336 protein-coding genes, 5 tRNA genes, 1 rRNA gene, 1 other RNA gene, 6 pseudogenes and 2 riboswitches (1 of these 351 only partly in view) are annotated in these 361,697 nt (G+C 73.1%); of the genes and pseudogenes, 137 read left to right on the forward strand and 212 right to left on the reverse strand.

The window, feature by feature from the left end; translation table 11 throughout:
* On the reverse strand, positions 1–443 hold the 5' portion of the coding sequence (locus ACIBBA_RS01930; protein WP_396692826.1) for an SDR family oxidoreductase. 472 nt of this gene lie to the left of the window's left edge; 443 of the gene's 915 nt are visible here — the first part of the coding sequence; its start codon is at positions 441–443; its stop codon lies off the left edge, out of view.
* 77 nt (positions 444–520) lie between these two features.
* On the opposite strand from ACIBBA_RS01930, the gene ACIBBA_RS01935 reads away from it, so the two are divergent.
* A complete protein-coding gene (locus ACIBBA_RS01935) occupies positions 521–1,216 on the forward strand; it encodes a DNA polymerase beta superfamily protein (RefSeq protein WP_396693413.1) in 696 nt (231 codons plus the stop codon).
* A gap of 39 nt (positions 1,217–1,255) precedes the next feature.
* Here ACIBBA_RS01935 and ACIBBA_RS01940 read toward each other — a convergent pair whose 3' ends face one another.
* The 5 genes from ACIBBA_RS01940 to ACIBBA_RS01960 all read right to left on the reverse strand — a co-directional run bounded on the left by ACIBBA_RS01940 (position 1,256) and on the right by ACIBBA_RS01960 (position 4,502).
* Positions 1,256–1,993, reverse strand: a complete 738-nt coding sequence (locus ACIBBA_RS01940; RefSeq protein ID WP_396692828.1) for an alanyl-tRNA editing protein — start codon at positions 1,991–1,993, stop codon at positions 1,256–1,258.
* An 11-nt stretch (positions 1,994–2,004) separates the two neighbouring features.
* Entirely contained in the window at positions 2,005–2,892 is an 888-nt protein-coding gene (locus tag ACIBBA_RS01945) for an alpha/beta fold hydrolase (RefSeq protein ID WP_396692830.1), read from the reverse strand.
* Positions 2,889–3,203: a DUF2516 family protein gene (locus ACIBBA_RS01950; RefSeq protein WP_350875768.1), complete on the reverse strand. Its 315-nt coding sequence runs from the start codon at positions 3,201–3,203 to the stop codon at positions 2,889–2,891. Before ACIBBA_RS01950 ends, ACIBBA_RS01945 begins: the two co-directional genes overlap by 4 nt.
* A 70-nt stretch (positions 3,204–3,273) precedes the next feature.
* Entirely contained in the window at positions 3,274–3,948 is a 675-nt protein-coding gene (locus ACIBBA_RS01955; protein WP_396692832.1) for a hypothetical protein, read from the reverse strand.
* Positions 3,945–4,502 (reverse strand): helix-turn-helix domain-containing protein, encoded by a 558-nt coding sequence (locus ACIBBA_RS01960; RefSeq protein ID WP_396692834.1) that lies wholly within the window; start codon positions 4,500–4,502, stop codon positions 3,945–3,947. The genes ACIBBA_RS01955 and ACIBBA_RS01960 overlap by 4 nt, the downstream gene beginning before the upstream one ends.
* A gap of 111 nt (positions 4,503–4,613) precedes the next feature.
* Here ACIBBA_RS01960 and ACIBBA_RS01965 point away from each other — a divergent pair, with 111 nt between their 5' ends.
* Complete coding sequence (locus tag ACIBBA_RS01965; protein WP_396692836.1) at positions 4,614–5,411, forward strand: alpha/beta fold hydrolase; 798 nt, start codon at positions 4,614–4,616, stop codon at positions 5,409–5,411.
* Between the two features lie 121 nt (positions 5,412–5,532).
* On the opposite strand, the gene ACIBBA_RS01970 is transcribed toward ACIBBA_RS01965, so the two are convergent.
* The 4 genes from ACIBBA_RS01970 to ACIBBA_RS01985 form a co-directional block, all read right to left on the reverse strand.
* Positions 5,533–6,492: an asparaginase gene (locus ACIBBA_RS01970; protein WP_396692838.1), complete on the reverse strand. Its 960-nt coding sequence runs from the start codon at positions 6,490–6,492 to the stop codon at positions 5,533–5,535.
* Between the two features lie 93 nt (positions 6,493–6,585).
* Positions 6,586–7,413 (reverse strand): 3-keto-5-aminohexanoate cleavage protein, encoded by an 828-nt coding sequence (locus tag ACIBBA_RS01975; RefSeq protein ID WP_396692840.1) that lies wholly within the window; start codon positions 7,411–7,413, stop codon positions 6,586–6,588.
* Between the two features lie 22 nt (positions 7,414–7,435).
* On the reverse strand, positions 7,436–8,548 hold the full coding sequence (locus ACIBBA_RS01980) for a YgfZ/GcvT domain-containing protein (protein WP_396692842.1): 1,113 nt from the start codon (positions 8,546–8,548) through the stop codon (positions 7,436–7,438).
* Positions 8,545–8,973, reverse strand: coding sequence for a Fur family transcriptional regulator (locus ACIBBA_RS01985; RefSeq protein ID WP_350875782.1), 429 nt, complete (start codon positions 8,971–8,973; stop codon positions 8,545–8,547). Before ACIBBA_RS01985 ends, ACIBBA_RS01980 begins: the two co-directional genes overlap by 4 nt.
* Before the next feature lie 67 nt (positions 8,974–9,040).
* On the opposite strand from ACIBBA_RS01985, the gene ACIBBA_RS01990 reads away from it, so the two are divergent.
* Positions 9,041–9,904: an aminotransferase class IV gene (locus tag ACIBBA_RS01990; protein WP_396692844.1), complete on the forward strand. Its 864-nt coding sequence runs from the start codon at positions 9,041–9,043 to the stop codon at positions 9,902–9,904.
* A 93-nt stretch (positions 9,905–9,997) separates the two neighbouring features.
* Here the strand turns inward: ACIBBA_RS01990 and ACIBBA_RS01995 are convergent, their stop codons facing one another.
* Positions 9,998–10,603 carry an FABP family protein gene (locus tag ACIBBA_RS01995; protein ID WP_396692846.1) on the reverse strand — a complete coding sequence of 202 codons (606 nt, stop codon included), beginning with the start codon at positions 10,601–10,603 and terminating at the stop codon, positions 9,998–10,000.
* A gap of 55 nt (positions 10,604–10,658) precedes the next feature.
* Positions 10,659–10,763: a small membrane protein MtfM gene (gene mtfM, locus ACIBBA_RS02000; RefSeq protein WP_067315095.1), complete on the reverse strand. Its 105-nt coding sequence runs from the start codon at positions 10,761–10,763 to the stop codon at positions 10,659–10,661.
* A gap of 12 nt (positions 10,764–10,775) precedes the next feature.
* On the opposite strand from mtfM, the gene ACIBBA_RS02005 reads away from it, so the two are divergent.
* From ACIBBA_RS02005 to ACIBBA_RS02015, 3 genes are all read left to right on the forward strand, one after another.
* On the forward strand, positions 10,776–11,150 hold the full coding sequence (locus tag ACIBBA_RS02005) for a DsrE family protein (protein ID WP_396692848.1): 375 nt from the start codon (positions 10,776–10,778) through the stop codon (positions 11,148–11,150).
* 92 nt (positions 11,151–11,242) lie between these two features.
* A complete protein-coding gene (locus tag ACIBBA_RS02010; RefSeq protein WP_396692850.1) occupies positions 11,243–11,623 on the forward strand; it encodes an SCP2 sterol-binding domain-containing protein in 381 nt (126 codons plus the stop codon).
* A complete protein-coding gene (locus ACIBBA_RS02015; protein WP_396692852.1) occupies positions 11,620–13,671 on the forward strand; it encodes a glycogen debranching N-terminal domain-containing protein in 2,052 nt (683 codons plus the stop codon). Before ACIBBA_RS02010 ends, ACIBBA_RS02015 begins: the two co-directional genes overlap by 4 nt.
* Positions 13,672–13,880: 209 nt before the next feature.
* On the opposite strand, the gene ACIBBA_RS02020 is transcribed toward ACIBBA_RS02015, so the two are convergent.
* The 7 genes from ACIBBA_RS02020 to ACIBBA_RS02050 all read right to left on the reverse strand — a co-directional run bounded on the left by ACIBBA_RS02020 (position 13,881) and on the right by ACIBBA_RS02050 (position 19,081).
* On the reverse strand, positions 13,881–14,744 hold the full coding sequence (locus ACIBBA_RS02020; protein WP_396692854.1) for a hypothetical protein: 864 nt from the start codon (positions 14,742–14,744) through the stop codon (positions 13,881–13,883).
* Positions 14,745–14,823: 79 nt separating this feature from the next.
* Positions 14,824–15,378, reverse strand: coding sequence for a winged helix-turn-helix domain-containing protein (locus ACIBBA_RS02025; protein WP_396692855.1), 555 nt, complete (start codon positions 15,376–15,378; stop codon positions 14,824–14,826).
* Between the two features lie 204 nt (positions 15,379–15,582).
* The gene (locus ACIBBA_RS02030) at positions 15,583–15,915 is read right to left on the reverse strand and encodes a DUF1416 domain-containing protein (RefSeq protein WP_396692857.1); all 333 of its coding nucleotides are present in this window, start codon (positions 15,913–15,915) and stop codon (positions 15,583–15,585) included.
* A 3-nt stretch (positions 15,916–15,918) separates the two neighbouring features.
* Positions 15,919–16,767: a sulfurtransferase gene (locus ACIBBA_RS02035; protein WP_350875801.1), complete on the reverse strand. Its 849-nt coding sequence runs from the start codon at positions 16,765–16,767 to the stop codon at positions 15,919–15,921.
* Positions 16,768–16,972: 205 nt separating this feature from the next.
* A complete protein-coding gene (locus ACIBBA_RS02040) occupies positions 16,973–17,050 on the reverse strand; it encodes an Ms5788A family Cys-rich leader peptide (protein ID WP_311202345.1) in 78 nt (25 codons plus the stop codon).
* An 88-nt stretch (positions 17,051–17,138) separates the two neighbouring features.
* On the reverse strand, positions 17,139–17,927 hold the full coding sequence (locus ACIBBA_RS02045) for a DUF2993 domain-containing protein (RefSeq protein ID WP_396692859.1): 789 nt from the start codon (positions 17,925–17,927) through the stop codon (positions 17,139–17,141).
* A 104-nt stretch (positions 17,928–18,031) separates the two neighbouring features.
* Entirely contained in the window at positions 18,032–19,081 is a 1,050-nt protein-coding gene (locus ACIBBA_RS02050; RefSeq protein ID WP_396692861.1) for a hypothetical protein, read from the reverse strand.
* 245 nt (positions 19,082–19,326) lie between these two features.
* Between ACIBBA_RS02050 and ACIBBA_RS02055 the strand changes: the two genes are divergently transcribed.
* The 7 genes from ACIBBA_RS02055 (at position 19,327) to pstB (ending at position 26,501) form a co-directional block, all read left to right on the forward strand.
* On the forward strand, positions 19,327–20,046 hold the full coding sequence (locus ACIBBA_RS02055) for a response regulator transcription factor (protein WP_350875807.1): 720 nt from the start codon (positions 19,327–19,329) through the stop codon (positions 20,044–20,046).
* A 103-nt stretch (positions 20,047–20,149) separates the two neighbouring features.
* Positions 20,150–21,064, forward strand: coding sequence for a polysaccharide deacetylase family protein (locus ACIBBA_RS02060; RefSeq protein ID WP_396692863.1), 915 nt, complete (start codon positions 20,150–20,152; stop codon positions 21,062–21,064).
* A 67-nt stretch (positions 21,065–21,131) separates the two neighbouring features.
* The gene (gene mshD / locus ACIBBA_RS02065; protein ID WP_396692865.1) at positions 21,132–22,058 is read left to right on the forward strand and encodes a mycothiol synthase; all 927 of its coding nucleotides are present in this window, start codon (positions 21,132–21,134) and stop codon (positions 22,056–22,058) included.
* A 324-nt stretch (positions 22,059–22,382) separates the two neighbouring features.
* Complete coding sequence (gene pstS, locus ACIBBA_RS02070; protein ID WP_350873392.1) at positions 22,383–23,489, forward strand: phosphate ABC transporter substrate-binding protein PstS; 1,107 nt, start codon at positions 22,383–22,385, stop codon at positions 23,487–23,489.
* A gap of 38 nt (positions 23,490–23,527) precedes the next feature.
* The gene (gene pstC, locus ACIBBA_RS02075; RefSeq protein ID WP_350873393.1) at positions 23,528–24,619 is read left to right on the forward strand and encodes a phosphate ABC transporter permease subunit PstC; all 1,092 of its coding nucleotides are present in this window, start codon (positions 23,528–23,530) and stop codon (positions 24,617–24,619) included.
* Positions 24,616–25,704, forward strand: coding sequence for a phosphate ABC transporter permease PstA (gene pstA / locus ACIBBA_RS02080; RefSeq protein ID WP_396692868.1), 1,089 nt, complete (start codon positions 24,616–24,618; stop codon positions 25,702–25,704). The genes pstC and pstA overlap by 4 nt, the downstream gene beginning before the upstream one ends.
* A 20-nt stretch (positions 25,705–25,724) precedes the next feature.
* Positions 25,725–26,501 carry a phosphate ABC transporter ATP-binding protein PstB gene (pstB, locus tag ACIBBA_RS02085; protein ID WP_350873395.1) on the forward strand — a complete coding sequence of 259 codons (777 nt, stop codon included), beginning with the start codon at positions 25,725–25,727 and terminating at the stop codon, positions 26,499–26,501.
* Positions 26,502–26,616: 115 nt separating this feature from the next.
* Here pstB and ACIBBA_RS02090 read toward each other — a convergent pair whose 3' ends face one another.
* Entirely contained in the window at positions 26,617–27,450 is an 834-nt protein-coding gene (locus tag ACIBBA_RS02090) for an NUDIX hydrolase (protein WP_396692870.1), read from the reverse strand.
* A gap of 69 nt (positions 27,451–27,519) precedes the next feature.
* Here ACIBBA_RS02090 and ACIBBA_RS02095 point away from each other — a divergent pair, with 69 nt between their 5' ends.
* A complete protein-coding gene (locus tag ACIBBA_RS02095) occupies positions 27,520–28,488 on the forward strand; it encodes a Gfo/Idh/MocA family protein (RefSeq protein ID WP_396692872.1) in 969 nt (322 codons plus the stop codon).
* A 96-nt stretch (positions 28,489–28,584) separates the two neighbouring features.
* Here ACIBBA_RS02095 and ACIBBA_RS02100 read toward each other — a convergent pair whose 3' ends face one another.
* The 3 genes from ACIBBA_RS02100 to ACIBBA_RS02110 all read right to left on the reverse strand — a co-directional run bounded on the left by ACIBBA_RS02100 (position 28,585) and on the right by ACIBBA_RS02110 (position 31,312).
* Complete coding sequence (locus ACIBBA_RS02100; RefSeq protein ID WP_357056038.1) at positions 28,585–29,592, reverse strand: inorganic phosphate transporter; 1,008 nt, start codon at positions 29,590–29,592, stop codon at positions 28,585–28,587.
* Between the two features lie 4 nt (positions 29,593–29,596).
* Positions 29,597–30,223, reverse strand: coding sequence for a DUF47 family protein (locus ACIBBA_RS02105; protein WP_350873399.1), 627 nt, complete (start codon positions 30,221–30,223; stop codon positions 29,597–29,599).
* A gap of 129 nt (positions 30,224–30,352) precedes the next feature.
* Complete coding sequence (locus ACIBBA_RS02110) at positions 30,353–31,312, reverse strand: PPK2 family polyphosphate kinase (RefSeq protein ID WP_396692875.1); 960 nt, start codon at positions 31,310–31,312, stop codon at positions 30,353–30,355.
* Between the two features lie 173 nt (positions 31,313–31,485).
* Between ACIBBA_RS02110 and sigJ the strand changes: the two genes are divergently transcribed.
* Positions 31,486–32,457: an RNA polymerase sigma factor SigJ gene (sigJ, locus tag ACIBBA_RS02115; protein ID WP_396693416.1), complete on the forward strand. Its 972-nt coding sequence runs from the start codon at positions 31,486–31,488 to the stop codon at positions 32,455–32,457.
* A gap of 13 nt (positions 32,458–32,470) precedes the next feature.
* On the opposite strand, the gene ACIBBA_RS02120 is transcribed toward sigJ, so the two are convergent.
* Positions 32,471–32,977: a DUF402 domain-containing protein gene (locus ACIBBA_RS02120; protein ID WP_396692877.1), complete on the reverse strand. Its 507-nt coding sequence runs from the start codon at positions 32,975–32,977 to the stop codon at positions 32,471–32,473.
* A 138-nt stretch (positions 32,978–33,115) separates the two neighbouring features.
* Between ACIBBA_RS02120 and ACIBBA_RS02125 the strand changes: the two genes are divergently transcribed.
* Entirely contained in the window at positions 33,116–35,296 is a 2,181-nt protein-coding gene (locus ACIBBA_RS02125) for an ATP-dependent DNA helicase (protein WP_396692879.1), read from the forward strand.
* A 48-nt stretch (positions 35,297–35,344) separates the two neighbouring features.
* Here the strand turns inward: ACIBBA_RS02125 and ACIBBA_RS02130 are convergent, their stop codons facing one another.
* Positions 35,345–36,643 carry an AI-2E family transporter gene (locus tag ACIBBA_RS02130; RefSeq protein WP_396692881.1) on the reverse strand — a complete coding sequence of 433 codons (1,299 nt, stop codon included), beginning with the start codon at positions 36,641–36,643 and terminating at the stop codon, positions 35,345–35,347.
* A 202-nt stretch (positions 36,644–36,845) separates the two neighbouring features.
* On the opposite strand from ACIBBA_RS02130, the gene ACIBBA_RS02135 reads away from it, so the two are divergent.
* On the forward strand, positions 36,846–37,142 hold the full coding sequence (locus ACIBBA_RS02135) for a GroES family chaperonin (RefSeq protein ID WP_396693418.1): 297 nt from the start codon (positions 36,846–36,848) through the stop codon (positions 37,140–37,142).
* A gap of 120 nt (positions 37,143–37,262) precedes the next feature.
* A complete protein-coding gene (locus tag ACIBBA_RS02140; RefSeq protein ID WP_350873406.1) occupies positions 37,263–37,430 on the forward strand; it encodes a hypothetical protein in 168 nt (55 codons plus the stop codon).
* A 147-nt stretch (positions 37,431–37,577) separates the two neighbouring features.
* Here the strand turns inward: ACIBBA_RS02140 and ACIBBA_RS02145 are convergent, their stop codons facing one another.
* Complete coding sequence (locus ACIBBA_RS02145) at positions 37,578–39,056, reverse strand: PrsW family intramembrane metalloprotease (RefSeq protein WP_396692883.1); 1,479 nt, start codon at positions 39,054–39,056, stop codon at positions 37,578–37,580.
* Positions 39,057–39,079: 23 nt separating this feature from the next.
* Positions 39,080–39,201, forward strand: a riboswitch (SAM riboswitch).
* A 45-nt stretch (positions 39,202–39,246) separates the two neighbouring features.
* Between ACIBBA_RS02145 and ACIBBA_RS02150 the strand changes: the two genes are divergently transcribed.
* A complete protein-coding gene (locus ACIBBA_RS02150) occupies positions 39,247–40,512 on the forward strand; it encodes an aminotransferase class V-fold PLP-dependent enzyme (RefSeq protein ID WP_396692885.1) in 1,266 nt (421 codons plus the stop codon).
* 25 nt (positions 40,513–40,537) lie between these two features.
* Here the strand turns inward: ACIBBA_RS02150 and ACIBBA_RS02155 are convergent, their stop codons facing one another.
* Positions 40,538–41,806 (reverse strand): aromatic acid exporter family protein, encoded by a 1,269-nt coding sequence (locus tag ACIBBA_RS02155; RefSeq protein ID WP_396693420.1) that lies wholly within the window; start codon positions 41,804–41,806, stop codon positions 40,538–40,540.
* 80 nt (positions 41,807–41,886) lie between these two features.
* Between ACIBBA_RS02155 and ACIBBA_RS02160 the strand changes: the two genes are divergently transcribed.
* Complete coding sequence (locus ACIBBA_RS02160; protein WP_396692887.1) at positions 41,887–42,555, forward strand: metal-dependent phosphohydrolase; 669 nt, start codon at positions 41,887–41,889, stop codon at positions 42,553–42,555.
* Between the two features lie 61 nt (positions 42,556–42,616).
* Here ACIBBA_RS02160 and ACIBBA_RS02165 read toward each other — a convergent pair.
* Positions 42,617–42,832: pseudogene (locus ACIBBA_RS02165) on the reverse strand (DUF4031 domain-containing protein); the annotation flags it as partial.
* A gap of 71 nt (positions 42,833–42,903) precedes the next feature.
* On the opposite strand from ACIBBA_RS02165, the gene ACIBBA_RS02170 reads away from it, so the two are divergent.
* Complete coding sequence (locus ACIBBA_RS02170; protein ID WP_396692889.1) at positions 42,904–44,304, forward strand: FAD-binding oxidoreductase; 1,401 nt, start codon at positions 42,904–42,906, stop codon at positions 44,302–44,304.
* A gap of 54 nt (positions 44,305–44,358) precedes the next feature.
* On the opposite strand, the gene ACIBBA_RS02175 is transcribed toward ACIBBA_RS02170, so the two are convergent.
* Both ACIBBA_RS02175 and ACIBBA_RS02180 read right to left on the reverse strand, forming a co-directional pair.
* Positions 44,359–44,892 (reverse strand): hypothetical protein, encoded by a 534-nt coding sequence (locus ACIBBA_RS02175; protein WP_396692891.1) that lies wholly within the window; start codon positions 44,890–44,892, stop codon positions 44,359–44,361.
* Positions 44,893–45,013: 121 nt separating this feature from the next.
* Positions 45,014–46,825, reverse strand: a complete 1,812-nt coding sequence (locus tag ACIBBA_RS02180; RefSeq protein ID WP_396693422.1) for a glycerol-3-phosphate dehydrogenase/oxidase — start codon at positions 46,823–46,825, stop codon at positions 45,014–45,016.
* 135 nt (positions 46,826–46,960) lie between these two features.
* On the opposite strand from ACIBBA_RS02180, the gene ACIBBA_RS02185 reads away from it, so the two are divergent.
* The 3 genes from ACIBBA_RS02185 (at position 46,961) to ACIBBA_RS02195 (ending at position 50,744) form a co-directional block, all read left to right on the forward strand.
* Positions 46,961–49,423: a S8 family serine peptidase gene (locus tag ACIBBA_RS02185; protein WP_396692893.1), complete on the forward strand. Its 2,463-nt coding sequence runs from the start codon at positions 46,961–46,963 to the stop codon at positions 49,421–49,423.
* A 52-nt stretch (positions 49,424–49,475) separates the two neighbouring features.
* Positions 49,476–50,408, forward strand: coding sequence for a GNAT family N-acetyltransferase (locus ACIBBA_RS02190; protein WP_396692895.1), 933 nt, complete (start codon positions 49,476–49,478; stop codon positions 50,406–50,408).
* 90 nt (positions 50,409–50,498) lie between these two features.
* Positions 50,499–50,744, forward strand: a complete 246-nt coding sequence (locus ACIBBA_RS02195) for a hypothetical protein (protein ID WP_396692897.1) — start codon at positions 50,499–50,501, stop codon at positions 50,742–50,744.
* A 93-nt stretch (positions 50,745–50,837) separates the two neighbouring features.
* Here ACIBBA_RS02195 and groL read toward each other — a convergent pair whose 3' ends face one another.
* The 3 genes from groL to ACIBBA_RS02210 form a co-directional block, all read right to left on the reverse strand.
* On the reverse strand, positions 50,838–52,460 hold the full coding sequence (gene groL, locus ACIBBA_RS02200; RefSeq protein ID WP_396692899.1) for a chaperonin GroEL: 1,623 nt from the start codon (positions 52,458–52,460) through the stop codon (positions 50,838–50,840).
* A gap of 275 nt (positions 52,461–52,735) precedes the next feature.
* Positions 52,736–53,722 (reverse strand): hypothetical protein, encoded by a 987-nt coding sequence (locus ACIBBA_RS02205; protein ID WP_396692901.1) that lies wholly within the window; start codon positions 53,720–53,722, stop codon positions 52,736–52,738.
* A 574-nt stretch (positions 53,723–54,296) separates the two neighbouring features.
* Positions 54,297–54,500, reverse strand: coding sequence for a cold-shock protein (locus ACIBBA_RS02210; protein WP_007073263.1), 204 nt, complete (start codon positions 54,498–54,500; stop codon positions 54,297–54,299).
* Between the two features lie 225 nt (positions 54,501–54,725).
* Between ACIBBA_RS02210 and ACIBBA_RS02215 the strand changes: the two genes are divergently transcribed.
* Complete coding sequence (locus ACIBBA_RS02215) at positions 54,726–55,256, forward strand: GNAT family N-acetyltransferase (protein WP_396692903.1); 531 nt, start codon at positions 54,726–54,728, stop codon at positions 55,254–55,256.
* 114 nt (positions 55,257–55,370) lie between these two features.
* Here ACIBBA_RS02215 and paaN read toward each other — a convergent pair whose 3' ends face one another.
* Positions 55,371–57,044 (reverse strand): phenylacetic acid degradation protein PaaN, encoded by a 1,674-nt coding sequence (paaN, locus tag ACIBBA_RS02220; protein WP_396692905.1) that lies wholly within the window; start codon positions 57,042–57,044, stop codon positions 55,371–55,373.
* Between the two features lie 140 nt (positions 57,045–57,184).
* Here paaN and ACIBBA_RS02225 point away from each other — a divergent pair, with 140 nt between their 5' ends.
* Positions 57,185–59,404, forward strand: a complete 2,220-nt coding sequence (locus ACIBBA_RS02225; protein WP_396692907.1) for a hypothetical protein — start codon at positions 57,185–57,187, stop codon at positions 59,402–59,404.
* Here ACIBBA_RS02225 and ACIBBA_RS02230 read toward each other — a convergent pair.
* From ACIBBA_RS02230 to ACIBBA_RS02240, 3 genes are all read right to left on the reverse strand, one after another.
* Positions 59,394–60,413, reverse strand: a complete 1,020-nt coding sequence (locus ACIBBA_RS02230; protein ID WP_396692909.1) for a GNAT family N-acetyltransferase — start codon at positions 60,411–60,413, stop codon at positions 59,394–59,396. The two genes, ACIBBA_RS02225 and ACIBBA_RS02230, sit on opposite strands and share 11 nt — an antisense overlap.
* A 268-nt stretch (positions 60,414–60,681) precedes the next feature.
* Positions 60,682–61,968 carry a threonine synthase gene (gene thrC / locus ACIBBA_RS02235; RefSeq protein ID WP_396692911.1) on the reverse strand — a complete coding sequence of 429 codons (1,287 nt, stop codon included), beginning with the start codon at positions 61,966–61,968 and terminating at the stop codon, positions 60,682–60,684.
* 11 nt (positions 61,969–61,979) lie between these two features.
* Positions 61,980–62,115, reverse strand: a riboswitch (SAM riboswitch).
* Between the two features lie 132 nt (positions 62,116–62,247).
* The gene (locus ACIBBA_RS02240; protein ID WP_396692913.1) at positions 62,248–63,219 is read right to left on the reverse strand and encodes a DMT family transporter; all 972 of its coding nucleotides are present in this window, start codon (positions 63,217–63,219) and stop codon (positions 62,248–62,250) included.
* Positions 63,220–63,310: 91 nt separating this feature from the next.
* Between ACIBBA_RS02240 and ACIBBA_RS02245 the strand changes: the two genes are divergently transcribed.
* Together ACIBBA_RS02245 and ACIBBA_RS02250 are read left to right on the forward strand one after the other, a co-directional pair.
* Positions 63,311–63,628, forward strand: a complete 318-nt coding sequence (locus ACIBBA_RS02245; RefSeq protein ID WP_396692915.1) for an ArsR/SmtB family transcription factor — start codon at positions 63,311–63,313, stop codon at positions 63,626–63,628.
* A gap of 167 nt (positions 63,629–63,795) precedes the next feature.
* Complete coding sequence (locus ACIBBA_RS02250; RefSeq protein WP_396692917.1) at positions 63,796–64,452, forward strand: DUF4232 domain-containing protein; 657 nt, start codon at positions 63,796–63,798, stop codon at positions 64,450–64,452.
* On the opposite strand, the gene ACIBBA_RS02255 is transcribed toward ACIBBA_RS02250, so the two are convergent.
* Together ACIBBA_RS02255 and ACIBBA_RS02260 are read right to left on the reverse strand one after the other, a co-directional pair.
* A complete protein-coding gene (locus tag ACIBBA_RS02255) occupies positions 64,447–65,310 on the reverse strand; it encodes an ABC transporter permease subunit (RefSeq protein WP_350873427.1) in 864 nt (287 codons plus the stop codon). The genes ACIBBA_RS02250 and ACIBBA_RS02255 overlap by 6 nt on opposite strands.
* A complete protein-coding gene (locus ACIBBA_RS02260; RefSeq protein WP_396692919.1) occupies positions 65,310–68,177 on the reverse strand; it encodes an alpha/beta fold hydrolase in 2,868 nt (955 codons plus the stop codon). Before ACIBBA_RS02260 ends, ACIBBA_RS02255 begins: the two co-directional genes overlap by 1 nt.
* A 387-nt stretch (positions 68,178–68,564) precedes the next feature.
* Here ACIBBA_RS02260 and ACIBBA_RS02265 point away from each other — a divergent pair, with 387 nt between their 5' ends.
* The 7 genes from ACIBBA_RS02265 to ACIBBA_RS02295 are packed head-to-tail and all read left to right on the forward strand — an operon-like array spanning position 68,565 to position 76,906.
* Positions 68,565–69,752, forward strand: coding sequence for a hypothetical protein (locus tag ACIBBA_RS02265; RefSeq protein WP_396692921.1), 1,188 nt, complete (start codon positions 68,565–68,567; stop codon positions 69,750–69,752).
* Positions 69,739–72,393 (forward strand): nitrate- and nitrite sensing domain-containing protein, encoded by a 2,655-nt coding sequence (locus ACIBBA_RS02270; RefSeq protein ID WP_396692923.1) that lies wholly within the window; start codon positions 69,739–69,741, stop codon positions 72,391–72,393. Before ACIBBA_RS02265 ends, ACIBBA_RS02270 begins: the two co-directional genes overlap by 14 nt.
* A complete protein-coding gene (locus ACIBBA_RS02275) occupies positions 72,390–72,866 on the forward strand; it encodes a roadblock/LC7 domain-containing protein (RefSeq protein WP_350873431.1) in 477 nt (158 codons plus the stop codon). The genes ACIBBA_RS02270 and ACIBBA_RS02275 overlap by 4 nt, the downstream gene beginning before the upstream one ends.
* A complete protein-coding gene (locus tag ACIBBA_RS02280; protein WP_396692925.1) occupies positions 72,863–73,333 on the forward strand; it encodes a DUF742 domain-containing protein in 471 nt (156 codons plus the stop codon). Before ACIBBA_RS02275 ends, ACIBBA_RS02280 begins: the two co-directional genes overlap by 4 nt.
* Positions 73,311–74,099: a GTP-binding protein gene (locus tag ACIBBA_RS02285; protein WP_396692927.1), complete on the forward strand. Its 789-nt coding sequence runs from the start codon at positions 73,311–73,313 to the stop codon at positions 74,097–74,099. The genes ACIBBA_RS02280 and ACIBBA_RS02285 overlap by 23 nt, the downstream gene beginning before the upstream one ends.
* A gap of 43 nt (positions 74,100–74,142) precedes the next feature.
* Positions 74,143–74,586: a hypothetical protein gene (locus tag ACIBBA_RS02290; RefSeq protein WP_396692929.1), complete on the forward strand. Its 444-nt coding sequence runs from the start codon at positions 74,143–74,145 to the stop codon at positions 74,584–74,586.
* A 37-nt stretch (positions 74,587–74,623) separates the two neighbouring features.
* Entirely contained in the window at positions 74,624–76,906 is a 2,283-nt protein-coding gene (locus ACIBBA_RS02295) for an AAA family ATPase (RefSeq protein WP_396692931.1), read from the forward strand.
* Positions 76,907–77,028: 122 nt separating this feature from the next.
* Here the strand turns inward: ACIBBA_RS02295 and ACIBBA_RS02300 are convergent, their stop codons facing one another.
* The 20 genes and pseudogenes from ACIBBA_RS02300 to ACIBBA_RS02395 form a co-directional block, all read right to left on the reverse strand.
* A complete protein-coding gene (locus tag ACIBBA_RS02300) occupies positions 77,029–77,430 on the reverse strand; it encodes a gas vesicle protein K (RefSeq protein ID WP_396692933.1) in 402 nt (133 codons plus the stop codon).
* A complete protein-coding gene (locus ACIBBA_RS02305; protein ID WP_396692935.1) occupies positions 77,427–77,684 on the reverse strand; it encodes a gas vesicle protein in 258 nt (85 codons plus the stop codon). The genes ACIBBA_RS02300 and ACIBBA_RS02305 overlap by 4 nt, the downstream gene beginning before the upstream one ends.
* Before the next feature lie 25 nt (positions 77,685–77,709).
* A complete protein-coding gene (locus ACIBBA_RS02310; RefSeq protein WP_396692937.1) occupies positions 77,710–78,546 on the reverse strand; it encodes a GvpL/GvpF family gas vesicle protein in 837 nt (278 codons plus the stop codon).
* 166 nt (positions 78,547–78,712) lie between these two features.
* Positions 78,713–78,868, reverse strand: a pseudogene (gvpJ, locus tag ACIBBA_RS02315) (gas vesicle protein GvpJ); the annotation flags it as partial.
* A gap of 40 nt (positions 78,869–78,908) precedes the next feature.
* Positions 78,909–79,259, reverse strand: coding sequence for a gas vesicle protein (locus tag ACIBBA_RS02320; RefSeq protein WP_350873440.1), 351 nt, complete (start codon positions 79,257–79,259; stop codon positions 78,909–78,911).
* A complete protein-coding gene (locus ACIBBA_RS02325) occupies positions 79,231–79,722 on the reverse strand; it encodes a gas vesicle protein GvpG (RefSeq protein ID WP_396692939.1) in 492 nt (163 codons plus the stop codon). Before ACIBBA_RS02325 ends, ACIBBA_RS02320 begins: the two co-directional genes overlap by 29 nt.
* 5 nt (positions 79,723–79,727) lie before the next feature.
* Positions 79,728–80,483 (reverse strand): GvpL/GvpF family gas vesicle protein, encoded by a 756-nt coding sequence (locus tag ACIBBA_RS02330; protein ID WP_396692941.1) that lies wholly within the window; start codon positions 80,481–80,483, stop codon positions 79,728–79,730.
* 217 nt (positions 80,484–80,700) lie between these two features.
* Positions 80,701–80,916, reverse strand: a pseudogene (gvpJ, locus tag ACIBBA_RS02335) (gas vesicle protein GvpJ); the annotation flags it as partial.
* Complete coding sequence (locus ACIBBA_RS02340) at positions 80,913–82,136, reverse strand: SRPBCC family protein (RefSeq protein WP_396692943.1); 1,224 nt, start codon at positions 82,134–82,136, stop codon at positions 80,913–80,915. The gene ACIBBA_RS02340 and the pseudogene gvpJ (ACIBBA_RS02335), both read right to left, overlap by 4 nt.
* Before the next feature lie 2 nt (positions 82,137–82,138).
* Positions 82,139–82,555, reverse strand: a complete 417-nt coding sequence (locus tag ACIBBA_RS02345) for a hypothetical protein (RefSeq protein ID WP_396692945.1) — start codon at positions 82,553–82,555, stop codon at positions 82,139–82,141.
* A gap of 285 nt (positions 82,556–82,840) precedes the next feature.
* Positions 82,841–83,350: a GNAT family N-acetyltransferase gene (locus ACIBBA_RS02350; protein WP_396692947.1), complete on the reverse strand. Its 510-nt coding sequence runs from the start codon at positions 83,348–83,350 to the stop codon at positions 82,841–82,843.
* 103 nt (positions 83,351–83,453) lie between these two features.
* On the reverse strand, positions 83,454–84,347 hold the full coding sequence (locus ACIBBA_RS02355) for a hypothetical protein (RefSeq protein WP_396692949.1): 894 nt from the start codon (positions 84,345–84,347) through the stop codon (positions 83,454–83,456).
* A complete protein-coding gene (locus ACIBBA_RS02360; protein ID WP_396693424.1) occupies positions 84,328–84,927 on the reverse strand; it encodes a DUF3618 domain-containing protein in 600 nt (199 codons plus the stop codon). Before ACIBBA_RS02360 ends, ACIBBA_RS02355 begins: the two co-directional genes overlap by 20 nt.
* Before the next feature lie 33 nt (positions 84,928–84,960).
* Positions 84,961–85,089: pseudogene (locus ACIBBA_RS02365) on the reverse strand (DUF3618 domain-containing protein); the annotation flags it as partial.
* A gap of 23 nt (positions 85,090–85,112) precedes the next feature.
* A complete protein-coding gene (locus ACIBBA_RS02370; RefSeq protein ID WP_396692951.1) occupies positions 85,113–85,505 on the reverse strand; it encodes a phage holin family protein in 393 nt (130 codons plus the stop codon).
* Positions 85,502–86,155 carry a hypothetical protein gene (locus tag ACIBBA_RS02375; RefSeq protein ID WP_396692953.1) on the reverse strand — a complete coding sequence of 218 codons (654 nt, stop codon included), beginning with the start codon at positions 86,153–86,155 and terminating at the stop codon, positions 85,502–85,504. The genes ACIBBA_RS02370 and ACIBBA_RS02375 overlap by 4 nt, the downstream gene beginning before the upstream one ends.
* 390 nt (positions 86,156–86,545) lie before the next feature.
* Positions 86,546–86,986, reverse strand: a complete 441-nt coding sequence (locus tag ACIBBA_RS02380; protein ID WP_396692955.1) for a DUF3263 domain-containing protein — start codon at positions 86,984–86,986, stop codon at positions 86,546–86,548.
* 107 nt (positions 86,987–87,093) lie between these two features.
* Positions 87,094–88,110, reverse strand: coding sequence for an ABC transporter permease subunit (locus ACIBBA_RS02385; protein WP_396692957.1), 1,017 nt, complete (start codon positions 88,108–88,110; stop codon positions 87,094–87,096).
* Complete coding sequence (locus ACIBBA_RS02390; protein ID WP_396692959.1) at positions 88,107–89,117, reverse strand: ABC transporter ATP-binding protein; 1,011 nt, start codon at positions 89,115–89,117, stop codon at positions 88,107–88,109. Before ACIBBA_RS02390 ends, ACIBBA_RS02385 begins: the two co-directional genes overlap by 4 nt.
* A 175-nt stretch (positions 89,118–89,292) precedes the next feature.
* Complete coding sequence (locus tag ACIBBA_RS02395) at positions 89,293–90,078, reverse strand: DeoR/GlpR family DNA-binding transcription regulator (protein ID WP_357055887.1); 786 nt, start codon at positions 90,076–90,078, stop codon at positions 89,293–89,295.
* 199 nt (positions 90,079–90,277) lie between these two features.
* Here ACIBBA_RS02395 and ACIBBA_RS02400 point away from each other — a divergent pair, with 199 nt between their 5' ends.
* From ACIBBA_RS02400 to nagA, 3 genes are all read left to right on the forward strand, one after another.
* Positions 90,278–91,207: an SIS domain-containing protein gene (locus tag ACIBBA_RS02400; RefSeq protein WP_396692961.1), complete on the forward strand. Its 930-nt coding sequence runs from the start codon at positions 90,278–90,280 to the stop codon at positions 91,205–91,207.
* Between the two features lie 75 nt (positions 91,208–91,282).
* Positions 91,283–92,224 carry an ROK family protein gene (locus ACIBBA_RS02405; RefSeq protein WP_396692963.1) on the forward strand — a complete coding sequence of 314 codons (942 nt, stop codon included), beginning with the start codon at positions 91,283–91,285 and terminating at the stop codon, positions 92,222–92,224.
* The gene (gene nagA / locus ACIBBA_RS02410; RefSeq protein ID WP_396692965.1) at positions 92,221–93,330 is read left to right on the forward strand and encodes an N-acetylglucosamine-6-phosphate deacetylase; all 1,110 of its coding nucleotides are present in this window, start codon (positions 92,221–92,223) and stop codon (positions 93,328–93,330) included. The genes ACIBBA_RS02405 and nagA overlap by 4 nt, the downstream gene beginning before the upstream one ends.
* Before the next feature lie 57 nt (positions 93,331–93,387).
* Here the strand turns inward: nagA and ACIBBA_RS02415 are convergent, their stop codons facing one another.
* Positions 93,388–94,611, reverse strand: a complete 1,224-nt coding sequence (locus tag ACIBBA_RS02415) for a DUF4032 domain-containing protein (protein WP_396692967.1) — start codon at positions 94,609–94,611, stop codon at positions 93,388–93,390.
* Between the two features lie 66 nt (positions 94,612–94,677).
* Here ACIBBA_RS02415 and ACIBBA_RS02420 point away from each other — a divergent pair, with 66 nt between their 5' ends.
* The gene (locus ACIBBA_RS02420) at positions 94,678–95,451 is read left to right on the forward strand and encodes a phosphatase PAP2 family protein (RefSeq protein ID WP_396692969.1); all 774 of its coding nucleotides are present in this window, start codon (positions 94,678–94,680) and stop codon (positions 95,449–95,451) included.
* A gap of 10 nt (positions 95,452–95,461) precedes the next feature.
* Positions 95,462–96,700 carry an APC family permease gene (locus ACIBBA_RS02425; RefSeq protein WP_396692971.1) on the forward strand — a complete coding sequence of 413 codons (1,239 nt, stop codon included), beginning with the start codon at positions 95,462–95,464 and terminating at the stop codon, positions 96,698–96,700.
* Positions 96,701–96,718: 18 nt separating this feature from the next.
* Here ACIBBA_RS02425 and ACIBBA_RS02430 read toward each other — a convergent pair.
* Positions 96,719–98,521: pseudogene (locus tag ACIBBA_RS02430) on the reverse strand (potassium channel family protein); the annotation flags it as partial.
* 94 nt (positions 98,522–98,615) lie between these two features.
* Here ACIBBA_RS02430 and ACIBBA_RS02435 point away from each other — a divergent pair.
* From ACIBBA_RS02435 to ACIBBA_RS02445, 3 genes are all read left to right on the forward strand, one after another.
* Positions 98,616–99,104 carry an MSMEG_6728 family protein gene (locus ACIBBA_RS02435; protein WP_396692973.1) on the forward strand — a complete coding sequence of 163 codons (489 nt, stop codon included), beginning with the start codon at positions 98,616–98,618 and terminating at the stop codon, positions 99,102–99,104.
* Between the two features lie 73 nt (positions 99,105–99,177).
* Complete coding sequence (locus tag ACIBBA_RS02440) at positions 99,178–100,707, forward strand: FAD-dependent oxidoreductase (RefSeq protein WP_396692975.1); 1,530 nt, start codon at positions 99,178–99,180, stop codon at positions 100,705–100,707.
* Positions 100,708–101,032: 325 nt separating this feature from the next.
* A complete protein-coding gene (locus ACIBBA_RS02445; protein ID WP_350873462.1) occupies positions 101,033–101,476 on the forward strand; it encodes an HNH endonuclease in 444 nt (147 codons plus the stop codon).
* A gap of 68 nt (positions 101,477–101,544) precedes the next feature.
* Here the strand turns inward: ACIBBA_RS02445 and ACIBBA_RS02450 are convergent, their stop codons facing one another.
* Complete coding sequence (locus ACIBBA_RS02450) at positions 101,545–102,321, reverse strand: enoyl-CoA hydratase/isomerase family protein (protein WP_396692977.1); 777 nt, start codon at positions 102,319–102,321, stop codon at positions 101,545–101,547.
* A gap of 91 nt (positions 102,322–102,412) precedes the next feature.
* A complete protein-coding gene (locus ACIBBA_RS02455) occupies positions 102,413–104,812 on the reverse strand; it encodes a M4 family metallopeptidase (RefSeq protein WP_396692979.1) in 2,400 nt (799 codons plus the stop codon).
* Between the two features lie 151 nt (positions 104,813–104,963).
* On the opposite strand from ACIBBA_RS02455, the gene ACIBBA_RS02460 reads away from it, so the two are divergent.
* Complete coding sequence (locus ACIBBA_RS02460) at positions 104,964–105,515, forward strand: hypothetical protein (RefSeq protein WP_396692981.1); 552 nt, start codon at positions 104,964–104,966, stop codon at positions 105,513–105,515.
* 44 nt (positions 105,516–105,559) lie between these two features.
* On the opposite strand, the gene ACIBBA_RS02465 is transcribed toward ACIBBA_RS02460, so the two are convergent.
* The 5 genes from ACIBBA_RS02465 to ACIBBA_RS02485 all read right to left on the reverse strand — a co-directional run bounded on the left by ACIBBA_RS02465 (position 105,560) and on the right by ACIBBA_RS02485 (position 108,796).
* Positions 105,560–106,189 (reverse strand): histidine phosphatase family protein, encoded by a 630-nt coding sequence (locus ACIBBA_RS02465; protein ID WP_396692983.1) that lies wholly within the window; start codon positions 106,187–106,189, stop codon positions 105,560–105,562.
* Positions 106,190–106,302: 113 nt separating this feature from the next.
* Positions 106,303–106,971 (reverse strand): DUF998 domain-containing protein, encoded by a 669-nt coding sequence (locus tag ACIBBA_RS02470; protein WP_396692985.1) that lies wholly within the window; start codon positions 106,969–106,971, stop codon positions 106,303–106,305.
* 11 nt (positions 106,972–106,982) lie between these two features.
* Positions 106,983–107,402: a VOC family protein gene (locus ACIBBA_RS02475; RefSeq protein ID WP_350873468.1), complete on the reverse strand. Its 420-nt coding sequence runs from the start codon at positions 107,400–107,402 to the stop codon at positions 106,983–106,985.
* Positions 107,403–107,437: 35 nt separating this feature from the next.
* The gene (locus ACIBBA_RS02480; protein ID WP_396692988.1) at positions 107,438–107,836 is read right to left on the reverse strand and encodes a helix-turn-helix domain-containing protein; all 399 of its coding nucleotides are present in this window, start codon (positions 107,834–107,836) and stop codon (positions 107,438–107,440) included.
* Between the two features lie 51 nt (positions 107,837–107,887).
* Positions 107,888–108,796: a LysR family transcriptional regulator gene (locus ACIBBA_RS02485; protein ID WP_396692990.1), complete on the reverse strand. Its 909-nt coding sequence runs from the start codon at positions 108,794–108,796 to the stop codon at positions 107,888–107,890.
* Positions 108,797–108,914: 118 nt separating this feature from the next.
* On the opposite strand from ACIBBA_RS02485, the gene ACIBBA_RS02490 reads away from it, so the two are divergent.
* On the forward strand, positions 108,915–109,769 hold the full coding sequence (locus tag ACIBBA_RS02490) for an aldo/keto reductase (RefSeq protein ID WP_396692992.1): 855 nt from the start codon (positions 108,915–108,917) through the stop codon (positions 109,767–109,769).
* Positions 109,770–109,986: 217 nt separating this feature from the next.
* On the forward strand, positions 109,987–110,976 hold the full coding sequence (gene mgrA, locus ACIBBA_RS02495) for an L-glyceraldehyde 3-phosphate reductase (protein ID WP_396693426.1): 990 nt from the start codon (positions 109,987–109,989) through the stop codon (positions 110,974–110,976).
* 174 nt (positions 110,977–111,150) lie between these two features.
* Here mgrA and ACIBBA_RS02500 read toward each other — a convergent pair whose 3' ends face one another.
* Positions 111,151–111,876, reverse strand: a complete 726-nt coding sequence (locus ACIBBA_RS02500) for a PRC and DUF2382 domain-containing protein (RefSeq protein ID WP_396692994.1) — start codon at positions 111,874–111,876, stop codon at positions 111,151–111,153.
* 314 nt (positions 111,877–112,190) lie between these two features.
* Positions 112,191–112,267: transfer RNA gene (locus ACIBBA_RS02505), tRNA-Thr, on the reverse strand.
* A gap of 352 nt (positions 112,268–112,619) precedes the next feature.
* Here ACIBBA_RS02505 and ACIBBA_RS02510 point away from each other — a divergent pair.
* Positions 112,620–113,711: a sn-glycerol-3-phosphate ABC transporter ATP-binding protein UgpC gene (locus tag ACIBBA_RS02510; RefSeq protein WP_357055826.1), complete on the forward strand. Its 1,092-nt coding sequence runs from the start codon at positions 112,620–112,622 to the stop codon at positions 113,709–113,711.
* 129 nt (positions 113,712–113,840) lie between these two features.
* Here the strand turns inward: ACIBBA_RS02510 and rlmB are convergent, their stop codons facing one another.
* A complete protein-coding gene (rlmB, locus tag ACIBBA_RS02515; RefSeq protein WP_396692997.1) occupies positions 113,841–114,977 on the reverse strand; it encodes a 23S rRNA (guanosine(2251)-2'-O)-methyltransferase RlmB in 1,137 nt (378 codons plus the stop codon).
* Positions 114,977–116,392: a cysteine--tRNA ligase gene (gene cysS / locus ACIBBA_RS02520; RefSeq protein ID WP_396692999.1), complete on the reverse strand. Its 1,416-nt coding sequence runs from the start codon at positions 116,390–116,392 to the stop codon at positions 114,977–114,979. Before cysS ends, rlmB begins: the two co-directional genes overlap by 1 nt.
* Before the next feature lie 63 nt (positions 116,393–116,455).
* Here cysS and ACIBBA_RS02525 point away from each other — a divergent pair, with 63 nt between their 5' ends.
* A complete protein-coding gene (locus ACIBBA_RS02525; protein WP_396693001.1) occupies positions 116,456–117,184 on the forward strand; it encodes an IclR family transcriptional regulator in 729 nt (242 codons plus the stop codon).
* Positions 117,185–117,378: 194 nt separating this feature from the next.
* The gene (locus ACIBBA_RS02530) at positions 117,379–118,338 is read left to right on the forward strand and encodes a hypothetical protein (RefSeq protein ID WP_396693003.1); all 960 of its coding nucleotides are present in this window, start codon (positions 117,379–117,381) and stop codon (positions 118,336–118,338) included.
* Positions 118,339–118,493: 155 nt separating this feature from the next.
* Here the strand turns inward: ACIBBA_RS02530 and ACIBBA_RS02535 are convergent, their stop codons facing one another.
* The 3 genes from ACIBBA_RS02535 to ACIBBA_RS02545 all read right to left on the reverse strand — a co-directional run bounded on the left by ACIBBA_RS02535 (position 118,494) and on the right by ACIBBA_RS02545 (position 122,016).
* Positions 118,494–120,203, reverse strand: a complete 1,710-nt coding sequence (locus ACIBBA_RS02535) for a S8 family serine peptidase (RefSeq protein WP_396693005.1) — start codon at positions 120,201–120,203, stop codon at positions 118,494–118,496.
* Between the two features lie 135 nt (positions 120,204–120,338).
* Positions 120,339–121,037: an HAD family hydrolase gene (locus ACIBBA_RS02540; protein ID WP_396693007.1), complete on the reverse strand. Its 699-nt coding sequence runs from the start codon at positions 121,035–121,037 to the stop codon at positions 120,339–120,341.
* A 13-nt stretch (positions 121,038–121,050) separates the two neighbouring features.
* Positions 121,051–122,016 (reverse strand): EamA family transporter, encoded by a 966-nt coding sequence (locus ACIBBA_RS02545; protein WP_396693009.1) that lies wholly within the window; start codon positions 122,014–122,016, stop codon positions 121,051–121,053.
* 86 nt (positions 122,017–122,102) lie between these two features.
* Here ACIBBA_RS02545 and ACIBBA_RS02550 point away from each other — a divergent pair, with 86 nt between their 5' ends.
* Positions 122,103–122,648, forward strand: coding sequence for a CGNR zinc finger domain-containing protein (locus ACIBBA_RS02550; protein ID WP_396693011.1), 546 nt, complete (start codon positions 122,103–122,105; stop codon positions 122,646–122,648).
* 12 nt (positions 122,649–122,660) lie between these two features.
* Here the strand turns inward: ACIBBA_RS02550 and ACIBBA_RS02555 are convergent, their stop codons facing one another.
* The 6 genes from ACIBBA_RS02555 to ACIBBA_RS02580 form a co-directional block, all read right to left on the reverse strand.
* A complete protein-coding gene (locus ACIBBA_RS02555; protein WP_396693013.1) occupies positions 122,661–123,047 on the reverse strand; it encodes a pyridoxamine 5'-phosphate oxidase family protein in 387 nt (128 codons plus the stop codon).
* 430 nt (positions 123,048–123,477) lie between these two features.
* Entirely contained in the window at positions 123,478–124,887 is a 1,410-nt protein-coding gene (locus ACIBBA_RS02560) for a class II fumarate hydratase (RefSeq protein WP_357055801.1), read from the reverse strand.
* Between the two features lie 48 nt (positions 124,888–124,935).
* Positions 124,936–127,917 carry a BTAD domain-containing putative transcriptional regulator gene (locus ACIBBA_RS02565; RefSeq protein WP_396693015.1) on the reverse strand — a complete coding sequence of 994 codons (2,982 nt, stop codon included), beginning with the start codon at positions 127,915–127,917 and terminating at the stop codon, positions 124,936–124,938.
* A gap of 267 nt (positions 127,918–128,184) precedes the next feature.
* Positions 128,185–129,852 carry a fumarate hydratase gene (locus ACIBBA_RS02570; protein ID WP_396693017.1) on the reverse strand — a complete coding sequence of 556 codons (1,668 nt, stop codon included), beginning with the start codon at positions 129,850–129,852 and terminating at the stop codon, positions 128,185–128,187.
* A gap of 146 nt (positions 129,853–129,998) precedes the next feature.
* Positions 129,999–131,405, reverse strand: coding sequence for a PQQ-binding-like beta-propeller repeat protein (locus ACIBBA_RS02575; protein WP_396693428.1), 1,407 nt, complete (start codon positions 131,403–131,405; stop codon positions 129,999–130,001).
* Positions 131,406–131,537: 132 nt separating this feature from the next.
* Positions 131,538–132,026 carry an Lrp/AsnC family transcriptional regulator gene (locus tag ACIBBA_RS02580; protein WP_350873486.1) on the reverse strand — a complete coding sequence of 163 codons (489 nt, stop codon included), beginning with the start codon at positions 132,024–132,026 and terminating at the stop codon, positions 131,538–131,540.
* 137 nt (positions 132,027–132,163) lie between these two features.
* Here ACIBBA_RS02580 and hppD point away from each other — a divergent pair, with 137 nt between their 5' ends.
* The 4 genes from hppD to hisC are packed head-to-tail and all read left to right on the forward strand — an operon-like array spanning position 132,164 to position 136,264.
* A complete protein-coding gene (gene hppD, locus ACIBBA_RS02585; RefSeq protein ID WP_396693020.1) occupies positions 132,164–133,369 on the forward strand; it encodes a 4-hydroxyphenylpyruvate dioxygenase in 1,206 nt (401 codons plus the stop codon).
* 11 nt (positions 133,370–133,380) lie between these two features.
* Entirely contained in the window at positions 133,381–134,094 is a 714-nt protein-coding gene (locus tag ACIBBA_RS02590) for an RDD family protein (RefSeq protein WP_396693022.1), read from the forward strand.
* Positions 134,091–135,164, forward strand: coding sequence for an RDD family protein (locus ACIBBA_RS02595; RefSeq protein WP_396693024.1), 1,074 nt, complete (start codon positions 134,091–134,093; stop codon positions 135,162–135,164). Before ACIBBA_RS02590 ends, ACIBBA_RS02595 begins: the two co-directional genes overlap by 4 nt.
* The gene (gene hisC / locus ACIBBA_RS02600) at positions 135,161–136,264 is read left to right on the forward strand and encodes a histidinol-phosphate transaminase (protein WP_396693026.1); all 1,104 of its coding nucleotides are present in this window, start codon (positions 135,161–135,163) and stop codon (positions 136,262–136,264) included. Before ACIBBA_RS02595 ends, hisC begins: the two co-directional genes overlap by 4 nt.
* 52 nt (positions 136,265–136,316) lie before the next feature.
* Here hisC and ACIBBA_RS02605 read toward each other — a convergent pair whose 3' ends face one another.
* From ACIBBA_RS02605 to ACIBBA_RS02640, 8 genes are all read right to left on the reverse strand, one after another.
* Positions 136,317–137,342 carry a hypothetical protein gene (locus tag ACIBBA_RS02605; RefSeq protein WP_396693028.1) on the reverse strand — a complete coding sequence of 342 codons (1,026 nt, stop codon included), beginning with the start codon at positions 137,340–137,342 and terminating at the stop codon, positions 136,317–136,319.
* Positions 137,343–137,436: 94 nt separating this feature from the next.
* Positions 137,437–137,976 carry a hypothetical protein gene (locus tag ACIBBA_RS02610; protein ID WP_396693030.1) on the reverse strand — a complete coding sequence of 180 codons (540 nt, stop codon included), beginning with the start codon at positions 137,974–137,976 and terminating at the stop codon, positions 137,437–137,439.
* 59 nt (positions 137,977–138,035) lie between these two features.
* Positions 138,036–138,497 (reverse strand): hypothetical protein, encoded by a 462-nt coding sequence (locus ACIBBA_RS02615; protein ID WP_396693032.1) that lies wholly within the window; start codon positions 138,495–138,497, stop codon positions 138,036–138,038.
* A 133-nt stretch (positions 138,498–138,630) separates the two neighbouring features.
* Positions 138,631–139,884, reverse strand: a complete 1,254-nt coding sequence (locus ACIBBA_RS02620; RefSeq protein ID WP_396693033.1) for a PQQ-binding-like beta-propeller repeat protein — start codon at positions 139,882–139,884, stop codon at positions 138,631–138,633.
* A gap of 114 nt (positions 139,885–139,998) precedes the next feature.
* Positions 139,999–140,481, reverse strand: coding sequence for an SRPBCC domain-containing protein (locus ACIBBA_RS02625; RefSeq protein WP_396693035.1), 483 nt, complete (start codon positions 140,479–140,481; stop codon positions 139,999–140,001).
* 120 nt (positions 140,482–140,601) lie between these two features.
* Positions 140,602–140,811, reverse strand: a complete 210-nt coding sequence (locus ACIBBA_RS02630) for a DUF397 domain-containing protein (protein WP_396693037.1) — start codon at positions 140,809–140,811, stop codon at positions 140,602–140,604.
* A 247-nt stretch (positions 140,812–141,058) separates the two neighbouring features.
* Positions 141,059–142,258: a fumarylacetoacetase gene (gene fahA, locus ACIBBA_RS02635; protein ID WP_396693039.1), complete on the reverse strand. Its 1,200-nt coding sequence runs from the start codon at positions 142,256–142,258 to the stop codon at positions 141,059–141,061.
* Positions 142,255–143,124: a hypothetical protein gene (locus ACIBBA_RS02640; RefSeq protein WP_396693041.1), complete on the reverse strand. Its 870-nt coding sequence runs from the start codon at positions 143,122–143,124 to the stop codon at positions 142,255–142,257. Before ACIBBA_RS02640 ends, fahA begins: the two co-directional genes overlap by 4 nt.
* A 120-nt stretch (positions 143,125–143,244) precedes the next feature.
* Between ACIBBA_RS02640 and ACIBBA_RS02645 the strand changes: the two genes are divergently transcribed.
* A complete protein-coding gene (locus ACIBBA_RS02645) occupies positions 143,245–144,411 on the forward strand; it encodes a homogentisate 1,2-dioxygenase (protein WP_396693043.1) in 1,167 nt (388 codons plus the stop codon).
* Between the two features lie 49 nt (positions 144,412–144,460).
* On the opposite strand, the gene ACIBBA_RS02650 is transcribed toward ACIBBA_RS02645, so the two are convergent.
* Genes ACIBBA_RS02650 through ACIBBA_RS02665 form a run of 4 tightly spaced genes read right to left on the reverse strand, consistent with a single transcriptional unit; the run spans position 144,461 to position 147,234 of the window.
* Positions 144,461–145,486 (reverse strand): tetratricopeptide repeat protein, encoded by a 1,026-nt coding sequence (locus ACIBBA_RS02650; RefSeq protein ID WP_396693045.1) that lies wholly within the window; start codon positions 145,484–145,486, stop codon positions 144,461–144,463.
* Between the two features lie 10 nt (positions 145,487–145,496).
* Positions 145,497–145,982, reverse strand: coding sequence for a 2-C-methyl-D-erythritol 2,4-cyclodiphosphate synthase (ispF, locus tag ACIBBA_RS02655; protein ID WP_396693430.1), 486 nt, complete (start codon positions 145,980–145,982; stop codon positions 145,497–145,499).
* Positions 145,983–145,996: 14 nt separating this feature from the next.
* Entirely contained in the window at positions 145,997–146,692 is a 696-nt protein-coding gene (ispD, locus tag ACIBBA_RS02660) for a 2-C-methyl-D-erythritol 4-phosphate cytidylyltransferase (protein WP_396693047.1), read from the reverse strand.
* A gap of 56 nt (positions 146,693–146,748) precedes the next feature.
* Positions 146,749–147,234, reverse strand: coding sequence for a CarD family transcriptional regulator (locus tag ACIBBA_RS02665; RefSeq protein ID WP_007073334.1), 486 nt, complete (start codon positions 147,232–147,234; stop codon positions 146,749–146,751).
* Between the two features lie 329 nt (positions 147,235–147,563).
* Between ACIBBA_RS02665 and ACIBBA_RS02670 the strand changes: the two genes are divergently transcribed.
* Positions 147,564–148,259: a hypothetical protein gene (locus tag ACIBBA_RS02670; protein WP_396693049.1), complete on the forward strand. Its 696-nt coding sequence runs from the start codon at positions 147,564–147,566 to the stop codon at positions 148,257–148,259.
* A 43-nt stretch (positions 148,260–148,302) separates the two neighbouring features.
* On the opposite strand, the gene ACIBBA_RS02675 is transcribed toward ACIBBA_RS02670, so the two are convergent.
* From ACIBBA_RS02675 to ACIBBA_RS02690, 4 genes are all read right to left on the reverse strand, one after another.
* Positions 148,303–148,899, reverse strand: coding sequence for a hypothetical protein (locus tag ACIBBA_RS02675; protein WP_396693051.1), 597 nt, complete (start codon positions 148,897–148,899; stop codon positions 148,303–148,305).
* A gap of 23 nt (positions 148,900–148,922) precedes the next feature.
* Positions 148,923–149,981 (reverse strand): type III polyketide synthase, encoded by a 1,059-nt coding sequence (locus tag ACIBBA_RS02680; protein ID WP_396693053.1) that lies wholly within the window; start codon positions 149,979–149,981, stop codon positions 148,923–148,925.
* A gap of 67 nt (positions 149,982–150,048) precedes the next feature.
* A complete protein-coding gene (locus ACIBBA_RS02685; protein WP_396693055.1) occupies positions 150,049–151,221 on the reverse strand; it encodes an acyl-CoA dehydrogenase family protein in 1,173 nt (390 codons plus the stop codon).
* Between the two features lie 44 nt (positions 151,222–151,265).
* Positions 151,266–152,021: a methyltransferase domain-containing protein gene (locus ACIBBA_RS02690; protein ID WP_396693057.1), complete on the reverse strand. Its 756-nt coding sequence runs from the start codon at positions 152,019–152,021 to the stop codon at positions 151,266–151,268.
* 46 nt (positions 152,022–152,067) lie between these two features.
* Here ACIBBA_RS02690 and ACIBBA_RS02695 point away from each other — a divergent pair, with 46 nt between their 5' ends.
* From ACIBBA_RS02695 to disA, 4 genes are all read left to right on the forward strand, one after another.
* Positions 152,068–152,907, forward strand: a complete 840-nt coding sequence (locus ACIBBA_RS02695; RefSeq protein ID WP_396693059.1) for a UbiA family prenyltransferase — start codon at positions 152,068–152,070, stop codon at positions 152,905–152,907.
* Between the two features lie 140 nt (positions 152,908–153,047).
* Positions 153,048–153,818, forward strand: coding sequence for a hypothetical protein (locus ACIBBA_RS02700; RefSeq protein WP_396693061.1), 771 nt, complete (start codon positions 153,048–153,050; stop codon positions 153,816–153,818).
* A gap of 87 nt (positions 153,819–153,905) precedes the next feature.
* The gene (gene radA / locus ACIBBA_RS02705; RefSeq protein WP_357055731.1) at positions 153,906–155,360 is read left to right on the forward strand and encodes a DNA repair protein RadA; all 1,455 of its coding nucleotides are present in this window, start codon (positions 153,906–153,908) and stop codon (positions 155,358–155,360) included.
* Positions 155,361–155,490: 130 nt separating this feature from the next.
* Positions 155,491–156,675 carry a DNA integrity scanning diadenylate cyclase DisA gene (gene disA / locus ACIBBA_RS02710; RefSeq protein ID WP_357055728.1) on the forward strand — a complete coding sequence of 395 codons (1,185 nt, stop codon included), beginning with the start codon at positions 155,491–155,493 and terminating at the stop codon, positions 156,673–156,675.
* A gap of 6 nt (positions 156,676–156,681) precedes the next feature.
* Here the strand turns inward: disA and ACIBBA_RS02715 are convergent, their stop codons facing one another.
* From ACIBBA_RS02715 to ACIBBA_RS02725, 3 genes are all read right to left on the reverse strand, one after another.
* Positions 156,682–157,395 (reverse strand): hypothetical protein, encoded by a 714-nt coding sequence (locus tag ACIBBA_RS02715; RefSeq protein ID WP_396693063.1) that lies wholly within the window; start codon positions 157,393–157,395, stop codon positions 156,682–156,684.
* A 205-nt stretch (positions 157,396–157,600) separates the two neighbouring features.
* On the reverse strand, positions 157,601–158,197 hold the full coding sequence (locus ACIBBA_RS02720) for a peptide deformylase (RefSeq protein ID WP_396693065.1): 597 nt from the start codon (positions 158,195–158,197) through the stop codon (positions 157,601–157,603).
* Positions 158,194–158,706, reverse strand: a complete 513-nt coding sequence (locus ACIBBA_RS02725; RefSeq protein ID WP_396693067.1) for a glycine cleavage system protein R — start codon at positions 158,704–158,706, stop codon at positions 158,194–158,196. Before ACIBBA_RS02725 ends, ACIBBA_RS02720 begins: the two co-directional genes overlap by 4 nt.
* A gap of 96 nt (positions 158,707–158,802) precedes the next feature.
* On the opposite strand from ACIBBA_RS02725, the gene ACIBBA_RS02730 reads away from it, so the two are divergent.
* Positions 158,803–159,714, forward strand: a complete 912-nt coding sequence (locus ACIBBA_RS02730; RefSeq protein WP_396693069.1) for an A/G-specific adenine glycosylase — start codon at positions 158,803–158,805, stop codon at positions 159,712–159,714.
* A 566-nt stretch (positions 159,715–160,280) separates the two neighbouring features.
* On the opposite strand, the gene ACIBBA_RS02735 is transcribed toward ACIBBA_RS02730, so the two are convergent.
* The 3 genes from ACIBBA_RS02735 to lysS form a co-directional block, all read right to left on the reverse strand.
* Positions 160,281–162,821, reverse strand: a complete 2,541-nt coding sequence (locus tag ACIBBA_RS02735) for an ATP-dependent Clp protease ATP-binding subunit (protein WP_350873515.1) — start codon at positions 162,819–162,821, stop codon at positions 160,281–160,283.
* A gap of 608 nt (positions 162,822–163,429) precedes the next feature.
* Positions 163,430–163,774 carry an Lsr2 family protein gene (locus tag ACIBBA_RS02740; RefSeq protein ID WP_357055712.1) on the reverse strand — a complete coding sequence of 115 codons (345 nt, stop codon included), beginning with the start codon at positions 163,772–163,774 and terminating at the stop codon, positions 163,430–163,432.
* A gap of 112 nt (positions 163,775–163,886) precedes the next feature.
* On the reverse strand, positions 163,887–165,395 hold the full coding sequence (gene lysS, locus ACIBBA_RS02745) for a lysine--tRNA ligase (RefSeq protein WP_396693071.1): 1,509 nt from the start codon (positions 165,393–165,395) through the stop codon (positions 163,887–163,889).
* A gap of 87 nt (positions 165,396–165,482) precedes the next feature.
* Here lysS and ACIBBA_RS02750 point away from each other — a divergent pair, with 87 nt between their 5' ends.
* Positions 165,483–166,232 (forward strand): class I SAM-dependent methyltransferase, encoded by a 750-nt coding sequence (locus ACIBBA_RS02750; protein ID WP_396693073.1) that lies wholly within the window; start codon positions 165,483–165,485, stop codon positions 166,230–166,232.
* Between the two features lie 36 nt (positions 166,233–166,268).
* Here ACIBBA_RS02750 and ACIBBA_RS02755 read toward each other — a convergent pair whose 3' ends face one another.
* Positions 166,269–167,027: a type III pantothenate kinase gene (locus tag ACIBBA_RS02755; protein ID WP_350873519.1), complete on the reverse strand. Its 759-nt coding sequence runs from the start codon at positions 167,025–167,027 to the stop codon at positions 166,269–166,271.
* Positions 167,028–167,145: 118 nt separating this feature from the next.
* Here ACIBBA_RS02755 and ACIBBA_RS02760 point away from each other — a divergent pair, with 118 nt between their 5' ends.
* Entirely contained in the window at positions 167,146–168,237 is a 1,092-nt protein-coding gene (locus ACIBBA_RS02760) for a hypothetical protein (protein WP_396693076.1), read from the forward strand.
* 42 nt (positions 168,238–168,279) lie between these two features.
* Here the strand turns inward: ACIBBA_RS02760 and nadC are convergent, their stop codons facing one another.
* The 6 genes from nadC to ACIBBA_RS02790 form a co-directional block, all read right to left on the reverse strand.
* Positions 168,280–169,176: a carboxylating nicotinate-nucleotide diphosphorylase gene (gene nadC, locus ACIBBA_RS02765; RefSeq protein WP_396693078.1), complete on the reverse strand. Its 897-nt coding sequence runs from the start codon at positions 169,174–169,176 to the stop codon at positions 168,280–168,282.
* Entirely contained in the window at positions 169,173–170,867 is a 1,695-nt protein-coding gene (locus ACIBBA_RS02770; RefSeq protein WP_396693080.1) for an L-aspartate oxidase, read from the reverse strand. The genes nadC and ACIBBA_RS02770 overlap by 4 nt, the downstream gene beginning before the upstream one ends.
* 82 nt (positions 170,868–170,949) lie before the next feature.
* The gene (locus tag ACIBBA_RS02775) at positions 170,950–171,843 is read right to left on the reverse strand and encodes a septum formation family protein (protein WP_396693082.1); all 894 of its coding nucleotides are present in this window, start codon (positions 171,841–171,843) and stop codon (positions 170,950–170,952) included.
* Positions 171,844–172,001: 158 nt separating this feature from the next.
* On the reverse strand, positions 172,002–172,424 hold the full coding sequence (gene panD, locus ACIBBA_RS02780) for an aspartate 1-decarboxylase (RefSeq protein ID WP_396693084.1): 423 nt from the start codon (positions 172,422–172,424) through the stop codon (positions 172,002–172,004).
* A 32-nt stretch (positions 172,425–172,456) separates the two neighbouring features.
* Positions 172,457–173,305, reverse strand: coding sequence for a pantoate--beta-alanine ligase (gene panC, locus ACIBBA_RS02785; protein WP_396693086.1), 849 nt, complete (start codon positions 173,303–173,305; stop codon positions 172,457–172,459).
* Between the two features lie 58 nt (positions 173,306–173,363).
* Entirely contained in the window at positions 173,364–174,347 is a 984-nt protein-coding gene (locus ACIBBA_RS02790) for a Rossmann-like and DUF2520 domain-containing protein (RefSeq protein WP_396693088.1), read from the reverse strand.
* A 308-nt stretch (positions 174,348–174,655) separates the two neighbouring features.
* Here ACIBBA_RS02790 and ACIBBA_RS02795 point away from each other — a divergent pair, with 308 nt between their 5' ends.
* Both ACIBBA_RS02795 and ACIBBA_RS02800 read left to right on the forward strand, forming a co-directional pair.
* The gene (locus tag ACIBBA_RS02795; protein ID WP_396693090.1) at positions 174,656–175,657 is read left to right on the forward strand and encodes an SAM-dependent methyltransferase; all 1,002 of its coding nucleotides are present in this window, start codon (positions 174,656–174,658) and stop codon (positions 175,655–175,657) included.
* Complete coding sequence (locus ACIBBA_RS02800) at positions 175,654–176,841, forward strand: NADH-quinone oxidoreductase subunit D (protein ID WP_396693092.1); 1,188 nt, start codon at positions 175,654–175,656, stop codon at positions 176,839–176,841. The genes ACIBBA_RS02795 and ACIBBA_RS02800 overlap by 4 nt, the downstream gene beginning before the upstream one ends.
* Positions 176,842–176,871: 30 nt before the next feature.
* Here the strand turns inward: ACIBBA_RS02800 and ACIBBA_RS02805 are convergent, their stop codons facing one another.
* From ACIBBA_RS02805 to ACIBBA_RS02820, 4 genes and pseudogenes are all read right to left on the reverse strand, one after another.
* Positions 176,872–178,680, reverse strand: coding sequence for a hypothetical protein (locus ACIBBA_RS02805; protein WP_396693094.1), 1,809 nt, complete (start codon positions 178,678–178,680; stop codon positions 176,872–176,874).
* 215 nt (positions 178,681–178,895) lie between these two features.
* A pseudogene (locus ACIBBA_RS02810) lies at positions 178,896–180,019 on the reverse strand (glycine betaine ABC transporter substrate-binding protein).
* 139 nt (positions 180,020–180,158) lie between these two features.
* Positions 180,159–180,881: an ABC transporter permease gene (locus ACIBBA_RS02815; RefSeq protein ID WP_350873530.1), complete on the reverse strand. Its 723-nt coding sequence runs from the start codon at positions 180,879–180,881 to the stop codon at positions 180,159–180,161.
* Positions 180,878–181,564, reverse strand: coding sequence for an ABC transporter permease (locus tag ACIBBA_RS02820; protein WP_396693096.1), 687 nt, complete (start codon positions 181,562–181,564; stop codon positions 180,878–180,880). Before ACIBBA_RS02820 ends, ACIBBA_RS02815 begins: the two co-directional genes overlap by 4 nt.
* Before the next feature lie 2 nt (positions 181,565–181,566).
* Here ACIBBA_RS02820 and ACIBBA_RS02825 point away from each other — a divergent pair, with 2 nt between their 5' ends.
* Positions 181,567–182,583 (forward strand): ABC transporter ATP-binding protein, encoded by a 1,017-nt coding sequence (locus ACIBBA_RS02825; RefSeq protein WP_396693098.1) that lies wholly within the window; start codon positions 181,567–181,569, stop codon positions 182,581–182,583.
* 24 nt (positions 182,584–182,607) lie between these two features.
* Here ACIBBA_RS02825 and ACIBBA_RS02830 read toward each other — a convergent pair whose 3' ends face one another.
* The 7 genes from ACIBBA_RS02830 to folP form a co-directional block, all read right to left on the reverse strand.
* Complete coding sequence (locus ACIBBA_RS02830) at positions 182,608–183,108, reverse strand: hypothetical protein (RefSeq protein ID WP_396693100.1); 501 nt, start codon at positions 183,106–183,108, stop codon at positions 182,608–182,610.
* 54 nt (positions 183,109–183,162) lie between these two features.
* Positions 183,163–183,471 (reverse strand): hypothetical protein, encoded by a 309-nt coding sequence (locus ACIBBA_RS02835; RefSeq protein WP_396693102.1) that lies wholly within the window; start codon positions 183,469–183,471, stop codon positions 183,163–183,165.
* A 49-nt stretch (positions 183,472–183,520) separates the two neighbouring features.
* Positions 183,521–184,735, reverse strand: coding sequence for an ABC transporter permease (locus ACIBBA_RS02840; protein ID WP_396693104.1), 1,215 nt, complete (start codon positions 184,733–184,735; stop codon positions 183,521–183,523).
* A 141-nt stretch (positions 184,736–184,876) separates the two neighbouring features.
* Complete coding sequence (locus ACIBBA_RS02845) at positions 184,877–185,416, reverse strand: DUF3180 domain-containing protein (protein ID WP_396693106.1); 540 nt, start codon at positions 185,414–185,416, stop codon at positions 184,877–184,879.
* A 19-nt stretch (positions 185,417–185,435) separates the two neighbouring features.
* On the reverse strand, positions 185,436–185,963 hold the full coding sequence (gene folK / locus ACIBBA_RS02850; RefSeq protein WP_396693108.1) for a 2-amino-4-hydroxy-6-hydroxymethyldihydropteridine diphosphokinase: 528 nt from the start codon (positions 185,961–185,963) through the stop codon (positions 185,436–185,438).
* On the reverse strand, positions 185,960–186,325 hold the full coding sequence (gene folB, locus ACIBBA_RS02855) for a dihydroneopterin aldolase (protein ID WP_396693110.1): 366 nt from the start codon (positions 186,323–186,325) through the stop codon (positions 185,960–185,962). Before folB ends, folK begins: the two co-directional genes overlap by 4 nt.
* Entirely contained in the window at positions 186,322–187,215 is an 894-nt protein-coding gene (gene folP, locus ACIBBA_RS02860) for a dihydropteroate synthase (protein WP_396693112.1), read from the reverse strand. The genes folB and folP overlap by 4 nt, the downstream gene beginning before the upstream one ends.
* A 356-nt stretch (positions 187,216–187,571) precedes the next feature.
* On the opposite strand from folP, the gene ACIBBA_RS02865 reads away from it, so the two are divergent.
* The 7 genes from ACIBBA_RS02865 to ACIBBA_RS02895 are packed head-to-tail and all read left to right on the forward strand — an operon-like array spanning position 187,572 to position 195,900.
* Entirely contained in the window at positions 187,572–187,886 is a 315-nt protein-coding gene (locus ACIBBA_RS02865) for a hypothetical protein (RefSeq protein ID WP_120781215.1), read from the forward strand.
* 12 nt (positions 187,887–187,898) lie between these two features.
* A complete protein-coding gene (locus ACIBBA_RS02870; RefSeq protein ID WP_350873541.1) occupies positions 187,899–188,261 on the forward strand; it encodes a hypothetical protein in 363 nt (120 codons plus the stop codon).
* A 49-nt stretch (positions 188,262–188,310) separates the two neighbouring features.
* Positions 188,311–191,622 (forward strand): ATP-binding protein, encoded by a 3,312-nt coding sequence (locus ACIBBA_RS02875; RefSeq protein ID WP_396693115.1) that lies wholly within the window; start codon positions 188,311–188,313, stop codon positions 191,620–191,622.
* 1 nt (position 191,623) lies between these two features.
* Positions 191,624–193,567 carry an MFS transporter gene (locus ACIBBA_RS02880; protein WP_396693117.1) on the forward strand — a complete coding sequence of 648 codons (1,944 nt, stop codon included), beginning with the start codon at positions 191,624–191,626 and terminating at the stop codon, positions 193,565–193,567.
* Complete coding sequence (locus ACIBBA_RS02885) at positions 193,564–194,121, forward strand: hypothetical protein (RefSeq protein ID WP_396693119.1); 558 nt, start codon at positions 193,564–193,566, stop codon at positions 194,119–194,121. Before ACIBBA_RS02880 ends, ACIBBA_RS02885 begins: the two co-directional genes overlap by 4 nt.
* The gene (locus tag ACIBBA_RS02890) at positions 194,118–195,284 is read left to right on the forward strand and encodes a M23 family metallopeptidase (RefSeq protein ID WP_396693120.1); all 1,167 of its coding nucleotides are present in this window, start codon (positions 194,118–194,120) and stop codon (positions 195,282–195,284) included. Before ACIBBA_RS02885 ends, ACIBBA_RS02890 begins: the two co-directional genes overlap by 4 nt.
* Before the next feature lie 13 nt (positions 195,285–195,297).
* On the forward strand, positions 195,298–195,900 hold the full coding sequence (locus tag ACIBBA_RS02895; RefSeq protein WP_396693122.1) for a hypothetical protein: 603 nt from the start codon (positions 195,298–195,300) through the stop codon (positions 195,898–195,900).
* Between the two features lie 2 nt (positions 195,901–195,902).
* Here ACIBBA_RS02895 and ACIBBA_RS02900 read toward each other — a convergent pair whose 3' ends face one another.
* Positions 195,903–196,463 carry a hypothetical protein gene (locus ACIBBA_RS02900; protein ID WP_396693432.1) on the reverse strand — a complete coding sequence of 187 codons (561 nt, stop codon included), beginning with the start codon at positions 196,461–196,463 and terminating at the stop codon, positions 195,903–195,905.
* A gap of 193 nt (positions 196,464–196,656) precedes the next feature.
* On the opposite strand from ACIBBA_RS02900, the gene ACIBBA_RS02905 reads away from it, so the two are divergent.
* Together ACIBBA_RS02905 and ACIBBA_RS02910 are read left to right on the forward strand one after the other, a co-directional pair.
* Positions 196,657–199,224: an FtsK/SpoIIIE domain-containing protein gene (locus tag ACIBBA_RS02905; RefSeq protein ID WP_396693124.1), complete on the forward strand. Its 2,568-nt coding sequence runs from the start codon at positions 196,657–196,659 to the stop codon at positions 199,222–199,224.
* Positions 199,221–199,997, forward strand: a complete 777-nt coding sequence (locus tag ACIBBA_RS02910) for a hypothetical protein (RefSeq protein WP_396693126.1) — start codon at positions 199,221–199,223, stop codon at positions 199,995–199,997. The genes ACIBBA_RS02905 and ACIBBA_RS02910 overlap by 4 nt, the downstream gene beginning before the upstream one ends.
* A 92-nt stretch (positions 199,998–200,089) precedes the next feature.
* Here the strand turns inward: ACIBBA_RS02910 and folE are convergent, their stop codons facing one another.
* From folE to ACIBBA_RS02930, 4 genes are all read right to left on the reverse strand, one after another.
* The gene (gene folE / locus ACIBBA_RS02915; protein ID WP_396693434.1) at positions 200,090–200,755 is read right to left on the reverse strand and encodes a GTP cyclohydrolase I FolE; all 666 of its coding nucleotides are present in this window, start codon (positions 200,753–200,755) and stop codon (positions 200,090–200,092) included.
* A 35-nt stretch (positions 200,756–200,790) separates the two neighbouring features.
* Positions 200,791–202,809, reverse strand: a complete 2,019-nt coding sequence (gene ftsH / locus ACIBBA_RS02920; RefSeq protein WP_350873549.1) for an ATP-dependent zinc metalloprotease FtsH — start codon at positions 202,807–202,809, stop codon at positions 200,791–200,793.
* A gap of 436 nt (positions 202,810–203,245) precedes the next feature.
* Complete coding sequence (gene hpt, locus ACIBBA_RS02925; protein ID WP_350873550.1) at positions 203,246–203,821, reverse strand: hypoxanthine phosphoribosyltransferase; 576 nt, start codon at positions 203,819–203,821, stop codon at positions 203,246–203,248.
* Positions 203,822–203,922: 101 nt separating this feature from the next.
* Positions 203,923–204,072, reverse strand: a complete 150-nt coding sequence (locus tag ACIBBA_RS02930; RefSeq protein WP_396693446.1) for a hypothetical protein — start codon at positions 204,070–204,072, stop codon at positions 203,923–203,925.
* 140 nt (positions 204,073–204,212) lie between these two features.
* Here ACIBBA_RS02930 and ACIBBA_RS02935 point away from each other — a divergent pair, with 140 nt between their 5' ends.
* Positions 204,213–205,178 (forward strand): GlxA family transcriptional regulator, encoded by a 966-nt coding sequence (locus tag ACIBBA_RS02935; RefSeq protein WP_396693128.1) that lies wholly within the window; start codon positions 204,213–204,215, stop codon positions 205,176–205,178.
* A 55-nt stretch (positions 205,179–205,233) separates the two neighbouring features.
* Here the strand turns inward: ACIBBA_RS02935 and tilS are convergent, their stop codons facing one another.
* From tilS to dacB, 3 genes are all read right to left on the reverse strand, one after another.
* Positions 205,234–206,226 (reverse strand): tRNA lysidine(34) synthetase TilS, encoded by a 993-nt coding sequence (gene tilS / locus ACIBBA_RS02940; protein ID WP_396693130.1) that lies wholly within the window; start codon positions 206,224–206,226, stop codon positions 205,234–205,236.
* 10 nt (positions 206,227–206,236) lie between these two features.
* Positions 206,237–207,304, reverse strand: coding sequence for a zinc-dependent metalloprotease (locus ACIBBA_RS02945; RefSeq protein ID WP_396693132.1), 1,068 nt, complete (start codon positions 207,302–207,304; stop codon positions 206,237–206,239).
* Between the two features lie 76 nt (positions 207,305–207,380).
* Positions 207,381–209,075: a D-alanyl-D-alanine carboxypeptidase/D-alanyl-D-alanine-endopeptidase gene (dacB, locus tag ACIBBA_RS02950; protein WP_396693134.1), complete on the reverse strand. Its 1,695-nt coding sequence runs from the start codon at positions 209,073–209,075 to the stop codon at positions 207,381–207,383.
* A 381-nt stretch (positions 209,076–209,456) separates the two neighbouring features.
* On the opposite strand from dacB, the gene ACIBBA_RS02955 reads away from it, so the two are divergent.
* Positions 209,457–209,963 carry an inorganic diphosphatase gene (locus ACIBBA_RS02955; protein WP_396693136.1) on the forward strand — a complete coding sequence of 169 codons (507 nt, stop codon included), beginning with the start codon at positions 209,457–209,459 and terminating at the stop codon, positions 209,961–209,963.
* 34 nt (positions 209,964–209,997) lie between these two features.
* On the opposite strand, the gene eccD is transcribed toward ACIBBA_RS02955, so the two are convergent.
* Positions 209,998–211,395, reverse strand: a complete 1,398-nt coding sequence (eccD, locus tag ACIBBA_RS02960) for a type VII secretion integral membrane protein EccD (protein WP_396693138.1) — start codon at positions 211,393–211,395, stop codon at positions 209,998–210,000.
* Between the two features lie 100 nt (positions 211,396–211,495).
* Between eccD and eccCa the strand changes: the two genes are divergently transcribed.
* The 4 genes from eccCa (at position 211,496) to ACIBBA_RS02980 (ending at position 218,580) form a co-directional block, all read left to right on the forward strand.
* Entirely contained in the window at positions 211,496–215,506 is a 4,011-nt protein-coding gene (gene eccCa / locus ACIBBA_RS02965; protein ID WP_396693140.1) for a type VII secretion protein EccCa, read from the forward strand.
* A gap of 74 nt (positions 215,507–215,580) precedes the next feature.
* On the forward strand, positions 215,581–216,912 hold the full coding sequence (gene mycP / locus ACIBBA_RS02970) for a type VII secretion-associated serine protease mycosin (protein WP_396693142.1): 1,332 nt from the start codon (positions 215,581–215,583) through the stop codon (positions 216,910–216,912).
* Between the two features lie 49 nt (positions 216,913–216,961).
* A complete protein-coding gene (locus tag ACIBBA_RS02975) occupies positions 216,962–217,753 on the forward strand; it encodes a phosphatase PAP2 family protein (RefSeq protein WP_396693144.1) in 792 nt (263 codons plus the stop codon).
* An 89-nt stretch (positions 217,754–217,842) separates the two neighbouring features.
* Entirely contained in the window at positions 217,843–218,580 is a 738-nt protein-coding gene (locus tag ACIBBA_RS02980) for a phosphatase PAP2 family protein (protein ID WP_396693146.1), read from the forward strand.
* A 50-nt stretch (positions 218,581–218,630) separates the two neighbouring features.
* On the opposite strand, the gene ACIBBA_RS02985 is transcribed toward ACIBBA_RS02980, so the two are convergent.
* From ACIBBA_RS02985 to ACIBBA_RS03010, 6 genes are all read right to left on the reverse strand, one after another.
* Positions 218,631–219,809, reverse strand: coding sequence for a MarP family serine protease (locus tag ACIBBA_RS02985; protein WP_357055601.1), 1,179 nt, complete (start codon positions 219,807–219,809; stop codon positions 218,631–218,633).
* 64 nt (positions 219,810–219,873) lie between these two features.
* Positions 219,874–220,566, reverse strand: a complete 693-nt coding sequence (locus ACIBBA_RS02990) for an NUDIX hydrolase (RefSeq protein ID WP_396693148.1) — start codon at positions 220,564–220,566, stop codon at positions 219,874–219,876.
* Positions 220,563–221,171 carry a TlpA family protein disulfide reductase gene (locus tag ACIBBA_RS02995; protein ID WP_396693150.1) on the reverse strand — a complete coding sequence of 203 codons (609 nt, stop codon included), beginning with the start codon at positions 221,169–221,171 and terminating at the stop codon, positions 220,563–220,565. The genes ACIBBA_RS02990 and ACIBBA_RS02995 overlap by 4 nt, the downstream gene beginning before the upstream one ends.
* Positions 221,168–221,956 carry an endonuclease III gene (gene nth / locus ACIBBA_RS03000; protein WP_396693152.1) on the reverse strand — a complete coding sequence of 263 codons (789 nt, stop codon included), beginning with the start codon at positions 221,954–221,956 and terminating at the stop codon, positions 221,168–221,170. The genes ACIBBA_RS02995 and nth overlap by 4 nt, the downstream gene beginning before the upstream one ends.
* A gap of 100 nt (positions 221,957–222,056) precedes the next feature.
* A complete protein-coding gene (locus tag ACIBBA_RS03005; RefSeq protein ID WP_396693154.1) occupies positions 222,057–223,226 on the reverse strand; it encodes a CapA family protein in 1,170 nt (389 codons plus the stop codon).
* A gap of 56 nt (positions 223,227–223,282) precedes the next feature.
* Positions 223,283–223,945, reverse strand: coding sequence for an adenosylcobinamide amidohydrolase (locus tag ACIBBA_RS03010; RefSeq protein ID WP_396693156.1), 663 nt, complete (start codon positions 223,943–223,945; stop codon positions 223,283–223,285).
* 219 nt (positions 223,946–224,164) lie between these two features.
* On the opposite strand from ACIBBA_RS03010, the gene ACIBBA_RS03015 reads away from it, so the two are divergent.
* From ACIBBA_RS03015 to ACIBBA_RS03055, 9 genes are all read left to right on the forward strand, one after another.
* Entirely contained in the window at positions 224,165–224,842 is a 678-nt protein-coding gene (locus tag ACIBBA_RS03015; protein WP_007466162.1) for a Crp/Fnr family transcriptional regulator, read from the forward strand.
* 143 nt (positions 224,843–224,985) lie between these two features.
* Complete coding sequence (locus ACIBBA_RS03020; protein ID WP_396693158.1) at positions 224,986–225,729, forward strand: metallophosphoesterase family protein; 744 nt, start codon at positions 224,986–224,988, stop codon at positions 225,727–225,729.
* 485 nt (positions 225,730–226,214) lie between these two features.
* Positions 226,215–226,820, forward strand: coding sequence for a TetR/AcrR family transcriptional regulator (locus ACIBBA_RS03025; RefSeq protein WP_396693160.1), 606 nt, complete (start codon positions 226,215–226,217; stop codon positions 226,818–226,820).
* Between the two features lie 41 nt (positions 226,821–226,861).
* Positions 226,862–227,650 (forward strand): TIGR03084 family metal-binding protein, encoded by a 789-nt coding sequence (locus ACIBBA_RS03030; protein WP_396693162.1) that lies wholly within the window; start codon positions 226,862–226,864, stop codon positions 227,648–227,650.
* The gene (locus ACIBBA_RS03035) at positions 227,647–229,356 is read left to right on the forward strand and encodes an acyclic terpene utilization AtuA family protein (protein WP_396693164.1); all 1,710 of its coding nucleotides are present in this window, start codon (positions 227,647–227,649) and stop codon (positions 229,354–229,356) included. Before ACIBBA_RS03030 ends, ACIBBA_RS03035 begins: the two co-directional genes overlap by 4 nt.
* Positions 229,356–230,549, forward strand: coding sequence for an acyl-CoA dehydrogenase family protein (locus ACIBBA_RS03040; protein WP_396693166.1), 1,194 nt, complete (start codon positions 229,356–229,358; stop codon positions 230,547–230,549). The genes ACIBBA_RS03035 and ACIBBA_RS03040 overlap by 1 nt, the downstream gene beginning before the upstream one ends.
* Entirely contained in the window at positions 230,546–232,147 is a 1,602-nt protein-coding gene (locus ACIBBA_RS03045) for an acyl-CoA carboxylase subunit beta (protein ID WP_396693168.1), read from the forward strand. Before ACIBBA_RS03040 ends, ACIBBA_RS03045 begins: the two co-directional genes overlap by 4 nt.
* A gap of 12 nt (positions 232,148–232,159) precedes the next feature.
* Complete coding sequence (locus ACIBBA_RS03050; RefSeq protein WP_396693170.1) at positions 232,160–234,229, forward strand: biotin carboxylase N-terminal domain-containing protein; 2,070 nt, start codon at positions 232,160–232,162, stop codon at positions 234,227–234,229.
* On the forward strand, positions 234,226–235,404 hold the full coding sequence (locus ACIBBA_RS03055; protein WP_396693172.1) for an acyl-CoA dehydrogenase family protein: 1,179 nt from the start codon (positions 234,226–234,228) through the stop codon (positions 235,402–235,404). Before ACIBBA_RS03050 ends, ACIBBA_RS03055 begins: the two co-directional genes overlap by 4 nt.
* A gap of 8 nt (positions 235,405–235,412) precedes the next feature.
* Here the strand turns inward: ACIBBA_RS03055 and ACIBBA_RS03060 are convergent, their stop codons facing one another.
* Together ACIBBA_RS03060 and ACIBBA_RS03065 are read right to left on the reverse strand one after the other, a co-directional pair.
* The gene (locus ACIBBA_RS03060; RefSeq protein WP_396693174.1) at positions 235,413–236,624 is read right to left on the reverse strand and encodes a hypothetical protein; all 1,212 of its coding nucleotides are present in this window, start codon (positions 236,622–236,624) and stop codon (positions 235,413–235,415) included.
* Positions 236,621–237,559: a transporter substrate-binding domain-containing protein gene (locus tag ACIBBA_RS03065; protein WP_396693176.1), complete on the reverse strand. Its 939-nt coding sequence runs from the start codon at positions 237,557–237,559 to the stop codon at positions 236,621–236,623. Before ACIBBA_RS03065 ends, ACIBBA_RS03060 begins: the two co-directional genes overlap by 4 nt.
* A gap of 324 nt (positions 237,560–237,883) precedes the next feature.
* On the opposite strand from ACIBBA_RS03065, the gene ACIBBA_RS03070 reads away from it, so the two are divergent.
* The gene (locus ACIBBA_RS03070) at positions 237,884–238,234 is read left to right on the forward strand and encodes a hypothetical protein (RefSeq protein ID WP_396693178.1); all 351 of its coding nucleotides are present in this window, start codon (positions 237,884–237,886) and stop codon (positions 238,232–238,234) included.
* On the opposite strand, the gene ACIBBA_RS03075 is transcribed toward ACIBBA_RS03070, so the two are convergent.
* The 7 genes from ACIBBA_RS03075 to ACIBBA_RS03105 all read right to left on the reverse strand — a co-directional run bounded on the left by ACIBBA_RS03075 (position 238,221) and on the right by ACIBBA_RS03105 (position 246,235).
* On the reverse strand, positions 238,221–239,753 hold the full coding sequence (locus ACIBBA_RS03075) for a protein kinase (protein ID WP_396693180.1): 1,533 nt from the start codon (positions 239,751–239,753) through the stop codon (positions 238,221–238,223). The two genes, ACIBBA_RS03070 and ACIBBA_RS03075, sit on opposite strands and share 14 nt — an antisense overlap.
* A 31-nt stretch (positions 239,754–239,784) precedes the next feature.
* Positions 239,785–240,300 (reverse strand): hypothetical protein, encoded by a 516-nt coding sequence (locus ACIBBA_RS03080; RefSeq protein WP_396693182.1) that lies wholly within the window; start codon positions 240,298–240,300, stop codon positions 239,785–239,787.
* Between the two features lie 238 nt (positions 240,301–240,538).
* Positions 240,539–244,135 (reverse strand): adenylate/guanylate cyclase domain-containing protein, encoded by a 3,597-nt coding sequence (locus ACIBBA_RS03085; protein ID WP_396693184.1) that lies wholly within the window; start codon positions 244,133–244,135, stop codon positions 240,539–240,541.
* The gene (locus ACIBBA_RS03090) at positions 244,132–244,965 is read right to left on the reverse strand and encodes an MBL fold metallo-hydrolase (RefSeq protein ID WP_396693186.1); all 834 of its coding nucleotides are present in this window, start codon (positions 244,963–244,965) and stop codon (positions 244,132–244,134) included. The genes ACIBBA_RS03085 and ACIBBA_RS03090 overlap by 4 nt, the downstream gene beginning before the upstream one ends.
* A gap of 126 nt (positions 244,966–245,091) precedes the next feature.
* On the reverse strand, positions 245,092–245,553 hold the full coding sequence (locus ACIBBA_RS03095) for a RidA family protein (protein WP_350873581.1): 462 nt from the start codon (positions 245,551–245,553) through the stop codon (positions 245,092–245,094).
* A complete protein-coding gene (locus tag ACIBBA_RS03100; protein WP_174242689.1) occupies positions 245,550–245,705 on the reverse strand; it encodes a hypothetical protein in 156 nt (51 codons plus the stop codon). Before ACIBBA_RS03100 ends, ACIBBA_RS03095 begins: the two co-directional genes overlap by 4 nt.
* 44 nt (positions 245,706–245,749) lie before the next feature.
* Entirely contained in the window at positions 245,750–246,235 is a 486-nt protein-coding gene (locus ACIBBA_RS03105; RefSeq protein WP_396693188.1) for a hypothetical protein, read from the reverse strand.
* 428 nt (positions 246,236–246,663) lie between these two features.
* Between ACIBBA_RS03105 and ACIBBA_RS03110 the strand changes: the two genes are divergently transcribed.
* From ACIBBA_RS03110 to ACIBBA_RS03120, 3 genes are read left to right on the forward strand one after another with little or no spacing between them, the layout of a single operon-like run.
* The gene (locus ACIBBA_RS03110; RefSeq protein WP_396693436.1) at positions 246,664–247,356 is read left to right on the forward strand and encodes a hypothetical protein; all 693 of its coding nucleotides are present in this window, start codon (positions 246,664–246,666) and stop codon (positions 247,354–247,356) included.
* A gap of 26 nt (positions 247,357–247,382) precedes the next feature.
* Complete coding sequence (locus ACIBBA_RS03115) at positions 247,383–248,360, forward strand: ArsA-related P-loop ATPase (RefSeq protein ID WP_396693190.1); 978 nt, start codon at positions 247,383–247,385, stop codon at positions 248,358–248,360.
* Between the two features lie 54 nt (positions 248,361–248,414).
* A complete protein-coding gene (locus tag ACIBBA_RS03120) occupies positions 248,415–249,566 on the forward strand; it encodes an ArsA-related P-loop ATPase (RefSeq protein ID WP_357055529.1) in 1,152 nt (383 codons plus the stop codon).
* Here the strand turns inward: ACIBBA_RS03120 and ACIBBA_RS03125 are convergent.
* Positions 249,553–249,870 carry a WhiB family transcriptional regulator gene (locus ACIBBA_RS03125; protein WP_350873585.1) on the reverse strand — a complete coding sequence of 106 codons (318 nt, stop codon included), beginning with the start codon at positions 249,868–249,870 and terminating at the stop codon, positions 249,553–249,555. The two genes, ACIBBA_RS03120 and ACIBBA_RS03125, sit on opposite strands and share 14 nt — an antisense overlap.
* Positions 249,871–250,274: 404 nt before the next feature.
* Between ACIBBA_RS03125 and ACIBBA_RS03130 the strand changes: the two genes are divergently transcribed.
* Positions 250,275–252,713, forward strand: coding sequence for a penicillin-binding protein (locus ACIBBA_RS03130; protein ID WP_396693193.1), 2,439 nt, complete (start codon positions 250,275–250,277; stop codon positions 252,711–252,713).
* A 242-nt stretch (positions 252,714–252,955) separates the two neighbouring features.
* Here the strand turns inward: ACIBBA_RS03130 and ACIBBA_RS03135 are convergent, their stop codons facing one another.
* Positions 252,956–253,411 carry a GatB/YqeY domain-containing protein gene (locus tag ACIBBA_RS03135; RefSeq protein ID WP_396693195.1) on the reverse strand — a complete coding sequence of 152 codons (456 nt, stop codon included), beginning with the start codon at positions 253,409–253,411 and terminating at the stop codon, positions 252,956–252,958.
* A 25-nt stretch (positions 253,412–253,436) separates the two neighbouring features.
* Between ACIBBA_RS03135 and ACIBBA_RS03140 the strand changes: the two genes are divergently transcribed.
* Entirely contained in the window at positions 253,437–254,330 is an 894-nt protein-coding gene (locus ACIBBA_RS03140) for a metallophosphoesterase (protein ID WP_396693197.1), read from the forward strand.
* Positions 254,331–254,536: 206 nt separating this feature from the next.
* Positions 254,537–254,613 (forward strand) — tRNA-Pro (locus tag ACIBBA_RS03145).
* A 197-nt stretch (positions 254,614–254,810) separates the two neighbouring features.
* Here the strand turns inward: ACIBBA_RS03145 and ACIBBA_RS03150 are convergent.
* Both ACIBBA_RS03150 and ACIBBA_RS03155 read right to left on the reverse strand, forming a co-directional pair.
* Positions 254,811–255,134, reverse strand: coding sequence for a DUF6331 family protein (locus ACIBBA_RS03150; RefSeq protein WP_396693199.1), 324 nt, complete (start codon positions 255,132–255,134; stop codon positions 254,811–254,813).
* 438 nt (positions 255,135–255,572) lie between these two features.
* Positions 255,573–256,076 carry an HIT family protein gene (locus tag ACIBBA_RS03155; protein WP_396693201.1) on the reverse strand — a complete coding sequence of 168 codons (504 nt, stop codon included), beginning with the start codon at positions 256,074–256,076 and terminating at the stop codon, positions 255,573–255,575.
* A gap of 78 nt (positions 256,077–256,154) precedes the next feature.
* On the opposite strand from ACIBBA_RS03155, the gene ACIBBA_RS03160 reads away from it, so the two are divergent.
* Both ACIBBA_RS03160 and ACIBBA_RS03165 read left to right on the forward strand, forming a co-directional pair.
* Positions 256,155–258,764, forward strand: coding sequence for an ATP-binding protein (locus ACIBBA_RS03160; protein ID WP_396693203.1), 2,610 nt, complete (start codon positions 256,155–256,157; stop codon positions 258,762–258,764).
* 81 nt (positions 258,765–258,845) lie between these two features.
* Positions 258,846–259,667 (forward strand): class I SAM-dependent methyltransferase, encoded by an 822-nt coding sequence (locus ACIBBA_RS03165; protein ID WP_396693205.1) that lies wholly within the window; start codon positions 258,846–258,848, stop codon positions 259,665–259,667.
* 77 nt (positions 259,668–259,744) lie between these two features.
* On the opposite strand, the gene ACIBBA_RS03170 is transcribed toward ACIBBA_RS03165, so the two are convergent.
* Both ACIBBA_RS03170 and ACIBBA_RS03175 read right to left on the reverse strand, forming a co-directional pair.
* Positions 259,745–260,944, reverse strand: a complete 1,200-nt coding sequence (locus ACIBBA_RS03170) for a low temperature requirement protein A (RefSeq protein ID WP_396693207.1) — start codon at positions 260,942–260,944, stop codon at positions 259,745–259,747.
* Positions 260,945–261,070: 126 nt separating this feature from the next.
* Positions 261,071–261,544 (reverse strand): hypothetical protein, encoded by a 474-nt coding sequence (locus tag ACIBBA_RS03175; RefSeq protein WP_396693209.1) that lies wholly within the window; start codon positions 261,542–261,544, stop codon positions 261,071–261,073.
* 161 nt (positions 261,545–261,705) lie between these two features.
* On the opposite strand from ACIBBA_RS03175, the gene ACIBBA_RS03180 reads away from it, so the two are divergent.
* On the forward strand, positions 261,706–262,989 hold the full coding sequence (locus ACIBBA_RS03180; RefSeq protein WP_396693212.1) for an MFS transporter: 1,284 nt from the start codon (positions 261,706–261,708) through the stop codon (positions 262,987–262,989).
* Between the two features lie 292 nt (positions 262,990–263,281).
* On the opposite strand, the gene ACIBBA_RS03185 is transcribed toward ACIBBA_RS03180, so the two are convergent.
* The 3 genes from ACIBBA_RS03185 to ACIBBA_RS03195 all read right to left on the reverse strand — a co-directional run bounded on the left by ACIBBA_RS03185 (position 263,282) and on the right by ACIBBA_RS03195 (position 266,706).
* A complete protein-coding gene (locus ACIBBA_RS03185; protein ID WP_396693214.1) occupies positions 263,282–265,009 on the reverse strand; it encodes a bifunctional metallophosphatase/5'-nucleotidase in 1,728 nt (575 codons plus the stop codon).
* Positions 265,010–265,208: 199 nt separating this feature from the next.
* On the reverse strand, positions 265,209–265,922 hold the full coding sequence (locus ACIBBA_RS03190; RefSeq protein ID WP_396693216.1) for a histone deacetylase: 714 nt from the start codon (positions 265,920–265,922) through the stop codon (positions 265,209–265,211).
* A 4-nt stretch (positions 265,923–265,926) separates the two neighbouring features.
* On the reverse strand, positions 265,927–266,706 hold the full coding sequence (locus tag ACIBBA_RS03195) for a phosphodiesterase (protein WP_396693218.1): 780 nt from the start codon (positions 266,704–266,706) through the stop codon (positions 265,927–265,929).
* Positions 266,707–266,966: 260 nt separating this feature from the next.
* Between ACIBBA_RS03195 and ACIBBA_RS03200 the strand changes: the two genes are divergently transcribed.
* Positions 266,967–268,343, forward strand: a complete 1,377-nt coding sequence (locus ACIBBA_RS03200; protein ID WP_396693220.1) for a diguanylate cyclase — start codon at positions 266,967–266,969, stop codon at positions 268,341–268,343.
* Positions 268,344–268,366: 23 nt separating this feature from the next.
* On the opposite strand, the gene ACIBBA_RS03205 is transcribed toward ACIBBA_RS03200, so the two are convergent.
* Together ACIBBA_RS03205 and ACIBBA_RS03210 are read right to left on the reverse strand one after the other, a co-directional pair.
* Positions 268,367–269,428: an aspartate-semialdehyde dehydrogenase gene (locus ACIBBA_RS03205; protein ID WP_396693222.1), complete on the reverse strand. Its 1,062-nt coding sequence runs from the start codon at positions 269,426–269,428 to the stop codon at positions 268,367–268,369.
* Positions 269,429–269,433: 5 nt separating this feature from the next.
* The gene (locus tag ACIBBA_RS03210; protein WP_357055471.1) at positions 269,434–270,699 is read right to left on the reverse strand and encodes an aspartate kinase; all 1,266 of its coding nucleotides are present in this window, start codon (positions 270,697–270,699) and stop codon (positions 269,434–269,436) included.
* A 222-nt stretch (positions 270,700–270,921) separates the two neighbouring features.
* Between ACIBBA_RS03210 and ACIBBA_RS03215 the strand changes: the two genes are divergently transcribed.
* Together ACIBBA_RS03215 and ACIBBA_RS03220 are read left to right on the forward strand one after the other, a co-directional pair.
* Complete coding sequence (locus ACIBBA_RS03215; RefSeq protein WP_396693225.1) at positions 270,922–271,767, forward strand: hypothetical protein; 846 nt, start codon at positions 270,922–270,924, stop codon at positions 271,765–271,767.
* Between the two features lie 83 nt (positions 271,768–271,850).
* Positions 271,851–272,381, forward strand: coding sequence for a nitroreductase family protein (locus ACIBBA_RS03220; protein WP_396693227.1), 531 nt, complete (start codon positions 271,851–271,853; stop codon positions 272,379–272,381).
* Between the two features lie 12 nt (positions 272,382–272,393).
* On the opposite strand, the gene ACIBBA_RS03225 is transcribed toward ACIBBA_RS03220, so the two are convergent.
* Positions 272,394–272,576, reverse strand: coding sequence for a hypothetical protein (locus ACIBBA_RS03225; protein WP_396693229.1), 183 nt, complete (start codon positions 272,574–272,576; stop codon positions 272,394–272,396).
* A 77-nt stretch (positions 272,577–272,653) separates the two neighbouring features.
* On the opposite strand from ACIBBA_RS03225, the gene ACIBBA_RS03230 reads away from it, so the two are divergent.
* Both ACIBBA_RS03230 and leuA read left to right on the forward strand, forming a co-directional pair.
* Positions 272,654–273,943, forward strand: coding sequence for an MFS transporter (locus ACIBBA_RS03230; protein WP_396693231.1), 1,290 nt, complete (start codon positions 272,654–272,656; stop codon positions 273,941–273,943).
* A 237-nt stretch (positions 273,944–274,180) separates the two neighbouring features.
* A complete protein-coding gene (gene leuA, locus ACIBBA_RS03235) occupies positions 274,181–275,932 on the forward strand; it encodes a 2-isopropylmalate synthase (RefSeq protein WP_396693233.1) in 1,752 nt (583 codons plus the stop codon).
* 24 nt (positions 275,933–275,956) lie between these two features.
* Here the strand turns inward: leuA and ACIBBA_RS03240 are convergent, their stop codons facing one another.
* Complete coding sequence (locus tag ACIBBA_RS03240) at positions 275,957–277,474, reverse strand: MFS transporter (protein ID WP_396693235.1); 1,518 nt, start codon at positions 277,472–277,474, stop codon at positions 275,957–275,959.
* Positions 277,475–277,582: 108 nt separating this feature from the next.
* Between ACIBBA_RS03240 and ACIBBA_RS03245 the strand changes: the two genes are divergently transcribed.
* Together ACIBBA_RS03245 and ACIBBA_RS03250 are read left to right on the forward strand one after the other, a co-directional pair.
* Positions 277,583–278,242 carry an HNH endonuclease family protein gene (locus tag ACIBBA_RS03245; protein WP_350873605.1) on the forward strand — a complete coding sequence of 220 codons (660 nt, stop codon included), beginning with the start codon at positions 277,583–277,585 and terminating at the stop codon, positions 278,240–278,242.
* Positions 278,224–278,670, forward strand: a complete 447-nt coding sequence (locus tag ACIBBA_RS03250; protein WP_396693238.1) for a hypothetical protein — start codon at positions 278,224–278,226, stop codon at positions 278,668–278,670. The genes ACIBBA_RS03245 and ACIBBA_RS03250 overlap by 19 nt, the downstream gene beginning before the upstream one ends.
* Before the next feature lie 116 nt (positions 278,671–278,786).
* Here ACIBBA_RS03250 and ACIBBA_RS03255 read toward each other — a convergent pair whose 3' ends face one another.
* The 7 genes from ACIBBA_RS03255 to ACIBBA_RS03285 form a co-directional block, all read right to left on the reverse strand.
* A complete protein-coding gene (locus tag ACIBBA_RS03255) occupies positions 278,787–279,890 on the reverse strand; it encodes an oligopeptide/dipeptide ABC transporter ATP-binding protein (RefSeq protein ID WP_350873607.1) in 1,104 nt (367 codons plus the stop codon).
* A complete protein-coding gene (locus ACIBBA_RS03260; protein ID WP_396693240.1) occupies positions 279,887–281,005 on the reverse strand; it encodes an ABC transporter ATP-binding protein in 1,119 nt (372 codons plus the stop codon). The genes ACIBBA_RS03255 and ACIBBA_RS03260 overlap by 4 nt, the downstream gene beginning before the upstream one ends.
* 119 nt (positions 281,006–281,124) lie before the next feature.
* A complete protein-coding gene (locus tag ACIBBA_RS03265; RefSeq protein ID WP_350873609.1) occupies positions 281,125–282,084 on the reverse strand; it encodes an ABC transporter permease in 960 nt (319 codons plus the stop codon).
* On the reverse strand, positions 282,081–283,085 hold the full coding sequence (locus ACIBBA_RS03270) for an ABC transporter permease (protein ID WP_350873610.1): 1,005 nt from the start codon (positions 283,083–283,085) through the stop codon (positions 282,081–282,083). Before ACIBBA_RS03270 ends, ACIBBA_RS03265 begins: the two co-directional genes overlap by 4 nt.
* A gap of 78 nt (positions 283,086–283,163) precedes the next feature.
* Entirely contained in the window at positions 283,164–284,828 is a 1,665-nt protein-coding gene (locus ACIBBA_RS03275; RefSeq protein WP_396693243.1) for an ABC transporter substrate-binding protein, read from the reverse strand.
* 256 nt (positions 284,829–285,084) lie between these two features.
* Positions 285,085–285,678, reverse strand: a complete 594-nt coding sequence (gene recR, locus ACIBBA_RS03280; protein ID WP_396693245.1) for a recombination mediator RecR — start codon at positions 285,676–285,678, stop codon at positions 285,085–285,087.
* 7 nt (positions 285,679–285,685) lie between these two features.
* A complete protein-coding gene (locus ACIBBA_RS03285; protein WP_350873672.1) occupies positions 285,686–285,994 on the reverse strand; it encodes a YbaB/EbfC family nucleoid-associated protein in 309 nt (102 codons plus the stop codon).
* Between the two features lie 159 nt (positions 285,995–286,153).
* Between ACIBBA_RS03285 and ACIBBA_RS03290 the strand changes: the two genes are divergently transcribed.
* Positions 286,154–287,224: a DUF2332 domain-containing protein gene (locus ACIBBA_RS03290; RefSeq protein ID WP_396693247.1), complete on the forward strand. Its 1,071-nt coding sequence runs from the start codon at positions 286,154–286,156 to the stop codon at positions 287,222–287,224.
* A gap of 250 nt (positions 287,225–287,474) precedes the next feature.
* On the opposite strand, the gene ACIBBA_RS03295 is transcribed toward ACIBBA_RS03290, so the two are convergent.
* Both ACIBBA_RS03295 and ffs read right to left on the reverse strand, forming a co-directional pair.
* Positions 287,475–290,600 (reverse strand): DNA polymerase III subunit gamma and tau, encoded by a 3,126-nt coding sequence (locus ACIBBA_RS03295; protein WP_396693249.1) that lies wholly within the window; start codon positions 290,598–290,600, stop codon positions 287,475–287,477.
* Between the two features lie 193 nt (positions 290,601–290,793).
* Positions 290,794–290,883, reverse strand: an RNA gene (gene ffs / locus ACIBBA_RS03300) — signal recognition particle sRNA small type.
* 82 nt (positions 290,884–290,965) lie between these two features.
* Here ffs and ACIBBA_RS03305 point away from each other — a divergent pair.
* Positions 290,966–291,050, forward strand: a tRNA-Ser gene (locus ACIBBA_RS03305).
* Between the two features lie 1,251 nt (positions 291,051–292,301).
* Here ACIBBA_RS03305 and ACIBBA_RS03310 read toward each other — a convergent pair.
* The 3 genes from ACIBBA_RS03310 to ACIBBA_RS03320 form a co-directional block, all read right to left on the reverse strand.
* The gene (locus ACIBBA_RS03310; RefSeq protein WP_396693251.1) at positions 292,302–293,510 is read right to left on the reverse strand and encodes a tyrosine-type recombinase/integrase; all 1,209 of its coding nucleotides are present in this window, start codon (positions 293,508–293,510) and stop codon (positions 292,302–292,304) included.
* 17 nt (positions 293,511–293,527) lie between these two features.
* Positions 293,528–293,737: a helix-turn-helix domain-containing protein gene (locus ACIBBA_RS03315; protein WP_363843788.1), complete on the reverse strand. Its 210-nt coding sequence runs from the start codon at positions 293,735–293,737 to the stop codon at positions 293,528–293,530.
* Positions 293,738–294,480: 743 nt separating this feature from the next.
* Entirely contained in the window at positions 294,481–295,227 is a 747-nt protein-coding gene (locus ACIBBA_RS03320; RefSeq protein ID WP_396693254.1) for a DNA cytosine methyltransferase, read from the reverse strand.
* A gap of 128 nt (positions 295,228–295,355) precedes the next feature.
* Between ACIBBA_RS03320 and ACIBBA_RS03325 the strand changes: the two genes are divergently transcribed.
* A complete protein-coding gene (locus ACIBBA_RS03325; RefSeq protein WP_396693256.1) occupies positions 295,356–296,447 on the forward strand; it encodes an MrcB family domain-containing protein in 1,092 nt (363 codons plus the stop codon).
* A 2-nt stretch (positions 296,448–296,449) separates the two neighbouring features.
* Here the strand turns inward: ACIBBA_RS03325 and ACIBBA_RS03330 are convergent, their stop codons facing one another.
* The 10 genes from ACIBBA_RS03330 to ACIBBA_RS03375 all read right to left on the reverse strand — a co-directional run bounded on the left by ACIBBA_RS03330 (position 296,450) and on the right by ACIBBA_RS03375 (position 304,373).
* Positions 296,450–298,009: a hypothetical protein gene (locus ACIBBA_RS03330; RefSeq protein WP_396693258.1), complete on the reverse strand. Its 1,560-nt coding sequence runs from the start codon at positions 298,007–298,009 to the stop codon at positions 296,450–296,452.
* Positions 298,006–298,983: a bifunctional DNA primase/polymerase gene (locus ACIBBA_RS03335; protein ID WP_396693259.1), complete on the reverse strand. Its 978-nt coding sequence runs from the start codon at positions 298,981–298,983 to the stop codon at positions 298,006–298,008. Before ACIBBA_RS03335 ends, ACIBBA_RS03330 begins: the two co-directional genes overlap by 4 nt.
* A 31-nt stretch (positions 298,984–299,014) precedes the next feature.
* A complete protein-coding gene (locus tag ACIBBA_RS03340) occupies positions 299,015–299,314 on the reverse strand; it encodes a hypothetical protein (protein WP_396693261.1) in 300 nt (99 codons plus the stop codon).
* On the reverse strand, positions 299,314–299,607 hold the full coding sequence (locus ACIBBA_RS03345; protein WP_396693263.1) for a hypothetical protein: 294 nt from the start codon (positions 299,605–299,607) through the stop codon (positions 299,314–299,316). Before ACIBBA_RS03345 ends, ACIBBA_RS03340 begins: the two co-directional genes overlap by 1 nt.
* A complete protein-coding gene (locus tag ACIBBA_RS03350) occupies positions 299,604–299,855 on the reverse strand; it encodes a hypothetical protein (RefSeq protein ID WP_396693265.1) in 252 nt (83 codons plus the stop codon). The genes ACIBBA_RS03345 and ACIBBA_RS03350 overlap by 4 nt, the downstream gene beginning before the upstream one ends.
* Before the next feature lie 141 nt (positions 299,856–299,996).
* The gene (locus ACIBBA_RS03355) at positions 299,997–302,177 is read right to left on the reverse strand and encodes a cell division protein FtsK (protein ID WP_396693267.1); all 2,181 of its coding nucleotides are present in this window, start codon (positions 302,175–302,177) and stop codon (positions 299,997–299,999) included.
* Positions 302,178–302,274: 97 nt separating this feature from the next.
* The gene (locus ACIBBA_RS03360) at positions 302,275–303,084 is read right to left on the reverse strand and encodes an ABC transporter permease (RefSeq protein WP_396693269.1); all 810 of its coding nucleotides are present in this window, start codon (positions 303,082–303,084) and stop codon (positions 302,275–302,277) included.
* 16 nt (positions 303,085–303,100) lie between these two features.
* The gene (locus ACIBBA_RS03365) at positions 303,101–303,766 is read right to left on the reverse strand and encodes an NUDIX domain-containing protein (RefSeq protein ID WP_396693271.1); all 666 of its coding nucleotides are present in this window, start codon (positions 303,764–303,766) and stop codon (positions 303,101–303,103) included.
* Complete coding sequence (locus ACIBBA_RS03370) at positions 303,763–304,137, reverse strand: RRQRL motif-containing zinc-binding protein (RefSeq protein WP_396693273.1); 375 nt, start codon at positions 304,135–304,137, stop codon at positions 303,763–303,765. The genes ACIBBA_RS03365 and ACIBBA_RS03370 overlap by 4 nt, the downstream gene beginning before the upstream one ends.
* Entirely contained in the window at positions 304,137–304,373 is a 237-nt protein-coding gene (locus tag ACIBBA_RS03375) for a DUF6284 family protein (protein ID WP_396693275.1), read from the reverse strand. Before ACIBBA_RS03375 ends, ACIBBA_RS03370 begins: the two co-directional genes overlap by 1 nt.
* 401 nt (positions 304,374–304,774) lie before the next feature.
* Between ACIBBA_RS03375 and ACIBBA_RS03380 the strand changes: the two genes are divergently transcribed.
* Both ACIBBA_RS03380 and ACIBBA_RS03385 read left to right on the forward strand, forming a co-directional pair.
* Positions 304,775–305,641, forward strand: coding sequence for a GntR family transcriptional regulator (locus ACIBBA_RS03380; RefSeq protein WP_396693277.1), 867 nt, complete (start codon positions 304,775–304,777; stop codon positions 305,639–305,641).
* The gene (locus ACIBBA_RS03385; RefSeq protein WP_396693279.1) at positions 305,638–306,333 is read left to right on the forward strand and encodes an HAD family hydrolase; all 696 of its coding nucleotides are present in this window, start codon (positions 305,638–305,640) and stop codon (positions 306,331–306,333) included. Before ACIBBA_RS03380 ends, ACIBBA_RS03385 begins: the two co-directional genes overlap by 4 nt.
* A 67-nt stretch (positions 306,334–306,400) precedes the next feature.
* Here the strand turns inward: ACIBBA_RS03385 and ACIBBA_RS03390 are convergent, their stop codons facing one another.
* Both ACIBBA_RS03390 and ACIBBA_RS03395 read right to left on the reverse strand, forming a co-directional pair.
* On the reverse strand, positions 306,401–306,886 hold the full coding sequence (locus ACIBBA_RS03390; RefSeq protein WP_396693281.1) for a DUF4411 family protein: 486 nt from the start codon (positions 306,884–306,886) through the stop codon (positions 306,401–306,403).
* Entirely contained in the window at positions 306,886–308,082 is a 1,197-nt protein-coding gene (locus ACIBBA_RS03395) for a helix-turn-helix domain-containing protein (RefSeq protein WP_396693283.1), read from the reverse strand. Before ACIBBA_RS03395 ends, ACIBBA_RS03390 begins: the two co-directional genes overlap by 1 nt.
* 287 nt (positions 308,083–308,369) lie before the next feature.
* Between ACIBBA_RS03395 and ACIBBA_RS03400 the strand changes: the two genes are divergently transcribed.
* Positions 308,370–308,480: transfer RNA gene (locus tag ACIBBA_RS03400), tRNA-Phe, on the forward strand.
* 59 nt (positions 308,481–308,539) lie between these two features.
* Here ACIBBA_RS03400 and ACIBBA_RS03405 read toward each other — a convergent pair.
* From ACIBBA_RS03405 to ACIBBA_RS03450, 10 genes are all read right to left on the reverse strand, one after another.
* Entirely contained in the window at positions 308,540–309,424 is an 885-nt protein-coding gene (locus ACIBBA_RS03405) for a serine hydrolase (RefSeq protein WP_396693285.1), read from the reverse strand.
* 225 nt (positions 309,425–309,649) lie between these two features.
* A complete protein-coding gene (locus tag ACIBBA_RS03410) occupies positions 309,650–310,306 on the reverse strand; it encodes a hypothetical protein (protein ID WP_396693287.1) in 657 nt (218 codons plus the stop codon).
* Positions 310,307–310,316: 10 nt separating this feature from the next.
* Entirely contained in the window at positions 310,317–310,814 is a 498-nt protein-coding gene (locus ACIBBA_RS03415; protein ID WP_396693289.1) for a sigma-70 family RNA polymerase sigma factor, read from the reverse strand.
* A gap of 243 nt (positions 310,815–311,057) precedes the next feature.
* Positions 311,058–311,723 (reverse strand): pentapeptide repeat-containing protein, encoded by a 666-nt coding sequence (locus ACIBBA_RS03420; protein WP_396693291.1) that lies wholly within the window; start codon positions 311,721–311,723, stop codon positions 311,058–311,060.
* Positions 311,720–312,430 carry a hypothetical protein gene (locus ACIBBA_RS03425; RefSeq protein ID WP_396693293.1) on the reverse strand — a complete coding sequence of 237 codons (711 nt, stop codon included), beginning with the start codon at positions 312,428–312,430 and terminating at the stop codon, positions 311,720–311,722. The genes ACIBBA_RS03420 and ACIBBA_RS03425 overlap by 4 nt, the downstream gene beginning before the upstream one ends.
* A gap of 8 nt (positions 312,431–312,438) precedes the next feature.
* Positions 312,439–313,140 (reverse strand): WXG100 family type VII secretion target, encoded by a 702-nt coding sequence (locus tag ACIBBA_RS03430; protein WP_396693295.1) that lies wholly within the window; start codon positions 313,138–313,140, stop codon positions 312,439–312,441.
* Positions 313,137–313,478, reverse strand: a complete 342-nt coding sequence (locus tag ACIBBA_RS03435) for a hypothetical protein (RefSeq protein ID WP_350873620.1) — start codon at positions 313,476–313,478, stop codon at positions 313,137–313,139. Before ACIBBA_RS03435 ends, ACIBBA_RS03430 begins: the two co-directional genes overlap by 4 nt.
* A gap of 4 nt (positions 313,479–313,482) precedes the next feature.
* Positions 313,483–313,917, reverse strand: a complete 435-nt coding sequence (locus ACIBBA_RS03440) for a YbaB/EbfC family nucleoid-associated protein (RefSeq protein WP_396693297.1) — start codon at positions 313,915–313,917, stop codon at positions 313,483–313,485.
* A gap of 138 nt (positions 313,918–314,055) precedes the next feature.
* On the reverse strand, positions 314,056–314,304 hold the full coding sequence (locus ACIBBA_RS03445) for a flavin reductase (protein ID WP_396693299.1): 249 nt from the start codon (positions 314,302–314,304) through the stop codon (positions 314,056–314,058).
* Positions 314,301–314,537, reverse strand: a complete 237-nt coding sequence (locus tag ACIBBA_RS03450) for a hypothetical protein (RefSeq protein ID WP_396693301.1) — start codon at positions 314,535–314,537, stop codon at positions 314,301–314,303. Before ACIBBA_RS03450 ends, ACIBBA_RS03445 begins: the two co-directional genes overlap by 4 nt.
* An 86-nt stretch (positions 314,538–314,623) precedes the next feature.
* Here ACIBBA_RS03450 and ACIBBA_RS03455 point away from each other — a divergent pair, with 86 nt between their 5' ends.
* The 5 genes from ACIBBA_RS03455 to ACIBBA_RS03475 all read left to right on the forward strand — a co-directional run bounded on the left by ACIBBA_RS03455 (position 314,624) and on the right by ACIBBA_RS03475 (position 319,073).
* The gene (locus ACIBBA_RS03455; protein ID WP_396693303.1) at positions 314,624–315,391 is read left to right on the forward strand and encodes a Scr1 family TA system antitoxin-like transcriptional regulator; all 768 of its coding nucleotides are present in this window, start codon (positions 314,624–314,626) and stop codon (positions 315,389–315,391) included.
* Positions 315,382–315,573 carry a DUF397 domain-containing protein gene (locus tag ACIBBA_RS03460; protein ID WP_396693305.1) on the forward strand — a complete coding sequence of 64 codons (192 nt, stop codon included), beginning with the start codon at positions 315,382–315,384 and terminating at the stop codon, positions 315,571–315,573. Before ACIBBA_RS03455 ends, ACIBBA_RS03460 begins: the two co-directional genes overlap by 10 nt.
* Before the next feature lie 124 nt (positions 315,574–315,697).
* On the forward strand, positions 315,698–316,264 hold the full coding sequence (locus tag ACIBBA_RS03465; RefSeq protein WP_396693307.1) for a hypothetical protein: 567 nt from the start codon (positions 315,698–315,700) through the stop codon (positions 316,262–316,264).
* An 83-nt stretch (positions 316,265–316,347) separates the two neighbouring features.
* A complete protein-coding gene (locus ACIBBA_RS03470) occupies positions 316,348–316,845 on the forward strand; it encodes a hypothetical protein (RefSeq protein WP_396693438.1) in 498 nt (165 codons plus the stop codon).
* Positions 316,846–316,895: 50 nt separating this feature from the next.
* A complete protein-coding gene (locus tag ACIBBA_RS03475; protein ID WP_396693309.1) occupies positions 316,896–319,073 on the forward strand; it encodes an NACHT domain-containing protein in 2,178 nt (725 codons plus the stop codon).
* Here the strand turns inward: ACIBBA_RS03475 and ACIBBA_RS03480 are convergent.
* Positions 319,070–319,954, reverse strand: coding sequence for a hypothetical protein (locus tag ACIBBA_RS03480; protein WP_396693311.1), 885 nt, complete (start codon positions 319,952–319,954; stop codon positions 319,070–319,072). The genes ACIBBA_RS03475 and ACIBBA_RS03480 overlap by 4 nt on opposite strands.
* A gap of 99 nt (positions 319,955–320,053) precedes the next feature.
* On the opposite strand from ACIBBA_RS03480, the gene ACIBBA_RS03485 reads away from it, so the two are divergent.
* Complete coding sequence (locus ACIBBA_RS03485; RefSeq protein WP_396693313.1) at positions 320,054–321,349, forward strand: MFS transporter; 1,296 nt, start codon at positions 320,054–320,056, stop codon at positions 321,347–321,349.
* Here ACIBBA_RS03485 and ACIBBA_RS03490 read toward each other — a convergent pair.
* A complete protein-coding gene (locus tag ACIBBA_RS03490) occupies positions 321,324–322,229 on the reverse strand; it encodes an AraC family transcriptional regulator N-terminal domain-containing protein (RefSeq protein ID WP_396693315.1) in 906 nt (301 codons plus the stop codon). The two genes, ACIBBA_RS03485 and ACIBBA_RS03490, sit on opposite strands and share 26 nt — an antisense overlap.
* A gap of 160 nt (positions 322,230–322,389) precedes the next feature.
* Between ACIBBA_RS03490 and ACIBBA_RS03495 the strand changes: the two genes are divergently transcribed.
* The 5 genes from ACIBBA_RS03495 to ACIBBA_RS03515 all read left to right on the forward strand — a co-directional run bounded on the left by ACIBBA_RS03495 (position 322,390) and on the right by ACIBBA_RS03515 (position 327,619).
* A complete protein-coding gene (locus ACIBBA_RS03495; RefSeq protein ID WP_396693317.1) occupies positions 322,390–323,148 on the forward strand; it encodes an SDR family NAD(P)-dependent oxidoreductase in 759 nt (252 codons plus the stop codon).
* Between the two features lie 194 nt (positions 323,149–323,342).
* The gene (locus ACIBBA_RS03500) at positions 323,343–325,931 is read left to right on the forward strand and encodes a hypothetical protein (RefSeq protein WP_396693319.1); all 2,589 of its coding nucleotides are present in this window, start codon (positions 323,343–323,345) and stop codon (positions 325,929–325,931) included.
* 198 nt (positions 325,932–326,129) lie between these two features.
* Positions 326,130–326,738, forward strand: a complete 609-nt coding sequence (locus tag ACIBBA_RS03505; protein WP_396693321.1) for a permease-like cell division protein FtsX — start codon at positions 326,130–326,132, stop codon at positions 326,736–326,738.
* A 59-nt stretch (positions 326,739–326,797) separates the two neighbouring features.
* Positions 326,798–327,328, forward strand: a complete 531-nt coding sequence (locus tag ACIBBA_RS03510; RefSeq protein ID WP_396693323.1) for a SigE family RNA polymerase sigma factor — start codon at positions 326,798–326,800, stop codon at positions 327,326–327,328.
* 111 nt (positions 327,329–327,439) lie between these two features.
* Positions 327,440–327,619, forward strand: a complete 180-nt coding sequence (locus ACIBBA_RS03515; protein ID WP_396693325.1) for a hypothetical protein — start codon at positions 327,440–327,442, stop codon at positions 327,617–327,619.
* Positions 327,620–327,675: 56 nt separating this feature from the next.
* Here the strand turns inward: ACIBBA_RS03515 and ACIBBA_RS03520 are convergent.
* A tRNA-Ser gene (locus ACIBBA_RS03520) sits at positions 327,676–327,762 on the reverse strand.
* Positions 327,763–327,837: 75 nt separating this feature from the next.
* Between ACIBBA_RS03520 and deoD the strand changes: the two genes are divergently transcribed.
* The 3 genes from deoD (at position 327,838) to ACIBBA_RS03535 (ending at position 329,771) form a co-directional block, all read left to right on the forward strand.
* Positions 327,838–328,545, forward strand: a complete 708-nt coding sequence (deoD, locus tag ACIBBA_RS03525) for a purine-nucleoside phosphorylase (RefSeq protein WP_350873639.1) — start codon at positions 327,838–327,840, stop codon at positions 328,543–328,545.
* Positions 328,546–328,671: 126 nt separating this feature from the next.
* Positions 328,672–329,310 (forward strand): TetR family transcriptional regulator C-terminal domain-containing protein, encoded by a 639-nt coding sequence (locus tag ACIBBA_RS03530; RefSeq protein WP_396693327.1) that lies wholly within the window; start codon positions 328,672–328,674, stop codon positions 329,308–329,310.
* Positions 329,307–329,771, forward strand: coding sequence for an acyl-CoA thioesterase (locus tag ACIBBA_RS03535; protein ID WP_396693329.1), 465 nt, complete (start codon positions 329,307–329,309; stop codon positions 329,769–329,771). The genes ACIBBA_RS03530 and ACIBBA_RS03535 overlap by 4 nt, the downstream gene beginning before the upstream one ends.
* 69 nt (positions 329,772–329,840) lie before the next feature.
* Here the strand turns inward: ACIBBA_RS03535 and ACIBBA_RS03540 are convergent, their stop codons facing one another.
* The 4 genes from ACIBBA_RS03540 to ACIBBA_RS03555 are packed head-to-tail and all read right to left on the reverse strand — an operon-like array spanning position 329,841 to position 333,353.
* Positions 329,841–331,049, reverse strand: coding sequence for an ABC transporter permease (locus ACIBBA_RS03540; RefSeq protein WP_396693331.1), 1,209 nt, complete (start codon positions 331,047–331,049; stop codon positions 329,841–329,843).
* A complete protein-coding gene (locus tag ACIBBA_RS03545; RefSeq protein WP_396693333.1) occupies positions 331,049–331,747 on the reverse strand; it encodes an ABC transporter ATP-binding protein in 699 nt (232 codons plus the stop codon). The genes ACIBBA_RS03540 and ACIBBA_RS03545 overlap by 1 nt, the downstream gene beginning before the upstream one ends.
* Positions 331,744–332,826 (reverse strand): peptidoglycan-binding protein, encoded by a 1,083-nt coding sequence (locus tag ACIBBA_RS03550; protein ID WP_396693335.1) that lies wholly within the window; start codon positions 332,824–332,826, stop codon positions 331,744–331,746. The genes ACIBBA_RS03545 and ACIBBA_RS03550 overlap by 4 nt, the downstream gene beginning before the upstream one ends.
* Positions 332,823–333,353, reverse strand: a complete 531-nt coding sequence (locus tag ACIBBA_RS03555) for a hypothetical protein (protein ID WP_396693337.1) — start codon at positions 333,351–333,353, stop codon at positions 332,823–332,825. The genes ACIBBA_RS03550 and ACIBBA_RS03555 overlap by 4 nt, the downstream gene beginning before the upstream one ends.
* 183 nt (positions 333,354–333,536) lie before the next feature.
* Between ACIBBA_RS03555 and ACIBBA_RS03560 the strand changes: the two genes are divergently transcribed.
* Entirely contained in the window at positions 333,537–334,193 is a 657-nt protein-coding gene (locus tag ACIBBA_RS03560) for a response regulator transcription factor (protein WP_396693339.1), read from the forward strand.
* Complete coding sequence (locus ACIBBA_RS03565; protein WP_396693341.1) at positions 334,190–335,353, forward strand: sensor histidine kinase; 1,164 nt, start codon at positions 334,190–334,192, stop codon at positions 335,351–335,353. The genes ACIBBA_RS03560 and ACIBBA_RS03565 overlap by 4 nt, the downstream gene beginning before the upstream one ends.
* 31 nt (positions 335,354–335,384) lie before the next feature.
* On the opposite strand, the gene ACIBBA_RS03570 is transcribed toward ACIBBA_RS03565, so the two are convergent.
* The 4 genes from ACIBBA_RS03570 to ACIBBA_RS03585 form a co-directional block, all read right to left on the reverse strand.
* Complete coding sequence (locus tag ACIBBA_RS03570; protein WP_396693440.1) at positions 335,385–335,828, reverse strand: nucleoside deaminase; 444 nt, start codon at positions 335,826–335,828, stop codon at positions 335,385–335,387.
* Between the two features lie 184 nt (positions 335,829–336,012).
* Positions 336,013–336,540, reverse strand: coding sequence for a tRNA adenosine deaminase-associated protein (locus tag ACIBBA_RS03575; RefSeq protein ID WP_396693343.1), 528 nt, complete (start codon positions 336,538–336,540; stop codon positions 336,013–336,015).
* Positions 336,541–336,664: 124 nt separating this feature from the next.
* Complete coding sequence (locus ACIBBA_RS03580; protein WP_350873648.1) at positions 336,665–336,832, reverse strand: hypothetical protein; 168 nt, start codon at positions 336,830–336,832, stop codon at positions 336,665–336,667.
* A gap of 76 nt (positions 336,833–336,908) precedes the next feature.
* Positions 336,909–337,256 carry a hypothetical protein gene (locus tag ACIBBA_RS03585; RefSeq protein ID WP_396693442.1) on the reverse strand — a complete coding sequence of 116 codons (348 nt, stop codon included), beginning with the start codon at positions 337,254–337,256 and terminating at the stop codon, positions 336,909–336,911.
* Positions 337,257–337,362: 106 nt separating this feature from the next.
* Here ACIBBA_RS03585 and ACIBBA_RS03590 point away from each other — a divergent pair, with 106 nt between their 5' ends.
* The gene (locus ACIBBA_RS03590; protein WP_396693346.1) at positions 337,363–338,103 is read left to right on the forward strand and encodes a M23 family metallopeptidase; all 741 of its coding nucleotides are present in this window, start codon (positions 337,363–337,365) and stop codon (positions 338,101–338,103) included.
* A gap of 29 nt (positions 338,104–338,132) precedes the next feature.
* A complete protein-coding gene (locus tag ACIBBA_RS03595) occupies positions 338,133–339,203 on the forward strand; it encodes a PHP domain-containing protein (RefSeq protein ID WP_396693348.1) in 1,071 nt (356 codons plus the stop codon).
* A 3-nt stretch (positions 339,204–339,206) separates the two neighbouring features.
* Here the strand turns inward: ACIBBA_RS03595 and ACIBBA_RS03600 are convergent, their stop codons facing one another.
* Complete coding sequence (locus tag ACIBBA_RS03600) at positions 339,207–340,190, reverse strand: DMT family transporter (protein ID WP_396693350.1); 984 nt, start codon at positions 340,188–340,190, stop codon at positions 339,207–339,209.
* 140 nt (positions 340,191–340,330) lie between these two features.
* Here ACIBBA_RS03600 and ACIBBA_RS03605 point away from each other — a divergent pair, with 140 nt between their 5' ends.
* Positions 340,331–342,001 carry a DUF885 domain-containing protein gene (locus ACIBBA_RS03605; RefSeq protein WP_396693352.1) on the forward strand — a complete coding sequence of 557 codons (1,671 nt, stop codon included), beginning with the start codon at positions 340,331–340,333 and terminating at the stop codon, positions 341,999–342,001.
* Between the two features lie 177 nt (positions 342,002–342,178).
* Here ACIBBA_RS03605 and ACIBBA_RS03610 read toward each other — a convergent pair whose 3' ends face one another.
* The 3 genes from ACIBBA_RS03610 to ACIBBA_RS03620 form a co-directional block, all read right to left on the reverse strand.
* Complete coding sequence (locus tag ACIBBA_RS03610) at positions 342,179–343,585, reverse strand: DUF6114 domain-containing protein (protein WP_396693354.1); 1,407 nt, start codon at positions 343,583–343,585, stop codon at positions 342,179–342,181.
* Between the two features lie 77 nt (positions 343,586–343,662).
* Positions 343,663–344,286, reverse strand: coding sequence for a DUF6230 family protein (locus ACIBBA_RS03615; protein ID WP_396693356.1), 624 nt, complete (start codon positions 344,284–344,286; stop codon positions 343,663–343,665).
* A gap of 382 nt (positions 344,287–344,668) precedes the next feature.
* A complete protein-coding gene (locus ACIBBA_RS03620; RefSeq protein WP_396693358.1) occupies positions 344,669–345,883 on the reverse strand; it encodes a DUF3068 domain-containing protein in 1,215 nt (404 codons plus the stop codon).
* A 111-nt stretch (positions 345,884–345,994) separates the two neighbouring features.
* Here ACIBBA_RS03620 and ACIBBA_RS03625 point away from each other — a divergent pair, with 111 nt between their 5' ends.
* Both ACIBBA_RS03625 and ACIBBA_RS03630 read left to right on the forward strand, forming a co-directional pair.
* Entirely contained in the window at positions 345,995–347,272 is a 1,278-nt protein-coding gene (locus ACIBBA_RS03625; RefSeq protein WP_396693360.1) for an acyltransferase family protein, read from the forward strand.
* A gap of 87 nt (positions 347,273–347,359) precedes the next feature.
* Complete coding sequence (locus tag ACIBBA_RS03630) at positions 347,360–348,556, forward strand: glycosyltransferase family 4 protein (RefSeq protein WP_350873657.1); 1,197 nt, start codon at positions 347,360–347,362, stop codon at positions 348,554–348,556.
* Here ACIBBA_RS03630 and ACIBBA_RS03635 read toward each other — a convergent pair.
* The 3 genes from ACIBBA_RS03635 to ACIBBA_RS03645 are packed head-to-tail and all read right to left on the reverse strand — an operon-like array spanning position 348,541 to position 352,358.
* Positions 348,541–348,735 carry a hypothetical protein gene (locus ACIBBA_RS03635; RefSeq protein WP_350873658.1) on the reverse strand — a complete coding sequence of 65 codons (195 nt, stop codon included), beginning with the start codon at positions 348,733–348,735 and terminating at the stop codon, positions 348,541–348,543. The two genes, ACIBBA_RS03630 and ACIBBA_RS03635, sit on opposite strands and share 16 nt — an antisense overlap.
* A 35-nt stretch (positions 348,736–348,770) precedes the next feature.
* Positions 348,771–350,480, reverse strand: coding sequence for a hypothetical protein (locus ACIBBA_RS03640; RefSeq protein ID WP_396693362.1), 1,710 nt, complete (start codon positions 350,478–350,480; stop codon positions 348,771–348,773).
* A complete protein-coding gene (locus ACIBBA_RS03645; RefSeq protein ID WP_396693444.1) occupies positions 350,481–352,358 on the reverse strand; it encodes a hypothetical protein in 1,878 nt (625 codons plus the stop codon).
* Between the two features lie 167 nt (positions 352,359–352,525).
* On the opposite strand from ACIBBA_RS03645, the gene ACIBBA_RS03650 reads away from it, so the two are divergent.
* Together ACIBBA_RS03650 and ACIBBA_RS03655 are read left to right on the forward strand one after the other, a co-directional pair.
* Positions 352,526–356,935, forward strand: a complete 4,410-nt coding sequence (locus ACIBBA_RS03650; protein WP_396693364.1) for an alpha-(1->3)-arabinofuranosyltransferase family protein — start codon at positions 352,526–352,528, stop codon at positions 356,933–356,935.
* A complete protein-coding gene (locus ACIBBA_RS03655; protein ID WP_396693366.1) occupies positions 356,932–358,185 on the forward strand; it encodes a lipopolysaccharide biosynthesis protein in 1,254 nt (417 codons plus the stop codon). The genes ACIBBA_RS03650 and ACIBBA_RS03655 overlap by 4 nt, the downstream gene beginning before the upstream one ends.
* Before the next feature lie 6 nt (positions 358,186–358,191).
* Here the strand turns inward: ACIBBA_RS03655 and nudC are convergent, their stop codons facing one another.
* Positions 358,192–359,112, reverse strand: coding sequence for an NAD(+) diphosphatase (nudC, locus tag ACIBBA_RS03660; RefSeq protein ID WP_396693368.1), 921 nt, complete (start codon positions 359,110–359,112; stop codon positions 358,192–358,194).
* A gap of 183 nt (positions 359,113–359,295) precedes the next feature.
* Between nudC and ACIBBA_RS03665 the strand changes: the two genes are divergently transcribed.
* Positions 359,296–361,107: a VanW family protein gene (locus tag ACIBBA_RS03665; protein WP_396693370.1), complete on the forward strand. Its 1,812-nt coding sequence runs from the start codon at positions 359,296–359,298 to the stop codon at positions 361,105–361,107.
* A 499-nt stretch (positions 361,108–361,606) separates the two neighbouring features.
* Here ACIBBA_RS03665 and rrf read toward each other — a convergent pair.
* Positions 361,607–361,697 (reverse strand): 5S ribosomal RNA (gene rrf / locus ACIBBA_RS03670); the annotation flags it as partial.

Here is a 361,697-nt window from a genome sequence, read left to right on the forward strand (position 1 = left end):
CGGCGGATGAGCAGGGGCAGCGCGAAGTGGCTGGTGATGATGTGTGTGTCGATGGCCAGCCGCAGGGTCCGGAAGCCGGCGTCCAGCGGTTGCTCCCAGACCGGCTTCTCCCAGGTGATCAGCGGATCGCCGCCCCAGATGTCGTTCACCAGCACGTCGAGGCGACCCTGCTCGGCGTCGATCCGGGCGACCAGGTCCCGGACCTGCTCGGCGACCAGATGGTCCACCACGACGGCGATGCCCGTGCCGCCGGCCGCGGTGACCAGCTCGGCGGTCTCCTCGATGGTCTCCGGCCGGTCCATCTCCGAGCGGCCGGCCCGGCTGCTGCGGCCGGTGGCGTAGACGGTGGCCCCGGCCGCGCCGAGCTGGACGGCGATCTGCCGGCCCGCGCCCCGGGTCGCCCCGGCGACCAGCGCGACCTTTCCTGTCAGCGGTTTCGTCATGGGTCCGAGGCTGTCACCGATACCTGACAGCCGAAGTCCAGTTTTCGGATCGGGTGTCGTCCGTCATGCTCGCCGGCATGCACCTGCTGCTCTCCGGCGTCGTCGGCTCGGTCGCGTACGGGCTGGCCGGCCCGGGCTCGGACACCGACCGGATCGGCGTCTTCGCCGTGCCGACGGTCGCCCTGCACGGCCTGCGCCCGCCCCGCGAGTCGGTGGTCACCACCGACCCGGACGTGACGCTGCACGAGGCCGCCAAGTGGTGCCGCCTGGCGCTGAGCGGCAACCCGACCGCCACCGAGCTGGCCTGGCTGCCCGACGACTGCTACGAGACCCGCACCGAGTTCGGCGAACGCCTGATTGCCATCCGGTCGGCCTTCCTCAGCGCGCCCCGGGTCCGCGACGCCTACCTCGGGTACGCGGGACAGCAGTTCCGCAAGCTGGAGTCGCGCGCCGACGGGAGCTTCTCCGCCGACACCCGACGTCGTACCGCGAAACACGCCCGGCACCTCGCCCGACTGGTGCACCAGGGCCGGCTCCTCTACGCCACCGGCGTGCTGGAGATCCGGCTCGCCGACCCGGAGTGGTTCCGCGGGTTCGGCGACCGGGTGGCCGGCGGCGAGCTGGCCGAGGCGCGCGCCCTGCTGGCCGAGGCCGAGCAGGACTTCGACCGGATCCGCACTCCGCTGCCGGACCGACCGGACGAGGCGACGGTGGAGCGTTGGCTGCTTGACGTCCGGGCCGCTCATCTGCCCGCGGAGCTGACCCCCCGCTGACCTGCCCACCGGCGCCTTGCTCAGCTCCTCGCGGGTCGGTCAGTCCAGCAGTCGGACGCGGACCCGGCGGTTGGCCCGGCCCTTGCTCTCCACCTTGACCACCTGCACCTTGCCGATCTGCGCGGTGGAGGCGACGTGGGTGCCGCCGTCGGCCTGCACGTCCAGCCCCACGATGTCGACGATCCGCACCTCCTGCTCCGTCGGCGGGATCAGGTTGGACTGGGTACGGATGATGTCCGGCAGCGCCAGCGCCTCCGACCGGGGCAGCACCCGGACCGCGACCGCCCGGTCGGCGGCCACCTCGACGTTGACCAGCTCTTCGATCCGGGTCTTGAAATCGGGCGGCACCTCGGGGAGGTTGAAGTCCATCCGGGCCTCGCCCGGCTCCATGTTGCCGCCGGTGACCAGCGCGCCGAAGTCGCGGAACACCACGCCGCAGAGCACGTGCAGCCCGGAGTGGGTGCGCATCAACCAGGTGCGCCGCTCGTCCTCGACCGCGCCGGTCACCGCGGTGCCGGCCGGTGGCACCGGGTCACCCTCGGCGGGGATCAGCCAGAGGTCGTCGCCCTTGCGGGTACCGACGATGCGGGTCTGCACGCCCTGCCAGAGCAGCACCCCGTGGTCGGGTGGCTGCCCGCCACCGCCGGGGTAGAAGGCCGAGCGGTCCAGCACGATGCCCTGCTCCGGGTCGGCGTGCAGCACCGTGCACTCCCACTCGCGCAGGCTCGGATCGGCGAGGTCCAGCCGGTGCGTCCGGCCGTGGTGTGTGACGCCCATGTCAGGGCACGTTACTCGTTGAGGAAGCCGGAGATCCGCGCCCGCAGATCGGCGCGTTCCGACCAGAGCACGCCGGGCCGGTCGTACACGTGCAGGGTGGCCGCCGGCAACGCGGCGGCGAGCTGCTCGGCGACCTCGACCGGGTGCAGGTCGTCGCCGGCACAGCCGATCACCAGCGCCGGGGCGGTGACCGCGCCCAGCGCGCCGACGTCCGGCAGCGCGACCTGCTCCGGCAGGCCGGCGAGCCCGGGGGCGAGCCCGTCGCGGAGCAACTGGTCCAGGCGCTGCCGCAGGTAGGCCCAGCCGGCCGGGGTGTTACGCACGGCGGCCGGCAGCTCGACGGCGACGACCTCCGCGACCGCCGACGCGTCGCCGCTCTCCACCGCCTCCAGCAACGCGGTCAACCGCTGCCGGGCCACCTCGCCGCGCGGTCGGTCGAGCACCGCGGGCAGGAAGAAGACCATCCGCTCGAAGCGGTCCGGGCTCTCCACCAGCAGCCGGCAGAGCGCGCCGGCGCCGAGGCTGGCGCCGAACGCCCGGGTGGCACCGCCCAGGTCGGCGATCGCCCGCAGGTCGCGGGCCAGGTCGGGGTAGCTCCACGGCCCGGGTGGCGCGTCGGAGCGGCCGTGCCCGCGGAACTGGAAGAAGAGCTTTCGACCGGCCACTCCGCTGCCGAACGGCCGGGTCGTGGCGATGCCGTTGCCCAGCCCGTGCGCGAAGACGGTGACCGGGTCACCGGCGCCGGTGACCAGCCGCTCCAGGCGTACCCCGTGCGGCGTGGTGACCAGCTCGGTCTCCGGTTCGGGCAGTGCCGGCCGGCCGGTCCGCGGCCCGCCCGGGCCGGGGCCCCAGGTGCGCGGCCCGCCGTCCGGCGGAGGCGGCCAGCGAAAACTTCTCACCAGAAGCCTTTGCCGTCGCTCAGGTCGCGCAGCCCGACCCGGACGTCGAGCAGGTAGATGAGAGCGGCGGCGATACCGATCAGTCCGAAGAGGCTGATCGGGCCGAAGCCGAGCAGGGTCAGTACCAGGCAGACCGCCAGGATGGCGATCCAGCCGCCCTTGGGCAGGGTGCCGATGGCGGCGAAGGCGTCGGATCGCTGGGTGATGGCGTGCACCAGCGCGACGCCTTGGATGATCAGCGCGAAGACGAGCAGAACCAGCTCGATCACGTAGCGGACTTCGAAGGCGAAGATCGGCGCGGCGTTGGCCATGACGGCAAGCTTATGTCGGCGACCCCGGATACGTCCGACAGGACGCCTCCGGGGTCGCCAGTGGAACTGTTTACTCGGCGGCCGGGCGGGTCCGCTTGGTGGCCCGGGGCAGCTTCGCCGACGGGGTGGCGGCCGGCTTGGTGGCCTTGACGGTCCGGGTGGCCTTCTTCGCGGCGGCCGGCTTGGCCTGCACCACCTCGGCAACCTCGGCCGGGGTCGGCACCTCGGCCTTGGCGGTCGGGGCCGGCTTCGCGACCGGCTCGGCCTCGGTCGCCTCGATGTCGGCGTTCACGGTGTCGGCGGCCTCGAGGACACCGGCGCCGACGACTCGCTCCCCGCGGGCGACGAGCGCGCCGTACGCGGCCAGCGCCCGCTCCTGAGCGACCTGGGCGCCGGCGAACACCACGGCAGCGTTGCGGGTGGCCGCGGCGCGCAGCTTGTCAAGGTCGGCGGCCTCGCGGAGCTTGGCCAGGTCGGCCGCCTCACGGAGCTTGGTCAGGTCGGTCGGGACACCGCGCTCCCGCAGGCTGTCGGCCGTCTCGTTGGCGGTACGCAGCGTCGCGGTGGCCTTCTCGCGCAGCTCGACCCCGGTGACCACGGCCTTGCCGCCGAGCTCGGCGACGACCCTGGTGCCGAGGTCGCTGACCACGGTGGGCAGCTTGCGCAGCTGCTGGAACGCCAGTTCGCCGGCGCCGGCGGCGGCGTAGAGGGGGGCCGGGATGCGGTTGGTCTTCGGCTGGGTCATGACGTCTCCTCCTCGGCCGCGTCGGCGGCCTTCGGGGCCGCCGGACCGGCGGCCTTCTTCACGGGGGTGGTGGTGCTCGGCGGGGCGGGCGCCGGACCGGCCTCGGTGACGGCGACCGATTCGAGGACCGCCTCGGTCGGCGTGCCGTCCGGTGTGGTCGGTCCGGTGGCGGCCGGGTTCACCAGGCCCGCCGACTCGTCCGGGGTGTCGAGCCGGGCGTTCTCCCGGCGGAAGGTCTCGTAGATCTGGCTCAGGGACTGCTTCTGCGCCATGGTCAGGTCGGGGTCCACGGCGATCGCCGCGAGCACCCCCTGACCCTCCTTGTCGTCCAGCAGCCCGGCCCGCAGGTACATGGCCGGCGTGGAGACCCGCAGCGCGCTGGCGAGCTGCTGGAGCACCTCGGCGCTCGGCTTGCGCAGGCCGCGCTCGATCTGGCTGAGGTACGGGTTGCTGACCCCGGCCTGCTCGGCGAGCTGGCGCAGCGAAATCTTCGCGTTCCGCCGCAGGTCGCGAATGAACCCGCCGATGTCGGGAAGGTCCTTACCAGTGGCCATGCGACCGACGGTAGCCCGCCCTGCTAGCTGTTGCAAGCGTTTTGCTAGCCAGAGTTAGCGACGTCTCATCCACGCGCTTGCATGAGCATCGCCCGCTGGTACCTTCCTCCGATGACCAAGATCGAGGTGAACGGCGCGGTGCTGGCGTACGACGAGGTCGGCGCGGGTAGCCCCGTGGTGCTGCTGCACGCCGGCATCGCGGACCGGCGGATGTGGCGGGAACAGGTCGACGCGCTGGCCACCCGGCACCGCGTGATCGTTCCCGACCTGCGCGGCTACGGCGAATCGGAGCTGCCGCCGGCCCCGTTCACCCACCATGACGACGTGGTCGGGCTGCTGGACGCGCTCGACCTGCCCCGGGCCGCCCTGGTCGGCTGCTCCTTCGGTGGCCGGGTCGCGGTGGACACCGCGCTGGCCCACCCGGAGCGGGTCTCCGCGCTGGCCCTCATCGGCGCCGCGATCTCCGGCCACGAGTGGTCCGAGGAGACCGAGCAGCTCTGGGACGACCTGGTCGGCGAGGTCGATCCGGAGGACTTCGTGGCCAGCGCCGCCGGCGAGGTGCGGTTCTGGGTGGTGGGCCCGTCCCGGCAGCCGGCGGACGTCGACCCGGAGCTGATCCGCTTCGCCGAGGAGATGGACCAGCGCGCGCTCGCCGCCGAGTTGGCGCTCAGCGCCGTCGAGATCGGCGAGCTCGACCCGCCGGCGATCGAGCGGCTCGGCGAGCTGGGGATGCCGGTACTGGTCGGGGCCGGCGCCGACGACCTCGCGGACATCCGCCGTCTGGCCGACCGCATCGCGGCCGAGACCCCCCAGGCGGTGCGCCTCCCGGACGTACCCGACGCCGCCCACCTGGCGCCCCTGGAGCAGCCCCACCCGATCAACGCCGCCCTGCTCAACTTCCTCCCCTGACCCCGCCTGCCCCGCCCCCGCCCCCGACCCTGTTGATCAAGAGGTTCGCGTCAGTTTGGAGATCGAACCTGACGCGAACCTCTTGATCAACGCCGGTCAGGGGCCGGCGGGTGGGGAGGGGTTACCAGAGGGGGCGGATGGCGCCTACGGGGACGCCGCCGCCCAGGAGGGGAAGCTCGGCGTACTCGGTGAGGACCGGGGCCTCGACGCCGAGGCGGCGTAACGCGGAGACCAGCACCGGCATCCGGGCCCGGCCGGCGCCGTCGTCGATCTTCAGGGCCACCGCGCCCACCCCGGGCAGCGCCACGGCGATCACGCCCTCCGCGCCGACCTTGGCGAGCAGGCCGGGGATGCCGCGCATCAGGCGGGTGTCGTCGGCCTCGGTGCCGCCGACGATCTCGGGGTACGCCCGCATCGCGTCGGCCACCGTCCGGGGCAACGAGCCGACCTCGGCCGCGACCAGCTGGAGGAACGCCCCGGCCAGCCCGGTCAGCGAGACGGCGAGCACCGGAGCGCCGCAGCCGTCCACGCCCACGGCCGCCGCCTCCTCGCCGGTGAACTCCTCGATCGCCGCCCGCAGGCGCTGCTGCAGCGGGTGCTCCGGACGCCAGTAGCCGTCCAGCGGCCAGCCGGCCGCCAGGCAGGTGAGCAGCATGCCGCTGTGCTTGCCGGAGCAGTTCATCTGGGTCCGGGTCGGCCCGCCCCCGGCCCGCAGCACCGCGGCGCGGGCCGCCGCGCCCACCGGCAGGTCCGGCGGACAGTGCAGCGCCGACTCGTCCAGCCCGGCGCGGGCGAGCAGCGCACCGACCCGGGCGAGGTGGAACTCCTCACCGGCGTGGCTGGCGGAGACCAGGGCCAGGTCGGCCGGATCAGCCAGCGACAGGCCGGCGCGGAGCATCCCGATCGCCTGCATCGGCTTGCTCGCCGAGCGAGGGAAGATCGCGGATGTCACGTCACCGGTGGCGGCCACCGTCGCCCCGGACGCGTCGAGCACCACCACCGAGCCGCGGTGCATCCCCTCCACGAACCCGGACCGGACCACTTCGGCGAGCGGCGCGCCGCCCTCGTACGTCTTTCCCACGGTGTGGACGGTACCGACGGGTGCGCGGTGGGCGACGCCCGGGTGACCAGGTCTTCCCGGATTCAGTGACAGGAGTGCTGGACGGGGCTGCCCTTACAGCCCGAGCAGCTCGCGGGCCTGCGCGGTGGTCAGCGGCGGGCGCTGCGCGAGCTGGGCGAAGCCGACCGCGCGGGCGACCAGCTGCATGTTGGACTCCACCGGCCGCCCCTTGGCGTAGGTCACGGTGTCCTCCATGCCGACCCGCAGGTGCCCGCCGGCGGAGAGCGACGCTAGCAGCACCGAGATGCTGCTGCGACCGATGCCGGTGGCGGAGAAGGTCGTCCCCTCCGGCAGGTCGCGCAGCATCTGCCGGGCCGCCACCAGCGTCTCGGTGGTGCCCGGCATGCCGCCCGGCACGCCCATCACGAAGTCGACGTGCACGTGCCCGCCGTGCGGCAGGCCGTACTTGCCGAGCAGCCGCTGCAACGCGGTCAGGTGGCCGAGTTCGAAGATCTCGTACTCGGGCACGACGCCCCGCTCCTGCATCCGGGTGTGCAGGTCGACGATGAACTCCCAGCGGTTGAGGAAGACGTCGTCACCGAAGTTGACCGTGCCCATGGTGCAGGAGGCCATGTCCGGGCCGGCGTCGAGCACCGCGAGCCGGGCAGCCTCCGGGTCGGTGACCGCGCCACCGGAGGAGAGCTGGACGATCAGGTCGGTGCTCTCCCGCAGCGCCGCCACGGTCTCCCGCAGCCGGCCCTGGTCGAGGGTGGGCTTCGCCTCGTCGTCCCGGATGTGGACGTGGATCACGGCGGCGCCCAGCGCCTCGCACTCCTTCGCGGTGAGCAGCAGCTCGTCGAGGGTCACCGGCAGCGCCGGAACCTCCGCCTTGGCCGACTCCGCGCCGGTGGGGGCAACCGTGATCAACGTCCCTGTCGTCATGCCGGGATCCTAGACGCCGGGCTCAGACCGGGTCGATCGCCGCCACGGTCTCGTTGATCAGGAGGCGGGCGTCCTCCGGGACGTTCCGCTTGATCACCGCCAGCGCGATCTGGCCCAGCTCGTAGTGGTGCACCGCGGTGCCGACGAAGCCGACCGCCCGGCCGTCGAGGGTGACCGGGGTGCCGGCGACCGGCGGTTGGTCGGTGGTCACACCGTCCAGGTGCAGCAGGACGAGGCGGCGCGGCGGGCGGCCCATGTTGTGCACCCGGGCCACCGTCTCCTGGCCCCGGTAGCAGCCCTTCTCCAGGTGCACCGCCGGCTCGATCAGGTCCACCTCGGCGGGGATGGTCCGGTGGTCGGTGTCCACCCCGACCCGGGGCCGGCGGGCGGCCACCCGGATCGCCTCGTACGCCCAGAGCCCGGCGACGGGCACTCCGGCGCCGCGCAACTGCGCGACCACCTGCTCCATCGACTCCCGGGGCACCAGCAGGTCCACGCCGAGCGGAACCCGGCGGGCCCAGCCACCGACGGGCAGCGGCTTGACCGCGTACCGCACGGACGGTCGGGGCGGCACCGTGCCCTGGCGGAACTTCGGACCCGGCACCGCGACCGCGTCGGGTGCCGCCAGCCCGGTCACCCCGAGCGTCTCGAGCGCCGCGGTCGCCTCCGGCCCGACCAGCGAGAGCAGTGCGTGGTCGGCGGTCGCGTCGCGCGGCTCGACCTTGCTGAAGAACCGCATCTTCTCCAGGTAGGTCAGCAGGCCGCCGGTCGCTCCCGGCTCGGTGTCCAGCCAGGTGGTGAGGCCGTCCTCGGCCACCATGGCGTGCTGCTCGACGTGCCCGTGCGGAGAGAGGACCAGCAGCTCGGTGCCCTCACCGGCAGTCAGGTCGGCGAGGTGCTGCGAGGTGAGCGTGTGCAGCCAGCTGGCCCGCTCCTCGCCGGGCACCGCCACGACACCCCGGTGGGACCGGTCGACCAGGCCGACCGCGGTGTCGAGGACGCGCTGCTCGCGCATCGGATCGCCGTAGTGGGCGGCGACCCCGCGTACCCCGGCCGCCACGTGCGCCGGCTCGGGCTGGTCGCGGGTGGCCTCGTCGATGCTCTCGACGGCCACCGCGCCCGCGATGTCGATCATTCCGAGTCCCCGTTCTCACAGCGGCCACAGAGGCCGAAGAGCGACACGTGCCCGATGTCGACCCGGAACCCCCGCTGCTCAACCAGCTGGTCGGCGAGCGGCCGGAGCAGGTCGGGATCGATCTCGTCGATCGCCCCGCACTGCCGGCAGACCAGGTGGACGTGCTGGTGCTCCCCGGCGGCGTGGTACGTCGGCGAGCCGTGCGAGAGATGGGTGTGGGTCACCAGGCCGAGCCGTTCCAGCAGCTCCAGCGTCCGGTAGATGGTGGTGATGTTCACGCCCGCGGCCACCTCACGGACGGCCGTGTGCACCTGCTCGGGGGTGGCGTGACCGAGGTCCAGCACCGCCTGGAGGACGAGCTGTCGCTGCGCCGTCAGCCGCAGGCCACGGGAGCGGAGCATTTCCGCGAGGGAGGATTCGGACACCGTCCGATCATAGTTCGGCCGCCACGGCGCTCCCGGGCCGCCGCGTCCGCCGCTACGCTCGGCGGTCATGGTGACATCGAGGATCGCCGTGCTCGGCCGCGGCGCCGTGTCCGCCGGGGAGCCGGTGCTACGCGGGGACGACCTGGGTGTGCTGCGCGGCGACGGGCTCTTCGAGACCATGCACCTGCGCGACGGGCGGCCGTGGCTGCGCGACGCCCACCTGAGCCGGCTGGCCCGGGCCGCGGCAGCCGTGGAGCTCACCCTGCCGCCCCGGGCGGTGCTGGTCGGGCTGCTCGACGCGGTCCGCGCCGGATGGCCGGCCGAGGTGGAGGGCGCGCTGCGGCTGGTCTGCACCCGGGGGCCGGAGGGCGGTGGGCCACCGACCGTCTACGCCACCCTCGCCGAGGTCCCGGCGGCGTCCCGGCGCGCCCGGGCCACCGGGATCACCGTGGCGACCCTGCCGCTCGGCGTGCCGGCCGAGTCCCGGACCGCCCTGGACTGGCTGCCCGCCGGGATCAAGTCCACGTCGTACGCGGTGAGCACCGCGGCCCGCCGCTGGGCGCAGCGGGCCGGCGTCGACGACGTGCTCTGGGTCTCCTCCGACGGGTACGCGCTGGAGGGGCCGACCGCGAACCTGGTCTGGCTGACCGGCGGCACCCTCTGCACCGTGCCCGCGGCCAGCACCGGCATCCTGCCCGGCACCACCGCCGCCTGGCTGCTCGGGCACGCCGGCGAGCTGGGCTTCGACGCCGCCGAACGGATGGTCACCCCGACCGAGCTGCGCGCCGCCGACGGGGTCTGGTTCAGCTCGTCGGTACGCGGCCTCACCGAGGTCACCGCGCTCGACGGCGAACCGCTCCCCCGCTCCCCGCACACCCCACCGCTGCAGAAGCTCGTCGCCTTCCCCGTGCCGGACGTCGAACAGTCGTGACCATGAGGCTGACGGCGCTTTCCGCGCACGGCGGAGCCGTCAACCTCATGATCGACGCGATTGGCGGGCGGGACGGGTTGGGGACCGCGGAGGTCAGCCGGCCACGCGGGTGAGGCGGGCGGACAGGTGCGGGCTGAGGCCGTGGCCGACCGCGGCCATCTCCTGGGCGTAGAGCAGGGCGCCCTCGACAATGCCGAAGAGCCGGTGCCCCGCGGTGACCTCCTTGGCCGTCGCCGTACGCACCACGGCGTCGGTGACCAGCTCGACCTGGGTGCCGTTGCGCCGGCCGAGGTAGAGCTCCATCACCCCGGTCGGCGTGGTCAGCAACACCTCCAGCTCGTTGGTGGCCCGGTCACCGTCGAACACCGGCCGCCACCAGCCGACCTCGCGGCCGGCCGGGCGCACCGGGCGGCTCTGCTCGTCGAGGATCCAGGCCCGCGACTCGTAGGAGAGGAACGGCCTCCCGTCGTGGCTGATCCGGATCTCCTGAGCGAAGTCGAAGTCCTCGATCGTGGGGAATCCGCCCCGGCCACGGCCGCGCCACACGCCGATGTACGGCAGCAGGCCGTCCAGGGCGGGGTGCAGCTTCGGGCCGACCCGCAGGTCGTGGCTCTCCTCGTAGGGGTACGGCTCGACCGGCGGCGCGTTCAGCCACGGCGGCGGCTGGAGGGGGTTGTCGTCCGACGGATTCGCGCTCACCATTCACCTTTCGATCGCGACTGCGGGGCTCGCAAACCCGGCTCACTCCTCGCGCTCACCATTTACCTCTCGACAGGCGTACAGCCAGATAGACCAGGCCACCGGCGAGCGCGCCCAGGCCGGCGACCAGCAGGCTGACGAACCCGATCTCGGTGACCATCCCGACCATCCTATGCTGGGCCTCATGGCCCGCACTCTCGTCGTCAAGGCCACCGCCGGCGCGGACGCTCCGGAGCGGTGCGCCCAGGCGTTCACGGTGGCCGCGACGGCCGCCGCAGCCGGCGTGCACGTCTCCCTCTGGCTCACCGGGGAGTCCACCTGGTTCGCGCTGCCAGGGCGCGCCCAGCAGTTCGAGTTGCCGCACTCGGCCCCGCTGGCCGAGCTGCTGCACGTGGTGCTGACCAGCGGCACGGTAACCGCCTGCACCCAGTGCGCGGCCCGCCGGGAGATCGGCCCGGACGACGTGCTGCCCGGCGTACGGATCGCCGGCGCCGCGGTCTTCGTCGAAGAGGCGATGGCCGAGGGCGCGCAGGCGCTGGTCTACTGATTACCGGTCCACGAACCCGGGCCTGCTATGTCCGGTGAGGGCGGACTGCCGATACTGACCCGGTATGTCAGACCGCTGCCTACGATTCGGATGTGAGCGAGACGGCGGAGCGGTTCTTCGAATCGCTGCCGGCGCGCGCCCCCGACGTCCTGCGCGGCCTGGTCAGCGGAACCCTCCAGATCGACCTCTCCACCGGTGACGAGACCGACCACTGGCTGGTCGTGATGCGACCGGGAACGGTCGAGGTGAGCCGTCACCGCGGGCCGGCCGACGCCCTCTGGTACAGCAGCGCGGACCTCTTCGACCGGCTGGTGCGCGGCGAGGCGCAGGGAGTCGCCGCGGTGTTGCGCAACGAGAGCACGTTCAGCGGAAACGTGGTGCTCTTCCTGGCCTTCCGGAGGTTCTTCCCGGACCCACCGGGCACCCGTGATCCGCGCGAGGCGGCTCGGGAGCAGACCGGACGGCTGGCGTGAAGGACCTGGTCAGCATCCTGGACGGCAACACCTTCCTGGTTACCGACCGGCGCGGTGACATCGAGCCCTCGTTCGACTTCCCCACCGGGCTCTTCTCCTTCGACACCCGCTTCCTCTCCACCTGGCTGCTGACCCTGGACGGGGAACGGCTGCACCCGCTCTCCATCGACGACGCGGAGTCCTACCGCACCCGGTTCTTCCTGGCGCCCGGTGAGCCGACGCACTACCTGGACGCCCGGGTCTCGGTGATCCGCAGCCGGGCGATCGGCGGCAGCTTCGAGGAGGAGCTGACCGTGCTGAACCACTCGCGTGATCCGGTCGAGTTCACCCTGCGACTCGACGTCGGCGCCGACTTCGCCGACCTCTTCGAGATCAAGCACGCCCGGCAGAAGAAGGGCCGGACCACCGCCACGGTGAGCGGCAACGAACTGCGGCTGACCTACCGCCGGGAGGCCTTCCACCGGGAGGCGGTGGTCACCACCAGCGAGCCGGCGCAGATCGACGTGTCGGGCATGACGTTCCGGATCCGGATCGACGGGCACGGCGAGTGGACCACGCGGCTGCACGTGGCGACCGTGGTCTACGGCGCCCGCGGCGAGGACATCCGCGCCACCTTGCCGTACGGCGGCAGCCGGAACGTGACCGCCATCCAGGCCGAGCAGACCGAGCTGATCGAACGGGCGCCGAAGCTCGGCTGCGACTGCCAGCCGCTGGCCGGCGCGTACCGGAGCAGCCTGAACGACCTCGCGGCGCTGCGCTACGAGTCGATCGCCCTCGGGGTCCGGCTGCTCGCCGCCGGCCTGCCCTGGTTCATGACCCTCTTCGGCCGGGACAGCATCTTCACCTCGCTGCAGGTGCTGCCGTTCCTGCCGGAGCTGATCCCACCGACCATCCAGATCCTCGGCGGTCTCCAGGGGCACCGGGTGGACGACTTCCGGGACGAGGAACCGGGGAAGATCCTGCACGAGCTGCGGTACGGCGAGACGGCCGGCTTCGAGGAGCAGCCGCACTCGCCCTACTACGGCTCGGCGGACTCCACTCCGCTCTTCGTCATCCTGCTCGACGAGTACGAGCGGTGGACCGGGGACAGCCAGCTGGTGCTCCTGCTGGAGTCGCAGATCCGGGCCGCGCTGGACTGGATCGACAGCTACGGCGACCTGCTCGGCACCGGCTACATCTGGTACCAGACCCGCAATCACGAGACCGGGCTGCAGAACCAGTGCTGGAAGGACTCCTGGGACGCCATCTCCTTCGCCGACGGCCGGCTGCCCGGCTTTCCCCGGGCCACCTGCGAGCTGCAGGGGTACGCCTACGACGCGAAGATCCGCGGGGCCCGGCTGGCCCGGAAGTTCTGGAACGACCCGGCGTACGCCGACCGGCTGGAACGGGAGGCCGCCGAGCTGAAACAGCGGTTCAACCGGGACTTCTGGATCGCGGACCGGGAGTACTACGCGCTCGCCCTGGACGCCGACGGCCGGCAGGTGGACGCGCTCGCCTCGAACATCGGCCACCTGCTCTGGAGCGGCATCGTGGACGAGTCCCGGGCCGGCCGGATCGCCGAGCACCTGCTCGGGCCGCGGCTCTTCTCCGGTTGGGGCGTCCGGACCCTCGCCGACGACCAGGGTCGGTACAACCCGATCGGCTACCACGTCGGCACGGTCTGGCCGTTCGACAACTCGATCATCGCCTGGGGGCTCTGGCGGTACGGCTACCGGGAGGAGGCCGGCCGGATCTGCGATGCGATCCTGGCCGCGTCCCGGTTCTTCGACGGGCGGCTGCCGGAGGCGTTCGCGGGCTACGAGCGGAACCTCACCGACTACCCGGTGCGGTATCCGACCGCGTGCAGCCCGCAGGCCTGGTCGACCGGAACGCCGTTGCTGCTGCTCCGGGTCATGCTCGGCCTGGAGCCGCAGGGCGAGCATCTGATCATCGACCCGGCCGTGCCGGAGGGCATGGGCCGCATCGAACTGCTCGACATCCCCGGCCGCTGGGGCAAGGTCGACGCCCTCGGCCGCAGCCGCACCCCCACCGACCAGTCCCAACCCTGACCCGGCCGGGCCCCCGGCCCCCAACCCCCGGCCCCCGACCCGCAGCGCCCGGCGCCCGACCCCCGGCGCCCGACCCCCAGCGCCGGCCCGCCGGTGATCATGAAGTTGTTGTCATCCACCACGGCGCGTCACGGCAATAACTTCATGATCAACTGGCGGCCGGACAGGGCGTTCGCGGGGCCGGGGTGGGCGCGGGGGCCGGGGTGGGGTCAGGGGGTGGGGCAGGGGTGGGTGGCGGTCAGGCGGGGGTGCTCGGCTCGGGCGTCGGCCAGGACGGTCACCGGGCCGGTGCGATAGGCGTACGCGCCGGGGGTGTCCAGGACCGGGCCGCCGGTGGCGAGCGGGGCGAGGGCGGCGGCCGGGTCGGTCGAGCCGGCGGCAGCCTCGGCGGCGCGGGCGGTCCGGGCGACGCCGCCGCCGGGGCAGGGCGCGCTCACCAGTTCGGGCGTCGCCGGGCCCGGCTGGCCGAGGGCCCGCAGCGCGTCAGCCAGGGCGACCGTCTCCGCGCCGGCCGGGCCGGTCGTCGGGGCGTAGCCGGCACCCACGAGCCGGCAACCGGTACGGACGGTGAGCCGGACCCACCCGTCCTCGCCGGGTCGTCCGTCCAGGGCGACGAATTCGCCGACGTCGGCGCGCAGCCGCAGCCCGTCCGGCGTCGTCCGTACGCCGGCCCGCCAACCGGCCGGCAGCCGGTCCGCGATCCGCTCGAGCAGTTCCCGTTCACCGCCCTCGGGCACGGCCACGTCGACACCCCGGGTCAGGGTCGCCCCGTCGGCGAACGGGGTGATCCGGCAGCCCCGGTCGACCCGCGCCGGGGTCAGCTCCCACACCACCGTCCCGCCGGCCGCTGCGGCCAGCTCACCGACCGCCCGGTCCACCACCGGACCCGCCTCGCCGAGGCTGCGCTGTTCGCGCACGCTGGGCGGGTCGTCGCGGACGGAGATCCAGGCCAGCACCCCGAGCAGCAACGCCCAGGCGACGGTGGCGGCGAGCAGCCAGCGCCGACGCCGGGTGGGGGCCGGCGCGTCAGGCCCGGTCGGCGGGGCGTACCCCGCCTGCACAGCACCGCTCACCCGGTCATCGTGTCACGCGGCTGCAGCCCGGCCGGCGGCGCGTTCGGGGCCCGGGGCGGCCGGGCCGGCGCCGGCGCGGTCAGCCGCTGGTGGCCCGGGGCGCGGCGTCCAGCCGGTAGCCGACGCCGCGCACCGTGCGTACCCGGGGCCCACCGGGCAGCGGACGCAGCTTGCGACGGAGCCGTTTGACGGCCGAGTGCAGGATCGCCGCGTCGCCCAGGTAGGCACCGCCCCAGACGGCGCCGAAGAGCCGCTCGTAGCTCCAGACCGAGATCGGTGGGGTGACCAGCCGGGCGAGCAACTCCCGTTCGGTACGGGTCAGCGAGAGCGGTTCGCCGCGCCAGGTCACCAGGTGCCCGGCCCGGTCGACGAGCAGCTCGCCCCAGCCGACCGGACGCTCCGACGACTCGCCCGTAGCGTCGCCGGGCGCCTCGGGGGGCTCCGCCGGCTTCACCGGCCGCGGCGCGGGCGGGGGTGACGCCGTCGCTGTCGGCGCGAACAGCACCGCCCGCAACTCGGCGAGGTCGGCGCAGCTCACCACCGGCGCGACCCCGTCGAGGCGGCGTAACACCCGCTGGCGGACCGCGACGTCGGCGCTGACGCAGACGACGATAGGGACTTCTGCACCGGACACGCTGCCTCCTGGGCGGACGTGCTGACGTGAGAAGCTCCCACCCATCGGCAGTGACGACCACCGATGGGGCTCGGGCCAAGCCTAGCGGTAAGTCTCGGGCTCGTCACTGCCCGGAACCTGATCGAAGGCTCGGCGTCGTCGGTGTACACGACCGGGGCCGGCCACCCGCGAGGGTGACCGGCCCCGGTCGATCAGAGCAGTGGGTCAGGAGGCGACGGTGACGCCCACCTCGTTGATGCCCCGGCCGGCGGTCACGGCGGTGTCGCCGTTGCCGTGCCGGGAGAGCGCCCGCAGGGTCCAGGCGCCGGGCGCGGCGAAGAACCGGAACTGACCGGCTGCGGAGGTGACCACCTCGGCGGTGAACTCACCGGTCGAGTCGAGCAACCGGACGTAGGCGCCCGGCACGGCCTCGCCCTCGGCGGAGCGGACGACGCCGGTGATGACGGTCTCCTTCTCCAGATCCAGGCTGGCCGGCAACGGCGCGGCCTGGTCGGGAGCGGCGCAACCCGCAGCGGTGGGAGCAGCAGGAGCAGTCATGGCTCAGGCCTCCCCCGGCTCGTCGCCGAGCGCGACCGGCACGCCGACCAGCGAGCCGTACTCGGTCCAGGAACCGTCGTAGTTCTTCACGCTGCGGTGCCCGAGCAGCTCCTGCAGGACGAACCAGGTGTGCGAGGAGCGCTCGCCGATCCGGCAGTAGGCGATGGTCTCCTTGCCGTCGTCCAGCCCCGCGTCGGCGTAGATCCTGCGCAGCTCGTCGTCGGACTTGAAGGTGCCGTCCTCGTTGGCCGCCTTCGACCACGGCACGCTGATCGCGGTCGGGATGTGCCCGGCCCGCTGCGCCTGCTCCTGCGGCAGGTGCGCGGGGGCGAGCAACCGGCCGGCGAACTCGTCGGGGGAACGCACGTCGACCAGGTTCTTGGTGCCGATCGCGGCCACCACCTCGTCGCGGAAGGCCCGGATCGAGGTGTCCGGCTCCTGCGCGACGTACTGCGTCGCCGGACGGGTCACCGCGTCCTTGACCAGCGGCCGGGCGTCCAGCTCCCACTTCTTGCGACCGCCGTCGAGCAGCTTCACGTCGCGGTGGCCGTAGAGCTTGAAGTACCAGTAGGCGTACGCGGCGAACCAGTTGTTGTTGCCGCCGTACAGGACCACCGTGTCGTCGTTGCTGATCCCGCGCTCGGAGAGGAGCGCTTCGAACTGGGTCCTGTTCACGAAGTCCCGGCGCACCGGGTCCTGCAGGTCGGTCTTCCAGTCCAGCTTGATGGCCCCGGCGATGTGGCCAGTGTCGTAGGCCGAGGTGTCCTCGTCGACCTCGACGAAGACGACGCCCGGGGCGTCGAGGTTCTTCTCGGCCCAGTCGGCCGAGACGAGTGCGGTGTCGCGACTCATCAGATCACTCCCTGGTCAGGATGGATGGTGAGCCAGCGCGCGGAGATCGAAGTGTGTAAGTGTCGCACCACGCGCGGGACCCCTTGGGAAGGACGGATCACGGGTTCGTGCGACGGCGCCGCTGCCGGGCGATGAGGGGAAAGCACTGGGGTTTGCGAACCCTGCGTGCCGGTGGTCGCTCAGGCGACCGAGGACAGCCCCGCCGTCAGATGACGGGGCGACACAGGCAGGTGGCCACGCGGCACAGGTCGACCGCGCGCCGTTTGGTGAGGAGCGTCCCCATGGTCAGGGAGCCTACCAGCCACCACCGGAGGCGCCACCGGCCCGACCAGCATCCGGGACGCCGCCGCGACCCGGGGGCCGCCCTCGACTCAGCCGGCCGAGTTGATGGGTACGTCCTTCGCGTCCGCGGTGACCGTCAGCCCCTCGGGCGTCGGCCGGACCTCGCGGACGGCGAGCTGGAAGGGCAGGTCGGGCAGGGGCACGTCGACCGAGATGCCCTTGGCGTAGTTGTTCAGCAGCGTGCGGGCCAGCGGCAGGTTCGGCAGCCCCTCGGCGTCCAGGTTGTTGAAGCGCAGGCTGACCTGCCCCTGCTTGCTGACCGTCACGTCGGCCGTGCCGGTGACGGTCAGCTTCGCGCCGAGGATGTCCACCGGGGCGGTGACCGCGAGCTTGCCGCCCTGCTCGCCGAGGGTGAGGCCGGGCCGGTCGAGCAGGGCCGCCAGGCTCTGGTAGCTGATCGTGCCGGTGCCGTTGACGGTCTCGGCGACCACGTCACCCTGGCCGGAGCGGATGGTGTCGAGCGAGGCCCGGACGTTGCGGGCGTCCACGTCGAGCTCCGGAAGGCTGATCGCGTCGCCCTGCACCGAGCCGCGCACCTCCCGCAGCAGGATGGAGATGCGCTCGTAGCGGCCATCGAGCACCTGGTTGAGGAACGGGAAGCCGCCCACCTCGACCTCCGGCGGGGCGGACTGCGCGTTCTGCTTGGCCACCTCCTGGCGGACCTGGTCGGCGATGGCCCGCTCGGCCACGCCGACGGCCACCCGGTCGGCGATCACCAGGATCCCGCCCAGTACGAGCAGCAGGACGACGAGCACGACGAGCGCCTTGCGCCCGCGTCGCCGTGGACGTTCCTCGTACGCCGCTTGGGCCTGCGCCACACCGTCTCCTGTCTCCGCTCGCCGCGCCGCGGCGCATGGTCACTGCCGGTGCCGCCGGGCGGCGCACCGTTGGTACCCGGCCGGCGTCGCGCTCAACCGTACGTTCAGAGGAAGAGCATGCACATGGCGTACGCCGCCGGCGCGGCCAGGGCGAACCCGCCGAGCGGGCCCTGCATGTGCCGGGCGACCCACATGGTCGGCGGCTCGCCGGCCATCAGCCGGCCCGCCTCGGCGTAACCCACGGCGAGGTCGGCCAGCACGGCGGTGACCGCCGCGACCAGCCCGATGATGGCCGCCCGGGTCGGGGTGAACGGGGTGACCAGGTAGCTGCCCAGCGCCGCGCTGGCCAGGGTGCCGACCATCGCGCCGCCGACCACGCCGGCCGCACCTCGGGGCACCTGGGGAGCGAGCCGGGGCCACGGTGCGACCGCGTCGGTCAACCGGGCCACGGTGAGCGCGACGCCGCTGGCGGTCAGGCAGACGGTGATCGCCTGGGTGCCGGCCGGGATCCGGCTCAGCACGATCAGCGTGCCGAAGGCGACCACGCCGACCACGATCAGCAACGTGGTGCCGAGCGAGTCGGTCACCCGCACCCGGTCGACCCGGCGGACCAGCTGACCGAGCACGCCGAGGACGAAGCCGCCGGCGGCGACGTAGCCCAGCGGCGCCAGGCCGGCGATGTCCGACTGCACCGCCGCCGTGTCGGCCGCCACGGCCGCGCCCACGCTGACCAGTGCGACCAGCAGCACCGCGGGCGGGCGCATGGCCATCGTCCAGGCCAGCACGAAGAGCAGCTGGACGCCGAAGATGACGATCGCGAAGGGCAGCCGGTGCCCCGGCCCGGAGGTCTGCGCCCCGAGCACCAGGCCGACCCCGAGCAGGGCGGCGAACCCTGCGGTGGCCACCGAGAGCGGCCGGCGCACCTCGACGGGCGGCACGACCTCCTCGTCCGGCTCGACCGCCGCGTCGTCGTCCGTACGACGGGCCGGCTCACCACCGCGCCGGGCCCGGCGGGGTCCGCTGCGCTCCCGGCGATCATCGTCGTCGGGATTCGGGCCGCTGCGCGGCGCCGGCGGTTGGCCGTGGCCAGGGCCCGGACGGGGCCCGTCGGACCATGGGTCCCGGCCGGTCTCGGGCGAGGTGGAGGGAAACACGCCCCGATCGTGCCAGACCGACCCCCCGGCGCGGAGGTCACGGGTTTCGACAACGTTAAAAGGTGCGCCGCGATCAAGGGCAAAGCGAACAAAGTGGAAGTGCTCCCACGGCGCGGCCGGAGCGATCGGTTACGCTCAACCCGTTACCCCGCCCGTCAGCGACGCCGGGACCCACGCTAGTTCTCAGCGCACCCCGACACGGAGTGCAGCTGGTCGCGTGCGGCCGAGAGGCCGCCGGGACGGAGGTGATCGTGGAGATCCTGCTGCTGGTGAGCGCACGCGCAGGCGAACCGTCCGCAGTGCTGCCGGCACTCGACCTGCTGCCCCACTCGGTTCGCACAGCGCCGCGCGACGTCCGCACGCTGGTCGCCGGCCCGAGTCCCGACGCGGTCATGGTCGACGCCCGCTCCGAGCTCAGCGAGGCCCGGGCGACCTGCCGGATGCTGCACGCCACCGGGCTGGGCGTCCCGCTGGTCGCGGTGGTCACCGAGGCCGGGCTGATCGCCCTGAACGCCGACTGGGGCGTCGACGACGTCATCCTCGCCTCGGCCGGGCCGGCCGAGGTCGAGGCCCGGCTGCGACTCGCGGTGGGCCGGCTGACCAACGCGGTTGCCGGCGCCGGCGGCTCGATCCGGGCCGGCGAGCTGACCATCGACCCGGACACCTATGCCGCCAAGCTCAAGGGCCGGCCGCTCGATCTCACCTACAAGGAGTTCGAGCTGTTGAAGTTCCTCGCCCAGCACCCGGGTCGGGTCTTCACCCGCGACCAGCTCCTGCGCGAGGTCTGGGGCTACGACTACTTCGGCGGCACCCGGACGGTCGACGTGCACGTCCGACGGCTCCGGGCCAAGCTCGGCTCGGAGTACGAGTCGATGATCGGCACCGTCCGGCAGGTGGGCTACAAGTTCGTCGTGCCGCCGTCGCGGTCGCTGCCCGAGGCGGAGCACGCGCCGCTGCCGGTTTGACCCTCCCCCTCTCGGGGTCTATTTCCGATATGCCCTTTTTGCGCCGACAGTCGGACCTATTCTGACTGCCGGGTTGTCAGCGGAAGGGGCGATGGTGCGTGCGATGACCACGGGGAGCGGCGGGAGCCGGTGGACGGACCGGCTACGAGCGCTGCTGCGGCCGGGTTCCACCGGCCGCGCGGTCGCCACCGTCGCCGTGGTGGTGGCCGTGCTGCTCGGCTCGGCGTACGCCCTGGGCCGGAGCCTGGTCCCGGACCGGCCGCAACACAACGCCACCGGGGTCACCGGCGACCTGGACCCGGACTCCGCCGACCAGCCGGCCGAACCGGACACCTCGACCCCGCACCCGGACGGCGGCAGCGCCGGCCCGACCGAGGCGGGGCAGGACGGCTCCGCCCAGGACGCCACGGGTGACAACCTTTTCGGCGCGCACTCCACCACCGGCAACCAGAAGGTCGCGCTGACCTTCGACGACGGACCGGATCCGCAGTACACGCCGCAGGTCCTCACGGCGCTCCGCGAGTTCGGCGTGAAAGCGACCTTCTGCGTGGTCGGGGAGAACGCGCAGAACCATCCGGACCTGATCCGGGCGATCGTGGCCGACGGGCACACCCTCTGCAACCACTCCTGGAACCACGACGTCACCCTGGGCAAGCGTTCGCCGGCCGCGATCCGGACCGACCTGCTGCGGACGAACGAGGCGATCCGGGCGGCGGTGCCCGACGCGCCGATCGTCTGGTACCGCCAGCCCGGCGGCGCGTGGACCTATCCCGTCGTCTCGACGGCGCACTCCCTGGGCATGACGCCGGTGCACTGGACGGTCGATCCGTCGGACTGGGACACACCCGGCGCGGGCCGGATCACCGCGACGGTGCTCACCGCGGTCGAACCGGGATCGGTCGTGCTGCTGCACGACGCCGGCGGCAACCGGCAGGGCACGGTTGACTCGCTGTACCGCATCCTGCCGGACCTGACCTCGCGGTTCGAGCTGGAGGCGCTGCCGACCGACCCGACGTGACCCGGCGGACGGCCCGGGACGCCAGGACGCCGGCGGCAGCCCGGGGCCGTGCGGCTACGGTGACGGAATGAGCAGCGCCGAGCCCACGATCGACCAGGTGACCCGCAACGACCGACTCGCGCCCGCGGAGATCGCCGACGTGCTGGCCCTGGCCCGTTCGGCGGGCGACACGGACGGCTCGGATCCGCTCGACGAACACGTCCTGCTCCGGCTGCGCGACCCGGCCGCCGCGGCCGTGCACCTGACCGCGCGGGCCGACGACGGGACGCTGACCGGGTACGCCCACCTGGACACCACCGACCCGGCCGACGGGATCGGCGTGGAGCTTGTGGTGCACCCCGCGTACCGGCGGCGTGGCACCGGCCGAGCGCTGGCCCGCGGAGTGCTGGCCTCGGCCACCGGTCCGCTGCGGGCCTGGGCGCACGGCGACCACCCGTCGGCCGCCGCACTCGCGGTCGACCTGGGCTTCACCCGGGCCCGGGTGCTCTGGCAGCTGCGCCGGTCGCTGACCGCCCCGCTGGGCGAACCCCGGCTGCCCGACGGCGTGACGCTACGCGCGTTCCAGCCGGGTACGGACGATGCGGCCTGGCTCGCGGTGAACGCCCGGGCCTTCGCCGACCACCCCGAGCAGGGTCGGTGGACCGCCGACGACCTGCGGGTACGGCTGGCCGAGCCGTGGTTCGACCCGGCCGGCTTCCTGCTCGCGGTGGAGGACTCCACCGGGCGGCTGCTCGGCTTCCACTGGACCAAGGTGCACGAGCGCCCGGGCTCGGCCCGGATCGGCGAGGTCTACGTGCTGGGAGTGGATCCGACGGTGCACCGCGGCGGGCTGGGCCGCGCGCTGAGCACCGCGGGGCTGGCATACCTGCGGGACCGGCGCGGCCTGGACCGGGTGATGCTCTACGTCGACGAGACGAACGGCGGCGCGATGGCCCTCTACGAGCGGCTCGGCTTTCTGCGTTGGTCGGCGCACGTCAACTATCAGCTGGGCTGACCCCCGCCGCGAGCCGCGCACCCGCCCGGCGTGCGCGATGACGCCGGAGCACGACCGGTCACCGACAGATAACAGGGGCGCCTCGGCGCGGTAACACCGTACCGGAAATATACGGATACTTCCGACACGGGCACGCGAGTTCACTTAACGGACAACTCACCCTCAGCGAGCGGTCATCACCAGGGCCGCACGTGTTCACCTTCCGTTCATTTATGACCGGCGCTCCGGCTACCTGGCCCTCCTAACTTGTGGAATCAGCCGGTCACTGCCGGTCCCCGGGCCCCGATCGGGGCGCCAGGTCAGACGTGAAGGGAAACCCCTCAGGTGAAGCTCCAGCGGCTCGGCGCGATTGCCTCGCTCGCTCTTACCGCGACGCTCGCTCTCAGCGCATGCGGCTCGGACAACAACGAGCCCGCCACCGGTGCCAGCGCCTCCGGCTCGGCGTCCGCGGTCGACTGCGCCACCGGCACGCTGAACGCCCAGGGCTCGTCCGCCCAGAAGAACGCCATGGACGAGTGGATCAAGGCGTACCAGCAGAAGTGCTCCGGCGCCAAGATTAACTACGAGCCCTCCGGCTCCGGCGCCGGCATCCAGGCGTTCATCGCCGGCACCGCCGACTTCGCCGGCTCCGACTCGGCGCTGAAGCCCGAGGAGCAGCCGCAGGCTGACGCCAAGTGCCCCAGCGGCGCGGCCATCCACCTGCCGATGGTGATCGGCCCGGTGGCCATCGCCTACAACCTCGACGGCGTGGACAACCTCCAGCTCAAGCCGGCCACCCTGGCGAAGATCTTCGCCGGCAAGGTGACCAAGTGGGACGACGCGGCGATCAAGGCCGACAACCCCGACGCCAAGCTGCCGTCGACCGCGATCAACGCCGTGCACCGCTCGGACTCCTCCGGCACCACGGACAACTTCACCAACTACCTGACCAAGACCGCTGAGGCCGACTGGACCTTCGGCAAGGCCAAGGAATGGAAGGCCCCGGGTGGTACCGGTGCCGCCAAGTCCGACGGTGTGGCCAGCGCCATCAAGGGTCAGGCCGGCACCATCGGCTACGTCGAGTGGTCGTACGCCGAGAACGGTGGCCTGAAGATGGCCAAGGTCGGCAACGGTGCGGGTGAGTTCGCCGCGCTGACCGCCGAGTCCGCCGGTAAGACCATCGCCGGTGCCAAGGTCGAGGGCCAGGGCGACGACCTGAAGATGTCGATCGACTACAACACCAAGGAGGCCGGGGCCTACCCGATCGTCCTGGTGACCTACGAGATCGTCTGCGGCAAGGGTCTCGCCGCCGACAAGCTGCCGCTGGTGAAGGGCTTCCTGACCCACGCCGCCAGCACCGAGGGCCAGGCTGCCCTGACCGAGCTGGGCTACGCCCCGCTGCCGGAGACCGTCCGCACCAAGGTCGAGGCCGCGGTCAAGAACATCTCCTGACCCGAACACACCACTCCGCAATCGAATCGAGCGAGCAGATGGGTGAAAACCCCCACCGCTCGGCCGACGCCGGCACCGGCGGGACCCGCGTGACCCAGAGTCACGAGTGGCCCGCCGGTGCCTCGGCGCGTGTGGCCGAGGCACCAGTCAGCACCCGCACCCCGGGCGGCACCGGGCTGGGCGGCGGCGGCGCGCTGCCCCGATCCCGCAAGTTCGGCGCCGAGCGAGCCTTCCGCGGTCTCACCCTGGCCGCCGGCACCGCCGTCCTGGTCATCATCGCGGCGATCGCGGTCTTCCTGATCGCCAAGGCGACACCGGCCCTGCGCGCCAACACCGAGAACTTCTGGACCTTCGAGGGGTGGTTCCCCAACGACGCCGAGCCGAAGTTCGGCATCGGCGCGCTCGCCTTCGGCACCGTGCTCACCGCGGCCCTGGCGCTGGTGGTGGCGGTGCCGGTCGCCCTGGGCATCGCGCTCTACCTCTCCCACTACGCGCCGCGCCGGGTGGGCACCACGCTCGGCTTCCTGATCGACCTGCTCGCCGCGGTGCCCAGCGTGGTCTTCGGTCTGTGGGGCCGGGAGGTCTTCCTGAAGCCGGTACAGGACCTCTCCGTCTGGTTGAACAAGTACTTCAGCTGGATCCCGATCTTCGGGGGCGACGGGCCGTTCGGGAAGTCGATCCTGCTCGGCTCGCTGGTTCTGGCGATCATGGTGCTGCCGATCATCACCTCGCTCTCCCGCGAGGTGTTCCTGCAGACCCCGACCGCCAACGAGGAGGCCGCCCTCGCCCTCGGCGCCACCCGGTGGGAGACGATCCGCACCGCGGTGCTGCCCTACGGCCGGCCCGGCATCATCGCCGCGGTCATGCTCGGCCTGGGCCGGGCGCTCGGCGAGACCATCGCGCTGGCGATGACCCTCGGCATCACCTTCGGCATCTCGTTCAACCTGATCGAGAACGGCGGCAACAGCATCGCCGCGAACATCGCCAACACGTTCGGCGAGGCGAACGAGACCGGACGGGGCGCGCTGATCGCCTCCGGCCTGGTGCTCTTCGCGATCACGCTGATCGTCAACATCACCGCGCGCGTGATCATCTACCGCCGCCGGGAGTTCACGGAGTCGGCCGCATGAGCACCAGCCTCACCACCCACCGTCCCCGCCCGGCCGCCCAGCCCGCCACGCTGCGGGCGAAGCGGCTGCCCCGGTACGCCGCGCCGGTCATCGCACTGGCGGCCGTGCTGGTCGCCGCCGCCGTGGTGTACGGCGCCGGCATCGGCGGCCCGGCGCTCGTCGTGGTGCTCGGCGCGCTGTTCTACCTGGCCGGGCTCTTCGCCGCGGCGAACGCGGTCGAGGGGCGCCGCTCGGCCCGTAACCGCACCTGGAGCGCGCTGATCCACTCGGCGTTCGTGCTGGCCGTGCTGCCGCTCGCCTCGGTGGTGTGGACGCTGGTCAGCAACGGCGTCGAACGGCTGGACGGCAACTTCTTCCTCACCTCGATGAACAACATCGGGGCCCGCGACCCGAACGGCGGCGCCTACCACGCAATCGTGGGCACGCTGGAGCAGGTCGGCATCGCCGCCCTGATCACCGTCCCGCTGGGCATCCTCTGCGCCATCTACGTGGTCGAGTACGGCCGGGGCAAGTTCGCCTTCGCGATCCGGTTCTTCGTCGACGTGATGACCGGCATCCCGTCGATCGTCTCGGGTCTCTTCGTCCTGGCGTTCTGGGTGCTGATCGTGTCGCCGTGGTTCAACGACGGCCGGCCGAGCTTCTCCGGCTTCGCCGCGGCGCTCGCGCTCAGCGTGCTGATGCTGCCCACCGTGGTCCGCTCCACCGAGGAGATGCTGCGCCTCGTCCCGGCGCCGCTGCGCGAGGGCGCGTACGCCCTCGGCGTGCCGAAGTGGAAGACGATCGTGCGGATCGTGCTGCCGACCGCGCTGCCGGGCATCGTGACCGGCGTCATGCTCTCCATCGCCCGCGCCGCGGGCGAGACGGCGCCGGTGCTGCTCGTCGCCGGCGGCGGCGCCGGGATCAACTTCAACGCGTTCGAGAACAACCAGTCGTCGCTGGCGCTCTTCGTCTACCAGCAGGCCGGCGACGCCTCCCGGTACGCGCCCGCGCGGGCGTGGACCGCCGCCCTCACCCTGGTCGCCCTCGTGCTGATCCTGACGATCGCGGCGAAGCTGCTGGCCCGTCGCAACCGGCTCGGCCGATGAACCCCGGAGGTACCACCACCATGGCCAAGCGCATCGAAGCCTCGAACGTCACCGCCTACTACGGCGGCTTCAAGGCGATCGAGAACATCAGCCTGACCGTCGAGCCCAAGACGGTGACCGCCCTGATCGGCCCGTCCGGCTGCGGCAAGTCCACCTTCCTCCGCTCGATCAACCGGATGCACGAGGTGCTCCCCGGTGCCCGGGTCGAGGGCAGCCTCACCATCGACGACCAGGACATCTACGACCGCGACGTGGACGTCACCGCGGTCCGGCGCATGATCGGCATGGTCTTCCAGCGGCCGAACCCGTTCCCCACCATGAGCATCTACGAGAACGTGGTGGCCGGGCTGCGGCTCAACGGCGTACGGAAGAAGTCGATCCTGGACGAGGCCGCGGAGAAGGCGCTCCGCTCGGCGAACCTCTGGGACGAGGTCAAGGACCGGCTCGGCAAGCCCGGCGCCGGCCTCTCCGGCGGTCAGCAGCAGCGGCTCTGCATCGCCCGGACGATCGCGGTCGAGCCGCAGGTCGTGCTGATGGACGAGCCCTGCTCGGCGCTCGACCCGATCTCCACGCTGGCCATCGAGGACCTGATGTTCCAGCTCAAGGACAAGTTCACGATCATCATCGTCACGCACAACATGCAGCAGGCCGCCCGCGTCTCGGACCGCACGGCGTTCTTCTCGATCGAGAAGACCGGAGACCCGGGCCGGCTGATCGAGTACGACAACACCCAGCGGATCTTCAGCAACCCGAGCGTGAAGAAGACCGAGGACTACATCACCGGCCGCTTCGGCTGAGCCGTCCCCGGCACGCGTTCCACGGCAGAGTGGCCATTCAAAGGGGGATGGCCACTCTCTCCGTCTCCGGGCCGGTGTCGGCCGGCGGGTCCGGCCGGCGTCGGAGCGACGGGGGTCAGGGCAGCAGGAAGCGCGGCTCGCCGTCCGGGGAGAGCTCCAGGCGCGGGGTGACCGGGGTGGCCGCGTCCCGGGTCGCCGCCGCGCGCACCACGCCGGCCAGGTCACCGGCGGCCGCCACCTCGGCCAGGGTGACCAGGGTCGGTGGCAGCATCGTCAGCTCGCCCGCCTCGGCCCGGTCCCGGGCCTGCGCCGGGCGGATCCAGAGTGCGTGGTCGGCCTCGCCGGACACGTTGCGGGTCCGCTGCCCCTCGGGCAGCAGAGCGACGAAGAAGTACGTGTCGAACCGGCGCGGCTCGAACTCCGGGGTGATCCACCGGCTCCACGGCAGCAGCAGGTCGGAGCGGAGGGTGAGCCCGCGAGCGGCGAGCAGGTCGGCGAAGCCGCCCCGGTGCTGCTCCAGCGCGACCCGGGCGGCCTCCCAGTCGTCCCCGCTCACGTCGCCGACCACGCTCGCCGCGTCGGCGCCGGCGAGCAGCACCCCGGCCTCCTCGAAGACCTCCCGCCCGGCGGCGCAGACCACCGCCTGCGCGGCGTCCGGCGCGAGCCCGAGCCGGCCGCCCCAGTCCGCCGGGGTCGGGCCGGCCCAGCCGAGGTGCGCCTGGGAATCCGACCGATCCACCCCGCCGCCCGGAAAGGCGTACATTCCGCCGAAGGCCATCGCGGCGACCCGGCGGATCAGGTACACCTCGAAGTCGTCGCCGGCCGGGCGGAGCAGCAGCACCGTCGCCGCCACCCGGGGCACGGCCGGCACGCCGCCCTCGGCCCGGAACCGCCGGGCGTGCTCCACCAGGGCCGGCGGCGCGGCGAAGCCGTCGCGGTCGATCGTCATGTCGCGAGCCTAGTTCCCGATGGTGGATCATCCGATCGGCCGCCCGTCGCTCTTCGCTAGCGTTGCGGCATGACTCGTTGGGGAATCCTGGCCACCGGCCACATCGCCGGTCGGTTCGCCGAAGACCTCCGGCACGTACCGGGAGCCGAGCTGGTCGCGGTCGGTTCCCGGACCGCGGAGAGCGCGAAGCTCTTCGCCGACCGGCACGGCGCCCCACGGGCGTACGGCTCCTGGGCGGAGCTGGCCGCGGACCCGGAGCTGGACGCGGTGTACGTGGCGACGCCGCACGCCGCCCACCACGAGGCCGCCATGACGCTGCTGGCCGCCGGACGAGCGGTGCTGCTGGAGAAGCCGTTCACCCTCGACCTGGCGACCAGCGCCGAGCTGGTCGAGACCGCCCGTGCCGCCGGGGTCTTCCTCATGGAGGCCATGTGGATGCGATGTAACCCGATGATCCTGCGGGTGGTCGAGCTGATCGCAGACGGGGCGATCGGCACGGTGACCGCCGTGCAGGCCGACTTCGGGGTGGCCGGGCCGTTCCCACCCGAGCATCGGATGCGGGCCCGGGTGCTGGGCGGTGGCGCCCTGCTCGACCTGGGCGTCTATCCGCTGAGCCTGGCGCACCTGCTGCTCGGGGTGCCCCAGCACGTCCGGTCCTGGGCGAAGCTGAGCCCGGAGGGGGTGGACGAGAACACCGGCGTCGTCCTCGGCTACGACTCGGGTGCGGTCGCCACCCTGAGCTGCGGCATCGTGGGCGCCAGCCCGCTGGTCGCCTCGATCACCGGCACCGCCGGCCGGATCGAGCTGCCGTCGCCGTTCTTCCGGCCGGCCTCGCTGACCCTGCACCGCGCCGGCGCCGAGCCGGAGACGATCGCCGCCGACCTGACCGGGGGCGGCTACCAGTACGAGGCGATCGAGGTGCAGCGCTGTCTGGCGGCGGGGCTGACCGAGAGCCCGCTGGTGCCGCACGCCACCACCCTCGAGGTGATGGCCCTGCTCGACACCATCCGCGGCCAGATCGGCGTGGACTACGCGTGACAGCGGTCAGCCGCCGCCGATCCGGCGGCGGCTGGACGTGCCACGGGCCCCCGGCCGCCGTTCGAGCGGCGGCCAGGGGCCCGGTGTCGTTGGCGGTCAGCCGAAGAGCGGGCGGACCAGCAGGTAGGTGAGGCAGGCGATCAGCGCGGCCGCCGGGAACGTGATGATCCAGGCGAGCACGATGTTGCCGGCGACGTTCCAGCGCACGGCGGAGAGCCGCTTGGTCGCGCCCACACCCATGATCGCCGAGGTGATCGTGTGGGTGGTGGAGATCGGCGCCTTCAGCACCAGAGCGTTGAAGTAGAGCACCGCGCTGGCCACCGTCTCGGCGGCGAAGCCCTCCGGCGGGCCCAGGTCGATGATCTTCCGACCCAGGGTCCGGATGATCCGCCAGCCGCCGGCGTACGTGCCGAGCGCCAGCATGGTCGCCGAGGTCCAGAAGACCCAGCCCGGGATGTGCGTCTTGTCGTCCTGGAAGCCACCGGTGTAGAGGGCGAGGACCACGATGCCCATGGTCTTCGCCGCGTCCTGCATGCCGTGGCCGACCGACATGGCCGCCGCCGAGGCGGTCTGCGCCCAGCGGAAGCCCCGGTTGAGCCGGCCCGGCTGCCCCTTCCGGAACAGCCAGAGGATGGCCAGCATCACCACGTAGCCGAGAGTGAGGCCGACGATCGGCGAGAGCACCATCGGCAGGAGGACCTTCTCCCCGATGTTGACCCACTGCACGATGCCGCCGGTGGAGAGCAGGGTCGCGCCGACCAGGCCGCCGAAGAGCGCGTGCGAGGAGGACGACGGCAGGCCGAAGTACCAGGTGATCAGGTTCCAGGCGATCGCCCCGAGCACGCCGGCGAAGACCACCCCCAGGCTGGACACCCCGGTGGGCAGGGACACCAGGCCGTCGCCGACCGTCTTGGCCACCCCGGCGCCGAAGTGGGCGCCGACGAAGTTGCCGACCGCGGCCAGCAGCAGGGCGATCCTGGGCGTCAACGCGCGGGTCGAGACACTTGTCGCGATCGCGTTGGCGGCGTCGTGGAAGCCGTTGGTGTAGTCGAACGCCAGGGCCACCGCGATCACCGCCAGCACGGCGATGAGTTCGGGTGTCACAGGATCAGGACTCCTTGACCGCGATGGTCTCGACGGTGTTGGCCACGTGCTCGAAGGCGTCGCAGGCGGCCTCAAGCTCGTCGGCGACCTCCTTCATCTTGAGCACGGTCAACGCGTCGTACTCGCCGGAGAAGAGTCGGACCAGCAGCATCCGGTACGCCTGGTCGCCTTCGTTCTCCAGCCGGTTGCACTCGATCCAGTAGTCCTCGAGATCCTTCATCGACTTGAGCCGGGGCATCGCCTCGGCGGTCAGCTTCGCCTGCTGGTCGAGCACGTTGACCAGCTCGTGCATCTCCCGGGGCAGCGACGGCAGCTTGGTCAGGCCGTAGAGGTAGAGCAGGTTGCCGACCGCCTCCAGGTGATCCATCACGTCGTCGAGCAGCGAGCCGAGCCGGTAGATGTCCTCCCGGTCGAACGGCGTGATGAAGGTCGAGTTGATCTTCTTGTACAGCTCGTGGGTGATTTGGTCGCTGTCGTGCTCCACCTCGGTGAGCCGCTCGCTCACCGACTGCACCTCGACGCCCGGCAGGGACAGCTCGTTGAGCAGCTCGGTGCCCCGGACCAGGTTCTGTGCGGCCCTGGTGAAGAGCTCGTAGAAGGCGCCCTCGGTGGGGCGGAAGGAAAACTTCACTGCACGGACCTCGTCGTGTCGGTGGAAGGGTGGCGGAGCCCGCGCGAGCGCCCGCCCTGGGAATGCTAGGGAACGCTGATGGCGGGCATTCGGCGGCCCACCCCTGGTAGGGCCGCATTCACCGCTCGTTCACCTGCCGTTCACCTCGGTCGTCCCTTCCGCCTCCGCTCCCCCAGGCCGCAGCCGCTCGCGCTCCCGCTCCAGGTCGAAACCGGCTGGCGGATACCCCAGGTCGAGAGTGTCGAACGTCTCCCGGAGCAGGTGCGCCACCGCCCAGTCCCGGTACCACTTCCGGTCGGCCGGCACCACGAACCAGGGCGCGGAGTCCGGGCCGCAGCGGCTCAGCGCGTCGGCGTACGCGGCCTGGTAGTCGTCCCACCGGGCCCGCGCGTCGACGTCCGAGGGGTTGTACTTCCAGTGCTTGCGCGGGTCGTCGAGCCGTGCCAGCAGGCGCGCGCCCTGCTCGGCGTAGGAGATGTGCAGCATCACCTTGATCAGGGTCACCCCTGCGTCGGTCAGCTCCCGCTCGAAGGTGTTTATCTCGTCGTACCTGGCCCGCCAGACGGCCGCCGGCACCAGCGACCCGACCCGGGCCGCCAGCACGTCCTCGTAGTGCGAGCGGTTGAAGACGCCCACGTACCCGGGCGGCGGCAACGCCCGCCGGATCCGCCACAGAAAATCGTGCCGCAACTCCTCCGGCGTGGGCGGGCCGAAGGAGCGGATGTGCAGGCCGAGCGGGTTCATCGCGCCGGCGACCCGCTTGATCGTGCCGTCCTTGCCGCCGCTGTCCACCGCCTGGAGCACGAGCAGCACCCGGGGCGGCGCGGAGCCGGCCGGATCGGGCGCGGACTCCGCGGCCTTGGCGGTGGCGTAGAGCATCTCCTGCTGGCGGCCGAGCCCGGCACCGAGCAGCTCGACCTGCTCCCGGGCCCAGCCCTTGCGGTGCTCGCCGGTCACCGCCGCGTCGGGCAGCCCCGGCGTGGACCGCGGGTCGATCGAGCCGAGGTGGACCGGCGCGGTCACCCGCAGCAGCTCCCGCACCGGCCCGCCGACCGGCGGCACGACCACTCTCTCCCGAGGTGCGCTCATCCCCGGATCATCACCCACCCGCCCCGGATCCGCCCGTCGAGCGGCCTCTCCCAGCCCGGCCGTTCCGTCCGCCGAGCGGAGCTCTCGTGGCCCGGCTGTCACGTTCGGGGCGGCGGCGGTGTCCCATGGGCGGGAGGATGTGCGCCGGGGCGCGGCGGCGGGAGGGGCACGTGGTGCGGGATCTGGCGACGGAGTTCGAGGCCGAGCGTGGGCGGCTGCTGGCGGTGGCCCACCGGATGCTGGGCAGCCGCAGCGAGGCCGAGGACGCCGTGCAGGAGACCTGGCTGCGCTACGCCAACGCGCTCGCCGACCCGGCCGCCCGCGCCGAGATCCGCGAGCTGTCCGCCTGGCTGACCACCACCTGTGCCCGGATCTGCCTGGACGTGCTCCGCTCCGCCCGGGTACGCCGGGAGGCGTACGTCGGCCAGTGGCTGCCGGAGCCGGTGGTGACCCCGGTGGAGTCCGCCGGCCGGGGCGACGGTTTCGCCCCCGATCCGGCCGAACGGGCGGTCCGTACCGACCAGCTCGGCACCGCCCTGCTGGTGGTGCTGGAGCGGCTCGCGCCGGAGCAGCGGGTCGCCTTCGTCCTGCACGACGTGTTCGCGGTGCCGTTCGCCCGGATCGCCGAGGCGCTCGGCACCAGCGAGGTCGCCGCCCGGCAGCTCGCCTCCCGGGCCCGCCGCGCGGTCAGCGCGCCGGACCTGCCCCGGCACACCGCCGACCCGGCCGAGCAGCGGCGGGTGGTCGCCGCGTTCGTCGCCGCCGCCGAGTCCGGCGAGCTGGACCGGTTGCTGCACCTGCTCGCCCCGGACGTGGTCCTCATCGGCGACAGCGGTGGGCACTTCCCCACGGCCCGCCGCCCGGTCGTCGGCGCGGACGCGGTCGGCCGCTTCACCGTCGGACTCTTCGGCCGGGCCGGCCGCTACCACCAGCAGCTGCTGGCGCGGCCGGTGCTGATCGACGGCGTGTTCGGCCTCCAGCTCGAGACGGTGCACACCGACGGCCGGCCGATCCGGCTGGTCACCGCGTTCGCGGTGCACGACGGCCGGATCACCGCGATCTTCAACCAGCTCAACCCGGAGAAGCTCACCGACCTGCCGCCGCTCGACCCGGCCGAGGCGCAGGTGTGGCCGCCCCGCTGGTGAGCCGGAGGCCCGCTCAGACCACCAGGGCCAGCCACTTCCGGTAGGAGGTGGCGAACGGCTCGGTGCCGTCGCCGAGCGCGTCGAAGAGCCACCGGGCCGCCGCCTCCGCCTCGACCACCAGCTCCTCCGGGTAGCCGAACCGGACCCGGTGCTCGGCGAACTCGTCCTCGTCACGCAGCTCGACCGCGCCCGTGGCCCGGCGGCGGACCACGTCCAGGTCGAGGTCGAAGAGGTGGACGGTGTCGTCGGATTCCCACCGGGCCGGGCTGGCGATGTCGCAGTAGACCTCGCTGGTCCGCGGCGGCGGGTTGAACATGCCGGTCCACCAGGCGGAATGCGGGACCAGGAGGACGAACGGGATCTGCTCCACCGACGGTCGACCGTGGTAGACCGACTTGGTGCCGGCGGGTACGCCGAGCCAGACGCCGAGGTCGTCCTCGGCGAGCCGACGGGCCGGGTAGTCGCGGTGGGCGCTGCCGTCGTACTTGCGGTAGATCACGCGGACCACGTCGCTCGGCATGAGTCGCACCCTAACCGATCCCACCCACTCGTCGTAGCGCCGCCGTAACCGGACGGGCAGGCTGGAATTCCGCACCGGGCGCACGCCACGCGGCGGAGCGGCGCGGCCGGTGTCGGCGGCGACGGGTACCGTCGCACGGTGACTCCGCCCCGCGCCGCCACCGGATCCAGCACCCCGTCGGCCCGCTCCGGCCGGCGCCGGGGCGCCCGGTCGAGCGGCGCGGAACTGCTCGCGGCCGCCGTGGGCGCGGTGCCGGGCGGCGCCGCCCGCCCCGGCCAGCAGGAGATGGCGACGGCGATCGAGGAATGCGTGTCGTCCCGCGAGCACCTGCTGGTCCAGGCCGGCACGGGCACCGGCAAGTCGCTGGCCTACCTCGCCCCGGCGCTGACCGTCGACGGGCCGGTGGTGGTCTCCACCGCCACCCTGGCCCTGCAGTCCCAGCTGGTCGAGCACGATCTGCCCCGGCTCGCCGACGCGGTCGAGCCGCTGCTGGGCCGCCGGCCCACCTACGCCGTGCTCAAGGGTCGGCACCACTACCTGTGCCTGGCCCGGCTGGACAACTCGACCGAGGAGGAGCCGGAGGACACGCTCTTCGACGCGCCCGCGGCCCGCCCGGCCGCCGGCAAGTGGCTCGGTGAGGCGGGCCGGCTCGGCAAGCAGGTCGAGCGGTTGCGCGACTGGGCGTCCGAGACCGAGACCGGCGACCGGGACGAGCTGGACCCGGGCGTCGACGACCAGGCCTGGCGGCTGGTCTCGATGCCGGCCCGGGAGTGTGTCGGCGCGGGGCGCTGCCCGTTCGGCGCCGAGTGCTTCGCCGAGGCGTCCCGGGCCCGGGCCCGCGAGGCCGACATCGTGGTGACCAACCACAGCCTGCTCGCGGTCGACATGCTGGCCGGGCGGCAGATCGTCCCGCCGCACAAGCTGCTCATCGTCGACGAGGCGCACGAACTCGCCGACCGGGTCTCCTCGGCGGCCCAGGCCGAGCTGGTGCCGGAGCTGATCGACCGGTCCACCCGCCGGGCCCGGCCGCTGCTGCGACCGGAGACCGCCGACGCGCTCACCGCCGCCGGCGACGCCCTCGCCGTCGGCCTGGCGGAGGCGCCGGCCGGGCGGATCACCGCCGGGCTGCCCGCGCCGCTGCGCGAGGCGTGCACCCTGCTCGACGCGGCCACCCGCGCCGCGCTCGACGGGATCGGCGACATCAAGGCGGACGACCCCGATCCGGTACGCAAGCAGCAGGCCAAGGCGGTGCTCGACGAGCTCTCCACCACGGCGCAGCGGTTGCTCGAGGAGAGCGAGCACGACGTGGCATGGGTGGAGAAGCCCGACAACGGCTCCCGTCGGGCGCTGGTGGTGGCGCCACTCTCGGTCGCCGGGACCCTCGCCACCCACCTCTACGACGAGCGCACCGTGGTGGCCACCTCCGCCACCCTGACCCTGGGCGGCCGGTTCGACACGGTGGCCCGGGCGCTCGGGCTGGACGCCCCGACCCCGGCCCCGCCCTCGCCCGCCGCCGCCGCGCTGGCCGCCTCCACCGGCCGCCCCGGAGCGGGCACGCCGGGCGCGGGCGCGAACGGCGCGCCGACGGGCGCGAGCCGTGCCGAGCCGGGCGGACGACCGGGTGCGCTGATCCCCGCCAGCAGCGGGCCGGGCTGGCGCTCGCTCGACGTCGGCTCGCCGTTCGACTACGCCCGGCAGGGCATCCTCTACGTCGCCGCGCACCTGCCCCGCCCGAGTGTCTCCGGCCTGCCCGACGCGGCCGGCGAGGAGCTGCTCTCGCTGGTCGAAGCGCTCGGTGGGCGTACTCTCGGGCTCTTCTCCTCCCGGCGGGCCGCGCAGCAGGCGGCGGAGCTGGTCCGCGCGCGGACCGACCTGCCCGTGCTGCTCCAGGGCGAGGAGGCCCTGCCGCTGCTGGTCCGCCGGTTCCGCGAGGAGCGGTCCAGCTGCCTGTTCGGGGTGATGTCGCTCTGGCAGGGCGTCGACGTGCCGGGCGACGCCTGCCAGCTGGTGGTGATCGACCGGCTGCCCTTCCCCCGCCCCGACGAGCCGCTGGCGGCGGCCCGGTCCGCCGCGGTGGACGCCGGTGGCGGGTCGGGCTTCGCCGCGGTCAGCGTGCCGATCGCGGCGATCAGGCTCGCTCAGGGGGTGGGGCGGCTGATCCGGGCGACCGGCGACCGGGGTGTGGTCGCGGTGCTCGACTCGCGGCTGGAGACGGCCCGCGGCTACGGGCCGTTCCTGCGCCGCTCGCTGCCCCCGTTCTGGTACACCACCCGGCCCGACGTCGCCCGGGGCGCCCTGGAGCGCCTCGCCAAGGCCTGAGGCTGCCCGACGCCGGGCACGAGGCCCGGCGTCGGATCCGGGGTCGCGTCAGGGCGCCTGGGAGGCGACCACCACGGCGTCCGGCGGGGTGTCCGGCACCGTGCGGGCGGCGAGCCGGCGGACCGCCGTGTTGAGCACCGCGATCAGCGGTACGGAGACCAGCGCGCCGGTGATGCCCGCGAGCACCACGCCGGCGGCGATACCGATGATCACCGCGAGCGGGTGGATGGCCACCGCCCGACCCATGATCAGCGGCTGGAGCACGTGCCCCTCCAGCTGCTGCACACCGACCACCGCGCCGAGGATGATCAGCGCGGTCACCGGGCCGCTGTCGACCAGCGCGACCAGCACCGCCACGCCGCCGGAGAGCGCCGCGCCGACGATCGGGATGAACGCGCCGAGGAAGACCAGCGCGGCCAGCGGGAAGGCGAACGGGACGTCGAAGATGACCAGGAAGATGCCGATGCCGACCGCGTCGATGAAGGCCACCAGGACGGTCGCCCGGACGTACGCCCCGAGCGTCGCCCAGGAGGCCCGGCCGGCGTCGTCGACCTTCCACCGGGCGGCCACCGGCAGCAGCCGGACCAGGAAGCGCCAGATCCGGTTGCCGTCGCGGAGGAAGAAGAACGTCGCGAAGAGCACCAGGATGGTGCCGGTCAGCACCTCGGCCAGCGTGGCGGCCGTGCTGAGCGCCCCACTGGTGAACCGCTGGGTGTTGCCGTTGATCCAGTGCTGCGCCTCGTCGATGTAGCGGTCGAGCTGGGTGTCGGAGAGGTGCAGTGGGCCCGTCTTCAGCCAGTTCTGGATCTGCCGGACGCCCTCCGAGGACTTCTCGCTCAGCTCCGGCACCCCCTGGATGAACTCGTTCACCACCAGGGTCAACGTGCCGATCACCGCGGCCAGGCCGCCGACCAGCACCACCGCGGTCGCCAACGAGCGGGGGAAGCGGGCCCGCAGCAGCCAGCCGACCGCCGGCGCCAGCAGCGCCGAGAGCAGCAACGCGATGGCCAGCGGGATGATCACGATCTTGATGGTGCTGACGATCATCAGCAGCGCCCAGGCCACCGCGCCGACCACGATCAACCGCCAGGACCAGGCGGCGGCGATCCGCAGCGCGTGTGGCACGTCGGCGTCGTCCCGGCTGGCGGTGGAGGTGTGCATCGCCGCGGGGGCGGGGGCGCCGACCACCGTCGCCGTCGGCGGCGCCACCGGCCCCGGCGAGGTCGGTGAGGCCACTCCAGCCACCTCCGGCGGGTCTTCGGTCCGGTCCCGGCCGGACCGTACGGAGTCCCGTCCCGACTGGTACGCGCGGCCGAGCCGCTCGCGTATCCGCTCGAAGCGGCTCAAGCGCACCTCCTGGCAAGACGACCGGTCCGCCCACGGCGACAGGTCGGACAGCATACGCCGGACCGCACCACAGTAGGGCAGTTCCGCCATCCATTGCCCCCGTCACCACCTCGGTAACCACCGGCGGGCGTTGACCGGACCACACGGTAGCGTCTGCGGCGTGACCGCCCACGACAATCTCGACTCCGGCCTGCCGATCCGCATGCTGCACGACCGGGTGCTGGTCCGGATGGATGGCAGCGAGGGCGAGCGACGCTCGACCGCCGGCATCGTGATCCCGGCGACCGCGGCCGTGGGTAAGCGGTTGGCGTGGGCGACCGCCGTCGGAGTGGGTCCGAACGTCCGCTCCATCGTCTCCGGCGACCGGGTGCTCTTCGACCCGGACGACCGCTCGGAGGTCGAGCTGCACGGCCGGGGCTACGTCCTGCTCCGCGAGCGGGACGTGCACGCCGTCGCCGCCGAACGGGTCGAGAACGACTCCACCGGCCTGTACCTCTAGGTCCGCACCCCAGGCGTACCCGCCTCGCCTACGGCGAAGATTCCGCCGTTGCCGTCGCGGGCGTCGTTTGCACCGCCCCCGGCCGGGAAGCCAGCCGCACCACCGCCCTGGGGAGGGACGATGCCCGAGTGGATTAGGAAGCTGCTTTTCTGGGGCTTCATCGGATTCCTGATCTACTTCATGGCGTTCCGGCCGGACGGCGCGGCGGCGACGTTCAAGGCGATCGGCGCGGGCCTCATGGCGATGTTCCAGGGGCTCGGTGACTTCCTCACCGGCCTGATGGCCTGACCGGCCGGCCCGCACCGATCCCGCGACGCCGAGCGGCCGCGCCCGGCCGCCGCGCCGAACCGGCCGCGCACGCGGAACACCGGCGCGCCGCCCGGTCGGCGCGCCGGCTCCGCACGGCGGCGCCGCCCGGAAACCAGCGCCCTTCCTTCAGAAACGCCCCGGCCAGCCCGGGTGCGGGCCGTACCAGCCCGGCGGCGGATAACCGACCGGGTGCGCCGGCGGCGGCGCGGCGAGCACCACCGGGATCGGCACCACCGGCTCCTCCGGCGGGTCCACCGGCCGCTGCGAACCGTCCGGGAACCGCAGGTGGTAGCGGTTCCCGTCCCACACCCCGGCGGGGGCCTGCGGATCGCGACCGGCGAAGAACGACCGGTACGCGGTGATCGCGTCCAGCAACTCCCGTTCCTCCCGCGCGGTCCGCTCCCGGTCCACCGGCCGGCGGTCCAGGCCCCGCAGCGAGCCGTCGCGCAGCAGCGCCAGCCGGGTGGCGGCGAACTGGTAACCACGCATCGCCTTGACTCCGCCGTCGCCGGCCACCCGGCGCGCCCAGGCCCGCGCCGCGTGCCGGCGGCCCAGGCTGCTCAGCGCCGCCACCTCGGGCGGGCTCAGCCAGCCGGCACGGACGTAGTCCGGCAGGGTCCGCTCGGTGAGCCGCCCCTCCCAGGCGCGCAGCCAGACCGCCAGCCCGACCGTGCCGAAGAAGATCGGCACCATCACCCCGATGAAGCCGTACAGCATGATGAACGCCTGGCCGGTGGCCTGGGTCAGCGTCGGCAGCAGGTTCCAGGTGCCGTGCAGCATCATGGCCAGCAGCAGGCCGGCGATCGGGGCCAGCACCCGGACCCGGCGGTCGGCGGTACGCGCGGCGATGCCCAGCCCCACCCCGGTCATCGAGGTGAAGAGCGGATGGGCGAAGCCGAAGAGCAGGATCCGGACGATGAAGATGGCGATGACCTGCTGGGCGCCGGTCGCCGGCCCGAACTGCTCCACGCCGGTCCGGAACCCGTAGCCGCCGAGGTAGAGGATGTTCTCCACCATGGCGAAACCGACCGCGGAGAGCCCGCAGTAGACCAGGCCGTCGGTGATCCCCGACCACTCCCGGCGCCGGAAGATCAGCAGCAGGATCGGCCCGAGCGCCTTGGTCAACTCCTCGACGAACGGCGCGACGAGCACGCTGGTGAGGGCGGACGGCAGCCCCCAGTCGTCGAACCGGCGGGCGGCGAACTCGTTCACGGTGAGCGCGGCGGCGGTGGAGACGAACGCGCCCCAGGTGAAGCAGAAGACCAGGTACTTCAGCGGTTCCGGTTCGTACCGGTCGAGCCAGAGGAAGCACCCGACCAGCACCGGCACCGGCAGGATGGCGGCCACCAGGCCGATCAGCAGCGCCTGGGCGCCGAGGCTCTCGCCCAGGGTGAAGGCCATGAAGGTCGCGCAGGCGGCGATGAAGAGCACCACCGCGGCGAGCACCAGGAACCGTCGCCAGCCGAGCCGGCGCAGCGGCATCCGGGGCGCGGCACCGGGCGCGGGCGGGGCGGAAGGCGCGGTCGGCGACGGCAGGGCTCCGCCGGGCGGGGTGTCGGCCATGCGGTCAGCGTAGCCATCCCCGGCCGGCTGGTTCGGTCGCATCGGCGGCCGCTATGCTGCGGACAGGTCACGAGCGCCAGCGTCAAGCCCCGGCTTGCTGGCCGGCAACCCTCGTCGAGTTCGCGGTGGGGTGCCCCGGGTGATGACCGGGCCCGGCCCCGATTCGTGAGCCGGGCAAGCGCGGACCCCGTCCCGACGTGCACCCGGGGTCCCGGCCCCGGGAGGTTCTGCCATGTCCGTCACCCTCGTGCCCGCACTGCCCGCTCCGGCGACCGTTCCCGCCGCAGTCGGGCCGCTCGACGTGCTCGGCGTGCCCGGCGAGATCAACCTCGACTACGCGGCCACCGCGCCGTGCGCGCGTGTCGCGGCCGACGCGGTGGCCGAGCTGCTTCCCTGGTACGCCAGCGTGCACCGCGGCGCCGGCGCGCTCTCCCGTCGCTGCACGCTCGCCTACGAGCGGTCCCGGCAGACGGTGGGCGACTTCTTCGGCGCCCGCAGCGACGACCACGTGATCTTCACTCGGAACACCACCGACGCGCTCAACCTGCTCGGTCGCGCGTTGCCGCCCGGCACCACCGTGGTCACCTTCGCTGGCGAGCACCACGCGAACCTGCTGCCCTGGCCGCGCGGCTCGGTCCGGCTGCCCGTGCCGGCCGACAGTGGCGAGGCGGTCCGGGCCCTGGACGCGGCCCTCGCCGAGCTGCGGCGGGACGCCAACCCGGGGCTTCCGGTGCTGGTCGCGGTGACCGGGGCCAGCAACGTGACCGGAGAGCGCTGGCCGGTCGCCGAGCTGGCCCGGGTGGCGCGGCGGCACCGGGCCCGGATCGCGCTGGACGCCGCGCAGCTCGCCCCGCACGCCCCGGTCGACCTGCTCGAGTTGGACGTCGACTACCTGGCCGTCTCCGGCCACAAGCTCTACGCCCCGTTCGGCGCCGGTGTGCTGATCGGGCGGGCCGACTGGTTGGACGCGGCGCCGCCGTACCTCTCCGGTGGCGGCGCCACCAGCCGGGTCGGGGCGGCCACCCACGACGTGAGCTGGGCGCTCGGGCCGGCGCGGCACGAGGCGGGTACGCCCAACCTGCTCGGCGCGGTCGCCCTGGCCGCAGTCTGCGCCGCCCTCGCCGACGCCGATCGGGCCGCGCTGCACCGCCGGGAGCAGCGGCTGCTGACCCGGCTGCGGGACGGGCTCGCCGCGCTGCCGCACGTGGTGGAGCTGCGCACCTTCGGCCCGGACGCGCCACGGGTCGGCATCGTCTCGTTCGTGGTCGCCGGCCGGGATTCCGCCGAGGTCGCCGCCGAGCTGGCCCGGGGGCACGCGATCGGGGTGCGCGACGGGCTCTTCTGCGCCCACCCGCTTGCCCGGCGGCTGCTGACCGAGGCGGCGGCCCGTACCGGCCGCCGGGATCTGCCGCCGACCGCGCTGCGGGCCAGCATCGGCCTGGGCAGCACGACGGCGGACGTCGACCGGCTCCTGGCGGCGCTGGCAACTCTCGGTTGACCCCGGCGGACGCGCCCCGGGCCGGTCAGCCGACCGGGGGTGCGGTGGGCTGCTTCGGTCCGCTCTCGTCCGGCTCGGGCCCACCGCCCCGGGGTGCCTCCTGTTCGCCGAAGGACTTCCGGATCAAGCGGTTCGCCTCGTCCTGTTCGATGCCGGAGGCGACCAGGAGATCACTCGCCGTGGTACGCACCTGGGCGATCACCACGCTGCCGGAGAAGCCGACCCCCTCGGCGTACGCCCGGCCGGCCTCGCTGACCGCGCGCAGCGACCGTTCCCGGGACTGCTCCGGCTCGTCACCCACGGCGAACTCGTGCTTGAGCAGGCGGACCGACTCGGCCAGGTGCGAGATGGCGTCCGGCATGGGTCCGGGGACCGGTTCCTCGTCCTCGATCAGGGTGACCGAGCGGCGGATGAGCGTGCCGCTGTTGCGCATCGCCCGGTCGATCGGGTCGGCCGCCTCGGCGTAGTGGGTCAGCTCGTCGCGTCGGTGCCAGCGGGCCGGGGAGAGGGTGGCCGTCTCCTTCGCCCCCTCGATCGCCTCGGCGAGGTTGGCCAGCTCCTCCTTGTTGTTGCGCAGCCGGTCCAGGGCCCGCTGCACGCTGCCCCGGTCCAGGGTGCGCAGTCCCTCGGCGGTCGCGTCGAGCTGGGCGGAGAGCAGGTCCAGCGCCGGCCGGGCGGCGCGATTGATCACCCGGAGCGGGTTGAGCGGCAGCAGGATCGCCGTCACCAGCAGCGCGATCCCGCCGCCGACGAAGGCGTCGATGAACCGGGGGATCTCGAGATCCTGGGTGGAGGGGCTCAACGTCACGATCAGCACGGCGGTGGCGGCGGCCTGGATCACGATCGCGACGCTCGCCCCGGCGAAGATGGTCAGCAGGATGGCCGCCGTGACCACCGCCCCGAGCTGCCACGCGCCGGTGCCGAGCAGGTGGATGAGGAGATCGCCGATGCCCACCCCGATCGCCACGCCGACGATCAGTTCCACGGTCCGTCGGAAGCGCTGGCCGACCGAGGCGGCCAGGGTGCCGACGGCGGAGATCGGCGCGAAGACCGGCTGCGGGTTGCCCAGCAGCCGGTGCGAGACAAGGTAGGCCAGCGCGGCCGCCAGCCCGGCCTGCACCGCGAGCCCCGCGGCCATCCGGACCCGGTGCAGCCGATCGTGCAGCGTCGCCTTGCTCCGGTCCCGCACCTGGTCCATCGCCTCGGCGATGCGGGCGCTGTCGATGTCGGCCAGCCGGCCGTTCCGCAGGCCGGCACGGCGTAGAAAAGACGGACGTCTGCTCCCCCGGGCCACGGCCATGGCGGGTACTACCCGCGCCGGGCCGGGTGAATCCTCGGCGTTACGGCGGGAGCGCGGTGCGGCACACTCGACGGGTGGCTGACCTTCTCGACCGGTGGCGGGCGGCGGCGCGGGACGCCGGAGCAACCGATCCCGCCGGGCTGACCGACACCGGGCAGCAGCTGCTGCGCCGGTGGCGGGAGCCGCACCGGCATTACCACACCGTCGACCACCTGAGCGCCGTGCTCGACGTCGTCGACGCGTACGCCGGGCTGGCCGGGCGTCCGGACCTGGTCCGGCTGGCGGCCTGGTGCCACGACGCCATCTACGACCCGCGCGCTTCCGGCGACGCCAACGAGCGGGACAGCGCCGAGTTGGCCGACCGGTTGCTGGCCGGGCTCGGGCTGCCGGCCGCCGCGGTGACCGAGGTCCGCCGGCTGGTGCTGCTCACCGCCGGGCACGAGGTGGCCACCGACGACGCCGACGGCGCGCTGCTCTGCGACGCCGACCTGGCCGTGCTGGCCACCTCCCCGCCGGCGTACGACCGCTATGCCGCCGCGATCCGTCGGGAGTACGCCCACGTGCCCGATCCGGACTTCCGGGTCGGCCGCGCCCGGGTGCTCAGCGGGCTGCTCGCCCTGCCGGCGCTGTTCCGCCTGCCACCGCTGGCCGCGCGGTGGGAGCGGCCGGCTCGGGCGAACCTGCACCGGGAGCTGACCGCGCTGACCGGTCCGGCGTCCCGGCCGACGCCCGGTCCGGCGTAGCCGAGCGTGCCTCGGCGCGGACGAGGTGCTTGGGGCGGCGCAGCCCGGCCGCGCGGAGCAGCCGGACCAGCTCCCGGCTGGGCACCACCCGTGCCCCCAGCCAGACCGCCATCGCGAAGCGGTCGGCCGGAATGTCGTAGTGGTCCCGGTCGAAGCCGCGCCGGGGAGCGCCGAGCGCCTCGGCGAAGGCGTGCAACTCGGCGTAGGAGACGTCGCTGATCAGGTGCGACCAGAGCCGGCCGCGGGACGGCCAGCCGGGCCGGTCCAGGTAGAGCATGCCCACCAACCTAGCCCCCGCGCTTGTCGATCATGTTGATGATCGACGGTCGGCGACCTAGCCTCTCCAGCATGGCCGGAAACCCGCTCCTCGACGACCTGCGCGCCGCCCTCGGCGAGAGCGCCGTGCTGACCGACCCGGACCTGCTCCGCATGCACGAACGCGACGAGGCCGACCTCTGCTCGGCGGGCACCCCGCTGGTGGTCACCCGCCCGCGCAGCACCGAGGAGGTGGTCGCCGTGGTCCGGGCGGCCGCCCGACACGGCGTACCAGTGGTGCCGCAGGGCGCGCGGACCGGCCTGGCCGGCGCGGCGAACGCGGTGGACGGCGCCGTGGTGCTGAGCACCGTCGCGATGGACGCGATCCGCGAGATCGACCCGGTGAGCCGGATCGCGGTGGTGCAGCCGGGAGTGGTGAACGCGACGCTGGCCGCGGCGGTGGCGAAGCAGGGGCTCTGGTACCCGCCGGACCCCGGCTCCTGGGAGTCCTCCACCATCGGCGGCAACGTGGCCACCAACGCCGGCGGCATGTGCTGCGTCAAGTACGGCGTCACCACCGAGTACGTGCTCGGCCTGGAGGTCGTGCTCGCCTCCGGCGAGGTGCTGCGCACCGGCCGGCGGACCGCCAAGGGGGTGGCCGGCTACGACCTCACCCGGCTCTTCGTCGGCTCTGAGGGCACCCTCGGGGTGATCACCGAGGTGACCGTGGCGTTGCGTCCCGCCCCGGCGGAGTCGCTCACCCTGGTCGCGGTCTTCCCGTCCACCGCGGCGGCCGGCGCGGCGGTGGCCGAGATCGCCGCCCGCGGGCTCAGCCCGAGCCTGCTGGAGCTGCTCGACCAGACCCACCTGCGGGCCATCGAGGCGTACCAGCCGATGGGGCTGCGGACCGACGCCCAGGCCCTGCTGCTGGCCGCCGCCGACACCGGCACCCGGGCGGCCGACGACCTGGCCGGCCTGGCCGAGGTGTGCGAGTCCGCCGGCGCCGACGAGGTCTATGCGGCCACCGACGCCGTCGAGGCCGCGGCGCTGCTGCAGGCACGACGGCTGGCCCATCCGGCGATGGAGAGGTTCGCCGCGGAGGCCTACCCGGGCGGCAACGGCGGCCTGGTCATCGACGACGTGGCGGTGCCCCGGGCGGCGCTGGCCGCGCTGCTCGACGGGGTGTCCCGGATCGCGGCGGAGTGCGACGTGCCGATCGGCGTGGTGGGGCACGCCGGGGACGGCAACATGCACCCGAACATCGTGGTCGACCGGGCCGACCCGGCCAGCCTCGAGCGGGGCCGGCGCGCGTTCGACGAGATCATGCGGTTGGGCCTGGCGCTCGGCGGCACCTGCACCGGTGAGCACGGGGTGGGGTTGCTCAAGCGGGAGTGGCTGGCCCAGGAGATCGGGCCGGTCGGCGTACGGGTGCACCAGGCGATCAAGGCGGCGCTGGACCCGACGGGCCTGCTCAACCCCGGCAAGGTGCTCTGACCTGCGGAGATCGGAGTCAGCGCTGAGTGACCGGCCCGGGCAGGTCGACCCGGCTCAGCCGGTCAGCTCGGCCGGGGTGGCCTGGGTGAGCAGCAGGAGGATCTCGCCCGCGACGGAGGGCCGCTCCTCGCCCGGGCAGTCCTGGGAGGTGACCAGGCCCGCCGCGGTGAACAGGCTTGAGGTCAGCGAGTCGATGCAGGTGGCCCGGTAGCGCCGGGCCTCATCCGTCTCGCTGGCGAGCCCCGGGTCGGCGAGCATCTGCTGCAACCGGCTCGCCTGCTCCGGGTCGAGCGACCCGCTGGAGTTGACCCCGTCGCCGGCGCAGTCGATGCACTGCCAGGTGCCGTCCGGCTCGACCCGCAGGGTACGCAGCGGACCGTCGGCACCGAGCTTCTGCACGAGGCTGACCTGACCGTCGCCGACGGTGGTCGGCACCTCGGGGGCCGGCAGGCCGGCGGCAGCACCGCCGGGCGTGGGTTTGGGATCCTCGGCCGACTCCGCGCGGACCAGGGAACACCCGGTCAGCGCGGCGGCCAGCAGCACGCCGAGGAAAGGGACGAGTAGCCGTGTACGGGAAGGGCGCACCACTCGCCGCAACCTACAGGACCGTAGGTTGGCCTCGGTAGCCCTACACCTCGGTAGCTTATGGCGGGGAAGGCAGCGGCCGGAACCGGCCCCGGCGGGCCCTCGCCGGGATCTGCTGAGCCGGTCAACGGGACGGCAGCTCGACCGGGTCGCCGTCGCCGCCCCGGTCGGAGGCGTAGCCGCGGACGTCCGGCGCGCCCAGCCGGGCCGCGTCGGCCGCGACGTCGTCCGGCATCAGCTGCGACTGCCGCTCCGCCTCGACCCGGGCCCGGTAGTGCTCCACCTCGCGGCCCCGGCGGGCGGCGTCCCAGCCGAGCACCGCCCCCATCAGCTCGGCCGTGTGCTCCGCCGACTCCAGGCCGCGATGGCTGGTCTCGAAGGAGATCCGGGTACGCCGGGTGAGCACGTCCTCCAGGTGCAGCGCGCCCTCCGCGCGGGCCGCGTAGGCGACCTCGGCGGCCAGGTACTCCGGTGCCCCGGCCAGCGGCGAGGCGAGCAGCGGGTCGGCGTCGACCAGCGCGAGCACGTCCAGCGTGAGGGTGCCGTACCGCTCCAGCAGGTGCTCCACCACACCGACCGGCACGCCGTGCCGGCGGGCCAGGTCGGCCCGGTCGCGCCACATCGCGGGGTAGCCGTCCGCGCCGAGCAGCGGCAGGTCGGCGGTCCGCGACGGGCGTACGCCGCCCAGCCGGCGCGCCGCCCGGTCCACCACGTCGGTGGCCATCACCCGGTACGTCGTGTACTTGCCGCCGGCCACCAGCAGCAACCCGAGCATCGGCTCGAAGACCGCGTGCTCCCGGGAGAGCTTCGACGTGGAGTCGGCCTCGCCGGCCAGCAGCGGGCGCAGCCCGGCGTAGACCCCCTCGATGTCGGCCGTGGTGAGCGGCCGGTCCAGCACCTCGTTGACCTGCTTGAGCAGGTAGTCGATGTCGCGCGCCGAGGCGGCCGGATGGGAACGGTCGAGCCGCCAGTCGGTGTCGGTGGTGCCGATGATCCAGTGCCCGCCCCACGGGATGACGAAGAGCACCGAGGTGGCGGTACGCAGGATCAGGCCGGTCTCACCGGTGATCGCCGACCGGGGCACCACCAGGTGCACGCCCTTGGAGGCCCGGACCCGGATCCCGGGGCGCAGCCCCACGTCGTTGAGCATCCGGGACATGTCGTCGCTCCACACACCGGTGGCGGCGATGACCGTCCGGGCCCGCACCTCGAACTCGGCGTCCGGTGAGCCGGCCGGTGCCTCCAGGTCACGGACCCGGACACCGGTCACCTCACGGGCCTGCCGGATCAGCCCGACGGCCCGGGCGCTGCTCACCACCGTCGCGCCGAGGCTCGCCGCGGTGCGGGCCAGGGTGACCACCAGCCGGGCGTCGTCGACCTGCCCGTCGTAGTAGCGGATCGCCCCGGCCAGCGCGTCCGCCCGGAGGCTGGGGAAGATCCGGCGGGCGCCCTCCCGGGTCAGGTGGCGGTGCAGCGGCATGCCCCGGCCGGTGCCGAAGAGACCGGCGAAGACGTCGTACGCCGCCACACCGGCGCCGTAGTAGGAGCGCCGGAAGATCCGGGCAGGCAGGTCACGCACCCCTCGGCCGGCCGGGAGCGGCACCAGGAACGGGACCGGCCGGACCAGGTGCGGCGCCAGCCGGGTGGCCAGCAGCCCGCGCTCGGTGAGCGCCTCGTGGACCAGGTGGAACTCCAACTGCTCCAGGTAACGCAGCCCGCCGTGGATCAGCTTGCTGGACCGGCTGGAGGTGCCGGCGGCGAAATCGCGCGCCTCGACCAGGGCCACCTTTAGCCCTCGGGAGGCGGCGTCCAGCGCGGCACCCGCCCCGGTCACCCCACCCCCGATGACCAGCACGTCGAAGCGCTCCGCCCGGAGTCTGCGCAGGTCGGCGGCGCGGCGTTCGGGCGACAGCCGGCCGGCGGTGGATCGGGACACGTTGGGGTCGCGCACCCGTCCACGGTAACCGCCAAGACCATCCGGCGGCACGCGCGGCGCTCCACGCCGCCTCCGCGCACGCACCGGCCGGGCTGCCGGGCGGCTCGGGGGAACGGCGCGTCGTACTGTTTCTCAATGCAGGCCGAACCCCCCGTCTGGGCCGACGCCCGCCCGCCGACCGCTCCCCCGCCCGGACCGTGGCCGGTGGTGGCGGCCGTGCTGGCCGGTTGCTGGACCGTGGCGGTCACCGTGGCGATCCAGGCCGGTGGCTGGCTCACCGATCAGGTGCTGCTCGGCTTCGGGCGGGAGCGGGTCAGCTGGCTCTGGCCGGCGGCGGGCCTGCTGACGGTGCTGCTGGTCGGCACGCCCGCGCTGCTGCTGGCGCTGCTGCCCCGGTCGGCGGCGGTCCGGGCCACCGGGCGGGCCTGGCTGGCCGGCGCGTTGGCCCTCGGAGCGTTCGGGCTGCTCCGGGCCGTCCCGCCGGTGCACCACGAGGCGTACCTCGCCGGGCTGGCCGCGACGGCCGCGGCTGCCGCGGCGGTCCTGATCCGCCTCGCCCGCCGCCGGACGACCGACCCGGCGCCCACGCCGGTCGCCGGGGCGGAGGTCGAGGCGCCCGGTCGGCGCCGGCCGGGTGCGGTCACCCTGCTGGCGATCGCCGCCGGTCTGGCGCTGCTGCTGCCGTGGGCCTGGCTGGGCGCGCTCGGCGGGCTGTTGGAGACGCTCCTCGCGGCGCTGGCCGCCGCCGCGCTCGGCGCGCTGGCCGGCGCGCTGCTCGACGCGAGGTTCTGGTCCCGCTTCGCGCCCGGCGACCCGCCCCGACCGGCCCGGCTGGTGCTGGTCGGCGGCCTCGTCGCCGGGGTGGCCCTGCTGCTGCTCGCCGCCGGGGCCGGCCAGTCCGGCGCGCAGCTGCCCGCCCTGCTCACCCTCCCACCGACCGGCTTCGCGCTGGCCGCCCTGTACGCGGCCGCCCGCCGCCGGCACCCCGCCGTCGCGGTCCCGGCCGGTCCGACCCGGTGGGTGGTCGGGCTCGCCGCGTTCGGCCCGCTGGCGTTCGCCGACCCGGAGGAGATCACCCTGCTGCTGGCGACCACCCGGGACGTGCCGTTCTGGGTGGCGGCCGCCGCCGGCGCCGGGCTCGCGGTCGGGCTGCTGCTCGCCGCCGGGTACGGGCTGCTGCTCGCCCGGCCGGGCGGTCGTGTCCCGCGTCGGCGGACGGCGGCGGTCGCCGCCGCCGTGCTGCTGGTCGCGCTCGGCGCGGTGGACCTGGGCCCGGGCCAGCCGGGGTTGCACGGCGAGCGGCTCTTCGTGGTGCTGCGCGAGCAGGCCGACCTGTCCGGCCTGCCGGCCGCCTCGCCGGGCCGGACCGGCCGGGACGCCCGGGCCGTCGAGGTCTACCGCCGGCTTGTCGACACCGCCGAGCGGAGCCAGGCCGATCTTCTGCGGGAGCTGACCCGGCTGCGCCTGCGCCCCACGCCGTACTACCTGGTGAACGGGGTCGAGGTGGATGGCGGCCCGGCGGTGCGGGCCTGGCTGGCCCGCCGCCCGGAGGTCGCTCGGGTGCTGGTCAGCCAGCGGTTGCGCCCACTGCCCGCGCCGGCCGGCACCACGCGGGGCGCCGATCCCGCCCCGACCGGGTTGGAGTGGAACATCCGCCGGATCGGCGCCGACCGGGTCTGGAGCCAACTCGGGGTGACCGGCGCGGGCGTGGTGGTGGGCAGCTCGGACTCCGGGGTGGACGGCCGCCACCCCGCGTTGGCCGGCGGCTTCCGCGGCGGCGACGACTCCTGGTACGACCCGTGGGACGGCACCCGCTCCCCCACCGACGAGGGCGGGCACGGCACCCACACGACGGGCAGCGCGGTCGGCCGCGACGGCATCGGGGTGGCACCGGGAGCGCAGTGGGTGGGCTGCGTCAACCTGGACCGCAACCTCGGCAGCCCGGCGCACTACCTGGACTGCCTCCAGTTCATGCTGGCGCCGTTCCCGTCCGGCGGCGACGCGTTCACCGACGGGCGTCCGGAGCGCGCGCCGGACATCCTGACCAACTCCTGGGGCTGCCCCGGGATCGAGGGCTGCGACGCCGGGGTGCTCCGGCCGGCCACCGCCGCGCTGGACGCCGCCGGCATCTTCGTGGTCGCCGCGGCCGGGAACACCGGCCCCTGGTGCGCGTCGATCGACGACCCACCCGCGCCCTACCCGGACGTGCTGACCGTGGGAGCGGTGGACGACCGGGGCCGGGTGGCGCAGTTCTCTTCCCGAGGCCCGGTGCCGGGCGGGCCGGCCAAGCCGGACGTGCTGGCCCCCGGCGTCGGGGTCCGCTCCGCGATGCCCGGTGGCGGGTACGCCACGCTCGACGGCACCTCGATGGCGACCCCGCAGGTGGCCGGGGTGGTGGCGCTGATGTGGTCAGCCAGCCCGGAGCTGGTCGGCGACCTGCCCCGGACCCGCCAGCTGCTGCGGGAGACCGCGACGCCCGCCGAGCCGACCTATCGCTCCCGCAATCCGGCGGACGCCTGCGGTGGGCCCGCGAACATCACCGGGGCCGGCGTGGTCGACGCGTACGCGGCCGTACGGGCGGCCCGGGCCGCGGGCTGACGGTGGCCGGGCCTTGCGCGGACGGGTACCTCGTGATCTAGGGTCGGCGACCATGGACGCGGAGATCACCGTCAGCGAACTCACCCCCGATCTGGCGCCCGCCGTGGTGCGGCTGTGCGCCGGAGCGCTCGACCTGCCCGAGGACGCGACCGAGGCGGACGTCCTGGTGGACGCGCTCTGGACCCGGGCCGCCGCCGACCGGCCGGTGTTCGCGCTCGGCGCGTACCGGGGGGCGGAGCTGGTCGGGGTGCTGATCGGCTCGATGTCGGCGGCCGACCCCCGGCTCGGGCACGTCGACCTGGTCGCGGTCGCGCCGGAGCACCGCCGCCGGGGCGCCGGGCGGGCGCTGCTGGCCGGGGCGGAGCGGCAGCTCGCCGACCGGGGCGCGGCCGAGGTGCTGCTCGCCGGCAACCCGCCGTACTACGCCTGGCCGGGAATCGATGTCCGGTACACCCCCGCGGTCTGCGCCGCGCTGGCGCTGGGCTACCAGCAGGACCGGACCGCCTGGAACATGACCGCCGACCTGTCGTACGACGAGTCGCCGGCGCTGCGCTCGACGCAGGCCGCGGAGCGACGGTTGGCCGGCCAGGGGGTGACGGTGCGCCGCGCGGAGCCGGCGGACCTGCCGGCGCTGGCCGCGTTCGCCCGGTCCACCTTCGGCGGGGCCTGGGACGGCGAGTTGGCCGGGTCGGTGGGCCGGCCGGGGGCGGGCTGCCACCTGGCGGAACGCGACGGAGAGGTGATCGGCTTCGCGGCGTACGGGTCGTCCCGGCCGAGCTGGTTCGGGCCGATGGGCACCGCCCCGGCGGCTGAGGGCTCGGGGATCGGCGGGGTGCTGCTGCGGCGCTGCCTGCGGGACCAGCACGACATGGGGCTGGAATCGGCCCAGATCGGCTGGGTGGGGCCGGTGCCGTTCTACTCGGGCAGCTCGGGTGCGCGGATCGAGCGGGTCTTCTTCCTGTATCGGCGGACGATCGGGAACTGATCCGGGGCGAATAGGATATAGACCCGTATAGTGCCATTCGCCCTCATCCGTCGATCGACGCCCCCTACCGTTTCGGTAGAGGAGGCAGCAATGACCACGGACGACGAACACACCGAGGACGTCGCACCCGTCACCTGGACCCCGGTCGGCGATCTGCCCGGCCATCTGCCGATCGACCGGCTCGACTACGGGGACGCCGAACAACTGGCCGAGATGAGCGTCACCGGCGACCCCGCGACGGAGGAGCCGGTCGAGATGGTGGACGCGCCGATCCAGCTCCGCGCCCCGTACGACCGGACGCACAAGCGGCGCAACCAGCGCCCGCTGCCGACCTGACCGCGCCTGCCGGCGCCCGCCGACCTGGCGGCCTGACGACGAAACGGGGCGGACCGCTGACGCGGCCCGCCCCGTTTCCGGTTGGAACTGGACTCAGAAGTCCATGTCCCCGCCACCCGGACCAGCCGGGGCGGCCGGGGTCTTCTCCGGCTTGTCCGCCACGACGGCCTCGGTGGTGAGGAAGAGCGCCGCGATCGACGACGCGTTCTGCAGCGCCGAGCGGGTCACCTTGGCCGGGTCGATGATGCCCGCGGCCAGCAGGTCCACGTACTCACCGTTGGCGGCGTTGAGGCCGTGGCCCGCCTCCAGGTTGCGCACGCGCTCGACGACCACGCCGCCCTCGAGGCCGGCGTTGACGGCGATCTGCCGCAGCGGGGCGTCCAGCGCGATCTTGACGATCTGCGCGCCGGTCGCCTCGTCGCCGGTCAGGTCCAGCTTGTCGAAGGCGGTCTTGCCGGCCTGCACCAGCGCGACGCCACCACCCGGGACGATGCCCTCCTCGACGGCGGCCTTCGCGTTGCGAACGGCGTCCTCGATGCGGTGCTTGCGCTCCTTCAGCTCGACCTCGGTGGCCGCGCCGACCTTGATCACCGCAACACCGCCGGCCAGCTTGGCCAGACGCTCCTGCAGCTTCTCCCGGTCGTAGTCGGAGTCGCTCTTGTCGATCTCGGCCCGGATCTGGTTCACCCGGCCCTGGATCTGCTCGGCGTCACCGGCACCGTCGACGATGGTGGTCTCGTCCTTGGTCACCACGACCTTGCGGGCGCGGCCCAGCATGTCGACGTCGGCCGCGTCGAGCTTGAGGCCGACCTCCTCGCTGATGACCTGACCACCGGTGAGGATGGCGATGTCGGTGAGCATGGCCTTGCGGCGGTCACCGAAGCCGGGAGCCTTGACGGCGACCGACTTGAAGGTGCCACGGACCTTGTTGACCACCAGGGTGGCCAGGGCCTCGCCCTCCAGGTCCTCGGCGATGATCAGCAGCGGCTTGCCCGACTGCATGACCTTCTCCAGGATCGGGAGCAGGTCCTTCACCGACGAGATCTTGCTGTTGACGATCAGGATGTACGGGTCGTCGAAGACGGCCTCCATACGCTCCGGGTCGGTCATGAAGTACGCGGAGATGTAGCCCTTGTCGAAGCGCATACCCTCGGTGAGCTCAAGCTCCAGGCCGAAGGTGTTGCTCTCCTCGACGGTGATGACGCCTTCCTTGCCGACCTTGTCCATCGCCTCGGCGATGATCTCGCCGACGCTGGTGTCACCGGCCGAGATGGAGGCGGTGGAGGCGATCTGCTCCTTGGTCTCCACGTCCTTGGCGAGCTTGAGCAGCTCCTCCGAGACGCTGGCCACGGCGGCCTCGATGCCCCGCTTCAGGGCCATCGGGTTGGCGCCGGCGGCCACGTTGCGCAGGCCCTCACGAACCAGGGCCTGGGCCAGGACGGTCGCCGTCGTCGTGCCGTCACCGGCCACGTCGTCGGTCTTCTTGGCGACCTCCTTGACCAGCTCAGCGCCGATCTTCTCGTACGGGTCCTCGAGCTCGATCTCCTTGGCGATGCTCACACCATCGTTGGTGATGGTGGGGGCACCCCACTTCTTCTCGAGCACGACGTTGCGGCCCCGGGGGCCGAGGGTCACCTTTACGGCGTCGGCGAGCTGGTTCATGCCCCGCTCGAGGCCGCGGCGCGCCTCTTCGTCGAACGCGATCATCTTGGCCATACGGCGTTGTCCTCCTGGACACTCACGGGCCACCCGAGTGTGTGTCCCGGATGGGCCGCCTGGTGTACGCACCTTGGGGCGCCGTCGCCGTGGTGACGACGGCTCTCCTCGGCCGGGCCGGATAGCCCGCGACGACCGGCCACGTGCCCCACCGGCGGCTTGTCCCGCCGGCGTGGCCATGGCCCCACCGCCCCGACCTTTGGCACTCACAGTACGCGAGTGCCAATGACTTGTTTAGCACTCTCCCATGCCGAGTGCAAGCACGAACGCCGCGATCAGCCGAGCTCCGCGGCCAGTCCGGCGCTGTTCACCGGCCGCTCATGGACCCGCTGCTCGGCGTACGTCACCAACAGCCCCACCAGCTGCACGAGGTGGGCGGGGAGGGCCAGCACCGCGGTGACGGCGATCACCGCCACCACGCCGATCGCGGATCCCGGCGCGGCGAGCGGATCGGTGCCGAACGGGGCGGTGCCGACCCCCTCGATCACACTGGCGACCACGGTGCAGACGATCACCACGGCGACGACCAGGGCCACCCGCCCCAGCAGCAGCCCCAACCGGTCGTGGAACATCCGGAACGACCGGCCGATCGGGTTGTGCCGCTCGAAGAGGTAGACCGGCCCGGCCATGCTCAGCGCGAAGGCGAGGTAGATGCCGGGCAGGATGCAGAAGCAGACGCCCAGGCCGACGATCACGCTGATCAGCAGCGTCCAGCCCCAGAGCCCGAGCGCCCGGCGCAGGCCGTAGCGCAGCGCGGCGGCCAGGTCTACCGGCTCGCCGGCCGCCTGCCGGGTGATCACCCATGTCCCGGCGCCCCAGCCCAGGGCCTGCACCAACCCGATCACCAGGCTGCCGCCGACCAGCACCAGGAAGATGGTGGCCAGGTCGGTGAAGAAGGTGTCGGGCAGCGCGGCCGGGTCCTCGACGGTGGACGTCTCCCACTTCGCCGTCGGGTCCAGCCCGAGGGAGAGCACCGACAGCACCGCGGCCGGCAGCACCTGGGTGAGCAGCAGGATGGGCAGCAGCAGTCGCCAGCCGCGCCGCACCGCCCCCACGCACCGGTCGAACCAGCCGCTCAGCCCGACGCCGGGCGGGGTGACCAGCGGGTCCGCCGGATCAAAGCCGGGTGGGTACCACCCGGCCGGTGGACCCGGATACCAGGGCTGCCCGCCGTACGGCCCGGCGCCGGGCGGGTAGCCGCCGGTGGGCGGGAAGACCCAGCCCTGCGGCGCGCCCGGCGGCGCCTCCCAGGGAGGCGGCACGCGCGGATCCCAGCCGGCCGGCGCGGTCGGCGGAGGGCCGGCGGCCGGGGGCACGCGCGGGTCCCAGCCGGCCGTCGGCGGGCCACTGGTGGTGGGCACGGCCGGATCCCAGCCCGGCGGCGGGCCCCAGGCGGACGCCGCGGTCGGGTCCGAGCCGGGCTGGACGCCCGGAGCGTCGGTGGGCGGGGCTCCGGCGCCAGCGGGCATGGCCGGGTCGGCACCGGGCGCGGGCCTGGCCGGGTCAGCGCCCGGGGCGGGCGCGGGCCTGGCCGGGTCAGCGCCCGGGGCGGGCGCGGGCCTGGCCGGGTCAGCGCCCGGGGCGGGCCTGGCCGGGTCAGCGCCCGGGGCGGGCGTGGCCGGGTCGGGTTCGCCCGGGCTGGACCCGGACGGGTTGTCGCCGCCCGAGTGCGGACCGGACGGGTCGGGCTGGCCCGGGTGTGGGGCGGCCGGGGGCGGCTGGTCGGACATGAACCCTCCTCAGCGACGGCTGGAACGGTTCACGATCTTCCAGGGTCAGGCCCCGTGGCGCAGCCCCGGCCGGCACCGGCCGATGGTCCGGACAGGCGACGCCCGCTCAGGCGACGACGCGCACCCGCTCAGCCTGGGGGCCCTTCTGTCCCTGGGCGATCTCGAACTCCACCCGCTGGCCGTCGTCGAGCGCCTTGTAGCCGTCCATCTCGATCGCGGAGAAATGAACGAAGACGTCCTGCCCGCCGTCGACGGCGATGAAGCCGTAGCCCTTTTCGGCGTTGAACCACTTCACGGTGCCCTGTGCCACGGTGCACTTCCTCACTCTGCGCGGCGTTTCCTACCCGCGCGGCCGGGCACGGCCGGGCGCGCGGCGACCACCTTTTCCGCGATCGGCGACGGCCGCTGAAGAGGTGACCGAAATCGCACGCTACACGAGGAGTGACGGCGGCGCACGACCACAAATCGGGGCATATCGCACCCGATATCCAGCCGCGCGGCCATCGGCCGTCATCATTGTGGTAGGTATGCGGTCATGATGACCGCTCCGGCCCGACCCAGCCCGCGACAGGCGGAGATCCGCCGGGTCCGGCCGGCGGACGCCGCCCGGATGCGGGCCCTGCGGCTGGAGATGCTCGCCGACGCTCCGCTGGCCTTCCTGGAGACCGTGGCCGACGCGGCGGCCCGCCCGCACGCCGAGTACGCCGCCCGGATCGCGTACACCTCGGCCGGCTCGGAGACCGCGCAGTTCATCGCCGACCCGGGCGGCCGCCTGGTCGGGCACGCCGGTGGCACGGTCACCCCGACCGAACCCGGGCTGACTGTCATCTACGCGGTCTACGTGACCCCGACCTGGCGGGGTAACGGGCTGCTCGCCGAGCTGGTCGACGCGGTGGCTGCCTGGTCACGGGAGTGCGGCCGGCCGGAGCTGATGCTCGAGGTGGTGGTCGGCAACGACCGCGCCTACCGGGCGTACCAGCGGCTCGGATTCGTCGACACCGGCGTCCGGGTGCCGCACCCGACCATCCCGGCGCTGACCGAACTCCAGATGCGCCGCCCCGCCTGAGGGCGCCACACCCACCTTCCCCCAGCGCCGCCTGGACGTGGTGGCCTCGCGCCGCCTGGGAGGCCACCACGTCCGGCTTCGCAGCATGATCAAGACCGGGCGGGGCCGGGGACGCTAGGCGTGCCGGCGGCTCTGCACGATGCGGAACCGGTTCGCCACGTAGGCGCCGTCGGTGAGCGCGGCGTTGGCGGCCGGGTTGGCGCCACTGCCGTGGAAGTCGGAGAAGGCCGCCGACTGGTTCACGAAGACCCCGCCGGTCAGGTTGCAGGAGAGGTGCACGCCGATCTCGACCGCCACCTTCTCGGCCGCGTCCAGCACCGCCTCGTCGGTGGAGTAGACGCCTGCGGTGAGCGCGCCCTTCTCGCCCACGGTCCTGCGCATGATCTCCACGCTGTGCGCGGTGGAGTCGGTGGCGATGGCGAACGAGATCGGCCCGAACCACTCCCGGCCGTAGGTCGCGGTGTCGTCCGCAGCCAGCTTCACGATGGTCGGCGTCCGCACCACCGCGTCGGCGAAGGCCGGGTGCTCGACCGTACGCGACTCCAGCAGCGCCTCGCCGACCTTGGCGACCTCGTCGAGGCGCTCCAGCACCCCGTCGTTGACGACGGCCCCGGTCAGCTCGACGCCCCGGGCGGGGTCGGCGGTGAGCTTGCCGACCGCGGCGGCGATCCCGCCGGCCACCTCGTCGAAGCTCTTGTGCCCCTGGTCGGTCTCGATGCCGCCGGCGGGGATCAGGATGTTCTGCGAGGTGGTGCACATCTGGCCGCTGTAGAGCGTCAGCGTGAAGCCGAGGTTGCGGCACAGGCCGGCGAAGTCGTCGGTGGAGTCGATCACCACCGTGTTCAGGCCGGCCTTCTCGGTGTAGACGGCCGCCTGCCGGGCGTTCGCCTCCAGCCAGTCGCCGTACTCGGTGGAGCCGGTGAAGTCGACGATCTTGACGCTCGGGTGCAGGGCCAGCGTCGAGGCGAGCTTCTCGCCCGGCGCCTCGGCGGCCAGCAGGATCAGGTTGGGGTCGAAGCCCGCCTCGGCGAGCACCTCACGGGCGTACCTGACGGTGACGGCCAGCGGCAGCACGGCGCGCGGGTGCGGCTTGACGATCACGGGGTTGCCGGTGACCAGCGAGGCGAAGAGCCCCGGGTAGGAGTTCCAGGTCGGGAAGGTGTTGCACCCGATCACCAGGGCCACCCCGCGCGGCACCACGTGGAACGTCTTGGTCATCCGCAGCGGGTCACCCTTGCCGGCCGCCTTCTCCCAACCGGCCGTACCCGGGTGCCGGGTCATCTCGGCGTACGCGTAGGCGAGCGCCTCCAGCGCCCGGTCCAGCGCGTGCGCGCCGCCGGCCTGGAAGGCCATCACGAAGGCCTGGCCGCTGGTGAACTGCACCGCGTTGGCCAGCTCGAAGATGTGCTTGTGCAACCGGTCGAGGATCTCCAGGCAGACCCCGACCCGGGCCTGCGGGCCGGCGTCGCGCCAGGCCGGCAGGGCGGCGCTCGCGGCGGCCACCAGTTCGTCGGCCCCGGCATGCGGGTAGCGCACGGCCAGCTCCACCCCGAACGGGCTCACCTCGGTGGCGACCCGGTCACCGGCGCCCGGCTGGTCGAGCGGGAAGTCGCCGCGCAGGTACGCCTCAAAGGCGGCCTTGCCGTCGGCGGCGGCGGTCTCGCCGTACACCCGTGGGCTGGGCGACTCCGGGTAGGCGGACCAGTACCCACGCTCCGTGATCGCGGTCAGCGCACGGGTGAGGGTGTCGGCGTGCCTGTCGTACAGGGGGTGCGGGGTCTCCGTCATGCCCGCCATCATGCAACAGGACGCACCAAAATCAGTAGGGGCGTGTCACAACTCGGATCGTCTTCCTCCGCCTCTGCACCGGAATGACCGGACCGGGTCCGGGTAACCGCGCGGCCTGCGGAAGGAGGGAGCGGCCACGATTGGGAACCACCGAGATCCGGGTGCACGGGGTCGCCGACCGCGGTCCCGAGGCGACGCTGGACCGGCCGATCGTCAGCCGGGTCGCGGGCGACCGGAACGCCGGCTTCTACCGGGTGCATCCTGGCCTCGGCGATCCGCAGGATGCCGCCGGCGCCACGCTGGAGGCGTACCGCTGGAGCAGGCTGGCCGGTGGAACGGCGACCCGGACCTTCTCGCTGGTGCTGCTTCTGCCCTTCATGCTCGCCAACACCGCCATCTGGATGCTGCCGCCGGGCCGCCACAGGGAACCGGCCGGTAAGGCGATCTGCCGGCTGCTCGCCGCGACCCTCACCGCGATGTACGTGCTGTCGATCGTGGGGGTGGCCGTCGACCTGGTCGCCTGGCAGTGCGCGGCGTATCCGCGCTGCCTGGAGGGCCGTCGGGAGATCTCCTGGCTGGGGGGCCTGCCGCCCGGGCAACGCCTGGCGCTGCTCGCCCTGCTGCCGCTCCTCGCGATCGCGCTGGTCCGGTGGCTCGGCGGCCGCACCTGGCAGCTCCCCGAGAACGCCGGTGCGGGACCGGCGGCCCTGGGCGCCGAGCGGCTCGCCGACCCGGCCTTCTGGGACAACCGGGTGCTGCTGCTCCGGCTCCGCGCGCTGCACATCGCGATCGCGCTGGCCACGCTCGACCTGGCCCTGCTCCGGGCCCTCGTCCCGCACGACCGCGGATTCCCGGGCTACGCGCTGCTCGCCGCGTCCGCCGGCCTGCTCGCCGCCGCGCTGGTACTCCTCTGCCTGTCCCAGATCGAACGGCAGGGTGGCGCCCTGTGGGCGCCCCGCACCGTCCGGCTGGTGGTTCGGGGCGCGGTCGTGGTGACCGGGCTGACCCTGGGGTACGCCGCCCTGCCGCGGGCACCCTGGTCCGCCGTCGGCGGCCTGCCGGCGTACGACAGGCTGGTGGCCCTGCTGTTCGCCGTCCAGATGTTCCTGCTGCTGGCGCTGACGGCCGTCGTCCTGGTCCGGACGCCGGCGCGGGGGCGCTCGGCGCTGCTCGGTCTCGCCGCTCCTCTCGTGATCTCGGTCGCGATCGGGCTGGCCGTGTCGTACTCGTCGGGACTGAACTACGGCATCGCCGAGTACCTGGACCGGGGTTCCAGCCCCACCCCGGCGCGCCCCCTGCCGGAGGGCGCCCCGCCGCTCTCCCCGCCGGTCGCGTTCCGCTGGGCGGCCCTGGGCGTCTCTGCCGCGCTGCTGTCCGCCGCCACGGTGGCCCTGGTGGCAGTTCGCTACCAGCGGTCACGGCACCGACGGATGGCGGAGGAGATCGTCCGCCGGGAGTTCCCGGAGGCGCCACGAGCGGCTCCGGAGCGGGCGCGGGCGGTGCGCGACAAGCTCATCCGGGCCCGGATCGCGGACCGCCTCGGCCCGCTGCTCCTGGCGACGTACGCGTTGCTGTTCGTGCTGGGGCTGGGGGCCGCCGGGCTGTCGATGCGGCATGAGGGTCCGGAGGACGTGGCCCACCTGCTGGGCGGGCCGTCGCTGGCCCGCCCGGTGATCTTCGTAACCGACCTGGGCGGTCTGGTCATCGGGCTGTTCGCCCTGTTCCTGTTCGGGGCGGGGCTGCTCGCGTACCGGTCGCCCGCCATGCGGGTGGTCGGTGTGCTGTGGGAGCTGGCCACGTTCTGGCCGCGCGCGGCCCACCCGCTGGCCGCCCCCTGCTACGCCGAGCGCGTGGTGCCGGACCTCACCCGCCGGATCACCCACCTCACCACCGGCGGGGACCGCGTCGTGCTCTCCGGGCAGAGCCACGGCAGCGTGCTCGCCGCGGCGACCATTCTCCAGCTGCCGGCGTCCGCCCGTGCCCGCGTGGCGCTGTTGACCTACGGCACGCCGTTGGGGCGGCTCTACAGCCGGGTCTTTCCCGCCTACATCGGGACCGACGTGCTGCGGGAGGTGGGTGACCGGCTGGATTGGCGGTGGCTCAACCTGTGGCGGTGGACCGACCCGATCGGCGGGCCGGTCTTCGGCACGGACGCCGGGACTCCCGTCCGCGCCGCGCGCGTGGATCGCCGGGTGCGCGATCCGGCGGGGCTGCTGATCCCGCCCGGGGACACCGTCCCGCCGAAGATCAGTGGACACCGGTTCGTCCCGGACGACGACTTCCACCGGGCGGTCGGGGAACTGGTACGGCGGCTGGACCCGTCCGGCCCTGGCGACGGCGGAGCGGCGGTCAGACCGTGAGCTGCCAGTCGGTCCAGCCGTCCACCGGGCGGAAGCCGAGCTGCTCGTTGATGACGATCATGTGGCTGTTCTCCGCCGCGTTGAAGGTGTCGATGGCACGGACCGCCGGCTCGTGTGCGAGCAGATGGCGCAGGTTCTCGATCTTGGTGAGCAGACCGAGCCGGTGACCACGGTGCGCCGGGTCGACGATGGTGATCTGCTGGAACGCGTGCCAGTCGGTGGAGGCGCCGAGGTCGAGCAGGGTCCAGGCGACCAGTTTGCCGGACTCCTCGTGCTGCACCGCGACGTGGTACTGCCGCCGTCCGCGTGCCGCCAGCGCCCGCTCGGTGCCCCGGATCCGCTCGGCGTCGACCTGCTCGGCCTCCCACTCCAGGTCGCCGAGGGGCGCGTCGGTCGACAGCCGGCCGTCGAGGTAGGCGATGTCGGCGACGTACTCCTCGGGGACGAGGCCGTGCCAGCGGACCGTGCGGTAGCCGGCGGCGTGCGCCCGGGCGTCGGCGAGCAGCGCGTCCAGCGCGCCCTGGTCGACCCGGGTGGGGTCGAGCCGGCGGCGGACCTCGGCGAGCGCCGGCTGTGCTCCCAGCGCGGCGGCGAACGCGGCGCCGGCCGCCGAACGGGCCGGCCCGCCGGGCAGCTCCGTGACGGCCATCCCGATGACCCGCTTGCGGCCCTGCTCGCGCAGCAACCGCAGGCAGTGCTCGTGCAGCGCCCGGCCGACTCCCCGCCGCCGGTGCTCGGGATGGACCACCAGCTCGACGGTGGCGTTCTCGGTGTTGTCCAGCTGGGGCAGGTCCAGCGCCAGGTAGCCGGCGGGCACGCCGTCCAGCCGGGCCAGCGCCCAGAGCGTGACCGTGCCCGGCATCGGGTGGGTCAGCATGGCCTCGAAGCGCTGGCGACAGAACGGCGGGAAGTCGGGCAGGTCGGCGTCGTTCGCCGCCGCCCCGACCCGGTAGGCCTCGTCGATCACGGCCGGGTCGGCGGCGTCGAACGGCGCGATCGTGATGCTCATGCCGGAAGGGTGCGCCCTGGGAACGCGATCGGGCCAGCGAATTTTCGCTGGCCCGATCGGACGTTGGTCGGGAGGGACACTCGCACAACGCCTCCGGCGTTGGGTCGCAAGAACTTCAAAAGTCTTCGGCGAAATGCCCTCCCGCACGGAGCATCTTGCGCCGTCCGGTTCCTGCCGTCAAGTCCTTAGCGGTGGGTTTTCCGCACCCAGAGCGAAAAGCCGGTTACCCGGCGGATCGGCCTGATCCCCCGTCCGGGCGATCCGCGGGTCAGCCGAGCAGGCCGGCGTCGCGGGCGGCGCGCAGGGACGGGCGGATCCGATGGGTGGGGCCGACCTCGCCGGCGACCGCGTCGATGGTCTTCAGTCCCTCACCCGTGTTGAAGACCACGGTCTCCGCGGCCGGGTCGAGCTTGCCCGACTCGACCAGCTTGCGGAGCACCGCCACGGTGACCCCACCGGCGGTCTCCGCGAAGACGCCGGTGGTGCGAGCCAGCAGGCGGATGCCGGCGCGGATCTCGTCGTCGTCGACGTACTCCATCCAGCCCCCGGTACGGCGCACCGCCTCCAGCGCGTAGAGGCCGGCCGCCGGGTCGCCGATGTTCAGCGACTTGGCGATGCCGGTCGGCTTGACCGGAACGATCGTGTCGGTGTCGGCGTGCAGCGCGGTGGCGATCGGGTTGCAGCCGGCCGACTGGGCGCCGAAGACCTTCCAGCCACCGGCCGGCGCCTCGACCAGCCCGACCTCGACCAGCTCCGAGAACGCCTTGTCAATCTTGGTGAGCAGCTCGCCGCTGGCCATCGGGATGACCACCTGGCCGGGGATGCGCCAGCCGAGCTGCTCGGCCACCTCGTAGCCCAGGGTCTTGGAGCCCTCGGCGTAGTAGGGGCGCACGTTGACGTTGACGAACGCGGTGTCCTCGAACTCGTCGGTCTCCACCAGCTCGCCGCAGAGCCGGTTCACGTCGTCGTAGGAGCCGTCGATGGCGACCAGCTCGCCGCCGTAGACGGCGGTCGTGACCACCTTGCCCTGCTCGAGGTCGCTGGGGATGAAGACCACCGAGGGCACCCCGGCGCGGGCCGCGTGCGCGGCCACCGAGTTGGCCAGGTTGCCCGTGGAGGCACAGGCGTAGCGGGTGAAGCCGAGCGCCCGGGCGGCGGTGAGCGCCACCGAGACGACCCGGTCCTTGAACGAGTGGGTGGGGTTGGCGCTGTCGTCCTTCACCCAGAGCGGGGCGGTGATGCCCAGCTCGGCGGCGAGGTGCGAGGCGGCGACCAGCGGGGTGAGGCCGGGGTTCAGGGTGACCCGGGTGGCCGGATCCTGACCGGCGGGCAGCAGCGCCGCGTAGCGCCAGATGTTGTCCGGGCCGGCCTCGATCTGCTCGCGGGTGACGGTGGCCAGCGCGGTGGCGTCGTAGTCGACCTCCAGCGGCCCGAAACACTCGTAACAGGCGTGCTGGGCGGCGAGCGGGTAGCGGGCCTCACAGGCCCGACAGACCAGGGCGCGGGCGGGGCTGGCGGTGGTGTCGATACCGGGGGCGGCGAGCGTCGACGTCATGTCGAAGATTCCTCTCATCTTTCCCCGCATCGCACGGTGCGGCGGGGACGGAATTGGCACCTGCCCCGCGGGTCGCTCAGCGATGAGCGCGCGGGGTGGTTGCCGGGGCGTCTTCGGGCCGTATCCCTCAGCCCCTCTGGATGAGGTATGCAGTTGTGCGATCGAGTCTACGGCCGGGCCGCCGACCGTCCAGCCCGCCGTCCCACGGTGTGAGCCGCCGTCATCTTCACCCGCCCCGAACGACCGCCCCCGGATCCGGGGGGCGGCCGAGCGGGCGGTCTAGCGCGCGACCACCGCCACCGGGTCGACCACCGCGACGGGGTCCGAGACCGCCGCCGGCCGGTCGACGGGCGGGGTGGCCCGCACCCGCGCCCGGGTGACCAGGTTGGCCGCGACCAGGGACGCGATGGTCAGCGCCGCGCCGGCCAGCTCGACCGGGCCGGGTCGGTAGCCGCGGGCGATCTGCACCACGAAGGTGGTCACCGGGACGAGGTTCATGAACAGCGCGGCGTTCGCCGAGCCGAGCCGCTGCACCCCGGTGTTCCAGGCCAGCACCGCGATCACCGCCCCCACGATCACGGCGTACGCCAGCTGCGGCGCGACCGCGACGAGGTCGGCGCCGGCCGGCGCGTGCTGCCATCCGGCGAGGTCGGCGACGGCGCTCGCGGCGAGCATGAAGAGCGTGCCGGCGAGCGCGGTCAGCGTGGTGTAGCGCAGCGGCGACCACTCGCCGAACCGGCCGGCCCCGTGCGTGTAGATCCCCCAACCGACGACCGCGCCGATCATCATGAGGCCGCCGAGACCGAACTGACCGAGCCCGGCGAGGCTGCCGCGGGTGATCACCAGGCCGACACCGAGGAGCGCGACCAGGGAGAGGGCGAGCAGAGCGGGCCGCGGGCGTACGCCGTCCCGGGCCCACCGGACCAGCTGGGTGACCAGCGGCGTGGTGGCCACGAAGAGGGAGATCTGCTGCGGCGCGGCGTGCTCCAGCGCCAGGTTGGTGAGCAGGTTGAAGCCCGCGAAGCCGACCACGCCGAGCACCGCCACCTCGACACCCCGGCCGCCGGAGCGCAGCGCGGCCACGCCCTCGCGGAGCAACAGCAGGGCGAGCAGGATCACGGTGGCGAAGAGGTAGCGGGCGGTGGTCAGGTTGAGCGGGTCGACCCAGGTCAGCGCGCTGGCCAGGACGGGGAACATCACGCCCCAGCTCAGCGCGGCGAGCAGCGGGAAGGCGGCGGCGCGAGAGCGCATGCTCAGCTCCTATGTTCGAGTATCTTCGAACCAACGATCCCGACCCTAGGAGCTTGTTCGAATATTGTCGAACAAGGGTTACACTGCTCACATGGAGCTGCACGAACCCGAGTTGCGCGAGGTGCCGGTCACCGCGGTGCTGGGGGCGCTCGCCGACGACGTCCGCCTACAGATCGTGCGGGCGCTCGCCGAGGGCGGCGAGTACGCCTGCGGCAGCTTCGAGTTCGGCGTCTCCAAGGCCACCCGCAGCCACCACCTGAAAGTGCTGCGCGAGGCCGGCCTGACCCGCACCAGGGCCGCCGGCACCAGCCGCTACGTCCGCCTGCGCCGCGACGAACTGGACCGCCTCTACCCCGGCCTGCTCGACGCCGTCCTCACCCGCGGCGCCGCACCCGGCGAGCGGGTCTGAACCGGTCCCGCCGCGGACCGCGACCCGGCTGGCGGTTGGCCCGCGAGTCCTGTCGACCTGCTCCATATCTGGGCCGGTCCAGATCTGGGGCAGTTCGACAGTGGGCGACCGGACCACCGGCCGCACCCGGACGGATACCGGCCGGCTGATCTTGGGAGGATGCAGCGGTGAGACCCCGACCGGCACACCTCCGTCTCCTGCTCGCTGGCCTGCCGCTCGTCGGGGCCGCGCTGCTCGGCGCCTGCACGTCGGGGAGCGGGCCGGCCAGCCGGGCCGCGGAGACCTCGCCCGCGCCGACGCCCGATGCGGCCGGCCGGTGCCCCGACTCGGGCGTCCTGATCACCTTTACCGGGTCGGACGCCGCGATGGGCCTGCGGGCGCTCGGCCTCGATCTGACGAACTGCGGCAGCACGCCCTACCTGCTCAAGGGCTATCCGGTGCTGCGCGTGCTGGACGAGCAGCGAGCCGCGATCCCGCTCCGGACGGTCGCCGGCGCCCGGGAGATCACCACCGGCTTCGACGCGCCACCCGGGCAGCTGATCCTCAACCCGGGTGAGCGGGCCCACGCCACCGTGCTCTGGCGCAACACCGTCACCGACTCGACCGTCGAGGCCAGCGACGGCGAGTACCTGGAGGTCGCCCCCGCCGCCGGCCAGCCCGCCCAGTCCGTCGACCCGGACGGCCCGATCGACCTCGGCAACACCGGCCGGATCGGGGTCAGCGCCTGGAAGACCGCCGAGCCGACCACACCGGCGCAGCCACCGGCCCCGACCGCGCCGAGCGGAGCGCCCTCGACCGCCGCGACGCCGGACAGCCGGCTATGAGGTCACGTCCTTGCGGGTGAAGCGCCAGTAGGCCAACGCCCAGAACAGGGTCGCGTAACTCACCGCCGAGATGGTGCCGCGCACCACGTCGTCGGTCTGCACCGGCGTGGAGAGCAGGCCCAGCCAGGCGGTGCTGAAGTGGGTGGGCAGGAAGGCGCGCACCGCGCCGAGCGCGGTGATCTGGTCCAGGATGCTGGAGAGGATCCAGAGCAGCACCGCGCCGCCGACCGCGCCGAGCGCGGCGTCCGTGGTGACCGAGAGCAGGAACGCCAGGCCGGCCACGACCAGCAGGACGATCGCCAGATAGCCGAGCACCGCCAGCAGCCGCAGCAGACCCTCCCCCGCCGGAAGCTCGGCGGCGACCGTGCTGCGCAGCGGCGACCAGCCGTAGCGCAACGTCCCGGCGAGCAGCGCGGTGCCGGCGAGCAGCAGCAACGCCAGCCCCGAGTACGCGAGCGCGACCAGCAGCTTCACCGTGAGCAGCCGGGCCCGGGGCACTGGCACAGCGAGCAGATAGCGCAGGCTGCCCCAGCTCGCCTCGCTGGCCACCGTGTCGCCGAAGAAGAGCGCCACCACCACGACCAGCAGGAACGACGCCGAGACGAAGATGGTGAAGAGGGTGAAGTTCAGTCCGCCCGAGGTGGCGAGCTCGATCAGGCTGCCGAACTCGCCGCCGCCGTTGTCGTCGTCGTTCGAGTTGAACTGGAACGCGATCAGGATGATCAACGGCAGCAGCACCATGAACCCGAGCGCCAGCTGGGTACGCCGCCGGGCCGCCTGCCGACGGAACTCCGCGGCGAACGGCAGCGTCGCCGACGGCCGGTAGCCCGACGCCGCGCCCACCATGGAAGTCCCCATCACCGGTCCCCGCTTCCCCGAGAGGTCTCGCCCACCAGGGCGAGGAACGCGTCCTCCAGGCGGCGCCGCGGCACCACCCGGTCCACTCCGATCCCGGCCCGGACCAGCTCGGCCACCACCTCGCTGCGCGCGGTGCCGTTGGTGTCCACCACCAGTTGGCCATCGCCCTCCGGCAGCACCCGGACCCCGGCCAGCCGGCTCAGCACGTCCCGCGCCGCGGCCGGGTCGGTGACGTCGAAGAGGACGCTCGGCGACTCGCCGACGATCTCCTCGACCGGCCCCGACGCCACGATCCGGCCCTTGTTGACCACCACGGCGTGGGTGCAGGCCTGCTCCACCTCGGCCAGCAGGTGGCTGGAGACCAGCACCGCCCGGCCGTCGGTGGCGTACCGCTGGAGCACCCGGCGCATCTCGGCGATCTGCGGCGGGTCGAGACCGTCCGTCGGCTCGTCGAGCACCAGCAGCTCGGGCAGGCCGAGCATGGCCTGGGCGATGGCGAGCCGCTGCTTCATGCCGTGGCTATAGGTCTTGATCTTCCGGTGCACCGAGTCGCCCAGACCGGCGATCTCCAGCGCCTCGTCGAAGTGCGCGTCGGCCAGCGGCCGCCCGGTGGCCGACCAGTACGCCCGCAGGTTCTCCAGGCCGCTCAGGTGCGGCAGGAAGCCGGGCCCCTCGACCAGCGCGCCGATCCGGGAGAGCACCGGCGAGCCGGGCACCAGTCGGTGGCCGAAGACGTAGATCTCGCCCGCGGTGGGCTGGGTGAGTCCCATCAGCACCCGCAGCGTGGTGGTCTTGCCGGCGCCGTTCGGGCCGAGCAGCCCGACCACCTGGCCGGGGTGCACCTCGAAGTCCACGTTGGAGACCGCGACGAAGCCGTCCGCGTACTCCTTGCGGAGCTGCCGCACGGCGAGCGGGACGTCCGCGTACGCCGGATGCACGGAGCTGTCCTGACGGCGGTGCCGGCGGCGGACCACGGCGACGACCACGACGAGCCCGACCACGATCGCGGCGAGCAGCCCGACCAGCACCCAGCGCCAGACGGCCGCCGCGGTGGGGATCGGGTCGCCGGCCACGGTGGGCAGGGCGACCGGCGCGTCACCGGCGGCCACCGTGTAGACGGTCGGCTCGGCCGGTGAGGTGTACGACTGGTCCGACGTGGCCACCACCACCCGCAGCCGATGCCCGGCCTCGACCCGGCGGACGATCGCCGGCAGGGTCACCGTCACCGGCTGGGCGTCGGCGATCCGCGCCGGCAGCCCGGTGAGCCGCACCGGGGCGACCAGACCGTTCGGCAGGGTGGCCGCGCCGTTCGGGTCCACGTCGTAGAGCTTCACGAAGAGCACCGCCTCGCCGGTCGGCGACGCGGCACGGACCGACACGGTCGGCGCTCCGACCACGTCCACCGCCTCCGCCAGCGGCGCCGACTCGAACCGGGCGTGCTGGCCGGGCACGTCCCCGGCCACCCCGTCCAGCAGCGAGGAGAGCGCACCGGCGAAGGGCACCGAGGAGATGGCCGCCGGGTTGCCGTTCGGCGGGTTCGCGATCTGCTGCTCCGGACCGGTCACCGCCACCGTCCTGCGGTCGTCCCCGCCGGTGCCCGGGTAGTCGGTGGTCCGGTAGCCGGTGGCCACCAGGCCGCGGTCCAGCGCGTCGAAGCCGGCGATCCGCGACCAGGTGAAGTCGTCGCCGGGGGCCGACCCCTCGCCCTTGACGTAGTGGTCCAGCCACTGCACGGTCAGGAACCGCACCCGGTCGGAGTCGGTCTTCGGCCCCTCGCCGCCGTCGTGGCCGCCGGTGAACCAGGCGACCCGGACCGGGGTGCCGGTGGCCGCGATGCCCCGTGCGTTGGCGTCCGCCTCGGTGAGCGGGAAGAGGGTGTCCGCCTCCCCCTGCACCAGCAGGGTGGGCGCGGTGATCCGGTCGAGCACCCCGGCCGGGCTGGACCGGCTCAGCAGGTCGACGGCGGCCTGGTCGGCCCGCCCGGTGGTGGCGATCCGCAGGTACGCGGCGCAGACGTCGGCGGCGAACCGCCCGCAGGACGGATCCGCGGCGCCGGTCGGCGCGCGTCCCGGGCCGGTGCCCGGGCCCTCACCCGGGCCGGGGCTGGGCGGCCCGGCGGACGCCGGGGCCCCCTGCGGCTGGGCCGCGGTAACCCCGGAGAGCCCGGCCGGCCCCGAACCGACGTTGCCCCCGCCACCGAAGAACAGGCCGGCCCAGCCCTTCTTGAACACGCCCGCGGTGGCCGGGCCGCCGGTGCTCTCCGGCAGGAAGCTCCGGGCCAGGTCGTTCCACGTGATCATCGGGACGATCGCGTCGACCCGCTTGTCCTGCGCGGCGAGCAGCAGGGCCAGTCCGCCGCCGTACGAGCCGCCGACAACGCCGACCTGCGGATCCCCGGCGGCGTCGGCGCGGATCTCCGGGCGGGCGGCGAGCCAGTCCAGCAGCCGGGAAGCGTCGCGCACCTCGTAGTCGGGGTGGTCCAGGTGGATCTCGCCGCCGCTGCGGCCGAAGCCACGCGCGGTCCAGGTGAGCACGGCGTACCCGCGACCGGCGAACTCGTCGGCGTCGACGCGCACCGACTCCTTCGTACCGCCGAAGCCGTGCGCCAGCAGCACCGCGGGAACCTGGTGCCCGGCCGAGGCGTCCGCCGGCAGGTAGAGCGTGGTGTCCAGGTCGACCGGCTGCTGGCCGTCCGGTCCGGATCGCACGGTCAGCACGGCTGCCTCGGTACGGACCTCGGGCCCGCGCGGCCGTACCGCCCAGACCACGGCGGCGACCAGCAGCACGACGACGGCCGCCAGCGCGACGGCGCGACGGCCGGTGGGGAGGGCACGCCGCATCCGGGCGACCGACAACGGCGATCTCATGCGGCACACGCTACGGGCCGGATCCTGAGCGTTGGCTGAGATCCGCCGTACGTCTGTCCGGTTGCTCCGACCGGCGTCCGGAGCGGTGCGACCGCCCATGATCCAACGCATCTCAGCGGGACGAATTCGGATCCCGTGAATTCCGAACATCCACAGTAAATCGGCTTCGATCCATGCATGTCACTCCGTCGGGCCGCACCCAACGTGCCGACGAGACGGACGAACAGTGACATCGCTCGAAGTGACGCAAAGCTGACCGATCGTCGGCGGGATCGCGAGCAGGCCATTCGGTTACTTTTCCGGTCCGGTACATGGGACTGCTCCGGCCACCCCGGGCCCGACACCGCCACCACCACCCTCCCCGTTCCTCGCCGCAGGAGACAGACCATGACCGTCCCCGCGCCACGGGCCCGTCGCCGGTCCGCCGGCCGCGTGTTGCCGCTGCTGCTCGTCGTGGCGCTGCTGGCGCCGATGAGCGTGCTGTTCCAGCAGACCTGGCGGCTCACCGACGACGACCGGAGCCTGGCCGTCCGGGAACGACTCGGGATCGAGTACCTGCAGGCGCTCGCCCCGGTCACCGCCGCCCTGGTCGACGCCCAGTCCGCCGCGGTCGCCGGCCGGCCCGCGTCCGCCGCGGCGCTGACCGGCGCGGTCGAGCGGGCCGCCGCGGTGGACGCCCGGATCGGTCCCGAGCTGCGCAGCCAGGAGCGTTGGGCCGGGCTGCGGGCCAAGCTGGAGGCGCTGCGCGACCGGAGCCCCACCGACCCGGAGGCCGCCTTCGCGGCGTACGGCGAGGTCACCGACCTGCTGCTGGACCTGCACCGCAAGGTCCGGGAAAGCTCCGGGCTGGTCCGCGACCCGGAGTCCGACTCGTTCTTCCTCCAGGACGCCGCCGGTCAGGAACTGCCGGCCGCGATGGTCGCGGCGGGCCGGCTCGCCGACCTCGCCACGCTCGCCACCCGCCGGGACGCCGACGACCGGATCCGGACGCTGGCCGAACTGGCCGCGCTGCGGGTGGGCGCGCTCGCGCCCGCCGGCGAGCTGATCGACGACCTGCGCGCGGCGGTGGACAGCTCGGAGAGCACCGACCTGGGCGGCACCGTGCTGACCCCGCTGGACACCTACCAGCGGGCCGTCGAGGCGCTCGCCGCCGCCTCCGGCCCCACCAGCACCGGCGTGATCGACCCGGCGCCGGTCGCCGGCGCCCGGCTCAACGCGCACGCCGCCGCCGAGCAGCTCCAGCCGGTCATCCTGGAGGAACTCGACGCGCTGCTCGCCGACCGGGTCGACGGGATGGACCGGGACCGGTGGCTGCTGATCGGGGCAGCCGGGCTGGCCGTCCTCCTGCTGGTCGTACTCGCCGGGGTGCTGCTCGCCGCCGCCGGTCGGGCGCGGCGGCGGGCCGTCGAGGCACGCCGGGCCCGGCAGGCGGACGCGGAGCAGGCGGGACCGCCCTGGCCGCCCCGACCCGGACCGAACGGACCGCCGAGCGAGGAGCCGTGGCCGGCGCAGGTGACCGGAAAGGGCGGCGACCCGGAGGCCGCGCGGCGGGGACCGGTCGATGCTGCTCGCTAGGCTCCGGATCCGCGGCAAGCTCGCGCTGCTCGTGGTCATCCCGCTGATCAGCATGGTCGGCCTCGCCGTCCCGGTGGTCCTGGACCGGGTGGCCGTCGCGCAACGGGCCGGCGACATCGCCGACCGGGTCCGGCTCGCCAGCCGGATCGGCACGCTGGTGCAGGATCTCCAGCAGGAGCGGATCCTCTCGGTCGGACTGCTGCTCGGTCAGGTGAGCCGGGCCGAACTGGTGCGCAAGACGGCCACGGTGGACGACCGGGTGGCCGACCTGCGGGCCGGTGGGGACGAGCCGCTGCCGACGCGGGTCGCCGACGCGCTGACCGGCGTACGCGCATTGACCGATGTGCGCACCGCGGTGCTCGCCGGCACGGCCAACCCGGGCCAGGTGATGGACGCCTACGGGCCGGTCGACCTGGCGCTGATCGACTCGCTGCGGTTGGCGTTCAGCGTCGACACCGACACCGCCGCCGGTCGCCAGGTGCTGGCCCTGGACGCGCTGCTCCGCGCCGACGAGGGGCTGGGCAGCTGCGCCACCCTGATCGTGCTGGTGAAGGCGACCGACGACCGGACGGTCGACGCCGGCTTCGTCGCCTGCATGGCCGCCCTCCGGGTGGACAGCGTGCGGTTCCGCAGCCTCATCACCGCTGAGCAGCGCGAGCTCACCGAGCTGAACGACGCCGCGGTGGCCGCCCGGACCAGCGCGGACTTCCTCAGCACCGGCGCGGTCAACCCGACCGGCGCGATCCGCAACGTGCCGTTGGCGACCCTCTTCCCGTCGGCCCGCTCGATGATCACCCTCGGTCAGTTCATCGAGAAGAAGATCGTGGCGGACGTGCTCGCCGAGGTGACCGGCGAGCAGCGGCGGGCGCTCACCGCCGCGTACCTGGTGGCCGGCGTGCCCGCGCTGATCCTGGCGGTTGTGCTGCTGCTCAGCGCCGCGGTGGCCCGGACGGTCGCCCGCCCGCTGACCCGGCTCACCCGCTCGGCCGACCGGGTCGCCCGGGTCGCCGAGGCCGAGCTGGTCCGGGTCGCCGACGACGAGTCGGAGAGCGCGCCGCCGGTCCGGCTCGATCCGGTCGACGTCCGGGCCCGGGATGAGATCGGCGACCTGGCCCGGGCGTTCGAGCGGGTGCAGACCACCGCGGCCCGGCTGGTCGAACGGCAGGTGGCCGGGCGGCGCAACGTGGCGCAGATGTTCGGCCATGTGGGTCGGCGGACTCAGAACCTGGTCGGCCGGCAGATCGCCCTGATCGACCGGCTGGAACAGCGGGAGACCGACCCGGGCCGGCTGGAGGACCTGTACCGGCTCGACCACGTCTCCAGCCGGTTGCGGCGCAACGCCGGCAGCCTGGTGGTGCTCTCCGGCTCGCCCGGCGCGGACGCGTACGTGGCGCCGGTGCCGCTGGCCGACGTGGTCCGCCTGGCGCTCGGCGAGATCGAGGACTACACCCGGGTGGACGTGCGGGTGCCGGCGGAGTTCGCGGCGGCGCCGGCGACGGTCGGCGATCTGGTCCTGGCGCTGGCCGAGCTGATGGAGAACGCCACCGTCTTCTCACCGCCGCACACCCGCGTGGTGGTGAGCGCCGAGCGGACCGGCGCCGGCGCCCGGATCACGGTGACCGACCAGGGCATCGGCATGACGCAGGAACGGCTGGCCGAGGAGAACGCCCGGCTGACCCGGCGGGAACGGCTGGACCTCGCCCCGACCGAGGTGCTCGGGCTCTTCGTGGTGGGCCGACTGGCCCGGCGGCACGGGTGGGCGGTGAACCTCGCCCCGACCAGCGGCGGCGGGGTGACCGCCCGGCTGGAGGTCCCGCAGACGTCACTCGTGCTCCGGCGCACCGAGCGGTCCGGCGCGGCGGTGGCCCGGGCCACCGTCCCGGCCCGGGAACGCCGAGCCACGAGCCCGGTGGGCGCGCCTCCGGCCGCCGCACCGGCGGAGCAGCCGCCACCGTCCGGAGTCGACCCGGGCGTGCTGACCCGGGCCGCCCGGAGCATGGCGTCCGGCGAGTCGTGGGACGCCTTCGGCGCCGGCGCGGAGCCGGCGTCGACGCCAGCCGGCGCCATCGCGTACCTGGAGATAACCGCGCCGACCGACGCCGTGCCCCCGCCGACGAAGGGTCCGGTGCCGGCGGGTCCGGTGGCGACAGGCTCGGTGGCGACGGGTCCGGTGGCGACGCCGCCGGCCGGCACCACCCCGGCCGGCCTGCCGCGCCGGCCGGTCGGACCCGCCGCCGGTGGCCGGCCGACGGTGGCCGGGGCGGGCATCCGGCAGCGGGTGCCGGGGACGAACCTGGCGCCGAGCGGTCCGCCGGTCGCGCCGGCGCCCGGCGCCGAGGCCGATCCGGCCGAGGTCCGCGCCCTGGTCGAAGCGGTCGAGTCCGGGGTACGCCGGGCTGAGCTGAGCCAGCCGGGGCTGGCCCCCCGGCTCGACCCGGACGTCCTGCCGGAGCGGCCACGGCTGAACCGGCGGGTGCCCGGGGCGAACCTCGCCAACTCGCCGTCCCGGCAGCCGGTCAGCCCGCACCCGGGGGATCCGGCCGAGGTCCGCGACCTCATCACCGAGTTCGAGGCGGGCGTCGCCCGGGCGCTGCGCGAAGTCAGTCCAGACCGTCGGAACGAAGAGGGATCAACACGGTGACCAGTTCCTTCCTGCACGACAACGTCGACCAGCCGTCGAGCCCCGCTCCCACCGGGGACCTGAGCCCCGAGGCCCGCACGTTCAACTGGCTGCTGGACTCCTTCACCTCGAGCACCGCGGGCGTGCTGGAGGCGATCGCGGTCTCCTCGGACGGGCTGCTGATGGCCATGTCCGCGATCCGGGACCGGTCGAACGCCGAGCGGCTGGCCGCGGTGGTCTCCGGCATGACCAGCCTGGCCGGCGGCGCCGCCAGCTGGTACGCGCTGGGCGGGGTGAACCGGGTGATCGTCGACATGGCCGACGGGTACCTGCTCATCAGCGCGATCAGCAGCGGTTCCGTGCTCGGAGTGGTCGCCGACCGATCGGCCAACCTGGGCACGGTCGCGTACGAGATGACCCTCTTCGCCGGGCGTGCCGGCGCCGCGCTCACCCCGCGACTCATCGCCGAGCTGAAGAACGCCGCCCAGCAATGACCGCCGAGGCCGCCGGCGCGGAGCCGGACCCGGAACCAGGGGTCCGCATCCGCCCCTACCTGCACGGGCCGCCCGCACCGGGCTTGCGCACACCGGCGGCCGACCCGCAGCCCGGGGAGGACGGACCAGCCGGCCCCCGCCCGTTCGTGCTGACCGCCGGAAGGGTGGACAGCGCGGACCCGGCGATCAGCCTGGAAACCCAGGTGACCGCCGCCGCGGAGGTCTGGTCCGGTGCGCCGGTCGCCCTGCTGGCACCGGAGCTCCAGGCGATCATCGCCCTCTGCGACGAGCCGATCTCCGTGGCGGAGATCTCGGCCCGCACCCGGCTGCACTTCGGCGTCACCCGGGTTCTGGTCGGCGACCTGCGCGCCGCCGGCCACCTCGAGGTGCACCTCGGACACCACGACGGCGCCTCCGATCCCGATCTGATCCTGCGAGTGATTGATGGACTCCGTGCGATCTCCTGAATGGCCGGTTGCCCCGCTCGGCGGGCTGGCCGCGAACAGTGCCGCCACCCGGTACGGCATGGCGGGCGGCGCCGGGCCGGCGGCGGCGCGCCCCGTGCACCCGCCGACCCCACCACCGCCCTACCGCCCGACCGACACGTCGGACGCGTCAGCGGGGGCACGCCCCGAGGCCGCGCCGGGGGCACGCCGGACCGGGCGGGTCGACGCCCCACCGGTGCCGGTCAAGATCCTCATCGCCGGTGGGTTCGGGGTCGGCAAGACCACCACGGTCGGCGCGATCTCCGAGATCGCACCGCTCACCACCGAGGCGGAGATGACCAGCGCCGGGATCGGCATCGACGACCCCGGGGCGCGCTCGGCGAAGACCACCACCACGGTGGCGATGGACTTCGGCTGCGTCACCATCGACCGCAGCCTGAAGCTCTACCTCTTCGGCACGCCGGGGCAGTCGCGGTTCGGCTTCATGTGGGACGACCTGGCCCGGGGCGCGCTCGGCGCGCTGGTGGTGGTGGACAGCTCCCGGCTGGACGACTGTTATCCGGCGATCGACTACTTCGAGCAGGCGGGGTTGCCCTTCGTGGTCGGGGTCAACGCCTTCGACGGACGGCTGGCGCTGGATCTCGACTCGATCCGGTGGGCGCTGGCGATCGGCGACCACGTGCCGTTGGTGCAGTTCGACGCCCGGGACCGGCTCTCGGTGCGGGACGCCCTGCTGGTCGTCCTGGACCGGGCGCTGGCGCGGGCCACCCGGAACAGGGAGGCCTGAACTCCTCGGCGGTCAGACCCGTTTCCTCGAAGGGGTGGTCGTGATGAGAGATGGGTTGGACGAGACACTGGCCCGGATGGCCCGGCGCGAGGACGCGCTGCGCCGGCGAGCCGCCGAGCCCACCGGGTCCTCCGGCCGGGAGGCGGGCGCGCACCGGCTGGAGAGTGACGCAGCCGTGGACGACGACCCGGTCCAGGAGGTCGCCGAGGCGCTGCGCCGGGTGGTGGCCGGGCATCCCGGGCTGGCGGTGAGCGTCCAGGTGGAGCTGGGCGGGCGGACGTACCCACTGCGGGTCGCCTGGACCGGCGGCGAGGTGACCCTCGGCGCGGAGCCGGACGCGCCCCCGCCGGCCTGGCCGATGTCGGTCAAGACGGTGCCGGGGTGGGCGCCCGGCCAGCGCGACCCGGCCCCGGACCCGGCGGCCCGGCTGGCCGAGCTGATCCGCCGCGACCCCTCGCTGCTCAGCGACCGCGACCCGCAGCGCTGACCGGACGGCGCGGGCGGCCGGAGGCTAGGGTCGGGCGGTGGCGCACCCAGAGTTGACCCTGACCGCGAGCCTGCGGCCGGCGGCGCTGGACGCCCGCCGCGGCGTCGTCCGGCTGCATCCGGAGGTGCTCACCGCGCTGGGGCTGCGCCCCGGCGACCCGGTGCGGCTGGCCGGCCGGCGGGTGACCGCCGGCATCGCGGCGGCGGCCGAGCCGGGCGCGAGCACCGCGTTGCTCTACGCCGACGACCTGGTGCTGGGCAACCTCGGCCTCCGCGACGGCGGTCAGGTGACGGTGAGCCCACTCCCGGTGACCGCCGCCGGCCGGGTCACCCTGGCCGGGCCGGTGGAGATCGTCGCGGCGGTGAGTCCGGAGATGCTCCGGCTGGCGCTGCTCGGCAAGGTGGTCACCGCCGGCGACGACGTCTCCCTGCTGCCCCAGGACGTGCTGCCGGACGCCTCGGTCCGCAGCCTGGTCGAGGCGGCCCGGCGCAGCCTGGCGAACACCGTCGGCTACGCCTGGACCAGCACCCTGCTCACCGTGGTCGGTGCGGAGCCGGCCGGCGGTGCGCTCGTCACCATGGACACCCTGGTGGGCTGGGAGCACGGGCCGGTCACCCACGGCGCCGCGGCCGGGGTCGGCCCGACGGGCGCGGGCACCGGTGCCGGCGACACCCTCGCCCGGGCCGCCCGCCGCAACGGTCGCGTCGAGGCGACGGCCGCCGACGCCGGCGCGGTCGAGGCGACGGTGCCGGCGGACGCGCCTGCGGTCGACGAGCTGCCCGGGCTGCGGGCCCAGGCCGAGGAGCTGACCGAACTGCTCGACCTGGGCTTCCACCACCGGGAGGTGCTGGGCCGGCTCGGCACCAGGGTCTCGCTCGGCGTCCTGATCGCCGGGCCGGCCGGCTCCGGGAAGTCGGCCCTGGTCCGCGCGGTCTCCGCGCAGGTCGGTGCCCGGGTCTGCGCGCTCTGGGCGCCGGAGGTGGCGGCGCTGACCAACCAGGCCGCCGCGGAGCGGCTGCGCGCGGCCGGCGCCGCGGTCCGGGACAACGGCCCGGCGGTGCTGCTGGTCACCGACGTCGAGGCGCTCGCCCCGGCGGACGGACCGGGCCCGGTGGCCACCGTCTTCCGCCAGCTGCTGGCCGAGACGGTACGGGCCGGAGCGGCGGTGATCTGCACCACCGGCCGGCCGGAGGCGGTCGATCCGGCGCTGCGCGCCCCGGACCTGCTGTCCCTGCGGATCAGCATCCCGCTGCCCGACCCGGCGCTGCGCCGGGACCAGCTGACCGTGCTCACCCGCCAGGTGCCGCTCGCCGAGGACGTCCGGCTCGACGAGATCGCCGGCCGGACCCCGGGGTTCGTCGCCGCCGACCTGGCCGCGCTGGTCCGTGAGGCCGGGGTACGGGCGGCGCTGCGGCAGAAGTCGGCCGAGAATCCGACCGTGGCGATGGTCGACTTCACGGCCGCGCTGGAGGTGGTCCGGCCGACCACGATGGCGGCGTCCACGCTGGAGCTGGCCACGGTGACCCTCGACGACGTGGGCGACCTGACCGAGGTGAAGCAGACGCTGACCGAGTCGGTGCTCTGGCCGTTGACCTACCCGGACACCTTCGCCCGGCTCGGCGTGCAACCGCCGCGCGGGGTGCTGCTCTACGGACCGCCCGGGTGCGGAAAGACGTACCTCGTCACCGCGCTGGCCGGCTCGGGGCGGGCGAACGTGCTCTCGGTGAAGGGCGCCGAGCTGCTCTCCAAGTGGGTCGGCGAGAGCGAGCGCGCGGTCCGCGAGCTGTTCCGCCGGGCCCGCGAGGCCGCCCCCACCCTGATCTTCCTCGACGAGGTGGACGCCCTCGCGCCGGTACGCGGCCAGGCCTCCGACGGCGGTACGACCGACCGGGTGGTCGCCGCGCTGCTCACCGAGCTGGACGGGGTGGAGGCGCTGCGCAACGTGGTGGTGGTCGGCGCGACCAACCGGCCGGACCTGGTCGACCCGGCCCTGCTGCGGCCGGGACGGCTGGAGCGGTTGGTCTACGTGCCGCCGCCGGACGCGGCGGCCCGGGCCGAGATCCTGCGGGCCGCCGCCCGCAACGTGCCGCTGGCACCGGACGTGGACCTGCCCGGGCTCGGCGGCGAGCTGGTCGGCTTCTCGGCGGCGGACTGCGCGGCGCTGGTCCGGGAGGCGGCGTTGGCCGCGATGCGCGAGTCGCTGACCGCGTCCACGGTCACCGCCGCCCACGTCGCGGCGGCCCGACAGCGGGTCCGCCCCTCCCTCGACCCGGCCCAGGTAGCCTGGCTCGCCGCCTACGCCCAAGGCCACCACCCCTGAACCCCACCCCTACCCCCACCCACGACCGCCGGTTGATCATGAAGTTATTGCCCACCGGACGGCGTGTCCCGGGCAATAACTTCATGATCAACGCGATGAGGCCGGGACGCGCCCGGGCGGGGTCAGTCGGTGGGTAGGAGGGGGCCCAGGGGGCCGAGGTCGAGGTTCAGGTCCTCCGGGGCCAGGCCGAAGTGCTCGCGCAACCCGACCATCTGCTCCTCCAGGGCCATCAGCGTCACGCCGATCCGCTCGATCTGCTCCTCGGTGAGGTCGCCCAGCTCGACCCGGCGCAGCGCCTGACGCTCCATCAGCTGACGGAGCAGCTCGACCACGGTGAGCACCAGGCTGGCCAGTCCCCGCTCGACGGAGTCGCGGTCCACCGTGAGCCGCCGGTCCAGCGGGGTCACCCGGGGCGGACGCCACTGTGGCGCGTCCAGCGCGGCGGCCAGCTCGGCCGCCTCGTCCCGGCCGGACCCGGCTGCCCCGTCCCGGCCGGACCCCGTCACCTCGTCCGGGGCGGTCATCCGAGGTCCACGATCGGCTCGATCGGCGCGCCCGCCGACGGCAGGTCGCCCGGCTCGGGTGGCGCGAGCGCACCGACCGAGGCGATCAGGGCGCGCAGCGAGATACGCACCAGGTCCACGTCGGCGATGGCGAGGGTGATGTCGCCGCTGACCACCACGCCGGTGGCCAGCACCCGGTCGAGCAGGTCGACCAGGGCGACCGGCCGATAGGCCAGCGGGTCGTCCGCGCTGTTCGGGGCGAGTGAGGTGGTCAACGTGCCGACCGCCGCGCCCCGCCGGTCACGCCGGCTCCCGCACGGTCAGCGCCGGCTCCGCCGACCGTTCCGCCACGAAGGAGTACGGCGGCCACGGGCCGGTCAGCTCCAGCCGCAGCTCGGGATGACGTATGCCGAGCGCCTCCACCAACCCGGCGAAGCCGGCCAGCGCCCCCGCGTCCACCAGGTACGCGCCGTTGAGCGCCATGGCGGTGGGCGCCCCCGAGAGCCGGCGGTCCTGCGGCGCGTGTCGCCGGGCGGCGACCGCTTGCCGGGCCAGCGCCTCATGCACCGCCGCGGCGGCGGAGTCGGCGGCCCGCTGCCCGTCCTCGCGGGCGGTGAGCTGGGCCCGGCGTCGCCGCAGGTACGCCGCGCCGGCGCCACCCGGACCGGCGGTCTGCTCGGCCCGGGGCGCCGCGCCCGGCACGACGTACCCCTTGACGCCCCACTCGCCGCGACCGGTGAGCCGGTCGAGCAGGGTGACCAGCTCGGCGCGGCGCTCGGTGAGCGAGGCGGCGACCCGCGCGTCGTCGTGGTGCACGGTGGCCAGCCGGGCCGGCACCACGGCGCCGGCACGGGTCAGGGCGTCGACCACCCGGTGGTGTGCCCGGGCCGCGCGTTCCAGCCAGGCCAGGTCCTCCAGGTTGCGACGCAGCGCCTCCTCGCCGTACTCGGCCAGCGACACGTCGCTCACCACAGCCACCAGGCCCGCCGCCCGGACCGGACGGACCGGCTCGCCGGCCATCCCGGTGATCGCGCCCAGCAGTCCCAGATCGGCCTCCCGGACCACGCCGTGCAGCCAGCGGCCGGCGAGCCCGCCGGTACGCCCCGGCGGGCCGGCCGCGTCAACCGTCGAACTCATCCCACTCCTCCCGTCCCGCGTCCCGTCGCTGCGCCCGGGCGGCGACCCGGGGACGGCGTTCGGCCTCGACCTGCTCCGGATCGCGGGGGCCGGGCTCCACCGGTGGGCGGGCCCGGGAGCTGAGCCACGGATCGTGCTCCCACCAGTCGATGCCGATCTGCCGGGCGGTGTCGACCGAGGCGATGACCAGTCGCAGCTTCAGCGTCAGCAGCTCGATGTCGAGCAGGCTCACCCGGATGTCGCCGGCGATCACGATCCCCCGGTCGAGCACCCGTTCCAGGATGTCGCCGAGATTGGCCGGCTCGTGGCCGGCGGGCAGCACCTGGCCGGAGTTCTGCACCACCGACGGGACACTCGTCATCTCAGCCCACCTCGCCCTTCCCCCGCTGGTAGCGCCGCACCCGCCGGTAGCCGAGCAGCACACCGTCGAGGTCGAGTTCCACCTCGTAGAGCCCGAGCAGATCGGTCGACGCCGGAATCCGCCGGTCCTCGACCACCTCCACGCCGACCAGCCAGCCGTCCTGGACCGCCCGCAGCGAGGTGGTGCCGACCGGTTCCCGGCCGGTCAGCTCGACGACCTGCCGCAGCCCCTCACGGGCCGCCTCGGCCGCCGACAACGGCTCGACGTACTCCTCGTCGTCGGCCCAGTCGTCCTCCGGCTCGGGTTCACGCCGGCGCGTCCGGTCACCGTCGCCGCGGATCAGATCCGTCATCGCGTACACCTCCTCCTGCTACGCCGCGCCCTTGCCCACCGGACCGCCCGTTCCGCTCCGCGCCCGGCCGGGCGGTCCGGGACCGGTCCCGTGGCTCGTCGCCACGCCGCCGGACCACCGCGCCGCGCCGCGCCCCGGTGCGGCCGGACCCTCCCGCCGGAGAGTCGTACCGGGCCGGCCCGGCGTCTCCCGGGGCGGGCGCCGGTTCGGGTGAGCCGGCAGTGGCCGCCGGGCGGGCGGCTCCGCCGGTCAGCCGGGCCAGCACCTGCTGCTGCCGCTGGTCCCGCTCCTCGGCGGTCAGCTCGCCCGCGGCGGCCGCCGCGTCCAACGCCTCCAGCTCCCGGCGGATGTTGGCCGGGTTGTACAGCTGCGACTCCGCCTCCCGGGCGATCACCTTGACCACCGCGGTCAGGCCACGGACCGGGGCGTACGGCAGGGTCAGCAGCGTCCCGAGGATGTCCATCCGCCTCAGCCCGCCAGCTCGTGGGCGCTGACGAAGTCGTACGGGGCGAGCGGGCCGAGCAGCCGCATCCGGACCAGCCCGCGGCGTTGCTCGGCGAACTCCTCGACGGTGTCCACGAACTCGTCCTCCCGGTCGGCGTCGACCAGGAAGGCGGCGTTCACCGCGTCCAGTTCGTTGCTCGGCTGTCGGGGCAGGCTCGACACGGCGAACGGCTTCAGCCGGTCGAGCAGTTCCCGGTTCTCCGCCTCCCGGCGCAGCTCCACCGCCTGACTGATCATCTCGCCGAGCCGGATCCGCTGCTCCCGGCTCACCTCCTCCGGACGGCCGCGTACCTGGTCGGCCAGGTCGGCGGCGGCCGGGTTCTGCTCCAGCACCGCGGCGATCAGCGCCGGCTCGTCGTAGCGACCGTGCACGACGTACTGGACCAACCCCTCCAGCTCGTCGAGGGCGGAGGCGAAGCGGTCGTGGTGCGCGTCCAGCAGGTCGCCGACCGCGTCCTCCCCGGTGACCACGGTGCCGAAGCGCACCGGCAGCACCGGGGCCACCGGGGCGGTCCCGTCGAGCAGGGTCTGGTACGCGGTGAGGTCCGCCGGCCTGCCGAGCGCCGCCTCCAGCGGTACCTCGCTCACCAGGGCGGCCACGTCGCCGCGCCGGACGACGGTCACCTCGCCCGGCGGGTCGCCGACCCCGGCGGCATCCGGGGTCGGCTCCACGTCGGACGGCACGATGCCGTAGATGAACAATCCTGTCGTGTCGGCCATCTCAGCGCTCCTCGTCCCGACGGCGGCGCCGGGGTCGGTCCCGGTCCCGCTCGCGGTCCGCGCCGATGTCGCCGACCGCGTCGCGGACAGCGCCGCCGAGCGCCCCGACGGTCTTGCCGAGCCCGGACACCGCCTTTCCGGCGCCGAGCGCTCCAGAGGCCCCCTCGACGAGGTCGGGTAGCCCCTTCTGGTTCCGGGGGGTGATGTCGAGCCGGTCCACCGCCTCGGCGAACCGCAGGTACGTCTCGACGCTCGCCACCACCACCCGGGCGTTGATCTCCAGCAGCTGGATCCCGACCACCGCGACGGAGACCTGGGCGTCGATCACCACGCCCTTGTCGAGCACGGTCTCCACCACGTCGGCCAGGCCCGACGACGACCCGCTGCGCTCCAGCGCGCTGCCGGCCGAACCGCCGGTGGTTGCCACGGTCATTCGTCCCGCTCCTCTCGACGACGGCGCACCACCGGACGGCGCGGCGGTTCCGGCGCCCGCCGGGGCCGGGGCTCCGACTCCTCGGTGGCACGCGGGCGACGGGCCCGCTCCGCGACCCGTCGGCGCGCCGGGCGGGGCTCCTCCGGAGCTTCCGGCTCCTCGGGCTCCTCCTCGTACGCCTCGTCGTACTCGTCCTCGTACTCGTACTCCTCGTCGGCCGGGCGGCGGCGGGCCGGGCGGCGGCGGGCAACGGGTCGGGCCCGCTCCCGGCGCGGCTGCTCCTCGGCCTGCTCCTCCTCGGCGGGCTCCTCCTCGGCGGGTTGCCTACCACCGCCGGGCGCCCGTCGCTCCTGCTCCTCGGGTTCGCGCCGGGCGCGCTCCTGCTCCTTCCGGACGGCGGTGTCGTGGTCGCGGACCACCTGCGAGTCCTCGATCTCACCGCGCCAGCCCTGCACCGCATCCGGGTCGAGGACGGTCTGCGTCATCACGTGCCGGACGAAGTGCTTGAGCTCCAGCCGAACCCGTCGCCCCTGGGCCCGCCAGAGGTTTCCGGTGTGCTCGAAGAGGCCCTGCGGGTGGTACTCGAGCACGACCAGGATCCGGGTCAGGTCGCCGGTCACCTCATGGAAGCTGACCGTGCCGTCGACCGAGCCCTTCTCGCCCTTGGAACGCCAGTGGATGAGCCGGTCCGGGATCTGCCGGACGATGGTCGACTCCCAGCTCCGGTGCGACCAGAAGATCTGTGCCTTCCAGTTCAGCTTCTCGTCGGACTGGGTGTCGACGTTCTCGACCTTCTTCATGAAGCTCGGGAAGTCGCCGAACTGGGTCCACTGGTTGTAGGCGACCCGGATCGGCACGCCGACCTCGATCGTCTCGACGATGTTGGTCACCTTGAGCTTCCGGCCGCCGCCGGCGCCCCCCTTTCGCCTGCCGAGCGCCGACATCACCTTCTCCTTGCTGCCGGCCACCCCGGCATGGAACATCGCTTTCACCGGGGAGTCGCCCTCGGCCAGTCGCTGCGCGCCGGTGGCGGCGGCGATCAGTCCGGGGCCGCCGCCCTGCTTGGCGTACTCGCCGAGCCGGCCGGTCGCGCCGGTCACTCGTTCGGTCACCGCGGCGACAGCCCGCTCACCGAGCGCTCCGGCCAGGCTCTTCACGTCGTCGGCGAGCTGGCCACGAAGCTTGTCGACCAGTTCTCGTGAGCCCGCGTTGGAAGCCACGGTCACCGCCCCCGCCGCTGGCCGGCGGGTTCACCGGCGTCCGCCCGCGAGGACCGCTCGGCCTCGCCGTCGGAGTGCGGGCCGCCCGTCACCTGCTCCGTGATGTCGACGGTGCGGCGGCGCAACGAGTCCGCCGAGCCGCGCAACTTGCCGCTGAGCGCGTCGATGCTGTTGCCGGCGGCAGCTGTCGCCGCCGCCTTGCCCGCCACGGCGAGCGGGCCACCGAGGCGGCCGAGGTGGGCCAGGTGGGGGGACGACTGCAACAGGTCCGTGCCCCGTTGCCACAACCCGCCCGGCTCCCGGCTCGCCCGGCCGGCGGCGACCGCGGCGGCCAGGGCGAGTGCCGTACGCAGTTTGCGGCGGCGACCCACCAGGTAGCCGACACCAACTGCCAGTCCGATTCGTGTTCCGCTTTTCATCAGTTCTCCTTCGCTCCCCCGCGGTCCGGACGCCTGCTGCGGTCGGGGCCGAAAGAGGGCCCGTCGTTCGACGCGAGCGGGACCTTCGATCAGGCGTCCCGTAATGGCGGACCCGGCGGGCAGTACCCGGCGGCATAGCCGCGAAACCGCATTCACAATTTCGGCGAAAGCGGGGACAGACGAATTCAGAAAGGCAGGCGCCGGAGGAGACAAACGGGACACGGCGGCGCGTAACCGCAGATCAGTAGCGGTAAGGAGCCAGCAGGAAAGACAGCGCTAACGGGATCAGCGGGCCGGCGGAGTCGAATCCAGACAGATCTCCGCGCGCACCTTTTCGCCGTCCTCACGCAATTTGGCGCCGCTCTTTTCCAAAACCGACAGGGCGCCGGCGTTGTCTCGGGTGGTCTCCGCCACCACGGCGTGCATGCCGGCTGCGGCTGCCTCGTTGAGCAGTTCCCGCAGGGCGGCACCGCCGATGCCCTGGCCGCGCGCCGACCGACCGAGCCACATCCCGGTCTCCACCGTGCCCGGCTCGTCGCGGCGCGTCATCCGGACCATGCCGACCACCTCGCCGCCGGCCAGGATCGCGTACATCTGGGTCCGGGTCGGGCCGGTCAGCCCGCCGAAGCTGGCCCGGTGGTATTCGCGGAAGGCCTCCCGGCGGGCGAGCGACCAGCCGGCCGGGGCCTCCACCGGGGGCATCACGTCACCCGGCTCCGCCTCTGCGGCCGCTACGGAGAGCAACGGCTCGAGGTTCCGCTCGTCCACCGGCTCCAACCGGACCGTACCCGCCACGTGCCGCAGTCTGCCGGCCCCACCGGGAGAAGTCCACCCCATCCAGCGGTGACTGGCGGTCCGTCGACAGGTACCGGCCGGTCGGGCGGCGTGGGGTGCCGCCTCACGCTCCGCTGTCGCCCGGGTCGAACTCGCAGAGCATCACCGAGGCGTCGTCCGAGCGCTTGTGCCGGCGTAGCCGATCCGGCAGGTCGCGCTCCGCGGCCCGGACCCGGTCGATCAGCGCGCCCGGCCCCTCCATCGTCACCACGTCCAGCAGCCCGGCCCAGTCGACCAACCCGAACTCCTCGACCGCGCTGGACGCGCCGTCGGAGAGCAGCAGTGCCCGGCGCAGCGCGCCGGGCCCGCGCAGCGGCACCGAACCGGCCACCGCGTGGTACGCCGCGTCCGGGTCGGCGGCGGCCACCCAGTAACCGTGGGTCTGGTTCATCCACTCCCGCTGTACCGTCACGGCCTGCCGGAACCGGGTGGCCCCGTCGGCGGCCCCCGCCGGCAGCAACGCGGCGGTGCGTCGCAGCTCGGCCATCGCGACGTCGAGGCGGTCGTCGGCCACGACGGTGACCCGACCACCGGCGTCCAGCACCAGCGGGCTGTCGCAGAGCACCAGGTAGTCGACCTGGTCACCGCCCTCGCGGAGCAGACAGACGGTGCTCGACGGGGTGCCCGGATGATCCAGGTCGCACCGGCCGCCGTGGTCAGCCCGCACCGCGAGGATGGCCGCCGCGAGGTTGCTCATCAGGCTCGCCGCCGGGCGGGCCGCCTCGGCCAGCCCGATCCGGGCGGCGAGGTGCCGGACGTACCACTCCGGACCGTGCACGCACCCGGTGTCGAAGCCCGCCGGAACGGTGGCGCCGTCCAGCACGCCGACCAGCGGGCCGAGCCGGAAGACGACGTCCTCGTTCACGTCCCGTCCGGGTGCCGGGGCAGAGGCGGAGCGGACCCGCATCAGCGGAGCCCGCCCCACCGCCCGTACCGGCTCAGCGGTGCCGGAGCTCACCGACAGCCTCCTGCGCCTGCTCTCGTACCTGATGGGCGGCCGTGCGGCCCTGGGACCCGACGTTGGCCGCACCCTTGGCGGCGGTGGACCCCATCGACCGGACCGCCTGCTGCGCCGGCTCGCGCATGTTCTCGCGGAGCTCGTGCCCAGCCCGGCTGGCCATGTTGCGCAGGTCGCCCGAGTGCTCAGCGACCATCCCCTTGGCCTGCCCGGCCAACTGCCGCTCCTGACGGCTGGCCGGGATCAGGGCGGAGGCCAGCAGCCCGGCGCCGAAGGCGATGAGGCCGGCCGCCAGCGGGTTGCCCCGGGCCTGTTCCCGGGACTGCTGCCCGAGCGAGCGCGCCTCGCCCCGGACGGAACCGGCTGCGTGCGACATCCGCTGGCCAGCCTCCTGACCCGCGTGCTGCACCGAGCCTGCGGCCTGGGACATCCGGTGGCCAGCCTCCTGGCCCGCGTGCTGCACCGAGCCGGTGGCCTGGGACATCCGCTGGCCGGCCGCCTGGCCCGCGTGCTGCACCGAGCCGGTGGCCTGGGACATTCGCTGGCCGGCCCTGTCGCCCATTTCTCCTGAGGTACCCATCACCTTCTCCTTAGCCCGGGCAAGCGTCCCACGGGCCCGCCCGACGCGGTCACCGGCGATCCTCCGCGGGTTGACCTTGTCGGTCAGCGCGTCGACGTCACTGCTCAAGTCGCTCCGGGTCTGCTCGATCTGTTGTCGGATCCGATCCGAATCACTCGACATCGTCTGCTCCCTCCCGGCTCGGGTCACCGGCCCCGCATCGCATCCGGTATCTGCCGTGCGGTCTGCTGAGTCCTGGGCAGCACGCCCTTCAACTCACGCAGCCTGTTCCGCCCGGTTACGGCCAGGATCGCCGTGACCACGGCCCAGAAAACGGCCACGATCAGCGCGGCCCAGCCCTGGTCCATCACGTTGGACAGACCCCACCAGGCCGCGTACGAGACGAACAGCACGGTCAGGAACCCGGCCAGCGCCGCGCCACCGAACATGCCGCCGGCCTTACCGGCCTGGGTCGCCTCCTCACGCAGTTCCGTCTTGGCCAGCTGAATCTCTTGACGGAACAACGTGGACATGTTGCGGCTGACGTCACCCATCAGGTCGCCGACCGACTGGGTGCGTTCCTTCTCCGGGGCGCTCATGGTGCCACCCCGCCCGGGATCTCCTGCCCCCGCCGGCCGTCAGGCGAGATGTTCTGCGCCCGGGCAGTACCGGCGTAGGGCCCGTCACTCGTGTACGGCGCCTCGGCCCGCCGACCATACGGCTGCGGGCCGGTCTCGCGTCGGGCACCCGGACCACCCTCGTGGTCCGGCGACTTCATGCTCCGGGTGAGCCGGCCGAACAGCAGTCCGGCCACCGCGGCCCCGGCCAGGAACCTGCCCGGGTGCTGGCGGGCGTAGTCGCGCACCTCGCTCAGCACGTCGGCGGGCTCGCGTTCGTCGAGCCAGCCGGCGGCCCGCTGCGCGGCGCCCGCCGCCTGACGGACTGCCTCACCGGTGAGCCCGGAATCGCTGCGGTCGGCCACCGAGCCGAGTTCACGGCCGATGCTCCGCAATCCCTCCGCGGCCCGGTGCTGCTGGGCCCGGGCCTGCTCGCGCAGCTGCGAGGTGGCCTCCCCGGTCAGCTGCCGGGCCTGCTCCCGTGCCTGCTCGGCCACCTGCCGGCCCTGCTCGGCTGCGGCGTGGCCGATCTGACCACCGGCCTGTGCGGTCTGGTGACCGACACGGGACGCCTGCTCGCGGGCCTGCTCAGCGGTGCCAGCCGGCGGTCTGTTCTGGTTGATCGCCGTCATCGTGCACTCCCTTCCTAGGCCCCAGGCCACGGTGTGACCCGGAACGCCCTCCGCGTACCCGTCCGGATCCGCGACATTCGCCCGCCGCCGGACCACAGGACCCTGGTGTCGGACGGGATCCGAACAGGTCACGCGGCCACTCCGAGCCGGGCCGTGGAAGGTCGGCACGGGACGATCGGCAGCGAGGGGACGGGACCGACCACGGATGCGGTGTGCGGCTGTTCAGCCGGTGCGGGCCAGACCGGGTGAGCCGGTGCAGGGATTCCGCAGCGGGCTGGATCAATCAAGTCCGGGTCAGACCGGACAGGTCCACCGGTGCCGTACCGGGACGGTCGTTCCGGCCCCGCGCGACGGATCAGGCCGAGATGGCGTGGGCCCGGGCCGATGTGCTCAGCGGCGGCGGTTGCGGGCGCGGGAGGAACGCAGCCGGCGCAGCCGGCCGATCAGCACCGGCTCGGCGGCGAGCGCGGCCGGGTTGTCGAGCAGCCCGTTGAGCAGTTGGTAGTAGCGGGTGGCAGAAAGGCCGAAGGCGTCCCGGATGGCCTGTTCCTTCGCGCCGGCGTGCCGCCACCACTGCTGTTCGAAGGCGAGGATCGCCTGTTCCCGCTCGGTCAACCCGGCGGCGGTAGCTGACGGCGCGGCATCGGCTGAGGCCGCCCGCCGAGCGTCGTCGACCTCGGCCGGGACGGTCTCCTGGGCCGGCACCGAACGGGGCGGCGGGACGGGGGCCGCGCCGGGCCGGGCGTTGCCGGCCGCGCCCAGCCCCGGCGTCGCATCCGGCGCGTCGGTGGGTGGCTCGGCGGCGGCCGGGGCGGCGTCGGCAGGCTGCATGGCGCTCCTCGGGCGAGCGGCCGGCACCGCGACGCCGACCGGGGGGACCCCAGCCTAACCAGGGCGGACGCCGGCCGCATCTGTCGTCGCGGCCGGCGTCCCGAGGGTCAGGAGATGTCGCGTCGGCGCATCGCCCAGAGGGCCCCGCCGAGGATCACCGCGACCCCGACCACCAGCATCACCGAGGACTGCTGCCAGGTGATGTCGAAGGTCTCCGGCTTGCACTCACCGGTGAAGGTGGCGTTGCAGGCTTCCCAGTTCTCCAGGGTCACCTTCTTCTGCATCCAGGCCGCCGCGTACGTGGGCAGCAGCCACGCCTCGACGAACGGAATCCGGGCCATGCTCAGCAGGATGCCGAGCCCGAACTGGCCGACCACCAGCAACGCGACCACGCCGCCGAGGGCCATCGCGGTGTGCCGGCCCAGCGAGGCCAGTGCGAAGCCGATGGTGGTGGCGGCGAGCACCAGCACCAGCCCGCGCAGCCCGGTCAGGGCGAGCGACTGCCAGACACCGGAGGTCACCTTCTCGGTGCTGCCCCGGAACAGGGCGACCAGCCAGAACCCGCCGTACCAGAGCAGCCCGGTCGAGACCGTCAGCGCGAACATCCCGGTGAGCAGCGCCGCCAGCTTGCTGAGCAGCACGGTGAGCCGCTTCGGCCGCCAGAGCAGCAGGTTCATCATTCCGCCGCTGCTCCACTCGGCGCCGATGAAGGACGCGCCGACGACGAAGCCGACCAGCCCCAGGATCGCCGCGAACGGGATCAGCATCTCGCCGAAGCTCTCCCGGAAGTCGAACGTCGACGGCAGGAACCACTCGGCCTGGAACGCCTCGCGCGGCGGGGCCGTGATCATGTCGCACTCCGGCGGGAACCGGTTGGCGTCCTTCGTGCCGGCCGCCTCGGCCTGCGTGCACGCCGCGCGTTCCTGCTCGGTGTAGCGCACCTGATCCTGGTACTGCTGCTCGGCCTGGCGCTCGGCACGGACTTGCGCGGCGGCGTCGATCTTCTGGTTGCTGAAGAACATCCCGACCACCACCGCCGCCAGCACCAGCAGGCCGAGCAGCGACATGTAGCGGGTGAAGCGCCGCTTGGCGAGCCGGCGCAGCTCCGTACGGTAGAGGCTCACGCGCCCCACCCCCCTCCGGCGGCACCGGACTGCTCCGACCCACCGACCTTCGTGGACTGGTCGACCTGCCGGTGCTGACCGGGGACCGGCGCGGTGGAGGTCAACTCGAGGAAGACGCTCTCCAGGTCGACGGCGATCGGCGCCAGCTCGCTGACGTAGAGGCCCTGCTCGGCGAGGAGTCGGGTGACCGTGGCCGGCTTGTCGACGCCGCCGAGCATCAGGTGGTCCGGCTGCCCGGTGACCCGGATCCCGGCCCGGGTGAGCGCCTCGGTTGCCGCGGGCAGGTCGGTCACCGCTTCGAGGCGTACCCGCACCGCGCCGGACGAGTGCTGGGCGAGCACCTCGTCGACCGGGCCGAAGGCGACCCGGCGGCCCAGCGAGATGATGGTGACCGAGTCGCAGATGAGCTGGATCTCGCCGAGGATGTGGCTGGAGAGCACCACGGTCATCCCGGACTCGGAGAGGTTGCGCATCAGGCTGCGCATCTCCCGGATGCCGCCGGGGTCGAGACCGTTGGCCGGCTCGTCGAGGATCAGCAGCTTCGGGTTCTTGAGCAGGGCCGAGGCGACGGCGAGCCGCTGCTTCATGCCGAGCGAGTAGGTCTTGACCCGCTCGCCGGCCCGGTCGCGCAGCCCGACCAGCTCGAGCACCTCGTCGACCCGGGTGGCCGGCACCTCACCCGCGGAGGCCAGCAGGGACAGCGTGTCCCGGGCGGTGAAGTGCGGGAAGAACTGCGGGCTCTCCACGATCGCGCCGACCTGACCGGCGACGGTCGGCAGCGCCGCGGGCACCTCGTGTCCGAGGATGCTCATCCGGCCGCCGTTGGGCCGGATCAGGCCGAGCAGCGTACGCAGAGTGGTCGTCTTGCCGGACCCGTTGGGGCCGAGGAAGCCGTGCACCTGCCCCGCGTTGACCCGCATGTCGAAGCCGTCCAACGCGTTGCGGGTGCCGCGTCGACGACTCTTGTACGTCTTACGTAGACCTTCGATCTCCAGGACAGCTGGCAAGCTGCACCTCCCCCGATGGGTTGGCATGTCAGGCGACACCATACGCGGTATGCACCGTCGTGCAATACCGGGTATGCAATGACGCGCCGAAAAACCCGGTCGGGGGTCATCCGATCACGCTGCGCGACCGGCCGGGCCGGACCGGGAAACGGGAGCGAGGTGCGGTGGGGGCGACTCAGGCGCAGACGACGTGCACGCCGGCCGCGCGGAACCCCTCGACCACGTCGGGGTCGGCGCCGGAGTCGGTCACCAGGATCTCCACCCGGTCCACCGGGCAGATCCGGGCGAACGCGTGACCGCCCAGCTTGGACGAGTCGGCGATGATCACTACGCGCTTCGCCCGCGCCACCATGAGGTTGTTCATCGCGGCCTCACCCTCGTGGTGCGCGGCCGCGCCGAGCTGCGGGTCGATCGCGTCCACGCCGAGCAGGGCGATGTCCAGGGTGACCTCACGCAGCAGCGCGCCGCCGAGCGGGCCGACCAGCTCGAAGGACTTCGGTCGGACCACCCCGCCAGCCACCACCACCTTCATCCGGGACCGGACCAGCAGCTCGTTGGCGATGTTCAGCGCGTTGGTCACCACGGTCAACTGGGCGCCCTCGGCGTTGGTGTTTAGATCCGGCCGGACGGCCAGCGCCCGGGCCACCTCGGTGCTGGTGGTGCCGCCGTTCAGGCCGACCACCGTGCCCGGCGACACCAGTGCGGCGGCAGCCGCGCCGATGCGCTGCTTCTCCGCCGAGTGCTTGGCGGTCTTGTAGCGCAGCGGCAGGTCGTAGGAGACCCCGTTGGCCACCGCGCCACCCCGGGTACGGGTGATCATCTGCTGCTGGGCGAGCTGGTCGAAGTCGCGCCGGATGGTCGCCTGGGAGACGTCCAGCCGCTCGGCGGCCTCCTCGACGCTGACCCGACCGCTGTCGGTCAGCATCTCGAGCAGCGCATTCCATCTGGCGTAGCGGTCCACCGTGGGGGCCCTCCCAGCGACTGCACGATCGGTGATTGATTGCGTGCACAGTAGTGCGCGAAACTAGGAGGGCGCAAAACACCGGTCTGCGCGAACGGGCAGCCGGTTGCCACGACGACCCCCGTTCGCGCAGAATGACGCGCGAAAGACGGGTATAACGAGCCGTATTGCGCACGGCCGCCTCGTGCGAGGAGTTGTGATGGCGTACGTCGACGCGGAGATCGCGAGTCAGCCCGACTGCTGGCGGGAGGCCGCGGAGCTCGCCGCCGGCGGGCACCCCGGCCTACCCGCCCCCGGCGAACGGGTCGCCGTCGTCGGCTGCGGCACGTCGTGGTTCATGGCGATGGCGTACGCGGCGCTGCGGGAGCAGGCCGGGCAGGGTGAGACCGACGCCTTCCAGGCCTCCGAGTTCCCCGCCGGGCGGCGCTACGACCGGCTGATCGCGATCAGCCGCTCCGGCACCACCACCGAGGTGGTGGAGCTGATCGAGGCGCTGCGTGGCCAGCTGCCGACCACCGTGCTCGCCGGCGACCCGGGTTCGCCCGCGGTGCAGCTCGCCGACGCCGCGGTGACCATGCCCTTCGCCGACGAACGCTCGGTGGTGCAGACCCGCTTCGCCACCACCGCGCTGGCCCTGCTCCGCGCCCACCTGGGCGAGAACGTCGGCGCGCTGGCCGCCGACGCCGAGGTCGCGGTCCGCGCCCCGCTGCCGATCGACCCGGGCCTGATCGAGCAGGTCACCTTCCTCGGTCGCGGTTGGACGATCGGGCTGGCCCAGGAGGCCGCGCTGAAGTGCCGGGAGGCCGCCACCTTCTGGGCCGAGGCGTACCCGGCGATGGACTATCGGCACGGGCCGATCTCGATCGCCGCACCGGGCCGGCTGGTCTGGGCGTTCGGCGCGCTGCCCGACGGGCTGCCCGAGGACGTCGCCGCGACCGGCGCCGCCTTCGTGCACAGCCGCACCCACGGTTGCCGCACCGTGCTCGGCAGTTGGGCGGCCGGGCGGAACCCGGTGGACCCGATGGCCGACCTGATCCTGGCCCAGCGGTTCGCGGTCGCCCTCGCCACCAGCCGGGGCCTCGACCCGGACGCGCCCCGACACCTGACCCGCTCCGTGGTGCTCGCGTGAGCGAGCGTCAGCGGGCGGACCACCGGCTCAGCCGGCGGTGCCTCGTGGCGGCACGGAGCGCAGCGGAGTGCTGGCATGAGTGACGGCGACGTCGTCGTCGCGCTGGACGTCGGCGGTACCGGCATGAAGTGCGCCCTGGTCCGCCCGGACGGCCGCACTGTGCACACCGAACGACACCCGACCGGTTCCGACCGCGGGCCCGCGGCGGTGGTCGACACCATCCTGGAGGTCGCCGAAGGGCTGGCCGGCAAGGCCTGCGCCGACGGTCGCACTCCGGTCGCGCTCGGCGTCGCCGTGCCCGGCGTGGTCGACGAGGGGCGCGGCGTCGCCGTCTGGTCGGCCAACATCGGCTTCCGGGACGTACCGCTGCGGGACCTCGCGGTGGCGCGGCTCGGCCTGCCCACGGCGCTCGGCCACGACGTGCGGGTGGGCGGTCTCGCCGAGGCTCGGCTCGGCGCCGGCCGGGGCGCCGGGCACGTGCTCTTCGTCGCGATCGGCACCGGCATCGCGGCCGCGCACGTCGTCGACGGCTCAGCCAGCGTCGGCGCGCACGGCGCCGCCGGCGAGATCGGCCACATCCTGGTCCGCCCGGACGGCCCGCGCTGCGGCTGCGGGCGACCCGGCTGCCTGGAGGCGATCGCCTCGGCCGCCGCGGTCGGCCGCCGCTACGCCGAGCTGACCGGGGTCCCGGCCGACGCGGCCGAGGTGGCCGAGCGGGCCGCCGCCGGCGAGCCGGCGGCGGTGCGGATCTGGCAGGAGACCGTGGCGGCGCTCGCCGACGGGCTCGCGACCGGGCAGGCGCTCTTCGACGTGGCCACGATCGTGCTCGGCGGCGGGCTGGCGCAGGCCGGCGCGCGACTGCTCGACCCGCTCCGCGCGGCGCTGCACGAGCGGATGACCTTTCACCGGGAGCCGCGGCTGGTCGCGGCGGCCCTGGGCGACGAGGCAGGCTGCCTCGGCGCCGCCCTGCTCGCCCTCGACGCCCTGGGCGTCCCGAGAACCGTGGAGAAGCAATGACCGTGCGGGTCAGCGGCAAGGTGGTGACCCCGAACGGCGTCATCCGTCAGGGCTGCGTCGAGTGGGACGGCGACCGGATCACGGCGGTGGCCGAGTACCCGGCGGTGCGGGACGGACACTGGATCCTGCCGGGCTTCGTGGACATGCACACCCACGGCGGTGGCGGGCACACGTTCACCACCGGCGACGCCGGGCAGGCTCGCTCGGCCGCCGCCTTCCACCTGGCCCACGGCACCACGACCCTGCTGGCCAGCCTGGTCAGCTCCCCGTACGAGCTGATGCGCTCGGCCACCGCCGCGTACCGTCCGCTGGTGCAGGAGGGGGTACTGGCCGGCGTCCACTTCGAGGGTCCGTACCTCTCGGCGGCCCGGTGCGGGGCGCAGAACCCGGAGTTCCTCCGCGACCCGTCCACCGACGAGCTGACCGAGCTGATCGAGCTGGCCGGCGACACGATCCGGATGGTGACCCTCGCCCCCGAGCGGGCCGGCGCCCTGGACGCGATCAAGCTGCTCACCGCGCACCGGGTGGTCGCCGCCGTCGGTCACACCGACGCCACCTACGACGAGACCCGCGCCGCGCTCGCGGCCGGCGCCAGCGTCGGCACCCACCTGTTCAACGGGATGCGCCCGGTGCACCACCGCGAGCCGGGCCCGGTGGTGGCCCTGCTGGACGCGCCGAACGTGGTCTGCGAGCTGGTCGCCGACGGGGTGCACCTGCACGACGGGACGCTCACCTTCGCCACCTCGGTGGTCGGCCCCGAGCGGGCCGCCCTGATCACCGACGCGATGGCCGCGGCGGGGATGGCCGACGGCGAGTACGAGCTGGGCGGTCAGGCGGTGACTGTGGCCGACGGGGTGGCCCGGTTGGCGACCGACGGCGCGATCGCCGGCAGCACCCTCACCATGGACGCGGCGCTGCGGCACGCGCTCGCCGCCGGGATCCCGATGGCCGACGCCGCCCGGATGGTCGCCACCACCCCCGCCCGGGCGATCGGGCTCGGCGACCGGGTCGGCGCCCTCCAGGTCGGCCTCCGTGCCGACCTGGTGGTGCTGGACGAGGAGCTGAACGTGGTCCGGGTGCTACGCGGCGGCTCCTGGCAGGAGTGACGCCGCGGTAGCGCTCGCAGCGTCCGCCCGGCGGGACCGGCGGCGGGCGGGCCGGGCTCAGCCGGCGGTGGGCACCTCGACGCCGAGCACGGCCTGCTCGTCGGGGCGGTGCGCCAGCACGTCAACCAGGTAGGACTGCACCGCGTGACGCATCCCGACGTCCCGGCCGGCGCGCTCGGAGAGCAGCCACTTGTGCTCGATGATCTGGGCGAAGATCTCCTGCGGCTCCAGCTTGCGGCGCAGGTGCGCCGGCACGGCCCGGACCACCGGCTCGAAGACCTCGGTCAGCCAGCGGTGCGCCGCCTGCTGCTCGTCGACGAGATCACTCTCCGCCCGGTAGGCGTCCAGGTCGTTGAGGAGCCTGCGGGCCTGGTTCTCCTCGGCGTCCAGGCCGGTCAGCCGCAGCAGCCGCCGGGTGTGGTAGCCGGCGTCGACCACCTTCGGCCGGACCAGGTAGCGCCCGTCGTCGATGGTCGACATGGCCACCTCGGCCACGTCGAAGCCCAGCTCGTTGAGGCGGCGGATCCGGCCCTCGATGTCGTGCCGGGCCTCCCGCTCGACCTGCTGCTCGTAGGTGATCTCGTGCCAGAGCCGCTCGTAGCGCTGCACGACCTCTTCGCAGACCGCCTCCGGGTCGATGGACTCGTGCAGCAGGCCGGCGGCCTGGAGGTCCAGCGCCTCGCCGAAGATGTTCACCCGGGCGATCTCCAGGTCCTCGCCGCGCTGGCCGTTGGAGAGCGAGGGGCGCAGCGCGCCGGTCTCCGCGTCCACCAGGTAGGCCGCGAACGCGCCCGCGTCCCGGCGGAAGAGCGTGTTGGACAGGGAGCAGTCACCCCAGAAGAACCCGGTCAGGTGCATCCGGACCAGCAGCGCGGCGAGCGCGTCGAGCAGCCGGCCCATGGTTTCCGGTCGCAGGGTGTGCGAGAAGAGCGCCCGGTAGGGCAGCGAGAACTGCAGGTGGCGGGTGATCAAGACCGACTCCAGGGGCTCCCCCTCCGGCGTCTGCCGGTCGGCGACCACCGCCACCGCCTCCACCGACGGGAAGTCGATCCGTTCCAGGGCCCGGAGCAGGTCGTACTCGCGCTCGGCGATGCGCTCGCGGGTCTCCTTGAACGCGTACACGTAGTCGCCGAGCCGGACGAACCGGACAATGTGCCGGGAGATGCCCTGCGGCAGCGCCACCAGGTGCTGGGCAGGCCACTCCTCCAGCGGTGTCGACCAGGGCAGGTCGAGCAGCGCCGGGTCCACGAGGGCAGACGTGATCCGCACGGGGACAAGCATGCCGCGTCCGCCCGGCGAAGGCTTCCCATCGTGGCTGGGCCCACAGCAGCCCGGTAGCGTGGTCGCGTGCGGGAGACCACGGCGGTACGGCGGAAGGTCCAGCTCAGACCGGTCCGTCCGGCCGGTTGGTGGTTCGACGCGCTGCTGCTCGCCGGACTGGTCGGGTTGACGGTGGCGCTCGCCGCCGATCAGCTCTTCGGCATCGACCGGGCGGTGGCCGACTGGGCGCAGGCCCACCGGCCGACGGCGGCGTACTGGGTGGCCCGGGTGTTGAACCTGCTCGGTCAGGGCACCCCGCTGACCCTGCTCGCCGCCGGGCTCGGGGTGCTGGTGGCGGTCCGGGTCCGCTCGATCCGGCCGGTGCTGCCGCCGGTCGTCGCCTTCCTGTTCACCTACCTGACCATCGGGCCGCTGAAGGTCTGGACGGCCCGGCCGGCGCCGAGCGCCAGCGTGAAGGAGCCGTTCCTGGCGCCGGAGCAGACCCTGCCGCTCTTCCAGCAGGACGTGCCGTTCCGCTTCGCCCAGTCCTACCCGTCCGGGCACGTGGCCAACGCCATCGTCTGGTACGGGGTGCTGGCGCTGCTCGTCGCCGCGCTGCTGCGCAGCATGGGCCGGCCGGTGCCGCACCGGGTGATCATCGCCGTACGGGTGCTGCCGCCGCTGATCGTGCTCTGCACCACCACCTACCTGGGCTGGCACTGGCTCACCGACTCGGTGGCCGGCCTGCTGCTCGGCCTGCTCCTGGACCGGCTGCTGCACCGGATTCCGTGGGACGACGTACCGCTGCCCGCCCGGCTGCCCGGGTCCGGCCGTACCGCGTTGTTCACCGCGGACGCCTAGCCTGCCGGCCGTGGTCCAACTCGAACGCCGGCTCGGCGTACCCGACGCGGTGCTCATCGGGCTCGGCTCGATGCTCGGCGCGGGCGTCTTCGTGGTCTTCGCCCCGGCCGCGACGGCGGCCGGCGGCGCCGGGCTGCTGCCCGCCCTGGTGATCGCCGGTTTCATCGCCTTCTGCAACGCCACCAGCTCGGCCCGGCTGGCCGCCCGCTACCCCGAGTCCGGCGGCACCTACGTCTACGGCCGGGAGCGGCTCGGCCCGTTCGCGGGCTTCCTGGCCGGCTGGGGTTTCGTGGTCGGCAAGACCGCGAGCTGCGCGGCGATGGCGCTGACCATCGGGGCGTACCTCTGGCCGGAGCAGGCGCGGCTGGTGGCGGTCGGCGCGGTGCTCGCGGTGACCGCGGTGAACCTGCGGGGCATCGGCAAGACCGCTCTCGTGACGAAGCTGCTGGTCGGGCTGGTGCTGGCGGTGCTGATCCTGGTGGCGGTCACCGGCCTGGTCGGCGGCCCGGTCGTCCTGGACCGGCTGACCGACCCCGGCGGCTCCGGACGCGGCGTGCTCACCGCCGCCGGCCTGCTCTTCTTCGCCTTCGCCGGCTACGCCCGCATCGCCACCCTGGGCGAGGAGGTCCGCGACCCGGAGCGGACGATCCCGCGCGCGGTGCCGCTGGCGCTCGGCGTGGTGCTGGCGATCTACCTGGTCCTCGCCGTGGTGGCGCTGGGGGTGCTCGGCGCCGACCGGCTGGCCGGTTCCGCCGCGCCGCTGGCCGACGTGGTGACCGCCGCCGGGCTGCCCGACCTGGCGTGGGTGGTCCGCGCCGGGGCCACGGTCGCGGTCACCGGCGTGCTGCTCTCCCTGCTCGCCGGGGTCGGGCGCACCCTGCTGGCGATGGCCCGCCGCCGCGACCTGCCCGGTGGGCTGGCCGCCGTGCACCCCCGGCGCCGGGTGCCGCACCGGGCCGAGCTGGCGGTCGCCGCGGTCGTGGTGCTGGTGGTGGCGCTCGGCGACGTACGCGCCGCGATCGGCTTCTCCAGCTGCACGGTGCTGGTCTACTACGCGATCACCAACGCCGCGGCGCTGACCCTCGGCCGCGACCCGGCCCGGAAGCTACCGGTTCAGGCGCTCGCCGGGCTCGGGCTGGTCGGTTGCCTGCTGCTCGCGGTCAACCTGCCGCTGAGCAGCGTCCTCGCGGGCTTCGGCGTGCTCGCCGTCGGCGCCGCGGGGTACGCCGCCCGGCGCCGGCGGGGCTGAGGGCGAGACTGCCGCCGAGCGGGGCGGCGGAGTCCCCGCCAGGGTGGGCGGAACCACGCCCCGCACGCCGAGGGCGGGTGGCGCCGCCTGGCGGGTGAGCCAGTCCAACCCGGCCCGGCGGGCGACCACGGTCAGCCGGTCACCCGCGAAGATCACCTGCCGGGGGTCGAGTTCCTTCCACCAGATCGTCTTGGCACCACCGGCCGGGGTGCGGGCGATCAGCCGCACCTGACCGTCCCGGGAGACCACGCTGAGCGGCCGGCCGTCCAGCTCGGATCCGGCGGCCACCGGCACCTCGGCGACCGGCAGCGCGTGCCGCCCGATCGGGATGGTGGCGATCACCGCGCGCTCGGTCAGCGCGCCGGTGAAGGCGGGCGCGGCCAGGTATGACACCGACCGGGAGACGCCGAGGCCGAACGCCTGCTCGACCCGCTCGGCGAAGTCACCGTCGAAGAGGCGCAGCACCACCCGCAGGTCGCGGCGGAGATCGCGGCCGGCGAGCGCCGACTCCAGGTTGGTCACGTCGTCGGTAGAGACCACCACCAGCGCCTGGCAGTCCGCCACCGAGGCGGCCACCAGGGTCTCGGGCAGGGCGGCGTCACCGACGACCAGCGGCACCCCGAGCTGCCGGGCCAGGGTGGCACCGCGCGGTTCGGGATCCTTGTCGATCGCGACGACCTCGACGTCGTACTCGCGCAGCTGGGCCATCACCCGGGTGCCCACGTTGCCGAGCCCGACCACCACCACGTGGCCGGAGCGGGCCGGTTGCAGCCGCCCGGTGTGCAGGGCCAGCCGGGCGTTGACGATCCCGTCGACCACGACCGCGGTGATCAGCGGGATCAGCGCCAGCCCGGCCAGGTTGAGCACCACCTGCATGATCTGCGCGTCGGCGGGCTTGGTCGTGTCGGGGTCGGCGCCGCTGAGCGTGGTGACCAGGGTGAGGTAGAGCGCCTCGGCAGGGGAGACGCCCTCGGCCCGGGAGATCAACGCGCCCAGCACGGCGATCACCGCGAGCAGCGCCATCACCGCGATGCCGATCTTGCGGGTGGCGAAGCCCCGGGCCGCCCGGAGCACCACCGCCACCGGCCGCCGCCGCGCCCGGACCAGCCGGCGGGCGGCCACCTCGGTGCCCGGCGGCTGCCCGGTCGCCTCGGCGAGCACCAGGTCGGCGACCGTCTGGTCGGCCGGGAGCAGCAGCGGCCGCTGCGGGTCGCTCAGGTCGGCCAGCCCGCAGGCCACGTCCTGCTCCCGCACGTCGGCGCGCCGGGCCACCCGCAGCGTGCGGTCCCGATGCTGGAAGTGCGACGGGTCGACCTCGCCGAGCGCCGCCGCGACGAACGCCGGTGCGGCCATCTCGGCGTCGGAGAGCACCTCGACCCGGGCCTCGAGCAGCGTCCGGACGCCGTCGGCGAGGGTGCCGTTGAACATCCGCAGCACCTGGCGGACCCGGCCGTCGACCGCCTGAGCGCAGAGCGCCGCGTGCAGGTTGCCCACGTCGTCCTGGTGCAGCAGGGCCACCCCCGCCGCGCCGGCCAGCCCGGCGGTCTCGAAGGTGGCCACGTCGAGCCGGTCGGAGCGGACCACCCGGACGCCGCGCAGCGTGGCCACGTCCGGCCCGTTGGAGCGGTATCGCTCCGGCACCACCACGGTCACCCGGGCGCCGCCGGCGGGCAGCTCGGTGTCGAGCAGCGCCTTGGCCACGTAGTAGGCGAGCGCGTCCCGCCCGCAGACGACGTAGTGCGGCCGGGGGTCACCGGCGGGGCGAAGCCGCCAGTTCCACTCGACCGCCCGGCGCGCCCGATCCCGCCACGGCTCCCCCATGCCCGGATCGTAGTCAGCACGACCACGCTGGGCGACCCCGTCCGGTTCCTGTCATGCCGGGCATGTCGGGCGGGCCGCCGGGTAGAACAGCGGTATGCAGACCTTCCTCCCGTACCCGGGCTTCCTCGCGAGCGCCCGGACGCTCGACCAGAAGCGGCTGGGCAAGCAGCGGGTGGAGACGATCCAGGTGCTGCGCGGGCTGACCTGGCCGACGTACGGCTGGCGCAACCACCCCGCGGTGAAGATGTGGGCCGGGTACGAGGAGGCGCTGACCCGCTACGGGCTGGACATGTGCGCGGTCTGGTGCGAGCCCGGGCGGGCCGACACCTGCGCCGGCACGATGAGCCTCGACCTGGCCAACGCCTGCGGCATCGACGTCATCCGCACCCAGGATGAGCTGGCCGCCGCCGGTGAGCTGCCGCCCTGGCTGGGCCGGGAGGACCTGCACCTGAGCCACCGATCGTCGCTGGTCCGCAAGGACCCCGAGCACTACGGGCCGCTCTTCGGCGACGTGCCGACCGACCTCGAGTACGTGTGGCCGGCCTCGGACCGCGAGCGCCGCTGCCTCGCATCCCCGCCGTGACGCGCGGGCGCGGTCGCGCGCCGGCCCGGCCGGTCGGGGCAGACTGGAGGCTTCGCCCGGGCGGGAGGTCGCAATGGCACTGTCGCGAGTGGTCGGCCCGCTGCTCGGCGTACGCCCGCGCCGGGTGGACCCCGGCGGCGGTGGCGCCCCCCGGGTGCCGCACCCGGCCTCGGCGGTGGTGGTGGGCGGCGGGATCGCCGGCATGTCGGCGGCGGTGGTGCTGGCCGAGCGCGGGGTCCGGGTCACCGTGCTGGAGGCCGCGGCCACCCTCGGCGGCCGGCTCGGCGCCTGGCCGGAGACGCTCGCCGACGGCGTCCAGCAGGTGGAGCACGGCTTCCACGCCTTCTTCCGGCAGTACTACAACTGGCGGTCGGTGCTCCGCCGGATCGATCCCGGCCTCGGCTTCCTCCGGCCGGTTCCGGGCTACCCGATCCTCTCCGCCCGGTGGCCGACCGAGGAGTTCGGCGACCTGCCCGCCGCGCCACCGCTGAACCTGCTCGCGCTGCTGGCCCGCAGCCCCAGCCTGCGCCTGCGCGACCTGCGCGGGATGGATCGCAACGCCGCGCTGCCGCTGCTCAGCTACCACCCGGTGCGCACCTACGCCGAGCTGGACGAGACCACCGCCGACGAACTGCTCGACTCGCTGCGACTGCCGGACCGGGCCCGGGCGATGCTGTTCGAGGTCTTCTCGCACTCGTTCTTCAACCACGAGGCCGAGATGTCGGCCGCCGAGATGGTCGCGCAGTTCCACTTCTATCTGCTCGGCAACGGTGAAGGACTGGCTTTCGACGCGCCGGACGAGGACTACGCGACGGCGATCTGGACGCCGCTGACCCGGCACGTCGAGCGGCACGGCGGACGGGTGGTGACCGGGGCGGCGGCCACCGCGGTGCACCGGGCCGGCGACGGCTGGCGGGTGGTCACCGGCGACGGCACGGCGTACGACGCCCGGCACGTCGTGCTCGCCGTCGACCCGCCCGCGCTCGCCGCGCTGGTCGGGGCCTCCGCCGAGCTGGCGGAACACGCGCCGCGGCTGGTGGCGCGGATGCCCGCCTTCGGCACCCCCGGCCCGCCGTACGCGGTGGCGCGCTACTGGCTGGACGGGGACGTACGCCCCGACCGGGCCGTCTTCAGCGGTGTGTCCCGGCAGCCGACGCTGGACTCGGTGACGCTCTACCACCGGCTGGAGCGGGAGCCCCGCCACTGGGCGCAGCGCACCGGCGGAAGCGTGCTGGAGCTGCACGCGTACGCCTGCGAGCCGGGCGTGCCCGCCACCGAGCTGGCCGAACGGATGCGCGCCGAGCTGACCACGCTCTGGCCGGAGGTGGCCGGGCTGCGCGTCCGTCAGCTGAGCACCCGGGTGGCAGCCCAGGCGCCGGCCTTTCCACCCGGCAGTTCCGCCTGGCGGCCCGGGGTACGCACCGACGCCGACGGGCTCTACCTGGCCGGCGACGGGATCGCCGCGGGTTTCCCCAGCGCGTTGATGGAGCGCTCGGCGGCGACCGGGGTCATCGCGGCGAACCACATCCTGCGCGCCGAGGGCGGCGCGGCCGAACCGGTCCACTCGGTCCGGCCCCGCGGCCTGCTCGCGAAGCGGGACTGACCCCGGGGCCGTCCCGGCGGGTGGGGCCGGCGGGTGGTGCCGGCGGGTAGGGCCGGATCGAAATCCGTTGCCCGCCCGGGTCGGGCGGACCTACCGTGATCGCGCAAGGTCAACCGCCGCACCGGGAGCCGTTCATGTCGATGTCGCACGTCACCACCGTGCCGTCGTGGCTGCCCAGCGACGGTTGCCGAGCCGAAGGCCCCGGGGACGACCGGCCCGACTGACGCGCGCCCGATCCGCGTCGAGCCGCCCCGTCCCCACCGGACCGGGCGGCTCTTCGCTGTCCGGCCCGTACGTCCGTCACCGTCATTGGAGGGAGATCCCGGTGGACGCCGTCCTCGTTGTCAACGCCGACCTCGGCCCGCTGCACCGGGTCACCGTTCAGCACGCCATCCGGATGCTCTGCCGCCGGGTGGCCGAGATCCACGAGGCCGAGCCGGACCAGGTGATCGGGGTCTTCCCGCTCCCCCGGGTGGTCCGGCTGGTCCGCTACGTGGTGACCCGCTGGCGGTTCAGCGCCGGCCCGGCCTGGTCCCGCGCCGGGGTGTTACGGCGCGACCGTCGCTGCTGCGCGTACTGCGACTCACCGGCCAGCACCATCGACCACATCCTGCCCCGCTCGCGCGGCGGCCGGAACACCTGGCGCAACACCACCGCCGCCTGCTACGCGTGCAACCAGCGCAAGGGCGACCGTACGCCGGCCGAGGCGGGGATGCCGCTGCGCCGGGAGCCGGTGGTCCCGAGCTGGGCTTCGCTCGCCGGGCGGTGAGCGGACCGGCCGGCGGGAACGGGGGGCCGCGTCGGGGTACGCCCCGGCGCGGCACCCGCCGGCCCCTGTCAGTCGTCGGCGGGCGGGGGCGCCCAGGCGAAGGCGGGGGTGCGGCGGTCGCGGACGGCGGAGATGCCCTCCCGAGCCTCGCCGCTCTCCAGCGCCTTCCGGTGCCACCAGGCGATCCGGGACGGCGCGGCGCGGTCGTCGACGATTTCCTTGGCGGCGGCCACGCTGAGCGGCGAGCGTTGGGCGATGCTCGCGGTGATCTCCTGCACCCGGGCGGCCAGCCGCTGCTCGGGCAGCACCTCGTCGACCAGGCCGATCCGTAGCGCCCGCTCGGCGTCGATCAGCTCGGCGGTGAAGAGCAGGTACTTCGCGGCCGAGGGGCCGATCAGCCGGGCCAGCCGGCGGGTGGTCGGCGCCGGGTAGACCAGCCCGAGCCGGGCCGGCGGTACGCCGAACCGCGCGTCGTCGGCGGCGACCCGCAGGTCGCAGGCGGCGGCGAGCTGGCAGCCACCGCCGACGCAGGCGCCGCGGATGGCCGCGATGGTCGGCTTGGCGAAGCCGGCGAGCCGCTCCTCGGCGGCCACCGCGATGCTGCCGTCCCCGGCCGCCAGCAGCTCGTCGAGGTCGCCCAGGTCGGCGCCGGCGCAGAAGGTGTCGCCCGCGCCGGTGAGCACCAGGGCACGGACGGCCGGGTCGGCCTCCAGCTCGTCGAGGAGCGGCGGAAGCTGCCGCCACATCGCCGGGGTCATCGCGTTCCGCCGCGCCGGGTGGTGGATCACCACCGTCGCCACCGGTCCGGTCACCTCGACGACGATCTCCGCGTCCGCCACCGTCACCCTCCCTCGCCCGACTGCGGTGACCCTAACGGCGCGGGCCCGACGACCACCCTTGAGGGTGGCCGCCGGGCCCGGCCCGACGCTGGTCAGCTCAGGAGGTGGCGATCCAGGTGTCGTCGAGGACGAAGGACGTCTTCAGGGAGGAGTCCTCGACGCTGGTGAACTTGAGGCTGACGGTCTGGCCGGCGTACGACGACGGCAACTCGAAGACCCGCTGGCTGTAGCCGGTGGTCTCGTCCAGGTTCGAGTAGGTCGCCAGGGTGCCCAGCACCGCCCCGCTCGCGCTGACCACCTGCACCTTCAGCGTGTCGTACGCCCGGTCGGTGGTGGTCTCGGCCGAGTCGATGCGCAGCCAGAAGCCGACGGTGTACGACACACAGCCGGCCGGCAGGGCCACCGACTGGGCGAGCGTGTCGGTGTGGGTGCTGCCGTACCCGCCGAGCCAGGCGTTGCGGGTGCCGGAGCGGGCCGGCTGGGCGCTGAACGACCCGACGACGCCCGAGGTGCCGGTCCACGGCGGGATGCCCGACTCGAAGCCCGGGTTGGCGAGCACCTGCGGTATCGCAGGGCAGGGCCGCCCGGTGTCCTTGATGGTCAGCGTGTAGACCGCCGAGTGGCTCACCGCGCCGCTGCCGGTGATGGTGACCGGGTAGACGCCGGGCGGGGTGGTGGCCGCGGTGGCGATGCTGAGGGTGGTCAGGTTGCCGGTCTGGACCGAGCCGGGGTTGAACGTGGCCCGCCAGCCGGCCGGCATGCCGAGCGTGGAGAACGTCACGCTGTGCGAGACGCCGGCGGTGAGGGCGGTGCTGACGGCGATCGTCTTCGTGCTGCCTGGGAAGACCTCACCGGAGGTCTCGTTGAGCGAGAGCGAGAAGTCGTTCCCGGTGACGCAGGCCGGGTCGTTGCCGGCCACGTTCACCGCGGTCCACGCCGCCCGGACGGCCTTGTACTCGACCGAGCACTTGCCGTACAGGTCGGTGGTCGCCTGCAGGGTGTACGCCCGCGAAGTGTTGGCCGGGTTGCTGGTGTTGACGTACGAGGTGTTGGAGGTGAAGTACACGTCCAGGGCGCGGAACCAGATCTTCTCCGCCTTGGCCCGGCCGATGCCGGTCATCCCCGAGGCGGAGCCGCAGACCGGCGAGGTGCCGTACGGCGTCGCGCCGGTGCCCTCGGCGAGGTTGAAGTAGAAGTGGTTGGCCACGCCGGACGAGAAGTGCACGTTCTTGTTCTTGGTGTTGGTCGACCAGCAGGTGTCCGACGCGCCGTCCAGCCCCGGGTTGTACATGTAACGCAGCGGGGTTCCGTCACCGTTGATGTCGACCTTCTCGCCGACCTGGTAGTCGCCCGGGTCGGCCGCGGCGTTGGCGTAGAACTCCACCATGTTGCCGAAGATGTCGCTGGTCGCCTCGTTGATGCCGCCGGACTCACCGTCGTAGGTCAGCCCGCCGGGAACGACGTTGTCGGTGACCCCGTGGCTCATCTCGTGCGCCGCCACGTCGAGCGAGATCAGCGGCCGGGTGTCGCCGATGTTGTCGCCGTACGTCATCCGGGAGCCGTCCCAGAAGGCGTTGTCGAAGTTCCTGCCGTAGTGCACCCGACTCGGCACGCCGGCGCCGTTACCGAAGATGCCGTTACGGCCGTGCGTGTTCTTGTAGTAGTCGAAGGTCTTGGCGGCGCCGTAGTGTGCGTCCACCGCGGCGGTCTGCCGGGCGGCGCCGGTGCTGCCGTGCGCGCCGGTGCCCCAGGTGTTGTCGGCGTCGCTGACCGTGGTGCAGGTCGACGTGGTGTTGTTCATGTCGCAGGTGGAGCCGTTGCCCCGCGCCGCGTCGATCATCAGGTAGGTGCTGCCGGCGGACGTGGTCTCGATGCTCACCGAGCCCGAGTGCAGGCTGTTGCCGGTGCCGGCGACCGTCTCGATCTCGTCGAACGACCCGACCACCGCGCCGGTCGTGGCGTCGGTGATCACGTGCAGCCGGGACGGGGTCTGCCCGTCCGGCAGCCAGCCGGAGAGGACGGTCTCCCAGGCCAGCCGGCCGGTGCCGGAGCTGGCGTCGACGAAGAGTTCCGGGGCGCGAGTCGACGTGATCTTGCCGGAGAACCGGGCCCGGGCGGCCTTCGTGGCGCTGGCCGCGGAGACCTTCGCCGTCGTGCCGAGGGTCAGTGGCGCGGAGAGGCCGACCGAGGAGCCGGCGTAGCCGCCGCTCGGCGTGGTGTGGATGACGAAGTCACCGCCGTACACCCGCAGCCCCCGATAGCTGCGGGTGTAGCGGGTGTGCGCGGCACCGCTGGCGTCCACCTTGGAGCTGTGCACCTGGTAGGACTCGGCGGTGGTGCCCTTCACCGCGCCGGGGTCGGCCCGCAGGATGGCCGCCGCGCCGGTCGGGCCGGTCGCGGGGGCGGTCGGCGCAGCCGCGTTCGCCGCGGTGGCGACGCAGGTCAGCGCGCCGCTGGCGAGTAGGGCGGCGCTCACGGCCGCGATGGATCTCTTCACGTGCCCTCCTGGTGGGGGAAGGTATGGAGCGGAAGCGGCGGGTCGACGGCGGAGAGACCGCGCCGTACCGCGACATCGACATCGACAGCGCCCGTCCGACCGAGCGGGCAGGTTGCGGGAACCGCGTGGAGGGCTGACGCGTCAGAGCCGCATGAGATCAGCCCCGCTGGCCGGTGTCAAGATCATGCTGATCATTGCCCTGGTCGGATGCACGACCACCGGCCCACGCTCGGCTCCTACGGCACCGGCCACCGGCGGCAACGCTCCTGGTGGGACGGCCACCGCGCCACCCACGGCCGGCACCGCCCCGACGGCGCCCACCCTCGACCCGACCCAGCCCGCGCCGACCCGCTCCGGTGCCGCCACCCGGGTGGTGCTGTTCCGGTCGGGCGGGATCGCCGGTCGCGGGGACAGCATCACCGTCGAGCCCGACGGTCGGTGGACGGCGGTCGACCGTGCCGGGTCCCGGCGTACCGGGCGGCTCGGTCCGGCGGATCTGGGCGGGCTGCACGGGCTGGCCGCCGACCCCCGGCTCGCCGCCGAGGCTCGCCGGTCGGCCGCGCCGAGCGGTTGCGCGGACGCGTTCAGCTACCGGCTGACCGTCGGCGCCATCGAGACCGGCTACGTCGACTGCCCCACCGACGCCGACCCACCCCCCGCCACCCGCTCCCTCGTGGAGCTACTGCTCCGCGTCACCGCCTGACCCACCCCGCCGCGCGTGGCAGTCCGACCCTGCGCGGCGTCGGCTCAGCTGCGGTACTCCGGGGGAAGGCCGGTGCCGCGCAGGTCGGCGGGGAGGTGCGCGACGTCGTTGAACGCGATCAACGTGGGCGGCGTGTCGGCGCGGTAGCGGATGACGGTCAGACCGGCGTTGTGGTGGTTCAGGCCCAGCCAGCGCGACCGCGGCGCATCCAGCGCATGCCGGACCAGCCGGGCGATGAGGAACGTGTGCGTGACGACCAGCTCCTGCCGGTCGCCCTCCTGCGGCGGCGTCGCGAACCGGTGGACGGCCGCCGCCGTCAGCCGCGGTCCCTCGGCCCGCTCGGCCGCGTCGAAGCCGTCCAGCAGCCGGGCGTACGCCGGCGGCAGGCCGGCCGGATCGGTCTCCTCCGGCAGGTGGTCGCCGGCCAGCTCGGTGGCGTACACGGGAATGCCGGGCAGCTGCGCGGCGACCAACGCGGCGGTCTCCGCGGCCCGACGCAGCGGGCCGTGGTGGATGGCGTCGAACGGCACCCGGCGCAGCCGCTCCCCGAGCAGCGTCGCCTGCCGGCGTCCCCGCTCGGAGAGCCCGGCCTCCGGCGGATCGGTCCCCGGCGGCGTCCCCGCCGGGCGGTCCTGCTCGCCGTGCCGGGCCAGCCAGAGCAGTCGGGTCGCCATCTCGTCACCTCACGCACGATCGGGAGGCGCGATCGTAGCCGCGCCTCCCGATCCGCGTCCGTCCCGCCGGTCCGCCGTTGTAGCTGGTCCGCCGTTCTAGCTGGTCCGCCGGACTAGCTCGTCCGGCCCCGCGCCGCGCCGGCGAGGACCGCCGTCACCCAGGCCCAGCCGACGACCGCGGCGAGCCCGAAACCGATCATGGTCACCGGCCCCGGCCGGACGATCATGACGATCCAGGCCACCGCGAAGTAGGCGCCGGTGCCCAGGCTCAGCCCGGCCCGGCCCCGGTCGCCGGCGCGGGCCGCCCGGCGGGCGACCAGCACGGTGGCCACGATCAGCGCGACGAAGGCGACCGCCGCGGCGAGGAAGTGCAGCCCGCCGTGCCAGCTGATCTGCCCGGCCCCGCGGGGCGTGCCGACGGGGAAGCCGTCCGCCGGGTCGGCGCTGAACACCCCGGCCGCCACCATCCCGGCCCCGTAGAGGGCGAGCAACCGGGGCAGCCAGGCCGACCCGCCCGGCTCGGCCCGGCGCAGCGCCCACCCGGCGGCGATGGTGAGCAGACCGGTGGCCAGGAAGGTGGCGATCTGGACCCAGCCCAGGTCGCCGGTGCTCAGCACGCTCACCGGGTGCCGGCGGAAGTCGAAGCCGTCCCGGGTCGCGGCCTGGACGAGCGCGGAGCCGATGAAGATCGGACCCGCCAGCGCGCCCCCGGCCAGCAGGAGCCGGTCCCGGCCGACGGCCTGCGCCGGGCCGGCGTGGTGGAGTGGGATCGCCTCGGTCACCGGTCCGCCCCTCAGCCCTGCGGGTGCATCTGGCCGATGCGGATCTTGTTGCCGAACGGGTCCCGGATCCCGAAGTCGATCCCGTACGGCCGCTCCGTCGGCTCGTCGGTGATCTCGACGCCCTTGGCGACCAGCGTCTCGTAGGTCTTGCGGGCGTCGTCGGTGGTGATGCTGAGCCAGCCGCCCATCGCGCCCTTGGTGAGCAGCTCGCGGACCTGCTCGGCGGTGGCCGGGTCCAGCGCCGGCGGCCCGGGCTTCTCCAGCAGGATCTCCCGGCTCCGGTCGCCGGGAACGTTGACCGTCAGCCAGCGCATGAAGCCGAGGTCGGTGTCGGTGTTCACCTCGAGGCCGAGCTTGCCGACGTAGAAGTCGAGCGCCTCGTCCTGGTCGAGGACGTAGATCTGGGAGCGGGTGACCGCGTTCATCGTCATGGCTATGACGCTAGAGGTCGGCCCTGACCTGCTGCTTATCCAAAACTGCTGGGTCTGGTCCAGGCCTTGGTGAAGCAGGACGGCACGTCGACGGGGAGCTTGCGCTTGCGGTAGTCGGTCGGCGACTCGCCGACGATCTGCCGGAAGGTCCGGCTGAACGTGCCGAGGCTGCCGAAGCCCACGGCGAAGCAGATGTCGGTGACGTCCCGGCCGCTCTCCACCAGCAGGTACATCGCCCGCTCGACCCGTCGGCGTTGCAGGTAGCGGTGCGGCGTCTCGCCGAACGTGGCGCGGAAGGTCCGGATGAAGTGCGCCTCGGAGACGTGCGCGATGCGGGCCAGCGCGGGAATGTCCAGCGGCTCGGCGTACGCCCGGTCCATCGCGTCCCGGGCACGCAGCATCGCCCGGTTCGACTCCTCCACCGCACGACTCATCCGCGACCCCCTCCGCGCGCCGCCGCCCGCCAGGCTACCCACGCGGTTCGACTACGACCCGGCCCCGGCCGGTGCGACACGACCCGGCAGGGCCATCCGGAGCAGCTCGTCGGCGGCCGGGCCGGGTGGCGTGGCGGCCGCCACGGCCACCGAGACCTGCCAACTCGGGCCGTCCTCCGCCGCGAGCGCGGCCACGTGTAGCCCCTTGGCCTGCGGCTTGCGGGTCACCGGGGCCGGCACCAGCGCCACCCCCAGCCCCTGGTGGACGAAGTCGAGCAGGGTGTGCACGTCGTTGACCTCGACCGAGACCCGGCGCTCGGCGTCCGCGCGGGCGAAGGTCTGGTCGTTTACCCGGCGGGCGCCCCAGTCGTTGCTGAAGTCGACGAAGTCCTCGCCCAGGAGCGCCGCCACGTCGACGCTGTCCTGCTCGGCCAGCCGGTGGCCGGGATGGCAGAGCAGGACCATCTTCTCGCTCGCCAGCGGCAGCAGGCGTACGCCGTCCGGCGGCGGGCCGGGCAGCGCCACGAAGCCCACGTTCAGCCGGCCCTGCCGGATCTGCTCGGTGACCTGCCCGGAGCCGGCGTAGCGCAGCCGGATCTCCACGCCGGGATGGGCCCGGCGGAACGAGCCCAGCAGCGGCGGCAGGTCGATGACGCCCAGGCACTGCTCGGAGCCGACGGTGAGGCTGCCGCGCAGCAGGCCGCGTACGGCGGCGACCGCGTCCCGGGCGGCCGTGGCGCTGGCCAACGTGCGATGCGCCTCCGCCAGCAGCGCCCGACCGGCGTCGGTCAGCTCCACCCGCCGGGTGCTGCGGACGAAGAGCTCGGCGTTCAGGTCGCGCTCCAGCGCCCGGATGGAGGCGGATAATCCGGACTGGGCGACGCGCATCCGCTCCGCCGCCCGGGTGAAGTGGCGCTCTTCGGCCACCGCCACGAAGTACTCCAGGTGCCGCAACTCCATGACTCAGCAGTCTATGTGCTGATTCTGAGCGGCTTCTTCTGTTGGACGGGGGCCGGTGGCGGTACCAGGCTGGAAGGCCTGGTCCGCGAACGCGGGACCGTGACGAGGAGGTCTTGCCATGCAGAGCCGCCGCATCGGCGACGTGTCGGTCAGCGCGATCGGGCTCGGCGGGATGCCGATGTCGATCGAGGGCCGCCCGGACGAGGACCGCTCGATCCGTACCATCCACGCCGCGCTGGACGCCGGCATCACCTTGATCGACACCGCTGACGCCTACCACCTGCACGCCGACGAGGTCGGCCACAACGAGTCGCTGATCGCCCGCGCGCTCGCCACCTACGGCGGCGACACGACGCAGGTGCTGGTCGCCACCAAGGGTGGACACCTGCGCCCCGGCGACGGCAGCTGGACGGTCAACAGCTCCCCGGAATATCTCGAGCGGGCCTGCGAGGCCTCGCTGAAGCGCCTCGGCGTCGACGCCATCGGCCTCTACCAGCACCACCGCCCGGACCCGAAGGTCCCGTACGCCGACTCCATCGGCGCGGTCCGCGACCTGCTGGACGCCGGCAAGATCCGGATGGCCGGCATCTCCAACGCCAACCCGGAGCAGATCCGCGAGGCCCAGGAGATCCTCGGCGGCCGGCTGGTCTCGGTGCAGAACCAGTTCTCACCGGCCTTCCGCTCCTCCGAGCCCGAGCTGGAACTCTGTGACCAGCTCGGCATCGCCTTCCTGCCCTGGTCGCCGCTGGGCGGCATCGCCCACGCCGACCAGCTGGGCGGGCACGCCGCCGCCTTCGCCGAGATCGCCGAGCGGCACGGGGTGAGCCCGCAGCGGGTCTGCCTCGCCTGGCACCTGGCCAAGTCTCCGGTGGTCGTACCGATCCCGGGCGCGAGCCGGCCGGAGACCATCCGCGACTCGGCGCAGGCGCCCGAGCTGACCCTCACCGCCGAGGAGCTGGCCAGCCTCGGCTGACCCACCGCGTACCCCGGGCGGGGGGGGGGCCCCCCCCCCCCCCCCCCCCCCCCACACCCCCCCCCCCCGGCCGGGGGGCGACCGAACACACCGCCCCCCCCCCCCCCCCCCCCCCCGCGGGCGCCGCCGCCCGCCCCCCCCCCCCCCCCCCGACCATCACCTGCGAAGGAGTGCCGTGAGCACCAGTTACCGAGCCGAGCCCGACCGGTACCGCGACATGGAGTACCGCCGGTCCGGCCGCAGCGGCCTGAAGCTGCCCGCCGTGTCGCTCGGCCTGTGGCACAACTTCGGCCACGACCGCCCGCTCGACACCCAGCGCGCCATCCTGCGCCGCGCCTTCGACCTGGGCATCACCCACTTCGACCTGGCCAACAACTACGGCCCGCCGTACGGCTCGGCCGAGGAGAACTTCGGCCGCGTCCTCGCCACCGACTTCCGGCCGTACCGCGACGAGTTGGTCATCTCCACGAAGGCCGGCTACGACATGTGGCCCGGCCCGTACGGCGAGTGGGGCTCCCGGAAGTACGTGACCGCGTCGCTGGACCAGTCGCTCGCGCGGATGGGTCTGGATTACGTCGACATCTTCTACTCGCACCGCTTCGACCCCGACACCCCGCTGGAAGAGACCATGGGCGCGCTGGACGCGGCGGTGCGGGCCGGCAAGGCGCTCTACGTCGGCATCTCCTCCTACTCCCCGGTTCGGACGGCCGAGGCCGCGGCGATCCTGCGCGAACTCGGCACGCCGCTGCTGATCCACCAACCGTCGTACTCGATGCTGAACCGCTGGATCGAGGACGACCTGCTGGACGTGCTGGAGCGTGAGGGCGTCGGCTGCATCGGCTTCTCGCCGCTGGCTCAGGGCATGCTGACCGACCGCTATCTGAAGGGCGTGCCGGAGAACTCGCGGGCCACCGCCCAGAGCTCGCTCTCGACGGACTGGCTGACCAAGGAGAACCTGGACAAGATCCGGGCGCTCGACGCGATCGCCGCGCGGCGCGGGCAGAGCCTCGCCCAGCTGGCGATCGCCTGGACCCTGCGCGACCCGCGGATGACCTCGACGGTGCTCGGCGCCAGCAGCGTCGCCCAGTTGGAGGCGAACGTCGCCGCGCTGGAGAACACCGCGTTCACCGACGACGAGCTGGCCGAGATCGACCGGTACGCGACGGAGTCCGGCATCAACCTGTGGGCCCGGTCGAGCGGATCCTGATCCGCGCGGGGCCGCAGTCGACGGTCACGCTCCGCCGCTGATTCGCCTCCGCCCGCGGCCTGCGGATGCCGGCGGCAACTCGCGACACAGGACGAGCGGGCGGGTCTCGTGACCCGCCCGCTCCTCAGCGTTCCCGGCTGGTCGGCGCACCGCGCCTACCGCCACCCGCTCCGGTCAACGCCGGCGACGGCTGGGCTCCGGGATGTTCGCCTCGACCTCTTCGTGGCGGACCTGCTCGTCGATCGGCCGGTCTTCGACCACCTCGTCCTTGGCCAGGCGGACCCGCTCGACGGGTACCTGTTCCTTGCCCACGACCGGACGCTCGGCGCGCAGGGTCATGTCCTGCTCGGCCCCGGCGATGTCGGCACGGGTCTTGCCCGCGTCCGCGGCCGTGATCGGCTCCCGCTGTACGTAAGCCTCGTCGTGCTCGACCGGAACCGTGGTGTGCACGTTCTCGGTGACGACGTACTTACGCAGCACAGCCTTGCCCGCCGGCTGGCTCTCGGTACCGACCCGCAGGCGCTCCTCGGACCGGATCAGGTCCTCGCGGCCCTGCGGCGCCCGTTGGGGAGCCGGCTGCTGTTGCTGCATCCGGTAATGCGCGTACAGCTGCGCGGTCTGGTCGGCGTTGAGCGGCTGCTCGGCGCCCGGCTCCACGGTCGGGGCACTCTTGACCGTCGCCTTGTCGTAGGCGACCATCAGCCGGCCGTCCTGCATCCGCGCGTCGCTCAGCGGGGCCATTGACTCGTGGTGCCCCATGATGCCGGTCTTCACGCTGACCCACGTCGGTTGCCCAGCGGTATCGGCCCAGACCTCGGCCACCTTACCGATCTTGGCACCCGATCGATCCTGGACGTCCTGGCCGTACAGCGAGCGCACCTGCTGTTCATTGAATCGCACTGGTCGTCCTCCTCTCGCGCGTCAGCCACTGGGTACCCGACGGCGACACAGCCATTCGTCCCCCGGGCTCTCCCGTAGCAGCGGATAATGCCGCGCCGACCGGACATCCGGAGCGGAGCGGGCTTTCCGCCCCGCGCGTCGGCAGCGGGCGTGGGGTGGCGACGGCCAAGCGTCAGCGGAGTGCGGCCCGCACGCCTTGACGGCGGCGCGGCGCGTCAGGCGGCCGGCGAGCGACTATCGTGAAACCGGTCGCGGTGGGCGTTGCTGGCGACGGCTCGCTCAGGCCGATACCGCCGTACGGTGCCTGGTGGAATTGGAGCCCCCGGCCGGGATCGAACCGGCGACATCTCGCTTACAAGGCGAGTGCTCTGGCCAGCTGAGCTACAGGGGCGCGTGCGTCGTCGCCAGCATAGCGACTGACGTCCGGATATCCCGCTTGCCAGGCATCCCAGCACGGGAAACGTCAACATCCCGACCGTCCCGGCATCGCCCGCTCACGATGACGGACGGCGATTGGTGTCTGCCCGTGCCCGGATGCCCGGAATGCGTATGCCGTCGCTCGCACCGAGATCGTCTCGTCTTGGCAGCGGCGGAAAAGCCGTTTACCGTGCAGTGACACGGACGACATGTCCGGCCGCCACGCGACCGCACCCGCCGCCCGTTGGCCGGCGCGGGCACGCGTCGGTCGCTCCTTCACTCGGATCGTCCGGCACGTTCCTGCCGGTGAAAGGAAGCGCTCCACCATGGCTACGGTCACCTATTCCAAGGCGTCCCGGATCTACCCGGGCACCGAGCGTCCCGCCGTCAACGAGCTGGACCTCGAGATCGGCGACGGCGAGTTCCTCGTCCTGGTCGGCCCCTCCGGTTGCGGCAAGTCCACCAGCCTGCGGATGCTCGCCGGCCTGGAGGACGTCGACGCCGGCTCGATCTACATCGACCAGCGCGACGTCACCCACCTCCCCCCGAAGGCCCGCGACATCGCGATGGTCTTCCAGAACTACGCCCTCTACCCGCACATGACGGTGTACGAGAACATGGCGTTCGCGCTCAAGCTCCGTAAGACCTCGAAGTCGGAGATCGACCGGCGGGTCAAGGAGGCGGCCGGGCTGCTCCAGCTGGAGGAGTACCTGGGCCGCAAGCCGAAGGCGCTCTCCGGTGGTCAGCGCCAGCGGGTGGCGATGGGCCGGGCGATCGTCCGCGAGCCGCAGGTCTTCCTCATGGACGAGCCGCTGTCGAACCTCGACGCCAAGCTCCGGGTGCAGACCCGTACGCAGATCGCGTCGCTCCAGGCCAAGCTGGGCGTCACCACCGTCTACGTGACCCACGACCAGGTCGAGGCCATGACCATGGGTCACCGGGTCGCGGTGCTGCTCGACGGTGAGCTCCAGCAGGTGGACACCCCCCGGGCGCTCTACGACACCCCGGCCAACGTCTTCGTCGCCGGCTTCATGGGCTCCCCCGCCATGAACATCAAGACCGTGCCGCTGGCCGAGCAGGGCGCCGAGTTCGCCGAGATGCACATTCCGCTGACCCGCGAGCAGGTCGAGGCGGCCAAGGCCGAGGGCGGCGACGGCAAGGTCACCGTCGGCTTCCGGCCGGAGGACTGCGACCTGGTCAGCCCGACCGAGGGCGGCATGCCGGTCGTGGTCGAGCTGGTCGAGGACCTCGGCTCGGACGCCAACATCTACGGCCACGCGGCGCTGGGCGGCAGCTCCGAGCGGTTCGTCGTCCGCACCGACCGGCGCAGCATGCCGAACATGGGCGACACCGTGTTCGTCAAGCCGCGCACCGGGCGCAGCCACGTCTTCCACGCCACCACCGGCAAGCGGATCTGACGTACGCAGTAACGAAAGGGCGGTCCGCTTCGGCGGCCCGCCCTTTTCGTCGTGCCCGAGGGGCGCCAGTCATGCGACGAGGCCCCTTCCCCCACCACGTCCGGTGGGGAAGGGGCCTCGTCGACGTCGTTACAGTGCCGCCGCGCGGCGGCGGGCCACCTCGGCGAGCGTGACCGCGGCGGCCACGCTGGCGTTCAGCGACTCCACCTCGGAGATCATCGGGATGCTCACGGTCAGGTCGCAGGTCTCGCCGACCAGCCGGGACAGCCCACGTCCCTCGGAGCCGACCACCACGACCAGCGGCCCGACCGCGGCCTCCAGGTCGTAGAGGTCGGTCTCGCCGTCGGCGTCCAGGCCGATGACCATGAAGCCCGCGTCCCGGCAGGCCTTCAGCGACCGGGTCAGGTTGGTCACCTGGGCGACCGGAACCCGGGCGGCCGCGCCGGCGCTGGTCCGCCAGGCGGTCGCGGTGATCCCCGCAGCCCGCCGCTCGGGTACGAAGACACCCTGCGCGCCGAACGCGGCGGCGGAGCGGATGACCGCGCCGAGGTTGCGCGGGTCGGTGACCCCGTCCAGCGCGACCAGCAGCGGGGCGGTCTGCTCCACCGCGGCGGCGACCATGTCCTCGAACGGCTGGTAGGCGAACGGCGGCACCTGCAGGCCCACGCCCTGGTGCAGCACCCCGCCGGTCATCCGGTCCAGCTCGGCCCGGCTCACCTCCAGGATGGCGATGCCCCGGTCGGCCGCGGTCCGCACGATCTCGTTGATCCGGTCGTCGCTCTCCATGCCCTGCGCGGTGTAGAGCGCGGTCGCCGGCACGCCGGCCCGCAGCGACTCCACCACCGGGTTCCGACCGACCAGCAGCTCCGGGCTGTCCCGGGACGGGTTGGACTTGCGCCCCGGGGCCACCCGCGGGCCGGTACGGCCACCGGTCGGCTTGCCACCGCGACCGGCCGCGCCGCGACCGCCGCCGGTGGGCACGCCCCGGCCGCCGCCCTTGCCCCAGGTGGTGTCCTTCGAGCCGGGCTGGCCGATCTTGGGGGCGCGCCCCTCCTCGGCCGCGGCCCGACGCTCCTTGTCCTGCTTCCAGGCGGTGCGCTGGGGCAGCTTCTCGGTGCCCGAGTAAGCCTTGTGCCAGGGCCGCTCGTCGGCCGGCAGGGTCTTGCCCCGCCCGGCGAGGGCATCCCGGTTCTTGCCGCCAGAGCCCTTCGGGGCGCCCGCCTTCGGCGTCAGTCGCCGGCCACGGCGCTGCGAGTTGCCGGCCATCAGTCCTGCTCTCCAATAGTCCAACGGGGGCCCTGGGGGGTGTCCTCGACCACCACGCCGGCCTGCTTGAGCTGGTCACGTACCGCGTCCGCGGCGGTCCAGTCCTTGCGGGTGCGGGCCTGCGCGCGCTGCTCCAGGGCCAGAGCGATGAGCGAGTCCACCACTCCGCGCAGGTCGTCCACCCGCCCGCCACCGGTCCACACCGGGTCGAGGGGGTCGACCCCGAGGATATCCAGCATCGTGCGGACGGCGGCCAGCGTGGTGCGGACCGTCACATCGTCGCCGCCGGTCAGCGCCGTGTTGCCGTCCCGGACCACCTCGTGCAGCACGGCCAGCGCGGCGGAGGTGTTCAGGTCGTCGTCCATCGCGGCGACGAACCCGGTCGGCAGCTCACCGAACTGCCCGGCGCCGACCCGCTCCACGGCCCGCTGCACGAACCCCTCGACCCGCCGGTAGGCGGTGGCCGCCTCGCGGAGCGCTTCCTCCGAGTAGTCGATCCGGGAGCGGTAGTGCGCGGCGGCGTAGTAGTAGCGCAGCTCCACCGGGCGCACTCCGAGCGAGTCGACGTACGCCAGGTCGAGGGTGTTGCCGAGCGACTTGCCCATCTTGGCGCCGCCGATGCTGAGCAGGCCGTGGTGCACCCAGTAGCGGGCGAACGGCAGGCCGGCGGCCTGGGACTGGGCGATCTCGTTCTCGTGGTGCGGGAAGGTCAGGTCGAGCCCGCCGCCGTGGATGTCGAACTCGGCGCCCAGGTAGCGCCAGCACATCGCCGAGCACTCGATGTGCCAGCCGGGGCGGCCCCGGCCCCACGGCGACGGCCAGTAGGCGTCCTGCGGCTCCTCGGGCTTGGCGCCCTTCCAGAGCGCGAAGTCACGGGGGTCGCGCTTGCCCCGGTCGGGGGCGTCGCCGGCGGACTGCATGTCGTCCGGCGACTGGTTGGAGAGCGACCCGTAGGCCGGCCACGAGGCCACGTCGAAGTAGACGTCGCCGGAGCCGTCGACGGCCGGGTAGGCGTGCCCGTCGGCGATCAGCTTGGCGATCAACTCGTGCATCTCCGGGATGTGCCCGGTGGCCCGCGGCTCGTAGGTCGGCGGCAGCACGTTGAGCGCCCGGTAGGCGGCGCCCAGGATCTGCTCGTTGGCGTACGCGATCGACCAGAACGCCTGACCCCGCTCCATCGCCTTGACAAGGATCTTGTCGTCGATGTCGGTCAGGTTGCGGATGAAGGTGACCTGGTAGCCGGCGACCATCAGCCAACGACGCAGGATGTCGTAGTTGACGCCGGAGCGAAGGTGACCGATGTGCGGCGGCGCCTGCAGGGTGAGACCACACAGGTAGACCCCCACCTTGCCGGCTTCCCGCGGGACGAAGTCCCGCACCGATCGGGTGGCGGTGTCATACAGGCGTAGCGTCACCGTACAAGGGTAGCCGTCCGTACATTTCGGGGGCGGCCGGTGCCGCGTCGTACGCTCTCTGTCATGGACACGGCGGCACGGCCCGGCGGCGCCCCGCCCGACGCGCCCACCGGCCCCGGCGGCGGGTCGGCAGGCACCGGCGGGATGCCCGGCGGTGGGTCGGCGGGTGAGACGGCGCAGACCCTGGAGCGCGGGCTACGCCTGCTGCACCTGGTCGCCGACGCGCCGGGCGGGCTGACCGTCACCGAGGCCGCCAACCGGCTGGGCATCGGCCGGGCCGCCGTCTACCGACTGGCCGGCCCGCTGACCGGGCACGGAATGCTCCGCCGCGACGAGGCCGGCCGGCTGCGTCTCGGCGCCGGCGTGCTGCACCTGGCCCGACGGGCCCAGCCGCTGCTCGCCGAGGGAGCGCTGCCCGCGCTGCGCCGCCTGGCCGAGCAGGCCGGCGCCACCGCGCACCTCACCGTGGTCGAGGGCGGTGAGGGGGTCGCCCTGGCCGTGGTGGAGCCCAGTTGGACCTCGTTCCACGTGGCGTACCGGACCGGGGCTCGGCACCCGCTGGACCGGGGGGCCGCGGGCCGGGCGATCCTGGCCGGCCGGGCCGGTTCCGCGGCACCGGTGGCCAGCAGCGGCGAACTTCAGGCCGGGGCATACGGGGTCGCCGCACCGGTGCTCGGGGTGCCCGGCCTGGAGGCGAGCGTCGGCGTCGTCGCGCTCGCCCCGCTGGACGCCGAGGTGGTCGGCGCCCAGGTACGCGCCGCCGCCACCGCCATCACCACCGCCCTCTCCTGACCCGCTCAACACGATGTCGCCGACATGGCGGTCTCGATCGCGCGGTGATACCGCCATGTCGCCGACATGGAGTCGATCAGAAATACCATGCCGGCTGCGGTACGGACCGGTTGTCCACAGGCGCCGGCTGCGGGACGGTCGGCGCTCGTCCACAGGGCTGCCGCCGGCCACCCGACGAAGGCGAGGGTGGGCGCATGCCTCCTCGTCCCCACCTACCAGAATCACTGGCCTGGCGGGTCTTCCGCGGCTCGGACGCCATCCGGCAGTGCCTGCTCACCCGGCACCAACTGCGCGGCGCTTCCTGGGTCCGGCTCCTGCACGACGTATATGCGGACGCCCGCCTCGACCGTGACCACCAGCTGATCTGCGAGGCCGCCCTCCTGCGGCTGCCACCCGGAGCGGTGATCGCCGGCCCCTCGGCCGCCTACCTGCACGGAGTCGAGCACGCGGCGTCCTTTACCGACGACGTGCACGTACTCGTGCCGAGGACGGCCCGGGTCGACTCCCACCGGGGCATTCGGGTGCACACGGCCGAACGTAGGTCGGCGATGGCCGGCGTCCACTCTCCGTCGACCGGCCGTCCGGCTGCCTCGGCCAGCGACAGTTTTCTCTACACGGGCCGCCGGATGCCCCGCTCCGACCCGACCGCAGCGGCCTGGGAGACGGCCGTCTGGCTGGATCCCGTCCGGGCGGTCGGCATCGTGGACGCCCTCCTCGGGCAGGGGCTCACCGACGACACCGCGCTGTCGGGCATCGCCACCCGCCACCTCGACCGGCCCGGTGGCCGCCGCGCCGCCTGGGTCTTCGGCCTCGTCGACGCGGGCGCGCAGTCACCACCCGAGTCCCATCTGCGGGTACGACTGGTGTTGGCGGGATTGCCACGTCCGGTCGCACAGCACCCGGTGCCGGTGGCCTCCGGCCTGATCGTGCATCCCGACCTGGCGTGGCCCGAATACCGGGTCGCCGTCGAGTACGACGGCCACTGGCACGCCGACGCCGACCAGTTGCACGCCGACCGGCGGCGGCTCAACCATCTGGTCGCCGCCGGTTGGCTCGTGCTGCACGTGACGAGCCGGCGCCTGCACCGCGAATTTCCCGCCGTGGTGCGGGAGGTGCGATCCGCGCTCCTGTCGCGCGGTTGGCGTCGCCCGTGATCGACACCAGTACGCCGATAAGGCGGTGTCAGCAGCGCTCCGATGCCGCCAGGTCGCCGACATGGAGTCGATCAAGCACGGCGACGCACGGGACGGGTCGATCACGCGGGCGGGGCCCGGTCGAGTGGTCGACCGGGCCCCGACGGGGAGGCGCGTTACGGGCGGGCGTTCGGCTTGAGCGGGGTGGTCACCGCGGCGTACGCGTCGACGATCCCGTAGCCGTAGAAGCCGTTGAAGTTGAGTCCACCGGCGCAGTAGGCGTCGAAGGTCTCGTCCCGGCCCTCGTTGCGGTACTGCTGCAGCCGCGGCTCGGGGCAGGCGTGCTCGGCCGCCGTCCGGTAGAGGTGCTGCTCGACCAGGTCGGGCGACATGCCGAAGCCGCCGCGGCCCTCGGCCTTGCCGTAGCGGCTGACGATGAGCGCGGCGACGCCGGCGGCGTGCGGCGACGCCATCGAGGTGCCCTGCAGGTAGGTGTAGTAGCCGCACTCACCGTTCGGCTTGCACTGCTTGAAGACCTCGTTGGCGATCCGCGGGTCGATGTTGCCGTCCGCGTCCACCCGGGGGTCCGGGATGTCGGCCGAGATCGGCTCCTCCTGGAGCACCTTCTTCGGGTACGTCGAGAGGATCATGTTGGCCGGGGTGCGGAACGTGTCGGTGCCGAAGCCGTCCCGGAACCAGCCACCCGGCGCGGCGATCGAGATCTGCTCGGTGCCGTAGTTCGAGTAGTCGGCCTTCTTGCCGGACGGGCCGACCGACGACACGCCGATCACGTGCGGGCCCTCGGCGGGCAGGTCCCAGCAGCTCTCGTTGTCGATCGGCCGCGGGTACGGGTCGGCGCCGTAGTCGGGGCTCGTCTCGTCCACCCGCGGGTTGCCGAGGTCCTCGTTGTTGTTGCCGAGCGCGCCGACGAGGGTGACGCCCCGGTTGTGGGCGTAGGTCAGCGCCCGCTTCATCGCCTTGATGATGGCCCGCTGCTCGGCTTGGTCCGCCGGCGAGTCGGCCGGGTTGGCGGTGCAGTTGTAGAGCCAGGGGTCCACGTAGAACGACATGTTCACCACGTCGAGCCCGGACTTGCCGGCGTAGAGCAGCGCGTTGACCACCGGGTCCAGGAAGAAGTACCCGGAGTCCTGGCCACCCTTGAGTTCCACCAGGGACACGTTCGGCGCCACCCCGGAGAGGCCGAAGCCGTTGGCCGCGGCGCCGATGGTGCCGGCCACGTGGGTGCCGTGCCCGCCGTCGTCGGTGCCGACCGCGTCGAGGCAGCTGGGCACCTCGCACGGGCCGTCGACGTCCACCAGGTCGGGGGCGAAGTTGCGCGACAGCGACCAGTTGAAGTTCGGGGCGATGTCCGGGTTGCTGGCGTCGACGCCGGTGTCCAGGACGCCGACGGTGACCCGACGGTCGCCGGGCTCCACCTTGCGGGCCCGGTCGGCCCGCATCATCTCCAGGCCCCAGAGCTTGTCGTCCAGCGGGTCGAGCTTCTTGCCGCGCCGGTCGGCGGCACCCTTGGTCTTCGCGGCGGCCAGCAGGTGCTCCTGCTCGACCAGGTCGAGCTTCGGCTTGCGGCCGATGGCCTTCTGCTCGGCGGCGCCGATCAGCGCGGAGGCGGCGGTCGCCTTGGCGGCGAAGTCGGCCCGGTCACTGCGCACCTGGTAGAGGCCGACCTCGTCGGTCCGGGCGGTGACCGTGCCGCCGGCCGCCCGGATCGCGGCGATCGCCGCGTCCGCGCCGACGCCGTCCTCGGCGACCACGGTGAACGTCCGGGAGCTGGTCGGGGCGGCGCCCGCGGGCACCCCCAGCCCGGTGACCGTGAGGGCCAGCACCGCCGTCGTGGCGACGGCACCGGCGGTGAAGCGTCTGCTCACCACATCGAGTCCTTCCGTTGCGGAAACGTGCCAGCCATCACACCGCACCGGCGGGAATTCCGCCACACGACAGTCCCAGGCCAAGGGCAGCCACCTTCACGCCGGCTGGCGCGGAGGTCCACCGGGGAACCACCGTCATCCGCTGGCAGTCTCGCGATCGTCCAGAGCGGCCAGCAGTTGCGACAGCTCCGCCACGGTGGACACCTCGCCGTCCGGGACCAGGCCCGGCGGACGCGGCAGGCCGAGGCGGTTGAGCCAGACGGCGCGCAGGCCGGCGCGCTGCGGCCCCCGCACGTCGTGCTCGATCGAGTCGCCGACGTAGACCACCTGCGACGCCGGACCGCCGGCCGCCGCGACCACCGCGGCGTAGAACTCCGGCGCCGGCTTCTTGGGCAGCCCGTTCTCGTGCGCGTACAACTCGAAGCTGAACTCGCCGGCGAGCCCGCAGCGTTCGGCGCGGCTGTTGCCGTTGGTGGCGAAGCCCAACGTCCAGCGCCGGCGCAGTGCCGCCAGCGCGGGCAGCACGTCCGGAAACGGTCGGGTGAGCGCGAACCGCCGCGCGAAGAAGAGCGCGGCGATGTCGTCCAGGTGCGCTTCGAGCCCGGCCCGGGCCAGCGAGCGGGCCAGCGCCGCCCGGCGGATCTCCATGACCGGCGCGGCGCTCAGTTCGCCGAAGACCGCACCCCAGTCCGACTCCACGTCCGCGAGCGACACCCCGGCCGCCGCCGGGGTCAGCCGCCGCATCTCCTCGAGTACGGCCACCAGCCCGCCGGTCACCGCCGGCCGCAGGTCGAGCAGGGTCTCGTCGGCGTCGAAGACAACGGTGGTCAGCACGCCGAGAAGAATCTCACCGGTCGCCGGCGAGCACCGGCTCCCGGTCGGCGTCCGTCGCCGTCCGGCCTTCGCGCAGTTCGGCGAGGCGGACCAGCGCGACGCCGGCGATGATCAGCGCACCGCCGAAGAGCTGCACCACGGTGGGCAGTTCGCCGAGCACCAGCCAGGCGATCAAGACCGCGAACATGACCTCGGTGAGCCCGACGAACGACGACAGTCGGGGGCCGAGGATCCGCGCCCCGGCGATCCCGGTCAGGTACGCGACCACGGCCGCGACCAGGGACAGGCCGGCGATCGGCACCAGCCAGCTGGTCTCCTGACCGGCGAACTCGACGGTGCCGAAGCTCGCGTGCAGGGGCAGCACCCCGACCAGGCCGAGCGCGAGCAGGGCGGCGGCGCCGACGGCCATTCCGCCGCTGGCCAGGACCACCGACGGAAGCTCGGCGTCGACCCGGCCGGCGAGCACGAAGTAACCGGCCAGCCCGACGGCGGCGCCCAGCCCCCAGAGCACACCCACCGGGTCGAGCCGGCCGGCGCCGGTGAGGTCGAGGACGAAGACCAGCCCGGCCAGAGCGGCCACCGACCCGGCCACGGTCAGCCGGCGGGGACGCTGCCCGTGGACCAGCCACGTCCAGGCCACCACCAGGATGATGCCGAGGTATTCCAGCAGCAGGGCGACGCCGACCGGCAGGTAGCGCACCGCGTTGAAGAAGCAGACCTGGGCGAGCGCCACGCCGAGCAGGCCGAAGACCCCGACGACGCTGAGGTTGCGCCGCAGCACGTGCCACTTGCCGCGCAGCGAGAGCGCCGCCGGCACCGCCACCACCACGGCGGCGATCCCGACCCGGGCGATCACGGCCGACGGCGCCGACCAGCCGGCCTCGATCAGCGAGCGGGCGAAGGTGCCGGAGGTGGCGAAGGTGACCGCCGAGAGCAGCGCGAGACCGAGGCCGAGCCCGGCGGCGGGTGGTTGATGCATCGGGCGCTCCTTGGCACGGCGGGGCGGTCATGGGCAAACTATGGGTATACCGATGACGCTAGGCGGCCACCCCGACAGGAGTCAAGTTGCTTTTCGCCCATGACACCGAGTGTTCGCTGACCGCCGCCACCGCGCTGGTCAACACCGGCGGCAGCGACGGGGAGGGGCTGCCCGACGTCGCCGCGCTGGACGAGTTCTATCTGACGCACGCCTACACCGGACGCCACGAGCACACCCGGGCCGAGCTGGATTCGGTACGCGAGCTGCGCCCCCGCCTGCGCCGGATCTGGGAGGCCGACACCGACGAGATCGTCGCCATCGTCAACGGCCTGCTTCGGGAGAACGACGCGCTGCCGCAGCTGATCACGCACGACGACGAGCCCTACCACTTCCACGCCGTGCCCCGGGACGCGCCGCTGGCCACCCGGATGGCGGTCGAGGCGGCGATGGCCGTCGCCGACCTGGTCCGCAGCGACGAGCTGAGCCGGCTGCGGATCTGCGATCACCCCGACTGCGACAACGTGCTGGTGGACCTCTCCCGGAACCGGTCCCGCCGGTTCTGCGAGGCGGGCTGCGGCAACCGGGCCGCCGTCACCGCCTACCGGGCGCGCAAGGCCGCCGGTCGGCAGTGAGCCGGCCGGCCGTCAGCGGGCCCGCCCGGTCAGCAGCCAGCGGGTGACGGTGATCCGGAACAGCAGGTAGGGGCCGTCCGGCGCGCCCGCGGTGATGTCCCAGCCGTCGTACCGTTGGCGGAAGCCGGCGATCACCTCGGCGGGGAACGGCGGGCGCAGCACGGCGGCATGCCCCTCGGCGACTACCGGGGCGTCCCCGCCCGGCAGCGCGAGCGACACCCGCGGATCGGCGGCGACGTTGCGGACCTTGCGATTCCGCTCGGCCGTGCCCACCCACCACTGCCCGTCGAGGAAGAGGTACCAGACCGGCGTCAGGTGCGGCGAGCCGTCCGGCCGCAGCGTGCACAGCCACACCACCCGCTCCCGGTCGATCCGGGCCAGCACCTCCGCGTCGGGCACGGCGGTCACGTCAGCGCGGCGGCGCGGCCACGAAGACCGCGCCGCGGGCCCGGCGCAGCTCCGCCAGCAGGAACGCCGCCGGCGTCGTCTGCCCACCCGTCATCGCCAGCCGCCCTCCAGCCGATCGGAAACACTTCCGACCGTACTGGCCCCGACCCAAGGCTGCGAAGGAGCCGACGGCGCGTTGATCAAGAGGTTCGCGTCAAGTTCGATCTCCTCGATGACGCGAACCTCTTGATCACTGGGCTCTCGTGGCCCGCCGGGTGATGACGCGGACGACTCAGCTCGAGAGGAGGGGCGCCCATGCCCGGCACGACGCGGTCGCCGACCTCTATCAGCTCAACCCGCACGACGGCGCTTCCTGGCCTGGGCGCCCCGGATCGGGCTGCGCCGGCCGGAGGACGGCCCGCACGGCTGAGCGCCCGCCGGCTCAGGGGTGGGTCATCCGGAGCAGGTCGAGCGCCTCGTCGAGCTGGGTCTCGGAGAGCTTGCCGCTGTCCAGGTGCCCCCGGGCGATCACCACCTCGCGGATCGAGGTCTGCTTGGCCAACGCCTCCTTGGCGATCGAGGCGGCCTCGTCGTACCCGACGTACCGGTTGAGCGGGGTGACGATCGACGGCGAGCCCTCGGCGTACGCCAGACAGACCTCGGCGTCCGCGACCAGGCCGACCACCAGCCGGTCGGCGAAGAGCCGGCTGGACGCGGAGAGCAGCCGGATCGACTCCAGCAGGTTGCGGCCCATCACCGGCAGCATGACGTTGAGCTCGAAGTCACCCTGGGAGCCGGCGAAGGCGACCGTGGCGTCGTTGCCGATGACCTGGGCGCAGACCTGCCGCATCGCCTCGGCGACCACCGGGTTGACCTTGCCCGGCATGATCGACGAGCCGGGCTGGAGGTCGGGGATGCGCAGCTCCCGCAGACCGGCGCGGGGGCCGGAGCCCATCCAGCGGATGTCATTCGCAATCTTGTAGAGCCCGACGGCGATGGTGCGCAGCTGCCCGGAGGTCTCCACCAGCGCGTCCCGCGCGCCCTGCGCCTCGAAGTGGTTACGCGCCTCGGTCAGCGGCAGCCCGGTCGACTCGCGCAGCTTCTCGATGACCGCGGCGGCGAAGCCGAGCGGGGTGTTGATGCCGGTGCCCACCGCAGTGCCGCCCAACGGCAGCTCGGCCAGCCGGGGCAACGCACCCTCCAGTCGCTCGATCCCGTAGCGGACCTGTGCGGCGTAGCCGCCGAACTCCTGGCCGAGGGTCACCGGGGTGGCGTCCATGAGGTGGGTACGCCCGGCCTTCACCACGGTCTCGAACTCGGCCGACTTGCTCTCCAGCGCCTCGGCCAGGTGGGTCAGCGCCGGCAGCAGATCGTGCGCCACGGCCTGGGTGGCGGCCAGGTGGATCGAGGACGGGAAGACGTCGTTGCTGGACTGTGAGGCGTTCACGTCGTCGTTCGGATGCACGTCGCGGCCCAGCTCCCGGCCGGCCAGGGTGGCGATCACCTCGTTGGTGTTCATGTTGGACGAGGTGCCCGAGCCGGTCTGGAACACGTCGATCGGGAACTGGTCGTCGTAGCCGCCGTCGGCCACGTGCGCGGCGGCGGCGACGATCGACGCCGCCACGTTCGCGTCGATCACGCCCAGCTCACCGTTGACCTCGGCCGCCGCGCCCTTGATCTGGGCCAGCGCCCGGATCTGGGCCGGCTCGATCCCCCGACCGGAGATCGGGAAGTTCTGCACCGCGCGCTGTGTCTGCGCCCGCCACAGCGCGTCGGCCGGCACCTCCACCTCACCCATCGAGTCGCGTTCGATCCGGTAGCCGGTCGCCTCTGGAGTCGTCACACGTACCATCCTGCCGCGCCGTCCGCCGACGTGCAGGTGATCGCGCGCACGCCCGGGTCAGTCCAACTCGGCGAGGAGGCGCTCGACCTCGTCCCGATCCGGCGCCTCGACCTGCCGGAACAACGCCAGCGCACGGGTCCAGTGAGCCCGCGCGGCGACCGGGTCCGACTCCCGCAGGCAGCGGGCGATCCCGTCCAGCGCCCGCGCCTGCTCGTGCCGGACATCCAACCGGGTGGCGTCCGCCAGCACCCGTCGATGCAGGTCCAACGCGCTACCGGGATCCCCCGCCGCGAGCAACGCCCGCGCCAGCAGGTTCCGCGACGCGCACTGCCCGCCCCGGTCGCCCGCCTCGATCATCGCGACCAGCGCCTCCCGGTGCCGGTCCAGCGCCACCTCCGGGTGGCCGCCCGCCCGCTCCAGGGCGCCGATCTCGTTGAGCAGTTCGCCGACGCCGTACCAGTTGCCGAGCCGACGCTTCATCGCGAGCGCGACCGTCAACCGGCGGACGGCCGGCTCGCCGTGCCCGAGCCGGGTCCGGGCGATCGCCACATGCCCCATCGCGTTCACCGTGTCGTAGAGCGTGCCGTGGGTGCGGGACAGCAGCAGTTGCCGGTGGGCGACGGCGAGCGCCTCGGCCGACCGACCGGCGGTCAGCAGGATGGATGCCTGGTTGGTGAAGACCGCGACGACGCCCGCCTCGTGTCCCTCCCGGCGAAGGATGGCCAGCGCCTCGTCCAGGTGCCGCAGGGCGACCGTGGCGTTGCCGATGAGGGACTTGAGTGCCGCCAGGTTCTTGTGGGCGCCGGCCAGACCCACCCGGTCGCCCAGCCGCTCCCGTAGCCGGAGGGCGATCTCCATGGACGCCACCGCGTCGCCGTAGCGGGCCTGGCGGTGATAGCCCGACGCGAGGTAGTTGTGCATCGTCGCTATCGCGGCCTCGTCGCCCAGCCGCTCCGCGGCCCGCAGCCCGGTCGAGTGGATCTCGATCAGCTCATCCAGATGGCCGTGCGAGTACCAGTAGCTCCACCCGGCGTAGGCGAGCTGCCAGCAGTAGGCTGCCCGGCCCTCCTGCTCGGCGAGCCGGACCATGGCGGCGATGCTGAAGCGGTGCTCGTCGAGCCACTCGATGCCCGGCGAGGCGCCCGTCTCGATCAGGTCCGCCCGCAGCGGCGGGGGCACCGGAAACGGCGCGGTCGTCGTCGACCGGTTGAGCTGACGCGCTGCCGCCGCGACCAGGTGCAGGTGGACGTTGAGCATCCGCTCGACCGCGGCGGACCGCTCGGCAGCGACCGCCGGATCGGCGATCAGCTGCTGGGCGTGGTCACGGACGAGGTCGTGGAAGCGGAACCGTCCCGGCTCGGTCTCCTCCGCCAGATGCGCGTCGACCAGCTCGTCGAGCAGGTCCTGCGCCTCGGCGAGCGACACGTCGGCCAGCGCGGCCGCCGCCCGGTTGTCGAACCGCGGCCCGGGGTGCAGCCCGAGCAGTCGGAACATCCGCTGCGCGGGCGGGGTCACCTGCGCGTACGACAGGGCGAAGGCCCTGCCGACGGAGCGCTCGCCGGCCACCAGCTCGGTGAGGGCGTCCCGCCCGCCGGCGAGCCGCGCGGCGAGGTCGGCGATCCGCCATCGGGGCCGGTGCGCCAGCCGGGCCCCGGCGAGCCGGATCGCCAGCGGCAGGTATCCGCACCGGCGGACCACCTCGGCGGCGGCCTCCGGCTCGGCGGCCACCCGTTCGACGCCGACCACCTTCGCCAGCAGCTCCAGCCCCTCGTCCGGGTCGAGCACCGCGAGCGACGACGGCCGCCCCTCGTCCAGCCCGGTCAGCCGCCGTCGGCTGGTGATCAGCGTCAGGGTGCCCCGACCGCTGGGCAGCAGCGGCGCCACCTGGCCGGCGCTCGCCGCGTTGTCCAGCACCACCACGGCCCGCCGATCGGCGAGCTCGCTGCGCCACAGAGCGGCCCGCTCGTCCTCGTCGACGGGGATCCGCTCACCGGGCACGCCGAGCTGGCGCAGCAGCGCGGCGAGCGCCGCCGCCGGGGACACCGGTTCACGCTCGCTGTGCCCGTGCAGGTCGATGAAGAGGTGCGCATCGGGGTAGCGCTCGACGAGCGCGGTGGCGAGGTGGATCGCCAGGGTGGTCTTGCCGCTGCCCGCCATGCCGTCGATGAGCTGGACCGACGTGTGGTCCTCGTCGATCTCCTTCACCAGCCGGGCCAGTGTCTCCTGCCGGCCGGTGAAGTCGCTGATCGCCCGGGGCAGGCAGCGGACCGGGGCGGCCGGCAGCCGCTCCGGTGCGGACAGGGCCAGGTCACCGGCGAGTACCCGCTGGTGCAGCTCCTGCAGCGCGGCGCCGGGCTCGATGCCCAGTTCGTCGGCGTAGAGCCGCCGGCCGTCGCGGTAGACGGCGAGAGCCTCGGCCTGTCGGCCGACCGCGGCGAGGGCGAGCATCAACTGGGCGCGCAGCCGTTCGCGCAGCGGGTGCTGGTCGACGCTCTCGGTCAGCTCGTCGAGCAGCTCGGCCGCGTGCCCGAGGCGCAGCTCGATGTCGACGCACTCCTCCAGCGCGGCGAGCCGGTGTTCGTCGAGGGCCTGCGCCCGGCGCCGCACGCTCCGGCTCGGGATCCCGCTGAGCGCCGGGCCACGCCAGAGGGCCAACGCCCCGCGGAAGTGCCGGCGGGCCTCGGCGAGTTGACCGGCGGCGAGCGCCGCGCGGGCGACGTCGACGCCGCGGGCGAAGACGTCGGCGTCCAACTCGTCCGGCCCGATCCGGACCGCGTAGCCCACCGGGTCGGTGACGATGGTCTGCGGCGGCACGTCGAGCTGGACGAAGCGGCGGCGCAGGCGGGACACGCAGGTCTGCAACTGGGCGCGGGCGGTGGCTGGCGGCCGCTCCTCCCAGACGGCGTCGACCAGCTCCTCCACCGGCACGATCCGACCGGAGCGCAGCAGCAGCATGGCGAGCACGGTCCGGTCGCGACCCGCGGTGACGGTGGCGTCGCCACCGCCGACCCGCAGGGGCCCCAGGATCCCGAACCGCATCTACTCTCCCCGCACTACAGGTGCAACTTCTCAGCAGGGTAGCCCGACGGTGACAGTTGGTCCCCGGCCGGTGATAGCGATGTGAGAGCGGTTCGGCAGCTACTGAGGCCAGACTCCTTGCGGGGCGTCAGTGTGTTGGCGTCCGACGGGGGCGGTGCGCCCGCAGCCCAGAGGTGGCGGGCGCACCGACGTCGACCGTCGCGGCTCCGGCAGACGAAAAGGGCGCCGGGCGGAAGCCCAGCGCCCTTTGTGCACTGACGCGGCAGGTCAGCGGCGGCCGACCGTCAGCACCGGCTTGGTGACCTCGGCGAAGAAATCGTTGCCCTTGTCGTCGACCACGATGAAGGCCGGGAAGTCCTCCACCTCGATCTTCCAGACCGCCTCCATGCCCAGCTCGGCGTATTCGAGCACCTCGACGTGGCGGATGCAGTCCTGGGCGAGTCGGGCCGCCGGGCCGCCGATCGAGCCGAGGTAGAAACCGCCGTGCTGCTGGCAGGAGCGGGTCACCTGGGCGGAGCGGTTCCCCTTGGCGAGCATCACCTGCGAGCCGCCGGCGGCCTGGAACTTCTCCACGTACGCGTCCATCCGCCCCGCCGTGGTCGGGCCGAACGAGCCGGAGGCGTAACCCTCGGGGGTCTTGGCCGGGCCGGCGTAGTAGATGGCGTGGTCGCGCAGGTACTGCGGCATCGGCTCACCCGCGTCCAGCCGCTCGGCGATCTTGGCGTGGGCGATGTCCCGGGCCACCACCAGCGGGCCGGTCAGCGAGAGCCGGGTCTTCACCGGGTACTTGGACAGTTCGGCGCGGATCTCGTCCATCGGCCGGTTCAGGTCGACCTTGACGACCGTCTCGGCGTCGAGCGTCTCGTCGGTGACGTCCGGCAGGAAGCGCGCCGGGTCGGTCTCGAGTCGCTCCAGCCAGACGCCCGACGGGGTGATCTTGGCGACCGCCTGCCGGTCGGCGGAGCAGGAGACGGCGATCGCCACCGGGCAGGACGCTCCGTGCCGGGGCAGCCGGACCACCCGGACGTCGTGGCAGAAGTAGCGGCCACCGAACTGCGCGCCGATGCCGAAGTTGCGGGTCAGCTCCAGCACCTCGGCCTCCAGCTCCACGTCCCGGAAGCCGTGCCCGGTCATCGAGCCGGAGGTGGGCAGCGCGTCGAGGTACTTGGCGCTGGCGTACTTGGCGGTCTTCAGCGCGTACTCGGCGGAGGTGCCGCCGATGACGATGGCCAGGTGGTACGGCGGGCACGCCGCCGTGCCGATCAGTCGCAGCTTCTCCTCCAGGAACTGCATCATCCGCGTCGGGTTCAGCAGCGCCTTGGTCTCCTGGTAGAGGTACGACTTGTTGGCCGAGCCTCCGCCCTTGGCCATGAAGAGGAACTTGTACGCGTCCGGGTGGCCGTCCGGGTCCTCGGCGTACAGCTCCACCTGGGCCGGCAGGTTGCTACCGGTGTTCCGCTCGTCCCACATGGTCAGCGGGGCAAGCTGCGAGTAACGCAGGTTGAGCCTGGTGTACGCCTGGAACACGCCCCGGGAGATCGCCTCGGCGTCGGCGCCGTCGGTCAGCACGTGCCGGCCGCGCTTGCCCATCACGATCGCGGTGCCGGTGTCCTGGCACATCGGCAGCACGCCGCCGGCGGCGATGTTGGCGTTGCGCAGCAGGTCGAGCGCAACGAAGCGGTCGTTCGGCGAGGCCATCGGGTCGTCGATGATCGACCGCAGCTGGGCCAGGTGCGCGGGGCGCAGGTAGTGCGCGATGTCATGCATCGCCTCGGCGGTCAGCGCGGTGAGCGCGGCCGGCTCCACGGTGAGGAACCGGCGACCTCCCGGACCGTGTACGACGTCGACGCCCTCGTCGGTGACCAGGCGGTACTCCGTCTGGTCGGGGCCGGTCGGCAGCAGGGGGGCGTACGAGAAGGCGGCGGCACTGCTCATGAGCGGAAAGCCTAGGGCAGACCGGTCGATCATTCCCACCCGCCGGGTGCCCGCTGGGACGCCGCTCTCATCCGGCCCAGGTGCGCGCGCATCGCGACCCGCCCCGGCCGGGCCGTCCCGCCCCGGCGCGGAACGCCGCGACCCGGTCAGCCGTCCGTGCCGCCGGCCGGATCGGGGCAGAGTTCACGCTTCGGCCCGCAGGTGCTGTCGTCGCCGGGCGGCGGGTTCGTGCCGCCCGAGCCCGGGACGCCGCCGTTGCCGGGTGGGGCGGGGTCGACCGCGGCGCCACCGAAGCGGACGTACCCGATCTCCCGCCCCTCGCCGATGATCATGCCGGTGGGACCGACGGCCAGCGCGTTCGCGGAGGTGCGCAGCACGGCCAGCTCCCGACCGTTGCGCGGGTCGAGGGCGACCAGCCGGGACGGCTTCTCGTCGGCGATCACCGCCGCGTAGGGAGTGAGCGCCGCTCCCGCCTTGCCACCGGCCGGTCGGGTCCAGAGCACCCGATCGGTGCCCAGCCCGCGGGCCGCCACCGAACGCTGGTCGCCCGCCCGGACCAGCGCGTACCGGTCGTCGACCGCGATCAGCTTCTGCCCCGCCTCGCCGACCCAGAGCAGCCGCCCATCGTAGCCGTCGAGCACCGCCTCCCGGGCGTCCGGCGCGACGCCGACCAGCACGTTCCGCGCGCCTTGCGGGTCCTCCCGCTGCGGGCAGCCGGCGTTGTCGGCGGTACGCAGGTTGATCCCGGACCGCTGCCAGACCTCCTGCCCGGTCGCCGGATCCCGGCCGGAGATCGCGAAGTAGCAGCTGCCGTCCTGGGATCGGGCGCTGATCCGCAGCAGCCGACCGCCGACCACCGAGAGCCGCTCCTCGCGGCCGGGCTCGACGTTCTGCAGCACCGCGCCGGTGGCGGTGTCCACCACGTGCACCCGGCCGTCGACCGGGAAGCCGAGCAGCGGCGGCACCGGCTCCGGGCCGGCGATCCCGTCCTCGATCCGGGGAGCGGTGAGCCGGCGGGTGCCGCGCAGCCCCGGGTTGTCGGCGAAGAGGCCGCTGCCGACGCCGGGCAGGAAGGCCGTCCACAGTGGCGCGGTGCCGCGCGCGTCCCAGGCGCTCAGGGTGCAGTCGGTCGGCTCGGTGCAGCGGGCGTCGAACAACATGTTGCGGTACGTCCAGACGGCCACCGCGTCGTCGTCCCGCCGCCGGGTCACCCCGGTCGTCGGGTCGAGCACTTCGTACCCCTTGACCAGCAGCTTGCCCACGACGACGACCGAGTTCCGGTCGGCGCCGGCGACCGCCGCCCAGTCCGCCTTGCGCTCCCAGAGCTGGTCGCCGGTGGCCAGGGCGCGCGCCTCGACGCGGGTGCGCTGCTCGACCACGACGGCGTCGCCGGCGAAGGTGACGCTCTTCGGGGTGCCGCCGATGCGCTGCTGCCAGACCACGTCCGGCTCGGAGATGGGCTCGCTCCGGTCCACCCAGTCCCACATCGCCGGGAAGGGGTTCCAGACCCCGGTAGCCGCGAGAGCGATGACCGCGATCAACGCGAGCAGCAACACGCTACGCGTTCTCAAGGCCGCTCCCCTTCGCCACACGCACACGGTAGCCACGATCAACGACGCGTCGGGCACGCGCGCCGCCGTGTCGCCGCGCTTTCTGCGCGAAGAGGTGTTATCGGGGACCGGCGGTCACCGGCGGACGGCAGACCGGACCAGCGGGAGCGTGCGATAGGGAATCTGCTCGGCCAGCGCGATGATCGTCGAGGCGCGGGTGATCCCCGCGGAGGAGACGATCTGGTCGATCACCCGCTGCAGGTCGGTGTTCGACCGGGCCACGATCCGGCAGAGCAGGTCGCTGGAGCCGGTGATGGTGTGCGCCTCCAGCACCTCCGGGATGGCGGCCAGGTGGGCGGTGACCGGGTCGTGCCCGTGCCGCTGGCTGATCTCCAGGGTCACGAAGCTGGTCACCCCGAACCCGATCGCCGCCGGTGAGATGTCCGGCCCGAAGCCGCGGACCACCCCCCGGTCGACCAGCTTGTCCAGCCGCGCCTGGACGGTGCCCCGGGCCACGCCGAGGCGGCGCGAGCACTCCAGCACACCGATCCGCGGCTCCTCGGCGAGCAGTTCGATCAACCGCGCGTCCAGCTCGTCGAGCTGTGCATCCTGCACACCATTCACGGGTGACCACCATACCGAATGTGCAACCTGACCAGCGATTACCCGGACAGTTGCCCACCTGGCCCCGGCCCGGCGATCCTCGCCACACAACCACCACGGCGGCCCACGAGGCCGGCCGGTACGCGAGGGAGGCCGCGATGACCCAGGCTATCGACCGACCGCAGTCGACCGAGGAGGTCGACGCCGACCGGCTCGTCGGCGCCGTCGACCACGACATCACCCACGACCCGTTCCCGGTCAAGGGCCTCGACCACGTGCACTTCCTGGTCGGCAACGCGAAGCAGTCGGCGCACTACTACTCGACCGCGTTCGGCATGACGTGCGTGGCGTACCGCGGGCCGGAGCAGGGCTACCGCGACCACGCCCAGTACGTGCTGACCAGCGGTTCGGCCCGGTTCGTGCTGACCGGCGCGGTCCGGCCGGACGCCGACGGCGCCGAGCACGTCGCCCGGCACAGCGACGGCGTCAGCGACATCGCGCTGGAGGTGCCGGACGTCGACGCCGCGTACGCGCACGCCACCGCGCAGGGTGCGACCGGCCTGGTCGAGCCGCACGACGTCAGCGACGAGCACGGCACCGTCCGGATGGCCGCCATCGCCGCGTACGGGGACACCCGGCACACCCTCGTCGACCGGTCCCGCTACACCGGCCCGTTCCTGCCCGGCTTCGTCGCCCGCGGCCCGATCGTGGACCGGCAGCCGATGATCGACGCCGGCACCCAGCCGAAGCGCTTCTTCCAGGCGGTCGACCACGTGGTCGGCAACGTCGAGCTCGGCCGGATGGACGAGTGGGTGGAGTTCTACAAGCGGGTCATGGGCTTCACCAACATGGCCGAGTTCGTCGGCGACGACATCGCCACCGACTACTCGGCGCTGATGAGCAAGGTGGTCGCCAACGGCACCCGCAAGGTGAAGTTCCCGCTCAACGAGCCGGCGATCGCCCGCAAGAAGTCGCAGATCGACGAGTACCTGGAGTTCTACCAGGGCCCGGGCGCCCAGCACATCGCGGTGGCCACCAACGACATCGTGGCCAGCGTCGACGCGATGCGGGCCGCCGGCGTCGAGTTCCTCGACACCCCCGACTCGTACTACGACGACCCCGAGCTGCGCGCCCGGATCGGCCAGGTGCGGGTGCCGATCGAGGAGCTGAAGGCCCGCAAGATCCTGGTCGACCGGGACGAGGACGGCTACCTGCTCCAGATCTTCACCAAGCCGGTGCAGGACCGCCCGACGGTCTTCTTCGAGCTGATCGAGCGGCACGGCTCGCTCGGCTTCGGCAAGGGCAACTTCAAGGCGCTCTTCGAGGCCATCGAGCGGGAGCAGGAAGCCCGCGGCAACCTGTAACACTTGCCAGCGTGACGCAACCCCCGTCGTACCCGATGCCGCCGGCCGGTGGGCCCCCACCCACCGCCGGCGGCTTCGCGCCCCCCGCCGGTCCGGCACCCCAGCCGTACACGGTCCCGCCGCAGTACGGTCCGCCCGGGCACCCGCCGCCGCACCACCCGTATGCCGGGCCGCCCCATCCCGCGCCACCTCCGACGCTGACCCCGGCCGGGCAGCCGCTGGCCAGCTTCGTCGACCGGCTGCTGGCCTGGTTGCTCGACGCCGCGATCGCGGGCGGGGTGGCGATGCTGCTGTTCATGCCGGTCTTCCTGGTGATCTGGTGGAACATGCTCACCGAGATGACCCGGACCAACCCGGACGGCACCCTCGCGCAGCCCGACCCGGGCACGATGGTCACCGAGGTCATGCTCCCGCTGCTGCTGGCGGAGCTCGGGCTGCTGGTCGTGATGCTCGGGTTCTACTGGCTCTACCACGTCGAATACCTCAAGCGCGGCGGCCAGACGCTCGGCAAGAAGGCGATGCGGATCCGGGTGGTGCCGCTCGACCCCAGCCTGACCCTCAACCGGGGGATGGCCGGCCGGCGGTGGCTCGTGCAGTACCTGGCCGCCACGTTCGTGCCGGGCCTCAGCTACCTGGACGGGCTCTGGCAGCTCTGGGACAAGCCCTGGCAGCAGTGCCTCCACGACAGGTTCGCCGGCACGGTCGTCGTTAAGGTGTCTGCGTGAGTGTGCAACCCGGCTGGTACGTCGATCCCGCCGATCCTGAGACCCGGCGATACTGGGACGGCGAGGGCTGGCTCGGCGCGCCCATCCCCGTCGACGCCACCCCACCGGACGGTCCGCCGCCGGTCGAGCCTCCGCCCCCGCCGGTCGAGCAGCCGGTCGCGCCCGGCCAGTCGCCGGGTTCGGCGCCGCCCGCAGCCACCGGCCCGGGCTACCCGCCGCCCACCGCCGGACCCACTGCCGGCTGGCAGGCCCCACCGGGCTACGGCCAGCCAGGCGTGCCGGGCTACGGCCAGCCAGGCGGTCCCGGCTACGGCCAGCCGGGCGGGCCGGGCCACGGCCAGCCGGGCGGGCCGGGCCACGGCCAGCCAGGCGGTCCCGGCTACGGCCAGCCGGGCGGCCCCGGCTACGGCCCGCAAGGTGGGCCGCCGCCCGGCTGGGCGCCGCCGGGCTGGCCCGGACGGCAGCCTGAGCCGCGGCCGCACGGGCTGCCGCTGGCCGGGTACGGCAGCCGGCTGGTCGCCCGCCTGATCGACTTCGCCATCCTCCTCGCGCTGAACGTCGTGGTGAACGGCTGGTTCGTCTGGCGGCTCTACCAGGAGCTGGCGCCGTACTGGCGGGAGATCTTCCGCCGCGCGCTGGCCGGCAACTCCTCCACCGACGGGCTGCCGCAGCCCGGCGAGCAGGCCGGCCTCCTCCAGGTGGTGATCCTGGTGATCGCCGCCGGGCTCTGGCTGGCCTACGAGGTGCCCGCCATGGCCTCGTCCGGCCAGACCTTCGGCAAGCGGGTGATGCGGATCAAGGCGGTGCCGCTCGCCGCCGACCAGCCGCTCGGCTTCGGCCCGGCGCTGCGCCGCTGGAACACCCTGGGCGGCGTGCCCACCCTGCTCTGGTACTGCTGCGGCCTCGGCCTGCTGCTCCAGGCGATCGACGCGCTCTCCCCGCTCTTCGACCACCCGCTGCGCCAGGCGCTGCACGACAAGCGGGCGCGGACCGTGGTCGTGCAGGTTCCCCGCAGCACCGGTTCCACCACCTCGGACGACCGCACCGACCCCTCGGGAGACATTCCATGACCGACACCGGACGTCACCAGCCGGGGCCGCGACTGACCCGCGCCGACCTGGACGCGCTGCCCAGTTACGTGCCCGGTCGCAGCCCGGCCGATCTGGCCCGCGAGCTGGGCCTGCCGGAAGCGATCAAGCTGGCCAGCAACGAGGTCCCGTACGGCCCGCTGCCCGGTGTGGTGGAGGCGGTCGCCGAGGCCGCCGCCGGGGCGCACCGCTACCCGGACATGGGTGTGGTCGCCCTCCGCGACGCGCTCGCCGAGAAGTACGGGGTGGACGCCGACCGGATCGCCACCGGCTGTGGATCGGTGGCGCTCGCCGAGCACCTGGTACGGGCCACCTGCCTCCCCGGCGACGAGGTGGTCTACGCGTGGCGCTCGTTCGAGGCGTACCCGATCATCGCGGCGACCAGCGGTGCGACCAGCGTGCGGGTGCCCAACGACGCCGACCACGGTCACGATCTCGCCGCCATGGCGGCGGCGGTGACCGACCGGACCCGGATGGTCCTGGTCTGCAACCCGAACAACCCGACCGGCACCGCCGTCCGCCGGGCGGAGCTGGACCGCTTCCTGGACGCCGTCCCCGACGACGTGCTCGTGGTGATCGACGAGGCGTACCGGGAGTTCGTCACCGACCCGGACGTGCCGGACGGGCTGACCTACCTAGACCGCCCGAACGTGGCGGTGCTGCGTACCCTCTCCAAGGCCTGGGGCCTGGCCGGGCTGCGGATCGGTTTCCTGGTGGCCCAGCCCGAGGTGGCGGCGGCCGTCCGCAAGGTGGTCACCCCGTTCTCGGCGAGCCTGGCCGCCCAGGCCGGCGCGCTCGCCGCGCTCAAGCAGGCCGCCGAGGTGCAGCGCCGGTGCGCCCTGATCGTCGCCGAGCGGGACCGGATCACCGAGGCGCTGCGCAAGTTCGTCCCGGACGTGCCGACCAGCCAGGCCAACTTCGTGTGGCTGCCGCTCGGCGACCGCGCGGTGCCGTTCGCAAAGGCGTGCGAGGCGCGCGGTGTGATCGTCCGGCCGTTCGCCGGTGACGGGGTCCGGGTCACCATCGGCACCCCGGCCGAGAACGACGCCTTCCTCGCCGCCGCCGAGGCCGCCCTGGCCTGACGCCGGATCCGGTCCGGTCCGCCTTCCCCGATGCGCGGACCGGACCGGACGATCAGGCGGCCGGCGCGGGTTGCCGGATCCGGGTCCGCCGCCGGTGGGCGTAGACCGCGAACAGCGCCAGCACCAGCACCAGCACCAGCACCAGCACCGAGGTGACCAGGCCGCCCGTGAGCACCTCGTCGGAGCGGTCCTCGCTGCTGGCCGCCGCCGCGGCGGAGACCCCGCCGAAGGTGACCGTGCCGGTGGCGGTCCGCTTCGTCCAGCCGCTGGCCAGGGCGAGCTTGGCCGCCCATGGCCCGTCCGGCAGCCGACGGTCGAGCAGCACCCGGATCGTGGTGCTGCCGTCCAGCGGTAGGGTCTTCGCCTCCGCTTTCACCGGCCCGGCGGCCAGGCCGCCCGGCCCGTCGCTGAGCCAGAGTTCACCGGCCAGGTCGAGTGCGCGCTTGCCGGTGTTGCGGACCTCGGCGCTGACGAACGGCGTCCCGTCCTTCTCCCGGCCGCCGGTGAGCGGACCGACCTCGAAGCCCGAGGGCGGCTCGCCGCCGGGGCCCACCGAGAGGTAGACCCGGATACCGGCCCGGCCGATGTTCTGCACGTTCTTGTCGTCCGTGCCGGGCACCTCGGCCCAGATGACCGCGTAGCGCTCGCCCGCCTCGGCCTTGCGTGGCACCTCGATGGTCACCAGAGCCTCGATCTCTTCACCCGGTGCCAGCGCCTCCTCGGCCGGTTCGACGGTTATCCAGCTGCTCAGCTCGTTCTCGGTGCGGTCCGGGGCGAACTCGAAGCCGCTGTCGCCGACCCGGGCCGCGGCGGCGTAGAGGGACACCTTCCGGTGGAGTTCGGAGTCGTTCTCGACCAGGACCCGGCGCTTGATGGTGGTGCCGGGCTTGAGGTGGTCGACGACGTACTTGTGCGCCCGGGTGTCGTCGCGCCGGTCGACCGGGGCGTCGAGGAGCCGGATCCCGACGGTCACCTCCGGTCCGCCCGGCTGCGGTGTCGGCGTTCCCCGGCCGGTGCCCGTTCCCGTCGTCTCCTCCGCCGGCACGTCGGCCTCGGGGACGACCGGTTCGACGAGCACGGGTGATCGGGGCGCCGGCCCGGGTACCGCGGCCGACGCCGACGCCCCGGTCGTGACCAGGAAGGCCACGACCAGGGCGAGCGCGCGGATGTGGTCATGCCACCGAATGGGTGATCACCCCCGAGTAGGTGCCACCGACGGCGGTGTCCGGGACGCTGATCTGGATGTCCGGAGCCCAGCTGGCGGTGTTGTTGCCGGTACCCGACGTCTTCGAGAAGGCGACCCGCGGCACGCCCAGGTTCACCCGGTCGGCCTCGGTGGGTTGGCCGGGTACGAAGCCCGTGCCCGTACTGCTAACCAGTCCGCCGGACCAGTACTCCACCAGGTTGGGGGTGATGGTCTCCGCCGGCGTGCCGCTGCCGGTGGTGAACGAGCCACTCGACACGGTGGTGACCCAGGTGGCGCTCAGGGCGGCCCGCTGGTCGGTGACCGTGACGGTGCCCAGCTCGCCGGTGAGGTTGCCGCCGGAGAACACGGAACCGAGGTTCACCGCGGAAGGGACGGAGATGTTCAGGTCGGCGGTAGCCACGGTGAAGGTGACGATGGTGTCGCCGGTCGGCGCGGCAGCGGCCGGCGTCGCCAGGGCCACCACGGCGGCCGCGGCGGCGGTCAGGGCAAGAAGTGGCTTCTTCATGACGATGACCGTAAGAGGGCATAAGACCATGAACAGGGACTATTCGGGCAAATCACTCTTCAGGCTACAGAGTGGGTGATTGTTCCCCGGTAGGTCCCGGCGACGATGCCGGTGGGGATGGTCACCCGGATCGCGGGGGCCCACCGGACGGCGTTGTTGCCGCTGCCCGCCGTCTTGCGGAACGCTTCGCGGGTCACCGCCAGCGTGACGGCCTGCGCCGACGTGGGCTGACCGGGGACGAGGGTCCCGCCGCCGGTGCTCCGGGTCGCCGGGCCGGACCAGTACGAGATCCGGTCCCTGGCGATGGTGCGCTGGGCGCCGCCGGGCCCGGCGGTGAAGACGGTTGCGGAGACGGTGGCCACCCAGGTGTTCGGGTTGATCGGGCCGCGGAAGTCGGTCACCTCGACCGAGCCGAGTTGGCCGGTGAGCGTGCCGCCCACGGCGCCGGCACCGAGGTTGACCGACGCCGGCACGGTGATGTCGACCCCCGGCGTGAGGGCCACCTGGAAGGTCCGGAGCACCGGCGCGGCCTCGGCCGGCGCGGGCTTATCAGAATGACGATCACGCCCACCAGGGCTGCCAGGAGTCGCACGGGTGTGACTATAAGTAGCTTATGTCCGATTTGTCGAGCAAGCTGGAGGCGTGTCCAGCGGTTCAGGTCGCCGCCAGTACCAGCGGCTCGGAGGTTAGGAAGAAGGCCTGGTCGTCCGCAGCCGGGTCGACCGGCTCCCGCAGCCGCTCGACGGCCACGTAGCCGTCCGCGGCGTACGCCGCCCCCGGCGTGTAGCCGGCGCCGTCCTGTCCGACCGTCAGCGTGAACCGGGACCGCTCGGCCCCGGTCGCGGGGTCGAGCGTGACCAGGTCCCGGGCATCGGTGAGCAGGTGCACCCGGCCCGGCTGGACCGCGATCACCCGACCCGGCCCGAGATCGGGGCGACGCCACAGCTGGGCTCCGGTCCGGGCGGACCGGCCGACCAGCACCCCCTCGACGATCCCGACCGCCTGCTCGCCGACGAGCTGGGTGTCGAGCCCGTCGAGCGCGGGCGCGGCCACCGGCGGCCCACCGCCGACCAGCCAACCCCGGCCCGCCGCGTCCCCCGGACCGGCCGTACGCAGCGCGGAGCAGCCGGACCGCCCGGTCTGGCAGCCCACCGGAGTGACCACCAACTCGTCGCCCGCGCCCGGCGGCCGCCACCGGCTGGCCACCGCGCCGGTGGCCGCGTCCCGGAACTCGACGACGGCCGCTCCGGCACAGCCGTCCACACTCACCACCTGCCCCGTCGGCGTGGTGCCGACGTCGCTACGGCAGCCCGTCGCGACCCCGGTCCGCCAGAGTTCGCGCCCGCTCGCCAGCTCGACGCCGCGCGCGTTCCCGACACCGGTCGCCACCAGCACCTCCCGGCCGTCGGCGGCGCGGGTCAGGTACAGCCCGGGCGGATCCCACACGATGGCCGCCCTGGTGCGCCGGGTCTCCGGCTTCCGCTCGGGGACCGGGCCGTCGGCGCGCCAGGCCACCTCGCCGGTCCGCGCGTCCAATGCGACCAGCCGCCCGTCCGACCAGCGGCTCACCACGGTGGTGCCACTGGCCACGACCCCGACCAGCTCGGCCGGCCAACGCCGGTACGACCAGTACGGGCTGGTCCGGTACCGCCCGTCGACCGGCCGGTCGGCGTAGACCTGGCGATGCGCGGCGTACACCCGCAGCCGCCCGTCCACGATCAGCGGGGCCGCGGGCAGCCGACCGATCACGCCGACGGCGGGCTGGGCGGCCGCCGGGTACCCGGCCCGGGCGACGGTGCTGACCTCGGCTGGGGCGAGCACCCGGTACACCGTCGCCGCGATCGCGGCGGTGACGAGCAGCACCGCGACCGCCAGCACGACGCGTCGCCGGCCGTTCGGGAACCCCATGCGCACCTCCGCCCGGCACCCTACCCAGCGGAGGCTGACCGAGCCCGGTCAGGTGTCGAGCGCCTGGCGACGCGCAGCCGACCGGGCGGGCGGCTTCCGGGGCCGGGGGGAAGCTCAGGCGGCCTCGACGGCCCCGGCCGGCCGCTCGGCGGCGACCGCGAGGTCGGCGAGGTCGCGCCGGAGCGCGTGCTCCACCGCCCGGGCGGCGAGCCCGCCGAGGAGCAGCGCGACCACCCGGCCGTACGGCGCGGTCGGCACGGCCTCCTGGGTGACGGTCACCGAGGTGCAGCCCTTGCGCCGCCGCCGCGCGGCACGCATCGTCCAGGTGATCCGGTAGTCGACACCGGCCCCGGACGAGATGAGCACCAGCAGCCGGGGCGGCACCGCCTCGACCACGCAGAACTCCTCGACCAGGATGCTGCCGTCAGGCTGGGACCGCGGCTCGCGCCAGACCGTGCCCGGCCCGAACACGCCGGGGGTGAGCAGCTCCACCGGGCCGGCGAGGTTTCGCCCGGCCCGGCCGGGCAGGTCGGTCAGGAGGCGCCAGACATCGATGGCGTGCGCCTCGATCAGCCGGGTAACCGCCACCGTCGACATGCCACCTCCCGTGGCCTCGACGGTACGCCGGGTGAGCGTGGTTCGGGGACCGCCGGGCGGAATATCCACCGGTGGGAGATCCCGGTCGGTACGCCCGGCGGCCTCGGCGGGTCCGAGCGGTCAGCGGTCGAACTGACCGCCCCGGATCGCGTCGACGAAGGCGCTCCACCCCGGCGGGCTGACCGCGAGTGTGGGGCCGGCCTGGTCCTTGGAGTCGCGTACCCCGACGACGCCGAGGATGTCGACCAGATTGTCCGCCACCTCCACGCAGAGTCCCTGGTCGTTGGAGCGGCTGCTGGTGCGCCAGACGGCGCCGGCCAGATCGTGCATCGTGACTACCTCCCTGTGCGGTGACACGCCCCGTCCCGACCGGTCGCGACCGGCGGGCCGGCCCGGACCGGCGCGACGGGGCGACGGAATCCGGAGCGATCAACGCGGGAGGGTACGGCCTTGATCGCACAGTTGGTGCGATCAACAGATGATCACGATCGGACATCCGGAACCGCCGGCTGGCCGCAGGCCGGTGCGCCCCGACAGTGTCGGGCTCCCGACTCTGCGGCCCGGTCGACTCCGCGGTTCAGCGGGCCGGAAGGATGGTGCCGGTGACCTCGCCGAGGGCGATGGTGGTGCCGTCCGGGCCCGGTGCGGTCGCGGTGATGGTGACCGTGTCGCCGTCCTCGAGGAAGGTCCGGGTCTCCCCCGTGCCGAGCTTCACCGGTTCGGCGCCGCCCCAGGTCAGCTCCAGGAACGAGCCGACCTGCCCGCGCTCGGGGCCGGAGACGGTCCCGGAGGCGTAGAGGTCGCCGGTGCGCAGCGACGCGCCGTTGACGGTCAGGTGGGCCAACTGCTGGGCCGGCGTCCAGTACATGGTGCCGAACGGCGGCTCGCTGACCCGCTCCCCGTTCCACTCGACCGCCAGGCGGAGGTCCAGCCCGAGGTGCGGCACGTCGCGCAGGTAGTCGGCGACCGGCGGGTCCTGCTCCGGCGCCGGCACGAACGCGTCGCCGAGGGCGTCCAGCGGGGTCACCCACGCGGAGACCGAGGTGGCGAAGGACTTGCCGAGGAACGGGCCCAGCGGCTGGTACTCCCACGCCTGGATGTCCCGGGCCGACCAGTCGTTGACCAGCACCACGCCGAAGACGTGGTCGGCGAAGTCCTCGGCGCCGACCCGGCTGCCGAGCGGGCTGGGTACGCCGACCACGAAGCCGACCTCGGCCTCGATGTCCAGCCGGACCGACGGGCCGTAGACCGGACCGGCCGCGCCGGCCCGCTGGCCGCTCGGGCGGATCACCGGGGTGCCCGAGACCACCACCGTGCCGGCCCGACCGTGGTAGCCGATCGGCAGGTGCTTCCAGTTGGGCAGCAACGGAGGCTGCCCCGGCCGGAAGATCTGCCCGACGTTGCCCGCATGATGCTCCGAGGAGTAGAAGTCGACGTAGTCGGCGACCTCGAAGGGCAGCTGCATCCGCACCTCGCCCAGCGGCACCAGCAGCGGCTCCACCGCCGCCCGGTGCGCCGGGTCGGTGAGCAGTTCGGTCAGCCGCTGCCGCACTGCGGTCCACTGCGGACGCCCGAGCGCCAGGAAGTCGTTCAGGGTGGGCGAGCACAGGGCGCCGCCGGCCAGCACCAGGTCGGCCGCCTCGGCGCCGGCCAGGTCGAGCACGAAGTTCCCGATCCGTACGCCGATCCGGGGCTCGCGCCCGTCCTGCGCGAAGACCCCGTACGGCAGGTTGGCCACCCCGTACGGCGAGCCCTCGGCACCCGTCACCCAGGTCATGCGTCCTCGCCCCCGTTCACCAGCCGCAGCCGGGTCAGATCGGTCAGTGGTTCCTCAATGCTGCACGAGCCGAAGCCGATCCACAGCGGGCGCGGGGCGTCCAGCCGGCCCTCCACCTGCTGCACCAGCGGGCGCGGGTCGGCCGCGGTGAGCAGCTCGGCGACGGCCGGCACGCCCGCGCCCTCGGCGGCGGCGAGCGTGGCGGCCAGCACGTTGGCGAACCCGTGGTGGGTGAACCCGGTCTCCGGGTCGAGGTGCCGGACCGCGTGGTGCAGCCCGGCGGTCAGCTTGAACGGCAGGTCGCGGTCGCGGCAGGCGCAGATCACCGCGGCCAGCTCGTTCGGGGTCGGGAAGAGCTCCGCGGCCAGCCCACCGGTGCGGAACTTCGCCGCGACCGGCAGCCCGTCGGCGCGGGCCGCGGCGAGCGCGTCCAGCGCCCCCATCAGCCCGAAGGCGAGCGGCACCTCGGCGTAGACGGCGTCGACGCCCGCCAGCCTGTCCAGCAGACGCAGCAGGCTGGTGATCCCGGGGAGCGGATCCTCGCCCCGTCTCGCGACCGCCACCTGCACCTGACGGGCCGTCACGCCGTCCGGCGCGAGGAACGACAGCGCGAGGGGCAGGCTCTCGATGCCGGTGTCACCGACGACCCCGACCACGAAGCCCTCAGCCGGGTCGACGAGACCGCTCAGCTCACCGGCGGCGACAGCCGAGGCGGGGACCAGGAGCGGGCCGACCAGGTCGGCGTACCAGGCCGTGCGGTGCCGCCGGTGGGCGGCGACGGCGTCGGGCAGCGCGGCGCTGCCGGGTGGGAAGACGGCGGCGTCGTCCACGAGGCCGTCGAGGAGCGCGGGCACCTGCGTTGACACGGAACAAGAATGTACGCGACGCTGGCAAGGAACGGACAACCGCGTCCGATTATCGGACGCCCTCGGGAGCGGCCGGGCGGCGGACGGGCCGGCCGGGCACGGGACCTATCGGGAGGCGAGATGCCGCACTACCGCAGCGTCGGCGAGCTGCCGCGCAAGCGCCACACCCAGTTCCGCCAGCCCGACGGCAGCCTCTACGCCGAGGAGCTGATGGGCCAGGAGGGCTTCTCCTCCGACTCGTCCCTGCTCTACCACCGGTACGCCCCGACCGCGATCCTGGCGGCGGAGGAGTTCGCGCCGCCGACCTGGACCCGGGCGCCGAACCTGCCGCTGAAGCCCCGGCACCTGCGCACCCACAAGCTCGACTCGGCCGGCGCCGATCCGGTGCTCGGCCGGCAGTACCTGCTGGCCAACGACGACGTCCGGATCGCGTACGTGCTGGCCGACCGGCCGTCACCGCTCTTCCGCGACGCCACCGGCGACCACTGCCTCTACGTCGAGTCGGGCACGCTGCGGGTCGAGTCGACGTTCGGCGCCCTCGACGCGCTGGCCGGCGACTACGTCATCATCCCGACCTCGACCATCCACCGGCTGGTGCCCACCGGCGACCAGCCGGTCCGGCTGCTGACCATCGAGGCGGCCGGCCACATCGGCCCGCCCAAGCGTTACCTCTCGGTGCGCGGGCAGTTCCTCGAGCACTCGCCGTACTGCGAGCGCGACGTCCGCGGGCCGGACGCGCCGCTGCTGGTCGACGGCGAGGAGGTGGAGGTGCTGGTCCGGCACCGACGCGGGTGGACCCGGCACGTCTACGCCCACCACCCCTTCGACGTGGTCGGCTGGGACGGGCACCTCTACCCGTGGGCGTTCTCCATCCACGACTTCGAGCCGATCACCGGCCGGATCCACCAGCCGCCGCCGGTGCACCAGACCTTCCAGGGCCCGAACTTCGTGATCTGCTCGTTCGTACCGCGCAAGGTCGACTACCACCCCGACGCGATCCCGGTGCCCTACAACCACCACAACGTCGACTCCGACGAGATGCTCTTCTACACCGGCGGCAACTACGAGGCCCGGCGCGGCTCCGGCATCGAGCAGGGCTCGATCTCGCTGCACCCGTCCGGCTTCACCCACGGCCCGCAGCCGGGTGCCGCCGAACGCTCGATCGGGGTGGACTTCTTCGACGAGTTGGCCGTCATGGTCGACACCTTCCGCCCGCTCGACCTCTGCGAAGCCGCCGCCACCTGCGAGGACCCGGGCTACGCCTGGACCTGGGCGCGCCGCCCCTGAGCACCGTCGCCCTGGCCCGGCCAGGCCGGCGGACCGCCGCCGGCCGTGCTCACACCGGCGTACGCAACCAGACGACGAGTTCCGCGGTGGCGGCGGTGGCGATGGCGAGCACCAGCGGCCACGGGGTGCCGACCAGGGCGTAGACGAGGATCAGCACCGGTGCGGCGGCCGCCGCGTAGACAGCCAGGGCCAGGGTGCGGTCGGAGCGGAGCAGACCCGGCAGGATCGTCCGGGACAGCCCCGGCATCCGAGCGGCGAAACGCCACACCACCGCGGCCCCGCCGACCGCCGCGAGGGCGGCGGCGAAGCGGGACAGGCCGGCGCTGCCGGGGGCGAGGCAGGCGATCAGCACAGCGGTGATCATCGACCAGCCGGCGCCGTAGACGATGAGCTGGCGCAGGCCGGCCGAGATGGTCCGGCCCGAGTCGACCCGGCCCGGGTTCATCGCGGCGGCCTCCGCAAGGTGCTCCAACGCCTCGCTCCAGCGCCGCTGCTCCAGCCGGATCACACCCATGTCGTGCCGGGCCTCGGCGAGCTGCGGATCGAGCCGCAGCGCCTCCCGGTAGGCCCGCTCGGCGAGGTCGAACAGCTCCAGCCGGGCCGCGACCATGCCGAGCACCAGATGTGCGCGAGGCTCGTCGGGGGCCAGCTCGACCCCGCGCCAGGCCGCGTTGAGCGCCAGCTGGCCGTTGCGCGAGCCGGCCAGGATGGCCGCCGCGCTCAACTGGGCGTACGCGTCATCGGGGCCGAGAGCCAGGATCTCGTCGGCTGCCCGGGCGGACTCTGCGTACCGCTCCAGGTCGGCCAGGGCCATTCCCCGCACGACCAGGGGCGGCACGGTGCCCGGCGCGGCGGCCAGCGCGGCGTCGGCGGCGGTGAGCGCCTCGGCCGGCCGGTCGGCGGCCAGGTGCACCCGGGACAGCAGGGTGAGCGCGGCGGCGTTCTCCGGTTCGAGGGCGACCGCGTACGCGACCTCGGCGGCGGCCTCGTCGTAGCGCCCGAGTTCGGCGAGGAGCTGGGCGCGCTGGAGGTAGCCGTCGGCGGCGGACTGGTCGGGAGCGGCGTCGTTGGACATCGCGGCGAGCCTAGGCGGCCGGGGTGTCGTAGACCAGAGCGACCGCGACGCCGGCGAGCCCCTCGCCCCGCCCGGTGAAGCCGAGCCCGTCGGTGGTGGCGGCGGAGACGGTGACCGGCGCGCCCACGGCCTCGGAGAGCACCCGCTGGGCCTCCTCCCGGCGCGGCCCGATCTTCGGACGGTTGCCGACCACCTGCACCGAGACGTTGCCGATCGTCAGGCCGGCGTCGCGGACCCGGCGGGCGGTCTCGGTGAGCAGCGCGACCCCGGACGCGCCGGCCCACTCCGGCTGGTCGACGCCGAAGTTGGCGCCCAGATCGCCGAGGCCCGCCGCGGAGAGCAGCGCGTTGCAGGCCGCGTGGGCGGCGACGTCGGCGTCCGAGTGCCCGGCCAGGCCGTCCTGGTCGGGCCAGAGCAGGCCGGCCACCCAGCACGGCCGGCCGGCGGAGAAGGCGTGCACGTCGGTGCCGATGGCGACCCGGGGAACGATCATGATCAGAGAGTACGACGTCAGCCGGCCGCGGCCAGCAGATGCTCGGCCAGCGCCAGGTCGAACGGTCGAGTGATCTTGAGGGCGTACTCGGAGCCCGGCACGCAGAAGACCGGGACGCCCTGCTTCTCCACCAGGCCGGCATCGTCGGTGAGCGGGTCACCCGCTGCGGCGTGCGCGGCGGTCAGCACCGACCGGCGAAAGCCCTGCGGGGTCTGCACCGCCCGCAGTGCGGAGCGGTCCACGGTGCCGAGCACGACCTCCTCGGCGCCGACCTCCTTGATCGTGTCTACCACCGGGAGCACCGGGATCACCGCGTGCCGACCCGAGCGGACCGCTGCGGCCACCGCCTCGACCAGCTCGGGCGGCGTGAGCGCCCGGGCCGCGTCGTGCACCAGGATGATCTCCGGACCCGACGGCACGGCGGCCAGCGCGGCGGCCACCGAGGCCTGCCGCTCCGCTCCGCCGGGCACCACGATCACCGGCGCCACCGGAGCGAGCAGGGCCCGGACCGCGTCGACCTCGGCGGCCGGGGCCGCCACCACGATGGTGTGCACGGATCCGGCTGCGGCGAGCCGGCGCACCGCGTGCACCAGCAGCGACTCTCCGGCGAGCAGGCGCAGCGCCTTGGGCCGGCCCGGGCCGAGCCGTACGCCGGCACCCGCCGCAGGAACGAGGACCGCGACGTCACCGCGCGGATTGAGCTGCGCGGTCACGTCGCGGTCCTCGGTGGTTTGTTCGCCACGAAGTGGGTACGTCGATGCTGTGCGGACTAGGCCTCGGTCAGAACCTTGTCGAGCAGCGTCTCCGCCTCGTCCTTGGTGCTCTTCTCGGCCAGCGCGACCTCGCCGACGAGAATGTCGCGGGCCTTGGCGAGCATGCGCTTCTCGCCCGCGGAAAGACCCCGCTCCCGCTCCCGGCGCCACAGGTCACGCACGACCTCGGCCACCTTCAGCGGGTTGCCGGAGGCCAGCTTCTCCAGATTCGCCTTGTAACGCCGCGACCAGTTGGTCGGCTCCTCGGTGTGCGGAGCCCGGAGAACGTCGAAGACCTTGCCCAGGCCCTCTTCGCCGACCACCTCGCGCACACCCACGATCTCGGCGTTCTCGGCCGGCACCCGGACCGTCAGGTCACCCTGCGCGACCCTCAGGACGAGGTATTGCTTAGGCTCGCCCTTGATGACCCGAGTCTCGATTGCCTCGATGAGTGCGGCCCCGTGGTGGGGGTAAACAACGGTCTCGCCGACACTGAAAACCATAGGTTCGAAACCCCTTTCGCTGTGTCTAGGGTAACACGCTCAGGCACCGATGTCTCACCGCTGTCCTGACCGTTGGCGCAGCTCAGGGGCCCTGTGAGAGGTATTTCTTCGGCTTGACAGGCAGTCAAACCAATGGTTCGGACACGCTCCGTAACGTAGGGATGACATCCCGGTACGGGTGAACGGAACGCCGAGATCAAGGGCTACGCGCTCCTCCCATGGTATCCCGCTGGCCGCTATCGCGCCCAGGTGTAGCGGGACCCGGCCCCGGTGCGGGAGGCTGGAAGGTGAGCCGCTGTCCGCTCTCCGAGACGGTTTCAGGGGGTCCGATGGGCATGCCGGACGCTGAAGGCCACGGGCCGCCCGAAGGGTTGCCCGACCTACCACCGGAGTGGGGCCGAGTGGTCGTCCCCGACGACGCCACCGCGCTCGCGCCCGAGGCCGCGCAGGTGCGCCGGGAACTACGCAGGGCCGCCCGCCGGGCGGCCGGGCGTCCACCGCTCGGGCTGCCGCTGCTGGTCCTGCTGGTCGCCGTCCTCACCACGCTCGCCGGGCTGGTAGCGGTCAACTGGCCCCGCTCGACGCGCACCACCGACCGCCCGAGCCCGGGCCCCTACGCCCCACCGGCCGCGCTGATCGGCCGGCCGCTGCCCGCCCTGGACCTGGTCGACGCCGGGCAGACACCGGTCCCGCTGCGCGGGTTGGTGCCCGCGGTGATCATCCTAGTGGACTCCTGCACCTGCCCGGAGCGGGTCGCCGAGGCGATCGCCGCTGCGCCACCGGGGGTCACCGTGGTCACCGTCACGCACCTCGGGGCCGAACCGGCCACGCCCACAGCGGGCGCAGCCGCGGTACGGGCGCTCGCCGACCCCACGGACGGCCTGCGCTCGTTCCTGCACCTGCCACCCCGGCCAGGTGCCCTCGGCGCGGTGCTGGTGGACCGTGCCGGCCTGGTGGTCTCGGTGCACCCCGACCTCGGCCCGGTCGGCTCCTACCGCGCCGACCTGGCCCGGCTGGCCGCCTGAGCCGGCGGCCGGGCCGCGCTCGCCGCCCTTGTCTGCGCTGCGGTCAGTCGAGCCCGACGAGCTGCGCCTCGATCCGGACCGGTTCGCTGTCCACGGTCGTCAAAGAGATCCGGATGGGCTTGCCCGCCCCGGTCACCACCTGCACCTGCAACGAGCCGTCGCAGGTCGGTTGGGAACGTTCGTCGGAGCGCGAACCGGTGATCACGAGCAGCAGCTCGCCCGGCCCCGAGCAGCGACCCTGCAACAGGTAGCGGACGCCGTCCTCACCGGCGGACTGCCGGGTCACGCCCCGCTCCGGGCTCAGCGTCGTCCGCTCCCGCCAGTAGGTGTCGGGCGACCAGGGCAGATCGGCGTCGGCGTCCTCGCCACGCGACTGCGGTTCGCCCGGGTCGCCGCCGTCGGGCGCCCGGTCGACCCGGAAGGCGGCGCCGGTGGACGGGTCCACGTGGAAGACCGCGCCGGTGTCGGAGTCAGTGGACACGAAGCGCTCGGCGTCCGCCGACGGGGGGCTGGCCCCGCCGGACGCCGGGCCGGTGACCGGGGCGTTGGCCCGCCACCACCAGCCCCCGACGACCAGGGCGAGCACGGTCGCACCGGTCAGCACGCCGGCGCTCAGCCGGTCTCCCGCCACGACCCTCACCCGGCGAGCGTACGGCCCGGCGCTCAGCCCTGTCGATCCAGCAGGACGGCGTAGAGGGTCAGCCCGGGGCCGAAGGCGAGCATGACGATCCGCTCCGGCGGCGCGGCGGCCCGGCGCAGCCGGTCCAGGATCAGCAGCACGGTCGGCGACGAGCAGTTGCCGTGCTCGTCCAGCGTCGCCCGGGACGCCGCCAGCGCCTCGGGCGGCAGCGCGAGTTCCCGCTCGACCACGTTGAGGATCCGGGGACCGCCCGGGTGCACCGCCCAGCCGTCCACCTCGGCGACCGTCGTGCCATGCCGGGCCAGCAGGTCATCGACCAGGCCCCGCACGTGCGAGGAGAGCACCTGCGGCACCTTCGGCGAGAGCCCCATCCGGAAACCGGCGTCGGTGACGTCCCAGGTCATGTGGTCGGCGGTCGAGGTGTCGGTGACCGAGGTGACCTCGCGCAGCGCGTACCCGGGACCGCCGGGCAGCACCACGGCGGCGACCGCGGCGTCCGAGAAGAGCGCGTGCGAGACGATCTGCTGGGTGTCCACCCGGGCGGTGGAGGGCTGGATGTGCAGGCTGGTCAGCTCCGCGCAGAGCAGCAGCGCGGGGCGGCCCCGGGCGGTGACGAAGTCGCTGGCCGCGCCGAGCCCGGGCAGGGCCGCGTAACAGCCCATGTGCCCGACGAACATCCGCTGGGTGTGCGGGGCCATGCCGAGGTCGCGGGCGAGCAGAATGTCCAGCCCCGGTGTCGCGTAGCCGGTGCACGAGCAGACCACGAAGAGGCCGATGTCGCCCGCGTCCAGGCCGGCCGCCGTCAACGCCCGGCCGACCGCCTCCTTCCCCAGCGGCAGGGCCTCCACCTGGTAGCGCCGCATCCGCCGCTCGGTCGGCCAGTCGGAGACGTCCTCCAGCAGCGGGTTCACCGCGGCCTGCCGGCGGGTGACGCCGGAGTTGGCGAAGATCCGCTGAGCCAACGCCCGGGTGGTGCCGGAGAAGTGCCGGGAGAAGAAGCCCTCCCACAACTCGTCCTGCCGGGCGGAGGGCGGCTGCGCCGTCCCCAGGCCCGCGATCACCGGTACGGACACGATGCCCACCTCTCGTCCGACGCTGCCCTTCCGGAGCCCCTCCCCCGACCCGGGACGACCCCGGGTGGCTCCACGCTCACCAACGAGGCGCCGATGCGTCACGGTCCGGGTCGCCGCCCAGCGCCGCGATGCCGAGCCAGTCGGCACAGACATCCGAGGTGGCCGGATGCAGCGAGCCGCAGCGGGCGTCCCGGTAGAGCCGCTCGAGCGGGTGGCCCCGTCGGGTGGCCGAGGTGCCCGCCGCCTCCAACATGGATGCCGCGACGTCGGCGGCGGTGGTGCCGGCGAGCAGCTTGGCCCGCCACACCCAGCGATTGGTCTCGTCGTCGCCCGGCGCCTCGTCCACCCGACGAGCCGCCTCGGCCACCACCAGCTGCGCCGCGGCCACCGCCGCGTCGGCCCGGCCGAGCCGGGCCCGGACCGCCGGCAGGCCGGCGAGGTTGCGGGCGTTGAGGTGCTCGGCAGCCGCGTCGATCGCCGCCCGGGCCACCCCGACGTAGACCGCGGCGTAGCTGGCCACCAGCCAGTGCGGCATGAGCTGGGCGACCACCAGGGCGAGCCCCTCCACCCCGCCGAGCAGCCGGTCGGCCGGCACCGTCACGTCCAGGTGCAGGTCGTGCGAGGCGGTGGCGCGCATGCCGAGCGAGTCCCAGGTCGGCTCGACGGTGATCCCGGCCGCGCCGGCGGCGGGAACCAGGAACTGGGAGACCACCGACTGGTCGGCGGCGCTGCGGGCGGCCACCAGGTAGCCGTCGGCGTGCCCCGCGCCAGAGCAGAAGGTCTTGCTCCCCTTGAGGTGCCAGCCGCCCTCGACCGGCTCGTAGACCGTGCTGAGCTGGGAGAGCCGGGCACCGGCGCCGCGCTCGCTCATCGCCACCGCGTACCAGGCCCCCTGGGCCGCCGCGGCGAGCAGCCGGTCCCGGGCGGCGAGGGCTTCGTCCGGTACGCCGAGCGCCTCGGCCAGCTCCTCGGTGACGGCGCCGAGCGCGCCGGTGACCGAGGCGTGCATGTTGAACACCAGCGCGGTGGCTCCGTTGCCCCGGGCCAGCTCGGTGGCGACCGCCGCGTACTCGGCGAAGGTCGCGCCCTGCCCGCCCAGCTCCCGCGGGACCATCAGGCCGAAGAGGCCGGCCTCCCGCAGATCGTGGAAGTCGTCGACCGGGAAGACCCCGTCCCGGTCGTGCTCCGCCGCCCGGGCGGCGAGTCGCGGCGCCAACCGGCGGGCCGCCTCCAGCGCGTGCACGGTCATGTCCGCCCCCTTCTCGGCGTGCCAATACCCCCGCCGGTCTCCGACTATCCTTTCCGGACCCCCCAGCCCTGGTACAGCACCGCGGTCGAGCGCGTCGGCACGATCCGCGGCGCGCGGCCGGCCGGCGCGCCGGCGTTACGCATCCGGCGGACCAGCCAACCGAGCAGCCCGCGCACCTCCGGCCGGACGCCGCGCAGCCGCAGCTCGACGCCGTGCCGGGCGCATTCGGCGACCAGCGCCCGAGCGTCCACGAACAACCGTGGATCGTGGATGCCCCGCGGCACGGTCGGCAGCCGCTCGCCGAGGTGGACCGCCACCACCCGACTCACCGCAGTGTCGTTCAGGGTGTCCAGCACCAACAGGCCGCCCGGGCGGAGCAGCCGGCACGCCTCGGCCACCGCGCGCCGCCAGTCAGGCACATGTTCCAGCAGCTCTCCGGCGGCCACCACGTCCGCGCAGCCGTCCACCAGGGGCACCGCGGTGGCATCGCCGTTGACCGCGGTCACCCCGTGCGCGGCGGCCTGGACCAGCGCCGACCGGGTCAGGTCGACGCCCACGTGCCGGTAGCCCTTGCCGACCAGGTGTGGCGCGAGCAGCCCGGCGCCGCATCCGAGGTCGACGAGCAACGCGCCGGGCCGGTCGGCCGGCGGCACCAGGGCCGCCCGAGCCTCGGCGAGCCAGTGCAGCATCGCGAACACACCATCGGGCCGCCACCACTCGCCGGCCAGGTCGTCGTACTGCCGCGGATCGTTGGGCGGCAGCACCCGGTCAGGGGTGGGCGCCGCAGCCGCGTCTCGCATGGCAACGAGCGTGGCACGACTCCCCGGTAACGACCAGACTTCCCTTATGTCGACAAGGGTGTTAGGGCTGGTCAAGGCGAGCCATCCGGAGCCGGCCGCGGCGGTGACCGTGGTGACCGGCCTGCTCGCCGCCGGCGTCGGGCACCGGCCGGCCGGGATCGCCGCCGTGGTCGCCACGGTGTTGGCCAGCCAGCTCGCCACCGGCTGGGCCAACGACGCGCTGGACGCCGACCGGGACGTCGCGGTGGGGCGTACCGACAAGCCGATCCCCGCCGGCGTGGTCGGCCGGCGCACGGTGGCCCGGGCCGCGGCGGTGGCCGCGCTCGCCACCCCGCTGCTGGCGCTGGCCACCACCCCCGCCGCCGCCGTATGGATCACCGTCGCGCTGGTCTCCGCGCTGCTCTACGACTGGCCGCTGAAGTCCACCCCGGTGTCGGTGCTGCCCTACGCGGTCTCCTTCGGGGCGCTGCCCGCCTTCATCGTGCTGGCGCTGCCCGGGGCACCGGCGCCGCCGGTCTGGCTGGTCGCCGCCGGGGCCTGCCTCGGCGCCGGCGCGCACTTCGCCAACGTCCTGCCGGACCTCGACGACGACGCCCGAACGGGGGTGCGCGGGCTGCCGCACCGGATCGGCCCGGCCGCCAGCCGGGCCGCCGCGGCGGGGCTGCTGCTCGCCGCAACCGGCATCCTGGTCTTCGGCCCACCCGGGCCGCCGTCGGGGGTCGGGCTCGTCGCGGTGCTGGTCGCCGTCGTGGTGCCACCCCTCGGCTGGTACGGCGGGCGTGCGGCGTCCCGGGCCGGGCGGCGGCCGGTCGCGGCCTTCCGGGCGGTGATGCTGGTGGCGCTCATCGACGTGGTTCTGCTGGTCACCAGTGGTCGGGTGGTCTGAGCGTCACCCCCCGAGGTGGCATCCCCGGGTCGGCGTGCGCGCCTCGATCAGCTCCAACTACCCTGGAGCGCGGTCTGCGCGGGCATGGCCAGCCGTGCCCGGCGTACGCACCGGGTGTGATCGTGACGAGGAGGACCGACGTGACGCGCTCGATCAGGGGTTCCCGGCGGGCGGCCCTGCTGCTGTCCGGCGCGGCAGCGGCGACCAGCCTGCTGCTGTCCGGGTGCGGCGCCGGCCAGATCGCCGAGACCGCCAACAAGGAGCCGTCGGTCCAGGGCGTCAACCTCACCACGGGCAACGGTCAGCTGTCGGTCCGCGGCCTGCTGGTGGCGTTCCCCGGCACCGAGGGCTACAAGGCGGGCGAGAACGCGCTGCTCAACGCGGTGATCTACAACGACTCGCCGAACCCGGTCACGGTCACCGTCAGCAGCGAGGACGCCCGCGAGGTCGTGATCAGCGGTACCGGCGCGTCGGCCAGCGCTTCCGCGTCCGCCTCGGCCAGCCCGTCGGAGTCGGCGTCGGCGAGCCCGTCCGGGTCGGCCACGCCGAGCGGTTCCGCCTCGGCCAGCCCGTCCGACTCCGCCAGCCCGTCCGGCTCCGCCAGCCCGTCCGAGTCGGCCAGCCCGTCGGCTCCGGCCGGCCAGCCGGCCCGGATCGAGATCGCGCCGCTCAGCTACGTCCAGCTGAACGAGCAGGGCGAGCACCTGCTCCAGCTGATCGGCCTCGACGAGGCGCTGCTCTCCGGGCAGATCGTCACCGTGACCTTCGACTTCGGCAACGGCAACGCGGTCACCGGCCCCGCCCCGGTTGCGGTGCCGCTCACCCCGGGCGCCCGGCCGTCGCCCATCGTCGAGCGTGAGGGCGGCCACGGGGACACCTCCGAGGAGGGCGGCGCCGGCCACGGCGGCTGACCCCCGCAGAACTACGACTGACACCGCCGGCGTGGCGACCACCACGCCGGCGGTGTTTTCGTCGTACGACAGGACTAGCGTCCTGTTGTGACCACGCCCCGATCCACCTCCCCCCGTGGCGGCGCGGCGACCGGTCGCGGCCGCGCCACCGGCCGCGACCCCCGGCCCGCCTACGAGTGCGACGCCTGCGGCCACCAGCCGCCCAAGTGGGTGGGGCGCTGCCCGGAGTGCGGCGAGTGGGGCTCGGTGGTGGAGTGCACGGTGACTGGCCCGACGGTCTCCGGCCGGGTGGTCAGCTCGCGGATGCCGGCCGAGCCGGCCCGGCCCATCGCCACCATCAGCGCCGCGCCCGCCCGGGCCCGACCGACCGGGGTGAGCGAGCTCGACCGGGTGCTCGGCGGCGGCCTGGTGCCGGGCGCGGTGGTGCTGCTCGCCGGCGAGCCGGGGGTGGGCAAGTCGACTCTGCTGCTCGACGTGGCCCAGCAGTGGGCCGCCGGGGCGGGCAGCCCCTCGCTGGTGGTCAGCGGCGAAGAGTCGGTCAGCCAGGTCCGGCTGCGCGCCGAGCGGATGGGCACCCTGCACGACCAGCTCTACCTGGCCGCCGAGAGCGACCTCGCCGCGGTGCTCGGCCACCTCGACGCGGTCAAGCCGGGGCTGCTGGTGCTCGACTCGGTGCAGACCATCTCGACCACCGGCACCGAAGGGGTGCCCGGCGGGGTGACCCAGGTCCGGGCGGTCACCGCCGCGCTGGTCTCGGTGGCCAAGGAGCGCGGCATCGCCACCGTGCTGGTGGGCCACGTCACCAAGGACGGCCAGGTCGCCGGCCCCCGGGTGCTCGAGCACCTGGTCGACGTGGTGCTGCACTTCGAGGGCGACAAGCACTCCTCGCTGCGGCTGGTGCGCGGCGTCAAGAACCGGTTCGGCGCCGCCGACGAGGTCGGCTGCTTCGAGATGCACGAGGGCGGCATCACCAGCCTGGCCGACCCGTCCGGGCTCTTCCTGACCCGCTACTCCGAGCCGGTGCCCGGCACCTGCGTCACGGTGGCGATGGAGGGGCGACGGGCGCTGGTCACCGAGGTGCAGGCGTTGATCGGCGCGACGGTGGCCGGCTCGCCCCGCCGCACGGTCTCCGGTCTCGACTCGGCCCGGCTGGCGATGGTGCTGGCGGTGCTGCAACGGCGCACCGAGCGGCTCACCCTGCACGACCGGGAGGTCTTCGCGGCCACCGTGGGCGGCATCCGGGTGGTCGAGCCGGCCGCCGACCTCGCGGTCGCCCTCGCCGTCGCGTCCGGCGGGCTCAACCTGGCGATCGCGCCGCACCTGGTGGCGATCGGCGAGGTCGGGCTGACCGGCGAGGTCCGCCGGGTCGGGGCGGTGCCGCGCCGCCTCGCGGAGGCCGCTCGGCTGGGGTTCCGCGTCGCGCTCGTCCCGCCCGGATGCGGCCCCGAGTCGACCGGGGTGGCGTCGGAGCAGCTTCAGGTGACGGAGGTCACCGACGTCCGAGCGGCGCTGCAGTGTGCGGCGCGCGCGTCGGCGGGGTGACCGAGGGTGGCCGGCGCGGCCGGACCGCACGGGCGATACCGGACAGCATGTCGAGGGCCGGGCGGGGCATCGTGACACATCACAGTAACCGCGACAGCACCCACCGCACGCCAGTCCGTAGACTGTGCCCGTGCCGATCGACCGCGACACCACCAAGCCTGCCGGCGCGACGCCTCACGCCCGCACCGCTGCCGTGGGCTCGCCGGCCCGTCCCATCAGCGTGAACGTGACCGGGGCAGCCGGAGCCACCGGCGGTGACCCGCTGCGCGCCAACCTCGCGTTGATGGCGCCCGGCACCGCCCTGCGCGACGGCCTCGAGCGGATCCTGCGGGGCCGCACCGGCGCCCTGATCGTCCTCGGCTACGACAAGGTGGTCGAAGGGCTCTGCACCGGCGGCTTCCCGCTCGACGTGGAATTCTCCGCCACCCGGGTCCGCGAGTTGTGCAAGATGGACGGCGCGGTGGTGCTCTCCAGCGACGGCACCCGCATCGTCCGGGCTGCCGTGCACCTGATGCCCGACCCGTCCATCCCCACCGAGGAGTCCGGCACCCGGCACCGCACGGCCGAGCGGGTGGCCCGGCAGACCGGCTACCCGGTCATCTCGGTCAGCCAGTCCATGCGGATCATCAGCCTCTACGTCAACGGCCAGCGGCACGTGCTGGACGACTCGGCCGCGATCCTCTCCCGGGCCAACCAGGCCCTGGCCACCCTGGAGCGCTACAAGCTCCGGCTGGACGAGGTATCGGGCACGCTCTCCGCGCTGGAGATCGAGGATCTGGTCACCGTGCGCGACGCGGTCGCGGTGGTGCAGCGGCTGGAGATGGTCCGGCGGATCGCCGACGAGATCGCCGGCTACGTGGTCGAGCTGGGCACCGACGGCCGCCTGCTCGCGCTCCAGCTCGACGAGCTGATGGCGGGGGTCGACGCCGACCGCACGCTGGTCATCCGGGACTACCTCCCGGCCGGCCGCAAGTCCCGCACCCTCGACGAGGCGCTGGTCGAGCTGGACCTGCTCGGCGCCACCGAGCTGATCGACCTGGTCTCGGTCGCCAAGGCGATCGGCTATCCGGCCGCCTCCGACGCGCTGGACGCGGCGGTCAGCCCGCGCGGCTTCCGGCTGCTGGCGAAGGTGCCGCGGCTGCCGGTGGCGGTGGTCGACCGACTGGTCGTGCACTTCGGCAGCCTGCAGCGGCTGCTCGGCGCGACCGTGGAGGATCTCCAGGCGGTCGAGGGGGTCGGCGACGCCCGGGCGCGCGGCGTCCGGGAGGGGCTCTCCCGGCTCGCCGAGGCGTCCATCCTGGAGCGCTACGTCTGACCGGGCTCAGCCCGAGATGGTCAGCTTCACCGGATCGCTGAGCTTGGTGCCCACCCGGGCGAAGACCTGGTAGGTCCCGGCCGGCGGGTAGGGGCCGGCGGCCAGCCCGTTCGCGCACCGGCTGGTGTCCCGGCCGTTCCAGCCGACCTGGTAGGAGCGCTCGAAGCCGGGGGTGAACGACTGCACGTCGGAGCCCTTGCCGGTGCCGCAGGTGTCGGAGGACCAGACCTTCTCGGCGCCGGACTTGATGAACAGCTCCTGCAGGTCGGCGCCCACGTTCCGGCTGCACGTCCGGTCCGACCGGTTCTTGATCTTCAAGTGCAGGTCGACCACGGCGCCGCGCCCTACCGAGGAGGGCAGCGCCACCGCGGTCACGCTGATCTCGGTGTCGGTGCAGCTTCCGTCGTTCGTCCCGGCGGCCGGCGCCACCGGCGGATCGTCGGCCGGCGACACCGACGCTTCGGTGGACGGCTCGGCGACGTCAGGGTCGTCCGACGCCTCCGGCGGCGGCGCCCCGGTCTGCGGGGTGAGCACCGAACCCGTCGGCCCCGGGGTGGCCGTCGAGCTCGGGGACGACCCGGCCCGCGGGGTGTCGCCGCTGTTGCCCGACCCGGTGCACGAGTAGAGCAGCACAATCAGGAAGAGAAGCCCCGCTCCGAGTACGACGGCGCGACGCCGCCAGTACACGGCGGGTGCCAGGGGGCCGACCGTCAGACGCATGATGCCCCCACCGTAGCCGCGCGCCGGCCGGCACACCTGCGCGACGCGCCGGCAGGTTCACCCGCGGGTCGGCCCGGCGGTCCACTATGGACGTCAGATCCGCTCGCCGCGGCGGAATGCTGAGCCGACGTGTCCCTCCCCGCCGACGCCCACCGGTGGTGCCGCGGCCCAGCCCACGATCGGCTCGGCGGCGTCGTCCGGCGACTCAGAGATAGACCTTGCGCTGGTAGATGGCGTGCGCCCCGGCCACCCGGTCCAGGAAGAGCAGGCCGGCGCAGTGGTCGATCTCGTGTTGCAGCGCGCGCGCCTCGAAACCGTCGGTGACGAGCCGGACCGTGGCGCCGCTGCCCGGCAACTCCCCCTCGACGACCAGCCGACTGGCCCGCTTGACGTCCCCGGTGAGATCCGGCACCGACATGCAGCCCTCCCGGCCGGGCTTCCAGCGGGTCGCCTCGACCAACCGCGCGTTGCAGAGCGCGAAGGTCCCGTGCACGGTGACCGCCTTCGGATGCCCGGTCACGTCCACCGCGAAGACCCGGGCGCCCACGCCGATCTGCGGGGCGGCGAGACCCACACAGCCGGGCGAGACCCGCATGGTGGCGATCAGGTCGGCGGCCAGCCGTACCGTCTCCACCGAGGTCGGGTCCACCTCGCCGCCCGCCTGGCTCAGCGCCTGGTGCGGGGCGGCGACCACCGCACGTACCTCACCGGGCACGGTCAGCGTCTCCGGTGTCCAGTCGCCGAGCCCGGCGTACTCCGTGCCGGTGCGGTCGGCCTCCGGCTCCCGTACGTCCCCCGTCACAGCAGGTCCGGATCCGCCGGCCGGATCGTGACCTCGACGCCCAACTCGGCGGCGGCCCGGTCCAGCTGGCCGGTGAGGGTGTCGACGGTGCCGGGCGGCAGGTCCACCTCGGCGAGCACCACGTAGAGCGAGCCGACCAGCCGGGTGCTCAGATCGGTGACGTTGCCGCCGGCGTCGGTGAGCACCCGGGTCATCGCCGCGACGATGCCCATCCGGTCCGCCCCGTGCACCGCCACCACGTACGGCTCGCCGCCCGGCGCGACCTCGCCGTCCGGGGTCACCGCCCGTACGGTCGCCAGCAGCTGGCCGTCGGCGGCGAGCGGCGCCAGCGCGGCCTCGACATCGGCGGCGGCCGGCCCGACGCAGATCAGGGTCATCGCGAAGTGTCCCCGCAGCCGGGTCATGGTGCTGTCGGTGAGGTTCGCGCCCAGCCGGGCGAGCACCTCGGCGACGTCGGCGACGATGCCCGGCCGGTCCCGGCCGATGACGGTGATCGCGAGCTCGTTCATCCGGGCATTCTGCCCGATCCGCCACCGGTACCCGCGCCGCCCCGCCCAGCCCGCCCATCCTCCGGGACCGGCCCGCGTGACATCATCGGCGGCACGATGACTGAACCGAACTTCGCCACCCTGGTCAGCCGCTGGTACGAGGAGAACGCCCGCCACCTGCCGTGGCGCAAGCCGGACGTCGGCCCCTGGGCGATCCTGGTCAGCGAGGTGATGCTCCAGCAGACGCCGGTGGTCCGGGTGCTGCCCGCCTTCGAGGCGTGGCTCGCCCGGTGGCCGGTGCCGGCCGCGCTGGCGCAGGAGAGCCCGGCTGAGGCGATCCGGATGTGGGGGCGGCTCGGCTACCCACGCCGGGCGGTACGGCTGTACGAGTGCGCGGTCGCGATCGTGGAGCGGCACGGCGGGGAGGTCCCGGACCGGCTGGATCAGCTGTTGGCGCTGCCGGGCGTCGGCACGTACACCGCCCGGGCGGTCGCCGCGTTCGCGTACGGGCAGCGACACCCGGTGGTCGACACGAACGTCCGTCGCGTCGTCTGCCGGGCCGTCGCCGGCCAACCGGACGCCGGGCCGACCACCCGCCCCGCCGACCTGGTCGCCACCGAGGAGCTACTGCCCCTGGAGCCGGCTGCGGCGGCGCTGGCCAGCGCGGCCTTCATGGAGCTGGGCGCGGTGATCTGCACCGCCCGGACACCACACTGCGCCCGCTGCCCGGTGGAGTCGAGCTGCGCGTGGCGGGCGTCCGGGCAGGAGGCGCCGGCTGGGCCCACCCGCCGGCCACAGCGGTACGCCGGCACCGACCGGCAGGTCCGCGGCCTGCTGCTCGGAATGCTGCGGGAGGCGACCGGCCCGGTGCCGCTTCAGCGGCTGGACCAGGTGTGGACGGACGACGTCCAGCGGGCCCGCGCCCTGGCCGGCCTGGTGCAGGACGGCCTGGTGGAGCCAGCCGGCCCGGACACGTTCCGCCTCGTCGGCGACGGCCCGCCCCTGCCAGTCGCCGACCTCACCCACTGACCACCGGCGCCTCCCACCGGCACCGACTCTGCCGGCGCGCGGTTGATCCACTCCGTGTCGCCGACATGGGGGTGTCCGGCCGGCGCGGAAAGCGCAATGTCGCCGACATGCCGGCGTCCGGCCGGCGCCGACTCTGCCGGCGCGGCGTTGATCCACTCCGTGTCGCCGACATGGGGGTGTCCGGCCGGCGCGGAAAGCGCAATGTCGCCGACATGCAGTTGATCGAGTTGGTCAACTCGGGATCCGGGATGTCGGGTGTCCGGTCACCCCTGGTGGGCCCGATTTCTGTGAACCCGAGTTGATCAGCTGGCCGGCATCCGCAGAGCGGATGCCAGCGGCCAGGCGCGCGGGTCGGGCTGGCACGGCGAGCTCATCGGGGCCGGCGTGGCATTCGGGCGCGATAGCCGAGTCGGACTGGCCTGGCACGTGCGAGAGCCGGGCCAGCCCCGGAACGGCGTGCAAGGCGAGTGCAAAGGCGGGAGTGCCGGGTCGGCCGGGCGGGGCGGGGACAAAGGGCGGGGCCCCGGTGGCTTACGCCACCGGGGCCCCGTCACATTCGCCTAGCCTCACGCCGCCGAGTCGTCCGCACCCGCGGTGGCCGCGCCACCGAGGTCCGCCGGCACGGCGTCCGGCACCTCCACCGGCTTGTCCGCGCCCCGGAAGACGAGCTTGGACTTGTCGATGTCGGCCGGGTCGCCCTCGCAGTCCACCACCACGATCTGACCCGGGGTCAGCTCGTTGAAGAGGATCCGCTCGGAGAGGTTGTCCTCGATGTCGCGCTGGATCGTGCGACGCAGCGGACGCGCGCCGAGAACCGGGTCGAAGCCCTTCTTCGCCAGGTACTTCTTGGCGTTGTCGGTCAGCTCCAGGCCCATGTCCTTGTTGCGCAGCTGCGTCTCGATCCGCTGGATCATGATGTCGACGATCGAAAGGATCTCGGACTCGCGCAGCTGGTGGAAGACGATGGTGTCGTCGATCCGGTTGAGGAACTCAGGCCGGAAGTGCTGCTTGAGCTCGTCGTTGACCTTCTGCTTCATCCGGTCGTAGTTGGACTCGGAGTCCTCCGACGCCTGGAAGCCCAGCGACACCGCCTTGGCCACGTCGCGCGTGCCGAGGTTGGTGGTCAGGATGATGACCGTGTTCTTGAAGTCCACGATCCGACCCTGACCGTCGGTGAGCCGACCGTCCTCCAGGATCTGGAGCAGCGTGTTGAAGACGTCCGGGTGGGCCTTCTCGATCTCGTCGAAGAGGACCACCGAGAACGGCCGACGCCGCACCTTCTCGGTCAGCTGCCCGCCCTCGTCGTAGCCGACGTAGCCGGGAGGGGCACCCACGAGCCGGGAGACCGTGTAGCGGTCGTGGAACTCGGACATGTCCAGCTGGATGAGGGCGTCCTCGCTGCCGAAGAGGAACTCGGCGAGCGCCTTGGAGAGCTCGGTCTTACCGACGCCGGACGGACCGGCGAAGATGAACGAGCCCGACGGACGCTTCGGGTCCTTCAGGCCGGCCCGGGTACGCCGGATCGCCTTCGAGACCGCCTTGACCGCGTCCTCCTGGCCGATGACGCGCTTGTGCAGCTCGTCCTCCATGCGCAGCAGGCGCGAGGTCTCCTCCTCGGTCAGCTTGTAGACCGGGATGCCGGTCCAGTTGCCGAGCACCTCGGCGATCTGCTCGTCGTCGACCTCGCTGACGACGTCCAGGTCACCGGCCTTCCACTCCTTCTCCCGCTGCGCCTTCTGGCCAAGGAGCTGCTTCTCCTTGTCGCGCAGCTGCGCGGCGCGCTCGAAGTCCTGCGCGTCGATCGCGGACTCCTTGTCGCGGCGGACCTGGGCGATCCGCTCGTCGAAGTCGCGCAGGTCTGGCGGCGCGGTCATCCGGCGGATGCGCATCCGGGCACCGGCCTCGTCGATCAGGTCGATCGCCTTGTCCGGCAGGAAGCGGTCGGAGATGTAGCGGTCGGCCAGGGTCGCCGCCGCCACCAGGGCGGCGTCGGTGATGCTCACCCGGTGGTGCGCCTCGTAGCGGTCGCGCAGCCCCTTGAGGATCTCGATGGTGTGGGCCAGCGAGGGCTCACCCACCTGGATCGGCTGGAACCGGCGCTCGAGCGCGGCGTCCTTCTCCAGGTGCTTGCGGTATTCGTCGAGGGTGGTGGCGCCGATGGTCTGCAGCTCACCCCGGGCCAGCATCGGCTTGAGGATGCTCGCCGCGTCGATCGCGCCCTCGGCGGCACCCGCACCCACCAGGGTGTGGATCTCGTCGATGAAGAGGATGATGTCGCCCCGGGTGCGGATCTCCTTGAGCACCTTCTTGAGGCGCTCCTCGAAGTCACCGCGGTAGCGGGAACCGGCGACCAGCGCACCGAGGTCGAGCGTGTAGAGCTGCTTGTCCTTCAGCGTCTCGGGCACCTCGCCCTTGATGATCTTCTGGGACAGCCCCTCGACCACGGCGGTCTTGCCGACGCCCGGCTCACCGATCAGGACCGGGTTGTTCTTGGTACGGCGGGAGAGCACCTGCATGACCCGCTCGATTTCCTTCTCGCGCCCGATGACCGGGTCGAGCTTGCCCTCGCGGGCGGCCTGGGTCAGGTTACGGCCGAACTGGTCCAGCACGAGGCTGGTGGACGGCGCGGCCTCGCCCGGCGCGGCGCCCGCCGCGGCCGGCTCCTTGCCCTGGTAGCCGGAGAGCAGCTGGATCACCTGCTGGCGGACCCGGTTGAGGTCGGCGCCGAGCTTGACCAGCACCTGGGCGGCGACGCCCTCACCCTCGCGGATCAGACCGAGCAGGATGTGCTCCGTGCCGATGTAGTTGTGGCCGAGCTGCAGCGCCTCGCGCAGCGACAGCTCCAGCACCTTCTTGGCCCGCGGCGTGAACGGGATGTGCCCGCTCGGCGCCTGCTGGCCCTGGCCGATGATCTCCTCGACCTGCTGGCGGACGCCCTCCAGGGAGATGCCGAGGCTCTCCAGGGCCTTTGCCGCGACGCCTTCACCTTCGTGGATCAGGCCCAGCAGGATGTGTTCCGTACCGATGTAGTTGTGGTTGAGCATCCGGGCCTCTTCTTGGGCCAGGACGACAACCCGTCGCGCTCGGTCGGTGAACCGCTCGAACATGCCCTCGTGCTCCTCACGTGCCGTGCGCCTTGATGGTCAAGATCTTGGCGGGGCCGGTGCGCGAACGTCCGGGACGGGCGTCCGTGCCTCATTACTCTATCGCCGCGGACCGACTCAGCTGAGGTCGTGTGTCTCCGGGGGGAGCCGGGTTCGCGTCGTTTTGCACAACCGTGCGCGCTCAGAAGGTGTTCCGGCACCTCCGGCGCTACGCGCAGAGCGAAATTCGCCCCCGCCCGTGGACGGGCCGTTCGGGCCCTGGAGGGGCCGAATCCGCGTCGGCGCGGCCCGCTGGGGGCCCGCCCGGGAGTCATCCACAGGCTGTGGACAGAATCTCCACCGCCTGTGGACAACGTCGGCTCGCGGGGCTTTCTTCCCGGCCGCCGCGGGCCTCTAGGGTGTTTCGGCGCCGACCGGGGCCGCCGTGGGCCGCGGGGTGGTTCGGCACCGACCGGGCCGCGGTGGGCCGCGGGGGTGGTTCGGCACCGACCGGGCCGCGGTGGGCCGCGGGGGTGGTTCGGCGCCGATCGGGCCTCCGGGCGGGAATACGGCGACGCCGGCCCGAAGCGGTGCTCCGGCCCGGCGTCGGGTCGCCCGTACTGTCCGCTCGGTCAGCGCCGGGCGTGGAACTCGTCGACGATCTCCTGCGGGATCCGGCCCCGGTCGGAGATGTCCTTCCCGGCCTTCTTGGCCCACTCCCGGATCGCCCGGTTCTGCTCCCGGTCGGCGGTGGCGCCGCCCCGGCCCCGCGCCGCCCGGCCGCCGACCACGACGCCGCCGCGACCGACCTTGTTGCCGGCCGCCACGTACTGCGCGAATACGTCACGCAATTTCTCGGCGTTCGCACTCGACAGGTCGATCTCGTACTGAACTCCGTCCAGCGCGAACTTGACCGTCTCGTCAGCGTCCCCGCCGTCCAGGTCATCGACCAGCTTGTGAATGATCTGCTTGGCCACGTCCCACATTCCTTTCGAGCAGGGTGCTCCTGCTAACTCAGAGCACAATAACCCGTTCGGCGCTCGTTCCGTCAATAGGATGCGGTATAACGACCGGTGGCCGGGCCGGCGACTACTCGGGGCGGACCAACGGGAACAGGATCGTTTCCCGAATTCCCAGGCCGGTCAGCGCCATCAAGAGCCGGTCGATTCCCATTCCCATACCGCCGGCGGGCGGCATTCCGTACTCCATCGCCCGGAGAAAGTCCTCGTCGAGCCGCATCGCCTCGTCGTCGCCGCGGGCGGCCAGCTGCGCCTGGGCCACCAGCCGTTCCCGCTGCACCACCGGGTCGACCAGCTCGGAGTAGGCGGTGCCGAGCTCGAAGCCGAGCACGTAGAGGTCCCACTTCTCGGCCAGCCCGGGCTCGCTGCGGTGCGCCCGGGTCAGCGGGCTGGTCTCCTCCGGGTAGTCCCGGACGAAGGTCGGCGCCTGCAGGCCCGGGACGACCAACTCCTCGAACAGTTCCTCGGCGAGCTTGCCCGGCCCCCACTTCGGGTCGACGGCCAATCCCACCTTGTCGGCGTACTCCACCAGGCGGGCGCGTTCGGTGCGGACCGTGACCTCCTCGCCGAGCGCCTCGGAAAGCACCCCGAACAGGGTCACCGATCGCCACTCGCCGCCCAGGTCGAACTCCTGCCCGTCGGCGTGGGTGACCACCGTCGAGCCACTCACCGCGATCGCCGCCTGTTGCACGAGATTCCGGGTCAGCTCGGCCATCGTGTCGTAGTCGCCGTACGCCTGGTAGGTCTCCAGCATGGCGAACTCCGGCGAGTGCGAAGAGTCGACGCCCTCATTCCGGAAGTTGCGGTTGATCTCGAAGACCCGGTCGACACCACCGACCACGGCCCGCTTCAGAAACAGTTCCGGCGCGATTCGCAGATACAGATCGGTACTCAACGCATTGCTGTGGGTCACGAATGGGCGGGCGGCGGCACCACCGTGCAGCAACTGCAGCATCGGGGTCTCGACCTCGATGAAGCCCTGCCCGTGCAGGGAGTCGCGCAGACTGCGGACGGTCGCCGCCCGGGTGCGGACCATCTGTCGGGCCTGCGGGCGGACGATCAGGTCGACGTAGCGCTGCCGGACCCGGGCCTCCTCGGAGAGCGGCTTGTGCGCCACCGGCAGCGGCCGCAGCGCCTTCGCGGTCACCGCCCACTCCTCGGCCAGCACCGACAACTCGCCCCGACGGCTGGTGATCACCTCGCCGGTGACCCCGACGTGGTCACCGAGGTCCACCAGGCGCTTCCAGTCCTCCAGCCGCTCCGGGCCGACCCGGTCGAGCGAGAGCATCGCCTGAAGTTCGGTCCCGTCGCCGTCGCGCAGGGTGGCGAAGCAGAGCTTGCCGGTGTTCCGGATGAAGATCACCCGGCCGGTGACCGAGACCCGGTCCCCGGTGGCGGTGTCGGTCGGCAGCTCGCCGTAACGCGCGCGGACCTCGGCGAGGGTGGCGGTACGGGGGAAGCCGACCGGGTACGGCTCGACGCCGTCGGCGAGCATCCGGTCCCGCTTCTCCCGGCGGACCTTCATCTGCTCGGGAAGGTCGTCGGCGGGGTCCACTGGCAGGGCGTTCTGCTCGGTCACGGCACGCTTCCTCGTTACGGAGATACGGGGGTCAGGCCCGAGCGTACTCAAGCCCACAGAGGGCTGTTACCGGATAACCTGCCCGCCATGGTCGATCACACTCAGGCTCTCTCGTTCGGTGCCGCCGCGGCCGATTACGACCGCTTTCGGCCCCGATATCCGGAAGCCGCCGTACGGTGGGCGCTCGACGACATGACCGGCGCGGACGCGCCGGCCCGGGTCGTCGATCTCGCCGCGGGCACCGGCATCCTCAGCCGCGCCGTGCTGGCCCTGGGCCACCGGGTCGTACCCGTGGAGCCCGATCCGGGGATGCGGGCACAGCTGGCGAGCGCCACCCCGGGCACGACGGCGTTGGCGGGCAGCGCCGAGGCGGTGCCCCTGGCCGACGGCGCGGCGGACGCGGTGCTGGTCGGCCAGGCCTACCACTGGTTCGACCGGGAGCGCGCGCACGCCGAGATCGCGCGGGTGCTCCGCCCCGGCGGTACGTTCGCGCCGATCTGGAACACCCGGGACGAGCGGGTCGAGTGGGTGGCGGAGCTGGGCCGGATCGCCCACCTGGGCGACAACGCCGGGGACGTGACCGAGAAGTACGCCGACTTCGGCCCCGAGTTCGAGCCGATCGAGGTGGGCCACTTCGCCCACGTCACCACGCTCACGCTGGACGACCTGGTCGCCCTGATCCGGACCCGTTCCTACTGGCTCACCGCGCCGGCCGAGGCCCGGCAGCTGGTGGAGCGGGAGCTACGGGAGCTTCTCGCCACCCACCCGGAGCTGGCCGGGCGGGAGACGGTCGAGCTGCCGTACCGGACGATCGTGCTGCGGTCCCGGCGGCGGTGAGCCCCGCGCGACGCCCGGCCCCGGCGGCGGCCGGGGTCAGACGTTGCGCTCGTAGACCATCCGCAGGCCGATCAGCGTGATCATCGGCTCGTGGTGGGTGATCGTCCGACACTCGTTGAGCACCAGCGAGGCGAGTCCGCCCGTGGCGATCACCGCCCGCACCTCGCCCAGCTCGTCGGTCATCCGCTCGACGATCCGGTCCACCTGACCGGCGAAGCCGAAGTACAGGCCGGACTGGAGGCACTCGACGGTGTTCTTGCCGATCACCGACCGGGGCCGGGTCGCCTCGACCTTGCGCAGCTGGGCCGCGCGGGCGGCGAGCGCGTCGAAGGAGATCTCGATGCCCGGGGCGAACGCGCCGCCGAGGAACTCACCCCGATCGCTGATCACGTCGAAGTTGGTGGTGGTACCGAAGTCGACCACGATCGACGGGCCGCCGTAGAGGGTGTACGCGGCGAGGGTGTTCACCACCCGGTCGGCGCCGACCTCCTTCGGGTTGTCGATCGCCAGCTGCACCCCGGTCCGCACGCCGGGCTCGACGATCACGCTCGGCAGGTCGGCGTAGTAGCGGGCGAGCATGGTACGCAGCGAGCGCAGCGCCGCCGGCACCGTGGAGCAGGCGGCCACGCCGGTGATCTCGACGGCGTCCCCGGCGAGCAGGCCACGGAACATCAGGCCCAGCTCGTCCGCGGTGGACCGGGCGTCGGTCTTGATCCGCCAGGAGTGCACCAGCTTGTCGCCGTCGAAGGTCGCCAGCACGGTGTTGGTGTTTCCGATGTCGATGCAGAGCAGCACGACCGCAGCCTAGACAACGACCGTACGGGCGGGTGCGGACCGGCCGACGCCCCGTATCCTTGTCACATCGCGGCATGAACATGGGTCGATCCACGGCACGGCCGGACGGGGAGCGGACATGTCGGGAAAGTGGTGGGTGCGCGGGCGCAACACCCTGCGCCGGCGCCGGCGCCACGTGCTCGTGCTCATCGCCCTCGCGGGTGGGGCCGTCTGGATGGTCGTGCAGGCCTGGCACGCGTCCCGACGGGAGACCGGTAGCTTCGCCGGCGAGCTCTACCTCAACATCGGCGCCGCGCTGATCATGACGTTGCTGACCTACGTGGTGCTCAACCCGCTCTTCCGGGAGCTCCAGACCGCGAGCATCATCGAGCATCCCCGGCTGGATCGGGACGCGCTGATCGAGCGGGTGGCCCGATGCCGCGAGCTGGTCGCGATCCTGGAGACCTGGACCAGCATGCTGGAGGGCCCGTACGCCCGCCGGTTCGTCGCCGCGTTGCGCTCCTCGCTGGCCAACGGCGCGACCGTACGGATGCTGCTGCTCGACCCGGACTCCCCCGCGGTCCGGCTGCGCGGCGAGGAGCTGCGCCGCCGCGACGCCTCGGTGGCGATCCTCAACAACCTCTGGCACCTGGCCCGGCTGCACGAGGAGCTGCCCGAGTCGGCCCGGGCCCGGCTCCAGGTCCGGATCTACAGCGCGGCGCCCTCGGTGCAGATGTACCGCTGGGACAGCAAGGCGTTCATCTCGTTCTTCCCGGTGCGGGGCAGCACCTTCGACACCCAGCAGATCGAGGCGTACGTCTCGACGCCGCTCGGGGAGTTCGTCGACGACCGTTTCGCCGAACTCTGGGACACCGCGCCGACGCAGGACCTGGCCGCCTGCCTCAGCCTGCGGCTCTGCCTGCGCCAGGGCGGCCGCGACCTGGAGACCTGCGAGGCGCTCTACGTACGCTCGGACGGCGACTGGTACATCGCCGGCGCCGACCTGGTCCGCAACGTGGCCCGGCACGGCATGACCGGGCTGACCGTGGTGCTCGACCGACCGGAGGCCGACGGCGAGGTCTTCGCCATCGGCGAGGCCGACGAGCTGGCCCCGGAGGTCTACAACCGGGTGCTCGAACTGTTCCGGGCCAAGTACGGCCTGGACAGCCGGCAGGACACCGAGAACCGGGTCATCTTCAACCTGGCCAGCACCTCGCTCACCACGGTCTGACCCGCCCGGGACGGGCCCGTCGGTCGACCGGGCCCGGGCCGGTCATTCGGTACGCAGGTCCAGCGCGATGTCGAGGATCGGCGAGGAGTGGGTCAGCGCCCCCACCGAGAGGAAGTCCACCCCGGTCGCCGCGTACTGGGCGGCCACCGTCAGGGTCAGCCCACCGGTCGCCTCCAGCTCGGCCCGGTCACCGACCGCGGCCACCACCTCGACCAGCTCCTCCGGGGTCATGTTGTCGCAGAGCAGGAAGTTCGCGCCGGCCTCCACCGCCTCCACCGCCTCGGCGACGGTGGTCACCTCCACCTGCACCGGGACCTCCGGGAACGCCTGCCGGACCCGGCGGTACGCCGGCGTGATGCCACCCGCGGCGAGCTTGTGGTTGTCCTTGATCATTGCGACGTCGTAGAGGCCGAGCCGCTTGTTGGTGCCGCCGCCGGCCCGCACCGCGTACTTCTCCAGGGCGCGCAGGCCGGGGGTGGTCTTCCGGGTGTCCAGCACCATCGCCTTCGTACCGGCCAGCGCGTCGGCCCAGGCCCGGGTGTGGGTGGCCACCCCGGACATCCGGCTGAGCAGGTTGAGCGCCGTCCGCTCGGCGGTGAGCAGCAGCCGGGTCGGGCCGGTGACCGTCGCCAGCACGTCCCCGCGGGCCACCCGCTCGCCGTCGGCCGCGACCAGGGAGACCGACAGCGCGCGCTCGGCGGCGGTCACCTCGCCGACCAGCTCGAAGACCGCGGCGGCGACGGCCAACCCGGCCACCACCCCGTCGGCGCGGGCCACCAGGTCGGCGGTGTCGGCCTGCTCGGCCGGGATGGTGGCGACGCTGGTGACATCGAGGAAATCCGGACCCAGGTCCTCGGCGAGGGCGTTCTCGATCACGCGGCGCACCTCGGCGGGGTCCAGGCCACCGGTCCGCAGCGCCTGCTCCGTCGACTTCCTCATGGCGTTCCCTCCCACTGCTGCGTCAACCGACCCTGCGCACCGACCACCTCGACCAGGTGGCCCAGCCACCGGTCGTCGGCCGTCGGGAAGTCCTCCCGCCAGTGACACCCACGGGTCTCCTGCCGGGCGTACGCGGCGGCGACCAGCGTCGACGCCACGGTGATCAGATTCGTCGCCTCCCAGTCGGCCAGCCGCGGCCGGCCCCGCCCGGCACCGAGCTCGGCGAGCACCCCGGCGGTTCCGGCGAGGGTCGCCGCCGAGCGGAGCACCCCGGCGCCCCGGGTCATCGCCCGCTGCAGGGCCGGCGTCCCCTCCGCCGGGACGACCCAGCCCGTGCCGCCGACCCACGCACCGGTCTCCGCCGGTCGGGCCTGCTCGGGCAGGCCGGCGGCGATGTCCTCGGCGATCCGGCGGGAGAAGACCAGCCCTTCCAGCAGCGAGTTGCTGGCCAGCCGGTTCGCGCCGTGCACCCCGGTGCAGGCGACCTCGCCGCACGCGTACAGGCCGGGGATGGAGGTGCGGCCGCGCAGGTCCGTGCGGACGCCACCGGAGGCGTAGTGGGCGGCCGGCGCCACCGGGATCAGATCGGTGGCCGGGTCGACCCCGATGGCCAGGCAGGACGCCACGATGGTCGGGAAACGCCCGGCCAGGAACTCCCCGCCCAGGTGCCGGGCGTCGAGGAAGACGTGGTCGCTGCCGGTGGCGAGCAGCACCCGGTGGATGCCCTTGGCCACCACGTCCCGCGGGGCCAGTTCGGCCAGCTCGTGCTGGCCGACCATGAACCGCTTGCCGTCGGCGTCCACCAGATGGGCGCCCTCGCCGCGCAGCGCCTCGGAGACCAGCGGCTGCTGGGCGCGCAGGGCGCCGGGCGTCCGGGCGTGCTCCGGCACGATCAGCGCGGTCGGGTGGAACTGGACGAACTCCACGTCGGTCACCGCGGCGCCGGCCCGGATCGCCAGCGCCACCCCGTCGCCGGTCGAGACGGCCGGGTTGGTGGTGGCCGCGAAGATCTGCCCCATCCCGCCGGTGGCCAGCACCACGGCCCGGGCCAGCAGTGCGCCGACGCCGTCCTCGCTGCCCTCGCCGAGCACGTGCAGGGTGATACCGCAGGCCGGGCCGAGCCCGCCCGGGCCGTCGCCGGGCGCCCGGATCAGGTCCAGCACCAGGGCATGCTCGACCAGCCGGATCCACGGGTCGCGGCGGACCGCGTCGTGCAGCGCACGCTGCACCTCGGCGCCGGTGGCGTCGCCGCCGGCGTGCACGATCCGGTCCGCCCGGTGCCCACCCTCCCGGGTGAGCATCAGAGACCCGTCCGGGTTCCGGTCGAACTCGGCGCCGATCCGCATCAGCTCGCGAAGCCGGGTCGGCCCCTCCTCCACCAGGACGCGGACCGCCGCCGGGTCGCAGAGCCCGACCCCGGCGACCTCGGTGTCCGACGCGTGCGCGGCCGGGGTGTCCCGTGGGTCGAGCACCGCGGCGATGCCGCCCTGCGCCCAGCGGGTCGATCCGTCGTCAATGTTGACCTTGGTGACGACGGTGACGTGCAGACCCGCCTCGCGCAGGTGCAGCGCGGCGGTCAGCCCGGCCACGCCCGAACCGACCACGATCACGTCGGTGGTCTCCACCCAACCGGGCGCGGGCGCGGCCAGCAGGCTGGGCAGGGCCGGCAGGTCGACGGTCGGAAGGTCCATGCAGACAGTCAACCGCGAACCGCGCTCGCGAGAGGCGGCGGGGGCGGGACGAGTGGTTTCGGCTACCTCGTCCCGGGCACGGTCAGCTGGTGCGCACCGGCAGGGCGGCCGGGCCGGCGCCCTTGAGCGAGCCGGTGACCGTCCGGTCGCTGAGCCACAGGTAGCAGCGCACCCCCCGGTCGCCGACCCGCCACCGGCCGGCGCCGGGCAGCCGGACGACCACCCCGCTGCGGTAGCGCAGGTCGTTGTCGTCCGGCACGCCCACGTACCGGCCGAGCACCGTGCGGCAGCCGGCGTAGAGGGGTGCCCAGTCGGCGTCCCGGGTGGGGTAGCCGCCCTCGGGCGCCGGCCACACCCCGACGAACTCGGCGTCGTGCCGGGACGCGCAGTCGACCGGCAGCAGCGTCTGCACGCCGCCTCCGCCCCGACCGGTGCGGGCCTGCTGACAGCCCAGCCGCAGCGGGGAGGGGCCCTTCAACACGTCCCGCAGGCTGCCGGTACGGGTGACCACGGTCGCCGCGGCCTCGACCGTGGTCAGCTCGGACACGTCGCAGCGGTACCAACGGGAGCCCGCCGACCAGCCCGGGCCGGAGGGCAACGCGACGGAGAGGCGCAGCCGGCCCGCCCGCCAGTCGGCGCCGACGTAGCCGCTGGTCCGGGCGTCGCATTCGGCGAACGCGCCGCGCAGTTGGGTTGAACCGCCGGCTGGCGGCGTCGCCCCCTCCACGGGGAAGGCACCCACGTGCACGGTCTCCACCCGGTGCGGCGCGGCGCAGTCGACCGGCTGGTAGGCGGCGAGGGTCACCACGTCGGTGAAGTCAGCCGCCTGGCACACCCCGGCGGCCGGGGTGAACGCCGCCGCGACCGGCAGGGTCGGCCAGTCGTCGGTCAGATCGCCGTCGCCGTCGGCGGCGCAACCGACCAGCAGGGCGGCCGTGCTGGCGAGCGCGAGCAGGACGGTCAACGAACGGCGCATCGCGGCCTCCCCCAGCCACCGCCCGCCCCGCGACGGGTGTGACAAGGGTAACCAGGAATGACCTAGCGGTGACAGACCGCGCAGGCCATCTGGGGCGCGTCAGCGCGCACGCCCACGGTCATCCCGCGCAAAGGGGACGAACAGCCACGCGGGTACGGTCAGACCGCGGCGAACGGATTGGACACCGGATCACCGGCGGTGCCGGCGGCGGCGGTGGCCGGGTCCGCGTTCAGCTCGACGACCCGGTTGTCCCCGTCGACGTGCACCACCCGGGGCCGGTAGGTGCGGGCCTCGGCGTCGTCCATCTGCCCGTACGAGATCAGGATGACCAGGTCGCCGGGGTGCACCAGGTGCGCGGCGGCGCCGTTGATGCCGATCACCCCGCTGCCCCGCTCGCCCGGGATGACGTACGTCTCCAGCCGGGCGCCGTTGGTGATGTCCACGATCGCCACCTGCTCGCCGGGGAGCAGGTCGGCGGCGTCGAGCAGATCCTCGTCGACCGTCACCGAGCCGACGTAGTGCAGGTCGGCCTGGGTCACCGTGGCGCGGTGGATCTTCGACTTGAGCATGGTTCGCAACATCGGGGTGCGCCTTTCGCGGAACGGGCCGGGTTTCAGGATCGGGGGGCGAGCGGGATCGCCGCGTTGTCGATCAGACGGGTGCCGCCGACCCAGGCCGCGATGAGCAGCCGGGCGGGCCCGCTGACCGGTCCCGGCTCCAGGTCCGGGTCGGTGAGCACCAGGTAGTCCAGCCGGGTGCCCGGCGTACCGGCGCCGAACGCCTGGTGCGCCGCGGCCAGCACCTCGCCGGCGTCGCGCCCCTGCTCGGCCGCCTCGGCGCCGGCCCGCAGCGCCGCCGACAGGCTCAGCGCCGCGGCCCGCTCAGGCCCGGAGAGGTAGCGGTTACGGCTGGACAGGGCGAGCCCGTCCGGCTCCCGCACGGTCGGCACGCCGACCACCCGGACCGGCACGTCGAAGTCACGGGCCATCCGCCGGATCAGGGTCAGCTGCTGGTAGTCCTTCTCACCGAAGAAGGCGAGATCCGGGCGGGTGAGCTGGAACAGCTTCAGCACCACGGTGAGCACCCCGTGGAAGAAGCCCGGCCGGCTCTGCCCCTCCAACTCCTCGCCCAGCGGGCCCGGATTGACCCGGACCGTCGGCTCGCCGCCGGGATAGATCTCGTCCCGGCTCGGCGCGAAGACCACGTCCGCGCCGGCCCGCCGGCAGATCTCCAGGTCGGCGGCGAGGGTACGCGGATAGCGGTCGAAGTCCTCGTTCGGCCCGAACTGCAGCGGGTTCACGAAGATCGTCACCAGCACGTGGTCGGCCTGCTCCCGGGCCGCCCGCAGCAGCGTCTCGTGCCCGGCGTGCAGCGCGCCCATCGTCATCACGACGCCGACCGTGCCGGTCAGCGCGGCCCGCGCCTTGGCCAGCTCCTCGCGGGTCGTCACCAGCTCGGTCACGCTCCCACCTCCCGCCCCGTGCACAGCGCCGACGGACCCGCGGCCATTCCCGGCCCGGTCACGCGGCCACCTGCCGCTGAGTGTCGGCGAGCACACCGAGCAGCGGCGCGGCGTCGGCCGGGCGCAGCCGACCGGCCGCGATCGCCCGGTCCGCGGTGCGCCGGGCCAGCGCCAGGTAGGGGGCGACCGACTCGGGGGCGGTGGCCGCGAGCCGGGCCAGGTGCCGCCCGACGGTGCCCGCGTCGCCCCGGGAGACCGGGCCGGTGAGCGCGTCGTCGCCGAAGCGCAGCGCGTTCTCCAACGCGGCCCGCAGCAGCGGGGCGAGCACCTTCTCCGGCTGACCCACGCCGGCGTCGCGCAGCCGGTCGGCCGCCTCGTTGACCAGGGTCACCAGGTGGTTGGCGCCGTGCGCCAGCGCCGCGTGGTAGAGCGGCCGGTCGGCCTCACCGATCCACTCCGGCACGCCGCCGAGGTCGGCGACCAGCCGGGCGGCCAGCGGGCGCAGCTCCGCCGGCGCGGTCACCCCGTACGAGATGCCGGCGAGCCGGCCGAGGTCGTCGGGCGTACCGGTGAAGGTCATCGCCGGGTGCAGGGCCAGCGGGCGGGCGCCGACCGCCACCGCCGGGGCGAGCACGTCGAGACCGTGCGCGCCGGAGGTGTGCGCGATCAGTTGCCCGGGGCGGAGCGCGCCGCTGTCGGCCAGGGCGGCGACGACGCCGGCCAGCGAGTCGTCCGGCACGGCGATCAGCAGCAGGTCGGTGCCGGCCCGCGCCACCGCGGTCGCGGCGCGACGCGGAACGGCGGGCAGCAGCAGCGCCGTGCGGGCTCGGCTCGCACCGGACCCACCGGTGACGGCGACCACCCGGTGCCCGGCGGTGGCGAGCGCGGCGCCCAGCACGGCGCCGACCCGCCCGGCGCCGATCACGCCGACGGTGAGGGTACGGGGGAAGGTGACAGCAGCCGGGGCGCCCGGTCGGGCGCTGCCCACGGTCGCGGCGGCCCGCCGGGGGGCGGCCGGACGCGGGCGCAGCGGTGCGCTCATGTCGACGATCCAGTCCTCGAGAAGGGGTACCGGTCGATGGCAAGTATGCGCCGAGGTGACGGAGTGGGAACAAGGGTGTGTGAAAACCTTCACCGCTCGGGAGCGCCCCGGCGGCGGGTCGGACCCCGGCCGGCGCCACACCGCCCGGCAAGGGGCCTTACCGCAGGTCAGCGGCGGTCGGCCAGGTAGCGGCGTCGACGAACCGGTCAGCAGCAGCGGTACGACAAACGCCGGGGATGAGGAGTCGTCCCGCACCGGCTGACCCGTAGGGTCGGCACGGTCACGGACCCTGGACGAGGGATGAACTGATGCCGATCCACTGGCGGGACGCGATGGACCGGGCGCTCTACGGCCCGGGTGGCTTCTTCGTCTCCGGGGCCGGGCCGGCCGGGCACTTCCGCACCAGCGCGCACGCCTCCCCGGCCTTCGCGGCCGCCCTGCTCCGCGTGGTGGAGCAGGTGGACGTCGCGCTCGGCCATCCGGCCCGGCTGGACGTGGTGGACGTCGGGGCTGGTCGCGGGGAGCTCCTGTGCGCGTTGGTCGAGGCGGTGGGGCCGCCGCTCGCGGGGCGGCTGCGGCTCACCGCCGTCGAACTCGCGCCGCGCCCCGACGACCTGCCGGCCGGCATCGACTGGGTGCCCGAGATCCCCTCCGGGATCACGGGGCTGCTGCTGGCCACCGAGTGGTTGGACAACGTGCCGCTCGATCTTGCTGTGCACGCCTCGGATGGCTGGCGCTATCTGCTGGTCGATCCGGGAACGGGTGCGGAGGCGATCGGCGATGCGGTCAGCCCCGAGGACGGCGAGTGGCTGGCGGCCTGGTGGCCGGTGCCCGACACGGCGGTCGAGGCGCGGGCCGAGATCGGGCGGAGCCGGGACGAGGCCTGGGCCGGAGCCGTGGGCCAACTCGACCGAGGGCTGGCGCTGGCCGTCGACTACGGACACCTGCGCGGCGACCGCCCGATCGACGGCAGCCTGACCGGGTACCGGGGCGGGCGTCAGGTGCCGCCGGTGCCCGACGGGTCGTGCGACGTCACCGCGCACGTCGCCATGGACTCGGCCGCCTCCTGCGGTGAGCGGGTCGCCCGGTGCGCGTACACCCTGGGGTCGCAGCGGGAGGGGCTGCGGGCGCTCGGGGCCGACGGTGGCCGACCGCCGCTGGCGCTGGCCGGCACCGACCCGGCCGGCTACCTGCGGGCGCTCGCCGCCGCGTCCACGGTGGCCGAACTGACCGACCCGGCCGGCCTCGGCGGGCACTGGTGGCTGCGGCAGCCGGTCGGCGTCGAGCTCGACCCGCTCGTGGCACGATGACGGGCATGACCACCGAGACCGGGGACCTCCGCGAGCTGACCGTCGGCACCGGAGCGGGCCTGGTGGCGGGCACCGGCGGGCAGCAGCTCGGCACCGACATGGTGCTCAACATCGGCCCGCAGCACCCGTCCACGCACGGCGTGCTCCGGCTCAAGCTCGTCCTCGACGGCGAGCGGGTGGTCTCGGCCGAACCGATCGTCGGCTACATGCACCGGGGGGCGGAGAAGCTCTTCGAGGTACGCGACTACCGGCAGATCATCGTGCTGGCCAACCGGCACGACTGGCTGTCGGCCTTCGCCAACGAGTTGGGCGTCGTGCTCGCCGTCGAGCGGCTGATGGGCCTGGAGGTGCCGGAGCGGGCGACCTGGCTGCGGATGGCACTCGCGGAGCTGAACCGGGTGCTCAACCACCTGATGTTCCTCGGCTCGTACCCGCTGGAGATCGGTGCGATCACCCCGGTGTTCTACGCGTTCCGCGAGCGGGAAACCCTCCAGGCGGTGATGGAGGAGGTCTCCGGCGGCCGGATCCACTACATGTTCAACCGCGTCGGCGGGCTGAAGGAGGAGGTGCCGGCGGGCTGGACCAGCCGAGCCCGGGCCGCCATCGGCGAGGTACGCGGGCGGATGCCCGACCTCGACAACCTGATCCGCCGCAACGAGATCTTCATGGCCCGCACCGTCGGGGTGGGGGTGCTCTCCGCCGCCGACGCCGCCGCGTTCGGCGCGTCCGGCCCGGTCGCCCGCGCCTCCGGGCTCGACCTGGACCTGCGCCGCGACGACCCCTACCTGGCCTACGACGAGTTGGACGTGCCGGTGGTGACCAAGACCGCCGGTGACTGCCACGCCCGGTTCGAGGTGCTGCTCGACCAGGTCTACGCCTCGCTCGACCTCGCCGAGCAGTGCCTTGACCGGGTCGACCGGCTCACCGGGCCGGTGAACACCCGGCTGCCCAAGGTGGTCAAGGCGCCGGAGGGGCACACCTACGCGTGGACCGAGAACCCGCTCGGGATCAACGGCTACTACCTGGTGTCGCGCGGGGAGAAGACGCCGTGGCGGTTGAAGCTGCGCACCGCGTCGTACGCCAACGTGCAGGCGTTGGCGACCCTGCTCCCCGGCTGCCTGGTGCCGGACCTGATCGCCATCCTCGGCTCGATGTTCTTCGTGGTCGGCGACATCGACAAGTAGCGGGCCCGGGCCGCTTCGGCGGGCGGGCGGTCAGCGCCAGCGGTCGGCGCGGGCCCCACCGGCGCGCGGCACGTCGTCCTGCGGCGGATAGCCGTAGTACTCCTCCTCGCCCCGCGCACGTCGGCTTACCCGCTCCGGCTCGACGTCGGTCGGCTGGTAGCCCCGCTGCCGCGGCGGACGCCACTCGTCCGGCACCGGCACCCCGCCGGCGGGCAGCCCCGGGCGCTCCTCCGGCTCGGCCCAACCACCCCGCCAGCCCTCGTCGCCACCCCGGTCGTAATCCCGGCGTGGTTCGTCCCGGCGCGACTCGTCCCGGCGCGGCTCCTCGCGGCGGACCGACGCCCACCGGTCGGCCACCCGGTACTCGGTGCCGGTGGCGTCGGCGTGCACCTCGGCGTGCCGCTCGCCGATCCGCAGCTCCCGGCCGCGATCGTCGTCCCGGACCGCCGCCCACCGGTCCCCGGCCCGCAGCTGCGCCCAGTACTGCCCGGTGTCGTCAGGCCGCTCCGGGCCGGGCCGCTCGGCCGGGACGCCCCAGCTTGGCTCGCCCGCCACCGGCTGCTCCGACCAGCCCCGCTGGTCTTCCGGGGCCGACCGGGACCGGTCGTCCCGCCGGTCGGCCCGGCCCCGCTCGTCGCGTTGCCCCTCCCAGCCCGACTCGGCGCGCGGGTCGGGCTGCCCAGCCCATCGCCGATCGTCGCCGGGGCGGGAGCGCTCGTCGGGAGCGGCGTACCCGGGCCGGGACCGCTCCTCGGGCCCGGTGCCCGCCCAGGAGTGCTCGTCGGGGCGGGACCCGCCCCAAGCCCGCTCCTCCGCCGGGGGCGACCAGGCGCCGGCGTATCCGCCGCCGTAGCGGCCACCCGCCGGTTCGGCCGATCCCCCGTCCACGATTGTGTGTCGGGTGGTGACGTGCACCGTCTCGGTGTGCCGGACCATGCCGACCGGGCGGTGCGGCTCCGCGGCGGCCCGCCCGTCGTGCTCGGCGGGACGCGCGGCGGCACCGTAGACGCCGGGCTGGGCGGCGGCCGGACGGTCCCCGCCGTACACCCCGGCGGAACCGGGCCGCTCGCCGTGGACGCCGGCTGGGCCGGGCCGCTCGCCGTAACCGCGGGCTGGCTCGGGGCGCTCGCCGTAGACGCCAGCGGGGTCCGGACGCTCGCCGTAGACCCCGGCCGGCTCCGGGCGCTCGCCGTAGACGCCAGCGGGGTCCGGACGCTCGCCGTACCCGGCTGCGGGCGGGCGCTCAGCCCCGTGTTGACCCGGTGCGGGCCGGTCGGCAGCGTGCCGGTTGGGCTGCGCCCGGCGGGGTTCCTCGTCGTCCTCCCAGTCGGGCCGCCCCCACCGGGGCGCGGCGTCCTCCTGGGCCGCCCGACCTCGGCCGGGCGGGGCCTCCTCGGCCGGCTCGACGGCGGCGGACACCCGGGCGCGACCGGCGCCGGCCGCCTCCGTACCCCCGGCGAGGGCTGCGCTGGTGGACTCCATCCGCCGGTGCACCGCGGCGACCGCCTCCTGGGCCCGCTGGGCCTGGTCGAGCGCCTGGTTGCCGCGCTGGGCGGCGGCCACGATCTCGCCACGCAACTCCCGGCGGAGCTGCTCCATCTCGTCCAGCAGCTCCTCGGAGCGGGCCTGACCGCCCTCGCCGTCGGCGCGCAGCGCGATCGACAGGCCGATCAGCACCACGGCCAGGATGGCGAGCACGGCGGCGAAACGCAGCGGGCCGTTGCCGTCCGCGACCAGCAGGATCAGCGCCGCCACCGGGGCCAGCGCCACGCCGATCCAGAAGAGGACGGTCAGCAGCGCCGGACTGCGCTTGGCGTCGGAGGTGACCGAGGCGGGCATGGCTGTGGAGCCTACCGAGAGTTGCCGCCCGTGGGAACGGGCCCACGACCGGCGGCGTACGCCGGCAACCGCCCGTGCGGACCGGGTGCACCCGCCGTTCACCGTGCCCCGCTCGGCGTTCGGGGCGCAACGGACGCGGCCGGTCGTCGGTGGCCACCAGGGCCACCGGCGACCGGCCGGCGTCGGGATGTCGGGCGCTGCCGCGCCCGGACGGGTCAGCTGGCGGCCAGCGCCCCGTCCGAGGAGAGGACCAGGCCAACGCTGGCGGCGCCGGTCTTCAACGCGTTCTTGGTCTGCGGCCCACCGGCGTCCAACGAGCTGAACGAACCGGCGTTGAAGTTGTAGACCTGCACCAGACCGGCCTGGCACTTCGGCCGCTGCGGGCACTCCGGCGGACCGGCGAGCACCGTCGCCTGGCCGGAGCACTTGCTGGCCAGCTCGGAGAGGTTCTTGACGCCGTACTTGTCGGCGAACGCCTTGGTGACCGCGAAGGCGTTCTGGTCCTGCGCCTGCGACGGCGCACCGAAGACGATGCCCACCTTGTCACCGCTGGCCTTCAGCGCGGTGACTGTCTTGCCGAGATCGGGGGACGAGACCGGCTGGGCGTTCGCCCCGTTGGCCTTGGTGTTGAGGAACTCGGCTATGGACGCCGCGTACTCCGGGACGACCTGGATCTCGCCCTTCTCCAGGGCGGGCTCGTAGAGCTCCCGGTTACCGATCTGCTGCACCCGCACCTGGTAGCCGGCGGCGGTAAGCACGATCCGGTAGAGCTCGCCGAGCGTCTCGCTCTCGCTGAAGTTGCCGGCGCCGACCACGATCTGGCCGCCCGGTCCCTTGGCGATCCCGTTGGTCAGGTTGTTGGCCGTGGCGAACTCCTCGGCCGCCGCCTTCGGGGTCTTCCGGTCGACGTCGACCGCCTTGTTGAGCTGGATCAGCTTCGGCGTGTCCAGCGCGGCGGAGACCTTGTCCAGCGCGGCGATCAGCTGCGGGTTCGCCGCGTCGGCGTTGACCGCGGGGATGATGTTGTCACTGTTCTGGAGCTTCTTGTCGTCGTCGAGGACCACCAGCTGGTCGCCGGCCACCGGGGCGCAACCGGCCCCACTCGCCCCCTGCTGGGGAGCGTCGGTGCCGGAGGAGCCGGCGCCACCGCAGCCGGTCAGCAGCCCGGCGACGGTCAGGGCCGCGGCCCCGCCGATGGCCAGTCGTGTGCGTGCGCGCATGATGCCCGCCTTCCGTGTCCCGGCGCGACCCGTCCGGGCCGGCCGCGTGTCCGACGGGCGAACCTGCTGTCGGGTCACCCGCGATCTATCACCCAACATCTTCCACCCGGGTACGACAACCGGAGGCGACCTTTGTCACCGTATCGTCACACCCGTGACCTGGCCGTCGGCCGGAATGCGCATCCCCACGGCTGGCACGGGTCTCGCGGGCCGGCCCCGACCGCCCGGTGGCTCAGGTCGGGCGCGACGCGGGTCGACTCAGCCGCCGGCGACCGCGTCCGCCGCCCGGCGGTTGGCACGCCGGCGGGTGGCGCGCAGCGGGCGGGGCGTGACGACCCGCTCGACCAGCGCCAGGATCAGCTCCACCAGCACGGCGAGCCCGGCGACCAGCACCCCGCCAGCCAGGATCTGCCCGCCACCCGCGGCGATGTCCAGCCCGAATCCGGCTCGGATGATCTGGCCCAGCCCGCCGCCGTTGACGAACGAGGCCAACGCGGCGGTCGCCACCACCTGCACCGCGGCCGTCCGGAACCCGGCCGCCAGGTAGGGCACCGCCAACGGCAGCTCCACCCGCCGCAGGACCTGCCAGCCGGAGAGCCCCATCCCCCGTGCCGCGTCCCGGGCCTCCGGGTCGGCCTGACGCACCCCGGTGTACGCGTTGGCCAGCAGCGGCGGCACCGCGAAGACGGCCAGCGCGACGATCACCGACGGGCGGCCGAAGCCGAGGAAGGTCAGCGGGAGGATGGTCAGCAGGGCGAGCGTCGGGATGGCCAGGCTGACGTTGGACACCAGCACCACCAGGCCGCCACCCCGCCCGGCGTGCCCGAGCCAGAGCCCGATCGGCCAGGCCACCAGGCAGCCGAGCGCCACCGCGGCGGCGGAGAGGAACAGATGCTCGCCGAGGCGGTCCAGCACACCGCCGGGGTTGGTCCAGTTCAGCGGGTCGTTCAGCCAGACGACCGCCTGCTCGATCACGCTCACGACGACCTCCGGGTCAACCACGGAGTGAGGAACCGGCCGACGGTGGCCAGGATCAGGTCCAGCACCAGGGCGAGCAGGACGCAGAGCAGCGTCCCGGTCATGATCTGGGCCTTGAAGAAGTTGTTCTGGAAGCCGGCGAAGATCAGCTGCCCGAGCCCGCCCCGGCCCACCACGACGCCGACGGTGACCAACGCCACGGTCGAGACGGTCGCCAGCCGCAGGCCGGTGAGGATGCCGGGCAGGGCGAGCGGAAGATCGACCCGGAACAACCTGCCCCAACGGCCGTAGCCCATGCCCTCGGCCGCCTCACGGACCTCGGGTGGCACCTGACTCAGCCCGGCGACGGTGTTGCGGACGATCACCAGCAGCGCGTAGAGCACCACCACGCTCAGCACCGTGACCACGCCGATGCCCAGGTAGGGCGCGACGAACGCGAACAGGGCCAGCGACGGGATGGTGTAGAGCACCCCGGTGAATGCCAGGATCGGGCCGGCCAGTGCGCGGAACCAGTACGCCGCCACGGCCAGCGGAACGGCGATCAGCGCGGCGATCAACACCGCGCGGGCGGTGAGCGAGGCGTGCTCACGCAGCGCGGCGAGGATCGTGTCAGAGTTGTCCCGCACGTACTGCCAGGAGAACCACGGGTTACCCGGGTCGGCCCGGTAGCTCAGGCGGAAGGACATACGTGGACGTTACCCCGGAGACCTCCGGCGCCGGCGGGCGCGCGACGGCCGACGCCGCACGCGCCGCGTCGATCAGCCTCGAGGGAATCCACAAGCGCTACCCGGACGGAACCGAGGCCGTACGCGAGCTGAGCCTCGAGGTCAAGGCCGGCGAACTGGTGGTGCTGATCGGCCCGTCGGGCTGCGGCAAGTCGACCGTGCTGCGGATGATCAACCGGTTGATCGAGCCCACCGGCGGCCGGATCATGCTCGGTGACGAGGACGTCACCCGGGTCGACCCGGTGCGGCTGCGCCGCCGGATCGGCTACGTCATCCAGAACGTCGGCCTCTTTCCCCATCAGACCGTGCGGGCCAACGTGGCGACCGTCCCCCGGCTGCTCGGCTGGCCCCGGGAGCGCAGCCGGCGTCGGGTCGACGAACTGCTCGACCTGGTCGGCCTCGACCCGAGCCAGTTCGGCCGCCGCTACCCGCACGAACTCTCCGGCGGTCAGCGGCAGCGGGTCGGGGTGGCCCGGGCGCTCGCCGCCGACCCGGTGGTGCTGCTGATGGACGAGCCGTTCTCCGCCGTCGACCCGATCGTCCGGACCAGGTTGCAGGAGGAGTTCCTCCGGTTGCAGGCCGAGGTGCGTAAGACGATCGTGCTGGTGACCCACGACCTCGACGAGGCGGTCCGGCTCGGCGACCGGATCGCGGTGCTGTCCCAGGGCGGGCACCTGGAGCAGTACGACACCCCGGCGGCCCTGCTCGGCGAACCCGCCACCCCGTTCGTCCGCGAATTCGTGGGCGCCGACCGGGGGATCCGCCGGCTGGTGGTCACCCCGCTCGACCGGGAGACGCTGGAGCCGCTGCCCGCCGGCGGGCCGCCGGACGCGCCGACCGTGCCGCTGCGCGGTTCGGCGTACGACGCGCTGGCGGTGATGCTCACCTCAGCGGCGGACCGGGTGGTGGTCACCGACGAGGGGCGGCCGGTGGGCGTGCTCGGCCGCCAGCGCGTGCTCGACCTGGGCCGAACTGAGTGATGCCGAGCTGGGCCAGCCGGGTGGTCAGGCCCGGCCGCCCAGGCTGGCGGTGGCGATGACCCAGCCGGTGAGGAAGCCGTAGCTCGCGCCGGCGCCGGCGGTCTGCAGCGCGCCGAGCATCGAGGCGCCGGGCCCGAGGAGCACCCCGAGCAGGCCGGCGATCCCCCCGGCCAGCACGTACGCCGCCCAGCCGGAGAAGAACTGGCTCAGCGGCCCAGGCACCCGGGCGACCTGCGTGGCCGGCAGCAGGTAGAGCAGGGCCGCCGTGAGGATCACCAGCAGGATGGCCCGCAGGTCGGCCGCGAGCACGCCGCCGGCCTGGCCACTGCCGTCGACCAGCCAGGCCGGCCAGGCGAGCAGCCGCAGGTACCACCCGCCGGCCGCGTTCGGGTCGGTGTGGCCCTGCGCCCAGCCGACGTACGCCGGGCTGCCGGTGACGGCGACGAGCACGAGCGCGGCGAGTGTGCCGGTGCCGGCCGCCGTGCCGTAGCGGCTGACCGCGCCGGTCCGGTTGGTGATCGCCATGATCCCGTCACTTTCCGGCCCGCCGAGGCGGGCAGATGCGTAGCTGCCGGCCCGTCAGTGCTTCATCAGGTAGTCGATGAAGGCGGCCCGCAGCAACGGCTCGTGCTCCTCGTAGCCGTGCCCGGTCAGCTCCCGCCAGAGCGCGTTGGCCTCGTCCACGATCGGCCCGACCGAGTTGGGCGCGCCGTCGAGCGCGGCGGCCTCGTCCGCGTTCGGCAGGCGCCGCAGCACCGACCAGAAGAATCCGAAGTCACGGTGCTCCCGGGCGAGCGCGAACGCCTGCTCCCGCAGCTCCTCGGTGGGGAGCGCGTCCAGCTCCGTGAACGAACGGCCGCCGGTGGGGGTCGCTGGTGTCTCGGTCATGCCGCCGAGCCTAACCGCCGAGATCACCTGCGGCCCGTTGGACCGGGGCTCAGCGTTCGTCGTCGTCCCAGCGGCGCGGCTCGTCCTCCCAGCGGGGCGATCGCCACGGGTCCACCGGGTTCTCCGCGGAGGGGGTGGGCACCGCGGGCGGCCAGTTGTCGACCGGTCGCGGTCGGGGCATGGCCCAGCCCGAGCTGATCGCGCCGTCGCTGACCGGCTCGGGCGCGTCCGCGATCACCGGCCCGGGGCGCCCGTACCGCTCGACCAGGCGGGTGACCAGCAGCCCGACGCCCAGCGCCGCACCGCCGAGCGCCCACCGGCTCACCGTCCAGCCCCGCGCCTGCGCGTACGCGAGGAAGGCCGACACCAGGCCGACCGCGAACAGGGTGCCGAAGATCCCGCCGCGCCGTCCGTACGCGCTGGTCCCGGCGAGCAGCGCCACGCCGATCGCGAGCACCGTCCAGTCCAGGCCGGCGGTGGGAGCCACCGGCGCGGTGCCGTTCGCCGCGATCAGCACCCCGGCCAGCATGGCCAGCACCGTCGAGCAGACAAGCGCGCCGGTGGTGACCACCGCGGCCACCACGCCCCGGCGCCGGGACGGGTCGGCGACCGGACGGAACCGGCCGACCAGCCGGCGGATCGCCCGGATCGCGCCGAACAGCCCGCCGAGGACGGCCACCGCGGCGAAGCCGGCGAAGAGGTAGACCGCGTGCCGGCGCGGGTCGTACTCGCCCTGCACCAGCACCGGGGCGGAGCGGCGCTCGATGTAGACCACGACGCCCGCCGCCCCGGCGAGGCTGGCCGCCCAGCCCGGCACGTGCAGCACCACCACCGCGAGCCCCAGCAGCAGCCCGGCCACCGCGGCGACCGCCGCGGCCGGCGCGACCGCGTCCGCCACGCCCCGGTCACCCTGCTCGGCGAAGTGCAGCGCGGCCGCGACCGCGACCGGCCCGATCGCCAGATTCGGGGCGGCGGTCCGCAGGCTCAACCCGGCGGCGAGGGTCAGCAGGCCGAGGGCGACCACGTCGACCAGGAGGGTGCGCAGCCCGGAGCCGCGCAGGACGTCCGGATCCTCCCGCCAGAGCAGCCAGGCCACGGCGGCCAACCCGACCAGCAGCACGATCTCCCAGCCGATGTGGACACCGACCCGGTCGCGGCCGGGCTCGCCGTGGCTGGGATCGTCGAAGACGTTCTCCAGGACCGCGGCGGGCACCCCCGATGAGGGCTCGATCGACCCGTCGCGGCCCGGTTCGTCGTACCCCATTGACGCCGCCTCCCTTGGCCGGTCGTCCTGGTCCGACGCGCGGGCGGACCGGCGCGGCCGTTGCTCTCCGGTCGCAGGCACGCTACCCGCGCCGCGAGCCGGACGTAACCCCTCGACCAGCACCGATCCCGCGCGGGCCGGTCAGCGCTGGCCGGGGCGGCTCTCGCGGTCGTCGGGCTCGCGGTCGTCGTCGGGGCGCTCCGGCACCCGGCAGGACCGCTCCAGCCACAGCGCGGCCGCCACCAGGGCCAGCGAGGCGAGCAACCCACCGCTGGCGGGCGCCCGGTCCTCCATGGCGGCTCGGGTCGACTCGACGAAGAGCCATCCGGTCAGCCCGGCGTAGAAGCCGGCGAAGATCGCACCGACCAGCGAGGACGCCTTGGCCAGCACCACGAACCGGGCGACCAGCAGCGGGTTGACCGGCTCGCGGCCCGGCCGCTGCTCGATCCGGCCCCGGGTGTTGATCGCGGCGTACCCCTCGAGCACGGCGAGCGCGGCGAGCGTGACCACCGGCAACCAGGGCAGCCGGGGGATGCCGTTGTAGTAGAGGCTGCTGATCAGCAACCAGGCCGCCGCGGCGGCGGCCAGACCGGCCACCACCAGGGTGGAGATCCGGGTCGGGCCCATCCGGAACTGATCCGGGCCGCGCCCGCCGGGCCTCGGGGACCGCGACTGCGTCATGCCGGCCGCCTCCGCTGGGTCATGCCGTCGACTCTATCGCCAGATCCGGGCGAGGGCGCAGTTCCGGCGCGTCGGCGGCGGCCGGGCCGTTGGTGAGCAGGTCGGTGAGCCAACCGTGGCCGGGCAGCCGGCCGTACGGCTGGATGTCGATCCACGGGCGCAGCACGAACGCCCGCAGGTGGGCCCGGGGGTGCGGCAGGGTCAGCTCGGGGTCGTCGCTGAGCACCGGCTCGTCGTCGTCGCCCCAGACCGCGATGACGTCCACGTCGAGGGTGCGTGGGCCGAAGGGTCGGTCCGGGTCGCGGGTGCGGCCGGCCGCGCGCTCCGCGGCCCGGGCCCGCTCCAGCCAGTCGCGCGCGGTCGCGGTGGAGTCCTGCGCGAGCAGCGCCGCGTTGAGGTACGCGGGCTGGTCCGGGTCCCCCCACGGTGGAGTCTCGTACACCCCGGAGACCACCAGCACGGTGTCGCCGAGCGCGGCGACCGCGGCGCGCAGGTGGGCCAGCCGGTCACCCAGGTTGCTGCCGAGGGAGAGCACCACGCGGCTCACCGGGCACGCGCCTGGGTCATCGTGACGGCCACGTCGGTGAAGGTGTGCGGCACCGGCGCCTCCGGTTTGTGCACGGTGATCGTCGCGCTCGCCACCCGCGGGTCGGCCAGGCAGACCGTGAGCAGCCGGTCGGCGAGCGTCTCGATCAGGTTGACCGGCTCGCCGGTCACCACGGCGACCAGGCGCTCCGCCAGCTCGCCGTAGTGGACGGTGTCCGCCACGTCGTCGGAGCGGGCGGCCGGGCCGAGATCGAGGTCGAGCACCGCGTCGACGACGAAGTCCTGCCCCTGGGCGCGTTCGAAGTCGTACACCCCGTGCCGGCCGCGCGCCCGCAGCCCGGTGAGCTGGATCCGGTCGGTCACCGCTCCCCCTGCCCGTGGGCACCGGCCGGAGCGGACCCGACGCCGGCGGTCGCCAGCAGACGCGGACTGCCGCTGGCCCGCCAGACGGCGAGCGCGTCCGCGGTCGCGCGGACGTCGTGCACCCGCACTCCCCAGGCGCCGGCCGCCACGGCGAGCAGGCTGGTCGCCACGGTGGCCGCCTCCCGCTCGCCGGTGGGCCGTGCACGGCCGTCCGGGCCGGCCAGCAGCGCGCCCAGGTAGGACTTGCGGCTCGCCCCGAAGAGCAGTGGATAGCCGAGGTCGAGCAGCTCGGGCAGGCGGGCGGTGAGCTGCCAGTTGTGCGTGGCGGTCTTGGCGAACCCGAGCCCCGGGTCGAGGACGATCTTCTCGGCGGCGACGCCGGCGCGCAGCGCCTCGTCGACCCGCTGCGCCAGCTCCGTCCGGACGTCGGCGACCACGTCGGCGTAGGTGGCCAGGTCGCGCATGCCACGCGAGTGGCCGCGCCAGTGCATCAGCACCCACGGGCAGCCGGCGTCGCGCACCACCCGGGCCATGTCGGGATCGGCCAGGCCACCGGAGACGTCGTTGACCACCACCGCGCCGACGGCGAGCGCCGCCTCGGCGACCCGGGCCCGGCTGGTGTCGATGCTGACCGCCACACCGGCCCCGGCGAGCTCGCGGATGACCGGCAGCACCCGGGCGGCCTCGGTCTCGGCGTCGATCCGGTCGGCGCCCGGCCGGGTGGACTCGCCGCCCACGTCCACCAACTGCGCCCCGTCGTCGCGGAGTCGGACGCCATGTCCGATGGCGGCGTCGAGGTCGGCGTACCGTCCGCCGTCGGAGAAGGAGTCGGGCGTGACGTTGAGGACGCCCATCACCACTGGGGCCGGGGCCCGTACCAGATCGGTCACGACTAGACCGTACCGGTCGGCCGCGGGGCCTCCAGGGGGCCGGGTGGCGACCTCCCACAACGACCCTGACATGCGCATTGGAACAGGTGTACGATCGGTCGTCCGGGTCGGATCGGGCAGCCTCTTCGCGGCTTGTCGCATTCCGGGGCGGGCCGTACGCTTTGGAATTGCCCAGCATCGAGATGGCGAAGCTTGGAGGGAGGGCCGAAGCGGGAAGAATCCGGCCAAACCTCGCCACTCTCCGTGGTGAGTAACGAACACAGGGTCAGTCACGCTGCGCCCAGTGAGCACATTTCCCGCCAGGCATGCCTATTGCACCGCCGCGGCTGCGCCGGCCGCGATTTGGGGAGGTTTCAGTGATCGCCATCGAGCTCATGGAGACGGCGTCCTCCGGCGTCGCCCACGCGCTCTCCGCCCTGGCGTCGACTCCACTCGCCGAGCCGGCGCCGAAAGGCATCGACACCGAGGGTGTCGTCACCTTCTTCGCCAGCAAGGTAGCGCCGATCCTGCTCGCCGTCCTCGGCGTCATCTTCATCGGTCGAGCCAGTCGCGGCGAGATCTCCAAGGTGCTGACCAGCTCCGCCATCGCGATCGTCGGGTTGGCCTTCATCGCCGGCGCGGCCACGCTCTTCTTCGTCGGTGACTACCTGATCGATCTGATCTTCGAGTAGACGCGGGCAGATATGCGGCTGCGCACCGACGACGACATCTACCGGGCACGCCTGGTCTACCTCGGGCCGCCCGGCTACACCCTTCCCGTCCACCTGCCGTACGCCCAGTACGGACTCTTCATGCTGCTCGTCCCCCTCTACATGTTCATCCACTGGCTGTTCACGCTGCAGGTGGAGCTCTTCCCCGCGTGGGAGATCGCGCTCGCCATCGTGAGCACGTCGTTCATCTTCCGGTACGTCGACCCGGACCGGCCGGCGCGGATGGTCATCCGTACCGCGCTGACGGACTGGCGGCGCACCCGGGAGCCGGCCGCCGAGCAGCGCGATCCGCGCCTGGTCGGCAGCGGGATCAGGATCCGGGAGGAACTGGCATGACCGGGCGTACACCGTTCGGACGGTCGCACGACGCGGGTGAGGCGGTCGCATGAGTCGCTCTACCACGCCGGGTTCCCCGGCCGGCCGTCCGGCCGTGCCGGACAGTCACCGTGCGCGTTCGCTCGATTACCCAGATGCCGAGCTGGACGAGGCCGCCCTCGATCCCGCGCTGGCCACCTCACCCGGGCACGGGGTCGGTGTCTTCCAGGCACCCCGGCCGGTCCCGCGCCGGGCTCCGGCCGCCGAGCCGGGGCCGACCGGGGAGAGCCCGGACATCGACTCACCGTTCCTCGACCTCTTCGGCGGGCCACGTCCCGGCCCGGGCCGCCCGGCCGCGCCGCACGGCGGCACCGGCCACCAGCACTCGCCGATACCGCAGCAGCAGGCCGCGATCGAGCCGGCGCCCGCCGCCGGCGCGGTCCCACCGCCGCCACGGCTGCCCGCCGCCCCGCCGGACCGGTTGGCGACCGGGCTGCCCTACCGGGCCCCGGCCGCGCCGGTCGCCGAGCCGGAGCCGCCGGCCCGCTCCCGGGTGCCGCACCAGGCGGGCGACCGACTACCGGCGGTACGCCCGCCGGTCGACGCCGAACCGCTGCCCGACCGGCCCACGCCGCTCGCTCCCGCCGCGCCGGTTCCGCCCGCCGAGCCCGAGCCGCCGTCCCGGCGGTCGACGGAGATCCGGCCGGAGCGCGGTCGACCGGCCAAACCGACGAACGGACGTGAGGTCGCCGCGCCCCGACAGCGCTCGGCGGCGCGGAACCAGCCGATCAAGCCGGCCCGGGTCCGCGCCCCGAAAATCAAGTTCGGGGATCGCGACCCGTCGGTCGAGCTGGCGATCACCGAGATCGCCGGTCACCTCACCTTCACCCCCAACACGGTCACCGCCTGGTACTGGCTCCCCGAGGTGCGGTGGGCCTTCCGACCGGACGCCGAACGCGAGGCACTGCTGTCGGCGATCTCCGAGCAGTACGCCGGCCTCGCCGGCTTCCGGCTGCACCTGCGCCGCACCACCCGCCCGTTCCCGGCCGACGAGTGGGCCCGCACCATCGACGCGCACACCGCCGCCCCGCTGCCCGACGTGCCCGGCACGACGAGCTGGGCCGACCACCTGGTCGCCGCGCAGCGCCACCTGATGTCGGTCAACCACGCCGAGGGGCAGACCTACCTCGGGGTCACCTTCGCCCGCCGGTCGCTCGGCGACACGCTCAGCGAGCGGGTGCTGCGCGCCTTCGGCCGCGGGGTCGCCGAGGGTGAACGCCGCCGGCTGGGCCGGACGGTCGAGCAGTTCGACGAGGTGCTCGGCGCGTTCGGCATGCGGGGGCGGCGGGTCACCGCCCAGGAGCTGGAGTGGCTGCTCTACCGCTCGGTGGCGCTCTGCATGGCGCCGCCCGGCGCGCTGTCACCGGTCACCGACGGGCGCTGGGAGCGGGGCGACCTGCTCGCCCTCACCGAGCAGGTCGAGCGCTACCGGACCCCCTACGGCTCCACCGTGAAGCTGGTCAACCGGATGACCGGCGAGGAACGGCACGTGGCCGTGCTCGCCGTGGGTCGGATGGAGCCGCTGGAGATCCCCGAGCGGCACGAGCCCTGGCTGCACTTCCACGAGCGGCTGCCCTGGCCGATGGAGATCTCCACCCGGGTCGACATCCTCGGCTCCGGCGACTCCTTCCGGAACCTCGAGCACCGGCTCCGCATGATCCGGTCTCAGCAGCTCGACTACGCCGAGCACGGCATCGACGCCCCGCCGGAACTGGAGCGGCTGGCCAAGCGGGCGCTGGTGATCGGCGACGAGATGACCACCGGTCTGCCGGTCGACTCGGCGCGGGCGCACGGCTGGCACCGGATCGCGGTCGGTGGACGGACCCGCGAGGAGTGCATGGAGCGGGCCCGGCGGCTGATCCAGCTCTACTCCCGCGAGCTGCGCATCTCGCTGCAACACCCGAAGAACCAGGACTGGCTCGCGCGGGAGTTCATCCCCGGCGAGCCGATCGCCAACACCGGCTACGTACGGCGGATGCCCGTACCGCTGCTGGCCGCGGCGCTGCCGCAGGCCGCCTCCACCGTCGGCGACCGGCGCGGCGACCTGATCGGCCGGACCGCTGGCACCTGCCGCCGGCCGGTCTTCCTCGACCTGCACTACCCGATGGAGGTGCGCGAACGCTCCGGGCTCGCGGTCTTCGTCGCCGAGCCCGGCGGCGGCAAGTCGACCCTGCTCGGCGCGCTCGGCTACCTGGCTGCCCGGCGGGGCGTCCAGGTGACCCTGCTCGACCCGTCCGGCCCGCTGGCCCGGCTCTGCGCCATGCCCGAGCTGCGGCCCTACTCCCGGGTGCTCAACCTGACCGGCTCCGAGCACGGCACCCTCGCACCGTACGCGCTGATCCCGACGCCGCTGCGCAGCGAGTTCGCGGTCGGCGCCGCCGGCGACCGCGAGTTCGAAATCGCGGTCTCCAACGCGCGTGCCGAGCGACGGATGCTGGTACAGGACATCTGCATGATGCTGGTGCCACCGCAGGTCGCCCGGGAGGCGTCCACCGCGACCCTGTTCCGGCACGCCGTACGCCAGGTGCCGGCCGAGGAGACGTCCACCCTGGACGACGTGGTCACCTGCCTGGGCCAGCTCGACGACGACGCCGGCAAGGAACTGGCGAACCTGCTGCTCGACACCGCCGAGATGCCCCTGGCGATGCTCTTCTTCGGCCGGCCACCGGAGGGCCTGCTCGGCCCGGACGCGGCGCTCACCGTCATCACCATGGCCGGGCTGCGGCTGCCCGACCTGAAGATCGAGCGCGAATACTGGTCGGCCGAGGAGGCACTCGCCCTGCCGATGCTGCACACCGCGCACCGGCTCGCGGTCCGCCGCTGCTACGGCGGGTCGATGTCGTCCCGCAAACTGGTCGGCCTGGACGAGGCGCACTTCATGGAAGGCTGGCGCTCCGGGCGCTCCTTCCTGGTCCGGCTCGCCCGCGACTCTCGCAAGTGGAACCTTGCCGCGCTCGTCGCCTCCCAGAACCCGCGCGACATCCTCGGCCTCGACGTGCAGAACCTCGTCTCCACCGTCTTCGTCGGCCGGATCGCCGAGGACAGCGAGATCGCCTCCGAGGCGCTCCGACTGCTCCGGGTACCGGTCAACGACGGCTACGAGGCCACCCTGGCCTCGCTCTCCGCCGCCGACGCCTCGTCGTCCGCCCGGCTCGGCTTCCGCGAGTTCGTCATGCGCGACGTCGACGGGCGCGTGCAGAAGGTCCGGGTGGACGTCTCGTACGTCGACGGACTGCTGGACCACCTCGACACCACGCCCGCCGCGATCGCCTCGGCGGCCGGAGTACTGCCGAACCTCCCCCTGCCGGATCTGGAGGCGTGACATGGCGAGGGCCCGGGCAAGGATCACGGCGCTCCTGCTCGCGCTCGGCGTACTGGCCGGGGCCACCATCGGCTGGCCGCTCGTAGGCGCGACCCCGGCGGTGGCCGCACCGGTCGCCACCCAGGCGGCCGCCGACCTCTGCACGACCCAGGAATGGCAAGCCGACTTCCGCGCCTGCGTCAAGAAACTCCAGCAGGTCGCCGAGTCCGAGGCGAACTGCTGGAAACCGCCGACTCCCACCGCACCGGATTCCGGGCTCGCCGGATGGTTCGCCTCGCGACCGGAGTCCTCGAAGCAACTCGGCCCGAAGGGTTACTACAGCGACTACGGGTACGCCGGCTACGGCTACACGACCTACCGGGTCGAGGGCGGCTGTGCGTCCTCGGTGCTGCACCCCGACTACAAGTTCAGCAATACCGTCGCCAACGGCGAGTTCATGGTCGCCACCGCGATCGTCGGGGCTTCGAACGCGCTACGTGAGCGCGCCTGGGACCCACGCTCGATGTGGAGCTGGGCCGACCCGCTGGTGGACCAGGCGACCAAGGCCGTCTACCAGAAGGTGTTCAGCGTCTTCGGGATCATCACGCTCTGCGTGGTCGGCCTCTACCTGCTCTGGCGGTCGCGCCAGTCCGACATGAGCAACGCCATGACCACGGCTGGCTGGGCGCTGCTGGTGATGGTGGCTGTCACGGCCCTGGCCGCGTGGCCGGTCAAGTCAGCCAACCTCGCCGACAGCACACTGATCACCACCCTGGGCGTCGTACACGATGCGGTCGGGCCGGCATCCAAGGGCACTCCTCCTGAGAAGTGCGTAGTACCGAACCCGGACGCCTGCGTCGAGAAGCGGCCACCGGCGGTGCGAGCCAGCGACACGGCCACCGAATCGATGCTCTACCGGAACTGGGTGCGGGGCGCCCTCGGCTCGGCGGACAGCGAGACTGCGAAGAAGTACGGACCGGCGCTTTACGACGCTAAATCCTTGAACTGGGATGAAGCGGAGTCCATGCGCAGTAATCCCGCCACTCGCCCTGTGATCATTAAAGCTAAGCAGCAGCAGTGGATGACCGTCGCCGCGCAGGTCGAGCGGGAGGATCCGGAGGCCTACGAGTACCTCCAAGGGGTCCGGGACATGGATCGCATCGGCGCCGGTTTCATCGCCGTGCTCGCGTCGTTGCTCTTCGCGATGTTCGACCTGACCGCCTCGCTGCTGGTGCTGCTCGGCTTCCTGATCTTCCGGTGGGCGGTGATCGCGGCACCGATCCTCGGCACGGTGGGCCTGATGCGCCCCGCCAGTGCGGGGCTGCGGCGGCTGGCCAACGCGGTCGTCGCCGCGGTCTTCAACATCGCCATCTTCGGTACCGGCGCCGCCATCTACCTCTTCGCGGTCGACCTGATCATGAGCACCGCCACGTTGCCGGGCTGGCTTCAGGTGGTGCTGGTCTGGCTCTGTGGGGTCGTCGGCTGGCTGCTACTTCGTCCCTACCGACGGATCACGCAACTCGGCGGCAAGGACAACAGCGAGGCGGTCAGCTCGGCCGGCTCATGGCACCGCCGGTTCTTCCGTGACATGCGTGCCGCCGCTCGACTGGACGTCGCGGAACCGGGTGGAACGGCGGAGCCGGCCATCGGTCGCCGCAGGGCGGCGGTGGCGGAACAGACCAGGCTTCGCCCGGAGGCGCGGCACGAGGATCCCGTACACACCGCACCCGGTGGCACCGAGCGTCAGCGACCCGACGGCCGTGAGCGCGCGGACGAGTCGCCGAAGACCGAGGAACGTTCCGCCGCTTCCCGGCCGGCGGCACCCCGGCCCCGTCGTCGTCAGCCGGCTACCTGGACCGAGCCGGACGTCCCGGACGAGAGGCCGTCGTTCGTCGTCTACCGACCCGGCTCGGTGGAGACCACACCGGACCGGCCGACACCACGGATCCGATCCGAGGCGCGGTGATGGCGGTGCGACGCGCTCTGGAGTTCCTGCTCACCCGGGTGCTGCGGTCCCGGCTCGGGATCGCGATCGCCCTTGCAGTCGTCGTGTTCGGCATCATCGGTGCGGCGCGGCTCGTCGCCGGATCCGGTGATCCGGCGCTCGGCCTGAGCAATCGCCCGAGCCAGCCGATCACCACGGTCGAGCCGGACGCCGGTGACGACGGGGTGATCGGCTCCGACACACCGGCCAGCCCGACCACGCGGCCCGGTGCCCGCACTCCGGAGCAGACGGCAGACCGGTTCGTCGCCGCCTGGTTGGGCAGGCCGGGCATGACCGCCGAGCAGTGGCACGAGGGCATGCGTCCACTGTCCACGCCCAATCTCGTCGCGAAGCTGGCCGGGGCGGACCCGGCCGGAGTTCCGGCCGGGCAGGTGACCGAGAAGGCCACGCTGCTGCCACGCACAGAGAGCTTCGTCGAGGCGCTGGTGCCGCTTGACACCGGGCGGCTCCGCCTGGAACTGGTGGCACCGGACGGGCAGTGGTTCGTCGACGCGGTGGACTGGGAGCAGGGATGAGTGACCAAGGTCGTCCCCGTCGCAAGTTGCGCATTGGCGCCCTCGCCGGCGCGCTCACGATCACGATGGCGTTGCTCTGTTGCACCGGGGGCAGCGCTGCGTTCTTCCTGACCGAACTGGGTGGCGACTCGGCCGAGGAGATGACGCCGATGAGCGCCGAGTGCACCGGTGACTTCCGGGTCGACGTCACCGGCGACATGCCTCGGCTCGCCGACTACGGCGACAAGCAACTCCGCAACGCAGCTAAAATCATCAAGGTCGGGCAGGAAATGAAGGTCCCCGCGCGCGGGTGGGTGATCGCCGTGGCGACCGCGATGCAGGAGTCCAGGTTGCTCAACCTGGCGAATCGGACGGTCAAAGAATCCGACAACCTGCCCAACGAGGGTGTCGGGGCAGATCATGACTCGGTCGGCCTCTTCCAACAGCGCGCCTCGTGGGGCACGGTCCGGCAGCGGATGATCCCGGAGTACGCCGCCCAGAAGTTCTACGAGAAGCTGCTCAAGGTCCCCGGGTGGGAAGGGTTGCCGTTGACGGCCGCCGCGCAGAAGGTGCAGATCAGCGCCTTCCCGGACGCGTACGCCAAGCACGAGGCCCTGGCCGCACAGATCGTCGACGCGCTGGCCGGCGGGGCGGCCCGAACAGCGTTGGTCGGCGGTCGGCAGGTCTGCGACGCGGCCTCGGGCAAGGAGATTGCGGCGTCCGGTTGGACGGCCCCGATCGTCGGCGGCGTCGGCTCCGGGTTCCGGACCGCCAGTCGGCCGGGGCACAACGGTGTCGACATCGCCGCGTCCAAGGGCACGCGCATCCACGCGGCCGCGTCCGGCCGGGTCCTGGTCTCCCGCTGCGACCCTGACAACGGCGGCCAGCTGAGTTGCAACGTCGATGGCTACCCGGGCAAGGGCGGCTGTGGCTGGTTCGTCGACATCCTGCACGCCGGGGGCATGATCACCCGCTACTGCCACATGGTGACCAAGCCGATCGTCGAAGTGGGGCAACGGGTCCAGGCCGGTGACGTCATCGGCGAGGTCGGCAGCAGCGGTAACTCCTCCGGCCCCCACCTGCACTTCGAGGTGCACCAGAACGGGGACCGCAGCAGCCGGGGAGCGATCGATCCCGTGCCGTTCATGCGTACCCGAGGTGCGCTGCTCAAGGACGCAGGCTGAGACACCGGCTGCCATGAACGAACCACTGCCCGATCCGTTCGCGGACCATCCCGACTGGGCGCCCCGGCCACCGCGACCGATCGACATAGTGCCGGCCATTGGTCGGGTCGAGTTGCGCGGGCGGCGAGTACAGGTGGGACTTCCCGGTCTGGGCTGGCGCGGCGACCTCCGGGCGGATGACCGCGTCGTCCAGAACAGCCGCACCTACGTCCCGGTGATCCCGGAGCACGAGTGGTACCGCGCCGAGGCCGAGCAGGTCGAGGTCTTCGCCCCACTGATGCCGGTGGAACGGGTATGGGTCGAGACCGTCGGCACCCGCCGCGGTTCCAACCCCCCGTCCCAGGAGGGGCCGATCCGACTCGTGTCCCTCGACGGCCCGAGCCACCGAGCCCCGACAGCGGTGATCGACGCGGACTCCGTCGTCGGGCGCCGCGTCGTGCACGTCATCGACTCGACGGAGCGGCGCGACCTCCGCGCCGTCACCGAGACCTACTCGGGTGCGGAGGGCGACATCTGCGTCCGGGTCACCCCGGAGGACGAATGGTATCGATGGGCATGGCGAGGTCAGGCACCCACCACCCTGGAGGTGCCGGTTCATCTACTGTGGATTGAGTGACATCAGTTGCTTAGCCGTGAGCCTTCGCAGACTCTCCAGTCCTCCCCCAGCTGCGTGCTGAACCGCCACGACTGCCGATCACTTTGAGTGATGCCGTCGACCATCGCAGAGATGATCAGCTCGACCTGCACGCTGGCAGCATCTCCCTGCCTTTGCACGGCAAGAGGACCCCAGCCGACCGATATCGAAACGCCAAACCGCTCTTCCCGAGCCAGAAGATCGTCGCGCAGCGCTCGTAGCGCATCGAGCTTTCCGCCGCCGTCGCAGGTGAACTGGTCGGCCCGCACGTCGTTCCGATCGACGAAAAAGGCTTGGATGTAACTGGCTACCACCACATCGGGGGCGCTGCGGTCCGGGGTGGTGGCGCGGTCGTACAGGACGTAGCCGGTTATGGCGCCGCCGAGACAGAGGAGCGCGAGCACCCCGCCGACGACGGTGAGCACGGTGCGCAGCCGGCCTCGTGGCCGCTGTGGCGCCGGGGCGGCCGGGCCCGGCGGCAGCTGCTCGCCGGGGGGCCGTTGCGCCGGTACGCGGGAGACCTGGGAACCGGCGGGGGGCTGCACTGATTCCACCTCCTGAGGCTATCGGCTGGACGCCGCGTACCCAATGCCTCAGTTGCCGCGGATCGTGACGGACCGCTCCCATGCGGTGAGATCCACGACAACAACCGCGCACCGCCGCCACACCTCCCGGGTAAGCGGCCTCAGCTGGGATACCGTCTCTGCTCGGGGAGGTTGCCAACCTCGGGCAGAGGGGGTGGACACGGTGGCCGGTCCGAAGACCCGTACGAACCGCGCCGCTGCTCTGCACCGCCAGGCGGCGGCCACCGCGGCGGCCGCCGCCAACATCCTCGACGAGACCCGGCCGGTCCCCGCTGACCAGCGTCGCCAGTACGAGCTGGCCGACCGGCTGCGTACGGTGGCGGCGCTGGTGGCGCCCGGCTGGTCCGGCACTCCCCTGGAGACACTCGCTGCCGACGCGCCGCCCGGTGAGGGTCCGCCGCCGTTCGTCCGGGTCGGCACCGCAGCCCCGCTGGACGACGCCCGTTTCCCCGCCCTGGTGCCACTGATCGGCACCGGCCACCTCAGCATCGACACCGACGCTCGGGATCCGCGGGTCGCCGGTCTGCTCCGGGCCGTCCTGCTGCGCGCGCTCGGCGCGACGCCGGCCGGCGCGCTGCTGGTCCGCGCGGTGGACGCGGCGGGTACGACGCTCGCTCCGTTCGCTGCGCTGGCTGACGCCGGGCTGCTCCCGCCGCCGGCCGCCGACGTGGCCGGCCTGCGGTCGGTGCTGACCGAGGCCGAGCAGTGGGTGGCCCCGGGGTCCAGTGGCCGGCGGCGACACGACCGCACGCTGCTGCTGGTCGTCGCCGCGCTGCCCGAGCTGACCGGCGCGACCGACCTGGCCCGGATCGAGGCGTTGGCCGAGCAGGGCCCTGCGGCGGGGATGCACCTGGTGGTCGCCGGCTGGGCGGCCCCCGGCCCGTACGCCAACCGTCCGCCGTTGCCCCGGGCCACCACGCTCGCCATGCGCAACGCGTACGCGCTGCTCGGCGACCCGCCGGAGGCCTCGTTCACCAGCCCGGGCGCGGATCCGCCGGGTGGGTTGAACTCCCCGGTCTTCGTCGAGGTCGATCCACCGGCGGAACTGGTCGGCGCGGTCTGTCGCCGGCTCGCCCGGCAGGTGGAGGCGGGCTCCCGGCTGGCACTGGCCGACGTGCTCCCTCCGACCGACGAGGAGCGCTGGTCGGCCAGCTCGGTCGACGGCCTGAGCAGCACGGTAGGTGACGCCGGCGGGCGGCCGGTGCCGCTCGGCTTCACCGAGCTGACGCCGCACTGGCTGGTCAGCGGACGCGCCGACGGGGGACGCTCGGCGTTCCTCACCACCGCCCTGCTCGGTCTGGCCGCCCGGTACGGGCCGGCGGAGCTGGAGCTCTACCTGGTGGACCTGGGCGAGGGCGAGTCCTTCGTGGAGTTCCTGCAGACCGAGCGGGACCGGTCGTGGATCCCGCAGGTCCGGGCCGCCGCGATGGCCGCCGACCGGGAGTACGTGCGGGACCTCTTCGACCGGCTGGCGACGGAGGTCCGCCAGCGCGAGGAGGCCGGCCGCCGGGCGGGCGGGCAGCGTTACGCGGAGCTTCGCGAGCACCGGTCCCTTCCCCGGATCGTCTGCTTGGTCGACAACGTGCCGATGCTCTTCGCCGAGCGGGACCGGCTCGCCGCCGACCTCGCCGCGCGGCTGGAGGCGCTGGCCCGGGCGGGCCGGGCGTACGGCGTCCACCTGGTGCTGGCGGGCGCCGGCGAGCTGGGGCTGGCCGGCCGCTCGGACGGCGGGCACCGGGATTCCCTGCTCGGTCAGTTCCCGGTCCGGGTGGCGCTACCGGGCGGCAGCGCCGTGCTGGAACCGACCAACGACTCGGCCGCCGGCCTGCCCGTGGGCAGCGCGGTGGTGAACACCGCCGGTGGTCTCGGCGGCCCGCGTGGCGCGGTCCGCGGGCACGAACGGCTGATCCGGTACCCGGATCCGCAGGACGCGCCGGAGGTGGTGGAGCGGCTGCGGCACGAGCTCTGGTCGGCCCGGCCGGAGGGTTCCGCCCCGCCGGTGGTGTTCGCCGGCTACGCCCGCCCACTGCTGCGCAACGACCCGCGCTACCGGGCGGCGATCGCCGGTCAGGTGCACGCGCCGGCCGCGCTGCTGGGCCGGGCGGTCGACGTCGGCCGGTCGACGGCGGCCGTGCCGCTCGGTCCGGCGGCCGGCCGCAACCTGGCCGTCCTGGGTCCCGGCCCGGAGGCGGCCCGCCTGCTGGTCACGGCGGCCCGGAGCACCGCCGCGCACCATCCGCCCGGCAGCGCTCGCTTCGTCGTCGCCGCCCCCGACGCCAACTGCCGGGTGCTGGCCGAGGCGCTGACCACAGAGCTGGCCGCCCGGCACACCGCGAGGATGGTCGACGTCGCCGACGTGCTCGACGTGACGGACGACGACGAGCCGACCTACCTGGTGGTCTTCGGCCTGGACCGGGCCGGCGCGGAGGAGCTGCCCGTCGAGCGGCTGCGGGCGCTGCTGCGGGATGGGCCGCCCGCCGGGCGTCACCTGCTCGGCTGGTGGCGGGTGGTGCCGCCGTTCGCCGCGCTGCTCGAACCGGAGGACGCGGTGGACAAGCTGGCCGCCGTCGCCGCGGTCGACGTGCCCGGCGCGCAACTCGCTGCGGTCTTCCACCGCCCGGTGGAGTGGCGACCCCGCCCGGGCCGGGTGGTGCTCTGGGACGGCCCGGACGAGCAGGGGTTGGTCCTGGTGCCGTTCGCCGAGGAGGAGGCGCCGCGATGATCGGGAACGGGAGCCGGGCGTTGGGCCGGAAGGCGGGCGGGAGCGTCCGGCAGGAGCCACGGGATCCGGTCGGGCCGGGCCGGCAGCGCACCGCCGGGGCGCGGGAGGCCGCTCCGCAGTCCCCGAGCCCGGACGCCGCCCTCGACGCCTGGCACGGCTACCTCGCGGCCGCCCGCCAGTTGGACGGCGTGCGCCGGGGCGCGGCGGCCGCCGCCGGTGAGCAGGCCCGGTCGGTGCAGGCGGCCCGGGAGGAGCTGACCGAGGTCCGGGCCCGGCTGGCAACCCAGCAGACCCGGCTGCACGAGCGGGGCGTACCGCCGATCTCGCTGGTGCCCTCCCCGCCGGAGCTGACCGAGTCGGCCCGGTCGATGGCCGGCGGGCCGGCGACCGTGCTGGCCGCGCTGCGTACCGCCCGGGGCCGGGCCGACGCCGCGGACGCCGCGCTGGTCGCGCGGCATCCGCTCCGGCCGGCGAGCTGGTCCGCGCGACCGCGGAACCTGCTGGTGTACGGGCCCCTGGCGCTGCTGGTGCCGCTGATCCAGGTAGTGGTGTACGTGGCGACCGGTGCCGGCCCGGCGAGCGTCGCCGCGTTGATCTTCGGGCTGCCGATGCCGGCGGTGGCCTTCGTGGCCGGCTGGGTCGGTATCGGGCGGCTGTTCCGGCCCGGTCCGAACGAGCGGCTGGACCGGACCTCGCGGTTCGGCGCCCTGGTCTGCCTGGTCCCGGCGGTGCTGGTCACCGCCGGCCTGCTCCTCGCCATGCTCGCCGGCTGACCCGGCTGCTACCCGCCGCCACCGCTGCCGGAGAAAACGGCCGGCCGCCCCGGTTACCCGGGCCGACCGGCCGCAAGCTCGTTCAGGTCGGGTCAGCGGGGCATGATCAGTGCCATCGCCTCGGCCCGCGACTTCGCGTCGGTCTGCAGGCTGCCGCGCACCGCCGACGTGATCGTCTTCGCGCCGGACTTCTGGATGCCGCGCATCGCCATGCACATGTGCTCGCACTCCAGCACGACCACCACGCCGCTCGGCGCGAGCTTGCTCATCAGCAGGTCGGCGACCTGCGAGGTGAGCCGTTCCTGCACCTGCGGGCGGCGGGCGAAGACCTCGACCAGCCGGGCCAGCTTGGAGAGCCCGGTGATCCGGCCGTCCGGGCCGGGGATGTAGCCGATGTGAGCGCTGCCCCGGAACGGGAGCAGGTGGTGCTCGCAGAGGCTCATCACGTCGATGTCCCGGACGAGCACCAGCTCCTGGTGGTTGGCCTCGAAGGTGGTGCTGAGCACCTGGGCCGGGTCGACCCGCAGGCCGGCGAAGAGTTCGGCGTACGCCCGGGCCACCCGGGCCGGGGTCGCCTGGAGCCCGTCGCGGTCGGGATCCTCGCCGACCGCGATCAGGATCTCGCGTACGGCCTTCTCGATCCGGGCCAGGTCCACGGTTTCCTCGACCGGCCCGCCCGCGAGCTTCCCGTTGATCAGGCGGGCGGCGATGTAGTCCAGCCCGTCGTCGCCGTCGGGCTCGGTAGCGGAAGCGGCCAGCCCCCGGTTCCGGGAGCTGGCCGCTGGGTCCGTACTCAGTGCGTGCCGTCCGAGTTGTTGGACGAGGTACCGCCACCGACCGACGCCTGCGCGCCGTCGGCCTCGGCCTGCGCCTTGAGCTTGTCCTTCTCCGCCGGGGTGAGCACGGGCGGCTCGGTGGAGGGCTGACGCTTGCCGAACCCGTTGTAGGGCGCGAGCGGCGGACGCTTGACCACCCGGGCGCAGATCCGCGCCATGTCGGCGGTGGAGAGGGTCTCCTTCTCCATCAGCTCGAGCACGATGTTGTCCAGGACGTCCCGGTATTCCACCAGGATCTCCCAGGCCTCGTCGTGCGCCAGCTCGACCAGCGCCCGCATCTCGCCGTCGATCTCGGCGGCCACCGAGTCGGAGTAGTCCCGCTCGTGGCCCATGTTGCGGCCGAGGAACGGTTCGTCCCCGCTGGTGCCGTACTTGATCGCACCGAGCTTGGAGCTCATGCCGTACTGGGTGATCATCGCGCGGGCCAACTGGGTGGCCTTCTCGATGTCGTTGCCGGCACCGGTGGTGGGCTCGTGGAAGACCAGCTCCTCGGCGGCCCGGCCGCCCAGCGCGTACGCCAGGGTGTCGATCATTTCGGCCCGGGTCTGGGTGTACTTGTCCTCCGTGGGCAGCACCAGGGTGTGGCCCAGCGAGCGGCCACGGGACAGGATCGTCACCTTGTGCACCGGCGCGGCGTGCGGCAGCGCCCAGGCGACCAGCGCGTGCCCACCCTCGTGGTACGCGGTGATCTTCTTTTCCTGGTCGCTCATCACCCGGGTCCGACGCTGCGGACCGGCGATGACCCGGTCGATCGACTCCTCGAGGGAGTCGTTGCTGATCGCCCGCTGGTCCTTACGCGCGGTGAGCAGGGCCGACTCGTTGATCACGTTGGCCAGGTCGGCGCCGCTGAACCCCGGGGTACGCCGTGCCACCGAGTCGAGGTCGACGTCGGGGGTGAACGGCTTGCCCTTGGCGTGCACCCGCAGGATGGCCTTGCGGCCCTCCATGTCGGGGGCGTCGACCGGGATCTGCCGGTCGAACCGGCCCGGGCGCAGCAGCGCCGGGTCGAGGATGTCCGGCCGGTTGGTGGCGGCGATCAGGATGACCCCGCCCTTGGTGTCGAAGCCGTCCATCTCGACGAGCAACTGGTTGAGGGTCTGCTCGCGCTCGTCGTGACCGCCGCCCATGCCGGCGCCACGGTGGCGGCCGACGGCGTCGATCTCGTCGACGAAGACGATCGCCGGAGCGTTGGCCTTCGCCTGCTCGAACAGGTCCCGGACCCGGCTGGCGCCGACACCGACGAACATCTCGACGAAGTCGGAACCGGAGATGGAGTAGAAGGGCACTCCGGCCTCGCCGGCGACCGCGCGGGCCAACAGCGTCTTACCGGTACCGGGCGGACCGAAGAGCAGCACGCCCTTCGGGATCTTCGCGCCCAGTGCCTGGTACTTGGCCGGGTTCTGGAGGAAGTCCTTGATCTCGTGGAGCTCCTCCACCGCCTCCTCGGCGCCCGCGACGTCCGCGAAGGTGGTCTTCGGCGTGTCCTTGGTGATCATCTTCGCCTTGGACTTGCCGAAGTTGAGCACCCGCGAGCCGCCGCCCTGCATCTGCGACATGAAGAACAGCAGCAGGAGCACGAGCAGCACGATGGGGAGCAGGTTGACCAGCAGGCTCACCCAGATGCTGTCGGACGACACCTTGGCGTCGGCGGGGCCGGTGACCCGGTTGGCCGCCTTGGCCGCGAGGACCTCGTTCCAGACCTCGTCACCCACCTCGGCGGGGAACTGGGCCTCGATCCGGTCGGTGTTGGTGTCGCCGAACTTGGTCTTCTGCGCCAGGTCGAGCTGGAGCGTCTGCTCCTTGTCCTGGAAGACGACCTTATTGATCTTGGCGGTGTGGAGCTGGTCAAGCGCAACGGAAGTGTCCACCCGGTGGTAACTGGGACCAGAGGTGAACAACTGACTGAGCACAACGGCGCCGAGGATGACCAGGATGATCCAGACCACCGGTCGGCGGAAGAAACGCGTACGTTCCATACTGTTGTCGAGCGCCGGGGCGCCCGCATCCTCCTGATCGACGTCCTGACCGTCTGATGGTGTTGCCGCCTGTGGCGGCGGCCGGAGCCGCCGTGCGGGCCGGCCTCGACCCCGAAGCGCGACAACTGCCGCGCCGCGGTCATTCGACGGTACACCGTGTGCGCACGGAGTGAGCTTGCGAGCCCCGCACTCGGCACACTCGTCGACATCGACGCAGCGCCCCGTGGGCGGAGCCCGCCAGCCACGCGCCGAGACGTACGGCGGGACCGGGCGGGACCAGCGTGGCGGGGAGTCCGACCCGGCCACCAGCGAACACCCGGTCAAGCGTTCGAGGGGCCGAGCGCGAAGGTGCCTCCGCGCCACCGGGCTCCACGGTAGCCGGAAGAGCTGAGAGTCCGCTGAACGTCGGCTTGACAGCTGCCGATGCGAGTGGCGCTCAGGAGCGGGCGTAGACCTCGGGCTTGAGCACGCCGACGTAGGGCAGCTCGCGGTAGCGCTCGGAGAAGTCGAGCCCGTACCCGACGACGAACTCGGTCGGGATGTCGAAGCCGACGTACTTCACCGGCACCTGGACCTTGACCGCGTCCGGCTTGCGGAACAGCGCGACCACCTCGACGCTCGCCGCGGACCGCGACTCCAGGTAGCGCAGCAGCCAGGAGAGGGTGAGGCCGGAGTCGACGATGTCCTCGACGACCACCACGTGCCGGCCGGCGATGTCCCGGTCCAGGTCCTTGAGGATGCGTACCACGCCGGAGGAGGTGGTGCCCTGGCCGTAGGAGGAGACGGCCATGAACTCCAGCTCGGCGGGGGGCCCTTGCCGGCCGAGCGCCCGGGCGAAGTCGGCCATGAACATCACCGCGCCCTTGAGCACGCAGACCAGCAGGAGCCCGTCGTTCACGTGGGCGTAGTCCGCCGAGACCTGCTTGGCCAGCTCCGCCGTCTTCTCGCGGATCTGCGCTTCCGAGATGATCACGTGGTCGATGTCGGCGTCGTACCAGGAGCCGTCAGCCATGACTCCTAGCCTGCCGTACGCCCACCGGCCTCCGTCGGCGGGGCCGCCCCTTTTAGCGCGGTCCCGCCCGGGATTTTCTCGGCAAAACTGGACCAACAGCATCAGCAGGTACGGGACTGCCAGCGGCGACCTTCGTCGGTCGGCTTCCAGTCGGCCGAGTCGCGGGTGTCGGCGGTCAGGCCGGTCGCCGAGGCGACGGCGAGCAGGACGAGGAACAGCAGGAACAACAGGAACTCCATGGCGGCGCTCACTTTCGCACGATTGCTAACGGTTTCGCCGCCGGTGCGCACCGGACTTGACCCCAAGTCTGCGCCGCTCCGTTCCGGGTCGACAGTGGCAGGAATGCCAATGGCCCTCGATTTCCTGCCACCGGCGGGGTTACCCTCGTCACATGCTCCGCACCGTCGCCGTCCTCGCCCTCGACCAGGTCGCCGCCTTCGAGCTCGGCGTGCTCGCCGAGGTCTTCGGCACCGACCGCACGGCCGACGGCTTTCCCGGCTACCGCTTCCACGTGTGCAGCCCGGACGGCGCCCCGGTGCGCACCGCGTCCGGCTTCCAGCTGGTCCCGCACGCCGACCTCGCTCCGCTGGAGGACGCCGACCTGGTCGCGGTGCCCGCCCACTCCCAGGGCACGACCGTCCCCGCGACGGTGCTGGAGGCGCTGCGACGGGCCGACGCCCGCGGGGCACACCTGCTCAGCGTCTGCTCCGGGGCCTTCCTGCTGGGCGCGGCCGGCCTGCTCGACGACCGGGAGTGCACCACCCACTGGCGCTACGTCGACGAGCTGCAACGGCTGCACCCGAAGGCCCGGGTCCGCTGCAACTCGCTCTACGTGGCCGACGGGCGGCTGCTCACCAGCGCCGGCACGGCCGCCGGCATCGACGCCTGCCTGCACCTGATCCGCCAGGAACACGGCTCGGCGACGGCCACCCGGTTGGCCCGCCGGATGGTGGTTCCGCCGCACCGCGACGGCGGCCAGTCGCAGTACATCGAGGCGCCCATCCCGAGGGCGCCGGAGGCGCCGACCCTGGAGCCGGTGCTGGAGTGGCTGATGGGGCATCTGGACCGCACGGTGACCGTGGACGAGCTGGCCGCCCGGGCCGGCATGGCGCCGCGTACCTTCGCCCGCCGGTTCCGTGCCGAGACCGGCACCACCCCGCACGACTGGATGACCAACCAGCGGGTGCTGCTGGCCCGGCGGCTGCTGGAGGAGACCCGGCTGAGCGTGGAGGCGGTCGCCGACCAGGCCGGCTTCGGCGACGCGGCGGCCCTGCGCCACCACTTCACCCGCCGGGTCGGCGCCACCCCGCACAGCTATCGGACGACCTTCCGCGACCGCAGCCAGACACCGGCCTGAGCGCCGCCGCGCTGATCACCGAGCCGCTCGATACCCCCGCCGCCCCGGGCCGGGATCAGCCGGGGTCGGCGGCGAGCAGCCGACCGGCGCGACGGAGCACCCGGAAACCGCCGGGCAGGTGCGCGGCGCCCTGGCCGTGCCACTGGACGACCAGCGCCTCCAGCGCGGCCACGTGCCGGTGGGACAGAGCGCCCGGCGGGGCGCCCAGCTCGCGCGCCCAGGCGTGCAGCACCCGGCCGCGTACCGCGGGGGCGAGGGCGGCCAGCTCCGGCACGGCGAGCCCGCCGTCGGGGTGCCGGGCCGCCGCGAGCGCCGCGTCCGCCAGGTCGTCGAGGACGGCGGTGTCCGCGGCGACCAGCCGGGCGGTGCGGGCCAGCCCGTCGAGCACCCCCGGCCCCAGCGCGCGGACCAGCGCGGGCAGCACCTCGGCCCGGACCCGGGCCCGGGCGTACGCGGGATCGACGTTGTGCGGGTCCTGCCAGGGCTTGAGGCCGAGCGCCGCGCACGCCGCGTGGGTCTGCTCGCGGGTCACTGCCAGCAGCGGCCGCAGCAGCGGCACCCCGGCCAGCTCCCGCCGGTCGGGCATCCCGGCCAGCCCCCGGGGGCCGGCGCCCCGGGCCAGCGCGAGCAGCACCGTCTCCGCCTGGTCGTCGCGGGTGTGCCCGGTCAGCACCGCCGCCGCCCGGTGCCGCCCGGCGACCGCCACCAGCGCCTCGTAGCGCGCCTCGCGGGCCGCCGCCTCGGGCCCGCCCGGCCGCCCGGCCGGTTCGACCCGGACCGACTCGACGGGGGTCAGGCCGACGTCGGCGGCCCAGGCCACCACCTCGGCGGCCCGCTCGGCGGAGCCCTCCTGGAGGCCGTGGTCGACCGTCACCAGGCCGGCGGGCCGGCCGAGCCGTGGGGCGACGAAGGCGGTGGCGGCGGCCAGCGCGAGCGAGTCGGCCCCACCGGAGCAGGCGACCAGCACCGGCCCGTCACCGGCCAGACCGGTCAGCGCGTGACGGACCGCCAGCCGGATCGCGGCCACCGGCGGGGCGAGTACGGCCACCGGCGTGCGGTCAGCCGGCGGCCGGCACCGAGCCGGCCGGCCCGTGCACCCGGGCAACCCAGGCGGCCGGGTCGCTGATCTCCTCAAGGCGGGGCAGGGTCAGTGGCGAGCCGAAGATCTTGTTGAAGCCCTCCATGCCGACCCGCTCCACCACCCCGTGCACGAACGTGCGGCCCTCGGCGTACTGGCGCATCTTGACGTCCACGCCGAGCAGCCGGCGGATCGCCTTCTCCACCGGGTTGCCGGCGGCGCGCCGGCGGTTGAACGCCGCCCGGATCCGGTCGACGCTCGGGATGACCTGCGGGCCGACGCCGTCCATCACGAACTCGGCGTGCCCTTCGAGCAGCGTCATCAGCGCGGTGAGCCGGTCCAGCACGGCTCGCTGGGCGGGCGTCTGGACGAGGTCGAGCACGCTGGTCCGGCTCTCCGGGTCGCGGATCACGTCGGAGAGGGTGGCCACCCCCCGCCGCAGCCGCTCCACCACGTGCTCGCTGCCGGACGAGGCGTCCACGAAGGCCTGCACCTCACCGAGGAAGTAGGCCCGCATCCACGGCACCGCGGTGAACTGGGTCCGGTGGGTCACCTCGTGCAGGCAGACCCAGAGCCGGAAGTCACGCGGGTCGGCGCCGAGCTTCCGCTCCACCTCGACGATGTTGGGCGCGACCAGCAGCAGCTGCCCGGGGTCGGCGGAGAAGACCTCGTACTGGCCGAGCACCCGGCCGGAGAGGTAGGCGAGCACGGTGCCGGCCTGCACGCCGGTCAGCCGCGAGCCGATCGCCTCGGTCAGCGCCCCGGGCTGCTTGTCGCCGGTGAGCCGGCCGACCAGCGGGCTGATCACCTCGCGCAGGCCGGCGATGTTGGTAGCGGCCCAGTCCCGCCGGTCGACCACCCGCACCGGCGGGTGGGTCACCTGCGCCCGCAGACCGGTGTATTCGGCCACGTGCCCGGCCGCCTCCTCGGTCAACCGCCGCAGGTCGCCGACCACCTCGGTGGCCTCGGCGTACGACACCCGGGGGCCCGACTTGCCCAGCGCCCCCGCGGTCGCGGCGGCCAGATCCCAGTCCACGAACTGCGCCATGCACCCCACCGTACCCGCGCCGGCACACCCCGACCCGGGCTCGCGGTGGCGATCGAAGCTGGTCGCGCGTCGCCGGTCAGCGGCAGCCGCAGCCGGCCAGGGTGGCGGCGATCCGGTCCAGCGCCACCCGGGCCGCCGTCATTCCGTCGGCCGGCGCCCGGTCGGTGAGCACGGCGAAGGTGAGCAGCCGCCCGTCCGCGGTGGTGACCAGCCCGGCGATGGCGTGCACGCCGGTCAGCGTCCCGGTCTTGGCCCGCACCACCCCGGCGCCGGCCTTCGTCCCGGTCGTCTCGTAGCGCTCGCCCAGGGTGCCGGACCAGCCGCCGACCGGCAGGCCACCGAAGATCGCAGCCAGCTCCGGATGCTCGCCGTTGCCGGCGAGCGTGATCAGGTCGGTGAGCAGGGAGGGGCTGATCCGGTCGGTGCGGGACAGGCCGCTGCCGTCGGCGAGGGCCAGCTCGTTGGCGGGCAGACCCAGCTCGCCGGCGACGGTGTCCATCGCCGCGGCGGCCCCGCTGAACGAGGCGGGCTTGTCCCGTGCGAGTGCGACCTGACGGGCCAGCGCCTCGGCGATGATGTTGTCGCTGTCGGTGATCATGATGTCGACCAGCCGGACCATCGGCAGGGACTCCACCTTGCCGAGCTCACCGCCCGGCGCGCTCGGCGTGGCGCCCTCCCCGGGGGCCTTGCCCTTGCTGACCGCACTCGTCGGCAGGCCGAGCAGCCGGGCGAACGAGCGGCCGGCGGCGAGGTCGGGCTGGGACACCCGCTCGGCGCCGTGGTTGCCGGCATCGTGGTCCTTCTTCGCCTGCGGCACGTCGCTGCGACCGGCGTCGGTCATCAGGGCGGTGATCGCCCCGCCGTAGCCGCCGGTGGGGATGTCGTCGTCCCAGCCGGGCTCGTAGACCGGCCCGGAGTAGAGCGACGAGTCGACGATCACCTTCGTCGGCGCGACGCCCCCGAGCGCCTGCTTGACCTGCGCGGCCAGGTCGTCCAGTCGGGCCGCGCCCGGGTAGAAGCCCTTCTTGTCGACCGCCAGGGTGGGATCGCCACCGCCGACGATGACCACCTCGCCGGGGTTCGCCCCGGCCACCGCCCGGGTGGGGATCCGGTACGCCGGCCCGCGCGCGGAGAGCACGGTCACCGCGGTCACCAGCTTGGTCACCGAGGCGGGCACGGTGCCGTCGTCGGCGCCGCGGGCGAAGAGCGACTGCCCGGTCGCCACGTCCGCCACCGACACGTTCACCCGGTCGCCGAGGGCGCCCACCCCGACCAGCGGGTCGAGTGCGGCGCGCACCCCGTCGGGCGTGGGCAGCGGGGCGTTCGGGTCGGCGCCGGCGAGCACGGCCGACGGCGCCGGCTCGGGCGCCGCGGCGGCGGCCTGCGGGTTGTCGGCCTCGCTGCCGAGCCAGCCGGCGACCGGACCGGGGCGTACCACCGCCACGCCGGCGCCGACCAGCACAAGCAGGAGCAGGACGGCGAGCACCACCGGCAGCCGGCGTCGACGCCGGGGCGCCGGGGTCGTCGGGCCCGAGGCGCCGGGCGGCGCGTTCACCGGGCCGGCGCCGGCGGGCCCCGCGGGCGGGATCGGCCCGGCCCCGCCGACCGTCGCCCGGCCGGCCGCCGACGGCGGGGCGGCACCCGCCGGGGCGTACCCCGGATTGGCGGGGTGGTGGTCCCGGCGCGGCCCGGCGGGCGCGGGACTGGTCGGGATCCCGGAGGTCGGGGCGGAACCGGAGGGGTGGGCCGTCGGGAAGGTCGGCGGGGTCATCGGGCGCTCGGCGCCCAGGACGGGGAAGCGGCCCTGGCCCGGGCCGGTGGCGCGGGGGTCCGTCGGCGGCCGCCAAACCGGCGGCGGGGTGCCGTCGGGGGCCGCTCCGGCGGGTCGGCGGGGGTGCGCGTCGGGCACCGGTACGCGCCCGGTGGCACCGCCAGAAGCAGGTCGTCCGGTTTCGCGTCCAGAGCCAGCCTCCGGGCGGTAGTGTGAATCTTCCCTCCCCACGACCCCCTCCTCTCCTGCGACATCCGGCTTGGGTGACACTACTTTGGTCCGAACACTATGCGGCGGCCAGAACCGGTGGGTGGGTTTCACCTGTCCGGGCGGCAGCCGCTGGTTCCGTTAGCCAGCGTGGGCAAACGAGGGAGCGTGCAGATGGATTTCGACGTCACGGTTGAGATCCCCAAGGGTCACCGCAACAAGTACGAGGTCGACCACGCGACCGGCCGGATCCGGCTCGACCGGACCCTCTTCACCTCCACGCAGTACCCGGCGGACTACGGGTTCATCGAGGGGACCCTGGGCGAGGACGGCGATCCGCTGGACGCGCTGGTGCTGGTCCCCGAGCCGACCTTCCCGGGCTGCCTGATCCGGTGCCGCACCATCGGCATGTTCCGGATGACGGACGAGAAGGGTGGCGACGACAAGGTCCTCTGCGTCCCCTACGAGGACCCGCGCCAGGAGCACCTGCGCGACATCCACCACCTCGGTGAGTTCGACCGGCTGGAGATCCAGCACTTCTTCGAGGTCTACAAGGACCTCGAACCGGGCAAGTCGGTCGAGGGCGCGACCTGGGTGGGCCGGACCGAGGCCGAGGCCGAGATCCACGCCTCGTACCGGCGGGCCAAGGAGGCGGAGGAGCGCGGCGAAGCCAGGCACTGACCCCGCCACGATTCGTACCGGGCCCGGGGGCCGCTCAGCCGAGCAGCCCCCGGGCCCGTTCGTAGAGATCGAGGACCGCGCAGGCGACCGGCACCACGGCCACCACCAGCGCCGTGTCGGCCAGGTCGGCGACCCGGCCGAGGTATGGGGAGACCGGTCGGCGGGCGTACGTGGTGCCCGCCGTCACGGCGAGCAGGGCCAGCGCCACCCCCGCGACGACCAGCAGGAGCCGACCGGTGCCGCCCGCGCGCTCGGCGAGCACGGCGCCGAACACGGCATGACCGGCCAGCCCGGCGGCCACCGGGGGCACCCGGTGCCGGACCGCCACGAAGAGCCGGGACCGCAGCAGCAGCACCGCGGCGGTGACCGCCACCAGCACCAGCCCGGCGACCCCACCGGCCGCCCCGAGCACCGCCATCGCGGCGGTCGCCAGCACCGCGTGCCCGAGCAGCATTCCGGTGAGCATCTCCTCGGTACGCGCCACCGCCGCGTAGACCCGGCCACGGTCCGGCAGGTCGCGCACCGGTGCCCCGCCGTCGGCCGGGGTGGGCAGGGTGATCGGCGGCAGCGGCAGCTTGCCGAGCCGGATGGCCAGCAGCGGGATCGCCCCGACCGCGAAGACCAGCGCGCAGAGCAGCACCGCCGCGGCACCCGCCGGGGCGAGCAGCAGTCCGCCGAGGGCGGCCGGCACGCCGACCAGCCCGACCGTGGCGCCGGCCACGAACACCCGCAGTCGGGTGGCGACGCCGAGCAGCCCGAGCACCGAGACCAGCAGCAGGGCCGCCGCGCCGGCCAGCAGTTCGGGAGCGCCCACCCAACGCAGCGGCCCGAACAGCCCGACCGGGTCGCCTGAGCCGACCGCCAGGGCGCCGGCCGATGCGGCGTACGGCAGCGCGTAGCCCCCGAGGGTCGCGGCGGTCGCGGCGTCGCCGTGCGCCCGCGAGGCGACGGTGGCGGCGAGGGTGAGCAGCAGCGCCACCGCCGCGGCGGCCACCCAGCCGGCCGCGTGACGTGGCCCGCCGTCGAGCAGGGCGAGCAGCGCGATGGCGAGCGGCACGCTCACGCCGGCCAGGACGGCGACCCGGGTCGCCACCGGGGACCAGGCGCCGCCCCGACGCCGGGCGCCGTCCGCGATCGCCTCCACCACGTCGTCGTACTCCAGCTCCGGCCAGTGCACGCGGGCCGGGACCAGGTGCAGCACCTCGCCGTCGCGGACCCCCTGCGGCAGCAGCGCCTGGGCGGTCGACAGCACCGCGCCGTCGGTGCGACGCAGCAGCCACCCGCCGTGCCGCTCACCGTCGTCGGCCAGCCCCTCGCCGGCGTGCCGGAGCACGTCGGGCAGCAGCTCGGCCAGGGGCACCTGCTCGGGCAGGGCGACGTCCACCCGCCGCTGCGGGGCGCTGATCGTGACGCGGGCCAGCCCGGTGGTCATCGAAGCATCTCCATATCGAACAGGTTCGGTGGCTGCGCGGACGACAGGACTTTACCTACGATGAGCCAGCTTCGGGTTACCGAGCGTTCCGGGAGGGTCAGTGTCCACTGTCGTCATCAAGCGCCCGCCGCGCCGGCCGGCGCCGGAGATCCCGGTCGGCGAGCTGCCGGTCGAGCCGCCCCCCGAGATTCCCGCCGTGACCGGCGGGGGCTGGCAGCAGCTGCTCATGGTGTTGCCGATGCTGGGCGGCACGGTGGCGATGGCGATGATGTTCGGTCGGGGTGGCGGCGCCTACGCGTACGTGGTGGGCGGGATGTTCGGACTCTCGTCGCTGGCGATGCTGGTGACCTCCTGGGGCAGCGCCGGGGGCACCCCACGCAAGTCGGAGATGATGGCCGCCCGGCGGGAGTACCTGCGACACCTGACCGCCCTGCGCCGCCGGGTCCGGCAGACCGCCGGGCAGCAGCGGGCCGGGCTCTACTACCGGCACCCCGACCCGGGGCGGCTCTGGTCCACGGTGGCGAGCCACCGGGTCTGGGAACGCCGCCCGGGCGACCCCGACTTCGCCGTCGTCCGGGTCGCCGTCGGGCCGCAGACCCTGGCCACCCCGCTGGTTCCACCGGTCACCCGGCCGCTGGAGGAGCTGGAGCCGATGACGGCCGGCTCGCTGCGCCGGTTCCTGGACGCGTACTCGGTGGTCCCCGATCTGCCGGTGGCGCTCTCGCTGCGCAGCTTCGCCCGGGTCTTCGTCGCCGACGCCGGCGACCGTGCCGCCGGAACGCTCGCGCCGCCGGGCGGCGGCACCGGGCCGGCCGGCGACGGCGGCCCGACGCGCGGAGCGGCCGGCCGGGCGCTGGTCCGGGCGGTGCTCACCCAGCTGGCGGTCTTCCACGCGCCGGACGAGCTGCTGATCGCCGTCTGCGCCGGCCCGGAACGGCGGGCCGCCTGGGAGTGGGTCAAGTGGCTACCGCACGCCCACCACCCCACCCGCACGGACGCCCTCGGCCCGGTGCGGCTGCTCACCAGCTCCGCGGTCGAGCTGGAACGGCTGCTCGACGAGGTGCTCGGCAACCGCGCCCGGTTCAGCCCGGCCGGGCCGGCGACCGACGGGCCACACGTGGTGGTGGTGCTCGACTCCGGCGACCTGACCGGGGCCACCGACCTGACCGGCGACGGCGGCATCGACGCGGTGACCGTGCTCGACCTGGACACCCCGCCGCCCCGGCTGCTCGACCGGTACGCCCTCCGGCTCGAGCTGCGCGACGGGCGGCTGCACTCGTACGCGGCCGACGGGCACGCCGAGGTGGGCGTGGCGGACCGGCTCGATCCCGCCGACGCCGAGGCGGTCGCCCGGCGGCTTGCCCCGCTGCGGCTGGCCGGCACCGCCCGTGGCCCGGACGCCCTGCTGCACGCTGAACTCGGCCTGCCGGAGCTGCTCAACCTCGGCGATCCGCAGAGCTTCACGGTCGAGCAGGGCTGGCTGCCCCGCTCGACCCGGGAGCGCCTGCGGGTGCCGATCGGGGTGGGCGCCGACGGCGGCGCCATCGAGCTGGACCTCAAGGAATCCGCGCAGGACGGCATGGGCCCGCACGGCCTGCTGATCGGGGCGACCGGTTCGGGCAAGTCCGAGCTGCTACGGACCCTGGTGCTCGGGCTGGCCGCCACGCACAGCTCGGAGCAGCTGAACTTCGTCCTGATCGACTTCAAGGGCGGCGCGACCTTCGCGTCCTTCGACCGGCTGCCACACACCGCCGCCGTGATCACCAATCTGGCGGACGCGCTGCCGCTGGTCGACCGGATGGTCGACGCGATCAACGGGGAGCTGGTACGCCGGCAGGAGCTGCTCCGGCGGGCCGGCAACTTCGCCAGCCTGCGGGACTACGAACGGGCCCGGGCGGCCGGCAGCCCGCTCGCCCCGCTGCCGTCGCTGCTGCTGATCTGCGACGAGTTCTCCGAACTGCTCTCCGCCAAGCCCGACTTCATCGACCTCTTCGTGCAGATCGGCCGGCTGGGCCGGTCGCTCGGCGTGCACCTGCTGCTCGCCAGCCAGCGGCTGGACGAGGGCCGGCTGCGCGGGCTGGACACCCACCTGTCGTACCGGATCGGGCTGCGCACCTTCTCGGCGCTGGAGTCGCGCACGGTGCTCGGCGTCCCGGACGCCCACGAGCTGCCCCGCACCCCCGGCCACGGCTACCTGCGCTTCGGCACCGAGCCACTGGTCCGGTTCCGGGCCGCGTACGTCTCCGGCGCACTGCCCCGCCGCGGCCCGGCCGCCGGTCCCGGCACCGGATCACCGCGCCTGCTCACCTTCACCAGCCACCTCGTGCCGGCGCCCGAGCCGGCCATCCCGGCGCTGCCCGCGGCGGCGGACGAGGAGAGCCGGGGAAGCCTGCTGGACCTGCTGGTGGACCGGCTGGCCGGGCAGGGGCCGCCGGCGCACCAGGTCTGGCTGCCGCCGCTCGACCATCCGCCGGCGCTGGACGACCTGCTCGGCCCGGTCACGGTCGACCCGACGCGCGGGCTCAGCACCGGCAACCCGGAGCTGCACGGCGCGCTCGGCGTGCCGGTCGCCGTGGTGGACAAGCCGTTCGAGCAACGCCGCGACCTGCTCTGGCTGGCGCTGGACGGGGCGGCCGGGCACGTCGCGGTGGTCGGCGCGCCGCAGAGTGGAAAGTCGACGGTGCTGCGGGCGCTGATCTGCGCGCTGGCGCTCAGCCACACGCCGGCTGAGGTGCAGGTCTACTGCCTCGACTTCGGCGGCGGCGGGCTGGCCGCGCTGCGCGAGCTGCCGCACGTGGGCGGGGTGACCGGTCGGGCCGACCCGACCGCGGTCCGGCGCACCGTCGGGGAGGTCGCCACTCTGCTCGCCGACCGGGAACGCCGCTTCGCCGAGCTGGGCGTGGAGTCGATGGCGGCGTACCGCCGCCGGCGGGCCGCCCTGGCCCCCACCAACCAGCCCGGCGTCGACCCGTTCGGCGACGTGTTCCTGGTGGTCGACGGCTGGACCACCCTGCGCACCGAGTATGACGACCTCGAACCGCTGATCACCGACCTGGCCACCCGCGGGCTCTCGTACGGGGTGCACGTGGTGACGACCGCGCTGCGCTGGCTGGACTTCCGCCCGGCGATCCGGGACCTGTTCGGCTCCCGGCTGGAGCTGCGCCTCGGCGATCCGGCCGACTCGCTGGTGGCCCGCCGAGCGGCGGCGAACGTGCCGGAGAAGACCCCCGGCCGGGGCGTCACGGCGGAGAGCCTGCACTTCCTCACCGCTCTGCCCCGGCTTGCCGGCGCCACGGCGGACACCGCGGACCTGGTCAAGCGGGTCGCCGAGGCCTGGGGCGGCCCGCTGGCGCCCCGGGTACGGCTGCTCCCGCCGGTGCTCCCCTACGCCGAGCTGGACCTCACCGCGACGACCGGGCTGCGGCTGCCGGTGGGGATCGCGGAGGCCGACCTGCGCCCGGTGGTGCTGGACTTCGCCCCCGAGCCGCACTTCGTGGTCTTCGGCGACGGCGAGTGCGGCAAGTCCTCCTTCCTGCGGGCGCTGGCCGCCACCATCACCACCCGGTTCACCCCGGAGCAGGCCCGGGTGATCCTGGTCGACTACCGGCGCAGTCTGCTCGGCGCCATCGAGACGGCACACCTGATCGGCTACGGCACCGCCGCCGCGCACACCGCCGACCTGGTCGAGTCGGCCGCCGGCTATCTCGCCGGTCGGATCGCCGGCCCCGAGGTCACCCCGCGGCAGCTGCGCGATCGCTCCTGGTGGTCGGGCCCCGAGCTGTTCGTGCTGGTCGACGACTACGACCTGGTGGCCGCCGGGCCGGCCAACCCGCTGCGCGCCCTGGAGGAGTACCTGCCCCAGGCCCGCGACGTCGGCCTGCACCTGGTGCTGGCCCGCCGCTCCGGTGGCGCCGGCCGGGCCCAGTACGAGCCGATCGTGCAGCGGCTGCGGGAACTCTCGACCGCCGGGCTGGTGATGACCGGCAGCCCCGAGGAGGGGGCGTTGGTCGGGCCGGTCCGCCCCGGGCCGCTGCCACCGGGGCGTGGTCGGCTGGTCACCCGGCGCGAGGGCGTACGCCTGGTTCAGCTGGCTCACCTGCCGCCACCATGACCGGTGTCCGTGGAACGTCCCGGGATCGGGGTGGGAACCGGTAATCTCCGATCGTCGTGGTTCTGTCCCGATGAATGGCTGAGGATGTGACTGGGGTTCCGCACAGCTGTCCGGCAGCGGCGCGAGGGATCGCCGGCCGGGCACTGCTCGGCGTCGCGGCGACCGTCGTCGTGGTCGCCGGTCCCGTGCTGCCCGCCGGCGCCGCGACGGCCGCCCCGCACCGCGTCGCCAGCTCGCCGGTGGCGTTCGCGCCCGCCGAGCCGAGCCGACCGGACCAGGTCCGCGACGAGCAGTGGCAGCTCGACGAGTTGCAGGCCGAGACAGCCTGGCGCAGCTCGACCGGGCGCGGGGTCACCGTCGCCGTCATCGACTCCGGAGTGGACGGTAGCCATCCCGACCTGGCCGGGCAGGTGCTGCCCGGAACGGATCTGGTCAGTCCCACCGGCGGCCCACCCGACCCGGTGGGCCACGGCACCACGGTGGCCGGCCTGATCGCCGGCCGCAACGACGACAAGCGGGGCGTGGCCGGCCTCGCCCCCGACGCGAAGATCCTGCCGGTACGCGTCCTGGACGCCGAGAACCGCTACGACGACGCGATGATCGTGGCGCGCGGGGTGCGCTGGGCCGTCGACCACGGCGCCCGGGTGATCAACCTGTCGCTCGGCGGCAGCGGCGACAGCCCGGCCCTGGCCGCCGCGCTCGACTACGCGTTCGCCCGGGACGTGGTGGTGATCGCCTGCACCGGCAACCTGGCCACCTCGACCAGCACCCGGGTCTGGTACCCGGCCCGGGAACCGGGCGTGATCGCGGTCGCCGGCCTCGAACGCAGCAGCGACAACCTCTGGTCCGGGTCGATCACCGGGCGGGCCACCGTGCTCAGCGCGCCGGCGACCGGCCTGGTGGGCGCCCGGCCACCCGACGGGTACTGGCGGGTGCAGGGCACCAGCTTCGCGGCACCGCTGGTGTCGGCCACCGCGGCGCTGGTCCGCTCGCGCTACCCGCAGATGTCGGCCGGCGAGGTGGTCAACCGGTTGCTCACCACCGCGCGGGACATCGGCCCGACCGGCCGGGACGACCGCTTCGGCTTCGGCCTGGTGGATCCGGTGGCGGCGTTGACCTCCGACGTGCCATCGGTGACCGGCAACCCGCTCGATGACAACGACTCCCCGGGTGTGGTCGGCTTCGGGCCGGCGCCGGGCGTCGGGCCGGAGGAGCCGGTGGCCGGCGCCGGCAGCGACCCGCTCAGCCTGACCGCGCCCCGGCAGCACACCCGGTGGAGCCCTCGGGCGGGCGGCAGTCAGGAGGAACCGGCGCCGGAACGGCTCTGGACCGGGGCGGCCCTCTTCGTCGCGTTGGTCACCGGTGCGGCGCTGATGGTCCGCCGGTTCCGGCAGCACGGTCGCTGACGGCCGCGCCCGCGTCTCGCCGCCGGCCGCGCTGGGTAGAACTGACGCCATGAGCACGCCCGGCCCGCCCACCCTGCATTCCGCCACCCCGTCGTCCTGGCGACGTCGCCGGCTCGACCCGGAGCACTCGCTCGGCCTGCGACTGACCCTGGCCGCGGTGGGCGCCTTCCTGGTGCTCGTGCCGTTCGCGCTGCTCGCCCTGCTGGTGCTCGGCAGCTGGGCGCCCCTGCACCGGCTGGACACGACGGTGACCGACGCGCTGCACGGCTACGCGCTGACCCACCCGGGCTGGGTCCGGCTGATGAGCGTGTGGACCGACGTGTTCGCGCCGATGCCACTGCGCGTCGCCGCGCTGGTCGTGGTGATCTGGCTGGTCAGCCGGGGCGCCCGCCGGCTCGCGCTCTGGGTGGCGGTCACCATGCTGGCCGGCGGGCTGCTCGGTCCGCTGCTCAAGCTGCTCGTCGGTCGGGAACGGCCGGACCTGCTGGACCCGGTGGCCCGGGCCGCGGGCTTCTCGTTCCCGTCCGGGCACGCGCTCAACGCGACCCTGGCCGCCGGGGTGCTGCTGGTGGTCTTCCTCCCGTACGTGCGGGGTCGGGCGGGGCGCTGGGCGCTCTGGGCCGCCGCGCTGCTGCTCGCTGTGCTGACCGGCGTCAGCCGGGTGGCCCTGGGGGTGCACTTCACCAGCGACATCGTCGGCGGCTGGCTGCTCGGTACGGCCGTGGTGGCCGCCACCGTCGCCGCCTTCACCACCTGGCGGCACCGGGTGGGGCTACGCCCGGTCCACGTCGCCCGGGAGGGCGTCGCGCCGGAGACCGGGTCGCGGTCCGGACAGGACTGACCGGCGGCGGGCGGGGCGTCGCAGACCGCTCGGCCGGTCGGCCCGGCGGCGAGGCGTAGCGGGCTGACCCGACGGGTACTGGCCGGGCCATGCCCGACACCGTGCTCCAGATCGCCCGCCGCGTGGTGCTGCCGGTGGCTCTCCTGCTCGCCGTCATGCTGCTGCTGGGTGGGCTGGTCACCCGGGTCCTCGCCCGGTCCTGGCCGTTCACCGTCGAGGACGCGGTCAACCGGGAACTCGCCGGCGATCGCACCGCCGGTTGGAACGACATCTCGCTGGTCTTCAGCACGCTCGCCAGCACCCAGATGATCGTGCTGGTCACCGCGCTGGTCGCGCTGGCGCTGCGGCTGTGGCTGCGCCGCTGGCGGGAGCCGCTCTTCCTCTGCGCCGCGGTCACCGCCCAGGCGCTGGTGTTCCTGCTGACCACGATGGTCATCGACCGGCAGCGGCCGGCCGTCGAGCACATGGACGTCTCCCCGCCCACGTCCAGCTTCCCGTCCGGGCACACGTCCGCCGCGGTGGCGCTCTACGTGGGCATCGCGGTGCTGCTCGCGCTGCGGTCGCGCAGCACCGCAGGCAAGGTCAGCTGGTGGACGCTGCTCGTGCTGGTGCCGGTCGGTGTCGCGCTGACCCGCATGTACCGGGGCATGCACCACCCGAGCGACGTGGTCGCGTCCTTCCTCAACGGCGGCGCCTGCGTGGCCATCATGGCCCGGTCGATTCTGGACCGTGGCGTTCGATGGGGGCGGGCGGCGCTGCCGAGCATCACCGAGGCCCGCGCCCAGGGCGACGGCGCGACACCCCGCCCGAAGCCGCGCGTGTCGTGACGGCCCCCGGCGCCTGTTTCGTCAGGCGGCGGGCTCCGGCCGCGCAGTGGTCAGGTGCACTCGCCGGTGCCGACGCCGCGGGTGCGCTCGGCACCGGCCAGCGCCACCGGACGGGCCTCCGCGGCGGTGACCGCGAACCCGGTGTTCGGGTCGTCCGCCGCCGCCGCGAAGATCACGCCCAGCACCAGTCCGTTGGACGAGACCAGCGGGCCGCCGGAGTTGCCGCTGCGGACCAGCGCCCGGATCGTGTAGATCTCCCGGGTCACGTCGCCCGAGGAGTAGATGTCCGGCCCGGTGATCCGGTCCACGTCGCGGACCCGGGCGGACTGGGCGTCGTACGGCCCGTCGAGCGGGAAGCCGAGCACGATCGCGTCCGCGCCGCTGCCCGCGTTGCCCGCGGCGAACCGCATCGACGGCCCGGGCAGCCCCGGCACGTGCAGCACGGCCAGGTCCCGGTCGGGGTCGTAGACGACGACGTCGCCGTCGTAGCGGTCACCGCCCAGCTCCACCGCCACGGTACGGGTGCCGGCGACCACGTGGGCGTTGGTCATCACCCGGTCGTCGGCGTACACGAAGCCGGAACCCTCGATCCGGCGCGAGCAGCTGGGGGCCGAACCGAGCACCTTGACCACCGAGCGCTGGCCGTTGACCACCACCTGGGAGCCGGCGAGCGCCGGATCGGGCGGTGAGACCTGCCGGGCCCGGGTGGGCGCGAGATCGCCGAACACGTCCGGGAAGCCGTTGGTGTCGACGGTGTCCCGCAGCGCGGTGGAGAGCTGCTGGGCCTGGTCGGGCAGGACCCGGTCGACCACGGTGAGCAGCGCGCTGTTCCGGACCGACGCGGCCAGCCAAGGCAGCGAGGACGAGCCGAGCGGCACCGCGACCAGCCAGGCCACCAGGAGCACGGCGAAGAGCGAGACGAACGCCCCGCCGACGTCGTCGACCTTGCGCAGGCCCGAGCCGGTGATCGCGGCCCGCAGGCTGGAGCCGAGCCAGCCGGCGAGCGCCTGCCCGGCGACCGCGAGCCCGAAGACCGCCACCAACGAGATCAGCACCCGGGTGCCGCTGTCCACGAACTGTCGGGCGAGCAGCGGCCCGATCTGGAGGCCGATCAGGGCCCCCAGGAAGAACCCGGTGAACGACAGGATTCCGATGACGAAGCCCTGACGGTATCCGCTGATCGCGAACACGAGCATGAGCAGCAGCAGGACGAGATCCACGGCGGACACGGGTCAAGCGTACGGGCAGCGGGCTCGCCGAATGACCATCGCTTGCGGAAGGGTGACCGCGCGGTCAGCGTACGGTTGCCTCGTCGACCTCGTCGGTGCCCGCGGAGGGGGCCGGCGACGCGCCGGTGGGCGGCAGCTCCATCACCCGGTCCCGCGACCACGGGCGGGCCCATCCGCCCATCTCGAGCAGCGTGGCCAGCACTCCGGCGGTGAACCCCCAGACCACCATCCCGCGGGCGGAGAACGCCGGCCCGATCCAGCCGCTGGGATGGCGTACCCGCATCCGGTTCTCCGGGTCGACCAGCTCCGCGATCGGCAGCCGCGCCACGTGCGCCACCTCGGCCGGCTCCCGGGGGTGCACCGGGTGCGGCGCGTGCCACCAGGCGAGCACCGGGGTCACCACGAAGTCGCTCACCGGAATCCAGAGCTTCGGCAACTCGGCCAGGACGGTGACGCTGTCCGGGTCGAGGTCGACCTCCTCGTTCGCCTCGCGCAGCGCGGTCGCCCGGGCGTCGGCGTCCTCCGGGTCGGCCGCCCCGCCCGGGAAGGCCGGCTGACCGGCGTGGTTGCGCAGGGTCGCCGCCCGCTGCAGGACCAGCACGTCCGGGCCCGTGTCGGGCTGCTCGCCGAGCAGCACCAGCACGGCGCTCTCCCGGCCACCGCTCGCCGGAGTGGTCAGCCGGGTGAAGTCCTCGGCACGCGCAGTGCCGAGCCGAGCCAGCAATGGCTCGATCCACTCCGGCGGTCTCCGGGTCACGCCGGCACCGCCACCCCGAGATGTTCGCGCACCAGCGCCGCGAGGCGGGCGTCGTCCAGCGCGCCGGAGGTGTCGGTGTGCCGGATCCGCCCCTGCCCGTCGACGAAGAGGGTGAGCGGGAAGGCGTTGCGGTTCAGCGCCCGTTGCAGCGCCTCGCCCTGGTCGACCAGCATCGGGAAGCGGACGCCGAAGTCCTCGCCGATGGACTGGGCGGCGGCGCGGCTGTCCCGGCTGTTCACCCCGATCACCTGGAGCCGGCCGGTGGTCGACTGGCTGAGCCGCTGGAAGGCGGGCAGCTCCTTGCGGCAGGGGCCGCACCAGGAGGCCCAGATGTTGACCACCGCCGGGCCGGGGATCTCGCGCAGGGCCACCGGCGCGCCGCCGGTGAAGCAGGACAGGCTCAGCTCCGGCAGCGGGTCACCCGGGGCGGACGCCGGGGTGGCCGTCGCGGCCGTCGGGGCGGTGGTCAGCGTGGCGCAGTCGGCGAACGGCGACGGCCGGCTGGGGGTCGGGCGCCCCGGTGCCGCCGCCTCCGGCGCGGTGGCGGTGCAGCCGGCGACCGCCAGCAGCAGCGGCAGGAGCAGCGTGGCGGCCCTGCGGTTCACGGCACCTCCGCGGCGACCGCCTGGGCCGGCACCAGCTCCGGGTCGATCCCGGCGGCCACCGCCAGGTCGCGGGCGCGGGGCCCCTTGAGTAGCTTGACCGCGACGGTCGGGTCGGTCGGCCCGGTGCCGTAGGACGGGCAGAGCTTGGCCAGCGTGCAGGCGCCGCAGGCCGGCTTGCGGGCGTGGCAGACCCGCCGGCCGTGGAAGATCACCCGGTGCGAGAGCATCGTCCAGTCGCGCTTCTCGTAGAGCGCGCCGACCGCGTGCTCGATCTTGACCGGGTCGGTCTCGGCGGTCAGCCGCCAGCGGTGCATCAGCCGCTGGAAGTGGGTGTCGACGGTGATGCCGGGGACGTCGAAGGCGTTGCCGAGGATCACGTTGGCCGTCTTGCGGCCGATCCCGGGCAGCGTCACCAGGTCCACCAGCTTGCCGGGTACCCGCCCGTCGTAGCGCTCGACCAGCGCCCGCCCCAGCTTGATCAGCGAGTCGGTCTTGTTCCGGTAGAAGCCGGTCGGCCGGATCAGTTCCTCCATCTCGCCCCGGTCGGCGCCGGCGTAGTCGGCGGCGCTCGGGTAGCGGACGAAGAGCTTCGGGGTGACCTCGTTGACCTTCTTGTCGGTGCACTGGGCGGAGAGGATCGTCGCCACGGCCAGCTCCAGGGCGTTGGAGTGGTCCAGTTCACAGTGCGCGTCCGGGTGGGTCTCGGCCAGCGCCCGGCCGATCCGCCGGGCACGGCGCTTGCGTCCGAGGTCGGTCTCGGTGGCGCCGGGAGAGCTACTGGTCACGCCGGCCAGCCTACGTCGCCCGACCGACTCCCTTGGGCGGCCCACGCCTGCGCCGTTGCGCGCACGTCGGGTCTCGCTCCCGGGCCGGCGGAGCGACGGATCAGCCGGCGGCGGGCGGGCTGATCCTGCCGGCGTCGTCGAACCGGGCCGCGGTCTTCGGGAAGTCGGTGCGGCTGAGCTGCTTGACCAGCCCCAGACCGCGGTCGCCCTGATCCATCGTCGGCTTGCCGGCGCCGTTCATGTAGGTCGAGGTGAAGGAGCCTCCGGCCCAACTGCCGTCCGGGCGTAGCGACACCTTGAGCACCCCGCCCCAGCCCAGCCGGCCGGCGTTGCTGAGCGAATTGCCCCCGCCGGCGAAGTTCCCGAGGCTGTAGGCGATGAGCCGGCCCTTGTAGAACTCCATCCCGCGCAGCACGTGCGGACCGTGCCCGACGATCAGGTCGGCCCCGGCGTCGATCATCGCCTTCGAGAACTTGACCGGGTCGCCCCGGTTCTCGCCGAGGAACATCTCGGTGCCCGGCCGGACCCGGGTCTTGTCGGACCCCTCGCCGCCCATGTGCACCTGCACCACGACCAGATCGGCCATGGTCGCCGCCTTGGCGATCACCTGCTTGGCCGCGGCGATGTCGACCAGGCTGTTGGACCAGACGTACGAGGAGAAACCGGCGACCGCGACCTTGACGCCCTGCACCTCGACCACGGTGATCTGGTCGGGAGCGCCGGTGTGCGCCAGGTCGTACTTCTCCAGGGCCTTCTGGGTGTTCTGGTAGCCCTTCGGGCCGTAGTCGTAGCCGTGGTTGTTGGCCTGGTTGAGCAGGTCGAAGCCGGCGTCGCGCAGGTGCGCGGCGTAGTCGGGCGGGGCCCGGAACTGGAAGCAGCGGGTGGAGTTGGCCCCGCACTTGCCGGTGCCGGTGTCCACCGTCAGCGGCTCCTCCAGGTTGCCCATCACCAGGTCGGCCTTGAGCGCCTGCTCGACCGAGTCGAAGAAGCCCTTGCCGCCGTTGGCGGGCAGCCGGTTCGGCGCGTTGCCCATGATGATGTCGCCGGTCGCGGAGAGCGAGATCGCCTCGCCGCCCGCGTCGGGGCTGCCGCTCGCCGACGGAGCGGCCGTGCCGATCGGCGCGCCGGTGCCGCCGCCACCGGCCCCCGGCTGCCAGACCGGGGCCTCGCCGGTTTCGGCGCAGCCGGCCAGCAGCACGGCGAGCAGCGCGCCGAGCGCGAGGGCGGCTCGGCGGCGCGGGCGCGACGCGGCGGAGGCGGGAGCGTACATCGTTCGCGACCCTACCGGGGCGGAAACGCCGCGACGAGGGCCGATCGGCTGGAAATTCAGCCGGTGAACCGCTCCGACCAGGGCACCACGGCGTCGGCGCCGCCGGCGAGGACGGCGGCGTGCACCGCCCGGGCCAGCGGTGCGCCCCAGGTCGACCGCGGCCCGCCGTAGGCGAACTCCGGACCGTCGGCGGGGCAGAGCACGGTGACCGCGTCCGTCGGGGTGCCGGTGGCCGCCAGTCCCAGTTCCATGATCGCCTGCGCCTTCGCCTCGGTGGCGGTGGCCACCGCGTTGACCAGGGCGGCGTCGCCGAGCCGCGCCGGCACGTGCACCACGATGTTGACGGTGCCGACCCGCTGACCGGGCGCGGCCGGCTCGGGCGCGGCGGCCGGGATCGGGGTGCCGAGGCCGACCGTCGCCCAGGCCCGCACGCCGGTGTCGGCGCGGGCCACCACCTCCGCCACGTCGACCCCGGTCAGCAGGCCCACCCCTGGCCCGCCGAGGCCGAGGCCGCGGGCCAGTCCGGCCAGGTGTTCCGCGGGGTCGTCCCGGTCGTACGACATCGGCACGGTCGCGTTCAGCACCCACTGGCGTACGCCGATCCCGCCGCCGAGCGGCGCGGAGCTGACCGCGCGCAGCGGCGTCGCGGAGCGCCACACCAGCATCGGGACGTCGAGCCCGCCCTCCCGGCGGGTGGTCAGCAGCGGCTCCGTCAGCACGCCGCTGACCCTACGGCCCCCCGACCTGCGCGGGCGGTACGGGCGGGTGGGCCGGCGATCTTAGTGGCGGATCGGAGCGCGTGGGTTACGCCCAACGATCAAGTTTCCAGGGGTGCAGCTCTGATTCCAGCTCACGTGCGCCTAGACTTGGCGGCGCGCGAGGGACCAGCGGACGGCGGACCCGGCCGAGGGACGGCAGCGCGCAACCGGAGGTGCGCGATGGACGAGGTACTGGCCCGCAGCGGGATCTTCCAGGGTGTCGACCCGGAGGCTGCCGAGGCGCTCGCCAAGGAGATGGAGACGATCGAGGTCCGCAAGGGCGAGATCGTCTTCAACGAGGGCGAGCCCGGCGACAGTCTCTATATCCTGCTGTCCGGCAAGATCAAGGTCGGTCGCCGGGCGGCGGACGGCCGGCAGAACCTGATCGCGGTGATGGGCCCGTCGGACATGGTCGGCGAGCTGTCGCTCTTCGACCCCGGTCCGCGGACGGCGACCGCCACCGCGGTGACCGACACCCGCCTGGTCCGGCTGCGCAAGCAGGCGCTGCGACCGTGGCTGAACAACCGGCCGGAGATCGCCGAGCAGCTGCTCCGGGTGCTGGCCCGCCGGCTGCGCCGGACGAACGACTCGCTGGCCGACCTGATCTTCACCGACGTGCCCGGCCGGGTGGCGAAGAATTTGCTCCAGATGGCCGGCCGGTTCGGCACCCGGGACGGCGGCGTGCTGCGGGTGACGCACGACCTGACCCAGGAGGAGATCGCCCAGCTCGTCGGCGCCTCCCGGGAGACCGTCAACAAGGCGCTTGCCGACTTCGCCTCGCGGGGCTGGCTGCGGCTCGACGGCAAGAGCATCATCATTCTCGACCCGGAGCGCCTGGCCCGCCGCGCGCGGGTCTGAGTCGCCCCGTCGGGCCTGTCCCGACACCGGAGCATCCCCGGCCCGGGCCGCCGCTGGCGGTCCGGGCCGATCCGTGTCCGGGCCGCCGTCTGCTGCTGGCAGAAGTGCTGGACTCACCGGCGGGCCGGCGGGAGGGTGGACCGATGCTGAACCGGGTCGCCGTTCTCTCGGACATCCACGGCGTGCTGCCCGCCCTGGAGGCGGTGTTGGCCGAGCCGGACGTGGCCGCCGCCGACCTGATCGTGCTCACCGGCGACATCGCGGCCGGCCCGCAGCCGGTGCAGGTGCTGGACCTCCTCGCCGGCCTGGGCGACCGGGTCTGCTGGGTACGCGGCAACGCCGACCGGGAGCTGGTCGAGGCACGCGCCGGGCGCCCGTCCCCGATCGAGGTGTCGAACTGGGCGGCGGGCCAGCTCCGCGACGACCAGCTCGAGCGGCTCGCCACGCTGCCGCTGACGGTCACCCTGGAGATCGACGGCCTCGGGCCGGTGCTCTTCTGCCATGCCACCCCCCGTGACGACGAGGAGGTGGTGCTGGTCGACACCCGGATGGCCCGGTGGACGGAGGTCTTCGCCGACCTGCCGGCCGGGGTGCGCACGGTGGTCTGCGGGCACACCCACATGCCGTTCACCCGGCTGGTCGACCGGCGGCTGGTGGTCAACCCGGGCAGCATCGGCATGCCGTACGGCGGTCCGGGCGCCCACTGGGCCCTGCTCGGGCCGGGCGTGCAGCTGCGCCGCACCGACTTCGACGTGGACGCCGCCTGTGCTCGGGTGGCCGCCGAGTCGACCTTCCCGGACGCCGCCGGCTTCGCCGACGAGTACCTGCGCTCCCGGCACAGCGACGCCGACGCGCTGGCTGTCTTCGCCCCCCGCGACGGCCGCTGACCACCCCCGCCGTCAGTCCGGACGGCCCGCTCCGCAGGTCGCGGTCTGCCTACTCGCGGTCCTCAGGCCACGGTCCGCAACGCTGCCGAGCGACCTGCCGCCCGTTCGCCGTGATCGTGGCCGGTCCCCGCCCACCCGGACGGCTGTCTCGCAAGCTGTCGAACTGCTCCAAATATGAACAGCATGCTCAGCGTGCGGGCCGGCCAGGCCCGGCTCATGCCCGGAGCGGGCCTTGGCCGTGCTGCCTGAGGAGCAGGCCATCTGGACGGGACGGGCGGCGGTCGAGCACGTCCCGGGGGCACAGCCAACATGAGCGCCACGGGGGGCCGGCCCAGGGGCAGCTCACTGCTGCCAGGCCGGTCCATATTTGGAGCAGTTCGACAGCGTCCACGAGGCGATGCCGGTGCCCGACATGGCGCGCGATCGGGCCAACCCGCAAAAAAGTCAGGCTTGACTGTTTGTTTCGAGGGCGGCACGCTGTCCCCGTGTCCGCCGCATCGATCCGCGTCCCTCAACAGGAACGCAGTCGCGCCACCCAGGCCCGGCTGCTGGAGGCGACCGTCGACTGCCTGATCGAGCACGGCTGGTCCGGCACCACGACCACGCTGGTCGCCGCCCGGGCCGGCGTCTCGCGCGGCGCCCAGCTGCACCACTACCCGACGAAGGCCGCGCTGGTCACCGCCGCCGTCGACCATCTCGCCGAGCGCCGCGCGGCCGAGCTGCGCACCGAGGCGGAGGCCCTGCCGGCCGGTCCGCAGCGCCTCGACCGGGTCGTCGACCTGCTCGGCGCGGCCTTCACCGGGCCGCTCTTCGTCGCCGCGATCGAACTCTGGGTCGCCGCCCGCACCGACCCGGAGCTGCGCGCCGCCCTGGTGCCGCTGGAGGCGCGCGTCGGCCGGGAGATGCACCGGCTCACCGTCTCGCTGCTCGGCGTGGACGAGCGGCGGCCCGGCGTCCGGGAGGCGGTGCAGGCCACCCTGGACCTGCTCCGCGGGCTGGGCGTGGCCAACCTGCTCACCGACGACTCGTCCCGCCGCAGCGCCCTGCTCGCCACCTGGAAGCGCCAGCTCTCCACGCTCCTCACGCCCTGACCGGCCCCGCTCAGGTGGGGCACGTTGAGACCGGAGGCACCATGGTCGACCTGACGGATCTGCTCGCGGACCTGGCCGACGAGTCCGCTGAGCTGGACTCACTGGTGCACCCGCTGCCGCCGGCCGAGTGGGCCCGCGCCACCCCGGCGGCGGGCTGGAGCATCGGGCATCAGATCGCCCACCTCGCCTGGACCGACCACGTGGCGCTGCTCGCCGCCACCGACGCCGACGCCTTCTTCGCCTCGGTCAGCTCGACCCCGGACCCGACCCGGCTGGTCGACCGCGGCGCGGAGGAGTTCCTCGCCCCGCCGGACGAGCTGCTCGCCCGCTGGCGCGCCGGCCGGGCGGCGCTCACCGCCGCCCTGGCCGCCGTACCGCCGGGCGAGAAGCTGCCCTGGTACGGGACCCGGATGTCGGCCACCTCGATGGCCACCGCCCGGATCATGGAGAGCTGGGCGCACGGCGAGGACGTGGCCGACGCGCTCGGCGTACAGCGGGCGGCCACCAACCGGCTCCGGCACGTCGCGCACCTCGGCGTGCGTACCCTCGAGCACGGTTTCGCCGCCCACGGCCGGGCCGCGCCGGCGGCGCCGGTGCGGGTCGAGCTGTCCGGGCCCGACGGTGACACCTGGAGCTGGGGCCCGGCCGACGCCGCGGACCGGGTGACCGGCCCGGCGCGGGACTTCTGCCTGCTGGTCACCCAGCGCCGGCACCGCGCCGACCTGGCGCTGAGCGCCGTCGGCCCGGTGGCCGACGAGTGGCTCGATGTCGCGCAGGCCTTCGCCGGCCCGCCCGGCGCCGGCCGGCCGGCGAGCGGGGTGCCGGCGTGATCCGCATCGGCAACGCCTCCGGCTTCTACGGCGACCGCTTCACCGCCTGGCGGGAGATGCTCGACGGCGGCGAGCTGGACGTGCTGACCGGCGACTACCTGGCCGAGCTGACCATGCTGATCCTCGGCCGGGACCGGCTGCGCGACCCCGGCCTCGGCTACGCGAAGACCTTCCTCCGCCAACTGGAGGAGACTCTCGGCACCGCGCTGGACCGGGGCGTACGGATCGTGACCAACGCCGGCGGGTTGAACCCGGCCGGGCTGGCCGCCGCGATCGGCGCGCTCGCCGACCGGCTCGGCCTCGACGCCCGGATCGGATACGTCGAGGGGGACGCGTTGGGCCGCCCGGACGCGCTCACCGCCAACGCCTACCTGGGCGCGTTCGGGATCGCCGCCTGCCTGGACGGCGGGGCGGACGTGGTAGTCACCGGCCGGGTCACCGACGCCTCCCTGGTGGTCGGCCCGGCGATCGCCCGGCACGGCTGGCAGCGCGACGACCTCGACGCGCTCGCCGGCGCGACCGTCGCCGGCCACCTGATCGAGTGCGGCACGCAGGTGACCGGCGGCAACTACAGCTTTTTCACCGAGCTGCCCGACGGCGGTCACCGGCCCGGCTTCCCGATCGCCGAGGTGCACCCCGACGGCTCCGCCGTGATCACCAAGCATCCCGGCACCGGCGGCGCGGTGACCGTGGAGACGGTCACCGCGCAGCTGCTCTACGAGGTGGGTGGGCCGGGATATCTGGGACCGGACGTGGTGAGCCGGCTGGACACGGCGACGCTGCACCAGGACGGGCCGGACCGGGTCCGGGTCTCTGGCGTCCGGGGCACCCCGCCGCCGGCGACGCTCAAGGTCGGGCTCACCAACCTCGGCGGCTTCCGCAACTCGATGACCTTCGTCCTCTGCGGGCTGGAGATTCCGGCGAAGGCGGCGCTGATCCGGGGGCAGCTCGAGCAGGCGATCGGCAAGGAGGGGCTGGAGTTCACCCTGGCCCGCACCGACCATGCCGACGCGCACGACACCGAGACGGCGAGCGCGCTGCTGCACGTACACCTGCGCGACGGTGACCGGGCGCGGGCCGGGCGGGCGTTCTCGGCGGCCGCGGTGGAGCTGGCGCTCGCCTCCTACCCCGGCTGCACGCTGACCACGCCGCCCGGCGACGCCACCCCGTACGGGGTGTTCACCGTCGATACCGTGCCGCAGGACGCGGTGCCGCACCTCGCGGTGCTGCCCTCCGGCGAGCGCGTGGAGATCGCCCCGCCGGCCGTCACGGCACCGGTCGCCGACGAGCGCGTCGAACCGGCGCCGCCGAGCGGGGAGGCCGACCGGCCGACCCGGCGCGGGCCGCTCGGCGAGCTGGTCGGTGCCCGCTCCGGCGACAAGGGTGGCGACGCCAACCTGGGGGTCTGGGCCCGCACCGACGCCGGATACGCCTGGCTGCGCGGCTGGCTGACCGTGCCCCGCCTGGCCGAACTGCTGCCGGAGACCGCGCCGCTGACCGTGCACCGGTACGAGCTGGCGAACCTGCGGGCGGTGAACTTCGTGATCGAAGGGCTGCTCGGTCCAGGGGTCGCCGGCTCGACGAGGTTCGACCCGCAGGCGAAGGCGCTCGGCGAGCTGCTCCGGTCCCGCATCGTCGACCTGCCCGCCGACCTCACGCCCGGGCCGGGCACCCCCGCCCGGCAGACGCGTAGCGAGGTGGCGTGATGACCATCGTGGACACCCCGGAACGGCGGCAGCTGCGCGAGCTGACCCGGGCCTTCGTCACCCGCGACGTGCTGCCGCACCTGGACGACTGGGAGCGCGCCGGCGAGGTCCCCCGGGAGCTGCACGCGACCGCCGCGAAGCTCGGCCTGCTCGGCATCGGCTTCCCCGAGTCGGTCGGCGGCAGCGGCGGTGACCTGCTCGACTCGATCATCGTCACCGAGGAGATCATCCGCTCGGGCGGCTCGTCCGGTCTGGTGGCCGCGCTCTTCACCCACGGCATCGCGCTGCCACACATGGTCGCCGCCGCCGGCGGCCGGCTCGGTGGCTCGCTCGGCGGCCGGCTCGGGGGCCAGCGGAGCACCGATGACGACCTGATCGACCGGTACGTCCGCCCGACGCTCGCCGGCACGATGATCGGCGCGCTGGCGGTCACCGAACCGGACGGCGGCTCGGACGTCGCCGGGATCCGCACGACCGCCCGCCGGGACGGCGACCACTACGTGGTGAACGGGTCGAAGACCTACATCACCAGTGGAGTCCGGGCCGACTTCGTGACCACCGCCGTCTGCACCGACTTTCCGGGCAGCGGCGAACTCACCCTGCTGGTGGTCGACAAGGGCACGCCCGGGTTCACCGTGGGGCGTCGGCTGGAGAAGCTCGGCTGGCACTGCTCGGACACCGCCGAGCTCTCCTTCGTGGACGTGCGGGTGCCGGTGACGAACCGGGTCGGCGCGGAGGACACCGGCTTCCTGGCGATCATGCAGCACTTCGCCACCGAGCGGCTCTCCCTGGCCACGCAGGCCTACGCGACCGCGCAACGCTGCGTCGAGCTGGCGGTGCGCTGGTGCCGGGACCGGTCGACGTTCGGTCGCCCGCTGGCCAGCCGGCAGCTGATCCGGCACCGGCTGGCCGAGATGCACACCCGCGCCGAGGCCGCCCGGGCCTACGTGCACGAGGTGGCGGCTCGGGTGGCCGCCGGTGAGCCGGTGGTCGCCGAGGTGGCGATGGCGAAGAACGTCGCGGTGGCCGCCTGCGCCGAGGTGGTCGACCAGGCGCTCCAGTTGCACGGCGGCTACGGCTACCTGCGCGACGCGGAGGTGGAACGGCACTACCGGGACGCCCGCATCCTCGGCATCGGCGGCGGCACCACCGAGATCATGAACGAGATCATCGCGAAGGGAATCGGGCTGTGACCACGTTGAGCAGCGCGATCGAGGTGTCCGCGCCGGGTCACGCGCAGAACCGGGCGGCTCTGCTGGACCGGCTGGCGGAGCTGGACGCGGCGCTGGACCAGGCCCGCGCCGGGGGCGGCGAGAAGTACGTGAGCCGGCACCACGCCCGGGGCAAGCTGCTGCCCCGGGAACGGATCGAGCTGCTGCTCGACCCGGACAGCCCGTTCCTGGAGCTGTCGCCGGTCGCCGGGTACGGCACCGACTTCCCGGTCGGGGCCAGCGTGGTGACCGGCATCGGCGTGGTGGAGGGCGTGGAGTGCCTGGTCGTGGCGAACGACCCGACCGTACGCGGCGGCGCGGTCAACCCGTGGTCGCTGGCGAAGACCCGGCGGGCCGGCGAGATCGCCCTCGCGAACCGGCTGCCCATGGTCAACCTGGTCGAGTCGGCCGGCGCCGACCTGCCCACCCAGGCGGAGATCTTCATCCCGGGCGGGCGGGTCTTCCGCGATCTGACCCGGCTCTCCGCTGCGAAGATCCCCACGGTCAGCGTGGTCTTCGGCAACGCCACCGCGGGCGGCGCGTACGTGCCGGGCATGTCCGACCACGTGATCATGATTCGGGACCGGTCGCAGGTCTACCTGGCCGGGCCGCCGCTGGTGAAGATGGCCACCGGCGAGGTCACCGACGACGAGTCGCTCGGCGGGGCCGCGATGCACGCGTCGACGTCCGGGCTCGCCGACCACCTGGCGACCGACGAGCGCGACGGCATCCGGCTGGCCCGGCAGTGCGTACGGCGGCTGAACTGGCGCAAGCAGGGCCCACCGCCGCGCAATCCGGTGCCGCAGCCGCCGAAGTACGACCCGGAGGAGCTGCTCGGCATCGCCAGCGCCGACCTGAAGGTGCCGTTCGACCCGCGCGAGGTGCTGGCCCGGATCCTCGACGGCAGCGAGTTCGACGAGTTCAAACCCGGCTACGGCAGCGCCCTGGTGACCGGCTGGGGCGAGCTGCACGGCTACCCGATCGGCGTGCTGGCCAACGCCCGGGGCGTGCTCTTCAGCGAGGAGGCGCAGAAGGCGGCACAGTTCATCCAGCTCGCCAACGCCGCCGACACCCCGCTGCTCTTCCTGCAGAACACCACCGGCTACATGGTCGGCACCGAGTACGAGCAGCGCGGCATCATCAAGCACGGCGCCCTGATGATCAATGCGGTGTCGAACTCGACCGTGCCGCACCTGACGGTCAACCTGGGCGCCTCCTACGGTGCCGGCAACTACGGCATGTGCGGGCGGGCGTACGAGCCACGGTTCCTCTTCACCTGGCCGAACGCGAAGTCGGCGGTGATGGGGCCGGCGCAGCTGGCCGGGGTGCTCTCCATCGTGGCCCGGCAGGCCGCCGCCGCCCGGGGCCGGGACTACGACGAGGAGTCCGACGCCGCGATGCGGATGATGGTCGAGCAGCAGATCGAGTCCCAGTCGGGCGCGCTCTTCCTCTCCGGCCGGCTCTACGACGACGGGGTGATCGACCCCCGGGACACCCGTACCGTCCTCGGCCTCTGCCTGTCGGCGATCCACAACGGACCGGTGAAGGGCGCCGACGGCTTCGGCGTCTTCCGGATGTAGGGGGTTGTCCTCGTGATCACTCGACTGCTCGTGGCCAACCGGGGCGAGATCGCCCGGCGGATCTTCGCCACCTGCCGCGCGCTCGGCGTCGAGACGGTGGCGGTGCACTCCGACGCGGACGCCGACGCGCCGTACGTGGCCGAGGCCGACCAGGCGGTCCGGCTGCCCGGCAACGCGCCGGCCGAGACGTACCTGCGGCCGGAGCTGATCCTGGACGCGGCCCGCCGCTCCGGCGCGGACGCCGTGCACCCCGGCTACGGCTTCCTGGCCGAGAACGCCGAGTTTGCCGCCGCGGTGACCGACGCCGGGTTGACCTGGATCGGGCCGCCGGCCAAGGCGATCGCCGCAATGGGCGACAAGATGACGGCGAAGGCGCTGCTCGCCGAGGCGGGCGTGCCGATGCTCCCGACCTGGACCGAGCCGGACCAGATCACCGACTTCCCGGTGCTGGTCAAGGCGTCCGCGGGCGGCGGCGGCCGGGGCATGCGGGTGGTCCGCGACGCTGCCGGCCTCGCCGACGCGGTCGCCTCCGCGCGGCGCGAGGCGGCGGCGGCGTTCGGCGACGGCACGGTCTTCATCGAGCGGTACGTCGAGCGGGGCCGGCACGTCGAAGTGCAGATCTTCGGCGACACCCACGGGACGGTGGCCGCGATCGGTGTCCGGGAGTGCTCGATCCAGCGCCGGCACCAGAAGATCATCGAGGAGGCACCCGGCGTCCTCCCGGCCGAGGTGCGGGAGCGGCTGCACGAGGCGGCGGTGGCGGCCGGCCGGGCGGTCGACTACGTGGGCGCGGGCACGGTCGAGTTCCTGCTCGCGCCCGACGGGGAGATCTACTTCCTGGAGATGAACACCCGGCTGCAGGTCGAGCACCCGGTGACGGAGCTGACCATCGCCGCCGGCGGGCTGGACCTGGTCCGCCTGCAACTGCTGGTCGCCGAGGGCGCTCCGCTGCCGGAACACTGGCGGTATCCGTCCGTACGCGGGTACGCGATCGAGGCGCGGCTCTGCGCCGAGGAGCCGGCCGAGGGCTTCCGCCCGGCGACCGGTGTCCTGCACCGCTTCGCCATCCCCGGCGTGGAGCGCGAGTTCGGAAACCTCCTGCGAGCCGGGCTGCGGCTGGACTCCGGCGTGGTGGACGGCTCGGTGGTCGGCGTCCACTACGACTCGATGCTGGCCAAGGTGATCGCCTGGGCGCCCAGCCGCGCCGAGGCGGCCCGCACCCTCGCGGGCGCGCTGGCCCGGGCCGAGCTGCACGGGGTGGCCACCAACCGGGACCTGTTGGTCCGGGTGCTGCGCAGCCCCGAGTTCGCCGCCGGTGAGATCGACACCGGTTTCCTGGAGCGGCACCCCGAGGTGTTCGCCCCGCTGGTGCCGGCGGCACGAGCGCCGGTGTTCGCGCTCGCCGCCGCGCTGGCGTCGGCCGCCGGCCGCCGGGCGACCGCCCCGGTGCTCGCCGGGCTGCCGTCCGGCTGGCGGAACGTACCGGCGTTTCCGCAGGTCGTACGCTTCGTCGGCCCGACCGGCGAGGTCGAGGTCCGGTACCGCCTGGACCGCGCCGGCAACCTGACCGAGTGGTCGACGCGCCCGGCCGACGGCGAGCCGATTGCCGCCGCTCCGGCCGGTTCGGCGATCGCCGGCGCCGGCCCGGCCCCGGCGCACGCCGCAGTCGACGGACCGCCGGAGGTGACGCTGGTGTCGGCCGCTGCGGACCGCGTGGTGCTGGCGGTCGACGGAGTGCGGCATCCGTTCCGGGTGCACCGGGTGGGGCCGGCGGTCTTCGTCGACGGCCCGGACGGGTCGGTGAGCCTCACCGAGTTGCCGCGCTTCCCGGAGCCCACCACCGAGCTGGCCGCCGGCTCGCTGGTGGCGCCGCTGCCCGGCACGGTCACCCGGCTGCACGTCGAGCCAGGCCAGCGGGTCGCCGCCGGTGACCTGCTGCTCACCCTGGAGGCGATGAAGCTGGAGCACCCGGTGCTCGCCCCGATCGACGGCGTGGTCGCCGAGCTGCCGGTACCGGCCGGCGGCCAGGTCGACACCGGCGCCGTGCTGGCCGTGGTCAACCCCGAGGAGGACCCGCGATGAACGTCGACCTGACCGACGAGCAGGAGCAGCTCCGCGACGCCGTACGGGCGCTGGGCCGGCGCTACGGTCACGAGTACTTCGTGGCCAAGGCGAAGGCCGGCGAGCACACCACCGAGCTGTGGGCAGAGGCCGGCGGGCTCGGCTACCTCGGCGTCAACATCCCCACCGAGTACGGCGGCGGCGGTGGCGGCATCACCGAGCTGGCCATCGTCTGCGAGGAGCTGGCCGCCGCCGGTTGCCCGCTGCTGCTGCTCGTGGTCTCCCCCGCCATCGCCGCCACCGTGATCAACCGGCACGGCACCGAGGCGCAGCGCAAGCGGTTCCTGCCCGGCTTCGCCGACGGCTCGCTGAAGGTGGTCTTCGCGATCACCGAGCCGGAGGCCGGGTCGAACTTTCACCGGCTCGGCACGGTGGCCCGCCGCGACGGCGACGGCTGGCTGCTCTCCGGTCGCAAGTGCTACATCTCCGGCGTCGACGAGGCGGACCACGTCCTGGTGGTCGCCCGGGTCGCCGTGGACGACGACGGCACGGGTGGACGGCAGCGGCTCAAGCCGGCGCTCTTCGTGGTGCCGACCGACGCGGCCGGGCTCACCCGGTCCAAGCTGGACATGGAGATCCTCTCCCCGGAGAACCAGTTCCTGCTCTACCTCGACGACGTCCGGCTGCCGGCCGACGCGCTGGTCGGCGAGTCGGTGGACGCCGGGCTGCCGGCACTCTTCGCCGGGCTCAACCCGGAGCGGATCACGGTGGCCGCGATGGGCGCCGGCACCGGCCGGTACGCGATCGAGCGCGCGTCCAGCTACGCCGCCGGCCGGAAGGTCTGGGGCGGCCGGAGCATCGGCTCGCACCAGGGGGTGTCCCACCCGCTGGCGCACGCGGCGGTGCAGGTGGAGCTGGCCCGTCTGATGATCTACAAAGCGGCCGCGCTCTACGACGCCGGCCGGGACCTGGAGGCCGGGGTGGCCGGCAACATGGCCAAGTACGCGTCCGGCGAGGCGGCCGCTCTGGCCGTGGACACCGCCGTGCAGGCGCACGGCGGGGCCGGCATGACCACCGAGTACGGGGTGGCCACCCTGCTCGGCGCGGTACGGGCCGGGCGGATCGCCCCGGTCAGCCGGGAGATGATCCTGAACTTCGTCGCCCAGCACGTGCTGGGCCAGGAGAAGTCCTACTGATCGCGGGCTCAGCGGCAGGCGGCGTCGATGCGGTGCACCGGTCGTACCCGGCGGCCCAGCCCCTCCAGCAGGGAGTCCTCCACGTGGAAGTCGTGGATCCGCAGCTGGTGGCGCGGCAGCTCCTCCTCGCTCGGGCAGAGCACCTGCCCGCGTACCAGCCCGACCGGCACGTACCGGACGCCGCCCTGCTCCTGGAGGATCACCATGTTCACGTCGTCGGTGGTGACCACGTGTCCGCGGACGTCCTCGGTCGGGCCGGTCTCCGCCCCGACGGTGGTCACGGTCAGCGGCAGCACCGGCGTGCTGATCACCGGCAGCGCCGCCCAGACCAGCATGGCCAGCACGGCGACCTCGGTGACCGAGGCGAGCGGTCGGATGACCGCGCCGGGCAGCGGGCCGGAGATGCCAAGCGCGAGCAGCGGCGGCACGGCGAGCAGCGCCAGGGGCAGCAGTTCGCCCTGCCGTCCGGCGTCGAGCAGGGTGGGCAGCAGCAGCCACGCGTACCCGCCGAGCAGGGCCAGCACCAGCAACACCCGAGCCCCGACCCGCTCGTGCAGGTGCGCCGGGGTCAGCTGGAGCGCGGCCACGAACGCCGGGATGAGCAGCGGCAGGTAGAGCAGCGGCCAGGTGACCAGGGCGAGCAGGAAACTCGCCAGCACCAGCCAGACCGGGGTGATCTCCGCCCAGCGGGCGAAGAGCGGGCGGCGACGGGTGCCGGGCGGCAGCCGGTCGACGCTGGCGCCGAGCACCGCGCCGAACGCGAAGACGGCGACCAGACCGGTGGAGAGCAGCCGGGCCGCCGTGGTGAGGAAGCCGGCGAGCAGGTTGACCGGGCCGACGTTCGCCACCAGCAGCAGGGTGGTCTGGAGTTCGCCGCCGGCCTCCACCCCGAGCCGGAGCACCGAGAAGATCGCCGGCACGCCGACCAGGGCGGTCCAGAACGACTGGCTGGCCCTGGCCCGGCGCTCGGCCGGATCCCGGCCGTCGGCGAGCGGTCGAGCGCGGTCGTACCAGGCCGCCGGCTCCGGTGGCACCGCCCGCTCCGTACCGGCCTCCGGTTCGCCGGAACGCCCGGCACCCGGCACCGCCGAGCCGGGTTCGGGTGCGGCGGACGACGGCGCGGCGGTCTGGGCGGGGACGGGCGGGGCGTCGTCGCGCAGCGCCGACCCCGAGCCGTCGGCGTCCGGGCCGCCGGGGGCGGTGGTCGCCGACGCGCTCATCGTGTCGGCGCCTTGTCGTCGAAGTCGACCAGTTTCGGCACCTCCAGCGGCTGCGGTTGCCGCTTCTCGGCAGGCAGCCAGGGCCCGAGCGTCCGGTTGTACGCGGTCTGCCAGGGGCTGGCCTGCCCGTCACGCCCCTGCCGGTAGCTCTTGTCGAGGAAGAACGCGACCAGGTCGCGCAGTGCCGGGTCACCGATCGGCACGCCGACGCCGAGCAGTTCGCTGGTGCCGAAGGGCATGTCGACGATCTCGAACTCGGTCGGGAACCGGGCCAGGAAGCCGGCCAGGATCGCCTCGTCGGAGCTGACCGCGTCGTAGCGGCCGGCCCGGATGCCGGCGACGCAGTCACCGACGTCCTTCACCACGAGCGCACGGACCTGGTGCTTCTCCAGCTCCGCCTCGGTGGTCGAGCCACCGCTGGTGCAGACCTTGTAGTTGGGGTCGCGGAGGTCCTCGATGGTGCGGATCTTGTCCTTGAGCCGGGTCGGCACCATCGCCTCCTGCGTGGTGACGAAGTACGGCCCGGCGAAGCTGACCAGCTTCTTGCGCTCCTCGGTGATCGAGAAGCTGGAGACCACCAGGTCGACGGTGCCGCCCTGGAGCGCGGGAATGCGGTCCTCGGTGGAGACCGACACGAACTCCAACCGCTGGTCGCCCTCGTAGCCGAGGGAGGCGGCGATGTAGCGGGCGATCTCCACGTCGAAGCCGACGTGTACGCCGTTGCGTAGCTCGCCCATCATCGGCTCGTTGGTCGCGACCCCGATGCGCAGTTTCGTCTGGCCGTAGATGTGCGTCTCACGGAGCTTCTCCTGCACCGACGGGAGATCCGGCTCCTGGCGGCTGTCGCAGCCGGCTGCCGCGGCGAGGGTCAGCGTCAACGCGACCGCCAGCGTGGTCGTGACCGAGCGGAGTCGGGTGCGGGGGCGTGCGTTCATCGGCGACCTCGCTGACGTGTCCAGCCTGCGGGACACCGAGAGTAGCGGCTCGGAGCCATTTTCGTGGTCGCCACGGCGGGGCGTCCTCGGGGCGAAGCCGGGGTGCGGCAGGCGCCCGATCGCCCGCCGCACCCCGGGGTCCTCAGCGGACGGTCAGCCCCGTCAGTCTAGAGATCGTGGGCAATGAATGTGGCCCGAGAAACGCTTACAAGAAAGACAATCCACGTGCCGATGTAACGTTTCCGTCATGCCCGACGCTACACGTCCTCACCGCTCAGCGGTTGACAGCCGGGGCGACGGCGACATGCTGGACAGGTGAAGAGGTTGACCAGGCCCGATGCGCGTACGGTGGCGGCCGTCGCGGCGCTGGCCGCGCTCGCCCTGCTGGTGACGCTCGTCGTCTGGCGGCGGCAGGACCTGCTCGGCGTGGGATTGGCCCTGCTCTTCGTCCTGCTCGCGACGATCTCCGGGGTGTCGGTGGCCGCCGCCCGGCAGGCCGACGAGCCGGCGGCGGAGCGCGCGCCGGCACCCGGGCACCACCTGGTGGACCCGCTGGCGGTGGACGCGGACACCCTCGACGCGCTGGACAGCCGCGACGCGTTGCGCGCGGTACGCGACCGGCGGCGTGGCTCCGGCTGGCTCGACGACCCCGCCGGCCGCTTCAGCGACCGGTGAGCGTCGGCACGGTCAGCGCGTCGACGCCGCGCCCGGCCAGGCAGCGGAACACCCGGTCGACGTTGCCCTCGACCGGCGGGAGCACCTCCAGGTGCCAGCCGGCGACGGAGCTGATCCCGGTGGTCAGCCGGAAGGTGCTGGTGCTGCACACCTTCTGGACGGTCGGATCGGCGCGTACGTCGGGGTAGGCGGCGCCGACCAGAGCCACCGGCAGCAGGCCCTCGGCGTAGGCCTCCCAGGTGTGCGGGCCGTCGCAGGCCACCCGGGCCGCCTCGGCCCGATCACCGCGCACCCGCACCGGGCCGAAGCACTCCAGCTCGGGCAGGCATCGGGCGCCGCCGGGCAGCACGGCGGCCGCCCCGGACTCGGTGGTGCAGCCCGGCGGCATCCGGTCGGCCGCGTCCGCGGCAGCCCGGCTCACCGACGGGGACGGACCCGGCGCGGGCGGACGCTCGGCCATCCAGGCCCCGGCGGTCGCCGACCCGGCCAGCGCGAGCGCCCCGGCGCCACCGAGGAACCAGCGCCGCCGCCACCGCCGGGCACCGGCCGGGGCGGGCAGCGTGGGGTGGTCGTCCTCGGCCGCGGGGCGGGGCAGTGGCTGGCCGCCACGGCCGGCCGCGTACGGGCCGACGGCGGAATGCCCACCGGTCGGCAGGCCCGCTGCCGCCGCGCCGCTGACCGGCGCCGAGGTCGGGTCGAGCGGCAGCGCGGAGAGCATCGCGCGCAGCTCGACCGCGGTGGGTCGATGGTCCGGGTCGTTCGCCATTCCGGCGCGCAGCACGTCGATCAGCTCGTCCGGCACACCGGGCAGCCCGGGGATCGGCTGGTTGAACATCTCCAGCACGGTGACCAGGCTCGGATTGCGCTCGGTCTGCCAGCGGGGCGGCCGGCCGTGCATCACCGCGTAGAGCGTGGCGCAGAGCGCGTAGACGTCGACGGCGGGCGATGGCGGGCTGTGGCTGAACATCTCCGGCGGCGCGTAGGCCGGGGTGAGCACCTCCAGGGTGACCGACGCGTCGCGCACCTCGGCCAGCACGGCCAGCCCGAAGTCGGCCAGCACCGCCGGGTTGAAGTGCGAGTAGAGGATGTTGGCCGGCTTCACGTCCCGGTGCAGCACGCCGGCCGCGTGCGAGTGGGCCAGCGCGTCCGCGATCTTGATGCCGAGGTCGCGCGTCTCCGCGGCGTCCAGCGGGGAGGTACGCATCCGCTCCGCATAGGAACCGTCGCAGAGCTCCATGATCAGGTAGGGGTGCTGGTCGACGGTGACCCCGACGTCGAAGAGGTCGACCACGTGCGGATGCGACGACATCCGGCCGGCCGCGCGCGCCTCACGCAGGAACCGGGCCTGGTCGCGCTCGCTGTCCAGGGTGCGATTCTCCACCTTGACCGCGACCTCGCGGCCGACGGAGATCTGGGTGGCCCGGTAGACAGTGGCGTAACCACCCCGGGCAAATACCCGCAAATCGGTTAGACCGGGCACGATCGGTACCGGTAGGCCGCCGGACGGAGTGTCGGTCACAGCTTCGAAAATACCCAACCGGGCAGACGTCTCAGCGCACCGCGTCGACGGCGGGTGCCGAGCCACCGGCCCCGGACCCGTCCCCGCCGCTCGGATCGGCCGCCGTCGGCGCCGCGTCTCCGCCCGCCGCGACACCACCGGCCGAGGCCGCTCGGCGGGTGTCCCACCACAGGCCGACCGCGGTCGCCACCGCGCCGACGCCCTCCCAGGCGGCCACGCCGAAGAACCGGTCGGGCGCGATGTCGGACAGCACCGCGATGCTGAACACGGTGAAGGTGACCAGCCGGAACACCACGGTGAAGCGGTAGAAGGCGCGCCACTCGGTGGCGGTGGCCAGCAGGTAGTAGACCCCCATGTTGAACGAAGCCATCGAGGAGGCGAGCAGGAAGGTCCCGGTGTGGTCGCCCGGGGCCCGGCTGGCCGGCACCTCGAAACCGAGCGACCGCAGCATCGCCTCCGGCCAGAGCAGCCCGACCGCGCCCATGACGAGCGCCAACACGCCGAAGACCGCGATCGTCCAGCCCGCGGCGGTACGCGGCAGTTTCATCTCGGTCCTCCCCAGGTACCGGTGCGGCCGCCACTGTGGACCGCCGCATCAACGCCGACACGCTAACCGCCGCCGGACCGGGGCACCATCGGCGAAACCGGCAGACCCGTCCCACCACTGCCCGACCGTCCGCAACCACCCGCGTTGATCAAGAGATCCGCGTCAAGTTGGAGATCGACTCTGACGCGAACCTCTTGATCAACCCGAGCGACCAGGGGGCCGGGCGGGCAGCCGGGGGTCAGGGGAGGAGGCGGGCGCGCAGGGCGTCGGCGGCGGGGCGCTCGCTGCGCTGCTCGGTCGCGTACGCCAGGCGGACCGCCTCCTCGGCGCTGGCCAGCGCCTCGGCCGGGCGGCCGCAGGCGGCCAACGCCTCGGCCAGCACACCGGCCGCGATCACCTGACTGCGGACGTCCTCGGCCGGAGCGGCGGCCGCCCGCCGGGCCCAGTCCAGCGCCTGATCCCGCTGCCCGTGGGCGAGCAGCGCCGAGGCGTACCGGGCCATCGTCTGGCGGCGGGCGAAGAGCAGCGCGGGGGTGTTCGCGGCGGCCGTGGTGGCCAGCGGGGCGAGCAGCCCCACCGCGGTCGCCGAGTCACCGGCCGCCAGCCGGGCGGTGGCCAGCAGCACCCGGGGCGCCACCTGGGCCGGCGCCTGAGGGTTGTGCGGCTCGACGGCGGTCAGCACCGCCCGGGCGTCCCGCTCGGCCGCCGGCCCGTCACCCATGTCGAGCGCCACGAAGCCGCGCAGCGTGCCGGCCATCCCGGTCAGCAACGGGTGCGCCGTACGAGCGGCGTAGGACAGCGCGTCGGTGAACAGGTCCGCCGCGTGCTCCGGCTCGCCCAGCCCGCGTGCCACCACCCCCCGCACCACCAGCGCGAACCCGCGCCCCCAGTCGTCCGAGGCGGCGGCGAACTCGCGGTACGCCCGGCGGGCCTCCCGGTCCGCCTCGGCCAGCTCGCCCAGCTCGGCGCTGGCGAACGCCTCGACCGCGCGCAGCGTGCCCACCGCCCACGCCTCACCGACCCGCTCGCCGAAGGGCAGGAAGACCCGCGCCAACCGGTCGGCCTCGCGCAGCCGCCCGGCGAGCAGGCGGGCGTAGGCGGTGGTGCCGCGCAGCCAGGCCCGACCGTACGGGTCCTTCAGCTCGGCGAAGAGCCGGGCGGCCCGGCCCAGCACCGCGTCCGTACCGGCGAAGTCGCCCCGGGTGGTGGCGACCCAGGCCAGATTCTGCAGCGACCAGGCCTGCCCGTGCCGGTCCTTCGCGCCCAGGCTGACCTGGTACGCGCCGGCCAACCGGCTGCTCGCCTGGCTGAGTCGCCCGGCCACGAAGTCGGCCATGCCCAGCCGGCGCATCGCCGAGGCGCGCTGCGTGGCCAGGCCGCCCGCGGTGGCCACCTGCAACGCCTCCTGCCACGCGGCCACCGCGCGGGTCTGGTCGCCCAGGGTCTGGTGGGCCTGCCCGGCGAGGAGCAGCGCGCTGGCCCGCACGGTCTCCTCGCCCGCGTTGGCGGCGATCTTCTCGGCCGAGGCCAGCGCGTCGGCCGCCCGGCCGATCTGGAGCAGCGCGCGGGCGTGCACCACCCGGTCCGTCGCCGGCACACCGTCGGGGGCCAGCTCGGCGGCGCGCTCGGCGTACTCGACGGCCAGCGCCGGCTCGCCGGCGGTGAGCGACCGGCGTGCGGCCCGGCCGAGCGCGGCGACCCCGAGCGGGACCACCGCGCGGGCCGGCGCGTCCGGGCGCAGCTTCACCGCGTCGGCGAGCGTGGCGGCCCGCTCGACGTGGGCGGCGACGAACTCGTCCCGGTCGGCGTCGGTGAAAGCGGCTGCCGGGTTCGGTGCCGCCGGGTCGTGCCCGGCGTCGCCCGGCGCCGCCCAGCGGGCCAGCGCCGCGTGCCGCTCGGCCAGCTCGGCTTTGCTCACCCCGGCGTACACGGCTTCGCGCATCAACGGGGTCGCGAAGGCGTAACCGGTGCGGGTGCGGTGCAACATGCGCCGTTGCAGCAGCTCTTCGACGGCCCGCTCCAGCTCGACCGCGACCACCGCGGCGGGACGACCGTCCCGCCCGGCGTGCTGTTCGCGCAGCGCCTCCAGGGCGCCGGTCGGAACGGTGTCGCCGACCACCGCGGCGTCCCGCAGCGCCGACCGGGCGTCCGGCGGCAGCGCGTCGATGCGGGCCGCCAGCACGGCGGCGAGATCCCGGGAGAGCAGCCGGCTGCCCAGCGAGCCGGGGGCGAGTCGCCAGCCGACGCTGGCGCCGCGGCCCGGCCCTGCGGTCAGCGCGCCGCGCTCCAGGAGCAGGGTCACCAGCTCGGCCAGGTAGAACGGGTTGCCCTGCGCGGTGGCGAGCAACCGGTCGGCGTCGGCCTGGGGCAGCTTCCCGCCGCTGAGGTAGCTGGTCAGCAGCCGGGCCGCGTCGGCGCCGCGCAGCGGCGGCAGCGCGTGCACCTCGGCGTCGGCGACCCGGGTCAGCGCACCGGCCGTCCGGACCAGCTCGGGGCGGCCGAGCAGCAGCACCAGCACCGGGCCGGCGAGCCGGGACAGCGCCATCCCCAGCGCCCGGATGGTCTCCGGGGTCGCGTCGTGCAGGTCGTCCACGATCACCACCAGCGGCGCCTCCACCGCGAGTGCGCTGAGCAGGTCGGCGACCGCGTTCGGCACCGCCTCGGCGTCCGCCGGCAGCGCACCGGCGCCGGTCCACTCGCCGTTGTCGGTGCCGCCGTGCGCAGGCAGCTCGGCGTAGCCGAGCAGGGCGAGGAGCTGGTCGGTGGGGATCGGCGCAGGCTCGGTGCCGGCGCGGGCGAGCCGCTGGCCGAGCCGGCGCAGGCGCTCTTCGACCGCCGGGCGGGTCAGCGCGGTGGCCGCGTCGCCGGGCAGCCCGACCGCGGCGCGGACCAGGTCGGCCAGTGGGGCCAGCCGGCGTCGCTCGCCGAAGGCGGCGCAGCGCACCGAGAGCACCCGGGCGCCGGTGTGCGCGGCGTACCGGCCGGCGCCCACGTCGTAACCGGCGGCGAGGCGCTCGACCTCGGCCGCGAAGCGGGACTTGCCGATGCCCGCCTCGGCGGTCATCAGCAGCACCCGCGGCTCGCCCCGGTCGATCACCTCGGCGAGCCGGCCGGCGACCCGACCGATCTCGGTCTCCCGGCCGACGAACGGCGCCTCGTCGCCGAGGCCGGAGCGGGTGCCCGGCGCGTCCAGGAGGCCGAGCAGCTCGTACGCCTCGACCGGCTCGCGCTTGCCCTTCAGCCGCAGCGGCCGCAGGGCTCGCCAGGAGGCCACGTGCCGGGTCGCGGCGGCGGTCCGGGCACCGGCGTAGACCGCGCCGACCGCCCCGGCGTCGGCGAGCCGCGCGGCGGTGTTCACCGTGTCGCCGATGACCGTGTATTCGATGGCCGCCTGGATGCCGGCGATCACGTCGCCGGTGTTCAACCCCACCCGCAGGCCGAGGGGAGCGCCGCCGCCGCGCTCGTCGTCGAGGACCCGGCGCACCGCCCGCTGCATGGAGAGCGCGGCGCGGACCGCCCGCTCGGCGTCGTCCTCGTGCGCCACCGGAGCGCCGAAGACCGCCATGATCCCGTCGCCGGTCAGCTTGTCGACGTGCCCGCCGAAGGTCTTGACCGCGCCCGCGAGCGCGGCGAGCACCCGGTCGGTGACCGCGCCGACCCGCTCCGGGTCGAGGTCCTCGGACCAGGAGGTGAAGTCGGAGAGGTCGCCGAAGAGCACGGTGACCACCCGGCGCTCGGCGGCCGGCAGCGTCGCGGCGGCCGGCAGCGCGGCGCCGCAGTTGTGGCAGAACCGCGCGCCGGGCACGGCGACGGTTCCGCACACCGGGCAGGTCACGGCTGCTCCAACTCCGTACCCCCGTCCCCGGATTCCCGGGTCGGCACCGCGAGGTACTCCAGCTGTGCGCGCACCGACCACTCGGCGGCCCACCAGAGCGACCGGTCCACGTCGGCGTAGACCGCCGCGACCACCTCGGCCGCGGTGCCGGCGCCGGCGGCGACCGCCGCCCGCACCTGGTCGAGCCGGGCCCGCCGGTGGGCGAGGTAGAAGTCGGCCGCCGCACCGCAGTCGGCCAGCGCCGGCCCGTGCCCCGGCAGTGCCGGGACCCCGCGGTACGTCGAGAGCAGCTCCAGGCTGGCCAGGTAGTCCCCGAGGTGCCCGTCCGGGTGGGCGACCACGGTGGTGCCCCGCCCGAGGATGGTGTCGCCGGTGAGCACCACCCGCTCGGCGGCGTGCTCGACCAGGAAGCAGACCGAGTCGGCGGTGTGCCCGGGAGCCGGTACGAGCCGCACGGTCAGCCCTGGGACGTCCGGCGACGCGCCGGCGGCGAGTGGTGACCCGCCGAGGGTGTGCGCCGGGTCGGCGGCGAGCACCGGCACCCCGCCGAGCAGTTCGCTCAGCCGGGCGGCGCCCTCGGTGTGGTCCGGGTGGCCGTGCGTGATCAGCACCAGCCCGATCGGTCCGCGCGCCGCGATCGCGGCCAGGTGGCCCTCGTCGGCCGGCCCCGGGTCGACCACGACGCCCAACTCCTGGCCAGGAGCACGGAGCAGCCAGGTGTTCGTGCCGTCGAGCGTCATCGGCCCCGGGTTGGGGGCGCGTAGCAGCGTCACCCAGTCCGGCAGTTGGTCGGCGAGCGCTGCCGCCGGCGCGGTCACGTGCCCCGTCATGGCTGCGATCGTACGACCCCGCCCACCGCTCCCCGCGATCTTGCGGGTACCGCCCAGGGTTTGTGCCAGTTCACGGCATTCGCCGGGCGGTGACCCGCGAGATCGCGGAGAGTCGGGCGGGAACGGTCAGCCGACCTCGACGATGACCTCGATCTCGACCGGGGCGTCGAGGGGCAGCTCGGCCACGCCGACGGCGCTGCGCGCGTGCCGGCCGGCCTCCCCGAAGACGGCGCCGAACAGGTCGGAGGCGCCGTTGATCACCGCCGGCTGGCCGGTGAAGCCGGGGGCCGACGCGACGAAACCGGTCAGCTTGACGATCTTGACCACGTTCTCCAGGCCGACCAGCGAATCGACCGCGGCCAGCGCGTTGAGCGCGCAGCGCTGGGCGAGATCCTTGGCCTGCTCCGCGGAGATGCCGGCGCCCACCTTGCCGGTGGCGAGCAGCTTCCCCTCGGCCATCGGCAGCTGCCCGGAGACGTAGACGTGCTGGCCGGTCTGCACCGCCGGCACGTAGCTGGCCACCGGAGGCACCACCTCGGGCAGCTCGTGCCCCAGCTCGGCCAGCTTCGCGTGCGGACCGTTGCTCATGCCTTGGGCCGCTTCAGGTAGGCGACCAGTTGGTCCGGATTCGGACCGGGCACCACGGCGACGAGCTCCCACCCGTCCTCTCCCCAGTTGTCCAAGATCTGCTTGGTCGCGTGGACCAGCAGCGGGACCGTGGCGTACTCCCACTTCTGCATCGGTGCAGGGCTCCCTCGAGTGCGCGGAATCTTCGAGGCACAGCCTACGGTCCGGCTGACGGCCGGGGCGCGGGACGCTGCTCCGGCGCGGCCGGCAGTTCGCCGCACGGCCCGCCGTGCTCGTAGCGCTGGGGACAGCGGGAGCGGTCGGCCAGCAGCAGGTCGCAGAAGACCCGGTGCCGGTTGTTCTGGTCGTCGGCGTTGGAGACGGTGGTCTCGCCGGCGTCCAACTCGGGCAGGAAGCCCAGGGAGACCGCGATCCGGCTGGCGAGCACGGTGGCCGCGGCCAGGTCGGGCACCCGGATCGGCAGATGGATCACGTAACCGGGCTCCTCGTCCTCCCGGCCGGGCTCGGTGGGTCGGCTCACCGTCCGCATCACCTCCACCGGTTCGGAGATACGGCGGTAGGACCGCTCGTTGATCGGCAGGCTCCCGACCGGCCCCTCACCCTCCGCCGAGCCAGACCCGGGCCGACGCGACCGGTCGTTGGCCGGGAACTGGGCTCGAGGGATGTTGTCCGTGTCGCGCATGCACTGCCTCCGGGCGTCGTACCTGGTCAAGTCCCCGCTGTTCCGGTCCGGAGCTCCGCCCGACCCGGTTTCCCCCGCGACGGCACGACCGTAGGCCGGGGGCGAAGTCCCGCCAATAGGACGCGCGCGCCCGACCGGCGGCCAGTCACATATGTGACAGATGCCGGGTACGCTCCCCCGACTGGTCGCGCTCCCACCCCCGGCTGGCGCCACGGGCGACACCGACGGGGTCATCGACCGCTACCCTCTCGGTCGGACGGCACGCGACGGCGTCGCCGCGAGCTCGACTTCACGCTAGTCGCCGGCTGGCGGCGAGCGCCGCACCCCCGGGGGAAGAGATGACCCAGCCACCCAGCGGCGACCCGACCGGATCGCCGGCCGTCCCGCCGGCCCACCCCGGCGCTGCCGGACAGTCCGACGCCCCGGGCATCCCCGCCCAGCCGGCCGGCCCGGGCACCCCGACGCAGCCCGTCTCCGGCGTCCCCGCGCAGCCGGCCCCCGGACAGCCGGCCGCGCCGGCCTTCCCCGGGCAGCCCGGCGCGCCGACCTTCCCCGCGCAGCCCGGCGACCCGGCCGCGGGCGGCGCGGCACCGTCCGGGCATCCGCCGGTGACCGACCCGGCGGCGATCCCGGCACCCCCGGCCGGCTTCCCCCCGTACGGGGCGCCCGCCCCGCCGAAGAAGAAGCGTGGGCTGCTCATCGCCGCGATCGCGCTGGTGGTGGTCCTGGTGCTCTGCGTCGGCGGGGGCGTGACCGCGTTCCTGACCCTGCGCAACGTCGAGACCGGCGAGGGCGCGAAGGAGCCGGCGGTCGCGGTGGAGCGGTTCCTCACCGCCGTCTACCGGGAGCGGGACGCCGCGAAGGCGACCGCCCTGGTCTGCTCCTCGTCCCGGGACGACGACAAGATCGCCACGAAGGTGGCCGAGGTGGAGAAGTACGTCTCCGAGTACAAGAGCCCCCGTTTCCGCTGGACCACCCCGAAGGTGGACAACCAGACCGGCGACCGGGCCACCGTCTCCACCAAGGTCACCATGACCACCGCCGACGAGAAGGTGGCCGACCAGGAGCTGCGCTTCACTGTGGTGCAGAAGACGGGTTGGTGGGTCTGCGAGGTCGCCTGACCGCCACGGCTGGATAGGCTCGACGGGTGCGAGCAGCTGAGCGGCCGACCGACCCGGCCGGTACCGGATGGCCGGCCCGACTGCACGTGGTCACCGGCAAGGGCGGCACCGGCAAGACCAGCATCGCGGCGGCGCTGGCCCTGGCGTTGGCCCACGGCGGGCGGCGCACCCTGCTGCTCGAGGTCGAGGGACGGCAGGGCATCGCCCAGCTCTTCGGCATCGACCCGCTGCCGTACGCCGAGCGACACCTCACCGACGCGCCCGGCGGCGGTGAGGTGCGGGCGCTCGCGGTGGACGCCGAGGAGGCGCTCCTCGAGTACCTGGACATGTTCTACAAGCTCGGCGCGGCCGGCCGGGCGCTGCGCAAGTTCGGTGCCATCGACTTCGCCACCACCATCGCCCCGGGGCTGCGCGACGTGCTGCTCACCGGCAAGGCGAAGGAGGCGACCACCCGCACCGACGGCCAGCGGCGCGTGTACGACGCGGTGGTGCTGGATGCCCCGCCGACCGGACGGATCGGCCGATTCCTGAACGTGACGGCCGAAACCGCCCGGCTGGCCAAGGTCGGCCCGATCAAGACGCAGAGCGAGGGCGTCGCGGCGCTGCTGCGCTCGCCGATGACGGCGGTGCACGTGGTGACCCTGCTCGAGGAGATGCCGGTCCAGGAGACGGTCGACGCGATCGCGGAGCTGACCTCGCTCGGCTTCCCGGTGGGCCGGGTGATCGTCAACGGAACCCGGCCACCGCTGCCCGCCGGCCGGGTGGTCACCGCCGCTGAGCTGCGGCGCGGCCTGCTCGCGGCGGGGCTGCCGACCGACCGGGGCATCGTCGCCGGGCTGGCCGACGAGGCACGTGACCAGGTGATCCGCCGGGAACTGGAGGACTCCCTCCGGACCGATCTGATCGAGCTGGGGTTGCCGCTGATCGAGCTGCCGCTGCTGCCCGACGGGGTCGACCGGTCCGGGCTGGCCACCCTGGCCGCAGCGCTGCTGAGGGCGGATTGACTCACACCTCCGGTCGGCACGGGCGCACGGACCCGGTCGGCCCGATACGCTCGATTGGTGCCTTCCGAAGACGCGGCGCCGCAGCTCGACGTCGACCAGATCCTCGCTGATCCGGGCGTCCGGATCGTGGTGTGCTGCGGTGCGGGTGGGGTGGGGAAGACGACCACGGCCGCCGCGCTGGCGCTGCGGGCCGCCGAGCAGCACGGCCGCCGGACGGTGGTGCTCACCATCGACCCGGCCCGCCGGCTGGCCCAGTCGCTCGGCCTGACCGAGCTGGACAACACCCCCCGCCAGGTGAAGGGCATCGACGTCGAGACCAGCGGCGGTGAGCTGCACGCCATGATGCTCGACATGAAGCGGACCTTCGACGACGTGGTGCTCCAGCACACCGATCCGACGAAGGCGGCGGAGATCTTCGCCAACCCCTTCTACCAGGCGATGAGTTCCACCTTCTCCGGCACGCAGGAGTACATGGCGATGGAGAAGCTCGGGCAGTTGCACGCCCGGGGTGAGTGGGACCTCATCGTGGTCGACACCCCGCCGTCGCGCTCGGCGCTGGACTTCCTGGACGCGCCGGCCCGGCTCTCACGGTTCCTCGACGGCCGGATGCTGCGCCTGCTGCTCGCACCGGCGCGCAGCGGTGGCCGCAGCATGTTCAGCCTGGTGACCGCCTCGTTCGGGATGTTCTCGAAGGTGGTGCAGAAGGTCCTCGGCGCCCAGTTGCTGACTGATCTGTCCGGCTTCGTGGCGGCGCTCGACTCGATGTTCGGCGGCTTCCGCCAGCGGGCCGAGCAGACGTACCGCATCCTGCAGGCCGGGGAGACGGCCTTCCTGCTGGTCGCGGCGCCCGAGTCGGACGCGGTCCGGGAGGCGGCCTACTTCGCCGGGCGGCTGCGCGACGAGCGGATGCCGCTGGCGGGTCTGGTGCTCAACCGGGTGCACCGGCCGGCGGTGCCGGAGCTGGACGCGGCGCGCAGCAAGGCCGCCGCGGAGCGGCTGGCCGAGCTGGGTGGCCACGAGGGCACCGCCGACGTGCTGCGGGCACACGCCGCGCTGGCCCGGCAGGCGGTACGCGAACAGCAGGTGGCCGCCCGGTTCACCGAGGCGTTCCCTGCGGTGCCGACGGTCTCGGTGACGGCACAGCCCGCCGACGTGCACGACGTCGACGGGCTGCGGACGATCGGCGCGGCAATCAGCCGGTCGTGACCAGGATCTTGTCCTTACCGGTCTTGTCCTTGCTGTTCTTCTTCATCGCGGCCTCGAACATCTTGCGCCAGCTCGTCACCTGGGGGTGACGACGCAGCAGCGCGCGGCGTTCGCGTTCGGTCATGCCACCCCACACACCGAACTCGATCCGGTTGTCGAGCGCGTCAGCCAGGCACTCGTACCGAACTGGGCAGCTCCGGCAGATCCGCTTCGCCACGTTCTGTTCGGCGCCCTGTACGAACAACGCGTCCGGGTCCCCGTTCTGACACGCCGCCAGCGACGGCCAGTCGGCAATCATGCCCATGTGTACACGTCCCCCCTTGCAGTACCTACCGACCTCGTTACGCGTCAGCCGGCAATTCCCCCCGATCGCCCTGCCGGCCTTCCCCAAGGCGGCACGGACGACATGTGGCGCTGTCGCCGCCACCATCATGCTCTGTAGTCGACTGATTACGCAACGTTGTTGGCCAAATCCATCATTCCGGACACTCCCGGCTTCCCGGGCCATCGCTCGCCGGTTACCCCGAGGCAGAACGTGAAAACGCTGCGGAGCCCACTCCAGACGGAGGAGACTCGGCGCCAGTCACACGCAACCACGCACCAGGGGTCGTGCGTTTAACACAACGAGGGCAGCGCGCGCAGGAAATGGGGAAAGAACACCCCAGCGCCCCTCGTTCCCTGTACGCGTACCCTGTCGAGGTGACCTGGATGCGGAAACGTGACCACAACGTACTGACCAACGCCGCATCGCTACTCATCTGTGGCCTGTTGGCCGGCGTGGTGGTCGCGGCGGCGGCCTTCCCCGCGGTGGCGATGTCCGGACTTGCCGCCAAGGCCGGCGCCGAGACCTTCGGTGCACTGCCCACGGAGCTGACGGTGGCCCGCGCGCCACAGATCAGCTACCTGCTCGCCTCGGACGGCAAGACGCCGCTCGCGACGATGTACGACGAGAACCGGCGTGACGTGAAGCTCGCCGACGTCTCGCCGCACATGCAGAAGGCCATCATCGCGGCCGAGGACCACGACTTCTACAAGCACAACGGCGTCGACATCAACGGTGTCGCCCGCGCGTTCGTGAACAACCAGAACGAGGGCGCGAACGGCCGGCAGGGCGCCTCGACGCTCACGATGCAGTACGTCCGGCTCGCCATCGCCTACTCGGCCACCCACCCGGCCGACGTCGTCGCGGCGACCGAGGACACCAGCGCCCGCAAGCTGCGCGAGATGCGCTACGCGCTCCAGATCGACAAGGAGCTCTCCAAGGACGAGATCCTGGAGCGCTACCTGAACATCGCCTCCTTCGGCAACGGCGCCTACGGCATCTACGCCGCCAGCCAGGTCTACTTCGGCAAGCCGCCGAGCAAGCTCAAGATCGAGGAAGCCGCGCTGCTGGCCGGCATGGTGAAGGCGCCGACGACGAACGACCCGACCACCAAGAGCGGCTACCCGCTCGCCCTGGACCGGCGCAACTACGTCATCCAGAACATGGTCGACATCAAGGCCATCACCCAGCAGGAGGCCGACGCGGCCAAGGCCACCAAGCTGGTGGTCAAGGACAAGCGCACCCCCAACGGCTGCGTCGCCACCAACGTCAACAGCTGGGGCTTCTTCTGCGACTACTTCTACCGCTGGTGGATGCAGCAGGAGACGTTCGGCTCGACCTCGTACGACCGCGAGCGCCGGCTGAAGAGCGGCGGCTACACCGTCGTCACCTCGATCGACGTGCAGGCCCAGAAGGGCGCCGACAGGGCGGTCCGCAAGGCCAAGAGCGTGAACAGCAAGGAAGCCGCGATGGTGGCGGTGGTCGAGCCGGGCACCGGGCGGGTCCGGGCCCTCGCGGTGAACCGGAACTTCAAGCTCGACGACCCGAAGCACCCGACCAACAAGCCGCACAGCGACCCGAAGCAGCGCAACAAGGGCAAGCTCGGCAACTACCCGAATACGGTGAACCCGCTGCTCACCGGCGGTGACGGCATCACCGGCTACCAGGCCGGCTCGACCTTCAAGATGTTCACCATCGTGGCCGCGCTGGAAAAGGGCGTCCCGCTGAGCTACAGCATGAACGCGCCGCAGCAGTTCAAGTCGGAATACATCATCGACAGCGGCAGCCCGGCCGCCTGCCCCGGCACCCACTTCTACTGCCCGACCAACTCCGGCAAGAAGGCCGGCGGCGTGCAGAACATGTGGAGCGCCTTCAGCGCTTCGATCAACACCTACTTCGTGCCGCTGCAGCAGCAGGTCGGCGCGGAGAACGTGGTCGACGTCGCCAAGCGGCTCGGCATCCAGTTCCGGCAGAGCGAGGACGCCAAGTTCGCCGGCACCAAGGACGCCGCGCACCAGTGGGGCGCGTTCACCCTCGGCGTCTCGCAGACCACCCCGCTGGAACTCGCCAACGCGTACGCCACGCTGGCGGCGGACGGCAAGTACTGCGAGCCGATCCCGGTGCAGAAGATCACCGGTCCGGACGGCAAGAACCTGGACATCGCCAACCCGCGCTGCGAGAAGCGGATCAGCACCGAGGTCGCCCGGGCCGCCGTGGACGCCGCCCGCTGCCCGGTCGGCGACAACTCCGCGACCACCAAGTGCGGTGGCAGCCGGACGGCGGCGAACGTGCGCGGCATCGTCGGCAAGCCGGTGGCCGGCAAGTCCGGCACCACCGACTCAGAGAAGACCGCCGCCCTGGTCGCGATGACCAAGCAGTACGCGGTGGCCGGCATCATGGCCGACCCGGACTGGCCGCAGACCAACGTCAAGATGGGGCACAACGTCAAGAACGGCATCAACCCGCCGGTCTACGAGACGTTGCGCGACGCCATGAAGGGCAAGAAGGGCATCAACTTCGAGCCACCCGGCAAGAAGATCTCCGAGGGTGACCAGCGTTCCATCCCGGACGTGAAGTGCCAGTCGGTCGACACCGCCCGGTCCCGGATCAAGGGTGCCGGCTTCGAGGCGATCGTCTCCGACACCAAGGTCGCCTCCAGCTGCCCGCCGGGCACCGCCGCGGGCACCAGCCCGGACGGCCGGACCATCAAGGGCGGCGTGGTCACCATCCAGATCAGCAGCGGTGGGGGCGGCGCCACGCCGCCGGGCAACCAGCCCGGCAACCCACCCGGCAATCAGCCCGGCCGGCCGCCCGGTCGGAACTGAGGCTGAGCTTCGGGCCCGGCGGCGACCGCCGGGCGGGCCCGAGTCGACAGCGTGAACCGCGACGGGCGGGCACCCAGCGAGGGTGCCCGCCCGTTTCGGGTTACCGGTTCCGGAGCGCGGCGGTTTCGGGGCGCGGCGGTTTCGGGCCGCGGCGGTTTCGGGGCGCGACCACCCAGCTGCCCGACGCTCGGCCCGGCGGCAGCGACCGGGTCAGACGGGCCAGGTGAACCCCGCCCTGGTGGTCAGAGGCCGAGCTGCCGGCGTACCTCGGCGGCCACCCGGCCACCCTCGGCCCGGCCGGCGACCGCGGTCTGCGCCGCCTTCATCGCCGGGCCCATCTGCGCCTTGCCGGTGAAGCCGCCGGCGCTGAGCGCCCCGGTGACCAGCTCGGTCAGCTCGGCGTCGGAGAGCTGCTTCGGCAGGTAGCGCTCCAGCACCTCCTCCTCCGCCGACTCCTTCGCGGCCTGCTCGCCGCGACCGGCCTCGGAGAACGCGCTCGCCGCCTCCCGACGCTTCTTGGCCTCCTTGGTCAGCACCGCGAGCACCTCGTCGTCGGTGAGCTCGCGCTTGGCCTTCCCGGCCACCTCGGCGTTGCCCACGGCGGCCAGGGCCATCCGCAGCGTGGAGGTGGTCAGCTCGTCGCGCGCCTTCAAGGCGCTCCGCATGTCCGCGGTCAGGCGGTCCTTCAGCGTGCTCATGGACGGTCAAACTACCCTGAACGGCATGCGAAAGCGCACAGTATTCCGGCTCGCGGCCTCGGCCGCCGCGGTGGGCGCGGCCACCCTGGCGTACGCGTCGCTCATCGAACGCAACATGTTCACCCTGCGGCGGTACGACGTGCCGGTGCTACCGGCCGACGCGGAGCCGCTGCGCGTCCTGCACCTGTCGGACCTGCACATGATGCCCGACCAGGCGCGCAAGCAGCGCTGGGTGGCGTCGCTCGCCGCCCTCGACCCCGACCTGGTCGTGGTGACCGGGGACAACATGGCACACCCCGACGCCGTGCCCGGGGTGCTGCGCGCCCTCCAGCCGCTGCTGGACCGCCCGGGGGCCTTCGTGTTCGGCTCCAACGACTACACCGGCCCGGTCCTGAAGAACCCGTTCACCTACTTCCTCCCGGACCGGGAGTACACCGAGGGCGTCGAGCTGCCGTACGAGGAGCTGCGCGAGGTGTTCACCGGGGCGGGCTGGCACGACCTGAACAACGCCCGAACCACGCTCAAGGCCGGCGGGCGGCTGATCGACCTGGTCGGCGTGGACGACCCGCACATCGAACGGGACGACTACCCCGCTGTCTCCGGCCAGGTCGCCGTGTCGGCCGACCTGTCGATCGCGCTCACCCACTCCCCCGAGCCGGCCGTGCTCGACCAGATGGCGGCCGACCGCTTCGGCCTGCTGCTGGCAGGGCACACCCACGGCGGGCAGGTCTGCGTGCCGGGGTACGGCGCGCTGGTGACCAACTGCGGGCTGCCCCGGTCGATGGCGCGCGGGCTGCACCGCTGGCCGGGCTCCGACTCCTGGCTGCACGTCTCCGCCGGCCTCGGCACCCACCCCACCGCCCCGGTCCGCTTCGCCTGCCCCCCGGAGGCGAGCATCCTCACCCTCATCCCCCGCTGACCCGCGCGGGCCGCGCGGGCCGCGCGCCGTGCGTGCCGGCTCAAGATCCGCGCAACTTCCCTGAAGTAGTGGCCTCGTTCGACCTGGGAGGCCCCTACTTCCCGGAAGTTGTGCGGATCTTGAGCCAGGCTCGGAGGGGTGCGCCGGCGGCGGGGGTACCGAGTTTGACCACCGGGGCGGGTGGGCTACTATTTGTCGGCACGCCTCGGGGTGTGGCGCAGCTTGGTAGCGCGCTTCGTTCGGGACGAAGAGGTCGTCGGTTCGAATCCGGCCACCCCGACCAGAGGTAACCGCAGGTCAAGGCCCCTCAACAGAGGGGCCTTGATTCGTTTCCGGCGATCACTGCTCTCTCCAAGGCAGCGAGAAGGCAGCACACGAGACGCTGTAGCCCCAGGTGTTCCGGCGCACCTCGGTCGCGGGATCAGTGGGAGGTGGGTTACCTCGCAGTCATCCAGAGTTCGGATCGTTCACCTCGACCGCTCACGACGCGTCGCCGGCCGCCAGTCCCGCGTCGAACGCGGCCAGGAAGTCCAGCAACTGACGCCGCGCGGCGTCGTCGTGCGTGCGGTGGTTCAGGAATGTCGACGTGAGGCGGTGCGAGCGGTCCCCGACCACCTCGATCAGCTCGGCGAGTTGGAGCCGAGCCTCGACCACCGCGGCCGACCCCACCTGACGGCACCACGCCTCGATAAGGGCGGGATCGGTGGAGACGGCGTCGATCCCGCAGCACTCGCGGACACACTCGACCTCGCAAAAGATGATGCACTTACTCAACGGCGGTGGCATTTCGACCGACACGTCCATTGCCGCTCCTTCCGCTGAGCCCACCGCGACGGTGAGGGGTAGCCGATGCTAGCGCCCGTCACCGGACCGCACTCCTACGGAATTTGGCGGCCACCGGCGCGGATCGTTCGGCGACCGCGTCGCCGAAAGTCACTGAGTTAGGGCGCAAGTCAGCGGCGTGTGCGACCTACCGCCAGCCCCAGGAGCACGAGCACTACGGCGACGACGGCCCAGGCGACCATCCCAGCCCAGAGCGGGCCGTCCATCAGGACGACAAGCAGGATGCACACAGGGAGCAGTGACCCGGCAACCGCGAACATGATCCTCGGGACCTGGCTGATCACTGGTTCCTCCCTCAGGTCCTGCCTACCAGCCGACAGCCTGCCACGGCGCAGGGGATGCCGCCTGCCCGCTGCGGGCTGATCGAGAGCGACCTACGACCAGCGCGCCAGCTCTCATTCATTCGTCGGCGAGCTCCGCGAGCGCGGCGCGGATCCGCCGCCCGAGATCCGCGACCTCCGCCGGCGTCGGCCGCAGCACGCCGTCCTCGGCCATCAACGCCCGGTACTGCTGCTGCTCGTACGGGACTCCGGGTGGCAGCGGCGCGACGTGCCAGTGCACGTGGGCATTGCCCTGACTGCTGCCGAGCGACAGCAGGTAGGTGCACTCCGGCCGGAGCACCCGGCTGACGGCGCGGGCGACGCGGTGCACCACCGCCTGGAGACTCAGGTACTGCTCCGGCCCGAGGTCCCGTACCACGTCCTCGATGTGCCGGCGCGGCGCGACGAGGGCTGAGCCGGGAAGCGTCGGGTAGCGGTTCAGGAACGCCACCCAGGAGCCGTCGTCGTAGAGCGGTTCGTGTTCGTAGTCCGCGTCGCCGGCCAGGAACGAACAGATGAAGCACGGGCCGGACCGGGCCCGCCGCTCGTAGGCCGTCAGGTCCATCGGCAGCCGCTCACCCACCCACGGATGGTAGCCAGCCGCGTCGGGTCGCCGTCAGAGACGTTTCGGCTGGCCGGGGCGTCGTTAGCATCAGCGGCGATGGAGCTGCTGGAGCGCGCGGAGACGCTCGGCGCGATGGACGATCTGCTGGCGGCCACCGCCAGCGGCGGCCAGATCGCGCTCGTGGCCGCCGAAGCGGGCGCCGGGAAGTCCACCCTGGTCACGGCGTTCGCGGCGGCGCTCGGTCCGCGCGCCCGGGTGCTCTGGGGGTCGTGCGACCCGTTGCTCACCCCACGGGCGCTCGGGCCACTGCACGACGTGGCCCGCCAGGTCGGCGGGGTGCTGGCGGAGCGGCTGACCGCGCTGCACGCCGACGGCCGGCCGGACCCGCTGCGCCGGGGCGCGGTCTTCGACGCGCTCCTCGACGAGCTGGCCGGCCCGCGGCACCGACCCCGGCCGGTGCTGGTGATCGAGGACGCGCACTGGGCAGACGAGGCGACCCTGGATCTGACCGCCTTCCTGGGCCGGCGGCTGGCCCGCTGCCGCGCCCTGCTCGTGCTGACCTTCCGCGACGACGAGGTCGGGCCGGGGCATCCGCTGCACGCCGTGCTCGCCGGGCTGCCCCGGCCGCTGGTCCGCCGGCTGCCGTTGCCACCGCTCTCCACCGCCGCCGTCGCCGAACTCGCCCGCCGCGCGGGCCGGGCCCCCGCCGGCCTCTACCAGGCCACCGGGGGCAACCCGCTGCTGGTCACCGAGGTGCTGGCCGCGGACGGGGCGGGCGTGCCGCCGACCGTACGGGATCTCGTGCTGGCCCGGCTCGCGACGGTCTCCCCGGCCGCCCGGGCGGTGGCCGGGTTGGTCTCGGTCGTGCCGTCCCGGGCCGAGTCGTACCTGCTCGACGACCAACCCCCGGCGGCCGTGCAGGAGTGCCTGGACCGGGGGCTGCTCGTACCGGCGGGCAACGGGGTGATGTTCCGCCACGAGCTGCTCGGCCGGGCGGTGCGGGAGTCGCTGTCGCCGGTGCAGCGGGCCGCGCTGCACGTCACGGTCCTGACGAAGCTGGCACCCCGGCCCGATGTGGACGCCGCCCGGCTGGTGCACCACGCCCACCACGCCGACGACGCCGAGGCCGTGCTCGCCTGGGCGCCGATCGCGGCACGTAGGGCCGCCACGGCGGGCGCGCACCGGCAGGCCGCGGCCCACTACGCGGTGGCGCTGCCCCGCTCACGCGCGCTGCCGGCACCGCGCCGGGCCGAGCTGCTGGAGGCGTACGCGACCGCCGGTTACCTGGCCGGGCTGGGCGTGGAGGCGCTCGACGCCTGGCGCTCCGCCCTGGCCCTGCGGGAGACCGAGGACGACCCGCTGCGGATCGGGGAGGACCTGCGGTGGGTGTCCCGGCTCTCCTGGTGGACCGGGGACAGCGGCGGGGCCCGGACGGCGGCGGCACGGGCGATCGAGGTACTGGAGTCCGCACCGCCCGGCGTCCAGCTCGCCATGGCGTACAGCAACATGTCCCAGCTGCTCATGCTCGCCGACGACGGCGAGGCGGCGATCCGCTGGGGCGGGCGGGCGCTCGCGCTGGCCCGGCGCCTGGGTGATGTGGAGACCGAGGCGCATGCCCTGGTGAACGTCGGATCGGCCCGGTTGCAGCGCGGCGACGTCGACGGCATCGCCGAGTTGGAGCGCGGGCACGCGCTCGCCGCCGCGCACGGCCTGGACGACCACGCCGCCCGGGCGCTGGTCAACCTCGCCACCATGACGGTGGAGTGGCGCAGGCTGACGGCGGGGGCGGACGCGCTGGACCGGGCGTTGCGCTTCACCAGGGCGCGTGACCTCGACGGGTACGTCCGGCACCTGCTCGGTTACCGGGCCCGGCTGCGGCTGGACCGTGGCGACTGGGCCGCTGCCCAGACTGACGCGGAGCAGGCGCTCGCCGGGCCCGACCAGCCCGGCGGCAGCCTGATTCCCGCGCTGGTCGCGCGCGGCCGGCTCGCATCGCGCCGCGGCGAACCGGCCGGGTCCGACCACCTGGCGACGGCGGCGCGGTGGGCGGAGCGGAGCCGCGAGCTGCAGTTCGTCGGGCCGGTCACGGCGGCGCTGGCCGAGCGGTACTGGCTGGCCGGGGAGCCGGAGCGGGCGGCCGGCGAGGCCCGCCGCGGCTACCGGCTCGCCGCCGAGGCGGGGCATCCGTGGTTCGCCGGCGAGCTGGCGTACTGGCTGTGGCGCGCCGGCGAGCCGGTCGGGGACGGCCCGGAGCTGGCGTCGCCGTACCGCAGGTTGGTCGAGGGCGACTGGGCCGGCGCGGCCGGCGAGTGGGAGCGGCTGGGCTGCCCGTACGCCCGGGCGGAGGCGCTGGCCTGCGGCGACGAGGAGGCGGCCGGCGAGGCGCTGCGGATCCTGGACGGGCTCGGCGCGACGGGCACGGCCCAGCGGGTGCGGGCGGAGCTGCGCCGGCGGGGCATGGCCCGGGTGCCGCGGGGGCCGCGACCCGCGACCGCCGCCCACCCGGCCGGCCTGACCGGTCGGCAGCGCGAGGTGCTGGCCCTGCTCGCCGAGGGGCTGAGCGACGCCGAGATCGCCGGCCGGCTGTCGCTGTCGGCCCGTACCGTCGGCCACCACGTCTCCGCGGTGCTGGAGAAGCTGGCCGTCCCGAGCCGGGGCCAGGCGGTCGCCGCCGCCCGTCGGCAGGGCCTGCTGCCGCCAACATAGGTGGTTCTCCCCATCCCCCGGCGCACCGCCGTGCCTAGCGTCGGCACGGCAACGAGCTTCGCGATCGGAGGGAAGGCACCGATGAGCACCACACTGGATCTGACCGCCGTCAAGGTACGCCAGCAGAAGACCTGGGCCAGCGGCGACTACGGCGCCGTCGCGGCCCGCATCCATCCGATGTCCGAGTGGCTGGTCGACGCGGCCGACCTGCCGGCCGGGGCCCGGGTGCTGGACGTGGCGACCGGCACCGGCAACGCCGCCATCGCGGCGGCCCGCTGCGGCTGCCTGGTGACCGGGGTCGACTACGTACCCGAACTGCTGGAGCGCGGTCACGCGCGGGCGGCGGCGGAGGGGTTGCCGGTGACCTTCGTGACCGGCGACGCGGAGCGGCTGGCCTACCCCGACGGCGCCTTCGACGCGGTGCTCTCGGTGGTCGGCGTGATGTTCGCGCCCGACCAGGAGCGGGCGGCAGCGGAGCTGGTCCGGGTCTGCCGGCCCGGCGGCACGCTGGCGTTGGCGGCCTGGACACCGGACGGCTTCATCGGCGAGCTGTTCCGTACGGTCGGCCGGCACGTGCCCCCGCCGGCCGGGCTGCGCGCCCCGGTCGAGTGGGGCAGCGTGGAGCGGGTGAGCGAGCTGCTCGGCGGGTCGGTGCACGACCTGCGGACCACGCGCCGGGAGTTCGTGTTCCGCTTCACCACGCCGGAGGAGTTCGCCGACTTCTTCCGGGCCAACTACGGCCCGACGCTGAAGGCGTTCGAGGCGCTGGAAGCCGACCGCCGGCCGGCGCTGCACGCCGACCTGGTCGAGTTGGCTCGCCGGCACGGCGCCGGCACCGACGGCACGGTCCGGATCCCGTCCGCGTACCTGGAGCTGGTCGCCCGCCGCGCGCCCGCCAGCTGACCTCGGGGGGACCGAACGGTCGGGGCCGGCAGCACCCGCCCAGGTGCTGCCGGCCCCGACCGGAGGTACGCGGGGCGCTACGCCGCAGCCGCTGCCAGCCGGCCGGGAGCGCGCCGCTCCACCGCCAGCTGGGCCGCCAGCGCCGCCACCAACAGCGCTAGGGCGGCCAGGGCAGGCAGCAGCCGGGCCAGCGGCAGGAGCACCAGGGTCAGCCCAATGCCGACCAACGGAGCCACCGTGACCCGGCCCGTGGTGAACCGCAGGAAGAGCGCCCGGCCGGCGAGGTAGAGGGCGGCGCCGCCGTAGAGCGCGACGATGCCCGGCATGCTGAGCGCCCCGTGCGCGCCCTCGGGGGCCTCGTGGATCAGCGTGGCCAGCACCTCCTCGATGCCGAGGGCGACGTACATGATCCCGGCGACGAGCAGAAAATGGGCGAGGCTGTACGCGTCGCTGGCGATGGTGCCCCGGCGTGACCAGGGGACCTCGGCCAGTGCCCTCTCGGCGGTCGGCGCGACCGCGTCGAAGTAGAGCCGCCACAGGTAGACCGCCGTGGAGAAGCCGAGCAGGGCTGCCACCAGCACCGACCATCTGGTCAGTTCGGTGCCCGCTCCGGCGCCGATCGAGATCAGCGACTCGCCGATGGCGATGATGAGCACCAGCCGGTGCCGTTCGGTGAAGTGACTGACGCTACGCAGCTGCCACGGGCTGTACCGGGAGAGGAACCGACCGCCGCCGACGTCGATGACGAAGGCCAGCGCCCAGAGCAGGGTCTGGGTGGTCCCGCCGATGAGCGCGCCGACCACCAGCGGAAGCCAGGCCAGCACCGCCGGGACGCCGTAGAGCCGCAGCGTACGGCTCAGCTGAGGGCTGCCCGACACCCGCAGGTAGAGCAGCAGGTGCAGCCCTCGGACCACGATGTACGACAGCGCCAGGGCCAGCGGCGCGGGCACGCCGACGCTGTGTTCGTCATGCCGCCAGGAGTCGGGAATGACGAGCGCGGCCAGGAACATCCCCGCCATCGCCACGAGGGTGCCGGTGCGGACCACACCGACGTCCGCCCGCACCTCGTTGCCCAACCAGGCGTACGACGACCACGAGAACCAGAGCAGCAGGAAGAGCAGCAGCCCTCGGGTCATGCTGACGGCGGTGGGCTGGTCCGCCATGAACTCGATGATCCGGGTGAGCGCGAAGACGAAGACGAGATCGAAGAAGATCTCGAAGCTCGTCGTCCGGTGTGTCTCCTCGGTCCGCTCGTAGCGGGACCAGAAGGCGGGCATGCTGCCATCTTCTGCCCAGATCCGGCACAGCGCGCCCGGTTCCCCGATCAGCCGCTCCGGCGGCGTCTGACGCGGCGGCGGGCGCGGTGAGGCGTCCCGACCCGAGCTGGGCGGGCGCTGCGGCTCTCAGTCCTGCCGCTCGGCGCGCTCGATCTCCGCGAAGGCAGCCGACAGGTAGCCGGCGAGCGGTCGGCCGGTGCTGGTCAGCAGGTCGGCGACGAGCAGCGGGACGTGCCGGGCGAGCGCCGACGGATCCGGCGGGGACTCGTCGCCGTCCGGGTCGTACACCCCGAGCGCGCCGGCGAGCAGCACCAGCAGCACGTGCGGGTCGACGTCGGGACGCCACTGCGCGGCGCCCCGGACGCAGCCCTCCAGCACCTGGCGGACGTCGTCACCGTCCAGGCCGTCCGGGTGGCTCTCCTCCAACAGCAGGCGGACCACCGCGCCGAGGACCAGGCCGGACCGTTCGGCCGCGCCGAGCCGGGTCACCGCGGCGTCGTACGCCTCACCGTCGCGCTGCTGGGCGGCGGTCACCGCGTCGACGGCGGCCACCGCGATCTCACGGGCGGGGGCGGGCAACTGGCGCCAGGTCGTGGTCACGGGGTCAGCATCGCAGAACGCTCCGACGTCGACCGGGCCCGTGGGCTTCGTCACGTCGGCGACGCCCGTACACCGGGACGGCGCGACGTTCGCGACCGCCGTGCCCGCCGACGGCGATAAACGGGTCGCTGCTCGTCACACCCGCCGACCAGAATCGCGGCATGTTACGTCGCGCCCTGCCCCGCCGCCCGGAAGCCCGCCGGATGCTCCTCGGCACCCTGCTGTCGGCGGTTGGGCGTGGCCTGACGCTGCCCTTCCTCTTCATCTACCTCACCGACGTACGGGGGCTCACCGACGCCCGCGCCGGCCTGGTGATCGGCTGGTACGGCGCGGTGACCCTGGCGCTGTCCCCACTGGGCGGCACGCTGATCGACCGGTTCGGTGCCCGCCGGGTGGTGCTGCCCTGCCTGCTGATCGAGGCGGTGGGCACCGGTTCGCTCGCCCTGGTCGACTCGACCGCCTCGGCGTTCCTGGTGATGACGGTGATCGCCGTCGGCAGCTCGGCCATCTGGTCCGGGCAGAACACCATCCTCGCCTCGCTGACCGACGACGGCGAGCGGCAGCGGGTCTTCGGTCTGAACTTCGCCCTGCTCAACCTCGGCATCGGCATCGGCGGCCTGACCTCGGGCGCGATCATCGACACCAGCCGCCCGGTCACCTTCCAGACGATCTACCTGCTGGACGCGGTGAGCTACCTGATGCCGGCGCTCATCCTGCTCACCCTGCCCGGGGTCGGCCACCGGCTAGCCGCCGGGCCGGTCGGCGAGCGGCTGTCGGCCGGCGGCTACCTCACGGTACTGCGGGACCGTCCGTTCCGGCGCCTGGTGATCTTCGGCCTGGTCCTCACCACCTGCGGCTACGCGCAGATCGAGGTGGGCTTCGCCGCATACGCCGTCCGGGTCGTCGAGGTCAGCCCACGGGTGGTGGCCTGGGCGCTGGCCGGCAACACCGTGATGATCGTGCTCGCCCAACTGCTGGTGATCCGGCGGATGGAGGGGCGCAGCCGCACCGCCGCGCTCGCCGTGGTGGGCGCCGTGTTCGCCCTTGCCTGGCTGGTCCTCGGCGCAGCTGGCGTGGTGGGTACGAGCAACGCGCTGCTGGCCGCGCTCGGCGTGGTGGCCTGCTCGGCGATCTTCGGCTTCGGCGAGACCCTGCTCTCGCCGGTGATGCCGGCGCTGACCAACGCGCTCGCCACCGACGAGCTGCGCGGCCGCTACAACGCGATGAGTTCGATGATCTTCGGCATCAGCGGGGTGATCGGCCCGGTGACCGCCGGCCCGCTGATCGGCGCGGCCGACGGAAAGATCTGGGTCATCGCCGTCGTCAGCGGCTGCCTGATCGCATCGCTGGTCGCGCTCTCCCTGCGCCGGCTGCTCAACCCGACACAGGACGGCCGTCAGCTCCTCACCCCGTCGTCCCCCGAACCCGCCCCCACCCCGGCCTGACCTCACCCCCGCCGCGCCCCTGCCCGCACGGGCGGGAGCGCCAAGATCGTGCTCGATCCCGGATGCAGTCCCCTCCACCACAGCCCGACCCCACTCTTTCCACGATCGAGCGTGATCTTGCCGCCCCACCGGGGCAGGCCGACCCGGTGATCAAGAGGTTCGCGTCAGGAACGGGCTGGTTCCTGACGCGAATCTATTGATCAACACGGGCGGGGGCGGGAGGGGAAAGCCTTGGGTGTGGGTCGGGCCCCGGAGCGGGTGCTCCGGGGCCCGATGGGTTCGGGGTCTGCCGTCAGGCGGCGGGGACCTCGGCGGTGGTGCGGATCCGGTCCAGCGCCGGGGCGGAGACCGGCGACTCGGCGGTCAGGTACGCCACGAAGGCGTCCAGGTCGATCTGGCCGGTGACCAGGTTGGTGCCGGCGGTGAGGGCGCTGAAGCCGTCGCCGCCGCCGGCCAGGAAGTTGTTCACCGTCACCCGGTAGGTGGCGGCGGGGTCGACGGTCGCGCCGCCCAGCGTGAGACTGCCCCGGACGACCCGGCTACCGGCGCACGGGTCGGTCGTCGGCGCGGTGGTGCCGTTCAGGTCGACCACGTAGCCCACGGTCGACGACGGGTACAGGATCCGGCCGGTGACGAACTGCTGCTCCAGCACGCAGTAGAGCTGCGCACCGGTCAGGTCGAGCGTCACCAGGTTGTTGGCGAACGGCTGGACCGTGAACGCCTCCTCGTAGGTGACCGGGCCGGCGTCCAGGTCGGCCCGGACGCCGCCGGGGTTCATGAACGCGGCGACCGCGTTCTGCTCGTCGTCGGTGGCCGCGAGCTGCGCGTCGGCGATCAGGTTGCCCAGTGGCGACTCGCCGCACGAGGCCGGCACCGCCGCCGAGCACGTGCCGAGCAGGTTCTCCTGCGTCCGGCTGATCGCGGTGGTGGTCTCGCCGACCTGCCGGTCGGCGACCGGGCCGAGGACCGTCTGGTAGCGCTCGATCAGCGCGGTCTGCTTCGGGTCCTTGGCGACGTCCCGGGTGACCACGACGTTCTCGGCCTGCGCGGTGAGCACGTCGCCGGTACGCCGGTCGATCTTCAGGTCGATGTTGGTCACCAGCCGGCCGAACGAGCTGGCGCTGGTCACCAGCTTGCCGTTGATGTCGCAGTTGTACGCCTGGTGGGTGTGCCCGCTGACCACGACGTCGATCGACGGGTCCATCCGGTTGGCGATGTCCACGATCGGGCCGGTCATGCCGACGCAGTCGTTGATGCCACCGCCGGCGGCCTGGGTTCCGCCCTCGTGCAGCAGGACGACGATCGTCTGCACACCCTTGCGCCGCAGCTCACGGGCGTAGCGGTTGGCGGTCTCCGCCTCGTCGGCGAAGCTCAGGCCGGCCACACCCTGCTGGCTGACGATCTCCGGGGTGCCCTCCAGGGTCATCCCGATGAAGCCGACCTTGACGCCCTGCACCTTGTGGATGGCGTACGGGGGCAGCAGCGGCCGGCCGGTGGAGGTCTTGAACGCGTTCGCCGAGAGGTACTGGAAGCCGGCGCCCTTGAACGGGGTGCCGTCGGCGCAGCCGTCCACCGGGTGGCAGCCGCCGTTCTGGATCCGCAGCAGCTCGGCGGCGCCCTCGTCGAACTCGTGGTTGCCGACGCTGGCGTAGTCAAGCCCGGCCATCGACAGCGCCTCGATCGTCGGCTCGTCGTGGAACGCGGCCGAGAGCAGCGGGGACGCGCCGATCAGGTCACCGGCGGCCACCGTGATGCTGTTCTTCTTCTTGGCCGCCGCGCGCAGCTCGGCCAGCTGGGTGGCCAGGTACTCCATGCCGCCCGCGGTCTGCCCGGCAATGGTGCCGCTGGAACCGGTCGGCGGTTCGAGGTTGCCGTGGAAGTCGTTGAGGGCGAGCAGGGTGACGTCGACGGGCTTCGGTCCCGCCTCCGCCTGGTCGGGGGTGGTGGCGACCGCGCCGAACGCGGCCACCGCGAGTGCGGTCAGGCCGACGGCGGCCCGACGCATCCCGGGGATGGTCATGGAACTCCTCATGGGAATCGGTGCGTACGGTGCCCGGACGATGGGTGGGCCGGGCACCGACCGACACCGTCGGAAGGAACGGTCTCGGTGGCAGCGGTTGGGGGTCACTGCCCCGTCCGGGACAGCCTCTCATCCCCGGCCCGGCCGGTCGACCGGGGAGCCCATCAGACCTGCGAATACGTCCGGCGACCCGGCCGGGTCAACCGGATGAGTCCAACCTGACCGTCGGGTCACCGCGGGTCGCCCCGTCCGAGCCCGGAGACCGTCCACCAGGGATGCCGGTGGCGCCGGCGGGTAGCTCCGTGGTCACCAGGGCCTCGACGTCGGCCCGCTGCCATCCGCCGGCGACGCCCGGCCGGTCGGCGAGGTAGCTCGCGATCCGGGCCGCCGGCCAGCCGTGCGCCTCGTGCAGGCCGCGGGCGATCATCCGGAGGTAGACCGGGGCCGGCGGCGTCCAGGGCATCGCCGACGCGGGCCCGGGCGCGGTGAAGGTGAGCAGCGGCAGGCCGTCGCGGTGGCCGGCGCAGACCAGCGTCTCGTAGCGTCCTGGCCCGATCGTGGCCCGCCCGGTCGCCACCGCCTCGGCGATGAGATGGAGGTCCGCGCCGGGCGGCCGGTACATCTCCTGCGCCGCGACGTCGGCGAACTGGTCGGTGGTGAGCAGGTACGCGCGGGCCGCGGCCCGGCCGGGCAGCTGCGGGTCGTAGAAGGCCATCCCGCCGGTCCAGGCCCGGGACTCGCCGGCGAAGTAGACGCCGCCGGGCAGCCACACCGGCGCGGTGCGCCGGGGTGGTCGCGGATCCCGGCAGCCGGGGTACGTCCGGCGGCCGCCGGGTGGGCAGCCGCCGGTCAGGTACCAGTTGAGCCGGGCGGCGTGCATGTTCGACCCGTACGCGACGTACCAGAGGTGCATCGGGTCAGAACCCGCAGGTCTGCCCGGCGGCGTGGCTGACCTGCACGGAGTGCGTGACACATTCGTCGCGGCCGACGAGGTGCAGCAGGAAGGCGGTCGGCTCGGCGACCCAGCCGATCTCGTCGTCGGCGCGCATGGTCAGCGAGCTCTGCCGGACGGTGCTCGGGGCGACGGTGAGCACGGTGCCGGCGAACAGCGCGGTGACCGGTCGGTGCAGGTGGCCGGCCGCCACCCGGACCACGTGCCGGTGCCGGCGGATCACCTCGGCGAACGCGTCCGCGTCGGCCAGCCGGATGGCGTCGGCGGCCGGTATGCCCACCGGGACCGGCGGGTGGTGCAGGCAGACCACGGCCGGCACCTCCGAGCGGCCGGCCAGCACCCCGTCCAGCCAGCTCAGCTGCTCCTCGCCGAGTTGCCCACCGTCGGCGCCGGGCACCAGGGAGTCGAGCACCACAACGGTGGCTTCCGGGTGGTCGACGTGGTAGTAGGCCGAGAAGCCCCCGCCCAGCCAGGGCGTGCCGCCGAAGGCGTCGAGCAGCGACTCCCGGTCGTCGTGGTTGCCCGCCGCCAGGTGCACCGGCAGCGGGAACTGGCCGATCAGTCCGCGCAGCGCCTGGTACTCCTCGGGGCTGCCGTGCTCGACCAGGTCGCCGGTGATGACCACGCAGTCGGGGCGGGGCCGCAGCGCGAGCACCCGGCCGAGCGCGCGGTGCAGCCCGGCGGCCGGTTCGGCGGCGAGCGGGCCGGTGGTCAGGTGCGGGTCGCTGAGTTGGGCGATGAGCATCTGCGCGCCTCCTCGCGGCGGGATCTCCACGCTATCGTCGCGCGGCCCCTGCGGTGGCCCCTCTGTCCACCGGCTGTGTCCACAGCCTGTGGATAGCACATGTGTACGAAGCTGCTGCGCGTTCCTGCACGGGACGGCACCGCGCCGAACGTGAGTACGCTTGATCGCACGGTTCGGCGCCGGCCGACCCCACCCCTACCTGGAACGACGTGCGAGTGGATCACCAGCGAGTCATCCGTGACGTCACGGTCCGCCTCCCCATGGCCTCGACCGCCGTGGAGGCCTGCCAGTGGACCGTCACCACGCTCGCCCGGTACGCCCCGGCCACCATCTCCGTGCTGCTCCAGGCCCACGACCGGCTGCGCTGCGTCGCCGCCACCGGCGCCTGGCAGGTCTTCGCGACCGTACCCCCGAAGACCGGCATCGTCGGGCGGGTCTACGCCTCCGGCGAGGCCGCCGTGGTGCCGGACGTCAGCGCGGACCCCGACTACCTACCGGTCCGCCCGGACGTGACGGCCGAGATCTGCGTACCGGTGCTGGACCGGGCCGGGCGGCCGATCGGCGTGCTGGACCTGCAGTGGAGCACGCCGGTCGACCTCGCGCCGTGGCGGGACACCGCGGCGCGGCTGGCCGTCCAGCTCGGCGCCCGGATCACGGCGCTCGGCGGGGTGCCGGCGGAGAGCCGCAGCGAAAAACTGCTCCGGCACGCCGCCGCGCTCTCCACCGCCGGGAGCGAGTGGGACCTGATGAGCGCGGCCATCTGCGCCGCCCGGGACGTCTCCACCCTCTCCGCCGCCGTGCTGCTGCTCGGCGACCGGGACGGGGCCCGGCTCGGCGCGCCGCCACGCGTGCCGGGCGAGCTGGAGTCCCGGATCCGCGCCGAGCTGACCGCGGCGGGTCCGGCGGCGCTCGGCCGCATCGTCGGCCGGGCGCACCGCTACGGTGCGGGCTACACCGTCGGCGAGGCCGACCACCCGCCGACCGAGGACTACCACCCGCTCGCCGCCGCCGGCGTACGCACCCTGGTCGCGGTCCCGGTCGGCCCGCCGGACGAGGGCGGCGTGCTCCTCGTCGCCGACGAGCGGCTGCTGCGCCCCGACCCGACCACCGTCAGCCTGATGGAGCTGCTCGCCGCGCAGGCCTGGAACGGCCTGGATCGCCTGCGCACCCTCGCCCGGCTGCGCGAGCAGGCCAGCTCGGATCCGCTGACCGGGCTGCGGCACACCGGGCCGTTCGGCCAGCGGATCGCGGCGGCCACACCTGGCCGGACCGCCCTGCTGGCGATCGACGTGGACGGCTTCAAGACGGTCAACGACACGTACGGCCACCAGGCCGGCGACCGGCTGCTGGTCGACCTGGCCCGGGCGTTGGAGGGTGCCCTGCGCCAGGGCGACGAGCTGTACCGGATCGGCGGCGACGAGTTCGTGGCGGTGATCGAGGTGAACCGCCCGGAGGAGGCGGTCCGGATCGCCGAGCGGCTGACCGAGGCGGCCCGGCGCACCGGCCGGACCATCAGCGTCGGGGTGGCGCTCCCCCGCTTCGGCGAATCAGCCGAACTCACGCTGCGCCGCGCCGACCAGGCCCTTTACGCCGTCAAACGGCACGGCCGCGACGGCGTCCGGCTGGCTCCCGCCTGACCCACCCCGGTAGGGGAGGGAGATCAGCGCGGGGTCAACTCGGTGGCCAGGACCTCGGCGATCTGAGCGGTGTTCAGGGCAGCGCCCTTGCGGAGGTTGTCGCCGGTGATGAAGAGGTCCAGGGCCCGGGGGTCGTCGAGGGCGCGCCGGATCCGGCCGACCCAGGACGGGTCGGTACCGACCGCATCGATCGGCATCGGGAACTCACCGGCGGCCGGGTCGTCGACCAGGATCACGCCCGGTGCGTTCCGCAGCGCCTCGCGGGCCCCCTCGGCGTCGACCTCGGTGGCGAAGACAGCGTGCACGGCCACCGAATGCCCGGTCACCACCGGCACCCGGACGCAGGTGGCGGAGACCTTGAGGTCGGGCAGGCCGAGGATCTTCCGCGACTCGTTGCGGATCTTCATCTCCTCGGACGACCAGCCGCCGTCGGCGGGCGAGCCGGCCCAGGGCACCACGTTCAGCGCCAGCGGTGCCGGGAACGGCCCAAGGTCGTCGCCGACGGCCTGCCGTACGTCGCCCGTGCGCGAGCCGAGCGCCCGGTCGCCGGCGATCTTGCCGAGCTGGGCGTGCAGGGCGTCCACGCCGGCCTGGCCGGCGCCGGAGACCGCCTGGTAGGAGGCGAGCACCAGCTCGCGCAGGCCGTACTCGCGGTGCAGCGGGGCGACCGCGATGATCATCCCGAGGGTGGTGCAGTTGGCGTTGGCGATGATGCCCTTCGGCCGGTTGCGGACCTGCTCCGGGTTGATCTCGGGCACCACCAGCGGCACGTCCCGATCCATCCGGAACGCACCCGAGTTGTCCACCACCACCGCGCCGCGGTCGACCGCCACCGGCGCCCACTGGGCGGAGACCTCGTCGGGCACGTCGAACATCGCCACGTCGACGCCGTCGAACGCCTCGGCGGTCAACGCCTGGACGGTCAGCTCCTCGCCCCGGCAGCGCACCTTGCGCCCGACCGACCGCTCGGACGCGATCAGCCGGATCTCGCCCCAGACGTTGCGACGCCCGGTGAGCAGCTCGCACATCACGGTGCCGACGGCACCGGTCGCCCCGACCACGGCAAGGGTGGGCAGCGCCCCCATCGGCGCTACCGCCCGGTCCCCGCGTAGACCACGGCTTCGGTGTCACCGCCGAGCTCGAACGCGTCGTGGATGGCGCGGACCGCCGCGTCGAGGTCGGTGTCCCGGCAGACCACGGAGACCCGGATCTCGGACGTCGAGATCATCTCGATGTTGACGCCGGCGGCGCCGAGCGCCGCGAAGAAGCCGGCCGCGACGCCCGGGTGCGAGCGCATCCCGGCGCCGATCAGCGAGACCTTGCCGACGTGGTCGTCGTAGAGCAGGCCCTTGAACTTGACCGACTCCTGGATCTTGCTGAGCGCGGCCATCGCGGTCGGGCCGTCGGTCTTGGGCAGGGTGAACGAGATGTCCGTCCGCCCGGTGCCCTCGGTGGAGACGTTCTGCACGATCATGTCGATGTTGATCTCAGCGCCCGCCACGGTGTCGAAGATGCTCGCGGCGGCGCCCGGCTCGTCGGGCACCCCGACGATCGTGATCTTCGCTTCGCTGCGGTCGTGGGCGACCCCGGTGATCAGCGCTTGCTCCACAGGAAGGTCCTCCATCGATCCGGTGACCATCGTGCCGGTGTTGGTCGAGTATGACGAACGGACGTGGATCGGCAACCCCGCCCGCCGGGCGTACTCCACGCTACGCAGGTGCAGCACCTTGGCGCCGCAGGCGGCCAGCTCCAGCATCTCCTCGTAGGTGATCTGCTTGATGTGCCGGGCGTTCGGCACGATCCGCGGATCGGCGCTGAAGATGCCGTCGACGTCGGTGTAGATCTCGCACACGTCGGCGTGCAGGGCCGCGGCGAGCGCCACGGCGGTGGTGTCCGACCCGCCCCGGCCCAGCGTGGTGACGTCCTTGGTGTCCTGGGAGACGCCCTGGAAGCCGGCCACGATCACCACCGAGCCCTCGTCGAGCGCTCCCTTGAGCCGGCCCGGGGTCACGTCGATGATCCGCGCCCGGCCGTGCACCGAGGTGGTGATCACTCCGGCCTGCGAGCCGGTGAACGAGCGGGCCTCGTAGCCGAGGTTGTGGATGGCCATGGCGAGCAGCGCCATGGAGATCCGCTCCCCGGCGGTGAGCAGCATGTCCAGCTCGCGGCCGGGCGGCAGCGGGCTGACCTGGTTGGCCAGGTCGAGCAGCTCGTCGGTGGTGTCGCCCATCGCGGAGACCACCACCACGACGTCGTCACCGGCTTTACGGGCGGCGACAATCCGCTCCGCCACCCGCTTGATTCGCTCGGCGTTGGCGACGGAGGACCCGCCGTACTTCTGCACCACGAGTGCCACGACGGTGCACTCCCTCCCGGCGACCCTGAGCGTGCCGACGCCGCCGGTCACGGGGCCGGCGGCGCGTGTCAGACCTCCTGAGCGTATCGGGCCGGCCCGACCGGCGGGTCAGGTGATCCCACCATCCGGCCCGGGCGGCCCCGTCCGGACGGCGTGCGACACGCCGACCGGCGCCGGGTCCACCGGGCCCCGCCCGGAAGCGGGGCACCGGAGAATGGGCCGGTGCCCGCCCACTCCCACCCGGCCCGACGCAGCCGCCACGAGCGTCCGCTCGGCCGCCCCACGACCGGCCCGCGCCGCCTGCTCCGGCTCTCGCTCGGTGCGCTCGCGCTCACCCTGCCGGCGCTCCTCGTCGCCTGCGCCAGCGACCAGCCCACGACCCCGCCGCCGGCCGAGCCCGAACCGGTGGCGGTCGACGCCGCCCGCGACGAGCTGGCCGGGTTGGCCGCGGCGGCGCAGGACCAGCACCTGGTGGCCAGTTACACGCAGACGAGGGCCGGTCAGCCCGATCGGACGATCGTGGTCACCAGCGCGAATGACGGCAGTTGGCGGGTCGACGTGCCCGGCGGCGCGCTCGGTGGGGCCGCCGACATCTCGCTGGCCGCCACCCCGGACGGCCTCTTCCAGTGCGGCCTGCCGTCGGCCGCCCGACCCGAGCCGGCCAGCTGCGTACGCCTCGGCGACCGGGACGACAACCTCCCGCGCCGGCTGGACCCCCGGGTACAGCACCCGTTCACCGACTGGCTGGACGTGCTCACCGACCGGCGCGCCCCGCTGTCGGTCTCGCCCGCGAAGCCGCTGCCGGGCGCCAGCGGCGCCTGCTACTCGGTGGAGAGCACGTCGGCCTCGCTGAACGCCCCGCTCGACGTCGGCATCTACTGCTACGAGCAGGACGGCACTCCCACGGCGGTGCGGACGGAGCACGGCACGCTCAAGCTGGCGGGCCCGCCGGGACCGGCGCCGGTCACGGTGCAGCTCGCCGGGCCGGTGGTCGAGGGCGAGCCGCTCGGCACCAGCTCGCCTCCGCCACCTGAGCCGTCCGACAGTCCGAGCCCGGGAACCTCCTGATCTTCATCCCGTTACGGGTGCTCTTGCCCACATTTACTCGGCCCGTTCGTCGGGGCGAAACGGCCATACGGGACGCTTCCCCTATGGCCGATCTCACCCCGCTACTCGCCTTCCGCTGGAGCCCTCGGGCCTTCGACCCGGACGCCGAGCTGAGCCCGGACGAGGCGGCCTCGCTGCTGGAGGCGGCGCGTTGGGCGCCGTCGGCGGAGAACGGGCAGCCCTGGCGGTTCGCTCTCGGCCACCGGGACGACGAGACCTGGAAGCGGATCCTGATCAACCTCCCGGGCCGCGACCAGGGCTGGGCGCGGCACGCCGCCACCCTGGTGGTCGGCGCGCACACCGGCGGCGACGCCGAGCGGGCCGCGTACGACCTGGGGCAGGCGATCGCTCACCTGACCGTGCAGGCCACCGCGCTCGGCCTGCACGTACGCCAGCTCACCTGCTTCGACCGGGCCGGCCTCGCCACCGAACTCGACCTGCCCGGCGGGATCCGCCCGCTGGTGGTCGCCGCGGTCGGCCGGCTCGGTGACCCGTTCACCCTCCCGGCCGAGCTGCGCGACCGGGAGACCGGGCTGCGCCACCGCCGCCCCGTCGCCGAGCTGCTGCTCGCCTGATCGCCCATCGGGTCACCCGCCGCGGCTGGCCCCCCGGAGCAGGATCCTCGCCGCGTCCGTGTTGCGATAGAGCACGTGCACGGCGTAGCGGACCGGATCGGCCAACGCCCACATGCTCATGACCGTCTCGTTGGCGGGCGACACGGCGAACCGCACTCCCGCGACGTCGGCCGGGCTGAACCGCAACTCGGACACACGCACCCCCGGACGCAGGATTCGGCCCAGCCTAAAAGGCTCGACCGGAGCGTGGGGGCACGGTTCACTCACCTGCCATGGGGGCCAGAGACACCATCCGCACCACCGTCCGACACGTCGTACCGCCCGCCGGGCTGACCCGCGCCCTGGCCGTGCAGGCCATGGTCTACGCCGTCGGCAACGGCTTGTTCCAGGCCGGCAGCGCCGTCTTCTTCACCCGGGCGCTCGATCTCAGCGCCGCCCAGGTGGGGCTGGGCCTGTCCATCGCGGCGGGGGTGTCGCTGCTCGGCACGGTGCCGCTGGGCGGGCTCACCGACCGGTACGGCCCGCAGCGGGTCTGGGTGCTCGGGCTGGTGCTGGAGGCGGCGCTGTTCGCGACCTACCCCTTCGTGGGCGGCTTCGCCGGCTTCCTCATCGTGGTGGTGGCGCTGGCCGCCGTGCATGCTGCGACGGGCGTGGCCGTGCAGGTCTACTCGATCAACGCGCTTCCTCCGACCGAACGCGTCACGGCCATGGCGTACCAGCGCTCGTCACTGAACGCCGGGTTCGGGTTGGGCGCGGTGATCAGCGGCCTGGTGCTGGCGGTGGACACGATCGCGGCGTACCGGGGAATGGTTTGGTTCATCGCGGCGGTCTTCCTGGTGACGGCTCTCTTCGTACGGCGACTGCCCCGGCTGCCCCAGACGGCCCGGCCGGCGGAACCGATGAGCCGGCTCGCCGTGCTGCGGGACCGGCCGTTCATGGCGGTGTCCCTGCTCTCCGGGCTGCTCACCGCGCACCAGACGCTCTACCTGACGGTGATGCCGCTCTGGATCCTCACCCACACCGACGCCCCGAAGACGGTGATCGCCGGGCTGGTGCTGCTCAACACGGTCCTGATCGTGCTGCTCCAGGTGCGCGCGAGCCGGGGAGCCGACACCGCGCCGGACGCCGCCCTGGCCTCCCGCCGGGGCGCCCTGCTGATCGCCCTGTTCTGTCTGGTCCTGCCGATCTCCGGGATGACCCGGGGCATGCTCACCATGGTGGTGCTGGTGGCCGCCGCGACGCTCCTGATCGTGGCCGAACTGATCGAGTCGGCGGGCACCTGGGGGCTCACCGCCACCCTGCCGCCGGCCGCCCAGCGCGGCGCGTACGTGGGGGCGTTCCGGCTCGGCACGCAGGTGCAGTACCTGATCGCCCCGGCGGGGCTGACCGCGCTGGGGGTGACCACCGGCGGCTGGGGCTGGTTCCCGACGGCAGCGATCTTCGCGCTGGTCGGGCTGGCGATCGTACCCGTGGTGGCTTGGGCCGGCCGGACGCCGAGGCTGGGTGCGGCGACCCCGGAGCAGGCCGTGACACCGGAGCAGGCCGTGACACCGGTCCCATAGTTCGGACCTGCCTTCCCACCCCCGGTCCCATCACGTAGGGTCACCCTGTCATGTGGCGTGCGCTCCTCCTTCGCTGCCGCGACGAGGCCTGACCGGCCGGCACCTCGTCGCGGAGTCGAACCGCGCCGTCCAGCACATCCGAACTTCTCCTCGGCACCCGCACGGGCACCGTCGCCCGGCACCTCGCCGACACCTTCCGATTGCTGACGCCCACATGACCCACGGGAGCACTCCGTCATGGCTCAACCTGTCACCGACGCCGAGACCGATCCGATCGCCCGGCAGCGCCCCAGCCGGATGCCGTTCCAGCGCTACCAGCCCTACCAGCAGCAGTTCCGGATCGACCTGCCGGACCGCACGTGGCCGACCCGGCACGTCGACGCCGCACCCCGCTGGTGCGCGGTGGACCTGCGCGACGGAAACCAGGCGCTGATCGACCCGATGTCGCCCGAGCGCAAGCGCCGGATGTTCCAGCTGCTCGTGCAGATGGGCTACAAGGAGATCGAGGTCGGCTTCCCGTCGGCGAGCCAGACCGACTTCGACTTCGTCCGCCAGCTGATCGAGCAGGACCTGATCCCGGACGACGTGACGATCCAGGTGCTCACCCAGTGCCGGGAGCACCTGATCGAGCGGACCTTCGAGTCGCTGCGCGGCGCGAAGCGCGCGATCGTGCACTTCTACAACTCCACCTCGACGCTCCAGCGCCGGGTGGTCTTCGGTCTGGACCGGGACGGCATCACCGACATCGCCACCACCGGCGCCCGGCTCTGCCAGAAGTACGCCGAGATCCACACCCCGGACACCGACATCCACTACGAGTACTCGCCGGAGTCGTACACCGGCACCGAGCTGGAGTACGCGCTGGAGGTCTGCGCCAAGGTCATCGAGGTGATCGACCCGACGCCGGACCGGAAGCTGATCATCAACCTGCCGGCCACCGTCGAGATGGCGACGCCGAACGTCTACGCCGACTCGATCGAGTGGATGCACCGGCACCTGCCGCGCCGCGACAGCCTGGTGCTCAGCCTGCACCCGCACAACGACCGGGGCACCGGCGTGGCCGCCGCCGAGCTGGGCCTGCTGGCCGGTGCGGACCGGATCGAGGGCTGCCTCTTCGGCAACGGCGAGCGGACCGGCAACGTCGACCTGGTCACGCTGGGCCTGAACCTCTTCTCCCAGGGCATCGACCCGATGATCGACTTCTCGAACATCGACGAGGTGAAGCGGGCCGTCGAGTACTGCAACCAGCTGCCGGTGCACGAGCGCCACCCGTACGCGGGCGACCTGGTCTACACCGCCTTCTCCGGCTCGCACCAGGACGCCATCAACAAGGGCTTCGACGCGCTGGCCGCCGACGCCGCGGCCGCCGGGGTGCCGATCGACGAGCAGACCTGGGCGGTGCCCTACCTGCCGATCGACCCGAAGGACCTGGGCCGCACCTACGAGGCGGTCATCCGGGTCAACTCGCAGTCCGGCAAGGGCGGCATCGCGTACATCATGAAGAGCGAGCACCAGCTCGACCTGCCGCGCCGGCTCCAGATCGAGTTCTCCGGCGTGGTCCAGCAGGTCACAGACCACGACGGCGGCGAGGTCGAGCCGTCGGCGATGTGGGAGATCTTCGCACGGCACTACCTGGTCGACCACCAGCCCGACCCGGCGGTCACGCTGGCCGGCTACACGATCGGCACCGTCGAGGGCAAGGTCGAGATCGAAGCGCGGGTCGGCGTCGGCGGCGAACAGCCGTCGCTCACCGCGGTCGGCAACGGCCCGATCGACGCGTACGTCAACGCGCTCCAGTCGGTGGGCGTGGGCGTACGGGTGCTCGACTACCACGAGCACGCGCTCTCCTCCGGCGGCGACGCGCAGGCCGCCGCGTACGTGGAGTGTGAGGTCGACGGCCGCACGGTCTGGGGCGTCGGGGTGGACGCGAACATCGTCACCGCCTCGATCAAGGCGGTGACCAGCGCGGTCAACCGCGCCCGCGGCTGACTCAGCGACGGGGAAGGGCGCGGTTTAGCCGGGCCCTTCCCCGCGGTCGCGCCCGCTGGCGGGCGGGGTGGACACCGGGAACGAGTGGCAGGGCTGCGACGGTGGCGCCGACCGCGGCGGGCGGTGGATCAGCACGAGGGCCATCAGCGCGCCGGCCACCAGCAGCCCGGCGCACCAGGCCATCGCCCCTCGGAACGCGTCGGTGAGCGCGCCGCGCTGCTCGTAACCCGCGCCGGAGAGGCCGACCAGCAGCGGCAGCGCGGCGACCGCGAGCAGACCGCCGGCCCGAGCGGCGGCGTTGTTGAAGCCGCTGGCCACCCCGGCGAACCGGTCGGCGACCGCGGCCAGCACCGAGGCGGTCAGCGGCGCCACCACCAGGGTCAGGCCGGCGCCGAAGAGCAGCACCCCGGGCAGCACGTCCGGCCAGTACGACGCTCCGGGGCTGACCTCACGCAGCATCAGCAGCCCGACGGCGGCGACCACCGGGCCGACGGTGAGCGGCAGCCGCGGCCCGATCCGCGCCGACAGCGCGCCGGCCCGGGCCGAGCCCACCAGCAGCAGCACGGTCATCGGCAGCAGGGCGACGCCGGTGAGCAGGGCCGACCAGCCGAGCACGTTCTGCAGGTAGACGGCGAAGAAGAAGGTGAAGCCGCCGAGCGCGGCGTAGACCACCACGGTGAAGATGTTCAGCACCGAGAAGAGCCGGCTGCTGAACAGCCCGGTGGGCAGCATGGCCGTGTCGCCCCGGCGCCGCTCCAGCAGCACGAAGGCGACCGCGCCGATTACCCCGGCCAGCGCCGCCCCCCACACCGGCGGGGCACCGAGGCCGCGGCCGGGGGCGTCGATCAGCGCGTAGGTGATGCCGCCGAGGGCGAGCGCGCCGAGCAGCGCTCCCGCCACGTCGAACCGCCGGTGCTGGCGGCTCCCCGCCCGGGTACGGGAGGCGTCCTCGTCCCGGCTCTCCGGCACCCAGCGCAGCGCGGCGAGCACGACCAGCACGGCGAGCGGCAGGTTCAGAAAGAAGATCCACCGCCAGGAGAGCGCGTCGATGAGCCAGCCGCCGATGAACGGGCCGAGCGCGGTGGAGACCCCGGAGAGCCCGGACCAGGCGCCGATCGCGCGACCCCGGTCGTCCGGGTGGAAGCTGGACTGGAGCACCGAGAGCGAGCCGGGGGTCAGCAGCGCACCGCCGGCCCCCTGGAGGAACCGGGCGCCGACCAGCCAGCCGGTCCCCTGGGCCAGCCCGCAGAGCACGGACGCGGCGGTGAACCAGACCACCCCGATCAGGAAGATCCGGCGCCGGCCGAAGCGGTCACCGAGCGCCCCGCCGAGCAGCACGAACGCGGCGAGCATCAGCAGATAGCCGTTCACGGTCCACTGGAGATCCGCCACGGTGGCGTTCAGGTCGCGGCCGAGCCGGGGCAGGGCTACGTTGACGACCGTGCTGTCCAGGAAGACCATGCCGGAGGCGAGGACGGCGGCAAGCAGTGTGCCCCGGCCCGCGGCGGTGCCCATCCGGAGGGCGGGGGCGGGCTGGGTCATGGCTACCCATCTTTCCCGCACTATCTGGGAGACGCCACGAAACGCCGAAACCATGTCCGGGTACTGTGCGGGATCGCCGGAAGCGCGCAAGCTGGAAGGGTGTCGTCTGTGCGTACCAGATCAGGACCGCGCGCGGTGCTCGTGGCCGCGGCGGCCGCGGCGCTGACGTTCGCCGCGGCCGGCTGTGTGCCGGTGGACGAGCCGGAGCCGGCGCCGACGAGCGACGGCGGCAACGCCGTCGAGCAGCTCGGCGAGCTGACCGTGGCCGGCGCCGGGTCGATGAAGGGCTACAGCCGGGAACGCTTCCCGCACTGGCGGGACACCGGCACCAACTGCGACGTGCGGGACACCGTGCTGAAGCGGGACGGGAAGAACATCAAGCTCTCCGGCTGCAACGTGGTGGGCGGCCGCTGGGAGAGCGTCTACGACGGGCGCGCCTTCACCGATCCGTCCGACGTGGACATCGACCACATGGTGCCGCTGGCCAACGCGTGGCGCTCCGGCGCCGACGAGTGGGACGACGCGAAGCGCGGCGATTTCGCCAACGACACGACGAGACCGCAGCTCATCGCGGTTTCCGCCTCCTCCAACCGGGCAAAGGGTGACCAGGACCCGTCGCAGTGGAAACCGGCGAACCGGTCGTACTGGTGCCAGTACGCCGAGCACTGGGTGACGGTCAAGCACCACTGGCGGCTGACGGTGACCAGCGCCGAGAAGGCCGCCCTGACCGACATGTTGGAGGGCTGCACATGGGCGAGCAAGCCGTGACCGGGCCGGAGACCAGCGCCGGCGAGCCCGGCACCGCCGGCATGAACGCGGACGGCGGAGCACCGGCCGCGACGCCGGGTGCCGGTATGAACGCCGACGGGCCGTCGGGGGCCGCCGCCGCGGTGCCCGGCGCCGGCATGCAGGCGGACGCCGGCAGCGGCGCCGCCCCGGCCGCCGGACCGCAGAGCCGGACGGCCGACGTCGTGCCCGGACCGGGCGGGGTGATGACCGACGAGGTCGGCGTGGTCACCGGCGAGCTGACCCTGCGCGCCGAGTGGGCTGATGGCCGCGTCACCCTGCGGGTGCAGTACAAGGACGCCGACGAGTGGTACACGGTCACCGGTGGCAGCGCCGCCCTGGCCGACCCGGCCGGTCTGGACGCGGTGCACGGCATCGCGGTCGGCCTGCTGCACCGTCCCGAGGGCTGAGCGCCGCTCCGCGCCGGGCCGCCGCTGAACGTCGGAGCACATTGCTGCTGAACGGCGACATGCCGCAGCATCATGATCATGACGCTGCGGCATGTCGCGCAGTCCCGAGGTCGGGATCAGACGTACGAGCCGGGCTCGCTGGGCGCGGAGACGACCCCCGGGGTCTCCCCCTCGCCCTCCGGACGGACGATCTGGACGCTGACCTTGTGCGGTCGCAGCTCGCCGCTGGCGATCTGCTCCGCCCAGTGGCAGGCCACCCGGCTGCCGCCGATGTCCCGCAGCGCCGGCCGCTCGTCGGCGCACCGGGTCGGCTGCGCCCACGGGCAGCGGGTGTGGAACCGGCAGCCGGACGGCGGGTTCGCCGGCGACGGCAGGTCACCGGCGAGCAGGATCCGCTCCCGGCGGTCCTCGACGTCCGGGTCCGGCACCGGCACCGCCGACATCAGCGCCCGCGTGTACGGGTGCAGCGGCTCGGTGTAGAGCCGGTCGCTGGGCGCCTCCTCGACCAGCGCGCCCAGGTACATCACGCCGACCGTGTCGGAGATGTGCCGCACCACCGCGAGGTCGTGCGCGATCACCAGGTAGGTCAAGCCGAGACTGTCCTGGAGTTCGTCCAGCAGGTTGACCACCTGGGCCTGGATCGACACGTCCAGCGCGGAGACCGGCTCGTCGGCGACGATCAGCTCCGGCCCGAGCACCACCGCGCGGGCGATGCCGATGCGCTGCCGCTGACCGCCGGAGAACTCGTGCGGATAGCGGGAGAGCGCCCAGCGGGGCAGCCCGACCGCGTCCAGCGTCTCGCCGATGATCTTGCGACGCTCGTTGCGGTCGGCGCCGATGCCGTGCGTCTGCAACCCCTCGGTCAGGATCGACTCGACGTTCTGCCGGGGGTCCAGGCTGGACATCGGGTCCTGGAAAATCATCTGCATCCGGCGACGCATCGACCGGAGCTTGCCCGGTGCCAGCTTGGTCAGCTCGACGCCGTCGAAGCTCACCTCGCCGTCGGTGGGCGGGGTCAGCTGGAGCAGCGCCCGGCCCAACGTGGACTTGCCGCAGCCAGACTCGCCCACCAGCCCGTAGGTCTTACCCCGCGGGATGCTCAGGTCGACCCCGTCGACCGCCTTCACATGGCCGACGGTCCGGTCGAAGAGCACCCCCCGCCGGATCGGGAAGTGCACCTTCAGGTCGCGTACCTCGACGAGGATGTCGCTGTCGCTCATGCTGATTCCTCCTCGCGCGGGGCGGGCACCTGGGCCGGTGCGGTCGCCGGATCCGCCGGTGCGGTGGCCGGGTCGGCCGGTGCGGCCGCCGGTGCGGCGGGGGCGTCCGGGCCGAGCGTCGCACCGGGCGGCACCGAGCCGGGCACCGGGGCCGGGTTGACACACCGGTAGCTGCGGCCGTCGTGGGCCAGCACCAGCTCCGGCGGCTCCCCGACGCACTCGTCGATCCGCCGGGCGCAGCGCGGGGCGAAGGCGCAGCCGTCCGGCCAGGGCAGCACGTCGCGGACCGAGCCGGGGATGGGGATGAGCCGCTCGCCGCGCCCGGCGTCCAGGCGCGGCACCGAACCGAGCAGACCCACGGTGTACGGGTGGCGCGGCTCGCGGAAGAGCGGACGACGGCGGGCCGTCTCCACCACCCGCCCGGCGTAGAGCACGTTGATGGTGTCGCACATGCCGGCCACCACGCCCAGGTCGTGCGTGATCATCACAAGGGCGGTGCCCGAGTCGCGGACCAACTCCTTGAGCAGCTCCAGGATCTGCGCCTGGATGGTGACGTCCAACGCGGTGGTCGGCTCGTCGGCGATGAGCAGCCGAGGCTGGCAGGCCACCGCCATGGCGATCAACGCGCGCTGCCGCATGCCGCCGGAGAGCTGGTGCGGGTACTCCTTGAGCCGGCGCTTCGGGTCCGGGATACCGACCCGGTCTAGCAGCGCCGCCGCCTCCTTGGCCGCCGCCTCGCCCTTCATCCCCCGGTGCCGCGCCAGCACCTCGGTGACCTGCAATCCGATCGGGATCACCGGGTTCAGCGAGGAGAGCGGGTCCTGGAAGATCATGGCGATGTCCCGGCCACGGATGTCCCGCCGGGACCGGTCGTCCAGCTGGAGCAGGTCCGTGCCGTCGAAGACCGCCTTGCCGCCGACCCGCAGGCCCGGCTGCTTCGGCAGCAGGCCCATGATCGCCAGCGAGGTGACGCTCTTGCCGCACCCGGACTCGCCGACCAGACCGACCACCTCGCCGGCGTCGACGGAGAACGAGACCCCGTCCACGGCGTTCACGGTGCGCTGACCACGTCGGGCGAACGTGACCGAGAGGTCGTCAACTTCAAGGAGTGCCATGCTGTGCTGGCCTTTCATTCGCGACTGCGGGGCTCGCGAGCTCTCTCCTCGCGCTCACCTGTGCTGGCCTTTCGTTCGCGACTGCGGGGCTCGAAGGCTCTCTCCTCGCGCTCACGGCACTACTTCCGCAGCTTCGGGTCGAGGGCCTCGCGCATCGCCTCGCCGAGCAGCGTGAAGCCCAGCGCGGTGATGATGATGGCGAGGGCCGGCAGGATCGCCAGCCGGGGAGCGGTGTCGAGGTACTGCTGCGCGTCGGCGAGCATGACCCCCCACTCGGGGATCGAGGCGTCGTTGTTGCCCAGGCCGAGGAAGGAGAGCGCCGCGGCCTCGATGATCGCGGTGGCCAGGGTCAGCGTGGCCTGCACGATGACCGGGGCGAGCGAGTTCGGCACCACGTGGGTCAGCGCGATCTTCGGCTTCTTCACCCCGAGCGACGTGGCGGCCAGCACGTAGTCGCTGTTCGCCTGGGCGATCATCGAACCGCGTAGCAGCCGGGCGAAGACCGGCACCGACACCACACCGACGGCGATCATCACCGTGGTGAGCCCGGCCCCGAGGATGGCGGCGATGCTGATCGCCAGCAGCAGGCTCGGCATCGCCAGCAGCATGTCGACGAAGCGCATCAGCACGTTGTCGAGGCTCCGGCCCCACCGGCCACCCAGACCGGCCGCGGCGCCGGCGACGCCGCCGATGAACGAGCCGACGGCGAGACCGATCAGCGTCGAGATCACGCCGACCAGCAGCGTCTGCCGGGCGCCCACGATCATGCGGCTGAACTCGTCCCGACCGATGTGGTCGGTTCCGAACCAGTTCTCGGCCCGCGGCCCGGGGAAGTCGCCGAGGCGGACCTCGCCCTTCCAGAGCTGGGCGTCCGCGGGGTGCGGGGCGAAGAACGGGCCGACGATGGCGACCAGCAGGAACAGCGCCAGGATGACCGCGCCGGCGATCGCCGCCGGGTTGCGGCGCAGCCGCCGGAACGCCTCCCGCCACAGGCTGACGCCCTGCTCGTCGTCGCGGACGGCGGCCAGCTCACCAAGCCGGTCGATCTTTTCCCGCTTCTTACCGGTGGTGATGGTCATCGGACCCTCACCCTCGGGTCGATCAGGCTGTAGGAGAGGTCGACCAGGAGATTCACCAGCACGTACACCACCGCGATGATCAGGATGAAGCCCATCAGCACCGGATAGTCACGTTGGCTGATCGCTTCGTAGATGAAGGCCCCGATGCCGCCGTAGGCGAAGACGGTCTCGGTCAGTACCGCGCCGGAGAGCAGGCCGCCGGTGAGCAGGCCGATCGAGGTGACCACCGGCAGCAGCGAGTTGCGCAGCACGTGCCGGCCCCGGACGGTCCGCTCGGTCAGGCCCTTGGCCTCGGCGGTCCGGACAAAGTCCTCGTTGAGCACCTCCAGCACGCTCGCCCGGGTGATCCGGACGATGATCGCCAGCGGGATGCTGGCCAGCGCGATGCCCGGAAGCACGAGGTGCCAGAGCGCGTCGGCGGCGGCGTCCCACTCCCGGGTCATCAGTCCATCGAGGACGAAGAAGTTGGTGACCCGGGTGGCGCCGATGGTCGGGTCCTGCCGTCCGGTGGAGGGGAACCAGTGCAGGTTCTCCGAGAAGATCGCCTTGAGCACGTACGCCAGGAAGAAGACCGGGATGCAGATGCCGATCAGCGAGCCGCCGACCGAGGCGTGGTCGAGGAACCGGCCCCGACGGCGAGCGGCCAGGTAGCCCAGCGGGATACCGATGCCGATCGCGATCACCATCGCCATGACGGTCAGCTCGACGGTGCCCGGGAAGCGCTCGACGAACTCGGTGACCACGGAGCGCTTGGTCGAGGTGGAGGTGCCGAGGTCCAGCCGGATCAGCCGTCGGACGAACCGGCCGTACTGCACCAGGATCGGCTCGTCCAGGCCCATGTTGCGGCGGATCGCGGCGCGCATCTCGGGCGTCCCGCGCTCGCCCAGGATGGCGGTCTCGGGGCCGCCGGGCAGGCGCCGGAGCCAGATGAAGAGCAGGAGGGAGAGCCCGAACAGCGTCGGTATCAGCTGAAGCAGGCGTCTGACGATGAACCGGAACACGGGCAGCCTCGGAGGGGGTGCGGAGGGTTGCGGGCGGGCGCTGAGGATCCAGCGCCCGCCCGCGTTCCTTGCGTCAGGTCAGGACTTGAACTCGGCGCTGGCGTAGCGCTCGTCGGTGAGCGGGCTGGCCTTGATCCCGATCACGTCCTTGCCGAACACGATCGCCGGCGGCGAGTGCGAGATCGGCACACCCGGCAGGAAGTCCATCACGGCCTTGTTGAGGGCCTTGTACTTCTCGGTCCGGGCCGCCTGGTCGGCGGTGGTGTCGGCGTCCTTGAACTGGTCGAAGAGGGCCTTGTTGGTGAAGCCCCACTCGTCCTTCGGCCGGTCGAAGAAGGTGCCGATGAAGTTGTAGGCGTCGCCGTAGTCACCGGTCCAGCCGAGGAAGTGGATGTCGTGCTTGGCCCCGGAGGTGGTGGCGTTCAGGTAGTCCGGGCTCCACTTCAGCGGGATGGCCTCGACCTTGATGCCCACCGCCTGCAGGTCGGCCGAGAGCAGCTCGAAGATGTCCTTCGGGCTCGGCATGTACGGCCGGGTGACCTCGGTCGGGTAGTGGAACTTCAAGGTCAGGTTCGACGCGCCGGCCTCGGCCAGCAGCTGCTTGGCCTTCTCCGGGTTGTAGTCGTACTTGGTGACGTCGCCGTTCCAGCCCTCGACGGTGTCGGGCATGAAGTTCATCGCGACCTTGGCGCCCGGGGGCAGCTTCGAGTCGACCAGGGCCTGCCGGTTCAGCGCGTACGCGATGGCCTGCCGGACCCGGATGTCGGCGAGCTTCGGGTTGCCCTTCTGGTTGATCGCCAGGTAGAGCACGTTGAACGCCGGACGGGTGAGGACGTTGAAGCCCTCGTCACCCAGCGGCTTGACGTCGGCCGGGCCGACCAGGTCGTAACCCTGGATGTCGCCCGAGCGCAGCGCCTGCTTACGCGCGTTCTCGTCCGAGATGGTCTTGAAGATGAGGGTCTTCAGCTTGGCCTTCGTGCCGGCGTAGTCGTCGTTCCGCTCCAGGGTCAGCGTCTTGTTCGCGACATCCCAGGACTTGAACTTGAACGGACCGGTGCCGGTCGGGTGCTCGGTGGCGTACGCCGGGTACTTGATGTCCTCGGCGGTGCCACCCACGTTGCTGGCGTCGTACTGCTCCAGCGCCTTCGGGCTGTGGATGGAGAACGACGGCAGCATCAGCGCGGCCGGGATCTTGCTGGAGACCCGGGTGAAGGCCAGGTCGACAGTGGTCGCGTCCTTGGCGGTGCAGGACTTGAAGAGGCTCGGCGGCAGCTCCGGGTCCTCGTTCTTGGCGAAGCCGCCCATGACGTCCTGCCAGTACGCGGTCACGTCGGGGCTCTGCATGAGGCCCTTGCCGTTGTACCAGCGGTTGAAGTTGTAGCAGACGGCCTCGGCGTTGAAGTCCGTGCCGTCGTGGAACTTCACGCCGGAACGGAGCTTGAACGTCCAGGTGGTGCCGGCAGCATCCGGCGTCCAGGTCTCGGCCAGGCCGGGCGTCACCTTGGTGCCGCCCTCCTCCGGGCGGACCAGGGTCTCGAACACCTGGCGGGCCACACGCAGCGACTCACCGTCGCTGGCGAAGCTGGGGTCGAGCACCTTCGGGTCTCCGGCGACGCCGAAGACGAGGGTGTCCTTCTTGCTACCGCCGGAACTGTCATCGCGGTTGCTCTCGGCGCAGCCTGCTACCGCGAGGGCCGCGACCGCGACGGCCGCTAACGCGACCTTCGGCCTGGGTGCACGCATGTGCTTCACCTCGTCCTTGGGGGTACGGACAACGTGGTGACAGGGGTCACCGATGGCGGTGACCATAGCTCCCGTTACGACCGTGCGGAAACCGTGGCATGGACGGTTGGTATCGGATCGTGTCTTTGCCGGGGTTTGGCCGTCGATTCGAAGGTGAACACCGGGCAAATCCGAGGATTCGGTGTTCACGATGCCAAACTGTTACGTCGATCCCGCCGGTCGGGGCGTCAGGTGTCAGATCAACGCACGCTGGTCGTCAGACCGCCCGACGCCCCTCGAAAGCCCGCCCGAGGGTGATCTCGTCGGCGTACTCCAGGTCGCCGCCGACCGGCAGGCCACTGGCCAACCGGGTCACCGAGATGCCCATCGGCTTGACCATCAGCGCGAGGTAGGTGGCGGTCGCCTCGCCCTCGGTGTTCGGGTCGGTGGCCAGGATCAGCTCGCGGATCTCGCCGCCGCTGAGCCGGGTCATCAGCTCGCGGATGCGCAGGTTGTCGGGCCCGATCCCCTCCAGCGGATTGATCGCGCCACCGAGCACGTGGTAGCGACCGCGGAACTCACCGGTCCGCTCGATCGCCACCACGTCCTTCGGCTCCTCAACCACGCAGAGCACCTCGTTGGTGCGGCGCGGGTCGCGGCAGATCCGGCACTGCTCGGACTCGGCGACGTTGTAGCAGGTGGTGCAGAACCGGACCAGCTCCTTGACCTTGCGCAGCGCGCCGGCCAGCCGGTTGACGTCGGCGGGGTCGGCCGACAGGACGTGGAACGCGATCCGCTGGGCGCTCTTCGGGCCAACGCCCGGCAACCGCCCCAGCTCGTCGATCAGGTCCTGGATGGCGCCTTCGTACATCTGCCGCTCAGAAACCGGGCAGGCCGAGGCCGCCCATGCCGCCGGTTACCGGGCCCATCTTCCGCTCGGTCAGCTCCCGCGCCGCCTCGGCGGCGTTGTGCACGGCCGCGACGACCAGGTCCTCCAGCGTCTCGACGTCGTCCGGGTCGACCGCCTTCGGGTCGATCTTGATCGCCTTGAGCTCGCCCGAGCCGGCGACCGTCGCGGTGACCAGGCCGCCACCCGCGGTGCCGGTCAGCTCGGCCTCGGCCAGCTCGGCCTGCGCCTTGGCGATCTGCTGCTGCATCTTCTGCGCCTGCTTCAGCATCTGCTGCATGTTCGGCTGTCCACCTGGGCGCACGATGGCTCCTTCTCGCACTCGTCTGCTCGGCCGCCGCTCAGCCTATCCGTTGTGAGCAGGCTCGCCCCGCCCGGTGCTTCCGCCCGCCGCGCGCCGGACGGACGATCACGGGAACCGAGAGCGAGGGGGCACCGGATGACCGTCGAGCACGCCGCGACCAGCCTGGAACGACAGGCCCGGGCCTGCGCAGCCATGGCCGCCGGCCGATACGCCGACCTGCTGTCGCGGACGGCCGCGGACGTCCGCGCCGGCGGGCTGTTCGCCGAGGTGCTCGCCGGCTACCTGGACGCCCCGTTCGGCGCGGCGGTCCCGCTGCGACTGCTCGGTGGGGTGCACGCCCTGGTGCTCACCGGGCGGGCGCCCGAGCTGGCCGCCTTCTATCCCAGCGCCGGCGGGCGGCAGGCGCCGGGCGACGCCGACGCCTGCTGGGACGCGTTCCGCGCGGTGGTCGCCACCCAGCGCGACACGGTACGGGACTGGTTGCGCCGCCCGCCGCAGACCAACGAGGTGGGCCGGGCCAACCTGCTGGTCGCGGGCCTGCTCCACGCCCTCGGCGAGGTGGGCGGGCGGCCGGTGCGGCTGGTCGAGCTGGGCGCGAGCGCCGGGCTCAACCTGCGCGCCGACCTGTTCCGCGTCGAGGCGCCAGGCTGGGCCTGGGGGCCGGCCGACTCCCCGGTGCGGCTGCCGGACGCCTGGCGCGACGGCACCCCCGACTGGCTGCGCGCCGCGGCGGCGGCGTACCCGGAGCTGACCGTGCTGGAGCGACTCGGCTGCGACCTCACCCCGCTCGATCCGACCAGCGAGGACGGCGCGCTGGCGCTGCGGGCGTACGTCTGGCCGGAGCACACCGACCGGGCCGCCCGGCTGGCCGGGGCGCTGACGCTGGCCCGGCGGGTGCCCGCCCGGATGACGGCGATGGGGGCGGCCGACTTCCTGGCCGGGATCGACCCACGGCCCGGCACGCTCACCGTGGTGTGGCACTCGGTGATGCGGCAGTACGTGCAGGCCGACGAGTGGGCCCGGGTGAGCACCGAACTCGACCGGCTGGCCGCCGCGGCCGACGCCGACGCGCCCGTCGCGCACCTGCTCTTCGAGCCGGACCTGCTGGACGCCCGCCATTTCCAGCTACACGCCCGCATCAACACCGCCCCGCCCCAACTCCTAGCCGAAGCCCACCCCCACGGCCTCCCCGCCCGACGCCCCTAACCTCCAGACCCCCGCCCGCCCTGGCCCTCGCCCCGCCCCGGCGCGCCCCGCCCTCGCCCCGCCCTCGCCCCGGCGCGGCCCCCGCCCCCGCCCCGCCCCGCCCCGCCCCGCCCCGTCGATCATGCAGTTGTGGTGGTGGACGAAAGGTGCGTAACGGCATCTTTCGGGCACCACAACTGCATGATCGACCACGGCGGGGGGTGGGGTGGCGGGCGACGTGGAGCGGGGTGGGGTGGGTGGGGCGGGTGGGTTAGCGGGCGTCCACTTCGTTGATCTTTTCGGCGCCGAATGCCTCGCGGAGAAGCCGTACCGCCTGCGCCTCGCTGGACTCCCGGGCCGTCTTCTCGTCGATCACGTCGTCCAGCGGCTCGTCACCGGGGTCGAACCCCTCGTAGACCGGGGTCGCGGCCGACGGGGCCGACGGCCGCCCACCGCCGGGACGGACCGGCCCGTCGTAGTCCGGGTCGTACGGCGGTTCGCCCGCCCAGTCGCTGTCCGCGGTCTGCCGGGCCGGTTGGGTCGGACGCGGCCCGCGGCCCGCCGCCGCGGCCCGGGCGGCCGCGATGGCGCTGCTCACCGGGGCGCTGCCGTTCCCGGCCTGGCGCGGGGCGGCCGACGCCGGTCCGCCGGACGCCGCGCCGCTCGGCCGACCGGCCGGGCCCGCCGAGGCGCTGGTCTGTGCGGCCGGACGATCGGACGGTCCGGCCGGCGCATCCGCCGGAGGGCCGCCCAGGCGGGCCGGCTCCGGCCAGTCCTCGCCCGGGTCACTCGTGCTGCCGGTGTCGCTCGTGCTGCCTCGGTCGTCCGGGCCGGACGAGGCTCCGCCGGGGCGAGCCGGCTCCGGCCAGTCCTCCTCGTCGTCGCCAGGCGCAGCGGAACCAGCCGAACCGCCGCCGGCCGGACCGACTCCAACCGGACCGGAACCAGCCGGACCGCCGCCGGCCGAACCGGCACCAGCCAGACCGGGACCAGCCGAACCGTTTCCGGCCGCACGCCCACCGGTGGACGCGCCGCCTCGGGCGCCGCCCGCGCCGGACGTCGGGCCGGCCGGCGAGGTGGTTGCGGAACGGGCCGGGGCCGCGCTCGTCGGCGCGCTCGGCGAAGTCGCCGCAGCCCGCGAAGTCGCCGCAGGCGGTGAAGTCGGCGCGGCCGGCGCGGACGAAGTCGCCGCAGCCCGCGAAGTCGCCGCAGCCTGTGAAGTCGCCGCAGCCGGCGAAGTCGGCGCGCCCGGCGCAGACGAAGTCGCCGCTGCCGGCGAAGTCGGTGCAGCCTGTGAAGTCGGTGCGGCCGGCGAGGTGAGTGCGGCCGGCGCCGACGGGGCGGGGCGGGGCGGGGCCGTCGCCGCGGGGGGCGGCCCGGCGAGCGAAGCGGCGCCTCGCTCACCCGCCACCTCGCAGCGGATCTGCCAGCGACCGCCGAACTCCTCGTACAGCGCCTCGACCAGCACCGACGTGTGGTTGCCCATCATCTGGGCGAGCACCGGCGACTTCACGGTCAGTACCAGGGTGTCGCCGTCCACGTCGCGGACCACCGCGTCGCGCATCAGCGCGGCGGCCGGCTTCTTGATCCGGTTGACCTTGGCGACGATGTCCGGCCAGACGCGGCGGACCGCGACGGCGTCCAGCGCGCCGGCCGGGGCGGCACCGGGACGCGGCGGCTCGGGGGTGGCCGGGTCGGCCATCACCGCGGACGGTGGCACCGGCCGGCGGGCGGGGGTGGCGTGGTCCGCGCCGGAGGTGGCGGGCTCCGAACCGGGCGCGGCGGCGGTGCGGTCTCCGCCGGGGACCGCACGTTCCGATCCGGGCGCGGCGGCGCCGTGGCCCACGCCGGCGGCAGCGTGGCCCGTGCTCGGGGCACCGTGGCCCGCACCGTGGTCCGCGCCGGCGACGATGTGGCCCGCGCCGGGGATGCCATGGCCCGCGCTGGGGACGGCGTGGTCCGAGCCGTGCCCGGCCTGGGCTCCGGCCACCGGGGCGGGAGCGCCCGGGGACCGGCTGGCCGAGCCCGGGGCGGGCGCGGTGGAACGGGCGCCGGCGACCGTGGCGGCGGCGCGGGCGGCGGCCGCCCCGGTCAACGCACCGGCAGCCGCCGGCGTGCCGGCGGTCTCCGGGTGCGGCGCGGCGGCAGCCGCGGGCTGGGCGGAAGGCTCCTGGCGTACCCCGGAGGTGGGGGTGGCCGGCCCGGAGCCGGCGGCGGTCGGCGCGTCGGTGCCGGCCAGGGTGAGCCGGCGCTCCATGCGCTCCAGGCGCTGGAGCAGGCCGCCCGTGGTGTCGTCGGCGCCGGGGAGGAGCATCCGGGCGCAGATCAGCTCGAGCAGCAGCCGGGGCGCGGTGGTGCCGCGCATCTCGACCAGGCCGTTGTGCACGATGTCGGCGCAGCGGGACAGGGTGCCCGGGCCGAGCTGCTGGGCCTGCGCGGCCATCCGCTCGATCTGGTCGGCCGGGCCGTCGATCAGGCCCTTGGTGGCGGCGTCCGGTACCTGCTGGAGCACGATCAGGTCGCGCATCCGTTCCAGCAGGTCGGAGGCGAACCGGCGCAGGTCGTGCCCGGCCTCGGCGACCCGGTCGACGGTGGCGTAGGCGGCGGCGCCGTCCCCGGCGGCCAGCGCGTCGCACATCTCGTCGATCAGCGCCGAGTCGGTCACGCCGAGCAGCGCGGCGGCCCGGGCGTAACTGACCCCCTCCGGGCCGGCGCCGGCGATGAGCTGGTCGAGCACAGAGAGGCTGTCCCGCATACTGCCGCCACCGGCGCGCACCACCAGGGGGAAGACCGCCGGCTCGACGGTGACCCCCTCCGCCTCGGTGAGCTGCTCCAGGTAGGGGCGGACCACCTTCGGCGGGAACAGCCGGAACGGGTAGTGGTGGGTCCGCGACTTGATCGTGCCGAGGACCTTCTCGGGCTCGGTGGTGGCGAAGATGAACTTGACGTACTCCGGCGGCTCCTCGACCAGCTTGAGCAGGGCGTTGAAGCCGGCCGACGAGACCATGTGCGCCTCGTCGATGATATAGATCTTGAAGCGGCTGCGGGCCGGCGCGAAGAACGCCTTCTCGCGCAGCTCACGGGCGTCGTCGACGCCGCCGTGGCTGGCCGCGTCGATCTCGATGACGTCGATCGACCCGCTGCCGTCGGGGGCCAGCGAGCGGCAGGACTCGCACTGCCCACACGGCTCGGGAGTGGGGCCCTGCTCACAGTTGAGCGAGCGGGCCAGGATCCGGGCGCTGGACGTCTTGCCGCAGCCACGGGGGCCGGAGAAGAGGTAGGCGTGGTTGAGCCGCCCGCTGCGCAGCGCCTGTGACAGCGGCTCGGTGACCTGCTCCTGGCCGATCATCTCGGCGAAGCTGCGCGGCCGGTACTTGCGGTAGAGCGCCAGTGCCACTCGTCCCGCCTCCTCTCGACCGAGCCATTCTGCGCCGGTCCGCCCCGGGTGACCACCCACCCCGCCGGATCGTTGCGCGCGCCGCTCGGCCCGGTTGGCTTGATCGACTCGATGTCGGCGACAGGGCGGTGTCGCGGCGCCCGGGACAGCCCCAGATCGGCGACCTGGAGTGGATCAACCGGGCCACAGACAGAAAGGCCTCCCGTGCACCCGGCAGAGCTCGCTTATCCTTGCTGCCTTCCGGCCCTGGGGAGGTTCACGAGATACCGCCGCACGGGAGGTGCCACCAACCCTACCCGACCGCCCGTCGATCTTCAGGGGGTGGTGGGGTGGCCCGGCCGGCGGCGGCCTGTATCCTGGCTCGCGGAGGATTCGCCTAGAGGCCTAGGGCGCACGCTTGGAAAGCGTGTTGGGTTTACACCCTCACGAGTTCGAATCTCGTATCCTCCGCTCGCTGAGCAGCACGAACGACAGGGCCGGCCCCGCTGGGGACCGGCCCTTGGTCGTCCGCAGCGCCACCCTCGTCTCAGTTTTCGTCTCAGTCCGTCTCGTCTCACCCTGTCGCGGGTGACAGCAGGGCGTACGAGCTCCCGGCATCCGCAGCTCGCTCCCTGTTCGCCGGCCAGCCAACCTGACGGCTCAGCCTCACCGGGTCCGACCTGGGGCCACGATCGCAACGCCGAGTGACTCCGTCTGCTCTTGTCGGCGACAAGCCCATTACTTGTCGTCGACAAGGCGCCTGGCGAGGCAAGCACTTATTCCCCGGGGCTCATTAGAGCCCTATCGCACAGCCTGTGCGACATGCCGCAGCCCCTGAATCCGACAATGGCAGCGGCGCCCGAGCTGTCCCTCGGGCGCCGCCATGCTCCAACCCACAGCAAGTAGATGAAGGAGCCGCTATGAGAATACTCCCAACCGACCCCGAGATGGAACCCGCGGCAGAAGAAACGAACCAGGCGATACGGCGAACGATTACAGTGCGGCGCTTCGTCATCAGCGCCACATGCCTGGCCGGGGCTGCCGCAGTACATCACTACAACGGTGACATTGTCCTCTCAGCCGCCACAGTCCCCGTGCTTCACGGCTTTTTGAATCATTGGATTTCCGAATAGGCAGGTGCCTGCCAGTGGAGGACGCCCGTGGCAACATACTGGATCATCAAGGCGGAGTACGAGCGCATTCCATCCGCTTTGGCCGCCATACGGACCGCGGCTCTTCGACTCAAAGCAAGCCTCGCAGAGGTAGAGCGTGCGTCAGGACCAACCGTAATCGTCAGCCTGCGAGTCAAATGCATCGCACCACAAGAGGCTGTGTTGAAATCGTGGGCCCTACTCATGGACATCCAGGAACGAATTGGACCTGAACATCCTGCAATCTCCGTATTGACCCATCCAGAGAGGCTCCCTGAGCCCATCCCGCCTGTGATGGCACTGTCGGAAATAGCTCTAGCGCTGGGTGTTTCGCGCCAGAGAGCGCAACAGCTATCCCAGCAGCCCGACTTTCCTCAGCCTCTAGCGAGAACGCCTACAGGGCCAATCTACGCCGCCTCGGACGTATACCGTTATCACGAAGTCCGAGAGCGCAAGAACAACCGAGATAAGCACGGCGCGGTTGTTCCTCCACGCGTAGGACCTGCCGACCGCGTTCGGCCCTGACGTGCACGGTTGGGGCTGGCGCGTACCAGCCCCAACCGTCAATCCCTTAGCCCTTTTCGCCCCAGAGCAGTCCGCCGAGCTGCTGTGCGATGTCCCGGCGCACCTGATCGGTCATGTGCTGGTACCGAACGGCCATCGCTGAGTTCGACCAGCCCATGATGCCCATCACCGCGCGACCGGAGACACCGAGGACCAGGAGCACGGTGGCGGCGGTGTGCCGGGCGTCGTGCAACCGTCCGTCCCGCACTCCGGCGAGCTTGAGTAGCCGCTTCCACTCGTCGTAGTCCGTAGCCTGGTGGATCGCCTCGCCGGTCGGGGAGGCGAATACCCAGCCCTCATCGCGCCAGAGCTGGGCGGCGGTTTCCCTCTCGGTGTCCTGTTCCTTTCGGTGCTGCCGTAGAAGGTCGATCAGGGCATCGGGCAGGCCGATGGAGCGGCGGCCGGCGCGCGATTTGGTGTCCGCCGCTACCGGCCGTCCATTCACCCGGTCGGGGCACTGGCCGGGCAGCTTCTGTTCGCACCCTCCGTCGCAGCCGTGCCGCCATTTCGGCCGGAGAAGCGCTCGCCGCACGGTGAGCGTCCCGTTGTCCAGATCCACGTCCGGCCATTTCAGGCCGAGCGCCTCGCCCTGGCGCAACCCGAGGGCGAGCGCTACGGCCCACCGTGCGCTGTTCCTCCGCGAAGCTGCCGCGCGAAGGATCGCCTGTACCTCCGGCACGGAGTACGGCTGCACCTCGGAATCCGGGAGGCGGGGCGGCTTGGCCAGCGCGGCGGGATTCCGCGCGAGGTGCCCGCGGCGCACCGCCTCTCCGAGCGCCGTACGGATGGTTCGGTGCGCCTGGTGGGCGGTGCCGGCCGCGCTGCCGTTGGCCATCATCCGGGCATACAGCTTCTCCAGGTTCTCAGGCTCTAGGCGGTCGAGGCGGTGGGCGCCCACGCCGGGGATCAAATGCCGACGGACGGCCACCCGGTAGCCGTCGAGGGTGTTCGTACGGACCACCGGGCCGGCGATGTTCTCGACCCAGTGCATCAGCCACTTCTCGACCGTCCAGCGCTGCCCCGACTTCCGCACCGTTCCGTGGTCGCGCTCGCGTTCCAGCGCGCGAACCTTGCGGATCACCTCGGCCTCGGTCTTCGCCTGGACGTGCCGCCGGTCCGGCTTTCCGTTGTCCTTCACTCCGACCGTCACGCGGCCGTGCCAGTAGCCGTCACCGCCCTTGTAGATGCTCGATGCGCCGTTTGGCTTGCGTCCCATCCGTCATGCTCCTTTGGTCAGGCGGCGTGGTCGAGGGGCGTGGGCTCGGCGAGCAGGTTGCGCACGTACTCGTCGAGGCAGAAGGTCGGTACACGGCGGAGACGGCCGATGGTGACGGTGCGGATTTGGCCGGTCTTGATAAGGGCGTACATGGTGGTACGGCCGATGCCGAGTCGGTGGGCGGCTTCTTCGATGGTCAGGACGACCCGGTTTTCTGGCGTGGGCACGGCTTCTCCCCGTTGTTCCGTCGGGTTGAGAGCGCCGGTGGTGGGCGTTCTCGCCTGGCGAGGGTCGGTTGCTGGATAGAGCAGGCGTATCGATAGAGGCCGCTAGAGCGGCCCGCTGAGAGCGCCTTGGGGCCAAGATTTCGGGCGGGCTGGTGCTAGGTGATGCGCCGGTTCGGCTCAGGGGGTCTCAGCGGGTCGGCCTACGCGGTCCGGTTGCGGCGGTCGGCGCTCGTTGTGGAGGGGCTGAACCATCTCCGCATCTCCGCATCTCCGCAAACATGGGCGTGAGCTGGGCAAATGCTTGCGGAGATGGGAGGGAATGGTGAGGGGTCATCTCCGCAGAGGGCCGGGATCTCCGCAGTTGGCTGCGGAGATGCGGAGATTGAGGGTCCTCTTGGTTCTGATCTCCGCCAGGCGTTTTCCCTGGTGGTCGGGGGTGTGTGCGGCGTTGCGGAGTTGCGGAGATGGTTCAGCGGGTTTCACCCCTCGTACCGCTCGACGCAGAAGACGGAGCGGTCGTTGCGGCCGGCGCGGACGTGCTCCGCGCCACCGCCCCGGCTGCCCTGTGAGCAGCCTGCCGGGTTGCAAAGGGGTTGAGTAGGCGGCCGTTGTGGGTGGTGATGAACTGCCCGTCCCACGGGTCGTTGTCGTCGCTACCGAGGGCGCATGCGCTCTCCGTCTTGGCGAGGTTCGGCGGCGGTCGTCGCACGGCCGCCGTGGCGACGTAGAACCGTGGACAGTGGTCATGCCGCCTTTGAGGCTCGCCGAGAAGCTGGACGGGTGCCGTTCAGGTAGGCGAGGAGCTGGGCGCCCACCCATCTTGTGTAGACCGGCGGGATCGCCTCGGACAGGCCGTTGCCGGTCATCCAGTCGATTCCCATGGCCTCGGGACCGACGTAGGTTCCGACATCGCCGGTGATGGAGGCGTGGTCACCGGCGAGCCACCTTTCGCGGCGGCGCCGGTTCGGTGCCCGCTTCATGTGTGGCAAGTGCGGCGGGGCGGCCAGTTTGAGGTGGTGGGAGGACTCGAAACGGCGGTGGCGGTAGGTGCGCAGACCGAACGTATTGGCGCACAGCACGATCGACCGGGCCGGGTCGAGGGGTGCCTCCATGACGTTCTCGATGACCCACGGTATGCCGGTCACGTTCGCTTCCTTGCGGCCCGGTGTGACCAGGTCGGGAACCGGTTTGGTGGTTCGCAAGGTGCCGAGCTTGAAGACTTGGCAGGGCCAGGACATGTGGATCGCATCAAATCGGGACACGAACGCGCGATCGCGTAGGACGTCGAGGGCGTCGGCCTGGACGAACTCGTCTCCGACATAGCGGGGTTGCGGCGCGATGTCCACGCCGACGACGTAGAAGCCGGCGTTCTGGTAGCCGCGTGTCGCGCCGCCTTGGCAGCAGCACAGATCCAGCAGCCTCGGCCGATTCGGGATGATTGGCCGAACGTAGTTGGCCTCGTCTGCGGCCACGGGGGTCGGGATGGTCATGATTGCCTGCTTTCGTAGCAGCGCGGCCGCCGGCGGGGCCGATGGCACGCGCTGGTGGGCTGGGCGGACACGAGAGACGGGAGGTGTCGTACCGGTGCGGTAGAACCGTGCGTATGGAGACGGCACCGATGACGTTGGTGGACTATCTGCTGGCTGTAGGTGCCGGCTATGACCCGCGCGACGGGTTCGACACGCCGCAGCAGCGACTCTTGTCCCAGGCGGGCGAGTTGCTGGACGGCTACGGCCCGAACGACTTCGTGATCAAGGCCAGTGGAGGTCAGCGTCCACTGGCGACGACCGACACGCCCTGGATCGGGTTCTTCGACCCGGACGAGTCGGTCACTCCGATGCGAGGCCTCTACGTGGTGTGGCTCTTGCAGGCGTCACGTGAGGCGTGGACGCTGAGCGTGAATATGGGCACCGAGCTGCGAGCGAAGACGATGAAGAAAGCCGGCGATCGAGAAGCTCAGGTGCTAGAGGCGTTGCGGGCCGAGGCCGCCGCGATCCGTGGCGGCTTGCCAGCGGACCTGACGAGCGGCTGGGGCGCCGCGATGGACTTACGGCGCCCCGGGATCCGGCAGCGCCGCTACGAGGCCGCGACCATCATCGCGAAGACCTACCCGCTCGACGCCCTGCCCGACGACAAGACCCTTGCGGGTGATCTCAACCACGCCTGCCTCGTACTCGCCGAGGCGATGCAGGCCAGGGACCGGTTCGCCATCGCCAACCCGGGAACCATCTTCACCGGCAGCGCCGTGCACGTCGACCCCAACGACCGAGACTTACCGTTCGACCCCGGTGTTGACGTCACCGCCGTCATCAGTCTGCCGAAACGCTCCATCGTGCGTAAGCCACGACACGAAGGTGGTCTCAAGCGATACGGCACCTGGCTGCAATGCCGCAACTTCAAGCTGACCACCAAGGTCCACCCCCGCGACTTCGTCATCACCTCCCCCACCCCGTGGATCGGCGAGTACAAGGTCGTCTACGGCCGTGATGTTGCCCGCGCGACCCGCGAGGCCCACAGCCAGCTCAAGGAATACCGGCACTTTCTCTACCCTGCCGGCGCCTCGCGACCGCAGCTGCTCGCGGTCTTTAGCGCTCCCATCACCGACCGCCGCGTTACCTGGCTCAACGCTGAGGACATCGCTGTGGTCTGGGATGAGGATGACCGCTGGCGGGGCTGTCCCCTTGCCCAGGCCGCTGGCCTCGGTCTTTAGTTTTATCCCTGGTGCTGCTCGACCCAGAAGACGGATCGATCGCCGCGGTCGTTCCGGCCGGCGCGGACGACATGCTCACCGCGCCAGCGTCCGGCCTGCCCTGTGAGCAGCCTTCCGAGTTGCAGAGGGTTGGGTAGGCGGCCGTTGTGAGTGGTGATGAACTGCCCGTCCCACGGGTCGTTGACGTCGCTGCCAAGGTGCATCGGCTCTCCGTCTTGGCGGAGTTCGGCGGCGGTCATCGCACGGCCGCCGTGGCGGTCGTGCCAGCAAGTGAGGAAGGCGCGCCAGCGCGTCTCGTCTTCATCGATCTCATGAATCTCGGCGGCGTTGGTCAGGAAACCGTCGATGCCGTGATGCGCCAGGAACCCGCCGAGGGCTTGCGCCCACGGGGTGAACTGCCGCATCGACAACCCCGACACGCGGGGTGCTCCCCGACGGGTCCAGTCGAGCACCAGCACAAGCAGGTGCCACAGGACGGTGAGTTGGTTCGCCGGGTCGGTGATCCACTGGTCAAGGTGCGGGATGCCGAACCCACGCTGGTCGCGCAACTCGGGGCGGGGCATGTCCGGGTCGAGGCGCACCCGCACCGTGCGGGAGGCCATGTCCCCGCCAACCTGGAGGTTGTTGCCGGTGGCCATCCACAGCCGGTCGTTGACGGTGGCGACGTTGCGCGACGCCCCGAGCTGACGGTCGGACCAAACGCCGGAGGTGACGAGCTGGGCGAGCACGGCGGAGTCGATGACGGTTCCCTCGGCCAGGTTGTCCCAGATGACCACGCCGACCTGCTCAGCCAGCACCGCGGTGATGGACTTGCGCAGTTCCTCATCGGAGTAGGCCCAGGCCATGACGCGCTGGCCATAGAGCATCCCCGGCCCAGCCGTGAGGATCGTCTTACCGGACGAGGGCATGGTGGCGTCGATCAGCGCGAACGGGGTCAAGGAGCGGGTGAAGTGCCGCAGGATCGGCGTGGCCAGCAGCGCCACGTAGTTCGCCCGGTCGGCGGCGCTTGCCCACGGGAAGTCCCGTAAGAACCGGTCGAGCAGGAACGTGCGAGCCTCGACGGCCTGCTCCGGGGTCGGCTCGTTTGGCACGGGGGGAAGCGCCACCTTGGACGCGAGGTAAAGTCCGGTGGCGGCGTCGTAACCGGGCTGTTGTAGCAGGGTGCCGTCTCGGCGTAGCACGGGTGCGCCGATGATGCCGCGTAGTGGCGGCACGCCGGGCCAGGTCTTGCCGGCCAGTACCGAGGACAGGATGTCGCGAGGTGGGGTTACTTCGTCTTCGTAGACCTCGGGATCGCCGGTATCGCTCTTGCGGGTCTTGAGCCGGTAGACGTAAGCGTGCTCGGCGAGCAGCCCAGCCAAACCGGCAGGGTTGACCATGCTCGCCGACACCGGCAACGGAGAGTCCTCATCAGCGGCGGTGGCCAGACCACCGGAGACGGCTTCCATGTGCACGAGGGAACCGGCGGACACGTAGGTGTCGGGCAGCAGCCCATCGACCAGCGCGGCCTTGAGCACGCGGATCGTTTCGGGCCCGGAGCCGATCTGCAACCGTGTCGTCATTCCGCCGCCCTCCCCACCCCGGCGAGGCCGCGCGGATTACGCGCCCCGGTCCGCAGCCCCGACGCGATCGTGCGGGCGACCTCGCCCGACGGGAGGCCGAGCGACAACGCAGCGGGCCCCAAGGCGGCGGTTACGTCGTCGTCGGTGAGCACGCCCCCGGCGGCGAGCTGCCCGAGCGCCACCGCCGAGGCGAACAGGGCGTGGTTGCGCTGGCCTTCGGCGGCGGTGATGAGGTGGGCGACCTGCCGGCGGATTGCCGCTGCCAGGTACGCGCCGCACCGGTCGGCTGGCAGTGCCACCGGGGTGGGCCGGTGGGCGGGTCGCGGGGCGGGGGTGAGCAGCCCGGTTACCCATGCGGGCAGCGGAGCCGGGTCGCAGTCCAGCGCCACGGAGTAGGGGCGGCTGGCGACGGTGCTGCCGGCGGCCACGACGTAGCCGCCGTGGGCGCGGGTGTCGACCTTCCAGCCCAGCCCGCCCCGGTCGCCCGTGGTGTTGCGTAGCTGCGGCCCGGTGGCGGGGTGGCGGTAGTAGAGGTGGCTGCCGCCGCTGGCCGTGCACACGGTGTAGGTGGCGGTGATGCCGCCGTGCGGCGCGGCGAGGGTCGCGAACACGTCCAGGCCGAAAGCCGCTCCGGCCCAGTGCGGCGGCGGGGTGTCGCGGGCGTGCTTGGGCACGTCGAGGTCGACCACGACCAGGCCGGAGGGGCCGCAAGCAATGCCGATCCCGTACGGGCGGGCCGACCACGCACGGCGGATGCGCTCCGGGTCGGTGGTGGCGCGTTCCTCCCACCCGACGTGACGGCCGGTGGCGCGGCAGCGCGGATCGGCGCGGGGGCAGTGCTCGGCGGTGCAGCGGTTGGGAAACGCCGGCCGCTTGGCCTCATCTGGGTCGTCGGGCCGGTCGTCGGGACGCAAGGGGAAGACGTACCAGCCGCGCGCGGCGTGCGCGAGCGCGGCGGTCAGAAGGTCAGACATGGGGCATCTCCCAAGGCTCGGGGGAATCGGGTCAGGCCGGGCGGCGCTGGGCGCGGGCGGCAGCCAGGTCGATCAGCGCGCCGCCTGTGGCGTCCGGGACGCCGGTGCGCCGCTGCCGGCCGGCGGTGACGCTCAGGCGCAGATAGAGCCGGTAGCGGCCGGCGTCAGTGCCGGTCAGAGGCTGGCGGGTGCCGCGCTGGGTGAGGTGCCCGGCGTCGGCCAAGGCGGCGGTCGCGGCGTCCAGCTCGGCGGGCGTGCCGGTGAGCCACACCTCCAAACCGGACAGCCGGGAGTCACGCGGCGACGGGCCGTCGCGGCGCGGGCCGGACATCACGAGGCCCGCCTCGGTCGCGGTCGGGAGGTGACCGCAGCGCGGGTGACGGCGTGCCGCAGGTCGCCCAGCAGCCCGACCAACTGGCGGCGGGCGGCCAACTCGCCGGGGGCGAGCGCGACCCTGACGCGTACCTCGGCGTGCTCGCGGCCGGTCCTGGTGCGCACCCGGACGAGCACCGCGCGAGCACGGCCGGCGATGTCGATCACGATTTCGTCGGAGCGGTGTTCGTCGAGGTTGCAGCGGTGGTCTTGTCCGCACCAGTCGGTGTGGCCGGCGGCGCGGCGATTCATCGCTTGGCCGCCTGGTACTCGTCCTTGATGTGGTTGATGGCGTGCCGGCCGACGCGCAACCGCAACCCGGTGCCGGCGCAGCGGCGGCACTCCCGCCGCAGACGGCCGACCGTGGGGCGCTTGCGGCCGCTGCCGTGGCAGATGCGGCAGCGTCCGAACGGCGCAGCAACGCACAACGCGAGGTAACCGAGCGTGAGCAAGGCGAGGATGAGGCATGGGGCGGCGGCTAGCAGGTCGCGGGGGTCCATGACAGCCTCCAAGGCCGGTTTCGGGGTGTGTTCGGGGAAGGCCGCTAGATTCCTAGCGTCCTGGTCACGGTTCGGATGGCGCCCTAGGGGTGGTCCTAGGTCTAGGAGGTGCCCGCTCCTAGACCTAGGACCGATCGGCGGTTAGCTCGCGTCCCGCTTGCGGTTACGCTCCGCAATTGCGGCGATGATGGCGGCGCGTTCGAAGCCGCCCCGGTTGGCGCCCTTGCCGGTGTCCGGGTCGGTGCCCCACGTCTGCCCGACCTTGACCCCGAACGGCTTGAGCGCGACGGTTACCTGCTCGGCGTCCCACCCGTCGTAGACCTCGGGCCGCAGCTCGGCGAGGCGGGCGGCGGCGGTGCGGCACCACACCTTGGCCTCACTGGCCGGGACCACGGCGGTGATGTCGTCGAGCAGGTTGTAGGACAGCGCCTGAACCTTGGCGGGCTGCTCGCCGAGTGCGTGCCCGGTGAGCCGTCCGGCGGCTTCCCGTGCGGTGCGGGCGCGTGCGGCGATCTTCTCCGCTAGGGGACCGTCGATGTTGACGGTGGTGGTGATCCGGGCATCGGCTCCCTCACCGACGAAGTAGCCGGTGCCCTTGTCGGTCCAGGCGAACATGGTTGCCCGGATGCCCTGCTTGTACTGCGACGTGCCGAGAACCATGTCGTTCTCGGTCTGTCCCATCACCTTCAGGCAGAACCGGGTCGACGCGTTCGCCGAGATGCCGGTCGGGAGGCTCTTGGCGTCCGGCCGCTGGGTGGCGAACACGGGGATGATCCCGAGCGCCGGCCCGCGCTTCACGAGGTCGGTGCTGATCGCCTCCAGCTCCTTGCCGTACTCAGGGTGCTCGAACCACTTCTGGCACTCATCGACACCCACCACGAGGGGGTGCAGACCCAAGCTCTTCTTGGACGCCAGTTCGGGCGTGACCTTGTTTTCCGGGCAGAGGTCGCGGGGCAGGTCGCGGATCACCTTCGCGCGGCGGCGTAGCTCCTCGCGCAGCTCGCGCATGCCGGCCACCGCGTATTCGATGTCCTCGTCCTCTTCACCGGCGCGGTAGCGGTGCGCGACCTGCTCCAGGGCGGACAGGTCGCCGGTGCCCTTGAGGTCGTAGGCGTGGATCTCCGCACGCGGGTCCAATGCTGCGATGAGCAGCACTTCCCGCAGGGTGAACGTCTTGCCCATGCGGGGGATGGACCCGATGACCATGGCCATGAACATCAGGGTGAGGTCGACCCACCGGCCGCGCGGGTCGGTGCCGAACGGCTGCGGCCGGAACAGGTCCACCGTGCCGCCCTTGAGCAGCGGCCACACCGGCTTGCGGGCCTTGGACATGTCCTGATCGCCGACCCAGAGCACAAGCCGCCCGGGGTGCACCTCCGGCTGACCCTCCGGCCACACACAGCCCAGCGGCCGAGTCAGGCCGGCGGCTAGCTTCTCCCGCCTCTCGATGACCTCGGTGGCGGTGACGCCGTTGGGCAGCTCCACATCGGCGCGCCATCCCGGGCCGTCGCGGGTGATCGGGGCGGGGAACCAGTCCTTGCCGCGGTCACCCTTGGACAGCGCCTGGTTGATGCCGGTGATGCCGAGGTTGCCCAGCGCCCGCACCACCACATCCGAGGTCAGCTTCTGCACGCGGGGCACGACCACGGCGGTGTCAAGCAGCGGCTTGTCCGCCGGACGGCCGAGCGCGCCGAGGGCGCCCAGCAGCGCGGCGAGGGTGGCATAGCGGGCGCCGGGCGGAGCGAGGGCGTAGGCGATGCCCAGCGCGGGGAGCACGCCGAGGACGGCGGCGGCGGTGACGAAGCCGCGCCACCGGACGCGCTGGTCACGCAGCCGTGACGCCTTGAGGTACATCTCCGCGTCGCCCTTGTCGGCCATGAGTTGGCGGACGTGTTCGCCTTGCAGGTCGAACAGCCAGCGACCCCACCCGCCGAGCAGTCGGCCTGCGCCGCGCGGGGCACGCCACGCGAGCTTCCCGGCGTACTTCGGGGTGCGGGTCAGGTGAAACGCTCCGGCGTGGAACAGGTGCCCGATCGTCCACCGGGCGGCGTCGCGCAGCTCGGCGCGTGAGCGCAGCCACGCCGGCACGATCGGCCGCCGCTTCGCGTCCTGCAACGCGGCCACCGTGAACCGCGGCGACCGCTGCGCCTCGGGCGAGTCCACCAGGCGGCCGGCAGTGTCGGTGTTGTCGTCGTCGACTGGGGTGGGTGCCTGCCGGCGGGACCGGACGGCGTCCAGGTCCACCACGTCGGCATCCGGGCCGGTCAGGTCGTTTTCGGCCGCCTGCCAGTCGAATCGGTCATCATCTCGGGGGAAGGTCATGATGGGGGTTCCTCCATCTGATCCGTGAGGGTCGGGGTTGAGGGCCGGCGGCGCGGCGCGGGTTTCCAGGCCACGAGGGCCGCGCCGCCGGGTGGAACTAGTCGTGCGTGCGAACGAGGTGCGCGAGGGCGGCACCCATGCCGAGCACCGCGACGGGCAGGCAGGCGACGGCGGTGGTGATCCACCACGGCGCCGAGGTGACTCCGGCGGCTTCGAGCAGGTGGTAAGCGACTTGGCCGAGGGCGCCGATGGCGAGGGAGCCGAGGGCGGACCACTTGGCGAACCGGCGTGCCCGCTCGGGCACCCGCCCGGACAGCCACACGTATAAGGCGTACGCGCCGTACGTCTCCACCCCGATCGGCAGCGTGATCGCGCTGTTGATGGAGAAGCTGTCCCAGATGCCCGGCAGCGGGTGCACGATGCCGAACCCGGTGAGTCCGCCGAGGCCAACCCACCCGGACCAGATCGCGACGAACGCCGGCAGCGCCAGCAAGACCACCGGCCACACCACCGCCGATCGGACCGGCGCGGCCGGCGCGGGCGAGGCGGGCGAGGCGGGCGTGTCCGGGCGACTGACCGTGTTGGCCTCGGCCGGCGGCGTGGGCGGCGTGATCTCCGGCGCGGGGGTCGGGTCCGGCTCGGCCGGCGGTGCGGGCTCGGGTGCGGCCGGGGCGGGTGCCGGGTCCGGGGTAGCCGGCTCGGTGGTGTCGGCCGGCGGCGCGGCGGGCTCGGCCTTGAGCAGCGCCAGCAGTTCGCCAGCTTTCGGCGCACCGATGCGGAACTCTCGCATGAGCCGGTTACGCGACGGGAACACGTCCCCATCCGGCAGATCCAGGTCGCGGGCGGCGGGCAACAGGGCCTCGATCGGCTGGGGGTAGCGGGTGCCATTGATAGCGGGGGCAGTCATGGCGGGTGACCTCCGGTCAGTCGTTGAGGGTGTCGGCGAGTAGGTCGCGGTGTGCGGCGAACACCTGGCCGCCGTAGACGCGGTTGAGGTGGCGGGCCAATTCGGGATAGTCGGTGGCTGGTGCCCAGATGGCGCGGCCGGCGTCGTCGCGACCGGTGACCTCGGGGAACATGTAGAAGCCGCCGCCGAGGTCGAAGCGGGTCGGGACGGTGACCATCCACGCCTCATCGCTCGCTCGGGGGTCGGGCACGTAGCGGGCCGGCATCGTCAGGTAGTGCTCCTCGGCACGGTCGAAGATCAGGCCGGTTTCCTCGGCCAGCTCTCGCACGGCGGCGTCGGTGGAGTCTTCGCCCTCATCGATATGGCCGCCGGGCAGTGCCCAACCGTGGCCGTCGGCCCGCTCGACCAGCAGCAGCCAGCGGAAGCCGTGCGCGTCTCCGGCGGTGACGATGGCGTCGGCGCAGAGCTGCTCGCCCCAGTGGCCGAGCTGGTTGCGGCCGTAGCGGATGCCGGTCGGCGCGCACGGGTTGACCGGTCGGCCGTCGATCACCGCGAACGGGATCACGGCGCGGCGTTTGCGTTCGGTCCAGTCGATGCGGGTCGGGTCCATCTGCGGATCGGCCCAGCTCGCTCCGGCGGCGATGCCGGCCAGGACGCTGGGATCGGTGTAGGTGCGGATCACGCGGCGGCCTCCTGGGGGTACGCGCAGTCGATGCACTCGCCGAGCGAGCGCGGGATGAAGTAGGGCCGGACAGTGCCGCAGGTCGGGCAGGTCCGGCGAGCCGTGAGTGCCTTGCCGATCGCGGCGCGCTGCGCTGGGGTGGCGGTGCGCTTCGGCGCGGCGAGGTCGAGGCGGTAGAGGTAGGCCGTGCGGGTGCCGCCGATGCCGCGCCAGAGCACCTGAGCAGCGATCGGTTGGCCACCGGGGCGTAGGCCGGCCGCGGTGAGTTGCCGGCGGGTGGCGTAGCCGGGCGGGGCACCCTTCCACCAGTAGGTGGGGATGCCGTACCGCGCCCCGTCCGGATCGAAGTAGGCGGCGCGGATACGCGACATCAGGCCGCGCGGCGCGGGTCGGTACGGGTGGCGGCGGCGCGGGTGACGCGGGCCTCGGCCCGGCGCAGCCGCCGCCAGTCCAGCGGCGAGGGGCCGCCGCGGTCCTCGGCGCAGATCAGCGTGATCTCAGCGTCCAACACGTCCAGCTCGGCCGCGATCAGCGGCCACTCCGACTCGATCCCTGCCAGGGCGGCGGCGGTCGGTTCGGCGGTGACGGGGGCAAGGTGCGTTCGCACGGGGGAACCTCCGGTGAGTCGATGAGGTCGGGGAAAGCCCGGGGTGCGACCAGACCGGCCGCACCCCGGGGGAACAGGAACAAGGGCAGAAGCAACCGCGCGCCAGACCCGGCCCGCTCGCCCCGCTCGCCCGGGATCTACCGGGGTCGGCCACCGTGTGACTCAAGGCGGGGTTGCCGCAGACGGATCCACGCGGCGCTTCTGCTGTGAAGTTCTGAATGAACGACCACACGACCGGCCCGTGGGCGTGTAGCGCATGCGCCACCTTCCCCGGCTTCCGCCCGGCTTGTCGGTCCTGGCTAGCCAGGTCCGACGCCATGAACGTAGGACGGCTTGGCTAGTCAGGTCAAGAGGACGCGGCGAACTTTCCTGACTTGGCTAGTCAGCGCTACCGTGGGCGAGTGAGCGAGAACCTTGACTTCCTCGGTCAGCTAGACCCTGACGACCCCAAACAGGCTTCGCAGCAGATCGCGAACAAGCTGCGGGCGGCCATCCTCACGCGCCGACTCGCCCCGGGCGACAAGCTGCCATCACAGCCCGAGCTAGCCGCCCGCTACGGCGTAGCGCGGGAAACAGTCAAGCGAGCGTTGGAGCTGCTTCGGGCAGAGCGGCTGATCGTGTCCCGGCAGGGCAGCGGCGCGTTCGTCCGAGCACAGACGCAGCGACCCGTTGAGCTACGTCCGCACATCGAAGCGGCATTCGAGCGGCCTCACGTCACGATCGACTTCGCAGGGTTCTCCGGCGAGACGCTGCGCGATGCGCTCGCCGAAGCGCTCGACAAGGTGCGGGTCGGCCGGCTCGCACCGGAGACGATCGCCGTGCGGGTCCTGATCTCCGACATGACGGTCCCGATGGCGCTGCCGTCGCGGGCCGAGACGCAGGCCGATGACCCGGCGGTGCGCGAGCGTGCGGAACGCATCACCCGGCGGGCGGCGGACGGCATCATCGACCAGGTCGCCGAGCTGGGCGACCTCGGCCTCATTCGGTCAGCCGCAGTCGAGGTGCGGATGCACAGAGCGTCCCCGCTGTTCAAGCTCTACATCCTCAACGGCGAAGAAGTCTTCTACGGCTTTTACCCGGTCGTTGAGCGCACCGTCTCGATCAAGGGCGAGCCGATGGCGATCTACGACCTCATGGGCAAGGACGTGCCGCTGTTCCACTACGCGGTGACCGACGACCACACCTCCCACGGCACCCAGTTCGTGGAGGCGTCCCGCCAGTGGTTCGACTCGGTGTGGTCGACCATCGCTTACCGGTACGACGGATGACCGCCGACCTGGGCCAGCTGCTTGGCGAGGTCAGCGCGGTGCTGCTCGACTTCGACGGCCCCGTGTGCAGCATCTTTGCCGGATATCCGGCGCCGCAGGTTGCTGCCGAGCTGGTCGACGTGCTGCGGCGGCACGGTATCGACGTGCCGCCGGATCTCGCGAGCGAGCCCGACCCGCTCGAAGTGCTACGGCTCGCCGCTGCGCTTGGCGACCACGGCATCACCCGGGCAATAGAAGACGCGCTCTGCGCGGCCGAACGCCGAGCCGTCAAAACTGCCGAGCCAACGCCGTATGGCCGGGAACTCATCGTGGCTGCCCGGCAAGCAGGGATGTCAGTGGCCGCGGTCAGCAACAACTCGGCTGGCGCGGTGACCGCCTACCTCGCGGCGCATAGGCTCGCCAGGTACGTCTCTCCCGTAATCGGCCGAGCATACGCTGAGCCGGGCCGCATGAAGCCGAACCCTGAACCGATCCTGAAGGCTGTCGACGCACTCGCCGAGCCTCCAAGCCGATGCCTCTTGATTGGGGACTCGCTGTCCGACATTAATGGCGCACGAGCCGCTGGAGTCCGCGTGATTGGCTTCGCGAACCGGCCAGGGAAGGTCGAGGCGTTTCGTATTGCCGGTGCAGATGCAGTAATCACAAGCATGGGCGAGATCACTCGCGCAATGATTGACTTATTCGAGGAGTGAACGGCATCGAGCTAAGGGCAACGAGAACCTCGGTCCATCCGCCTCCTGGCACCGGGCCGGAGCCTAGCTAGAGCCTGAATGACGCCTGTTCTGTCCGCAGCATATCGAACGGGTTCATCCAGCTCACGCCTACCGCGTCACATGCATCCGGGATCTTAATGCGGTTACGCGAGCCCGTACCCGCCCTCTCATGCGTTACCACTGTCGCACTTATCGTGTGTGCGTGTGCCACCAGAAAATAATCAGCCGCCCCCAAGAATTCGAAAACTGCAGCCCTGGTGTACTGAGGACAACTGTTTGCCCATCCGCTCAGGCTAGTAAGCGATGACTCACCGATCTCACTTGCCGGTAAAGTAAATGACCTCGGCATTTTCTTGATCCACTCGCATAGCTCGTCTGCGGTGCACACCAATTCATCATAGACGGCTTCCACCGTGTAGATTTTGGCGCCCAAATGGGCAGACTTGAGCCAGTCCCAGAATCCCGGAACAACATCGAAAGGGTAGTAACGATTCTTGGCGTCTATGAATACATTTGTATCGATCAGATACATTAGGCAACCCCGAGGCTCTCGCTGAGCTGCTCGAAGGTTGATGTCTTCTTGAACCCGAGAAGGCGAAATGCGTCCCGATAAAGAGTGCCACCTTCAAGGGTGTCGGCAACAACTGATCGGGCGAAGCGCCTGCCTACTCGCACAGGAAGGGTTGTGTAGAAGTTTCCGCCAGAGGACTGCCTATTCATCAGGGCAAGCACTCGCTCCAGCTCATCTTCGAAGGCGCGGCTGAATTGGCGTTCTTGCAGATAGCCTGCATCAAAGATGCGCCGAAGCACGACCAGTGTGCTCACCTTGTATTGTCGTGCTAGTCGTTGCAACTCCGCAGTCAGATCGCGGCTTCTGACGAATTCTTCCCGCAGAGACGCCAAAGGCAGCAGGAGCTCGGCGGCAACTTCGTTGCACCAACGCTCCGTCTGGTCGCCGTTAGCGATATGCGCTAGATCTTGATTAGAGATCGCAGATCCGCCGAGGCTAATATGCGCCAGCTCGTGAGCTAGTGTAAAGATCTGGGCAGCCTTAGTGTCTGCTCCGTTGATGAAGATCAGCGGCGCGATAGGGTCCACAAGGGAAAAACCGCGGAATTCTTTTGGGTCCAGCTTGCGGTGGGTATTGGAGCCCACGATGCCGCTGGTCATCACTAATATCCCTTGGCGTTCGGCGTGATCCGACAGCCCACGGAGCGCGTCTGTCCATGTAGGGAACTCAGAGCGAATCCTAAGACTAAAGCCTAAAGAGTCACGCAGGTGGTTCGCTGCTGCCTCCGGACTGACCGTGAGACTCATGCTTCCGACTACCGGAACGGATGGGTAGCCGTGGGACTCGGCAAATTCCCGATACCACTCCTGCCTCTGTTCACATGCGTAGATCGTGTCCAAAAGATTGGGAGTTGGGTTCCGGTTCTGCTCGTCGCGGAAGGTTCGAAAATCTGGTACCGGTAGCGTCTCTTCCGGGGGACTTGGCAAAAAGAAGAATCCGATGGGGGTGTAGGTCGCTTGCGCGTATTTCTCTAGCTGCCCCATTGTCGGTTTTACAGAACCCGCCTCCCATTGCGAAAGCATTGGAAACCGGTTTGCCAAGTCCGCGACGGAATATCTTGCCCTCTGACGCGCCCAGCGGAGCATCTCAGGCGCGACATTGACCCGCGTAGGCATGCCTGATTCCTCTCCTGAACCGCATTCGGAACGAGCCGACACCTTCCTACCCTAGCCGATCGAGGCTTCTACGTTAAGTACCCAAATGGTCACGTTGTGGAACCGAGAACACCTAGAAGCCTGGCGTCTTCGCTCTCAACGCCTCTGCTTTGCCAGTCCGCGCGGCACTACAGGTTCCCCTGATGGGGCCGAGCTGCGGTAGACAACCATCGACCGGCAGCTTGCGCCCGAGGCAGTCTCTCTCTCCGCGCCCTTACCAGGAGGCGGCAGTGGTCTCAGTTGTGGTCTCGTTCAGGGCTGTACACCGCCGTTCCTAGCAGTACGACGCGGGAAGGTTGGCGCAGCTCACGTACTGTGCCGGCCGACGCCGTACTGGTGGTCGCAGACTTGGAAAGCGTGTTGGGTTTACACCCTCACGAGTTCGAATCTCGTATCCTCCGCTCGCTCGAGCAGGCACACGACAGGGCCGGCCCCATCGGGGACCGGCCCTGAGTCGTCTCTAGGCCGCCGGCGCCGTGGGGATCTTGCGCAGCTCGCCGAGGGTGTACCTGGCCACGGCCTCGATCATCCGGATGCCGGCCGCCTGCGTCCGGTGGTGGTTGGAGAGCACGGCCACGAGCCAGTCGTGTCCGGGCTCGACGAGCCGCCCGACCGTGTTGACCTGCCAGAGGCCACCGTCGGCGGTCACCGTGTCCCACCCGTTCTTGACGTAGGCCTCCGTGGTCCCCGTGCCGGCGGCGGCGGGAACTCCCCAGTCCTGGTCCTCCTCGACGTGGCTCATCAGGTCGAAGAGGTAGCTCCGGTTGTCCTCGTCCAGTGGACCGTCCTCGTCCGTGAGCGAGGTGAGCAGACGGATCTGGTCCGCCGCGGTGGTCGTGGTCATCCCCCACGACGCGGCGGGAGTGGTCTCCTTCAAGCCGAAGGTCCTGTTCGCCGAGGTCAGTCCCGACTTCCGGCCGATCCGGCGGTACAACGAGGTCGTGGCGACGTTGTCGCTCGCGGTGATCATTCTCTTGGCGTTACGCCGATCGGTGTCGGTGATCTCCTGGTTCCGCTGCTGCGCTCGCAGCAGCAGGGCAGCCAGGATGTCGACCTTGACGATGCTGGCCGTCTGGAAGCGGGTGGCACCGACGGTGAGCGCCACGTCGGATCTCCGGTCCTTCACCGCCATCGTGACCTGACCGTGCCCGACCTTCTCCAGGTACGCCGTGACCCTCTGCCGGGCGGCGGCAAGGTAATCCGGCGTCGGACTGGGGGTGGGCGGGCCGGGAGTTCCCCGGCCCCCCGCCGCGGGCGTCGACTCGCGGCCACCGGACAGGCGCCAGACGGCGCTCGCCTCGGCCACACCGCCGCCGGTGAGGGCCAGCACCGCAACCGCCAGCAATCCGCGACGCGACGGCCCGCGCCCGCTCACCCGGCCCGCCGCGTCGACACGTCGCCGACGAGTGTTCATCAGGGTCCCCAATCGCAGAACGCCAGAGACGGCGCACCCCTGAAACGGAGATGCCGTGGCGAGGGGTTGCACGACGCGAACCAGGACACGCCGGCGGTCGATGAGCGGGCCCACTCACCGACCGTCAGCTCACCCCACCAGGGAGTACGGCAGGGGTCAGGAGCCCGCCGGGGCGAATTCCTTGTCGGACCGGCAGCTCATCGGGGCACCGTCCGACACGAGGAAGTGGGCGGCCTTGTCGAACTCTTCGGCCCCCCGCACCGAGAAGACGCTGAAGTAGATGCGGCTGTTCTTCGGCATCTTCGCCGGCGCGACGACGAGGTCGTACTGCTTCGGCGACCCGTCGGGCCAGTTGACCTTCTCGGTCCGGTAGACCTGGTCGGCCCGCGGCAGTTCCTTGCCCTTCGGCACGCAGAGGGCGTGGGCCTTGACCTCGGCGGGGACACCCGCGTCGGTCAGCGCGCTCTGCAGGGCGGCGGGATCCAGGACCTGCTTGTAGTTCAAGGTCAGCTTCACCGTGCTGTCCGCCTGCTTGGTCAGCGTGAACGCCACCGGCGCCATCGCCGTCGTAGCGTCGGTCGTGGTGCCACCAGCGGCCGGGCCGTCGCCGGTCGGGGCCGCGTCGAGCTGCTGGGTGGCCATCGGCACGGCCAGCGCGAGCGCCGCCACGGCCGCGAGGCCACCGCCGGCCAGGCCGAGGCTGCGGTTGCGCCGCCGCGCCCGGCCGCGCCGCTCGATCGCCCCGACCGGACGATCCATCTGTACGTCGGAAAGGGTCTGCTTCACCGCGTCCAGCACCTCATCGTCTCTCATGTCCAATCTCCTAACTGGCTACGGGCACGAGCTGCGCCCGCAGGGTTGCGGTGGCACGGGACAGGTGGACGGCTACGGTTCGGGCGGAGATGCCCAGCACATCGGCCACGGCCTTGGTGTCCAGGTCGAGCCAGATGCGTAACACGATCACCTCGCGCTGCCGCTTCGGCAGCCGGCGGATGGCGGTCAGCAGGACGTCGTCCATGCCGAGTCCGTCCTCGGCGAGCTGCGCCCGGTCGTGGCCGTCGAGAGCCACCTCGCGTCGGCGGCGCCGCCACCAGGACACGCGGACGTTGAGGGCGGTACGCACCACCCACGCCGCCGGTGCCGGATGCCGGCTCACCTTCCGCCAGGAGGCCCAGGCTCGCGCGAACGCCTCAGCGACCAGGTCCTCGCCCAGCGCGCGATCGCCGGTACCGGCCAGTACGGCGCGCAGGCAGTCGTCCCGAGAGCGCTGATAGAACTCCGCGAAGTCCGTCCCGTCTCGTTCCACACCTGCTTTACGCACCAGCGCCCCGATCCATTTACCGCAGCCCGGAGAAAAAACGATGGGCCCGGTCCGGACGGTAGCTCGGCGGCTCAGGGCGCGGACCCGCTCCTACCTGGGCGGATCAGCCCGTACGACCACGGTCGGGGACCCCGGGGTGTGGTGGCAGTGCCGCACGGACGACAGGGCCGGCCCCAAAACGGGGCCAGCCCTGAGTCGTCTCCACACTCATGCGCGCCTCGCCCGCCGTTCGGCGGGATGGCGTCAGCTCGCGACCTGGACCTGCTCCGCGCCGTGCTCGGCGAACCAGGCCTGAAGGTCGGCGCCACCGAGCGACCGGGTGGCCTCCTCGTCCACGAAGACCGGGCCGACGACGGAACCCGTCGCGCCCTCGAGCTGGCAGCCGAACAGGCGCGCGCCGGTCAGCACGGCGGGCATGTTCGTGCCGCCCAGCGTGCACCACCGCAGGCTGGCGAATTCGAGGTTGGCGTCGCGCAGATCGGTCCGGTAGAGCTTGGCCGAGTTGAGGATCGCGTGGCTCAGATCGGCGCCGGTCAGCACGGCATCGTCGAGTTGCACCGAAAACAGTCGCGCCGCGCGGAACCGCGCGTTTCCGGCCAGGCAGCCGACCATTTCCGCCTTGGCCAGATCGGCGAAGGAGAAATCGGCGCGCCCGAGCTCGCAGTTGTTGAGATTGGCGTCGCCGAGGTTGGCGTCCTCGAAACGCACCCCGGTCAGGTTGGAATTGGCCAGGTAGGCACCGGTCAGGTCGAGGTTGCTGAGATCGGCGCCGCGAAAGTCGAGAAAGTCGCCGGACAGGTAGGACGTGCCCGGAGCAGCGGCGGCGAACCACTCCTCAAGCGCCTCCCTGGCGTCGGGGCTCTCCGGCCAGCGGATCACGTCCGCGCTGCTGCGCTTGTATCTGCTCATTTGTCAAACACCACCTTGCCGTCCCAGTCCGTGCGACCGGCGACCCGACTCTTCAGATCAGCCACGGCGCTCGGGGACAGATTCTTGGTGTCGATGACCACATTCTGTCCGCCGGCTACCTCGTCGGCGAGTTTCTGCTCGAACTCGTCGCCATCGTAGCGCCCCCTCATTCCCTCGGGCATCGGCTGGCCGGCGTGCCGCCCAGCAGGGAATACGTCGGCCGGCGCTTTCACGTCCCAGTTGTGGCCGTTCGAGTCGATGAATTCGCCCTGGTCCTTCTGGAACGCGGGATCAGAGTTGTCGAGCTCGGCACGGCGAATCGGACCGGGAATCTTGCCCTCCGCCTCCGCCGCGAGCCCGACCTCGGCCTCACGGCGGGACTTGGCGCTGATGTTGCCGTTGTGGGCCGGGTCCGCGGCCAGTTCCTCCACCCGGCGGTCGTACTCGGGGGTGCCGGGTTTGGGGGTCTGGTAGTCGTCGTTGCCGCCGGAGGGCCGGCCCGTTGATTCGCCGGAGTCGCCGCCGGGCGGGCGACCTAGCTTCGCCTCCTCGCCGGCGACCTCCTGGGCCCGGGAGACGTTGTCGGGCACCTCGGTGGAACTGCGCCGCCGCTGCCCGGGGATGCCGCTCTCGCCGTCACCGTCACCCGGGCGCGGAGTCGTCCCGCCGTCACCGTGCCCACCCGGGGGCGTCTTGGGCTTCGCCATCGCCGGCCCTAGCCGTTCAGCAGCTTGGAGAGGTTGGTCAGGCTGCTGATCAGTGCGGCGACGTAGGTCAGGATGCGTCCGCCCCACTTGACCACGGCCGCCACGATCTGCGTGGCGATCACCGGGATGGTGACCACGAAGATCGCCTCGACCGCCCAGATGACCACGCGCGCCACCAGGTCGGCGATGAGGTCGCGTACGACGTCACGGGTGAACGCGACCAGGTTGCCGGCTGCCTGCGTCGCCGCGGCCATCGCGGCGGAGATGCCGCTCATCCCGTCGATCGCCGCCACGTTGTGCGCCATCAGGCCCTGGTAGGCGGTGGCCGCCTGCCCCTGCCACAGCGGCGTGTCCGCGCCGAGGTGCGACTTCAGGTCGATGGCGATGCTCTCCAGCTCGGCGGCCATGTTGTCCCAGGTGGCGGCGTGCGAGGCGACGACGTCGGGCATGCCGGTGAGTTCGTCGAGGATCTGCCGCAGCGGCTCGAAGTACTCCATCGCCCAGCCCAGCCCGTTGGCGAGCAGCGCGCTGAACGGGTCCAGCACGGTCGCGACGGCCTCCACCCCGAACGCCGCACCGGCGATGAGGTCGTCGACCCAACCCTCGCTGCGGATGGCGTCGACCAGCCCTTGGAAGCTGTCGGCGGCGGCCGCCCCGGTCCACGGCTTGCGGGTCGACTGGACGCCGGCGATCAGCGACCCGTCGCTCAATGCGCCGCCCCCGCCCGACTTCCGTCCAACCCGCTCCCCGCCTTGCGGATCGTGTTGCTGGAGTCGGCGTCGGCGTTGTCGTAGTTGTCGGCGGTCGTGCCCAGCCCCTTGACGACGAGAGCCAGGTTCTCCTCGACGTAGGCGATCAGCTCGTCCTGTCGGGTGTGCCGGCTCTCCAGGACGCCGGAGATCCACCCGCACAGCACCCCGTACGCCGCGTCGTCCCCGGTGATGTGCGCGCTGGCGCCTTTGATCGCGCCGAAGCGGCCGCGCAGCGCGTCTATGTTGCGCGCGTGCTGGCGGATCTGCTCCGCGTCGACCTCGAAACCGTCGCCCACGTGGTCACCACCTGCGTTGCTGGTCGTCGGGACCGTCCGCGGCGGGATCGGCGTCGCGCAGCTGCTGCCCGACCCGCTCGGCGATGGCCCGCGCCGCCGGCGACTCGGTGCCCATGGTGTCGGCGATGATCGCCTGCGAGCGGTCGGCCAGCTGCTGCCGGGCGGCGCGGATCGTGTTCATGACCGTCCTGGCGACCACGTCGGGCGCGACCCGGTGGATCCGCTGGCCGAGCCAGAGGTCGACCAGCTGCCCGGAGGAGTCGACGGTGACCTCCACCAGCCCGTTGTCGTCGGCTGCCGTCACCCGCAGCTCCTGGAGCTGGTCGCTCATCGCCTTGGTGTCGGCCGCGAGCTGGTTGATCCGGCCCTTCCACTCGGCCAGGCGCTCCATGGCGCCGTCCGGGTCCAGCAAGCCGCCCGTGCCTGGAACGCCGGCCACCATGTGTCCCCTCGGTCGCTCAAGGTGATCATGCCTAGTGACAGAGATTAACACGTTGCGTCGCTGCTCACGGTCCACATCAGACTCACCTGCGCCTTCCGCCGCGCCGGACCGGGCGCCCGCGGCAGCCCGCCCGGCTCAGCTGGGCGGGCGGGTCCAGGTGAGGAAGCGGTTGGTCAGGTCGGTCGGTGCCGGGGCCTGGTCGAGGGCGGCCAGTTCCTCGGCGGCCTCGGCCTGAAGGGTCGCCAGGTAGACGGTCAGCGCCGCCCGGTCGTGCCGGTACTCGCCGAGCAGTCGCAGTTTCGCCGGCGAGCAGGGCCAGGCGATGCCGCAGGCGGCGCAGCGCCAGGTGGGCCGGGTCGGCAGGTGTTCGCAGCGGCGGGTCACAGGGCTCGCACCTCGACCTGCCGGGCCCGGTCGACACGTACGAACGCGTAGCTCTGCCGGGCCCGCAGGGTGCCGTCCGGGTGCACCTCGTGGCCGCGCACCTCGGCCCACTCGGCGCCCTGGAACGGCCCGACGCTCAGCACCTCGGTGATCAGCAGGGTCAGCGGCCCCTCGCCGAACCGGTACGCCTCCTCGGGCACCCGGATCGTCGTGCCGACGGTCAGGCGGTTCATCAGCCCACCCTCCCCTTAGTGGTCAGACAAACACAGGGCGTAGCGATATGGTGGCGAGATATTTGGGACATCCGATGGAGGGGCCCGTGAACGACGCGCTCCGGGTGGCGCTCAGCGACACCGGGCACACGATCGAATCGCTCGCCGAACGAGTCGGCGTCGACCCGAAGACGGTCGGCCGGTGGATGACCGAGGGCCGCATCCCGCACTCCCGGCACCGGCTGTCGGCCGCGGAGGAGCTTCGCCGGGACGTCGCGGACATCTGGCCGGACACTTCGAGACGTCGTGACCCCATCTGGTTCCGGCCGTGGCAGGAGATCGAGCGCGAGGCGGTGTCGCTGCGCTGGTTCGAGTCGACCGTCCTTCCCGGCTTGTTGCAGACCGAGGCGTACGCCCGCGCCGTGCTCGGCGAAGCCGGGCTGATCCCGCGCGGCGACGTCGAGCGGCACCTGTTCCAGCGACTCAACAGGCAGGGCATCCTCAAGCAGGACGACCCGCCGCAGTTCACCGCCGTGGTCGACGAGGCGGTGCTGCGCCGGCCGGTCGGCGGCCCGGCCACCATGCGCGAGCAACTGCGCGCCCTGGTGGCGGCCTGCGCCGAGCCGCACGTCCGGGTGCACGTGGTGCCGGCCACGGTCGGCGCCTACGCCGGGCTGAACGGACCGTTCGTGATCGCCACCGCGCGGGACCACCGGATCGCCGGCTACCTGGACAACCAGCTCCAGGGACATTTGGTTAGCGACCCGACCGACATCGCGGCCATGATGGCAGCGTGGGAGAACGTGCGCGGCGAGGCGCTCTCCCACCGGCAGTCCCTCGACCTCATCACGGAAGTGGCGAAGACATGGAACTGAACGGCGCGCGGTGGCACAAGAGCAGCCGCAGCAGCGGCAACGGCGGAGCCTGCGTCGAGGTCGCCGACAATCTGCCCGGCGTGATCGGCGTACGCGACTCGAAGGACCCGACCGGGCCGGCGCTGATCTTCGCGCCGGCGGCCTGGCAGGCGTTCGTCGCGAAGCTGCCCGAGCACCGCTGACCGAGACCGTCCGAGCACGACCCGGCCGCCCCAGGCTGAGCGCGAACCAGGGCGACCCCGGCCGGGTGCCCGACCCGTCGTACACATGTTCCATCCACAGGCTGTGGATGCCGGAGGTTGCCGAATGAGTTACCAGCTCAGCGCGGTGGTCGCGGATGCCGAACTGCTCCGCGAACAGACCGCGGAGCTGGATCACGCGGTCCTCGGCGAGCTGCGGCAGGATTTCGCGCTGCTGCCGGTCACCCCACAACTGATCGAGGAGCTGACCGGCGAGCTGCCGGACTTCCGCGTCGACCCGCCGGACGCCGGAGATCCGTTCCACCTGGTGCTCGCGCCGGCCCTGACCGACGTGCTGGCCGGCTGGTCGCAGCGGGGCCCGCTCGGCTACCTGGAGGCGGAGTTCTCCGGCGGCCTCGGATACCAGTCGGCGGTGCTCTGGTTGGGCGGCACGGTTTCCTGGGGCCCGCGATTCGACGGCACGCTGGAGACGCCCCGGGCCCAGTGGCCGATCAACGCGGCGCTGGTCGAGCTGGGCGTCGAACCCGGGACGTGGATCGACCCGTTCGCCGAGCTGGGGCTGCACCTGGAGCGGAACACCGACGGCTGGCTGGCGCACGGGCGGCGGCGGCTCAGCGCCGACTATTGGGACGATCTTGCCGATCAGTGGGAAAGTCAGGAATCCGGCAAATAGCAGCAACCTGGACGCCCCCGTCCCGTTAGGACCCCCGGGGGAAGCCGATGAAATTGCGCCAATTTGCCCTTATTGCAGGGCTGCTGACAGCTGCCGTCATCTCCGGCAGCGCACCGAACGGACCAACATTCGCTCCACAGGGGCCGGTACGCGCCAGCAGCGTGGAGGTGCTCGACCTGAACGGCCTGCGCAACGTCGCATTCGGCGACACCGAGGCCGAGCTGACCCGACGTGGCGTGCTGCGCCCGGACGTCGACGCCTGCGGCCCGCTGCTCACCGGGCACGAGACGGTCAGCCCGGTCTTCGTCAACGACCGGCTGGTGCTGCTCTGGGCCGGCGACCCGATGCAGACCCCGGAGGGGGTGACCGTCGGTACCCCGGTCACCGAGGTCTGGTCCCGATATCCGTCCGTCACCACGCTGCACGCGCCACGCGGGACGTACCGCTTCGACGGCCTGCTGGCCCGGCGCGGCGACCGCGGCTACCTCTTCCTCCATGATGGACACCGGGTGCGCAACGTCATCGCGGGCTACGCGGACTGGGCCCGGCAACTCTTCGTCGAAGGCGCCGGCCCCTGTTGAACCGGCGCACCGGGCTTGTGCGCCCCACGCGCGGACGGTAGAGACGACGCATGCATCGGGTCACCACCGTCGTCCTGTCGGTGATCTGCGTGGCGCTGCTCGGCGTCGCCACCAACGTCGCCACCGGCGCGCTGCCCGACGGCTGGTCGCCGTACCTCTGGCTGGCCTGGCCGCTGCTCGGCGCCCTGGTGGTCGCGCTGGTCGCGGTCGAGGTGAGCAGGGCCCGCGAGCCGCGGCCGGCGAGCCCGACCGTGGCGGCCCGCGCCCGCCGGGTGCTGCTCGACCGGGTACGTCGCTACTGGGTGACCAACGTGCTCGACCGCTCGCTGCACGAGGAGGCGCGGATCGAGCTGGGCATCGCCGCCACCGCCGACGACCGGCGACACCCGTGGAGCCTGCACGCTCGCGGCCGGGACGGCTTCACCGGCACCCTCGACGCCCAGACCTCGGTCGCCGCGCTCTTCGACCGGCTGGATCGCGCGGTCGTGGTCCTCGGCGCGCCGGGCGCCGGCAAGACGACGACCCTGCTGGAACTCGCCCGGGACCTGCTGGCCCGGGCCGAGGCCGACCCCGAGGCGCCGGTCCCGGTGGTGGTCAACCTCAGCTCCTGGGCCACCGACCGCCGCCCGCTGGACCGCTGGCTGGTCGATCAGCTCGTCGAGCGGTACGGCATCCCCGCCCCACAGGCGGCGGAATGGGTGGACGCCGGGGAGATCCTGCCGCTGCTCGACGGCCTGGACGAGGTCGCCGAGGAGCACCGGGACGCCTGCGCGGCGGCGATCGCCACCTTCCACGCCCGGCAGCCGCTCACCCCGATCGCGGTCTGCTGCCGGCTCGCCGAATATGACCGGCTCCACCGGGCGCTGCCGCTCTACGGCACGATCACCATCCAGCCGTTGAACCGCGCGCAGATCGAGCGTTACCTCGACCGGCCCGGGCTGGCCGGGCTGCGCGCCGCGCTCACCGCCGACCCGGAGTTGTGGCAGTTCGCCGACTCGCCGCTGCTGCTCAGCATCATGGCCCTGGCGTACGCCGACGGCCCCGACCCGGTGGGCGCCGGCGCCGGCAACCGGCGGGGTCGGCTGTTCTCCCGGTACGTCGACACGATGCTCCGCCACCGCCCGCACCAGCGCTACCGCCCGGACCGGGCCGTCCGCTACCTGTCGGTGCTGGCCGGGCAGCTCCGGGAACGACGGCAGACGATCTTCCTGCTGGACTCGGTCTCCGAGGCGTCGGTCCCGCCGGAGTTCGATCGGCGGGAGGACGGACGGCCCCGCTTCCGGTTCAGCAGCGATCACCTCGCCCGGCTGGTTACCTGCGCCGGCCTGACCGTCGCCCTGGCCGCCGCCGGCTACGCCCTGCTGGGCCCGCGCGGCGCGCTGGTCGGCGCGCTCGGCGGGCTGCTCACCGCCGCCGCGTCCACCACCTACCGGTACGACGACCTGTTCACCATCGCCTACACCGTGCGCAGTGAAGACCAGCCGGAGTACCGCACCCGCTGGCTGCGGAGGTCACTGGAGGGCCTACGGGAGCTGACCGATCCGGACACCGGCGTCGACTGGGTGGCGCTGGTGAGCCTCGCGGTCTCCGGCCTGACCGTCGGCCTCGCCTTCGGCTTGCCGGGCGGCGCGCTCTCCGGCCTGCTGCACGGCCTGAGCTATCTGGTGGCGGCGCTGGCCGCGGTGGGCGTCAGCGCCGCGCTGATGTTCCACCTGCTCGGCGGCCGACCGCCCGGTACCCGGCAGGAGCTGCCCACCGGCCTGCTGCTGCACCGGCTCGCCCTCGCCGGTCGGGCCGCGCTCGTCGTCGGCCCGCTCACCGGCTGCGCCGCCGCGCTCGCCGTCGCCACCCGGGCCACCCCCGCCGACGCCACCCGGTACGGGCTGCTGGTCGGGCTGACCTGCGCGGCGATGCCGCTGCTCCTGGTCGCCGCCGCGCCGATCACCGAGCAGTGGCTGGTCCGACGCCGGCTCGCCCGACTCGACCTGCTGCCCCGCCCGCTGATGCCGTTCCTCGATTACGCGGTGCAGTGCCTGTTCCTGCGCGACGTCGGCGGCGGCTTCATCTTCGTACACCGCGAGCTGCTGGAATACTTCGCCGACCAGCTCCCCGAGCGGGCCGAGTGGGGGCACCTCGGCGAGCCGGAGTCGCTCACGGAGCCGGAGTCGCTCGCGGAGCCGGAGTTGCTCGCCACCTCCCGCACCCCACCCGAACCGGCCGACGCCTAAGCCGGATCGTCGCCTCGGCAGGCGCGTAGGGCGCCGATCGCCAGCAGCGCCGGCCCGGCGAGCGCCACCGCCGCGCCCACCACCGCGGACCGGTCCGCCCAGCGGCCCGACGGGACGGCGACACCGACGGAGAGGAAGGCGTCGCGGCTGTCGTCGGCGAACCGTTGCCAGGCCGCCCAGGTATCGGCGAGGTCGGTGAAGGCAGTGCCCGCCGACACCGCTAGCAGCAGCGCTCCGAGCGACACGAGCGCGAACCGGTCGGCGCGCAAGCCCGACAGGACCACCACCCCGGCCGCGATCAGGGTGGCCAGCAGCGCGGGCCACACGACGCCGAGCAGGCCGGGCAGCGGGGCGCCGTCAACCCGGTCCCAAGCGTCCGCACCGACCACCGCGAGCAGCAGCAGCGCGACGGCGACCCTGGCCAGCAGGGCACGCCCCGGCCGGCGCCGGGCGGGCAGCGCGAACACCGCGTACGCGAGGCAAAGCACGCCGAGCAGCAGCCCCACCGCGGCGATCCGCTCCCGGTCGATCCCCCGCCGCCACTGATCCATCAACACGGGCCCCAGCTCCCCCGACCTCACCCCCGGCCCGCTGCCGTCGAGCGGCGCGTAGAACGGCTCCAGCCAGCCGTTCCCCGCTGCCTGCTCGGGGAGCCACCACAGCTGGATGGCCATGACCAGGGCGAGGATCCCGATGCCGGCGGCCAGCGCGGTACGCACCCGAGGCGCCACCCGGCCGGCCAGGAGCACGTACCCGAGGAAGGCGACCGCTGCGACGAGGCTGGACTGAAGGGCGGCCCGCGACGCGGAGAAGAGCGTGGCCAGGACCGAGAACGCGCCCGCCACGGCGGACACCAGCAGGAGGACACGCGGAGGGCGCACGGCCGGTAATCGTGCCACAACCGGGGCCGGCACGGGTGCCCGACAGAGCGCCCCGTCGATGCCCCGAGCCGGTCCGGCGGCGGTACTACGCTCGGCTGCGTGAGCTTCCCCGTCGACCCGGTCGATCGTCCGCTGTGGCGGGACCGCAACTTCGGCACCTACTGGCTCGCGCAGTCGCTCTCCGCCGTCGGCGACTCGTTCGCCTACATCGCGATGCCGCTGCTCGTGCTCCACGCGACCGGGTCGGTCGCGCAGATGGGTCTGCTCACCGCCGTGGCCGGCGTCGCGTCCGTCGGCGCGGGGGTCTTCGGCGGCGTCCTGGTCGACCGGTACGACCGGCGCACGCTGATGATCGCCGCGGACCTGGCCCGGCTGGTGCTCTACGGCCTGGTGCCGCTGGCCTGGCTCGCCGGCCCACAGGTCTGGCTGATCTTCGTGGTCCTGCCGATCTGCGAAGCGGCCGGGATGCTGTTCCAGGTCGCCGCGGTGACCGCCGTCCGCAACCTGGTCGACCGGGACCGGATCACCGAGGCCAACGGTCGGTTGCAGGCGACGTACGCGGCGGCAGCCGTGGGCGGTCCGCTGCTCGCCGGCGTGGTCTCCGCGCGGTTCGGCCCCACCGCGGCCATCGCCATCAACGCGGCCAGCTTCGCCCTGTCGGCGGCCGGTCTCTGGCTGGTCCGGCTCCGGCAGCCGGCCCGGGACGGCACGGCGCTCGGCGAGGGCGTGTCGCGGCGGGAGCGCCCGCTGGCCGAGTTCCTGGCCGGGGCGCGGTTCCTCTGGCGTCAGCCGGTGCTGCGCTCGTTGACCGTCCTGCTCTCGGTCTTCATCTTCCTGACGTTCGGCTTCACCGACGTACTCATCTACCACGTGAAGCACGACCTCGGCGGCTCCGACGGCACCGTCGGCACCGTGCTCGGGCTGGCAGCGCTCGGCACCATCGCCGGTGCCCTGCTGGCCGCGCCGCTGCGGCGTCGACGCGGATTCGGCGTCACCTGGGTCGGCGCGATCTCGCTCTGCGGCCTCGCCCTCGTGGGCATCGGGGTCGCGGGGACGGTTCCCGCCGTCACGGTGCTGACCGCGGTCTACCTCTGTGGCGTCAGCGTCGGCGGGATCTGCTCGATGTCGCTGCGCCAGGAGATCACCCCGGATCACCTGCTGGGGCGGGTGACGTCCGCCTTCTGGAGCACGCACTACTCGCTCGGCCCGGCCGGTGCGGCCGCGCTGACCTGGGCCACCAGCCGCTTCGGCGTCACCCCCGTCGCCCTCGTCGCCGGTGGCGGATGCCTGCTGATCGCGATCGCCGGGCTGTTCACCCCGATCCGCGGCGCCGGATCGGAGGGGGCCGTGCAACAGGCTCGGGTGGCGGTTACGGCAGGGGCGAGGCGGCGGTGAGCGTCGAGCCGCGAAGTCGGACGGCGTCCTGGCTCGGTGGTGTGCCGAACTGGCGGCGATACTCGCGGCTGAACTGTGACGCGCTGTCGTAGCCGACGCGGTGCCCGACGCCGGTGACGTCGTTGGGGTGGGTGGCGAGCAGGAGCCGGGCCTCCTGGAGCCGGATCTGCTTCTGGAACTGGATCGGGCTCATCGCGGTGACCGCCTGGAAGTTGCGGTAGAAGGCGGAGACGCTCATGCCGGAGAGCTGGGCCACCTCCTCCACCCGGAACGACTGCCGGTAGTGGTCGCGGATCCACCGGACCGCCCGGGCGACGTGCGCGAGGCTGCTGTCGGCGAGGCCGAGCTGGCGGACGACGGCGCCCTGCTCGCCGGTGATGAGCCGCCAGAGGATCTCCCGCTTGACCAGCGGCGCCAGCACGGCGATGTCGCGGGGCCGGTCGAGCAGGCGCAGCAGCCGGATCACCGCGTCGAGCAGGTCGTCCGAGGCGTCGCTGACGGTGATGCCCGAGGGCACGCCGCCGGTGGCGGGTGGCAGGTCTCCCGGGGCCGCCTGTAGCAGCAGCTCCGCGACGGCGGCCGGTTGCAGCGTGAGCCCGAACCCGAGCGCCGGCCGGTCGGGGCTGGCCTCGGTGAAGTGGCCGGTGACCGGGAGGTCGACCGACGCGACGAGGTACTGCCCGGCGCGGTACTCGTAGACCCGGTCGCCCAGCGCGAGCCGTTTCGCGCCCTGCGCGATGAGCGCCAGCACCGTGCCGGACATCGAGGCCGACGGCGGGTCGGACTGCTCGACCTTGGCGATCAGGACGTCGTCGATGGCGGTGGTCCCGTCGGGGCGGACGTGGCGGGCGAGCAGGGCGCGCAGCTCGTCGAGGGGCATGAGGCCATTGAAGCACTCGGCCTGAATTCCCACCAGGGAGAGGATCAGGCAAGAGGTGGAGAGCATCGTTCTACCGATTCAGCAGCTCGCCTGGGTTTGATTGGTAAGTCAGATCCCAAGGAGCAAACAGCAGCTCCAGAAATGGACAGGTGGTCACATCATGCGGGTCGCAGTCGTCACCGGGGCCAGCTCCGGCATCGGGCAGAGCGCAGCCATCCAGCTCGCCAAGCGCGGCACCGGGGTGATCCTGACCTACGGCGCCAACCAGTCAGGCGCGCTGGACACGGTGGCGAGCATCGAGAAGGAGGGCGGCACGGCCGTGGCGCTGCCGCTGGACGTCGGCCGGAGCGAGACCTTCCCCGCCTTCCGCGAGTCGGTCGTCGCGGCGCTGCGCGACACCTGGCAGCGCGATACCTTCGACTTCCTGGTCAACAACGCCGGCTTCGCCCAGATGTCGATGTTCGAGGACACCACCGAGGAGCTGTTCGACAGGTTCTTCCGGGTCCTGCTCAAGGGGCCGTACTTCCTCACCCAGACCCTGCTGCCGCTGCTGGCCGACGGCGGCGCCATCGTCAACGTCGCCAGCAACTCCGCGATGGATTCCGGCCTGGAGCCGGGCTACTCCGGGTACGCCACCATGAAGGGCGGCCTGATGGTGCTGACCCGGTACATGGCCAAGGAGTTCAGCCCGCGCGGCATCCGGGTCAACTCCGTCGCCCCCGGCTCCACCCGAACCCGGCTCGCCGACAACGCCTTCGAGCGGTTCCCCGAGGTGATCCCGGTGCTGGCCGCGAAGACCGCCCTCGGCCGGGTGGGCGAGCCCGACGACATCGGCATGGTGATCGCAACCCTGCTCGGCGAGGAGGGCCGCTGGATCACCGCCCAGAACATCGAGGTCGCCGGCGGCTACAACCTCTAGCGGGTACGCGGGTACGCCGGGTCGATCCGTGCGGAGCGACCCGGCGTACCCGGACCGCCCTGTCGACAAGGGCTTCCAGACGGCGCTGACCAGCGGCTTTCCCAGACGGAAAGCGGGATTGTCAGTGATCGTCCTGCATGGAATCATCTCCTCGCCCGCGCAGTCGCCGCGCGGCATCTCATGGGGGAGTCGATGTGAGAACAACCCTGCCCGCCTGCCCGAAAAACCGGACCAGCAGGGGGCTGCTGCGGCTCGCCATGGCCGCCGTCGCCGTGTTGACCGTCCCGGCGTTCCTGGTCGGACCGTCCGCCGCCGGCGCCAGCGGGACCGCACCGGCCGCGACCACCACCCGGTCGGCCACGACGACCGTGACCGCCGGAGCTGCCGCCAAGACGGCACCCCCGGCCGCCACGACGACCGCGCCCACCACCGCACCGACCCCGATCGCGGCAATCGCGCCCACCGCGCCGGCGAAGCGGACCGCCGCCGAACCGGCCGCCGAGCCGACCCGGCACCAGACGGCCAAGGCCACCCGGGACCCGCTGACCCGATACCGCCCCACCTGCGGCGGCAAGCTGGCCTTCGGCAAGGTCGAGACCTGCCGGTCGATCGTCGACCGGCAGGAACACAAGTGGACCGTCACCACCACCGTCGACGAGGACGTCCTGGTCACCCAGCTCGGTCGGGGCAGCGGCGAGTTCTCCGTCGGCGCCTCCGTCACCGACGCCGCCGGCCAGCGCGCCTGCTTCCTCTCCGTCGACTCGGGCAGCTGCCAGCTCGGCGCCGCCGGCACCTACACGATCACCGTGACGCTCCCGTACGCCACCGGCCGCGGCGACTACACCATCGCGGTCGAGTCGACGCGTACCCCGTCGGCGTGCGAGACGCTTCCGGAGAGCTACTTCTCCTTCGGCTCCCCCGGGGTCACGAAGTCGCTGCCGGCCGGTGCCGCCGCGCAGTGCTACACGTTCGACCAACCGGTGAACTCCGTGCTGCAGGTGGCCGAGCCGTTCGGCAGCGGTGACTTCCAGGGGCAGATCCTCGACGCGTCGTACGAGTCGCTCTGCGAGATCCGCTACGGCGGCATGTGCACGCTCAGCACGCCCGGGCCGTACCGGCTGCTGGTGCGCGAGTACTACGGCACGGCGGGCAGCTACACGCTGAAGATGCCGCGGCTGTCGAACCCGGTGGGCTGCCAGGCCGTGACGCTGGCCTCGTTCGGCGACCCGGGCACCGCCGCCGGTGGTGGAACGGTGCGGAAGGCCGACGTGGCCTGTCACACCTTCACCGCGGCGGCCGCGATCCCGGTCCTGGTGCGCTTCCAGCGTCTCGACGACCAGTGGATCTGGTGGGACGTCTACGACACGACGGGCCGCGCGGTCTGCAACGAGTTCGAGAACCAGCGCTTCTGCCCGCTCCCGGCCGCCGGCACGTACACGCTGATGGTGCGCCACCAGGACGGCACCGACAACGACGTGGACTACCAGGTCGCGGTGGCCCGGCTCGACGGCAATGACGGGTGCGCCGCGACCGCCGGCACCTCTTGGGACCAGCCGTCCGTGCGCCTGCACCAGACCTCGCCGGTGCAGACCAACTGCCAACCGTTCGACGGTGAGGCCGGTGACCGGGTGGTCACGTACGACTCGCCGGACGAGTACGGCGAGGCCTTCATGTGGCTGGTCGACGAGAGTGGTGCGTGGATCTGCACCGAGGCAGGAAACGACGGGTGCGTGCTCCCGGCCACGGGCAGCTACCGGGCGATCTCGTACCTCTGGGAGTGGAACGACGACTACACCGACCTGACGTACCGGATTCAGGTCCGGCGGCTCTCCAACGCCGTGGGCTGCCCCACCGTCGCGGTCGGCAGCTACGGCATCGCACCGGCGACCGGCGGCATCCGCTGTCGCACCCTGGAGGTTCCGGAGGCCGGCGACTACAGGCTCAGCACGCCCAGCGCGGACGGCTACGACACCTTCGGCCGGGTGTACGACCAGGAAGGCTCGATCGTCTGCGGCACCGGTCGTTGCACGTTCCCCGCCGCCGGCCGGTACACGATGGTGCTCGACGGCAGCAGCCCGTACGCGGTGCTCGAGAACGACGTCGAACACGCCGTCTCGCTCCTGCGGTGGGCCCCGTCGGGCTGCGTCGCGGTCTCCGACGCCGGCTGGCGGGAGGCGCCGCACCGAGGCGCGTTCCAGGGCGCCGGGCAGGTCAACTGCCTCCAGCTCGCCAGCCCGGCCGGCGCGCGCATCGTCCAGTCGCAGCCGGGTGAGGTGACCGGCGACACCAGCCCGGAGATCACCGTCGTCGACGCCACCGGCGACTACCAGTGCGACTACTCCGAGCTGCGCCAGTACAGCTGCAAGCTGACCGGGGAGGCCCCGTTCTACGCGGTGCTCAACGCCGCGGTCGGCAACCCGACCGGCGCGTACGCCATGGCCTTCAGCCGGGTCGACGGCCCGCCGGCCTGCCCGGTGCTGCCCCGGGACGCGGCCGGCGCCACGGCGACCACCGGCGCGGACCGGTTCGTGGTCTGCTTCTCGATCCCGGCCGATCAGCACGGCGCGCGGGAGAGCTTCACCTGGGCGCGCACCTCCGGCGCCGGTGACGCCCGCCTGTCGGTCCTCGACGGCCAGGGCATCCGGTACTGCGGCCCGGGCCCCTACGCCGTCGAGCGGACGACCACCTGCACCCTGCCGGCCGGCCCGGTCACGGTGCTCCTGGAGAGCGACGCCGTCGCCGCCACGTACCGGCTGACCCACCGGGACGCCACGACCTCGTGACGTGAGAGGTGGCGGGCCGGGCCTCGTGCCCGGGTCGGCCCGCCCGACATGTGGAAACGCCCGGTCGATCCTCGCGATCGACCGGGCGTTCTCGCTGTTCACGGCCTGCCCCATCGGCCGAAGCTCTCCTCGATGTCACCGATCCGGTGCCCCAACCAGTCATCACAGGTGGGAGTCCACGGACCACGGGAGTACACCTTGGATCAGAGCCTGCGACTGCTCTTCGACCGCGCCCTGGCCGACGAGCCGGAGCCTGCGCCCGGTGACCTGGCCGGCCAGGCCATGGCGACCGGCACCAGCCTGCGCCGCCGCCGGCACGGGCTCATGGCAGCGGGTGCGGCGGGGCTCGCGGCCATCGTGGCGTTGGGGGTGGTGAACGTGGCGACGCCAACCGAACGTTCGCTGCCGCCGGCGCCGGTGCCGGCGGGCTTCGGGATGCTGCTGAACCCGGCGTGCGAGTCGCCCGTCCGGGACACCGCAACCGACGTCTCGATCTTCTTGACCACGGACATCACCGACCAGCAGCGCAGCGCGATGAGCCAGGTGCTGCACGCGGATCCGGCGGTCCGGAGCCTGGCGTACGAGAGCCGCGAAGAGGCCCACGCCAGGTACCAGAGGATGTTCGAGGACGCGCCCGAACTCGTCGCCGCCGTCAAGCCCAGCCAGCTGCCCGAGTCGTTCCGGATCAAGCTGACCAGGCAGTCCCAGTACGCGAACCTGGCGGCCCGCGTCGAGCGCCTGCCCGGGGTCGACGAGATCGTCGGCAGCGAGTGCCCGGCGGGCACGAGCGTCCGGCCGGCCAACTGATGGCCGCTGCCCAGACCGCCCCCGTCCCGGGCTCACCGGGGGATGCCAGGACCGGCCTGGTGGCCCGGCTGAGCGCGACCCGGCGACGCGAGCGGACCGCCCGGCAGGCGGAGTTCACCGCGTTCGTCGAGGCCGCCGCGCCGAGGCTGCGGCGTACCGCCTACCTGATGTGCCGCGACTGGCACCTCGCACAGGACCTGACCCAGATCACCTTCGCCAAGATGTACGCGAAATGGGGCACGATCCGGCGCAGCACGAACCTTGAGGCGTACAGCCGTCGCGTCCTGATGAACGCCGTCTTCGACCAGAAGAGGCGGCGGAGCGACTCCGAACTCGTGCTCGCCGAGCTGCCCGAGGCACCGCGCCACCGGCCCGACGACACCGTGGAACTGCACGTCGCCCTGCTTCAGGCCCTGGCCACCCTGCCCATCCGCGACCAGGCCATCGTGGTGCTCCGCCACTGGGAGGATCAGAGTGTCGAAGCCGTGGCGAGCACCCTCGACGTGTCCGTGTCGGTGGTCAAGACCCAGAACGCCCGGGCCCTGAGCCGGCTGCGGGCGTTGCTCGGCGAGGACTTCGTACGGCTCTGACGGGCTGGACGCGCTGCCGACGCCGTCCGTGGCCGAGTGGTATCGGCCCCACTGATCCCGACGCGAAGATCGCTTCAGCGGGGACAATGGAACGGACGAGGGAGGTTGGCGATGGGTGACAGACGAGGGCACGCTGACCGGTCGAAGGACGAGGAGTTCGAGGAGCAGCGGCACGCCAGGTTCGGCAAGCTGCCGGACCGCGTCGAGCCGGAGGATCTGGTCGAGACGGCAGACACGGATCCCCCGCGCGAGGAGCCGCCGGAGCCTCCGGTGCGCCGCGAGTGGATTTAAAGCGGAACGCCCGGTCGATCCTCGCGGATCGACCGGGCGTTCTCGCTGTTCACGAGCGGTGGCGGCGGGATTTGAACCCGCGGAGGGCGTAAACCCTCACACGCTTTCGAGGCGTGCTCCTTAGGCCACTCGGACACGCCACCGCCGAGTAGGCTACAGGACCCCTGGTTCCGATGCCGAACCGGTATCGCCCGACCGCGCCTGGCAGGATCTTTGCCATGAGTACGCACATCGGCGCGAAGCCGGGCGAGATCGCCGAGCGGGTCCTGATGCCGGGCGACCCGCTGCGGGCCAAGTGGATCGCGGAGACCTACCTCGAGGACGCCACGTGCTACTCGACGGTCCGGGGCATGTTGGGCTTCACCGGCCGCTGGAAGGGGGTCGACGTCTCCGTCCAGGGCTCCGGCATGGGGATGCCGTCGGCCTCGATCTACGCCCACGAGCTGATCAACGAGTACGGCGTGAAGTCGCTGATCCGGGTCGGTTCGTGCGGCGCGCTGCGCGAGGACCTTCAGCTGCGGGACGTGATCGCGGCGATCGGGTCGTCGACCGACTCGAACATGAACCGGATGCGCTTCGACGGGCTGATCGACTACGCCCCGGTCGCCGACTTCGGGCTGCTGCGGACCGCCGTCGAGGTGGCCGAGCGGCAGGGCATCACCATGCACGTCGGCCCGATCCTGGCCGCGGACGCCTTCTACACCGACCGGCCCGACCTCTACGACACCCTCGCCGACTACGGCGTGTTGGCCGTCGAGATGGAGTCCGCCGCGCTCTACACCATCGCGGCCCGCTACCAGGCGCGCGCGCTGACCGTGCTGACCGTGAGCGACCACATCAAGACCGGCGAGAAGACCACCTCGGCCGAGCGCGAGCAGACCTTCAGCCAGATGGTGGAGATCGCGCTCGACACGATCATCGCCTGACCCTTCGTCGTACCCGCGCCGCCCCGCCGTCCGCCCGGACGGCGGGGCGGTGCGTTGTCGGTGGGTGACGACGGTCACGGCAGAAAACAATACGACCGGTCGTGCTTATTGAGTACGGTGACCAGCATGACCGTCGACGGACGCCTCGCCCGGGGCGAGCGCACCCGCAACGCCGCGCTCGACGCGGCCGTGGTGCTCGCCACCGAGGCCGGCCTCGACGGGCTCAGCCTCGCCCAGTTGGCCGACACCCTCGGGGTGAGCAAGTCCGGGCTCTTCGCGCACTGGCGGTCCAAGGAGGCGCTCCAGCTCGCCGCGATCGACCGCGCGGTGGTGCTGTGGCAGGAGCGGATCGTCGCGCCCGCGCTGCTCGCCCCGCGAGGCGTACGGCGGCTGCGGGCCCTGCACGAGGCCCGGGTCGACTTCTACGCCGCCCGGATCCTGCCCGGTGGCTGCTTCTTCGCCAACACCCAGTTCGAGTTCAACGCCCGCCCCGGCCCGGTGCGAGACCGGCTGGCCGAGATCTACGGCCAGTGGACCGGGTTCCTCGATCGCCTCGTGCAGCAGGCGGTCGACGCCGGCGAACTCCCCGCCGACCTGGACGTCCCGCAGCTGGCGTACGAGATCGACGCGCTCGGGATGGCCGCCGCGATGCAATCCCGGCTGCTCGACCCGGACGCCGCCTACCGGCACGCCCGGGCGGGTCTGCTGGACCGCCTTCGCCGGCTCTGCCCCGACCCGAACCTCCTACCGGAAGGCCCCTCATGACCCACGCCGTCGCCGACCAGCCCACCGTCGAGTTCGGGCACGTCGAGCACGTCACGGTGCACTTCGACGACCTCGACGCGATGGGCATCCTGCACAACGCCCGCTACGCGGTGCTGCTGGAACGCGCGTTGACGCCGTACTGGACCGAGCGGGGCCTGGCCTACCGGGGCAGCGCCACCCCGCCCGACCTGTTCCACGCGGTCCGCGAGTTCACCATCAGCTACCGGGCCCCGATCGCCGCCACCGGCCCGGTAGCCGTGCACTTCTGGCTCGAACACTTCGGCACCAGCAGCGCCGAGTACGCCTTCGAGTTCCGCTCGGTCGACGGCGGCACCCTGCACGCCGAGGGGCGGCGGGCCATCGTCCGCCTCGACCCGGCGACGCTGCGGCCCGCGCCCTGGACCGAGGCCGCCCGGGCGATCGCGGTCACCCTGCTCCGCCCGGCCGCCACCCCCGCCTGACGCGGTTCGGGTGCGTCCGTCGCCGCCCGAGCGAACGACGGACGCACCCGAAGCCAGCCCCGAGCCGGCTCAGCCGAGCGCCTCGGTGGGGGCGAGCCGAGCCGCGCGCACGGCCGGGTAGAGGCCGGCGAGACCGCCGATCAGCAGGGTCGCCCCGACACCGCCGGCCATCGCCCAGACCGGCACCACCGTCGGCCACTGCCGCCAGAGGGCGTACCCGGTGGTGACCAGGATGCCGAGCAGCACCCCGCCCGCCCCGCCGAGCGCCGAGAGCAGCAGCGACTCGGCCAGGAACTGCACCCGGACCTGCCCCCGGGTGGCGCCGAGCGAGCGCCGCAACCCGATCTCGGCCCGCCGCTCCAGCACCGAGATGACCATCGTGTTCGCCACCCCGACCCCGCCGACCAGCAGCGCCACCGCGCCCAATCCGAGCAGCAGCCCGGTGAACGCCTCGTCGGTGGCCGCCGCGGCGGCCAGCGCGTCCGACGGTCGAGAGACCTGCACCTCGTTCGGCGCCTCCGGGTTGGCGGTCGCGCCGAGCACCGCGCGGACCGCCTCCACCGAGGCCTCCCGCGACCGGGTGTAGACGGTGGTCGGGTGCCCGTCGAAGTTGAGGTAGGCCGCCGCGGCCGGCCAGCCGACCAGCGCCGAGCTGTCCAGCTCCGGCGCGAGCGGGGCCGGAGCGAGGATGCCGAGCACGGTGAACCAGCGCCCGCCCAGGTAGACCTGCACGTCCGGTCCGGCCGCGCCGAGCCCCAACCGGCGGGCGGCGGCGTCGCCGAGCACCACGGCCGGGTACCGCTCGGTGGCCGCGTTCAGCCAACTGCCGCTGCGTACCGTCGCGCCGACCGTGTCGAGCAGCCCGAGCTGGGCGGCCCGGGTGGCGATGCCGCCCGTCTCGCCGGACGGGATGCGGTCGCTGCGGTAGACCGGGGTGTCCGGCACCTGGCCGGTGGCGGCGACGCCGGTCACCGGCCCGATCCTGTCGATCATCGCGACCGACTCGACCGGGAGCTTCGCCTGGTCACCGAAGAGCGTGTTGCCGGGCGCCACGGTCAGCAGGTTGGTGCCGAGCCGGTCCAGCGTGCGGTCCAGGTCGGCGCGGGACGACGACGAGATGCCGACCACCGCGACCATCGCCGCGATGCCGATCGCGATGCCCAGCGCGGAGAGGAACGCCCGCAGCGGCCGGGTGCGCAGCCCCACCCCGCCGACCCGGAACACGTCGCCCGGGCCGAGCCGGGCCGGCGCCGGCCGCCGCCGGAGGTCCACCGCCATCAGCGCACCCCCGCCAGCAACGGCGCCGCCGGGTCGGAGACCACTCGACCGTCGCGCATCCGCACCTGCCGGGGCAGCCCGTCGGCGATCTCCCGGTCGTGCGTGATCACCACGACCGTGGTGCCGGCCGCGTGCAGGTCACGCAGCAGGGCGAGCACCGCGGCGCCGGCCACCGAGTCGAGGTTGCCGGTCGGCTCGTCGGCGAGCAGCACGGCCGGCTCCCCGACCACCGCCCGGGCCACCGCGACCCGCTGCCGCTCGCCGCCGGAGAGCTCGTGCGGCCGGTGGGTCAGCCGGTGACCCAGCCCGACCCGGCCCAGCGCGGCCTCCGCGCGCCGCCGCCGCTCCCGTCGGGGTACGCCGGCGTAGAGCAGCCCGTCGGCCACGTTGTCCAGCACCGGCGTGCCGGCGGCCAGGTGGAACTGCTGGAAGACGAAGCCGATCCGGCGGGCCCGCAACGCGGAGAGCTGCCGGTCCGGCAGCGTCGCCACGTCGTACCCGTCGATGCGTACCCGGCCGGCGGAGGGGCGGTCCAGCGTGCCGATCAGGTGCAGCATCGTCGACTTGCCGGAACCGGACGGACCGACGATCGCCAGCAGCTCGCCGTACCCGATCCGCAGCGAGACCTCGCGCAGCGCGGCGACCCCGCCCGGGTACGTCCGGCTCACCTCCTCCAGCACGACGGCGTCGCCGGTCACGCCGGCACCCCCACCGTCAGGCCCTCGGTGAGGTCCGGTCCGCTGACCTCGACCCGACCGGCGGCGAAGAGGCCGGTGGTCACCGCGACGATCCGGCTCCGGCCGCCGTCGACCACCTCGACGCCGTAGCCGCCTTCGGCGAGCGCGAGCAGCGCCGCCACCGGCACGGTGAGCACGTCGGGGCGTTCGGCGGCGGTGAAGGTGACCTCCACGCTCGCCTGGTCGTATCCCGCGAGCTTCGCCGGGTCGGTCACCGAGACGGTGACCTCGATCTTCGTCTCGGCCTCGGTGGACTGCCCGGCCGCGCCGGTCGAACCGGCCTCGATCACCGTCTGCACCGACTCGACCTTCCCCGCGACCGGGTCACCGTCCGGCAGAGCGACGCTCACCGCGCCGCCCTCCTTCGCCAACCGCTGGTCGTCCACGTCCAGCTCCACGGTGACCAACCGGCTGGTGCCGGTGTACGCGAGCACCGCCTGGCCGGGCTGCGCCGCGTCGCCGGTCGCCGCCTGGTGGCTCTCCACCCGCACCGCCCCGTCGGCGTAGACGATCCGGCCCGGCTCGACCCGGCCGGTCTCGGGCAGCCCGAGGTCCTCCTGCCAGTCCCGGACGGCGTCGGCGGTGCTCCCGGTGTACTCGTCGTCGACGGTGAAGCCGTCGTGGCCGAGCGCCCGCAGGTTCCGCTCGAACTGCGCCACGTCCGCCCCCTCGACGCCCGGTTCCAGCACCCGGTACGCGGGCAGCGACCCGTGGAGCAGCAGCACCGGGTCGTTGTCGACCGCGTACAACCGCCCGCCCCGCTTCACCACCGTGCCGGTCTCCGGCAGCGCGGTGATCGTCCCGCTCAGCCGCGCGGTCGCCGAGCGGGTGGTGCCGTAGCCCAGCTCTCCGTCCACGCTCTGCGCGTCGGTCAACGTCTGCCGGGTGACCGTGGCGGTGGCCGGTGGGGTGGTGCCGGCGGCGGCCGTACCCCGGTCGGTGCCGCCGAAGCCCACCGCGGCCACGACGCCCGCGGCGGCCGCGACCACGACGGCCACGGTCAGCGCGACCGTGCGGAACCGGATACGGCGAGCCCTCACCGGGTGGCTCCGGCGATCTTCGGCGCGTACTGCCGGCACTTCTCCATCGCGGCCTTCACCTTCGGGTCCTTGATGTTCACCACGTCGAGCCGGAGCTGGAGGCCGCCGTCGGCCGACGGGTCCGGGAACTCCGGCACGCCGTTCTCGCGCATGCAGGTGGCGAGCTTGCGCAGCCGCTCCACCTGCTCCGGGTCGAGCTTCAGCTTCTCCCCGCCGTTGGGCAGGTGCTGCCGGCAGCTCTCCATCGCCGCCTGCACCTTCTGCGGGTCGGTGTCCTTGCCGAACTGGAACAGCCGTTCACCGCCGGGCTCCGGGTCGGGCACCTCGACCCCGTTCTCCCGCATGCACTCGCTGAACTTCAGCCGCCGCTCGTCGTCGCTGAGCTGGGCCGCGGGGCTAGCGGACACGGCTTGCGCCCCGCCACCGCCGGCGGTGGCCACCGCCGGCTCGTCGCCCGACCCGCCGCAGCCGGCGACGGCCAACGCGAGCAGCAGCGGCAGCGGCAGCGCGAACAGTCCTCGTCGCATCGCACGCTTCCTCTCCCGGCCCGGCGCGACCGCCGGGCCTTTCCGAACCGCCCGGCGGGACCGCTGGGCGGGACACCCGGCGGGACCGCCGGCGTCCCGGCCAGTCCACGACAAGGGGCGTATCCCGGGCGTAACCGCCGACGTTTACGGCGGCGTTATCCGCGCCCGGGGCACCATGGGCGGGTGAGAGTGCTGGTAGTCGAGGACGAGAGCCTGCTCGCCGAGAGCATCGCCGAGTGGCTGCGGCGGGAGGCGTTCGCGGTGGACGTCGCTTACGACGGCGACGCGGCGTTGGAACGGCTCGGCGTCAACGACTACGACGTGGTCGTCCTGGACCGGGACCTGCCGGTGGTGCACGGCGACGAGGTGTGCCGGGCGATCGTGGACAGCGGCGGGGAGACGCGGGTTCTGATGCTCACCGCCGCGGCGGCCGTCCGGGAACGGGTGGCCGGCCTGGCGCTCGGCGCCGACGACTACCTGACCAAGCCGTTCGCCCTGGTGGAGCTGTCCGCCCGGGTGCACGCGCTGAGCCGGCGGACCCGGCGGGCGGCGCCGCCCACCCTGGCCCGGGCCGGCATCCTGGTCGACCCGGCTCGCCGCGAGGTGCACCGGGACGGCCGGTACGTGCCGCTGTCCCGCAAGGAGTTCGCCGTGCTGGTCGAGCTGCTGCGCGCCGACGGCGCGGTGGTCTCGGCTGAGGAGCTGCTGGAACGTGCCTGGGACGAGCACATCGACCCGTTCACCAACGTGGTCCGGGTCACCGTCATGAAGCTGCGCCGCAAGCTGGGCGAGCCGCAGGTGGTCGAGACCGTGCCCGGTGTGGGATACCGGATACCGTGAAGCGCTTCTCGCTGCGGGCCCGGCTCACCGTCATCTACGGCAGCCTCTTCCTGATCGCCGGGCTGGTCCTGCTCGCGGTCACCTACGTGCTGGTCGACCAGCGCACGGCGCAGCCGTTCGGGGTGGCGTTGCGCGACGTCAAGCCGATCGTCCCGCTGGCGGACACGAAGTTGTCCGGCAACCAGGCCGAGCAGCTGCGCCTCATCATCGACAAGGCGCAGGACGAGGCGCGCGACCAGACGCTCTACTCCCTGCTCACCCAGGGCGGGATCGCGCTCGCCCTGGTCTCCGTGGTGGCCATCGCGTTCGGCTGGCTGATCGCCGGCCGCGCGCTGCAACCGCTGCACCAGATCACCGGTACCGCCCGGCGGATCGCCGGCGCCGACGTGGCCGGCCGTGGCCTGCACGAACGGATCTCGCTGCCCGGGCCGCCCGACGAGGTACGCGAACTGGCCGACACCTTCGACGAGATGATCGAGCGGCTGGACCGTTCCTTCGACGGGCAGCGCCGGTTCGTCGCGAACGCCTCGCACGAGCTGCGTACGCCGCTGGCGCTGAACCGGTCGCTGATCGAGCTGGCGGTCACCCGCCCCGGCGCCTCCGAGGACGTACGCCGACTCGGCGAGTCGCTGCTGGCGGTGAACGAGCGGCACGAGCGGCTGATAGACGGGCTGCTCACCCTGGCCGACTCGGAGAACGAGCTGACCGCCCGATCCCGGATGGACCTGGCCGACCTGGCCGACCACGTGCTCGACCAGGCCGCCTCCGGCGACGGCGGCCCGACTGTGACCCGGGAGCTGGGGCCGGCTCTGGTCTCCGGCGACCCGGTGCTGCTGGAGCGGCTCACCACCAACCTGGTGGAGAACGCGCTGCGGCACAACGTCCGGTCCGGCGGGTGGGTCCGGGTGAGCACCGGCCTGCGCGACGGCCGCTCGACGCTGACCGTCAGCAACACCGGCCCGGTGGTGCCCGGCTACGACGTGGAGGCCATCTTCGAGCCGTTCCGCCGGCTCTCCGGCGAGCGGATCGGCGGCGGGCGCGGCTTCGGCCTCGGGCTCTCCATCGTCCGGGCGGTCGCCCGGGCGCACGGTGGCACGGTGACCGCCCAGCCGCGCGACGGCGGCGGGCTGGAGGTCACGGTCAGCCTGCCCCCGGCCTGATCCCACTGCTGCGCGCGGCGGTGGCGGCCGGTCAGCGGAAGAAGGCGCGGAGCAGGGCGGCGCTCTCGTTCTCCAGCACCCCGGCGTAGACCTCGGGGCGGTGGTTCAGCCGCCGGTCCCGCAGCACGTCCCAGAGCGACCCCACCGCGCCGGTCTTCGGCTCCCAGGCGCCGAAGACCACGGTCGACACCCGGGCCAGCACCAACGCGCCGGCGCACATGGTGCACGGCTCCAGGGTGACCACCAGGGTGCAGTCGTCCAGCCGCCACCGGCCGAGCCGTTCGGCGCCCCGGCGCAGGGCCAGCACCTCGGCGTGCGCCGTCGGGTCGCCGGTCAACTCCCGTTCGTTGCGGCCGATCGCCAACTCGGTCCCGTCCGGGCCGTAGAGCACCGCACCGACCGGGATGTCCTCGACGGAGGTGTCGCCCGCGCCCGACGCCGGGCCGGTCACCGCGACCTCCAGGGCCCGGCGCATCCACAGCTCGTGTCGCTGCCGGCGGCCCAGCTCGCCCGGGTCGGCCAGCCCCTCGTGGGCGCCCGGGCCGACCCGCCCGATCCGGCCGGGCGTCGGCTGGCCGGGCCGGACGGTCTCCAGCGCCGGATCGGTCGCGTCGGCCGGCTCGGACCCCTGCGGTAGGAGCGGTTCACCACCCACCGGCTCAGACCTCACGCAGCTCTTCGACCTCGTCGACGCAGCCCAGCACCAGGCAGATCTCGGCGGTCACGTCCGCCGGCAGCATCCCCTCCTGGGCACAGAGGTTCAGCAGCTTCTGCGCCGGGATGCCCAGGTCTGCGAGGAGGTCGGCGTCACCGACCGGGTCGGCCTCCGGGTCGACGGCGGGCTGCTCGTTCTCCTCGTCGCCACTCGCCGCCGGCCGGGGCTCCTCGGTGTCGTCCAGCCCGGTGACCGAGGTCTTCAGGTCACCGACCAGCAGTGCGCCCAGCCGGGACTCCTCGGCGTACGCCGAGTCGGACCCGAAGATCCGCAGGTCCTCGCCCTCGTCCAGGCGCAGGATCACCAGGTAGGTGTCGTCGGCCTCGACGAAGAGCAGCGAGAGGTCGGCCTCCTGGTCGACGTCGCGCAGCCGGTCGGCGACCTCGTCGATGTCGCCGGCACCCCGCAGGTTCACCTCGGCTGCCGTCCAGCCGCCCTCATCGCGCACCACGGCAGCAGCGAAGTACGACACGGTCCCCCCAATTGCTTCGGCACAGCTCGCCGACTCGTTACGCGTGCACGTTAGCCCGTCGGGTCGGCAGGCGACCGGTCAACGCCCCGAAGGCCCGGCCATTCCTACCAAACTCACCGACGGGTCAGCTGGCGATCCTGCGGCGGGTGGCGATCAGCTGCCGGAGCTGCGCACTGCGGGCCCGCTGCGGCCGCTCGCGCTGGCGTACCGCCCGGGCCCCGGCCAACTCAGCGAGGAGTTGCAGGCGGCGGCGGCTGCGCTCGGGATCCTGCCGCGGAGTGGTCCAGGCCATAGTGCCGAGAGTGCCGAGTCGGAACGCCCACGTCAAGATGGGCTTCGCTGCGCAGCCGACCCGCCACGCGACGCAGTCACCAGAGCGGCCAGTCGGCGGTGGTGGCCCAGCGCACCGCGACGATCGCGGCGGCGATGCTCCACCCGCCGGCGGTGACGATCGCGACGCCGGTGGCCACTCCCCGGTCGCCGTGGCGGACCAGCAGGAGCGCGGCCAGCCAGGCCAGCAACCCGGCGACCACCGTCCACCACGCGTAGCTCGCCACGTCGGTGCCGAGCAGCCCGAACAGCAGCAGCCAGGTGGCGCCGGCACCGCCGCCCACGGCGACACCGGCCCCGGTGACCGGGTGCGGTTCGCGGAACGTCGGCCGGGTCGGCGGCCCGGCCGGAAAGAGCCCCGAGGGGGTACGGGGCGCCGGGCGCAGCTCGGCGCCCGGGTTCGACGGGAAGTACGGCCGGTCGGTCGTCACCGTCGCCTCCCCTCAATCGGACCACTCGTCCCCACCGTACCGACTCTGCCAGGATGACCGGATGCCCTCGCCGACGATCGGACGCCGCGCGTACCCGGTTCCGCTGCTGCTCGTCACGGTGCTCGCCGCCGGTTGCGCCACCACCCGGCCGGGGGTTCCGACGGGGCCCGCGCCCACCCCGCCCGGGGTCTGGGCGACCGCCGAGCAGCCGGCGTCGACGCCCAGCTCGGCCGGACCCACCGTCCCCGCGCCGACCAGTGCCGCGCCGGCGACCTCCGCCCGCGCCGATCTGCGTCATGTCTTCCCGGTCCGGGCGGGGAACGTCGACTACCACCCGACGCACTCCGGCTACCCGGGCACGGACATCTTCGCCGACTGTGGAGAGCCGGTCGTCGCCGTGACCGACGGAAAGATCCTGGAGGTCAGCCGGGTCGACCGGTTCGACAAGCGGGGGCCGCTCGGGCCGTACAACGGGGGGCTCTCGGTGGCGCTGCTCGGCGACGACGGGGTGCGCTACTACGGCTCGCACCTGAGCGAGATCGCCGGTGGCGTCGACGCCGGCGTCCGGGTGCGGGCCGGGCAGAAGCTGGGCGAGGTGGGCCGGACCGGCAACGCCAACAACGTCTGCCACCTGCACTTCGGCATCTCGCCGCCGTGCACCGGCAAGGACGGCTGGTGGATCCGGCGCGGGGTGGTCTGGCCGGCCCGCTACCTGGACTCCTGGCGGCGGGGCGGCAACCGGGCGCCCGCCACCGAGGTCACCACCTGGCAGCGCAAACACGGCTGCCCCAAGGCTCCCTGACGGCCGGCGCAGCGGCTAGGTTCGGTGGGATGAAGGCCCGGGACCCCATCGCCGACCTCAGGCGGATCGCGTTCATGCTGGAGCGGGCGAACGAGGCGACCTACCGGGTGCGGGCGTTCCGCTCAGCGGCCAAGGCGCTCGCCGGCCTGCCGACCGCCGAGCTGACCGCGCGAGCGGCCGCCGGCACCCTCACCGACCTGGCCGGGGTCGGCGACGTCACCGCCCGCTGCGTGGCGGAGTCGCTGGCCGGCGAGGAACCGGTCTACCTGCGCCGGCTGCTCGCCACCGAGGGCAGCGACCTGGACGCCGAGGCGACCGCGTTGCGGACCGCGCTGCGCGGTGACTGCCATACGCACTCCGACTGGTCCGACGGCGGCTCGCCGATCGAGGAGATGGCGCTGGCCGCGGTGGAGCTGGGGCACGAGTACGTGGTGCTGACCGACCACTCGCCCCGGTTGACGGTGGCCCGCGGGCTGACCGCAGCCCGGCTGCGCCGCCAGCTCGACCACGTCGAGCAGGTGAACGCGGCGCTGCCCGAGGGGTTCCGGATCCTCACCGGCATCGAGGTGGACATCCTCGCCGACGGTTCGCTCGATCAGGACGAGGAGCTGCTGGCCCGGCTCGATGTGGTGGTCGGCTCGGTACACAGCGGGCTGAGCGACGAGCGGTCGAAGATGACCCGGCGGATGCTGGCCGCGATCGCCAACCCGCACCTGGACATCCTCGGGCACTGCACCGGCCGGATGGTGTCGTCCCGGCCGGCCGGGGTCACCGGGCCGGGCGACCGTGGGCATCGGGCGCGGACCCGCAAGGAGAGCGACTTCGACGCGGACGCGGTCTTCGCGGCCTGCGCCGAGCACGACGTCGCCGTGGAAATCAACTCGCGGCCGGAGCGGCAGGACCCGCCGAAGCGGCTGATCCGCCGCGCCCTGGAGGCCGGCTGCCGCTTCGCCATCAGCACCGACGCGCATGCCCCGGGCCAGCTGGACTGGCAGCGGTTCGGCTGCGAACGGGCGGCCCTTTGCGGGGTGACCGCCGACCAGGTGGTCAACACCTGGTCGGCGGCGGAACTGCTCGACTGGGCCGGCAAGCGCTCCTGACGGTCAGCGTTGGCTGGCCGGCTCGACGGCGGGGACGGCGGGCGTGCCGAGACCGACCGGCGTCGCCGGGCCCCGCCGCCGGATCAGGCCCTGGGAGACCGCGACGCCGAAGAGCACGATCAGCGCACCGACGGGCTGGTGCCAGTTCAGCCGCTCGTCGAGCGCCAGCGCGCCGATCAGCACCGCGAAGACCGGGATCAGGTAGGTCACGGTGGACGCGGTGCTCGCCCCGGCGACCCGGATGTTGCGCATGTTGATGACGAAGGCCAGGCCGGTGCCGAGCGCGCCGAGCGCGAGCACGCTGCCGACCACCTCGATCGACAGCTCGGTCGGCAGCGGGGGCGCCCCGGCCACCAGCGGGGTGACGATCGCCAGCTGCGCGGCGGCGATCAGCAGCTGGGCCGCCGAGAGCGAGACGCCGGAGTAGGCGCTGCCGGCGACGAACCGCTTCTGGTACGGGATGGCCAGGCCGTAGCAGGCGGCCGCGCCGAAGCACATCAGCTGCCCGGTGAAGTGCGCGCCGCCGATGCCCTCCCAGACGCCGAGCACCACCAGCACGCCGGCAAAACCGAGCCCGAGCCCGATCGCGCGGCGCGAGGTGAGCCGCTCGGTACGGAAGACCAGCACCGCGAGCGGCAGGACGATCAGCGGCGTGGTGGCGTTCCAGATGCCGGCGAGCATCGACTCGACGCGCTGCTCGCCGTAGCCGAAGAGGGTGAACGGGATCGCGACGCCGAACGCGGCGACCACCGTGAGGTGCGCCCACACCCGGGGCTCGCGAGGCAGCCGGTCGCGGAGCACGGCGAGCACCACCAGCAGGGTCAGCGCCCCCGCGGTGACCCGGTAGAGGGTGAGCTGCAGCGGGTGCAGCTCCTCGACCCCGACCTTGATGAACAGGAAGCTGGAACCCCAGATCGCGGCCAGCGCGATGAACCCGGGCAGCCAGCTCCGCAGCGCCGGCCGGTCAGGGGTGATGTCGGCAGTCACCCCTGACACTCTGCCCTAGGGGTACGACGAAGTCCCGCGCTTTTCGGACACAGTGCCGAACCCCACGGGAATGCACCTGGCCGCCTGAACACGGCAAACGCGGTCGACATCGGCCCCGTCCGGTCACGTAGGGTCGCAGCGTGGGACGAATCGACGAACTCGCGAACCGCTACGTCGCCGAGTGGGCGCCGCTGAGCCCGACCGGCGCCACCTACGTCGGCATCGCCGGCTACGACGACCAGCTCGACGACCTGTCGCCCGACGGCTATGCGGCCCGGGCCGACCTGACCCGCCGCACGCTGGCCGACCTCGACGTGACCGAGCCGGAGACCGAGCCGGAACGGACCGCCAAGGAGGCCATGCAGGAGCGGCTCGGCCTCGACCTCGCCCGCTACGAGGCGGGTGAGGCGACCAGCGAGGTCAACGTGATCTCCAGCGGGCTGCACGAGATCCGCATGGTCTTCGACCTGATGCCCACCGAGGGTGCGGACGCCCAAGCGAACGTCGCGACCCGGCTGAACGGCTTCGCCGCCGCCCTGGAGGGCTACAAGACCACGCTGCGCGAGGCGGCCGCCGCCGGGCACATCAGCTCGAAGGTGCAGCTGGTCGAGGTGGCCAAGCAGTGCGACATCTGGGTCGACCCGAACGGCGACAACTTCTTCCACGGCCTGGTCGAGCGGCTCGGCGCGGACGGCACGCTCGCCGCCGAGCTGCGCCGGGGCGCGGCGGCGGCCACCGCGGCGACCGCCGAGTTCGGCCAGTTCCTCCGCACCGAGATGGCCCCGAAGGGGCGGGACAAGCAGGCCGCCGGCCGCGAGCGCTACGAGCTGGCCTCGCAGTACTTCCTCGGCGCTAAGATCGACCTCGACGAGACGTACGCCTGGGGCTTTGCGGAGCTGGCCCGCCTGGAGAGCGAGATGCGGGCGGTGGCCGCGCGAATCGTCGGTCCGGGCGCCAGCGTCGACGACGCCGTGCGGGCCCTGGACGCCGACCCGGCCCGGACCATCCAGGGCAAGGAGGCGTTCCGCGACTGGATGCAGGCGCTGGCCGACAAGGCGATCAGCGAGCTGCACGGCACCCACTTCGACATCCCGGAGCAGGTCCGCCGGATCGAGTGCTGCCTCGCCCCGACCAGCGACGGGGCCATCTACTACACCGGGCCGAGCGAGGACTTCTCCCGCCCGGGGCGAATGTGGTGGGCGGTGCCGCAGGGCATCACCGACTTCTCCACCTGGCGTGAGGTGACCACCGTCTTCCACGAGGGCGTGCCGGGTCACCACCTCCAGGTCGCGCAGACCGCGGTCCGGGCCGACCTGCTCAACCGCTGGCAGCGACTGCTCTGCTGGGTCTCCGGTCACGGTGAGGGCTGGGCGCTCTACTCCGAGCGGCTGATGGACGAGCTGGGCTACCTGGAGGATCCGGGCGACAAGCTCGGCATGCTCGACGGGCAGGCGATGCGGGCGGCCCGGGTGATCGTCGACATCGGCATGCACCTGGAGCTGGAGATCCCCCGCGACAACCCGTTCGGCTTCCACCCAGGCGAGCGGTGGACGCCGGAGCTGGGCTGGGAGTTCATGCGGGCGCACTGCCGGGTGCCCGACGAGAACCTGCGCTTCGAGCTGAACCGCTACCTGGGCTGGCCGGGGCAGGCGCCGTCCTACAAGGTCGGCGAGCGGATCTGGTTGCAGGCCCGCGACGAGGCGAAGGCCCGCAAGGGCGCCGACTTCGACCTCCGCGAGTTCCACCGCCAGGCGCTCGACCTCGGCGCGCTCGGGCTCGACCCGCTGCGCCAGGCGCTCGCCCGACTCTGACGGACCGCAGGCGGCTGGCGGCCGGCGACACCTGCTCACGAGCGTGATGACTCTGCGGCATATTGATACCGCAGAGTCATCACGCTGATCGGCGTCCGGTGCCCGCCGGGCGGCCCACCCGAAACCCGACCCGGGTCCCGGGTGCACGCGATCGAGGTTGGGCCGGGGACGTCGGTGTCAGCCGATGGAGAGGGCCAGCGCCGGGCGGGCGGTCAGCGTGTCGGTGGTGACGAACGCCAGGTCGATCGCCGGGTCGGTGAAGGTGACCGGGATCGGCGAGGTGACCGGGATGCCGTCCGGGAAGGGCAGGTCCGGCGTCAACGTGATCTTGATGCCGAGCAGCCGGCCGACGAACCGCGTGGTGTAGAAGGCGACATCCCCCTGCACGGTCAGCCGGTCGGTGGCGTACCGCTGGTTCAGCCCCTGCGGGCCGTCCGCGCGCAGCAGGAAGTCGTCGGTCACCGCCTTGCGCATGCTGAACTTCAGCACCTTCAGGCTGCCGCCGTCGGTCGGCAGGTCGGTGATGCCCTCGAACCGCAGCCCGGTCATCGTCAACGACGACCCGGTGAGCTTGGACGGCTTCCGGGCCACCTGCGGCTGACCCGGGTCGGCGGCGATGCGGGGCAGCGGCTTGCCCGCCTCCACCTTGCCCGAGCGGGCCGGCGGGGTGGACGCGCCCGGGCAGGCGGTGGAGCCGGGCCGGGCGGTGGGTGCCGCGGTGGCGGTCGGGCGGGCGCTCGCGGTGGGCGTCGGCGTCACCGAGGGGCTCGGGGTGGGGGTACGCCGGCCGCCACCGGTGAGCAGGTCGCCGATCCCCTCCAGGATGTCGGTGATGATGTTGCCGTCCTTCGATGCCGTCGGCTCGGGGCTGGCCGTAGGCGTCGCCGCCGGGGCACCACGGCTGGCCGACTCGGCCGGCGTGGCCGCCTTCGACCGGGTCGGGCACGGGGGCGCGGCGGATCGTCCCGGCTGCGCCGGCGCGGCCTGCACGGGCCTCGGCTGGGTGGCGACCAAACCGGTGGCGGCGAGACCGAGCACGAGCAGGGCGACGGCGAAGTAGCGGGGATCGTTCACGCCGCGCGGCTGGGGCACCTGGTGGCGCGGCTCCTCGGCGTCGTCCACCTCCGCGACGGCATTGGCGGGCGCCGGCTCGGTGGGCGTGGCGGGCTCCGGCTGCGACTCGACCCCGGCAGGCGCGGCGGGCGTCCAGGCGAAGGCGAGGGAGCTGCCGACCATGCCGAGCAGCAGACCGACGAAGAAACCACCGAGGTTGAGCCCGATCAGCGAGTAGACCGTGGTGACCGCCGCGACGATCGAGTAGAAGAGCCGCTGCGCCGGGCTGAACCAGAGCAGCAGACCGCAGCTCACCAGGATGACCGGGATCAACAGCGAGAGCAGGCCGGTCGCTCCGCTGTGGAAACTCAGGCCGTTGATCGTCATCCGGGTGGAGGCGAACATCTCGATCCCGGCCAGGGCGGTGAACAGACCGCCCCAAAACGGCCGGCTCCGCTGCCAGCGGCGGAAACTCCGCCACGCCTGGGCCGGACCGCCGGACCGGGCGTAGGACGGGTTGGCGGTTGCCACGTACTCCTCCTGGCGGAGCGGGGACGGGGGAACGGAGCGGGCCCGCGCTGGTCGACCACCGCGGGCCACGGCTCAGCTCAGAAGCACTCCTTGCCCTTCGCGTCGTCGCCCACGTTGACCTTCAGCCGGAGCCCGACCAGGTTGAAGGTGGCCGCGGTGGTGTAGCGGGACACCTGCCGCAGGTTGGTGATGGTGACGTGGTCGGAGTTCTGGCCGAACGAACCCCGCTGCGCCGTCGGGTTCAGGTCGGTCGCGTCCCGGCCGATCTTGATGTTCGTGAAGGTCGCGTTGCCGTCGAGCGTGTCCATCGCGATCAGCAGGTCCCTGGCCCGGGCGGGCTCCTTGCCCTCGCCGGCGTTGATGGTGAGCACCACCGGCAGGCCGGGCAGGTCGGCGCGGACGGACTGGCAGAGGCTGTACAGCTCGGCGCTGCTGATCTCGGAGAGGGCGATCGGGTGGACCTCCCCCGGCTTGCCGTCCTTGCCCTTCTCCTTGACGATGCCGCCGTACTGCTTGAAGCCGTCGCCCTCGAGCCGGTCCGCGCCGATCTTGAACGTCTGCCCGGAGACGGTGATGTCGGAGGCGATCGCCCCGGTCGACATGCCGAAGAGGATGGCGCCGACGGCGGCCGTGGCGGGCACCATCAGGGCAGCGAACCGCCGCCACCGGGTACGACCCTGACTGTCAAACCGATCCTGCACGGGTTCCTCCTCAGCTGGATGCGCGGTGGCCGGTCCCGAAGTGGCGGCTGCGCTCCGGGCCCCCGTCATCCTGTTACCGGCGGGTAACGAACGTGCGGTGATGATGCACCCCTCTCGCGCGAGGTCACAACCCCCTGCCTACCCGCTGGTAACACTTGCCGCAACCGCGCGGTGGTCCGGTCACTGCACGTCACTCCGACGCGACCGCTCTCGGCCGCACGAAGCCTCCATAGCGGACATTCTCCGCGAGACTCGTCACCATGAGTATCCGAACCATCGACAGATAACAATGGAATAACAGACACCGAGCGTCTTCGGGAAAGCACCGAGGGGTGGACCGGATCCGGTCCACCCCTCGGTCGTGCGCACGCTCAGTCGGCGATCAGCGCTTCTCCGCCTCGTCGGTGCCGGAGCGCTGGGCGGGCACCGACGACTCGTCGCCCTTCCAGTTCGTCGTCGCCGGTGGGATCTCGTCGCTCAGCGGGCCACCCGCGGCCTCGGTCCTGGGCTGCTCGACGGTCTCCGTGTCGCGTACCGGCTCCTGGTCCACCCGGGTCGGCGTCGGGTCGGCGGCCGGCGTGGTGTCCGCCGGCTCGGCGCGGTGCCGAGCGGCGCTGCCGCTGCCGCTGGGCCGGGTGACCAGCCACGCGCCGGCGACCAGGGCGATCAGGCCGAGGACACCGGCGGCGATCGGACCCCAGAGGCTGATCAGCCCGATCTTGAAGCGGTTGTCCTTGACCGTCTCGACGCTGCGACTGACCGTCTCGTCGGTGTAGTTGAAGTCCGCGTTCAGCAGCACCGTGGCGGTGCCGGTGTCCGTACGCAGCTCCTTGCGCTGCTGCTCCCGCACGTTCACGTAGGAGCCGGTCACCGGGTCGACCCAGAGCGTCCGGGTGTTGCTGTAGACGACCTGCCCGCTGGTGGCGTTGGGCGCGAACTTGCCGATCAGCGTCTTGAGGCTGCTCTCCGGGGTGGTCAGCGCCTCGTTCTCGATCCGCTGCTCGAAGCGGTACGTCTCGATGCCCTTGATCTTCTCGGTGCCGATGAACTTCGCCGGGAGGGCCCGCTTCAGGTCACGGTCGAAGACCTGGTAGTCCCGCTTTCCGGTGCCGAACGGGAACTTGTAGATCTGGCCCGAGTAGCTCACGTTGCCGACCGGGGTCTCCTGCGCCCCGGTCTCGTTGAGCCACTGGTCCTTCCACGGGGCGGCAGCTCCGGAGATCCGGTAGAGGGCGAGCTCCGTGCTGTACTGGCTGACCACCTCCTGGTTGTCGGCACGCCTGACCGTCTGGTAGACGTCCCAGATCACCGCGTCGCCCTTGAGCTCATTCGGCAGCCGGTCCTTCGTGTCGTCGGGCTGCGGAATGACCTCGACGTTGGACCGTAGGGTGGCCTGCGGAACCTCGATGCTCACCGAGCTTCCATTGGCGGTGATCTTCAAGAACTGCGCGTCCTTCGCTTCCGCGACGGACGTCGTCGGTTCGAGATCATAGGGGAGCTTGGTCACGGCAGGGGCCACGTAGAACGGCAGCCCGGCCGCGAAGACCAGCAATAAGACGCCAAGCCCGAAGAGCGCGGCGCCCACGCGAAGCTTCACTCATCCTCCTGTAACCTGCCGCCCTACGACCTGTTGTCCGGGGCACCCGATCCTTAACATGGCGGGAGGTTACTCTCCGGTCACCTTCAATGCGACCCCCTGGATGTCCAGATGTCCACAGCCGCCGCGCCAACCGTGTCGGGGCCTTCGGTCAGCGGCCGGCTCCCCGCTCTCGACGCGCTGCGCGCCATCGGCGCCGCAGCGGTCGTCGGTCACCACGTCGGATTCCACACCGGCGTCAGCATGAACGCGCCGTGGGGCGGCTGGCTTGCCCGGCTGGACGTCGGCGTCGCCATCTTCTTCGTGCTCTCCGGGTTCCTGCTGTTCCGGCCGTGGGCGCTCAACGCCGCGACGGGCCGGCCCCGACCGAGCGCCGGGCGGTACCTCTGGCGCCGGGCCCTACGGATCCTGCCGGCCTACTGGCTGGCGGTGGTGGTCTGCCTGATCGTCCTGCCGCAGAACCGGCCGGCGTCCGCCGGTGACTGGCTCCGGCACCTCACCTTCACCCAGATCTACCAGCCCGCCCAGCTGCGCCACGGGCTCAGCCAGACCTGGAGCCTCGCCACCGAGGTCCTGTTCTACCTGATCCTGCCGCTGGTCGCCGTGCTCGCCGTCGGCCGGACGTGGCGTCCCGTGCGGACCGTGGTGATCGCCAGCAGCGGAGTCCTGGTGACCGCGGGGTGGCTCACCCTGATGGGCTTCGGCTGGCTCGACGCCGCGCTGCACACCATGTGGCTGCCCTCGTACGCGGGCTGGTTCGCCGCCGGTATGGCCCTGGCGGCGGCACACGTCGCGCTGCGCACCGGAACCGCGCCCCCCGCCTTCCGGGTGCTGGACGACCTCGCCTCGGCGCCGGTCGCCTGCTGGGTCGCGGCCGTCGGCCTGCTGGCGATCGCGACCACGCCGGTCGCCGGCCCGCGCGACCTCGCCGAGCCGACGGCCGCCGAGTTCGCCGTCAAGCTCGCGCTGTACCTCGCGGTCGGGGCGCTGATCCTGATTCCGGTCGCGTTCGGCGGGCCGAGCCGGGTCAAGGAGGTCTTCGGTCGCGGTTCCGCCCGGTGGCTCGGCGCGGTCTCGTACGGCCTCTTCCTGTGGCACCCGCTGGTCCTGGAGCTCATCTACCTGGTGGACGACCGGCCGCTGTTCACCGGCGGGCTGCTCAGCACGTTCGCCCTCACCATGCTCTTCGCCCTGGTCTACGCCGCGGTCGGCTACTACGGCGTCGAGCGGCCCGTCCAGCTGCTCGGCTCGCAGTGGGGCCGCCGACCGGCTCGGCCCGGGCGGGTGTCCGAAGTGTCCGCCCTCGACGCGGCGGCGGCCTCCCCGGGCGCGGCACCGCCCTCGGTCGACGCGGGTGCCGAGGCACCCACGGTCGGCACGTCACGCTGAACAGCGCTGGCCCATCGGGCATTGCCGGCTGCGATCCCAGCCCCTAATGTGACGCGCGTCGCTAAATTACCTGAGAGTAGGGTTCGCGTGGAGCATTGCGTCGGCGTGCCGGGACACGTGCTGTTCCTCAACTGGCGGGACACCCGTAACCCCGAGGGCGGCGGTTCCGAGGTGTACGTGGAACGGATCGCCGCCGAACTGGTGGCGCGCGGTTTCCGCGCCACGCTGTTCTGCGCCGCCCACAGCCAGGCCCCCGCCGACGAGGTCAACGAGGCGGGCGTACGGCTGGTGCGGCGCGGCGGCCGGCACACGGTCTACCTCTGGGCGGCGCTCTGCTACCTGGCCGGCGCGCTGGGCCTGGGCCCGCTGGCGGCACGGCGGGGCGGCCGGCCCGACATCCTGGTCGACGTCTGCAACGGGCTGCCGTTCCTGGCTCCACTGTGGGCGCGCCGGCCGGTGGTCAAGCTGATCCACCACGTGCATCGCGAGCAGTGGCCGGTGGTCCTCCCGCAGTGGGCCGCCCGGTTCGGCTGGTGGGTCGAGTCGTCGCTCGCCGTCCGCATCTACCAGCGGTGCCGCTACGTCACCGTCTCCGAGGCCACCCGTCGGGAGCTGGCCAGCCTCGGCGTACCGCCGGAGCAGGTCTCGGTGGTGCACAACGGCACACCGGAGCTGCCCCGCACCGACGTCGAGCGAGCCCCGTTCCCGCTGCTCGTCGCGCTGGGCCGGCTGGTGCCGCACAAGCGGGTGGAGGTGGCGCTGCGGGCGGTCGCGGCCCTCACCGACGAGCTTCCCCAGCTGCGACTGGTCGTCGCCGGCCAGGGTTGGTGGGAGCCGCAGCTGCGCGAGCTCGCCACCGAGCTGGAGATCGCCGAGCGGGTGGAGTTCCGGGGCTTCGTGACGGAGGAGGAGAAGGCCGCCCTGCTCGCCTCGGCCTGGGTCGCCCTCACCCCGTCACTCAAGGAGGGCTGGGGTCTGACGATCGTCGAGGCGGGATCGGCGGGTACGCCCACGGTGGCGTTCCGGCACGCGGGCGGTGTCGCCGAAGCCGTCGTCGACGGGCGGACCGGCCTGCTGGCCGACGACGTCGACGACTACCTCGCGAAGGTGCGCACGCTGCTGCACGAGGACGAGGTGCGGCGGGAAATGGGCGCGGAGGCCCGGGAGCACGCGGCGAGCTTCACCTGGCAGGCCGCGGGCGGACACTTCGCGGCTCTGCTGCAGGGCGCGGAATCGCCCCGCCCAGTGCAGCGGCGGGGCGAACCGTCCTACCTGACGCCGTAAGACTCGGGGGCGTACGGGTCCTGCTTGCCGGCCCGCTTGGCCGCCTCCGAAACGTTCTTGGCCTCACGGGCGGCCTCGGCGTCGGTGGCGGTCGCGGCGGCCGAGAGCCCGCCCAGGGCCAGGATCCCCAGCAACGCCGCCACCAGGCCGGACACGACCAGGGTCAGAGTTCTACGCATGCCAATCCTCCAATGGCGAGACGTGCGAGCGGACGTTACCACGCGGTAGGCCTGCGGTGTAGCGCCGAAAAGGCGGCAGCCATGACCACCAGAAGGGCGGTACCGAGCGCCGCCACAACAGCCCAGCGGGCGGGGCGGGCGGCAACCGGCCCGGCCGTTACGGCCGGATTGCGGTAGAGGGTCAGGAATGGTCCGTCATGGACGACCTGGAGTTCGGCCAGGGCCGTCGGCTCCACGGCACCGGGGAACTGGTGCTGCACCACCACCCAGCGCACCCCGGTGGCCGCGACGGGCCGCCCGTCGGCCAGCACCCGGCGCACCTCGCGGAGCCGTGGGTTCTCCCCGGCCACCGCGACGTCGCCGACCCGCAGCGTGTCGTCGGTCAGCACGGTCCCCGGCAGGTAGCGCGGCGCCGGGTCCAGCACGACCCGTTCGGGATTCCACGGGAACGTCCGGTAGGCGCTCAGCGGCAGCACGAGAACCTCGCCCGGTTCGCCGGCCAACCGGTCGGCGACCGACCGCCAGTCCGCCGGATAGCTCACCGGACGAAGCTGGCCGGCACCGCCGAACGCGAGGTCCGGCATGACGGCCACCGGCAGGAGCAGCAGGCCCACCAGGACCACCCCGGCCACTTCCCGGTCGATCCGGGCCACCAGCCGCTCGGCGCCCAGCGCCGCGCACACCACCAGCAGCAGGGCGTACGGGGCCAGGAACTTCTGGCCGTCCCGGAGCAGCCCCGCCCCGGGCACCTGCGCCACCGCCCAGCGCAGCGCGGAGTCCCCACCGGGGAGCAACGCGAGGGCGGCGAGGAGACAGCCGGTCCCGGCGAGCACCGCCAGCCGCACCGCCGCACCCGGCGGCAGCCGCCGGCGCAGCAGACCGGCGCCGACGCCGGCCAGAATCAGCAGCACCAGGGTCGCCAGCGGCACCAGCGGGGCGCCTCGACTGGCGGGCGTGGCCTGTGCGTTCCAGATCCCGCCGGTCCCCGCCAGCGCCACCAGCGGGCCGGCCCAGTTCTCGGCGCGCGCCGCGAACGCCGCCACCCCGGCCGGGTCGGAGGAGCCGCCGGCTCCGGTGACCAGGGCCGCGGTCACCCAGGGGGCGTTGAGCAGCGCGACACCGGCGATCGTGAGCGCCGCCCGACGCGGACGGGACCGGTCGGGCACCAGCAGGACCACCGTGGCCAGCGCGATCAGCCCCCCGGTCGGGGTGATGGCGGCGGGCGCGGCGGCGAGCACCACCCGGGCGAGCGCGCCGTCGCGGCCCGCCCGCAGGTCCAGCGCCGCCCGCACCAACCACGGCAGCGCGGCGTACGCGAGCAGCAACCCCCACTGCCCGATCAGCAGCCGCTCGGCGAGGTACGGCGTCCACGCGTACGCCACCGCGGCGAACAGCCGGACCGCACGCCGGTCGGTCGGCACCAGCCGACCGGCACCGACGGCGGCGAACAGGATCGCCGCACCGAGCACCAGCCGCTGCAGCAACCAGCCCGGGACGAGCTGGGTGACCACGGAGACCAGCGCGTCCATCGGCACCGCCCGGGGCAGGCTCTGCGCCGGGGCGACGAGATCCCAGCTCAGCGGTTGCCGAGGTACGAACACCATGTCGTACAGCAGCGCGTAGCCCGGCGCCGCGAGCGGGGCGAGCACCAGCGCCGTGACGGCCGCCCCGACGGCGTACAGCGGCAGCCGCTCCCGCGCCGACCGGCCCGGTGGAGCGTCGACCGCGGCGGGCCGCTCAACCATTCACGGCGCCGGCACCGCCCGGCCGACGGTGATCAGGTTGGTGCAGACCCCGACCCCGGGGGTGCCGACGGTGACCTGGACGGCATCGCCGGCCCCCTCCAACAGGAAGAACACCTCGTTCAGGCCGCGTCGCAGGGTGATCTGCCGGCTGGCCTCGCCCAGCCGCACGGTCGCGGTGGAGTCGCCCGAGCTGAGGTAGCCGAAGTGCACCACGTAGGGCCACTCCTCCAGGTAACCGTCGAGCGGGATCCGGGCGGTCTGGCCGCCCTGCGCCAGGTGCCCGCAGTCCGGCACCGGGCCGGGCAGGACCTTCCGGCCCTCGACCACGACCGGACGGATCCGGCCGAACTCGTCGAACGTCGACGGTCGCTCGGCCTCCGTCACGAACGTGGGCCGGCGGTCCGCCGCGCGGAAGAAGTGCGACTGGAGATTGTCCGGCCAGAAGTACCCGGCGACGACGCGGTCCGGAACGACGGTGTCCAGGAAGACGGTGCCCGGCGGCGCGGAGGCCAGCTCGGCCTGCGTCGTCGCGAGATACTCCCGTCCGTTCTTCGTGCTCCAGTTGTCACCGAACCGGGCCGTGCTCCACAGGGTGCCCACCCCGATGGTGACCAGGACGGCGATGATCGAGACCAGGCCGACGGCGAAGGCGCCCGGTTCGCGCAGGACGGTCGGCAGCGGCCACGCGGACACGTCCTCCTCGTCGGCGTCCTTCGTCCCGAGCAGGGCCGCACCGACACAGATCGCGGCGACCAGCACCACGTCGGCGACGTAACGGGGGACCACGCCGACCAGTGGGCCGAGCGGGCCGCCGAGCCGGGTGACGGCGAAGAGCGCGGCGACCAGCCCCAGGTAGGACGCCAGCAGCAACCAGGCCCGACCGGCCGACGGGCGCTGCCGGACGGTGACCACGACGAGCGTCACCAGCACCGCCCAGGACAGCCACTTGGCCACGTCGTACGGGTCCGTGAGCGGGGGCCCGTCGCCGGCGTACGTCCAACGCCAGGGACCGCCGAGCAGACCCGGCACGAGGGTGTCGCCGACCAGGTCACCGAGGAAGGTGAGGACCTGACCGACCGAGGTCGGCTCGTCCAGCTCCCGGGCCGGGCGGGTCAGGTAGAACGCCAGGTACGCCCCCGAGAGCACGCCGAGCACCAGCCAGGCCGGCCAGTGCCGGCGGACCGCCGTCACCAGGCTGCGCCACACGCCGCCCGAGGTGAAGAGGAAGACGGTCAGCAGGAACAGCAGCGGCACGATCAGCAGGGCCTTGGTGTCGAAGAGCAGGCCGAACACCACCCAGAGGGCGACCACCACGAGGTGCCGCAGGCGGCCGGTGCGCACGTAGCGGACCTGGGCCGCCACCGCCAGGACCAGGGCCAGCTGCATGGGCAGCACGAGCAGCCCGACCAGCCACAGCGAGGACACCTCGAGCGTCAGCGGGCTGAACAGGAACAGGCACAGCGGGACGAGCAGCCCCCAGCCCGGCCGGAGCAGGTCGCGCAGCAGCCGGTAGACCGCGATGCCGACCGCCGCCTGGCCGACCGCCAGCAGCAGCACCCACGGCCAGCCGACGAAGCCGGCCGCCCGCACCATCGCCCACGCCACCAGCAGTCCGCCCGGCATGAGGTGGTTGTTGAAGGTACGCAGGAGGAAGTCCGCGTCCAGCCGCGTGTCGAGAACCTGCGCGGCGATGACGAACTCGTCCTGGGAGAACCAGCCGCGGGTGGCGAGGCCGGCGCGCCAGGCGACGGAGACGACGATGAGGGCGATCGCGACCGCGCGGACGCGGTCGGCCCGGAGCCACCGGCCGAACGGCCCCGGTCCGTCGCCATCGGAGGCAACGCGCTCCGGACGCGTCTCGGCCTCAGCTTCTGGCATTGACATGGTCGGCAGCCTGCCACACGCTTACACGCCGTGGGGACGGCCGTTCTGCCGATAACGCCACCGCAGCGCCCCAGGTCGCCCGTCCGTGCCCGGTCCGGATAACGTCGCGCGACGGTCGTCGGCTGCCGGTGCGCGTACGGCCGGCGCAGACAGGAGCCGAGATGCGTGCAGAGGTCACCAACGGTGGCGATCGGGGGTCCAGCCGTACCCGGCGTACCGCCCGGCGGTTCCGGCACCTGGCCATCTGCATCGCGCTGACCGCCCTCGCTTTCCAGCAGGCCCCCGGGGAGATCGTCCCGGACACCAAGGTCGACCTGAACGTCAACCCGGCCGGGTGGCTGCTCCGCTCGCTGCACCTGTGGGACCCGAACGGCACCTTCGGCCAGCTCCAGAACCAGGCGTACGGATATCTCTGGCCGATGGGCCCGTTCTTCCTGCTCGGTTCGGAGGTCGGCCTCGCGCCGTGGGTGGTCCAGCGGCTGTGGTGGGCACTGCTCTTCTGCGTCGCGTACCTGGGCGCGGCGCGGCTGGCCGGCCGGCTCGGCATCGGCACCCCCGCCGGCCGCATGATCGCCGGCGTCGCCTTCGCGCTGTCGCCCCGGATCCTCACCCAGCTCGGCTGGTCCTCGGTGGAGGCCTGGCCGAGCGCCATCGCCCCGTGGGTGCTCATCCCGCTGGTGGGCCTCGCCCGCGGCGCGCCGATGCGGCGCGCCGTCGCCGGCTCGGCGCTCGCCGTCGCCTGCGCCGGTGGAGTCAACGCCACGGCCGTGCTCGCGGTGGTGCCACTCGCCCTGCTCTGGCTCGCCACCCTCCAGCCCGTACGCCGACGCGTCACCGCCATCGCCGCCTGGTGCGGCGCGGTCGCGCTGGCCACGGCGTGGTGGCTGATCCCGCTGCTGGTCCTCGGCCGGTACAGCCCGCCCTTCCTTGACTACATCGAGACCGCCCGGAACACCACCAGCGTGACCGACGCGGTGACCACGCTCCGCGGCGCCTCCTACTGGGTCGCCTACCTGGGCTCGCCGTTCGGGTCGACGATCCCGGCCGGCGCCCGGCTGGCCAACGAGCCGCTGCTGGTCGCCGCCACCCTGGCGGTCGCCGCCCTCGGGATCCTCGGGCTGGCCCGGCGCGGTATGCCGCACCGCCGGTTCCTGATCACCGGTCTGGTTCTCGGCGCCGCGCTCGTCGGGCTCGGGCACGTCGGCGACCTGCCGAACATCCTCGCCGGGCCGCAGCAGCAGTTCCTCGACGGCGTCGGCGCTCCGCTGCGCAACATCCACAAGTTCGACGTCCTGCTGCGCCTGCCGCTGGCGCTCGGCCTGGCGCACCTGGTCGGCCTGGTCGTCCGCGCGGCGCGCACGGCGCCCGCCCGGCACCGCCCACGGACCGTCGCGACCGCCTGGCTGACCGCCGGAGCGGCCATGGCGGCGGTCGCGGTGGTCGCCACGCCGGCGCTCGCCGGTGGACTCGCCACGCCGGGCAGCGTCAAGGAGGTGCCCGGCTACTGGCACGAGGCCGCCGACTGGCTCGACGCGAACACCGGGCGGGGACGGGTGCTCGTCGTTCCCGGGGCGCGCTTCCCGTCGTACGACTGGGGGAGCACCACCGACGAGATCACCCAGCCGCTGCTGGACAGCCGGTGGGCGGTGCGCAACGCCATCCCCTTCACCCCGCCCGCCACGATCCGGCTGCTGGACGCGGTCGAGGCGACGCTCGCCACCGGCGCCGGCTCGACCGGCCTGGCCGACCTGCTGGCCCGCTCCGGGATCAGCCACGTCCTGTTCCGCGCCGACCTCGACCACGGCCGCTCCGACACGGCCCGCCCGGCGGTGGTCCGCCAGGCCCTGCAGCGCTCACCCGGGCTGACCCGGGTCACCACCTTCGGCCCGCTGCGCGGTGGACCGTCGGACCCGGACGAGTTCCGCGACCAGGGGCTCGACGTGCCGCTGCGCGCGCTGGAGGTCTACCGGGTGGACCGGCCCGTCGAGCCGGTGGTCGCCTACGACCGGGACGACGTGACCACCGTGGTGGGCGGCCCCGAGTCCCTGCTCGACCTCGCCGCGGCGGGGCAACTGAATCCCGCGCCCACGGTCCTGGCCGGCGATGCGTCGGCCGGCGACGGCACCGGGCCGGTCGCGATGACCGACGGGCTCCGCCGGCGCGACGTGTCGTTCGGCCGGCTGCGCGACAACGCCTCGCAGACCCTCACCGCCGACGACACCTTCGAGGTGTCGGCGCCCGCGCACGACTACCTGCCCGAGTGGGGGGCGGAGCGGTCCACCGTCGCCCGCTTCGAGGGCATCAGCACGATCCGGGCGTCGACCGCGCGCTCCGAGGTGGACGCCCCCGGCGGCGCACGCCCCGAGAACCAGCCGTACGCGGCGATGGACGGCGACCCCACGACCTCCTGGCAGTCAGCGCCGTACTCGCCCGGCGACGAGCAGTGGATCGAGGTGAGCCTCGCGAACCCGACCCGGGTGACCCGGGTGGACGTCCGGTTCGACCTCAAGGCCGACGCCCTGCCGACGACGGTGACCGTCACCGCCGGGTACGAGAGCCGGACCATCGAGCAGTTCAGCGACCACATGGTCTTCGATCTGCCCGGTGTCCACGCCACCCGCGAGATCCGGATCTCGGTCGGCGCCACCTTCGACCTGCGCCCACTCGGCAACGGGACGGTGGGCGTCGCCGAGATCAGCATCCCCGGCGTGCGGACCAGCCGGACCCTCCAACTTCCGGCCGCGCCGGCCACCGACCGGCCGGCGACCGTCGTCGTGTCGGCGGCCCCCACCACGCCGGCCTGCTTCTCCGTCGACGGTCGGCCCCGCTGCTCCACCGACGCCGTCCGGGGCTCCGAGGACGGGCACACCATCGACCGCTCCCTGACCCTGCCGAGCGCCGGGGAGTACGCCGCCAAGCTGTGGGCACGACCGACGCCCGGGCCCGCTCTGGACACGGCGCTCGACGAGGCCGTCGCCGACGCCCAGGCGCTGCGCCTCGCGCCGAAGGTCACCGCCTCCTCGACGGCCGTGACCGACCCGAGCGGCCGGCCCGGCGCGGTGCTCGACGGGGATCCCACCACCAGCTGGTCGCCGGCGGTCAGCGACGAGGCGCCGATCCTGCGCCTCAAGTGGCTCCAGCCGCAGCTCATCAAGGGGCTCCGGTTCACCGTCGACCCGGCGGCCGCCGCCACCCGGCTCGGCAGCGTCCGGGTGGTCGGCGACGACGGGTTCCGCAGCAGCCTGCTGGGCGACAGCGGCCTGCTCACCCTGGACCCGCCGATGCGCACCGACGAGATCACCATCCAGTTCCTCGACAAGCCGTCCGCCGCCAGCACCGATCCGTACGGGCTGCGGCTACCGGAGTCGTTGCCGGTCACCGTCGGCGAGGTGACCGTGCTGCCGGGCGCGCCCACCGTCCGGCCCCCGGTCGACGCTCCGCTGAAGCTGGCCTGCGGATCGGGTCCGACGCTGGAGGTGGGCCGGTCCCGGGTCACCACCGCGCTCCGCGGCACGCTGCGCGACCTGCTGGAACTGCGCGAGATGCCGGCCGCGCCCTGCGGCCGGGGAACGCCCCGGCAGCTCGAACTGGGCCGTGGCGAGCACCGGCTCGTCACCACACCGAGCACGCTGGCGTCGCCCACCCGGGTCGCCCTGGTGCCACGGACGTCGCCGCCGGCCGCGACGGTGGCTCCGAGCGCCGTCGAGGTCGACTCCTGGGCGGCCACCGAACGACGGGTGCGCGTCGGCGACCACCCCGTCGACCAGGTGCTCGCCGTGCGGGAGAACACCAACATCGGCTGGCAGGCGAGCATCGGCGGCCGGAAGCTCGAACCGGTGGTGGTGGACGGCTGGCAGCAGGGCTGGATCCTGCCCGCGGGCGCCTCCGGCGAGGTGGTGCTGCGCTTCGCCCCGGACACGACGTACCGCGCGGGCCTGCTGCTCGGCGGCGGCCTGCTGGTGGCGGTGGTGCTCCTCGCGGTGCTGCCCGTCCGCCGGCCCGCCGGGCCCACCCCCTCGACCGCCCTGCCGCGCGGCCGACGCCGCGTCACCCGCTCCCTGCCGCTGCTGGCCGTGGGCGCCGCCGCGCTGGTGCTGTCGAGCGGACTCATCGGCGGCCTGCTGGTCGCGGCGGGGTTCCTGCTGGCGGTACCCGGCCCACGCCGCCTGCCCTGGACGACGGACCCCCGCCGGGCCAGAGCGATCAGCCGTGCCGTCGAGACGTGGCTCCCCGGCGCGCTCGTCCTGCTCGCCGGCTGGCTACACCTCGAGTCGGCGCAACGGCAAACCGACGCGCTCCCGCAGCTCGCGGTCGTCGTCGCCCTGGGCGCCCTCTGGCTCTCCACCGCCGCCCGGCGACGGCCGGTACGCCGCGTCACGCCGACCCCGGCCGCCCCGCCGGCACCCCCGTCCGATCCGACCGACCGGCCGGCCGATCCGACCGACCCACCGGCACCGCCGACCGATCCGACCGACCTGCCGGCTTCGGTGGGAGCGGAGCAGCGGAAGCCGGAGACGGCGGCGTCGGGCCCGGCCGACGGGCACGTTCCCGACTTCTCGCCGATCACATGAGCCCTCGACGACCGGCCCGTCGGCAGCGGACGGGCGGACGGAGCACCGGCCTGGGCGCGGCCGGAGCCGCCGTCACGATGGCCGGCGTCCTCGTCAACGGCCTGGCCTACCTGGTGCCGGTGCTGGCCGCCCGGCGGCTCGACCCGGCCGGCCTCAGCGCCCTCGCCACCGCCCTCGGCCTGGTGGCCATCGCCAGCGTGCCCGGGCTCGGCCTGCAACTGGCCGTCGCCGTGCACCACGCCCGGCACGGGTCGTCCGACGCCCGGCGGCTCACCGCGCTGATCGCCGCCGGGTGCGCGGGCGCGCTGGTCGCCGCCACCCCGCTGCTGGTCGCCGCGCTGGACCTCCCGGTGGAGGTGCCCACGCTGCTGGCGGTCACCACGGCGGCGGTCGTGCTCTCCTCCCGCTTCCTCGGGGAGTTGCAGGGTGGCCAGCGGTTCCTTCGGCTCGCCGCCGGGATGGCGCTGCTCGCCGTGGGCCGCTACGGCGGGGTGGTCGCCGGGCTGCTGCTCGGTGCGGGCCTGACCAGCGCGCTCGTGGCTGGCGCGCTGAGCGCCGCGCTCGTCCCACCGGTGCTGGCCCGGCTCGCCCGCGCACCCGGACGCCCGTCCACCGCGCCCGCGGCGCCCCAGCTGACCGCCGCCCAGGTGGTCGCCGGCTGCGGCGCGACCCTCGCGATGCTCGTCGTCTCCTACGCCGACCTGCTCCTCGCCCGTCAACTGCTGCCCCCCACGGGGTCCGGGGCGTACGCGGTGGGCACGGTGCTGAGCAAGGGGGCGCTCTGGGCCCCACAGGTCGCCGCCGTCCTCGCCCTGCCGCGTCTGGCCCGCGGCGACCGACGCAGCCGCACCGTGGCGCTCGCGGTGACCGGCGGCTGCGGCCTGGTGCTGGTGCTCGCCTCGACGCTCGCCGGCGGGCTGGCCTTCCGCCTCGCCGGCGGCCCCGACTACACCCACCTCGGCCGGTACGCGCCCCTGTTCGCCGCGATCGGTGCGCTCTACGCGGTGGCGTTCGTGCTGCTCAACGACCGCGTCGCGGCCGGCGTACGGTGGGCGGCGGCACCGCTCTGGGTGGGCGCGGCCGGCCTGGTGGCCGTCGCGGCGACCGTCCGGCCCCGTACCGTCCCGGGTCTCCTCCTCGTGGCCCTCGGCACTGCGCTGATCACCACGTTGGTCATGGCGGTGACCGCCCGCCGGCCGGCCCGGGCGCCGGTCGCCGTGGATCAGGCCGGCGCACCCCGATCGGGCTGACCGCCGTCAGCCCTCCTCGAGCCAGCCGTGCAGCAGTTGGTGGTCGATCGAGTCGACCCGGCCGAGCGGCCGGCCGGCGGCCATCCGGGCGCGCAGGTCGTCCCGGGTGAACCAGCGGGCCTCCAGCAGCTCGACGCCGTCCACCCGGACCTCCTCGGACGCGGCCGTGGCCCGGAAGCCCACCATCAGCCCGGCCGGGAACGGCCACGCCTGCGACCCCTGGTACGACACGTCGGTCAGGGTGATGCCGGCCTCCTCGGCCATCTCCCGGCGTACCGCGTCCTCCAGGCTCTCGCCCACCTCGACGAATCCGGCCAGCGTCGAGTAGGCGCCCTCGGACGCGCCGGCGTGCCGGGCCAGCAGGCAGCGGTCGGGAGCGCCGGGCGCCTCGACCAGCACGATGATCGCCGGCTCGATGCGGGGGAAGAGCAGCCCGCCGCACTCCGCCGCCGAGCACTGCCGGACGTGCCCGGCGTCGCGGGTGGTGGTGGGCGCACCGCAGCTGCCGCACCAGCGCTGCCGCCGGTGCCAGTGCAGCAGCCCCCGCGCGTACGCCTGGGTCGCCGCCTCGGCCGGGTCGAGCCGGCCGGCCAGGCTCCGCACGTCGACCGCGGACGCCGCGCCGGCGAGCGCGACCGCGTCGGCTTCGGCGCGCCCGGACAGGTCCACGGCGAAGATCGCCACGTCGGCGTCGAGGCCGAGGAAGACCAGCTCGTCGGCCGCGGCGAGCACCGGCCCCGCTGCGGCGCCGGTCAACCGGACCGGCCGGTCGTCCGCCGTCACCAGCGAGCGGTCCCGCCACAGCGGCAGCACGGTGGTCCGGGGGTCGGCGCGCAACGCCGTCATCCGCTCCGCGTCGGCGCGCAACGCGGCCGCCCGGTCGAGCCACCCACCGCCGTACGCCAGCACCCGCTCATCGGTCCGCATATCGTTACCGTGCCATGTCGGCCCGACGGCTCACCGGCCGGCCGGCACCGGTCCGACACGCCGTACGACACACCGCCGCGGGCGGGCCGGGGCGGCGGCGGCGCGCTCGGCCGGGCATTGGCTACCGTAGGTGTTCCTCCGCGCGGGGAGCGCCCCCCGCGGCACGTCGCGATAGAGGTTGCTGTGACGCTGTACGGCGAGAAGAGTCCGCCCGCCGACGACCGGCCGACCGTGCAGGTCACCGCGGTCAGCTGGCCCGGTGACGAGCCTGAGCCCGGGACACCGGCCGGGGCGTCCGCCCGGCCCCGCTCACGCCGCCTCCGGCTGCTGCTCGCCGCCGGGCTCGGCACCGTGGTGCTGGGCGGCGTGGCGGGCGCCGGTGCGTACGCGTACGCGGGCGACGTGCCGCGCGGAACCACCGTGCTCGGTACCGAGCTCGGCGGTCGCAGCCGCGCGGAGGCCGCCCGACACCTCCGGGCCGAGTTGGAGCGGCGCGCGGCCGAGCTGGCCGCCCCGCTGTCGGTCCGGGTCGGTGAGCGGACCGCGGAGATCAATCCCGCGGAGGTCGGCCTGACCGTCGACGTGGAGGCGACGGTGGCCGCCGCGGTCGAGGCGGAGGCCCACCCGGTCAGCCGGCTGGTCGGCTCGCGCTCGGTGCAGCCGGTGGTCTCGGTCGACGTCGCAAAGCTGGACGCCGCGTTGCGGAAGGTGGTCGGCGACCAGGGGCGGAAGATGACCATGCCGGCCATCACGTTCTCCGGCACCACGCCGAAGGCCGTCCACCCGAAGCCCAGCCTGGCGCTGGACGCGGAGCGCTCCGCCGAGGTGATCCGGGCCGGATGGCTCGCCGACCAGCCGGTGGCCGTGCCGCTGGTCGAGTCGCACCCGGCGACCACCGCCGAGGAGGTGGACCGGCTGGTCGACGAGCTGGCGAAGCCGGCGGTCGCCGCACCGGTGAAGCTGACCACGGACAAGGGCTCGGTCACCATCGCGCCGAAGGCGATCGCGAAGAGCCTCCGCTTCACCGCCGACAAGGGCGGCAAACTGAGCCCGCAGGTGGACGTGAAGCGGCTGCGTACCGCGCTCGGCGACGACCTGGCGGCCATCGAGGTGACGCCGAAGAACGCCCGGCTGACCATCGCCGGCGGCAAGCCGAAGGTGGTGGACTCCGGTCGGGCCGGCCAGCAACTGGACGCTTCCGCGCTCGGGCGCGACCTGCTCGCCGTGCTGCCGAAGAGCGACGACCGGGAGGTCACGGCCGTCCTGAAGCCGACCGAGCCGGAGGTGACCGCGGAGAAGGTGGCCGGTCTCGGCATCAAGGAGAAGGTCTCCTCGTTCACCACCCGGTTCACCGGCGGGCTCGCCTCGTCGCGCAGCCAGAACATCGTGACCATCGCCAAGGAGGTCGACGGCACGGTCGTGCTGCCGGGCGAGACGTTCTCGCTCAACGGGCACACCGGCGAGCGCGGCTACAAGCAGGGCTACCGGGACGCGCCGGTGATCCTCGACGGCAAGCTGGTCCCCGGGGTGGGTGGCGGCACCTCGCAGTTCACCACCACCCTCTTCAACGCCAGCTACTACGCCGGGCTGGAGGACGTCGAGCACAAGCCGCACTCCTACTGGTTCGACCGGTATCCCGCCGTCATCGAGTCGACGATCTTCTGGCCGAACCTCGACTTCAAGTTCCGCAACAACACGCCGCACGGGGTCCTGATCGACACCTCGTACACGTCGAGCACGGTGACCGTGTCGATGTGGAGCACGAAGATCTACGACAGCGTCAAGACCGAGTACGGCCCGCGCCGCAACATCACCGTGCCGAAGACCATCTACCTGGAGCCGGGGCCGTCCTGCATTCCCAGCAACGGCATCAACGGCTTCGCCCAGGACGCGTACCGGGTAATCCGCAAGGACGGCAAGGTGGTCAAGCGGGAGAAGTTCAGCTGGCGCTACGACGCCGAGCCGCGCTACATCTGCGCCCGCGAGCCCTCCTGACGCCCACCCCGCTCCAACTGCGCAGCGGCCCCCGCCGGCATCGTCGCCGGCGGGGGCCGTTTCGTTCATACGGGTACGAGCGCCGGCCCGCGGCCAGGTCCCGCGTGGCCCACCGGCATTCCGGTGGGCTGGACCAGCTCGGGTGCCGTTCCCGCTCGGTGAGCTGGTGCGGGCGTCAGCAAGCGACGGGGTAGGCACCTCGGCGGCCGGTGTCGTGCCCGTACAGCCTCACGACCAGGGCCCGCGACTGCCTGGCTTGGCGGACCCAACAGGCCGTACGCACCGCCGGAGTACCGTCCGCGGCTCCTCACAGGAGGAGGGCTGGACAGGGGAAGCCGGGTCAGCAGGGCGCCTAGGGGTGCGGGCATCAGCCCCAGCCCGGGGGAGCGAGCGCCGCACCGGCGGCTGCCATCTATCCACACCGAGTGCGCACCGAAAAGGCCTAAAAAACGCCGTCAGGGCCACCCCCAAAATTGGGGTGGCCCTGACGGGAACGATTGTCCGGCGGCGTCCTACTCTCCCACACCCTCCCGAGTGCAGTACCATCGGCGCTGGAGGGCTTAGCTTCCGGGTTCGGAATGTAACCGGGC

The organism is Micromonospora sp. NPDC051006 (assembly GCF_044456245.1).
Lineage (GTDB): Bacteria > Actinomycetota > Actinomycetes > Mycobacteriales > Micromonosporaceae > Micromonospora.

Coding starts and splice junctions, on each gene's coding strand:
- ACIBBA_RS01935 (WP_396693413.1), top strand. CDS start 521: ATGCACCTGCTGCTCTCCGGCGTCGTCGGCTCGGTCGCGTACGGGCTG.
- ACIBBA_RS01940 (WP_396692828.1), bottom strand. CDS start 1,993: ATGGGCGTCACACACCACGGCCGGACGCACCGGCTGGACCTCGCCGAT.
- ACIBBA_RS01950 (WP_350875768.1), bottom strand. CDS start 3,203: ATGGCCAACGCCGCGCCGATCTTCGCCTTCGAAGTCCGCTACGTGATC.
- ACIBBA_RS01955 (WP_396692832.1), bottom strand. CDS start 3,948: ATGACCCAGCCGAAGACCAACCGCATCCCGGCCCCCCTCTACGCCGCC.
- ACIBBA_RS01960 (WP_396692834.1), bottom strand. CDS start 4,502: ATGGCCACTGGTAAGGACCTTCCCGACATCGGCGGGTTCATTCGCGAC.
- ACIBBA_RS01965 (WP_396692836.1), top strand. CDS start 4,614: ATGACCAAGATCGAGGTGAACGGCGCGGTGCTGGCGTACGACGAGGTC.
- ACIBBA_RS01975 (WP_396692840.1), bottom strand. CDS start 7,413: ATGACGACAGGGACGTTGATCACGGTTGCCCCCACCGGCGCGGAGTCG.
- ACIBBA_RS01980 (WP_396692842.1), bottom strand. CDS start 8,548: ATGATCGACATCGCGGGCGCGGTGGCCGTCGAGAGCATCGACGAGGCC.
- ACIBBA_RS01990 (WP_396692844.1), top strand. CDS start 9,041: ATGGTGACATCGAGGATCGCCGTGCTCGGCCGCGGCGCCGTGTCCGCC.
- mtfM (WP_067315095.1), bottom strand. CDS start 10,763: ATGGTCACCGAGATCGGGTTCGTCAGCCTGCTGGTCGCCGGCCTGGGC.
- ACIBBA_RS02005 (WP_396692848.1), top strand. CDS start 10,776: ATGCTGGGCCTCATGGCCCGCACTCTCGTCGTCAAGGCCACCGCCGGC.
- ACIBBA_RS02030 (WP_396692857.1), bottom strand. CDS start 15,915: ATGACTGCTCCTGCTGCTCCCACCGCTGCGGGTTGCGCCGCTCCCGAC.
- ACIBBA_RS02035 (WP_350875801.1), bottom strand. CDS start 16,767: ATGAGTCGCGACACCGCACTCGTCTCGGCCGACTGGGCCGAGAAGAAC.
- ACIBBA_RS02040 (WP_311202345.1), bottom strand. CDS start 17,050: ATGGGGACGCTCCTCACCAAACGGCGCGCGGTCGACCTGTGCCGCGTG.
- ACIBBA_RS02060 (WP_396692863.1), top strand. CDS start 20,150: ATGACCACGGGGAGCGGCGGGAGCCGGTGGACGGACCGGCTACGAGCG.
- mshD (WP_396692865.1), top strand. CDS start 21,132: ATGAGCAGCGCCGAGCCCACGATCGACCAGGTGACCCGCAACGACCGA.
- pstC (WP_350873393.1), top strand. CDS start 23,528: ATGGGTGAAAACCCCCACCGCTCGGCCGACGCCGGCACCGGCGGGACC.
- pstA (WP_396692868.1), top strand. CDS start 24,616: ATGAGCACCAGCCTCACCACCCACCGTCCCCGCCCGGCCGCCCAGCCC.
- pstB (WP_350873395.1), top strand. CDS start 25,725: ATGGCCAAGCGCATCGAAGCCTCGAACGTCACCGCCTACTACGGCGGC.
- ACIBBA_RS02090 (WP_396692870.1), bottom strand. CDS start 27,450: ATGACGATCGACCGCGACGGCTTCGCCGCGCCGCCGGCCCTGGTGGAG.
- ACIBBA_RS02095 (WP_396692872.1), top strand. CDS start 27,520: ATGACTCGTTGGGGAATCCTGGCCACCGGCCACATCGCCGGTCGGTTC.
- ACIBBA_RS02110 (WP_396692875.1), bottom strand. CDS start 31,312: ATGAGCGCACCTCGGGAGAGAGTGGTCGTGCCGCCGGTCGGCGGGCCG.
- ACIBBA_RS02120 (WP_396692877.1), bottom strand. CDS start 32,977: ATGCCGAGCGACGTGGTCCGCGTGATCTACCGCAAGTACGACGGCAGC.
- ACIBBA_RS02135 (WP_396693418.1), top strand. CDS start 36,846: ATGCTGCACGACCGGGTGCTGGTCCGGATGGATGGCAGCGAGGGCGAG.
- ACIBBA_RS02140 (WP_350873406.1), top strand. CDS start 37,263: ATGCCCGAGTGGATTAGGAAGCTGCTTTTCTGGGGCTTCATCGGATTC.
- ACIBBA_RS02145 (WP_396692883.1), bottom strand. CDS start 39,056: ATGCGACCGAACCAGCCGGCCGGGGATGGCTACGCTGACCGCATGGCC.
- ACIBBA_RS02150 (WP_396692885.1), top strand. CDS start 39,247: ATGTCCGTCACCCTCGTGCCCGCACTGCCCGCTCCGGCGACCGTTCCC.
- ACIBBA_RS02170 (WP_396692889.1), top strand. CDS start 42,904: ATGGCCGGAAACCCGCTCCTCGACGACCTGCGCGCCGCCCTCGGCGAG.
- ACIBBA_RS02185 (WP_396692893.1), top strand. CDS start 46,961: ATGCAGGCCGAACCCCCCGTCTGGGCCGACGCCCGCCCGCCGACCGCT.
- ACIBBA_RS02190 (WP_396692895.1), top strand. CDS start 49,476: ATGGACGCGGAGATCACCGTCAGCGAACTCACCCCCGATCTGGCGCCC.
- ACIBBA_RS02195 (WP_396692897.1), top strand. CDS start 50,499: ATGACCACGGACGACGAACACACCGAGGACGTCGCACCCGTCACCTGG.
- groL (WP_396692899.1), bottom strand. CDS start 52,460: ATGGCCAAGATGATCGCGTTCGACGAAGAGGCGCGCCGCGGCCTCGAG.
- ACIBBA_RS02215 (WP_396692903.1), top strand. CDS start 54,726: ATGATGACCGCTCCGGCCCGACCCAGCCCGCGACAGGCGGAGATCCGC.
- paaN (WP_396692905.1), bottom strand. CDS start 57,044: ATGACGGAGACCCCGCACCCCCTGTACGACAGGCACGCCGACACCCTC.
- ACIBBA_RS02230 (WP_396692909.1), bottom strand. CDS start 60,413: ATGAGCATCACGATCGCGCCGTTCGACGCCGCCGACCCGGCCGTGATC.
- thrC (WP_396692911.1), bottom strand. CDS start 61,968: ATGACGTCGACGCTCGCCGCCCCCGGTATCGACACCACCGCCAGCCCC.
- ACIBBA_RS02240 (WP_396692913.1), bottom strand. CDS start 63,219: ATGCGCTCTCGCGCCGCCGCCTTCCCGCTGCTCGCCGCGCTGAGCTGG.
- ACIBBA_RS02245 (WP_396692915.1), top strand. CDS start 63,311: ATGGAGCTGCACGAACCCGAGTTGCGCGAGGTGCCGGTCACCGCGGTG.
- ACIBBA_RS02255 (WP_350873427.1), bottom strand. CDS start 65,310: ATGGGGACTTCCATGGTGGGCGCGGCGTCGGGCTACCGGCCGTCGGCG.
- ACIBBA_RS02260 (WP_396692919.1), bottom strand. CDS start 68,177: ATGAGATCGCCGTTGTCGGTCGCCCGGATGCGGCGTGCCCTCCCCACC.
- ACIBBA_RS02265 (WP_396692921.1), top strand. CDS start 68,565: ATGACCGTCCCCGCGCCACGGGCCCGTCGCCGGTCCGCCGGCCGCGTG.
- ACIBBA_RS02270 (WP_396692923.1), top strand. CDS start 69,739: ATGCTGCTCGCTAGGCTCCGGATCCGCGGCAAGCTCGCGCTGCTCGTG.
- ACIBBA_RS02280 (WP_396692925.1), top strand. CDS start 72,863: ATGACCGCCGAGGCCGCCGGCGCGGAGCCGGACCCGGAACCAGGGGTC.
- ACIBBA_RS02285 (WP_396692927.1), top strand. CDS start 73,311: ATGGACTCCGTGCGATCTCCTGAATGGCCGGTTGCCCCGCTCGGCGGG.
- ACIBBA_RS02290 (WP_396692929.1), top strand. CDS start 74,143: ATGAGAGATGGGTTGGACGAGACACTGGCCCGGATGGCCCGGCGCGAG.
- ACIBBA_RS02300 (WP_396692933.1), bottom strand. CDS start 77,430: ATGACCGCCCCGGACGAGGTGACGGGGTCCGGCCGGGACGGGGCAGCC.
- ACIBBA_RS02310 (WP_396692937.1), bottom strand. CDS start 78,546: ATGAGTTCGACGGTTGACGCGGCCGGCCCGCCGGGGCGTACCGGCGGG.
- ACIBBA_RS02320 (WP_350873440.1), bottom strand. CDS start 79,259: ATGACGGATCTGATCCGCGGCGACGGTGACCGGACGCGCCGGCGTGAA.
- ACIBBA_RS02325 (WP_396692939.1), bottom strand. CDS start 79,722: ATGGACATCCTCGGGACGCTGCTGACCCTGCCGTACGCCCCGGTCCGT.
- ACIBBA_RS02330 (WP_396692941.1), bottom strand. CDS start 80,483: ATGGCCGACACGACAGGATTGTTCATCTACGGCATCGTGCCGTCCGAC.
- ACIBBA_RS02345 (WP_396692945.1), bottom strand. CDS start 82,555: ATGAAAAGCGGAACACGAATCGGACTGGCAGTTGGTGTCGGCTACCTG.
- ACIBBA_RS02360 (WP_396693424.1), bottom strand. CDS start 84,927: ATGGGTACCTCAGGAGAAATGGGCGACAGGGCCGGCCAGCGAATGTCC.
- ACIBBA_RS02370 (WP_396692951.1), bottom strand. CDS start 85,505: ATGAGCGCCCCGGAGAAGGAACGCACCCAGTCGGTCGGCGACCTGATG.
- ACIBBA_RS02375 (WP_396692953.1), bottom strand. CDS start 86,155: ATGACGGCGATCAACCAGAACAGACCGCCGGCTGGCACCGCTGAGCAG.
- ACIBBA_RS02380 (WP_396692955.1), bottom strand. CDS start 86,986: ATGCAGCCTGCCGACGCCGCCCCGGCCGCCGCCGAGCCACCCACCGAC.
- ACIBBA_RS02400 (WP_396692961.1), top strand. CDS start 90,278: ATGGCGTACGTCGACGCGGAGATCGCGAGTCAGCCCGACTGCTGGCGG.
- ACIBBA_RS02405 (WP_396692963.1), top strand. CDS start 91,283: ATGAGTGACGGCGACGTCGTCGTCGCGCTGGACGTCGGCGGTACCGGC.
- nagA (WP_396692965.1), top strand. CDS start 92,221: ATGACCGTGCGGGTCAGCGGCAAGGTGGTGACCCCGAACGGCGTCATC.
- ACIBBA_RS02415 (WP_396692967.1), bottom strand. CDS start 94,611: ATGCTTGTCCCCGTGCGGATCACGTCTGCCCTCGTGGACCCGGCGCTG.
- ACIBBA_RS02435 (WP_396692973.1), top strand. CDS start 98,616: ATGCAGACCTTCCTCCCGTACCCGGGCTTCCTCGCGAGCGCCCGGACG.
- ACIBBA_RS02440 (WP_396692975.1), top strand. CDS start 99,178: ATGGCACTGTCGCGAGTGGTCGGCCCGCTGCTCGGCGTACGCCCGCGC.
- ACIBBA_RS02460 (WP_396692981.1), top strand. CDS start 104,964: ATGAGATCAGCCCCGCTGGCCGGTGTCAAGATCATGCTGATCATTGCC.
- ACIBBA_RS02465 (WP_396692983.1), bottom strand. CDS start 106,189: ATGGCGACCCGACTGCTCTGGCTGGCCCGGCACGGCGAGCAGGACCGC.
- ACIBBA_RS02475 (WP_350873468.1), bottom strand. CDS start 107,402: ATGACGATGAACGCGGTCACCCGCTCCCAGATCTACGTCCTCGACCAG.
- ACIBBA_RS02480 (WP_396692988.1), bottom strand. CDS start 107,836: ATGAGTCGTGCGGTGGAGGAGTCGAACCGGGCGATGCTGCGTGCCCGG.
- ACIBBA_RS02485 (WP_396692990.1), bottom strand. CDS start 108,796: ATGGAGTTGCGGCACCTGGAGTACTTCGTGGCGGTGGCCGAAGAGCGC.
- ACIBBA_RS02490 (WP_396692992.1), top strand. CDS start 108,915: ATGCAGAGCCGCCGCATCGGCGACGTGTCGGTCAGCGCGATCGGGCTC.
- mgrA (WP_396693426.1), top strand. CDS start 109,987: ATGGAGTACCGCCGGTCCGGCCGCAGCGGCCTGAAGCTGCCCGCCGTG.
- ACIBBA_RS02510 (WP_357055826.1), top strand. CDS start 112,620: ATGGCTACGGTCACCTATTCCAAGGCGTCCCGGATCTACCCGGGCACC.
- rlmB (WP_396692997.1), bottom strand. CDS start 114,977: ATGGCCGGCAACTCGCAGCGCCGTGGCCGGCGACTGACGCCGAAGGCG.
- ACIBBA_RS02525 (WP_396693001.1), top strand. CDS start 116,456: ATGGACACGGCGGCACGGCCCGGCGGCGCCCCGCCCGACGCGCCCACC.
- ACIBBA_RS02530 (WP_396693003.1), top strand. CDS start 117,379: ATGCCTCCTCGTCCCCACCTACCAGAATCACTGGCCTGGCGGGTCTTC.
- ACIBBA_RS02545 (WP_396693009.1), bottom strand. CDS start 122,016: ATGCATCAACCACCCGCCGCCGGGCTCGGCCTCGGTCTCGCGCTGCTC.
- ACIBBA_RS02560 (WP_357055801.1), bottom strand. CDS start 124,887: ATGGTACGTGTGACGACTCCAGAGGCGACCGGCTACCGGATCGAACGC.
- ACIBBA_RS02565 (WP_396693015.1), bottom strand. CDS start 127,917: ATGCGGTTCGGGATCCTGGGGCCCCTGCGGGTCGGCGGTGGCGACGCC.
- ACIBBA_RS02570 (WP_396693017.1), bottom strand. CDS start 129,852: ATGAGCAGTGCCGCCGCCTTCTCGTACGCCCCCCTGCTGCCGACCGGC.
- hppD (WP_396693020.1), top strand. CDS start 132,164: ATGACCCAGGCTATCGACCGACCGCAGTCGACCGAGGAGGTCGACGCC.
- hisC (WP_396693026.1), top strand. CDS start 135,161: ATGACCGACACCGGACGTCACCAGCCGGGGCCGCGACTGACCCGCGCC.
- ACIBBA_RS02610 (WP_396693030.1), bottom strand. CDS start 137,976: ATGAAGAAGCCACTTCTTGCCCTGACCGCCGCCGCGGCCGCCGTGGTG.
- ACIBBA_RS02620 (WP_396693033.1), bottom strand. CDS start 139,884: ATGGGGTTCCCGAACGGCCGGCGACGCGTCGTGCTGGCGGTCGCGGTG.
- ACIBBA_RS02625 (WP_396693035.1), bottom strand. CDS start 140,481: ATGTCGACGGTGGCGGTTACCCGGCTGATCGAGGCGCACGCCATCGAT.
- ACIBBA_RS02630 (WP_396693037.1), bottom strand. CDS start 140,811: ATGCACGATCTGGCCGGCGCCGTCTGGCGCACCAGCAGCCGCTCCAAC.
- fahA (WP_396693039.1), bottom strand. CDS start 142,258: ATGACCTGGGTGACGGGTGCCGAGGGCTCGCCGTACGGGGTGGCCAAC.
- ACIBBA_RS02645 (WP_396693043.1), top strand. CDS start 143,245: ATGCCGCACTACCGCAGCGTCGGCGAGCTGCCGCGCAAGCGCCACACC.
- ACIBBA_RS02650 (WP_396693045.1), bottom strand. CDS start 145,486: ATGTCCAACGACGCCGCTCCCGACCAGTCCGCCGCCGACGGCTACCTC.
- ACIBBA_RS02665 (WP_007073334.1), bottom strand. CDS start 147,234: ATGGTTTTCAGTGTCGGCGAGACCGTTGTTTACCCCCACCACGGGGCC.
- ACIBBA_RS02670 (WP_396693049.1), top strand. CDS start 147,564: ATGGGCATGCCGGACGCTGAAGGCCACGGGCCGCCCGAAGGGTTGCCC.
- ACIBBA_RS02685 (WP_396693055.1), bottom strand. CDS start 151,221: ATGACCGTGCACGCGCTGGAGGCGGCCCGCCGGTTGGCGCCGCGACTC.
- ACIBBA_RS02690 (WP_396693057.1), bottom strand. CDS start 152,021: ATGCGAGACGCGGCTGCGGCGCCCACCCCTGACCGGGTGCTGCCGCCC.
- ACIBBA_RS02695 (WP_396693059.1), top strand. CDS start 152,068: ATGTCGACAAGGGTGTTAGGGCTGGTCAAGGCGAGCCATCCGGAGCCG.
- ACIBBA_RS02715 (WP_396693063.1), bottom strand. CDS start 157,395: ATGCGTCTGACGGTCGGCCCCCTGGCACCCGCCGTGTACTGGCGGCGT.
- ACIBBA_RS02725 (WP_396693067.1), bottom strand. CDS start 158,706: ATGAACGAGCTCGCGATCACCGTCATCGGCCGGGACCGGCCGGGCATC.
- ACIBBA_RS02730 (WP_396693069.1), top strand. CDS start 158,803: ATGACTGAACCGAACTTCGCCACCCTGGTCAGCCGCTGGTACGAGGAG.
- ACIBBA_RS02735 (WP_350873515.1), bottom strand. CDS start 162,821: ATGTTCGAGCGGTTCACCGACCGAGCGCGACGGGTTGTCGTCCTGGCC.
- ACIBBA_RS02750 (WP_396693073.1), top strand. CDS start 165,483: ATGGTCGATCACACTCAGGCTCTCTCGTTCGGTGCCGCCGCGGCCGAT.
- ACIBBA_RS02760 (WP_396693076.1), top strand. CDS start 167,146: ATGTCGGGAAAGTGGTGGGTGCGCGGGCGCAACACCCTGCGCCGGCGC.
- nadC (WP_396693078.1), bottom strand. CDS start 169,176: ATGAGGAAGTCGACGGAGCAGGCGCTGCGGACCGGTGGCCTGGACCCC.
- ACIBBA_RS02770 (WP_396693080.1), bottom strand. CDS start 170,867: ATGGACCTTCCGACCGTCGACCTGCCGGCCCTGCCCAGCCTGCTGGCC.
- ACIBBA_RS02775 (WP_396693082.1), bottom strand. CDS start 171,843: ATGCGCCGTTCGTTGACCGTCCTGCTCGCGCTCGCCAGCACGGCCGCC.
- panD (WP_396693084.1), bottom strand. CDS start 172,424: ATGTTGCGAACCATGCTCAAGTCGAAGATCCACCGCGCCACGGTGACC.
- ACIBBA_RS02790 (WP_396693088.1), bottom strand. CDS start 174,347: ATGAGCGCACCGCTGCGCCCGCGTCCGGCCGCCCCCCGGCGGGCCGCC.
- ACIBBA_RS02795 (WP_396693090.1), top strand. CDS start 174,656: ATGCCGATCCACTGGCGGGACGCGATGGACCGGGCGCTCTACGGCCCG.
- ACIBBA_RS02800 (WP_396693092.1), top strand. CDS start 175,654: ATGACGGGCATGACCACCGAGACCGGGGACCTCCGCGAGCTGACCGTC.
- ACIBBA_RS02805 (WP_396693094.1), bottom strand. CDS start 178,680: ATGCCCGCCTCGGTCACCTCCGACGCCAAGCGCAGTCCGGCGCTGCTG.
- ACIBBA_RS02820 (WP_396693096.1), bottom strand. CDS start 181,564: ATGTCCTTCCGCCTGAGCTACCGGGCCGACCCGGGTAACCCGTGGTTC.
- ACIBBA_RS02830 (WP_396693100.1), bottom strand. CDS start 183,108: ATGGCGATCACCAACCGGACCGGCGCGGTCAGCCGCTACGGCACGGCG.
- ACIBBA_RS02835 (WP_396693102.1), bottom strand. CDS start 183,471: ATGACCGAGACACCAGCGACCCCCACCGGCGGCCGTTCGTTCACGGAG.
- ACIBBA_RS02840 (WP_396693104.1), bottom strand. CDS start 184,735: ATGGGGTACGACGAACCGGGCCGCGACGGGTCGATCGAGCCCTCATCG.
- ACIBBA_RS02845 (WP_396693106.1), bottom strand. CDS start 185,416: ATGACGCAGTCGCGGTCCCCGAGGCCCGGCGGGCGCGGCCCGGATCAG.
- ACIBBA_RS02870 (WP_350873541.1), top strand. CDS start 187,899: ATGCGGCTGCGCACCGACGACGACATCTACCGGGCACGCCTGGTCTAC.
- ACIBBA_RS02875 (WP_396693115.1), top strand. CDS start 188,311: ATGAGTCGCTCTACCACGCCGGGTTCCCCGGCCGGCCGTCCGGCCGTG.
- ACIBBA_RS02880 (WP_396693117.1), top strand. CDS start 191,624: ATGGCGAGGGCCCGGGCAAGGATCACGGCGCTCCTGCTCGCGCTCGGC.
- ACIBBA_RS02890 (WP_396693120.1), top strand. CDS start 194,118: ATGAGTGACCAAGGTCGTCCCCGTCGCAAGTTGCGCATTGGCGCCCTC.
- ACIBBA_RS02895 (WP_396693122.1), top strand. CDS start 195,298: ATGAACGAACCACTGCCCGATCCGTTCGCGGACCATCCCGACTGGGCG.
- ACIBBA_RS02910 (WP_396693126.1), top strand. CDS start 199,221: ATGATCGGGAACGGGAGCCGGGCGTTGGGCCGGAAGGCGGGCGGGAGC.
- ftsH (WP_350873549.1), bottom strand. CDS start 202,809: ATGGAACGTACGCGTTTCTTCCGCCGACCGGTGGTCTGGATCATCCTG.
- hpt (WP_350873550.1), bottom strand. CDS start 203,821: ATGGCTGACGGCTCCTGGTACGACGCCGACATCGACCACGTGATCATC.
- ACIBBA_RS02935 (WP_396693128.1), top strand. CDS start 204,213: ATGCTCCGCACCGTCGCCGTCCTCGCCCTCGACCAGGTCGCCGCCTTC.
- ACIBBA_RS02945 (WP_396693132.1), bottom strand. CDS start 207,304: ATGGCGCAGTTCGTGGACTGGGATCTGGCCGCCGCGACCGCGGGGGCG.
- dacB (WP_396693134.1), bottom strand. CDS start 209,075: ATGACCCCGCCGACCTTCCCGACGGCCCACCCCTCCGGTTCCGCCCCG.
- ACIBBA_RS02955 (WP_396693136.1), top strand. CDS start 209,457: ATGGATTTCGACGTCACGGTTGAGATCCCCAAGGGTCACCGCAACAAG.
- eccD (WP_396693138.1), bottom strand. CDS start 211,395: ATGACCACCGGGCTGGCCCGCGTCACGATCAGCGCCCCGCAGCGGCGG.
- mycP (WP_396693142.1), top strand. CDS start 215,581: ATGGCTGAGGATGTGACTGGGGTTCCGCACAGCTGTCCGGCAGCGGCG.
- ACIBBA_RS02975 (WP_396693144.1), top strand. CDS start 216,962: ATGAGCACGCCCGGCCCGCCCACCCTGCATTCCGCCACCCCGTCGTCC.
- ACIBBA_RS02980 (WP_396693146.1), top strand. CDS start 217,843: ATGCCCGACACCGTGCTCCAGATCGCCCGCCGCGTGGTGCTGCCGGTG.
- ACIBBA_RS03005 (WP_396693154.1), bottom strand. CDS start 223,226: ATGTACGCTCCCGCCTCCGCCGCGTCGCGCCCGCGCCGCCGAGCCGCC.
- ACIBBA_RS03015 (WP_007466162.1), top strand. CDS start 224,165: ATGGACGAGGTACTGGCCCGCAGCGGGATCTTCCAGGGTGTCGACCCG.
- ACIBBA_RS03020 (WP_396693158.1), top strand. CDS start 224,986: ATGCTGAACCGGGTCGCCGTTCTCTCGGACATCCACGGCGTGCTGCCC.
- ACIBBA_RS03030 (WP_396693162.1), top strand. CDS start 226,862: ATGGTCGACCTGACGGATCTGCTCGCGGACCTGGCCGACGAGTCCGCT.
- ACIBBA_RS03040 (WP_396693166.1), top strand. CDS start 229,356: ATGACCATCGTGGACACCCCGGAACGGCGGCAGCTGCGCGAGCTGACC.
- ACIBBA_RS03055 (WP_396693172.1), top strand. CDS start 234,226: ATGAACGTCGACCTGACCGACGAGCAGGAGCAGCTCCGCGACGCCGTA.
- ACIBBA_RS03060 (WP_396693174.1), bottom strand. CDS start 236,624: ATGAGCGCGTCGGCGACCACCGCCCCCGGCGGCCCGGACGCCGACGGC.
- ACIBBA_RS03065 (WP_396693176.1), bottom strand. CDS start 237,559: ATGAACGCACGCCCCCGCACCCGACTCCGCTCGGTCACGACCACGCTG.
- ACIBBA_RS03080 (WP_396693182.1), bottom strand. CDS start 240,300: ATGAAACTGCCGCGTACCGCCGCGGGCTGGACGATCGCGGTCTTCGGC.
- ACIBBA_RS03090 (WP_396693186.1), bottom strand. CDS start 244,965: ATGACGGGGCACGTGACCGCGCCGGCGGCAGCGCTCGCCGACCAACTG.
- ACIBBA_RS03095 (WP_350873581.1), bottom strand. CDS start 245,553: ATGAGCAACGGTCCGCACGCGAAGCTGGCCGAGCTGGGGCACGAGCTG.
- ACIBBA_RS03100 (WP_174242689.1), bottom strand. CDS start 245,705: ATGCAGAAGTGGGAGTACGCCACGGTCCCGCTGCTGGTCCACGCGACC.
- ACIBBA_RS03105 (WP_396693188.1), bottom strand. CDS start 246,235: ATGCGCGACACGGACAACATCCCTCGAGCCCAGTTCCCGGCCAACGAC.
- ACIBBA_RS03125 (WP_350873585.1), bottom strand. CDS start 249,870: ATGGGCATGATTGCCGACTGGCCGTCGCTGGCGGCGTGTCAGAACGGG.
- ACIBBA_RS03130 (WP_396693193.1), top strand. CDS start 250,275: ATGCGGAAACGTGACCACAACGTACTGACCAACGCCGCATCGCTACTC.
- ACIBBA_RS03135 (WP_396693195.1), bottom strand. CDS start 253,411: ATGAGCACGCTGAAGGACCGCCTGACCGCGGACATGCGGAGCGCCTTG.
- ACIBBA_RS03140 (WP_396693197.1), top strand. CDS start 253,437: ATGCGAAAGCGCACAGTATTCCGGCTCGCGGCCTCGGCCGCCGCGGTG.
- ACIBBA_RS03150 (WP_396693199.1), bottom strand. CDS start 255,134: ATGGACGTGTCGGTCGAAATGCCACCGCCGTTGAGTAAGTGCATCATC.
- ACIBBA_RS03160 (WP_396693203.1), top strand. CDS start 256,155: ATGGAGCTGCTGGAGCGCGCGGAGACGCTCGGCGCGATGGACGATCTG.
- ACIBBA_RS03165 (WP_396693205.1), top strand. CDS start 258,846: ATGAGCACCACACTGGATCTGACCGCCGTCAAGGTACGCCAGCAGAAG.
- ACIBBA_RS03170 (WP_396693207.1), bottom strand. CDS start 260,944: ATGCCCGCCTTCTGGTCCCGCTACGAGCGGACCGAGGAGACACACCGG.
- ACIBBA_RS03180 (WP_396693212.1), top strand. CDS start 261,706: ATGTTACGTCGCGCCCTGCCCCGCCGCCCGGAAGCCCGCCGGATGCTC.
- ACIBBA_RS03185 (WP_396693214.1), bottom strand. CDS start 265,009: ATGACCATCCCCGGGATGCGTCGGGCCGCCGTCGGCCTGACCGCACTC.
- ACIBBA_RS03190 (WP_396693216.1), bottom strand. CDS start 265,922: ATGCACCTCTGGTACGTCGCGTACGGGTCGAACATGCACGCCGCCCGG.
- ACIBBA_RS03195 (WP_396693218.1), bottom strand. CDS start 266,706: ATGCTCATCGCCCAACTCAGCGACCCGCACCTGACCACCGGCCCGCTC.
- ACIBBA_RS03200 (WP_396693220.1), top strand. CDS start 266,967: ATGGCCTCGACCGCCGTGGAGGCCTGCCAGTGGACCGTCACCACGCTC.
- ACIBBA_RS03205 (WP_396693222.1), bottom strand. CDS start 269,428: ATGGGGGCGCTGCCCACCCTTGCCGTGGTCGGGGCGACCGGTGCCGTC.
- ACIBBA_RS03220 (WP_396693227.1), top strand. CDS start 271,851: ATGGCCGATCTCACCCCGCTACTCGCCTTCCGCTGGAGCCCTCGGGCC.
- ACIBBA_RS03230 (WP_396693231.1), top strand. CDS start 272,654: ATGGGGGCCAGAGACACCATCCGCACCACCGTCCGACACGTCGTACCG.
- leuA (WP_396693233.1), top strand. CDS start 274,181: ATGGCTCAACCTGTCACCGACGCCGAGACCGATCCGATCGCCCGGCAG.
- ACIBBA_RS03240 (WP_396693235.1), bottom strand. CDS start 277,474: ATGACCCAGCCCGCCCCCGCCCTCCGGATGGGCACCGCCGCGGGCCGG.
- ACIBBA_RS03250 (WP_396693238.1), top strand. CDS start 278,224: ATGGGCGAGCAAGCCGTGACCGGGCCGGAGACCAGCGCCGGCGAGCCC.
- ACIBBA_RS03255 (WP_350873607.1), bottom strand. CDS start 279,890: ATGAGCGACAGCGACATCCTCGTCGAGGTACGCGACCTGAAGGTGCAC.
- ACIBBA_RS03260 (WP_396693240.1), bottom strand. CDS start 281,005: ATGGCACTCCTTGAAGTTGACGACCTCTCGGTCACGTTCGCCCGACGT.
- ACIBBA_RS03265 (WP_350873609.1), bottom strand. CDS start 282,084: ATGACCATCACCACCGGTAAGAAGCGGGAAAAGATCGACCGGCTTGGT.
- ACIBBA_RS03275 (WP_396693243.1), bottom strand. CDS start 284,828: ATGCGTGCACCCAGGCCGAAGGTCGCGTTAGCGGCCGTCGCGGTCGCG.
- recR (WP_396693245.1), bottom strand. CDS start 285,678: ATGTACGAAGGCGCCATCCAGGACCTGATCGACGAGCTGGGGCGGTTG.
- ACIBBA_RS03285 (WP_350873672.1), bottom strand. CDS start 285,994: ATGCAGCAGATGCTGAAGCAGGCGCAGAAGATGCAGCAGCAGATCGCC.
- ACIBBA_RS03290 (WP_396693247.1), top strand. CDS start 286,154: ATGACCGTCGAGCACGCCGCGACCAGCCTGGAACGACAGGCCCGGGCC.
- ACIBBA_RS03310 (WP_396693251.1), bottom strand. CDS start 293,510: ATGGGACGCAAGCCAAACGGCGCATCGAGCATCTACAAGGGCGGTGAC.
- ACIBBA_RS03320 (WP_396693254.1), bottom strand. CDS start 295,227: ATGACCATCCCGACCCCCGTGGCCGCAGACGAGGCCAACTACGTTCGG.
- ACIBBA_RS03325 (WP_396693256.1), top strand. CDS start 295,356: ATGACGTTGGTGGACTATCTGCTGGCTGTAGGTGCCGGCTATGACCCG.
- ACIBBA_RS03330 (WP_396693258.1), bottom strand. CDS start 298,009: ATGACGACACGGTTGCAGATCGGCTCCGGGCCCGAAACGATCCGCGTG.
- ACIBBA_RS03335 (WP_396693259.1), bottom strand. CDS start 298,983: ATGTCTGACCTTCTGACCGCCGCGCTCGCGCACGCCGCGCGCGGCTGG.
- ACIBBA_RS03340 (WP_396693261.1), bottom strand. CDS start 299,314: ATGTCCGGCCCGCGCCGCGACGGCCCGTCGCCGCGTGACTCCCGGCTG.
- ACIBBA_RS03345 (WP_396693263.1), bottom strand. CDS start 299,607: ATGAATCGCCGCGCCGCCGGCCACACCGACTGGTGCGGACAAGACCAC.
- ACIBBA_RS03350 (WP_396693265.1), bottom strand. CDS start 299,855: ATGGACCCCCGCGACCTGCTAGCCGCCGCCCCATGCCTCATCCTCGCC.
- ACIBBA_RS03355 (WP_396693267.1), bottom strand. CDS start 302,177: ATGACCTTCCCCCGAGATGATGACCGATTCGACTGGCAGGCGGCCGAA.
- ACIBBA_RS03360 (WP_396693269.1), bottom strand. CDS start 303,084: ATGACTGCCCCCGCTATCAATGGCACCCGCTACCCCCAGCCGATCGAG.
- ACIBBA_RS03370 (WP_396693273.1), bottom strand. CDS start 304,137: ATGTCGCGTATCCGCGCCGCCTACTTCGATCCGGACGGGGCGCGGTAC.
- ACIBBA_RS03385 (WP_396693279.1), top strand. CDS start 305,638: ATGACCGCCGACCTGGGCCAGCTGCTTGGCGAGGTCAGCGCGGTGCTG.
- ACIBBA_RS03390 (WP_396693281.1), bottom strand. CDS start 306,886: ATGTATCTGATCGATACAAATGTATTCATAGACGCCAAGAATCGTTAC.
- ACIBBA_RS03410 (WP_396693287.1), bottom strand. CDS start 310,306: ATGAGAGACGATGAGGTGCTGGACGCGGTGAAGCAGACCCTTTCCGAC.
- ACIBBA_RS03420 (WP_396693291.1), bottom strand. CDS start 311,723: ATGAGCAGATACAAGCGCAGCAGCGCGGACGTGATCCGCTGGCCGGAG.
- ACIBBA_RS03425 (WP_396693293.1), bottom strand. CDS start 312,430: ATGGCGAAGCCCAAGACGCCCCCGGGTGGGCACGGTGACGGCGGGACG.
- ACIBBA_RS03450 (WP_396693301.1), bottom strand. CDS start 314,537: ATGAACCGCCTGACCGTCGGCACGACGATCCGGGTGCCCGAGGAGGCG.
- ACIBBA_RS03460 (WP_396693305.1), top strand. CDS start 315,382: ATGGAACTGAACGGCGCGCGGTGGCACAAGAGCAGCCGCAGCAGCGGC.
- ACIBBA_RS03465 (WP_396693307.1), top strand. CDS start 315,698: ATGAGTTACCAGCTCAGCGCGGTGGTCGCGGATGCCGAACTGCTCCGC.
- ACIBBA_RS03475 (WP_396693309.1), top strand. CDS start 316,896: ATGCATCGGGTCACCACCGTCGTCCTGTCGGTGATCTGCGTGGCGCTG.
- ACIBBA_RS03490 (WP_396693315.1), bottom strand. CDS start 322,229: ATGCCCCTCGACGAGCTGCGCGCCCTGCTCGCCCGCCACGTCCGCCCC.
- ACIBBA_RS03495 (WP_396693317.1), top strand. CDS start 322,390: ATGCGGGTCGCAGTCGTCACCGGGGCCAGCTCCGGCATCGGGCAGAGC.
- ACIBBA_RS03515 (WP_396693325.1), top strand. CDS start 327,440: ATGGGTGACAGACGAGGGCACGCTGACCGGTCGAAGGACGAGGAGTTC.
- deoD (WP_350873639.1), top strand. CDS start 327,838: ATGAGTACGCACATCGGCGCGAAGCCGGGCGAGATCGCCGAGCGGGTC.
- ACIBBA_RS03530 (WP_396693327.1), top strand. CDS start 328,672: ATGACCGTCGACGGACGCCTCGCCCGGGGCGAGCGCACCCGCAACGCC.
- ACIBBA_RS03535 (WP_396693329.1), top strand. CDS start 329,307: ATGACCCACGCCGTCGCCGACCAGCCCACCGTCGAGTTCGGGCACGTC.
- ACIBBA_RS03540 (WP_396693331.1), bottom strand. CDS start 331,049: ATGGCGGTGGACCTCCGGCGGCGGCCGGCGCCGGCCCGGCTCGGCCCG.
- ACIBBA_RS03555 (WP_396693337.1), bottom strand. CDS start 333,353: ATGCGACGAGGACTGTTCGCGCTGCCGCTGCCGCTGCTGCTCGCGTTG.
- ACIBBA_RS03570 (WP_396693440.1), bottom strand. CDS start 335,828: ATGCGCCGGGCCCTGGAGGTCGCGGTGACCGGCCCGGCGTCGGGCGCG.
- ACIBBA_RS03580 (WP_350873648.1), bottom strand. CDS start 336,832: ATGGCCTGGACCACTCCGCGGCAGGATCCCGAGCGCAGCCGCCGCCGC.
- ACIBBA_RS03590 (WP_396693346.1), top strand. CDS start 337,363: ATGCCCTCGCCGACGATCGGACGCCGCGCGTACCCGGTTCCGCTGCTG.
- ACIBBA_RS03595 (WP_396693348.1), top strand. CDS start 338,133: ATGAAGGCCCGGGACCCCATCGCCGACCTCAGGCGGATCGCGTTCATG.
- ACIBBA_RS03625 (WP_396693360.1), top strand. CDS start 345,995: ATGTCCACAGCCGCCGCGCCAACCGTGTCGGGGCCTTCGGTCAGCGGC.
- ACIBBA_RS03635 (WP_350873658.1), bottom strand. CDS start 348,735: ATGCGTAGAACTCTGACCCTGGTCGTGTCCGGCCTGGTGGCGGCGTTG.
- ACIBBA_RS03640 (WP_396693362.1), bottom strand. CDS start 350,480: ATGGTTGAGCGGCCCGCCGCGGTCGACGCTCCACCGGGCCGGTCGGCG.
- ACIBBA_RS03645 (WP_396693444.1), bottom strand. CDS start 352,358: ATGCCAGAAGCTGAGGCCGAGACGCGTCCGGAGCGCGTTGCCTCCGAT.
- ACIBBA_RS03650 (WP_396693364.1), top strand. CDS start 352,526: ATGCGTGCAGAGGTCACCAACGGTGGCGATCGGGGGTCCAGCCGTACC.
- ACIBBA_RS03655 (WP_396693366.1), top strand. CDS start 356,932: ATGAGCCCTCGACGACCGGCCCGTCGGCAGCGGACGGGCGGACGGAGC.
- nudC (WP_396693368.1), bottom strand. CDS start 359,112: ATGCGGACCGATGAGCGGGTGCTGGCGTACGGCGGTGGGTGGCTCGAC.